At 50.3% G+C, this 461,373-nt stretch carries 380 protein-coding genes, 3 pseudogenes and 6 riboswitches (1 of these 389 running past the window's edge); of the genes and pseudogenes, 79 read left to right on the top strand and 304 right to left on the bottom strand.

The features are described 5' to 3' along the window. Positions 1-59: 59 nt before the first annotated feature. The 21 genes from AC0YNS_RS14420 to AC0YNS_RS14320 form a co-directional block, all read right to left on the bottom strand. Entirely contained in the window at positions 60-1,127 is a 1,068-nt protein-coding gene (locus AC0YNS_RS14420; RefSeq protein WP_475781676.1) for a Gfo/Idh/MocA family protein, read from the bottom strand. Between the two features lie 39 nt (positions 1,128-1,166). Next, a complete protein-coding gene (locus AC0YNS_RS14415; RefSeq protein WP_475781675.1) occupies positions 1,167-2,135 on the bottom strand; it encodes a carbohydrate ABC transporter permease in 969 nt (322 codons plus the stop codon). Next, on the bottom strand, positions 2,135-3,010 hold the full coding sequence (locus tag AC0YNS_RS14410) for a carbohydrate ABC transporter permease (RefSeq protein WP_256208681.1): 876 nt from the start codon (positions 3,008-3,010) through the stop codon (positions 2,135-2,137). The genes AC0YNS_RS14415 and AC0YNS_RS14410 overlap by 1 nt, the downstream gene beginning before the upstream one ends. Before the next feature lie 7 nt (positions 3,011-3,017). Then, complete coding sequence (locus tag AC0YNS_RS14405; RefSeq protein WP_475781674.1) at positions 3,018-5,324, bottom strand: DUF5696 domain-containing protein; 2,307 nt, start codon at positions 5,322-5,324, stop codon at positions 3,018-3,020. Beyond that, complete coding sequence (locus AC0YNS_RS14400; RefSeq protein WP_475781673.1) at positions 5,314-7,374, bottom strand: YIP1 family protein; 2,061 nt, start codon at positions 7,372-7,374, stop codon at positions 5,314-5,316. The genes AC0YNS_RS14405 and AC0YNS_RS14400 overlap by 11 nt, the downstream gene beginning before the upstream one ends. 11 nt (positions 7,375-7,385) lie before the next feature. Beyond that, complete coding sequence (locus AC0YNS_RS14395) at positions 7,386-8,267, bottom strand: carbohydrate ABC transporter permease (protein ID WP_090981407.1); 882 nt, start codon at positions 8,265-8,267, stop codon at positions 7,386-7,388. A gap of 40 nt (positions 8,268-8,307) precedes the next feature. Then, positions 8,308-9,213, bottom strand: a complete 906-nt coding sequence (locus tag AC0YNS_RS14390; protein WP_090981405.1) for a carbohydrate ABC transporter permease — start codon at positions 9,211-9,213, stop codon at positions 8,308-8,310. Next, positions 9,210-12,332, bottom strand: coding sequence for an extracellular solute-binding protein (locus AC0YNS_RS14385; protein WP_475781672.1), 3,123 nt, complete (start codon positions 12,330-12,332; stop codon positions 9,210-9,212). The genes AC0YNS_RS14390 and AC0YNS_RS14385 overlap by 4 nt, the downstream gene beginning before the upstream one ends. A gap of 67 nt (positions 12,333-12,399) precedes the next feature. Beyond that, positions 12,400-13,845, bottom strand: coding sequence for an ABC transporter substrate-binding protein (locus tag AC0YNS_RS14380; RefSeq protein WP_475781671.1), 1,446 nt, complete (start codon positions 13,843-13,845; stop codon positions 12,400-12,402). Positions 13,846-13,940: 95 nt separating this feature from the next. Next, positions 13,941-14,987 (bottom strand): LacI family DNA-binding transcriptional regulator, encoded by a 1,047-nt coding sequence (locus tag AC0YNS_RS14375; RefSeq protein WP_475781670.1) that lies wholly within the window; start codon positions 14,985-14,987, stop codon positions 13,941-13,943. Positions 14,988-15,336: 349 nt separating this feature from the next. Next, on the bottom strand, positions 15,337-17,478 hold the full coding sequence (gene bglX / locus AC0YNS_RS14370; protein WP_475781669.1) for a beta-glucosidase BglX: 2,142 nt from the start codon (positions 17,476-17,478) through the stop codon (positions 15,337-15,339). Positions 17,479-17,492: 14 nt separating this feature from the next. Then, complete coding sequence (locus AC0YNS_RS14365) at positions 17,493-18,302, bottom strand: sugar phosphate isomerase/epimerase family protein (RefSeq protein ID WP_475781668.1); 810 nt, start codon at positions 18,300-18,302, stop codon at positions 17,493-17,495. Between the two features lie 2 nt (positions 18,303-18,304). Then, complete coding sequence (locus AC0YNS_RS14360; protein WP_475781667.1) at positions 18,305-19,381, bottom strand: Gfo/Idh/MocA family protein; 1,077 nt, start codon at positions 19,379-19,381, stop codon at positions 18,305-18,307. Positions 19,382-19,400: 19 nt separating this feature from the next. Further along, positions 19,401-20,234: a phytanoyl-CoA dioxygenase family protein gene (locus AC0YNS_RS14355; protein WP_475781666.1), complete on the bottom strand. Its 834-nt coding sequence runs from the start codon at positions 20,232-20,234 to the stop codon at positions 19,401-19,403. A gap of 636 nt (positions 20,235-20,870) precedes the next feature. Continuing rightward, positions 20,871-21,635: an SDR family NAD(P)-dependent oxidoreductase gene (locus tag AC0YNS_RS14350; protein WP_475781665.1), complete on the bottom strand. Its 765-nt coding sequence runs from the start codon at positions 21,633-21,635 to the stop codon at positions 20,871-20,873. Next, positions 21,632-21,925 (bottom strand): hypothetical protein, encoded by a 294-nt coding sequence (locus tag AC0YNS_RS14345; protein ID WP_475781664.1) that lies wholly within the window; start codon positions 21,923-21,925, stop codon positions 21,632-21,634. The genes AC0YNS_RS14350 and AC0YNS_RS14345 overlap by 4 nt, the downstream gene beginning before the upstream one ends. A 153-nt stretch (positions 21,926-22,078) precedes the next feature. Then, entirely contained in the window at positions 22,079-24,019 is a 1,941-nt protein-coding gene (locus tag AC0YNS_RS14340; protein WP_475781663.1) for a DUF8034 domain-containing protein, read from the bottom strand. A 55-nt stretch (positions 24,020-24,074) separates the two neighbouring features. Further along, positions 24,075-24,851, bottom strand: a complete 777-nt coding sequence (locus AC0YNS_RS14335; RefSeq protein WP_475781662.1) for an SDR family NAD(P)-dependent oxidoreductase — start codon at positions 24,849-24,851, stop codon at positions 24,075-24,077. 29 nt (positions 24,852-24,880) lie between these two features. Continuing rightward, on the bottom strand, positions 24,881-25,594 hold the full coding sequence (locus tag AC0YNS_RS14330) for a GntR family transcriptional regulator (protein ID WP_475781661.1): 714 nt from the start codon (positions 25,592-25,594) through the stop codon (positions 24,881-24,883). 255 nt (positions 25,595-25,849) lie between these two features. Beyond that, a complete protein-coding gene (locus AC0YNS_RS14325) occupies positions 25,850-26,890 on the bottom strand; it encodes a Gfo/Idh/MocA family protein (protein WP_475781660.1) in 1,041 nt (346 codons plus the stop codon). A 29-nt stretch (positions 26,891-26,919) separates the two neighbouring features. Further along, on the bottom strand, positions 26,920-27,786 hold the full coding sequence (locus tag AC0YNS_RS14320; protein ID WP_475781659.1) for a phosphogluconate dehydrogenase C-terminal domain-containing protein: 867 nt from the start codon (positions 27,784-27,786) through the stop codon (positions 26,920-26,922). Between the two features lie 158 nt (positions 27,787-27,944). Between AC0YNS_RS14320 and AC0YNS_RS14315 the strand changes: the two genes are divergently transcribed. The 3 genes from AC0YNS_RS14315 to AC0YNS_RS14305 all read left to right on the top strand — a co-directional run bounded on the left by AC0YNS_RS14315 (position 27,945) and on the right by AC0YNS_RS14305 (position 30,051). Beyond that, the gene (locus AC0YNS_RS14315; RefSeq protein WP_475781658.1) at positions 27,945-28,802 is read left to right on the top strand and encodes a sugar phosphate isomerase/epimerase family protein; all 858 of its coding nucleotides are present in this window, start codon (positions 27,945-27,947) and stop codon (positions 28,800-28,802) included. Next, positions 28,768-29,403 carry a GntR family transcriptional regulator gene (locus AC0YNS_RS14310; protein ID WP_475781657.1) on the top strand — a complete coding sequence of 212 codons (636 nt, stop codon included), beginning with the start codon at positions 28,768-28,770 and terminating at the stop codon, positions 29,401-29,403. Before AC0YNS_RS14315 ends, AC0YNS_RS14310 begins: the two co-directional genes overlap by 35 nt. A 411-nt stretch (positions 29,404-29,814) precedes the next feature. Next, positions 29,815-30,051, top strand: coding sequence for a hypothetical protein (locus AC0YNS_RS14305; RefSeq protein ID WP_475781656.1), 237 nt, complete (start codon positions 29,815-29,817; stop codon positions 30,049-30,051). Positions 30,052-30,110: 59 nt separating this feature from the next. On the opposite strand, the gene AC0YNS_RS14300 is transcribed toward AC0YNS_RS14305, so the two are convergent. The 3 genes from AC0YNS_RS14300 to AC0YNS_RS14290 all read right to left on the bottom strand — a co-directional run bounded on the left by AC0YNS_RS14300 (position 30,111) and on the right by AC0YNS_RS14290 (position 34,071). Continuing rightward, the gene (locus AC0YNS_RS14300) at positions 30,111-31,097 is read right to left on the bottom strand and encodes a zinc-dependent alcohol dehydrogenase (RefSeq protein WP_475781655.1); all 987 of its coding nucleotides are present in this window, start codon (positions 31,095-31,097) and stop codon (positions 30,111-30,113) included. Further along, positions 31,094-31,927: a sugar phosphate isomerase/epimerase family protein gene (locus tag AC0YNS_RS14295; RefSeq protein ID WP_475781654.1), complete on the bottom strand. Its 834-nt coding sequence runs from the start codon at positions 31,925-31,927 to the stop codon at positions 31,094-31,096. Before AC0YNS_RS14295 ends, AC0YNS_RS14300 begins: the two co-directional genes overlap by 4 nt. Before the next feature lie 149 nt (positions 31,928-32,076). Further along, positions 32,077-34,071, bottom strand: coding sequence for a beta-galactosidase trimerization domain-containing protein (locus tag AC0YNS_RS14290; protein ID WP_475781653.1), 1,995 nt, complete (start codon positions 34,069-34,071; stop codon positions 32,077-32,079). A 124-nt stretch (positions 34,072-34,195) separates the two neighbouring features. Here AC0YNS_RS14290 and AC0YNS_RS14285 point away from each other — a divergent pair, with 124 nt between their 5' ends. From AC0YNS_RS14285 to AC0YNS_RS14275, 3 genes are all read left to right on the top strand, one after another. Next, complete coding sequence (locus AC0YNS_RS14285; protein ID WP_475781652.1) at positions 34,196-35,068, top strand: helix-turn-helix domain-containing protein; 873 nt, start codon at positions 34,196-34,198, stop codon at positions 35,066-35,068. 70 nt (positions 35,069-35,138) lie between these two features. Beyond that, positions 35,139-35,720 carry a DUF1349 domain-containing protein gene (locus AC0YNS_RS14280; protein WP_475781651.1) on the top strand — a complete coding sequence of 194 codons (582 nt, stop codon included), beginning with the start codon at positions 35,139-35,141 and terminating at the stop codon, positions 35,718-35,720. A gap of 115 nt (positions 35,721-35,835) precedes the next feature. After that, positions 35,836-36,963: a sensor histidine kinase gene (locus AC0YNS_RS14275; protein ID WP_475781650.1), complete on the top strand. Its 1,128-nt coding sequence runs from the start codon at positions 35,836-35,838 to the stop codon at positions 36,961-36,963. A gap of 81 nt (positions 36,964-37,044) precedes the next feature. On the opposite strand, the gene AC0YNS_RS14270 is transcribed toward AC0YNS_RS14275, so the two are convergent. Together AC0YNS_RS14270 and AC0YNS_RS14265 are read right to left on the bottom strand one after the other, a co-directional pair. Continuing rightward, positions 37,045-37,599, bottom strand: coding sequence for a GNAT family N-acetyltransferase (locus AC0YNS_RS14270; protein WP_475781649.1), 555 nt, complete (start codon positions 37,597-37,599; stop codon positions 37,045-37,047). A 142-nt stretch (positions 37,600-37,741) separates the two neighbouring features. Next, positions 37,742-40,159 carry an alpha-L-rhamnosidase-related protein gene (locus AC0YNS_RS14265; protein WP_475781648.1) on the bottom strand — a complete coding sequence of 806 codons (2,418 nt, stop codon included), beginning with the start codon at positions 40,157-40,159 and terminating at the stop codon, positions 37,742-37,744. A 311-nt stretch (positions 40,160-40,470) separates the two neighbouring features. On the opposite strand from AC0YNS_RS14265, the gene AC0YNS_RS14260 reads away from it, so the two are divergent. Next, on the top strand, positions 40,471-41,526 hold the full coding sequence (locus AC0YNS_RS14260) for a LacI family DNA-binding transcriptional regulator (protein WP_475781647.1): 1,056 nt from the start codon (positions 40,471-40,473) through the stop codon (positions 41,524-41,526). Positions 41,527-41,672: 146 nt separating this feature from the next. Here the strand turns inward: AC0YNS_RS14260 and AC0YNS_RS14255 are convergent, their stop codons facing one another. The 6 genes and pseudogenes from AC0YNS_RS14255 to AC0YNS_RS14230 form a co-directional block, all read right to left on the bottom strand. Continuing rightward, positions 41,673-42,290, bottom strand: a complete 618-nt coding sequence (locus tag AC0YNS_RS14255) for a hypothetical protein (protein ID WP_475781646.1) — start codon at positions 42,288-42,290, stop codon at positions 41,673-41,675. Positions 42,291-42,305: 15 nt separating this feature from the next. Beyond that, positions 42,306-43,169 (bottom strand): lipoate--protein ligase family protein, encoded by an 864-nt coding sequence (locus AC0YNS_RS14250; protein ID WP_475781645.1) that lies wholly within the window; start codon positions 43,167-43,169, stop codon positions 42,306-42,308. 5 nt (positions 43,170-43,174) lie between these two features. Then, complete coding sequence (gene lpdA, locus AC0YNS_RS14245) at positions 43,175-44,602, bottom strand: dihydrolipoyl dehydrogenase (protein WP_475781644.1); 1,428 nt, start codon at positions 44,600-44,602, stop codon at positions 43,175-43,177. Further along, positions 44,599-45,543, bottom strand: a complete 945-nt coding sequence (lipA, locus tag AC0YNS_RS14240; protein WP_475781885.1) for a lipoyl synthase — start codon at positions 45,541-45,543, stop codon at positions 44,599-44,601. Before lipA ends, lpdA begins: the two co-directional genes overlap by 4 nt. Next, positions 45,509-45,901: a glycine cleavage system protein GcvH gene (gene gcvH / locus AC0YNS_RS14235; protein WP_475781643.1), complete on the bottom strand. Its 393-nt coding sequence runs from the start codon at positions 45,899-45,901 to the stop codon at positions 45,509-45,511. Before gcvH ends, lipA begins: the two co-directional genes overlap by 35 nt. A gap of 52 nt (positions 45,902-45,953) precedes the next feature. Next, positions 45,954-46,091, bottom strand: a pseudogene (locus tag AC0YNS_RS14230) (serine hydroxymethyltransferase); the annotation flags it as partial. Between the two features lie 77 nt (positions 46,092-46,168). Next, positions 46,169-46,247, bottom strand: a riboswitch (glycine riboswitch). A 3-nt stretch (positions 46,248-46,250) separates the two neighbouring features. Next, a riboswitch (glycine riboswitch) is annotated at positions 46,251-46,366 on the bottom strand. Between the two features lie 148 nt (positions 46,367-46,514). Beyond that, positions 46,515-46,618: riboswitch (glycine riboswitch) on the top strand. Between the two features lie 3 nt (positions 46,619-46,621). Then, positions 46,622-46,719: riboswitch (glycine riboswitch) on the top strand. Between the two features lie 100 nt (positions 46,720-46,819). Here AC0YNS_RS14230 and gcvT point away from each other — a divergent pair. From gcvT to gcvPB, 3 genes are read left to right on the top strand one after another with little or no spacing between them, the layout of a single operon-like run. Then, entirely contained in the window at positions 46,820-47,929 is a 1,110-nt protein-coding gene (gene gcvT, locus AC0YNS_RS14225) for a glycine cleavage system aminomethyltransferase GcvT (RefSeq protein WP_475781642.1), read from the top strand. Positions 47,930-47,934: 5 nt separating this feature from the next. Then, positions 47,935-49,290 (top strand): aminomethyl-transferring glycine dehydrogenase subunit GcvPA, encoded by a 1,356-nt coding sequence (gcvPA, locus tag AC0YNS_RS14220; protein WP_475781641.1) that lies wholly within the window; start codon positions 47,935-47,937, stop codon positions 49,288-49,290. Positions 49,291-49,346: 56 nt separating this feature from the next. Then, a complete protein-coding gene (gcvPB, locus tag AC0YNS_RS14215) occupies positions 49,347-50,810 on the top strand; it encodes an aminomethyl-transferring glycine dehydrogenase subunit GcvPB (protein ID WP_475781884.1) in 1,464 nt (487 codons plus the stop codon). Between the two features lie 194 nt (positions 50,811-51,004). Here the strand turns inward: gcvPB and AC0YNS_RS14210 are convergent, their stop codons facing one another. The 22 genes from AC0YNS_RS14210 to AC0YNS_RS14105 all read right to left on the bottom strand — a co-directional run bounded on the left by AC0YNS_RS14210 (position 51,005) and on the right by AC0YNS_RS14105 (position 80,143). Beyond that, positions 51,005-52,399: a hypothetical protein gene (locus AC0YNS_RS14210; protein WP_475781640.1), complete on the bottom strand. Its 1,395-nt coding sequence runs from the start codon at positions 52,397-52,399 to the stop codon at positions 51,005-51,007. 75 nt (positions 52,400-52,474) lie between these two features. After that, entirely contained in the window at positions 52,475-53,803 is a 1,329-nt protein-coding gene (locus AC0YNS_RS14205; protein ID WP_475781639.1) for a sensor histidine kinase, read from the bottom strand. After that, a complete protein-coding gene (locus AC0YNS_RS14200) occupies positions 53,796-54,488 on the bottom strand; it encodes a response regulator transcription factor (protein WP_475781638.1) in 693 nt (230 codons plus the stop codon). Before AC0YNS_RS14200 ends, AC0YNS_RS14205 begins: the two co-directional genes overlap by 8 nt. Before the next feature lie 157 nt (positions 54,489-54,645). Next, on the bottom strand, positions 54,646-56,460 hold the full coding sequence (locus AC0YNS_RS14195; protein WP_475781637.1) for an FTR1 family iron permease: 1,815 nt from the start codon (positions 56,458-56,460) through the stop codon (positions 54,646-54,648). Between the two features lie 17 nt (positions 56,461-56,477). Then, positions 56,478-57,776, bottom strand: a complete 1,299-nt coding sequence (gene efeB, locus AC0YNS_RS14190) for an iron uptake transporter deferrochelatase/peroxidase subunit (RefSeq protein WP_475781636.1) — start codon at positions 57,774-57,776, stop codon at positions 56,478-56,480. A gap of 6 nt (positions 57,777-57,782) precedes the next feature. After that, entirely contained in the window at positions 57,783-58,640 is an 858-nt protein-coding gene (gene efeO, locus AC0YNS_RS14185; RefSeq protein WP_475781635.1) for an iron uptake system protein EfeO, read from the bottom strand. A 119-nt stretch (positions 58,641-58,759) separates the two neighbouring features. Then, positions 58,760-59,866 carry a Ger(x)C family spore germination protein gene (locus AC0YNS_RS14180; RefSeq protein WP_475781634.1) on the bottom strand — a complete coding sequence of 369 codons (1,107 nt, stop codon included), beginning with the start codon at positions 59,864-59,866 and terminating at the stop codon, positions 58,760-58,762. Then, entirely contained in the window at positions 59,863-60,942 is a 1,080-nt protein-coding gene (locus AC0YNS_RS14175) for a GerAB/ArcD/ProY family transporter (RefSeq protein ID WP_475781883.1), read from the bottom strand. The genes AC0YNS_RS14180 and AC0YNS_RS14175 overlap by 4 nt, the downstream gene beginning before the upstream one ends. Positions 60,943-60,944: 2 nt before the next feature. Further along, positions 60,945-62,444, bottom strand: coding sequence for a spore germination protein (locus AC0YNS_RS14170; protein WP_475781633.1), 1,500 nt, complete (start codon positions 62,442-62,444; stop codon positions 60,945-60,947). 144 nt (positions 62,445-62,588) lie between these two features. Continuing rightward, positions 62,589-63,173 carry a TMEM175 family protein gene (locus tag AC0YNS_RS14165; protein WP_475781632.1) on the bottom strand — a complete coding sequence of 195 codons (585 nt, stop codon included), beginning with the start codon at positions 63,171-63,173 and terminating at the stop codon, positions 62,589-62,591. A 154-nt stretch (positions 63,174-63,327) separates the two neighbouring features. Next, on the bottom strand, positions 63,328-63,879 hold the full coding sequence (locus AC0YNS_RS14160; protein WP_475781631.1) for an Hcp family type VI secretion system effector: 552 nt from the start codon (positions 63,877-63,879) through the stop codon (positions 63,328-63,330). An 86-nt stretch (positions 63,880-63,965) separates the two neighbouring features. Continuing rightward, on the bottom strand, positions 63,966-64,403 hold the full coding sequence (locus AC0YNS_RS14155; RefSeq protein ID WP_475781630.1) for a protein-tyrosine phosphatase family protein: 438 nt from the start codon (positions 64,401-64,403) through the stop codon (positions 63,966-63,968). Between the two features lie 623 nt (positions 64,404-65,026). Next, positions 65,027-66,937: an ADP-ribosylglycohydrolase family protein gene (locus tag AC0YNS_RS14150; RefSeq protein ID WP_475781629.1), complete on the bottom strand. Its 1,911-nt coding sequence runs from the start codon at positions 66,935-66,937 to the stop codon at positions 65,027-65,029. Next, a complete protein-coding gene (locus AC0YNS_RS14145) occupies positions 66,934-69,642 on the bottom strand; it encodes an alpha-mannosidase (RefSeq protein WP_475781628.1) in 2,709 nt (902 codons plus the stop codon). Before AC0YNS_RS14145 ends, AC0YNS_RS14150 begins: the two co-directional genes overlap by 4 nt. Positions 69,643-69,703: 61 nt before the next feature. After that, the gene (locus AC0YNS_RS14140) at positions 69,704-71,320 is read right to left on the bottom strand and encodes an ABC transporter substrate-binding protein (RefSeq protein ID WP_475781627.1); all 1,617 of its coding nucleotides are present in this window, start codon (positions 71,318-71,320) and stop codon (positions 69,704-69,706) included. Positions 71,321-71,389: 69 nt separating this feature from the next. After that, positions 71,390-72,277, bottom strand: coding sequence for a carbohydrate ABC transporter permease (locus AC0YNS_RS14135; protein WP_475781626.1), 888 nt, complete (start codon positions 72,275-72,277; stop codon positions 71,390-71,392). A gap of 37 nt (positions 72,278-72,314) precedes the next feature. Beyond that, on the bottom strand, positions 72,315-73,247 hold the full coding sequence (locus AC0YNS_RS14130; RefSeq protein ID WP_475781625.1) for an ABC transporter permease: 933 nt from the start codon (positions 73,245-73,247) through the stop codon (positions 72,315-72,317). A gap of 202 nt (positions 73,248-73,449) precedes the next feature. Next, positions 73,450-75,231 (bottom strand): cache domain-containing sensor histidine kinase, encoded by a 1,782-nt coding sequence (locus AC0YNS_RS14125; RefSeq protein ID WP_475781624.1) that lies wholly within the window; start codon positions 75,229-75,231, stop codon positions 73,450-73,452. Then, positions 75,221-76,792: a response regulator transcription factor gene (locus tag AC0YNS_RS14120; RefSeq protein ID WP_475781623.1), complete on the bottom strand. Its 1,572-nt coding sequence runs from the start codon at positions 76,790-76,792 to the stop codon at positions 75,221-75,223. The genes AC0YNS_RS14125 and AC0YNS_RS14120 overlap by 11 nt, the downstream gene beginning before the upstream one ends. A 231-nt stretch (positions 76,793-77,023) precedes the next feature. Beyond that, positions 77,024-78,226 carry a WG repeat-containing protein gene (locus tag AC0YNS_RS14115; RefSeq protein ID WP_475781622.1) on the bottom strand — a complete coding sequence of 401 codons (1,203 nt, stop codon included), beginning with the start codon at positions 78,224-78,226 and terminating at the stop codon, positions 77,024-77,026. 75 nt (positions 78,227-78,301) lie between these two features. Beyond that, on the bottom strand, positions 78,302-79,069 hold the full coding sequence (locus AC0YNS_RS14110) for a sugar phosphate isomerase/epimerase family protein (RefSeq protein ID WP_475781621.1): 768 nt from the start codon (positions 79,067-79,069) through the stop codon (positions 78,302-78,304). Positions 79,070-79,087: 18 nt separating this feature from the next. Next, on the bottom strand, positions 79,088-80,143 hold the full coding sequence (locus tag AC0YNS_RS14105; RefSeq protein WP_475781620.1) for a Gfo/Idh/MocA family protein: 1,056 nt from the start codon (positions 80,141-80,143) through the stop codon (positions 79,088-79,090). A gap of 338 nt (positions 80,144-80,481) precedes the next feature. On the opposite strand from AC0YNS_RS14105, the gene cysC reads away from it, so the two are divergent. Further along, positions 80,482-81,093 carry an adenylyl-sulfate kinase gene (gene cysC / locus AC0YNS_RS14100; protein ID WP_475781619.1) on the top strand — a complete coding sequence of 204 codons (612 nt, stop codon included), beginning with the start codon at positions 80,482-80,484 and terminating at the stop codon, positions 81,091-81,093. A 227-nt stretch (positions 81,094-81,320) separates the two neighbouring features. Here the strand turns inward: cysC and AC0YNS_RS14095 are convergent, their stop codons facing one another. From AC0YNS_RS14095 to AC0YNS_RS13905, 39 genes are all read right to left on the bottom strand, one after another. Then, positions 81,321-83,126 (bottom strand): ABC transporter ATP-binding protein, encoded by a 1,806-nt coding sequence (locus AC0YNS_RS14095; RefSeq protein WP_475781618.1) that lies wholly within the window; start codon positions 83,124-83,126, stop codon positions 81,321-81,323. A gap of 13 nt (positions 83,127-83,139) precedes the next feature. Further along, complete coding sequence (locus AC0YNS_RS14090; protein ID WP_475781617.1) at positions 83,140-84,081, bottom strand: aldolase; 942 nt, start codon at positions 84,079-84,081, stop codon at positions 83,140-83,142. Between the two features lie 115 nt (positions 84,082-84,196). Further along, positions 84,197-84,337 (bottom strand): paeninodin family lasso peptide, encoded by a 141-nt coding sequence (locus AC0YNS_RS14085; RefSeq protein WP_143111554.1) that lies wholly within the window; start codon positions 84,335-84,337, stop codon positions 84,197-84,199. A 29-nt stretch (positions 84,338-84,366) separates the two neighbouring features. After that, positions 84,367-86,307, bottom strand: a complete 1,941-nt coding sequence (locus AC0YNS_RS14080) for an asparagine synthase-related protein (RefSeq protein ID WP_475781616.1) — start codon at positions 86,305-86,307, stop codon at positions 84,367-84,369. Between the two features lie 68 nt (positions 86,308-86,375). Continuing rightward, positions 86,376-87,542 (bottom strand): nucleotidyltransferase domain-containing protein, encoded by a 1,167-nt coding sequence (locus tag AC0YNS_RS14075; protein WP_475781615.1) that lies wholly within the window; start codon positions 87,540-87,542, stop codon positions 86,376-86,378. Positions 87,543-87,566: 24 nt separating this feature from the next. Beyond that, positions 87,567-87,959 carry a lasso peptide biosynthesis B2 protein gene (locus tag AC0YNS_RS14070; RefSeq protein WP_475781882.1) on the bottom strand — a complete coding sequence of 131 codons (393 nt, stop codon included), beginning with the start codon at positions 87,957-87,959 and terminating at the stop codon, positions 87,567-87,569. Positions 87,960-87,996: 37 nt separating this feature from the next. Then, entirely contained in the window at positions 87,997-88,299 is a 303-nt protein-coding gene (locus AC0YNS_RS14065) for a lasso peptide biosynthesis PqqD family chaperone (protein WP_475781614.1), read from the bottom strand. Positions 88,300-88,301: 2 nt separating this feature from the next. Further along, positions 88,302-89,201, bottom strand: coding sequence for an aldolase (locus AC0YNS_RS14060; RefSeq protein WP_475781613.1), 900 nt, complete (start codon positions 89,199-89,201; stop codon positions 88,302-88,304). A gap of 124 nt (positions 89,202-89,325) precedes the next feature. After that, positions 89,326-89,457: a paeninodin family lasso peptide gene (locus AC0YNS_RS14055; RefSeq protein ID WP_143111553.1), complete on the bottom strand. Its 132-nt coding sequence runs from the start codon at positions 89,455-89,457 to the stop codon at positions 89,326-89,328. Between the two features lie 205 nt (positions 89,458-89,662). Next, positions 89,663-91,600: an asparagine synthase-related protein gene (locus tag AC0YNS_RS14050; RefSeq protein WP_475781612.1), complete on the bottom strand. Its 1,938-nt coding sequence runs from the start codon at positions 91,598-91,600 to the stop codon at positions 89,663-89,665. Beyond that, positions 91,597-92,841 (bottom strand): sulfotransferase family protein, encoded by a 1,245-nt coding sequence (locus tag AC0YNS_RS14045; protein ID WP_475781611.1) that lies wholly within the window; start codon positions 92,839-92,841, stop codon positions 91,597-91,599. Before AC0YNS_RS14045 ends, AC0YNS_RS14050 begins: the two co-directional genes overlap by 4 nt. Positions 92,842-92,885: 44 nt before the next feature. Beyond that, positions 92,886-95,828 (bottom strand): chitobiase/beta-hexosaminidase C-terminal domain-containing protein, encoded by a 2,943-nt coding sequence (locus tag AC0YNS_RS14040; RefSeq protein WP_475781610.1) that lies wholly within the window; start codon positions 95,826-95,828, stop codon positions 92,886-92,888. A 21-nt stretch (positions 95,829-95,849) separates the two neighbouring features. Beyond that, positions 95,850-97,190 carry a UDP-glucose dehydrogenase family protein gene (locus tag AC0YNS_RS14035; protein ID WP_475781609.1) on the bottom strand — a complete coding sequence of 447 codons (1,341 nt, stop codon included), beginning with the start codon at positions 97,188-97,190 and terminating at the stop codon, positions 95,850-95,852. 61 nt (positions 97,191-97,251) lie between these two features. After that, positions 97,252-98,622 carry a sugar phosphate nucleotidyltransferase gene (locus tag AC0YNS_RS14030; protein WP_475781608.1) on the bottom strand — a complete coding sequence of 457 codons (1,371 nt, stop codon included), beginning with the start codon at positions 98,620-98,622 and terminating at the stop codon, positions 97,252-97,254. Between the two features lie 93 nt (positions 98,623-98,715). Then, positions 98,716-99,684 (bottom strand): polysaccharide pyruvyl transferase family protein, encoded by a 969-nt coding sequence (locus AC0YNS_RS14025; RefSeq protein ID WP_475781607.1) that lies wholly within the window; start codon positions 99,682-99,684, stop codon positions 98,716-98,718. Between the two features lie 86 nt (positions 99,685-99,770). Further along, complete coding sequence (locus AC0YNS_RS14020) at positions 99,771-100,322, bottom strand: acyltransferase (RefSeq protein ID WP_475781606.1); 552 nt, start codon at positions 100,320-100,322, stop codon at positions 99,771-99,773. Between the two features lie 18 nt (positions 100,323-100,340). Beyond that, entirely contained in the window at positions 100,341-101,681 is a 1,341-nt protein-coding gene (locus tag AC0YNS_RS14015) for a lipopolysaccharide biosynthesis protein (RefSeq protein WP_475781605.1), read from the bottom strand. Positions 101,682-101,702: 21 nt separating this feature from the next. Continuing rightward, positions 101,703-102,602, bottom strand: a complete 900-nt coding sequence (locus tag AC0YNS_RS14010) for a glycosyltransferase (RefSeq protein ID WP_475781604.1) — start codon at positions 102,600-102,602, stop codon at positions 101,703-101,705. Then, positions 102,599-103,648 carry a glycosyltransferase gene (locus tag AC0YNS_RS14005; protein ID WP_475781603.1) on the bottom strand — a complete coding sequence of 350 codons (1,050 nt, stop codon included), beginning with the start codon at positions 103,646-103,648 and terminating at the stop codon, positions 102,599-102,601. Before AC0YNS_RS14005 ends, AC0YNS_RS14010 begins: the two co-directional genes overlap by 4 nt. A gap of 5 nt (positions 103,649-103,653) precedes the next feature. Next, positions 103,654-104,871, bottom strand: a complete 1,218-nt coding sequence (locus tag AC0YNS_RS14000; protein ID WP_475781602.1) for a glycosyltransferase family 4 protein — start codon at positions 104,869-104,871, stop codon at positions 103,654-103,656. After that, positions 104,868-106,181, bottom strand: a complete 1,314-nt coding sequence (locus tag AC0YNS_RS13995) for an O-antigen ligase family protein (RefSeq protein ID WP_475781601.1) — start codon at positions 106,179-106,181, stop codon at positions 104,868-104,870. The genes AC0YNS_RS14000 and AC0YNS_RS13995 overlap by 4 nt, the downstream gene beginning before the upstream one ends. Before the next feature lie 29 nt (positions 106,182-106,210). After that, positions 106,211-107,467 carry a glycosyltransferase family 4 protein gene (locus AC0YNS_RS13990; protein ID WP_475781600.1) on the bottom strand — a complete coding sequence of 419 codons (1,257 nt, stop codon included), beginning with the start codon at positions 107,465-107,467 and terminating at the stop codon, positions 106,211-106,213. A gap of 19 nt (positions 107,468-107,486) precedes the next feature. Beyond that, positions 107,487-108,137 (bottom strand): sugar transferase, encoded by a 651-nt coding sequence (locus AC0YNS_RS13985; protein WP_475781881.1) that lies wholly within the window; start codon positions 108,135-108,137, stop codon positions 107,487-107,489. Between the two features lie 13 nt (positions 108,138-108,150). Further along, complete coding sequence (gene galU / locus AC0YNS_RS13980; protein ID WP_475781599.1) at positions 108,151-109,050, bottom strand: UTP--glucose-1-phosphate uridylyltransferase GalU; 900 nt, start codon at positions 109,048-109,050, stop codon at positions 108,151-108,153. 284 nt (positions 109,051-109,334) lie between these two features. After that, positions 109,335-109,985, bottom strand: a complete 651-nt coding sequence (locus tag AC0YNS_RS13975) for a CpsD/CapB family tyrosine-protein kinase (protein ID WP_475781598.1) — start codon at positions 109,983-109,985, stop codon at positions 109,335-109,337. Beyond that, the gene (locus AC0YNS_RS13970) at positions 109,966-110,721 is read right to left on the bottom strand and encodes a YveK family protein (protein WP_475781597.1); all 756 of its coding nucleotides are present in this window, start codon (positions 110,719-110,721) and stop codon (positions 109,966-109,968) included. Before AC0YNS_RS13970 ends, AC0YNS_RS13975 begins: the two co-directional genes overlap by 20 nt. A gap of 302 nt (positions 110,722-111,023) precedes the next feature. Further along, the gene (locus AC0YNS_RS13965; protein ID WP_475781596.1) at positions 111,024-111,668 is read right to left on the bottom strand and encodes a response regulator; all 645 of its coding nucleotides are present in this window, start codon (positions 111,666-111,668) and stop codon (positions 111,024-111,026) included. 5 nt (positions 111,669-111,673) lie between these two features. Further along, the gene (locus AC0YNS_RS13960; RefSeq protein WP_475781595.1) at positions 111,674-112,378 is read right to left on the bottom strand and encodes a sensor histidine kinase; all 705 of its coding nucleotides are present in this window, start codon (positions 112,376-112,378) and stop codon (positions 111,674-111,676) included. 915 nt (positions 112,379-113,293) lie between these two features. Next, positions 113,294-114,388: a fatty acid desaturase family protein gene (locus AC0YNS_RS13955; protein WP_475781594.1), complete on the bottom strand. Its 1,095-nt coding sequence runs from the start codon at positions 114,386-114,388 to the stop codon at positions 113,294-113,296. 179 nt (positions 114,389-114,567) lie between these two features. Continuing rightward, positions 114,568-115,686 carry a Ger(x)C family spore germination protein gene (locus AC0YNS_RS13950; protein WP_475781593.1) on the bottom strand — a complete coding sequence of 373 codons (1,119 nt, stop codon included), beginning with the start codon at positions 115,684-115,686 and terminating at the stop codon, positions 114,568-114,570. A gap of 13 nt (positions 115,687-115,699) precedes the next feature. After that, positions 115,700-117,037 (bottom strand): spore germination protein, encoded by a 1,338-nt coding sequence (locus AC0YNS_RS13945; protein ID WP_475781592.1) that lies wholly within the window; start codon positions 117,035-117,037, stop codon positions 115,700-115,702. After that, the gene (locus AC0YNS_RS13940; protein WP_475781591.1) at positions 117,034-118,086 is read right to left on the bottom strand and encodes a GerAB/ArcD/ProY family transporter; all 1,053 of its coding nucleotides are present in this window, start codon (positions 118,084-118,086) and stop codon (positions 117,034-117,036) included. Before AC0YNS_RS13940 ends, AC0YNS_RS13945 begins: the two co-directional genes overlap by 4 nt. A gap of 130 nt (positions 118,087-118,216) precedes the next feature. After that, entirely contained in the window at positions 118,217-119,746 is a 1,530-nt protein-coding gene (ahpF, locus tag AC0YNS_RS13935) for an alkyl hydroperoxide reductase subunit F (protein WP_475781590.1), read from the bottom strand. Positions 119,747-119,961: 215 nt separating this feature from the next. Next, on the bottom strand, positions 119,962-121,491 hold the full coding sequence (gene ahpF / locus AC0YNS_RS13930; RefSeq protein ID WP_475781589.1) for an alkyl hydroperoxide reductase subunit F: 1,530 nt from the start codon (positions 121,489-121,491) through the stop codon (positions 119,962-119,964). Positions 121,492-121,619: 128 nt separating this feature from the next. Beyond that, on the bottom strand, positions 121,620-122,183 hold the full coding sequence (gene ahpC, locus AC0YNS_RS13925) for an alkyl hydroperoxide reductase subunit C (RefSeq protein WP_475781588.1): 564 nt from the start codon (positions 122,181-122,183) through the stop codon (positions 121,620-121,622). Positions 122,184-122,391: 208 nt separating this feature from the next. Next, entirely contained in the window at positions 122,392-123,435 is a 1,044-nt protein-coding gene (locus AC0YNS_RS13920; RefSeq protein ID WP_475781587.1) for an NAD(P)-dependent alcohol dehydrogenase, read from the bottom strand. Between the two features lie 103 nt (positions 123,436-123,538). Then, positions 123,539-124,471: an ABC transporter permease gene (locus tag AC0YNS_RS13915; protein WP_475781586.1), complete on the bottom strand. Its 933-nt coding sequence runs from the start codon at positions 124,469-124,471 to the stop codon at positions 123,539-123,541. After that, positions 124,468-125,355, bottom strand: coding sequence for an ABC transporter permease subunit (locus AC0YNS_RS13910; protein ID WP_475781585.1), 888 nt, complete (start codon positions 125,353-125,355; stop codon positions 124,468-124,470). The genes AC0YNS_RS13915 and AC0YNS_RS13910 overlap by 4 nt, the downstream gene beginning before the upstream one ends. A gap of 19 nt (positions 125,356-125,374) precedes the next feature. After that, positions 125,375-126,007 (bottom strand): succinate dehydrogenase cytochrome b558 subunit, encoded by a 633-nt coding sequence (locus AC0YNS_RS13905; RefSeq protein WP_475781584.1) that lies wholly within the window; start codon positions 126,005-126,007, stop codon positions 125,375-125,377. Positions 126,008-126,172: 165 nt separating this feature from the next. Between AC0YNS_RS13905 and AC0YNS_RS13900 the strand changes: the two genes are divergently transcribed. The 3 genes from AC0YNS_RS13900 to AC0YNS_RS13890 are packed head-to-tail and all read left to right on the top strand — an operon-like array spanning position 126,173 to position 129,840. After that, positions 126,173-127,645 (top strand): spore germination protein, encoded by a 1,473-nt coding sequence (locus AC0YNS_RS13900; protein WP_475781583.1) that lies wholly within the window; start codon positions 126,173-126,175, stop codon positions 127,643-127,645. Positions 127,646-127,672: 27 nt separating this feature from the next. Continuing rightward, positions 127,673-128,728: a Ger(x)C family spore germination protein gene (locus AC0YNS_RS13895; RefSeq protein WP_475781582.1), complete on the top strand. Its 1,056-nt coding sequence runs from the start codon at positions 127,673-127,675 to the stop codon at positions 128,726-128,728. Further along, the gene (locus AC0YNS_RS13890) at positions 128,728-129,840 is read left to right on the top strand and encodes a GerAB/ArcD/ProY family transporter (RefSeq protein WP_475781581.1); all 1,113 of its coding nucleotides are present in this window, start codon (positions 128,728-128,730) and stop codon (positions 129,838-129,840) included. Before AC0YNS_RS13895 ends, AC0YNS_RS13890 begins: the two co-directional genes overlap by 1 nt. A 53-nt stretch (positions 129,841-129,893) precedes the next feature. On the opposite strand, the gene AC0YNS_RS13885 is transcribed toward AC0YNS_RS13890, so the two are convergent. Genes AC0YNS_RS13885 through AC0YNS_RS13875 form a run of 3 tightly spaced genes read right to left on the bottom strand, consistent with a single transcriptional unit; the run spans position 129,894 to position 133,553 of the window. Then, the gene (locus AC0YNS_RS13885; RefSeq protein ID WP_475781580.1) at positions 129,894-131,582 is read right to left on the bottom strand and encodes a right-handed parallel beta-helix repeat-containing protein; all 1,689 of its coding nucleotides are present in this window, start codon (positions 131,580-131,582) and stop codon (positions 129,894-129,896) included. Between the two features lie 6 nt (positions 131,583-131,588). Continuing rightward, positions 131,589-132,944: a glycoside hydrolase family 30 protein gene (locus AC0YNS_RS13880; protein ID WP_475781579.1), complete on the bottom strand. Its 1,356-nt coding sequence runs from the start codon at positions 132,942-132,944 to the stop codon at positions 131,589-131,591. 42 nt (positions 132,945-132,986) lie between these two features. After that, positions 132,987-133,553: a TetR/AcrR family transcriptional regulator gene (locus AC0YNS_RS13875; RefSeq protein WP_475781578.1), complete on the bottom strand. Its 567-nt coding sequence runs from the start codon at positions 133,551-133,553 to the stop codon at positions 132,987-132,989. 221 nt (positions 133,554-133,774) lie between these two features. Here AC0YNS_RS13875 and AC0YNS_RS13870 point away from each other — a divergent pair, with 221 nt between their 5' ends. The 5 genes from AC0YNS_RS13870 (at position 133,775) to cyoD (ending at position 138,150) form a co-directional block, all read left to right on the top strand. After that, positions 133,775-134,023 carry a hypothetical protein gene (locus AC0YNS_RS13870; RefSeq protein ID WP_475781577.1) on the top strand — a complete coding sequence of 83 codons (249 nt, stop codon included), beginning with the start codon at positions 133,775-133,777 and terminating at the stop codon, positions 134,021-134,023. A 156-nt stretch (positions 134,024-134,179) separates the two neighbouring features. After that, entirely contained in the window at positions 134,180-135,223 is a 1,044-nt protein-coding gene (cyoA, locus tag AC0YNS_RS13865; protein WP_475781576.1) for a ubiquinol oxidase subunit II, read from the top strand. A 17-nt stretch (positions 135,224-135,240) separates the two neighbouring features. Then, the gene (locus tag AC0YNS_RS13860) at positions 135,241-137,208 is read left to right on the top strand and encodes a cbb3-type cytochrome c oxidase subunit I (protein ID WP_475781575.1); all 1,968 of its coding nucleotides are present in this window, start codon (positions 135,241-135,243) and stop codon (positions 137,206-137,208) included. Then, positions 137,208-137,810: a cytochrome o ubiquinol oxidase subunit III gene (cyoC, locus tag AC0YNS_RS13855; RefSeq protein WP_475781574.1), complete on the top strand. Its 603-nt coding sequence runs from the start codon at positions 137,208-137,210 to the stop codon at positions 137,808-137,810. Before AC0YNS_RS13860 ends, cyoC begins: the two co-directional genes overlap by 1 nt. A gap of 1 nt (position 137,811) precedes the next feature. Further along, positions 137,812-138,150 carry a cytochrome o ubiquinol oxidase subunit IV gene (gene cyoD, locus AC0YNS_RS13850; RefSeq protein WP_475781573.1) on the top strand — a complete coding sequence of 113 codons (339 nt, stop codon included), beginning with the start codon at positions 137,812-137,814 and terminating at the stop codon, positions 138,148-138,150. 75 nt (positions 138,151-138,225) lie between these two features. Here cyoD and AC0YNS_RS13845 read toward each other — a convergent pair whose 3' ends face one another. Beyond that, positions 138,226-138,834, bottom strand: a complete 609-nt coding sequence (locus AC0YNS_RS13845) for a TetR/AcrR family transcriptional regulator (protein WP_475781572.1) — start codon at positions 138,832-138,834, stop codon at positions 138,226-138,228. A gap of 173 nt (positions 138,835-139,007) precedes the next feature. Here AC0YNS_RS13845 and AC0YNS_RS13840 point away from each other — a divergent pair, with 173 nt between their 5' ends. Then, the gene (locus AC0YNS_RS13840; protein ID WP_475781571.1) at positions 139,008-139,868 is read left to right on the top strand and encodes an NADPH-dependent F420 reductase; all 861 of its coding nucleotides are present in this window, start codon (positions 139,008-139,010) and stop codon (positions 139,866-139,868) included. 453 nt (positions 139,869-140,321) lie between these two features. Here AC0YNS_RS13840 and AC0YNS_RS13835 read toward each other — a convergent pair whose 3' ends face one another. Both AC0YNS_RS13835 and AC0YNS_RS13830 read right to left on the bottom strand, forming a co-directional pair. Continuing rightward, entirely contained in the window at positions 140,322-140,945 is a 624-nt protein-coding gene (locus AC0YNS_RS13835) for an NAD(P)H-dependent oxidoreductase (protein ID WP_475781880.1), read from the bottom strand. An 88-nt stretch (positions 140,946-141,033) separates the two neighbouring features. Further along, positions 141,034-141,672 (bottom strand): FMN-dependent NADH-azoreductase, encoded by a 639-nt coding sequence (locus tag AC0YNS_RS13830; RefSeq protein WP_475781570.1) that lies wholly within the window; start codon positions 141,670-141,672, stop codon positions 141,034-141,036. A 360-nt stretch (positions 141,673-142,032) separates the two neighbouring features. Here AC0YNS_RS13830 and AC0YNS_RS13825 point away from each other — a divergent pair, with 360 nt between their 5' ends. Continuing rightward, positions 142,033-142,887 carry a manganese catalase family protein gene (locus AC0YNS_RS13825; RefSeq protein WP_475781569.1) on the top strand — a complete coding sequence of 285 codons (855 nt, stop codon included), beginning with the start codon at positions 142,033-142,035 and terminating at the stop codon, positions 142,885-142,887. A gap of 122 nt (positions 142,888-143,009) precedes the next feature. Here the strand turns inward: AC0YNS_RS13825 and AC0YNS_RS13820 are convergent, their stop codons facing one another. From AC0YNS_RS13820 to AC0YNS_RS13805, 4 genes are all read right to left on the bottom strand, one after another. Beyond that, positions 143,010-143,981: an oxidoreductase gene (locus AC0YNS_RS13820; RefSeq protein WP_475781568.1), complete on the bottom strand. Its 972-nt coding sequence runs from the start codon at positions 143,979-143,981 to the stop codon at positions 143,010-143,012. Between the two features lie 2 nt (positions 143,982-143,983). Beyond that, positions 143,984-144,364 (bottom strand): MerR family transcriptional regulator, encoded by a 381-nt coding sequence (locus AC0YNS_RS13815; protein ID WP_475781567.1) that lies wholly within the window; start codon positions 144,362-144,364, stop codon positions 143,984-143,986. Between the two features lie 337 nt (positions 144,365-144,701). Next, positions 144,702-144,893 carry a YezD family protein gene (locus AC0YNS_RS13810; protein ID WP_475781566.1) on the bottom strand — a complete coding sequence of 64 codons (192 nt, stop codon included), beginning with the start codon at positions 144,891-144,893 and terminating at the stop codon, positions 144,702-144,704. 31 nt (positions 144,894-144,924) lie between these two features. Continuing rightward, complete coding sequence (locus AC0YNS_RS13805) at positions 144,925-145,950, bottom strand: aldo/keto reductase (RefSeq protein WP_475781565.1); 1,026 nt, start codon at positions 145,948-145,950, stop codon at positions 144,925-144,927. Positions 145,951-146,437: 487 nt separating this feature from the next. Here AC0YNS_RS13805 and cysK point away from each other — a divergent pair, with 487 nt between their 5' ends. Beyond that, complete coding sequence (cysK, locus tag AC0YNS_RS13800; RefSeq protein WP_475781564.1) at positions 146,438-147,379, top strand: cysteine synthase A; 942 nt, start codon at positions 146,438-146,440, stop codon at positions 147,377-147,379. Between the two features lie 137 nt (positions 147,380-147,516). Here cysK and AC0YNS_RS13795 read toward each other — a convergent pair whose 3' ends face one another. The 11 genes from AC0YNS_RS13795 to AC0YNS_RS13745 all read right to left on the bottom strand — a co-directional run bounded on the left by AC0YNS_RS13795 (position 147,517) and on the right by AC0YNS_RS13745 (position 164,957). After that, the gene (locus tag AC0YNS_RS13795) at positions 147,517-149,337 is read right to left on the bottom strand and encodes an ABC transporter ATP-binding protein (RefSeq protein WP_475781563.1); all 1,821 of its coding nucleotides are present in this window, start codon (positions 149,335-149,337) and stop codon (positions 147,517-147,519) included. Continuing rightward, entirely contained in the window at positions 149,318-151,075 is a 1,758-nt protein-coding gene (locus AC0YNS_RS13790) for an ABC transporter ATP-binding protein (protein WP_475781562.1), read from the bottom strand. The genes AC0YNS_RS13795 and AC0YNS_RS13790 overlap by 20 nt, the downstream gene beginning before the upstream one ends. A gap of 79 nt (positions 151,076-151,154) precedes the next feature. After that, positions 151,155-152,567, bottom strand: a complete 1,413-nt coding sequence (locus AC0YNS_RS13785; RefSeq protein ID WP_475781561.1) for an ABC transporter substrate-binding protein — start codon at positions 152,565-152,567, stop codon at positions 151,155-151,157. Between the two features lie 150 nt (positions 152,568-152,717). After that, positions 152,718-153,683 carry a carbohydrate ABC transporter permease gene (locus AC0YNS_RS13780; protein ID WP_475781560.1) on the bottom strand — a complete coding sequence of 322 codons (966 nt, stop codon included), beginning with the start codon at positions 153,681-153,683 and terminating at the stop codon, positions 152,718-152,720. Positions 153,684-153,701: 18 nt separating this feature from the next. After that, the gene (locus AC0YNS_RS13775) at positions 153,702-154,577 is read right to left on the bottom strand and encodes a carbohydrate ABC transporter permease (protein WP_475781559.1); all 876 of its coding nucleotides are present in this window, start codon (positions 154,575-154,577) and stop codon (positions 153,702-153,704) included. Then, positions 154,574-156,853 carry a DUF5696 domain-containing protein gene (locus AC0YNS_RS13770; RefSeq protein ID WP_475781558.1) on the bottom strand — a complete coding sequence of 760 codons (2,280 nt, stop codon included), beginning with the start codon at positions 156,851-156,853 and terminating at the stop codon, positions 154,574-154,576. The genes AC0YNS_RS13775 and AC0YNS_RS13770 overlap by 4 nt, the downstream gene beginning before the upstream one ends. After that, positions 156,850-159,024 carry a YIP1 family protein gene (locus AC0YNS_RS13765; RefSeq protein ID WP_475781557.1) on the bottom strand — a complete coding sequence of 725 codons (2,175 nt, stop codon included), beginning with the start codon at positions 159,022-159,024 and terminating at the stop codon, positions 156,850-156,852. The genes AC0YNS_RS13770 and AC0YNS_RS13765 overlap by 4 nt, the downstream gene beginning before the upstream one ends. Before the next feature lie 17 nt (positions 159,025-159,041). After that, a complete protein-coding gene (locus AC0YNS_RS13760) occupies positions 159,042-159,890 on the bottom strand; it encodes a carbohydrate ABC transporter permease (RefSeq protein WP_475781556.1) in 849 nt (282 codons plus the stop codon). A 2-nt stretch (positions 159,891-159,892) separates the two neighbouring features. Beyond that, positions 159,893-160,735 carry a carbohydrate ABC transporter permease gene (locus AC0YNS_RS13755; RefSeq protein ID WP_475781879.1) on the bottom strand — a complete coding sequence of 281 codons (843 nt, stop codon included), beginning with the start codon at positions 160,733-160,735 and terminating at the stop codon, positions 159,893-159,895. Positions 160,736-160,850: 115 nt separating this feature from the next. Beyond that, positions 160,851-163,823: an extracellular solute-binding protein gene (locus tag AC0YNS_RS13750; RefSeq protein WP_475781555.1), complete on the bottom strand. Its 2,973-nt coding sequence runs from the start codon at positions 163,821-163,823 to the stop codon at positions 160,851-160,853. Positions 163,824-163,847: 24 nt separating this feature from the next. Continuing rightward, on the bottom strand, positions 163,848-164,957 hold the full coding sequence (locus tag AC0YNS_RS13745; protein ID WP_475781554.1) for an ABC transporter ATP-binding protein: 1,110 nt from the start codon (positions 164,955-164,957) through the stop codon (positions 163,848-163,850). Positions 164,958-165,348: 391 nt separating this feature from the next. Here AC0YNS_RS13745 and AC0YNS_RS13740 point away from each other — a divergent pair, with 391 nt between their 5' ends. After that, positions 165,349-166,701 (top strand): LLM class flavin-dependent oxidoreductase, encoded by a 1,353-nt coding sequence (locus tag AC0YNS_RS13740; RefSeq protein WP_475781553.1) that lies wholly within the window; start codon positions 165,349-165,351, stop codon positions 166,699-166,701. 37 nt (positions 166,702-166,738) lie between these two features. Next, a complete protein-coding gene (locus tag AC0YNS_RS13735) occupies positions 166,739-167,953 on the top strand; it encodes an LLM class flavin-dependent oxidoreductase (RefSeq protein ID WP_475781552.1) in 1,215 nt (404 codons plus the stop codon). A 59-nt stretch (positions 167,954-168,012) separates the two neighbouring features. Here the strand turns inward: AC0YNS_RS13735 and nfsA are convergent, their stop codons facing one another. Continuing rightward, positions 168,013-168,762, bottom strand: a complete 750-nt coding sequence (gene nfsA / locus AC0YNS_RS13730; RefSeq protein ID WP_475781551.1) for an oxygen-insensitive NADPH nitroreductase — start codon at positions 168,760-168,762, stop codon at positions 168,013-168,015. A gap of 185 nt (positions 168,763-168,947) precedes the next feature. On the opposite strand from nfsA, the gene AC0YNS_RS13725 reads away from it, so the two are divergent. Further along, a complete protein-coding gene (locus AC0YNS_RS13725; RefSeq protein WP_475781550.1) occupies positions 168,948-170,087 on the top strand; it encodes an NAD(P)-binding domain-containing protein in 1,140 nt (379 codons plus the stop codon). Positions 170,088-170,266: 179 nt separating this feature from the next. On the opposite strand, the gene AC0YNS_RS13720 is transcribed toward AC0YNS_RS13725, so the two are convergent. The 5 genes from AC0YNS_RS13720 to AC0YNS_RS13700 all read right to left on the bottom strand — a co-directional run bounded on the left by AC0YNS_RS13720 (position 170,267) and on the right by AC0YNS_RS13700 (position 174,381). Then, a complete protein-coding gene (locus AC0YNS_RS13720; RefSeq protein WP_475781549.1) occupies positions 170,267-171,259 on the bottom strand; it encodes an alpha/beta fold hydrolase in 993 nt (330 codons plus the stop codon). Next, a complete protein-coding gene (locus AC0YNS_RS13715; RefSeq protein ID WP_475781548.1) occupies positions 171,237-171,986 on the bottom strand; it encodes a Crp/Fnr family transcriptional regulator in 750 nt (249 codons plus the stop codon). The genes AC0YNS_RS13720 and AC0YNS_RS13715 overlap by 23 nt, the downstream gene beginning before the upstream one ends. A gap of 726 nt (positions 171,987-172,712) precedes the next feature. After that, positions 172,713-173,042 carry a putative quinol monooxygenase gene (locus tag AC0YNS_RS13710; protein ID WP_475781547.1) on the bottom strand — a complete coding sequence of 110 codons (330 nt, stop codon included), beginning with the start codon at positions 173,040-173,042 and terminating at the stop codon, positions 172,713-172,715. A gap of 81 nt (positions 173,043-173,123) precedes the next feature. Further along, positions 173,124-173,825, bottom strand: a complete 702-nt coding sequence (locus AC0YNS_RS13705; protein WP_475781546.1) for a Crp/Fnr family transcriptional regulator — start codon at positions 173,823-173,825, stop codon at positions 173,124-173,126. Positions 173,826-173,907: 82 nt separating this feature from the next. Next, positions 173,908-174,381, bottom strand: coding sequence for a GNAT family N-acetyltransferase (locus AC0YNS_RS13700; RefSeq protein WP_475781545.1), 474 nt, complete (start codon positions 174,379-174,381; stop codon positions 173,908-173,910). A gap of 522 nt (positions 174,382-174,903) precedes the next feature. On the opposite strand from AC0YNS_RS13700, the gene AC0YNS_RS13695 reads away from it, so the two are divergent. Then, positions 174,904-175,362 carry a cupin domain-containing protein gene (locus AC0YNS_RS13695; RefSeq protein ID WP_475781544.1) on the top strand — a complete coding sequence of 153 codons (459 nt, stop codon included), beginning with the start codon at positions 174,904-174,906 and terminating at the stop codon, positions 175,360-175,362. A 240-nt stretch (positions 175,363-175,602) separates the two neighbouring features. On the opposite strand, the gene AC0YNS_RS13690 is transcribed toward AC0YNS_RS13695, so the two are convergent. The 6 genes from AC0YNS_RS13690 to AC0YNS_RS13665 form a co-directional block, all read right to left on the bottom strand. Continuing rightward, positions 175,603-176,373, bottom strand: a complete 771-nt coding sequence (locus tag AC0YNS_RS13690) for a Crp/Fnr family transcriptional regulator (protein ID WP_475781543.1) — start codon at positions 176,371-176,373, stop codon at positions 175,603-175,605. A gap of 21 nt (positions 176,374-176,394) precedes the next feature. Then, a complete protein-coding gene (locus AC0YNS_RS13685; RefSeq protein ID WP_475781542.1) occupies positions 176,395-177,492 on the bottom strand; it encodes a GerAB/ArcD/ProY family transporter in 1,098 nt (365 codons plus the stop codon). Positions 177,493-177,727: 235 nt separating this feature from the next. Further along, positions 177,728-178,918 (bottom strand): Ger(x)C family spore germination protein, encoded by a 1,191-nt coding sequence (locus AC0YNS_RS13680; RefSeq protein WP_475781541.1) that lies wholly within the window; start codon positions 178,916-178,918, stop codon positions 177,728-177,730. Between the two features lies 1 nt (position 178,919). Then, a complete protein-coding gene (locus AC0YNS_RS13675) occupies positions 178,920-180,461 on the bottom strand; it encodes a spore germination protein (protein ID WP_475781540.1) in 1,542 nt (513 codons plus the stop codon). 299 nt (positions 180,462-180,760) lie between these two features. Next, positions 180,761-182,056, bottom strand: a complete 1,296-nt coding sequence (locus tag AC0YNS_RS13670; RefSeq protein ID WP_475781539.1) for a UDP-glucose dehydrogenase family protein — start codon at positions 182,054-182,056, stop codon at positions 180,761-180,763. Continuing rightward, positions 182,053-183,045, bottom strand: coding sequence for a sugar phosphate nucleotidyltransferase (locus tag AC0YNS_RS13665; RefSeq protein ID WP_475781538.1), 993 nt, complete (start codon positions 183,043-183,045; stop codon positions 182,053-182,055). Before AC0YNS_RS13665 ends, AC0YNS_RS13670 begins: the two co-directional genes overlap by 4 nt. 189 nt (positions 183,046-183,234) lie before the next feature. Between AC0YNS_RS13665 and AC0YNS_RS13660 the strand changes: the two genes are divergently transcribed. From AC0YNS_RS13660 to AC0YNS_RS13650, 3 genes are read left to right on the top strand one after another with little or no spacing between them, the layout of a single operon-like run. Next, positions 183,235-184,260 carry a glycosyltransferase family 4 protein gene (locus AC0YNS_RS13660; RefSeq protein ID WP_475781537.1) on the top strand — a complete coding sequence of 342 codons (1,026 nt, stop codon included), beginning with the start codon at positions 183,235-183,237 and terminating at the stop codon, positions 184,258-184,260. A 1-nt stretch (position 184,261) separates the two neighbouring features. Further along, complete coding sequence (locus AC0YNS_RS13655; RefSeq protein ID WP_475781536.1) at positions 184,262-184,951, top strand: glycosyltransferase family 2 protein; 690 nt, start codon at positions 184,262-184,264, stop codon at positions 184,949-184,951. A 23-nt stretch (positions 184,952-184,974) separates the two neighbouring features. Then, the gene (locus AC0YNS_RS13650; RefSeq protein WP_475781535.1) at positions 184,975-185,733 is read left to right on the top strand and encodes a glycosyltransferase family 2 protein; all 759 of its coding nucleotides are present in this window, start codon (positions 184,975-184,977) and stop codon (positions 185,731-185,733) included. Positions 185,734-185,794: 61 nt separating this feature from the next. Here AC0YNS_RS13650 and AC0YNS_RS13645 read toward each other — a convergent pair whose 3' ends face one another. Beyond that, entirely contained in the window at positions 185,795-186,886 is a 1,092-nt protein-coding gene (locus AC0YNS_RS13645; RefSeq protein WP_475781534.1) for a glycosyltransferase family 4 protein, read from the bottom strand. A 296-nt stretch (positions 186,887-187,182) separates the two neighbouring features. Here AC0YNS_RS13645 and AC0YNS_RS13640 point away from each other — a divergent pair, with 296 nt between their 5' ends. Then, entirely contained in the window at positions 187,183-187,656 is a 474-nt protein-coding gene (locus AC0YNS_RS13640; RefSeq protein WP_475781533.1) for a GlcG/HbpS family heme-binding protein, read from the top strand. 182 nt (positions 187,657-187,838) lie between these two features. Here AC0YNS_RS13640 and AC0YNS_RS13635 read toward each other — a convergent pair whose 3' ends face one another. Together AC0YNS_RS13635 and AC0YNS_RS13630 are read right to left on the bottom strand one after the other, a co-directional pair. Beyond that, positions 187,839-188,027, bottom strand: a complete 189-nt coding sequence (locus AC0YNS_RS13635; protein WP_475781532.1) for a hypothetical protein — start codon at positions 188,025-188,027, stop codon at positions 187,839-187,841. Positions 188,028-188,356: 329 nt separating this feature from the next. Further along, positions 188,357-189,460 carry an oxidoreductase gene (locus tag AC0YNS_RS13630; RefSeq protein ID WP_475781531.1) on the bottom strand — a complete coding sequence of 368 codons (1,104 nt, stop codon included), beginning with the start codon at positions 189,458-189,460 and terminating at the stop codon, positions 188,357-188,359. 900 nt (positions 189,461-190,360) lie between these two features. Here AC0YNS_RS13630 and AC0YNS_RS13625 point away from each other — a divergent pair. Beyond that, positions 190,361-191,515: an MFS transporter gene (locus tag AC0YNS_RS13625; RefSeq protein ID WP_475781530.1), complete on the top strand. Its 1,155-nt coding sequence runs from the start codon at positions 190,361-190,363 to the stop codon at positions 191,513-191,515. A gap of 188 nt (positions 191,516-191,703) precedes the next feature. Here the strand turns inward: AC0YNS_RS13625 and AC0YNS_RS13620 are convergent, their stop codons facing one another. Further along, complete coding sequence (locus AC0YNS_RS13620; protein WP_475781529.1) at positions 191,704-192,264, bottom strand: NADPH-dependent FMN reductase; 561 nt, start codon at positions 192,262-192,264, stop codon at positions 191,704-191,706. Between the two features lie 200 nt (positions 192,265-192,464). On the opposite strand from AC0YNS_RS13620, the gene AC0YNS_RS13615 reads away from it, so the two are divergent. From AC0YNS_RS13615 to AC0YNS_RS13595, 5 genes are all read left to right on the top strand, one after another. Beyond that, a complete protein-coding gene (locus tag AC0YNS_RS13615) occupies positions 192,465-192,593 on the top strand; it encodes a hypothetical protein (protein ID WP_475781528.1) in 129 nt (42 codons plus the stop codon). Positions 192,594-192,638: 45 nt separating this feature from the next. Further along, entirely contained in the window at positions 192,639-193,994 is a 1,356-nt protein-coding gene (locus tag AC0YNS_RS13610) for a cytochrome ubiquinol oxidase subunit I (RefSeq protein WP_475781527.1), read from the top strand. Then, positions 193,991-195,016 (top strand): cytochrome d ubiquinol oxidase subunit II, encoded by a 1,026-nt coding sequence (locus AC0YNS_RS13605; RefSeq protein ID WP_475781526.1) that lies wholly within the window; start codon positions 193,991-193,993, stop codon positions 195,014-195,016. The genes AC0YNS_RS13610 and AC0YNS_RS13605 overlap by 4 nt, the downstream gene beginning before the upstream one ends. A 25-nt stretch (positions 195,017-195,041) precedes the next feature. After that, complete coding sequence (gene cydS, locus AC0YNS_RS13600) at positions 195,042-195,143, top strand: cytochrome bd oxidase small subunit CydS family protein (protein ID WP_475781525.1); 102 nt, start codon at positions 195,042-195,044, stop codon at positions 195,141-195,143. A gap of 86 nt (positions 195,144-195,229) precedes the next feature. Then, the gene (locus tag AC0YNS_RS13595; protein ID WP_177186578.1) at positions 195,230-195,382 is read left to right on the top strand and encodes a DUF6254 family protein; all 153 of its coding nucleotides are present in this window, start codon (positions 195,230-195,232) and stop codon (positions 195,380-195,382) included. A gap of 95 nt (positions 195,383-195,477) precedes the next feature. On the opposite strand, the gene AC0YNS_RS13590 is transcribed toward AC0YNS_RS13595, so the two are convergent. The 3 genes from AC0YNS_RS13590 to AC0YNS_RS13580 form a co-directional block, all read right to left on the bottom strand. After that, positions 195,478-198,276 carry a bifunctional diguanylate cyclase/phosphodiesterase gene (locus tag AC0YNS_RS13590; protein WP_475781524.1) on the bottom strand — a complete coding sequence of 933 codons (2,799 nt, stop codon included), beginning with the start codon at positions 198,274-198,276 and terminating at the stop codon, positions 195,478-195,480. Next, the gene (locus tag AC0YNS_RS13585; protein WP_475781523.1) at positions 198,266-200,047 is read right to left on the bottom strand and encodes an ATP-binding protein; all 1,782 of its coding nucleotides are present in this window, start codon (positions 200,045-200,047) and stop codon (positions 198,266-198,268) included. Before AC0YNS_RS13585 ends, AC0YNS_RS13590 begins: the two co-directional genes overlap by 11 nt. An 86-nt stretch (positions 200,048-200,133) precedes the next feature. Further along, positions 200,134-200,227: riboswitch (cyclic di-GMP riboswitch) on the bottom strand. 193 nt (positions 200,228-200,420) lie between these two features. Then, a complete protein-coding gene (locus AC0YNS_RS13580) occupies positions 200,421-201,500 on the bottom strand; it encodes a Gfo/Idh/MocA family protein (RefSeq protein WP_475781522.1) in 1,080 nt (359 codons plus the stop codon). A gap of 166 nt (positions 201,501-201,666) precedes the next feature. Here AC0YNS_RS13580 and AC0YNS_RS13575 point away from each other — a divergent pair, with 166 nt between their 5' ends. Further along, the gene (locus AC0YNS_RS13575; RefSeq protein WP_475781521.1) at positions 201,667-202,536 is read left to right on the top strand and encodes an AraC family transcriptional regulator; all 870 of its coding nucleotides are present in this window, start codon (positions 201,667-201,669) and stop codon (positions 202,534-202,536) included. Positions 202,537-202,553: 17 nt separating this feature from the next. Here AC0YNS_RS13575 and AC0YNS_RS13570 read toward each other — a convergent pair whose 3' ends face one another. From AC0YNS_RS13570 to AC0YNS_RS13550, 5 genes are all read right to left on the bottom strand, one after another. Further along, positions 202,554-203,327: a sugar phosphate isomerase/epimerase family protein gene (locus tag AC0YNS_RS13570; protein WP_475781520.1), complete on the bottom strand. Its 774-nt coding sequence runs from the start codon at positions 203,325-203,327 to the stop codon at positions 202,554-202,556. 76 nt (positions 203,328-203,403) lie between these two features. After that, complete coding sequence (locus AC0YNS_RS13565; RefSeq protein WP_090979299.1) at positions 203,404-204,123, bottom strand: response regulator transcription factor; 720 nt, start codon at positions 204,121-204,123, stop codon at positions 203,404-203,406. Between the two features lie 119 nt (positions 204,124-204,242). Beyond that, the gene (gene pnpS / locus AC0YNS_RS13560) at positions 204,243-206,024 is read right to left on the bottom strand and encodes a two-component system histidine kinase PnpS (protein WP_475781519.1); all 1,782 of its coding nucleotides are present in this window, start codon (positions 206,022-206,024) and stop codon (positions 204,243-204,245) included. 54 nt (positions 206,025-206,078) lie between these two features. Further along, positions 206,079-206,996 (bottom strand): bile acid:sodium symporter family protein, encoded by a 918-nt coding sequence (locus tag AC0YNS_RS13555; protein WP_475781518.1) that lies wholly within the window; start codon positions 206,994-206,996, stop codon positions 206,079-206,081. 79 nt (positions 206,997-207,075) lie between these two features. After that, entirely contained in the window at positions 207,076-208,620 is a 1,545-nt protein-coding gene (locus AC0YNS_RS13550; RefSeq protein ID WP_475781517.1) for a fumarate hydratase, read from the bottom strand. Positions 208,621-208,769: 149 nt separating this feature from the next. On the opposite strand from AC0YNS_RS13550, the gene yfbR reads away from it, so the two are divergent. Then, the gene (gene yfbR, locus AC0YNS_RS13545) at positions 208,770-209,372 is read left to right on the top strand and encodes a 5'-deoxynucleotidase (RefSeq protein WP_475781516.1); all 603 of its coding nucleotides are present in this window, start codon (positions 208,770-208,772) and stop codon (positions 209,370-209,372) included. A 101-nt stretch (positions 209,373-209,473) separates the two neighbouring features. Then, positions 209,474-209,866: a cupin domain-containing protein gene (locus AC0YNS_RS13540; protein WP_475781515.1), complete on the top strand. Its 393-nt coding sequence runs from the start codon at positions 209,474-209,476 to the stop codon at positions 209,864-209,866. Positions 209,867-210,221: 355 nt separating this feature from the next. On the opposite strand, the gene AC0YNS_RS13535 is transcribed toward AC0YNS_RS13540, so the two are convergent. Both AC0YNS_RS13535 and AC0YNS_RS13530 read right to left on the bottom strand, forming a co-directional pair. Beyond that, positions 210,222-210,551: an HIT domain-containing protein gene (locus AC0YNS_RS13535; RefSeq protein ID WP_475781514.1), complete on the bottom strand. Its 330-nt coding sequence runs from the start codon at positions 210,549-210,551 to the stop codon at positions 210,222-210,224. Between the two features lie 347 nt (positions 210,552-210,898). After that, on the bottom strand, positions 210,899-212,707 hold the full coding sequence (locus AC0YNS_RS13530; protein WP_475781513.1) for an ABC transporter substrate-binding protein: 1,809 nt from the start codon (positions 212,705-212,707) through the stop codon (positions 210,899-210,901). Between the two features lie 116 nt (positions 212,708-212,823). Here AC0YNS_RS13530 and AC0YNS_RS13525 point away from each other — a divergent pair, with 116 nt between their 5' ends. Beyond that, a complete protein-coding gene (locus AC0YNS_RS13525; RefSeq protein ID WP_475781512.1) occupies positions 212,824-213,027 on the top strand; it encodes a hypothetical protein in 204 nt (67 codons plus the stop codon). Between the two features lie 14 nt (positions 213,028-213,041). Here the strand turns inward: AC0YNS_RS13525 and AC0YNS_RS13520 are convergent, their stop codons facing one another. From AC0YNS_RS13520 to AC0YNS_RS13510, 3 genes are all read right to left on the bottom strand, one after another. Then, entirely contained in the window at positions 213,042-213,581 is a 540-nt protein-coding gene (locus tag AC0YNS_RS13520) for a cysteine hydrolase family protein (RefSeq protein WP_475781511.1), read from the bottom strand. 32 nt (positions 213,582-213,613) lie between these two features. Next, positions 213,614-215,356, bottom strand: coding sequence for a Rieske (2Fe-2S) protein (locus AC0YNS_RS13515; protein WP_475781510.1), 1,743 nt, complete (start codon positions 215,354-215,356; stop codon positions 213,614-213,616). A gap of 62 nt (positions 215,357-215,418) precedes the next feature. Continuing rightward, positions 215,419-216,648: an MFS transporter gene (locus AC0YNS_RS13510; protein ID WP_475781509.1), complete on the bottom strand. Its 1,230-nt coding sequence runs from the start codon at positions 216,646-216,648 to the stop codon at positions 215,419-215,421. A 325-nt stretch (positions 216,649-216,973) separates the two neighbouring features. Between AC0YNS_RS13510 and AC0YNS_RS13505 the strand changes: the two genes are divergently transcribed. Then, positions 216,974-219,850, top strand: a complete 2,877-nt coding sequence (locus tag AC0YNS_RS13505) for a family 78 glycoside hydrolase catalytic domain (RefSeq protein WP_475781508.1) — start codon at positions 216,974-216,976, stop codon at positions 219,848-219,850. A gap of 119 nt (positions 219,851-219,969) precedes the next feature. On the opposite strand, the gene AC0YNS_RS13500 is transcribed toward AC0YNS_RS13505, so the two are convergent. Beyond that, entirely contained in the window at positions 219,970-220,398 is a 429-nt protein-coding gene (locus AC0YNS_RS13500) for an Lrp/AsnC family transcriptional regulator (RefSeq protein ID WP_475781507.1), read from the bottom strand. 156 nt (positions 220,399-220,554) lie between these two features. Here AC0YNS_RS13500 and AC0YNS_RS13495 point away from each other — a divergent pair, with 156 nt between their 5' ends. Beyond that, positions 220,555-221,607, top strand: a complete 1,053-nt coding sequence (locus tag AC0YNS_RS13495; protein ID WP_475781506.1) for an oxidoreductase — start codon at positions 220,555-220,557, stop codon at positions 221,605-221,607. A gap of 69 nt (positions 221,608-221,676) precedes the next feature. Here AC0YNS_RS13495 and AC0YNS_RS13490 read toward each other — a convergent pair whose 3' ends face one another. The 6 genes from AC0YNS_RS13490 to AC0YNS_RS13465 form a co-directional block, all read right to left on the bottom strand. Beyond that, positions 221,677-222,729 carry a DUF4037 domain-containing protein gene (locus tag AC0YNS_RS13490; protein ID WP_475781505.1) on the bottom strand — a complete coding sequence of 351 codons (1,053 nt, stop codon included), beginning with the start codon at positions 222,727-222,729 and terminating at the stop codon, positions 221,677-221,679. An 18-nt stretch (positions 222,730-222,747) separates the two neighbouring features. Next, complete coding sequence (locus tag AC0YNS_RS13485) at positions 222,748-223,098, bottom strand: VOC family protein (protein WP_475781504.1); 351 nt, start codon at positions 223,096-223,098, stop codon at positions 222,748-222,750. Between the two features lie 166 nt (positions 223,099-223,264). Then, the gene (locus tag AC0YNS_RS13480) at positions 223,265-225,205 is read right to left on the bottom strand and encodes a glycoside hydrolase 5 family protein (protein WP_475781503.1); all 1,941 of its coding nucleotides are present in this window, start codon (positions 225,203-225,205) and stop codon (positions 223,265-223,267) included. Between the two features lie 460 nt (positions 225,206-225,665). After that, a complete protein-coding gene (locus AC0YNS_RS13475) occupies positions 225,666-226,199 on the bottom strand; it encodes a GNAT family N-acetyltransferase (protein WP_475781502.1) in 534 nt (177 codons plus the stop codon). A gap of 34 nt (positions 226,200-226,233) precedes the next feature. After that, on the bottom strand, positions 226,234-226,449 hold the full coding sequence (locus AC0YNS_RS13470; RefSeq protein ID WP_475781501.1) for a hypothetical protein: 216 nt from the start codon (positions 226,447-226,449) through the stop codon (positions 226,234-226,236). After that, positions 226,446-227,840, bottom strand: coding sequence for a DUF4832 domain-containing protein (locus AC0YNS_RS13465; RefSeq protein WP_475781500.1), 1,395 nt, complete (start codon positions 227,838-227,840; stop codon positions 226,446-226,448). Before AC0YNS_RS13465 ends, AC0YNS_RS13470 begins: the two co-directional genes overlap by 4 nt. Positions 227,841-228,321: 481 nt before the next feature. On the opposite strand from AC0YNS_RS13465, the gene AC0YNS_RS13460 reads away from it, so the two are divergent. After that, a complete protein-coding gene (locus tag AC0YNS_RS13460) occupies positions 228,322-230,073 on the top strand; it encodes an ABC transporter ATP-binding protein (protein ID WP_475781499.1) in 1,752 nt (583 codons plus the stop codon). Positions 230,074-230,132: 59 nt separating this feature from the next. Continuing rightward, positions 230,133-232,154: an ABC transporter ATP-binding protein gene (locus AC0YNS_RS13455; RefSeq protein ID WP_475781498.1), complete on the top strand. Its 2,022-nt coding sequence runs from the start codon at positions 230,133-230,135 to the stop codon at positions 232,152-232,154. 70 nt (positions 232,155-232,224) lie between these two features. Here AC0YNS_RS13455 and AC0YNS_RS13450 read toward each other — a convergent pair whose 3' ends face one another. The 23 genes from AC0YNS_RS13450 to AC0YNS_RS13340 all read right to left on the bottom strand — a co-directional run bounded on the left by AC0YNS_RS13450 (position 232,225) and on the right by AC0YNS_RS13340 (position 258,006). Next, positions 232,225-233,112: a metallophosphoesterase family protein gene (locus AC0YNS_RS13450; protein WP_475781497.1), complete on the bottom strand. Its 888-nt coding sequence runs from the start codon at positions 233,110-233,112 to the stop codon at positions 232,225-232,227. A 19-nt stretch (positions 233,113-233,131) separates the two neighbouring features. Next, complete coding sequence (locus AC0YNS_RS13445) at positions 233,132-234,589, bottom strand: leucyl aminopeptidase family protein (RefSeq protein ID WP_475781496.1); 1,458 nt, start codon at positions 234,587-234,589, stop codon at positions 233,132-233,134. Positions 234,590-234,621: 32 nt separating this feature from the next. Further along, complete coding sequence (locus tag AC0YNS_RS13440) at positions 234,622-235,575, bottom strand: carbohydrate kinase family protein (protein WP_475781495.1); 954 nt, start codon at positions 235,573-235,575, stop codon at positions 234,622-234,624. A gap of 47 nt (positions 235,576-235,622) precedes the next feature. Next, positions 235,623-236,633, bottom strand: a complete 1,011-nt coding sequence (locus AC0YNS_RS13435; protein ID WP_475781494.1) for a LacI family DNA-binding transcriptional regulator — start codon at positions 236,631-236,633, stop codon at positions 235,623-235,625. A gap of 79 nt (positions 236,634-236,712) precedes the next feature. Continuing rightward, complete coding sequence (locus AC0YNS_RS13430) at positions 236,713-237,606, bottom strand: CehA/McbA family metallohydrolase domain-containing protein (protein WP_475781493.1); 894 nt, start codon at positions 237,604-237,606, stop codon at positions 236,713-236,715. A 31-nt stretch (positions 237,607-237,637) separates the two neighbouring features. Further along, complete coding sequence (locus AC0YNS_RS13425) at positions 237,638-238,546, bottom strand: carbohydrate ABC transporter permease (protein WP_475781492.1); 909 nt, start codon at positions 238,544-238,546, stop codon at positions 237,638-237,640. 120 nt (positions 238,547-238,666) lie between these two features. Further along, a complete protein-coding gene (locus tag AC0YNS_RS13420) occupies positions 238,667-240,412 on the bottom strand; it encodes an extracellular solute-binding protein (RefSeq protein ID WP_475781491.1) in 1,746 nt (581 codons plus the stop codon). Positions 240,413-240,498: 86 nt separating this feature from the next. Then, the gene (locus AC0YNS_RS13415; protein ID WP_475781490.1) at positions 240,499-241,452 is read right to left on the bottom strand and encodes an ABC transporter permease; all 954 of its coding nucleotides are present in this window, start codon (positions 241,450-241,452) and stop codon (positions 240,499-240,501) included. Positions 241,453-241,644: 192 nt separating this feature from the next. Beyond that, positions 241,645-242,355, bottom strand: coding sequence for a glycerophosphodiester phosphodiesterase (locus AC0YNS_RS13410; protein ID WP_475781489.1), 711 nt, complete (start codon positions 242,353-242,355; stop codon positions 241,645-241,647). Positions 242,356-242,403: 48 nt separating this feature from the next. Continuing rightward, positions 242,404-243,180, bottom strand: coding sequence for a sugar phosphate isomerase/epimerase family protein (locus AC0YNS_RS13405; RefSeq protein ID WP_475781488.1), 777 nt, complete (start codon positions 243,178-243,180; stop codon positions 242,404-242,406). Further along, complete coding sequence (locus AC0YNS_RS13400; RefSeq protein ID WP_475781487.1) at positions 243,177-244,106, bottom strand: aldo/keto reductase; 930 nt, start codon at positions 244,104-244,106, stop codon at positions 243,177-243,179. Before AC0YNS_RS13400 ends, AC0YNS_RS13405 begins: the two co-directional genes overlap by 4 nt. Positions 244,107-244,234: 128 nt before the next feature. Then, entirely contained in the window at positions 244,235-245,251 is a 1,017-nt protein-coding gene (locus AC0YNS_RS13395; protein WP_475781486.1) for a LacI family DNA-binding transcriptional regulator, read from the bottom strand. Positions 245,252-245,290: 39 nt separating this feature from the next. After that, complete coding sequence (gene iolB, locus AC0YNS_RS13390; RefSeq protein ID WP_475781485.1) at positions 245,291-246,112, bottom strand: 5-deoxy-glucuronate isomerase; 822 nt, start codon at positions 246,110-246,112, stop codon at positions 245,291-245,293. 18 nt (positions 246,113-246,130) lie between these two features. Beyond that, entirely contained in the window at positions 246,131-247,174 is a 1,044-nt protein-coding gene (iolG, locus tag AC0YNS_RS13385; protein ID WP_475781878.1) for an inositol 2-dehydrogenase, read from the bottom strand. 22 nt (positions 247,175-247,196) lie between these two features. Beyond that, the gene (locus AC0YNS_RS13380) at positions 247,197-248,642 is read right to left on the bottom strand and encodes a CoA-acylating methylmalonate-semialdehyde dehydrogenase (RefSeq protein WP_475781484.1); all 1,446 of its coding nucleotides are present in this window, start codon (positions 248,640-248,642) and stop codon (positions 247,197-247,199) included. A 42-nt stretch (positions 248,643-248,684) separates the two neighbouring features. Beyond that, on the bottom strand, positions 248,685-249,695 hold the full coding sequence (iolC, locus tag AC0YNS_RS13375) for a 5-dehydro-2-deoxygluconokinase (RefSeq protein WP_475781483.1): 1,011 nt from the start codon (positions 249,693-249,695) through the stop codon (positions 248,685-248,687). Between the two features lie 8 nt (positions 249,696-249,703). Continuing rightward, positions 249,704-250,612 (bottom strand): myo-inosose-2 dehydratase, encoded by a 909-nt coding sequence (gene iolE, locus AC0YNS_RS13370; RefSeq protein ID WP_475781482.1) that lies wholly within the window; start codon positions 250,610-250,612, stop codon positions 249,704-249,706. Positions 250,613-250,630: 18 nt separating this feature from the next. Further along, positions 250,631-252,496, bottom strand: coding sequence for a 3D-(3,5/4)-trihydroxycyclohexane-1,2-dione acylhydrolase (decyclizing) (gene iolD / locus AC0YNS_RS13365; protein ID WP_475781481.1), 1,866 nt, complete (start codon positions 252,494-252,496; stop codon positions 250,631-250,633). A 167-nt stretch (positions 252,497-252,663) separates the two neighbouring features. Further along, positions 252,664-254,232, bottom strand: a complete 1,569-nt coding sequence (locus AC0YNS_RS13360) for a hypothetical protein (RefSeq protein ID WP_475781480.1) — start codon at positions 254,230-254,232, stop codon at positions 252,664-252,666. A gap of 236 nt (positions 254,233-254,468) precedes the next feature. Beyond that, entirely contained in the window at positions 254,469-254,861 is a 393-nt protein-coding gene (locus AC0YNS_RS13355; protein ID WP_475781479.1) for a hypothetical protein, read from the bottom strand. Between the two features lie 38 nt (positions 254,862-254,899). Beyond that, on the bottom strand, positions 254,900-255,679 hold the full coding sequence (locus AC0YNS_RS13350) for a phosphotransferase family protein (RefSeq protein WP_475781478.1): 780 nt from the start codon (positions 255,677-255,679) through the stop codon (positions 254,900-254,902). 144 nt (positions 255,680-255,823) lie between these two features. Then, complete coding sequence (locus AC0YNS_RS13345) at positions 255,824-256,369, bottom strand: histidine phosphatase family protein (RefSeq protein WP_475781477.1); 546 nt, start codon at positions 256,367-256,369, stop codon at positions 255,824-255,826. A gap of 32 nt (positions 256,370-256,401) precedes the next feature. Beyond that, a complete protein-coding gene (locus AC0YNS_RS13340; RefSeq protein WP_475781476.1) occupies positions 256,402-258,006 on the bottom strand; it encodes a stalk domain-containing protein in 1,605 nt (534 codons plus the stop codon). Positions 258,007-258,223: 217 nt separating this feature from the next. Between AC0YNS_RS13340 and AC0YNS_RS13335 the strand changes: the two genes are divergently transcribed. From AC0YNS_RS13335 to AC0YNS_RS13325, 3 genes are all read left to right on the top strand, one after another. Then, positions 258,224-259,216 carry an ABC transporter substrate-binding protein gene (locus tag AC0YNS_RS13335; protein ID WP_475781877.1) on the top strand — a complete coding sequence of 331 codons (993 nt, stop codon included), beginning with the start codon at positions 258,224-258,226 and terminating at the stop codon, positions 259,214-259,216. 61 nt (positions 259,217-259,277) lie between these two features. Beyond that, positions 259,278-260,054 carry an ABC transporter ATP-binding protein gene (locus AC0YNS_RS13330; RefSeq protein WP_475781475.1) on the top strand — a complete coding sequence of 259 codons (777 nt, stop codon included), beginning with the start codon at positions 259,278-259,280 and terminating at the stop codon, positions 260,052-260,054. A gap of 8 nt (positions 260,055-260,062) precedes the next feature. Then, positions 260,063-260,956 (top strand): ABC transporter permease, encoded by an 894-nt coding sequence (locus tag AC0YNS_RS13325; RefSeq protein WP_475781474.1) that lies wholly within the window; start codon positions 260,063-260,065, stop codon positions 260,954-260,956. A gap of 28 nt (positions 260,957-260,984) precedes the next feature. On the opposite strand, the gene AC0YNS_RS13320 is transcribed toward AC0YNS_RS13325, so the two are convergent. From AC0YNS_RS13320 to AC0YNS_RS13255, 14 genes are all read right to left on the bottom strand, one after another. Then, positions 260,985-261,968, bottom strand: coding sequence for an RNA polymerase sigma-70 factor (locus tag AC0YNS_RS13320; RefSeq protein ID WP_475781473.1), 984 nt, complete (start codon positions 261,966-261,968; stop codon positions 260,985-260,987). A 20-nt stretch (positions 261,969-261,988) separates the two neighbouring features. Further along, positions 261,989-263,278 (bottom strand): phytoene desaturase family protein, encoded by a 1,290-nt coding sequence (locus AC0YNS_RS13315; protein WP_475781472.1) that lies wholly within the window; start codon positions 263,276-263,278, stop codon positions 261,989-261,991. Positions 263,279-263,864: 586 nt separating this feature from the next. Beyond that, positions 263,865-265,472 carry a glycoside hydrolase family 3 protein gene (locus tag AC0YNS_RS13310; protein ID WP_475781471.1) on the bottom strand — a complete coding sequence of 536 codons (1,608 nt, stop codon included), beginning with the start codon at positions 265,470-265,472 and terminating at the stop codon, positions 263,865-263,867. A gap of 21 nt (positions 265,473-265,493) precedes the next feature. Further along, positions 265,494-267,164, bottom strand: coding sequence for a response regulator transcription factor (locus tag AC0YNS_RS13305; RefSeq protein ID WP_475781470.1), 1,671 nt, complete (start codon positions 267,162-267,164; stop codon positions 265,494-265,496). Next, positions 267,161-268,975, bottom strand: a complete 1,815-nt coding sequence (locus AC0YNS_RS13300; protein ID WP_475781469.1) for a sensor histidine kinase — start codon at positions 268,973-268,975, stop codon at positions 267,161-267,163. Before AC0YNS_RS13300 ends, AC0YNS_RS13305 begins: the two co-directional genes overlap by 4 nt. A gap of 65 nt (positions 268,976-269,040) precedes the next feature. After that, positions 269,041-269,940 carry a carbohydrate ABC transporter permease gene (locus AC0YNS_RS13295; protein ID WP_475781468.1) on the bottom strand — a complete coding sequence of 300 codons (900 nt, stop codon included), beginning with the start codon at positions 269,938-269,940 and terminating at the stop codon, positions 269,041-269,043. Continuing rightward, positions 269,940-270,821 (bottom strand): carbohydrate ABC transporter permease, encoded by an 882-nt coding sequence (locus tag AC0YNS_RS13290; RefSeq protein ID WP_475781467.1) that lies wholly within the window; start codon positions 270,819-270,821, stop codon positions 269,940-269,942. Before AC0YNS_RS13290 ends, AC0YNS_RS13295 begins: the two co-directional genes overlap by 1 nt. An 88-nt stretch (positions 270,822-270,909) precedes the next feature. Further along, positions 270,910-272,265 carry an ABC transporter substrate-binding protein gene (locus AC0YNS_RS13285; RefSeq protein WP_475781466.1) on the bottom strand — a complete coding sequence of 452 codons (1,356 nt, stop codon included), beginning with the start codon at positions 272,263-272,265 and terminating at the stop codon, positions 270,910-270,912. Positions 272,266-272,519: 254 nt separating this feature from the next. Then, a complete protein-coding gene (locus tag AC0YNS_RS13280; protein ID WP_475781465.1) occupies positions 272,520-273,497 on the bottom strand; it encodes an aldo/keto reductase in 978 nt (325 codons plus the stop codon). Between the two features lie 668 nt (positions 273,498-274,165). Next, positions 274,166-274,579, bottom strand: a complete 414-nt coding sequence (locus tag AC0YNS_RS13275) for a hypothetical protein (RefSeq protein ID WP_475781464.1) — start codon at positions 274,577-274,579, stop codon at positions 274,166-274,168. 175 nt (positions 274,580-274,754) lie between these two features. Beyond that, the gene (locus AC0YNS_RS13270) at positions 274,755-277,688 is read right to left on the bottom strand and encodes a DEAD/DEAH box helicase (RefSeq protein ID WP_475781463.1); all 2,934 of its coding nucleotides are present in this window, start codon (positions 277,686-277,688) and stop codon (positions 274,755-274,757) included. Continuing rightward, on the bottom strand, positions 277,685-279,286 hold the full coding sequence (locus tag AC0YNS_RS13265) for an SWIM zinc finger family protein (RefSeq protein ID WP_475781462.1): 1,602 nt from the start codon (positions 279,284-279,286) through the stop codon (positions 277,685-277,687). Before AC0YNS_RS13265 ends, AC0YNS_RS13270 begins: the two co-directional genes overlap by 4 nt. A gap of 165 nt (positions 279,287-279,451) precedes the next feature. Further along, positions 279,452-281,200 carry a sensor histidine kinase gene (locus AC0YNS_RS13260; RefSeq protein WP_475781461.1) on the bottom strand — a complete coding sequence of 583 codons (1,749 nt, stop codon included), beginning with the start codon at positions 281,198-281,200 and terminating at the stop codon, positions 279,452-279,454. A 168-nt stretch (positions 281,201-281,368) separates the two neighbouring features. Continuing rightward, the gene (locus tag AC0YNS_RS13255) at positions 281,369-282,043 is read right to left on the bottom strand and encodes a tetratricopeptide repeat protein (protein ID WP_475781460.1); all 675 of its coding nucleotides are present in this window, start codon (positions 282,041-282,043) and stop codon (positions 281,369-281,371) included. 160 nt (positions 282,044-282,203) lie between these two features. Between AC0YNS_RS13255 and glsA the strand changes: the two genes are divergently transcribed. Continuing rightward, positions 282,204-283,139 (top strand): glutaminase A, encoded by a 936-nt coding sequence (gene glsA, locus AC0YNS_RS13250; protein WP_475781459.1) that lies wholly within the window; start codon positions 282,204-282,206, stop codon positions 283,137-283,139. Between the two features lie 70 nt (positions 283,140-283,209). Here glsA and AC0YNS_RS13245 read toward each other — a convergent pair whose 3' ends face one another. Beyond that, positions 283,210-284,682, bottom strand: coding sequence for a DHA2 family efflux MFS transporter permease subunit (locus tag AC0YNS_RS13245; RefSeq protein WP_475781458.1), 1,473 nt, complete (start codon positions 284,680-284,682; stop codon positions 283,210-283,212). Between the two features lie 228 nt (positions 284,683-284,910). Between AC0YNS_RS13245 and AC0YNS_RS13240 the strand changes: the two genes are divergently transcribed. Then, positions 284,911-285,516, top strand: a complete 606-nt coding sequence (locus tag AC0YNS_RS13240) for a TetR/AcrR family transcriptional regulator (protein ID WP_475781457.1) — start codon at positions 284,911-284,913, stop codon at positions 285,514-285,516. A gap of 98 nt (positions 285,517-285,614) precedes the next feature. Here the strand turns inward: AC0YNS_RS13240 and glpX are convergent, their stop codons facing one another. The 5 genes from glpX to AC0YNS_RS13215 all read right to left on the bottom strand — a co-directional run bounded on the left by glpX (position 285,615) and on the right by AC0YNS_RS13215 (position 290,423). Further along, positions 285,615-286,583, bottom strand: a complete 969-nt coding sequence (gene glpX / locus AC0YNS_RS13235) for a class II fructose-bisphosphatase (protein ID WP_475781456.1) — start codon at positions 286,581-286,583, stop codon at positions 285,615-285,617. Positions 286,584-286,601: 18 nt separating this feature from the next. Next, entirely contained in the window at positions 286,602-287,420 is an 819-nt protein-coding gene (locus AC0YNS_RS13230; protein ID WP_475781455.1) for a pyruvate, water dikinase regulatory protein, read from the bottom strand. A gap of 11 nt (positions 287,421-287,431) precedes the next feature. Continuing rightward, the gene (locus AC0YNS_RS13225; protein WP_475781454.1) at positions 287,432-288,100 is read right to left on the bottom strand and encodes a CBS domain-containing protein; all 669 of its coding nucleotides are present in this window, start codon (positions 288,098-288,100) and stop codon (positions 287,432-287,434) included. Between the two features lie 536 nt (positions 288,101-288,636). Beyond that, the gene (locus AC0YNS_RS13220; protein WP_090641524.1) at positions 288,637-288,858 is read right to left on the bottom strand and encodes a helix-turn-helix domain-containing protein; all 222 of its coding nucleotides are present in this window, start codon (positions 288,856-288,858) and stop codon (positions 288,637-288,639) included. A 650-nt stretch (positions 288,859-289,508) separates the two neighbouring features. Then, the gene (locus tag AC0YNS_RS13215) at positions 289,509-290,423 is read right to left on the bottom strand and encodes a phytanoyl-CoA dioxygenase family protein (protein ID WP_475781453.1); all 915 of its coding nucleotides are present in this window, start codon (positions 290,421-290,423) and stop codon (positions 289,509-289,511) included. Between the two features lie 172 nt (positions 290,424-290,595). On the opposite strand from AC0YNS_RS13215, the gene AC0YNS_RS13210 reads away from it, so the two are divergent. Next, complete coding sequence (locus tag AC0YNS_RS13210) at positions 290,596-291,453, top strand: helix-turn-helix transcriptional regulator (RefSeq protein ID WP_475781452.1); 858 nt, start codon at positions 290,596-290,598, stop codon at positions 291,451-291,453. Positions 291,454-291,541: 88 nt separating this feature from the next. Here the strand turns inward: AC0YNS_RS13210 and AC0YNS_RS13205 are convergent, their stop codons facing one another. The 3 genes and pseudogenes from AC0YNS_RS13205 to AC0YNS_RS13195 form a co-directional block, all read right to left on the bottom strand. Next, complete coding sequence (locus tag AC0YNS_RS13205; protein ID WP_475781451.1) at positions 291,542-292,330, bottom strand: YhcN/YlaJ family sporulation lipoprotein; 789 nt, start codon at positions 292,328-292,330, stop codon at positions 291,542-291,544. Positions 292,331-292,424: 94 nt separating this feature from the next. Continuing rightward, complete coding sequence (locus AC0YNS_RS13200) at positions 292,425-292,892, bottom strand: adenylate/guanylate cyclase domain-containing protein (RefSeq protein ID WP_475781450.1); 468 nt, start codon at positions 292,890-292,892, stop codon at positions 292,425-292,427. Beyond that, positions 292,847-293,599: pseudogene (locus AC0YNS_RS13195) on the bottom strand (DUF5939 domain-containing protein). Before AC0YNS_RS13195 ends, AC0YNS_RS13200 begins: the two are co-directional and overlap by 46 nt. Positions 293,600-294,023: 424 nt before the next feature. On the opposite strand from AC0YNS_RS13195, the gene AC0YNS_RS13190 reads away from it, so the two are divergent. The 3 genes from AC0YNS_RS13190 to AC0YNS_RS13180 are packed head-to-tail and all read left to right on the top strand — an operon-like array spanning position 294,024 to position 297,487. Then, positions 294,024-295,343: a spore germination protein gene (locus AC0YNS_RS13190; RefSeq protein ID WP_475781449.1), complete on the top strand. Its 1,320-nt coding sequence runs from the start codon at positions 294,024-294,026 to the stop codon at positions 295,341-295,343. Further along, on the top strand, positions 295,340-296,398 hold the full coding sequence (locus AC0YNS_RS13185; RefSeq protein ID WP_475781448.1) for a GerAB/ArcD/ProY family transporter: 1,059 nt from the start codon (positions 295,340-295,342) through the stop codon (positions 296,396-296,398). Before AC0YNS_RS13190 ends, AC0YNS_RS13185 begins: the two co-directional genes overlap by 4 nt. A gap of 9 nt (positions 296,399-296,407) precedes the next feature. Then, a complete protein-coding gene (locus AC0YNS_RS13180; protein WP_475781447.1) occupies positions 296,408-297,487 on the top strand; it encodes a Ger(x)C family spore germination protein in 1,080 nt (359 codons plus the stop codon). Between the two features lie 76 nt (positions 297,488-297,563). On the opposite strand, the gene AC0YNS_RS13175 is transcribed toward AC0YNS_RS13180, so the two are convergent. The 18 genes from AC0YNS_RS13175 to AC0YNS_RS13090 form a co-directional block, all read right to left on the bottom strand. Beyond that, positions 297,564-298,709: a glycoside hydrolase family 88 protein gene (locus tag AC0YNS_RS13175; RefSeq protein ID WP_475781446.1), complete on the bottom strand. Its 1,146-nt coding sequence runs from the start codon at positions 298,707-298,709 to the stop codon at positions 297,564-297,566. Between the two features lie 15 nt (positions 298,710-298,724). After that, positions 298,725-300,566 carry a hypothetical protein gene (locus tag AC0YNS_RS13170; protein ID WP_475781445.1) on the bottom strand — a complete coding sequence of 614 codons (1,842 nt, stop codon included), beginning with the start codon at positions 300,564-300,566 and terminating at the stop codon, positions 298,725-298,727. 24 nt (positions 300,567-300,590) lie between these two features. Then, a complete protein-coding gene (gene kduD, locus AC0YNS_RS13165) occupies positions 300,591-301,340 on the bottom strand; it encodes a 2-dehydro-3-deoxy-D-gluconate 5-dehydrogenase KduD (protein ID WP_475781444.1) in 750 nt (249 codons plus the stop codon). A gap of 2 nt (positions 301,341-301,342) precedes the next feature. After that, positions 301,343-302,110, bottom strand: coding sequence for a DeoR/GlpR family DNA-binding transcription regulator (locus AC0YNS_RS13160; RefSeq protein WP_475781443.1), 768 nt, complete (start codon positions 302,108-302,110; stop codon positions 301,343-301,345). Between the two features lie 33 nt (positions 302,111-302,143). After that, positions 302,144-302,977 (bottom strand): 5-dehydro-4-deoxy-D-glucuronate isomerase, encoded by an 834-nt coding sequence (gene kduI / locus AC0YNS_RS13155; RefSeq protein ID WP_475781442.1) that lies wholly within the window; start codon positions 302,975-302,977, stop codon positions 302,144-302,146. Positions 302,978-303,081: 104 nt separating this feature from the next. Then, entirely contained in the window at positions 303,082-303,375 is a 294-nt protein-coding gene (locus AC0YNS_RS13150; protein WP_475781441.1) for a hypothetical protein, read from the bottom strand. Between the two features lie 96 nt (positions 303,376-303,471). Beyond that, positions 303,472-304,299, bottom strand: coding sequence for a carbohydrate ABC transporter permease (locus AC0YNS_RS13145; protein WP_475781440.1), 828 nt, complete (start codon positions 304,297-304,299; stop codon positions 303,472-303,474). Between the two features lie 4 nt (positions 304,300-304,303). Beyond that, positions 304,304-305,164 (bottom strand): carbohydrate ABC transporter permease, encoded by an 861-nt coding sequence (locus AC0YNS_RS13140; RefSeq protein WP_475781439.1) that lies wholly within the window; start codon positions 305,162-305,164, stop codon positions 304,304-304,306. A gap of 71 nt (positions 305,165-305,235) precedes the next feature. Further along, the gene (locus AC0YNS_RS13135; protein ID WP_475781438.1) at positions 305,236-306,600 is read right to left on the bottom strand and encodes an ABC transporter substrate-binding protein; all 1,365 of its coding nucleotides are present in this window, start codon (positions 306,598-306,600) and stop codon (positions 305,236-305,238) included. Between the two features lie 98 nt (positions 306,601-306,698). After that, positions 306,699-308,279 carry a response regulator transcription factor gene (locus tag AC0YNS_RS13130; RefSeq protein ID WP_475781437.1) on the bottom strand — a complete coding sequence of 527 codons (1,581 nt, stop codon included), beginning with the start codon at positions 308,277-308,279 and terminating at the stop codon, positions 306,699-306,701. Continuing rightward, entirely contained in the window at positions 308,260-309,981 is a 1,722-nt protein-coding gene (locus AC0YNS_RS13125) for a sensor histidine kinase (protein ID WP_475781436.1), read from the bottom strand. Before AC0YNS_RS13125 ends, AC0YNS_RS13130 begins: the two co-directional genes overlap by 20 nt. 135 nt (positions 309,982-310,116) lie before the next feature. Then, positions 310,117-313,149 carry a discoidin domain-containing protein gene (locus AC0YNS_RS13120; RefSeq protein ID WP_475781435.1) on the bottom strand — a complete coding sequence of 1,011 codons (3,033 nt, stop codon included), beginning with the start codon at positions 313,147-313,149 and terminating at the stop codon, positions 310,117-310,119. A 544-nt stretch (positions 313,150-313,693) separates the two neighbouring features. Beyond that, positions 313,694-314,665, bottom strand: a complete 972-nt coding sequence (locus AC0YNS_RS13115; RefSeq protein WP_475781434.1) for a glycoside hydrolase family 43 protein — start codon at positions 314,663-314,665, stop codon at positions 313,694-313,696. Positions 314,666-314,782: 117 nt separating this feature from the next. Beyond that, positions 314,783-315,229: a divergent PAP2 family protein gene (locus AC0YNS_RS13110; RefSeq protein WP_475781433.1), complete on the bottom strand. Its 447-nt coding sequence runs from the start codon at positions 315,227-315,229 to the stop codon at positions 314,783-314,785. Between the two features lie 142 nt (positions 315,230-315,371). After that, complete coding sequence (locus AC0YNS_RS13105; RefSeq protein WP_475781432.1) at positions 315,372-317,027, bottom strand: S-layer homology domain-containing protein; 1,656 nt, start codon at positions 317,025-317,027, stop codon at positions 315,372-315,374. 26 nt (positions 317,028-317,053) lie between these two features. Next, the gene (locus tag AC0YNS_RS13100; protein WP_475781431.1) at positions 317,054-317,626 is read right to left on the bottom strand and encodes a hypothetical protein; all 573 of its coding nucleotides are present in this window, start codon (positions 317,624-317,626) and stop codon (positions 317,054-317,056) included. A gap of 35 nt (positions 317,627-317,661) precedes the next feature. Beyond that, positions 317,662-318,114 (bottom strand): anthrone oxygenase family protein, encoded by a 453-nt coding sequence (locus AC0YNS_RS13095; RefSeq protein ID WP_475781430.1) that lies wholly within the window; start codon positions 318,112-318,114, stop codon positions 317,662-317,664. A 115-nt stretch (positions 318,115-318,229) separates the two neighbouring features. Then, positions 318,230-321,574: a tetratricopeptide repeat protein gene (locus tag AC0YNS_RS13090; RefSeq protein WP_475781429.1), complete on the bottom strand. Its 3,345-nt coding sequence runs from the start codon at positions 321,572-321,574 to the stop codon at positions 318,230-318,232. A gap of 334 nt (positions 321,575-321,908) precedes the next feature. On the opposite strand from AC0YNS_RS13090, the gene AC0YNS_RS13085 reads away from it, so the two are divergent. Both AC0YNS_RS13085 and AC0YNS_RS13080 read left to right on the top strand, forming a co-directional pair. Continuing rightward, entirely contained in the window at positions 321,909-322,901 is a 993-nt protein-coding gene (locus tag AC0YNS_RS13085; protein ID WP_475781428.1) for a beta-ketoacyl-ACP synthase 3, read from the top strand. Positions 322,902-323,035: 134 nt separating this feature from the next. Further along, positions 323,036-323,962 (top strand): J domain-containing protein, encoded by a 927-nt coding sequence (locus AC0YNS_RS13080; RefSeq protein WP_475781427.1) that lies wholly within the window; start codon positions 323,036-323,038, stop codon positions 323,960-323,962. Between the two features lie 98 nt (positions 323,963-324,060). On the opposite strand, the gene AC0YNS_RS13075 is transcribed toward AC0YNS_RS13080, so the two are convergent. After that, a complete protein-coding gene (locus AC0YNS_RS13075) occupies positions 324,061-325,197 on the bottom strand; it encodes a sn-glycerol-1-phosphate dehydrogenase (RefSeq protein WP_475781426.1) in 1,137 nt (378 codons plus the stop codon). A 204-nt stretch (positions 325,198-325,401) separates the two neighbouring features. Here AC0YNS_RS13075 and AC0YNS_RS13070 point away from each other — a divergent pair, with 204 nt between their 5' ends. Both AC0YNS_RS13070 and AC0YNS_RS13065 read left to right on the top strand, forming a co-directional pair. Continuing rightward, positions 325,402-326,490 carry a glycosyltransferase family 4 protein gene (locus tag AC0YNS_RS13070; protein WP_475781425.1) on the top strand — a complete coding sequence of 363 codons (1,089 nt, stop codon included), beginning with the start codon at positions 325,402-325,404 and terminating at the stop codon, positions 326,488-326,490. Positions 326,491-326,594: 104 nt separating this feature from the next. Beyond that, a complete protein-coding gene (locus tag AC0YNS_RS13065) occupies positions 326,595-327,311 on the top strand; it encodes a glycosyltransferase family 2 protein (RefSeq protein ID WP_475781424.1) in 717 nt (238 codons plus the stop codon). Between the two features lie 75 nt (positions 327,312-327,386). Here AC0YNS_RS13065 and AC0YNS_RS13060 read toward each other — a convergent pair whose 3' ends face one another. Beyond that, the gene (locus AC0YNS_RS13060) at positions 327,387-328,118 is read right to left on the bottom strand and encodes a Stf0 family sulfotransferase (RefSeq protein WP_475781423.1); all 732 of its coding nucleotides are present in this window, start codon (positions 328,116-328,118) and stop codon (positions 327,387-327,389) included. Between the two features lie 454 nt (positions 328,119-328,572). Between AC0YNS_RS13060 and AC0YNS_RS13055 the strand changes: the two genes are divergently transcribed. Beyond that, positions 328,573-329,460 (top strand): helix-turn-helix domain-containing protein, encoded by an 888-nt coding sequence (locus tag AC0YNS_RS13055; RefSeq protein ID WP_475781422.1) that lies wholly within the window; start codon positions 328,573-328,575, stop codon positions 329,458-329,460. 178 nt (positions 329,461-329,638) lie between these two features. On the opposite strand, the gene AC0YNS_RS13050 is transcribed toward AC0YNS_RS13055, so the two are convergent. Beyond that, positions 329,639-329,932: a hypothetical protein gene (locus tag AC0YNS_RS13050; protein ID WP_475781421.1), complete on the bottom strand. Its 294-nt coding sequence runs from the start codon at positions 329,930-329,932 to the stop codon at positions 329,639-329,641. Between the two features lie 199 nt (positions 329,933-330,131). After that, a complete protein-coding gene (locus AC0YNS_RS13045) occupies positions 330,132-332,786 on the bottom strand; it encodes a GH116 family glycosyl-hydrolase (RefSeq protein ID WP_475781420.1) in 2,655 nt (884 codons plus the stop codon). Between the two features lie 163 nt (positions 332,787-332,949). Here AC0YNS_RS13045 and AC0YNS_RS13040 point away from each other — a divergent pair, with 163 nt between their 5' ends. Beyond that, positions 332,950-333,423, top strand: coding sequence for a hypothetical protein (locus AC0YNS_RS13040; protein WP_475781419.1), 474 nt, complete (start codon positions 332,950-332,952; stop codon positions 333,421-333,423). A gap of 77 nt (positions 333,424-333,500) precedes the next feature. On the opposite strand, the gene AC0YNS_RS13035 is transcribed toward AC0YNS_RS13040, so the two are convergent. From AC0YNS_RS13035 to AC0YNS_RS13025, 3 genes are all read right to left on the bottom strand, one after another. Next, positions 333,501-335,630, bottom strand: a complete 2,130-nt coding sequence (locus AC0YNS_RS13035) for a D-apionate lactonase family protein (RefSeq protein ID WP_475781418.1) — start codon at positions 335,628-335,630, stop codon at positions 333,501-333,503. Positions 335,631-335,722: 92 nt separating this feature from the next. Next, the gene (gene pcp / locus AC0YNS_RS13030; RefSeq protein ID WP_475781417.1) at positions 335,723-336,370 is read right to left on the bottom strand and encodes a pyroglutamyl-peptidase I; all 648 of its coding nucleotides are present in this window, start codon (positions 336,368-336,370) and stop codon (positions 335,723-335,725) included. A 21-nt stretch (positions 336,371-336,391) separates the two neighbouring features. Then, the gene (locus AC0YNS_RS13025) at positions 336,392-336,691 is read right to left on the bottom strand and encodes a bL32 family ribosomal protein (RefSeq protein ID WP_475781416.1); all 300 of its coding nucleotides are present in this window, start codon (positions 336,689-336,691) and stop codon (positions 336,392-336,394) included. Between the two features lie 206 nt (positions 336,692-336,897). Between AC0YNS_RS13025 and AC0YNS_RS13020 the strand changes: the two genes are divergently transcribed. Then, entirely contained in the window at positions 336,898-337,377 is a 480-nt protein-coding gene (locus AC0YNS_RS13020) for a hypothetical protein (protein WP_475781415.1), read from the top strand. Positions 337,378-337,452: 75 nt separating this feature from the next. Here the strand turns inward: AC0YNS_RS13020 and AC0YNS_RS13015 are convergent, their stop codons facing one another. The 3 genes from AC0YNS_RS13015 to AC0YNS_RS13005 form a co-directional block, all read right to left on the bottom strand. Beyond that, the gene (locus AC0YNS_RS13015) at positions 337,453-338,934 is read right to left on the bottom strand and encodes an aldehyde dehydrogenase family protein (RefSeq protein WP_475781414.1); all 1,482 of its coding nucleotides are present in this window, start codon (positions 338,932-338,934) and stop codon (positions 337,453-337,455) included. A 110-nt stretch (positions 338,935-339,044) separates the two neighbouring features. Next, positions 339,045-339,665, bottom strand: coding sequence for an NADPH-dependent FMN reductase (locus AC0YNS_RS13010; RefSeq protein WP_475781413.1), 621 nt, complete (start codon positions 339,663-339,665; stop codon positions 339,045-339,047). 53 nt (positions 339,666-339,718) lie between these two features. Then, complete coding sequence (locus tag AC0YNS_RS13005) at positions 339,719-340,357, bottom strand: hypothetical protein (RefSeq protein WP_475781412.1); 639 nt, start codon at positions 340,355-340,357, stop codon at positions 339,719-339,721. Positions 340,358-340,559: 202 nt separating this feature from the next. Here AC0YNS_RS13005 and AC0YNS_RS13000 point away from each other — a divergent pair, with 202 nt between their 5' ends. Continuing rightward, on the top strand, positions 340,560-340,961 hold the full coding sequence (locus tag AC0YNS_RS13000; protein WP_475781411.1) for a MarR family winged helix-turn-helix transcriptional regulator: 402 nt from the start codon (positions 340,560-340,562) through the stop codon (positions 340,959-340,961). A 78-nt stretch (positions 340,962-341,039) separates the two neighbouring features. Here AC0YNS_RS13000 and AC0YNS_RS12995 read toward each other — a convergent pair whose 3' ends face one another. Continuing rightward, positions 341,040-341,306, bottom strand: coding sequence for a hypothetical protein (locus tag AC0YNS_RS12995; RefSeq protein ID WP_475781410.1), 267 nt, complete (start codon positions 341,304-341,306; stop codon positions 341,040-341,042). Positions 341,307-341,531: 225 nt separating this feature from the next. Here AC0YNS_RS12995 and AC0YNS_RS12990 point away from each other — a divergent pair, with 225 nt between their 5' ends. Continuing rightward, positions 341,532-342,095, top strand: coding sequence for a sigma-70 family RNA polymerase sigma factor (locus tag AC0YNS_RS12990; protein WP_475781409.1), 564 nt, complete (start codon positions 341,532-341,534; stop codon positions 342,093-342,095). Beyond that, positions 342,085-342,585 (top strand): DUF3600 domain-containing protein, encoded by a 501-nt coding sequence (locus AC0YNS_RS12985; RefSeq protein ID WP_475781408.1) that lies wholly within the window; start codon positions 342,085-342,087, stop codon positions 342,583-342,585. The genes AC0YNS_RS12990 and AC0YNS_RS12985 overlap by 11 nt, the downstream gene beginning before the upstream one ends. A gap of 157 nt (positions 342,586-342,742) precedes the next feature. Here the strand turns inward: AC0YNS_RS12985 and AC0YNS_RS12980 are convergent, their stop codons facing one another. From AC0YNS_RS12980 to AC0YNS_RS12965, 4 genes are all read right to left on the bottom strand, one after another. Continuing rightward, positions 342,743-342,931 carry a hypothetical protein gene (locus AC0YNS_RS12980; RefSeq protein ID WP_475781407.1) on the bottom strand — a complete coding sequence of 63 codons (189 nt, stop codon included), beginning with the start codon at positions 342,929-342,931 and terminating at the stop codon, positions 342,743-342,745. A gap of 450 nt (positions 342,932-343,381) precedes the next feature. Continuing rightward, positions 343,382-344,728, bottom strand: coding sequence for a hypothetical protein (locus AC0YNS_RS12975; protein WP_475781406.1), 1,347 nt, complete (start codon positions 344,726-344,728; stop codon positions 343,382-343,384). A 398-nt stretch (positions 344,729-345,126) separates the two neighbouring features. Next, the gene (gene bshB2 / locus AC0YNS_RS12970; RefSeq protein WP_475781405.1) at positions 345,127-345,786 is read right to left on the bottom strand and encodes a bacillithiol biosynthesis deacetylase BshB2; all 660 of its coding nucleotides are present in this window, start codon (positions 345,784-345,786) and stop codon (positions 345,127-345,129) included. Between the two features lie 24 nt (positions 345,787-345,810). Further along, positions 345,811-346,155, bottom strand: coding sequence for a YojF family protein (locus AC0YNS_RS12965; protein WP_475781404.1), 345 nt, complete (start codon positions 346,153-346,155; stop codon positions 345,811-345,813). 388 nt (positions 346,156-346,543) lie between these two features. Between AC0YNS_RS12965 and AC0YNS_RS12960 the strand changes: the two genes are divergently transcribed. Genes AC0YNS_RS12960 through AC0YNS_RS12950 form a run of 3 tightly spaced genes read left to right on the top strand, consistent with a single transcriptional unit; the run spans position 346,544 to position 350,263 of the window. Next, entirely contained in the window at positions 346,544-347,992 is a 1,449-nt protein-coding gene (locus tag AC0YNS_RS12960; protein WP_475781403.1) for a spore germination protein, read from the top strand. Between the two features lie 11 nt (positions 347,993-348,003). Beyond that, positions 348,004-349,152, top strand: coding sequence for a Ger(x)C family spore germination protein (locus AC0YNS_RS12955; protein WP_475781402.1), 1,149 nt, complete (start codon positions 348,004-348,006; stop codon positions 349,150-349,152). Positions 349,153-349,159: 7 nt separating this feature from the next. After that, positions 349,160-350,263 carry a GerAB/ArcD/ProY family transporter gene (locus AC0YNS_RS12950; RefSeq protein ID WP_475781401.1) on the top strand — a complete coding sequence of 368 codons (1,104 nt, stop codon included), beginning with the start codon at positions 349,160-349,162 and terminating at the stop codon, positions 350,261-350,263. 101 nt (positions 350,264-350,364) lie between these two features. On the opposite strand, the gene AC0YNS_RS12945 is transcribed toward AC0YNS_RS12950, so the two are convergent. The 12 genes from AC0YNS_RS12945 to AC0YNS_RS12890 form a co-directional block, all read right to left on the bottom strand. Continuing rightward, positions 350,365-351,675 (bottom strand): epoxide hydrolase family protein, encoded by a 1,311-nt coding sequence (locus tag AC0YNS_RS12945; protein WP_475781400.1) that lies wholly within the window; start codon positions 351,673-351,675, stop codon positions 350,365-350,367. Positions 351,676-351,932: 257 nt separating this feature from the next. Further along, positions 351,933-352,412, bottom strand: a complete 480-nt coding sequence (locus tag AC0YNS_RS12940) for a DinB family protein (RefSeq protein ID WP_475781399.1) — start codon at positions 352,410-352,412, stop codon at positions 351,933-351,935. A gap of 29 nt (positions 352,413-352,441) precedes the next feature. Further along, positions 352,442-352,993 (bottom strand): pyridoxamine 5'-phosphate oxidase family protein, encoded by a 552-nt coding sequence (locus AC0YNS_RS12935; protein ID WP_475781398.1) that lies wholly within the window; start codon positions 352,991-352,993, stop codon positions 352,442-352,444. Positions 352,994-353,019: 26 nt separating this feature from the next. After that, complete coding sequence (locus AC0YNS_RS12930; RefSeq protein ID WP_475781397.1) at positions 353,020-353,337, bottom strand: thioredoxin family protein; 318 nt, start codon at positions 353,335-353,337, stop codon at positions 353,020-353,022. 25 nt (positions 353,338-353,362) lie between these two features. Beyond that, positions 353,363-354,292, bottom strand: coding sequence for a thioredoxin-disulfide reductase (gene trxB / locus AC0YNS_RS12925; protein ID WP_475781396.1), 930 nt, complete (start codon positions 354,290-354,292; stop codon positions 353,363-353,365). 533 nt (positions 354,293-354,825) lie between these two features. Then, positions 354,826-356,211, bottom strand: coding sequence for an FAD-dependent oxidoreductase (locus AC0YNS_RS12920; protein ID WP_475781395.1), 1,386 nt, complete (start codon positions 356,209-356,211; stop codon positions 354,826-354,828). A gap of 144 nt (positions 356,212-356,355) precedes the next feature. After that, positions 356,356-357,864 (bottom strand): ABC transporter substrate-binding protein, encoded by a 1,509-nt coding sequence (locus AC0YNS_RS12915; RefSeq protein ID WP_475781394.1) that lies wholly within the window; start codon positions 357,862-357,864, stop codon positions 356,356-356,358. 94 nt (positions 357,865-357,958) lie between these two features. Further along, the gene (locus AC0YNS_RS12910; protein WP_475781393.1) at positions 357,959-358,888 is read right to left on the bottom strand and encodes a carbohydrate ABC transporter permease; all 930 of its coding nucleotides are present in this window, start codon (positions 358,886-358,888) and stop codon (positions 357,959-357,961) included. A gap of 15 nt (positions 358,889-358,903) precedes the next feature. Further along, the gene (locus AC0YNS_RS12905) at positions 358,904-359,896 is read right to left on the bottom strand and encodes an ABC transporter permease (RefSeq protein ID WP_475781392.1); all 993 of its coding nucleotides are present in this window, start codon (positions 359,894-359,896) and stop codon (positions 358,904-358,906) included. 130 nt (positions 359,897-360,026) lie between these two features. Next, positions 360,027-361,646, bottom strand: coding sequence for a response regulator transcription factor (locus tag AC0YNS_RS12900; protein ID WP_475781391.1), 1,620 nt, complete (start codon positions 361,644-361,646; stop codon positions 360,027-360,029). A gap of 30 nt (positions 361,647-361,676) precedes the next feature. Continuing rightward, complete coding sequence (locus AC0YNS_RS12895) at positions 361,677-363,449, bottom strand: cache domain-containing sensor histidine kinase (protein ID WP_475781390.1); 1,773 nt, start codon at positions 363,447-363,449, stop codon at positions 361,677-361,679. 136 nt (positions 363,450-363,585) lie between these two features. Then, entirely contained in the window at positions 363,586-364,494 is a 909-nt protein-coding gene (locus AC0YNS_RS12890; RefSeq protein ID WP_475781389.1) for a YfiT family bacillithiol transferase, read from the bottom strand. Between the two features lie 168 nt (positions 364,495-364,662). On the opposite strand from AC0YNS_RS12890, the gene AC0YNS_RS12885 reads away from it, so the two are divergent. Then, positions 364,663-365,091, top strand: coding sequence for a hypothetical protein (locus AC0YNS_RS12885; protein WP_475781388.1), 429 nt, complete (start codon positions 364,663-364,665; stop codon positions 365,089-365,091). 211 nt (positions 365,092-365,302) lie between these two features. Here the strand turns inward: AC0YNS_RS12885 and AC0YNS_RS12880 are convergent, their stop codons facing one another. Next, on the bottom strand, positions 365,303-367,783 hold the full coding sequence (locus AC0YNS_RS12880; protein ID WP_475781387.1) for a carbohydrate-binding protein: 2,481 nt from the start codon (positions 367,781-367,783) through the stop codon (positions 365,303-365,305). Between the two features lie 651 nt (positions 367,784-368,434). Then, positions 368,435-368,866, bottom strand: a complete 432-nt coding sequence (locus tag AC0YNS_RS12875) for a CAP domain-containing protein (protein WP_475781386.1) — start codon at positions 368,864-368,866, stop codon at positions 368,435-368,437. A 211-nt stretch (positions 368,867-369,077) separates the two neighbouring features. Between AC0YNS_RS12875 and AC0YNS_RS12870 the strand changes: the two genes are divergently transcribed. Then, complete coding sequence (locus AC0YNS_RS12870) at positions 369,078-371,216, top strand: cell division protein FtsA (RefSeq protein WP_475781385.1); 2,139 nt, start codon at positions 369,078-369,080, stop codon at positions 371,214-371,216. 78 nt (positions 371,217-371,294) lie between these two features. On the opposite strand, the gene AC0YNS_RS12865 is transcribed toward AC0YNS_RS12870, so the two are convergent. The 11 genes from AC0YNS_RS12865 to AC0YNS_RS12815 all read right to left on the bottom strand — a co-directional run bounded on the left by AC0YNS_RS12865 (position 371,295) and on the right by AC0YNS_RS12815 (position 382,693). Continuing rightward, positions 371,295-371,432 (bottom strand): N-acetyltransferase, encoded by a 138-nt coding sequence (locus AC0YNS_RS12865; protein WP_475781384.1) that lies wholly within the window; start codon positions 371,430-371,432, stop codon positions 371,295-371,297. Between the two features lie 114 nt (positions 371,433-371,546). After that, positions 371,547-373,118: an ABC-F family ATP-binding cassette domain-containing protein gene (locus AC0YNS_RS12860; protein WP_475781383.1), complete on the bottom strand. Its 1,572-nt coding sequence runs from the start codon at positions 373,116-373,118 to the stop codon at positions 371,547-371,549. Between the two features lie 703 nt (positions 373,119-373,821). Further along, positions 373,822-374,619, bottom strand: coding sequence for a glycosyltransferase family 2 protein (locus tag AC0YNS_RS12855; RefSeq protein ID WP_475781382.1), 798 nt, complete (start codon positions 374,617-374,619; stop codon positions 373,822-373,824). Positions 374,620-374,645: 26 nt separating this feature from the next. Further along, complete coding sequence (locus AC0YNS_RS12850; protein ID WP_475781381.1) at positions 374,646-374,915, bottom strand: hypothetical protein; 270 nt, start codon at positions 374,913-374,915, stop codon at positions 374,646-374,648. After that, the gene (locus tag AC0YNS_RS12845) at positions 374,825-375,775 is read right to left on the bottom strand and encodes an NAD-dependent epimerase/dehydratase family protein (RefSeq protein ID WP_475781380.1); all 951 of its coding nucleotides are present in this window, start codon (positions 375,773-375,775) and stop codon (positions 374,825-374,827) included. The genes AC0YNS_RS12850 and AC0YNS_RS12845 overlap by 91 nt, the downstream gene beginning before the upstream one ends. Further along, the gene (locus AC0YNS_RS12840; protein WP_475781379.1) at positions 375,772-376,614 is read right to left on the bottom strand and encodes a dTDP-4-dehydrorhamnose reductase family protein; all 843 of its coding nucleotides are present in this window, start codon (positions 376,612-376,614) and stop codon (positions 375,772-375,774) included. Before AC0YNS_RS12840 ends, AC0YNS_RS12845 begins: the two co-directional genes overlap by 4 nt. Continuing rightward, entirely contained in the window at positions 376,611-377,594 is a 984-nt protein-coding gene (locus tag AC0YNS_RS12835) for a polysaccharide biosynthesis protein (protein WP_475781378.1), read from the bottom strand. Before AC0YNS_RS12835 ends, AC0YNS_RS12840 begins: the two co-directional genes overlap by 4 nt. Beyond that, positions 377,584-378,681, bottom strand: coding sequence for a non-hydrolyzing UDP-N-acetylglucosamine 2-epimerase (gene wecB / locus AC0YNS_RS12830; RefSeq protein ID WP_475781377.1), 1,098 nt, complete (start codon positions 378,679-378,681; stop codon positions 377,584-377,586). The genes AC0YNS_RS12835 and wecB overlap by 11 nt, the downstream gene beginning before the upstream one ends. Positions 378,682-378,721: 40 nt before the next feature. Next, positions 378,722-380,245, bottom strand: a complete 1,524-nt coding sequence (locus AC0YNS_RS12825) for a glycosyltransferase family 4 protein (protein ID WP_475781376.1) — start codon at positions 380,243-380,245, stop codon at positions 378,722-378,724. A gap of 163 nt (positions 380,246-380,408) precedes the next feature. Further along, a complete protein-coding gene (locus AC0YNS_RS12820; RefSeq protein ID WP_475781375.1) occupies positions 380,409-381,554 on the bottom strand; it encodes a CgeB family protein in 1,146 nt (381 codons plus the stop codon). A gap of 44 nt (positions 381,555-381,598) precedes the next feature. Beyond that, the gene (locus AC0YNS_RS12815; RefSeq protein ID WP_475781374.1) at positions 381,599-382,693 is read right to left on the bottom strand and encodes a CgeB family protein; all 1,095 of its coding nucleotides are present in this window, start codon (positions 382,691-382,693) and stop codon (positions 381,599-381,601) included. A 201-nt stretch (positions 382,694-382,894) separates the two neighbouring features. Here AC0YNS_RS12815 and AC0YNS_RS12810 point away from each other — a divergent pair, with 201 nt between their 5' ends. Next, the gene (locus AC0YNS_RS12810; RefSeq protein ID WP_475781876.1) at positions 382,895-383,101 is read left to right on the top strand and encodes a cold-shock protein; all 207 of its coding nucleotides are present in this window, start codon (positions 382,895-382,897) and stop codon (positions 383,099-383,101) included. A gap of 393 nt (positions 383,102-383,494) precedes the next feature. On the opposite strand, the gene AC0YNS_RS12805 is transcribed toward AC0YNS_RS12810, so the two are convergent. The 6 genes from AC0YNS_RS12805 to AC0YNS_RS12780 form a co-directional block, all read right to left on the bottom strand. Next, positions 383,495-385,483: a methyl-accepting chemotaxis protein gene (locus AC0YNS_RS12805; protein WP_475781373.1), complete on the bottom strand. Its 1,989-nt coding sequence runs from the start codon at positions 385,481-385,483 to the stop codon at positions 383,495-383,497. Between the two features lie 233 nt (positions 385,484-385,716). Beyond that, entirely contained in the window at positions 385,717-387,303 is a 1,587-nt protein-coding gene (locus AC0YNS_RS12800; protein WP_475781372.1) for a DUF3502 domain-containing protein, read from the bottom strand. 102 nt (positions 387,304-387,405) lie between these two features. Continuing rightward, positions 387,406-388,296 (bottom strand): carbohydrate ABC transporter permease, encoded by an 891-nt coding sequence (locus tag AC0YNS_RS12795; RefSeq protein ID WP_475781371.1) that lies wholly within the window; start codon positions 388,294-388,296, stop codon positions 387,406-387,408. 15 nt (positions 388,297-388,311) lie between these two features. Then, positions 388,312-389,247 carry an ABC transporter permease gene (locus tag AC0YNS_RS12790; protein ID WP_475781370.1) on the bottom strand — a complete coding sequence of 312 codons (936 nt, stop codon included), beginning with the start codon at positions 389,245-389,247 and terminating at the stop codon, positions 388,312-388,314. A gap of 218 nt (positions 389,248-389,465) precedes the next feature. Beyond that, complete coding sequence (locus tag AC0YNS_RS12785) at positions 389,466-391,814, bottom strand: AraC family transcriptional regulator (RefSeq protein ID WP_475781369.1); 2,349 nt, start codon at positions 391,812-391,814, stop codon at positions 389,466-389,468. A gap of 18 nt (positions 391,815-391,832) precedes the next feature. Next, positions 391,833-392,975 carry a GntR family transcriptional regulator gene (locus AC0YNS_RS12780; protein WP_475781368.1) on the bottom strand — a complete coding sequence of 381 codons (1,143 nt, stop codon included), beginning with the start codon at positions 392,973-392,975 and terminating at the stop codon, positions 391,833-391,835. Between the two features lie 262 nt (positions 392,976-393,237). Then, positions 393,238-393,339, top strand: a riboswitch (cyclic di-GMP riboswitch). A 119-nt stretch (positions 393,340-393,458) separates the two neighbouring features. Here AC0YNS_RS12780 and AC0YNS_RS12775 point away from each other — a divergent pair. Further along, complete coding sequence (locus tag AC0YNS_RS12775; RefSeq protein WP_475781367.1) at positions 393,459-395,672, top strand: putative bifunctional diguanylate cyclase/phosphodiesterase; 2,214 nt, start codon at positions 393,459-393,461, stop codon at positions 395,670-395,672. Positions 395,673-395,730: 58 nt separating this feature from the next. On the opposite strand, the gene AC0YNS_RS12770 is transcribed toward AC0YNS_RS12775, so the two are convergent. From AC0YNS_RS12770 to AC0YNS_RS12725, 10 genes are all read right to left on the bottom strand, one after another. Beyond that, positions 395,731-396,042 (bottom strand): hypothetical protein, encoded by a 312-nt coding sequence (locus AC0YNS_RS12770; RefSeq protein WP_475781366.1) that lies wholly within the window; start codon positions 396,040-396,042, stop codon positions 395,731-395,733. After that, entirely contained in the window at positions 396,039-396,359 is a 321-nt protein-coding gene (locus AC0YNS_RS12765; protein WP_475781365.1) for a hypothetical protein, read from the bottom strand. Before AC0YNS_RS12765 ends, AC0YNS_RS12770 begins: the two co-directional genes overlap by 4 nt. Continuing rightward, entirely contained in the window at positions 396,359-396,712 is a 354-nt protein-coding gene (locus AC0YNS_RS12760) for an alpha-helical endospore appendage domain-containing protein (protein WP_475781364.1), read from the bottom strand. Before AC0YNS_RS12760 ends, AC0YNS_RS12765 begins: the two co-directional genes overlap by 1 nt. A gap of 25 nt (positions 396,713-396,737) precedes the next feature. Next, positions 396,738-397,025 (bottom strand): nucleoside-diphosphate sugar epimerase, encoded by a 288-nt coding sequence (locus AC0YNS_RS12755; RefSeq protein WP_475781363.1) that lies wholly within the window; start codon positions 397,023-397,025, stop codon positions 396,738-396,740. Positions 397,026-397,124: 99 nt separating this feature from the next. Continuing rightward, the gene (locus AC0YNS_RS12750) at positions 397,125-398,486 is read right to left on the bottom strand and encodes a glycosyltransferase family 2 protein (protein ID WP_475781362.1); all 1,362 of its coding nucleotides are present in this window, start codon (positions 398,484-398,486) and stop codon (positions 397,125-397,127) included. Between the two features lie 21 nt (positions 398,487-398,507). Beyond that, positions 398,508-399,722: a GT-D fold domain-containing protein gene (locus AC0YNS_RS12745; RefSeq protein ID WP_475781361.1), complete on the bottom strand. Its 1,215-nt coding sequence runs from the start codon at positions 399,720-399,722 to the stop codon at positions 398,508-398,510. Further along, complete coding sequence (locus AC0YNS_RS12740; protein ID WP_475781360.1) at positions 399,719-400,444, bottom strand: sugar phosphate nucleotidyltransferase; 726 nt, start codon at positions 400,442-400,444, stop codon at positions 399,719-399,721. The genes AC0YNS_RS12745 and AC0YNS_RS12740 overlap by 4 nt, the downstream gene beginning before the upstream one ends. 31 nt (positions 400,445-400,475) lie before the next feature. After that, on the bottom strand, positions 400,476-401,228 hold the full coding sequence (locus tag AC0YNS_RS12735; protein WP_475781359.1) for a glycosyltransferase family 2 protein: 753 nt from the start codon (positions 401,226-401,228) through the stop codon (positions 400,476-400,478). Then, complete coding sequence (locus tag AC0YNS_RS12730) at positions 401,225-402,322, bottom strand: glycosyltransferase (protein WP_475781358.1); 1,098 nt, start codon at positions 402,320-402,322, stop codon at positions 401,225-401,227. The genes AC0YNS_RS12735 and AC0YNS_RS12730 overlap by 4 nt, the downstream gene beginning before the upstream one ends. Positions 402,323-402,326: 4 nt before the next feature. Beyond that, positions 402,327-403,589 carry a glycosyltransferase family 2 protein gene (locus AC0YNS_RS12725; protein ID WP_475781357.1) on the bottom strand — a complete coding sequence of 421 codons (1,263 nt, stop codon included), beginning with the start codon at positions 403,587-403,589 and terminating at the stop codon, positions 402,327-402,329. A 171-nt stretch (positions 403,590-403,760) separates the two neighbouring features. On the opposite strand from AC0YNS_RS12725, the gene AC0YNS_RS12720 reads away from it, so the two are divergent. Then, on the top strand, positions 403,761-404,228 hold the full coding sequence (locus AC0YNS_RS12720) for a DL-endopeptidase inhibitor IseA family protein (RefSeq protein ID WP_475781356.1): 468 nt from the start codon (positions 403,761-403,763) through the stop codon (positions 404,226-404,228). 603 nt (positions 404,229-404,831) lie between these two features. Here AC0YNS_RS12720 and AC0YNS_RS12715 read toward each other — a convergent pair. The 10 genes from AC0YNS_RS12715 to AC0YNS_RS12670 all read right to left on the bottom strand — a co-directional run bounded on the left by AC0YNS_RS12715 (position 404,832) and on the right by AC0YNS_RS12670 (position 425,180). Continuing rightward, positions 404,832-406,013: a trans-sulfuration enzyme family protein gene (locus tag AC0YNS_RS12715; protein ID WP_475781355.1), complete on the bottom strand. Its 1,182-nt coding sequence runs from the start codon at positions 406,011-406,013 to the stop codon at positions 404,832-404,834. Next, positions 406,010-406,837, bottom strand: coding sequence for a carbohydrate ABC transporter permease (locus AC0YNS_RS12710; protein WP_475781354.1), 828 nt, complete (start codon positions 406,835-406,837; stop codon positions 406,010-406,012). The genes AC0YNS_RS12715 and AC0YNS_RS12710 overlap by 4 nt, the downstream gene beginning before the upstream one ends. Next, complete coding sequence (locus tag AC0YNS_RS12705; protein WP_475781353.1) at positions 406,837-407,718, bottom strand: carbohydrate ABC transporter permease; 882 nt, start codon at positions 407,716-407,718, stop codon at positions 406,837-406,839. Before AC0YNS_RS12705 ends, AC0YNS_RS12710 begins: the two co-directional genes overlap by 1 nt. Before the next feature lie 63 nt (positions 407,719-407,781). Then, positions 407,782-409,125, bottom strand: coding sequence for an ABC transporter substrate-binding protein (locus AC0YNS_RS12700; protein WP_475781352.1), 1,344 nt, complete (start codon positions 409,123-409,125; stop codon positions 407,782-407,784). A gap of 110 nt (positions 409,126-409,235) precedes the next feature. After that, positions 409,236-409,916 carry a FadR/GntR family transcriptional regulator gene (locus AC0YNS_RS12695; RefSeq protein ID WP_475781351.1) on the bottom strand — a complete coding sequence of 227 codons (681 nt, stop codon included), beginning with the start codon at positions 409,914-409,916 and terminating at the stop codon, positions 409,236-409,238. A 145-nt stretch (positions 409,917-410,061) separates the two neighbouring features. After that, positions 410,062-415,845 (bottom strand): WIAG-tail domain, encoded by a 5,784-nt coding sequence (locus AC0YNS_RS12690; protein WP_475781350.1) that lies wholly within the window; start codon positions 415,843-415,845, stop codon positions 410,062-410,064. Positions 415,846-416,046: 201 nt separating this feature from the next. After that, entirely contained in the window at positions 416,047-422,163 is a 6,117-nt protein-coding gene (locus tag AC0YNS_RS12685) for a hypothetical protein (protein ID WP_475781349.1), read from the bottom strand. A gap of 9 nt (positions 422,164-422,172) precedes the next feature. Beyond that, positions 422,173-423,099 (bottom strand): copper amine oxidase N-terminal domain-containing protein, encoded by a 927-nt coding sequence (locus tag AC0YNS_RS12680; protein WP_475781348.1) that lies wholly within the window; start codon positions 423,097-423,099, stop codon positions 422,173-422,175. A 485-nt stretch (positions 423,100-423,584) separates the two neighbouring features. Beyond that, positions 423,585-424,781, bottom strand: a complete 1,197-nt coding sequence (locus AC0YNS_RS12675; RefSeq protein WP_475781347.1) for a glycosyltransferase family 4 protein — start codon at positions 424,779-424,781, stop codon at positions 423,585-423,587. 108 nt (positions 424,782-424,889) lie between these two features. After that, positions 424,890-425,180, bottom strand: coding sequence for a transposase (locus AC0YNS_RS12670; protein ID WP_475781346.1), 291 nt, complete (start codon positions 425,178-425,180; stop codon positions 424,890-424,892). Between the two features lie 154 nt (positions 425,181-425,334). Between AC0YNS_RS12670 and asd the strand changes: the two genes are divergently transcribed. Further along, entirely contained in the window at positions 425,335-426,123 is a 789-nt protein-coding gene (gene asd / locus AC0YNS_RS12665) for an archaetidylserine decarboxylase (protein ID WP_475781345.1), read from the top strand. A 504-nt stretch (positions 426,124-426,627) separates the two neighbouring features. On the opposite strand, the gene pdxR is transcribed toward asd, so the two are convergent. Further along, positions 426,628-428,127, bottom strand: coding sequence for a MocR-like pyridoxine biosynthesis transcription factor PdxR (pdxR, locus tag AC0YNS_RS12660; RefSeq protein ID WP_475781344.1), 1,500 nt, complete (start codon positions 428,125-428,127; stop codon positions 426,628-426,630). Positions 428,128-428,284: 157 nt separating this feature from the next. Here pdxR and AC0YNS_RS12655 point away from each other — a divergent pair. Then, positions 428,285-428,919, top strand: a pseudogene (locus tag AC0YNS_RS12655) (pyridoxamine 5'-phosphate oxidase family protein). An 83-nt stretch (positions 428,920-429,002) separates the two neighbouring features. Here the strand turns inward: AC0YNS_RS12655 and AC0YNS_RS12650 are convergent. Further along, positions 429,003-429,545 carry a hypothetical protein gene (locus AC0YNS_RS12650; protein ID WP_475781343.1) on the bottom strand — a complete coding sequence of 181 codons (543 nt, stop codon included), beginning with the start codon at positions 429,543-429,545 and terminating at the stop codon, positions 429,003-429,005. Between the two features lie 103 nt (positions 429,546-429,648). After that, positions 429,649-430,434 carry a helix-turn-helix domain-containing protein gene (locus AC0YNS_RS12645; protein ID WP_475781875.1) on the bottom strand — a complete coding sequence of 262 codons (786 nt, stop codon included), beginning with the start codon at positions 430,432-430,434 and terminating at the stop codon, positions 429,649-429,651. A gap of 225 nt (positions 430,435-430,659) precedes the next feature. Here AC0YNS_RS12645 and AC0YNS_RS12640 point away from each other — a divergent pair, with 225 nt between their 5' ends. After that, positions 430,660-431,964, top strand: a complete 1,305-nt coding sequence (locus AC0YNS_RS12640; protein WP_475781342.1) for an aminotransferase class I/II-fold pyridoxal phosphate-dependent enzyme — start codon at positions 430,660-430,662, stop codon at positions 431,962-431,964. Between the two features lie 100 nt (positions 431,965-432,064). Here AC0YNS_RS12640 and glgD read toward each other — a convergent pair whose 3' ends face one another. The 6 genes from glgD to AC0YNS_RS12610 form a co-directional block, all read right to left on the bottom strand. Then, complete coding sequence (glgD, locus tag AC0YNS_RS12635) at positions 432,065-433,135, bottom strand: glucose-1-phosphate adenylyltransferase subunit GlgD (protein WP_475781341.1); 1,071 nt, start codon at positions 433,133-433,135, stop codon at positions 432,065-432,067. Beyond that, positions 433,111-434,274 carry a glucose-1-phosphate adenylyltransferase gene (locus AC0YNS_RS12630; RefSeq protein ID WP_475781340.1) on the bottom strand — a complete coding sequence of 388 codons (1,164 nt, stop codon included), beginning with the start codon at positions 434,272-434,274 and terminating at the stop codon, positions 433,111-433,113. The genes glgD and AC0YNS_RS12630 overlap by 25 nt, the downstream gene beginning before the upstream one ends. A 611-nt stretch (positions 434,275-434,885) precedes the next feature. Beyond that, positions 434,886-436,130 (bottom strand): ABC transporter permease, encoded by a 1,245-nt coding sequence (locus AC0YNS_RS12625; RefSeq protein ID WP_475781339.1) that lies wholly within the window; start codon positions 436,128-436,130, stop codon positions 434,886-434,888. Continuing rightward, entirely contained in the window at positions 436,114-436,890 is a 777-nt protein-coding gene (locus AC0YNS_RS12620; protein WP_475781874.1) for an ABC transporter ATP-binding protein, read from the bottom strand. Before AC0YNS_RS12620 ends, AC0YNS_RS12625 begins: the two co-directional genes overlap by 17 nt. Before the next feature lie 116 nt (positions 436,891-437,006). Beyond that, a complete protein-coding gene (locus AC0YNS_RS12615; RefSeq protein WP_475781338.1) occupies positions 437,007-438,239 on the bottom strand; it encodes an S-layer homology domain-containing protein in 1,233 nt (410 codons plus the stop codon). A gap of 156 nt (positions 438,240-438,395) precedes the next feature. Further along, positions 438,396-439,232, bottom strand: coding sequence for a phytanoyl-CoA dioxygenase family protein (locus AC0YNS_RS12610; RefSeq protein WP_475781337.1), 837 nt, complete (start codon positions 439,230-439,232; stop codon positions 438,396-438,398). A gap of 128 nt (positions 439,233-439,360) precedes the next feature. On the opposite strand from AC0YNS_RS12610, the gene AC0YNS_RS12605 reads away from it, so the two are divergent. Further along, complete coding sequence (locus AC0YNS_RS12605) at positions 439,361-440,200, top strand: helix-turn-helix domain-containing protein (RefSeq protein WP_475781336.1); 840 nt, start codon at positions 439,361-439,363, stop codon at positions 440,198-440,200. A gap of 290 nt (positions 440,201-440,490) precedes the next feature. Then, positions 440,491-441,489 (top strand): Delta(5) desaturase DesA, encoded by a 999-nt coding sequence (gene desA, locus AC0YNS_RS12600; RefSeq protein ID WP_475781335.1) that lies wholly within the window; start codon positions 440,491-440,493, stop codon positions 441,487-441,489. An 82-nt stretch (positions 441,490-441,571) separates the two neighbouring features. On the opposite strand, the gene AC0YNS_RS12595 is transcribed toward desA, so the two are convergent. The 3 genes from AC0YNS_RS12595 to AC0YNS_RS12585 form a co-directional block, all read right to left on the bottom strand. Then, on the bottom strand, positions 441,572-442,984 hold the full coding sequence (locus tag AC0YNS_RS12595) for a DEAD/DEAH box helicase (RefSeq protein WP_475781334.1): 1,413 nt from the start codon (positions 442,982-442,984) through the stop codon (positions 441,572-441,574). Between the two features lie 24 nt (positions 442,985-443,008). Beyond that, the gene (locus AC0YNS_RS12590; RefSeq protein WP_475781333.1) at positions 443,009-443,782 is read right to left on the bottom strand and encodes an SDR family NAD(P)-dependent oxidoreductase; all 774 of its coding nucleotides are present in this window, start codon (positions 443,780-443,782) and stop codon (positions 443,009-443,011) included. Positions 443,783-443,891: 109 nt separating this feature from the next. Beyond that, positions 443,892-444,353, bottom strand: coding sequence for a chemotaxis protein CheX (locus AC0YNS_RS12585; protein WP_475781332.1), 462 nt, complete (start codon positions 444,351-444,353; stop codon positions 443,892-443,894). A 153-nt stretch (positions 444,354-444,506) separates the two neighbouring features. On the opposite strand from AC0YNS_RS12585, the gene AC0YNS_RS12580 reads away from it, so the two are divergent. Further along, entirely contained in the window at positions 444,507-445,511 is a 1,005-nt protein-coding gene (locus AC0YNS_RS12580) for a zinc dependent phospholipase C family protein (RefSeq protein WP_475781331.1), read from the top strand. 2 nt (positions 445,512-445,513) lie between these two features. Here the strand turns inward: AC0YNS_RS12580 and AC0YNS_RS12575 are convergent, their stop codons facing one another. Further along, positions 445,514-446,524: an HRDC domain-containing protein gene (locus AC0YNS_RS12575; protein WP_475781330.1), complete on the bottom strand. Its 1,011-nt coding sequence runs from the start codon at positions 446,522-446,524 to the stop codon at positions 445,514-445,516. Between the two features lie 251 nt (positions 446,525-446,775). Here AC0YNS_RS12575 and AC0YNS_RS12570 point away from each other — a divergent pair, with 251 nt between their 5' ends. Together AC0YNS_RS12570 and AC0YNS_RS12565 are read left to right on the top strand one after the other, a co-directional pair. Next, entirely contained in the window at positions 446,776-447,072 is a 297-nt protein-coding gene (locus AC0YNS_RS12570; protein ID WP_475781329.1) for a DUF3055 domain-containing protein, read from the top strand. 85 nt (positions 447,073-447,157) lie between these two features. Further along, on the top strand, positions 447,158-447,418 hold the full coding sequence (locus tag AC0YNS_RS12565; RefSeq protein WP_475781328.1) for a hypothetical protein: 261 nt from the start codon (positions 447,158-447,160) through the stop codon (positions 447,416-447,418). A 65-nt stretch (positions 447,419-447,483) separates the two neighbouring features. Here AC0YNS_RS12565 and AC0YNS_RS12560 read toward each other — a convergent pair whose 3' ends face one another. The 11 genes from AC0YNS_RS12560 to AC0YNS_RS12510 form a co-directional block, all read right to left on the bottom strand. Next, complete coding sequence (locus tag AC0YNS_RS12560) at positions 447,484-449,958, bottom strand: glycoside hydrolase family 38 N-terminal domain-containing protein (RefSeq protein ID WP_475781327.1); 2,475 nt, start codon at positions 449,956-449,958, stop codon at positions 447,484-447,486. 171 nt (positions 449,959-450,129) lie between these two features. Continuing rightward, positions 450,130-450,795 carry an NAD(P)H:quinone oxidoreductase gene (gene wrbA, locus AC0YNS_RS12555; protein ID WP_475781326.1) on the bottom strand — a complete coding sequence of 222 codons (666 nt, stop codon included), beginning with the start codon at positions 450,793-450,795 and terminating at the stop codon, positions 450,130-450,132. 56 nt (positions 450,796-450,851) lie between these two features. Continuing rightward, the gene (locus tag AC0YNS_RS12550; RefSeq protein WP_475781325.1) at positions 450,852-451,388 is read right to left on the bottom strand and encodes an NAD(P)H-dependent oxidoreductase; all 537 of its coding nucleotides are present in this window, start codon (positions 451,386-451,388) and stop codon (positions 450,852-450,854) included. A 276-nt stretch (positions 451,389-451,664) separates the two neighbouring features. After that, positions 451,665-453,506 carry a glycoside hydrolase family 127 protein gene (locus AC0YNS_RS12545; protein ID WP_475781324.1) on the bottom strand — a complete coding sequence of 614 codons (1,842 nt, stop codon included), beginning with the start codon at positions 453,504-453,506 and terminating at the stop codon, positions 451,665-451,667. Between the two features lie 67 nt (positions 453,507-453,573). Beyond that, positions 453,574-454,440 carry a carbohydrate ABC transporter permease gene (locus AC0YNS_RS12540; protein WP_475781323.1) on the bottom strand — a complete coding sequence of 289 codons (867 nt, stop codon included), beginning with the start codon at positions 454,438-454,440 and terminating at the stop codon, positions 453,574-453,576. Positions 454,441-454,461: 21 nt separating this feature from the next. Continuing rightward, complete coding sequence (locus tag AC0YNS_RS12535; RefSeq protein WP_475781322.1) at positions 454,462-455,412, bottom strand: carbohydrate ABC transporter permease; 951 nt, start codon at positions 455,410-455,412, stop codon at positions 454,462-454,464. Between the two features lie 82 nt (positions 455,413-455,494). Next, positions 455,495-456,853: an ABC transporter substrate-binding protein gene (locus AC0YNS_RS12530; RefSeq protein ID WP_475781321.1), complete on the bottom strand. Its 1,359-nt coding sequence runs from the start codon at positions 456,851-456,853 to the stop codon at positions 455,495-455,497. A 35-nt stretch (positions 456,854-456,888) separates the two neighbouring features. Further along, a complete protein-coding gene (locus tag AC0YNS_RS12525) occupies positions 456,889-458,880 on the bottom strand; it encodes a right-handed parallel beta-helix repeat-containing protein (RefSeq protein WP_475781320.1) in 1,992 nt (663 codons plus the stop codon). A 65-nt stretch (positions 458,881-458,945) separates the two neighbouring features. After that, a complete protein-coding gene (locus AC0YNS_RS12520) occupies positions 458,946-459,956 on the bottom strand; it encodes a LacI family DNA-binding transcriptional regulator (protein WP_475781319.1) in 1,011 nt (336 codons plus the stop codon). Positions 459,957-460,129: 173 nt separating this feature from the next. Further along, positions 460,130-461,215: a Gfo/Idh/MocA family protein gene (locus AC0YNS_RS12515; RefSeq protein WP_475781318.1), complete on the bottom strand. Its 1,086-nt coding sequence runs from the start codon at positions 461,213-461,215 to the stop codon at positions 460,130-460,132. A 26-nt stretch (positions 461,216-461,241) separates the two neighbouring features. Continuing rightward, positions 461,242-461,373, bottom strand: the 3' end of a protein-coding gene (locus AC0YNS_RS12510) for a glycoside hydrolase family 2 protein (RefSeq protein ID WP_475781317.1). 2,583 nt of this gene lie beyond the right edge of the window; only the last 132 of its 2,715 coding nucleotides appear in the window; its start codon lies off the right edge, out of view; it ends in the stop codon at positions 461,242-461,244.

Here is a 461,373-nt window from a genome sequence, read left to right as displayed (position 1 = left end):
TGTGCGGGACCGCCCTCATTCAATCGAGTGCGATCCCGGTACATCACTAACGCATCCCCTTACAGTTTAACTTCTGATCCTGTACGGGCGGATTCATAGATAGCAGATAAAATTTTGATCATATCCACGCCTTGATCGATGGTAAAGATCGGGTTCTCGCGACCCTGCACAACATCCACGAAATGGTGCAAGTTCTCGCCATGTCCGCCTGTGTCTTCGCCAAGATGTGGAACCGTATCGGTTACCGTGCCATTGGATTCGCCGAAGATACCAAGCTTGCCGTTACTGAATCGGAAGCCTGCCTTCGTGCCGCGAAGCTCGACGAAATTCTCTTCTTTTTCGATGTTGGAAGCCCAGCTGAACTCGATTTGGAGCGACGCGCCGTTATCGAAGCGGATAAATCCGATCGCAAGGTCTTCCACATCGAAGATACCCTCGCCTTCTGATTTCTCGCCGAACTTGCTGTGCTCAGATCCAGCAATATCGTCTGCGTCCGCGAATTTCGTATAGGTTGCGCCAGTTACCGAGATTGGCTTCGGATTGCCCATGAACCAGATCGCCAAGTCGATGAAGTGAACACCAAGATCGATCAACGGGCCGCCGCCGGACAGCTCTTTGGTCGTAAACCAGCCGCCTTTGCCTGGAATACCGCGGCGACGAGTCCAGCCGCAACGGCCGGCATAAGCTTCGCCGAGGTTGCCTTCCTCAATCCACTCCTTGATGAACTTCGATGCCGGACGGAAGCGGTTGTTGCGCATAACCATAAGCACTTTGCCGCTTTTCTCCGCTGCTTGCTGCATCTTAATCGCTTCATCCGGATTTACCGCATCCGGCTTCTCGCAGAAGACATGTTTGCCGGCTTCCAGCGCCGCAACTGCAATCTCGGAATGGAACAGATTCGGCGTACAAATATCGATAATGTCGATCTCTTCCATTTGGATGACATCGCGATAGTCACGGAATGCTTGCGGAATGCCGTGCTGTTCGGCCGCAGCTTGCGCTTTCGCCAGGTCGATATCTACGATGGCGACCACTTCAAGCTCTCCATGGTTCTTCAGCGGAGCGGAATGCGCCCATTGGAAGATCCCGCCTGCGCCGATTACTGCAACCTTTAACTTCTTAGTCAACTGAAACACCCTCCCTAAGTCGTCTGCGATACAATCGAATTACTCGCCTGTAATACCTGTTTTATCTACTACTTCTACGAATCGTCTCTGCGCGAACATGTAGAGGATTAGCAAAGGCAGTACGATTAACAGCGTTCCTGCCATACGAATCGATTCATTGATATTCTTCGTCTGGCCGCCGCCTACTGCTGCTCCGCCTCCATACAGCTTCGTGAACGAGTCATTGAACGTTTTCAATTGCAGCGGAAGCGTGGTCATGCTTTCACCCAGATAGAGAGAAGTCAGATACGTCTCATTCCAGTGCCATACCGTCGAGAACAGCATAACAACGACGATAGCAGGCATGGAGATCGGAAGAATAACCGTAAAGAACGTCCGAATGAAGCCGGCCCCATCCATCTGTGCCGCTTCTTCGAGCGATGCCGGAATCGTCCGGAAGAACTGCGTATAGATCAGAATGAACAATACGCCTTTAATCCCTTGGGCGAATAGGGTCGGAACAATAAACGGCAGCGATGACCCAAGCATATGATACTCATTGAACATCAAGTAAAGCGGAATCATAACGACCTGTGACGGGACGATGAAGGTAATCATCATGAGACCAAGTACGATCGATTTGCCCGGGAAACGGAATTTCGCAATTCCGTATCCTACGACTGCACAGGAAACGGTTTGACCGATAGCCGGAACCACGGAGTTCAAGACTGAATTCCAGAAAGTATCCATGTAATCAAGAACATGCCAGGCTTGCGTGAAGTTCTCCAGGTACAGCTTCTGTGGAAGCCAGAGCACCGTTGGGTCCAGCAGGTCTGATAAGCTCTTAAAGCTTTGCGAGACAAGATAGAGAATCGGATACAAATAAACGAACCCGATACTGATGAGCAGCGCGTAGACTAACAACTTGAATACGATTCCGTCGTTGCCCTGTCTTCCCATCAGAATCCGTTTGCCGCGATTGAACGTACGAAGCAGAAAAGCTTTCTGCAACTTCGATGTTCGTTCCATTAAGCTCTCCTCCTCTTCGGTCTCACGTTCACGTCATCGTTATTGCGGAACAGCAGCAGAATTAAGAGCAAGAAGACGAATATGACACCGAAGTAAATCCAGGCGATTGCGGTCGCATAACCGAAGCCCGTTGTCAGGTTGAACATATTTTCCTTGATTAATTCTATGACGTCACTGAACGAGTTCGTGAACAAATCAACCGTCGTATAAATCATATTCACCGCAATAAACGGCTTAATGGCAGGCAATGTTACTTTCCAGAAGCTAACCCAAGGCGATGCGCCATCGATGGAAGCCGCTTCATAGACTTGCTTATTGACCTTCTGCAAACCTGCTAAGAAAATCAAAATTTGTACGCCGGAGAACCATAGAATCAAGATGAGCTGTTGAATCAGACTGATGATCGGTGACGACCATGCCGGGCTCAAATTGTCTTTAATAATCTCGATAATGCCGTACTTCTCAACGAGCGGAATCGCCGTTGCCCCTTGACTGAACAGCTCATTGACAACCTCGCCGCTCGTAATGACGACCGGTAAGAAGAAGATCGCTCTGAACAGCCCTTTCATCTTAATCGGCTGGTTGATTAAGAGTGCGACGAGCATCGAGAAAACGATGATAATCGGGATCATACCTACCGCTGATTTCACGAAGAGCAGCAGCTTCTCTACGAATTCCGGGTCAGACAAGAACGCGTATTTGTAGTTGTCCCCGCCTGTATAATCGGTTACAATGCCTTCCGCGCTGATCGTAACTTTGTGTAAGCTCAAATATACCGAGTAATAGATTGGATAGGCCATAAACAGGATGAAGCCAATAATCCAAGGCGACACCAGTGCGTACCCGGTGAGCGCCTCTCTCATTTTTTTGGTCACTTTCAACTTACTCACCCCCGATGACAGCGAAGCTCTTCGCCTTGACGCTGACTTCGTTGTATGTGTAGTCGCTCGATGTGTAATTCACTACAATTTCCACACCGTTGGAATACTTGACTGCCGAGATGCCGTAGGCCGGCACGATGCGCGCTTCAATCGTTGCATCCTGAACCTTACGCAGCGCTTGGTTCACGGCTTTGTACGTCTCCTTAATCGGCTGCTCCAAATCGGAATATTGCGTTGTCAGCAAATCGACCGAAGGCGTGTCTCTCAGCTTCCAATACGGCTCATGCGTTAGCAGGTACGACGGATATTGACCGAAATCGATCATGCGCAGCGTATCCTCGCGTGGGCTGGAAGCCGAGTTGGACGGCCAGCCGAAGTAATCGATATAGCCGTGAAGCACGATTTGCAAGAACGGTACCGTATCCGTTTCGTACATGTACTGCGAAGAACCGGAACCCATGCCGAACATCGTATCCGTGTATTTCCACAGGTAGTCATTCGCCTGAACAATCGCCAGCTCGTTCAAGTTTTTCTTGAAGTTAGCGGCAAGCTCGCGGTACGCTTCAGCGGTCTGCTCACGCGTAAACGGATGCTTCTTGTTATAGTCGGATACGAGCGTGCTGCCCGTAATATCGAGCGCAAGACCATCTACGCCCAGATCCTTCATATCCTCGGCATCGTCCTTGGCAATTTCAACCGATTTGACCGGGCTGATGTCCCGCGCCATAATATCGTCGAAGAAACCACCGTCGCCCCAGCCGAAGAACGGAAACTCGTTAATTTCGTTGTTAATGGCTCTAACGGCGTCAGACTTGAAATTCATCAAATCGGAATTTCCGAAGGCAATGGTATAGTTATTGTATAGATAGACCGGAATGTCTTTGCCTGCCAAGTATTTCTTCAGGTCCTTCAGACCCGAAGCGCCGCCAAGCTTGGACTCGACCGGGAACTCGGCAGGACGCGCACCGTTCAAGCCTCCGTCATTCCAGCCCTCCAGCACCGTCTTCAAGTTCGTAATGCCGTTCTTCTCCAGGCTGTCGACAATCGTCTTCGCCTGACTAAACGTCGTCATCGGAACGACGTTAGCTCCGAATGCGCTCGCTTCCGTTTCTCCGCCTAACAGACGGATCTGCATGGGAACGTCTGCTTTGCTCTTCGCCGATTTCTCTTTGACGAGCTCGCCTTTCTCCTGCAAGTACGTTCTGTACGTCTTCGCCATCCCCACATAATCCGCTTCCTTGCCGCCGAGGAACTCGTATCGAACTTGACGGTCTGTCTTTAGCGGATCTTTCTGGAAGGTGTTATAACCGCCCATCGATTTGCTTGTTGGCTGGAAGTAACCGTACCGGATTTCGAACTTCGGAGCGACCCAGTAGAAGTCTGTGCTTAATCCGCTTGGATACGCGACAATCTTGGCATTGAATCGGCCATCCTCGACGATGCCGAGCACGCCGTTCTGCCCGGCGCCGTGCACGATCCCGAATACCGGCACAGATGTACGGCCGGTATTCATGTTGCCGTCCGACGTATAGTCGGTACCGTAGATCTTACCGACATACGGCTCGTCAAATCGGGAATGCGCTTTGTTAAAGCGGATAAGCGCCCCTGAACGGTCCGGAATAAACAGATAGCCCGGAATATCCGCCTTGTGAACCGCGCCTAGGAACGGATAAGCCTGAATGGAAGCCAGCTTGCTGACGCCTTTCTCCCACATCGAATCCGCTGGGATAGAGACAACAAGCGAATCGTTCTCAAGCTTAACCTCGAGTGCGATGCCTGCATTCAACGACCCGAAGGTCAACTTCACGCGCACCCCTTGCTCGATCGGCTCAATGCCGTCGACTTTACCGCCGAGCGACAAGAAATTTCCCGTGCTCAGCATCTCTTGATCGTTATAGTATTCGAGCAGAACCGGTGACTTGACTGCGGTCTGCCACTCATCATTTAACTCGGCATTTTGCAGATCGGCTTCGTTAGGCGTGGAAGCCCAAACATAACCGCTCTCCTTGTTCTTCACCATAATGGCAAGCGAAGCGTTCGCCATGTACAGCTCCAGCGAGCCGGACTCGCCGATTTTCTTATAGTCGGACGGAATCGTGCGATTCGCAATGGCGCTTGCTGCCTTCTCCGGCATCGTGTAATTGTTCGAACGATAAGGGAATGAGCCTTCCGTCTTATTAAGAACAATCTTGCTCTGACCCTCGGTAGATTGCTGCTCAACTGTAGCCCCATATGCGAACTGATACAACCCAACCGCTGCAAGCGCAGCAGACGCGACCAGGATAATCGGTTTCTTGTTAATCGACACGCAGATTCACCTCTTGGAATAACGAGTAAACAAATTCCCACACCTGATTCGACAAGCCGAACAGGATAAACGCAACGAATGCCATAATAAGCATGCCGATGATCGTGAGAACGATGTTTCTAACAGTCTCCTTAATTTCGTAGCCGTGGATCTCTTTCACCATGATGAAGAGCAGAAGCGCACACCACAGAATGACGATATTATAGGAGTAGTTATAAATGACACCCTCCATCAGGGTAAGGCCACGTGACATAATCGCCAGCGGAATTGCGAAAATAATGTAAGGGGACAATGCATAAATCGTCCCTTTATAGATGTTCTTGAAACTGCCTTCCCCATCGTTGATGACGCTGACAAGGTAGTTGGAAATCACCCAGGCGAACAGTGGAATGATCAGCTTGAGCAGCTCGGTTACGATGTTAATCTGCAGCGGCTCCATCGTTGCGAACAAGAAGTTCGTCGTATAGAGACCGAACAATCGAACACCGAACAGCACGAACAGCAAGACAGTTGCCGATGCTACCGAAGCCTTGTTGTTATGCTCCAGCTCGTAATAACCTTCAATCGGATGCCGCAGCATACGGAAAATATGAAGGAGCTGCGCGACAAACCATTGTCTGGTCACCTTCAGCCAAGCCATAACGACCGGCTTGCCGAACTGGTACTTCCGATAAGCGAACCGAATGGCCATCAAGGCGATAATGGCTCCCAGGATGCTTAACGCCACGTCAACCGCGTGTTTCATAATCCATTCGCGCCGGAGTTCCCAGTACGCATTTGAATATTCTTTCTTGTTTTTGGAGAATTCGAATTTCTCGAATGCTTCCTGGTATTTGCCTTCTTTGAAGTATGCGAGGCCGATACCGGTGTGCGCTAGCGAGAACAAGCTGTTCTGACGCAGCACTTCATTCCATGGATCACGACTTTGTACGTATTTGCCATCCAAATAGAGTCCCAGCGCTTCATGCACCAGCTTCGTGAACGCCGTTGGCTGGAACACCGTAATGTTGCCGCGCTCGCCGCTCAGGGCAAGCAATCTGCCATCCGACGTGACGGCAATTCCTGTCGGTGCTGCAAGCAAACCGAGACGTTGCTCTCCCGTGTCGCTATAGCTGAAGAGGAACATAAGGTTACCGTCACGGTTGTACTCCAGGATCATGCCTTCACCGGCATCGATCGCATAAATATTCCCCATCACGTCGGTCGTAATATCGGATACTTGATTAAGCGACCACGTTCCGCCGAGCAAATCCTTGCCCGCTACGTTCAGCTTCTTAATGGCGCCGCCGTTGATACCTGTCGTACTCGTATAGATAAGGCCTTCCGAGTCAACCGAAATATTCGTCGGCGAAATCGGCATTTCACGAGTCATTTTGCTTAGCTGAGCCTTCGTATAGAACATGCGCTGCAGCGTCTTCAGCAGGTTGAAGCCCGCCCGGTTACCGCCGAAGTAGCCTAGAAATTTGCCTTCCTTGTCCAATCGAACAAGACCTTGGATCAAGCCTTCGCCGATAATATAAATGCTGCCGCGTTTATCGACGATGACCTTCTGCGGCTTGAACGGCGTATCTTTGCCGTACAGCTTCGACTTCGGCTTGCCGATCGTTTGCTTCAGCTTGCCGTCTTGTCCGAAGACGACAACGCTTTGTTTTGCATAATCCGCAACGTAAATATCTTTGTTTTCCGTTACGAATACGCCCTTCGGCTGCTTTAATTCCCCTTCGCCGATTATTCGGATGAAGTTCCCCCATGAGTCCAATTCCACAATTCGGGCGTTGCCCGTATCGGCAACGTACATATGGTCTTCATTATCCACGAAGATATCTTGCGGGTTATTCAACTCCACTTTCCCGTTGCTTAGCGCTTCATTTTCGCCAAAGATGCTATACCCGTCGATTGCGCCTACTGGCATGTAGGCGTTCTGCATCATAATGCCATGACCTTTTTCATCGATCGTGAAGGTAGGATAAGGCACGTCCGCATAAGCAGTAGTCGAACCAACCAACAGCGCAGCCGCAACGAGAAGTGTGAGCCATCTGAATCTGAACATTGTTCTCCTCCTCACTTCAACCCGGAATGCGCCATCGTATCCATTACTTTGCTTTGCATGAATATGAAGATGGCCAAGTTCGGAATAAACATCAGAAGCGCTGCCGCCGCTGCCATCCCTTGACCGGCAATATTATTTTCCATCGCGGTGGTCGTCGTCAGCGTACTCATGTAGAAAGCAAACGTCTTGAGCGTTTCTTTGCTCATGAATAACGAAGATGTCTCCGCATTGTTCCAAGCCAATTGGAACGATAGAATCGCTACGGTCGCTAGCGCCGGCATAATCATCGGAATGACGAGCTTACGGAATACGTAGTAATCGTTCGCTCCGTCAAGCTGCGCTGCTTCGATGAGCGCATTCGGAATTTGATCGACGAATTGCTTGACCAGGAACACCCCTACCGGCAAGGAAAGCATCGGTAAGATATGACCTAGGAAGTTATCCGTCAGCCCCAGCTTCTCAATGACCAAATAACGCGGAATCGTTACCGCTGCCGGTACGAACATCAGAGCGATGATGTTTACTTCGAACACGACTTTTTTCATTTTGAATTCTTTCTTGGACAAAGCGAAGCCTGTCATGGAACAGATCACGATGGACAGGAATACGACTGAGCCGGTTACAAGAATACTGTTGAACAAATATTTCGTCTTCGGAACCGCTGAAACGTCGCCGACGCTGAACAATGTCGCAAAGTTACTCCACGTCGGATGCTGAACAAACAGCTTCGGCGGATATAGAAACAGTTCGTCTACAGGCTTAAGCGCCTGAGAGAAAATAAAGATAATCGGCAAGATCATGAACACGGACAAAGAAACAAGGAAGAGAAAGAACTTCCATTGACCGAAGCTGAAGCGATCCGGATTGATTTTATTAGCATGAAAAGAAGCCATTTACGCCATCACCTTCTCCCAATTCGTAATACACTGCGGACTAGTCGGAGTCGCCGAACAAGCGCCAGCACAGTTTAGAAAATCCGTAAACAATAATGAGCAAGACTACGGAAACCGCTGAAGCGTAACCCATATCATAGCGCAGGAAACCATAGTCCTCGATATGATTGATCATGAGCTGACCGGCATTTTGCGGTGTAGGATTAGCGCCTGAGAGCTGCACGCCAATCGCTCCGGCTTGGAATGTGCCGACGACAGCCATTACGGCGCCGAATAGCATTTGCGGCTTCATGCTCGGAATGGTAATGTACCACACCTCTTGAAGACGGTTGCGAATGCCATCGATATAGCCGGCTTCATACATCTCCCCGTTAATGTTGAGGATACCCGCGAGCATCGCCAGGAAGCCAACGCCCATACTGTTCCAGAGCGATACGGTCACCATGATCGGCATTAGATAATGCGGCGATTGTGTCCACTGAATCGGCTCGTTGATAATCGCAAGGCTCATTAAGAAATGATTCAAATAACCGGAAGCATTACCGCTGAAAATAACGAGCCACACGACAGCCATTGCAATTGCTGCAGTCAGTGAAGGCGAATAGATCGCGAGGGCAATGACTGTACGCGATTTCTTCGGAATTTGCGCCAGCAGCCAAGCGAGCCAGAAGGATAATAAATATCCTCCCGGACCGACCAGCAGTGCAAATTTAAGTGTGTTTGGCAAGACGTACATCATAAAGGCATTATCTTGTGTAATCAGGTTTACATAGTTGGTCAGTCCGATAAACTTAGGCGTTTGAATCGAGTTGAAATCCGTAAACGACAAGTAAATGGCAGAAACGACCGGAACTACGACAAGCAGAGAAAAAATGATAAAAAACGGACTAATAAACACAAAGGCGTTAAATTCGTTTTTTATTGCTTTTGCAGTCGCAGGCTTCACTTCTCATCACCTCGTTTGGCCATGTCTGACATATTCGGCATAATCGGCACATGAAGCGGTTTGACGACTTTACCGTCCTTGATATAACCGAAATCCGTAAGCTGCTTCTTAATTTCGCGATTGCCGTTAATGACGGCATCTTCCATCGCCCTTCGCGCATTGTAGCCGTCGAAGACGACTTTGTTCCAAGCGTCGCTGATTTCCCGCTCGACCATGTAATCACCGAAGAAGCGCGGAATATCCCATAACCATTTCCATTGCTCTTGAATGACCTCAATATCTTCCTTCGGCCAGGAAAGCTGGCTGAACGCTTCGACATTGGCCGAATTCCATTTGTAAGTCGGTCCATAGATCGCTTCCAGATTGTTACCGAAACGAACTTGAGCCTCTTCGGAAGTCCACCATTTCAGGAACTCCCATGTATCGTCTTTCTTCTTGCTGCTGTTGAACATGATTCCGGTTGCGCCTGTTCCCGGAGCGGTCCGGTTTACGACGCCGTCCTTGCCTTTAACACCAGGGTAAGGAGCAATCTTCCACCAACCGGCAAGCTCAGGAGCTGCTGCGGTCAACTGGATATAAGTAGTAACATCTGCAATCCCGATCGGCAGGCTTCCATCGCGGAACTGGTTGTAGAAGCTCGGTACCTGCAGCGGAACGCTGTATACCGTAAACATGTCCGTCATTTGTTTCAGTCCAGCCAATGCCTCATCCTGATCGATCGCAGTGTGAAGGCCATCGTCGGTGTACAGCTTGCCGCCGGTTTGATAAATAAACGGAACGGTGTTGTTATAAGGCTTAAATCCGCCTGTTTGCGACAGCGGCAGATAGAAATTCATCCCGAAACGCTGCAGCTCCGGCAAGATTTGCTTCACTTCTTCCATCGTATCGGGAACAGGAATATTCAGCGCATCGAGAATATCCTTCCGATAGAACAGCACCCAGAAGCTTTGTGTTTCCGGCAAAGCATATAGCTTCTGATCGAAAGTGACCGGAACGAGTGCACCAGGGGAGAATCGTTTCTGCACTTCGTCAAAGCCTTTGAATTGATTCATGTCCGCTAACGCTCCGCGCGCGGCAAGGCGGAAAGGAATGTAGTTGCTGACGCCAAGTGCTGCGTCAGGCGCATTACCAGCGGCGCTGGCAAGTACAAGCTTTCCTTCGTCCGGCATAATGGAGAGCGTTACTTTAATGCCGGTTTTCTTCGTGAATTCTTGATTGATTAGCTGCTGCATTTGGGTTACGTTCTGACGCGAACGGTTTACCCACACCTGTACGGCATCTTTATCGTCCGCGTTTACTTTGGAATAATCACGAGTAAACGATTTGAAGAACGCAGCGATGCTGTTCATAAATGATTTGAAGAAGCCTACCTTTTCACTCGGCAGCTTGCTGTCTGAATAGATATAGAACCGATCCAGCTGCAGTGGCTGTCTTGGCAGCTTCGTGTTAATGACACCAAGCGTCTGCAGCACGGAGCCGGAGCCTTCGGACAGACGGTTAAATTGATAAGGGATTTTCTCCGGTTCCTTCGACATCCGCTCAAGCGTTTCCGCCGCAACGAGCAAATTGCTCGCTTGGTCCGGATTAGCGCCGGCAAGCTTCTTAAGCGCGGCGTATTGTTTGCGCAGAATAGAAGCGAATTCTTCCAGCTTCTGCGGCAAATCAGGCATCTGTTTCGTAATATCCCAGTCCCGATTCACGTCCATCGTATTACCTGTTGCCATCTTAATCTCAAGTGCCAATGTGTTAATATCCCACATGACATTCTTAATCGTTTGGATGACTTGTCCATATGGGGCAGCGTCGGCGCGAAGTGAAATTTCATGCTCACCTGCTGTAAGCGCGAATTGATACGCTTTGCCGTCTTTGCCGGACAAGACCTCATTACGCCATTCATCCGTGTAAGGGAAGGCGTACTCATTCACTTCTTTGAATGGCACTTTACCATCTATCATTAAAGTGCGATATACGGGCATGCTTGTTTTGCCAGTCTGCAAATACTTGAATGCCAGTTGGTAAGAGCCCGCCTTATCCACTTTCACTTTCCAAGTAGCCCGCTGTCCACCCACTTGCCACGCCTGCTCGTTCTCTTCCGCGTTTCCACTGGTTGCAATCGTTTCTCCGCCGAGCGTGTTTAACGTGACTTTACCGTCTCTATGAGGAACAACAGTTGCATCTCCGCTTGCAATCGCGCGGATCGACGGTTCCGATTTGGAAATCGGATGCTCGGCTTCCACGACAAGGATTGAAGAGTCTGCTTTAGACAAGCTGTTTGCTTTCGCATATTGCTCGTACTGCGGCAGTACCTCCGGAGAGGAAATGACGATTCGGCCAATGAGGGCCTCTTCGCGCAAATTCATAAGTTTGATGCTGTTCGTGCCTTGTTTCAGATAGAACCGCAGCGGTTCCGCCGTGAAATAACTGGCATCCATTAATGGGGCCGTCTGCCATTGCTTAATTTGCTTCTGGCTTGCAGGCGTCTCATTCCCGAGCGCATCTCGGTCGAATGTCGCGTTTTCATCTGTCCACAGCTTTGGTAGCACAACTCTTCTGGATTCAAAAAACGGATATTTCCCGTTTACTTCAATAGCCCGCTCAATCGGAATGATTTTGTCCGATGTCGAGTAATAGTCGATATTAATTTGGTAGAGCCCATCTTGAGGCGCAGTTACATTCAAATCGATCGCATTCAAGTCGTCCGTCCATGTAAACACCGGCTCATCATAGCCGTTCGAATCGGAAGTAAGTGTTGCCTTGCCATTAGGCGTTACAAACTGATTAGGATGAATGATGATATCCGTTGCCGCATCTTTAATTCCTTTGGCCTGCCATGCTTTAAGCACGTCGCTGTAGGCATCCTCTACGACTTTCTTAACAGGGGAGTCATCTTCCTCGTCCTCTGCCGTGTCCTTTACATCGTCTTGCTTGCCGGCACCAGAAGAAATTTCGCTGCCACCGCCAAATAAACCATCCAAAATATCGTCATTGTCTTGTTTATCTTTGTCAGGCGCAGCCGCCTCATCAGCCTGCGCGATGGAACGTCCATGGAACGATACAGGTACTGTTGTCGCTAGAAGCGAAACAAATATGATTGCAGCTAATAATGGTTTGAACTTCATGCTTTCACCCCAGTAGAACAATTTTTCCTCCCCTAAATAGAGGAGGAAAAATTGTGATTACTTGCTTTTATTTAGTTGCTTCTTTGATTTTTGCTACCGCGTTGTTGTAGTACTCCATCGATTTCTCTTGCAGCTCAGCAGCTACGTCTTCCGGTCTTGCTTCACCTTTTTGGAACTTCTCGTTGTACTTGTCTTTCACTTTAGAAGTGAAGTCCGCGAAGCCCGGTTGGTATTTGAATGTTTCAAGCACGCCTGTTGGGATTGCTTTTACGATATCTTTAACACCAGGCGTTACGAAATCTTGTGCCAACCATGCTTCCCATACTGTAGGATCGTTGACAAGCGGCATCGAAGCTAGCGGAGACTCGTCTTTAATACGTGCCAACCAGCCGTCTTTGGAGTAAGTCATCCATTTCAGGAACTCAACTGCTTCTTTCTTGTGCTTCGAGCTCTTCGTTACGCCTGCATAGTCCGTAACCAGTCCGGCTTTTTGTTGTTGGCCGTCATAGCCCGGAACCGGAAGGATATCCCAGTTGAATTTCAAGTTTTGTTTGTACCATGTCAAGCTCCAAGTTGCATCGAACACCATACCGACTTTACCGATGTTAAAGCCGCTGATGTCTTTGCCGTACCATTTGTCTTTCTGTTCTTTCTTGTAGCTTTGAAGCGATGATTTGTCTTTCATACCGAAGTTGTTCGCCCAGTTCACAGCTTGCGCCCAAGCCGGGTTTGTGTAGTTATACTGAGTGCCGTCCCATGTGGAAGCACCAAGCGTATTGTCAATGTTAGGGATCAGGACGTCGCCCATGCCCGCAGCACCATCTATACCGAATTGCTGTTCGTTAAAATTCGTAAGCTTCTTGGAAATATCCTCGAGTTCAGCTACTGTCCAGTTAGCACTAGGAATTGGAATATTCGCTTTTGCAAATAAATCTTTGTTAATGTAAACGCCCCATGAGAAAAGTCCGTGTGGCAATGCAAATTGCTTGCCCTCGTATTTACCCGTGTCGGCCAAGTTGCCGTAAATTTTGTCAGGAGCAAAATCAGGATCTTGTTCCAGGTATGGAGTCAAATCTTCAAGCCAGCCGCTGCCTACAGCCAGAGGGACATTGAATAACCAAGTTACATCGGGAAGCTTGTTAGCTGCTGCTGCAGCTGCCAATTTCTCATCCCAAGGCCAATCCATCGATTTATCGATGACAACTTTAATGTTCGGGTGAGCAGCTTCGAATGCTTTGATACGTTTCATCTCAGCGCCGTTATCTGCTTTATCGCCCCAAGTTCCGTATGTGATCGTTACAACTTCATCTGTTGCAGCGGGCTCTTCAGCCGCTGGCTCTTCTGCTGGTTCCGTAGTATTAGCGTTTGTCGCTGTGTTATTGGTCTCTGTTGTGTTGCCCGTATTCGCATTAGTTGCCGTGTTGTTTGCGTTGTTGTTGCTGCTGCCGCAGCCAGCAAGCACAAAAGATAAAGCCAGTACCATCAGAAGCATCATATTAATTGACTTTTTCATTCCAATTCTCCCCCAGCTCGTGAATGTAGATTTGGTGATTCTTAGTCGACTTCCCCATAAACACAATCAAGCATGACTTGCTCCTTACTTCCCGGTTAACCCTGGTTTCGCCTCCCTTCATGGAATATATAGCTTTCCTCATTCTCATTGTGAGTGCCTTTGAATCCACAGGATTGACGAATAACCAGCTGCGTCGGAAGCATAATGGAGTTCTCTTCCTTCTGCACATTGAACACAAGCTGCGTTGCAATCGCTCCCATTTCGTATTTAGAATGGCCGATTGTCGTCAATGAAGGACGAACGAACGGTCCGAAACTAATGTTGTCAAAGCCTACGACTGCGACATCCTCAGGCACTCGAATACCGCCTTCGCGGAGCGCTCGCATAGCGCCGATCGCCATTTCATCATTCGCGGCGAAGATGGCATCAGGCAGCCTTTTGCATGCCATCATGACCTTCACGGTTTGATAGCCCCCGGCTTCCAAGTAACGACCTTGCAGGCTGATCTTCGGAGGTACATGCAAGTTATGTTCCATAAGCGCACGCTTGTAGCCGTCATAACGTTTGGAATTGTCATACGCGGCGAGCGGTCCGCTAAGAAATTCAATTCGCTTGCGTCCCAGTTTAATGAGATGCGTAACCGCATCGTAAGCGCCTTGTTCATTAGTGATCAGTACGCTGTGTACGTAATCGCTCTTAAGCTCTCGGTCGAGTACGACGATCGGGAATGACTCAGCCGCTACCTGGAGGATCAAGCTGTCCGGAATCGCTGTACCCATAATAATCGCGCCATCTACGAATTTTTCTCTCAGAAACCGATTCGCTGAGCTGTTCTCGCCGCCATAGGTACTGCAGACAATGAGATTGTAATCATGCGAGGCAACAACTTCCTGTACACCTTCGATGACTTGACTATAGAAAGGTCCGCCCAGATCATTCAGGAACAGTCCGATCGTTTCACTCTTGCGTTTCTTCAAATTTCGTGCCGCACCGCTTGGCCGATAGCTTAACTCTTCTGCAGCTCGAATTACTTTCTTTCGCGTTTCCTCACTGATCTTCGGTGAGTTATTCAGTGCGTAAGAAACAGTTGATACGGCAACTCCGGCCATTCTTGCAACATCTTTGATCGTAGCAGCCATCATCAATTCCACCTCTGGTTCAGCCTATTGAAACGTTTCGAAAGAATAAAGTAAAATTCCCCCATTATGAAACGCTTACATTACAGGTTAGCGCTCAGACTTGTAATCACAGTCACAGAGGGATATTTGTTTAAAGAACTACCCTTTTCACTCATAGAAACGTTTCACAAACACATAATAGCACAGAATTCTGGAAGTGAAAAGGCTTTCAACTGATAAAATGGAACTTTTTTTTGTTAGAAATTTGTTAGTTCCTGGTCTGTTTTTCCAATTATCTTTCTAACATTGTCGAAACGATTCGACTGTAATTGGAAAAACCCCCGACATTTCGGGGGTTTGCCAACAGGATGATTTAAATGACTTCGAATTGCCCTTCTAAACCGTCCGCACTGCTTGGACCGATCCAGAGCTTGAATTTCCCCGGCTCTACGACAAAATGATGCTCTTGATTGATAAATCCGAGCTCTTCCTTTGCCAGCTGGAATGAAACTGTCGTGCTTTCGCCGGCCGCCAATGTAATTCTACGGAAGCCTTTAAGTTCTTTTACAGGTCTTGTAATGCTCGCTGCCTCATCGCAAATATACAGCTGTACGATTTCGACACCTTCGCGCGTTCCTGTATTGTGCACTTTTGCAGAAACGTTCAGCGTTTGGCCAAGCGGAAGCTCGGCTTGCTCGATCTGCAGCTCCTCATAGCTGAAACTTGTATACGTCAGACCGTGTCCGAACGGGTACAACGGTGAAGTATCGGCATCCACATAACGTCTCATATGCGGTCTGCCTGTTTTCTTCGCGTTGTAATAGATCGGCACTTGGCCCGCATGTTTTGGGAATGTGACAGGCAGTTTGCCGCTAGGGCCGGCTGCGCCGAACAGGATGTCGGCAATTGCCGGACCTGCTTGCACGCCGAGCTGCCAAGCCTCAACGATAGCCGGAATATTCGCATCCGCCCACTCAAGCGTAAGCGGACGTCCGTTTGCAAGGACAAGGACAACCGGAACGCCGGTCGCATGAATCGCTTCAAGCAGCTTCTGCTGGCTTGCCGGAATGTCGAGCGATACGCGGCTGTTGTTCTCGCCGCTCATATCCGCATTCTCGCCTAATACGAGAATGGCAACATCACTGCTCTTAGCGGCCGATACGGCTTCCCCAAGCTCTTCAGCCGTTCCGTCCAGCACACCTGAACCTCGTGCATACACAACTTCGGTTTGATGCTGATGAGCAAGCGCCCGTATGCCTGCCAATACGGTAATCACATCTTCCGGCCTTCCTTGTCCGCGCCAGCAGCCGAGCTGTGCCTCACGATCCTCGGCAAACGGACCGATAACCGCCAGCTTACGAGAAGAAGATTTGAGCGGAAGCGTGTCGTTCTCATTCTTCAGCAGCACGATCGATTGACGCGCCATTTCGCGTGCTGTTTCCAGATGCGCGGAATGAAGCATAAAGGAGTTGGCCAATTTATTGTCTACATACGGATGAGTGAACAGACCAAGCTGATGCTTCACGCGCAGAATACGGCGAACCGCATCATCAATCTCGCTCTCGTTAACCTCACCCTTCTCAATCAATGCAGCCAGATGCTCATGATAAATCAGGGAATGCATGTCCAAGTGCATGCCTGCTTTAATCGCTTGCAATCCTGCTTGCTCGCGGTTTGCGGCATAACCATGCTGAACGAGCTCATCAACGGATTCCCAATCACTGACGACGAAACCCTTGAAGCCCCACTCATCCTGCAGTACATCCTTCAGCAACCAACGGTTGCCGGAAGCCGGTATGCCGTTGATTTCATTGAAGGCCGCCATAATCGTGCCTGCGCCGGCATCAAGTGCCGCCTGAAACGGCGGGAAATACGTTTCGCGCATACGCGTCTCCGACACATCGACCGTGTTGTAGTCACGGCCGCCTTCGGCAAGTCCATATGCGGCAAAATGTTTCGGACAAGCCATCACATGCGGCCGATCCGTCCAATCGTTTCTTTGAATCCCTCTAACGCGCGCTCCGGCAACGGAGGAAGCCAGGTATGTATCTTCCCCTGCTCCTTCCGCGATTCTTCCCCATCTAGCATCACGGGCGATATCCACCATCGGTGCAAGAATCCAGTTGATGCCGTCTGATGAAGCTTCGCGTGCAGCAATCGCCGCCGTTTCTTCCAGCAGCTCCGGATTCCAGCTGCATACCTCTGCAAGCGGTATTGGGAAAGTCGACCGGTAGCCGTGGATAACATCATCCGCAAACAGCAGCGGAATACCAAGTCGGGACTCTTCAATCGCAATACGCTGCAGCTCATTAACCGTATCCGCTCCTCGAACACCGAGAATGGAGCCTACCATGCCTTCTTCGATCAGCTCGCTGTCCGACTCTTCGTCAAATGTACCCAGCTGCGTCAATTGGCCGATTTTCTCCTGCAGCGTCATCTGAGCAAGCAGCGTCTCGATCGCGGCTTCCTTCTCCGCGTCCAGCTGGAAAGGGGTTTTCTTTACGTTGCTATCCATAGTAAGCCGCCTTTCTATGCGAGTTCCGCGATGCAAGACTTCATATATGCAATGGAATTGGCAGTCGCTTCCGCGAGCGTTCCCTTTGCACCAGTGCCTTCCTCATGCACGAGCTCGAATGTAAGCCAGCCTTCATATCCGATGTCGGATGCAGCTTGCAGCACTTGTTTAATATCGATATCGCCAACAGTCAGATCTTCGCTATAGATGCGTCCGATTTGATTGCGGAAGTGGAACGCATAAATGCGATCCGAATAAGTGCGAAGCAATTCCACAGGGTTCAAACCTGCAACATGCGCCCAGCCAGTATCCACGCAAAGCCCTACTTCTTGGCTCGCGTATTCGATAACCGCGCGAAGATCGCCGTCTGCATTGTGTTTGTCCGAAGCATGATTGTGCAAGCTTACTTTAAGACCGAGACCACTGACTGCAGCCGCGATGCGGGACAAATTGTCGCCGATTTGCTTAAATTCTTCTTCCGTCTTCGCCTGCGGAGCATCCCAGCCGCCTTTTGGATCGGCATTAATGACCAGGTCTGTTCCGCCTGCTTCGACGACACGCTTAGCAACAGGTATAACCGTTTCTTCGATGTTGAGCGTTTCGAACGGCTCATGCAGCTGCAAACCAACATACGCACCGGAAATCGCTAAACCGAATTGTTTCGCCAGTGTTACCAGCTCCGGAGTCGGATCCAGTTCAAGCGCATTCATGCCTGCTTCCGCACAGTTGCGGAAAATTTCTTCCATGGACGGATCTTTGCCATCCTTCCAATATTCGCACATGTAGCCGTAAAGCCCCGTGGAAAAGCCTTTATTTGTAATCATGCTTATTTCCTCCTTAGCACAACTGCCTGTTGACTTGCAGCAGCATCATAGATCGATTGTAAACATAAGAAATTGAAGACAGCCTGCTCATTTACGACCGCAGGAGACTGCTGCCCTTTTACTTTCTGATAGAAGAAGTGAATCGGATGGTCCATATAACCGATTTGACCTTCGTACGGAATCGTATTTTCGTTAGTTATAACTTCACCATTCTTGTCCGATTTAACCAGAACTTGGTCGGTCTCGAAGTACGGCGACCACTTAACTGCGCCTTTCGTGCCTTCGATTTCAACCGTGTAATACGGTTCGCCATGCGTACAGGAAGCACGCTCATACTGTACCCAGACCGACTTGCCGCTGGCTTGCTGGAATTTCAGCATAGCGCCGACATGTCCTTCGATGTCATACACAACATCCTTCGGATCAACGTCGGTTTCCGGTTTCGCCGTCCAAGCAGAAGCAACCTCAACGCTAACCGGCTGCAGCATGTCATTGAGCAGCGTGAAATCATATGGACCCCAGTCCATAACGATGCCGCCTGCAGCTTTCGATTTATCCAGGAACCAGCGGCTCTCAGGCTGATGCTCAATACCGGGACGACCGCGTTGACCGCGGAAAACGAATGAAATTTTGTAGACATCGCCGAGCTCGCCCGAATTCAAAATCCGTTTCACTTCATCCGTCTTCGGCACCTGCAAGAAACGAACGCTGCAGCAGCCGAGCATGCGGTTATTCGCTTTGGCGATTTCAAGCAATGCTTCTGCTTCTTCGCGATTCATCACAAGCGGTTTCTCGCAGAGCGTGTGACGACCGGACTCCAGCGCCATGCGCGACAATGGGAAATGCGTAAAAGGAGGCGTGCCGACGATCACGATATCATCTTCTCGCGGCTCCTCGTTCAGCATTTCTTTCGCATCGGTAAACGTCGTTACTTGCGGGAAACGCTCTGCGAAGCTCGCAAGCGCCGCTGGGTTCGGATCCGCTACTTTGATCTGAATGACTTCTTCGCCTTCGATTTTGTATATCGCCTCAGCGTGGGTCCGGTTAATGACACCGGCCCCAATTAGATAGAATCTCATGATCGAGTAAGTCCCCTTCCTATTCCCAAGGCATTGCTACTGGTTGACCGATGCGGAAGTTACGGTACACTTCTTTTTCCTTAGCAGTCATGGCATCGTAAGTTTCACGCGGAATCGGAGTGTGCGTGCTGGAATTGTACCAGTGACGGTTGAAGATCATAGCCAGGTTCGTACGACGATCGTCCGAACGGTTTGGCGTGCCGCGGTGCCACATACGGATATCGCGGATGACGATAGAGCCTGCAGGCATGAATACTTTCTCCGAAAGCATGCCTTCTGCTGCGCGAACGATGTGCAGGTTCGGGTTGATGCTGCCATCAAGCGTATCGTGGTTCGCATTATCCGGATTCAGGTGCGTACCGCCCGGCCAAATTTCAAGCGGACCATTCACTTCATTAACATCAACCAGCGGAATGTTCACAACTAGGCTGAACGCCGGAAGCGGAACCGTCAGTTCTGGGAACAGCGGCATGATGTCGCAGTGTACAGCTTGATAATCAGAACCCGGCATAGGTGTATCGGATGCAAAATAGGAACAGTGGAAACCTCTGCCGAGCACTTTCTCGATCACGCTCATCACGATAGGGTGAGCAATAACTTCGCTGTCATTGAACGGTGCCATGAATGGCAAGAACATTTGTGCACGGTTTGTGCCTGTGTTGTAACCGCGTTTGTCGATATACTCGTCGAAGATCGGATCGAAAGAGTCACGGATTGTTTTGATTTTCTCGTCGCTCAGTACTTTCTCAAACAAGATATAGCCGTTTACTTTCACCTGCTCAGCTGCTGTTTCCAACGTTTCCGGGCTAAGCTGCCCGCTTGCCAATTCTTGCTCAGTCAATTTGATTCTCATATCAATCGTCTCCTTTAGGTGTGTTGTATAAGATCAATGGCGGTTAGCCAACGATTCCAAAACCATATTATCCCTCGATTAGCATCGACATCGCGCTGGGCAGATATGCGGTGCTCGCAGGGAAGAGTGCCTCCATTCATGGAGCAGCAACAAAATCACGTCGTTATTGCGGAAACTATGACATGCAGCATAGATTAGCCAGAAGCGGACCTGCCATGTCGCTGTCAGCTCCCTATGAATAATATACATGTTTTTCTCGCTAAGTGAAACGTTTCGACAAACAGAAATTAAGACTGCCATAAATGACCGCAATTAGCAGGCGTTTACTTCTCAATTTTGATGGGGGAGCGTCTTGTTTGCCCTGAAAGCGTTATCTTACTTCACAACCCGAACATTGGCAACTACAGATAACAATCGAAATGCGGATGTACTCTCCTATGAGCGGTAACTCCTACCTCTCTTGGGATTCTATCGTCGAGTTCCGGCGAGTGTGTTGCTCTGGCTTAATTGCTGAGAGTCGTTCTTCTCTGCGTGGTTTCAACGCGGAGAGTTCGGTTTTCGCACTCTCAGCAAAACAAAGACCATCCCCAGCTAGGGATGGTCTCCGATTCAGTCACTATGAATTTATAAAGTCCATTAGATTGCTGGCATAACGTTGCCGCCGCAAACAGGAATGTAAGCCCCGGTAATGAATCCGGCCAGATCGGAAGCCAGATATGCGACTGTATTCGCGATATCTTGATCGGTGCCTCTGCGCTTCAACGCCACGCTTTTCTCATACGCTTCATTGTGCTCCGTCCCGTTTGCACGGTCACGGTCGGAAATGGTCCACCCCGGCGCGACTTGGTTGACCGTAATCTGATATTTGCCAATTTCCTTGGCCAAGATCCGATAAACGCCGTCCATCCCCCGTTTGCCGGCCACGTAGGCGGATTGGGTTTCGAAGTTTTGCATGGCGCATTCGGTGTTGATGCCAATGAACCGGCCTGCTTGTTTCTCGATCATGGCCGGTGCGAAAGCTTTCGCCAGATAGACGCTCTGCATCACGCAGGATTCAAACTGGCTGCGATAATCCTCCGGCGCCTGCTCCAGGACAGAGGTCCATGCATACTGAATGACAGCGTTAGCGACTACGATATCAACATGGCCCAGCTCCGCATTCACTTTATCTCTCATCGCAACAATCGAATCCAAATTTGTAATGTCGGCTTGTACAATAGCAGCACGTCTGCCTAAGGCGTTAATCTCCTTCTGCAGCTCTACGGCTTGTCCTTCATTACGGTTGTATTGAATCGCAACATCCGCTCCGCATGCTGCTAATGTTCGAGCCATAACTCTGCCCAATTCTCCGGTAGCCCCGGTAACGAGCGCGGTGCGCCCGGTGAGATCGATTCCGATCATGATTGTGCCTCCTCTTGATCTTCCGGCAATGTTGCAGCTGCTGCATCAATCAGGCTGTCAAACAGATCATCATCCTGCTCGATTGCGGCTTCAACTGCATGGATTTGCTCTTCAGGGCCGGGCTCTTTTGCGAAAAGCAAGCTATAATCCCAAGTCGTTCCACGCAGGCTGTTCAACTGGAGCGTAATTTCGTAGGGGTGTTTATGGCCTTCAACCTCGAATTGAACGCTTCCTCTGTAGCCGTTTTCCTTGTCATGTGTCATAGCTGCTTGAATAATTGTAATGTTCATCGTTCGTTAACCTCCAAAATGGTGGACATGCTTCCGCCATTATGCACCTGTCGATGCCTGCCTGCGGAATGACTTGCCTAAATTATACCATGCTTGCTGCAAAATGCGTAAAAACGGGCAGCCCCCAGCCGCCCGTTTGCATCAGTCGATTCGTTATTCGGTCCGTCCTGTCAGCAGCGGCTCCGCTGATTGACGCGACCAAGGTCCGTCATAAGTGGGCTCATTCACATAGCGAGACATCAATAATGAAAGGCGAATGGATGCGCCCGGAAGCAGCTCGATCTGCAGCCATTTGCTGTTTACCTGTACCGTTTGCTCAGTATCAGTTTCTCCAAGCACCGTGGCAGAAATAATGTCATGCTCCCCGAATGTGCCACCCTGGATGACTACAGTATGCGACTCAAACATCGATGTATTCACCACATGCAGTGTCGCAGAGTCGTCGCTCAGTTGTTCGACAAGTGCCGCCGTATCTTGCGGAAGCCCTACGCGCTTGCGATCCCCATCGAAATAACGGAATCTGCCGTGCTGGAAGCCGCCGTGTGAAATATGCATCGGTGCACCGAGAGTTAGCTGCACGAGACTTTCCATATAGACCGGGCACAGCTCCTGCCATATATGAATGCTGGAGAAGTCATCATCATTATACGATGCCGACCACTGCGCCGGATCGCCCATTGGGGAATCCATTCGGTCCAGCTGCTTCATGATCAGCTTGAAATTCGCATCCAGAATGCGGTCCGGATAATCCGGCAGCTCACCATTCATATAGCGGAACCAAGGCTCCGTGTTGCTTATAAAATGTTTCGTATCACGACCGGTCAGCGCGTCCTTGCCGGATACGTTCGGGATCACCACCTCATCCCAGTTGTAGCTCTTCGGAATGCGATTAATCCGTTCGCGATCTTCTTCAGCCATCGAGACCGTCCATAGATAGATCGGATACCGTACGCTCGCTTCCCGGAAATCGGACCACCCTGCATCAAAATGCTTGTAAGGCACTACGGTCCTGCCATCCTCCGCCTGCTTGCGAAGCGACCAGTTCAAATCAATCTGTCTGCGCGCGAGTCCAAGCTGCTCCATATCGCCTGTAAGCAGAACCGCGTTCATTGTCGCATTCGTGATCGGCTCAATGACGGTCATGAAACCGTGCGGCCAGCGGTAGCCGTAGTAGCCGCCCCACCATTTGCCATCGTTATACTCCCCGATTTCATCATTTAAGCCTACATTATCAGGGATCAACCCTCCGTTGCGTTCTGCCCGATCGCTCCAAGCCGCCAAGTAGTCCAGTACCCATTGTTTATACTTGTCATCGGCCGTATGCATGAACGCATTTGCCACAAGCCCGGTAGCATTTAAGTTCAGCGGCACATCACCGCGGTTCATGCGCTCATTCATCATCGCAAGCAGATGGCCGTAGATCGTGTCGTCACTCCACTTGCACTTGCGCGATGCGAAATCCACACCCGGTATATCTTCATATGGCGCTAAATAATTATCCAGAATGCCCCGATGCGTAGACCAATCCTCTGCGGAAGCGATGAAACGCGGTCCTTTGCTGCCATTGAGCGGAGAACGAATCAGCTTCTTCTCTTTGTCGTAGTTCGGCGCTTCCGAATCATCGCCGGTATACATGTTTGCGAATCGCACAGCACGCTGCCGGTCTTTCAATAGTGCGGGTCCCGACAGTCCCAGAAAATAAAAATATAAATACCCTTCTCCGTGATGCATCCAGTCATAATAAGCGTCAAATTCGCGATGAATCTGTCCATATTCCGTCCACTGGAAGGTGATGCCTTCCCATATTCGACGGGATGCCTCATGCAGGAAATCGTCGCCCCCTAATGCGTGAAGCAGCGCTAAGTTCATGAAACCTTCATATGGATCGTCAGAGCCGTCCATTCCCGGCCAATCATTTCGCCAAATAAGTGTACCGTCAGGCCTTGTATATTTCTCGATGAAGAGTTTCGCGGATTCATTCAGGAGGTCGAATAATTGCCTTTGCTTCACAGCCCATCCTGGTGCGGTGCTGCGACTTGCTGCCGTTAAACTTGTTTGCAGGGGAAGCGGAAGTTGAAGTGGACTCAAACTCACTTGAAACACATCCTTCTTATGAATTGTTGTGATTCATTTTATGGCTGTGGCTCGTTTAATCCTTGGTGTTCCCAAGCGTAAAGCCGCCTTCAATCGGGATGATGGCTCCGTTCACCCATGAAGACTCTTGGCTAACCAGAAAAGCGACAGCGCTTGCAATTTGCTCCGGCTTACCAACATGGGGATCCTCATAAATCCGCTCGGCCGCCTGCTTCGCTGCTGCAGGATCGCCCATCTTCTGCTGCAGCCAAATCTCCAAGAGTGGCGTGGCTACACCGGCCGGAAGCAAAGCATTAAACCTTACTCCTTCCTTGCGCAGCTCGAAGGCAAGTCCGCGCGTCATATGGTTTAAAGCTGCCTTCATCGTGTCATAGACGAGGTTGTCATGCGCATTGATCTGTCCGTTGATTGAGCTTACATTGACGACAGCCCCTTGCCTCTCGCGCAAATAAGGCAGCGCCTCCTGAATCAAAAAGAAACCTGCCTTCACATTGACCGCAAACAGCCGATCCCAATCTTGATGGGTCACTTCGGCAAGCGGCTTGCTGCAGACCAGCGCGGCATTATTAACGACGATATCAAGGCGTCCCCATTGTGTAATTGCAGCCTGTACGAGCTTGCCCGGCACCGATGGATCACTGAGGTCCGCTTGCACGAACAAGGCTTCTCCGCCATTTCGGATAATCTCCGATACGACCTTCGTACCTCGTTCCTGGTCTCTGCCGGTAATTAATATTTTGGCGCCATGCTCTGCCAGCTTATATGCCGTCGCTTCACCGATTCCGCTGGTCGAGCCTGTAATAATAGCTGCTTGGTTATGTAAGCTCATCATAACTACGCGTCACCCTGCTCCTTCTGCTGCTAGATTTCCCCACCACTGCGAATGATGACATTTAAGATATTTTGCCTGGAGTATGCCAGATGTTCCGTGACAGCCGCCTTCGCCGCTATAAAGTCTCTTGCCCGAAGCGATTCATAGATAGACAGATGCTGACGAAAAGCAAGCATCATCATCTCGTCCGTCACATGCGGCTCGCCAAGATTCAAGTAACGATAATGCATCAGCGATTTGTAAATCTCCACATTTTTACGATTGCCGCTCATCCGCACAAGCTCCAAATGAAACATGAGATCAAAGTTGGATTGCAATACAATGTTGATGCCGTTCCCCTCTGCAATGGATGCAGCAGCATGCTCAACCAGCGCATCTAACGCATCGAATTTGGAAGCAAGCAATCCTTCGTCCATGACGCTCAGCTGCTCAATCGTCCATAAGTCGATCATCAACCGGCTGTTCATGATGTCATTGACGTTATCCACCAATACGGGATTAACGAAAGTTCCTACTTTCGATACGGTGCGGACAAGTCCTTCCATCTCAAGCCGGTTCAGTGCATCTCGAATCGGGGTGCGACTGACGCCAAGCTGTTTAGCCAGCTCCGGAATGAGCAGCTTCTCGTTTGCGCCGAAATGTCGGGCTAGTATTCGCTCCTTAAGCACTTGATAGGTTTGATCCCAAATATTACTGACGTCCAGTTTCGCTAACGGCTGCGGTGGAAGCTGACTCGAAGACACGTTACTAACCTCCTGATTTCTATATATGAATTGTCATGTTGTATGTTGTATACAACATTATAGTAATGAAGCTGGATAATTCCGTCAATCCTTTTCTTGGAAAAGAGATTCTACTAACCAAGAAAACCCGGGAAGCAGAATGCCGCCGGGTTCTCTCAAGTTATGACCGTAAAATTTGCGTACTATTTTCTCTCCAACATTTCCCCGGAAATATTCGACGTTTTCTTCCCCTTCAAGCTGTCGAATCAGCCGTGACTAAGTGAATGTAATCATCTTATTCTCTTCAGCACTTTCATAGACAGAGAAAGCCAAACGGAGCGTAATTAAGTTATCTTCGCCGCTTGTTTGGAACGGTTCACCGTTAGTTAAACAGGCAATAAAATGCGACTGCAGCCGGAAGTGGCTCTCTTCGTGATCAAGCGTTGTCTCGGCTTTCACTACTCGTTCCGAAGATCCGTCCTTCGACACAATCGTGATTTTGCCGTCTGTATACATTTTCAAGCTGCCATTGCTGCCATCAATGACGAACTGCTCCAAATGGACCGCCCGAACTTGCTCGCCAAGCGGACGGTCCAGCTTCTGCCTAGTCGCCCAGCTCATATCCATGAATCCATAGAATCCGTCATGTCCAAGCATGACAATGCCGCTGTCTTCCCCGATAATATGGTCGCTGACCCGTGTTAGCTCCGCCGTCAATCGCTTTGGTGTCCCGAAGAGAAACCGCCATGTATCAAACCAATGCACACCCATCTCATAGAAGAGCAGCTTGGGCATCGTTCTGAAGAACGGTTGCGGCAGTTCAGCTTCAGGCTCCATCCGCGGAGTGTAATAATCGGTATGGATGTATCTTGCGACATGCAGCTTACCTAACTCACCGCTGTCGATAACTTCTTTAATCGTTTGAAAAGGCTCCAGCCACCGCCAATTCTCCGTAACCATGAGTCTCACGCCGTTTCGTTTCGCGAGCGCGACCATCTCTTCGGCTTCTTCAAGTGTCGGCGCGAATGGTTTCTGGCACATGATATGCTTGCCCGCCTGCGCAGCCTTCCGAACGAAATCCACGTGTGTTTCAGCGCCTGTTACGATATCAATAATGTCGATATCCGCATGAGCGAGCATATCGTCGATATTGTTATATAATTGATCGGAAGAAATGTTGTATTTGGACGCAGCTTGTTTTAGTTTCTCTGAAGATCGGTTGCAGAGCGCGATAATTTGAACACCCGGAATTCGGCTCCACGCCTGCAGATGCTTATCCGACCAGAAGCCGGTTCCGATTAGACCAACTTTCCACATGCTTCTATCTCCCTCTCTGTCATGATGAATTATTTAAGCGCAGGCTTCTCATCCAAATGCAGCATGAGACGCAGCACTTCATCTAGAGATTCCTTCGTAAACACTTGCTTCCAGTCCGGTTTGAAAATCTTATCGTAGCCGTAATTAATCGCGATCTTCGCCGCATCGGAGAATGGATTCACATTATTGAACGCAATGGCCAGCGGGATTTGGATATGGCCGAGCATAAACGATCTGGCTGCAGCTGCCGGAACGCCCATTCGAATCACTTCATCCATCGCTTCTTTCATAATACAAGCAGCAGCTGCCGCAACTACTTCTGCCGCTGCCGGCTCAAGCAGCGCCATATGTTCTACCGTTATGCGGTGACATTGCGTAACCGGCGCAAACATACGGATGCAAATCTGTTCCGCAATATCGAACCTCTCCTCGCTGCCTTGCTGAAGTGCAATGACAATATCCTGTTTCGCCGCAATGCCGCCGAACATGTCTTGGCGCGCTTCCGGTGAATCTTGCTCCTCGAACAATGCGGGGTGACACGGATGTGTAACGACAAATGTACAATCATCGCGCAGCGCTACTTGCTGTGCATAGGCTGCCGCCGGATCTAGCAAGATGACAGTCGCACCGGCCTTCAGCTGCGAAACGATCTTCTCGCTTAACGGCCCAATGACAGCATCAGGTACAGCAAGAATAACGAAGTCGGCTACTGCAAGCGCTTCGTCATTAGGCGTGATGGACAATCCTCGCTCCGAGATGCGGGCAATTCCATTCTCAGCTTGTTCGCACAGAAGCAGCTGATAATCCGTTTGCCTCAAATTATCCGTAATTCGGCAGCCCATTTTACCACCGGCACCAAGCACGGCAATTACGATTTCACTCAGTTGGTTGCTCATTCATCCTGCTCCTTATTAATAGAATAAGTATTATTGAAACTAGCATAACTGATCGACATCAGACATTCAATACATAATGTATACAATACATATATATTTATTGCCGTCCTCTAAAATACCTGTTATTCTAAGGTCACAAATGCTAGGGAGGAATCTGTGTGAGACTTGGACTTAGCTCTTTCACCTTCACTTGGTCGATCGGCATTCCCGGCTATGAGCGGCCGGCTGAACCGCTCACGCACGAAGGACTTATTAAACTTACGCGAAGCTGCGGACTCGATCTTGTGCAAATTGCGGACAATCTGCCTCTTCATCCGCTTTCGTCAGAAGAGTTGTTGCAGTTGAAGCAAATCGCTGATGAACAGAACGTCTCGATTGAAGTTGGCACACGGGGTACGGAACCCGCACTGCTGCTGACTTATCTGTCCATTGCTCGGACGCTGCAATCCCCGATTGTTCGAACGATCATTACGACGCCTGATCTTGCTGCCGCAGAGCAGCAGCTGCGTGAGGTACTCCCCGCCTTCGAGGAAGAGAATATTGCGCTTGCCATTGAAAATCATGGCTTGCATACAACGCAGCAACTGGTACAATTATTTGAGAGCTTGAATCATCCGCTCGCGGGCTGCTGCCTGGATACGGTGAATTCTTTTGGCGCGCTGGAGAGTCCGGATGTCGTCATTAAACGGTTAATTCCCTTTCTGGTAAACCTGCATATTAAAGACTTTGATATTAAACGGGTTGACCACCAGCTCGGCTTTACGATCCTCGGCGCGCCTGCCGGAGCAGGCCGGCTCGATTATGAGCTTCTGCGAGATTCAATTCGGGAGCATGACAAAACATCTGCAACGGCTATCCTTGAATTATGGACACCGTTCACGGAATCCGTGGAGCAGACGGCTGCACTCGAACGAAGCTGGACGGAGCAATCGATCGCGTATTTGAAATCCATTCATTTCATAGAAGAAAAGGATACTGACAATGGCAACCATAACATTGAAAGAGAAAGCGTATGAGCAGCTTCGCGCTTATATTCTAGAAGGAACCATTAATTCCAACGATCAGCTGACGGAGAAATATTTGGTGGAGCTGCTCCAAATGAGCCGCACGCCAATCCGTTCCGCTCTTGAGAAGCTGGCTGCGGAAGGTCTGCTAAACATTGCGCCTAATAAAGGGCTGAGTCTACCCGAATTGTCGCTGCAGCGAGTTGCGGATTTCTTCGATTTCCGGATTGCATTGGAAGGTCATATCGTGCAGAAGCTGGCCAATCGCAAGCTCCCGCAGGAGGAGATTGCTTGGTTCCGTGCAAATTTGCTCATTCAGGAGCAGACCGCCGCGCAGCATGATTACCTGGCATTCACCCACGCGGATTCCGAGTATCATCGCCGCCTTGCCCTCGTCTATGACAATACCGAAATGGTGCAGATGATGGATAATCTGCAGGATCGGCTGTTCCAGATGGCACTTAAAGTGCTTCGCAAGGACATGAACCGCATCGGGATGTCCTATCGCGATCATTTGGAAATCTTCGAGCTCATTCTCGAAGGCAACGCCGCAGAAGCAAGTCGGCGGATGGTCGAGCATCTGGCCTACGGGGCGCGGATATTAGTGCTATAGTACATTGGTGAGCTGCTGCGGAGCTGCTTCTGTCATCTCATTTAGATGATGGAGGCAGCTTTTTCTAATGGATGTTGTTTGAAGAGAGGTTCTGGGTACCTCTCTTTAAAAGTAAAGTAGCTCACCTTTGGCTCTACATGGACGGGAATCAGGAAATTGTGAGAAAGTAGCTCTCCTGGGGACCTACATTGGCGGTAATGAGGAGTATTGGGCGAAAAGTAACATGTCCGTTTGCGCAACAGTTGCTTAGAAGCTTAGACAACCTAAAGGCAGGCTGAACGTCATGTTCTTAGACGATCATTCTGCCTTATTTATGTTACATACTACAGACATGCGCCAATACGGGCAGGCTGCACGGTTCATATCATAGACCAGCGGTAGCAGTATGCGTCAGAAGGAGGCATCGCGGCCATGTTCTGCTGGATCGGCAAAGTCATCATCGTGAACAACAATGGCACCGTCCTGTTCGGCGATGCCAATATTTTACCCGAGTTTGGTGAGAATCCAGAGGCCGAGGAAGAAGTAGACGAAGATCTGGGCGGAGAAGATGTTGTCGTCGATGAAGAAGTTAACGCGAACCGACGAAAGTCGAAAAAAAGCAAGAAATCCTCTTCCGCCGCCGGCAAGAAAAAACCCAAGAAACGCTGATCGTTGGACAGCGAAGTTTCGGTTTACGGCTTCCGGTTGCGCTTTGCCGGTTGCTATCCCTAAACAAGCGACCAATCAAATACAAGGCCAAGCGAATGGTTCCGCTGCTCGGCTAAATCCTCGTACACAGCAGCAGCTTGCTTCGGTGAAACGACTTCGTACAAGCCGTCTACATTCACCTTTCCGGCTGCCAGCCATTGCAGCGCCCCTGCTAGATTCGTGAAAATTCCGGGCTCTGCCGCGCTTCCGGCGTGCAGCGGAATATCCCATTCCCAGCCGCTGCGCAGCACGACATAGTTATGGAAAACAAGATGCAGCAGCTCATGCGCGTACGCTTCGGTCTGCCGTCTCCATGGTACGCCTACCATGACTACCTCGCCATTCTTGCCAACCATGCGACTGCCGTCAAGCACAGCCTGCTCATGCCCGGAGCATTCCACGACGAGTGCGAATGTCCCTCTGAGAGCAGGATCATCCACAGGCGGCAAGCTCGATATATAAGCACCACCGGCAATCCTAGCGGCAGCTTCACGCTTCCACGCCACCGGATCGTAAGCCGTAACGGAATAGCCGCTAGCCGCGAATAGCTGCGCCGCCATATTGCCGACCAAACCCAATCCGCTTACCATCACCCGCTGAGGCGGTCTTGCTTGTGTCGTCGAAAGCGTCGACATGCTGACATTCATCATTCTCGCGAAGACAGCCGCTGCCGGGGACAAGCCCTCCGGAAGCAGCAGTGCTTCCTTCTCACTTACACGCTGCACAGATCGATGCGGCCCCATGCAGAATGCCAAATCTCCAGGCTTGAAGGCTTGGACATCACGACCAACCTCTTGTACCCGAAACACCGCGGCATAGCCCGGAATACTCGTGAAATCAGCCCGCCCCAGATACAACGCGAGCTCCGTCCCCGTACTAATTAAAGTGAACAAGGTCTCTCCTATAATTTCGTTCGCCTGCAACAGGGCAGCCCCGCGATCCATCGACTGAAGCTCGATTCTGCGAACGCCTGTCAGAACAATCCCAACATCCTTTCGGCTCGTCATTTCAGCTTCACTCCGATCGAACTTGCTGTTGCTCGAATATAGTCAGCCGCAAGTCGGTATTCGGCGTCACTGTCCAGATGCTCCAGCATAAGCGGTACATCACGGTCCAGCTTCACTAACTGGCGGAGATACTGAGCATAATCCAGCTTTCCCAGCCCCGGACGCGTTTCATCCAGATGAACCACCATCGACGAGCCAAGCACAATATCCTTAGCATGGCAGCTGCGAATATAGGGACCAAGCTTGGTGAAGCATTCTTCGATCAAAGCCCCGTTCCGATAAAACAGCTGCGGACTAGTGACAATGTTCACAGGATCCAAATGCACGGCAAACGCCGTCCGGTCAATCGCCTTAATGAGCTGCAAATAACTGTCGACAGTATCCGGGTACATCCACGGCATCATTTCCAGCGTATAATAAGTACGCTCAGGTTTCACATGATCGATGATTCCGCGAACGGTATCGACGATCAGCTCGAAGGTTTCGTCTGTCAAGTTCGCCGGATCATGACCATCCCACTGCTCGCCTAACGAACCGGCGATGTTCACGCAGCAGCGTGCCCCTGCCAGCTCTGCCGTCACGAGCTTCTTCTTGCAGTAGCGGATTGCCTGCTCCCGCACCTCCGGGTCTTGGCTCAGCGGGTTGCTCCACGCCCCCGCCTCCGCAATGACAATGTTCGCCGCTGCGGCAGCGCGAACGTACTCCTCGATTTGTGCCGCTTCATCCACATCCGGAAAATATGCAGCCGTATAACCGCGCTCTGCATGTGCAGCAATCCAGCGCTCCGGATCAAGCGTTTCCCTTGCCAGAATCGGACCTCCGAGCCTCATGAAGGATCATTCCTTTCTATCCTAAATTTCCTAATCATTGTATTCCGTGACCTCTGCCCTAAATCCTTCCATCCTGATTGCCATAAATAGCAAAAAACAGCAGAAACGGTCCTACATAACCCGCTCCTGCTGTATTAGCAACCGTCCGTCTATTTCACGATATCAATCACGACCATCTGATGGCATTCCAGACGCTCCACGGTATAGGTCAACTTCCCGCCTTCCTGCACGAATGGCAGCGCGGTTTGCTGTGGAGCCAAGTAAACACTCTTGACCGCTTCCTGCAATTGCAGGGAAACCGTCGTATCGCAAACAGGCAATATATCCTCTATGATTTCAATGCCATTGCCGCGTTTGACCGGTGTCGCATACAGCAAATGGTTAACATAGCGACCTTCCGCGGGCTGCTGCTGCAGCGTCACAATTCCTTGTGCAGGCAGAGAAGTTTCGATCGTCTTCCTTTCGCCCAGCAATCTATTCAGGGCATAGAGCACCGTTTCTCTCAGAATTAAGCTGCCCTTCGTCCCGTAATCCTCGAACACATTCCAAGCGATATAGATGCCATCCGGACCTTCTGCCATGCCGGGTCCACCATCGCTTCGCGAGCTTGGCGTGTGCTGATGGGAGCAGAATGTGAACACATCCCGGTTAAAATAAGGATCTTCCCGCCGACCAAGCGCAGCAGCGGCGGCGCCTGCACCATCTACAAGCTCAATACGCTGCCCTTTGCCATAGAAAATAAATGCGGCTTTGCCGAGTCCGCCTACTTCAAACGCCGGCCGAAAATAATCCGGCTGGAACGGGTTCTCGCCCAGCCACTTCACACCGAAATCGAGGCCAAATCCACTTCCGTCTTCCTTCAAGCCCGACCGCCCGGTAGCCAGAACCTTACCGCCGTTTGCCAGATAGGACCTAAGACTAGCGGCTAACTTACTGCTTAGCACTACCTCGTCAGGCAAAATAATAACTTTATAGGCGGAGAAGTCCGCTTCCATATCGATAACGTCAAACAGCATATTTCCTTCCAGCAGCATTCTCACAGCTCCGGCATCGGAATGCCCTGTGAAATCTACCTGCCCCGTAGTCTTGTGAACACCGACGGCTTCCAGCGAGAGCAGCGCTACATCGGCGACATTCACCGTATCCGTGCACCAAGCTTCCTTCTGCTCCACCTCGCGGTAGGCGTGACCAATCAGCTCATAAGTTGCCTCATCCATGATGCCGTCCGGGTGAAGCTGATCGCCGATCGAGCAGCGAGCACCGTTCGCAATGCTGAGAGCAGTTTCATAACGCAATGCGTTGGGATGCTTATAGCCGCCGAATTCCCCCCATGACGTATGGAATTTACCAGTCATGCCTAGATAAGGCATGCCAAGCGTTTGCGAATAGCGCGCCGACAGCGGGAAGTGATCGTACCCCCATCCGCCGGTAGGCAGCGATTCCAGCTCCAGATGGGTGTTCAACTGTGCCAAGTCACGCCGGCCGCGGCGAATATGACCGCCATTTTGGAAGATGGGCATGCCCGGTTTCAAGCCATGGATAAGTTCCTTCACGGCTCTCCCATAATGAGCGTAGGTTCGTTCGCCAAGCGCCAGCACATCCTCCGCATTGCGCGGATCTTTGCCCTCTCGGCGCAAATCCGCCACGCAATACTGGCAATAGCATTGACGAACGCCAACGATATCCAGGAAGATGCCGTCTGCATCGTAATGGCGAACAACCTCCTCGATTTGCTTCAGCAGCATTTCCAGGTAAGGCGTGTTCATGCAGAACTCATGATAACCGGGCTGCATGAAGTTCTTCACCCAGCTCGTTCTCTCCTCTTGATCTCGGAAGAGCCATTCCGGATGACGTCTGGCCAACTTCTCATCCAGCCCGGCGGAAATATAAACTGGCGTCTTGACGCCGACTTCATGTGCGGCCTCAATCATCGCCCCTAGCAAATCGAACTCCAGACCGGGATGGCGCTCATTGGCGTCGGTCGGGTGATAGGCCCAGCCATGATGACATTTGGAGAACACCGTAATGGAATCGACATGGCCTTTGCGGAGCATGCCTTGGAACTGCTCCTTGGAGAACTGACTGCCAATGCCCGGAATTGCTTCTGAGGTATGAAAATCAAGATGAACCTGTCTGAACCGCATACGCTTCGCCCCTATCCTCGTAGTCAATCTTTCTTCACTATTACATAGTCATTGCGCAGGAGGATAGAGATGGAATAGACTTGTTATAGCACAAAATCGACCTAATAGGAGAGGTGCCTCCAAGATGGAATGTTTGCAGCTTCCAATACCTCCGCTTCCGCAATTCGTAACCATTGGCCATTCCATCTGGCGTCCCGGAAACCAGCATTTCAAGCGGAATTTCCCCATGTATGACATGCTGCTGGTTATTCAAGGCGTCCTTTATATGACCGAGGATGAGCGGCCGTATACGCTTGGTGCAGGTGATCTGCTGCTGCTTGAGCCCGGTCACACTCATGTCGGCCATCGGCCTTGTGAGGAGGACACCGAAATTTATTGGATTCATTTCTACCATCCGCTCCCTGCTGCCTTGCTGACCAGCCAACAAATTTCATGGTCTTCCATTCTTGAACCGGGAACGGATGCCGATTTTCTCCCTCGCAGACAATCGTTATTTCTGCCAAAATGGGCGAATATTGACCCGAAGCCGCTGCTGCCCATACTTCGAGATATGCTGTCGATCCAGCACAAGCTGAATTTAGAAAATGCCGCGCGTCTGCATGGACTACTCGTCCGATTGCTGGAGCAGCTGCAGCAATTAACGATAGAATCGACGAAGCCGTCGCGTTCGCTTACACTAAGCCGCCAGTTGGAGGATTACTTAACCCGCTTCATTAAGGAACCGTTTCACTCGGCTTCCTTAGAGGAACAGTTTCATTTTAACACTGAGTATTTAGCCCGCTGTTTAAAGAAGCACACCGGCAAAACACCTGTCCAATACATCCGTTATTTGAAGATCGAAGAAGCCAAGCGGCTTCTCGCAGCGAGCGAGCTGCCTGTTCCCGTCGTAGCCGAAGCCATCGGCATCGAAGACTACAACTATTTCATTCGTATGTTTAGAGAGACGACCGGCCAGACACCGGGAGACTACCGCAAATCTCGGCAAGGATTAAGCTGAGGGCAGGACATTTCGAATACGGAGAGAATGTAGTTAAGAATTACTTACTTTTATGAAATGAGGGATGAAAGTGGAAGCGAATTTATTGCTGAATCAAGTGCCGGAACAAACCATGCAGTGGATGAATGAACCCCGATACTCGGCGCGTGGCGAGAATGGCGAACTCCTAATTGAAGCCCCGGCGAATGCTGACTTCTATCAAGACCCGGCTGGCAAACACATCGTCAGTTCCGCACCTTTCCTCCATCTGCCGGTTAGCGGTTCTTTCGTGCTTTCAACTCGATTGAGTGCTGTCATGACACACAAATATGATTCGGGCTGTCTCATGCTGATGGTGGACGACCGTAACTGGGCCAAGTTATGTTTCGAATATAACGGTGAATATCCTACTATCGTGTCTGTTGTCACCAAGGAAGGCAGCTCAGACGACTGCAATTCCGAGCGAGTTGATGTGGAGAAGCCGTATTTACGCCTCACACGTGACGGCAACTGCATCTCCTTCCACTATTCGGCGGACGGAGAGCAATGGCGGTTGATTCGGTATTTTGGCATGAACCTGCCTACGACCTGCCTCGCAGGAGTGGTTGCACAATCGCCGCAAGGGACAGGCTGCCTGGTACAGGTTGACGAGCTGTTGCTGATGGAGCAATAATCTACGAGCCAGACGCAATTAACTGGAAATTATATCTTATTGAAGAATATCTTGTATTCGTGCTTAAATAGAATAGACCTTCAAGCATTACCAAACTGAATGATGGAGCCGATACATGAGCGAAATTAAACGTTTTTTTGAAAACCATTCGAACATGATCATCGATGGTTGGATTGATCGATTATTTACCGCCTATCCCGGTCAATATGATCCGGTTCAGCTCCGCATTCAAGGCACGCTTTATTTGGCTCTTATTTCGGATTTTCATATTCCGATCGAGCAGCATCCGGTTTATGTGAATTACAAGGATTGGGTTGAGTTATTATTTCGGCGAAAAGTCCCGATAGCCCATATTAACCAGAGTACTTTATTTTTACGGGAAGCCTTCCTCGAAGCTTTCAATCATTCGGATATCGATCGTACTGAATTCGTTTCGATCATTACCACGATCTTTTCAAGAATTGATACCTTCCAATCTGTCCTCTCCACCTACTTCTGGGAGAATGCTTTTGGGAAAATCGAGCAGCAGGACAAAATGATCGAGGACATGCACACGGATAAGCTTAACCTCATTGGTAAGATGGCCTCCAGCATGGCACACGAGATTCGAAATCCGCTGACATCCATTAAGGGGTTCTTCGTGTTAATTCGCAAATCCCTTGCCCCAAGCGCACTTTCCAGCATCGAGAAATACTTAGATATCATCGATCATGAGTTTCGCAATATTGAAATGCAAATAACCGGCTTCCTCAGCTTCTCGAGAAAACCGATTGCCGAGGAAGACCGTATCCTCACTTCACTTAATGAGCTTGTCGATCAAACGCTGATCCTCGTCAATCCATTGCTGCTCAACGAAAACATCGAGCTCATTCTAGACATGCAGCAGCAGCTCCAAGTGGAGCTTCAGAAGATTGCGATCGTGCAAGTATTCTCTAATTTGCTCAACAATGCGATTGATGCCCTTCGCGAATCAGTAGGGGAGCTCCGTAGAATTACGATACATACCTTTGTCGACGGCTCTTACATCTACATCAGAATCAGTAACACCGGTCCCGAAATTCCGCATGAGATTCAGGCTTCCTTGTTCGATCCTTTCGTCACGAGCAAATCCGACGGCACCGGCCTTGGACTTGCCATCTGCAAACAGATCGTGGAGCGCAACGAAGGCACGATTGCTTTTGACACTACCAGCAGTGAAACGACGTTTACGCTGCGGTTTCCGGCACCTCCGGAGAATGAATAATTACAGGGAAGCTTCTTCCGATTCTTCGTAATCCGGCTTGACTTCCCTTTTCTTTTTTTGAACATCTATATTTGCTGATCCCTATCCTGTCTCGCTTGCCTTCCACTCCGATTTCAACAGACCATATACGAGGTGATCATGATAGTGTCCCTTATTGTATTCGGCCGCTCTAATGATTCCTTCTTGCACGAAGCCAAGGCGCAGAGGAACTGCTTTACTCCTTGCATTATCCTCTCTTACCCGAATCTCGATCCGATTTAATTCCTGCTCCTGAAAGATATGCCGGATAATCGTCTTACACGCCTCCGTCATGAATCCCTTGCCTTGATAATCCGCGCATAACCAATAGCCAATCGACGTCTTCCTATGCTTCCAATTGATATCTTGGATGCTAATATTACCAATGTAGCGATCTTGATAGAAGATCCCGCACGATGCGCCGTTGTTTCCTGCGAATCTCTTTAACTCATATTCAATGTACAGCTTCACTTCATCGACGTTTGTCGTCGTGAGCGCCCAAGGTAGAAACTCGCCAATATGCTCTCGGTTCTTCTGAATCGCGGCATAGATTTCATCCGCATGATTGATCTGCAAGATATGTAATTTCAAGTCCGCGTTTATCGAGAAACTGAACAAAGATTCACGCTCCTTCGAAATCGATTACCCTTCTGTTAACGAGGAGATCCACCTTATTTAGTATAACAGGAACTGGAAAATTAGGGATAATAAAAAGAAGATCAACATGTCCATTACAGACATCTCGATCTCCCAAACCCTATCAGCTATTAGCAACAGCATTCCCTGCATATTCGCACTCGATTTCCAATTCCCGTGCTTCAGCAAAGGTGCGCTTCTCACCACTTGGTAGTGTGAGAGTAACCGGAATACCGACTGGACCGTTCACTTGAATGCTGAAGCGGCTGCCTTCTTGCTGCCAGGCTACTTCAACAAGACCATGTGGTGTCGATGTGCTTCCCTTCGCCCAGCTGAGCGGCCCGACGACCGGCGATATCCCGATTTCGGCAAAACCGGGAGTCAGCGGCTTGATGCCGAGTATCTCCGCAGGGAACTCATAGAGGGGCAAAGCGCCCCAGGCATGGCAATCACTGCGTTCTGACACCGGGTCCTCCACCCAAGCAGTCAGATGGAGATCGACTTGTCTGCGCCATGAATCCCATAGCTTGAACGTTTGCTCATACATGCCCGTCATCGCCAGCGCACGGAACAGGTAGTAGGACATCGCCGTCGAGATTTGCGCCAGGTCCGCTCCATCTCCGTCTCCGTCCAGCATCCGCACCGTCAGCGACTTTGCTTCATCACCATTTACCGTTCCTGTGAGTACCGCCCACATCTGCGCATGCTGGCTGTAAGCCTCCACTTCCGGACCGTCACGGAATAGCTGCCGCGATTCCGACCAGCAATACAGGCGAACTGCTTCTCGCACGGAAGCTGCCCGTTCGCGGTATTCCGCGCCGACTTCGTTTCGTCCGGTCCACTCATTCATCTCTGCCGCTTTAACAAGCGCATCCGCATACATGAGATTGTACACCGTGAGCGGCCCGCGGCGTGCCGCATGGGGCGCGCCGGCATTGTCCTTCCATGCCATCGTCCAATCGACGAACGACCAATACGCAGTCGGCATTTGCCCGACTAATCCGCTATCCTCGCGGCGATTCTCGAACCAGCCGAGCACCGCATCCATCGTCGGACGATAGGCTTTCACAAGCGCAGCATCGCCATAATGGCTGTAATGATCGTACACCATCATGAGCCAGAACAAAGCAAAACCCGGAATGACCTGTCTGTCGACAGATGGATAACGGCTTTGCAGTATGCCGCTTGGCAGCAAGGAGCTGTGGAAGTCGCGAATCGTCTTCCGACCGAGCCTGTCATCACCGCTCACGGAATAGGTAAACAACGCTTGAAGTCGGCTGTCCAGCTCATACTGCATTTGCTCATAGAAAGGGGTGTCTTCATACGTTTCGTGCATACAGCCGCGAAGCGTATTTAAGCTGATTTCCCATAACGGAGCGAATGTAGGATCTGATCCGTCAAAAGCAGCCAATTCCTCCAGCGGATAGCCACTCTGCCGATAATCGATACCAGCCAGCATGACGGGTTCATCTGCGGCTTGAAGCGTCACGCGGATAAACCGAAATCCTCTGCGGTGGATAGGCTCGTACACTTCACTTACAGCGGTACTCGAATTACCTACGCCGGCAAGAGAATAGTAATCCTCGAAGCCATATAATGACTTCCCTTCTTTATCATCACGAATCCCTTTGTTGCGCATGCCGCCTTCGCCCGGCGGGAGCTCATAAGATTCGGCATAAAGCACGGAGGCTTGTGCACCTCTGCCTCCATAGAACTGAACGCGCGGGTATCCGCTTGTCATCTTCGAAGCATCCAGCTCGACGATCAGCTTCTCTCCCGGAGCCAGCACCACGCCGAGCAGCTGCTCCGGCGAGTCGCCTTCACTCCAAGTCCGATCCCCACTCGACGCCTGCATAACGCGAGTAAAAGAACGAAGGGTCTCTTGCATAAACGGAATAGAACGCTCGGTTAGCTGCCAGCGAGTCAACTGACCATACATCCCGTCCATAATCTCGCTGACCACCGCTGCATTCGTCCAATTGCTGTCATCGAAATCAGGAGTCGTGAAGCCGATCGGCAGCTCGCTTCCGTTCACTCGTTCCCCGCCGCCAATAAATAACGTAAATGTCTCCCGCTCGAACGTGAACGCACCGGCGCCAAGACGCAGTGCCTGCCAGCGAGTATCTGTGCTTACATCTTCCAATGTGTTCCCTGATCCATCTACGAGTTGGCCATCCAGCAGGAACGCTCCCATATCTGACCGCCAAACGGAAGCCGGTCCGGTTCGTCCGGCATAGTAAATGACTTGGGCTGCCCATACATTCTCCCCGTCAAGAAGCTTGTCCGTCACATCGATCACTTCATAGTAGTGCGTGTTCATGTCGCCTTTAAGCGGACCGCTTACGAGCGATTCTCCATTCAGCCAGATCCGATAGCGGCTGTCTGCAGAAACGCGTACAGTCAAGCGAACATCCGACTTATCCGAAACGTGAAAGCTCCGGCGAAAATAAGCCAACTGCGGCTCTCGCTCGCCTGCAGCCTGCTCGAGGCCGGGCCGATTCGGCCAGATCCATTTTGCCTGCCAATTAAGGTTCTCTTCCATGCTAGCTCTCCAACTCCTTCTTATAGCTCATGTTCGCCATTCATCTAAGTGAGTTGCCATCAGGCTGTCATCTTCCATTATAAAGAAGATCGATGTTTTCATCAGCAACAATCTCACTGCATCTCATTCGCGAATAATTTATTGATTTAAGCTAATAAATGGATAGATAGATGCGACTCTGGACCCTATATTTCCTGTTTGATCATTCACATGCTGTAGAAACGAATGTTATAATAACCATTACATATGACGAAATTGTTAACCTTCTTTCATTCATTTTTCTAAAATTCGTATTCGACCGGGAGGATAACATGTCAGCTACAATCAAGGATGTAGCGAAGATGGCGGGCGTTGCCGTTTCGACCGTCTCCTACGCACTGAATAACTCGCCTAAGATCAGTGAAGAGACACGCCGTAAAGTCGTTCGGGCCGCTGAGGCACTTAATTTCCGTCCAAGCGGGGCTGCTCGTAATTTGAAGAAACGCAAAAGCGAGACGATCGGACTATTCCTGAACGATCTTGGCGGTCCTTTCTACAGCCAAGTCATTGAAGGCGTCCAAGAAATTGTAGCCTCACATGATTACAATTTGATCGTCTGCAGTACCTATGGCGGCGAGAACAGCTCTGCACATCGTTTCTTAAGAGAAAAATTCGTTGATGGTGCCATCGTTATGGGTACAGCGATCAGCGACAGCCTCATTCTTCAAGTAGCGTCGGAATCTTTCCCCATTGTCGTTCTGGATAGAGAGTTACGTGGAGATTATGTACATAATGTCCTCATTACCAATGAGCAAGGCGGTTATGATGCAGTCACGCATCTGATCAAGCTGGGACGGCGCAATATTGAGTTTCTGAGCGGACCGACGGCTGCCTTCGATAATACGCAGCGATACGAGGGCTACAAACGCGCCTTGCTCGAACATGACCTGCCCGTCCCCAAGCGGATTGCGATGCACGGCCGATTCCTCGAAGCCGGCGGTTATCAAGCGGTCAAGCTCCTAATAGCAAGCAAACGGCTGCCGGATGCGATATTCGCAGCTAATGATGAGATGGCGATTGGCGCCATTCGAGCCTTGCACGAAGCAGGGCTTCGTGTACCTGAAGATATTGCGATAGTCGGATTCGACAACATTAATCTCGCCCCGCTAATCAGGCCTGCTTTGTCGACAATCGGCCATTCCAAATTTGAGGTTGGCGCCATTGCCACCCAGCTCGTCTTTAATGCTCGCAAGGAAGAGGACGTCATTATCCTGCCTACCCAGCTTATTGCCAGGCAGTCTTGCGGTTTCTCAGGCGGCGTAAGTGAACAGGATCATGACAATTTGGTCGCGTCCATCCTTCATGTCGGCGGACGAACGAATCATTAACACTAGGTCGCTTTATTCAGAAGAGATCTGTTGCATTTCCTTAACGCGCGATCCGACAAATACGAATGAAGCCCGCGGAAATCCGCGGGCTTCATTCTGTAAATACGCTTGTCAATCGAAATCTGCTCCCTCTTCGTCTGTTCTGCTTACTCCCAAGAACGATCCCAGCTAATTTTGGATATGAATATGAAACAGACAGCAAGCAGACAGAACGCGCAGCCGTTAACCAGCCGCATGAGTCCGATATGAAAGCTTCCCCATTGCACAATCGCGAATAGCGCCGAGATTGCGAAGCCGCTGGCAAGGCCTAGTAGCCGCGAACTGACCATTTTATGATTGAATCCGTCAGGGAGCCCTTGCAGCTGAACCTCAGCCTTCTCGGAAGACACGCCAAGATTCACCACCGCAAAGCCGAAGCCTGCGCAGGACACCGCAAAGGTGATGACGGATGAGTCGCTGCCGCCCCAAGATAGTAGACAAATCGACGCGAACATGCATAGCAACAATCCAATAGGGATGGAAGACCAAGCTGATCGAGCGAGCATATTATCCGGAATGTAGGCTCCAACACATAGCATGATGCCGGTAATGAGGTTCAAACCTATCGAAATCGGAGATAGGTTGAAGCCTTCCGATAGCGCATACCCCGCAGAAACAAATAGTACCGTGCAGAAGAAATGGGAGGCGAAAAGCGCGATTAGAAGCCGGCGATGCCGCGGTCCATGCAGATTAGTCATAGCTGAATGCCGTCGTATAGGCTTCATCCGATCATCCTCCGTTTATCTTCGAAGATTCCAACCGTCAGCGCCATATTTATCTACCGCAAGCCGGTTGGCCAATTCCGTTTCAAACTCCGTTAAGGCGCCGTAGATGAGTTCGGTTTCCAGACCTTGAGCAAATCCGATGCGAAAAGCTTCTTCCACATCCGAAATCATTAGCGGCAGCTCCCCTTTCCGGCGCAGACAGGTATTTATCGCGACTGCTTTGCGCTCGAATACTTTTTTCATCAGCCTTTTTTCCGTCTCGTCGTCGAAACGCAAAACATCATATAACAGGTCAGCATCCAGTTCAATAAGGACGGAGCCGTGCTGGAGGATGACTCCTTTGGTTCGCATTTGTGCGCTTCCCGCGATTTTTTTGCCTTCAACGACAAGCTCATACTTGGAAGGAGCATCGAAACAGGCAGCCGACATCACCTTTCCTCTCGAAGCACTGCACGTGGATGGATCCGCGATAACATCAGCCTCAAAGTCTTCCATACCCGACATGTTCGCGGCTAAACCTAACTCGCGAAAGCCAAACAGCAGTCCCATGCTGAGCACGCGATAGGCTTCAACTACGCTGCTCGGAATGCCGGGATAATTCTCGGAGACGATGAGGCTATAGGTGAGCTCTTGATCGTGAAGCACCGCGCGTCCGCCGGTTGCCCGCCGGACGAAGCCGAGGCCATGCTTGTGCAAAGCATCAAAGTCAACCTCTTCGGCAGCCTTCTGGAAACAGCCAATGGACAATGTCGCAGGACTCCAGCCGTAGAATCGAACGGTTGGCGGTACAAGTCCCCGTTCATGAGCAACGACGATCGCTTCATCGATTGCCATGTTCTCTGCCGGCGTCCGATTCCCCGTGTGTACGAACCTCCACATCGCAGTCACATCCCCAGAGCCAGGTTGTCGGCCTCGAGCATGGCTTCGCCGATAATTTCGGAGAGCGTCGGATGCGGATGAATCATTCGGCCGATATGCATCGAAGTTGCCTTCAACAGCTGCGCAAGCGATGCTTCGCCGATGAAGTCCGTCACATGCGGTCCGATCATGTGAACGCCAAGGACATCACCGGTATTCTCGTCCGCAACAACTTTAACAAAGCCGTCGGAGTCGCCTAAAACCAGCGCTTTGCCAATCGCCTTGAACGAAAACTTGCCTATTTTGACCGAATGCCCGTTTTCAACCGCAGCCTGCTCAGATAGTCCGACACTAGCAAGCTCGGGACGGCTGTATATGCATTTCGGAACGGAGACAGCCTCAGGCGAATGAGCGTCAAGACCGCAGATGCTCTCTGCCGCCACCAGTCCTTCATGACTAGCAACATGAGCGAGCTGCAAACCGCCGACGACATCGCCGATTGCATAGACATGGGGATCGTTCGTCCGCATCGATCGGTCAACGGCGATGACCCCCTGCTCGATCCGCGCCTCCGTTCGTTCGAGACCGAAGCCTTCAATATTCGCCGCTCGTCCAACAGAAACAAGCATACGATCTGCCATAAGCGTCTCGATCTTGCCTCCCCGCGAGACCTGCAAGATCACGCCTCCATCGTCCGCCAGAACGCTGTCCGGAAGCAGCATTGCGCCTGTCAACGTTTTGATCCTGCGTTTCGTGAACAGACGCGCCAGTTCGCGGGACAAGTCCTCATCCTCTGTTGGCACGATCCGATCTGCCGCTTCGACGATTGTTACTTGCGCGCCGAAATCGTTCAACATCGAAGCCCATTCAACGCCAATGACGCCGCCTCCGACGATTACAATCGAAGCCGGGACGGCTTCCATGGCAAGTGCTTCATCACTGCTCATAATCCGCTCGTTTACCGGCAACCCGGGGATACGACGGGGACGTGATCCCGTAGCCACAATGAGGTCACGATAGCCGATGCTTATTGGTGGTTCACCTTCCGCTTTGCCGCTGCCTTTTACTTCTATAACGCCATTGCGATCGCTCGTAATTGCAGTATTTGCAATCATACCCATGCCTTCATAGACATCGATCTTGTTCTTCTTCATCAGGAAACGCACACCGCTTTCGAGCCGCTCAACGATACTATCCTTGCGCGCTAGCACACCACTGTAATCAAGTTCTACCCCGTGCACGCGGATGCCGAAGCTTGAGCTGCGCTTCATGGTCTCATAGAGCTCCGCGCTGCGCAGCAGCGCTTTGCTGGGAATGCAGCCCTTATGCAGACAAGTGCCGCCCAGCTTCTCTTTCTCGACCAGCGCAATGCGTTTGCCCAACTGGGCAGCTCGGATGGCGGCTACATAACCGCCGGGGCCGCCACCCAAAATAACGATATCATAGTCGTTCATAGTAACACTCCCCCTGCGGCACTGGCTGTCTTCGCGCGCTCGACTTGTTCGCGGGCGTGATAGGAACTTCGGACGAGCGGCCCTGCCTCGACATGGGCGAAGCCAAGCGCAAGTCCCGCCTGCTTGAGTACTTCGAATTCCGTTGGATGATAATAGCGAACGACATCCATATGCTTGGAAGTCGGCTGCAAATACTGCCCAATCGTCAAAATATCGCATCCGGCTTCTCGCAAATCACGCATGGCTTCAATAAGTTCTTCCTGCTCCTCCCCTAGCCCGACCATCAATCCGGATTTCGTCGTCTGACTAGGACGGAGTTCTTTGGCCATGCGCAGCACGGACAATGAACGGTCATATTTGGCCTTTGCACGCACTTTGTCCGAAAGCCGTCTCACCGTCTCGAGATTGTGATTCAGCACGTCCGGCTTCGCCTCCAGCAAGGCAGCGAGCCGGTTGGCGTCACCGCCGAAATCCGGAATTAGCACTTCGATGCTCGTTAGCGGGTTTTCCAAGCGCACAGCCACAATGGTCGCAGCAAACATCGCTGCACCGTGATCATTCAGATCGTCACGGGCGACGGAAGTGATGACGACATGCGCAAGTCCCATCTCGTTGACGGATTGCGCCACATGCCGGGGCTCCTCCAGATCGAGCTCTGTCGGCTGGCCCGAGTTTACGGCGCAGAACCGACAGGCGCGCGTGCAGATTCTCCCCAAAATCATGAATGTTGCCGTCCGCTGACTCCAACACTCGAATATATTCGGGCATTTCGCCTCCTCGCACACCGTGTGCAGCTGGCGGCCGCGCATCATCGATTTGATCTCTTGGTATCCGTCTCCTGTATGAAGCGATATTTTCAGCCACTCCGGCTTGCGTTCCCTAGGCTTCGGCATCTTGCGCACCTCCTTATTTGGATGCAACGAACGCCGCGTATCGCTCAGCGCTCCAAAGCGCGGCCACCACTTCCGCCGCTTCGCCCTCCACCTCGACCTCGATAATCCAGCCTTCTCCGTACGGGTCCTCGTTCACTTTTTGCGGTTCGTCCAGCAATTCCTCGTTCACTTTCACGACAGTTCCGCTAACAGGGCTGAACAGATCGGATACTGTCTTTACCGACTCGATCGTCCCCATCGGCTCGTTCGCCTCAAGCGTTACCCCCACTTCCGGGAATTCCACGAACACAATGTCGCCTAACTGACATTGCGCAAAATCCGAAATCCCAATTCGAATGATGGCTCCTCGCGCCTCAGCCCATTCATGCTCCTCTGTATATCCCAATCCTGCTCTCACTTCACTCATGTTCAACATCCTTTCCGTTATATGGTAGGTAATTGCGGTTATTCGTCTCTTGCGATTCCTGCAGCGTCCAGGCGTTATTGAGGATCATTGCTGCATATGCTTTAAAAGAAGGATTTATCGCCTCGCCGAAGCATACGGCCTTAGCCGCAATGATATGCATAAGCGGTCCGCCTTGAATGCTTGGAAAAATAAATGTATAACCCCGCTCCCTCCTTTAATGCCGGTAAAGCAATAAAAAGAGACAGAGAACCGGCTATTCGCCAAGTTCTCTGTCCCGGGTACCTGAGAGTTTAAACGGTTCAAGAACCGCTCTTACCCCTTTGGTGGCTATTCGCTCTCTCCAGAGTTGCGTCGAATGGCGGTACGTTTACCTGAGAGATTAATCTTCAGCCGGCCGGCCGTCGACTTGCTCCTTCGGTGCCTCCAGAGCGATTCGCTCCTTCAGTCTCTCCCTGCCATCGTCAACCGCTTATTCGGTTGTTGATGCGTTTAGCTTAAATCAGAATTATTATTCATGTCAATATATCTAACAAAATATTAACATCATAAATACTTATGTTGACAAAACCTATCATTACTGTGTAAGAATAGAGGATAACAACTAAATATGCGGATGATGATAATGGGAGAGATCGCCAACAAGCAAGATTCCGGCGGCGCCGAAGGAGTAAACCTCACATAGGTGAATCTCTCAGGCAAAAGGACCTTTATCGGACGCGCCTCTGGAGAGCATCCCGTTCGCGGGATCACCCACGGGGAAACTTATGTCCCTTCTTTTCTTACGGACATAGGGTAACTCTCAGGTACAAAGGACAGAGCAAAAAGGAAACGCAGGCAGCTTCGGCTGAGAATGCGCTGTCCTTTTTGCTGCTGTCCTTCTTTGCGTTACGATCACGAATTCGAGGAGGAGAGTTAAGAATGGCCGATTTGAAAAGAACCCCGTTGTACCCGCTCTATGCCGCTCATCCGGAGGTCCGCTGCATTGATTTCGGCGGATGGGAGCTGCCCGTCCAGTTCTCCGGCATACAGAAAGAACACGACGCTGTTCGGCAGCGCGCCGGTCTATTCGATGTCTCCCATATGGGAGAATTCAAGGTGACAGGCCTATTCGCGGAGCGCTTCTTGCAGCTGTTGACGACGAATGACGTCACTAAGCTCGCCGACGGCCAAGCGCAATACACACTCATGTGTTATCCGGATGGAGGCGTCGTCGACGACTTGCTTGTCTATCGGATCACGGCCGATCAGTTCATGGTCGTCGTGAACGCTTCGAACATCGATAAAGATTACGAATGGATGCGAGATCATTTAATCGGGGATGTCCTGCTCGAGAATATCTCCGATAAGCTGGCCCTTCTCGCCTTGCAGGGACCATCAGCCGCTGCTATCATGGCTGCCGCCGGCGCCGATGCCGACATCCTCGAACTCCCTTCTTTCCGATTCGCAACAAGCACCTCACTCGCGGGAGTGAATGCGTTAATTTCGCGAACCGGCTACACGGGCGAGGATGGTTTCGAACTATATGTTCAGGCAGGCCGAGCCGGCGACGTCTGGAAAAGCCTGCTCACAGCCGGCGAACCGTTCGGCTTAATCCCTTCCGGACTCGGCGCTCGTGACACTTTACGCTTTGAGGCGCGTTTGCCGCTATACGGTCAAGAGCTCTCGAACACCATCACGCCTCTTGAGGCCGGAGTCAGCTTCTTCGTCAAGCTCGACAAAGAGGACTTTATCGGCCGAGAAGCGCTGGTCAAGCAGAAGGAAGAGGGACTGTCCCGCAAGCTTGTCGGCATCGAGCTGATTGACCGCGGCATCCCCCGCTCGCATTATCCTGTCTACGGAAACGGTACATTAATCGGAACCGTCACGACAGGCACACAATCGCCGACGCTGAAGCGTAACCTCGGCCTCGCTTTGATCGATGCGAACTTTGCCGCTCTCGGCACCGAACTGACAGTTGAAATTCGCGGTAAACAGTTAAAGGCGAAAGTCATAAAGACCCCATTTTATAAAAGACTTCCTAAGGAGTGAAATTCATGGCTAATTTACACCGCTACATTCCCGTAACCGATCAAGACCAATCCGATATGCTCGCAACGATCGGCGCAGCATCGATCGAAGAGCTGTTCCGAGACATTCCGGAATCCATTCGTTACCGCGGTACGATGCCGATGTCCTCCGCGCTCGACGAGTTCTCCCTGCTTGAGCATATGAAGGAGCTTGCCGGCCGCAACGCCGACACCGACCGTTACAAAAGCTTTCTTGGTGCGGGAATCTATGATCACCACTTGCCTGTCGTTATCAATCATATGATCTCTCGCTCTGAATTTTATACGGCTTATACGCCTTACCAGCCGGAGATCAGCCAAGGCGAGCTTCAAGCCATCTTCGAGTTCCAATCGTACATTTGCGAGTTGACTGGCATGGCTGTCGCAAACGCAAGTATGTATGACGGCGTTACCGCCTTAGCCGAAGCAGGCGCCTTGGCTGCAGGAGCAACGAAGCGAAACCGGATCGTCATCTCGCGCACCGTCCATCCGGAAGCCCGAGAGATGGTCCGCACAATGGCGCGCGGCCTAAACCTGGACATTGTCGAAGTAGGCTATGCGAACGGCGTTACAGATCTGAACGCCCTACAGGCAGCCGTAGACGACAAGACCGCAGCCGTGCTTGTGCAATCACCGAATTTCTTCGGCGCAGTCGAGGATCTGGCCGCCATCGAGCCAATCATTCACCATGTTAAAGGACTGCTTGTCGTTAGCAGCAATCCCATGTCGCTCGGTTTGCTGGAGACACCGGGTAAGCTCGGAAGCGACATTGTCGTCGGCGATGCGCAGCCGCTTGGCATCTCGCAATCGCTCGGAGGACCGACCTGCGGCTTCTTCGCCGTCACTGAGCCGCTGATGCGGCGAATGCCGGGTAGGATTGTCGGCCAGACCACGGATATCGACGGAAAGCGCGGCTTTGTTCTGACGCTGCAAGCTCGGGAGCAGCATATAAGGCGGGAGAAAGCGACGTCCAACATCTGCTCGAATCAAGCATTGCTTGCTCTATGTGCTTCGATCTACTTGTCGACGATGGGCAAAGAGGGCTTGCGCGAGGCCGCTAACTTGAATTTACAGAAAGCCCATTATACAGCCGATCAGTTTGCAAAACGCGGCTTCGAACTCCCCTTCTCCGCTCCGTTCTTTAATGAATTTGTCGTGAAGCTGCCGACCAACGTTTCCGTAAAGGAAGCGAATCTGAAGCTGCTTGCAGCCGGCTTCCTCGGTGGCTGCGATCTTGCGTTTGCCTATCCGGAGCTGCAAGGACATATGTTAATTGCTGTGACGGAGAAACGTACGCGCGCGGAAATCGATAACTTTGTCATGAGACTGGAGGAAATGGCATGACTACGCATTTAAATGATGGTGATTCTACCATTGCTCTACAGAACGATATGAGGAACATGTCTTTGAAACCGGCCAAATCGCTGATATTCGAGCTCAGCAAACCAGGGCGCGTCGCTTATTCCCTCCCGCCTTGCGACGTACCCGAATCGGATCCTTCTGCCTTCATTCCTGCCGCAATGCTAAGACAAACGCCTGCACAGCTTCCCGAGGTTTACGAGGTCGACGTAATCCGTCATTACACCGAGCTGTCCCGGCGCAATTTCGGCGTCGATAACGGCTTTTATCCGCTCGGCTCCTGTACGATGAAGTATAATCCGAAAATCAACGAAGACACCGCTCGTTTCGCGGGCTTCGCTAAGATTCATCCCTATCAGCCGGAAGAGAGCATCCAAGGCGCACTCGAGCTGATGTATGTGCTTCAGAACGACCTGGCTGCACTGACCGGCATGGATCAGGTTACACTTCAGCCGGCTGCAGGCGCACATGGCGAATGGACCGGGCTCATGATGATTCGCGCTTATCATGAGAGCCGCGGCGATGTGCGCACCAAAGTGATCGTTCCGGACTCCTCGCACGGAACGAATCCTGCCAGTGCCACCGTCGCAGGCTTCGAAACCATCACAATCAAATCGAATGAGCACGGCATGGTTGACCTAGGCGCGCTGCGCTCGGCTGTCGGCAAGGATACCGCCGCGCTCATGCTCACAAATCCGAGCACCCTCGGCCTGTTCGAGGAACAGATCGTTGAGATCGCAGAGATTATCCACGAGGCTGGCGGTCTGCTCTATTACGACGGAGCGAATTCGAATGCGATCATGGGCATCACCAGACCCGGCGACATGGGGTTTGACGTTGTCCACCTTAATTTGCACAAGACGATGAGCACGCCGCATGGCGGCGGCGGCCCGGGAGCCGGCCCTGTCGGCGTGAAGAGCACGCTCATCCCGTTTCTGCCCAAACCTCTTGCAGCCAGACGCGATGACGGCACCTATTACTTTGACTACGACCGTCCTGAATCAATCGGCCGGGTCAAAGCGTTCTACGGCAACTTCGGCATTCTTGTACGGGCCTATACGTATATTCGGACTTATGGACCGGAAGGACTCCGCCGTGTCTCGGAATGCGCGGTTCTAAATGCCAACTATATGATGCACCGGCTCGCTCCTCATTTCGAGCTTCCTTACCCCGGCGTCTGTAAGCATGAGTTCGTTATGTCGGGCCGCGGCCTGAAGGAGTACGGCGTCCGCACGTTAGACGTAGCCAAGCGGCTGCTCGACTTCGGTTACCATCCGCCAACCATCTATTTTCCGCTCAACGTCGAGGAATGTATCATGATCGAACCGACCGAAACAGAGAGTAAAGAGACACTCGACGGGTTTATTGATACGATGATCCAAATTGCCGAAGAAGCACGCACGAATCCAGCCATTGTACTAGGCGCACCTTATAATACCGTCGTACGCCGACTGGACGAGACGACTGCCGCCCGCAAACCGGTTCTCAACTGCGCGTGCAGCTAATCAGCAGCGCATAGGACAAAACCGATGGGTGTAAAGCTAAGCCAATAACGAAAAAAGCTTAATCCGATCTCTTCTAAAAGATTGGATTAAGCTTTCATTTCTATTTCAAGCTAGTTTTTGTCGTTCCTTCTCGACGCGCGCCGATCATAAAGACTGCAGCATCTGCAGCTCCTATGTTTTACTTGGGTGTCGATCTATTTTTTCTGATCTGGACTCAAGCTTAGCTTCTCATCGACAAACTTATCGACGAACGCACGAGCATCCTTCTTTTCCTGATCGGCTTCTGCTTGCGTTAGTTGTTTCTTATCCACAAGCTTCTTCAGCTGCTCTTGTACATCAATAAGCAGAGCATCGATAAGCTGCTGACGAGTAAATCCTTTGTCTTGAGCGATTTCGGTAAGTGATTTACCGGAATTCACAAGCTTCTCAAGTGCGGATTTATCCAGCCCAAGGAACACAATCGCTGCTTTTATATTGAGACCATACTTGTCATCCGACATTTGCTTATTCAGAGGCTCATTTACAATCCGATCCGCCTCGAAGCTGATCTTCTTCTTCCTATTGCTCTTGTCTTCATCCGTCAGTTTCCCGGAGTCGTCAGGAGTTGGCAGGCCGCTCATGAGCTGATTAGTCACTTCATCGATAATCGACTGAATCGCGATCCCTTTCTCTTTCGCAAGATCAGCGAGCGATTTGCCCGCATTGGCTGCCTTCACATAGGCTTCTTTATCTAGACCGAGCTTCGTTATTGCAATTTGGGCTACGTCGACGCCTACCCCGCCGTGATCCTCTTTATAAACTCGTTCACGCTTAGCCGCCTTCAGCTGTTCAGCCAATGGCTCGGATACAATCCGCTTCGCCTCAAGGCCAACCTTCTTCGTAATCTTGCTCTTCTCCTCAGCGGTCAACTGCTCAGAATCTTTGGGTTTCTGAATACCTGCCAGCAGCTGTTTAGTCAATTCGTCGATAATCGGCTGAATCGCGATCCCTTTCTCTTTCGCAAGATCGGTGAGTGATTTGCCATCTTTGACTGCTTTCTCGAAGGCAGCTTTGTTCAGACCGAGCTTCGTCATGGCCAATTCAGCGATGTCGGTTCCGATGCCGCCATGATCTTCGATATATACCGCATTGCGCTTGTCATCCTTCAACTGCTCAGACAGCGGCACGGTGACGACCCGATTCACTTCGGTAGTGACTTTCAGATTAATATTGTTCTTCTCCTCGTCCGTAAGGTTCTCTTCGGAGCTTCGGGACTTCTGTATCTCTGCCACCAGCTGTGCAGTCAATTCGTCGATAATCGGCTGAATCGCGATCCCTTTCTCTTTCGCAAGATCGGTGAGTGATTTGCCATCTTTAGCCGCAGCCTCGATAGCCGCCTGATCCAGCCCGAGCTTCTTCACCGCGATGTCGAGTACGTCAATTCTTGCATCCTTACGTTCCGATTTGACACCGCTTTTGTTGATCGAAATCACATGATACTTCTTGTCCGGGTTCTTCTGGCTTGCCCCATCCGCTGCCGCATAGGCCGATACCGGAATCGCTACAGCCAGTGCAATGGCCGCTCCGGCCAACTTCCATTTCTTGTTCATGTTGATGATAACCTCCTGTACCTTAATTCCGCCCATCGGCGGTTACAATACTGATTCTATCGATACATTCTGAAACTAATCTGAAACGTTTGGCATCGTCACGCGAAATGTAGTGCCAACCTCCGGTTCACTCCACACCTGCAATCTTCCTCTGTGCGACAGTACAATTTGCTTCGCGATGGCAAGCCCGAGTCCTGTTCCTTCCGATCGGCGAGAACGCGCTTGATCTAAACGATAAAACCGCTCGAATATGCCGGTTAAATGCTCCTTCGCAATGCCGATGCCGGTATCGGTTACCGTGATTGCGGCTTCATCCGGCCCGCTTTCGATAGCAACGGTTACTGTGCCCCCTGACCGATTGTACTGAATCGCATTCTCCGCCAGAATGAACATTAGCTGCCTGATTCGCACCTCATCGCCGCAAAATTTCCTCTCCACCGTCTCGGAGCTTTCCGCTATATGCAAGCGCACCTGCTTTCCCTGCGCAATCGGCTCCAGCTGTTCCAGGACTTGCAGAACCATGCTGCGCAAGGAGAAAGGCCGCTTCATTATTTCAATCCGTCCGTTCTCGCTGCGCGCAAGCGTCAGCAAATTATCGACAAGTCGGATCAATTGATGAATTTCCTTGCCGGATTTGACGAGTACATTCCGGTAAAACTCCGGCAGCGTCTCTCTCTGTTCATTAAGCACCTCCACAGAGGACCTTAATATGCTCAGCGGAGTACGCAGTTCATGGGATGCATCTGCCGTGAATTGCTCCTGGCGCCGGTAAGCATTGAATATCGGAACCATTGCCCGGCCTGCCAGCAAGTAGCCGGCGGCGGCTCCAGCGAGCAGCATAACGAGGGCAAAGCCTGCGAACGCCCATCTCAATTGAACAAGGAGGGCGACGTCGCTTGTCACCTCCTGAGCCACGATCACTCGATATTCATCTCCTGTTGAGGCGTTGATCGTCAGCCCCCCAATACGAAACGTTCTTCCATCAGAGCGCACATTGTGATACTTTTCATCTGGCTTGCTTAACAAACTCGGAAGCAGCGGCAGAATGGGAAAGTTACTTGCAATAAGACTGCCATTCTTACCTCCTGGAGATTGAAGCAGAATTTCCCCTTGGGCCGAAACAAGCCAAGTCATCTGATTGAGTTGCAGACCCGTCGGCGAGAAAGCCTCGTTAAGCTTCTTGTCATTCATATTTTGGTCAAACAGTACAGCCGCTTTCGGAGAATCCAGCAGTTGTTGAAGATCCTTGGCGTACTGATGACTAAGTGACCGCAGCTGGTTATTCTCCGTCGACGTAAGGATATATTGGACCATCCAATGCGCGAAGAAGACGGTAAGGAGAAGAATAATTCCGATCGTAATTGAGAATTGCCGCGTCAGCTTGGTCTGCGTTCTTTTAAACATGATGCTCCCCGCCGTTCTGCGAGAGTCGGTAGCCTGCGCCGTAAACGCTGTGAATGCATTTATGCTCGTACGGCCCGTCCACTTTCTTGCGAAGCAGCTTGACCGTGGAATCCACTGTATTCAGTGTTACCTCTGCTCCCACACCCCAGACTTGATCCAGCAGCTGCTCGCGCGACAGCACCTGCCCTTCATGCCGCATCAAGCAGATAAGCAGCTGAAATTCACGCCGGGTTAACGTAATCGCTGCTCCACCGCGCGTCACTTCGAATCGATTCAGATGGGCAACCAGTTCGCCAACTCGCAAGGAATCGGATTGAATAACACGTTCTTGTCGTCGGAACAACGCCAGAAGCCGCGCTTCTAATTCTTCGAACGCAAATGGCTTGATCATATAATCGTCTGCACCTGCGAGTAATCCTTCTACCCGATCCTGCACCGCGTCCCGCGCCGTAAGCAGCAGAATCGGCGTATGGTCATCCTTCTTCCGAGCTGCACGAATCAGATCCATCCCCGTTGCACCGGGAAGCATCCAATCCAGCACATAGACGTCATATCGGCCGGGAGCCATCGCTTGACGCGCTTCTGCACCATCCTTCATCCAATCCACAACATGATAACGCCGCAGCAGTTGATGCTCTGTCAGCTCCCCCAGCGTCTCATCGTCCTCCGCAAACAATATCCGCAACGTCTGTTCCTCCTATGTAAACGTAAACCTTTATCATTGTCGAAAATATAGCTCCCATCATTATACCTGCAAAAGATGAAAGAATTCTGAAAAAGCCATAACGAAAAAAGCTTAATCCGATATCCCCTTTCAGGAATTGGATTAAGCTTTTTCAAGTTTATTTCAAGCTGGTTTTAGTTGTTCCTTCTCGGCGAGCACCGATGATAAAGTCGGAACTATAACGAATAAGCAAATATAGAAGCAGCGCAGCTTGCGGAATGACCGTTTCAAGTGTCGGGTAGATGCCAAGGACATTCACCGAGATGCTTCTCGAAATGGAATGCGCCGGCACCCAGGTTGCGACTTGAAGCGAATGAATGCTCTCGCCGATGAACCGGAACACCAGTACATAGATGAACGCCGAAGCCGTGAAGAAGAACGGGCGAAGCGGCAGCTTCACGCTGTACTTAATCATCAGCACAGCAAGAATTAGAAGCAATACCAATGCCACAGCGATCCCCAGCAGCATTTGCACCGGTTCGATAGACGAGGCCATGCCGACGCAGAATATAGCCGTTTCCGCGCCTTCTCGGAAGATGGAAAGTCCCGAAACGACAAACAAGGACCATAAGCTGCCTCGTGCCAAGGCACCTCCGACCTGCTTATCGATAAAGGCATTCCAAGCGCGTATATTGGACTTCTTATGCAGCCAATTTCCGACCAGCAGCATGAAGAGAACGGCGGCGAGCCCGCTTAAGCCTTCAATCTTCTCACGCATCGTGCCTGACATCGCCTGCGAAACCGCATAGGTCAGTACTACTGCCATAATTGCGCTCAGCAGCAGCCCCGCGCCTGCACCGCCCCAGATCCATTTACGTTTATCCGCATGACCGGCTTTATTCAGATATGATATAAGGGCAGCCAAGACTAGAATAGCCTCGAACCCTTCTCTGAGCAAAATAGCTCCTGCATCGAAAGCGTTGTAACTCGCCTCCTCCAGCATCGGTGCCAATTGTTCCTTCATGCCTGCGATGATCTCGCCGGCTTTCTCTGTCTCGGGAGGCTCGGACACCAGGTAGCCTGCAGCTTCTGTCATCCGATTCTCGATATCGCGATAAACAGTGGCTGATCGCAGCTGGACTTCTCCTTCTACGCTCGGCCACATGCGAATGAAAGCTTGCATCTGTCCGTTCGATTCCGCAGCATGACCTGCCTTCGCATCCGCCTCCGCTTGATTCAGCACTTCAAAAGCATCTGTTAGCGTTAAACTCGTATCTGCTGCTGTCTTGGCAATCTTCCCTGACGAATAATCCTTGACCTGCTGCAGCAAAGCAGCGGTTTCCGCTTCGGCTTGCGCTGCGCGCGGAGGGTCCGAGCGAAGCGCAATCCGAATCATGCTCATGCTCGTCTCAAGTGAGCCATAAACGATGACGTTGTCGCCTCGAATCGGCTGCTCGATCTTCTTCCAGCCGCTGTCGATCTGTCTGTAATCCGCATTCGCTGCAGACCAGGACGCTTCCTTAATGTGCGTAGTCAACTGTTCCAATAGAGGGATCAACGTCGCTGCTGCATCAGGGCCGGTCATTTGCGTCTTGCCGCTGGATGCCTTCGCATAGGCATTGACGGCCTTTGCTGCTGCTGCCAATGCTTTTTTCGCTGCAGCAGGATCTTCTTTCGCTGCAGCCACAGCTATATTGGCATGAGCCAGTGCAGAATTCACATTCGCGGCCAGATCCGAATTCTCCGCCTGAACGCCTTCCCAAAGTTGACTCGCCTCTGTGAATGCGTCCTGTGCCTCCGTAAACTTCTCTTGACCGATATCTACAAGCGCTTCGCCGATCAAAGGAAGCACTCGTTCGACCGGCGATTGTTCAACAGCCGCGATAGCTGTACTTCCCAGTGGAAGCCACAGCATAAGCGCAATAAGCACAATAGGGAGCAAACTTGCTCCCCGTTTCATCTCATGCATGAGTATACTAAACTTCGACTTCATCTTTATTCCCCTTCCGCTCACAGCAGCGTCTCTCCAATATAGCCGCCTTTGCGGACACCGGGGAAACAAGCGAATATCGCGCTCCCGTGGTGAAGGATATATTCGTTCAGCTTGTCGGTTGCAAGCCGCTGCTGCATGGGAATGAACTGTTTGGCAATATCGCGTTGATAGCTGATGAACAGAAGGCCCGCATCCAATTGTCCGGTCACCTTATCGAGACCGCTAGAATACGAATAGGAGCGCCGAAGAATCCGAATCGAACTGTCTCCTCTTGCAAGGCGTACGTGGGCATCCATCGGAATGATCGGGTTCCCCTTCTCATCCTTCGCCGCAAGATCGAGCTTATCCGTTTCCTTCTGACTACCAATCGGTGCTCCGCTGTGCCGATGTCGGCCGAACGTGTCTTCTTGATCCTTCAGCGTCGAACGGTCCCATACTTCAACGCGTATCCGAATACGTCTTACCACCATGTAGCTTCCCCCTGCCATCCAAGGAGCGCCATCGCCTGCCCCAGCCCAGACGACCTCTTTCATCGTCTGCGCATCATGAATATCGGGATTGCCGGTACCATCCTTGAACCCCATGAGATTTCGCGGTGTCGCGCCAGACGGATCCGCTTGGCCGGTACGTTGAAAGCCCTCCTGCGTCCACCGAAGAACTGCCTTCCCTCGCGCTATGCGGGCGAGGTTGCGTATAGCATGGAAAGCAACCTGCAGATCATTCGCACAAACTTGCACGCCGATATCTCCGCCTGTCCATTCCTCACGGAGCGCATCCCCGTTAAAGAGCGGCAGCTCAGCGAAGCTCGCCGGACGTTTCCCCGCAAGACCGAATCGTTCATCAAAGAAGCTTGGCCCTACCCCAAACGTAATCGTCGTTCGAGAAGGATTCAGTCCGGCGGCTTCCCCCGTATCCGTAGGCGGTACATGCTCATTCTCATGAACGGGCTCTCCGACTAATTGTCCACGAGTCATTGCGCCGGAAGCTTCCGTCCACTTCTTGAACAGCTCGCGTACATCCGCAACATCCGTCGTCCGCAAATCAAATGCGGCAAAACAAATAAAATCCTGTGAAGGCGTTGCAATGCCCGCTTGATTCGTACCGTAGAACGAAACAATATCATCTTCGGACTGTGTAGTTTCGTTGCCGCGCAGACGACTGCTTGCTTCCAGCAATCCGCCGGTTCCGAGGCCGCCCAGCAGAAGTCCGGCTCCGCCGATACCGGCCATCTTGAGCAGATCGCGCCGGCTAACTGGTTTTTTCCAAATTCCGCTTTGTCCGTCTTCCGGACGGTTCTTCTTCTCCTGGTCCTTCATCTCTAATTACGCCCCCAAAATAGTACCCATCTGCGAAAGCGGCTCTGCAAGTGCATCAAGCGATTGGCTCAGCGATTTGGTATCCGCGTCCTTTAAGTCCGTAAACAAGACAAAACCGTCGCCTGACTTGTACTTATCGAGAAGGCCTTCCAATTCGGTAAAGCGTTCGCCGATTTGCTTCTCCAGATCCGCATCTTTCTGCGCAAGCGCAGGCTTCAACAGTTCATAAATTTTCTTCGCCCCTTGAACGTTCGCAACAAAATCATACAGATCCGTGCGGGAATAACGTTCCTCTTCCCCTGTTACCTTCGAGGAGGAAACCTCGTTAAGCAGCTCTACCGCGCCGGTCACGAGCATCGTGCTGTCTACTTCAACGGTTTCCATCAATGCGCGAAGCGCTTTGACATCACTGTGAAGTCGATCGGCATACTCCGTCATGCCGTCCGTAGAGTTATCGACCCACAGCGCTTTCTCGATGCGGTGGAATCCGCGCCAATCGGCTTCAGCCACATCGCCTTCGCGCGCATCGATATTCGGATCGAAGTCGCCAAGCGATTCTGCAATCGGCTCAATACGTTCATAAAACATCCGTGCAGGGGCATAAAGCTTCTTCGCCTCATCGATATTGCCCGCTTTGACGGCATTTACGAACTTCTCCGTATCCGCGATCAATAGATCACACTGCTCAATGCCGAAAGCCTGATATTGGTCTTGCGCCTCCGTTAGATCAACTGCTCCTTCACCATTCGCAGCAGCTGCATTGGTTGCTTTGGACGCGTTAGCATTGTTGTCATTCTTACCGCAACCGGATAATACGATTGCTGCCGCAGTTAATAGAACTGCACCTCTATACCAAACTTTCATGTTTGCATCCCCCTAGTAATGATAATCAATCTCATTATAAGCCTGTGAATGCCAATCGTAAATGCAAAAAAAAAAAAAAAGATGACCTCTCCATGACGCGAGATCATCCTTATCACCGATCATTTAATAATGCCCGTATTTGCAATATGGACCTGCACTTCCGTTTTTATCTTCATTTCCTTGTATGTTTTCTTCCAGTCGATGGTTTCCCACAGCTTGGCATGATGGGCTTTAAGCTTTCTTCCGATACCAAGCGCATCGCAATTCGCCTGCTGCAATTTGTTTGTTACGCCTATGGCTCGCTTGTTTAGGTATGCGGTAATTTCCTGCTTCACCTGTTCACGATCTACCTCCTGTCCCAGATGGCTCGGATAACTGCTAATGACACCATATAGGTCTACCTTCACAAAGCATTCGATTTCGGACGTGGATTGATTGACTGACAAGTGGATGGATCTCTTCATTTTGCGCGGTTGATAGGTAAGTAAACTCCGCTCTATCGGAATGTCTATATTTGCAAATTTATTAAGCTTTCCGATCATGAGCAATAACAATGTACTATCGTCATTACTCAAGGTTTGACCGGTAAATTTATCCTCATCGAATAGACCGACACTGTCAATGACCAAGGCTTTATTCTCTATTCTCTGAATGAAAGGCAGCACCATATCTTCGCCCGGGTCAAACATTTGACTCCAAATCGAATACATCGTTTGATTCGGAATGATCGTCGTGCGCTCAGCCCCATTAATCAATTGTTTAATGCCAAATGCGATGGGACTGTTATCAAGTTTCTTGAAAGATAATACTTCGGCAGCTTGCCCCTTGCTTATTAGAATATTCGAATTCAGATAGCCTTTCGGATTCCTATAAAAGTACTCCAAGGGAACCTTGATCCCTTGTTTGGCGAGTTCTTCCCCTATGATGACAACATGCGTCTTACTGGCTTCGACGGTGCCGGGAAGCATACTATCTATTATCATGCCGGTACTGGCAGTTGATGCCCCGCTTGCTCGCATCTCTTGGTCCTTTACATCAAATTGGCCGCCGCCTTTACTATCGAGCTGGACTGTTCTAACGGTCACCAGTATTTGGTTGTCCTTGTCCTTGTCCAAGCTAATTCCGTTTACCATTTTCTTCGTCGATAAATATTGGCTGTCCCAGCAGCCTGTCAGCACCGTTATGCCTAACAAGATCCAAACCGTAAGAAGCCACTTTCTTCTCATATTGAACCGACCTTTTCATTGGTTTTAACAAGGAAGGATGCGAACCAGAGCAATACCGGCACCGCCGCAATCATGATCAAATAGCCATATTCCAGCCATTGACTGAAGGGATGGATATTCTCGATTTTTGTTATATACCAGGCTGCAACGAAGACAATCCCCCCGCTGAACCATACAAGCTTTCGATAGGAGCCGCGTTTGGTCGTGAGGCTTTTGCCGGCAACACATAAATAAGAAACGATGGTAGCCGTCATCGGAATGATCCAAATGGCCAGGAAGATCAGATCTAAACGATCAAAAAGCTGAAAGTACAAGCCTTTAAATAAAAACAATACCGGATGACTCACCTGCTCTAACGCCTTTGGACTCAATCCCACCAAGCAGATAAGGACAAAGTAGGTATAAAACAAGGTCACAAAGCCATTGGCAGCCGAAATGACAGGCAACATGCCCTTCCGGTTTCCTTGAACTTGAGAGTAGAAAAACAGCGTCACCTCAAATCCGAGCATGGAGAAGAACGTTTTCTCACTTCCGCTGAGAATTGGCATCATGCCCGAGTGCCCTATAGGTAAAATGTTTGAAATATGCATGACACTCTTAAAGTTCAAAATGCTGATCAGAATCAACACGACAAACAGTATAGATGAAAAGACAAAAAACCGAGCGATGACGCGCAAATTATCTAGTGCCAAATAGACGCTTGTCCCAACGATAAGCAGAAGCAGCACCCATCCGGGCGTCAATGGAAGCATCCAAGTATTGATCAGCTCTACGTAAAGTGAACAGGCATACGCCGCGATGAGCACGAAGAAACCATAATAAACGACGTTGATCGCTTTCCCTATATATCGTCCAAGCATGCGAACCGTAATTTCACTTAAAGTGTCATCCGGATATTTTTTTAGCAGACGCCAATAAACGAGCAGCACCAGCTGAATGACAACTCCGGCAATAACAACCGAAATCCAGGAATCTCCATTGGCTGTGCCCTGAATATCAGAAGGCAAGGATAATAAGCCTATTCCAATCTGCGTTTTGACAATCATAAAAAACAATTGGGATTTGCTTATTGTCATTCTCACGGCCGCTTCCACCTCCCGAATATCGCTTGCTTAATGGGGCTGACTTCCGCTTTTTGCGTGCTTTTATTGACCATCCACAGCGGTAATCTAAGAAAAACGTCTTTAAAACTCTCTTTGCCTTGAAATGGACCAAACGGCGTGAAATACGGAATGCCCAGTGTTTCGATTTTGCAAAGGTGAATAAAAATCAGCATCAACATAATGGAGATACCGAAAAAACCGAATAAGGAAGCGGCCAGCATCATCGGAAACCCCAGAATGCGAAGGCTCGTTCCAAATTCGTTTATCGGGGTTACGAAAGAAGCGATCGCCGTTAATCCGATGACGACGATCATCGTATGCGATACCAATTGGGCTTCTACCACAGCCGTTCCGATGACTAAGCCCCCTACAATACCGATCGTTTGGGAAATCGGAGAGGGCAGCCTGATTGCAGCCTCCTTCAACAGCTCCAGAATGATTTGCATCACAAGCGCTTCCAGGATAGGCGGTAACGGTACGTAGGTTAAAGACACCTTGACCGAATACAGGATCCCGATCGGCAGCACCTCGGAGTGGTAGGTCACGGTAGCGATGTAGATGGCCGGCAAGCAAATCGCCAGAATGAAACTGATTAACCGAATGAACCGGTAAAAGGAGCCGATAATCCAGCGGCTGTTGTAATCATCCGGAGATTGATAAAAGGAAAAGAACGTAATCGGCAGGACCAGAACGCTCGGACTGCCGTCGACGATGATCGTAATTTTGCCTTCCATCAGGTAGGAAACCGCCCGATCCGGCCTTTCAGTCTGCAGCGTTTGCGGAAAAGGAGACATCGGATGCTCCTCAAGCATTTCATCGATGTTTCCGACGGAATACAAATACTCCAAATCAATCTCGGAGAGCCTTTTCTCACATTCCGCAACGATCTTGGGATCTGCAAAGCCATCCATATAGATCATGGCCACTTTCGTATTCGTGACGCTGCCTAACGTGTAATACTTGACTTTCAATTTGGGGTTTTTCATTCGGTTGCGAAGCAAAAACAAATTTGTGCTAAGGCTTTCAATAAATCCATCATGGGCGCCTTTAATGATTTGTTCGTCTCTAGGCTCTTGTATGGCTCGGTCTTGCGACTTTGCAACGGGTATTACGGTGGCTGTCGAGTCGCCTTCCGTTAAAATGACGCAATGACCTTCCAGCATATATTTTCCGATTTGAATCAGATCGGATGTCTTTTTAACTTCAACTGCAGTTACCTTCTGCTCGATATCACCGGAGCTGGATTCAACCAATGCATCAATGACAATCGTTTGTATGGAAGCCGACTTGACGAGTGACTCCAGATACATCAAAGCGCAGGTTTGATCTGAACATGGGAGCTTCTGCAGCTTCAGATCTTCCGTTTGTGCAAAATAGTTCTGAATCTGTGCAATCTTCTTATCAAGATCTCCGGATTCCATTTCAACGGATCGTGGTTTACCGGATTTGGGGATTGATTTCTTGAAGCGGAACATGCCATCACCACCTGCCAACAGTTAATTATTTCCTTATAGTTTGCAGTCAGGCTTATAATTATGATAATTCGGCAGAAACGCAAAAAAAGTCGGCCGATCCGTGTTCTGATCAGTCCGACTCTCTTTCCTCTTTCCTCTTTCCTTCTAATTTCCTTTTCTCTGCAATACACGTTCAATTCGCTTATCAGGGACAAACCAGAGCACCGCAACAAGCGCGAAGAAGAAACAGGATACCCATGCGTTAAGATAGGCTGTCACGATTGCAGATAGATAGATCAAAGGCGAAATCTTGCCTTTGAAATCTCTCCCTATCGCCGTTTTAATTGCAGAGTCTGATGGATGCTGTCCAAGAATCGCAAGCTGCAATAACCAGTACGACATCGAAGCAAGCAGCAGCACGATGCCATACAACGCTGTTGGCGTGGGGGCAAAGTAACTCTCTCCTATCCATGCCGTAGAGAAAGGCACAAGTGATAACCAGAACAGCAGCAGCATATTGAGCCACATCAGCTTGCCGGTTAGCGTGTGAACGGCATGAAGAAGATGATGATGATTATTCCAATAGATCCCGACATAGATGAAGCTTAACAGGTAACTGAGCAGCTTCGGCGCCAGCCCGATCAGCGAGTGCCACTCATGGCCTTCCGGTACTTTGAGCTCCAGCACCATAATTGTAATGATGATGGCGAACACGCCATCGCTGAACGCTTCCATTCGATTTGCTTTCAACGTACTCACTCTCTCCATGTATTGACGTTGCTTTGTTGTTTCGACATCTGCGGCGGAAACCCTTCTTCACTTCACCCCCCCACAACTGTTGCCACCTGCAGCTCCGAATGCACGACAAAAAAGGCAGCCGCCTCGGCTGCCTTCTCATGAACCTTTATGCGGCTTTATTATTCTTAACATCCCAGCCGCCTGTGATTGGCGTACGAACGCCTCTCGCATCCGTAGACCAGAAGGTCCACTTGATCTTCGTATAATTAAGCTTCACCGTTTCGTCGGTATCATCAAAGGTATAGTTGGTAATGGCTATGTCTTCAAGCTCAAGCATAAGGTAAGGGGTTTGCGCCCCCGTCCCTTCCTGGCGCGTAAATACAAGCTTGCCCTTCGGAATATGTACGCCTTTCATGGCAGTCATCATGATCGGAATCGAAGCTGCATCGGTCGATTTAGTAATGGTGAGTTCTGAGAGGCTTACTTTCGAGCTTCCACTTCCGGCACCGACTGTACCAGAGCCCAGACTGGATAAGGAAAATGAAGCGCCGGTAACGATACTCCATTTCTCGTAGCCTTTGATCGTAGAATCGCCAGTGATCCCATCCAGCTGCAGCACAATGCTGAGATTACCGGGTGCTGCCGCACTTGCCGGAACAATGCTGAACGTAGCTAACCATAAACAAGCAATCAAGACGGACGATAGCAGCTTCTTCAAGAATGATCACTCCTCCTTCAATATAGATACATTATGTATCAATAGAAGAGTTATGACAATAGGTACCAAGTCGGTGGGCAGTCACATTATTTCTTGTTGTATAACTTCTCGAGTGCTTCACGCTGCGGCGGTTTAATGTTGATTTTGGCGCGAATGTCGATTGCCTTCGCTTCTGCTTCCTCAATTCCGGCTGCTTGCGCAAGCTCGATCAGCGTTCCCACTGCCACTACACCTGTACGGCCACCGCCGCCTGCACAATGAAAAGCTACTTTCTTACCGCTCTTATACGCACCAACAACTTCATCAATTGCTTGCTTAAATAGGAGATGGTCATCCGCCGTATTGTCTCCCAGGGGGATCTGAACCCACTCCACTTCCGCCCCCTCATACGCACAACCCTTAGCTTCGGCACGCAAGTCAATGACGACATCAACCTTTTCGTTCTTGACCATTTCCTCTACATCCGCGGCTCCGCCCATGAAGATGCGATCTTCGATTAACGCTTGATAGTTATTCTGTGTCATGTATTAGGGCTCCTCGTGGATTCATTTTGCGTTTAGACGTTCCTGAAATATAGCTGCTCGCGCAGGATGCTTGTCAGTGATGCTCAGAGCGTGATGCTGCCCCTGTTCAAGCCGCCATATCGCGAACTTACCGCTTCCCTTCCTCCAGCTCACGAAAAACCCGCTCGACCCACTCCAGAAACATCACCTGTATAAAGACTAACAGCTATGATCTCATCGTTTAATATGTATTATATCTCATGGATTCGTGTTTTTATAATAGGGAGCGAGGGGATTCGGAGCGAGCGAGTGCATGATTGTTGCATAAAGTGCAAGAATTTGGCCGTCTCGAGGGTACTAGTGGAGCTAATGTTGCAGGAAATGCAGCATTTCTGAGCAAATGAGCGCCATATGAGCTTATTAGACCGAAAATGTTGCGCTTTGCGCAACATTTTCAAGAATAGACTCGATAAACCCCAGAAATGTTGCAGAAAACGCAACATTTCTTGTGGTCCTCCAACGGCACTGCTACATAGGCGTGAGAGTGCGTGAAGCAAGCTAAAAAAAGAAAGGCACAAGGGTTACCTCTTGTTGCCATCTTTTTTAGGTGGGGATTCGGAGCGAGCGAGTGCTTGATTGTTGCTCTACTTGAGCTCGATCCACGAACCTAGGTCCGTAATATGATGCGGGAACGACTGGCCCAGCTCGGTGAAGATTAGGCTGTAATCCGCATGACGCCCGCGCCGAATCGCTTGCAGCCTAATCGTATTTCTCCCCTGACGCAGCTTAACCTCAGAGTGATGCCGGTTCTCGGCTGTCCACCAATCGTGATGATCCGCCTCGCTGATTAATTGATCGTTAATCCACAACCGGTAGGCCTCCGTATGTCCGAATATGATATTAACCTCTCGGCCCTCCGGAAGCTCGATCTCCCGCTCCGCGTATACGACGCAAGGCCCCTGGAAGCCGATCAGATCAGATACCGAGAACAAGTCCTCTGTTACATTCACGAGTCGATAGTCCAACGAATCGACTAAGCTCCTATAATCTTTACTCGCATCGGCCTTCGTATTGAGATGGAATTGCCGAGTCAAATCGGCGACTTCGTCCCTTGTGCCTTGGAATGCGCCGTAATACCACTCGCCGAGCTCCGTGCGTGGAAGGTCGATATGATTTTCCCAAAACGGTCCGTACACCTTCCAAACCTGTGCTCCGTTCAGTCCGAAGACAAAGGTAGACTCGCCGAATGCGGCCTTCAGCAAATTTTTCTCCGATAGATAGGTGATCTGCTCCGGTACGCTTACCGTGAGCGATACGGACTTGGTCTCCCCCGGCTGTAGAACGATATGCTGTGAAGTCCAATCACTCAGCCAGCCGTCAGGCAAGTCGACTGTCAATTGGTCGACAGCGACATACTCCGTCTCGTTCGACAGACCAATGGCGATCGTCTTGCTTTCGCGCCATCCAACGACTGGAATCCCCTGATAATCCACGGAGATCACTATGGAAGGCTGCGGCTGGTTCGCTGGAATGGAGCCTAGTCCAACCGGTATATCGCTTACCTCTATCCGATCATTAAGCTCCCTCAGGATAGTCAAACCCGCCACGCAAGTATCCTCAGCCAAATCAGCCAGTTGGTTAGAGCGGCGAGTCACTTTCACGTCGAGCTTGTAGCTCGTATCGTAGAAGGCATGCTTCTCTATTAAATAACGCGCACCATATATAATGCCCAATAGAGCCCCCGCCGTTGCGCAGCTGCAGTCGGTATCGAAGCCGCAATTGAGCGCGATCATCGTCGTTTCAAGAAAATCCCCTTTGCCGTAAAACAAACATACAAGCGTAAATCCGATATTCTGATAGAGGTTCGTACAGTCCGGGTGACCGTAATCGCGAATGATTCGAGAACGAACCTGCTGCCAGGTCAGGTCCTGTGAGCACCATGCCATCGTGTCCTCTACTAGTCGGCGGATTTTTGTGCCCTCAGGCAAATAGACCATCCCGTCCCGCAGCAATTTCATGAGATCATCTTCGATGAAGGCCATCGCTTCAACTGCTGCCAAATACTGCTCCGCGTAGATGGAATCACCTTCATGGTCCAGCATGCCATCACGCCCGGCAAACTCGGCTGCGAGTTCGGGATTGCCCGGAGCGACACAAGCCCATATTTCGGAACGAATGGGACAGCCCATTCCGTTGATATAATAGCGATTATTGAAAGCACCCGATACAGGCGGATAAATGCCGCGATTATAGTTTTTCTTGAACCAGGCATATTCACCGGGCACGAAAGGATAACGCTCGTAGAAGGCTTCGGCCAAGTCCATCGAGGTGAAATAAACGCCTTTCTGCTCAAGAACATGCAGCCATAACACCTGAAGATCCAAGTCGTCATTCGGAAGCATTTCAGCGATTGCACGAGGGTCGTATTCGTAATCGAACAATTCCTTCCTGCCCTCGAACGGTGCGCCGATCGTACCGGCGATGCTCTTGCCCAGCCATGCCCCGTACACTTTATCCAGATAGTTCTCATAGGTTAATTGATAGTTGGCCATCATCGCTCTCCCTCTTGTCCATGAATTCGCTCTTGAAGCTTAATCGTGATAAGCTCTCCTGCTTTCATCGGAATGCCTTCTCCTGCTGCATCCTCCACCTGTTCCTTCAGACTCTCATCTAGTAAAGCCGTGCAGAAATCCACATCAAGGAACGAGCTTTGAACATGAACGTGCCCCGACTGTAAAGGATTCCACAAACGGGCAATCCACCCGCTTCGATTCTCGGCTTGCTTAAGACAACTCATAAACAAGTCTCTGCTCCCTGTCGATTGGAAGGAGAATAGTGAGCCACAAGATGGCCAATTCCCATCATGCTGCAGCGACGCTTCCACCATTAGAGGTGTGCGATAATCTGAAGCTTTCCCCAAACATTGTCCTTGCCGCCAATCCCCTTCATGGGGAATTAACGCATATTCGAACCGATGCGGACCTTGGCATTGACCGCCCGGAGCCGGATAATTGGCGCCGGCTGCTTGACCGATGCTGCCTGCCGACCGAACTAAGGTAAGCTGCACAGTTGTTCCTCTGTCACCGGCACTTACTGCTTCATAAGCCGGAAGTCCTTTTGTCGATAGGCAGAGTCCTTCTCGTCCATCTGATACATCAATAAACTCTTGAAACGGCTCATCTCTCCACTCTCCTCCGGCAGCTCTGACACTCCGGTCCACAACATGAAAATGATCGTATGCCGCAACCGACTGCGTGTGCAGACCCGTCTCGAAAGCAACTCTCAGCATATGATCCTTGCAGCTGTTATTCATATCAATTGCAATGTCGAGCCTCTCGATACCCGCATACAAAGTTGCGTACATCGTCATAGGAACTTCAGCATGTACAGAGGATCGTTTATCATTCAAGTTCGCTTCAGGCAGCGCCCAGCTCATCTCGGCTCTATAGACAATGCGATCCGGAGCATGTTCATGAAGCTGCCACTTCGCTCCGATCGTCCTGGAATCGCGCTCATCATAGTCTGCAAATTCATGATGATCATATAAATCGCCCGTTTCTTCCCGATCCACGAAGTAATTGAGATTACGATATTTGCGGCCTGTACGCTTATAAAGAAGGTCAAATGTCCCATCGTTGCGAAACCGAACTTGGATGGCTTCGTTCTCCATCCCGTCTTCACACAATCGAAGTGACTCCGCTGGCGCAGCTTCGTTCTGCATGCCGGCTGGCTTCACCCAATAAGTCCGATATCCGTTTGCGGGAACTTCCTCAGCTATAAAATCAATCTCCAATACCGTGAATACCTGATTATCCGCGCGCGTATCCCCGCTAGTCTTCGAAATTAACACAGCCAGCATATCGGCAGTCATATATTCGCTTTCCAAATCTTTATTCTTATCGACGATATGGCGGATTCTCGCCGGAATGGTTTGCCCCTTCTCATCAACCAGCCTATAGGCATCATGCTTGAATCGCTTCGGAACTCGCACATAACGCTTCACTGGGCCGGCATGCCTGCGGCCAAGCGGGTTCACCACCACAACTGCAATCGCATCATTATTCGGAGAGTTGGTATCAATAGCTCCTATCAGTTGGTGAAGTCCATCCTTGATCAGATAGGCACCGGTGTTCTCGATCTCCTCGAATCGGTTCCGCATATCCTTATGAACTTGGTCCAGGCTGCAGCCGCAGATGGAATCATGCGGGTGGTTTGCAAGCAGCAGCTTCCATAGGTTCTGAATGAGCCCTTTCGGATAGTTTGCGCCGCTCGCGCTCGAAGCCATCACCCACAATGGCTCTATTAATCGCTGCAATAGAATTTCGCTGGCATCGTTCTGCTGCTTCAAGCTCATATAAGAAGATAACGTGCCTACCAAATCCATCGGAAGGTCATCTGAGCCTCTCATCTCTCCCGCATATGTGGACAATCCGCCAGCCGCTGCTGCAACTGCAGCCAGATAATCTTCCGGCATAGCGTACTTGAGCTCATATTCCTCTTGATGCAGATTGATATAATCGACGATCCCCGGCAGGGATGGCCGAGGCTCCATGTGGTCAATTCCAACGGACATGTACAGATTCGATGTAGCCGCCTTATCGAGCTGCTTCTGCGCCTCCTCAAGGAAGCTGCCCAAAGTCATCTCCGCATCCGGAGCAAGCGAAGACGGATGACTAATATCGGACCAAATATCCGGATAGCTTAGAAAAACCCCGTGACTATACCCATGATTGGCCGCCAAAACCTTCGAACCCGCAGGACCCTCCCACCAGAATTCGTACTCGGCCAGTTCATCATCCCAGCGAGGACGTCCACGCCCGAACGTGGCATAGTGGATCCCAAAACCATTCAGAATCATCGGCAAGCTCGCAATACTCCCGAAGGAATCCGGCACATAGCCGAGCATCATCGGCCTGCCGCGCATTTGCCGAATCAAGTCCATGCCGATCAGCAAGTTCCGTATGGTAGACTCTCCGTTCTCCATAAACTGATCAGCCAGCACATACCAAGGACCGGTAACCAGCCTGCCGGACTCCATCAGCGCAGCCATCCGTTCTCTCTGCTCCGGCTTGATGGCTAAGTAATCTTCAAGCACAATGGCTTGCCCATCAAGCAGAAACCGATAAGTCCGATGTTCATCCATGATGTGCAGCAGCCGATCGATCAAATGAACCAAACGAACCTGGAATTGGCCTTTGGTCATCACCCATTCCCGGTCCCAATGCGTGGTTGGTGTAATAAACATCTTTTTCTTATCCATGTAAACCTCCATTTGTTCAAAAAAAAGGCTGCTACCCATTAAGCAACCTTCTTCCGTTATATTATTGCGCTTGCTTCGATGCAACGAATTCCGCTGCTTGCTTCTTCACTTCTTCCAACACCTTCTCCGCACCGGCTTTCTTGTATCTTTCGATCAGATCAGCTACTGCGGCGTCAACGTCTTTAACAAGACCCATTTGAATCGGTGCAGAGTATTGCTTATCGATGTTCACGATGTTCGCAAGCTCCGTCTTAATGTTTGTCGTGTCGATGTTAAATCCGTTAAGCAGGAATGGCTGTGCTTTCTCAAGCAGCGCTTTCTTCGTGTCGATATATTGCTGCGTATAGCTCTCAAGCGGCGGCCATTGGTCACGGTTGTTGGACCACCAGCCCGCGCCGTACATCGGATACGGATTCGGATCGGCCTGAGCGACAACAAGCTTGCCGTCGCCATTAAGCGTATAGTTCTTGCCTTCGATACCGAATGCGAGCAGCATGTTGTACGATTTGTCTTGGTGCAGCAGGTCAATCGCCATGAGCGCTCTTTCGTAGTTTTTCGTTTTCGGCGAGAATGCGAAACCATTACCGGTAGCAGGACGAGTCATGACGACGCCGCTGTCCGTCAGGTTGTTGACGGCGCCAAGCTCCCAGCCTTTAGCGATCATATCGGAGCTGTATTGCGCATAGTTCTCGAATGCATTCGCCCAGTAGCCGGATTTGCCTTCTTTGGCAAGGTCAGCCGCAGCTGTCTTCTGTGCGAAAGCGTTCTTAGGCAGCAACCCTTTGTCAGCCCAATCCTTCATCGTTTTGGCAGCATCGATAAACTTCGCTTTGAACGCATCGTCTAGCAAGCCCGTAATCGTGTAGTTCGTATCATCCGGGAAGAAACCGGTGATATATGGAGCTTCTTTAATCACGTAGTTCTTCATCAAGCCGCCGAAGATGCCTTGAATATCAGAGGCAGAACCGTCGACAGGAAGCATCCCTTTCTCATTGTCTTTCAGCGCTTGGAAGTAAGCGCCCAGGTCTTTGAAGGTTTTAATTTCAGGTACATTGTACTTTTTGCGAAGATCTTCTCGGATGAAGCCTGTACCCACGTCCAATTCCTTGAACGTTTGCGGAATCATGTAGATTTTGCCGTTAACGCGGGCATCCGTCCATTGGCCTTCGGACGTCGCTGATGCCGTCAATGGCATAAACTTGTTTACATCGTCTAGCGTAATTTCGTGATAACCGCCTTTGGAAGCGTTGGAGCCGTAGTTGACGTTACCGAAGATGACGTCCCAGTCCTGCGGGGAAGCCAGTACGAGCGGATACTTCGTATTAATGTCTGCAAATGGAATATAAGTCAATTCAATCGTCGCGTTAATGTCTGCTTCGAGCTTCTTGTTAATTTCAGCCATGACCGCATCGTTATCCTTCGGAGCTTCGCCGAGAAGAACGAATTTCAACGTCACTTTATCCAATTGCGGTTTCTCTGTGTTGTCGGCTGCTGTGTCATTGGTACCTGCGCTGTTGTCCGTGTTGCTTGCCGCTGCATTGTTCTTCGTCTCATTGGCAGGCTTGTTGTTTGCTGCATTGTTGTTGCCATTGTCATTCTTGGAACAAGCGGACAAGATTAACATCAGGCAGAGCGTAAGCGATAAACTCAGACTCAGTGCTTTGGATTTCTTGCTCATCTTTGTTTAACCTCCCAATTATTGAATGAACTATGTTAAACCGCTTGCAGCGGAATTAACCAAACTTGACTAGCCTTTGACTGATCCGATCGTGAGACCGGCAACGAAATACTTCTGTACGAACGGGTAAGCGAATACGATCGGCCCCGTAGCGACAACTGTCAGTGCGAGCTTCACCGTTTGCTGCGGGAGTTCAATCGCTGAAGCAGCGCCGTTATTCTGCAGCATCTGTTTCGCGAAGGTCGTCGAGCTCAGAATTCGGTAAAGCGTGTACTGCAGCGGGAACAAGTTGTCTTTGGTAATGAACAGCGTTGCCGTATACCAATCGTTCCAATACCCGAGGGCGATGAACAGCCCGATCGATGCGAGCGCCGGCTTTAGCAGCGGGAACACGACTCTAATGAAGATGGAGAAGTCATTCGCCCCGTCGATCTTGGCCGATTCGGAGATGGAATCCGGAATGCTGTTCGCGATATAAGTTCTCAGAATCAGGATGTAAATGACGTTAAACATCCCGTTCAAAAGCAGAATCATCATCGTATTTCGCAGCTGCAGATAATTGGACATCAGCAGGTAGTAAGGCACTAAGCCTCCGCTGAACAAGGTCGTAAAGAAGAGGTAAAAGGCCATCCCATTGCGGTATTTCACATCTTTTCTGGCGAGCACATATGCGGTCATCGATGAGAAGAAGATGGATATTCCGGTACCCGCTATTGTAAGAAATATCGTGACCAGATAACTGTGGAAGATCTTCTCGGGCTCCAGAAATATGAATTTATATGCGCCAAGGTCAAATGTCCGCGGAAGAAGCGAATAGCCATACTGCAGGATCGAGCTCTCGGATTGAAAGGATCCCACAAGAAGCATAATGAATGGCAATATCGTTGCGATGCCAATGAAGCCTACAATGATGAATGCGATGATATTAAAGGTGATGACGTCTTTTCCCATTTTCATAGACTTGAACCGCCTTCCCTGCTCGAACCGAGAGTGACTAATAGAGCGCATAATCGCTGTTCCATTTCTTAACGCCCCAGTTAACCGCGTAGATAATGAAGAAGCTCAGAACGGATTGGTAGACGCCGCCGGCGGAAGCCATTCCGAAATCATTCGCGAAGATGAGGGAGCGGAAGACGAATGTATCGATAATATCCGTCGTGTCGGCCAAGAGGCCGTTGTCGCCGATAAGTTGGTAGAACATATCGAATTCCCCGCGCATGATTCTGGATAGTCCGAGCAGAACCAGTGTAATGATAGTCGGCTTCAGCATCGGAATGGTAATGTACCAGATCCGTTGGTACAAATTCGCGCCGTCGATCTTAGCGGATTCGTAGCTCTCATGATCAATTCCCATAATCGCTGACAGGTACAGCACGCTGGAGAAGCCGATTCCCTTCCATACATAGAATAATGGCAGAAGGATGAGCCACATATTCGGATTCGAGTAGATGTCGATCGGCTCTGCGCCAAGCGACTTCAGCCATGAGTTGAGCGCGCCGTAATCATAATTAAAGATATTGTAGAAGAACGCCGAGACGGTAACCCAGGAGATGAAGTACGGTAGAAACATGAACGTCTGCGCCGTCTTCTTAAAGTATTTGCCGACCATTTCCGCAATTAGGATGGCGACAATAACCGATAGAATCGTGCTAACCGTCAGAAACACGAGATTGTACAGCACCGTGTTCTTCGTAACGAGCCACAGCTTGCCCGATTCGAAGAAGTATTTGAAGTTTTCGATTCCATTCCATTTGCTTCCGAAGATACCGCCATCGTAAGAGTACTCCTTGAATGCGATGACGATACCCGGCATCGGAAGATATGCCAGCACGAGAAAGTAGAGCCCGACGGGCAGAAACATTAGATAGAGAATACGGTTTTTCATAATCTCGTATAGGAATCCCTTTTTCTTCAGAGCCCTTTGCATTCATCCACCTCTTACCGAATGTCGTTTATTGGTTACGCTTTCATAATAAAGCGTTTTCATAATCCGTGCTACGAGAGAAAATTACGATCCCTTTGCAATCTTACGCAACATGGCAAAGTAATTTAGACAGCGAACGCCCGTTTACAACATAAAAGCCGCGCTCCCTGAAGCCGGTAAGGCTTTGGGCGGGGCGGCCTTACATTTACAACGGCAAATCGATTATGACTGTAACTCCCGATCCCTCGTTGCGCTTGTAGACAAGGCCATACTCTTCCCCATAGAGCAGTTTAATTCGCTTATTGATATTGTTAGCGCCATAACCATGGAAGGGATCCGTTCGATCTCGATTGAAAATACGCTCAAGGTTCTCCTGCGAAATGCCTACCCCGTCGTCTTTTACCATAATGACAAACTTGCCGTTACTTGTAGTTGCGCTGATCGTAATCGTTCCCGTTTCACTTTCCGACTCCAGAATGCCGTGAATGATTGAATTTTCGACCAGCGGCTGCAGCGTGATTTTGGGCATCGGATGTTCATAAAGCGCTTCCGAAATATCGATTGCCAGCGTTATGCCGTTCTTGAATCTCGCGTTCTGGATGTCAATGTAGGCGGAGATATGCTCCACTTCATTGCGCAAGGAGACGATATCCTCCCCTTTACTCAAGCTAAGCTTATAGAATTTGGACAGCGACTGGACCAAATCATAGATCCCTTGCTCCTGAATGCGCATCGCCTTCCAGTAAATCAAATCAAGCGTATTATAGAGAAAATGCGGATTAATTTGCGCTTGCAGCGCTTTGAGCTCCATCGACTTCACTTCTTGCCCGAGCGCATATTTCTCATCGAGCAATTGAGTAACCTTGGCGATCATAGACTTGAAGTTCCGCGATAATTCCCCGATCTCATCCTTGCCCTCATGCTGGATGTGAAGATCGAAATCCCCCTGCTTCACACTCTTCATCTGCGAGATCAAACCGCGGATTCTGCGCGTACCGGACGCAGCAGCAAGGAAAGCCAGCGGCAGCAGGAACATCGCGATTAGGAACGCAATGACCAGCATTTGCTTCATCGCTTTCTTCTGGGAGCCCAGAATCTCCTTATACGGGGTCAAGCTGACCAAATACCATTCCGAATCCTCCACCATCTGTGCGCCAACCAAATACTCTGCATTGTCAAAAACCCGCTTGCCCCAGACGCCTTCCTTGAACTGATCGTTCGTACTTCCTTTCAGAATATCCGACTTAAACGACAGCATGCCCGCATTCGCATGGGAGGAATGAACCAGAATCTCGCCGGCTTGGTTGATCAGAAATACGGAGGACTCCTTCGTAAACGCAACTCGATTCAGAATGGATTCGAATATGCTCTTCGGCATGTCGACACTGAGTACCCCAATGACATTCTGGAAGCTTTCGTTATCGAAGATGCTTCTTGCGATCGTAAACGTCGGCGTCTTCTCCTTCTGCAAATCATTCAGCAGGATCATGCTTGGGAAAACCTCAAAGGTGGTGCTGCTCTTATTCAAATTCGCATACCAGGCGGTGTCCGCGATCCGATCGGTGCTCATCACATCATCGGTTTCGTTCGTGCTCGCAACGGCCTGAGAGGTATACAAGCTTGTTTTGATAATGTCTTCACTTGGCTTAGTGATATAAAATTGCTTGCGGATTCCTTCAACATCGAAGCTCCATAAGCCATAGCTGTTGAAGTAATAGCTGGCATTCCGATGCAAAATATCTTGGATTTTCTCATTCGACGCTAGGATGGTTAAGAAGTTCTTGGCTACATAAAGCTTAAACTCCATAAAGGAACGGCTTTGTTCGAACACTTGCCGGGAGGAATACCTTGCTTGCGCCTCAAGATCCTTAGACGAGATGCGGTAATTCACGATAATGAACAAAGTGAACGGAATCGCAAGCAGCAATAAATATTGCAGAAAAAGCTTATAATGCATTTTCAAATCGCGATAGATGTTAACTCTCATAGAGCAGCTTCATTCTATACTCGGATGGTGTGGAGCCTGTGTATTTCTTGAACAGCGTTGAGAAATAGTTCGTATCCGTGAGCCCAATCTCGGTTGTAATATCGTACAGCTTCTTATTGCGGTCCTGCAGCAGCCCTTTGGCTTTCTCGATTCGAAGCTCCGTAATGAATTCATTAATCGTACGGCCGGTTGATTTCTTGAATAGAGCGCATAAGTACGTTTGGCTCAGAAAGGTGTGCTCGGCGATGGTTTGAATCGACAATTGATTACTGTCGTAGTGGCTTGCGATGTACTTCTTGATCTCCTCTACCTTCTCGATGCCGCCTGCCTTGCTCTCCGGCTTCTGCATCGTCATTTCGATATTAGAGCGCAGAAACTCGGCAAGCTCGTTAAGCGTAATGCGCGTATCGACTTCCCGCCACATATAGGTCGTTTCTTGCTCATCGCCTGAATCGGCCGCATCCCACTGCATCGTCACTTCAAACAGAATTCGCAAATGATTGAAATAAAGGTTTCTGATCTTATTCGTGTCGGGGTCTACGGCTGCGGCAATTGCCTCTGTCATCTGATTCACATAAGCGATAATAGCTTCAGGCGGGTCGCTTCTGAGCATTTTCTTAAAGCGGGTATAGGCGGACTTGTCCGGCTCATAACAGGCAGGCGCAGCGGAATTCGGATAATAGATCCGATTCGTCCCCGAGTAGAATTGACGCTTCGCTGCTTCGGACGCGTCCTTGTACAGCACGGAGAATTCATCGGTTCGGGCCGTTTGATTGCTGCAGCCTGCAGTCAGAGAATAGGCGCCTTGGGCAGCCTCTTGAAGCCGGTTCAGCAAATGCCGCGCGAAAGCCTCTGCATGCTTGGGCTGCGATTCGTCGTCATCATTCGCGATGATCGCCAAGCGTCTATCTCCCACGAATCCAGCGATATATCTCCGATTCATATCTGTTGGCGCATGATTCAGCAGGTGCAGAATACGCTGTTTCATCAGCGTTTTCTCATCTTCTGCAGCGGTAGAGGACCAATTAAACAGAAACGTATAGACGCGGTATAGTTCACCATTCGTTAACGGCAGGATGCTGGTGTCAACACGATCCATCCACACGGAGAGATCCGTTTTGTTACAGATCACATCCACCACCATTTCTTCGCGCCGGTACTGGATATCTACGGTTTTGCTTGCTGCATGTACAATCTTCTTCACCACCGCAGTGAACAGCGTCTTCAATTGCTCCATATCGACCGGTTTGTCCAGATAATCAACTGCATGCAATTGAATAGCCGACTTCAAGTATTCCTTGTCCGAGAAACCGCTTAGGAATATGATCTCGCAATCCGGGTAAAGGCCACGGATTCTCTGTGCCAGCTCAATGCCATTCATCTTCGGCATGCGAATATCGGTCAGCAAGATCGACGGCTTGAACTTCTCTGCAAGCGCAAGCGCCGCATTGCCGTTCTCCGCCGAGTGCGCCTCTGTAATTCCCCAATCGGACCAGGGCACCAACTCCATCAAACTATCACGTGTCGTTTCTTCATCATCGACTATCATTAAGTTAATCACCCTGCCCCCCCTTTCCGTAACCGCTTTCAGCAACTCTATTATACAACTTTATTTTTCATAGTTGCATAGCAAAACCGCATAAATGATCGGGTGGAAAATACAGTTAATAGGTGGATTTCATTGGAATTATTGCGCGTCGTTATAATGAGGATCGCTATTTCGGGGGCTATTTGCCAATACAAATAAAGCTGCCCCTGAAGTCTATGGGTAGACTTCAGAGGCAGCTTCGACTCATTGCTGCGGCGGCCATACAATCGTTCCGCTGCGGTTGATATAACCTCGTATATAGTCCCGCGAGTTCGGAACGTTAATATAAACCTCTGCCAACTCCCCGGCGAATGAAGCCGCCCATTCCAGCTGTTCCTTGATCACAAACTTGCCGGAAGTGTTGATAAAGCCGTATTTCTGCCCTATGCTTGCCGGAGCCAGACCGCCGGAGAAGGTGCCACCCGCTCTAATATTCTGGATGACCTTCTGTCCCTTCTTGTTGATGTAGAAGGTAACCCCGTTGCGTTCAACGAACGCCAGCCCTTCCGAGAACGGCTGCGCCATCGAGAACTGCGGCTTCAGTATATACGTTCCGGTTTTATCGATATAGCCGTATTTGCCATTCTCATACACGGCGGCAACGCCATCAGAGAATGACGTCGCATGGGTAAACCGCGGAGTAACCACGAGCTTTCCTGATGTGTTGATATAGCCGAACTTGCCGTTGGAAGCCAGCTTAACGGCCGACATTCCCTCTGCGAAGTCCGTGGTGTAGCTGAATTGATACGGAATGACTAGTTGACCCTTCGTGTCGATGAAGCCCGAAGCTTTACCGAGATTCACGCGAGCCAATCCCTCGGAGAATTGAAACGCATTCACATAGATTGGCTGAATGGCGGTTTGCCCCTGGCTGTCCTTAAATCCGTACCGAAACTCATACTTCCCATTAACCCCTTGAATCTTGGTTGTAAATTGCGTTCGACCGTCGTACATCAAGCTGCATGTATTTAACGGACAATCAAACAACTTGTCTCCTGCAAGGCTGTAATACGTCTGCTTCTTCTCTGCAAGATTCGTGATCACATACGGATTCCCCGGTTTATTGTCGTACCAGATGCCATCGTAGATCGGCGCTACTACCGGCTTACCTTTACTATTGATGAGACCAAATTTACCGTCTAATTCAACGCGGTACAGTCGTTCCTCGGCTGGCTTCTGTACAGCTGTGATTGCTTTACCTGCGACTGGCACCTCTGCCTGTCCATGTCCCACCCAGGCTAATCCAGTCATTGTTAGCATCATTGCAGTGATGGCTGCGACCCGTTTCAGCATCTGATTGCCCCCCATTTTCCAATAACATGTAGATATCTCAATATCTAGACGCATCAGATCGAGAAAAGTGTGCAGCTGATTGGAATTCCATTCACTGCCGCGTTTGTAACCCATCTAACGTCTCATACAACAACAGGCAGCCGAGATCCATATCTCAGCTGCCTGTTGTTCGTACTATGATAAGATCAATTAGAGCAAACCCTTTTCTTTCAAGTTCAAGTAGCTGACTGTCGCCGTCTCGATACCGGTGAGGTTACGGAGCTGATCTTGCTCGACCGTCATCCATTCCACACCGATTTCGGTAGCGGCTTCAATCGACGCTTGAATGTTGACGACGCCGGTACCGACAGCCGTCCACTTCCCAACCTCGTCTGTACCGTACACATCTTTCAAATGAATGGCCGGTACGCGACCCGCCATCTTACGAAGGATATGCGCCGGATCTGCTCCGCCGAGTGTAATCCAAGCCACATCCATACGGAAGAAGAGATGCTTCGGATCTGTGTGTTCAGCCAGAATATCCAGGGAGTATAGGCCGCCAAACGTTCTCTCGAATTCATGTGCATGGTTATGATAGCAGAACCGCAGTCCCTCTGCCGCAAACCGCGCGCCTGCCGCATCGTACAATTCAGCATCGCGAAGCAGCTGATCTCTATTATCAACGACGTCCCACCAGAACGTAACATCCTTCGTTTGCAAGGCATGTGCCTCACGAATCAGGCGATCGACTTCCTTCTCGTCCTTGAGCAGTTCCTTGCTAGGGACGCTATGCGTTGCTACTTGCAGGCACAGTTCGTGGAAACGTGCGACATTCGCATCGACATCTCCCTTAAGAAGCTCACCGCCGCCTTCGATTCCCTTATAGCCGATCTCAGCTACGCGCTTCATCGTGCCCCAGAAATCCTGCTGTGCTTCCTCATGCACGATTCCAATTAAACCAAGCTTCGGTCTTGTCATGGTTAGTTTCCCGCTCCTTTATTTGGCGAAATGGCCGTCATTAAGCATCGTGATAAAAGGGCTGTCCGTAACGCCGGTAAGCGGAAGCTCTACCCGCGCATTGCGGCGAACCGACTCATAGACTGCGAAAATAATTTCCGAAGCGCGAGTTGCCTTCTGATGCGAGGCTTCAGGTTCTTCACCTGTCTCCAGGCAGTCGATCGCATGACGGACATAACCGATCATCTGATCGGACATGGAGGACAGCTCCATCTCAGGCTTCCAAGAAGAATCGTCGTAGTTGATTCCCTTGACGATTTGCCCGTCCCACATCACTTCGATAAATCCTTCGGTGCCAATGACGCGAACACCGGCCCAGATCTTCGTCATATCCTGACTTGGTTCCCATGTATCGATAGAGCCGGAATAGAGGCTAGCCTGTACGCCGTTCGCGAATAGAATTTGTCCGGTCGCGCCGCATTCGGAGGGCACGTTGAACCAGTTATAGATCTCGGTAGTATCTACTGCGCCAAGCACGGTTTTCGCAGGCGTTTCGTCCATATAGCTAATCGCTTGGTCAAACGTATGGATACCGCAATCGAGCAGATTAGGCGGTGAGTAGAGGTCTAGGCGGAGCACCTGACCGATTCGGCCTTCTTTGATATAACGACGTACCGTTTGATTTCCCTTAGCGAAACGACGTTGCAGCGAGAAGGTCAGCTGGCAGCCGAACTCGTCTGCGATCTCCCCCATCTCTTGGCATTCACCCCATGTAGCCGACATCGGCTTCTCGCATAATACGGCTTTGGCGCCCGCTTCCGCACAATCGCGGAAAACCGGCAGATGCAGCGGTGTCCAGAGACAGATTAGAACAACATCCGGCTTCTCCTTCTCCAGCATTTCTTTATGATCGGTATAAATAGCAGCTTGGAACCCAAACTCAGTATTCAGCGTTTCGGCCGAAGCTGTTGAAATATCGGACAACGCAACAACCTTTAATCTGCTGTCGGCTTGTACGCCGATCGCGTGTTCATGCGCACGTTTGCCACAGCCAATAAAAGCGACTTTATAAACGGATGATGATGATGAGTTCACTTCGTAATCCCTCTCCCTCAAACTCGATTCTCACAGATGATCCTGCACGTCATTGAAACGTTTCAACATACCTCAAGAATACATCAACAGTTACAGCGCTTTCAACCCAATTTTTTCAAATCGGTGGTAAATTTTTTTGATATCCTTCCGATATCTTGGCAGCCATTATCGGCGCTTTCCCACCATTCCACCGCATTTCCGCCAATGTAGACTCCTAGACCAGCTACTTTCTCCCATTCCACCGCATTTCCGCCAATGTAGATATTCCTAAAGTGATTCGAGTACCTCCTCTGCGTTTAATGAATCAGGTGTACAAGTTCTGGAGGGAGAGAGAAACATTGGACCACAAGAGCGACAATATTACATGGCATCACTCTAACATTTCACGGGACGATCGGCAGAGGCGGAACCGTCACAGAAGCTGTACCTTATGGCTGACAGGCTTATCCGGCTCGGGCAAATCAACGCTGGCGTTCGCACTGGAGAAGGAATTGTATGCAAGAGGAATCGCATCTTACGTGCTCGATGGGGACAATATCCGTCATGGGCTTAATCGCGATCTCGGTTTCTCAGATGAGGATCGACAAGAAAATATCCGTAGAATCGGTGAACTATCGAAGTTGTTCGTGGATGCCGGCTTAGTCGTACTGGCGGCGTTCATCTCTCCGAATGAGAAAGACCGGAACATGGTGAGAGAGCTGCTTGGGCCGGGGGATTACAACGAAATTTTCGTGAAATGTTCGTTAGAAGAATGCGAGAAGAGAGATCCGAAAGGACTCTACCGGAAAGCTAGAAGCGGACAGATTCCCAACTTCACGGGCATTAGCGGACAGTATGACATCCCAAGCGCGCCTGAGCTCATTATCGATACGGAACAGTTAACAATTGAGCAATCTATTACAGCGATTATCCAATACCTCGATGAACGAGATTACCTCATAGGCAACTAATCCACTGCTGCAAGTGCCGTCGACGGCGGAAACACCATAATAAAATGGGAGCTAAACAGCTCCCCTCTAGGCTGCCCGAGAAAGACTCGGGCAGCCTCTTGTTGGTGTCTAAATCATGTAACGGTTGTCAGCGTGGCTATTTCATGAAAATACACCATTTTGAAACGCTAACTGTTGTGACAGACGTTATTTGCAGCTAATGGGCAGCACCCAGCCGGATCCCTCCGTTAAGGTCCAACTTTATCCGATTGAAAATGCAAGAGCTTGCTGAACGTCCCCTTCAAGTCCGCGGAGAGCTGCTGATAGCCGCCTCGCTGAATCACTTCCCCTTTCTCCAATACCACGACTTGATCCGCGCTCCGTATGGTCGACAGCCTGTGAGCAATGACAATAATGGTCATTCTCCCTCGTAAACGGTCAAGCGCACCTTGAATTTGAGCTTCATTCTCGCTGTCTAGGCTGCTTGTTGCTTCATCGAGAATCAGAATGCCCGGCTTACGCAATACCGCCCGAGCCAGAACGATCCGCTGTCGTTCCCCTCCCGAGAGTCTAACCCCACGGTCACCAAGTACGGTATCCAGTCCCTGCGGCAGGTTGCGCACAAATTCATCCGATGCAGAGAACTGCAGCGCCTCCCACATTTGGTCTTCCGTCGCTTCCGGAGCGGCAATCAACAGATTCTCTCTGATGCTTGCGTGGAACAAGAACGGATCCTGCGAAACATAACTGACGGATCTCCTCAGCGAGAAGCTGTCGTCTCCGGCCAAGTTGCATCCATCTACAAGGACCTCTCCCTCATCCGGCTGTATAAGTCCAATGATGATATCGATCAAGGTGCTTTTCCCGGCACCGGATTTTCCAACGATAGCTGTCATCCGATTAACCGGAATGGACAGATTGATATTGTGAAGGGCATAGGAGGATTGGCTTCCATGATAACGATAGGAGATTCCTCGGCACTCAATTCCTTGCTCCATGCTCACCGGATCTCCGCCCGCAGGATAGTCATGCACTTCCAATTCCTTTGCCAAGGCGCAATCCTTCTGAAGATCCGCAAGGCTCTTGAATGCGGGAAGCGTTTGAGCAATTTGTTCCCAATTAGACTGCAAGGTCGAAAACTTCGGCCAAAGACGGGAAAATATGATGATGATCAGCATAAGCTTCTCAGCCTGTACATGGAATACTTCCAGAGATACGTAAACAAAAAGCGTAATGATAATGACGGACGCCACTTTATAAATGTATTGAGAGGTAGCCTGCGTTTTCCCAAAGTGAACGAGGTTAGACTCCATTTTGCCGCAAAGCGCGCGAAACCAACTCAAATGCTGTGCTTCTGATCGATTGCTTTTAATATCTTTCATGCCGTTAAAATGATCGGTCATCCCGCCCATATAACTTTGGGCAAGCTCCGAGGTTTCATCCCCGATACTTTTGGAACGTTTAATGAACCGGCTTGCATACACGGCCAGCACGAATCCGCAGATCAAGACCATAACCGTCAGTTGTGCCGACAACCACAGCGCAAAGCCGATTTGTACCGCGGTAAACAGAATTGTGGTCATTAAACGCATTGCGAGAAATGCGCCTTGGCTGACACGCGACAGCTCATTGGTCATGATATTATAGAAATCCGATCTTCTTCTTTGCAGATAGAACGCCCACTTGGCCTGCAGCAAGCCCTGATAGATTTCCATTCGAAGGTACCTTATAAACCCATGTTGAATGTCCAGGTTCAAATGCGTTTGCTTTCGCTGCAGATGAGCCTGACCTGCAATTAATAGAATGAACCCCCCTAGAACAACAAGCAGTCTCATTCCGTCAGGTAAAGCCTCTAACGGTTTCACCAAAACAGCAACGAAAGGGATTCCATCCGTGTTCAAACCCAGGACCCCAATTAAACCAAGCACCGGAATCAACAGAAAGATTCCAATACCCTCCAGAAAGCTGATCACCATCATGCCGACTAGATTGATATAGAGCTTGGTACCGGCAAAGTGATGCATTTTTTTGATATATAGCAGCAGATGCTCCATTTTTCTTTTCCCCCTATCCGTGCGAAATCCATATTCCTTCTTCAACCGTATTCAGGATTCGGCTTACTAAATCGTTGGCAGTAAATCTCTCAGCCGGCCTGCATAATTGGTACATGTTAATACGATTAACGATCGAGACGGAGGCAGAGAAATGCCACTGATCCAAGCCAAGCTGAGGAATCAGAAAATGGCGGTAGGTATGAAATCGGATGGTAGGAAGTCTCTCAAGCCCTTGGAGATGGCGAAGTTCCGTGACATTCCTGTCCGTCTTCACGAGTTCGAAGATACCTTCCAGAGGGACCGGCTCCTTGCAAAACATTGACGCTGCGGGTATCGCATATTTGGTCTCGTACAGCGGAACATAACGATCGGATTGCATCCCAAGCATGTCGATGCTCTCCTGCCAAAGCTTCTGCTGCGGGTAAGAGGGAATGACGACGGGGACTCGGTCGCGGTTCAACGTTACGGCAATCACGTCGTCGGTAAGAAGCGGATAGCCGCGTTTGAGAAAGGCGGCAGCAAGGGTGGATTTGCCCGCGCCGGAATCGCCGACGAAAGCGTAAGCCTTTCCGTTAATGACAACGGCGCTTCCATGTAAGGGCATCATCTTACGCTGGAACAGCAGCGCACCCATGCAGGTTCCGAGCAAATATAGCCGAACAACGGAATCCTCCGCTCCGATTGTCTGCGAGACGGTGATCCGGTTCCCTCCACGGACTCTGTAAATGGCCGTGCCTTCTATGTTCAGCATTAGTTCATCGCCTTCAAGAGCATAATAATCGTCGCTGTCACTGCCGCTGCGTTCGTTCCAGGCTTGATCCAAGTCATCCTTGTCGATATAAACATCCGCTTCGCATGTTTGTTCCTCTTCCCGAAGCAGCTCCGGCAAGGCGATTTCACTTGCCATCTTCAGCCCAAATGCTCTATAAATCGTTCGTTTGGCAGCAGAGCTCATCTTCCACACCTCCATTTCGTAGCGTAGCTATAAATAATCAGGAAGAAAATTGAAGAGGCCCTTATACGCTTTTCTTCGTATAAGGGCCCATTGGTTTGCCACGTATCAGGTGCATTTAGGATTCAAAAGCGTGCCCTTTGTTGGAACCCTTGCCGTTCTTGTCCGGGAATACACCGTTAGGTCCACCCATCGTCATGTTTACGTCCAGTACTTCCAGCATTGGTTGTTGCCATTCTTTCCGTGTTTGCTTTTCCATATGTTTCACCCCCTTTCAATTGGAATCAATCACGTAAATTGCTTCAAGAACCGGTAAGCTATCAAGCCACGCATTAATAATCTCGCATCTGGATCGTATGCATGCTTCGGATTGGGCGCACGGCCGATTTTCTCAAGCGATGCCTTGATTTGATCTACGTTCAAATAATGCGAGGTCATCGGATCCCGGCAAAGCTTCCGAAGTTCTTCGTTAAATAAGCCCCATATCGGAATCATGCGATGGACCCAATCCGCTCCTTGAACGCCGTGAATACGTTGGTTTAACCGTACTTCATCAGGCAAATACGATTCGGTGGCCCTCCGGACGAGTGATCGGTCCATCCCGTTTTGTACATACTGCTCAATCGGCACGGACAGGCAGAAGCGTACCACTCTCGGATCGGATGTCGGGTCCCTTTCCCAAACGCCATAACGCAGGGAAAACTTGGTTACAGATGTGCCTTGATGGTTTGAGGTTGCCAAATTTCTGAATTGATAGTCTCTCGCTTCGAATTCATCGAAGGCAGCCCCGCCCAAGCCGACGTCATGGTGTTTAAGCTTTTCAAAGACATTTGTTCTTGCGGCCAAATCCGGATGGATGAGATTTGGAATTTCGTTCTTCGGTTCCTTGGCGTAATAAGATCTGGTCGCAAATGGAAAGGCTTGTTTAGCGATAATGGGCAGCAGCCGGGATCTTCCGATATTCATCTGTCTCCCGTAGTGCTTTAGCTCGCGGTAAAAATGGAACAAGCGCAGCTTCCTTAAAAGCTTGGCGTAGTAGTCCATGGCCGGTCCCCAAGAAACGGTGTAATTGCCACGTGCGCCCGTAAGCAGCACGCCGACCCCATCCTGACGCGCTTTTTCAAGAATCCCTTTGATCCAGAACGAATTCTCGAAAAACTTATAAGGAGCTTCCAGAAGCCCGACCAAGTCGTCGATTTCCCCGAACGAGTTCCTGTCCGAAAAATCCAAGCCGTTGTGCGATATATTTCCTACGTGACGTACCGTGGCTCCAATGTGCGTACTTTCGTCGGCCATCATGCTTCTCGAAGTCCAATCCACGAAATCGGGCGAAGGAACGAAACTGTAGGTATGCAATGATTTCCCTTCCTTACGCAAGGGGTCAGCTGCAAAGCTGATGACTGCGCCTGAATCCAATCCACCGCTTAAGCTTGCGCCGACCGAACGGAACGTCCGAAGCTTCGATGTTACGGCCTCCTGAAAAACATCGCGAAACGCTTCCTCGTATTCGCCGTTTGATTTCAGCCGAAGCTGATCCCGGGGCGCTTCCAGCGTCTCGTACTGCTCCAGCGTCATTTTACCATCCTGGGCCGTAAAGCTGTGTGCCGGAGGAATTTGCTCGATATTACGGTATACTGACCCGTTCACGTCGACGGAATCGAGAATAATGGGAATGGCCAAAAACTCTGCAAACCATGACTCATTAAGCTCCTTCCTGGCGCCGGTGATCTCGAATAACGGATTGACCGCCGTGCAAAAGGCGAACTGCCGCTCTTGACGTTGATAATAGAGCGTGCGGTTTCCCAATAAGTCGCGTGCTCCGAAAAGAAGACGCTTCTTCTCGTCCCAGATGACAAAAGCGAAATCGCCGATCAAATAGCGCGGGACTTCCTTTCCCCACTTCAAGTACGCCAACAGAATAAGCTCGCTGTCAGTCATCCCTTTCCGCCGGGAATAATCAATCTGCAGCCGGTTAAACAATTCATCCCGGTTGTCGATGATCGCATCGGCGGTAATGGCCAGTTTATTTAGCTCATCATAGAACGGCAGACGTTCATGAACCGATTCCGGTGTAATCCATTGGGCATGGCATCCCAGAAATACAGACCCGCCATACCAGGTTTGCACATCATCTGCCGGATATCTTTGCAAAGCTTGCATAAGCTTCATGCTATCCTCTATCGATACAGTCTCTTCGTTGTAACAAAGAATACCTGCAATTGCGCTCATGATTGCCTCCGAGGTGCTTGTCATTCTTCTACGTGCAGTCATGTCATACTTGAATAGGCCGGATTCCTTTAAGCTTCCTGCCTCATTTGCCGCCATAACCAGACGAACGGCCTTAAAGGAAAGTATAGAAAATGTAATTGTTTCGGAAGCGGCATCGCCTCCGTATCCCTGAAGCTGGGATATAATTGGCCAACTATATAAACCGACTTTTGCCGGGTCGTTTTCAATGCAAACAAGTAACGTTTATAGGTCTTGGCTAATTCTTGGGAGCTCGGCACAGGCGAGAAAGCGACGATATCCCGGATAAAATAGAGCGAACGTTGAGCCAACTCGCGATGGTTGCTAGTGATCATCGGTTTGGTTGAGCTTGGTATCGGCGTGCCAAGCAGTGCGGAAGCAAGAATTAGAGCCTGTCCTCCAAGCTGAAGGCATTCATAGCGTCGCATAAGCGAGTTGAGCGTTTCAAAGTTTACACCTTGGCGTACCAAGCGATCAATATCCGCCAGCCAGCGGAGCCTAAACCAGCCGTGACGGGCGCCGTGCGAGACCAGATACATGAAGAGATCTTCGCTTCCTAGCATATAAATCTCATTCCTCGTAAGAGTACTGCGTCTTCTCCGTTCCCAGAGCTCCTCGAATGAAGGTTCTTTGCCCATGTCGGAATTGAGACGCCAATGAAGCTCCACTTGAATCCTCGTTTGCGGATGCGTATAGGAGATATGGTGCATCTTCCACTTCCAATTGAATAACCGCGGAGCATGACTATCGCTCTTATAACCGAGCTTGGTCAATATCTCTTCTGCCTTCTCCACACCGTCCATTGGGACCAGAATGTCTAAATCCTTGGACGTTCGGAGCGAAACATCACCATATAGCAGATCGGCAAGCACCGGTCCTTTAAGAACTAATGAAGGAATCCCTCGCTCCTGAAAGGAGCTGCACACAAGGCCCATTTCGCCGCTTAAACGGAGCATCTGAAATGTATTCTTCCCGTAATCCTGATGAAGGGCTTGCAAGAAATCGGCAGGAATCCCGTTGTTGTTCTTCAGCTGCGAATACAGCTGCGGATAGACGCGATGATGTCGGATCAGCTTCAGAATTTGATTCCAATCGATGTCAGGCATCGATGGTTTGCCCCATTGCTGCGCTTGATCGGCATTCATCTGCATGAACGCCAGCATGATGTTTAATTCTTCAGGAAAAGCGCTTAGATCCAGAGTACGATTGTTCTCCATAACGGGACACCTTCATTCCTTTCCTTACGTTTTGTCAGATCCGAATGAAGCCACCATCGTGAACATCTTCATTTCCTCGGCTCCGGTCACATAGAATGGCCCGCTGCGCAGCCAGGCATGCGCGATCATGTTCCCCTGCTCATCCCTCGCCGTACCCAGATAGAGCGTGCTTTCAATCTGACGCCTTTTCAGCATTTTCTTGGCTGCGATCGCTCTGACCATGCACTGGCTTTCCCAGATGGTATGACGGCTCATCAGCTGGATCGCCTGAGCAATTTGGCGAATCGGCATTTCGGTTGACGGATCATGCGCGAGCGGCGTTTCGAACATACGTCTGCCCAAAGATGGCGCGAGCCGAGAGAACGGTAAGGTCTTCAATACACGTGCCCAGCCTAAGTAGATGAACGCTTCGAGCATGAACCGTTTCTTCTCCGCAGGCAGAGCGAGAAACTTCCTAACGATGCGCTTCAAGGTTCCGAACCTCGATCAGCGATTCCTGATGCATTTTCCGAAGGAAAGCGTCAACCTGTTCCTCACAGGCAGCCCGTGTAACGTTATATTCCAATAGGAGCTTGTCTACCAATTGGCTGGCCGTAATCGGTGAAGCGATGAGCTCCCAAATTCGGCCGCCAATCATGCCGAGATTGTAATATTTCCCGCTATCGATGCTGAACATCACCTTCTCCCCGTTCATGTCACTCACAATGCTGCCCGGCGATTGGATAATCTGTTGTTCCGCCAAGTTCACGTTCGTCATGTTTATACGCCTCCTTCTTCAATGGTACGAATGATCTCAGATGCAAGGTGATGCGCCGTAAATCCGGCTGTTGGCCGAATGAGCTGATAAACGTTAACCTGATCAGCCATGCTGGACGAAACCTTGAAATGCCACTGCTCTAGACCGAGTCGCGGAATCAGCATATTTCGGTACGTATGCATCAGCACGATACGCAGCCGATCCAAATTGGACAACCGTCTGATCGAAACGGCTGCCTCTGATTCCGACTTCACCAGTTCAAACACTCCTGCAAGTGGGACGGGCTCATTACAAAATCTTGAAAGCACCGGTACGGCATATTTCGTCGTTTCCCGATAAACCGATTGGTAGTTCCCGGATGCCAGACCCAGCTGATCGATACTTTCCTGCCACAGCTTCTGCTGCGGATAGGACGGCATAACGACAAGCCTTCCGCCTTCGTCTGTAAAGGAAACCGCGATGACATCGTCACTTATTAGCTCATACCCCATGCCTACCAAAGTAGCGGCAAGCGTAGATTTACCGGCTCCCGAATCGCCAAGAAACGCATAGGCTTTGCCGCCTAACATAATGGCGCTTCCATGCAAAGGCAGCACATTGCGTATCATGAGCAGCGCGCCCATGCAAGTACCGAGCAAATATACACGCACCTTCTCCGGATCTGCGCCGGCAAGCGGTGCTACAGTAATTCGATATCCATCTTCAATGCAATAAATCGCTGTCTCCGGAATGAGGAACAGGAATCGGCCGCCTTTGTACAAGAAATTGCTGCCGCCAAGCTCAAGGTCCTCCCACAGCTTGTCTGGGTTAGCCGCTTCAATGAAAACATCCGGGTACTCCCGCTCCTTCATTGGACCGGACAAAGGTAATTCAGGCAGCGGTATTTCACTCGATATCCGCATGCCGAAAGCCTTATATATCGTGTGTTCACTGGCAGATATCAGATCAACCACTCCTTTCAGGGCAATAATAAGAAATCCCTTATACAATCCGGTACGCGGATTGTATAAGGGCGTTGACCCGAACCTAGCTCGGGTTATAGATGTCCATATCGTCCGTTGTTACGAAGTCAATATTCGTCATACCTTTTCCATACATCGTTTCGCTTACGTCAAGCATTTCAACAGTCGGTACTTGCCATTCTTTTTTGTTCGTCATGGTTTTTCACCCCCTTTCAAAGGAGTTAACGAGTTTTATAGCTATCTAAAAGGTAGAGCTGCAGGGATCAGGGATGTGCCTTCGGCCGCTGTTGATTGTGTGTTCTCTAGGATTAGACTAGGAGGTAACAACACACTATCAAAGCCGGCACGTAAACTCTCCGGCACATTCCCTTTCTCCCCTTCGCAACTTTTAGTTGCTTCATCTAAAATCGTTTTAGGAACCGGTAGATGATCAGGCTGCGCATGAGCATTCTCATTTCCGGATCGAAAGCATGTTCCGGACGCGGGGATTCGCCAAGCCGAGACACCGCATTGCGGATTCGATCGACGTGAAGGTACCCGGTCGCGATAGGGTCTGAGCAGAGCTGTCTAAGTTCATCGGTCAACGGCTTCCAGGAAGGCATGATGCGGTGAACCCAATCCGCTCCCTGGATGCCGCGAATGCGCTGATTCAGCCTTACCTCATCGGGCAAATAGTTCTTCGTCGCCCTTCTAATCAGCGCACGATCCAAGCCATCCCGGACATACTGTTCAACCGGGACCGAGAAGCAGAAGCGAACGACTCTGGGATCGCAGGTTGGATCGCGTTCCCATGCACCGTAACGCAAGGACAATTTCGTTGCCGATGCGCCGTTCTTGTTGCCAACGGCTAGGCTTTGCATCTTCTCCTTGCGCAGCTCCAGCGGATCGATGATCGTAGAGCCATTCACACCAATACGATTCTCCTGTAGCTTGGCGAACACATCCGTTCGTCTGGCAAAATCGGGATGGATCAGCATCGTCGGAATATCGGACTTACCGCCTTGCTGCGGACCTTTATCCAGAATCGGAAACGCCTGCTTGCCGATCACGGATAGTAAACGTGATCTGCTAATCCCTTTATTAACGCTGTACAGCCGAAGCTCCCGCATGAATTGCAGCCATTTCAGCTTTCTTAGCAGCGTCGCGTAATAATAGAGAGCGGGTCCCCACGAAACGGTAAAGTTCCCTCTTGCTCCGGTGAGCAGAACACCTGCACCTTGTCCGCCGGCTCGCTCATGGATCCCTTTCAACCAATAGGAATTCTCGAAGAACTTGTAAGGCATCTCGAGTATATCCAGCCATTCGTCGATTTCGGAGAATGGGCTGATGCCTTCGAAATCCATAGCTTGGTGCGAAATATTGCCAACATGGCGAACCGTGGCTTCGATGAACCGGCTTTCGTCCGCTTCTGTGCTTCTCGGCGTCCAATCGGTGAAATCGCGGGTTGGAATGTAGCTGTACGCATACAACGACTTCCCTTCCTCACGCAGCGCAAGTGCTGCGAAGCTTGCGACAGAACCGGAGTCCAGACCGCCGCTTAACGTTGCCGCTACTTGACGATGCGTGCGCAGCCTTGACCTCACCGCTTCGTCGAATACCTCACGGAATGCTTCTTCATACTCATGACTGGATGTGAGCCGAAGCATCGAACTCGGTTCCAATGAGCCATACCCAGAGAGCGAAACACGTCCATCCGATACCGTAATCGTATGGGCCGGCGGCAGCTGCTGAATATTGCGGTAAGGCGTAGAAGTGACATCGGTAGACTCGAACATTTCCGGGATTGCCATAAACTCTGCGAGCCAAGGCTCATGAAGCTCTTTGACAACTTCCGGTAAAGCGAATAACGGAGCAATCGTCGTACCGAAGGCAAACCGGTCGCGACCGTGAACATAATAGAGAGAGCGGTGTCCAAGCAAATCTCTAGCACCGAACAGTTCCCGCTTCCCCATGTCCCAGATCACGAAAGCGAAGTCGCCGATTAGATATTCCGGAGCCTTCCGCCCCCATTTCCGATAGGCCAGCAGAATAAGCTCGCTGTCCGTTATCTTGCTGCGATGAGCCGGATAAACCTGCAGCAGCTCCAACAATTCCCGGCGGTTATCAATGATGGCATCGGCCGAAATAGCGAGCTTCCTCTCCGCGTCATAATAGGGCAACCGCTCCCCTACCGACTCCGGGGTAATCCACTTAGCTCGGCAGCCGAGGAATACCGCACCGTTCGTCCACGTTTGAACATCATCGGCATCGTATCGCTCCATGGCTTCCATCATTCCGCTGCTGTCCCTGTTGTTGATCGGATGCCCATTAAACTGATAAATACCGACAATGGCGCTCATTTGTTCAGCCTGCTGTTGTTGAAGTAGGTCGAAGCAAGCTGGGACAAGCGATTGCCGAAGGGAATCAGCATTTTCAACCGATTGGCTTTTCGCCTCATGGTGTCCAGCTGCAATTTCAATTGTCTGCGCTCTTTGGCACTGTTCTCCAACCGTTTCTCCAGCATGCGCACCGTCATCTGCAGCTGAAGCTCCTCCGGATGCAGCCATCTCTCGTCATTGTGTTGGTCCGGAATAACCAAGCTCCCTGATGCACTGGGTTCGGTTCGCATCTCATAACCCGCTTCCCATCTACAGCCCGTCGCATCCGTCAGATGCTTGGTGTACAAGGCCAGCAACTCCGAATCCGGTTCAAGCTCGAAGCGTACACCTGTCAGCTTCTCCGCTTCGCCCAGCTCCTCGCTGTACCCCAGATCATGGAAGATTTGAGCCCCAAGCACGCGGCCGTACATCTCGATCTCGTGCTTGTCCAGCACCTCTTTCCAGATGGCGATGGAATCCTGATTCGCCTCCGAATGATTCGCGACAAACGGATCCCCTACCCCCATGCTGAAGTACAAATCAGACTTGGCCGTATTTCTAAAGTTCCCATACTGCTCCAGCCCCTCTTCATAAGCAACGCCCAGGAAGCGGCAAACCTCAATCATCTCTTCTCTCGGGCTAGTTACCAGTTTCTCGTAGGACAGCCGGTGCGTGAAGGGATTAGTTTGAGCAAAATAGCGGAAATAACGGAACAATCCGATCGTCAGGTCAGCGATCTTCATATCGAAGTTCCCATTCCTCATGTCTTCCCTCATATTAAAGCTTGTTCCACGCTGACCGTTCACCTTCTTATGGGAAGAGAGAACCGCGAAAGGATTGCGGATGAGCCAAATCCGCCGAGACTGCGGAAACAGTGCATCCAGAAACTCCAGCAGATAATAATACCGAGGCGATTTGTCGATTACCATCTCCGCGCCGGCACTGCTTTGCATTAAGCCGTTGTATACCTGGAGAGCGAATGCTCGGCAAGCCTGCTCGAAGCTGTGTTCAGGCAGAACGCCGTTATAGAATTGATTCAGGATGCCCGTCCCGCCATAGGCGCGACGCTGAGGCGACTGCAGATCATATAAGCTCATCAAGAACCACATTTCCTGGGCAGCGAACATTTTACTGTGATTTTGGAGCATAACCGTGGCCAGAGAGCTTCCGCTCCTCGGCGTACAGAGTAGAAAAACAAGGTTGTTGCCGCTCGAATCGACCAAGGTGTACCTCCTTCAAGGCAAGAATTGCGAAGTCATCCGCAAGCTTATGCTTTATTGAAATCATAATAAAATTTCGCGCGCTCCCCGAGCATGACCTTATAGATGTCATAGTTCGTATCCATGATCGCCTTCAGATAGTCCTTATAGGGGCGATCCGCAACATTGATTAGGCCGGAGTTGTAATGCTCGCCTCCTTCGCCCTGCCAATATCTCCCAAGTCCGGCTTGATCCACGTAATTGAATACATGTGCACCGACTACATAAGGTAGCGTGACTGCGCCTTCCACGTAATTGCGATAGCGCATTCCCCGCTGGAATTGGTTCACTGCCGAATTTGGCAGGAGAGGCGCTAACCCCTGCTCGCTTGTTCCATAACCGAATTCGCTGAACAGAATCGGTTTGCCGCCTGAGAGGTCGTAAACTTTCTGCAACAAATCGGGTTCGAGCTTGTAGGTGTAATAGTTGATGCTGATGACATCCACGTATTTGCCTTCCGCTTTGGCGAGCGCGCTGCTGATTTTCTCGTTATGGAACGTTGTCGTAATCCATCGGTCTCCCAGAAGGAGATGGTTCGGATCGTATTTCCGATAGGCACGTGACACGGTTCCGAAGAACGTATCCAGATAATAGTCGAAGAAGGCTTCCATATCGCGCCATGATTGGGAGGTTGAAACAGGCAGTTCCGCCTCCTTCATCTCGTCGAAGGATTTGAATGTCGTCTTCCAATTGGCGTTGAAGGAGCTGATGGTTTGATACTTATCCTTCAGCCTCTGCACCAATTTCCCTTTCATGGCAGCCGAGCTCGCTTTGAGCTTTGGCACATTCGTATAAAATTTGTGAAAGTCGTATTCATTATCGATAAAATAACCGATTAAATTCTTATCATTTTTGTTTGGCGTGAGCGCATTCTTGAATGCTTTATCGATCTGCTCTGCGGCATTCGGAGCAAAGATATCGAATAACGAGAGTCCATTGATCTTAGCCCATGCCATCCCATTAAGCGGCAGCATACGCACGTAAGGAAGCTTGCCGTCCTCGCCGTATTTCTCGGTCGAATAATTGCCTACACCGTTAAAGCCCCATTTGGGAAGCCGAGATACCGCCTCCTGGTAGATCGCATGCTCGGTCGGAAACACGCCTTTCTTTCGGAAAACATTCGCCACATAGAATGAATAGTTATCCTTGCCGATATAAGCGTTTTTGTTGACCCCTTGATTCGGGAGAACGGATTCGAACTTCTTCTCCCTCCCGGCGATCCGAGTGTAGGTTTCATTGGCTGTAACACCATTCACGGCTAGGCTGAAATATAGGTTCCCATCAGGCGTCGTCATCACTTTGCGTTCACCCATCCGCTGGATCGCGAAGTAACCCTTGGCAGCCAAATTGTATTTCTTCGCACTGCCGGCCAGCCCGCCGTAGGAGTCACGACCTCCCGGAGCTTTCAGGCTGTCATAATAAGCAGCATCCGCCGCCGCATCCGATGCCAACTCCTTCTCGCTGGTTACCTTCCCCGTGAAATTCGCAGCCTCCATCTGACCGAACCGATCGACAAGGATTTCATTGCTCGCATTCACCGTGAATTTGCGGATCGGACTAGGCAGCAAGCCGTCTTTCACCGCATACGTTTCCAGCACGTTATACCCTTGGAGCTGGAGCGGCTTGGAATAATACACGAAATCCGGCCCTTTGTTTAACCGATAATAAATGCGTGCCCCTTTGGTAGTCGAAGTCAATTCGGTCTTGACCAATGTCGCGCTTCGGGAGGTGGCCAGCTTCACGGAAGCCGTATTCTGATTAATGACGACCTTCGAAACTTGAGGCGACCAGGCTTTCGAACCAAGCAGTACAATCTTCAAATACCTCGAATGCTCGGGGAGTCCGGAAGCTTCATACGCATATTGCTGCCAATTTCCGGTCGGATAGCCGACAGGGGTAATCGACACGGGAATTTGCGTGTATTGTTTGCCGTCCGACGAGACCAACAAGCGATGCTCCTCAATCGGATTTCCCGAGAAGAAGCTGCTGTAGATTGAAACCGAATTGATATCGTAAGGCGTATGGTACACCATGCTGCCAGGGGCACTTGTCGTACGCGCGAGCCGGCCTTTGTCGTTATCGAAGTAGCCGGGTTCGTTATTGGCCACATACAGATTGGTACGATTGGCGAGCAGTTTGAAATTATCAAGCGGATCAATCAACCCGCTAGGCGGCGTCAATTGAGGCGCAGGCACATACCGATAAGTCGATACACCGGTTGCCGCCGAGTGGCCCGTACTGGAATGACCGACAGCCGTTATTTGAAGCAATAAATTATTGATAACTGCAATTGGCGATCTATAGTGCATGCGGGTAAGCGAGGTTCTGGGGTCGCTGCCATCTGTCGTGTAATAGATGGTTTCACCTTCCTCGCCTTGGTTCAGCATGACCATGCGGCCGTAAGGCACTGTCCCCGAAGGCACGCTGGTATCCGCTGTGGATGGGCCGTTAAGTACGACCTTCCCGATGGCGGGCGATCTGACGATGCTGCTGCCTTGGTAGACGATTTTGAGAAACTTCGTACCTGCCGGAAACCGCCTCGACTCGTACACCATGTTAACCGACTCGCCGTCTTCTTCATGAATGTCCGGAATGACTTTGTTATACGTCACGCCATCCTTCGAGATGTAAAAGGACGGATGGTCATAGGACTTGCTCCCGTTCGGCTGATAATACGTATACACCGCGAAGGACCGGAGGTAACCTTCCGCCTTGTACACGATGTTCTCGCCGGAGTAGCCGCCGCGTTTCGCACGGGTCGAATCCGAGGTTTCGCCCGGAGTCTTCGTCAGAAAGAGCGTATCCGAATGCTTGTACACCTGCTCCCAATCTCGAAGATGATCAATCTCAATCTCAAAGTATGAAAGCGGAGCGGCATCCCCCGTAGCGGTTAACGGAATCAAGCAGCCGAGCAGTCCGTACAACAACAGCATTGAAGCATTTTTTCTCACAATAAAGGCCCTCATCATCCTTTAGTAATGTAATGCCAGCACTTCCTCCTTGACGCCTTGATTCAAGCTCGGGCGGCCGATGGAATAGTAGATAAACGCCATTCCTGCCAAATCTTCCTCTTTGAACACATTGCGTCCGTCAATCAGAATAGGCTTACGCAGCACGTTTTGCAGTTGATTCAGATCCACATGAATGAATTCATCCCATTCCGTCAGCAGACAGAGCGCATCTGCATCCGCTGCCGCCTCCAATGCGCCATCACACCAAACGACACCGTTCTCGCCATACATGCGGCGGAAGTTCGGAATCGCGATGGGATCATAAACCTTCACCGCAGCCCCGCTGTTTACCAGATGCTGGACAATCTCGAGTGCAGGTGATTCCCTCACGTCGTCGGTATTCGGTTTAAAGGAAAGTCCCCAGACAGCGATCGTCTTGCCCTGCAGGTTGCCGTCAAATATCATTTCGAGCTTCCTGATCATTTTGAACCGCTGATCCTGATTCACCTCAACTACCGCACGAAGCAATTTAAATTCGTAGTCGACATGACCGGCAATTTGGATAAGTGCCCGCGTATCCTTGGGAAAACAGGAGCCTCCATAGCCAATGCCAGCTTTCAGGAACGAATGACCGATCCGGTTGTCGTATCCCATGCCTTGGGCTACCTGAGTGACGTCTGCGCCAACCTTCTCGCAGATGTTCGCAATCTCGTTAATGAAAGATATCTTCGTAGCGAGAAAAGCATTGGAAGCATATTTCAGCATCTCGCTGCTGCGAATGTCCGTGATCACGATTTGATCCGTCAGCGGCGCATGCAGCTTAGCGATGGTGTCTGCCGCACTTTGACAGTCGGCGCCAATGACGATCCGATCCGGATGAAGCGTATCCTGGACGGCCGAACCTTCTCTCAGAAACTCCGGCAGCGAAATGCTGTCGAACCGTTCACTGGTCAGCTTACGGATCCGATCACGTACGCGTTCGTTCGTTCCGACAGGAACCGTACTTTTCACGGCGATGATCTTATAGCCGTTCATCGCTGCTGCAATTTCGTCAGCGGCCTGATCGATGTAAGACAAATCCGCCTCGCCGTTTGCCATGGAAGGCGTCCCGACCGCGATGATTACAATATCCGACAGCTGAACCGCGCGATGCAGATCGGACGTGTAGCTCAGCTTTCCGGCAGCCATATTCTTAAGCGAAAGCTCTTGCAAACTCGGTTCATATATAGGAATGGCTCCACTTCGCAAAATATCGAGCTTGGCTAGATCCTTGTCTACGCAGATGACTTGGTTGCCAAGCTCCGCGTAACAAACTCCCGATACAAGCCCTACATATCCAGCACCGATAACCGTGATGTTCATAGTCAACAACTCCTTCGAATTTTCGGAGAAAACGCAGCAGTTTTCGTAAGCATTCGCTTCGTTATTTCGTGCAGAGCTGCATAATTTCGTTCCAATCATGTTCAAGTCGTACGATGTCCTCTTCAATCAGCTGCGAGCCGGTTTGGATTTCGATGATTTCGATATCCGCTTGTGCACGCAAGCTATGTCTGTTCTCCTTCGGAATCATGAGCACGTCCCCGGTCTTAATCGAGAACCTCCGGTCGTTAAGTACCATCTCCCCATGTCCGGCAACCACCGTCCATACCTCGTCTCGTAAACTATGGTATTGGTAGCTCAGATTGCTTCCCTCGGAAATAAAGATCCGTTTCGTCAGCACTTCCCGGCCATCCGGATAGGTTACGTAATCCAGTACTCTGTAGCGGCCCCAGCGCCGCTCTTCATACATCGGGCGCTGCTCCGAATGCTTCATCACATCCTTGATTCGCGGACTTGAAGCTTTGTCTGCGACAAGAATGCCGTCCGGGCTTGCCGCAACAATGACATCGGACAAGCCGAGCAGCGTAATCGGCACTTCCAGCTCGTTAATGACATGCGTATTGATCGAATCTGACGTAATGATGCCTTTGCCGATCAGAGAGGTCTCAATCTCCTCCGTCAGCGTGTTCCAGGTGCCAAGATCCTTCCAGTACCCGTCATATTGGATGGCAGCAATTCGATTCGCTTTCTCCACCACTTTATAGTCAAAGCTGATCTTCGGCAGCTTGCTGTACTGCTTCAACATTTCATCGTACTGAATCGGCAGCCCGTTCACGATCAGGATGTTAATGATCAGATCCAATTTGAATGCGAATACGCCGCAATTCCATAGCGCATCCTGTTTGATCATTTCCTCGGCTTCTTCTTCGCTAGGTTTCTCGCGGAAGCTTTGCACATCCATGAACGAGCGAGCGGCGTCGCCGCTTTGCTTCGGAATGATATACCCGTATTTCTCTGATGGATAAGTCGGTTTCACTCCCATCAGCGCTAAGTCGGCTTCGGAGCTGGCAAGCGCATGCTCCAGCTCCTTCAGCTTCTGGAAGAAGCCGATTTCTACGAAGGGGTCAACGGGCATGACTACAATCGCTTCATCCAGACTCACACCTTCGACCGAGTAGAGATAGGTGGCTGCAAGCGCGATGGCTGGGAACGTGTCCCTTCGCTCTGGCTCGACGATCAGGTTAATTTCATTTCCCAGCTGGCTGTGAATCATCTCAACCTGAGGTTTGCTCGTCGTAACATAAGTGTGGTCTCTCAAATCGGCTTCACCGATTTGTCCCCAGACGCGTTGTATCATGGACTCCAAACGGTCATCGTCTTTTTTCAAGATTTTCAAAAACTGTTTCGACCGAGCGTCATTCGACAACGGCCACAGCCGTTTCCCCGATCCTCCCGAAAGCAATACGACTTTCATGATAGTCCCTCCTATGATAGGGAGTTTGACGTGAGTCAAACTCTCTCTGCTATTGGTAATAGGGAGTTTGACGGAGTCAAACTCTCTCTGCTATTAAACTCGATCCGCGGTACCGCTCTGTTGCGACAATAGTTTCGCCGACTTGATCCCATTCGTCCACGTGCGATAGTAGCTGGAATTCTTTCCGTAGGAATTATCCAGCAGAACATTCGGCTTATCCATGAGACAAGACAGAATATGTCCATGCAGCCTTGAGGTCTGCACGTTCTTGTATTTGCTGAACCGGTTAACGGCTTTGTTCACCAGATAGTCGGTGTATTTGCCCCAGATCATGCTTACTGGCAGCTTCCCGTTGCTGGCTGCCGACATTTTGAAAATCGCGCGAATCGATTTATGCTCAAATCCGCTGAACAGCGTCGCCCAATCCAGATAGTCGCCTTGGCCTGAAGCTTCAAGCCGCTCCTGCTCTGCCGTCTTCTCGATGTCAATGCGAAGGAAACAAAGCAGGTCCTTATCCGGGCTCGTATGGCTCCGAATCGGCCATAATTGATGCGCCATATCCGGTGACAGATAGACATGGCAGGTCGTGAATTTGACGGTAGCCATCTCCTGCGAGTAGGTGTCGCGAACGTAGAGATGCACATCCTTATGCTTGTTAAAGATCCTTGCCGTCTTATCAAACTCAGCTTCGTTCTTGTAGAAAATCGTCTGCGGCAGCATGACCACTCGATGGTCGGGATAGTCGGACACGATTTGCTCGCGCAGCTTCTGATGAGCCGGATACAGGTCACCGAAGTTCCCGCCGCCGTGCAGCACGATAATATGATCCTGCGGAATTTTCACGCCGCTCGGGAAATCAAGCACGCTGTACCTTGCCTGGACCCGAATATGATTATCTTTGAAGAACGCTTCGGTTCCTTTCATGATCAATAAATCTCCGCCATTGCCATGAACCGGATAGTCGATGTAATAGATCTTGGAATGTGGCGGAATCACCTGCAAAATCTGCCGAAGCTTGTCCTTGAGCGCATCCATCGGATGAGCAAACTGTACGCTTTCCATCAATCCGTCTCCTTTGTCTTCTCTCTCTATCTCTCTGCGAGCTTGTTCAAAAAGTGAATGGTTTGAACAAGCTCTATATCGCTCCGTCACTTGTTCCACTTGACGTTTCGCTTTATTGGCTTGGCCGGGACGCCTGCGACAAGCGTGTGGGCCGGCACGTCTCTCGACACGACTGCCCCCGCAGCCACAACGGCGCCTTGCCCGATCGTGACCCCTTTCAAAATAACCGCCTTATTGCCGATCCAGACATGATCGCCGATGATTGTCGGCTTGGTCGCTACACTACCCTCGATACAGTGGTAATCCGTATCCATAATGGTGACATCCCATGAGATGGCGCAGTGACTGCCGATTTTCACCTGCTTCTTGCATCTGATTTCGGATCTTCGATTAATGAAGGTATGGTCGCCGATCTCGATAACAGCCTCGTTGGAATCCAAGTAAAACCCGGTATGCTTGTGCAGGATGACGTAATTGCCAATGAAGAGTTTGGCTCGTTTGGCCTTCGACACCGTCATGCTTCCGCCAACCCGCAGCAGCTTCCCGCATTGATCGACATGTCTGCGAAACAGGACGCCGAGCAATACGCGATAACCGAATTTGAAGTAATCCTTGATGCTTCTGTTGCGTATGTTCATTGCGGTGTTGCCGCCTTCCTAGGTTTGCATTCTTCGCGTGATGTGCTCGAATAGAAAGCGTAGATCGTTTCTGTCATACAGGATGCCGAGGATGCGCACCTTGAACACGATTCTCATAGCTGCAATCGTAATCAGAATGCGGATGACCGCGCCGAGCAGCAAGGCAATCGCGATACCGTTCAAGCCATATAGCGGTGTAAGGATGAAGAACAGCCCTACTGTAATGGCCAGCGCGATCGCTTGTCGCATCGCTACCAAACCGGGACGCCCCATTGCATTGAAGGAAGAAGCGAGAATCCACGAGCCTCCACCGATGATGCATTCGAGGGACAGCAGGTAGAAGGCGGTTCCGGCTTCCAGAAATTGCTCTCCATACAGAAGACCCAGCAAATAATGACCGATGAGCATCCCCGGAATAACCGCGATGGTCATGAGCAGAAAGGACAACCGGAACGCTCTGCTGACGGCTGCTATGATCTTGTCCTGGCTAAGCCCAGTCACCTTCGGAAAGATGACATTCGAAATGGCTGTCTGCACGACGTTAAACACGCGGGATAAGGTATAAACAACCGTATAAAGTCCGAAATCTCTCGGCGTTAACAGCGATAGAATGATCAGCTTGTCGCACTGCGAATACAGCGTGCCAAGCAGCTCTACGCCGAACACGCGACCGCCGTAGCCAAACAGCGTCCCGAGCACGTTACGGTCCGAGAATCGTCGCAGCCAGTTGAACGACAATTCATGCCGCAGCCGGTGCAGCGCCCAGAAGATGACCATCAGGCTCGTCCCGAAGAAAACGAATGCCGCACTGTGCAGCGATAGCTTGCCGACCGCCCACAGTACCAGCAGACCGAGCAAATTGCTGAGCGGAACATATAACCGCAATCCGTTATACAGCACGAATTTATCCATGCTTTGCGTAAGCGCCGAGAGCAGATTAACTGCAAGCAGAATCGGCAGCGTCAAGACGGTGTACCACTGCGCCGTCCGAATGACATCATCCGGATAGTTTCCAAGCCAGACGGGCAAATAGATCCAGCTAACCGTACCGACGATCAGACTGACAGGCAGTTGAAACATGAATCCCGCTCGGATGTACTCGGCTGCTTTCCCTGCATGCATCTTCATGTTGTAGATCAGGGAAGTCGGAAGCCCGAACGAGACAAGCCCTGCCAGCAAGGTCGGCCAGAACAGAATGGCCGAGAACATCCCCTTCCCCTCGACGCCGAACATTCGTGCAGTCACGATGGAGGTCACCGTGCTTAGCACCATAATGAGCAGATTGGCGACGCTGGTATGCAGGATGGTTCGGAATACGCTGCGGCCTGCTCCCGCTCTTGTAACAGCCATTTGATTCATGATTCAAAACATCCTCAAAGGTTATATTCGCTTCGGTTGATAGCTTCGCAGCACGCCGCTGATCAGTCCGTTGTTATAAATAATCTTGCTGATATTGCGGAATATTCGCCGTTTATCGAACAGGAACAAGATCGTCAGCACGAGAAAGATCGGCAGCTTCACGAGCGACTTCATGAATATCCCCGTCTTCTGCTTCGAGGACACCGCGCTGCTGACGCCTTGCCAATAAATGCGTCGCAGCAGCCATTTGCGGCTGATCCGGCTTCGCGGAATCTTGTGCAGCACGGAGGCATGAGGCGTGTAGTAGACCGCATACCGAGTACGGATACGCGCAATCAGCTCAGCCTCCTCACTGGAGAGCAAATTGCTTCCTACTCTGCCGAGATCCTCGCGAAACGCATTCATCGATTCGAACACCGACATGCGGAAAGCAACATTGGCTCCGAACGGGATCGCCGGCTCCTTCATTTCCACAATGTCATTCGAATAATCCAAGATGCTGTACAGGGAATGGTTATCTCGGGACAGCCACCTTGGCGGAGTTCCTTCCCAAGCGGGATCGATTCTCCCGCCTACGCAGCCGATTCGCGGATTCCCGTCGAATAAATCGACGATGCCGGCGATCCAGTCCTTCGACGCCTTGGCATCGTCATCCAGGAAGAGGATGATCTCGCCTTTCGCCTCGCGAATCGCACGATTCCGAGCGACGGATAAACCAAGTCGTTCCTCGTACACGTAGCGAACCTGGATATCGACCATGTTCCGGAAGTCCAGTACCGTTTGTTTGGTATGATCGGTGGATCGATTGTCAATTACGATAACCTCGAAAGGTTGTTTGTAGCTTTGCTGCAGCAGGCTGAGCAGCGCTTCCTTCACATCTGCTGCCCGATTATGTGTACAAATCGCTATCGTTGCTTTCATGCTTTCACCTCATGCAGCTTTGTACCGCTATAAATAGGGATCATTTTGCCGGCTATTCGGCTCCAATCGAGCTCTCGCAGCTTGGCCTCTATTTGTTTCTCCGTTTGCTTCATATCCATGTCCATGGACCTGCGAAGCGCATGACTGAGGCCGCTTGGATCATCCGGGTCGTACAGGATGCCGCATTCGCCTGTTACATACTCACCGAGAGCACCCAGATTCGGCGCTATAACCGGCTTATGATGGGATAAAGCAAGAATCGCGCTCCCGGATGTCGTGATTTGGTTATACGGCAGAACGACTCGATCGGCCGCTTGCAAGTAGTCTGCGAGTTCATCATCACCTACAAAATGCGGATAAACACTGATGTCTCCATTGCTGTTATAGGCGTCGATGAAATCCAGGCTGTACCCTTTATCGACCCTTCCTGCGATTAGCAAACTGCATTGCGCATGCTGGAGTGACGCGAACGCCTCCACGAGTCGATCCACCCCTTTGTACGGATTGATCCGTCCCACGAACAAGAAGAGAAACCGATCCGGCGCGATACCGAATTTCTGGCGGATATCTGTTCCTGTACCCGGGTAGGCACCTACATAATGGCCGTGTGGCGTAACTACCAGTTTCTTGGGCGATATCCCAAACACGCCGGAAACCTCCTGCTTAACCGATTCGCTCAGGACAAAACCCCGATGGCACACGGTCAGGATGTACTTGCGCATGATATAGTCCCAGCGAGTTCTGCCTGAATGCGGCCAAATATTGTGAACCGTCCAAAATAAGCGAACGCCTCTTAATCTGTAATAGAGCAGCAGTAGAGCGAAGAACAGCGACTTTACGACGGTCATGGCCAATCCCGATGCATGCTGATAGGAATTACTCGGCCAATGCATGTGGACGATATCCCCGCCGCGCGGCTTCAGAACCGCTTGTTGGTCATAATGCTCGACATGCAGTCCTGCCTGCTCAATCGATTTGGTTAGCAGCTCGCTGTATTTATTATCCGGGCTCGCTTTGGGCCACATGTAAACGGTGGACTTGCTCATGGCGCTCATCTCCCGTTTACCCCGGCCAGAGCGTATTCATGCTGGCCATATTGAATTTGCTCATAGAGATTGAGGTGCTTGTCCAATAGGGATTGGGTCGTAAAGTTTCGGCAATGCTTCAGACATTGCTCCCCGATCCTTCTTCTCTCGTCGCTCCCGAAGGAATGGAACGCGATAATTTTGGCTTGGATGGCGTCCGAACTCCCCGGAGCAAAGAGGAATTCACTCGGATTCCAGACCGCGTCCGGAATCCCGCCGACTGCCGAGGCGTAGACCGGTGTCCCGACTTGGTACGACTCGATGATCACCCGTCCGAAAGGCTCCTCCCAGATGGAAGGCACAAACGTAACATCGACGCGTCCCATATGACTGCGGGCCTCTTCCGGTGCAACTTTACCGGTGAACACGAAGCGATCATCGGAGCTGCATAACTCCTGAAGCTGCTGCTTAAGGCCGCCATCACCGCAAATCATCACTTGCTCCACCATCTTACGGGGTAGGAATCGGACGGCGTCGATAAGCTCGCGCACGCCTTTCTCGGCTTCGATTCTGCCGAAGTAACCGATTCGCAGCGGCTCGCGGTGAAAGTCTTTCGGCCTGCCTTCGATTGCACCGTCCACAGCGTTCGGAATGACCAGCTTCGCCGCATTAGGAAACAATCCCGCATCCGTATGACGATTCAGAATGTGCGATGAGATTCCGACAACCGCTGATACCTGCTTGCTGTAGCCAAGCGAGGTCGAATGATAGACACGCGCTAACGCCTGATTCTTGATCGGCGAGCTGACCGGAGAGAGGAGCGAATAATCTCGAAGCGTATGCGCTACCGGCACCCCTTCCTCTGCGCAAGCCGACCATACCGCCGAGCCAAACCCGGATAAATTCTGGGTATGCACAAGATCCGGTTTGATCGATTTCAGCAGGCTGCGGAACGTCTTGATTTGCACCGGATTGTACAGATCAATCATTCTGCGTGCTGCTTTCATCAGCGTTCCGCGTCCCTGCGGCTCACCAATCCAGTACAGATTGTTGTAGGGCAGACGATGCACGGTGACGCCGTTAATTACTTCTCGCTGAACACCGCTACTTCGCTTCTGCCCGCCAACCGTTAAGACATGAACCTCTGCGGCGGAGACCAATGATTCCGCTAAGATTTGAGTCGATATTTCCGCGCCGCCAATGATGTACGGCGTGTACAGACTATTTACAATTAAAATTCTCATGCAATTCGTTTCATTCCCTTCATGCGCTGCATCACTCTTCCTACTGCCAAAGCAGTCGGCTGTTCATTAAAAAAACCGCCTCGGATGAACCCGATCAACAGCCAAAAGTTCACAAAGGAATAGGAATCGAAGTTCATGACGAGCGAAACGCACAATGCGAAAGCGAATTTAGCGTATGGGCTCGAACCTGCGCTCCTTAAAGCGGAGATCATAAAGCCGAAGAACAGCGCGGCACCGATCAACCCTTCCTCTGCGAACACTTTGGACAGCAGATTCCGTGACGTTGCCATCTCAGGAGTGTCGAAGACGAGATCATGAACCTCGTCGAAAACCAATCCATCATTGAAATGCTTCAGCAGCAGTTCCGCGAAATCCCTGTAATAGAAGCCTCCCCCAACACCGAAGAGCGGATGGTGCGCGAACTCCAAGAAACCGATAGCCGGAAAAACGACCCTGATAAAGAAGGAATTGTCGGTCTTAATCAGCGAGCTGAAGTCAAACTGGAATCGGTCTGTAAAGTAACCGCTGACGTGGAAAGCTTCTAACAAGAACGGAACCCCTAACCCAACGACAAGCACGCATGCCGCAAGCACAAGCAGCATTTTCCCGCGGTTCCTGTTCGTAATCAGCACATAGATGAGCAGCGCGGTAAGCAATACGCTATAGGCATATGCCGAGAAGGATAATACCAGCAGTACCGCCGTGCCGATCAGCAGCATCAAATGCTTGCGAAAGCCTTGTTTGAACAGGTAAAACATGAGAATGCCGCCGCTCAGCATATGAATGGCTCCCCACGAAGGCTCACCGGACAACATTTGAATCCGTCCGCGATATACCTTCTCCGAGAACAACCCGGTTAGAGGCAAGGAGAACCCGCTGTGAAGAACAAGCGCATCCACGAGCTGAATGAACCCAATAGCTACCGGCGGGATAAACCCGATTAACAGGCTCTTGGCGATCCTTCCCTTCAAGGCAGGATCTGTTTTCGTTTCTTCGGCGATATAGACAGACACCCGGTACATCGATAGGCCAAACAGCAATGTAATGACATGCTTGAAACTGCTGCCTGCATCCTCATAGCCGATGGAGGCCACCAATGAATGCCCGATGCTGTAGATAACGAATGCAAGAAAGAAGAGGTCTCCGGCCCTGAACCGGAAATTGCAAAACAACAGTAGAAACGATGCTGCGAACATCGGAAACATGGCAACCGGACGATAGACCGAGAAATGAAAGTAAGGCAAGCTATCATAAGTTAGAACTGCCAAGGAAAAGAGAAACAGCATGATAATAAGATTTCGAAGAACCATGTATGCACCTGCTCTTGACGCAAGCGGAGCTATGATAAGATCAGCTCCATAGGTTTGCGCGTGGCGGAGCTGCTGAAATGACCTGCGACATAGCGTACCGAATTGCGCGATACTTTATCGTTAATCTCTGGGTTGTTGAGTAGAAGCAGTACGTTCTGAACCATTTCGTCGTCCGAATCGCAGATAAACAAGTCCTCGCTGTGATTCGCGCTGATCCCTTCAACGCCGATCTGATTGGTCACGACCGGGACGCCCCAGGACATGGCTTCGACGATTTTCGTTTTGATGCCTGTCCCGAACAGCAGCGGAGCGATCATGAGCGCACACTTGCTTACGATCTGCTTCACGTCGTCGACTTCTCCGGTTACGATGACGCCCGGATAGGTTTCCTGCAGCTGCAGCACTTCGGCGGTTGGACTCTTCCCGACAATCGTGAAGGTAGCCTCCGGTGCCTTCCGCTTGATCTGGGGCCATATTCGTTCGCAGAAATAGACAACGGCAGAGCTGTTATGCGGGATATCCATCTTCCCGACGAACACCAGCTTGTTCCGGTCATATCGGCGCGGTCCGCTGCCCCGCTGCCCAATCGCTTCGAATTTCATCGGAATGCCGTAGCAGGATTCGTGGCGAGTAACCTTCTGGAAGCTTTCCGCTTCGGTTGGCGAGGTGAAGATGAGATGGTGAAAATGTGCCGCAACCCGCTTCTCGTACTTGGCGAGCAGCCGGCTCTCCAGATCAATCAGCCATTTCTGAATAAACTTCACATCCGCCATGCGCTTCAGCTTGCCTGGCAATTTGTCCGCAAACCCTCCAAGTGCAGAGGGAATGTAGTGAAACCATTCCAGCTGCCGCCGATAGCGCAGCGATAACAGATCATCGTAGCTCAGAACCTGTCTGCCTTGTTCCTCGGATACATATTCCGCAACTCGTACCATGTCGTACAGGATGAGCTCCGGTTTCTCCGATTGCACGATTTCTTTGATCTTCCGATGTGTCTTCCGGCTGTAATAGACGGATACCTGAAGCGGCCATCTTCTTAGCAGCAAGGAATATACCGCGACATTGTAAAGCTTCTCAAACAAACCAGGTAGCTCGAGCGTGACCAAGCGGTCAATTTCATCCGGCCGATGCTTGAGATACCGGTCATCATCCACGAAGGACAAATTTACAATCTCACTGTCCGGATGAATCTCCTTCATTTGCCGTATATATTGCAAAAGCATATTTTTCCGTCCATCCGTATTCGGGAAGGGAAACCGGTTCGTAATAAACATGATGGTTTTCATGTGCAGTCCCTACCCCCTATCAAAAAGCATCCTTGGCACCAAGCAGAAGCTTGAAGGTTCTGAAAATGATCTTCAAATCGCCCGTTACGCTTCTCTTCTGGATATACTCCAAGTCCAGCTTCACCATTTCTTCGAAGCTCAGCTCATTACGTCCGCTGACCTGCCATAATCCCGTACAGCCCGATGTGACCGTCAGCCTGAGCTTGTCGTACTCCGAATATTCTGCAACTTCCCTCGGCAACGGCGGCCTGGGGCCGACGAGCGACATATTCCCTTTAAGCACATTAACCAGCTGAGGAAGCTCATCGATGCTTGTTTTGCGAATGAATTTACCGACCCTCGTAATGCGCGGATCATCCTTCATCTTGAACATCGCGCCTTGAATCTCATTCTGATCCAGCAGTTCCTTCAGCTTCTCTTCCGCATTTGAAACCATGGAACGGAACTTGTACATCTTAAAGGGCTTCTCATCCTTGCCAATTCTCGTTTGATAGAAGAAGGCTGAACCTCTTGGATCCTCCAGCTTTATCAGGAGGATAATGAGTAAGAACAGCGGCAGCAGAATAATTAACCCGATCAGCGCACAGGTGATATCGATCATGCGTTTGACTAACGTATAGAAAATCAAATTATTGTAATTTAGCAGAGCCCGATGTTCCGACACCTTCATGACAGCTTCCTGATCAAATTGTCGATTCATGAGATACACTCGCTCTTTCCCGCTCGAGAATTTCCTCGAGCTCTTCTATTAATTGGTAGCGCAGCTCGCTGTTTCCGAGTGCGAAATCGATCGTTGTCATAATGAATCCGAGCTTCTCGCCAACATCGTAGCGAACTCCCTCGAAATCATAGGCGTATACGCCTGAATCCTCATTCAGCTTCTGAATCGCATCAGTCAACTGAATTTCCCCGCCTGCTCCCGTCTCATGTCGGCCCAGATAATCGAAAATATCAGGCGTTAGAATATAACGGCCCATAATCGCGAGGTTCGATGGTGCTTGTCCAAATGCCGGCTTCTCTACGAAACGATTAACCGTGCAAAGTCGTCCGTCTCTTAGAACCGGATCTACGATTCCATAACGATGGGTTTGGTGAGCGCCTACGGCTTGAACACCAATAACTGATTTTCCAGTCCGCTCATATTGCTCGATGAGCTGTCTGGTGCAAGGAACATCCGCTTTGACGATATCATCGCCAAGCAGTACGGCGAACGGCTCGTCGCCAATGAAATTACGCGCGCACCATACGGCATGACCGAGACCTTTTGCCTCTTTCTGCCGGATATAGTGAAGCTCTACGTTAGAAGACTGCTGTACCTTGCGAAGGATATCGTGTTTCCCTTTCTCCTGGAGCGTATGCTCAAGTTCAAAGGCGATATCGAAGTGATCCTCAATTGCACGTTTTCCTTTGCCCGTGACGACGATGATGTCTTCAATACCGGATGCGATCGCTTCCTCCACGATGTACTGGATTGTCGGCTTGTCGACAATGGGAAGCATTTCTTTGGGCATTGCTTTGGTTGCGGGTAGAAACCTAGTACCGAGTCCAGCCGCAGGGATAATTGCTTTTCTCACTTTTTTCATTGATCTCACCCTATCCAATTTATTTCTGTATCTATGTCGTGTTCTAAAAACACGAGCTATGTTTTCTCGCCAATGAGTAAAACATAGCTCGTATTTCTAGATAAGAAGTAACGAATCTAGAAATAGAGTAGGGCATTGAACCCTTCCTCACGTCATACCCCTGACGATAAACGTCTAAGGCCGCTTGACCCACAGCATAACCGAGTGCCTCCGGTGATAGAGGAGCAGGAGACATTTCCTTAAATCGGCCGAGATGTTAGATATTAGATGTTAGATATGAGTTGCTACCGGCCTGCCCGGTTGAGAACAGCTCCGATGACCGTTGCCTGACCATACTCCAGCGCAGCCATAGCTTTGGCCGCTATATCGTTCTTCACTTTTCCCGGTTTCACAACAAGGACGACACCATCCGTCTTGTTGGCTACGATCAGTGCATCCGTAACCGTCATCACCGGTGGCGTATCGATAATAACGATATCGAAGCGCTCCTTTGCCTGCTCTAGCAGTGCTGTCATCTCCGGCGATTCCAGCAGCTCGGACGGACCATTCGGTTCCGGTCCTGCACTAACCACATAGAGATTCTCTACCCTTGTTTGCTGAATTACGGCATCAAGCTCACTGCGATCGGCTAATGCCGTGCTTAACCCATAACGGTCATTGTTAAGCTCGAATATGTGATGCTGAACGGGCGTCCGCAGATCTGCGTCAATGAGCAGCACTCTCTTATTCGCTTGAGCGTAGGCTACCGCAACGTTGGCTGCTGTCGTGCTCTTGCCTTCGCCGGGCAGCGCCGATGTAATCATGACGGTTTTCAAAGCGGTGTCCCGGTTCGAGAAGGTGATTTTCGTCCTCAAGCTGCGATAAATTTCGGAGACGGCCGACTTCGGGTTACTCTCGGTAACGAGACTACGACTTCTATGCATCAAGCGAGACATTGTTCTTCCTCCCTGACAACTGCTTCATCTGAGCATTATGGCCGCCTGCGGCCTTATTGCTTCCTTTGAATCTCGGAATTTCCGCAAGCACGGGAATTCCGTATTGTTCCTGAACATCTTCCTCCGTCTTAACCGTGTTATCCAGCTGATCCAGAATAAAGGCGGCTACCACGCCGGCCATCAAGACCAGTATGAATGTGACCATGATGTTCATCGTAGGATTAGGCGAAACTTGCCCCCGGTGCTCCGATGGATCAGCCAAGTTCAGTACCGCGATATTGTCCAGATGCATAAGCGTCCGAATTTCTTGCCGGAAGACCTCCGACATGGCATTGGCAATATTGGCCGCTCGCTCAGAGGAAGTATCTCGAACGGTAATGGTCATCACCTGTGTATCGTTGATGGAGCTGACACTCACTTTCGCAGCAAGCTCACCTGCGGTTGCGCCGAGCTCCGGATGCTCCTTTACGACCTTTTCCATGACGCGCGGCGTCCTGATGATTTCCTTATAGGTCTTAATCAGCAAAATATTGGAGTTGATGGAAGCGACATCAACGGTTGACTTGTTCGGATCCGCATCTTTGCTCTGACCGACGATCAGCTTCGTCGAAGCTTCGTACTGCGGTTTCACGAAGTGGTTCGTGTAGTAGCCGACAAGCGTACAGCTGACAATGACCATTAAAGCGATCAGCCACAGCTTCTTTCTGACAATGTTCCAATATCGTTGTAATTCCAAGCTAGTTCCTCCGATACCGCGTTCATTAGTTAGCGATTGAACACTATTTTAGTCTGAATATTCTGATATATTTATGTGCTGCTATCTGACTTCCGGGGATCAGTCTTCCCATTCGCGGTTAGGCCATTTCGCTGTGCACCTTAATTGTATAGCGATTTTACACTTGAAGACTATTGAACGGCAGGATGATTTTGTTTCATCGCAAGTCGTACACCGGGCCGCCTCCAATGGACACGCTCGCATTATACTTTCGTACCATATGCCCCCTAAGACGAACAAAAAGAGCGGCGGTCGCCACTCTTTTAAGAAGTTCCGGATAGCTCATCCGACATTGCGTATGCAGCCACCCCCCGCGACTGCGCATAAAGAGCAGCTTGAGTGCGGTCATTTACTTGTAGTTTCTGGAAAATATTGCTGATATGTTTCTTGACCGTGGACTCGCTGATCATCAGCTTCTGCGCCAAAGCGCTGTTGGACAATCCCTCGCCAAGTGAAGACAGCACATTGCGTTCCTTCGGAGTCAGCTTCTCCAGCGGATCGTCCGGGTCCTTACGGATAAGAACGTCCATCAGTCCCTGGTCATAGTATTTTCTTCCCCGATCAATCATCTTGATTGCGAGCAGCAGCTCCTCGGGCATAGAGTCCTTAAGTACATATCCGTCAGCTCCGCACTCCTCTGCCCTGCGAATATCCGCTTCCGCCGCAGATGAAGTAAGCATCATGAAACGGCAGGTATGTTCTCGAAGCTGTTCGACCACGTCAAAGCCGCATTGGTCGCCAAGTCGAATATCGACGATAGCCAGATCAGGCTCAGTCGTCTCTATGAGCTGCACAGCCTCTTCGACCGTTTCAGCCTCTCCTATAATTTCGATTCCCTCTTCCTGCGCCAGTACGGCGATCAAGCCTTTGCGGACCACATGATGGTCATCCACAATCGCGATTCTCAAGTCGATCACCCGCTTTTCGTAGTTTGGCCAATTGCTTTATGAACGCCGGTTAATGGTAACGGCAGCAAGACCCGAATCACGGTCCCGCTCCCTTGCTTACTGCTAATCTCATATTTGCCGCCTAATGATGCGGCCAGTTTGCGCATGTTGAATATGCCGTAGCCTGAATCCGGTTTGCTTGGCTTCAGCAGCCAAGGATTAAAGCCGCGCCCGTTATCTTCGATGGAGAGTCTAACGATACGTTTCTCCACGGATAAATGAATCGTTACACTGCTGCTCCCACCATGACGGATCGCATTGCCTACCCCTTCCAGGATCATCCGATACAGCGCTTTTTGATGGTTTATGGAAAGACGATGATCGGATTCAGGTGCGTCAATGTGGATTTGGATACCGTTCAGCTTAGCCTGATTGGCCAGATGTGATTTGACGATACTGATCCAGGAAGCATCGGCGTTCGCATCGCTCTCCCGAGAGCTCAGGTTGTAAATCGATGCACGCAGTTCACGCGAAGCAGTCAGCGCCGCTTCTTGAATTTCCTGCATCTGCTCTTGAGTCTGGTCGTTATTCATTCCGTTACAGTCACTTTTCATGGACTGAATGGCGTAAATGATACCGAATAAATGCTGGGAAACACGATCATGCAGTTCCTCAGCGATTCGGTTACGCTCCTCGATTAAGAATCGTTCTGATTCGATCTGAATTGCCATCGTTATCATCACCTTTCTTATCACTCAATTAAACGCTACTTCCGGTTGTGGAGCACACATTCTATGATTAATATGAGAGAATCCTACCTTTTCGTCATAGATATCCAAATTCGGACAATTGGACTTCTTCTCTCAACATACATTGAGAAGATGGACATGGACATAATTCAGGAGTACTGATTTTGTTAACCTTTCGTTTACAGGGAAAGAGTGACCTTGGTCTCAATCGCTGAGCATGTGTTTGTCGAAATCGAAGGTTAAAGCTAACGAGAGAGGTTAGATATTGTAATTTTTTTGTAAGAGAGAAATCATGATAACAGAGCACTCCGCAAGGAACGAGAACGATTCTCAAACCTGACATTTCGATTTATTCATGATGCTTCCGCCACTTGGGCCTCATTACCCAAGAGGGGATTACAGAGAACCGTTTAGAAGTGGGACCTTTAGCAATTACAAATTCATCACTTTAACAAAATTTTAATGATTATTTACATATTTTAGCGCAAACAACTCCCCTTAGTAGTATTCACCATGGTGCTTTTGCACACTGCATACGTACAAATTCGATTAAATAATGAGAAGAAAGTGAGAATAATGAGAAGAATAATCTGCCTAGTGCATTTCTTCTTCGGCAAACCACTACTTACCCCCGTGTGGTCGATATGAATCTAGCAGCACACAAAAGGCTGCCGATTGGCAGCCTTTGAATGTCGAGAACCCCGCGTTTTTGCAACGCGCGAGGCTCCCATCGCGCTGTATGACGCGTTAGGTTTCTTTTTCTTTATTTGCGGATCGTTTGTAGGTAGCAGATCTAACATGAACAGAAGTGTAACGGTTGTCAGAATGGCTATTTCATGAAACTAAGCCTTTTTGAAGCGCTAACGGTTGTGACAGACGTTATGTGCAGCAAAAGGCTTAGTGATTAGACGCCAAATCTGCATCTGCTTTGCCTGCTTGCGCACCGTAGTAATAAGGATTAGCGGTAGCCGGAAGAGGTCGATCCACAACATAATCGGGATTCTTCTTCTGTTTAATCAGCGCGGCTATGACCTCTCTAAGCGCAGCCCATAGACTTGGACTCGGTGCCGGATAGTCAAACTTCAATTCCTCATGCAGGGCAGGCAGCGCATGATACGGAACCATCGGAAACATATGATGCTCGATATGATAGTTCATATTCCAATACAGGAAGCGAAAGAACGGATTGATATAAATCGTACGCGTGTTCAAGCGATGATCCAATACATCTTCCCTGAGACCCAGATGCTGGCCCAAGCCCACTAACAGCAGCAGAATCGGACCATAGAAAGTCGGAAGTCCAACAAACATGAGCGGCAGAATACTGCCGATCAGAATCGACCAAGCGATAAAGCCTGCAAGAATAAGTACCCAGATCCGCGAAATCCAAACGGCTTTCCTAATTTCAGACGCAGGAACATAATCGCTCTCTGCTGCAGTCAGCTTCCCGAAGCAATGCGTAATAATCGCTTTAAGATCTCTTGATCCGCCATAGATATGAACGATTTCCCCGAATATAATACGCCACACCGGCGGTCTGGACATCGCGATTTCCGGGTCGCGCCCTACGATATAGGTATCGGTATGGTGTCTCACATGACTCCAGCGCCATGGGGTCGGTGCTCTCAAATCCATGAAAGAAGCTATTTGATACAGGACATCGTTCATCCACGCTGTCTTAAATGCCGTGCCATGACCGCATTCATGCCACCGTGAATCGGCAGTTGAAGCATAGCTCACTCCGTATAAGGCAAACGCCGGTATCGCCCACCAGGTTCCCCAAGAATAATAGGCAAGAATCCCCGTACCGATGAGCCAAGCAAACATCAGAATCGTATCGCGAATAGCCGGTCCATCCTTACGCTTCATTAATTCCTTCAAACGCTGGCGCGGAATCGGGCTCTTATACCAATCCTCCGCTGATGCTAATCCTCTTTCTTGCGCGCGTTTATTCTCCGGTCCTGTCAGGCTATAATCTCTTCTCGCAGACATGGTGAAGACCTCCCCATACAGATTTGTGATAGCGCTTTCTTAAATCATAACGCCTAGCGAACAAACTGTCGTTAACGTAACAAGACATTCATTTGCACTATTAGGACAATCCTTCATAAATCTGCAAAATCCTGATCCCATGTAACTGAATGATCAGGATTTTCGTCGGCATTTTCTGATTAGATCGTACTTTTTCCTGCATGATCGATATAGACCTTTACGTTTACAGCCCTTAAGGAGGACTCGTCAATCTTGATTGTTTTCCAGTTCTTTACCCTGCCTTGAAACAGGTGATGCCTGAAATTGTACAGATCAATGCCTTTTCTTATATTGGTTTCGTAGGTTTCCCTTATCTCGCGTGCAATGTTGGCGGAAACTTCGCCCACAACGGCCGACTCGTCACCCTCATCGCTTAACCATTCGACGATATTACCGTGGGCGCTTATATCAATCGTAAAGAATACCTCATCACCACGCTTGGTGAATTTTATTTTTGATTTCGCCTTCTCCATGGATACGACGCCGTTTGCGACCAATACAGGGGTCCGAATCATATCAGGCTGAAACCAACGCAGGCCCATCATCTTCTTTTCCGGGATGTATCCCTGTGCTTTGGTTTCGTCCATTACGAAGATTCCTTCAATTTTGAGGTGAGGGTCCCGTTTATTTTGGTCATTTGACCATTTCTCTGTATCCAGCGCCAGCGCGGGAATCGTAGTTGTATAGCCGGGATCGAGCATACCCAGCATTAGTTCTTGAAAGGTCAGCATCGGATAGATCGAACGCTGGCTATGGCTGTCTCGCGGTGATTGCATGGTTGTGGTTAAGGGGCTTAGTGTAAAAAAGGATTGTGCCTTTAACACTTTATCCACCGGTTCCTTGGTAGCATACACCCAGGATGAGTATCGAAACTCTCGATACCTCTGATAGGAATCAAGTCCATTTGGTCCCATATGGCTTAGCATCCGATCTGAAATCAGAACAGATCGGATGTGGCTCCACTCGATCTTACGCTGCGCCGTACTATACAAGTCACCAGCGGCCTCGCTGGGTGTTCTGCCAACCCCTCTGCCTATCCAGATTTGCGGTTGGCCGCCTGTCGAGCCTTGTTCTGCATTGGTGGCAGAGGAAAGGCTTACAATCTGTACATACACAATCGTCTTCCCTTTGTAATAATCGTATCCGATCGCGGTGGCATAAAGGACTTCCTCGATGTTTTTGTAATCCCAGCATCCAGTCAGCAGTAAAGTTACGGAGAGGAGCGCTGCTCCTAATTTAGCTCCCATTTTGATGCTCAAGGATAGCTCTCCTTTACTTGGTTTTATCTTTAGGTTGGAGCGCTTTGAAGCGTTCCCTCTTCATATGAAACGGAAGATCGAGAATGGAGAGAATAAACGGTTTCATTTTCATCTGACTAATGGGTTCCAAGTAAGGAACGCCGAACGACTTTAATGTAGCCATATATGCGATAACGGAAAGCAAGGCTATAAAGAATCCGAACAAGCCTAATATACATGAGACTATGAGCACGTATATGCGGATGAGCGTGACCGTCCCGCTTAAGGATTGGTTCACGAGTGTAAACGTAGCGACAACTGCAGACGCAGTGACCATTAACATGGATGGCGACGCCAATCCTGAGCGAATGGCGGCATCTCCGATAATCAGTCCGCCTACAACCGCAACCGTTTGACCTACCGCCGTCGGCAGCCTGATTCCCGCTTCCCGGAACATTTCAAACAAGCCAAGAATAATGAAGGTTTCGATCGGCGCGGGATAAGGGATCCCCGTTCGAGCGGTAACGATCGTCGACAAGAGCGGGAATGGGAGTTGGTCGATATTATAGGAGAATAAACTAACCCAGAAGCCCGGCAAAAACATGGCAACCATTAGCCCAACGAATCTCAGCATGCGCTGAAAAATCGTATAGTAGAATGGGAAATGGATATCTTCCGGCGACTTGATGAGCTCCAGAAAGTTAATGGGTCCAATAATAGCCATCGGGGATCCGTCTATGAGAATAACGAAGCGACCCGTCATGAGTGCTTGGATCGCAAAATCCGGCCGTCCGATATAGTCGACAAGCGGAAATATGGAATTAGGCGAATCGCTCAAATACTCCTCCAATTGAGCTACCCCAAGGAGGACATCGATGTCGATTTTCGCAAGCCGTGCTCTGAGCTTCTTCACGATCTCCGCATTTATTATATCTTTGCAATACAGCAGCGCTACCGTCGTATTTCCACGCCTCCCTATCTTCACTTGCTCATAGTTCAGAGAGGTTGTTTTCATCCGTTTGCGAATAAGCGCCACGTTAGTCATGACTTCCTCTGTAAACCCGTCCCTTGGTCCTTTAATGGAGACTTCGCTTGTTGATTCCTCTATGCTTCGGCTTCGCGGCTCATGAAGATCATATTTAAGCTGATCCGGGAGCATCACCACTGCCCCGGCGAATATTTCCTCCGATAGGGTCTGCTCGATCGGTTTCCATTCGTTATTCTGGATCATTTGCTTCCAGTTCGGAATGACGATCGTTTTGAGCCTGTCCATATTGACTAAACTTTCGCAATATAATAAGGAGATCTCGCCTATCTGCTCCAGTTTGACATCATACGCGTCTTGAATTAAGGCTTCTGCTTCTTGGTTCATGATAACACCTTCTTCTTCGCACGAATGGCCCACGCGTACAAGATAATAGCCGTCACAAGCCAAGCTGAATAAGGAATATAGTACTCGCTTAATACGGCCAAATAACTCAATTCCCCCCATGGTATGGCTAAGGCAGCAATGAGGAGCACACCCATAAAGAGCACCGGTAGTTTAGATCGCGGTTTGATGATGTCACCAATCAGAAATAACATGACAGACGCATTAACTACGGTTAATGTCATCCAAATGAACACGGAAATGAAGTCCATCTTCTCGATATACTCTGTAATTTGGATTAATCGAGCTTCGCTATAGATGGGGTAGGATAATCTTGCTGCTTCCACAGGTCCAAATGTAGCCAGCAGCACTACCGCTATGACGCTAGCTATAACTCCCAGCGTTACACAATTCCATACAAACTTCCCCCTTTTGACAGCGCCGTCCGTATGATGGGACAAAAACAACAGAAAGGCAATATTCCCCTCTCCACGCCATGCATCCCACATCGATTCCAGCAATGGGGGGATTGGAGTTGTACCAACAGGCTTAAGAAAATTGAAGTGTACGTATTTCATAGCTAATAGATTTTGAAAAAGAACAGCGAAGAATACCGGAAAAAAAACGACGGTTGCCACGATACCGATGGGCTCAATTCCTTTAACGCCGAGATACATAGCAAGACCGACTAAAGCCAATATGACGATGATTTTGGGCGTAAATGGAAGCAGCACAATTTTCGTCCACGATATAATGTCGCGGCAATCAATGAACGCATTGGTCGCTAAGTAGAGTAAAGATAGCGCTTTGAATATCGCCGTAACAAAGCCACCGACTTGGCGTTTCGATTCAACCATTAAGGATGTATTCGCGTCATAAGCGGCGTATACGATAAACGAAAAGGCGATAAAAGGTACGAGCGAAAGTGCAACAGCTATCCAGGCGTCACGCCCGCCGGCACCTAATATGGGATTTACAGAAGCGGTTTGTAAAAAGGAAACGACAGCAAACGTAATTAATATATAGGTTTGTGCAGCATTGATCTTCGTCACTTTTTCCACCTCCATAAGGTAGAATGCGCCAATTGTGGGTCGATTATGAAAACAGCATGTGACGAAGGAAAATAAAAGCCGCCCGTATCCATCAGGATACAAGCGGCTGGAAGTACGCATAAAACATTTGTCAATGACGGATGAGATAATCAAAGGCACTAAGAGCTGCGGTTGCGCCAGAACCTAACGAAATCACGATTTGATTGTACGGACTGTCCGTGCAATCGCCGCCGGCAAATACGCCCGGCAAGCTCGTTGCTCCCCGCTTGTCCACGACAATCTCACCGGAGCTCATCCGCTCAAGGCTATCGCCTAGCCATTCCGTATTCGGAACAAGTCCGATCTGAACGAACACACCTTCGAGCTCGACATGCTTAACGGCTCCCGAATCGCGCTCGATGTAGGAAATGCCGCGCACTTTGTCCGTCCCGGTAATTTCTTTGGTTTCCACATTCTTAAGTACCGTTACGTTCGGAAGACTGTAGAGACGATCTTGAAGAACAGCGTCCGCCTTCAATTCCGATGAGGATGCCAGAACAGTGACATGGCTGGCGATGCCTGCGAGATCAATCGCAGCCTCGACGCCGGAGTTGCCTCCGCCGACTACGGCTACACGTTTACCGGCATACAACGGACCATCACAATGCGGGCAATAAGCCACGCCTTTATTCTTGAACTCCTCTTCGCCCGGTACGCCTATATTACGCCAGCGAGCACCTGTTGATAGAATAACGGTCTTGCTCTTCAGCACAGCACCGTTCTCGAGTTGAACCTCGAACAGTTTACCCTTCTCGAGCCGAACAGCGCGCTGCAGCTTCATAATGTCGACGTTGTACTCTTTCACATGCTCTTCCAGGCTAGCCGCCAGCTTCGGACCTTCGGTGTATTTCATGCCGATCAGATTCTCGATGGCAAGCGTATCGACAACTTGTCCGCCGAAGCGATCAGCCACGATGCCGGTGCGGATCCCTTTGCGCGCTGCATAGATCGCCGCGCTAGCTCCCGCAGGACCTCCGCCCACTACAAGCACATCGTATGGCTCCTTATTGAACAGCTCCGAGTCGTCGCGCGTCATGCCGATTTTGGTCAAAATCTCGTCGATCGTCATCCGGCCCCCGCCGAAAAATTCACCGTTTAAGAAGACGGACGGGACGGCCATAATGTTGTTGCTCTCCACTTCCGCTTGGAAGGCAGCACCGTCAATCATCGTATGCGATATGCCTGGATTCAGGACGCTCATCAGGTTCAGCGCCTGCACGACATCCGGGCAGTTATGACAGGTTAAGCTGATGTAGGTCTCGAAGCGGTATTCGCCTTGGATGCTCTTAATTCGATCGATCACGTCCTGCTCGACTTTAGGCGCTCGTCCGCTAACTTGCAGCAATGCAAGCACCAAGGATGTGAACTCGTGGCCGAGCGGAATGCCCGCGAACACGATACCCGTGTTCTCGCCTGGGCGGTTTACGCTGAAGCTTGGCGTTCTCGGCAGATCTGCCTTCTCGACCTTGATTCGGGAAGACATGCCGGCAATCGCGTCCACCAGACCAAGCATATCTTGCGATACTTGATCGTCGCCGGCGCAGACTTTGATCAGCACGTCGCCTTCCATCAAACCAAGGTATTGATTTAGTTGTGCCTTTATCTCCGGGTCTAATACCATTGTCCATTCACTCCTTAGATCTTGCCTACGAGATCGAGGCTCGGTTTAAGCGCTCCCGATGCGATCTTATTTATAATTATTATAAAATAATATTAACTATTAAACAGTTCAGTGTCAATACTATTCTGCTTCCAATTGAAAACAATTATCAATTATAACCGTTAAAAAGCCGCCCGTATCCTACAGGATACAAGGCGGCCTGAAGTGAAATAAATTTAATGGCGAATGAGATAGTCAAATGCACCTAAAGCTGCGGTTGCGCCTGATCCCATTGAAATAATAATTTGCTTATACGGACTGTTCGTGCAATCTCCTGCGGCGAATACGCCCGGCAGGCTGGTTGCTCCATGGTTGTTCACGACAATCTCGCCGAAACGCGTCCGTTCGATATGATCCGGGAGCCAGTCGGTATTCGGGACAAGTCCGATCTGTACGAATACACCTTCAAGCTCGACATGTTTCTCGGCACCTGAATCGCGTTCGGTATAGGAAATGCCGTTCACTTTGTCTGTACCTGTAATTTCTTTCGTCTGGACGTTCTTGTGCACCGTTACGTTCGGCAGACTGTATAGGCGATCTTGAAGAACAGCGTCTGCCTTTAATTCCGGAGCGAATTCCAGCACGGTGACATGGCTCGTGATACCTGCGAGATCAATCGCAGCTTCAATACCGGAGTTTCCTCCGCCGATGACAGCTACGCGTTTGCCTGCAAACAACGGGCCATCGCAATGCGGGCAGTAGGCCACGCCTTTGTTCTTGAACTCCGCTTCGCCGGGAACGCCGACATTGCGCCAGCGAGCGCCTGTGGAGAGAATAACGGTTCTGCTCTTAAGTACGGCACCGTTCTCGAGCTCAACTTCAATATAGTCGCTCTTATCCAAACGTACGGCGCGCTGCAGCTTCATGACGTCGACGTTGTACTCTTTCACATGCTCTTCCAGACTTGCTGCGAGCTTCGGACCCTCCGTGTACTTCGTGCTAATGAAATTCTCGATGCCGACCGTATCCATGACTTGACCGCCGAAGCGCTCAGCCAAGATGCCTGTGCGAATCCCTTTGCGCGCTGCATAGATTGCCGCGCTCGCACCTGCCGGACCGCCGCCGACAACAAGCACGTCATAAGGTTTCTTCTCAAACAGTTCGGAGTCGTCGCGCGACGTGCCGACTTTCGCCAGAATTTCGTCGATGGTCATGCGGCCGCCGCCGAAAAATTCCCCGTTCAAGTATACGGATGGAACCGCCATGACTTCCTTACTTTCGGCTTCATCTTTAAATACCGCGCCGTCGATCATCGTATGCGAAATACCTGAATTGAGGACGCTCATCAGATTCAACGCCTGCACGACGTCCGGGCAGTTATGGCAGCTTAAGCTGATGTACGACTCGAAGCGGTATTCGCCTTGGATGCTCTTGATCTGTTCAATCACTTCCTGCTCGACTTTCGGAGCTCTGCCGCTGACTTGCAGCAAGGCAAGCACCAAGGATGTGAATTCGTGACCGAGCGGAATGCCCGCGAACGCAATGCCTGTATTCTCGCCAGGACGGTTCACGCTGAAGCTTGGCGTTCTTGGCAGATCAGCCTTCTCTACTTTAATGCGGGAAGACATGCCGACAAGTTCATCCATCAGCTCAAGCATTTCCTTCGATACTTGATCGTCGCCTGCGCAAACTTGGATATGCACGTCGCCTTCCATTAGTCCAAGGTATTGGTTCAGTTGCGCTTTAATCTCCGGGTCTAAAACCATTTCACATGCCTCCCAAGTGATGTAATAGGATTGCCGTTCGATAATTGAGAATGATTTTCAGTTGTTGCAAGAAAAAACCGCCTGCACCCATCAGGATGCAAAGCGGCAGTTGTCGTTTCCTTCGTTCCTTAGATCTTGCCAACAAGATCAAGGCTCGGTTTAAGTGTTGCGCCGCCTTCTTGCCATTTCGCAGGGCAAACTTCGCCTGGATTGTTGCGCACGTATTGAGCAGCTTTGATTTTGTTCACAAGCGTGCTTGCATCACGGCCGATGCCGCCAGCGCTGATTTCAACCGATTGAACAACGCCGTCTGGATCGACGATGAATGTACCGCGGTCAGCCAGACCAGCTTCTTCGATCAACACGTCGAAGTTACGGGAAATCGCGTGCGTAGGGTCGCCGATCATGATGTATTCGATTTTGCCAATTGTTTCCGAGCTATCGTGCCAAGCTTTGTGCGTGAAGTGTGTATCTGTCGATACGGAGAAAACTTCTACGCCAAGCGATTTCAATGTCGCGTATTGATCTTGCAAGTCGCCAAGCTCAGTCGGGCAGACGAACGTGAAGTCAGCAGGATAGAAGCAAACTACACTCCATTGACCTTTCAAGCTAGCGTCGGATACTTCGATGAATTTACCGCCTTGGAATGCTTGCGCTTTGAAAGGTAGAATTTCTTTTCCGATTAAAGACATATGTTTGTTTCCTCCTATAGAGCATTTAATTGAAATGATTCTAAACTGATATTAATTCTCGGACGAGCATTTGTCAAGACTTTTTAGCATCCAATTGATAATTGTTTTCAACCGGACCTCCTCGACATCCGAAACCATTGCCACGTGCTAGTATTGTCTACATGAGGATCATTATACAGAAGACCCTCGAACTACGCAGTCTCCTCTACTATCCCATCGTGCTGATATCGATAACAAATCGATAACGAACATCAGATGCGAGTACGCGTTCCCAAGCTTCATCGATTTGGTTGGCTGAAATCACTTCAATCTCAGGAGTTATGTCGTGTTCCGCGCAGAAATCCAGCATCTCCTGCGTCTCGCGAATGCCTCCGATCATGGATCCGGCAAATGACCGGCGATGACCGATTAGCGAGAACACGTCTACGGACATCGGTTCCGGCGGCGCACCGACATTGACGAGCGTGCCGTCGAGCGCGAGCAGCGAAAGGTATGCGCTTATATCGATCTTAGCGCTCACCGTATTAATGATGAGATCGAAGGAACCGGCCAATTGCTGAAACGTCTCTGGATCGCCTGTGGCATAATAATGATCCGCGCCAAGCCGCAAACCGTCTTCTTTCTTCTTCTCGGTTTGAGATAACACCGTAACCTCCGCGCCCATGGCATGTGCGAGCTTCACCGCCATATGTCCGAGCCCGCCGAAGCCAACCACGGCTACCTTCTTGCCCGGATCTGCACCCCAATGACGAAGCGGCGAAAACGTCGTGATGCCGGCACACAGGAGCGGTGCTGCGGCATCAAGCTCCATGTTGTCCGGAATTCGAACGACGAAGTCTTCCGTAACCACGATATGGGTGGAATAACCGCCCTGCGTATATTGTCCGTAACGATCGATAGCTCCATAGGTGCCCGTATTACCGCTCAGGCAATACTGCTCCTCGCCTTTATGGCAGCTGTCGCACTCTCTGCAGGAGTCAACCATGCACCCTACTCCTACGCGGTCGCCAGCAGCATGCTTCACGACCTCCGAACCAACCTGAGCGACAATTCCGGCAATCTCGTGACCCGGAACGAGCGGATAGCTTACCGGCCCCCACTCGCCGCGGGCACAGTGGATGTCGGAATGGCAAATACCCGCGAATTTAATCTCGATGAGGACGTCAAGCGGACCAAGTTCCCTGCGCTCAATCGTGGTCGGCTTGAAAGGACCTTCCGGACTGAATACAGCGTGTGCATTTACGTTAATCATGGATAACCTCCTGCGCGTATGGATAAGTAGTTCTTCTACTATTCTTCACGATGGCGATCCACGGTGTCAAACAAAAGGCTGCCAAATGGCAGCCTTTAATCTGTTAAATATTCGAAAACTTAGCAAATCGCTGCTTGTACATCTTCTCGAGACCAAGCGAGATCAAATGGAAGCCGAATATAAACACCGTATAGACCAGAAGCGGAATGAACAGCAGCCAACGATTAATATCCAGATTACTGCGTGCTTGTCCGATCAATCCGCTCCATTCGTTCGTGCGGCTAATGTATTCGGGCAGTTCGGGCCACGGATTGTTGTACACTAACGTACCCCCGACGTAGATATGGAAGATTGCCAACTGTCCGAACAACCCCAGGATCAATACGATCTCTTGGACGAACAGGATGATGAAGCTTTCCATTAAGTGGGGCAGAAGATGCGTCCGGATGATGGTCCGGTGGCTTGCTCCGATCGACTTGGCGGAGAGGATAAACTGCTTCTCGCGAATGACCATCGTTTTCTCTTTCACCGTAGATGCGACTGTCGGGATGCCGACAACCGCCAAAACGATGGAAAGAATGAGTGTCAGCTTTAAAGGAGAAGATGCCGGATTCAAGGATATGCCGATCATGATCATCCAAACAATAATTAAGATCGGAATGCCGTTTAACATATTCCACATCGGAAGACGGTCAGCTCTGGAGGTCTTGCCTTTTCCCAGAAAACCAAGCAGCATCCCCAGCACACCACCAATGCATATGCGGGTTAGCGCTATCGATACCGTTGCGATAATCGTATATTTTGCCCCGTCCAGCAGCTTCGCCATCAAATCGATTCCGTATTTATCCGTTCCAAACGGATAGCCGGCTGACGGTGGACTAGGCGGCGCAATAATCGTGCCTTTGCCATTCTCGTCGACCTGATAATCGAATGCAAGATGTTCGTTTAGATCATGAGGAGCGATATAGTGGCCGAAGAAGGAAGCCAAGATAATTAGAACTGTAATCGTCAGACCAGCCAACAAGGTTTTGTTCATCGTGCAAACACCTTCTCCCAGCCGTAAAGCAAAGCCCTCAAGATGGCAAACAAAATAACATAAAGCAGCAGCATCGTGAAGATTCCGTTCACGACCAAATTGTACTGGTACCCTTCATAGGCATAAGCATTGGAGAATACCAGCAGCGTCACGCCGTTCAGGTTATACAAATATTCGAAGATGAACAAATTCCCGAACAGGATTCCCATAAACTTATGCAAATCCGCTTTCACAAAAGGCAGTACGTTAGGCAGCGCGTGAAAGAAAATAATATAGCGTTTGCCAAGCCCCCGTACTTTCGCGAAACTGATATAGTCTTCTGTCAGCGTCTGACTCATGTGAAGCGTGACGTTGCGAATCATATAGATCGCAGGAATGATGATCGCCGAGATTAGCGGCAGCGCGACCGCCGGATCATCCGTCGAGAAGCTTGCAACCTGGAAGAAGACAAGGCCGGTCTCGTCCGCTATGAATACAATCAGAAACTGCAACAGCAAGACGATGACGAAATCCGGCATCACACTCAACAGTTCCAACAGGCTCTTAAGCCATCGCGCGCGCGTAACTGCAAAATAGACGCCGAGCAAAATGCCGACCGTCATGCCGATGGAGGCACCGACAATCATATACGAGAATGTAAGCGTAAAGCTGCTTCCGATTTGTTCCAAGAACGAGTGCTCGGTCTTGCCGGCCAAGTACATGAAGCTTTGTCCGTTTGCAAGGCCTTCGATATAGCTGATCAAACGCGTCAGTCCCTCTGACCAGTGGAATTGCAGCGAACCGTCCATATAGCCTTGCTGCAGAACAACCGGAACCATGGCAAATACAAGGACGAACAACAGAATGCCCAGTATAATCGAGCTGTACTGCGTTAGTTTTGTCATGCTGCAACCGAAGTCCTTTCTACAAGAATTCATCGCCGGTAAACGCAACGAGCGAAAGAATGAACAGCAAGGAAATAAGCACAAACACACCTAAGCAAATCGTAGAAGAAATTTTCTGTGAACGTGGTGAAACCGTAACGCCCCAGCTAATCAGGAATGCCCAGAGACCATTGCTGAAATGGAACACGGCCGACAATACGCCAATGACGTATAGAATGAAATACGCCGGATTCACGGCAATGTGATGCATGGTCGAACCGAGTTCCTCATGCGTTATATGACCCAAGTAAATTTGAAGACGCGTATTGAAGAAATGCCAGAAAACGAAGATAAACGTAAGGACCCCCGTAATGCGCTGCAAAGTGAACGCCCAGTTACGCTCGTATTTGTATTGTCCGGAGTTCAGATTGGACTGAAAGGCCATGTACAGTCCATAAATAGCGTGAAACAAGATCGGCAGGTAGATCCCAACAATCTCGAGCAATGGCTTAAGCGGCAAACTGTTAATAAAATGCACGTAGGTAGCGAAGCCTTCCGGTCCGCGCTCAAACGCTTGAAAGTTGATTGATACATGCACAAGAATAAACCCTCCGAGAGGAATTACGCCAAGCAGTGAATGCAATTTACGCCAGTAATAGGAATTTCTTTTCATTATTTCGCCTCCCTATAAATGAAACGATTCAGGGTTCTCATCTGTGACAAAAGAGCAATCGGCAGCTACATGGCCTGATTGTTCTTTGTTCTAAATTGGGGATAACCTAAGCATCGAATCACCATAATAAGATGACTTATTTTTCTTAGACAGGCGGTGAATGGGATGTCCTCCAATCTACATAAGGCATTAAAGGAGATCACAAATTCGGCAGACTTTATGCAAACAACCCAGCTGATTCAAAATACTCCTATCCATTTTTCTTACTATGCAACGCTCATCAGCCATGAACAACTCCACCACGATGTCCTCTCTTTTTTGCAATTACCCGATGATCCGATAACAAATTTGCAAGAATTAAAAACCTCGATTCCCATCGAAGGAATCAAGGTCTCATCAAGCCTCGATGATATTATTAAAAGCTTGTCTCACGGTTCAATCTTTATTCAGTTGGATCTCGATATAAATGAAGGGCTTATCTTAGATACCGCAGACTTGAAACTGGGCCATCGTGGTCATAATGATACCGAAAATGAATACAGCGTTATCGGCCCGAAGGTCGGTTTTGTCGAATGCATAGATATCAACTTGTCTCTGCTTCGAAGAGGACTTTCATCCGAGAAGCTTCAATTTGAAGAACTCATCATTGGCTCACTTTCCAAAACAAGAGTCGTTATCGCTCATTTGGAGGGCATTACGAATCCTGAGTACGTTAACACGGCAAGGCAGAGACTCATGGATCTGGATTTTGACGTATTGTTTGAAACCTCTCTTCTGGAACAGTTGATTACGGACAACTCGAATTCACCTTTTCCGTTATTTTTGTCAACTGAACGGCTGGACAGAACCATGTATTCGTTGATAAATGGGGAATTAGTCATTTTATGTGACGGTTCTCCTATCATAATCGCGGCCCCGGTCAGCTTATTCAGCTTCTTCATTTCACCCGAGGATTACTATTTGCCTTGGATTATGGGCTCGTTTTTTCGTCTCATTCGTTATTTCGGGGTTGCGTTTTCCATTCTGGCGACTTCCTTCTATGTTGCGATTCTTACGTTTCATTACACGGTCATTCCAAGGGATCTAATAGGTCCGATTATCGAATCCAGAAAAAACGTTCCCTTCCCCCCTTTGCTGGAAGTTCTGTTCTTGGAGGTCACCATCGAGCTGCTGCGCGAGGCCGGATCCAGGCTTCCTACAAAAGTCAGCCAAACGTTAGGTATTGTAGGCGGAATCATACTTGGGCAGGCAGCGGTGCAAGCCGGCTTAACGAGTAATATTCTACTCATTATCGTTTCTCTCTCGGCATTGGCTTCCTTTACGACGCCTATCTTCAAAATCTCAAACACGATACGCTTTTTGCGTTTTCCATTGATCGTGCTGGCATCTTTGTGGGGCGGTTTAGGCATCATGATTGGGATCATGATATTATTGTGCCATTTATTACGTTTGAAATCATTGGGTTCGCCGTATATTGCGCCCCTCTTCCCTTTTCGCCCCAATAGTTTCAGCGACAGTATTATCCGTTCTTCCTTTACGCATCTTTCCCATCGATTTCCCACGACGCGTCCGGGTTCGCCCAAACGATTTTCGGTACCCAAAAATAAAGATCTTGGCGACGACTACAATCACGAATAAATGTTTTGCGGATAGGAGGATGAAAGTATGAAGGGGCTTATCCCAGCTCTTATCTGCTGCTGCTTATTATGCGGTTGCGCGCAAGAGCGGATCGTCGACCGCATTAATATTATCCAAAGCATTGGGATAGACAAGGAAGGGGAGACCATTAAAGTAAGTGCTTCTTTTCCTTCCTATATAAAAGGCGCTCGGGAACAAGCCTCCCCGATAACCGCGGAGTCTAACGTCACGTACGGGTTATTCACAGCCCTAACGGCAAAGTCTTCGCAGCCTATCGAAATCGGTCAAATGCGTACATTGGTCCTCAGCGAACCATTCGCACGAGAAGCCATTGATGAGTTTGCCGAGATCATTAATCGAGAATCAATCAAAAGCAGCAATGCTACGATTGTCATAACCAAACAAAATGCAAGCTCGATCATCTACGCTACTTCTAAAAAGCCGCCTTATTACTTGTCGGAGTTAATCGAAAATAACATGAAACATGGGAACACGCCGAAGGCCAATTATCATTCCTTCTTAAATCAATATTATGGAGAAGGGCAGGATCTTTATTTACCCGTTATCAATAGAGATAAGGGCTTATTATATATGGATGGTATCTGCGTCTTTAAAGGAGACGAGCTCAAGCTATGGTTAACAGCCGAAGAAGGATTATATGTAAAGCTGCTTACAGACAAAGCCTTGACAGGCGAATATGATTTCAAGCAAGGTCCAAAAGAGATGTACTCCTTGATCATCCTGCGCGGAAAGAGAAAAATTGCCGTTGCGCAGGACGGAAAAACGAAGATATCCCTTCGATTATCCATCGCGCTTAGAGAGATTCCGAAGGAAATTAACGTTCAGAAAGAAGCCGATATGCAGAAAGTAAAAGAACAAATCGAGACGAAACTATCTTCGGGAATCACAGCGCTGCTAACTCGTTTACAGAAGAACAAGGTCGATCCTGTCGGCTTCGGAGAATCCTATAGATGGCAGCATAGAACGTTTAACGAGCCTCATTTTTATGAAGAAATCTACCCGAATCAAGTTTTCGAAGTGAAAGCGAAGATTATTATTACATACTCAGGGGTTGGGCAATAGTGCAGAAGCTCGTAAAGGAAAACTACACGATTTCCGGATATTTTGTATTTTTCTTAATCAGCACTTCCCAAGCTGCCGCTAACATCTTTAATTTTCAATGTCTGATTGCCGTTCATGCCGGACAGGATGCTTGGATTTCGATTATGCTGATGGGTTTGAGCTTGCATCTGATCGTCTGGATGGTGTTTAAGATGCTCGGTAATCCGGCGAAAGACGTTATTGACTTGCATAGAAGGATCTTCGGCAGGATCATAGGCAATGCCTTTTCTCTGCTGTTAGTCGGATACTACTTCATTATGTCTCTTTATTTTCTGCGGGCTTACATCGAAATCATTCAAGTGTGGGTGTTTCCGAATATCCGAACATGGGCTCTGGCAGCGCTCTTCAGTTGCATCATTTACTATATCGTATCCGGCGGGTTCAGGGTTGTTGCCGGCTTTAACTTCTTTTACTTGGCACTGCTCCCGCTGCTCTTTTGGCTGTACTTCCCGATTCGACAAGGCAATTTCCATCATTTATTGCCCCTGCTCAATCACTCTTTTCTTGATTTGCTTCGAGGTTCCAGAGCTACGGGTTTCATTTTCTTCGGACTTGAAGCTTTGCTTATTTACTTTCCTTTCTTAAAATCACCTGAAAAAAACGTGAAATGGGCGCATTTTGCCGTGTTATTCTCAACGCTCAAATATATGGCAATCATGATGGTAACCATCATGTATTTTAGTCTGGGGCTGCTGGAACATTCGCTGTGGCCTACTTTAGCCATGACGAAAATTACGGAGCTGTCCTTCTTTGCAAGGTTTGAGTTTGTTCTGATTTTTATTTGGCTAATGATCATCATTTCAACGGTTTGCATCCCCATTTGGTGCTGTACGAGAATTATGAAGAGGGTTGCCTCGTTTAAACCCGGACTGTCATTACCGATTCTATTGGCGGCCCTTTTCATCGCCTCGCTTATGTTTAACGAACGAACGAAGATCATTGCATTTGGAACGTTTATAAACGATATAGGCTTTTATTTCAATTTCGCCTATATCCCGATCCTTTTCATTATCTCTTGCGTGGTAATAAAGTCGAATTCGGCTGGCGGCGGGCCGACACTAGGGGAAAAGTAAAAAACCATGGATCAACTCCATGGTTTAAAGTGGCCTCTTTCGTTACGATGCCATTAGTCGATATGTATCCGGTTACCTCTAAACACCACATTACTGCAGGCCAGCAGCCGAACAGCCTCTTCCGTTCGGTTTAGCACCTTACCGGATGCGGGTACGACAAGCTCATTATTCAGAACATGCAAGCCCGAAGTGCTCTTAGCATGCAAAATATCACCGGCGATCATTTCGAAACGGTTGTCTTCAATCCGGACTTGTTGATGTACCGGCTGTTCGACTCTAACCTCTCGATTCTCAGGAGCGACTAGTATGACAGGGTGATCCTCATTGCCGCACGCTAAGAACCGGTTCATCCTAATCGTTACATCTCGAACCATGCCGGACTCGAACCAGCTTTCGGCGTCATCGGCGATTAGAATGGCGCTCATGCCTGTCCGTTCAAATCGATTGTTCTCGATTACAACCTTTCGCCTTGTCGTGACCAATATGCCGCGCGTCGGAATACAAGCAAACCGATTGTTGCGGATGGTAACCTGCGGTGTCCATGTGACATTCTCCACTACATCGCGTTCCTCGATCGCATCCGGCACCTGCTTGTCGAAGGTGAGCAGCCAATCTCTGGCATGAATTCTACTAACTGCTTCTACAATAAGGCTGGAATAAGGTATTAACGTTCGCGCTTGAATAAACTCTACCTCATCACCTGCGAAGAAAGGCTCGAAGCCGTAGGTTTGCCCATGCATATATCGAACGACAACTTGGTTCCGGGACGGACGATCCACGATTCTCAGATGGGTGCCATGCACGTTAATGGCGTCATCATGCGCCCCTTCAAAATCACTGTTCTCGACGCGGATGAGTCCACAGCATCCCGAGACATGAATCAAATCAGCAAATCCTGCGCATGTCCGGCCGGATTCGGCGCGAGGCTTCATGCTCATCTCTTCGAATGAAACATTCTCGCTGAACTGACACACAATGCCAAGCCCATGCATGTAATGCATGCCGACCTTTGACCATGTTACGTTCCGGCTGCGTACCACGAAAGAACCCACTTGATCGCGGATGCCATCGCGCAGCTGAAATACGTTACCGACTTTCGTATCCGGCATGTCCTCGTCATAATGCAACCGTAAGCGTTTCGGCTCTAATTCTTCTAACTTCACCGCGTCCATGATGGGATGCTGCGGGATACGCCTGATCGTATTGTTGGCAGGATCATATTGGGCTGCCGGTCCTCCTTGGTATCGCCAGCCTTCTCCGATCCAGAACAGCTCTCCTTGATGATCAAGCTCATACCAAGAGTCGGGCTTGACGCGAACATCCAGATGACGACGGCCTACAGACTCGACTACCATCTCCGACATGGTCGCACGCTCGAAATCGATCGATAGATTTCGAATCTGAATGTTCTCGCAGCCATCGATGACCAGAGGCGTCATTTTCCCATGGAATACAAAGAGCGAACCGTTGCCATCGAGCGTAATGCCCTTCATTCCTTTCAACAACAGCCCGATGGTCTTGCTCACATCCGGATTCTCGGATTCGCTCGCTGTGTTGGTAATATAATAGGGTACCTTCGCTGCAAGCTCGGGATAGAAATCGTATCTGCCCTTCGCGATCGACAGGGTTACCGGACTATCGTACTCCTTCAACTTCTCTATTGCCTGTCGGAAGTACGGCACGGCATCTACTCCGAGATCAGGCTTTATTCCAACATTCATCGTGTGCACGATGTTCTCCATTAATTATCACCTCTTCTCCTTGCCCTTCACCACGAGCGTAGTCACGCTTTCACCCTTAAACGTCCACGTACGCGGAGTTGCACCTGTGAATACGCGCTCCAAATCAGAATCTGCCGATGTTTCGTAAATTTCGGTAATCGTTCCCTCTCCATCCGTACCGATATCAATGCCGGAGGTAACATTCTCTTTGCTGTTGTTGACGACCACAAGCGTTACGCTCTCTCCACCGTTGTCGGTAAACGCTGCGACCTTCAGCTCCGAATGATCGCAGTGCGCCTCGTTTCTTACATCGCCGGGTCGAATGAATTTACTGTAATTTCCGAATGCCCATAGCCGTTTCGTTTCCTTAATCCGCCCCTCTGCCTCATCGACATAAACCAGTCCGTCGCGGAAGTCGTATTTGGACACGGCGATCCAATACTGCCACGAAGTCACGCCGCCAATGGTGATATCCTCATGGACGAGATTCGCTAGATTCAGTGCGGTTTCCATGCCATAGTCCGCTCCGCCCTCCATTTCGGTCCACTCCGACATCCAAATGCTGAGATTCGGCTGCTCCCGGCGAATAAGCTCGGTGAACTCTTCTTTGTACACGGGATTAGAAACATGAGGTACATAAGAATGTACGGCGATATTGCCGATACGACTCATGAGTTCCTTATCCTCAGCCAACTTGTAATAGTACATCCTTGCGCTTGTCCATTCTCCCGCTTCGATCGCGGATATGCGGACAGGCAGCCCTTGTTCTTGCATTATACGGTCTAAAGCTCGATAGACGAGCAAACATTCCTCAGGCGTGTAATGACAGCCTTCTTGTCCGTTCTCTGCATTCCATAACCACATCGGCTCATTAATCGGGGAAATCCATTCCACAGGCAAACCTTCGACTTCAATCAGATGCTTGACGACATCAACGAGGTACTGAGCGAACTGCTCTTCCATGCCTTCACGAATATTCGACTTTCCTTCTTGATGTCCGGAGGTCATCCCGCTTATCGTCATTCTAGGCGTTGGACTGTTAGCAAACGCCACGATTTGCTTAGCACCCTTCTCTATAGCCATCTTCATTACCGCCAGAGCTTGCGCATCCCTGCTCCAGTCATATTGTCCTTCGGCCACTTCAACACTTTCCGCGCGCCGCCACACATCCTCAATTTCCTCGCCATCACCGGCTCCGATATTGTGACGATAGATCGTCATACCGATACCTTTGTTGGGATCATAAAACAATTCCAGTAATCGAGCTAATTCCGACTCCTGCCAGCTGCCCGTGTGCTGTGCCCACCATGCGCCCGAAGCACCGAAACCCTCCATGCGTTGTTTCTTGTCTGCCTGTTTGATTTCAATCCGATATTCTCCCATACGCTCACCTTATCTCTCATTAGTATGTGCTGTGCGTTCTCATCACGGTGCCTCATGCAGAATACCGGTTAACAGAATCTCGATCATTTCTTTCAACGCTGCGTCGTAGGTCAAATTCAAATCCAGCAAGAACCGATCCTTCAACATGCGATCCATTGTCCCCACGATCATTTCCTTCAGAATCAAGGGATGAATCGGCTTAATCCGCTTCTGCCGTATCCCTTCCTCAATTAAAGCAATTGTCTGATCCCAATCCGCCTGCAGATGGCCTTCGATCTCCGCGAACAGCTCCGGGTATGTCTTCTCGATTTCGTAGGCACGCCTATAATCGAGTACATCTGAGAATGCAGGCATAATAGGAATAACACGCTTCAGCTTCTCGATTACATCCAAGGAGGCATCCGATAATATCCGCTGCTCCTGCTCCTTAATACTTGCAAAAGCTTCTTGAATAAACAGGCGAATAACATCTTCCTTATTGCCTATTTGCTCATATAATGTTCGTTTGGAGATACCCAGCTTGGCAGAAAGGTCATCCATGGTAAACCGAATTCCTTTCTCGTCGAATGCCTCTATAGCTGCTTTCATGACCCGAGATTTTAATTCCATCCTGTTACACTTCCTTACTGCTTCACTTGTGAAAGCGTTTGTAAAACCAATAAAACTGTATTGGTTTTCTGAGTTTTATATACAAAATATCATACCTTTAAAGACTATACAAGACATCTTTCACCGACGCTTAAATCATATATAGAACTAAAAACCGAATAGGTGTCCATACTATAGAGGAAACGTATAAACTAGATCCTTTCTGAGGAAGTGAACGTACATTGACGACGAAATCTGTACCGAAAGAACAAACGGAACGTGAAGGAAATGCTTTGTTTCTAACCATGAAAATTACCGCATGGGTAGCGTTTATTATTGGTGTGGTGTTGTGTCTCAGCAACTATGAGGATTTCAGCGACAATAACAGCTCATTAATGACCGGGATCGGCTGTTTGGTCGGCAGCGTGTTCATCTATACGATTGGTACGGCGATAAGCCTTGTGCAGAAACGCAAGGCGGAATCCGAATAAGTATCTTCATATTGATTTACTTCTGGGCTGTTTCCTTATATGAGGAACAGCCCTTCTTCTGTAGATTGGCCTTGCAACAACCGCGGCTGTAATATTGATCGGCATTCCGGGGAAAATTAAGTTAATCCAAGGTGATGTTTAGGAGATGAGGAACTGTTGAATATGTCAAAGCTCATTCGGCTGTTGACCACAAGCGGCGTCTTGGCAAGCACCGCCTTGTTTGCATCGGGCTGCAAGTCCATGATTGTCTTCGATCCGAAAGGACCTATCGGCATGCATCAGCGCGATCTAATCTATTTCACGATGCTGCTTTGCCTCATCCTATTGGTTCCGGTGTTAATCATTACAGCCTGGATCGTATGGCGCTTCCGCGACAAGAAAGGTAACAACGCGCCCTATCAGCCTGTATGGTCACACAGCACCAAACTCGAGATTACCTGGTGGAGCATTCCCATCCTTGTCATTCTGATCTTAGCCATTGTGACTGTACGATACACATACATGCTGGATCCGGCTAAACCGATCACGTCCGACAAGAAGGCAATTACGATCCAGGCAACGTCGCTGGACTGGAAATGGCTGTTCCAGTATCCGGATCAAGGTATCGCCACCGTCAACCATCTGGTCATTCCCGAAGAGACTCCCATTAAGTTCGAGCTTACCTCAGACGGCCCGATGAACGGGTTCTGGGTGCCGCAGCTCGGGGGGATGATTTACACCATGTCTGGCATGGCGACGACGATGTATCTTCAAGCTGATGAGCCCGGTAATTATATGGGTACCGGATCTAATTTTACAGGCCGCGAATTCGCCAAAATGGGCTTTACGACCAAAGCCGTTCCGCAGGCGGATTTCGATCAATGGGTGGCAGACACCAAAGCCGGCGGGAACGCCCTGTCCGAAGAGGGCTATCAAGCTCTTGCCAAACCGGGGACTTCAGACAAGGTGACGTTCGCTTCCATCCCGCCCGGCTTGTTCGAGCGAATCGTCCATGTCTACTCCATGAGCCGCGGCGCACCTCCGGGTTATACGCAGAAGGCGCAAACACTCAGCGGAGAAAAGGCAATTGAACATTCGGAAGGCGGTCAGTTGCCGCCCGGAAATAATGCGCAAAAGGATACACCGGACGACTTAGAAAGCCTCGGCTCCGGACACTCCTATCATAAATTGGACAACATGCACATGTATCATGGCAAATGAGAGGAGAGGCTTCCGTGATGGACCAAATTAAAGATTTCGTCTCGTGGTTCTTTGTCACAGGCGACCCGTTGATTTATGGGGCGGATGTGGCGATATCGCTGACGACGGTAGCTATTATCTTCGTGCTTAGCTATTTTGGCAAATGGGGTTGGCTGTGGCGGGAATGGCTGACGACTGTCGATCATAAGCGCGTCGGGATTATGTACATCATTGCTGCGCTGCTGATGCTGTTCCGCGGCGGCGTCGATGCGCTGATGATGCGGACGCAGCTCGCTTTTCCCGAAATGAAATTTTTATCGCCGGAGCACTATAACGAGGTGTTCACCACTCATGGCGTCATTATGATTCTGTTCATGGCGATGCCGCTCATGTTCGGCTTATTCAACATTGCCGTACCGCTGCAGCTTGGCGCGCGTGACGTCGCATTCCCGTTCCTGAACTCGCTTAGCTTCTGGTTATTCTTCTTCGGCGCGATGCTGTTCAATATGTCATTCGTTATCGGCGGTTCCCCGAATGCCGGCTGGCTGTCGTATCCGCCGCTTTCGGAAATGACGGGCAGCCCCGGAGTAGGCGAAGACTTCTACATCTGGGGTATTCAAATATCCGGGATCGGATCTCTGATGACAGGAATTAATTTCATTGTCACCATTGTCAAAATGCGTGCGCCTGGGATGACATGGTCGAGGGTGCCGATCTTTACTTGGTCGGTACTCTCAAGCTGCATTGCGATTATTGTTGCGTTCCCTGTGCTAACGGTAACGTTAGCGCTGCTGTTCCTGGACCGCTTCTTGGGCGCACACTTCTTCACGATGGATGGCGGCGGTAACGCCATGATGTACGTCAACCTGATTTGGATGTGGGGCCATCCGGAGGTCTATATTGTCGTTCTGCCCGCCTTCGGTATTTTCTCAGAAGTGGTGGCGGCCTTCTCGAAGAAGCGTTTGTTTGGCTACGGGTCCATGGTGTTTGCGATGATGAGCATTAGTCTGATGGCCTATTTCACTTGGCTCCATCACTTCTTTACAATGGGCTCGGGTGCTAACGTCAACATTTTCTTCGCCATATCCACGATGATTATTGCGATTCCTACAGGTGTTAAAATATTTAATTGGCTGTTCACCATGTACCGGGGTCGGATCTCGTTCGCAACGCCAATGCTTTGGACGATCGGGTTCATTCCCTGTTTCGTCGTTGGCGGCATGACCGGCGTGATGCTCTCGGTAGCCCCTGCGGATTTCCAGTTTCACAACAGCTATTTCCTAATCGCTCACTTCCATCAAGTCCTCATCGGCGGAGTAGCTTTCGGTTACTTTGCGGGTTTGTATTACTGGTGGCCGAAGATGTTCGGCTTCAAGCTGAATGAACCTATCGGCAAGTGGGCGTTCTGGATATGGAACATCGGTTTCTATGTCTGTTTTATGCCTCAATATATAGTGGGACTAGACGGCATGACACGCCGTATCAATTCGTACGACTGGGATACGGGCTGGTGGGCACTCAATTTCACATCGACCATAGGCGGTTTCCTGATGGGCCTCGGCTTCCTATTCCAGGTATGGCAGATCGCACACAGCATCAAGTTTATGGAGAAGGATACGACCGGCGATCCGTGGGGAGCCCGTACGCTGGAATGGTCCATTCCCTCGCCCGCGCCGCTCTATAACTTTGCGACGACGCCTCTCGTAACGGACCGAGATGATTGGTGGGAAGAGAAAGAACGCATCGCCGCAGGGAAAATGCCTAAGAACAAACCGGCGCTCGAGCCTATTCATATGCCGAAAAACTCGCCGATCCCTTTTATCCAATCTATCTGCTGGTTTACAGTCGGCTTTGGTCTTGTTTTTCACTGGCTCTGGATTGCGATTCCCGGTTTCATCGGCATTGCGCTGACGATGCTCGCTCATTCGTTCAACTACGATACCGATTACTATATCCCGGTCGATGAAATCAAACGCACGGAAGCAAATGCAAGGGGGAGTATCTGATGGCGCACGCTCATGCGCATGAGGGCGGCCATGATGGCCATCACGATCTGGAGGAGCTCCGTAAATTCGGCTTCTGGATCTTCTTGATTACCGACTGTATCTTGTTCGCGACTCTGTTTGCCACCTATCTCGTGCTTCATGAGAGTACTGCAGGCGGGCCGGGGGCCAAAGAAATCTTCGAAATGCCCGGCGTCATCGTCGAAACGTTCATCCTTCTGACCAGCAGCTTCACGAGCGGTCTGGCTGTGCTCGCATTGAATGCGGGAAGCCGGAAAGGACTGATAGGCTGGCTTGTTGTGACGATCCTGCTCGGTGCCTGCTTTATTGGCATGGAAGTGTCTGAGTTTCTGAAGCTCATACACGAGGGCCATACGATTCATTCCAGCGCTTTTCTGTCAGGCTTCTTCACGCTTGTAGGTACGCACGGGCTGCACGTCTCGCTCGGCATCTGCTGGATCACCGCGTTGATCATCCAGCTGACCCGGCACGGCATTACACCGGTGACGCAGCGAAAAGTACATATCACCAGCTTGTATTGGCACTTTCTGGATGCCGTATGGATCTTCGTATTCACATTCGTTTATTTGATGGGAGTGATGTGAGATGGCACATAACCATGCTGCCGGGCACGGCGATCACGGACACCATGCCACGCACCACGGCTCGCTCAAGGAGTACGTTGTCGGCTTCGGGCTCTCCATCATCCTGACGATTATCCCGATCCTCGCTGTCATGAACGGCTGGTTCGGGAAAACGACAACGATCGTAGTCTTGCTGGCCACGGCGGTTCTGCAATTTGCGGTGCAGCTTCTATTCTTCATGCACTTGCGAGAAGAAGATGGCCCGCGTTATAACCTCATTACGCTCATTCTCGGCTTAATCATCGTCGTGGTCGTCGTCTACGGCTCCATTTGGATTATGGATCATAACAAAATGTATTAGACGCGGAAGAGCCGATGCCTCCCCCATTGTTGGGGCCGTCATCGGCTCTTCTGGCTTCAATCCATTATCGCGCCATTATTGGAGACCTACTATTAACGAATCCACGAATTTCTCGCTCGCTCGCCCAAGGTCATACGAGGAATCCGAAAGGCACCAAGTGACGAGAGCTCCCGTCAGGAAAGAGAACAAATAATTCACGATCTCTTCTACTGATAACTCCTTTCGGAATATGGACTGTGATATTCCCTCTTCAATTGCTTTATATAATAGTTCCTGCTTAATGCAGTCTGAGAAAAACGAAGGTTCTGTTGATTTTTGCGAAAGGAGAACTACAAACGTAAGTTTAGTAAGTTCTTCTCCGACGATTAATGGAAAGCCCAGTGCAACCATCATAAACGTTTTAAGCTTATCTACCGGAGAAGCATGTTCATTGTCCTGGATATACTTCCCGAAATTCTCTTCCATGTACTCGGACATATCATCTCGGAATAACTTTCTGACGATGTCCTCTTTGGACTTGTAGTGAATGTAAAATGCCCCTTTAGAAAGGCTGCATTTCTCGCAAATTTCATCAACCGTAACGTTGTTATATCCCTTGCTCAGAATGAGTTCCTTCGCTACGGTGAAAATCTTTTTCTTCGTGGCTTTCCCCTTCAGGTAGCGACTCGTTTCTTTTTCCTTCATCCCGTAACCCCTCCACAATTACAACTATAACGTATAGGTTTTTGGTTAGTCAAAGCTTGCTCGGGGGGGAATTGACAAAACAAAAGTGACTGCAGTATACTGACTACAGTCATATTGACTACGGTCACTTTTATATCGACCGAAACAAATCATAAGAAAGAAGGTCGTTCATAATGAAAATTTCTATTGTAGGTACAGGTAATATCGGAGGCAGCCTTGCCCGGATTTTCACAGGGAAAGGTCATACCGTTTCGATCGCCAATTCGAGTAACTCCAAAGCTTTGCACGACTTAGCTAACGAGACGGGAGCAACTCCGGCAACGGTTCAGGAAGTCGCGAAAGGTGCCGACGTTATTATTCTCTCCATTCCTACAAAGGGAATTCTCAATTTACCATCGGAATTCCTCGATAGTATCGCACCAGAAGCGATTGTCATTGATACCAGCAATTATTATCCTTTACACCGCGACGGAGCTATTGAAGGCATTGAGAATGGTTTGCCCGAAAGTCGTTGGGTCGAGCAACAAATCAAACACCCGGTTATCAAAACGTTCAGTGCAACAAATTGGTATAACTTCACAGAAGAAATTCAGTCGGGACTTCCCGGCCGCCTGGCTTTGCCCGTATCCGGCGACGACCCTGCAGCTAAGGCCATCGTATCCCAATTGGTGACCGAGGCTGGATTTGATCCGGTCGATGCAGGCGGACTGGATGAATCCTGGCGTCAACAGCCCGGATCCCCTGCCTATTGCACCGATCTTGGCGTAGAAGACTTGCGTAAAGCCTTGTCTCAAGCAACCCATGTCCGGAAACCGGAATCGTCGGGTGTCCGCTCGAGCGAAGAAGAACTGGTTACGGCGCGGGAGATGCAAACCACGTTCTTTCAAACCTTCGGCAAAGCCATTCAGGTTCTGATGGAATCGAACCAGTGGACGGAAGCTGCGGCAACGAAGCGTCTTGTGGCACAATTTATGACGGGCCAATCACCCGAGGCTGTCTTTGGATTCGTATTCGAGCACAAACGGCTATCCTAAAGTAATGACATAGGGTACGACTTCTGCAGAACAAAGTCGCAACCAGTAACAGGTACCCATGCACTGGCACTTTAACAAAGTGTCACGTGCATGGGTACTTTTATTAGCGTGCTCGCATCTTCACCTTACGGCCTGCAACTTCCACAGAGTTCGCACCTTCTCCTTCGACCCCCCAATTTCTAACGAACCGTACAGGTCTTATTTGATCAAAAAAAATCGATTTGAAAATCTAACGAACCCTACAGGTCTTATTCGCTCAATAACTCGTGCGTTTCTGCCTATTTCAGGGAAATAAGGCCTCTGTGATTCGTTAGAATATTTAAAGCGCGTATTTCGCCAAAATAAGACCTCCACGGTTCGTTAGCGTGGTGTTCCACTGCAAAAAAAGAGCTGACTCCGGTATCATACATAATACCGAAGCCAGCTTTTTAAGCTTAATCTATTCAATTCCAGTTAGAACGTCTTTGCTACTTCACGTGCTTTTCGGATCGACTTGTCTATAATCATCTTCGTTTGGTCGGAGGCTGAGGCCGTGCCCTCGACAAAGATTCCTTCCAAGGTCGCAACGCCTAGAAATTTCATAATCACGTTCAAGTGGCGATGCCCCATCTCGAATGCGGCAAAATCCGATCCAGGCGACAATACGCTTCCGCTTGCTTGGATATGAACGGCTTTTTTGCTGCTTAATAAGCCAACCGGACCTTTACCTTCCACATACTGAAATGTTTTCCCGGCTACGCAGATGGAATCGATATAAGCCTTCAACACTGGCGGAAATGAAAAATTCCATATCGGATTCACAAAAATATATTTATCTGCTTCCACAAATTGATCGACGAGCTCGTTCAAACGATCGATTTTGGATTGTTCTGCAGTGGATAACGGCTTGCCTTCCCCCGCTTTCTTCCAACCGTTCATGACATCGGCATCGATCTCCGGTATGTTCGATTGATAAAGATCAAGGTGAATAACATCATCGTTAGGATTTTCCTTCTGGTAAGTCTCTATAAAAGCAGCGCCGACCGACATACTATAGGAAGACTCTTGATTTTTGGGATGAGCCGTGATAAACAACACTTTCTCTTTACGGCCATTGCCGTTTCCGTTATTGGAGCTGAATATTTTTTTGAGAAGCTGGATCACGTTATAAGGACTCCTTCAATACTTAGAATGTTTTTGCAATTTTCCAAGCTTGTTGAATGGCATTTTCTTTAATTTGGCGTGCTTGGTCTGACGCTGCCGCCATACCTTCTACGAAGATAGCCTCAAAGCTCGGAACACCGATGAATTTCATAATCACGTCCAAATGACGATGGCCGATTTCAAAATCAGCATAATCGGAGCCTGGGGACAATACGCTTCCACTTGCTTGAATGTGGAGGGCTTTTTTGTTGTCCAGAAGTCCGACAGGACCTTTATCCGTATATTTAAATGTTTTTCCTGCAACGCAAATCGAGTCAATGTATGCTTTCAGGACCGGAGGGTAGGAGAAGTTCCACGTCGGGTTAACAATGACATATTTATCTGCTTCTACGAATTGATCCACCAGCTGGCCGAGTCGAGCGACTTTCGCTTGTTCCTCACTTGTTAATTGATCAAATGCCGTTCCGGACCCTAATTTCTCCCAGGCGCTAAATACATCAGCATCGATGCGCGGGATATCCATCTTGAACAGATCGAGATGCACGATTTCGTCGTTCGGATTTGCAGCTTTATAAGCCTCGAGAAATTGTTTACCAACCGCCATGCTATAAGAAGCTTCGGTTTCATTCGGATGAGCGGTGATATACAGAACAGTGGACATAATATTAATCCTTCTTTCGTTTTTTTATTCGGAATTATCCGTTTAGGTTAATTAACAAAGTGCACAAGGCTCTTTATTAAGTTTCTTACTTTTTGTATGTTACTATATATAATTGATAAACGTCAATGATATTTTATTCCATAACGCACACCGCATATCCTCGCAATTACGATATGATCTCATTCATTAGCAACGCAAAAAACGGATTAGCTGCACGCCATCCGTTTCACTTGTTCAACTGTAAGGTAGTCAGACAAGCATTTACCTTGTCATATGGAAATTCTCCTGCATAATAATTCCTTCACTAGGGATTCTAATGCTGTCTACGAAATCAAGACAACTCAAAGGAGTGAAATAGCTGTGTACTATTACAAAGAAGAGCTGATTAACATCATTCAACCCGATAAGCCGGATCCCGCAGCTGCGAAGGTACTTCAAGAGGCACTGGGAGGACAATTCGGTGAAATGCGAACCATGATGCAATATTCTTTCCAAAGCTCTAATTTCAGAGGCAAGGATAAACAATTTCGCGATCTTATTCGCGGTGTGTTCCTGGAAGAGATTGCTCATGTGGAACTTGTACAAAATACGATTAATCAACTCCTAAACGATTCAGGCTTAACCTCCCCGGGCAATTCGGGACTAGACGCTGCTCCAATTGACGAAGCAGTCAAACATGCGAACCCCCATCATTACATCATGGGAGCGAAAAGCTCCTTGCCCGTCGATGCGGGAGGCAATCCATGGAATGGTTCTTGGGTTTACAGTCATGGGAATTTGATCGCTGATTTATTGAATAATGTTGTCCTAGAGTCTACCGGCGTCCTGCAAAAATCAAGGATTTACGAAATGAGCTCGAACAAAACGTTTCGCGAAACGCTAGCATTTCTCATCGTTCGGGACAACGCACATCAGAATGCTTTTGCCAAAGCGCTTGAAACGCTAGGGGTCGACTGGGGAAAAACATTTCCCGTTCCGAATTATGATATTAACAAATACCCCGAGTGCAGAAAGTATGTCGACTTGGGTTATCACAACGTTCAATTTAATTTCAGGTTGGACGAGACAAGAATCGCTGAAATCTTCCAAGGCGTCAGCCCAAGCCGGAATAGCGGTGCTCTATCGGTCACTCCACCTCCACAAGGCTTCCCTGTTCCTCAGCTTCCGGATATGCCGAATGAACACAGTCCCGGTATAGCTGACATGTTGAGATAACTTCTATCCTTTATTTCGCCAAGATAATGGAAACCTTTAGCAATAAGTACAAATTGGGCACTACGTACTTCAAACAAACAAAGCTCATTCAATTACGAATGAGCTTCTACGGTTAAAACATCTCAATCTGTGAATTTTATGCGGGTCAATTTCTCACTGATTTGCCAAAGTCGCTCCGCATATTCAGGATCAATCGCCCAAGGAAATACGCCTGTTAGCTTTTGACTCAGTCCTTGTGGAGCTTCTGCCGTAATGACTTCGGCAATATCAACATCTAAGCAGTAAACGCCTCCTTTGCCCTCAAGTTGTGGACTGGTCGCGCACCACACGCTAGTGGCAGCACCTTGCTCAGTTGTCTTTAGTTCTCCAGTTGCCGCTGCCTTTTCCTCTTCCGACATAAAACGCACTAAATCGGTCATAATTCTTCCTGGATGTACTGAAAACGCTCGGATCCCGTGCGATTGACCACGCTTGTCCAGTGCAACGGCAAAAAGCGCGTTAGCAGATTTGGACTGGCCATAAGCCTTCCATTTATCGTATTCCTTCTGTTCAAAATTCGGATCCTCAAAATCAACACCACCAAAGCGGATACCTGTTGAAGAAACAGAAACTACCCGCGCGTCTATTGCCTTTTTCAAGGCGGGCCATAACAGTAACGTTAACTGAAAGTGACCCAAATGATTGGTTGCAAATTGAGACTCGTAACCGCGTGCGTCCCGTACTAGGGGAGGAGCCATGATACCCGCATTATTGATCAGGATGTCCAGCGGTCGTCCAGAGTCCAGAAACTTCTGCGCAAATGCCTCGATTGAAGCAGGATCGATCAAATCTAATTCTTCTAACTCTACTCTTTGGATACCTGCAACCGAAGTGAGAGCTTTCTCTGGTGTACGTGCAGGTACAATGACTGTTGCTCCAGCCTCGGCTAAGGCGCGGGTTGTTTCAAGTCCGACGCCTGAGTACCCGCCGGTTACGATGGCGATTTTTCCATTCAAATCACAGCCTTTAACTACTTCCCGTGCGGTTGTTTGCGAACCAAAGCCCGAATGGATTGGTTTTTGAGGTGTTACTTGATAGTTGTTATCTTCTTTCATGTTCATTCTCCTCCTAGTCTTGCTTTCTTCATTAGGTCCTTAAAATGATCCAACTTATAATTCACTAATTCCAACGTTGCCTTTATTTCCATCATTTTCGATTCAATTTCGTGTTTATGCTTATAAAGTAAGTCATAACAGTTCTCATAATTTTTAGCGGTTGCCAAGGACATGTAATGTTTAATTTCTCTTAGCGGCATGCCGGTTCGTTTGAGATGCGAAATAAAGACCAGACGTTCGAGATGGACCGTGCCATATTCCCTCTGCCCGTTTTCCTTACGCTTCGTCGGCGGCAGGAGGCCAATCTTTACATAATACCGTATCGTATCGTAACTGAGTCCTGATTTATCCGAAATCTCTGCGATTGAAAATGTAGGCTCCATCTATTGCCTCCTCTCTAACCCCGTTAAGCTGTCTCGTTTTCAACCGCATCCGTATCTTAAAATATGGAGTTTACTCCATGTCAACAAATTTACCTCTTTAACTGAGGACAAGCTTATTATTACTGGATAGTTTAACCGACTGAAGTCGAGCTATTCTGCTCTTTACTCAAATAAAAGATAAGCGGAACTTCCGCGAAAATTTATGTCATTTGATTAATGCAATCAAAAAAGCAGCCTCACAATGTCCAGTTTAAGTAAAAAAACCAAGAGATGATTCATCATCTCTTGGTCAGCTTGTATGCGGCCTACTTTATTTTCTTATAGAATCGAACGCTGTTTATAATGCCCGGTTAGTTGAAGCTTGCTTCTTACTGCCGGAGGAACTGTTCTCGAACCGTTGACGGTCAGTCCGTTCAATCTGGACAATCGATCCGTTATGCACAGTGATTTGAACCGAACCGTATTCCAATCCGTTTACCTGCTCCAGAATCCGGTTTAGCCAGATCTCGTCCGCTACCAGTTTAGTCATCGCAATCCCTCCTTATCAATCAATACTGCTGTTAAGCTTTGGCTGAAGCCGTTTCACGGAGCGCATGATAAACGTTGAAATCTCCCTGTGTAATTGCGTCAATTTCCGCAAGCTCATCGGCAGACAGCTTCTCCGCTACTTTTGCAATCGACTCGGTAATATTTTGCGGATTGGATGCGCCGAGAATAGCGGACGTGACATGCGGCTGGCTGACGACCCAAGTCAGCGCAAGCTGTGCCAGCGTCCAGCCTTTCCTAGCCGCAATCGGCTTCAAAGCTTCAACGATATGGAAGTTTCGTTCGTTTTCGAGCAGCGGCTTAATTCTCGCTTCACCCGCAGCCCCGCGCGATCCTGCCGGCGGCGCTTGATTGAACTCGTATTTGCCGGTCAACAACCCGCGGCCCAGCGGACTATATACGACTACCCCTACCTGTTCGGAGGCTGCGAACGGCAGCAATTCCTGCTCGATCCCCCGCGCAATAAGGCTGTACTCCGGCTGAATGCTCTCATAGCGGTGCAAGCCCAGCTGTGCCGATATGCCATGTGCTTTCGCCAACTGCCAAGCTGCATAGTTGGAGGCCCCGATGTAACGAACCTTACCTTGACGGACAAGGTCATCAAGCGCCCGCAGCGACTCCTCAAGCGGCGTTTCCTGGTCGAAGCGGTGTACTTGATAGAGATCGATATAATCGGTTTTCAGACGGCGGAGGCTGTTTTCAACCGCACGAATGATATGATACCTGCTTTGCCCTTGGTCGTTCGGCTCGCTGCCGACGCGGCCATGTACCTTGGTCGCCAGAATAATGCGGTTTCGGCGGGAGCCTAGCAAATTGCCGAGAATCGCTTCCGATTGACCACTCTCTTGCGGGTTGCTCAGATCGGTGCCCTTACCGTAGACATCGGCCGTATCGATAAAGTTGATTCCGGCATCCAGCGCCGTGTCCAGTACTTCCGCCGACTTCGACTCGTCGATCCAACGCCCGAAAGCCATCGTACCGAGCGCAACCTCCGATACTTTCAAACCCGTTCTTCCGAACTTCTTCAATGAAATGCTCATACCTGCACGCTCCTTAAAATTAGGTTTTGGAAAAACAATAATGGCAGCTGCATCGACCGTAACGTCCATTTAAGACAAAAAACCGGAGAGTCGCATAGTCTGACGTCTCTCCGGTTGGCCGGTCGATTAATTACAAGTAATCCTATGAATATACTGTGCTTAAAAATATAGCACCGACTTCCACGCATGTCAACTTGTGGAAGAACATTTTTTTCGCAGCGTTGACGCCCTTCAATGTTGGTGATACGATATAGCTGATTATTCCGCTAGGAATAATATAAATAGTTGACCAGCCCTCTGGAGACACAAGATTCGCTTTGTGTCTCCTTTTGTTTTTCTGAAACCAAGATCATACATTCATAAGGAGGATAACGATGGGCAAATCCAACAAACAAGTGCATCTGAACGTTTTTCTTCGGCAGGCAGGTCATCATGCCGCCGCCTGGCGCCTTTCCTTCCTAATCCGATATCAAAGGAGTGTCTGCATGTGACTAAGATCGCCACCAATCTTACCCAGTTGATCGGTAACACGCCCCTGTTGGAGCTAAGAAATTTCAATGCCAGCCGAAGCCTCGGCGCAGTTCTGATCGCCAAGCTGGAATATTTCAATCCCGCCGGAAGCGTCAAGGACCGAATCGGGTACGCGATGATCAAGGACGCGGAAGAACGCGGCGTCATCAATAAAGACTCGATCATCATTGAACCGACAAGCGGCAACACCGGCATTGCGCTTGCGTTTGCCGCGGCAGCGCTCGGATACAAATTGATCATTACGCTTCCCGAGACGTTCAGCATCGAGCGAAGAAAAATGCTGCTCGCCCTGGGGGCAGAGCTTGTATTAACGCCGGGCGCCGCGGGCATGGCCGGTGCGATCAAGAGAGCCGAGGAGCTCGCGGCAGCCATACCCAACTCGTTTATTCCGCAGCAGTTCCGCAATCCGGCCAATCCGGCCATTCACCGCAAAACGACGGCAGAAGAAATTTGGCGGGATACGGACGGGGCGGTCGATATATTCGTTGGCGGCGTGGGAACCGGCGGCACGATATCCGGCGTCGGCGACGTTCTTAAACAACGCAAACCGTCGGTCCAAATCATTGCGGTCGAACCGGCCGGCTCTCCCGTTCTCTCCGGCGGGGAGAAAGGCACCCATAAAATCCAAGGGATCGGGCCGGGTTTCGTACCGGACAACTTCCACAGGCACATCGCGGACGAAATTGTGACCGTCACGAATGAAGATGCGCTCGATACCGCGCGTTCGCTGGCCAGGAAGGAAGGGCTGGTCGTCGGCATCTCGTCCGGCGCTGCCGTCTTTGCGGCTGCTAAGATTGCGAATCGACCAGAGAATGCCGGCAAAACCATCGTCGTGCTGCTTCCCGATACCGGCGAACGTTACTTGTCCACCGAGCTGTTCCCGGTCGAAATCCTCTAGCGCTCCTGCTCTCCGATAAAAGCGATGACAGCTTCCGCGGAACCCCTTGTGGAAGCTGTTCCGTTAAGATCGGCCGTACGAACGCCTGCCTTGCCCGTTTCCATCCCCATGCATCACGCCTATCCGATAAACGCTCCTCATACCAATATACCTCGCGCGTTCAGATACAGCCTGGAATAATAGCCATTTTGTTCTAACAACCTCTCATGATCGCCTTCCTCCACGATTTGGCCCTGATCCAGAACGATGATCCGGTCGGATCGGCGGATCGTAGACAGCCGGTGCGCAATGACCAGCGTAGTCCTGCCCTCCGACACGACCCGAAGCGCGGATTGAAGCAACTGCTCCGTGTGCGAGTCCAGATTGGCGGTTGCCTCGTCAAGAATCAAGATGTTCGGCTGAAAGACAATGATGCGGGCAAACGAAATTAACTGCTTCTCCCCGGACGAGAGCCCGGTACCGTTCTCGGACAGCCGGGTTGCGTAGCCATCCTTCATCCGCAGAACCAGCTGGTCGACGCCGACTCGCTCGCACGCGCGGATCACTCTCTCCTCCGGGATCGATTCGTCGAACAACCGGATGTTGTCGAGCACGCTTCCCGAGTAGAGAAACGGCTCTTGCTGCACAAGCCCGACAATCCGCTGCAGCTTCTTCTGCTTCAGCTTGCGGATATCGAAGCCGTCGATCCGGATGCTGCCTTCCTTCACGTCGTAGAAACGGCACAATAAGCTGATCAAAGAACTTTTGCCAGCTCCGGTTGCCCCTACGATGCCCAGCATTTCGCCCGGTTGGATGTTCAAATCCACTTTATGCAGCACCTGCCTGCCTTCCTTGTAGCCGAATGTAACACCTTCGAATTCCACTTTGCCGGCTATTGTCGCCCTCTTGACCTGCGTGGCTTCCTCCGGATCGCGGACATCGGGCGCCGCATTGAACACGCTCCAAATCCGATTCACCGACACGATGGTGGATTGGACCGTATTCCACTGCTGCGTAATGGAATTGATCGGCTGGAAAAACTGGCGAATGTAGGTAATGAATGCGAAGAGCACGCCGAATTCGATCTGGCCGCCTAACACCGCGCGTCCCCCCAGCCACACGACGAACGCCACCGACAAGTTGCCGAGGATGTCGAAAATGCGGTTAAACACCACCATCGTTCGAATTTCGCGCAAATTGGTGCGGTAGAAGGCGTCGTTGCGTTCCGTAAACTGGCGCTGCTGCTCCTTCTCCTGGTGAAAGACTTGGATGAGATTCATACCGGACAAGTTCTCCGCGGCAAAAGCGATCATGCGCGACAAAGCGGTTCGAACGAGCTGGTACGTCGCTCGCATATAGGCGCGAAAGCTGTACGCAATAAGCGTGATCACGGGAATGATTAGCAAGCTAAACAGCGTCAACCGAACATCCAGCCTGAACATCAGCACGACGATAAAAATCAAGGTCAAGCCGTCCCGCAGCAGGCTGGCCAACACTTGGTTAAAGAACCGGTTCAACCCTTCCGTATCGCTCGACACGTGCGCAATGAGACTGCCGGTCGATACGCGGTCGAAATAGGAAACGGACAGCTTTACCAAGTGCTTGAACATCCCGCTGCGAATGCCGGCCACGATGCTCTGTCCGATCCGCTGAAGCAAATTGTTCTGAAGATAGGTAAACACGAAGCCGGCAACCGCCAGGAGGAAGTAGATGCCGCATAGAAGCAGCAGCGACCGGTAATCCGCATGGTCGGCGGTCAGCACGTCATCAATGGCAATCTTAATTAGATACGGCTGCAGCAAATCGGCCGAGATCGACAACAGAATAAAGAACAAGAGCACGACAAATGACCACCTGTGCGGCTTGGCGTACGTATACAGCGCTTTGACGGCCGAGCCGTAATCAAGCGCGGCATCGGTATCTTGCTGAATGCCCGTACGCTGATCCTGCTGCCAATTGTTAACGATGGCTTTCGACATCCGCATCCCCCTCCTCCTGAATGGCGTAAAGACGTGCATAGAGGCCATCCGCCGCGACGAGCTGCTCGTGCGTGCCCCGCTGGACGATACGTCCTTCGTCCATGACGATAATCAGGTCCGCATGCTTGAGCGCGCTGATCCGATGGGAAACGATGATTGTCGTCTTGCCCTTGCGCTCGGCGCGCAGCGAGTCGATGATCGCTTTCTCGGTCAGCGAATCGATCGCGCTTACGCTGTCGTCCAGGATCATGATCGGCGCCTGCTTGAACAAACCGCGAGCAAGGCTCGCCCGCTGCCGTTGTCCGCCGGATAACGATAATCCCCGTTCTCCGAGCCTCGTCTCGAACCCATCGGGAAGCTCATGAACCTCTTGATGGATATGAGCCTGCAATGCCGCCTTCTCGATCTCATCCAGCGCCGCACCGCGATTACTGAAGCCGATATTTTCGCGGATCGATGTGCTGAACAGGAAGCCGTCCTGCGGGACGTAGCCAATGCTGCTTCTGAGGCTTTCCAAGGTCACGCTGCGAATATCCAGACCATCCGCGAAAATCGTGCCGGCCGGCGGATCGTAGATACGGAGAAGCAGCTTCATTAACGTTGTTTTACCGCTTCCCGTCTTGCCTATGATGCCTACCGTTGCGCCTGGCAGTACCGTAAGATCGATCTCCGACAAGACCGGCGCGGATCCGTCCGGATACGCGAACGACAGCTTGCGGATGTCGATGGCTGCATGCTGCGGGTCTCCCAGCTTAAAGATCCCGGTATCGGGAACGTCCGGTTCGACGCCGAGAAGATCGTTCAAACGTTCAAGGGAAGCCCGTGCACGCTGCATCGCATTGATGACGTCGCCGACCCGCTGAAGCGGATTGATCAACATGCCGATGTACAGCACCAATGTAACGAAATCGCCGAGCGAGATCGTCCTGTTGGCTGTCAAGTACCCGGCGAGGGCGATCGAGGCGATCATCGACAAGGCGCCGAGAAACGGAATGACTGCCTGCAAGAGCGATGAAACGCGCACCAGTTGAAGCTGGTTGTCGCGGATTTGGGCGACCGTAGCGTCGAAGCGGTCCGTCATGATGGCTTCCGCCGCGAATTTCTTCGTGACCCGAATCCCGCTGAATTGCTCCGCTGCGGTTTCCGTCATTTTACCGAGCGATTCCTGTACTTGGACGGAGCGCTTGCGAATAATCGGGCCCAGCCATGCGACGAACCACGGGATAAAGAGCAGCGGGATTAAGCTGACCAGAATCGCATAAGCCGGAATCGAGCTGAGCATCATGGACACGATAACGGAAATGAGCAGAATCGAGGAGTTCGTAATATGATTGATCCCCATCGATATCGATTCCCTGACAGCAGTTACGTCGTTGATCATATAGTTCAGCAGCTTACCAACCCCGTACTTCGAGTAATTGTTCAAGCTGAGCCGCGTGAACTGAATGAACAGCTTCCCCCTGGTCAAGCGCTCGAACAACCGCCCCAGATACATGATTAGAAACTGTCCGCTGCCGCCAAGAACACCGTATCCGAGCGCAATCGACACAACAAGCAAGCTGTATGGCGCAATATCGGCCTGGGAAAGCGTGCCCTTGTGGAGCTCATCCGTGAAACTGCCGATCGTGCGCGGCAATCGCGCCAAAATCACGTTTGCCGTACCGATGGCGCAGACGGCGATGACATAGAGAACCCATTTGGACTTCATATAATCGCTTAATAGCTTCGGCTTTTTCAACTAGCATTCACTTCCCGTATCATTCTTTGGCATCATTACAAAAGCCGGGGCTTTATCGGCCCCGGACTCCCGTCTTCTCTTATGGCGTGCCGACCGTCGTCTTGAGCGTCTCGACATCCTTATTAATGGCTTCCTCGGTTTTGCGGATCGTGGAGTTGACATCCAGGCCGCCGATCGCCAAATCTTCGGCCGCCTCGGTCAGGCGCTTGCCGATATCCAGCTCGTACGGGTGAACATAGTGCTCTTGCAGCGGTTCGCCGATAAACACGTTCTGTACCGACTTGCCCTGCAGCACCGGAATATCGAGTCCGTACTCTTTGTTCAGGTCATCATTGATAATGGCCGGCACCCGGCCGTTGCGCGCGAGGATCCGCTGGCCTTCATCCGACAAAATCTCCTGGATGACTTGGAACGCTTCGTCCTTATGCTCGCTCTTGCTGTTTACAGATAACGAGTGAATTTGGGCTTCCCTCGTCTTGCCGAGCTGATCCGAGAAGTTCGGCGCAGGCGCGATGTCCCAGTTGAATTCGACTCCCTGCTGCCGCAGCTCTTCAAGCGGTCCTACCATGTTGGCCAGCCAGGTGACGCGGATCGCTACGTTCTGGTCCTTCATAAACTGGTCGCGCCCGTAATTCCACGTTTTATCGGCCCCAACATAGCCGGGGATCTCGAATATTTTCTTCTGCAATTCGAATACCCGGCGCCATTCCGGCGTATCAAGCGCCGCCTGGCCCGTTTCCTTGTTCAAATACGGCAAACCCAGGCTCTTCGCCAAGCCGGTCAGGTTATCGACGGACAGGCCGACATAACGCTTGCCGCCTTCCGTACGGGTCAGCTTCTTGCCCAGCTCCAGCACTTCATCCCACGTCAGCTGCTTTTCGGTCGGGTAGGGAACGCCGAATTTATCGAAGATGTCTTTGTTGTAGTACAAGACATGCTGGTTGGCGTTAAACGGAATCGCGTAGATCTGGTCTCCCTTGCCCGCCGTAATCTCCGTGATATAGTTCCACAGGATCGGCTTAATGCGCGAGGTATCGAAGCTGTGCCGCTTGATGAGCTCCCGAAGATCTTCATAGGCGCCTGTGCGAATGATTTGTTGATGGGAGGACGAAGACGAATAGATGATGTCCGGGGTATACGTAGACAGTACTTCCTCGTTGGTCGTTTCCGCCGCGGGCGTGATTCGTTCGATTGTCACGTTCGGGTATTTCTTCTTGATCGGTTCGGCGATCAGCGTATTGAATTCGACGTCGGGGAACGTGCCGCTGGTGTTGTAGAACGTGAGCTTCAGCGGCTCGTCGCCCAGCTTCTTATAATCCGCGGATTCGTTTTTCTGGTTTCCGTCCTCTGTGCTGTTCTCGGTCGAGGCTGCGTTACCGGCTGGTTCATTCGCTCCGGCAGAAGCACCATCGTTCTTGCCTCCACCGCTGCTGCATGCGGCCAACAGGGTAGCCGCCAGCAGTAAATTGACCATTGTAAGTTTCTTCTTCATCTCATGACACCGCCTATAGGTTTAGTAGTTGCAAGACTAGCCTTTCATCGCGCTGACACTGCCAACCTAACGGCTCTTCGATAACAGCGTTGTTGACGACACATGCCGATCACCTCCTTACAAACTAGCTCCATCTCCATCCGAAACCATCTATTCGACCAGACCCGTTCGTTCCACGCCTTCGATAAACCAGCGCTGCGCGAAGAAGTAGACGATGAGCAGCGGAAACACAATGAGGAACGAAGCCGCCATTTTGATCGACTCCTCGTACACCGACATCTCCCCTGCTCCCGCAGCCCTCGCCATCTCCGCGGCCATTCTCGCCAGCGTAATGGACAGCGGCACGTTCTCGGCCGTGAACATGAAGATCGACGGCAAGTAGAAATCATTCCAATTCCAGACAAAGGAGAATAAGACGACAACGACGATTGCGGATTTGGACAGCGGGAACATGACGCGGAAGAACAGCCTGAACGCGCCGGCCCCGTCCATCCTCGCTGCTTCGTCCAGCTCCTTGGGCAGCGTGGAATAGAAGGAACGGTAGATGATGACGAACAACGCTCCCTTCAAGCCATGCCCGAAAATAGCCGGGATGACCATGGGCAGCACGGTATCCAGCCAGCCGAAGCTCTTGAACATCATGATCGTCGGCAGAATGATGACTTGCGGCGGCATGATGAACGTGAACAGCAGCATCGCCATCCAGAAGCGCTTGAACGGAAAGTCCAACCGGGCAAAGGCATAACCGGCCACCGCGCAGGAGAAAACTTGCAGCACCGAAACCGCGCCGGCGAGCGATACGCTGATCGCCAAGCTTTTCGTATAATCGAGCAGCCGCATCGCTTCCCGAATATGGCCAAGGAAGATGCTCTTCGGCACCCAGATAACCGTCGGATCGAGAATGTTCCGGGCATCCTTCACCATGGTCGTGACCATGTACAGAATCGGCTTAATATAGATGAAGGCAACGTTGATCAAGATGACGTACATGACGGTTTTGAATAGAAGGCCTTTATCGATCTCGCCTCCGATCAGCCGGAACCGCACGAATGCCGCGATCCGGTCAATCACCGCAAAAGGCGCGCGCCTTGCTCGTTCGATTAGAATTTTGGCCACTCGCGAATCGCCTCCTTTTTATTGACTCGTGCTGCCCGAGAGCGCCTTATCCACCCTGCTGTAGAGCAGCAGCGTCAAACCGACGAACAGCAATATAATAGTGAAATAAATCCAAGCCAGCGCGCTGGAGCTGCCATAGTTGGCCGTATTCACCTTGCTGATGATCGGGTTGGACGGGAAAGTGAACAAATCGACGACCGTGTACATCAGATTCAGGAAAATGTAGGGAACGAGTCCCGGCAGCGTGATTTTCCAGAAGGTGTTCCATGGCCCGGAGCCGTCAATGCGGGAAGCCTCGTACATCGACGGCGGCAGCGTCTGGCGCCCCGCAAGGAAGATCAGAATCTGGACGCCCGAATACCAGAGCACCAGCACGAATGAGCTCATGACGGTCTGAATCGGATCCGCCCATGACGCGGGAACGTATTCTCTCAGGTATTCTTCGATATGCAGCGACTGCAGGACGCTCAGCGAGCCTTCCCCTTGATTGATAAATTCCTGGACGATTTGGCCGGACGAGAAAATGACGGGAAGAAAGAAAATAACGCGAAACAGCGTACGGCCAGGAAATTTCAAGTTGAGCAGAATCGCCACCAGCAGCGAGAAGACGAGAATGATCGGAATCATCATGATCGACTCGCGCAGGAACGGGATGAGATCCTCGTAAAGCAGGCTCCCGTTCGAAACCAGAATTTCTTTGTAATTGCGGAAGCCGAGAAAGGTATAGACGACCGAATCGACGGTAATCCGAACCTGATGGAAGCTCATGTACAAGGAATAACCGAGCGGAAACGCAACGAAAGCGAGAAAGCCGAATATCCAGGGGGCGATGAAAATCGAGCCTTCGATACTGCGGATCGTCGATGCGTGCAGCCTGGCCTTTCGAATTATCATTGGTCCGCCCCTCCCTTGATTACGGCAAAGTCCTGCGCAGGCACGCGAAGCTCGCCTTGCGCGTAAGCGCTCGCTCCGTAATTGACGATTACGCGCTGCCCGCCTTCGTAAGTCGTTTCCTTCACGTCCTCCGAGATGGAGCGATGACCGATGATTCGCTTATCCTGCACATCGCGCAGCGCCTCGTTCGCCCTCGCGTATTCCTCCGACAGACTGTCCAGCCAATCCCGGTAATTCAGGCTGTAATACCAGATCGAATAAGCATGCCGCAGTTTATCGGACGGAGCCGCGGCGAAGACATAAGTCGGATACGCCCCGTATTCGATGCCGCGCAGAAACTCGGTCCGCGATTCCTGTCTCACGTTCCCCCACTCGGACGTGTACGTGACAGCACCGTGGAGTACGATCTGCGTAAAAGGAACCACCTCATCGACAAACACGTCGAAGGAGTAACTATCCGCGAGGCGGGGGATGTGCTTCAGCCCCTCCCATACGTAGGCGTTGGCATTAACGGCCGTGACGGAACCGAGCGTTTCCTTCGCCTGCTTGAAAATATCGCGTTGAATGCCAATCTCATCGGCGCGGCTAGCCGCATAGCGGCCGTTGAAATCGGTGTTCAGCTGATACCCGATCCCGCCGCCGTCGAACACGATGCCATCCGCGCCAAGCTTCTTGTACTCGCTTAGGTCCGAGGCGATAACCTTGCTGTAAAACCGCGGACTCACGAGCCAGGTATCCTCTCTCGCGGACAGCGTGTTGCCCGAGAGATCGCGCTGTCCGTCCCTTCTATACCAGAAGCCGTCGTCCCCGTTATTGTTGATCGTATAATTGGCCGTTAAATAAACGGGGATGTCCAGCGTATGGGCATAATCGATAAAAGCTTTCATGCCTTTGTTCCCGCCGAGCTTCGACTCCACGGGAAAGTATCCGCCATGCGTGCTGTACCCATCCTGTTGCCAGCCGCCATAGTGCACGACTAAGTCATGAACGCCCCGGTCATAAATGCTTGCAACCAGCTCTTTCGCTTCCTTCGTCGTCGTAGCGGTCAAATAGGAATCGAAGAGCAGGCCCTGTTCGATGTCGCCGCCGACGATGTCCACGTAGAGCGGAATGTCCTTCTTCGGCTCCAGCGGATGAAGCGCGCCGCTTGTCGTCAAATAATTGCGATATTTGGCCGCCATTCCCACGTAATCGCTTTGATCCGGCGGCAGCAAGTAATAGCGGACGGTCCGGCGAGGCGCGTCGAATCGCTGCTCGCTGTACGTGAAGAAACCCGCGTCCGTGCTCTTGCTAACGCTTTGGAAGAAGCGCTTGCGGTACTGCCATTCGGCCGTCACCCAGTTCGACTGACCAATCGAGCCGGAAGGAGCCGCGAACACGTTTGCGTATTCGGCCCCTTCGGTTATGACGGCCGCGAATGCCTGGTCGCCGGACTTCAGGCCGAATACCGGGATCGACAGCCGCTGGCGGTTCGGCTGATCGAAATAGAAGGAACCGTCGTATCCGTAAACCGGTTGATTGAACGTGAGCTGCGGGAGGACGCGGTCGGTCTTGAACCGGATCAGCGCGCCGGAGCCGTCCGGCACGAAAATATAGCCGTCCTGCCCTTGGGAAAATTCTCCTCCGAACAAAGGGTAAAGCTTGGCGCTCAGGAGGCTAAACTTACCGCCTTCCACGATTTGCTCATCGCGGATGGTTATCTCGATGCTATCCTCCTTCAGCGTCACTTCGACCGGAATTTTAATCGTGCCTTTAGGCAGTACGAACGTGACGGCAAAGCCGCTCTCCGTCGTCTTGAAATCTTCAACGTAACCGCCTTCGTCAACTAAACCGACCGTTCTGGACGCCGATTTGTAGTTGGATAAATCCATGTATTCCACGATAACGGGCGAAAGCAAATTGTTCTTCCATGCTCCGCCGATCGTCTCGTTCGGCCACTGGGCAGGATCGGGATAAGAGTACCAAACCTTGCCGGTTTGTTTGCTCACGACCCGGAAATGCCCCGTTTCCTTGTCGGCCGACAGCGTCAGGCTGACGTTCTCGGCAATCTGCTGAAACCTGTCATCAGCCGGGAGCTCCGACTTAAACGGTGTGGTGCCTGCCTTGGGCTTGAAGGAGACTGTTGCTGCACTATTGACGCTCGCGGCGGCTGCTGCTGCTTTTCCTTCCGATGCGGCGTCTTCCCGCGTATGGAATTGAAGAGCAAGCCCGGCCAGGATGGCAACGATCACGATGCCCGTTATAAGGAAGGAAAGCCTCAGTCTGCTGCCGGTCATCGGATGATCACCTCCTGATAGATGGAATAAATAAAGTTAATCAATTCTCCGCTCAAACTGAAGAAGATAAAGATCAGCGTCGCGATGATGGCCAGCGCCAGCAAGGTAAACACGATGTTCAGGATGGCTTCCCCGACGCTGTAGTTGTGAATCCCTTGCACCATCCAGAAAAATTGCAAGAACGTCCACGCATACATCGCCAGCTCGAGAAACCCGAAGATCGACGCCTCGCTTAACGTGAATCCATGAGAGATTATTGTTAGGGGTATACCGATCGAAATAATCGGAAATAAAGCATAGGAACTCCCATAAAACACATCCCGCAGCCGTCCTTCCCCGCGCATCAGGGAGCTGACCAAATAATTCGCTACCACCCACCCGAGCCAAATCGCGGCAAACTGCACCAAGATCGGCCCCAGCTTAACGCCCAGATAAATATCCGGATTAAAGATGAAGCTCGTTTGCGAGCTGATGACGCCTGCAGATACGATCGAAAGCGCAAGCATAAGCAAGCTGCTCGCGAGCCCTGCGCCATACTGGTATCGGATCGCATGGTACCCTTCGATCGGATGCCTGACAAGTGTCCGCACATGCCGAAGCTGTGCATACAACCTGCTCTGCGGGCGAAGCATCCCAGAGCTCGCTGCGGCCCAACCATATTTTCGCGACAGCCTTACGGCAGCGAAACCGAGAATTCCCGCCGCTGCAACGACATTCATCAGAAACCCGAAATGCTCCTGGAACCAGAAGAGCCGGTTCTGCCAGAAGGAGTCCGAATAGCCTTTGTTCACGCCTGCTTTCAGGAACAGGTCTTCTGCAAGCTCGAATTGCTCCTTCTTATATGCCGCCTTCGCAAGCCCGATCAACGCGGGGGTATAGTAAGCATTCTGACGGTAAACCTCGGCCCACAGCGGCTCGCTTTCCTCGTAGCGCCCATCTTGGGTAAGCCTGTTTGCCTGATGGACGAGAGAACCGTACTCGGTCAGCCGCAGCCGCTGAATGAGGCTGTTGACGCTGTCCAGCACCAATAAATCCCCCGTCGAAGTCGTCGCAATTGATGCCGGCGTCTTGACGAGCCCAAGCTTCGTCGTTCCTTCGATTTCGTCGGTGCCCCAGAAGAAGAGCAGGTTTCCGTCAGCGTCATACTGGCTGACGGCGTTATAGAGCGAATCGATGACCGTAAAGTTCCCGTCCGCATCGACGCTGATATCCTGCAGCTGCGGCTCGGCTTTCCGGTGCGCCCACCAGGCAGTCTCGCCGAACGACTTGTTGGCTGAAGCCGGCGTAAATTCGCCGCCCCCTTCCAGCTGATCCAATCCGGCGATATTGAATTTCTTCACTTGCTCGTTGTCGATTTCCTTGGTTACCGTATAGATGAAACCGTTTGGATCGATCGCCGCGTTCACGATAGCTCCAGGCAGCTTGCTTAGCTCCCTCCCGTACATTTCCCGCGTGTAGAAAGCCCGTTTAAACGAATCGAACACCGAGAACTTCACTTTGTTGGAGCCGAAGAAGCTCTGGTAACGGCCTTCCGGGTCGAGCTGGAGCAAACCCTGGAACGCGCCTAGCGTCGTGATATAGAGAAAACCGCGTTTGTCGACGACCAGCTTCGTCGGCTCGTACTTGAACGACTCCGGCAAGTAAGGCGAATCCGGCCGTTTGTACTCGCGCAGCAGCTTTCCTGTCTCATCGAGCCTGACGACCCGCTGATTACCGGTATCCGCCACGTAAATATCGCCCTTCTGATCCACGAACAGACCGTTCGGGCTGCTGAGAGGACTTTCTTTGACCTCGATGAAACGGACCAATCGCCCCTGTTCATCCAGATGCACGATCCGGTTATTTCCCGTATCGGCGATATAGATATGATCCCTGCCGTCAACGAACAGATCCTGCGGCTGATTGAGTGTGCCGATCGGCGTTTCGCCGGCCGCCGCCGATTGGACGGACACTTTCCGAGAAGTCGCCTTGTCTCCGCCGATATCCGGTCCGAGCATCCCCTCCGGCTGATAGGCGTTCTGAATTTGCACAAGCTGCCCATACCCGTCCTTATAGAACGTTTGGTACGGGGAATATGCGCTTGTCACGGACGGGAACAGCGGCACCGCCAGAAATGCGACAAGCATGATCATCGTTGTCGTTGTTGCACGAAACCGCCATCGCCTGCTCAATGATGCGCCCTCCCTCCTCATTTGATTCCCGAATGCGCCATCGTATCGATGACCTTCCGCTGCAGGATGATGAAGAACAATAAGTTCGGCACCAGAATGATTAATGCCGCAACCGCCGCCGCTCCCTGCCGGGCGACATTGTTCGCCAGATTGTTCGTCAGCGTGGACAGGAAGAACGGGAACGTCTTCATATCGTCGTCCTGCATATAGAACGTCGAGGTCTCCAGGTTGCTCCATGAATTCTGAAACGACAGGATGGCGACCGTAGCGACGGCCGGCATGCAGACCGGGATGACAATTTTCAGGAACAAGCCGAACTCCGTCGACCCGTCGATGCGTGCGGCTTCCAGAAGCGCCGACGGAATCTGGTCCATAAACTGTTTGAGCAGAAAGACGGCAACCGGCAGCGCCACCATCGGCAGCACGTGCCCTAGATACGAATTCATCAGTCCCAGCTGGCTGACCACCAAGTAGCGCGGAATCTGGACGACCTCGGGCGCGAACATGAGCATGAGCACGATGGACGAGAACACCAGTCTTTTGCCCGGAAATTCATGCTTGGCAAGCGCGTAGGCGCATAAGGAGCTGACGACCGTCACCGCCACGATGGTCACAGCCGTGATCAGGAAGCTGTTGAACAAGTAACGGGAAAGCGGAATAATCGAATTCGACGTGACCCACATCAGCTCGATGAAGTTCTGTACCGTCGGCTCCTTGACGAAGAAGTTCGGCGGATAGACGAACAGCTCGTGATACGGCTTGAACGCATGGTTGAAGATATAAATGATTGGAATCAGCATGAACGCCGCGAAGGCGGCCATGGCCAGATGAAGAGCGATTCTCGATACGGAGAATGATTTCAGCATGATTACTCCTCCTTGCTTCCGAACAATCCCCAAGCGAGCTTATTCGATGCGTACATCAGCAGCAGGAGAAAGACCGAAATTGCCGCCGCATAGCCCATCTCGAAACGGATAAAGCCGAAATCGTGAATATGGTTGACGATCAGATGCCCGGCGTACTCCGGCGTCGGGTTTTTGCCCGACAGCTCCACGCCGATCGCTCCCGTCTTGAAGGTCGTGACGATCGCCATGACGGCGCCGAACAGCATCTGGGGTTTCATGGATGGAATCGTGATATACCAGATTTCCTGCAGCCTGCTTCGGATGCCGTCGATACGCCCCGCCTCGTACAGAATGGGGTCAATGTTTAATATGCCGGCCAGCATCGCCAGAAAACCGACGCCCATGCTCGACCATAACGACACGGCGATCATCGAATTCATCAGCAGCGCGGGGTCGGTCACCCAAAGCTTCGGCACGTCGATCAAGCCTTGCCCGAGCAGAAAGCTGTTTAGGTAACCGATTCGATCCCCGGACAGCAGCGGCAGCCATATGACCGTCATCGCGATGCCGATCGTGAGCGAGGGCGTGTAGACTGCCAAGGCGATCCACTTGCGGACGTTTTTGCCCAAGAGCGAGATGAGCCAAGCCACGATAAAGCCCGCGATATAACCGCCCGGTCCCACGATGATCGCGAATTTGAACGTATTGGGAAGCGCGTATTTCAAAAACAGCAGATCCTGCGAGATTAAATATTGAAAATTGCTCCATCCGATAAAACGAGGCGGCTCGACCGCGTTGTAATAGGTAAAGCTCAATCCAATCGCAATGACGACCGGTACGACGATGAAGGCGCCGAAGATCAGCATGAACGGGGCGATGAATAAATACGATATCCGGCTGGACCATAGCTTGCTCAGGATGACGTTTGTCTCCCTCTCACGGGTTGCCGTTACCCGGTACGCCGCCCGATAGGACAGTAATCTACTTAACATAGCGGTCGATCCCTTCCCATGGTTTGTTGACATTCGGCAGCTTGAACGGCTTAAGCCGCTTGCCATCGGCATCGATGAAGCCGAATTCTTCCTGCTTCCTGCGGAGCTCCCGGTTAATGTCGCGTACGGCTTGCTCGAGCGAAGCCCGATAGTTCATCTTGCCGATAACCGACCGGTTCCAGGCGTTGTTCGCTTCCCGCTCCAGGTAGTAGCCCCCGGGTACGTTCGGGATATCCTTGTACCATCGCCATTGCTCGAGGATCACTTCGGCGTCCTCCCGTTTCCAAGGCAGGCGGCTGAACGCCTGCACGTTCGACGTATTCCAGCGGAACGCGACGCCGTTAATGGCTTCAAGGTCGGCTCCATATTGCTGCTGAACGTCGGCGGACAACCACCACTGCAGAAACTTCCACGCCTGCTCCTTCTTCGTTGACCGTTTGAAGATGACGTCGGTGCGCTGCCCGCCTCCCGCCCAGCGGGAGATCGCGCCGTCCGCTTGTTTAACGCCGGGTATTTCGGCTATTTTCCAGCGGTCATTCAGCTCGGGCGCGGCCGCAGCCAGCTGCACGTACATGTTGTAATCCGATATGCCGATCGGCATCGTGCCGTCGCGGAAATGCTGATAGAAGCTCGGCACTTCCTTCTCGATCGCATACGTGTTGAACAGATCCGTCCATTGCTTGAACGCCTTGAACGCCTCCGGATTGTCCAGTGCGGTCTTTAAGCCGTCCGGTTCGTAGAAATCGATGCCGTTCTGGTAGAAATATTGCGAGAATTGCGTTGGATTGATATAAAAGTTCATGTAATTCTGCTGCAGCGTCGGCAGGATATCGTAGACATCCTCCCATGTCTGCGGAACCGGGATGCCGAGCTTGTTCAGAATATCCTCCCGGTAGAACAATACCTGGAACGATTGCGTTTCCGGCGTGCCGTAATGCCCGCCGTTGTAGTTAAGAGGAAGCCAGGAACCGGGACTGAACTGCTCGTAAAGCTTGTCGAACCCATTGAATTCGGACAAGTTTGCAAGACTTCCCCGAATGGCGAGATCTACCGGCAAATCCTGGGTTAATCCGAGCGCGAGATCGGGCTGAACATTGGCGGCATTAGACATAAGCAGCAGTTCAGGATTCGCGAGCAAATTAACCTTTACCTCGATGCCGGTCTCCGGCGTGAACGATTCGTCGGCAAGCTGCTGCAGCTGGTCTACGTAATCGCGCCCGCGCTGGACCCAGATATTCAGCTTCTTCTCTTCGAGCTTCGTAATGCTGTCCCTGCTGTCGAATGAATAGCTGAAATTTTGGATACCGCCCCATAGCCTGCTCCACAGAGACGCCTTCATGCCCGGAAAGTCAGCCCCGTTCGGGGCTACGTAGATTTCGTCGAGCTGGAGCGTCTGCTTCAGCAGCGTCTCGATGAAGAGGTTCAGCTTCTCCCGGATCGACGCGATTTCCTCGACGTTATACGGAATTTCCTCCGGCTTCTTAAGCAGCGAACGGATATCCTTGGCTGCCGTGGCCATTCCCTGGCTTATGGAATCTTTGTTTCCGTTGATCCGCACGCTCGTCTGAGACAGCAGCTCCAACCGCTCCGCGATGCGCTGCAGCTTATCCGGCATTTCCGGATAATCCCGTTCCATGATCCAGGTCCGATTGCGGTCCACGACCGCTCCCGTCAATGCCCGCAATTCCCAATCGACCGCATCGAGCTCTTGCGACACCGATTTGACTTCGGCAATCATCGGTTCGACGGGGGCATGAGTGACGGCCAGCGAAATCGTATGCTTCCCTTCATCAAGGAAAACTTCATAGGGGCTGCCTGTCGTGTTTTCGAGCACCTGTCCTTGCCAGCTGGGCGAATAGGGAAAGGCGAAGGCTTGGAACTCCCTGAAAGGAACATGGCCGTCGACGCGAATGGTCCGAAACGACGTTTTCTGGGAAATGACGTTCTGCAGCGTGCGGAATGCGAATTTGTACCGTCCGCTCGCCGGCACCTCGAAGTCCCACGTGATTTCCTGGTTCTGGTCGACCCACCTTGCCCCGCCGACCGTATTGTAGGTGATGCGGCCTTTGGCCCTCGGGAGGGTGCGCGGATTGCGGTCCGAGAATAATTTAATGGCTGTATCGTTCTTATAGTCAAAATCTTCGGCTTGGATCGTAATCGGTCCCGCGCCCTTAGCGTCGCCCGCCGGATAGCCGGCGGAAACTTCCGCATAACTGCCCGGCGTTTCGCTTGGCGCCAGCTCGATGCGCTCCAGCGCCACCGGCTCGTAGCCCGAGAACCGGATCGTATGGGTTCCCTTCGGAAAATACCATTGCAGCGGTCCGGCGAAAGCGCCTGCCGAATCGACCAGCGGCTTGGTGCTCCAATCGGAAATATCCTTCGATCTCGGACGAATTTGATCGCCGTCTCCGTTCTTCAAGATCGGCCGGACATCCTGCCAGGTGCGGTATAGCGCAACGGATGACGCTTCCGCGAACGGCCGCTTGCCGTCGATATTCACTTCCCACAGGATTGGAGCCGTTCTGCCGTCACCGGTAGCGGGCTTGTAGGAAAGGCGGATTTCGTACAGCCCCGCCTCAGGGACGACCGCCTTGAATTCTGCCCATTCTTTGTCCGGAGAATCCCAGCGCAGTACCCCGGCCTTGCCGCCGGATTCGCCGATCGAGAGTTTTCCTGCATTCGAAACCGCCTGCGGACTTCCCGCGGCAACCGTGACGACGGTCTTTGCGCTTTGGATTCCTTGGCTATTCCACGAACTCAAAGCCTGGGCATACGTCAATTCTCCCTCTCCGGGGTCGGCAGGCGGCGGCGTATGCAAAACATCGTCCACATTAGCTGCCGCCGCAACCGTATCCCGGCCGTTCGGACTGCTGTAATGCTGCAGTGCAGCCTGCACGGAGAATACCAGCAAGCCGGCCGCCAGCACGGCTCCACTCGCCTTCCTCCAAAAACGTGTTTTCAAAACGCTCTCTCCTTCCGGCATGGTTTAGAATGAAAACCGTTCGCCGGTTTCCTGGTGAAAGAACAGCATTTTCAACGTGTCCAGCCCTAATCGAACCGTCTCGTTTGATTCGAAATGTACGGCCGGACTGACGCGCGCAATGAGTAAATTGTCCTGGCCGATATCGAGATAGAGATAGCGGTCAGCGCCCATAAGCTCGGCGAATCGATAAGTGCCTGTGATGACGGCCTCCGAGAACAGCGCTTCGAGACTGATGTTCTCGGGCCTTATGCCGAGAATGACTTGTTTGTCGATTTGCTTGTGCTTCCGGAGCGCGGCCGCGATGTCGCCATGAATCGTTAGCTTGAACCGCGAGGTATGAAATTCGAGCAAGCCAAGCGCATTCTCTTCGATTTTGCCCCGAATGAAATTGATCTGAGGCGATCCGATGAAACCGGCGACGAACGTGTTGGCCGGATTCGAATAAATGTGCTCGGGCGTGTCGATCTGGTGAATGATGCCGTCGCGCATGACGACGACCCTGTCGGCCATCGTCATGGCCTCCACCTGGTCATGGGTTACGTAGATGAACGTACTGCCCAGCTCCTTATGGAGTTTAATGATTTCCATCCTCATCGATACCCTCAGCTTGGCATCCAGATTGGATAGAGGTTCATCCATGAGAAACAATTTGGGGTTGCGGACAATCGCTCGGCCAAGAGCGACGCGCTGACGCTGTCCCCCCGACAGCTGCCTCGGTTTGCGGTTCAGATACGGCTCGATCTCCAGAATTCGGGAAGCCTTCTTCACGGCGAGATCGATTTCGTGCTTAGGCAGCTTTCGCATCCGAAGGCCGAACGCGATATTCTCAAATACGCTTAAGTTTGGATACAGCGCGTAATTCTGGAACACCATCGAGATGTCGCGATCCTTCGGCGGCAGGTGGTTGACCACCTGACCGTCGATGATGATCTCGCCCTCCGAAATGTCTTCCAGGCCGGCAATCATGCGCAGCGTCGTTGACTTGCCGCAGCCGGACGGGCCGACGAATACGATAAATTCCTTATCCCGGATCGTCATGTGGAAGTCCTTTACGACCGGATGTTTATCTTTACCGTAGCGTTTGTAAAGATGATTGATCTGCAAGCCCGCCATTGATATCCCCCTATCCTCTTGCCCGTATCCAAATGAAAAAAGGAGATATCCGGTCGGTTTCATAAAGAAACCTGATCAGACATCTCCGAGTGTACGGTCGATTATTTGGTCCAAAATCGCTATAACCAATAAATCCGATGAATTTTGTATGCTTTGGTTCAACTTGGGTCTTACTATAACAACGGCTCCTAGATATTGTCAACCTCAACTGCCGAACTTTTTTTGAAAAATAGTCATTGACGATTGACAAATGATCCTATAGTATTTCGAGTAAAACGATGGGATTACCCAGCGTTAGAGACCGGTCAACCGGATCCATGGCTATTCAGCGTGGGTCCGGTTTTTTTTGTCCGTTTCTATGCGATGGGCCCTACTAACAGAGGTGAGAGGTATGGGAGCAAACAAGGAACAGTCAAAGAAACAAGCGCATTTTAACGTATTTATTCGTGGAGCCGGCCATCATGCCGGAGCTTGGAAGCATCCCTCCAGCGATCCTATTGCGGATCTGGGTTTGGATTATTATGCCGGTCTGGCGAAAATTGCCGAGCGCGGACTATTCGATTCCTTATTCACGGCGGACAACTACTCCGGCCTCGGCAGAAGACTGGAGCCGTTCACGCTGTTGTCGGCGCTTGCGGCTCTGACCAAGCATGTCGGATTTATCGCCACTGTCAGCACGACCTATAACGATCCTTATCATGTCGCTCGCAAATTCGCTTCGCTAGACCATATCAGCAAAGGCCGCGCCGCATGGAATATCGTGACAGGACACTCGCAGTCGGATGCGGATAATTTCGGCAAGCCCGGTCATCCCGAGCCGGAGACACGCTACGATATCGGTACAGAATTTGTCGAAGTGACGAAGCAGCTATGGGACAGCTGGGAAGAGGATGCGCTCGTCTATGACAGGGCGAGCGATGTGACGCTTCACCAAGATAAGGTGCATGATATTAATTTCAAAGGCAAATATTTCAACGTCAAAGGCCCTCTGAACATTCCCCGTCCGCCGCAGGGCTATCCTGTTCTTGTCCAGGCCGGCTCGTCCGAAAGCGGCAAGGAGCTGGCCGCCCGTACGGGGGAAGTGATATTCACCGCCCAACAGACGCTTGGAGCCGCGCAGGAGTTCTACACGGACGTCAAATCCCGGCTGGCCAAGTATGGGAGAACGCCGGATCAGCTGCTCATTATGCCGGGGCTCAGCCCAATCGTAGCCGATACGGAAGCCGAGGCCCGCGACCTTGAAGATGAGCTGTTCAACCTGGTCGACTCCGCCAAATCGCTGAAGCGGTTGTCTAATTATTTTACAGTCGACCTGTCCGAATATCCGCTTGACGCGCCGGTTCCGGTCGATAAATCGAAGCCATATGGCTTCTCGAACAACGGTATTACGAGCCGCCACGAAGTTGTCATTGACGCCGCGCGCCGCGACAATATGACCATTAGGCAGTTCCTGAGCCGCAGCTATGCCGGGCATGGCCATGTTTCGTTCACCGGCTCGGTCATTCAGGTCGCCGATTTTATCGAGAAATGGCTAGCCGAAGGCGGGGCCGACGGCTTCAACATCCTGCCTCCCCTCTTCCCTTCCGGCTTCGAAACGTTCGTTGACAAGGTAGTGCCGGAGCTGCAGAACCGCGGGTTGTTCCGCACTGCATACGAAGGCGCCACGCTTCGCGAGAATCTCGGCCTTGCCCGTCCGGATAACGCGCATAAGCAGATTTGGGCGCTGAGCAAAGCGGCGGAGTAACCTATTCATACTAAACTAAGAACGGAGGTTTCAGCAGATGGCAATCAATTATGCACCTGAAGTTGAATTCGGCTGGTATATGCCGACAAGGGGCGACGGCCCTTACATTGGCGTCAAATCGGAACGCGTCGTCGACACGCCTTACATGATTCGTGTCGCTCAGGCGGTAGAAAATGCCGGCTATACGTTCGCCCTCATCCCGACCGGCGGCACCTGCAGCGACGCCTGGATTATGGGCGCGACTCTCGCGGCCCATACGCGCGTCTTCAAACCGCTTGTTGCGATGCGCCCCGGATTAATCGCTCCGGCGCTTGCTGCGCGAATCGGAGCAACGCTCGATGAGGTGAGCGGCGGCCGTGCGCTCATCAACATTGTAACCGGCAGTTCGCCGGAGGACATGAAGGCAATGGGAGACCCTCTGGCATACGACAAGGAAGCGCGATACGAACGGACGCTGGAATATATCAAGATCGTTCGCGAGCTGTGGGTTCGATCGCATGGCGCGGAGGGACGCCAGTTCCTTGCCGGCGGCAACCTTGCGGCAGGTAATCCGGAAGGCGCCGCGTCAACGTTCGATTTCAATGGCAAACACTTCTCCATTGAGGGAGGCAAGAGCTATCCACCGCCTGTGCAGCGTCCGCATCCGCCTTTCTACTTCGGCGGAAGCTCGCCGGCAGCGAAGAAGACAGCTGCCGAAATCGCAGACGTCTATCTCATGTGGGCAGAGCCTCTCGACTGGATTAAAGAACAGATCGCGGAGGTAGAACACCATCGCGAGCAGCTGCTTGAGCGCGATGGCATCAACCGCACGATTCGGTACGGCCTTCGGGCGCAGGTCGTCATCCGTGATACCGAGGAGGAGGCATGGGCGGCGGCGAAGCTGATCATCAGTAAAGTCGACAACGCAACTCTCGACGCGAACGAAATTCAGTTTGGCGGCTCGCAATCGGAAGGCCAGCAGCGTCAGAACCAAGTCCGCGCACTCGCCAAAGCAAACGATTATGTCATTGGGCCGAACTTCTGGGCCGGCTTGTCCGCCATTCGCGGAGGCGGCGCTATGGCATTCGTCGGCACGCCTGAACAAGTCACCGACAGGCTGCTCGAATACGTGGAGATCGGCATCACATCCTTCATCTTCTCGGGCTATCCGAACCTTGAAGAAGCGACGATTTCCGGGACGAAGCTGCTTCCTGTATTCCATCGTAAACTCGCCGAGCGGCTTCAGGCGGATCTGAGCGAAACCGCAAGATGACGACAAACAGCGCCCATAGCGTATGGGCGCTGTCCTTGTCTTAGCAGCAAAGGCTTCGATTAATGGAAGCGGTAGCCTTGACCTTCAATAAAACCCTGCAAGTGGTGGCGCAGCCGGTCTTTGCGAAAGCGTGACGCCATTTCTTTGGACCAATACGTATCCTTGCTGCCGCCGGCACGGGAGGCATAATAAGACTTCGTTGTCTCGTCATAGTCTTTAATGCTGGTTGCGAACACTTCGTCATCGTAAATTTCTTCGTGGTAAATCGCAGCCACCGGAAGCCTAGGACGAATGTCAGGTTCCTGGTCAGGCACGCCAAGGCACATGCCGAATACGGGATAAACGAGATGAGGAAGCTTGAGCAGCTCCGCCGCCCGTTTCGGGTCGTTGCGAATGCCGCCGATGTAAACCATGCCAAGTCCGACCGATTCCGCCGCAATCGTCGCGTTTTGAGCAGCAAGCGTGGCATCGATCGTCGCCAGCACAAACGTTTCCACGTTCTGCGTCAGCTCTTTGTCTTCATCGTCTTCGTGCAGTCGGACCGCTGTTTGCAGCCGGTTCAAATCCGCGCACCATACAAGGAAAAGCGGCGCCTCCTCGATATGCTTCTGGCCGCCTGCAAGCTCGGCGAATTGCCGTTTCGTCTCCTTATTGCGCACCCCGACAACGCTGTACGCTTGAATATTGGATGACGTGGATGCCGCTTGCGCGGAAGCCAGTATCGAGGCCAACTGCTCCTCCGTCACCGGATCCGGCTTAAATTTACGAATCGAGCGATGTGCCTGCAAATGCTTAATAATGTCGTTCAACTTATTCCCTCCTCATGAGATAAAAAAAACCAGAGATGCACAAAGCGCATTCTCCGGTTTTCCGGTGGATATACAATTCCTACTATTCCTACTGGCAATAATGAATTTAGCATCAAACGTCTATGCTGTCAACATGCAGCTCAGCTCGCACAACGTATTTTATTAACATCAAGGAGGGGTTTTCCATGGTCGATCTCGCCATTATCGGAGCAGGCCCTTACGGCATATCACTGGCTGCGCATGCCAAGGCCGCCGGTCTCTCCTATGTACTGCTTGGACAGCCGATGCATTTCTGGAAGGAGCAGATACCGCAGACGATGTTCATCCGCACCAATCCGCTTCACATCAGCCTCTCGGACAGCGCTGACAGATGGACGATTGAGCGATTCTGCGAAGAAACCGGAACTTCTCTCGTTTCTCCGTTTCCGCGCCCCGCATTCGTCGATTACGCCTTCTGGTTCGCCCTTCAGGCCGGCATTTCATTTACGTCTGACCTAGCAGCTGAAATCACGCGTACTCCGCGTGCTTTTGACATCGTCACCCGAACGGGCTCCCGCCTGTCAGCCGCTCATATCGCCGTCGCCACCGGGCTGCAGCATTTCAGCTACGTCCCGAAAGTACTGCATTCGCTGCCTCCATCGCTGCTGACGCATACATTCGGCCAAACCTCGTTCGATCACTTTCGCGGCCGCTCGGTTGCCGTCGTCGGAGGCGGCCAGAGCGCCTGGGAAGCGGCGGCGCTGCTTCATTTGGCCGGCTGTGACGCGGAGCTGCTGTTTCGCGGAGAAGAAGTTCGCTTCTCCGGGGAAGACAATGCCGTTTCCGGACTTCGTCTGATCGAATCGGCCGAGCAGTTCTACCGCCAGCCTCCCGAAGAGAAGCAGGAGCGCTGGAATACGCCGAGACGCGGCAGCGTTGCCTTATTCCTGAAGCCTTACGTGGAAGGCAAAGTGAAAGCGACGGGCGGCGCGGAAATCGTCCGGGCGGATGTACGGGACGACGGCAAAGCGCTGCTCGCGCTCTCTAACGGCGAGACACGCGCAGTAGACCATGTGGTCAGCGCCACCGGTTACCGCATCGATTTGGATAACGTGCCCTTCTTGGCGCCCGAGCTTTCCAGAGACGTCCTCCGGGAACCCGCTCCCTTCCATGGCTTCCCTCTTTTAAGCGAGCACTTTGAGAGCAGCATACCCGGACTTTATTTTACCGGGCCGCTGGCCAGCCATACCCATGGCCCTGCCTTCGGCTTCATTGCCGGCCTTCGCCAGACATGCCGAACCATAATCCCGCATATCGTCGGCTTGAAAAACGACAGCCCCGACTGACTAGGATACGAAAAGCTCGAAATTGCGCGACTATGTAATGTACTAGTTAGTAGCAGTGTCTATACTTGGATTTTACAAAGTGCATCTTGCCGTATTCGTTAGTCGAGTGATTTCGTTAGTCGTAGTTATCCGCGCTATCCGTTTTTCCGTTACATTTGTTCATTTCATAAACTACATCACTAAAATTCGTAAACCCGGCAAAAAAATGATTTGATTAATCTAGAAACCGTGAAGCTCTCTTCTTCAAGGACAAAGTGCCCGCCACATAACAGCACGAGTTCGACACAGGTTAGTTCCCTTTCGAGCGCGTACGCCCCTGCCAATGTGAATATAAAATCGTTTTTGCCCCAAGCAATTAAGGTTGGAGGCTGGTAAGTACGCAAATACTGCTGCCATTTCGGATATTGTTCTACATTATTTCTGTAATCATAGCCTAGTGCCAACTGAATGGCGGCATTGCCCGGCCGATCCAGGAAGAATTGGTCCATTGCATAACCGTCCGAACTGATTAGAAAAGGATTGCACGCGCCAAAGGTATATTGCTTCTTGGTGAACTCAATATCGACAAGCGTGGCGAACGCTTTCTTATTCTCGGGACTCGGATCTGCCCAAAGGGCCTTGAACAAATCAAATGGCTGCCCAAGCCCTATAGCATGTGCAACTGCGTTCTGAATAACGAAACCTAATACGCGCTCCGGATGCCGGATCGCGAGCCTGAAACCGACAGGTCCGCCGTAATCATGACAATACAAAATATATCGAGGAATGCAAAGTCTATTAATTAATTGTTCAATAACCAAAGATAGATGTTCGAACGTATACGAGAACTCCTCCACTGAAGGCATACTACTGTTTCCGTATCCAGGATAGTCCGGTGCAATGACATAATAGCGATCGGCCAATAAAGGTATCAAATCCCGAAACATGTGGGAGGAGCTAGGAAATCCATGAAGAAGAATAATGGCCGGATTGCGCGGATTCCCTGCTTCGCGAAAAAAGACTTCTATCCCTTCGATGTTCATCTTCTTATACTGCACAGCCAAGGACATCTGTAGCTCTCCCTCCTTGCAAGGTTCAACCGTCTTACTAAAAATATGAACAGGTAGCTCAACTAAGACCTTGAAGATAGCTGCTGCAATCGTATGTCGTTTATTTTTTGATTCTAACTTCATTCAATTTCTCTTTGTGAATAAGGATTGAGTTCCGCCCTGTACTTATGATGCCTTCAGTGGAAAGCTCTTGTAAGACAACGGATACGGCTTCTCTAGTAGCACCAATCATATTAGCAAGCTCCTGATGAGTTAATGGCAGATCGTTTTTTTGATTTCCATCATTGTCGATGCCAAATTTGGATGATAATTTCGACAGGAAAAATAGAACTTTACCTCGGAGGTCCTTCGAGGTTATTGTCTCCAACATTTCGTCCCGCTCCTTCAATCGCGTGCTTAACTCCTTCAAAATTCGTACGATCAGTTCCGGGTATTTTACTAATAAGTTTTCGAAAGACTGTTTCGGAATTGAGCAAAAACATACGTCTTCAATGACTTCAATATAATTCCCATGAGTCCCAAGCGAGAATGAGTCACTCTCACCAAACATGCTTCCTGGACTCAGTATGCCGACCGTATATTGCTTTCCGGACGAGTTTGTTTTATAGAGGCGCAGCTTTCCTTCAATGACGAAGGACAAGCCAACCCTTTCGTTCCCTGGTGTTTGAATAACAGTCTTTTTATTCAGAAAATGAAAGTCCGTTATAGAAACTAATTGATCCAGCTCATTTAATATTTCGCTTGGGAGCGATGCGAAAAGCTTGGACGACGATAATCGCAAAGGTGACTGCATATGTAAATTACCCCACGTTCGTTTAAATTCATTTATAACATTAGCTTGATGTCTCATTTTTCTTGGGAATCTCCTCAGCAATAGGAAAGTGCCTTCATTATATATCCTCCTCTTGTTGAAGCTTATATATCCTCAACTGCTACCTGGCATGACCCAGATAAATAGCTACACAATTCAAAAGGTTGTTTGTAAATTTGTAAATGCAATTGTTCATAATAATATTGATAATCCTGAAGAAATTGTATTTTATGAAATCTGGAACTGCTCTAAAGGCTGGCAGAAGAAGAATCCAAAGCTTACCGTCAAGGTCCCTATACTAGAGCAGCAGAATATTTGTTGGGAAGAGAACTGAGTTTCTACACACCGACGGGCGAATGGGGAACTACGATTACAGCAGGTAAGCATTTTTCTTGATCTGATCCGAAAAACCCGGCAGCAGCCCTTAATAGGGCTACAGCCGGGTTTTTGCTTTCTAGGCTATCCGTTAGTCTGGTTTACTCCATCCATTTTTCCTGCTGTTCTTCTCGGTAAGAAGCGCTCGTTTCTGAATATACTTCGGACAATGCGATCCTGTTCTCTAGTGGCGATCCCGTTAATATTGATTTTATCCAGGATGGCTTTTTTTCTGCCGGGATGTGAAAATCAGGCAGGGAGCTGTGTACAGACTCCTCTGCCTGATTTGAAAACGATGGTTATCCGAAAAGGGGGCGGCTCAGCGGAACGGTAATCTTGGCGGACTCAGGACTTGACCGAGCGCTTCACCAAATATATCAGCGGCAGCCTTTACGCGTTCGTTATTCGACTTCCCCATTCGCCCTTCGGTTCCAGCCAACTGACGCTTCTATCAATGATTAAATCGCCCAGTGTTTCTTCGTAATTCTTGCGATATGGTTTTGTGAATTCTTCCGCAAGCCAGCTGTCTCTCGTGCCTTGCCATGTTTCATAAATAACCAAATCATCCGGCTGATCCAGGTCATCGGAGACAATGGCGCTGATGAATGCTTTCTCGGATGACATTTCTTCGATAAGGGAAGATAACTCCTTGCGGAATTCTTCTCTTTTCCCCGGTTTGGCTTTGAATCGAATATTCAGCTGGACTTGTTGATTGGACATGTTGATTCCTCCTCTGACGTATTGTTTTTGTTCGAATCCTATCCAGCCTGCAACCGAAGAAGCAATATTCCAATTGAAAGATCAAGACAGTTCTTCCATGGCTTTTTCGATATCAATCATGACCGTTCTTCGGCTGGTAGCGAGAATCCCCTCGTTGGAGAGCTCCTGTAATACAAGCGATACCGCTTCTCTTGTAGCGCCGACCATATTAGCCAATTCCTGATGAGTCAGCGGGATGTCTATTTTGCGATATCCGTTTTCTTCCACGCTGAATTTTTTTGAAAGCCGGTTCAGAAAGTAAAGCACTTTTCCTCGAAGATCTCTAAAGACAAGTTTTTCTACTAACTCATCCTGATCTCGCAATCTCGTACTCATTTCCGATAAGAATCGCAAAGTGAGTTCCGAATATTTGCTTAAAAGCGGCTCGAATTGTTCGGATGGTATCGAATAGATCATCGTTTCTTCCATCGTTTCCACGTAAGTTCCGCTTGTGCCTAGAGAAAACGATTTGACTTCGCCAAACATCCCGCCTTCGCTAAGAATGCAAACCGTATATTGTTTGCCTGCCGAATTGGTTTTATATAAACGAAGTTTGCCCGTGATGACGAAAAACAATCCATTCCTTTGGTTACCCGGCGTCTGGATAATGCAGTTCTTAGGCAGCGTATTTAAGTTCGTCCCCATAGTCAACTGATCGATTTCATGAATAATATCCGCTGGGAGCGACTCGAATATTTTGAATTGCGACAATAGTAACAACCTGGGATTTTCAAATCTATTCATTGTTCATCCCTCCTTGTTATATGCTCATCTTAGCTCAGCATGCGACTAATATCTGTAATCTAACTTACAAAAAGGTTCGATATCATAAATCCAACCGGTAAAGTAATGAGTCCCGATCCGGATAGTCATAAGAAACCGGCAAGTCATGTTTGGATATTTCCTTGAATCCGTTCTTTTCGTAGAAGCGATGCGATCGCGTCGCGATGGATGGCGTATCTAAGATAATCGTCTTTATCCCTTGCTGCTTCGCATACATGACTAATTCATTGAATAGTCCAAGCGAAAATGCTTTGCCCCGGTATTCGTTATAAATAAAAAACTTCTTCAAGATGTAAAGGTCTTCCGTGAGCTGCTGCAATCCAATCGATCCGATTACATTTCCGCCTTCATTTAGAGCGACCCAGAAGTTTCCTCCGTTAGCCAAGTAATGCGTTGGAATATCAAGTATGTCGGACTGCTCCTCAATACCGATACTTAGTTGAAATTCCGAATTTTGAACGAACAGAATCAGATCGACGATCTCATTTTTATATTTCGCATCATACGTTTTAAACACTCCCAGTTTCTCCACCGTTCTCCCGCCCGTTCGGGCTTGTTTAATGTCTTGACGATTCAACGCGAATCAATTGAAATAAATCGTTCAACGATCAGCCAAAGCTGCGAGCCAACGTTTTCCAAGCCTTTTCTGAAACCGATAATGATGGTTACATTCATCTTAAACTACCAAATCTTCGGCTTCTGTAATCCAGATTACAATGCAAATAAATCGGAATCGTATGCGGGAACTTATAATGTAGAATCTGCAGAAACAAACTTGTTCAACATGAATAACAACGAATACAGCTACAGATACTTACGTTGCTAAGTAACGACGTATCTTTTTTTGTGAAATAGATTACTGATAACTAGATAGCAAGACACTATGATAGGAATCAAGCAAGAAAGGAGCGGTGACGTTGCTGTGTTACACAAATAAAACTGCTATAACACGCTAGTATATCGGCTATCAATAAATAAGAGTTCATTCTTTGTTAGAGCTTATCATCATAAAAAAATAAATTTATGGAGGAATACAATTATGTCAACTTTTTTGGATGTTATGGGACCACGTATCAAACTGTTAACGGATTTAGCGAATAATCGGGATTACAGCCTTATGGAAGCAGAAGTTCCTCCAGGTGTGGTCGTTCCTGTTCACAGTCACGAGGATCGCGAAACCTTTGTTGTCCTCTCTGGAGAACTTGAAGCGTTCACGAATGACAGCTGGCAAACCGTTCGCGCCGGCCAAACGGTTGATATTCCGGGAGACGTAAAGCATGCTTGGAGAAATGCTACGAATGAAACCGTAACATTGGTAGTCGCCTCGACGGCGAACATGGGAGACTTCTTCGTTGAAATCGGCCGTCCATCTGATTCGGTTCCACCGGGTCCTCCTTCTCCGGAAGCATTGAACCATTTTGTTAAAGCAGCCATCGCCTATGGATATTGGCTCGGAACACCTGATGACAATGCATCGATCGGCATCAAATTAGGCTAAGCAAACGAGGTGCAGTTCACGCACGGATGCAACTGCTATTATAAAAAATAAACGGCTGATCAGGAGTATATCCTGTTCAGCCGCTTTTTCTATTTCAAACTATGTATGTGGGGCCACATGCGTCAAATGCAAGCGGTATAGCAATCTGTCTAAATCTGCGTTTGTATCATTGCAAACTTGCTATGCAAGTGAGCAGTCTCGAACAAGTATCTCCAGAAGCCGCAGAGTTATTTCAATCCTTCACGAATAAGTCAACTCCAGTATTTCAGCTACTTTTACGGGCGAAATGGATATCGATTTCCTCCCGGTTTGAATAACATTATCCCTCATTAGCGTCTTCAGAATCACAGAGACTGCCTCGCGCGTGGCCCCAACCATATTGGCAACTTCCTGATGCGTTAACGGCAAGTCAATCCTTACATACTCTCCATCCTCTACTCCAAATCGTTCAGAAAGCTTGAGTAATAAATGGAGAATGCGATCTCGGACATCGCCAAGTGCTATCTTCTCGAGCATGCCGTCCCGCTCCTTAAGAATCTTGCTCAATTCCGTTAGCATTTTCATGGCGAGTAACGGACGCTCTGCCAAGAAATGTTCAAAATCTTGTTTGGGCACCGAGCAAATTAAGGTTTCCTCAATCGTTTCGATATAAAGTCCTTTCGTCCCAAAAGAGAACGTGTCGATCTCTCCGAAAACATTGCCTTTGCCCAAAATGGCTAGAGTAAATTGCTTACCTTCCATATTCGTTCTATACAACCGAAGTTTACCTTCTTTAAGAAAAAACAGTCCGTCTTTAGCTGTTTCAGGCGTTTGTATTAAGCTTCCTTTAGGAATTGGACTAAAATGGGTCATCGGCGAAATATGATCAAGCTCCGCCAAGTCATCAGGGGTCAATACTTCAAAGATGCTCATCTTTGATAAATATAAGCGTTTATCTAACATCGGTGACTCCTTATGTGTTGAACGTAATTTAATCGGCTGCTCGATGAAAATATACATAGTTTGGTTCACTTTGATTCCCCTGGTGCGACACTATTTCAAGTTCCAGCTTTTTCGCTTTATCATAGAGACGAGAAGCATGCAAAGCGGAACGATAATCAGAAAAGGAACCGAATACAGCGGCCAAATATGTTTGACGAATTCGACGAGATCCAGTTGATTGGGATGAATAATAATGGATCCGATAAGAACCAGCAGCCCGAGGGGGATAATATAGAATCGGTAATCCCGACTGCCGATCGTCTGCGAGAAAGCTAAAGTCGTTGCAAATAAACAGACGCATAGTTTGGTAAATTCATTGAAAATCCACGCCGTAAACCCGAACGGCTCGATGCGTTCAATGAAGTCTCCGACCCCGACATACGTCAAAGCGGTATAACTGGGAAACAGCTGGTTGTTCATTATTTCCCCTAATACCATGATAACGGCGAAAACCTGAACGACAATGAACACCCCTACTACGGCCACCATGGAAAGGACGGTTTTCTGCACGGAGGCAGCCTGATTGACATATGGAATGAGCATGGAAAACAAAACGGTCTCTCCGAAAGTAACGGTGGCGATTTGTCCAGCACCCTTGAAGATGGACGTCCAGCCGCTTTCAAAGACCGGCAGTACTGCCTTTGGATCCATATCCGGTATCAATAATAGTTGTATCAGGAGGGAAGAAACCACGGTAAGCACCATTAATATAATCGCGCATCTGCATATGACCTCCACCCCTTTGAATACCGTCCAGCCAACCACGCAGATCATGATGCTTCCTACGATTAAGGAAGGCGTTTTCGGCAGCAGAACGGCTCCCGCCAAATCCGTGAAATTGCGCAACACATAGGCCCCGAGGAAAACGCCATACCAGGTATACAATAAACCGACCGATTTGCCGAGCCATGGCCCGAATAAGATGTGCGCGATTTCGACTAATGATTTTTGCGGATATTTCTGACATAAGAATGCGTAAATCCAATTGATTCCGAGCCCCGCTATCGTGCCAAGGATGGCTGATATCCATGAATCATGGCCTGCAACGTAACCGATCTGCAAATTAAGCGAGCTGCCCATCGTAAACACGAACATGAGTATCCAAAGTTCCAAATTCGAAATCCGATCATTCGGTCCATAAGTCTCCATTGAAACCTACCTTTCCAGCAGGTTCATTCAACAAGAAACAGCAACCATTTCCTGATGAGAACCGACGGACTGAGAATTGATACATGCCAAATTATTAGAAATCCCAACAATGCGGAGCCAAGTAATAGGATCGAAACGATCATCACGTCTATTTTGGAAGCCGAATGGCGCATATAGCGAAATTGAATCCCTGCCATGGATGCAAATCCCAACAAAAACAGCAGCGAGAGCATGATCATTTCTTCTCCGCTCCTTGATGCTCAAAGGAATTCCCAATGATTCCGGCTCGGTGAAGGCGGATTTCAGCCGTTACGTCGACGTCGGCTTCGGAAAAAATCGTATCCCATTGCGTACGAACCTTCTTCCACGTCTGATAATGAAATTGATGCAGATGCAATCCAAACCCGAAAATGTCGGCTTTCCATTCCGTCTGGGCTTTCTTCACGGTCTGCAACGTTTGCCGCGAAATTAATTCACCGAATTGTTTTTCGATGAGCGTCATATTCGACAATTGGCTCAGCTTTAAATTGACGTTCGATTCATTGATCGTGCCCGTGCCCCGAAGCTGGATGCGTACTCGCGCATGGTTGCCGTTCATGGTGACTTTGACTTTGCATTTAAGGTCATTCAATACAATGCCGATGTTTCCGCTAAGTTCGGGAAGCGTATCTCCGAAATGCTCTTCTTTGGATTCGTTTTTGATCCACCGCAGGCTTCGCGTTTCAATGTCGTTTAAGTAACCGATTAATTTATAGTCTTTAAACACGGCCGTCGAGGAAAGTCGGAACATTTTGAATTTGGATGCCGCGCTGCTACTCGGATCCACCAAAGGCGGCACCAGCTCGATAGCTCCCGTCACGGGCACGATTCCACCCCTGGCTTGCGTCATCAAGAAGTCGCGAAACGTCACGGATGTGCCGACCCCGGAACGTTCCAGCTCTCGAACTTCATCTGCCGGAATACGTTCGGTGGGATGATCGTTTTGAAGGAGCTGGGATGCTTCGATGCCTTTCGCCACGACAATATAAGTCCGCAACCGGCTTCTCGGATCCCTCGCATAGTTGTCCAAAATATCTTGGATGCCCTTCCTCGCAAGCGCTTCGCCAATAAACACGACTCTGCGCTGGCCTTTGAAGAAATGGCGGGAATTCTTTTGCTGGATTTGTCTCTCAGCATCGAAAATGTTCGTGCCGATGGCCGAAACGGCATAGTACGTTTTTCCGAAAGTGCCAGTCGATGCCTTGCCGCTCTCGCCGCCGCCAACTCCTGCGGGAATCGGTACTTGAATCGTCGTTTTCAATCTTCCGTCTTCCGATAAATCCAAGCCCGAAGCCATAAAAAAAGAGATGTCGTTCATTTCGACCCGATCCCAGCAGCCGCTTAGCAGCGGTACGAACAGAAGTAAGAGAAGCATGCGCGCAGGCAAATCAGCCTCTCCCCTTTCTACTTGATTTCTTGCCGACCGTCTGCGGATGGAGATACAGCGTCCACAAGGGAGCGCGGAACAGCGCATCTTTGAGGCCTTGCAAGGTAACGGGTGCCACCGGAAACAGATAGGGAACCCCAAATGATTTCAACCCGCTGAGATGGACTAGAATCACCAACAAGCCAATTGAAATGCCATAAAGACCGAACATGCCTGCAAGGATAATCAAGGGGAACCGTAACATCCGGAAAGCAATGGAGAAATTATACCGCGGGATGGTAAACGAAGCGATGCCCGTTAAGGACACGACAATTACCATCGGAGCGGACACGATGCCCGCCTGTACCGCAGCTTGACCGACGACCAAACCTCCAACGATACTGACCGCCTGTCCCACTTGCTTCGGCAAGCGGACGCCGGCTTCCCTTAAGCCCTCGAACGTCACTTCCATTATTATGGCTTCAACCAACGCTGGAAAAGGAACCCCTTCGCGAGCCGCGGCTATACTAAGCAGAAGATTCGTCGGAATCATTTGCTGATGGAAGGTCGTAAGCGCAACATAAAGAGAAGGCAGCAGTAATGCAATCATGGCAAAGATAAACCGGATCACTCGAATGGCATTGATATACAGCACGCGTTCATAATAATCCTCGCCGGCCTGCATAAACCCCCAGAACGTCATCGGAGCGCTGATCGCAAACGGGGAGCCATCGGTAAATATCGCGACTTGCCCTTGCAGTAAGGCCGCAGCGAGATAGTCGGGGCGTTCCGTCACGAGAAATTGAGGAAAAGGGGAGTACGTTTTCTCTTCGATTAATTGTTCGATGTATCCGGACTCCAGCACGACGTCAATTTCAATGTCTTGAATTCGCGATTTTATTTCTTGCAAGGTGGATTCGTTCGTAATCCCTTTCAAATAGGCGATGGCAACGTCGGTTCGCGTGATTTCTCCGACCGTGAGCATTTCGATTTTCAACCGGGAGGATCGAACTCTTCTGCGGATCAAGCTCGTATTCGTGCTAAGAACTTCGGTGAATGAGTCACGGGAACCGCGTACAGTACTTTCGGAAGCAGGCTCATCAACGGCTCTGGTGTTACCTCCCGGCAAGCCGACTGCAATTGCTTCTGCCTGGTTGTCCACGCATATCACTACTGAACCATGTAGTATCTCGCGTTCAATCTGAACCAATTCCGCCGTCTGTTTCACTTGGGAAATCATGATGAGGCGATTTTGAAGGAATGGAAGAAGTTCTGGAGCATCATGGGGTATTTCGGAAGGCATACTGGACATGAGTGGCTTTAACAGTGATTCATCCAATTGCGTGCTATCGATTAATCCATCAATAAATAGTAGGAAGGCGTATCGTTGCCCGCCAATATAAAATGGGCGAAAGACAACATCAGCGCAGCTTTCGAAGATTGCAAGAAGTTTGGTTTTGTTTTCTTCTAGAGAAGAGGAGAGGCGTTCGCTCTGATGTAAGGTTGATTTATCCAGGAAGACCTTCGATACCCTTGTTCTCCTCCCAAAACCCTTCCCAATCACACGATTCCCCCCAGTTTATGTAAACTTTACCGCAGGAATAACATACCCTTCTTACCTGATTTCTATGTATCCGTAGAATGCTGTTGACCACCATTGCACAACACAGATCATCCCTCTAAGAGAATCAATTAATATAGACTAACTATTTGCGATACAAAAAAAAGAAGCCTTCCTTAGGTGGACGGCTCGTATTAAACTGTTTGTTTGCCGCATGCGGCTTGACGGAACATTCGATAGGCTTCAGCACCTATTAAGCTGATTTTGCATTCTCTAATGGTCGTTATGTCGAATGACTTCGGCTAATAATCATTGCCAATGCCTTGATAATAATAACCGATTTCCCGCATCCGCCAAGCATCCAACATATTGCGACCATCGAAGAAATTGGCCTGCCAAAGTAGCGCTTTTAGGTGTTCCCAATTCAGCTGTCCAAACTCCGTCCATTCGGTGCACAGGATGATCGCTTCTGCATCTTGTAAGGCTTCTTCCACCGATCCACAGACCGTAACCGAATCATAACAATCATGGACTGGCAATTTGGCAACGGGATCAAACAATCTTACTTTTGCCTGTTCGAGCAGCAGCTCTTGAATCACCCGTAGTGCTGGCGCTTCACGGATATCATCCGTATTCGGCTTAAACGCAAGCCCCAGTACCGCAATGTTCTTGTTCGTAAAGCCTCCCAGCCGCGACCTCGCCTTGTCAATCAAATAAGCAAACTGAAGGCGGTTAACTTCCATCACTTGGTCCAGAATACGAAGATTCACTTCGTGCTTTTTTGATGTCATGACAAGCTCCGAGACGTCTTTCGGAAAACAGGAGCCTCCATACCCCAGACCGGCTTGAAGGAAGCTTGGTCCGATCCGAGGATCCAGCCCCATTCCATCGGCAACCTCTTTAACGTTGATTTCCAGCTCATCACAAAGTCTCGCAAGCTCGTTCATATACGATATTTTCGTGGCGAGAAAGGCATTGGACGCATACTTGATTAGCTCTGCGGTCCGAGGCTTCGTTACGATCCAAGGACAATTAAACCCTCTGTAAAGCTCTTGAAGCTGCTCCGTTGCACTCGCGCTGTCCGTGCCAATTACGATACGATCCGGCCGCAAGGCATCTTCCACGGCTTTGCCTTCTCGCAGAAATTCGGGATTTGAAGCAACATCGAAGGAGTAGGTTTCCCGTTGAGACGCTTCGATCCACATTTTTATTTGCTCTTGCGTGCCTACGGGGACGGTGCTTTTGGTGACAATTAGCTTGTAGTCGTTCATCCAGTACCCGATGTCCTCAGCTGCCTGTTGAATGTAGCGCAGGTCCGCGTTTCCGTCCAGCTGCGAAGGCGTTCCGACGCAAATAAAAATGACGTCGTGCTCAGCGATAGCCGTCTCTTTATTCGTAGTAAAGAGTAATCGGCCGCTGTTCACGTGCTTTGATATAAGATCTTCAAGGCCGGGCTCGTGAAAATGCAAACGTCCCTGCCTCAGCCGCTCAATTTTGAAAGCATCGACATCAAGTCCCGTGACTTGCCAGCCCGACTCTGCAAATACCATGGCGGTCGTAGCCCCTACGTAGCCCGTCCCAATTATTAAAATTTTCAAGGTTCATTCACTCCCTCGTCGTTGTTCACACCGGCGACGATTGAATGCTCGCCAAGAATAACATTTTTCAATACAAATGGAGGATTTTGCGCATGAACCCCATTCAAAATCACGCTGTTTTCGATATGACAGTTTTCCAGCTTGGAGCCAGCGCCCACGGACACGTACGGCCCGACCCGGCAATCCTTCAGCACGCAGTCCTTATCGATGGATACAGGCTCCACGATCGTGCACCGCTCCAACCTGACGGACTCGTGAATCCGATTTTTCGAAGCATCTGCGCTAAGCAATTTCTGATTAGCCTCCAGCCACCGGTCCATCGTACCGACATCTATGTTCAACTGATCGGTAACATGATACGCGACAACTAGACGCTTATCGATTAACCGTTGAATCGCATCCGTAATCTCGTACTCCCCCCGCTTGGAAGGTCGAATTTCGTCGATCGCCGTGAAAATATCTTTAGTAAAGGCATACGAACCAAGCACCGCTAAATTGGACTTAGGAATCGTCGGCTTCTCATCAAGACTAATGATTCGCCCATCCCGAATATCCGCGATGCCGTAATCCTTCGGAGCCGTAACATTCGCGAGCAGCAAAGATGCTTGTACCCCGCCAAGCTCGATGTCATCCTTCAGCGCATATAACGGAGCGGAAATCAGATTATCCCCCAGGAGCAGTAAAAAAGCTTCCTCCGAGATAAATGCTTGAGCTTGCTTGACTGCATGCGCAATTCCTTTGGCCTCGTACTGATAGATGTACGAGATTGAAATGCCAAGCGCTTCTCCCTCACCGAATTGCTCACGAATGGCAGCTTCCTGCGATGGATGAATTACTATGCCGACCTGATCTATGCCGAGCTCTATTAATTTCACAAGCGATAATTGCAATAGGGGAGTATTTGCGACAGGTATGAGCGTCTTCGGACGACTATGGGTAAACGGATATAATCGACTTCCTTTCCCCGCACAGAGAATCAATCCCTTCAAAAGCCTCTCTCCCTTCTAATCAACTTCTATTATTCTATGAAAACGGCTTTCACTTGGTATAGGCCGCACACTACGCAAGAAAAAAATGCCGCTGATCTTGATGAAAGCGCCGTGCCCTGCACAAGAGTCTATTCATATCCTACAAAGAAACGCCTATGGAAGACACTGACCTAAGGAGCTGTGGATATTTTGAGAATAGCTCAAATCTCAACCAATACGATTCCTGTCCCTCCGAAGGATTACGGGGGCACGCAGCGCGATGTTCATTATTTGACGGAAGAATTGGTCAGACGGGGGCATGAGGTGTTTCTGTTTGCCAAGAAAGGATCGACCTCGAATGCTACCCAAACGTTTGAATATGAATCGGACGATCCGAAAGAGCAACTCGATTTCATTATAAAAAACCTCCCATCCGATGTGGACATCATTCACGATCACTACGGCATCGTCGCGAAAGCGAATCCGCCCATTCCGACCATCTGTCAGTCCCATTCCAAGGGGATCAAGTCAAACGTGCAGATTCGCGTATACGTAAGCAGATTCATCCTGCGCAAATATGGGAAACGAAAAGGCTACGCGGTCCACAACGGAATCCGTATGGGGGATTACACCTTTAAATCCACCAAACAGAAATACCTGCTCTTCTTGGGAAGATTGATCAAAGAAAAGGGCGTCCATCTAGCCATCAAGGTGGCCAAGAAAACGGGCAGACGGCTCATCATCGCCGGTACGCTGAATGACAAAAAATATTACAACGCTAAAATCAAACCGTATCTGGGCAAACAAATCCGCTACGTTGGCCCCGTGGGAGGAGACCGCAAACACGAGCTTCTTGCCAATGCCAGCTGTGTCCTGTTCACGTCGACTTGGGATGAACCATTCGGTCTTGTCCTCATCGAAGCGCTAGCCAGCGGTACGCCTGTGCTCGGCTTTCGGAAGGGCGGAGTGGCCGAGGTGCTTCGGGGATTACCGCAGCTCTTGTGCAAAACCACATCTGGCATGGCGATGAAGGTCAGATACCGCAAAAGGCTGCCCACAGCCCGCAAATGCAGACGCTATGCGAGAACCCGCTATTCAGATATCATTATGACGGATTCATTCCTTAAGCTGTATCAGAAGATTATCAGCAAAAAATTGTACAAAATCAAAAAAAATACATTATGGAATCGGCGCAAAGCTAAGCTTCAACCTACATCGAATGGAGATGACAACTAAGATGATCACTGTGATCGCCTGTACGATGAGATCCTCCTGCATTGACAACGTATTCGAGAATTACGATCGTCAGCTTTGGAAGAATAAACAAATGATCATTGTCTTGAACAACGACAACATGGATATCGAGCTCTATCGACAGCGGGCAAGCCAATACCCTGAAAACGAAGTCCGCGTATTCCAGCTTTCCCAGAAATTCAAGCTCGGAAAATGCTTGAATTACGCCATCAATCTCGCTGAGAACGGCATCATCGCCAAGTTCGACGACGATGATTATTACGGCCCTAAGTTTCTTAGGGAAACCGCCCGAGCGATTAAACGCGGCAAGGCGTCCATCGTCGGCAAACATACCGCCTTCCTCTACTTCAAAGCGAAGCGGGCGCTGATGGTGTTCCGCCGTGGCGGCGAATGGAAGTATAGCCGCAGCGTCAAGGGCGGCACGCTGGTCTTCCGGAAATCAGTCTGGAAGCGTGTCCCGTTCCCCGAGTTTAAGAAGTCTGGCACCGATTCCGGTTGGGTCGGGCGCTGCGTTCGCAGAGGCTTCCGCGTATATTCCGTGTCCAAAAGGCATTATGTCTGCATCCGAAGAAAAAACAACAACAGCCATACGCAGAAGAAAACCACGTACCGCTATATGTCGCAATGCCGGCTTGTTCGCAAGACGAAGTATTATAGAAGATTTGTCAACTAGATGATCTATAAAAGGAGACAAAGATGATATCCGCGGATACAGATACAGGCGTAACTATCATTACCTCAACGATTCGAAAAGACCTCATGCACAATATGTTCGATAATTACGACCGTCAGGAATGGAGCGTCAAAGAGCTCATTGTAATCATTAATGACAACGACATCGCCATGGGTCCTTATAAAGAACTTGCAAAACAATATGAAAACGTCCGTGTTTATCGGGTAGACGAGTGCAGAAATCTTGGGGCATGCCTCAATTACGCGGTAACCCGTGCCCGATATAGCTATATTGCCAAATTCGATGACGATGACTACTATTCGCCCCAATATCTCGATGAATCTATGTTATTGTTTCTTAAGAAGAAAGCGGACGTCGTCGGCAAACGTTCCAGTTATTTCTTCTTCCCCCATCGTTCCTTACTGCTGCTTCGCAAAACGACAGTCAAGCCATATGGCCGGTGCAGACGAATAGCTGGCCCCACGATCATGTTTCACAAACGGGTATTCAAGAAGGTTGCCTTCTCGACTAAGGTGGTTGCCGGGTCCGATGCGCGATTCGTTCAAGCATGCCTGAAACAAGGATTCAAAGTGTTCACTGCCTCTTCCTACAACTTCGCCGCATACCGCCGCGCAAACCGAAGATCACATACTTGGCAGGTTTCGGATAAGCAGTTGCTCGCTTCCAAAGGCGCCGCGATCATTCGAACGAATGATTTCAAACCTTACGTCGATCGGGCGCTCGATCTTCTGCCCTTACCGGACGGAATAGAAATAAACTAGGTGCAACTCCATGCATGCGAATAAACACCTCCCTATATACTCCGTCCTTGTCGTCCCCTTTCTAATTCAGTTTACTTTTGTAAAGCTCCATTAAATTCGAGGCGGTCAGCTTCCAGTTGAACCGGTTCTGCGCATCCTTCCTGGCCTGCTTAGCGAGTCGGCCGCGCATTTCCGGATCGCGCGCGAGTTTAACGATTTGGGCGGCGAACGCCGATGGTTTGTGGTAGTCTTGCACGAGCAGCCCGTTCCGGTCATGTTGCACGATTTCCGGTATGCCGCCGTTATGGGAGGCGATTACCGGCAGGCCGCTGGCCATGGCTTCGACGTTGACGAGTCCGAATGCCTCGTGCCTCTGCGAAGGACAAACGAAGCAGTCGCCAGTCCGGTAGAACGCCGGCATTTGCTTGCGGGAGAGATTTCCCTTGAACTGGACGGGAACGTTCAGGCTGCGCGCGGTTCTCATCAAGAATGCCTTGTAGGAGGCTTTCCCTGATCCGCCAGCAACCGTTAATCGAAGCGAAGGAATGGATTTAAGCGCTATACCGAAAGCCTTCATCAACGTGGGGACCCCTTTCCGCGGAATGAGCCTACCCGCGAAGAGAAGGTGGAACGGCTTGGAGGAAGACGAGCCGATTGGATGGAATTTTTCCGTATCGACGCCAAGATGTACGAAGCTGATTTTTGCTTTATGCGCGGGAAAGCGACTAATCAAAGACTGCTGCAGCGATTTGCTATTGCCGACGATCAGATTCGCGTGATTGAATTCCGCATTCGCTTTCTGCGTCGTCGTCATGGGGCTGGATACGAATGTCATGGAATGCATGAAGATGGCAATTGGCGTTTTCGGAAACGATTGCCGAAACGCTTTTGCGAAGCTCGGCCTATTGTCGATCTGAATTAGATCGTAGCGATTCCCTTTCACTTTTCTAATCGCGTTTGATAAATACGCTTGCTTCGAACCACCGGATACTCTCAAGATCGTCATGTTGTCGACAATAGATTTACGTGCTAGATTCTTGCGATATAGACTGACGATCGTGACTTGGTGCTCGTTCGAAATTTGCTTCGTGATCTGATAGATGCAGTTCTCCACCGACCCTCCGACCGGCGGAGGTACTGGAATTTGTTCGGGTGCGATGATTAGCAGTTTCATAACATTCTCCTCTCGTCTCTTTGAAGTTGTATTACAAACTATTCGAAGATTCACATATGTTGATAGGCATTGGTCATTTATTGACGAATTTAATAAATCTAACAGCAGCTATCCGCTATATTATCCAATTCGTTCATAATGCTTTTCTATCAATATGTTTTGATTTAATTATGACTCTTTCGCAAATTATTGTAGCTTTTATCACAGAAATCCTCTCCATGATGGCACATGAATTCACTCTACTGGGAGAAAGACCATACAATGCAGGAACATCCAAATCCTGAGGAGTGAAAGAGATGTTCAAAATAAGCTTAGAAACGGCAAAATACTTGCTTGCAATTGCAGAACAAAAAGCCCGGCAAATGGGTTTGTCAAGCGATATCGCAATAGTAGATGAAGGCGCGAACCTAGTTGCATTTCATCGTATGGATAGTGCCAAAATTGCTGGAATCGAAATCTCACAGAATAAGGCTTGGACTAGCGTAGCCATGCAGATGCCGACAGCAAATCTGGCGCAATCGGCTCAGCCTGGCGCTCCTTCGTTTGGTATTAATACTACTAACCAAGGTAAACTTGTCATTTTGGGGGGAGGTATCCCCTTCTTAATAGATAATAAAGTCATTGGTGGTATCGGAGTAAGTGGAGGCACGAGTGCTCAGGATATCGAAGTAGCCAATGCCGCCGTTTTAGCCTTCACGCATATACTTGCAGGTGGAGAAGCATCAATTTCTAGTGCTCGTAACGGGTATTTTCCATTTTTAAAAAGGTAATCGAAGAGTACGATGGAACCACGATTACAGTCTCGAACAACAGCTGCGGGTCACAAGCTTTTCGAGGGGGATTATTCGCTGCCATATCCGTTTGTCGAATCTATGAGCCATCAGTGGCGCTTCTTGCATGTTAAAAAACGGCGCTGATGCACCATGGAGGTGCATCAGCGCCGCAAGAGCAGCTATTCAAATTTCAAAACGACGTTGCCTTTTTTCCCAGGCGCAGCAACAGCTTTCACGGCATGCTTGATTTCGGATAGATCGAATTCCTTATAGCTTGAGAACATGGGCTTCGAATTGCTCCCCACCTCGATGGCGGCTTTCAAGTCTTGCATCCGCTCATCTGCCGTCGTATCTTCTTGCCAAGTCATGATCGTAGCCCCGTGCCATATCTCATCCTCCTTGACTACAGGGATAGGAAAACAATGAATCTTCTTGCTGAAGATGAATCCATTGCATCGGAACCGTGTTGAAAGCTTTGATTACACGAGCGCCAGGAGCATATTGAGTCGTAACTGAAACCGTTACAGTTACAATATAGTTAATAAAAGGCAGCACACGACCTATAGGCATGGGTAACCCGGCGGTCATCACTTGGACAGTGATGACCGCCGGGTTACCTTTATCCTTTATTTAGTTTTCACGAAATCTATTTTGTACAAATCCTCATATTAGTCTCGTTATAGTTCTTCAATAAACTTTACTTCGCATGCACATACAATTCTTCATCTTTTAGATTAGGTGTAGGACCCAAAATATTTTCTAAAGATGTTTCCAACGGAAGACCTTTCTCTGCTTTGACCACCCAGTCATGATTAGCTAATGCGGCTTTTCCTAGTGAAATTAAATCCGAACCTGCCTCAAGCGCCCTTTCGGCATCCTCTGGCTGATCCAGTTGCCCATTAGCGATAACGGTCGTTTTTCCATATTTTTTCGCTAATTCAGCTAGCGTTGAACCGCTATCCCCGAATGCCGGTGCATGGGCATTATATTCAGTGATGTGGATATAATCGGGCTTTTCTGCGCCAATGGCTTCGAAAATGATTCGGGCGTCTTCTTCACCGTTTGCCCACTTGTGCACAAAGTAATTGGCTTTAGCCTGCGAAATTCGAACGCCGACAACAAAACGTTGACCGACTTTTTCCTTAACGGCTCTAATAATTTCGGTTACGAAACGTACACGGTTCTCAGTTGATCCGCCATATTCATCTTGACGCAGATTCGTGAAATCCGTCAAAAATTCGTCCAATAAATACCCGGCTGCCGCGTGAATCTCTACCCCGTCGAACCCTGCTTGCTCGGCTCTTAAAGCTGCTTCCGCAAATTCCGCTATGATGGCTTTGATTTCTTCACGTGTAAGTTCCTTCGGCGTTAAATAATCGCCTTCCCCTCCAAATGCTGGTGATTGCTCACCTAATGGCTTCACGGCCGAAGGAGCCACTGTCCCATTTTTATAAATATTACTCATAGCGAGAGCACCAGCATGGGCAATTTGCATGATAATTTTACTACCCTTAGAATGAACAGCTTCAGTTACTTGTTTCCATGCTCCGACATGCTCAACATTTGCGATTCCTGGTTGATGACTATATCCTTGACTGTATTCTTCATCTGGGTATGTTCCTTCGGTAATCACAAGACCAAATCCACCGGCAGCAAAGCTTTCATAATATCGCGCCATTCTATCTGTTGCATTACCATTCTTTTCGGCAGAAACGCGAGTCATCGGGGCAAGTACTACTCGATTTTTCAAGGTAAGATTTCCCAGATTATATGTGGAAAGAAGTTTTTTAGGTGTTGTCATGAAAAGTATCTCCTTTTATGTCAAAACGTTATTTTTACCAAAAAATCACTAAGTCTCTAAGGTCTACGGCGCGACAATGTTTTCTCCAGTGGAATATAAATAATCTGTTCCTTAGTTCAAGGATTTATACCGCAAGCCAGCTATCTCGCGTGCCTTGCCATGTTTCATAATGACCAAGTGATCCGGCTGATCCAGGTCATCTTTTTCCCCGGTTTGGCTTTGAATCGAATATTCAATTGGACTTGTTGACTCCTCCTCTAGGGTTGTTCGAATCATATCTTTAACCGCGATAATAATTTACTTTGCGGTTCACGTTGATACTTTTTCGGCTGCAGCTGCAGCTCCTTTGGAACCTCCAAAAGGATGAAATAATCATAACCCTGAATGAATGATTTCTCAGTAATGTAGATTACTTTAGAAGCCTGTAACCGAAGGAGAATTGTTCCTATAGAAAAACGACTCGAATATCTTGATTTGCGACAATAGTGATAAGAATGAAACCTCATTTGCAGCCATGGAAGGGCAGGGTGGGTTGACTACGACGAGCAATCCTATCAATCATCTGCACATTTATGATTTAAACAGCGCGGATGCACCTCGTGTAGATTGGGCTAAAACGATCCACGACTCCATTGTGCAACACAAGCATCCATCTAATAGAATCAAATAGTATTTCTGACTGTTGCGAATTGAAGAGACAACAATAAACAGGAGCCTTCCATATGTGGACGGCTCCTTTTCTATTGAATCGACATGCAAAATTACTGTTCGAATCTGGAAAATTTCATTGTAATCTATCTTACTGCTGCCTATGCGGAAATCGTATTAAACTATGGTTGTTGCAGGACGGGCTTGGATGTAAGTTCGATAATATTTATTTAGAAAAGGGGATAACCTATAATGTTCCGATTGTTAATGATCACCTTTGGCATATTTGGAATTATCAATACTGAGCTTGGCATCGTAGGAATTTTACCTCAAGTGTCTGAAGTTTACGGAATCAGCGCTTCTCAAGCTGGTTTGCTGGTCAGTCTATTTGCCTTGGTCATCGCGTTATTTGGTCCGTTTATGACGTTGTTGTTTTCGGGCATCAATCATAAGAAAATGATGGTTGCAGTACTATCCATTTTCGTTCTAAGCAGTGTAGTTGGTGCTTTTGCTCCTAACTATCCGATTTTAATCATTGCTAGAATTATTCCGGCCTTTCTGCATCCCGTTTATTTCTCTGTCGCCTTTATTGCCGCAGCCAATTCGGTAACTAAAGAGCAAAGTATGAAGGCCGTCGGTAAAGTATTCATGGGGGTTACCGCTGGACTCGTGTTTGGTATTCCGGTTACCACTTTTATTGCAGACGTATTTTCACTTCAATCCGCATTGTTGTTCTCGGGAGCCATTAACGCACTTGCAATGATCGGCATTGCGGCCTTTATTCCTTCTATGCCTGTCCATGGGAAAATGTCCTATTCAACACAACTTGGCATATTGAGAAGACCTCAAGTTTGGCTTAGTTTGATCGCCTCTTCTTTAATTATGTCCGGCGTATTTTCCGTATACAGCTACTTTGCTGAATATCTGGGTCAAATCACTCATATGTCAGGAAAACAAATCAGTTTGATGTTGATCGTATATGGTGTTGGCGGTATGTTTGGCAATATAGTAGCCGGATATTTGTTTAGTAAAAACATGATCAGAACCGCATTAATTTTCCCCTTTGTTTTCGGTTTTATTTACTTGATGGTTGACTTCTTTGGCCGATATTCGATTCCTATGGCCTTGCTTGTCTTGCTTTGGGGCATTATCACCACCATCAGCCTAAACTTTACTCAGTTATGGATTACATCCATCGCTACCGATGCACCTGAGTTTTCCAATGGTTTAGTTGTATCCTTCACTAATTTAGGCATCACGCTCGGCACTTTTGTAGGAGGTTTATTCATTTCTTATCTGGGTCTTGAACAGATTGCCTGGAGCGGTATCATCCTACTGGCCCTGGGAGTGATTATGATCGTATGGAGAGTCCGACGTTATGATATGAAGATGAGTTTGCCTCACTAAATAGGGTAGGGTCCCGCTGCTTCAATTGAATCAGCGGGACTTTTTTCATTTCAAATAGTGAATTTTATCTTTCACGGTACCTGAACCGTTTCTTAGCACATGCTGAAAAGCCTGGAACTCCTCATGTTCCCTTGGGAATTTATTGGTCGCAGCAAACTATCGTCTCCCGGCCGCAATGCTAGTTTTACTTATTTTCTTAGTGGTTGTAAGGCTCCCGACCAAGCAACCACCTGATCCAACATGCTGTCCACCGTCGCTACGTGATGCGGTGACGGTTTAAACACACTGTAATTCTCAAAATCATCACGAAGTGAAAGAGCAACTTGCGCACGAACATCTGCTATTTGCAGCTCTCCCATAATAAGCCGTAAATTTTCCACTGCTCGTGATCCCCCAAGACTGCCGTACCCGACGAAACCAGCAGCTTTATTGTTCCATTCTTGAAATAGAAAATCGATTGCATTTTTAAGAGCTCCCGATGTCGCATGGTTGTATTCAGGAGTTACAAATACGTAGCCATCAAAAGAGGCTATTTTTTCAGACCAGGCTTTTGTATGTTGTTTTGAATACGGTTGTCCCATAGCCGGTGGAATCGGCTCATCGTACATAGGTAAGTTGAACTCGGCGATATCCACCAGTTCATACTCAGCGTCATTTCTTTTTTTAGCAATATCGTAAGTCCAGCGAGCTACTGCCTCTCCGTTTCGACCGGGACGCGTGCTTCCAATAATAATTCCAATTTTAATCATTAAATAGCTCCTCCATTATCTAGTCATTTCTAAAATAAGTTTCGCGATGTTCATCCTAATTATTCTCAGAGCACACAAAGAAAACATCCCATTCAACAGAATTCAAACCCTCGTCACAATTCATGTGAAAATAATCACATAGATCGGCTATAATAATCGTGTAACCACCACATCACATCTACATGAGAGAAGGGATCCTATTGGCCGGTCATCAGCAAAACCCGAAAGACAGCAACCGAGTAGCCAAACAAGAGAAACGCCTTATCCTGCTTTGCATCATCGTTGCGGTCATTATGCTTCTCTCTCTATCTCGATATGTGTTTAAATAATTAATATCCATTCATTACTACATCAAGCAATTGGAGGGATTACATATGCTGCTTAGCAGTTACGATCCGGTCATGTACAGCCGAATGCTCACAGGACTCACGCTTGCTTTCCATATTATTTTCGCAACGATTGGTGTCGGGGTGCCGCTTATGATTGCGCTCGCCGAGTGGATCGGGATCAAACGCAATGATGAGCATTACTTGCTTATGGCTCGCAGATGGGCACGGGGCTTCGTCATTACGGTTGCGGTTGGCGTTGTCACCGGGACTGCGATTGGTCTGCAGCTCAGTCTGTTGTGGCCAAGCTTCATGAAGGTAGCCGGTCAGTCCATCGCGCTTCCGCTCTTTATGGAGACGTTCGCCTTCTTCTTCGAAGCCATCTTTCTCGGTATCTACCTCTACACTTGGGACCGATTCAAGAGCAGAATGACACACTTCTGGCTGCTCGTTCCCGTCGTTATCGGCTCGTCCGCTTCGGCCTTCTTCATTACAGTCGTCAATGCATTCATGAATGCGCCTGCCGGGATCACCGTGAAAGACGGCAAAATTACAGAAATATCACCCTTCGGTGCAATGCTGAGCCCGGCGATGCCGACCAAAGTCTCGCATGTGCTCGTTACAGCTTACCTGACCTGCGCGTTCGTGCTTGCTGCGATATCCGCTTGGTCCCTGCTTAAAGGCCGCAATCATGTGTACTATAAGAAAGCGCTCAAGTTAACGATGGTTTCCGCCTTCATCTTCTTAATTTCCAGTGCCATCATCGGCGACTTATCCGGCAAATATCTAGCTAAATATCAGCCGGAGAAGCTTGCAGCTATGGAGTGGCATTTCGAAACGACATCCGAAGCACCGCTCGTGCTTGGTGGGATTCTAACCGAAGACAATGAGGTCAAATATGGTCTCAAAATCCCGTTCGCGCTTAGTATTCTCGCCCATGGCGTGCCTAATGCGGAAGTTACCGGATTGAATGACATCCCGGAAGATGAGCATCCGCCGCTTTATATTCATTACCTGTTCGATCTGAAAATGGGCTTCGTTGCGATGATGGTCTTAATCGCATCGGCATTCATGCTCCTCCTGTGGCGCAAGCGCGAGCTCGCATTCAGCAACAAATGGATACTCCGCGGCATCATATTAGCGGCTCCGCTAGCGATGTTGACCATTGAACATGGTTGGATTTTCTCGGAGGTTGGCCGTCAACCTTGGATTCTTCGCGGCATCATGCGCACTTCGGAAGGCGCAACGGTATCCGATCATGTGGACACGATGCTGTGGGTATTCGCACTGCTATACATTGTACTTGCCATCTCATCGGTCACCGTCTTAACCCGCATGTTCCGCAGCAACTCGGCTGAGCAAGAAATCGAGGCTAAAGGCATTAAAGGGGGCGACGAACAATGAGCTACGAAGTACTTGGCATAACCGTCCTCTGGATCTTCCTGTTCGGTTACTTGATTGTCGCTTCGATTGATTTTGGCGCAGGCTTCTTCAGCTATTACAGCACCATTACGGGCAAACGCCACGTAATCAACAATATTATTGAACGTTATCTCTCGCCGGTATGGGAAGTGACGAACGTCTTTCTCGTCTTCTTCTTCGTTGGCATGGTGGGATTCTTCCCGGACACGGCTTACTATTACGGTACCGCCCTGCTCGTTCCGGGTAGTATCGCTGTAATCCTGCTGGCCATTCGAGGCTCGTATTACGCTTTCAACACGTACGGCACGAACAAAAACAACCGCTTCTACATGCTGCTCTACGGTGCAAGCGGTCTGCTTATTCCCGCTTCCTTGTCTACCGTGATGACGATTTCGGAAGGCGGCTACATTGAAGTAAGCGATTCCGGTCAAGTCAGCTTCCTGTTCAGCAAGCTGTTCCAAAGCACGTATTCGTGGACGGTAGTGCTGCTGGCGCTAGTGAGTGTACTCTATATCTCGGCTATGTTTCTCAGCTATTACGCTAATCGCGCGAATGATCGCGGTGCCTTTGAGGTGGTGCGCAAATACGCGCTCGCATGGAGTGCGCCTACGATTCTAAGCAGCCTGCTCGTATTCTTCGCTATTCGCGGTCATAACGCGGAGCATTACCAACGGATGACGGAACACGCGTGGATGTTCGTGGTATCCTTCGCCTGCTTCTTGATCGCGGTCTATCATGTATGGACGCGCAAACGACTTGGACTCTCCTTCATCTTCGTCATGCTCCAGTTCGGCTTCGCGTTCTTCGGTTATGGCGCTGCTCACTTGCCGTACATTCTATATCCTTATTTAACGATTCACGATAATTTCACCAGCGAGCCGATGGCTATTGCACTGATTTCCGTCTTCATCCTCGGACTGCTGCTGCTCGTTCCGTCGCTGTATCTGCTCATGCGGTTGTTCTTGTTCGATACCAAATATGTGCAAGGCAAGCGCGGCAAATAACCCTACCGGAGGAGGCTGAACCGAAATGGAGCAATTTCTGATCTTCGTCGCACCGTTTCTAGTTGTTATATTATCTGTAGGATTTCTGTTCTTGTGGGGTGCCCGGAAGCCGAAACCGAAACGTTAATTTGTCATAAGAATCGGCCTAATCGCACACGATAGATGAGTACAATCCAGCGATCACACTCATTGATGAAGGAGCATTCACCGACTATGACATCTTCGAAGAACCGCAGAGAGAACGCTTGGAAGAGCCGTAAGCAGAACCAGAAGCCGCATGGCGAGGTCAAATCGTTGGCCGAGATTTCTGATGAAGGCACCTCCGGCGTAGCCGGCTATGAGAACGCCCGCAATAACGGCGACTAGTCCGCAATTAAGAAGCCTCCATCACGGATCGTGATGGAGGCTTCTCTTTGCAGCAGTCGCTCGCGATGATTTTTCAGCGCCAAGCCGTACATCAATTATCTCGCAGCCGCCGCTTCTGCCCTTGCCAGATATGCCGCGCTCATAAACGTTTGCTCGAACTGCTCGATCGATAACGGTCTGCTATGCCAGTATCCTTGCATATCCGTACAACCCAGCTCGCAGAGGCGCTCGGATTGCTGCTCCGTTTCTACCCCTTCGGCCAATACCTGCAGCTTCAAGCTGCGCGCCATGGCAATGATCGCTTCCACAATCGCGGTATCCTCCCCTGCACCGGAAATATCCTGTACGAAGGACTTGTCAATCTTGAGCGTATCGATTGGAAACCGTTTCAGATAACATAAGGACGAATAGCCCGTTCCAAAGTCATCAATCGAAATCGAAACCCCTAGCTGCTTCAATGCATGGAGTTTGCTGACGATCGTCACATTATGCTGCATGGCCATACTTTCGGTAATTTCCACAACCAAATAGCTGGCATCAAGGCCGGTTTGCTCCAGCACACGAACAATCATATCCACGACTTGATCTTGATTAAACTGAATGACGGAGAAATTAACAGCCACCGGAATCCGAGGGAGGCCTGCATCATGCCAGTCTTTCATTTGCCTGCAGGCCATGTGCAGAATCCATTCGCCAAGCACGATAATGTGACCGGTGCTCTCGGCAACCGGAATGAACTCGCACGGCGAAACCGTTCCCAGCACCGGATGCTCTAAGCGGGCCAACGTTTCTACACCGATTAAATGACCTTGCTGCGCATTGAATATCGGTTGATAAACGAGATGGAAGGCCTGCTCTTCAATCGCGGCCGGCAGCGCCTTCTCGATGTTCATCCGCCTTGCCTGACAATGGTTCATCGACCATTCGAAGAACTGGAATTGATTCTTTCCTTTCTCCTTCGCCGCATACATCGCCGTATCCGCATTCTGCAGCAGCATTTCCAGCGTCTCGCCATCCTCCGGATAAATCGCAATGCCAATACTGGATGTAATGAAAATATCCTGACCATCCACCTGGATCGGCTCGGCCACTCGTCTTATTAAGGTTTCCGCCATGAGCTCCAGCTCCGAGCGGTTACAATCCTGAATGATCGCCACAAACTCATCCCCGCTTAAGCGCGCAACCTTGCGATTGTCACCAATCGTCTCACTGAGCACAGCTGCAAAATGCTGCAGCAGCCGGTCTCCCATCAAATGCCCCATCGTGTCGTTAATCAGCTTGAACCGATCCAGATCCAGAAACATAAGCGCCGCCTGCTGCCCTCTGGCGCTCACGCTTATCAGCAACTCGGGATAAGAGAGGTTGAACCAATTTCGGTTCGGCAGCCCGGTCAGCATATCGTAATAAGCCAGCTGCCTGATCGTATTCTCGTAACTTTTCTTAACCGTAATATCCCATGCGATCGTTTGAATCAAGGCTTGTCCGGCAAAATGAACCAGAATCGACTTCGCTTCAATATCGATCATCGTCCCATTCAGCTTATGCATCTTCAGCTCAATGGAATCTCCATTGGCCGATCCGTTCTGCACACGCTCCAGCCACTGCGCAGCCGATGCCAGGCTTTCAGGATGAACCAGCTCCAGGAAACCTCTCCCGATCAAGCCATCCTCCTCGGCACCGAATATACGCAGCGCCGCTTCGTTCACGAAGGAGATGGCGCCTTGATCATGAACGAGAATGGGCTCCGGCGAGAAATCGATCAGCTTCCGATAGCGCTCCTCACTCTCGCGCAGCGCTTCTTCTACAATTCGGCGCTCCGTTAAGTCTCGCAAATACATCGTGAAGACGGGGAATTTCTCTCTGCGGATACGGGTGACGATAATTTCTGCTGGAAATTCGCTTTGATACCCTCGCGGGAGCATCGTCTCTATCCGTTTGCCAAGCACCGTTATATCACCGCTGCACAGCATTCCGTTCTTCGACGTCATATCTCGAGGCAGCCCAGGCATCAGCACCTCTTCAATCGATTTGCCGATGACCTCGCTTCGCGAATAACCGAAGAGGTTCTCCGCTGCCGGATTAAATTCAAATATGGCTCCTTTATGATCAAACATGATTAGGCAGTCGATCACCGACTCCAGTATCGAGCCTTTAAGCGACAATTGCTCGGACAGCTTCTTATCGACATTCATCGAGCTGATCAAGCTGACAGCCATAATCACGATTGTGCCAAAGGCTACATAGATCGCCATTTCGATAAAATCCATTGCCTGCGCATCGGCCGTACGACTTAGCATATTGACCGGCATCGACATTCGAGCCGCTGACATGCCCGTATAATGCATACCTGTGACAGCGATACCCATGATGAAGCCGCTCAGCCAATAATGATTATTTCTGCGGAAGGAGAAAAGTAAGGCAACAATCGATGCCAGCACGGCAATAAGTATCGAAAGTGTGAAGATATAGGGGCTATAAGTAACCGTAATTCCCGTCAAGGCATACATGCCAATGTAATGCATGCCGGTGATTGCAAGCCCCATAATGGTACCACCCACAATCAGTCTCAGCGTACCGCGACCGGAATGGCTGGCAATACCGAAACCGATAAAAGCGCCGACAATAGAAACACCAATCGATACGAGAACGGTTACAAAATCATAGGTCACTCCGCTTGGCAAATGAAAAGCGAGCATCGCGATGAAATGCATCGACCAAATCCCAACACCCATAACGACTGCTCCGCCCAGCAGCCATCCTCTCTTCTTCCAGCCCTCAGACAACAGCACGCGTCTGGCTATATTCAATGCCGTATAGGAAGCGAACAGCGCAATAATAAACGACAGACATACCAAGAACCAGTTGTAGCTTCCTTCGATATGATTATGCACCATTTCGATACCCCCCAGGGAGTGTTACTTGAAACGTCGTGCCCTCTCCCATCTTGCTGGCAATAGAAATTGTCCCGCCATGACTGGAAATGATTTTGTTGCTGATCATAAGTCCAAGTCCAGTTCCCTGCTCCTTCGTCGTATAAAAGGGTCTTCCCACCTGCTCAAGCACTTCCCCCGGAATACCGCAGCCAGTGTCTGCAATCGAGGTTATCAACTGGTTGCCGACCCGTTCTACGGCAACCCGAATTTCGCCGCCGCCCTCCGTTGCTTCGATTGCGTTCTTGATGAGATTGATAAATACTTGTTTGATCTGGCTTTCATCGCAATAGACATGCAGCTCCGGCTCCGAGAAATGCAGCTTGATATCCACATTGTTTAGATTAGCCTGTGATTCCAGCAGCGTATAGACAGCGGCTAGCAGCTCACATAGATTAGTCGCTTGAAACCGGCTGATTTGCGGCTTCGCAAGCAGGAGCAGCTCGTTGATGATGCCTTCCATGCGAACAATCTCAGACGTAATAATGGTGACATACTCCATTTTGGTCATCCCGTTCTGAAACAGCTTCATAAATCCTTTAATCGCCGTAAGCGGGTTTCGAATCTCATGTGCGATACCTGCAGCCAGCTGGCCTGCCATCGACAGCTTCTCCGACTCCACAATGAACGACTCTTGCTCTTTGCGCTGCGTCAGATCCGTGAAGTTTATAACAACACCGGCTTGTTCACCTTCACCTTTACCTTGCATAGGCGTAATATGATATTCCACCGGGAACGTCGAACCATTCTTCCGGCGAAACAAGTCATCCGCCACATATTCAGCGTTGCCGGTGCGATGAACCTTCTCGATAGGGTCCCATTCCTCACCCGCAGGCTTAATAGCCCGAAGCCCAACCTTACGCCCGAGTACTTCGTTCGCCTCAAACCCGGTTAAGTTCACAGCGGCTTGATTCCAGAAGATAACCTTGCCACGCTCGTCCAAACGGTAGATCCCCTCAGCCACAGAATCTAAAATATGCGAATAGGCTTCATTCATCCGTTTAAGTCGTTCTTCACTTTGCTTTAAGCGGCTGTCAATCATCATAATGACGATCGAATACATGCAGATGACGGAAACGATCAAACTTATGCTAATGGCGAGAAAGAACTGATTTTGCGATAAAGCCACAGATTCACCTGCATGCAGCGTTGTAATGCCATGCATCATGGGCATATTGCTGTAATGCAGAAATTCAATAGCGACGGATAGCGATAGAGCGTGGATGAACTGCCGCAACCGGCTTTGCCGATGGAGTTGGAATCGCTGTCTTGTGAAGATGAAACCAAGCACGAGAGCCAGAACGACGATTGAAATAAAACCTGTGGATGACTGATAATGAAGCGTCGCATGGGCTTTGATGGCTCTCATCCCGATGTAGTGCATCCCTACGATGCCACACGTCTGTACCAGGCTGCCTAGAACGAGCAAGCTTGTCCGATTTCGCCCTGAAGCACGTTCGAACAAGAGAAGCGCTAACGCCGACAAGACGATTAAAACACCCATCGAGAGAAACACATAACCGAAATGATACATCACCTTAACCGGGAACGGATACGCCAGCAAGGCCACAAAGTGCATGGACCAAACCCCGATACTAAAAACAAAAGCAGCACTCATAAGCCAAAAGAAAGTCGTGTACCTGGCTGCATTCATGCGCCCGTAAAGATGAAAGAGGATTAAGGAAGAGCTGAATACGAGTACGAATGAAATGGCGACGAGTGCGATGGGTGCCATGCTAACCTTCCTCCGGATCATTGACTTAGCATGCAGGATGCAAAATGGCAATAAAAAAACCACCCGAATAGGATGGATTCCATCTACTCGGCAGCCTTGTCTACCTTAGCATCACAGAAAGTGATCCCTTAGGCCACGGCTTTGCGTCCCATAGTTTCCTATGGTTTGCCCTTATCTTAGGTATTTAGTTGTAAAATTTTTCTAGATTATTCGTTTTTAATTCTCATTATAGGTGTTTTCACAGAACTGTACAGAGCGAATAACGTAGAACTTTGACTGATTTTGTCGAACTCCCAAAAAATATGTAACATCATTAACGATGCAAAAAAAGCCGAAGATGACAAGGCCATCTCCGGCTTCATTGGTTGTTCTACTACTCGAAGTATACAGCCTTGCCCGTACGGGAAGACTCGTAGATCGCTTCAAGAATTTCGGAAACCACAAGCGCTTGCTCTGGTTTAACGAAAGTTTCTTTGTCGTTCTTAACTGCATCGATCCACATGCTAGCTTCAAGAACTTCTGCAGTTTCGCTCGCGCCTTCATAGAAAGCAACGCCGCCGCTGTTCAGTTCAACTTTGTTTACATATAGGCGGCTGTTGTGCTCGCCATTGAAACGAAGACCGTCTTTCATGTCAGCGCCTGCTTTAGTACCGCTGAGGGAAACTTTAGCCTCATCGACTTCAAGCGAGTTAAGCGCCCAGCTGGATTCAAGGATTACAGTTGCACCGTTCTCCATTGTGATCATAGCGAAAGCGGAATCTTCAACTGTGAATTGTTTTGGATCCCATGGGCCCCAAGCATTCGCAGAATTCTCGTTTTGGGACAGCTTGTGGTAAGCGCGGCCAAGAACGACTTTCGGCTTGTAGTTGTCCATCATCCACAATACAAGGTCAAGTGCGTGAGTACCGATATCGATAAGCGGTCCGCCGCCTTGTTTCTCTTCATCCAAGAATACGCCCCATGTCGGAACAGCACGACGACGGATTGCATGTGCTTTAGCGAAGTAAATTTCGCCAAGCTCGCCTGCATCGCAAGCTTCTTTCAGGTAACGGCTGTCTGCGCGGTAACGGTTGTTGTAACCGATGCTGAGTTTTTTGCCGGTACGTTGTGCTACTTCAAGCATTTTACGAGCGTCAGCAGCTGTTTTAGCCATTGGCTTCTCGCAAAGCACGTGTTTGCCAGCTTCCAATGCGTCGATGGAGATAACCGCATGGGAATCGTTAGGCGTACAAACGTGGATGACGTCGATCGATCCGTCTTGAAGCAATTCTTTATAGTCAGAATATACTTTTGCTTCTTCTGTACCGTATTTCGCTTTTGCTTGTTCAGCCTTCTCAACAATGATATCGCAGAAAGCTACGATTTCAGCGTCTTTGACTTGGGCCAAACTTGGGAGATGTTTACCGTTGGCGATACCGCCGCAGCCAATAATGCCTACACGTACTTTTGACATTTTAAATTTCTACCTCCATGAGCCTCGAAATGATATAATTTGTAGTATGTGTGTCAGCTAGATAGAGAGACATACAATGACTACAGTATATCCGAACTTGTCCACTAAAATATAGGCGCTATATAGGTATGGTTTTATGTGATTTTGTTATTGAAGGGATGGTACCGTGGAATTTTATAATGAGAAGGTCGTTTACGAGAACCCGCTGCTCTCCATCAAAGTGTTCCAATCCCTGCGGAATAACGATCTATTTATCAATTGGCATTATCATCGAGAAATCGAATTGCTGCTTGTGATCACCGGCGAACTTGACGTAAATATTGAAGATGAGTGCATAAAACTACAAACGGGCGACATCGCATTGATCGGTGCAAGGCAGCTTCATCGCGATCGCAGCATGAGCAGCCCGCTGAATTATATCGTCTTGCAGTTCGATTTGGAGCAATTTATTGACCAAAGCTCAATGCCTTATATGCGATTTTTCTCCGAAACGAAGAATCCGCTCAGCCGAGCCAACTACATTTTTCAAGAAGATGAATCCGCACGAGCAGAGGCGTCGGAATGTATCCGCGGCATTCTGCAAGAAGTCACGACCAAGCAAAGCGGGTATGAGCTTGCCGTCAGCATGTACATAAAGAAGCTGCTCCTTCTGCTCATCCGGGGAGATTCCAGGAAAGTGCTTGCTGATCATGATGACTTTGATCGTGCTCGTCTGCGAGGTGTGATTGACTATGTGGAAGAACATCTGACCGACCGCATCCAAGTAGAAGAAGTTTCGAAGCTCGCCAATATGAGCTACTATTATTTTGTGAAATTCTTCAAGAAGGCGATCGGGATGTCCTTCACAGAGTATGTGAATTATCGCAAGATCAAATGGGCCGAACGTATTCTGCTCACGAAGGACCTCAGCGTCTCCGAGGTAGGGGACCGGATCGGCATGCCGAACATGGCCCATTTCTACAAAATGTTCAAGAAATACAATGATTGCTCCCCAAAGCAATTTCAGAAGAAAATGCTGGAGTGGAACCGCGCTTAACCGTAATGTCCAGGAAATCAGCCCAGCCGATGGAATTGTTGTTTCATGAAAGTCAGACTAGCCGATAATTCCTCGTCTGGTTGCTGAAGGCTGCATTCCGCGGAAATTCCGCCCTTGTAGCCTGCTGCTGTCAGCTGTGCGGCAAAGTCCGCGTATGGATATCGCCCGGTTCCCGGTGATAGTCTGCCCGTATCTGCGATGTGAATATGCGCAAGCCAGTCCTTATTAGCAGTCAATGTGTCCAGCGCTTCGCTATCCTCATCCATGTGATAGAAATCAGCCAGCACCCGAATGGCAGGATGATTAATTTGTTTCGCCAAATAAACAGCTTCGGCCACAGAGCCGATCAGATTCGTCTCTTTCTTGTTCAGCGGTTCAATAGCCAGCGTTACGCCGCTTCCCGTAAACTCCTCCGAAATCCAGCTAAGTAAGTGAAGCATCTGGTCCTCCGCCCGATTACGCTCCCATCCATCCGGAATGTTGCGCGCTCCCCCACTTCCAAGCACGGAAATTTTCGCACCGATCTCATTCATCGCTTGCGCAGCACGATATACATAGCGCCGGATACGCTCTGGTTCTACATTGTGACCAACCACTTTAATATCCCCTGGGAAAAATAAGTTAAACGCATAAACAGGCAGTGGACTTTCCTTGTAAGCACGCAGCAATTCTTGATGCAAGGCTTCGTTCTCCAACTGCAGAGCGGACAGAGGACACTCGATGTAGTCAAACCCGTATTTGTGAAGCAGCTCCGCGTCCTCGATCCCTCTGCACCAACCATAAGCAACCATTCTCTAAGCACCTCCATTAGTTTCTAAAGTGATTTTACCATTATTTGCTTCGATAATAGACAAAAAAAAGTTCACCTTATTTAGGTGAACCTAGCTTCTTCGGCATAACCAGCTTATAGCCTACGCCGCGTATGGATTCAATTTCGACCGATTGCTGGCCCAGTTCCAATTTCTTGCGCAAGGAGCTGACATGGACGTCTACCGTTCGCTGTCCGCCGAAATAGTCGAAGCCCCATACGACATTCATAAGATCATCGCGGGTAACGACAACGCCGGGACGTTGAACAAGATAGAGCAGCACTTCGAATTCCTTCGGCCGCAGCGGTACGGTTTCGCCATTAAGGACGACCTCATAGCGTTCCGGATAAATCGATAAATCACCGGCCGTTATGACTTTGTCCGTGGACTCCGTCAGCTTGCCTTCATCTTGACCGGTTCTGCGGAGCACCGCAGATACACGCGCAAGAAGCTCGGCCACGCCGAATGGCTTAGTCATATAATCATCGGCGCCTCGCTTAAGGCCTTGCACAACTTCTTCTTCCGCATTGCGGGCTGTCAGTACGATAACCGGCGTACGGTTGCCACTCTGCCGCAAGCGGGATAAGATCTCGAAACCGTTCATGCCTGGCAGCATGATATCTAGAATGATAAGATCAAATGCGCGCTGCAAAGCAACCTGCAAGCCTTCTGCACCATGATCAATGACAGTCGTGTCATAACCTTCCTGTGAAAGGTTATACGAGAGTAATCTGGCTAACGTCGGCTCATCCTCAATGACCAACACTTTCTGTGACATGTTGACCCCCTGGCTTCCACGCATGCCGCTGCTAATACTCGGCATGGTAACTCGTTCTACGTTCATAACCATGATAGCATTGTTCAGAGGAAGGGGAAACCCCAATTACTGGCTCATTGCTATTGTAGGACCGGCAGCTCAATCGTAAACGTCGAGCCGCTGCCCACTCGGCTCTCTACAGATATCGTTCCTTTGTGCAGCTCAACAAGATGTTTCACGATCGACAACCCCAGCCCGGTGCCGCCTGAACTGCGGGATCTTGCCTTGTCCACTCGGTAGAAACGCTCGAATATTCGCGGCAAATCTTTCTTCGGTATACCGATACCTGTGTCGGATATGTGAATACGCACGGATTCGTAATTGTCCCCGCCAACCGGTTCAACGACGATGGAAACACTACCACCTTCAGGCGTGTAGTTAATTCCGTTCGAGAGCAGGTTCATGATGATTTGTCGCAGGCGATCTTCATCTGCCTCCACATAAACATCCCGATCTGCTTTATAAGATAATCGAATTTGCTTCTGCAACCCTTCTGCACGCATCAGTTCCACCGTCTTCTCCACGAATGACGCCAGCTCGATCGGCGAGAATTGCAGCGGTACTCGGCGGGACTCAATCTTGGACAATTCCAAGATGTCGCCGATAAGCCGGTTCAAGCGGTCGCTCTCGTCATAAATGATTTGCAAGAAGGAGCGTGCGGTCTCCGGATCATCCACGGCGCCGCCAAGTAGCGTCTCCGCGAAACCTTTTACCGCAGTAATCGGTGTCTTCAGCTCATGTGACACGTTCGCAACGAACTCGCTGCGCATCCGTTCCAGTCTGCGAATGGCCGTCACATCTTGTAGGACAAGCAGGACGCCGCCGAAGGAATCATCATCTTCGAAGATAGGCACCAGATTGAGATCAAGCAGCCTCTCCTCCGGATAATAGAAGGTGACCTCTTCGCGCAGATGCTCCTTGCGCTCGATCGCCTCTTGAATAATTTGCGACAGCTCATACTGCTGTTTGGCCACTGTGAAATGATGGCCAACCAACTCGCGTGTTGAGAACCCTAGTACTTCCTCTGCCCGCCGATTGAGCAGCACAATATGCCCGCTCGCATCGATCATGACAACGCCGCTGATCATATTGTCCAAGACGCTGGCCAATTGGCTTTCGTTCTGATGAATTCGCGTCATCTGCACTTGCAGCGAATCTGCCATCGCATTGATGGCAAGCCCCAGCTCGCCAATCTCGTCGTTACGCTTCACATGAACGCGCGCCCGATAATCGAGGCTCTTAATTCGCTTCGCGACGCGAGTAATCTGTTCAAGCGGACGCGTTAATCCGAGTGCGACACGGTAGCTGATAAGTGCAGCTGCTATAAATAGAATGAGCAGCCCCAATACAAGAGTTATCCAAATGCGCTGTACGCTCTCGTCCACCTTCTGCAAGCTGAGTGCCATTCGGATAATGTCCGAATTCGGATCATCGGGGTGAACAAGCATCGCCACGTAAAGCAAATTCTCATTAATGGTGTCGCTGTACCGTGTCGTACGCCCTACACCGTCTTTCTTGGCCTCCATCACTTCTTCTCGCTTCAGATGGTTGTCCATCGTTGTCGGATCATGATCGGAATCGCCAAGAACTACGCCATCGCCGCGAATGAAGGTAATCCGCGTATCCGTAATCTTCTTAAGCCGCTTGGCGTGGCTCGTGTAGTAACTGTAGACCGACGCCGGTTCCCCGCTTTGCCAGTCCATTTGATCGAGAATAATCTTCATTTCGCGCACCATATTTTCTTGCAGCGCATCCAGATGATTTTCCTTATACGTCTTGCCCATAAATAAACCGGCTGCCAGAACGGCAAGTCCGATCATACCGATCAGAATCATCGTTAGCCGCACGCGAAAGCTATTCATCTTCTCCTACCTCCATGCCGGGTTGCTCCATGTACCATCCATCGTACCTTGTTCTCAGCCGCCTGCGCCAGCACTGCGTTTGTTAAGTTTTTGTAAAATGTAATGATGCAGCGTGGCAAGCGGCTGTTGAATCAGAATCGACAGCACAACCGGAACAGCGGCCAGCGGGCTAAAATAGCCCATTGCAAGCACTACGCCAAGCGAAATGTTCCGCATACCGGTCGCATAGGAAACCGTGACTTGTACCTCACGACTCCGGTAATGCGTTGTACCGAAATAGCCAATTGCATAACATAAGCCCACCATGACCAAGGCCGCAGGCACTACCTTCAACAGATCACCGCGAAGCGCTTCTGTGGAAGGAGCAATGGCTGCCGCATTCAGCATGACGACTGCTGTGAAACACAGCTTGGACAAGGGCGGAGCGTAGGGCTGAACGGCTTGTTGAATGCGTCCTTTGGACCACTCATGCAAAGCAACACCAATTATCGTTGGCGCCACGATAAGGAGCATTAAGTCGCCCATCATCGCCATTGTGTTGGTCTCTACGTCGGTACGAAACAGCAGATGAATGCCGGTTGGCACTACAATCGGACTAAGCGCCGAATCGATGACGACCATAGCCAGCATAAGCGGGACACTTCCGGCCGACATTCCAACCCACAGCACGGTTGAAATACCAAGGGGGATTATCGTGAATAGGACAAGTCCCACAACGTAAGGAGAATCCGGCCCGAATAGCATATACCCTAGTGCGTATGCTACAAGCGGAGAAAGCACATGTGCCAGCAGGAAGGTCCAAATCATCACGCCAGGTCGATTCAATACAGCTTGCAGCTGCTGCAGGCCGCATCCGATCGCCATCGTCAGCGTGACGAAGGCGAAGCAATAAGGCACTGCATTCACGTATTTGTGCAAATACGGAGAAAAAAAGAATCCCAGGATAAGTGATCCAGGGATAATAAGAAACATCCATTGTTCATACCTTCGATTGAAGGCGAGTCCGAAGCTGCGCGTACCGCATCCCTCATTCTATTGTCTACTTTGGTAATTATTTAAATACAGGCTCTTTAAATTGGGCAAGCTTAGCAAAAGAATCTTTGTCTACATCCGCGTGCAAGCTGTTGCCATGGGAATCCATCGTTACTACTGCAGCGAAGCCTTCTGTCTTCAGATGCCACATCGCCTCTGGAATACCGAATTCCATAAAGTCGACGCCGTTCACATTCTTGAAGCATTCTGCGTAGTACTGTGCCGCACCGCCGATTGCATTCAGATAAACCGCACCATGCTCCTGCAGCGCAGCGAGCGTCTTCGGTCCCATTCCGCCTTTGCCGATAACCGCGCGGATACCGAATTTCTTAATGATATCGCCTTGGTAAGGCTCCTCGCGAATGCTTGTCGTCGGTCCAGCTGCTTTCACATGCCAGCCGCTATCATCCTTCATCATTACAGGTCCGCAGTGATAAATAACGGAGCCATTCAAGTCAATCGGCGCGTCATGATCCATCAGGTGATGGTGAATCGCGTCACGGCCCGTGTGCATTTCTCCATTAATGATGACGATGTCGCCAACTTGCAAGCTGCGTACATCTTCTTCGGAAAGCGGCGTGTTCAGCACCACTTCGCGGCGTGCCGCGTTCTCCGTTACCGCCTCAGCCGCTTCATCAGCCGCCTGCGATTTCATCGGCGTATCGGAACCGTTCGGATAAATCCAGGATTTGATCTCACCGCTGTCTGCAGAGAGCAATACGCCTTGACGGCGGTAAGCCCAGCAGTTGTACGCAACGGAGACGAAATAGCTCGCCGGCAGACGGTTCATGACGCCGACTTTACAGCCGAGCAAGGTCACTTGGCCGCCGAAGCCCATTGTCCCGATACCAAGCTTGTTGGCATTCTCCATTACATATTCTTCAAGTTGAGCAAGCTCGGGAATCGTATTCGTATCATCGGTATGACGGAATAATTGCTGTTTCGCTAATTCATAGCCTGTCGTCCGGTCGCCGCCGATGCCAACGCCGATGAAACCCGCGCTGCAGCCTTGACCTTGTGCTTGATAGATCGAGTGCATGATACATTTGCGGATACCGTCGAGATCGCGGCCGGCTTTGCCTAGACCCGGAATCTCCATCGGAAGGCTGTATTGGATGTTCTTGTTCTCACAGCCGCCGCCTTTGAGGATCAGACGCACATCGATATCGTCCTTCTCCCATTGCTCGAAGTGGATTACCGGCGTACCCGGTCCGAGGTTGTCACCGGTGTTGGAGCCGGTGAGCGAATCCACGGAGTTCGTGCGCAGCTTGCCGTCTTTCGTCGCGCGCGCGATGGCACTGCGAATCTGCTGCTTCATAATAATTTGGTTGGCGCCAACCGGCGTATGAACAACAAAGGTCGGCATGCCTGTATCCTGACAGATCGGGGAGACATTGCACTCCGCCATCTCAATGTTCGTTGCAATCGTGGAGAGCGACAGTCCGGCGCGCGTTGCGCGGTCCTCCGCTTCTTGTGCGGCTTGAATCACTTTCCGGACGTCTCCCGGAAGATTCGTAGAAGTTTCAACAATAAGGTTATAAACACTCTGTTCAAAATGCTGCATAAGGCCTAAATGGCTCCTCTCTCTATTCCTTAATCGTCTTTCCTTATATAATCAATCTATATCATACCATATCCTAAACGAGCGGGCATACCGCTTTCGCAGCCTCATATGTTCTCCTATTTCTAGAGTAGAAGGAGCTTCCTGCCATTATGGATAGTCCGTTTATCGCTTATATGTACCGGCTTCGCTATATTGAGAGATGGAGCCTCATGCGCAATACCACCCGTGAAAATGTTGCCGAGCATTCCTATCATGTCGCGCTTCTCTCGCATATGCTTTGCGAGATTGGCAATCAGCTGTTCGGCCGTTCGCTGAATGCCGACCGAGCGGTTACGATGGCGCTGTTCCATGACGCCACCGAAGTGTTCACCGGCGATATTCCAACGCCGGTTAAGCATCACAACCCGAAGATGCTCGCGAATTTCCGCGAGATCGAGGCGCTTGCCGCCGAGCGGCTGCTCGGCATGGTGCCGGAGCCGCTGCAGGCTGCCTATGAGCCTCTTGTCATCGGAGCGGCTCATAGCGACGAGGAGAAGGAGCTGCTTAAGATGGTGAAAGCAGCGGATCTGCTCGATGCCTACATGAAGTGCCTCTCCGAGCTGTCCTCCGGCAATCGCGAATTCGCTGTCGCCAAAGGGCAAACGGAGCAGAAGCTCGCGGATCTGAACATGCAAGAGGTCAACTGGTTTCTGACTTATATGGCACCAAGCTTCAACAAAACGCTGGATGAGCTGTCTGAGCATGAGGCTTAGGAGCTCATCTTGAGGATGAACCTATTAGCTAGGAAGAGCTTCGCATTTACTCTATATCGGGCGGAAGAGAGTGATGGGCAGTGGGAGATAACCGGACTTGCATGCGGATTCGCACGAAGGGAAATTATCAAGGGAAGCAAGGCTTCGACTATCAAGAAGCGATTTCTGCCGAGAGTGTCGGCTCGACCGGACTCTGCATGCATCTGCTGACCATCCCGCCGGGCGGCCGTGCCAAAGCGCATCTGCATGAGAACCACGAGTCATCGGTTTATGTGCTTTCCGGGCGTGCCGGGATGTGGTACGGTGAAGGGCTTGAGCAGCATATGGAAGTCGAGGCCGGGGACTTTATGTACATACCGGCTGGCGTGCCGCATCTGCCCTATAACCGTTCGGATACGGAGGTCTGCACGGCGGTCATCGCCCGCACCGATCCGAACGAACAGGAGAGCGTAACGCTGCTGCCGGAACTGGATGACCTTCGCGGCTCCCGCTGAACTAATAAATAGGCTGCCTATTGTAGGCAGCCGCTGGCTGCCCGAGACTTTCTCGGACGGCCACTTTTTTTGTCTAACCATCATGAATAATAGTGTAACGGTTGTCAGCGTTGCTATTTCAAGCAAATAAGCCTGTTTGAAAATTTAACGGTTGTGAGAGAGGCTATTTGCAGCATATTGGTCGATTCCTAGTGGAAAACGTTCAAATAAGCTCGCCGGCAACCGTTAGAAAATTAAAACGGTCATTTGGTGTCAAATAACCACTGTCACAACCGTTAGCGTTGGCATGCGACAACGCATGCACTCATCGCGGAGGTACAGCATATTAAGTAGATTGCGAGCCGGAAATTAAATCTCAGCGCAATGGCTCACCTTGGATGACATGCCAATGGAGATGCTTCGAATCCTGGTATTTGCCTAGGTTTGTGATGACTCGGCATGCCCCGTGTTCTGTCGTCACTCTTGCCGCCACCTGTTTCACGACCTCTAGTAATTCTAAGAGCAGGTCATTATCGCTCGGCTCTAACGTGAGTAATGATGAAATATGCTTCTTCGGTATCGCAACAATGTGCACCGGATAGAACGGACGCGTGTGATAATAAGCTAGCACATTATCCGTCTCTATTACTTTCTGAACGTGCGTCCGCCCGCTTAAAACCTCTTCGCAATAGAAATCCTCCGACATCGGGTTTCTCTCCTTTGATAGAGTGGTGCTTTCTTGTTACTGGCGCCATTTCTCCAATGTAGACTACCTGGTTCGCTACTTTCTCCCATTCACCCTATTTCCGGCCAATGACTCCCTGGTTCGCTACTTTCTCCCATTTACCCTATCTCCGGCCAATGTAGACTACCTGGTTCGCTACTTTCTCCCATTTACCCTATTTCCGGCCAATGTAGACTCCCTGGTATGCTACTTTCTCCCATTTACCCTATCTCCGGCCAATGTAGACTGCCTGGTGTGCTACTTTCTCCCATTCACCCTATTTCCGGCCAATGTAGACTGCACTGCTTGATTCTCCAGCCAGCTTGTCGCTAACCCGGCGCACTCTGTACCCACACATCCTTAAAGTCGATCCACCCGAGCGACGACATCGTGATCCCCTTTATCCCCGGATGGTAGGAGGTGTTCGTCTTCTTGTGCAGCAGGAACACCACATGGCCCTCCTCGCGAAGCCGATCCTCGATTTCGCCCATAATAAGTCGGCGTTCTTCGGTGGCCTTCGACGCTAATGCCAGATCGATTTTGTCCCTCGCCCATGCCCGGAAATCCGAATGCAGATGCTCCTTAAGGAAGCTGCCATGCTGCTCATAGGACTCAATCTCGCATACCTCATCCTGCGCAAACAAGATGCCATACAGAATGGTATCTGCCTCGTTGATTACATCCCTTCTCTTAAATTCATTGTTGTCATGCTGCTCAATATGTACGATAACACCGTGCTCCCCACAGCGATCCGCAATCCACTTGGCATCCCGCATATTGAAGCTTGTTGTATAGAGTGTAATGGGAGTCCCGTCATAGCCGGACTCACGTAGAAGGGCTCGCGCCATTGCTGAATCGTGACGGATGCTTCGGAGCGGCGTATTATCGTCGGGACGGAAACCGCGAGCCGCATACATGCGGTCCTCTCCCAGCTCCCGAATCATCTTATGACGGTCAATCAGCAGATCGATCGCCTTGCGAAATAAGGCCGATTGCTGAGGCCCTTCTTTCCCCATGTTCCAAGTCAGCATCGTGCACCCTTTGCACAATGTCTCCACCGTAACCCAATCCTCTTCCGGCTTCTGATCCTGCAGATCATGATCCCAGATGAGCTTCTCCCAGCATTTACGCGAGGAATCTCCATGCTCCGGCGGCATGAACGCAATGACGACACCGTCCAGATGCGCTCTGCCGTTGTAATAATTCTTGTTCACCGCAAGCACGAACCGATCCTCGTTCCACTCCCCGGCCATGAAAGGCCCCGTACCGGACGGCTTACGCCAGAACTGTTCCTCATCGCTCTCAACCAATTCACGAGGCAGAATTGAGGCTGCAGGCGAGCTCATGAATCGGTGAAAAATGCGGTTGGGCTTCTCCAATTCGATCCGAATCGTTCGCAGCCCGACGGTCTCGATCTTAACCACTGATCTAAGCAGCCAGCTGTGCGCTTTGCCTAAGCGCAGCCGCTCCAAGGAGAAGATGACATCATCCGCCGTCATTTCATGACCATGATGGAAGTAAACGCCCTTGCGTAGATGAAATTGCCATACAGTCGCTTCCTTATTAGATTCCCACGCATGCGCAAGCGCCGGAACAACCCGTCCGGCCACCACATCGTAATAAAGAAGCTGATTAAACAGCTGCTTGATCATATGCGCATCGAATGCGTACAGGACATCGCCCGGATCGAGCGTCACAATCGGGGTATGCACGGGAAGCCGCAGCGTATCCACACTGCGTTTGCCATCCAACACTTCCGTGCGATAGCCAAAATGCAGCTCCAGCCATTCCGAGAAACGATCCTTCACCGGCGAGCCTTTCCCATGAGTATGGATCAGCTCAAATGCAGGCTTATACTCGCCTCGCTGCGCCATCCGCTGCGCGAGCTCAAGCAGCATCGTATCGCGCTCCAGCAGAAAAACCAGCTGCGAGCGATTGCCTCTGCCCCGACCGGGCAGCCAGCGAATCCAGCTTTCCTCTTCCATTTTACGCAGCACGAGCTTCACGTTACGGGTTGTGCAATACAACACCTGCGCAAGCTCATCAAGCGAAACTTCAACAGGTGTTCCTGTCGTCGCAATCCCATCGGCGAATCGGCTATATAGATCCAAATAGCGTTCAGCAGCAGCCATTTGCATGCCGGCATCCCTCCTGTACCCGAGTGAAAAGGGGAAGTGTTTTATGAAGATTCTACTCTTTTTATCCCCTTTTAGCGAGCGCATAATTGAACTATAAACGAGAGGAGGAAAACTACATGTTACAACACACAAACACGTACACGATAGAGAAGCTTGGACAATATCAACAGGCGGAATTGGAACAGAAACTTCGCAGAGGATTACTGTTTAATTCGGCGGAGGAAGCTGAGGTGAAGCCTCAAGCGGAGCAAGAGAATATGGAGCGCGGATGGTTGCGCAGATGGTGGAATAAAAGGCGGTTCGGCACTTCGGTGAAGTGACGACCGCCCTTTTTTTATTTGAACTCGATGTCTGCTGACGGACTGATTTGGGCAAAAGAGGAAAAACGCGCGTTATGCTCTGCTATGATTTCCTCCGCGGTAAGACCTCCCGATTCCCATGTACTATGGGCATCCCCAGCCACGATGATCTCATAACCAAGCTCCGCAGCTCTGGTCGTCGTCGCATTCACGCACATGTCGGTCTGAAGACCAGCGATCACAAGCTTGCCAACGCCTCGCTCCGCCAATACTTGCTGAAGCTCCGTTTCATGGAATGAATCCGGCTTATACTTCTGAATTCGCGGCTCATCGCCAACCGGAGCAATCGCAGCGTGAATTTCCCAGTTCGGAGAACCCGTTTCCAGCTCTTCGCCTTCCCCTTCATTATGCTGAACATAGATCACCGGAACGTCCGCAGCCCGCGCTTTCGCCAACAATCCGTTGATCCGTTCCAGCAGAACCTCACCGTTATATACGGGGTATGAATCCGCGAACATCGCCGATTGTACGTCAATTACGAGTAATGCCGTTTTCGAATTCGAATTTGCACCCATCCTTCAATTATCCCCTCTCAATAAGCTCAAATTTACTCTTCAAACAATCGTTCGCCTTTATGCAGTCGCCATGCAATTTGTGCCGTATGCGGCAGCTCGCGCGCTGTCGGCGCATGTGCAGCCAAGTACCTCGTGCAAGCCAGCAGCATCGTCTCTTGTGCCTTCACCGCAAATCCGTCTGATCGTAAACACCAACGCTCATACTCGGCAAAAGCAGCCTCTACCATCTGGAACGTATGGAACTCCGCATCCTCACGCAGCAGCGCATGACCAAGCGTATTCAGCAGCGCATCCATCTCGCCACCGCTCTTCACGTAGTCGAACACCCATTTCGCCGCTTGTTCTACCTGCTGTCGCTGATCGAGCAGTTGCAGCAGCTCCGAAGAATTCGTCGTAGCAGTCACATCGCTCGGAGCCGCTTTGGGCCGTTTCGCCGATGGCACGTTCAAGAATCGATCCAAGTACACACTCATCGCACCATGGAAAATAGCTCGCACCAGCAGCGGTTCCTCAGAGCGCAGCAAGCGCTCATGCAGAGCATGCGCATAAGTGAACGTATGGAGCACCGCAACCCAATCGCGGTGATCATTCTGCGTATGGAATCGAACTACACGCTCGGCAGAGGCAAGTGCGACCAATTGCGTAAGCTGCACCGGTGCTGCGCCTGCCAAGAGCAGGTCTCTTAGCAGTGCAATCGTTTCAAGCGGCTCTTCGCTTAGCAGCTGCTGCAGAACGGCCTCTTCGTCAATGGCAATCACTTCTGCGCCTACAGCTCGCACCCCCGCCAACTCTTTCACAGCCTCGTGAATCGGCTCAACAAGATTAATCGGCGCCTGCCAGTGATGCTGCTCTTCGCTACGAGATGGATTTCCCATCATATGCAGCAGCGAGGTGAGCACCTGCTTCGACTGATCAGCGCCCACAAGCTCAAGCGCCTCGAACGCTTTATTATGAAAATCTAACACATGCCCGCCGTCCAGATAGAAATGATCCGTTGCGGCAATCAGCATCATATCGGCCAATTGCTCCGGACTCATTCCTTTCTCAATCGCTGTAATGACCAGTTTCTCGGCGCCCTGCGTATCTCGAACCTCGATGCAGTTGCGGTACCAGCCCGCAAGCCGCTCGAAGGAAACGTCTGCACTTGGCAATGCGCCAAGCAAATAATGAATGCCGCGGCCCGAGCTGCCCCTTGCCACATGCACCAAGCCCTGATAGAGCGCCAGAATGCGCCCTGTCTTGTCCAGCTTCGGAATTACGCGGACCATCGCGGTCAGAATCGTCAATCCGGAATTCCAGCCGCTTCCGCTGCGAGTTCCGAAGGCGATGCCTACACCGGCAATCTCGGCATCCGGCACATTCGCTTCCACCAGACCGACAACCGCTTTGGCGATGACGATACTAATATTTTGCTCTAAGCCTTCCATGAGACGATCTTTATACTTCTGAATATGATTCGCAATCTTCGGCTGCGGGTTCACCCACACGGTCTCTTCTTCAACTCTGACTTCGTAGGAAGGCACATCATCCGCCCAAGGATCGAGCGTCCCGCCGCTGCATACGTCGAAACGTGCGTGATGCCAATGACAAGTTAAGATGCCATCGCACAAGCTTCCCATATGAAGCGGAAATCCGAGATGCGGGCAACGGTTATCGACGGCGAAGATGCCTTCCTCATGCACGAACACGGCAATACCGCCTTTAATGACAGCGGAACCTTTCTCCTTCAATTCCTGAACGGGTCCGGCTTTGATCCACTCTGAGGTTCGATTCATATTCAGCCTCCTTCAAATTGATGGTGCTTCCTACTCTCCTACTTCTTCTATAGCTGCGGAGTCTAGTCCTTCATTAACCAGAACATTATGTATTGCATCGCAGCCGTCCCTGCAACGACAACCGGAAGCCATATGGATTCCAGGTCTTTCGAGACAAAGAGCAGCAGCGTAATCGATATAATCCGGCCCGCATTCAGAAACACTTCCCGCATGACAACCGATTCCACCTTGAGTTGTCCTTTAAGCGGCAGTTTGCCAATCAGCCTGTAATAATAGGAGGTTAACGTGTTCACGGCGAGCGGATTACAAATCGAGAAGGCGACCATATAGAAGACGACCGTCCAAGCAGACACATCATAGAGAAGGAAAGCCGCGCCGAGCAAAATCCCACTCGTGGAATACAGCACATGCTTGCGCACCTGTTCCTTCTTCGCTTTGCGTGAAATCACATACCCGGTTGCGACCGTTAGTGCGGAGAAGAATACGCCTAAGTAGCCCACGAAGTCTTCCCTTCCGACGGTTTGATAGAGCAGAATGTTCGGCAGAAACAGCATGATGCCTTGGAATAATCCCAGAACAAAAAACGCCAGCAGGCCCTTCACCCATTGCGCGTTCTTCCGCATGACAATGCCCATCAGGTTCAAATGATAGACACGGTGATGTGACGCCATCATCGGAATTCGGAAGCTGATAATCGAAGCGACCAGGAACATGATGAAGGCAAGCATAAACGTGATGATATAGCCGCGCAATCCTTCGTTAAATTGAATGATAAAGCCGGCAAGCGCCGGTCCAAGCAGACCTGCCAAGTTAAACACAACCATATTAATCGCCAGAAATCGAACGCGGTTGTTCTCCGTTGACACATCATACATAAGAACAAGGTATCCGGTCCAGTACAGGCCGGCAGCCATTCCGTGAAAAATAGCAAAGAGCACGTACCATGCCGCAACGTTCTCTTGTGCAATGACAACGAGCAGATAGAAGATGGCAATCAACAGAATGCCAATCCGATAGGTAACCATCCGATCCTTGCGTTTCGTGATCCAACCACCCAGCGCGAACGCAATCGGTGTGAATAGGAACACGATCATATTATAGAAACCATTAACGGCCAAATCATGGGTGAGCCGCCACAAATACAAGTTCAGAAACAGCCCCGACATCGAAGCGCCGAATTGAAAGCAGCCATGGATGATCAGCGCAACAAGCGCTTCTCTGCCAAGCTCTCGCTCCTTTGGAACCGGGCTTCCTTTCATGGCATTCCATCTCATTCCTAAACTTGCCTTCATCTGTACGGGGCCACCTCCGACTAAGCTGCATCCAATTGCTGTCATTGTAACATAGCAGCCAAGTCAGGTAAGCGCTTTAACCGACCGCCCTGGGCCAAATAACCTCTTCTGCTAGATTCTTGCTTGAATTCCGCCGTATAATCGGTCTTTTTGCCCAGATAGAGGGGAATCTGGCTGTCATGCTGTGCTTGACGGCTGCTGCTGCCAATAATTGATTCCGGACATGTCCGAATCGCCCTATATAAATGTCCGAACAGTACCCTCTCAGTCGCCAAGTAATCGTTTACAATGAGGGGGATGATGACGATAGAGGAGGCAATCAATTATGTGGCAAGCATCATGGATTTGGGGCAGCGGCGAGGAAAGTCCGCGCAATGAATGGCGCTGTTTCCGTAAAACCTTTCAGTTCGAGCAAACGGGCACCAGTGAAACGAAACTGAAGCTGACAGCGGATTCCCGCTACGTTCTCTATGTGAATGGCACGCAGGTAGGCCGCGGACCGGTCCGCTCTTGGCCGTTTGAGCTTGCATATGATGAATATGAAATCGGCCATCTGCTGCACGGTGGCGCTTTGAATACTATCGCGGTATTGGTGCTGCATTCCGGCATCTCTACCTTTCAATATTTGAGAGGCAGAGGCGGCTTGCTGCTGCAAGCCGAGGACGCAGATGGAACTTCCATCGTTTGTACCGACGAATCTTGGTCGACTGCTGTTCACGCCGCATATGATGCGACCTCATCTCGCATTTCCTGCCAGCTTCCATTCACCGATCGTTATGATGCACGGAACTGGGATGATGCATGGATGGATGCGCAGGTTGACGATGCTGCATGGGAGCAGGCAACGGTCATCGGCAGCGTTGGCATGGCACCATGGACAAGCCTTGTGCCGAGGGCGATTCCTTATCTAACTGAAGAGCCCATCTATCCGGCGCGCGTGGAAGAGCTGTCGTTCGTCAAGCCGGTTGCTTGGAGCGCCGTATTCGACGTTCGGACGATGCTCGTTCCGGAAAGTGTGAATCACGCGAATCCGATTTCTTTTATCGGACTTATGGCTACTGTGCTCACGCTTTCTGAAGCGGCTGCTTGTACAATTGGCACTGTGGACGGAGGCAGAGTTCCCTTCCGCGTTCGCATTGGCGGCAAGTGGTATCGGGATGATGACTTCTCCGGCGAGCGGCCAAACATGTTCCTTGAGCTTCATATGCCGGCTGGCGAGCATTTCCTTCTGTTCGATCTGAGCGGCGGCTCGCACGGACATGGTTACCACCTTGGCCTTCATTGCGATGGACCGTTTGAGCTTCGTTCCCCAATTGCTGAGCATGGTCAAGTGAGCGCAGTGCCTTTTGCTCAGATCGGCGCTTTCGATTCCGCAGAGCATATCGACCATCAGCCCGGCGTTTCGATGAAGCGGGAGCAGCCGCTCTATGAAGCTGTGAAGCAAATCGACTCCGCCTCTCAATTGAGTGAATTTGCCGAGTGGATCCGTCCGATTCCGTCGCAGCTGGTTCATTTCACCGATGTCTACACCCAAACCGCATGGCGTGTCGTGGACCTGCCGCAGCCTGTCCCGGTTCAGCTGCAGCAAGCCGTTCTGGCTGGGTCGGATGCGGGCATTGTTCCGCTGCATGCGGAGCTCGATACCGAGATTTTGATTGATTTTGGTCGTGAATTGACCGGATATGTGGCCTTTACGATCGATGCCGCCGAAGGAACGATCGTGGACGGCTACGGTTTCGAATATATCCGCGATGGCTGGCGTCAATACACGTATGAGCTCGACAATACGTTCCGTTATACATGCCGTGAAGGCAGACAATCCTATGTCTCCGTCGTTCGCCGCGGTCTGCGGTATCTTGCCATTACGGTACGAGGCGCAACACGGCCCGCGAAGCTGGTCGAAGTGAAGATGATTCAAAGCAACTTCCCGGTCGCCAATGTCGGTACGTTCCATTCCAGCAATGCGAAGCTGAATGAAATCTGGCGGATTAGCCGCGATACGACACGGCTTTGCATGGAGGATACGTTCGTGGATTGCCCGGCTTACGAGCAAACCTATTGGGTTGGCGATGCCCGTAATGCTTCACTCGTCAACTATTATGCATTTGGTTCTGCTGAGATTGTGGAACGCTGTTTGCGGCTTGTACCAGGCTCCTCCTTCCAATCACCGCTCTATGGCGATCAAGTGCCGAGCGGCTGGAGCAGCGTCATTCCGAACTGGACGCTATTCTGGGTGTCAGCTTGCCTCGAGCATTACCAGTATACAGGCAATGAAACCTTCGCGCGCGATATGTGGCCTCATGTTCGTTTCACGCTGGAGCATTACTTGCAGAAGATCGACGAACGCGGTTTGTTGAACATTAGCGGTTGGAATCTGCTCGATTGGGCAGCCTTTGAGCAGCCGGGCGAAGGTATCGTAGCACCGCAAAACATGTTCCTCGTCAAGGCGCTTCGCGATGCTGCTCAGCTGGCTGAAACCGCGGGTGATGAGTTAACAGGCGCAGGGTTCCGCAAACGCGCTTCGCTAATCCGCGATGCCATCAATGAGGAGCTGTGGGATGACACTCGTCAAGCATACCTGGATTGCATTCATCCGGACGGTAGTCCATCGAGTACGACCAGTATGCAAACGCAGGTGGTTGCTTGCTTGTGCGACATCACAACAGAAGAACGCTTGGAAGTGCTGAAGCGTTACATCGTGGAGCCGCCTGCTTCTTTTGTTCAAATTGGCAGCCCATTCATGTCCTTCTTCTACCATGAAGCACTGGCTAAGCTGGGACTACAAGATACGATGGCAAACGACATACTTGAGCAGTATGGAGTCATGGTAGACCAAGGTGCCACTTCCGTATGGGAAGTGTACCCGACCAGCAATATTACGATTAGCTCCAAAATGCTCACGCGCAGCCATTGTCACGCTTGGTCCGCAGGTCCGGTCTATTTCCTCGGCACCGAAGTGCTTGGTGTACGCGGGCTGACACCGGGTTGGACGAAGGTTGAAGTTGCTCCGAAGCCGGTTGGTCTGACTTGGGCACGCGGCTCCGTCCCGGTTCCGGGCAGCGGCAGCATCAATGTTTCCTGGAAAGTCGATGAACAGACAAAAGTGTTGCAGCTTCGCGTTGTGGCTCCGTCCCATATCGAGCTTCAGCTCGTGAAGCCGGATGGCTATGAGCTTGAAGTGGAACAAGTCGTACTTGGATAGAATAGGTAGAGCCTGGCGAATAATCGCCAGGCTCTTCTTATTCATTGCTGCCGCTCCCGCCCATTTTCTTTGCAAATGGACATACCAATTTCAGGATAAGTCATGTGCGCTTAAAGGGATTAAGGGATCAACGGTTCATGTGAGAGCGGTGAAGATAAAACAATAAGTGTCGTTGAATCGCCGAACGCTCCCAGTTTGTTGAGTGCGACTTCCAACGTTTGAAGCGATTCGGTGACCAGTTTCACGAGAAAGTTATACTGGTGTCCGCTGATGCGATGCAGCTCGACTACATCGCTCATTTCCCCGCAGTATTCTACAAACCGGTCACATCCTTTGGTATAGAAAAGCACAAACGCGGATATTGGTTTATTGATTTTCTCTGGGATGACCACGGCACGGTAGTGGTCGATGATGCCCTTCTCTTCCATGCGACGCACCCGCTCTGTGACGGCTGGCTGCGACAAGGAGACGGCTCTGCCCAAATCGGTCATCGAAATGCGCCCTTGCTCCTGCAGAATAAGCAATATTTGTTTGTCTAATTCGTCCATCGAAGCGACTCCTTTAATTTTAAGGTGAAGATTATAGAATAAAAGGATTTTATAAGAGAAACCCGTTAAAGGTCTTGAAACAACTATGGGATCAATCCGGATTATTATATAAAATTCAAACATAGAAAACAATTCAGCTAAGGGAGCTCAACATACATGGAGAATCAAACATTATTGCAGAATGTGGACATCGGTCCTTGGAAGCTTCGGTCGCGGATCACAATGGCGCCGATGACACGCGGTTTCGCTAACGATGCCACGGGGACCGTTGGAGATGAGGTCGTCGCTTATTATCGGCGCCGAGCCCAAGACGGGGTCGGCTTAATAATAACGGAAGGCATTACGCCTTCGCCGCGAGGAAAAGGTACTTTCGGCGTGCCCGGATTATATACGAAGGAGCAAGCGGACTCTTGGCGTAAAGTAACGGAAGCCGTACACGAGGAAGGCGGTACGATTATAGCGCAGCTCTGGCATGTCGGCAGACTGACACATCCCGATCTGATCGGTGGTCAAGCACCTCAAGCGCCGTCAGCCCTGCAGGCGGAAGGACTCGTGCATAAGCTCCGGAAACCTTTCGCAATGCCAGAGGCCATGACGATCGACGAAATCCGTGCGCTTGTCCGCCAGTACCAGCAGGCTGCGAAGCACGCGATGGAAGCAGGATTCGATGGCGTTGAAATCCATGGCGCTCATGGCTATATCATCGACCAGTTCGCTTCGCCGGTTACGAATAACCGAAGCGACAGTTACGGCAAGGATAGAGAGGATCGCCTTCGGTTGATGAAGGAAGTGCTCTCGACCGTAGGTGAGGTAGTTGGCATGGATCGCCTAATCATTCGTTTCTCCGAGCTGAAGGACGACCAACCCGGTTATCGGTGGCAAGAACCCGAAGCGGAGTTAGATGCCTATCTCCATATTTTTCGTGAGGTAGGTTTGGGAATCATCCATCCGTCGACAAATTCATTCTTAACCGCTGTGGCGGGCGGTCTATCGCTGCACGAGCTCGTTCGTAAGCGTTGGAATGGCGCCGTGATCGGTGTAGGCGGTCTGACTCCGAGCTCTGCCTCAGACGCGGTAAATGCTGGTATCATCGACCTTGCCGCGTTTGGCAAACCTCTGCTGGCAAATCCGGATTTCGTGCAGCGCCTTCGTACCGGCCAACCGCAAATTCCTTACGAACCTTCCCTTCATTTGAAAAATTTGCGTTAAAGATAATAAAACACTAGATTGCTAAAAGTGGCAGTCATGGACCCATTCTCGTCCATGACTGCCACTTTATCATTCATCCCCGAAACGATAAAACTGCTTCAGAATCGACCTAGCGCTGTTCCCCGATCCGTCCTTCCACGTGTTCAGCATGCGGAAATCGGTATTATCAGTAATTTGATCTATATTCCCGATTAATCGGTTACGGATCAACCATTGCAGCTTCTCATCTTGAATCCGATTCGCTAAGAGTCCGCCGATTTCACCGCCGTTCATGACTAGAAAGGGACGAGTAAAGAAGCTCGTCGCCTCATCCGACACCGGTTCGGTAATGCCAAGCTCGTTATGCATATGGGCCAGATGTTTATATATGCTGTTCAGCCCTTGCTCCCGCTCTTTCCACACTGTCGCCGTTTGAACCTTCCATAAGAGCGGCGTCAGCTGTTCCGCGCACTTCAGCTTCCCGAACGCCGTACCGAACCATTTCGGATACGGTGCATACCAGCGTTCCATGAGGAAACCTAGGTTCATGACATCTCGAATAAGCCGAGATGCAATAACGGCTGAACCAAGTTCATCTCCGGCATAACCGGCGCGAAGCATCAGATGCTCCTCTTGACCGATGCGCTGCCACGCGGAAGCCAGTAGATAGAACCACACATCATTCGGGTAGAACTGCAATTGTTCGCGCAGCTCAACCAAGCGACCATCATCATCATGGAACACTTCGCCCTTCGTCATCTCAAGCAATGTTTGCGAAGAGAACGTCAACCAATCCACCGATTCCAGCGGCTTGTTAAAGTCGTGAGCAAGACAATTCCAAGTGTATCGCTGCAGCGTCGTAATGACAGTATTCTCCGCTTCAACCGGGAATCCGTAGAACGTTTCCGGCAATTTCTCTATGATAGAGGCGCGAAGCCTTTCAGCCAAATCCTCGTCCGCATCGTGAAGAAAAATCAGCGTTCGCGGACCCCAATCATGGTCCTGCGACATCTCGGTATCGAAACCGAGAACTTCACTGCCAGGCCCGATGAGAGCTGCCGAATAAGCTATCGATGTGAATACAGCGAACTGCGGTTGGACGATTTCTTCATAGAAACGTCGGCATAATTCAATCCCTTGCATCTGTAACCCACCATTTCACTACTTTTTCTGGATAAGTCCGATTCCCAGACCGACAGGGTCAACCAAATAGGCGAGATAGAAATCGTCGAATTCCATTTTATCACGAACGATGACCGCTCCGTTATCCCTTGCTTTCGCAATAGCTTCGTCAATCGCATCTACTTCAATCTGAATGCGCGTACCGTGCGGATGATCAGCCGGACCTCTGCCGATGCCGCCATCAATTCCAGGCTTCTCAGAGGCACCGGTCGTAACGTTCCAATAATCCCACTGAGGTTCAGCCACCTTCCACCCAAACACATTCGCATAGAATGCTGCTGCTTTCTCCGGCTCTTGGCTGCTTAGCTCGAATCCAATGACTCTACCCATCTAAGTTCCCTCGCTTCACTTGGAATTTATATCCACTTTCTTATAATAGCAAACATATGTTCGCTTGTGAAGGGTGAATTTATTAATCAAAGAGACCCTTTTCTCAGAAGGGCCTCAGCTTCAATCATGAACCATAATCAGCAAGCTATTCGCAGAATCGTGTCTGTTAGGATAAGCATGGTCTCAGCAGAATCACCGCTCCATCATTGGCAGCGAGCTTTACCATCATGTGATTGCCGACGTTCTCTGCTTGACCGCGCCAGCAATCTTCGAGCTGCCACCCCTCCGCTAGTTGCACACCTATTGACTTCACCTCAGGCGTGTGGTTAATGAGGATCGCGATGCGTTTGCCATCCGCCGCGGAATGCTCCGTCAATCCGACTAGCGGGTCCTCCTTTTGCAGAACCCGGCCCCCCACTACTTCTCGTGAAATCGCACGGTAAACTTTCCAATAAGGATTCTCATCCGGCTTGCTGCATGTTGCTTCCCCTTGCGTCATGGCCAGCTCAATAGGAAGAGACATGAAGTAAACCGTTCCTTTGCCGTATGCTGCTCGCGTTAGTACCGGATTGCCGTCCTCTTCCGTCGCCAAAACTTCCGCCCGATCACTGCGGAAGGTCCAGCGAAACGAGGCAGGAACCGAAAGCTGATCTTCATTCGAACCCAGATTTACTTGTGCCGCCTGTTGCCGCCGCTGCCGGTTCAATACAGAAAGTCCGGTCAATTCTGAAAACTGCAGCATATAGCCGTCATCGACTGACACATACAGGGTCGCCCCCTCCTGAACACGCTGCAGCAGCTGTTCCCATCTGCGCTTCGGCATTCCCCGAACGCCTGTTACGGAAGGAAGCAAATATAGTTCTGCATCAGGCAAAGGCTGATCTTCGAATCGGAATGTCAAATCAAACCCCGCTTGCTTAGACAGCGCGAAACTTCCAAAAGCCACTGCCCAATGGTCTTGATCCGAATTCAGGATGCATACGGCTTCAATTCGCCTTAGAGGCAGCTCTTGTATCGGATATGCCGCGATATCCTGCTTTAATTTAGCCATTTCCGTCAGGACAGGTTTAACACGGCCATCCTCAGTCAACAGTCCCAATTCGCCTTCGCAGGCCACTTCATCGTAAGGTGCATGCTTCAATCTCGTCTGATCGTTTGCGCACCACCATTGCAAGCCATGCAAACCATGAGCCCATTGAGTTAGCATGCTCGTACGAGCGAACGCGACTGCAACTTCATCCGAGCAAACCATTGGTCCCATAGTGCCCATCTCTTCCGCAAAACAAGGTTTCCCCCCGATACCCGCATAAAATAAGCTTTCGGCCGTTGCATGCAGAGTCGCTCGCATCGTATCCATCGGTTCATAGTCCATGTAAGGCGTCCAGTACGGATACGGATGAGTTGTCAAAATATCTGTCAGCTCCCCTTGATCCTGCATCGTCCAGTTCCCATTCGGAAATAGACAATGCATGCCGGAGATGAGCGGACGGCTGCTATCGGCGCGTTTGATTGCACCTGACAATGAAGCTGTCCACACAAAAGCCTGCTCCCGGTTCTCCACTTGCCCCATGCTATTGCACTCATTACCAAGGTCCCAAGCAATAATGGCAGCATCCGTCTTCATACGCGAGACAAAATAGGATACGAATTTGACCTGCCAACGAATGGAATCCGCATCGGTTAAGATGGACTTGCCACGAAGTGCCGGCGGAACGAACAGCCTCCCGCTCATCCAACCCGTAATTAATCCTACAATTAGCTTAATGCCGTATTTCTCCGAGAGTGATGCGAATGCTTCAAATCGCTGCATCATCACTTCTGATACGCCTGCTAGGCCTGCTTCTGTATCGGGGAAATGTTCTTCACCGAACCGATAAGACGAATGATTCCCAAACTCACGATATGTGCTCTCAATAGGTTGAAAATCCGGCCAGAGCGGAAATACCCGCAGCACTTCTATGCCTTCGCTTGAAAGCTTCTTCAAATCCGATTCCACGACATCCGGTCTCCAGTCCGACCACATAGCCGTCCCAGCATGTGAAGCCCAATAATTACATCCGATAAAGAAAGGACTCTCTAACTGATTTAGTAAACGATTCGCGCTCATTATGTAGCTCCATTTCGGGTTTTCCACTACCATAACGATTTCTATGGCATAAATTAATGGACGCAACAACGAAAAATGGACCATTCGAGCCCGCATAAACAAAAATCCTGGGAACCACTGCAGAAGCAGTCGTCCCTTCTGTAGAGCGATACATCGTTTACAAAACTTTAACGGTTGTCAGCGTGGCTATATGATGAGAATAAGCCTTTTTCAAAGGCTAACGGTTGTGTCCGGCGTTATTTGCAGCAAATGGGCCAATTCCTGGTGGAATACGTTCAAATAAGCTCGCTGGCAACCGTTAGCATTTAAAAGGGAGCTATTTATGCCAAATAAGCACTGTGACAACCGTTAGAGCGGGAACACGATAAAGCATACGCTCATCACTGAAAAGTAGGATCCAAGACACAAAAACCACTTCGATGCGAAGTGGTTTTGAGTAGCGTTCTGAATTTACGCAGTTCTATTCCGTTTGTTTCACGCTAACCTCTTTAGATTCTTTAATGAGCTTATAGTATATAAGCCGATCTCGCAGTTCCTCTTCTCTCACGAACTGACAAGCTTCGAGCAATCGCTGGCATCTTACATTCGCTTCTTCAACCGTGGCCTCAATATAAGCAAGCTTCATCACATCGAATCCCAATTGGAGCATCGGTCGGAGCACTTCCTTCATGTACCCTTGCCCCCAGTAAGCTCGAGATAAATCAAAGCCAATCTCCGCTCGGGATCGAGCCCCTTCATCGTTCGCCCAGCAATGGTATCCACAGGTGCCGATCATCGTTCCGGTCTCTTTGCTAAACAATCCGTATCTACAACCGCTGTCCTCGATATGAAACCGGATAATCTCCTCAGCTTCTCGGATAGACTGACACGGCTCGATATCCATAAATGCAGTTACTTCAGGGTCTGAGAAATGCTTAAGCACTTCCTCGGCATCATCCAGCGTCAACTCTCTCAAAACCAATCTATCTGTCGTTATAGGCGGAAAAAGAATCAAAATTCACAACACCTTAATGGGTCTAGTTTGCCTATCATTTATATCTCCTTATGACACACTCATCCCAGATTTGCGCCTCAATATATCGCTCCGGGCCAAACGCACCATCTGCATTCCATTGCTGCGGAAATCCATATTGGTCACCTTCACGTACAAACTGCCTTTGAAGCTCCTCCGCTTGCGCCATCGGCAGACTCGACAAGTTGCGAAAAGGACCCAGCCTCTTATCGTAATAATGAAATAAACTCACTGCCACGGAGACACCACGATCTCGCCGAGAGGCGAAGGAGGCGAATCAAGCTCGGTCTGGACGTGGACGGTGCCAGCTGCGTACCAGCCGTCCGGCTGTCTTCCTTCTGATGCCAGGCGGATAGCCGGCTCGCCGATATGTCTGTCGACAAGCGCGACTTCCAGTCGGTAATGACCAAGCGGCATATCCTGCGGAATGTTGAGCGACCGCTCATAGGTGATGTCGCCGGGCAGCCACTCCCGAATGTCGGCATCTGTCAGATACACCTTGCTCCAGCGCTCGTTAACCAGTCGCACCGCCAAATTAAACCTTCGATAGATCGGCGCAACGCCAAGGTTCTCCCACCAAGAAGTGAAATCGAGCTTGCCGCCGGGCTTCACAACCTCAGGGTAAGTCCACTTGCGCAGTGCGAAGCGATACCCCATCGATCGCAGCCAGCGATTCACCTGACTCTCCCATTCTCGTGGAATTGGGGATGATTTGGGATTGAAGGAGGACATATGCCATTTCAGCGATTGATCGATCACGTAGTCGATGTCGACACCGCGGTGGAACCATGAATACATGACCCCGCACGATTCAAAAGAGACATGGCCTTTCATCCAAGCATGCTGCATCCCGCATTGGATGATCTGCTGCGGATAACAGTCCAGCATATGAGCCGCGCCTTCCGTCATATCGCCAAGACAATCCATCCGATAGCCCACATTCGCCTTCTTCAGACCATATTGATTCGTATAGGGATCTGTTAACAGCATGACTAAAGGTGTATCTATGAACGTGTCGGTGTAGGAGTCTACCAGAGCCGCACGCGTATGCTCGCTCAAGAGGTGAGAAGATTCGCCTTCGCCCCATGCACTGACAATGGACATATCCACCGTCTCTAAATCCGGATGCCCGTTATACCTCTCGCCCATAAGCCGTATGAACCCGCCAAAATGCTTCACATACAGCGGATTCTCAGGGTCAACCTGCCATTTGGCATCCGGCAGCTCCCTGCTGCTACTGCCTATTAAGGCGCGAAACCATGCCGGTACATCCTCCGATTCTCCTACTCCATAAGGCGCGATTCGCAGCTGAAGCGTCTGTCTGCGCTCGCGCGCCACAGACAGCGCAGTGTCGATCATATCCCAGCGATAAACACCTTCTTCGGGCTCGAGATACTTCCAGTACACGCGATAATAAGCGAGAGATGTCATCGGATAATCCACATTTTCCAAGCTTCCGCCATAGCTCTGATATTCGATCGGATGTCCTTCTGTCCAATGCCTGGTTCCAGGATTAAGCTGATCTCCGTTAAAACGCTGAAACGTCATAAATCCGGTTCCCGGATTGCCGAGCACGTCATGAATCACCTTCGGATACATTGCAATGCGGCTTCCCATAGCCATGCGAACACCACCTTTAGATTACTAGACTCATTGTTACTAGAATAACATAATATGTAAATTCGATGTGGTCCCGGTTCTTAACGAGAAATTAATAAGCGTACGCATTCAAAATACCCCGTTGACAGCTCCGAGGGGGCGATGATAAAGTACTCACATATACTTTGAAGAACGGAAAGGAGGGTTACGGATATGTTTAACCGACATATGGATGGATCATTTCTGCCTGCAGGCGGAACATACAATCGAAATGTACGTAACCCTCGCGCAACAAGGCGTTAAGAGGCGGAGAATGGCAGATTCTCGCTTCATATCGTTAGAAGGTGCATGGTTGCGGTGACGTAATCGTGCGCCTTTTTTATTGCACTCGGGTCAGGTGGCGACAGTTCTCAAGCTGTCAATCCCCATACGAGTTCAGGCGTATCGCTTACGGGCGGTATGCCTTTTTTGGTTCCTCAGAAGTTTAGAAAGGTTGTTGATCGACGTGTTTGCAGTACTTAAGAAGCTAAGCTGGTTTTTCAAAATGCATTGGAAACGCTACACGGTTGCAGGCGTTCTGCTGACAATCGTTGGCATTATGGAGGTTACGCCTCCGAAATTAATCGGATATGCCGTCGACAGCATCGGGCAAGGCACGATGACGACCGGGAAGCTAACCGAACTTCTGCTGTTCTGGGCCGGTCTTACGGTCGCGATTTATCTCATTACTTGTGTGTGGTGGTCCCTGCTCTTCGGGTCTGCCTTCATGCTTGAACGTACGCTCCGTTCCAAGCTGATGCGGCATCTGCTCAAGATGACGCCTACATTCTACGAGCGTAACCGTACCGGGGACCTCATGGCCCGGGCTACGAACGACCTCGGCGCCGTATCGACTACGGCAGGCTTTGGTATTCTGACGCTGATCGATTCCACCGTGTTCATGATGACGATTCTCTTCGTGATGGCCGTGATGATCAGCTGGAAGCTGACACTTGCGGCGATGCTTCCGCTGCCGCTTCTGGCACTGGTCATGCAGCATTTTGGCAAAAAAATTCATGAGCGGTTTACGGTGCAGCAGGATGCCTTCGGTAACTTGAATGATCAGGTGCTGGAGTCCGTATCCGGCGTGCGGGTCATTCGCGCCTTCGTCCAAGAAGAAGCAGACCGGAAACGGTTTAGCGACATGACAGATGAAGTGTTCAGCAAGAACATTGCCGTTGCCAAGATCGACGCATTGTTCGAGCCGGCACTCAAAATTCTGGTCGGGATCAGTTACTTAATCGGTCTCTGCTACGGCGGCGTGCTCGTGTTCCGCGGCGAAATTTCGCTTGGGGAAATGGTATCGTTCAATATGTTCCTCGGTATGCTCATCTGGCCGATGTTTGCCATTGGGGAACTGATTAATATTATGCAGCGCGGTAATGCCTCGCTCGATCGTATCAATGAGACGCTTGGCATTAAGCCAAACGTGAAGGATGCGCAGTCGCCGGTAGCCATGGCTGTGCCGGAGTCAATCGAATACGAGCAATTGACCTTCCGTTACCCTTCTTCAACCATTGATAATCTGGTCGATATTTCCTTCAAGCTGCGCAGAGGCGAAACGCTTGGAATCGTCGGTAGAACAGGAAGCGGCAAGACGACGCTGCTCAAGCAGCTGCTGCGCGAATATCCGATGGGCCAAGGGAGCTTGAAAGCAGGTGACGTCTCCATCACGGAGATCGAGCTTGATCAAATCCGCAGCTGGATCGGGTATGTGCCGCAGCAACCGATCTTGTTCAGCAAGACCATTCGCCAGAACATCGCCTATGGCACCACTGGAGTGACCATGGACGACGAGCTGCTAAACAAAGCGCTGGAGCTGGCTGCGTTCCGCAAGGACGTCACGTTCCTCCCGGATGGCCTCGAAACGCTGGTCGGCGAGAAAGGCGTTGCGCTATCAGGCGGACAGAAGCAGCGGGTCAGCATTGCGAGAGCCGTCATTGCCAATCCGGAAATTCTGATGCTGGATGATGCTCTCTCCGCTGTTGATGCTAAGACAGAGACTGAGATTCTTGAAGGCATACGAAGAGAACGCGCCGGCAAAACAACGCTCATTACGACGCACCGCCTGTCGGCCGTACAGCATGCGGATTGGATTCTCGTGCTGGATGAGGGCCGTATTACGGAAGAAGGCACACATGAACAGCTGATTCAGAACAATGGCTGGTACAAAGAGCAGTACGATCGGCAGCAGCTCGCTTCCCTGGTGGAAGAATAATCGACTGCCGGCTCAAATGTGCGCATACTAGGATAAATGAAATGAAGGTGACAATTACAATGGGTAACAACGGAAAACGATTGTTTCAATATGCCTGGCATTATAAAAGGCCCATCCTGCTAGCGCTTCTGCTGCTGGCTTTGGCTATCTCGGTCGAGCTTGTAGGACCATTCCTTGCCAAACGTATGATCGATACGAACATTATGGGGATACAGAAACCGTGGTACGAAAGCAAGCATGACGGGCCATACTCCGTCCCTTATAAGGACAGCTGGTACAAGCGAGCTGACCACTGGGAGGACGGCGAAGTGAAAGGCCGGGAAGTGCATGTCATGCAGTCCGGACTTACGTATTATTTTGTAGATGCGCCCGGTGTTCCAAGCACTGGATCGCTCTCGTTTAAGGACGGTCAGCTGACTGTCACGGCGAAGGATGACAGCGCGCAGCAATTCCCTGCAGTGCTGTTGAACCGCAATGAAACCTACGGCTTCTACAAACCGGAAATTAGCAGTATGATCAAGCTTGCTTCCGGGTATGTCGTTCTGCTGCTTGTCGGAGCGCTTCTGGCATACGGTCAGAAGTATTTGCTTCAAGTATCCGCTAACCGGATTGTACGCAAAATGCGTAACGATGTGTTCCGGCATATTCAGGAGCTGCCGGTTCAATATTTCGATAATCTCCCGGCAGGTAAGGTCGTTTCACGCGTAACCAATGATACCGAAGCGATTCGCGAGCTGTACGTCTCGGTACTGGCGAACTTCTTCTCCGGTATTATCTATATGACCGCGATTATGGGTGCATTGTTCGTGCTCGATACGAAGCTCGCATTAATCGCACTGCCTTTACTGCCGATCCTCTATGTGTGGATCGTCGTGTATCGCAAATATGCATCCAGCTACAATCATGTCATTCGCTCGCGTCTGAGCGATATTAACGGCATGATCAACGAATCCATTCAAGGGATGCCGATCATTCAAGTATTCCGCCGAGAGAAACAAACGATGACGGAGTTCCATGAGATGAACGACGAGTATTTTAAATACCAGAACAAGATGCTTTATTTGAACTCGTTTACGAGCCACAACTTGCTTACGATCTTCCGTAATATCATTTTCATTGCGGTGGTATGGATGTTTGCGGGGGGCTGGCTCGGAGCAGCCGTTTCGGTCGGCGTCCTCTATGCGTTCATCGATTATATGAACCGAATGATGTCGCCGATCGTCGGTATGGTCAATCAGCTGTCCAACCTAGAGGTTGCGCGTGTATCCGCCGAGCGGGTATTCGCCCTGCTGGATGAGCCCGGCATTCCCGTGTCGGAGCAGCGTTTGGACCGTTATAAGGGTCATGTTGCATTTAATGATGTTTCGTTCGGGTACAAAGAAGGCGAAGACGTGCTCAAGAACATCGATTTCACGGCCAAACAAGGAGAAACCGTCGCGCTTGTCGGTCATACGGGCTCGGGTAAGAGCTCCATTCTGAATCTGCTTTTCCGCTTCTACGATATCGATCGCGGCTCGATTACGGTGGATGGTAACGATGTACGCGAGATGGCAAAGCAGCAGCTGCGTCAGCATATGGGCATCGTACTGCAAGAACCGTTCCTCTTCACAGGTACGATCGCTTCGAACGTCAGTCTGGACGATCCGTCGATTACGCGTGAGAAAGTGGAACAGTCGCTTCGCGATGTTGGCGCGTATGACATGTTCATGCAGCTGCCGGGCGGACTCGATGAGCCGGTGATTGAGAAAGGCAGCACGCTCTCAGCGGGCCAGCGCCAGCTGATCTCCTTCGCGCGAGCGCTGGCGTTCGATCCGGCGATTCTGATTCTCGATGAAGCAACGGCGAGCATCGACACCGAGACGGAAGCGATTATCCAGCAAGCGCTCGACGTGCTCAAGCGAGGTCGCACAACCTTCGTCATCGCCCACCGCCTGTCGACGATTCGTGCTGCAGACCAGATCCTCGTGCTCGATCGCGGACGCATCGTGGAACGCGGCAATCACGAAGAGCTGATGGAGCATGGCGGCAAGTACTATGCCATGTACCAGCTGCAGCAAGGTGCAGCCGTCAGCGTAGCCTAACAAGGTAACAAATAAGGGAGAACCCGCACGGCATATGCCGCCTCGGGTTCTCCCTTATTATGTTGCGCTGCTATTGATTGTTCAACCGGATAGAGGTTTCGAACTCTCGCGAACCTTCTATTAATGTAATCACGCGCGCACCGCGTTCAAGCTTGCCATAGGTGTTATATCCGGTAACGCGTCCGTAACATAATTGTATGCCATGGAAGTGACCGACATAATCGTTATCGTGATCATGCCCGGCGAAGGTTCCGACGATATCGCCCATCTCCAGCATGGCCGTGAATAAGCCGCTATTCAATTTCGGACAGCAGACTTCCTCGCCCTTGATTCCTTCTATCGTGCCAAGCTGACAAACTTGGTCATATTCCGGAATCGGAATATGGAAGAATGCAAGCGCAGGCAGCGTAGAGTTGCCGTTCTTCTCTCTCAGCGCCAGCGATTCATGCCGATACCACTCCACTTGATTAGGCTGAATCCATGCGTACCCGCCAACGCTCTCCGGTGCGTAGTCACCAGAGTCAAAGAAATATAAGGCGGCCGCATCCTCATTGCTCGCAGAAGCTCTGACAGTCAGCACATAATTGCCAATGCCGTGAATGTCCTCAGGTCCATCGACGGACAGGTTATTGTCATGCTCCTGTAGAATCTGGTTCAACCGCTGACGTGTAATCCCTTTCTCCGAATCATGATTGCCGTAAACGACGGCAAACGGAATTCCGGAGTTCACGATACCGGCAATGGCGCGGCGGAATGCTCCTTCTTGATCTGCGATGTCGTAGCTCGCAATCACATCACCTGTAAGCACGATCAAATCCGGCTTCTGATCCGCGATCAACTGATCGATAAGCGCAAGGGTCTGGATATCCTTCTTGGCCCCATCTTGGATATGCATATCGGTAAATTGCAGAATCGAAAATGTACCGTTTGCTCGAAAGCGAAGCTTATTGGGATCCATGGGAGATCTCCTCTCTTGTCTATTTAGTCATTACGTATGCTGCCAATAAACGAGTCCCCCAGCCTGTCGCACCAACAGCAAGCTGGCCTTTGGCTGAAGAGCAATCCTTCGGTCCGTTCATATCAATATGGGCCCATGCGAGCGTGGGATGCACGAATTTGCGCAAAAATAACGCAGCCATAATAGCCCCTCCGCCATTTCCGCTGCTAATATTGGACGTATCCGCATAATCACTGGATAAATAGCCTTCATACTCGTCAATAATCGGCAGCTGCCAGATCTTCTCGTCATAGGGCTCGCCTGCTGCCTTCAACGCTTGAACAAGCTCGTTCTGTCCAAAAGCTCCTGCGACCGCCGTACCAAGCGCTCCAACGACCGAATACGTCAGCGTCGCCATGTCGATGACCTGCTCTGCGCCGAGCTGATGGGCATAAACCAAGGCATCCGCCAGAATAAGTCTGCCTTCCGAATCCGTATTGCCGACTTGGACGGTGACCCCATTCGCATACCGGATGACTTCGCCGGGCAGCATCGAGCGATCGGATGGACTGTTCTCAGCCGATGGTACAAGCACGATAAGATTAGACGGGTACTCCGCGCGCACGACCAGATCGAGCGCCCCCAGCACACCGGCGGCCCCTGCCATATCCATACGCATATCGCTGATATCATTGTCTCGCTTCAAGCTAATGCCGCCGGTATCGAACGTAATGCCTTTGCCGATTAAAGCCACCAGGGGTTTCGTTTCGTCGGTGCAATACCGCAGCTCGATAAATACAGGCGGATGAATGCTTCCTTTGCCAACTGCCGCTAATCCGGCAAACCCGCGGCGTGTAATCTCCTCGCCTTCATACACCGAAACCGTCGCATTGGTACCGGCAAACCGCTCCACTGTTCGCTCGGCCAGATCGCGGGGACGAAGATAGTTTGGAGGCTCGTTCGTCAGATCCCGCGCCCACATGGTACTCTCCGCTCGAAGCTGACCCAGACGAATCGCTTCTGTAAGCTCCGCCGAAGGATCTCCTATCAGATGTATGGGAATATCTGCATGATGCTCGGCTCGCGCCGCCGATTTATACTTATCGAACGCATAAGTGCCCAGCAGCGAGCCTTCTACCCAAGCTTCCATATAAGCAGACAAACCGACCGCGAAGACTCCATTACCCTCGAGCGCTTCAAAGGAAACTGCCGCGCAATCCCGCTTCTCTTTATGTAAAGCACGTCCCGCATTCCCTGCCGCATCGCGAAGAACAGCCAGGTTAAACTTGTCCATGTCGCCCAGACCAACTACCATGAGGTCAGCCAGACCGCTCTGAGCGCCATAAAACCATGTTATTGCATGTCTGGCACCCAAATACGGCAATAAGGAAGCCTTTCGCAGCTCTTCCCGGTTTTGAGACAAATCCGCCAAGCTTTCCGTAAATACAGGAACAATCACAGTCTGAATCCCAGTTCCATGGTTGATTTCGAAATGCATAGCTGCTCGTGACCTCCTCTCGCTTCGGTGCTTTACGCGCTCTCCCAAATATCCGTCGTACAGTTGGCCTTCTCGAATAGAAATTGTTCCATCTCCGTTTGATCCGGCGTTCCCGTACTTCCACCTGATTGTGTCACAGACAAGGCTCCGCATGCGTTGCCGTACAATAAACACTGCTCCGGCTTCAGTCCGCTCAGAAAACCGTAGATGTAGCCGGCGTTAAAGGAATCTCCGGCACCTGTCGTATCGACGACGGGCACATGGAAACCGGAACGAAACCGAGCATGTCCGTTTACAGTCGAAACCGCGCCGGCCGAACCAAGCTTGACTACGAAATGGTTGCTATGAGCAGACAATTTCGCAATAATATCCTTAATGCTGGAACATCCGGTATAATGCTCCGCCTCGACTTCATTCATGAAGAACACATTGACTTCGCTCATCAGTTCATAGATGCCAGCGAACCACTCGCCGGTATCGTCCCAACCTACATCAATGGAGGTCGTCACGCCTAACCCCTTAATCCTTTGAACGACTTTCATATATTCCGCGTGATTCTCTCTTCCTCGATAACCGGTCAGATGCACATGTCTTGCCAAAGCAACGCTTTCAATATCGAGAAGTCCCATGCTCAGCTCCGCGTTTGATCCCATATAAGTAATGAAGGAACGATCCTTCTCCGGATTGATCGCGATGGAAATGCCCGTGCTGCTGCTGCTGCTGCGGATATAGCTAGTATCGATTCCATGCTCGGTCAAATGATCGCGTACAAATTGTCCGAAACCATCCTCGCCGAGTATGCCGTTAAAGGCAATCTTTAAGCCAAGCTTCGCCAATGCCATGCTGAACAATGCGGCTCCGCCGCCCACATGAATCGTCATGTTTTGAACAAGCACCTCTTGTCCGGGCTTCGGCAGCTCGTTGCAGCCGGCAACGACCAAATCGATGTTCGCGTCCCCAATTACAATTGCGTCGTATTTCTTCAAGGTTGCTTCATCTCCGCCCTACTCCTGATATGCTTGCCTCTGCTCATCTATTTCTTCCTGGGTATACAACTCTCGCGCGCCACCAGGCGATGGTCGAGCACGAGGTCCCCGCTTGGCTCTTCGCCGGTCTCCACCTGGTGGAGCAGGAGGCGCATCGTTTCTTTGCCCATTTCATGAATCGGTTGTTCCATAGAAGTCAACGTTGGTCTCGTAAGCTCGGTTAATTGGCTGCCATCGAAGCCGATGACCGAAATATCCTCAGGTACGCGAAGATTGTGGTCGCGGATGCAATTCATCGCTCCGACAGCCATATCATCGCTGACCGCAAATACCGCCGTAGGCCGCTGGCTCACGCGCAGCAGCTCTTTCATCTGCGCATAGCCGCTTTTCACCTTGTAGTCCCCGAAGCGGATATGCTCGTGAATGATCCGAATCCCTTTGCTCGTGAGTGCATTCCGATACCCGCTGTACCGGTTTTGGCCTGACGTAATGTCTCGCATGTCGCCGCCGATAAACCCGATTTCTTCATGCCCTAGTTCGATCAAATAGGACGTCGCATCATAGGCTGCCTTATAATCGTCGACGATAACGGATACGAATTGTTGATCCATCGGTTTAACGCTGGAGAAAATAACCGGAATCTTCATCTTATGGATGAGATTGCGAATCTCCTCGTTGATCTTCTCATGCATAATAATGATGCCTTCAACCCGCATCTCTTGAAAGACGTTCAAATATTTATATTCCTTATCAATATCCTCGCTGATGTTGCACACCAGCAAATTGTAGTCGTTTGCGCTTGCGGCTTCTTCGATGCTGCTAAGAATAGTCGCATAGAAGCTGGAGGTAATGTCAGGTACGATTACACCGATCAGGTTCGTTTTGTTACGCACCAAACTACGGGCAATATGGCTGGGGGCATATCCCAATTCTTCGATAGCTTGATTCACTTTGTACTTGAGATCGTCCTTGACATACTTCTCGCCGTTCAACACACGGGAAACGGTCGTTACCGAAACGCCCGCCAGGCGCGCCACGTCTTTAATTTTTGGCTGCACATTACTCACCCTCTTTATAAAGATTCAATAAAGAAGCAGTTCGCCGTTCACGAAACAAACTCCTTTACGTTAATGAGCATTATTTACTAGTTTCGACAAATAAAGGCTGGGAAAATGCGCCGTAGCCGCCTTCCAAATAGGCCGCAATGCGTACATATCCTTCATCGCCTTTGCATTCATAAGTGGCCTGGCTGATTCTACCCGTCGTTTCCTGCAGCACGCGGCCGTCTTTACCGAAGAACGTCACATACTTATACATTTTATCCAGCAGCTCGTTCGAACGGAGATCGATCACAATCGTATGGCCTTCCGTGCGAATAGCATCGAATCCATAGCCCGTAGATACGTAGAAATTGCCGTCCTTGATCGCTTGCGTAATCGCTTCATTCGTATTCGCTTCCGCCTGCACCATATTCCAAGCTCGTTTCTCTTGGCCGTAAACATGCGAATCATCATTGCCGAAGCCCCATACCTTCCGTCCGCTCGACAATAAGGCATCCCATTTATCAAAGGCGATATCGTACTCCGGATTGCCGTCGCCGTTATACACTTCAATCCCAATATAACGTTCCAATTTCATCATATCTTCCAAGGTCCAATAATTGGAGAAGAAGCGATTCGGATGGACCAATACGGCAAACCCGCCGTTGTCGACCGCCATATCGGTCAACCGTTGATAGTTTTCAATCGTAAACTCGTTGCTGTATTGATCAAGCATCGTAAGCGGCGGATTAACGAGCAGCATATGCGTCTGGCGGCTGCTCACTTCAATGGCATCAAACACAGTGGGAATGCTGCGCTCGCCTTCGTGCTTCGTAATTTTATCATGATCGGAAATACCCAGAAAATCGTAGCCGCCATACATCTTATAGACCGTTTCCAGCGGGAACCAGCCATCGCTGTTCGTCGTATGATTGTGAAAGCTGCCTCTCCACCATTTGCCCGTTTTCGTGTAGCTATTCAAGATCTTCATCTACGATTTCTCCCTCTTTCCGCTCTTCTTTCTATTCTTTCATCGAACCGATCATAATGCCTTTGGCAAAATAACGCTGCACGAAAGGATAGATGATGATAATCGGAGCCACTACTACGATAATCGTCGCCATCTTTAGCGAATTGCCCGTAATTTGGATTTTGTCGAGCAGCTCGTATTTGGTCGTACCCGCGGCTTGATTCAACGTATCTCGCATTGCTTCGGCGCTTGTCAGCATTTCCTGAAGCAGTGTCGATAAGGGACGCAGGCTGGCTTTACGTACGAAGAATGCACCGGTAAACCAATCATTCCAGTGCCCTACGGCGTTGAACAACCCAATAACGGCAATAACAGGACGGCTGAGCGGCATAATAATGCGCATAAAGATGGCAAAATCATTGTAGCCGTCAATGCGTGCCGATTCTTCTAAGCTTGGGTGAATTTGCTGGAAGAAGGTTCGAATAATGATCAAATTCCATGCACTGTATAAGCTTGGAATGACATAAACCCAGATGTTGTTCGTTAAATGAATCGACTTGAGCAGCATGTAGTAGGGAATGATGCCTCCGCCAAACAACATCGTGAAGAAAATGAGCATCATGAAAAATTTCCCGCCGGGCAATGTTTTGCTCTTTAACGCATAGGCAGCCATCGCTGTCATAAACACGCTGGAGACAGTGCCGACCACCGTACGGAACATCGAAATACCGAAAGCCGATGCGATATTGGAGGCTTCAAATACCTTCAAGAAGTTCTCGAACGACCAGATGCGAGGCCAGAAGAAGATGCCGCCTCTTTCCGCATCTTTGCCCGGATTAAACGCTAACGCGAATATATTCAGGAAAGGAAGAATAATAGACAAGCACAAGAGGACAATTAGGACATAATTGATGACGCGGAATACTTTCTCACCTAGGCTGATCTTATAAAATTCGTTCACTGACTTCCCTCCTTCTACACCTCGAAGAAACCACTCCGAAACGATAATAGAAAAGCGGCTTCATCCGGACTGCGAATAAAACCGCCTAACCATCAGGTACTCATTTGCTGCCTGCAGATGCTATAGCTTTACCTTTGTTTTTGGATCTGCATTCTTCTCCGCAAGAAGCTTCAAGTAGTCGTCCAAGCCGGAAGCTTCCATCTGCTTCAGGGCATTGTCAATGATCTTCTTCGCTTCATCATGACTTTTGCTGTAATACGCTTGGATCAAGCTGTCATTGTAGTTATCAAGAGCGGTTTTCAACTCTGTGCCGTTGCTAAACTCGCCAATGAACGAATTCGGCTGGTAAGCATCGGATACAACGCCGTTCTTCACCTTCTCATCGAAGTTCCAGTACGTTGCGATTTTCTCTACTGCCGGGAACAAGCCTGATGCTGCGTTATCGCCATAATTGGCTTCGCCGAAATCCACTAGATTATCATTGTCCGTGCTGCCGAGGATGTCGCCCCAGTTGTTGCCTACGCCGCCAAAACCAAGCTTCTTCGCTTCGTTAGGATCTTTCGCCTTCAAATCCACGACTTCTTGTTTCACAAGCGGGTTGCCTTTGTCGTCAAGCGTGTAGTCACGGCCTTCAATTCCGTATTTCCACAGCAGCTTGCCTTCGCGGCTTGCAAGGAAATCAGCGAATTTAACAATGTCTTCCGGTTTCTCAGTCGTAGTCGGAATCGCCCATGCGGAGTAACCCGACTTATAGGAAATCTGCATTTGATAAGGACCGTCTACTTGGTTAATTGGACCTAGCGGAACATAATGCATATCTTGGTTATATTCTTGGTAGCTGTGCGTATCGGCGATAATCGCCCATGAACCGTTTAATGCCCCTTCCGTTGCACGGCTCTCGTCAATCGTGAAGAACTCCGGATGGATTAGTTTTTCTTTGATTAGCTTCTGGACATAATCTACTTTCTTCAGTGCAAATTCAGTTTGAGCTTCGTGCAGAATTTTACCGTCTTTCGTCTGCTTAATCCGCTGGTCGTCTGCGCCCCACTCCAGATCGTTGAACAGGGCTCCGACTTCTTTACCGCCCCAGTAGGATGGACCGATCGGCGTAACCGGACCGCCGTTCTTATCTTTAAAGTCGCCTGCTTTGATCTTCTTAGCCAAATCATAGAGCTGATCTGTCGATGTAATCGTGCGTGGATCAATACCCAGTGCGTCTACGATATCTTTACGGATGTAAGGACCTCCGACGCCTTTCCAAGACACTTGACCGCCTTCGCGTTGGATGTTCATATGCGTGAAGTAGGTAGAGCCGTTGAATTCCGGACGGAACATGACGCCGAACTGCGTATCCATTGGCAGGTAATCAGCCTGCAAATACTTGCTGTATACCTTCGAATCCTTGAAGAAAGGAGTCAGGTCGGTGAACATGCCTTCGCGAGCTGCTTTGAGCACGACCGGCATTTCCGGACGACCGCTGTTGTTGAGGTAGAAAGCAACGAAATCCGGCAGGTCGTTCGCCGCAAGCCCCGCAATCAAACCATCAATGGAATGCTCCGCCTTCATAATTTCGATTTCGAAATCAATGCCCGTTTTCTCTTTAATTTGCGCTTTGATTTCAGGGTTCATATCCTCGGTATAATCGTCGGTTCCCATGAATACGAGACCTTTAATCGTACGGTCTGCAATCCATGTTGCCGGCTTTCCTTCAGGTGCATTTGTAGCAGTGGCATTGCTGTCTGAAGCGGTATTGCTGTTTGCAGCAGGTTCATTGCTCGTGTTGTTGCCGCTGTTGTTGGAACAACCTGCGAGAAGCATGGAAACCATAACAGGAATCGCTAGAAACTTCGTCCATTTTCTGCTCATGCGTTTTACCCCTTTAATTCAATTTTTTGTATGAATACGTCGGTTGACGTTTCCACCATTAGAACGTTCTTCATTACATGGTAGCGTTACCATAGTGAAGTGTCTGACACTTTGCGAGACAGCCGATTAGCCAAAACTACTAAGATTAGTCCGATAACGCCTTGCAGCATACCAACTGCGGTTGCATAACCATATTGACCGCCTTGTAAGCCGACACGAATGATATAAGTATCTAAGATATCGGAAAGCTGCATGTTTCCCGGCGTTCGCAGCAGGTAAAGCTGATCGAATCCGGCGGATAAAATGTTCCCAAGCGATAAAATAAACAGGATGACGACCGTCGGCATGATAGACGGCAGTGTAATGTTCCAGATCTCCCGAAGCTTACCGGCACCATCGATCTTGGCCGCTTCATACATATCGGGGTTTACACCTGATATCGCTGCCATATAAATGATCGAATCCCAGCCAATCGACTTCCACAGATGGCTGCCGAACATGATTTGATAGAAGTATTTAGGGTCCATCATGTAGAAGATACTGCCATCACCGCCAACATTGGCAATGAATTGATTGAGCAAGCCCGTGTCCGGAGCGAGAATCCGCTGAATCAAGCCGACAACCACGACCCAGGACAGGAAATGCGGCAGATAGAGCACGCTCTGAGACACGTTCTTGAACCATTTGTTGCGAACTTCATTAAACATGAGGGCTAGTATGATTGGGAAAGGCAAGTACAGGAACAGCTTCATACTGCTGATAATCAGTGTGTTTTGGATTAAACTCTTGCTTTGGTAAGAGTTGAAGAAGGTTACGAAATAGTCAAAACCGATCCATGGGCTTCCGAGAATGCCTTTGTTGAACTTATATTCCTTAAAGGCTAACAACAAGCCGCCCATCGGAATATATGAAAATACGATGAAGAACACGAGACAAGGCAGTAGCATGAAATACAAGTACCGATGCAGCATAATGTTTTTCCACAGAGAAGCTCTGGGTTTTCTCAGCTTCACTTGCGAAGTCGTCGAGACATTTGCCATGAGTCGGGAATCACCTTCTTTTCGGAGAAATGGCTAATTCTTGTTGTGCTCTGTTGCTTCTGTCGGTTCGGGTTTATTTTCTGGTATCGATACCAGAAACGGCTAAAAAATTTACTTTCCAATAAAACGGAAAGTAAGCGTTGCCATTGGTTTCATTATAGCAACTAATTTCGAATATGGCTATACGTTTTTCTACTCTTCATGAATACTTAACAGTCGGCTTGGCTGTCTCGTGGTGATGGCATCTACCCCTAATCCAATCAGCCGTCTCATCTCTTGCGGATCGTTCACCGTGTACACCCAAACGAGCAGTCCTGCGGCATGCGCACGATCGACTACTTCTTGGCGACATGTCGAGCTCTCCATGTTCAAACCGGCATAGCCGCCTATTTGCGCTTTCCGGCAAACGGCATCCGCAAACTCGACATAGCGCTCGCCCTTCCCTTCGGTCCAAACATCAGGTGTGTTGTACATCACTCTAATATCCGGGTACCTCGCGGTCATCGAATCGGAAGCCCCCGTAATAAAGACGCGTTTCTGCGCAGCGAACTGATAAATCAGCTTAGCTGTCGCTTCAATAGCGTCGGTTGATTTCAAATCCAAATTGAGCAGCATAGCGCGGGACTCCGATAGCCGGAGGATCTGTTCTAGTGTCGCTACCTCATGCTCGATATACGCAGGCGAGAGTGACTCTCTCACTTCTGGAGCGTTCAGTTCCTCATAGGTATATTTCTGCAGAGCCGGCGAATGATCATGCAGCAGCACTGCCGTACCTCCAAGCGTGACAAGCACGTCTACTTCTGCGATTTGGGCACCGCTCTCCATCGCCTCGAAGAACGAAGCTAACGTGTTATCCGGATGAATGCCGCAGCCCGTATGGGCTGCGGTTAATGGTTTACGCATCTTGAATCGGCTCCTTCTCATGGATGGTCTCTCTAAGATAGAATACGATTAATTATTCACAGCCCGTTTGATTTCAATCTCCATCCGAAGCAAGTTCTCCAAGCTTAATGCCAGACTGTCCATCGGGCTGCCCGGGCAGTAATCCTGCTCAACAGCGTACCATTCTACGCCGCTGGCTTCTCCCCACCGAATGATCGGCACAAAGTCTATAATTCCGCTGCCAACCTCGGCAAAATACCTTCGTTCATCAGCAGTCATATCTTTCAAGTGGAGAATTGGCATGCGGCCGGCGTATTGTTGAATGTACGTGAGCGGATCCACATTCGCTTTCTTGACCCAATACGTATCGATCTCCGCGTAGACCGGACTCTCGGGATCCAGCTCTAACACATAATCCAGCGCGTATTGCCCATTCATGGACGTATGAAATTCAAAGTCATGGTTATGGTAGCCGGCCCTAAAGCCCAGCCCGCTTACTTGGCTTGCAACTTGGCGCAGCGCTTCCCGTACACTTCGATAACCATCCGGGTTCATAAGTTCGTCCGGAAGCGAGTGACAGATGAAATCTCTCGTCTTGAATAGTCGCGCTTCTTCCAACACGGCCGGCAAATCATGCTTCATGCGCTCTAAACCGACATGCATCCCGGCAGTCTGCAGACCGAGCTCATCCATTACCGATGCGATCTCGCGTGGATCATTGCCATGCAAACCGTCGATTTGTACGGCATGCCATCCCATCTTCTTCAGCTCGCGAAGTGTGCCGGGGAAATCCTTCTTCAATTCATTCCGGAGCGTGTACAATTGCGCTGCCAGTTTCTCTCTCATACCGCAAGCTCCTCTCGTTTCAGATCCAGCCATTCCTGCTCTGCTTCTGTAAGATTAATTTCCATCGCTTTCACGGAATCCATCAACTCCGCATCCGTGCGGGGACCAATGATCGCTCCGGTTGGAAACGGACGATTGAGCACAAATGATAGGGCGATATGCAGAGCCGTGACACCTTTGCTTTCTGCCAGCTTCTTCGCTCTCTCATAACGCTTCCAGTTGTCCTCGTTATAATAGACGCGAACCATGTCCGAATTGGATCGATCCTCCGGCGAGAATAGCCCTGTAAAGAAACCACCCGCTTGCGCAGACCATGCAAGCAGCGGCAATTGATGACGCTCATGCCACTGGCTGGCCTGTTCATCCGCTGACACGCAGCCCTCCCATCTCGGCTCATTCGCTGCCGCCAGAGCGAGATTCGTGCTGCTGAACATGAAACCGGACAGATTATGCACCTGAGCATAGTCATTAGCTTCCTGTATGCGATGATGCGTCCAGTTAGAAGCGCCGATGGCCCGTACCCGGCCTTCGCTCAGATGTAAGTTCAACTCTTCCATAATCGGCCCGACCGGCGTTCCCGGCTCGTCTCGATGAAGAGCATACAAATCGATATAATTCGTTTCCAAGCGATCAAGGCTTTCGAACAAATCCTTGCGTATCGCTTCCGCATTCACGCGAGGCCCGGGGCTGCCGTCATTGTGGTGAGCACCTTTGGTCATGATGACCATCTGATTCCGGTTTCCCTTCTCCGTCATCCATTGCCCGATGATTGTCTCGGCACGCCGATATTGATGAGCGGTATCAATCGTTGTTCCGCCTGCGGCAACGTAGGTGTCCAACATGTCCGTTCCATTCAACTTGCTTAAGTCGCCGGTTCCCATAATGAGCCGGGACAGACGAACGCCATTGATTTCCATGAACTTCATTGATTAAACCCTCCTAGTGCAGCTTTGTCGAACTTTCTGGTACCGATACCATAAAACGAAGTCGTATGCCCCATGAATGGGGCTGCGACTGAACTTCTTACTGTAACCCAACCGGACAGCTTCGTCGTCTAGATAGAGAGTGGTTTCCCGCTCGATTGCCGGATAACAAGCTCGGGCTTCAGCACCATACGCTTCGATTCTCCAGGTTTCCCTGCATGATTCTTACTCAGAACCAAGTCTACAACAAGCTGACCCATCTGCTCCGTTGGCTGCGAAACCGTCGTCAGCGGGGGATCGGTAACCGTCGCCAATATCGTATTGTCAAAGCCGACAATCGACAGCTCCTCCGGAACGCGAACGCCCATCTCCTTCGCTGCTTGCAGCGCGCCGATGGCAAGCAGGTCGTTGCAGCAGAACACGGCTGTTGGGCGATCCGCATAACGAAGCAGCTCTGAAGCGCTGCGCCTGCCATCGCTAACCAAGTCATGCCCGCTCATTTTAACCATGTACTCCGGGATCTGTAAGCCCGCTTCAGCGACTTCGTCTTGGAAGCCTCGAATCCGTTCTTGCGAGCTAATTACTTTCGGATGCTCAGCAAGCACAGCCATCCGGGTATGCCCTAACTCCAGCAGATGACGAGCCGCCATTCGACCGCCTTCATAATCGTCAACGACGACGGTTGCAAGATCATGGCCAGGCATTTCCCTCGCGATCAGCGCGAATGGGATGGACTTCTTGAGAAGCTTATCCAGCAGCTCCCCGCTATCGATCCCCGTGCCGATAATGATACCGTCAACGCTCTTCTGTTGAAGCAAATTCAAATACCGTTCGACCCGCTCGTCCTTGTTATCCGTGCTGCAGATGACCAAGCTGTAGCCATGCACATCTCCTTGGTCTTCCACGGCCCGGGCGATTTCGGCGAAGAAGGGGTTGGAGATATCCGGAATGAGCAGCCCAAGCGTATACGTTTTCTTGCCGGTCAATGCGGAGGCGATGAGGCTCGGCTTATAATTCAGCTGTTCCATGACGCTGATAATAGAGGCGCGGCGCTCTTCGCTGATTTTCCCTTTCCCGTTAATGACTTGGGAGACGGCCGCAATGGAAACCCCGGCTTCTCGTGCTACGTCGTAAATCGTTGCTTTCACTCTTGTAACTCCTCCTGCTTCTATGCCGCTTACAATTTGCTAGCGATTCGGGTTCGGATTGACCATGATCCACTCATGATCCGGATCGTTGTGGAACTTCCACGTACGTACCGGACCGGCCATTACATTCAGATAATAACAATCATATCCCGGCGGAGCGGAGACCGGATGATAGCCTTTGGGCACCATGACTGCTTGCCCATCCTTGACAACCAGCGTCTCATCTAAGGAGCGATCGTCTGTGTAAACACGCTGGATCGCAAACCCTTTCTCCTGCTGAATCCGGAAATAATAGGTTTCCTCGAGCAGCGATTCTGCCGGAAGCGCATCCTGATCATGCTTATGCGGCGGATAGCTGGACCAATGTCCGTTAGGCGTGAACACCTCCACGACAAGCAGGCTGTCAGCCGACTGCTGCTCAGGCAAAATGTTATGAATTTGTCGCTCTAAGCTGCCATATCCGCGTGTTTCCACACCGACTTGCTCCGGTTTAATCAGCCGCGCTTCATGATGGCCATGGCCGGGAGCGGAACAAATGGCCATTTCCAAATCCGTTACAGCGCGAATCTCGTAGTTATCGTCATTCGGTACATAAACCGAATAAGGCGTTGTTCGTTCGAATATGTTCATTCTGCTTCCAATCGCAAGCCATTCTTGCGACCTCGTTGTCACATCCGCTTTACCGCTGAGAAGGACAAGGCACACTTCTCGATCTCCGGTATCGCGGCGAAAGGCTTGACCTGCTTCCAGCTTGATGACTTGAAATCCAACATACTTCCAACCTGCCGACTCCGGCGTAATGTTCATTATACTACCATCGTGATCCGGATGATCAGCCGGCGCAATGATTAAATTCGACATCGTTGCCTATCTCCCCTCCTAGATAAGAATCGCATGCTGCTCCGCGAGCTGCATCGCTTCCGCGATCTTCACGGGACGCGCAAGCATCAACGATAACTTAGCAGCCAGCGCTGTCAGCTCTGCCTGCAGACCGTCGGAACCGCTGACCGGAACCGGCTGATCCTCTCGGATGCAATCGATAAAGATCCGCGTCTCTGCTCTGTAGGCCTCTTGATACCGCTCCAGGAAGAAGTGCAGCGGCTTATCGCGGTACACGCCTTCAGCCGTACTGATTTCCGCCGAATTCGGATAATCATTCGTCACGGCTGCCGCGCCTTTGGAGCCAAAAACCTCCACCCGTTGATCGTATCCATATACGGCTTGACGGCTGTTATCAATGACTCCCATCGCCCCGTTAGCAAACTTCAGCGTTACGATCGCCGTATCGACATCGCCATATTGCGCGAATACAGGGTCGATCAACACGCCGCCGTGTGCGTATACCTCTTCAATTTCACTGCCGGTCACGTAACGTGCCATATCGAAATCATGGATCATCATATCCATGAACATACCGCCGGATACACGAATGTAATCTTGATGCGGCGGATTCGGATCACGCGAGGTGATTTTGACAATGTGCGGGGTTCCAATCGTACCGCTCTGCACATGCTCGCTGATCCTCTGGAAGTTATGGTCGAATCGACGGTTGAACCCGATCTGCAGCTTAACGCCAGCCTGCTTCGCGGTCTCTACAGCTTCCTGAGTTTGTCTGATGTCCATACTGACAGGTTTCTCGCAGAAGATATGTTTGCCCGCCAGTGCAGCTTGTTTAATGAGCGGGACATGCGTGTCAGTAGAAGAACAGATGAACACGGCATCAATATCCGGATGGGCAATAATGGCCCCGCTGTCCTTCGTCACTAGCGGAATGTCTCGCAGCGCCGCCCATTCCTCAAGCTCGGCACCTGCGAATAAATCGCTCACTGCGATGACTTCCACTTGAGGCATCCGCAGCAGATTATCGGCATGTATTTTGCCGATTCGACCTGCTCCGATGATGCCGATCTTGATTTTCCCCAACGCCATATCGATATGCCTCCTCTTACCAGCGGGTAGTGATCATTTTCTTGCGCGTGTAGAACTCTACACCGTCGCTGCCGTTAGCATGCAAGTCGCCGTAGAACGACTTCTTCCAACCGGAGAACGGGAAGAACGCCATTGGAGCCGGAACACCAAGATTCACGCCCAGCATGCCGGCATCGATGGTTTCACGGAACTGACGAACGTTAGCGCCGCTCTTCGTAAACAAACATGCGCCGTTGGCAAAATCCGACCGATTGGCCACTTCGATGGCTTCTTCCAACGTTTCCACACGCACAATGGAGAGAACCGGCGCGAAAATCTCGTCTTCCCAAATTTTCATGCCGCATTGCACTTCATCGAACAAGGTCGGTCCAACGAAGTAACCTTCGCCCGCTGAAGCCGCATCCTTGCGTCCGTCCCTAATCAAGAGCGCGCCTTCCGACTCGCCAAGCTCAATGTACTTCAATGTACGTTCTTTGTGGGGTCCGCGAATGACGGGGCCGAGGAAAATCCCCTCTTCCATGCCATTGCCGATCGTAATGCGATCTGCTGCTTCGACCAGCTTGTTCACGAGTGTATCGGCAACTTCGCCTACAGCTACTACGACGGAGCAAGCCATGCAGCGCTCGCCTGCGGAGCCGAATGCCGCATTGACAATTTCTTTAACGGTCAATTCCAGATCGGCGTCCGGCATCACGATGGAATGGTTCTTCGCTCCGGCAAGCGCTTGAACCCGCTTCCCGTTCGCGGACGCTGTTTTGTATACATACTCAGCTACCGGCTGGGAGCCGACGAACGACACGGCCGTTACATCCGGATGCTCCAGGATGCCATTCACGACATCATGGGCGCCATGAACGATATTAAGGACGCCATCCGGCAATCCCGCTTCCGTGAACAGCTCCGCGAGACGGTTCGCCAGAAGAGGCGTACGCTCCGATGGTTTCATGACAAACGTATTGCCGCAAGCTATAGCGAGCGGGAACATCCAGCATGGCACCATCATCGGAAAGTTAAAAGGCGTAATCCCGGCAACGACTCCAACCGGATAACGATACATGCCGGATTCGAGGTTGGACGCAATGTCAGGCAGCTGTTTACCCATCATCAGCGTAGGCGCTCCTGCAGCGAATTCAACGCATTCGATCCCGCGCTGCACCTCGCCGTAAGCTTCACTGTAGCTTTTGCCGTTCTCGAGCGTGACTAGGCGGGCGAGCGCTTCCCAGTTGTCGACCAAGAGCTGCTGATATTTGAATAAAATGCGAGCCCGGCGCGGTACAGGCGTCCGGCTCCATCCCGAGAAAGCTTCCTTAGCCGTTCTCACCGCAAGGTCAACGTCTTCTTTGGTCGAGAGCGGAACCAGCGCCAACACTTCTTCCGTTGCCGGGTTATAGACGTTCTCGTGCGCGGCAGAGGCGGATGGTACCCAGCTGCCTCCGATCCAGTTGTTCAACACTTGTGTCATACTCGAATTCCCCTTTCGTAATCAACAGTCTGTCAGCGGCGACTATGAGGCCGTTATTTTGCCGTTATTGCAATCCTCGATATAGCGGAGCACTTGACTCTCGGTTGGCATGGCGTCGGAGCAGCTATGGCTCGAAATGACGATACAGGCAGCCGCGCTGCCGAATTCCATGCACTGCTCAAGCGACCAGCCCTGCATGATCCCATGCAGGAAACCGGCGGCATAGGAGTCGCCTGCGCCGAAGGTTTTGATAACCTTCGCCGGGAAGCTCTTCGCTCTATGACTCTTGTTGTCGGCCGTATAGGCGATCGAGCCCTCTTTGCCATGCTTGATAATGACGATCTTCGCGTTGTAGTCGAACCATTTGGAGGCGGTTACGCTGTCGCTGTGCTCCGGATTTTGCTCGAACACCTCCATCATGTCGAACTCCTCGCGCGTCCCCAAGATGATATCGCAATACGCTGCGGCCATATTATAGTAAACGGCTGTTTCCTGTTTGGAAGTCCACGTATAAGGGCGGTAATCCAGATCGAAGGCGATAACGGTTCCGTGTTTCTTCGCAAACTGCAGCGCTTGGAACACCGCCTCCCGCGAAGGACTCTGAGCAAGCGCCGTGCCTGAGATCAAGAGCATCTTCGACTGCGCGATTATAGCCTCACTGACCTCGCCGGCCTCTAGCAGCAGATCGGCCACGTTGTCGCGATACATGAGAATGCTGCAATCGGTAGGACTCTTAATCTCGGTAAAAGCCAGACCGGTCACCGCACCGGACCGATCGGTCACGACATTCTCCGTCTCAATCCCGGTTCTCTGCAAATAATCGAGGATGAAGCGCCCCATCTGATCATTTGCGATCTTCCCGATAAACGCCGTTTGGCGTCCAAGTCTTGCCATGCCGATTGTAATGTTCGCAGGAGAACCGCCGACATATTTGGTAAATGTCATCGTCTCTTCCATCGGGCGATTGATCTCGTTCGCATTCAAATCGATGCAGAGACGTCCAATCGCCGTGAAGTCATAAGCTCTGTCTGCCTTGAAGGACACATAGGTCATGGCGTGGATTACCTTCTTTCTTCCGAGATCAGAGAATCGATGTACTGAAGCGCATTCCTCGCATATTCATAGGCGGGATGCAGCGCGGGATCTTGTTCACCCTCCAGCAAAGCCCATCCCTTATAATTACGTTTGACCAGTTCAGATAGAATCGGCCCAAAATCAATGCAGCCATCGCCCGGAACGGTGAACACGCCTTTGCGGATGCAAGTGATAAAGTCCGCCTGTTCGGCTCTTGCCTCCTCCAATATCTGAGGCCGGATATCCTTCAAGTGAACATAAGCAATTCGTTCGTAATGCTTCTGCAGAACAGTCAGCGGGTCTGCTCCTCCGTAATAGGCATGCCCCGTGTCGAAGAGCAGGTAGACGAGCTCCGGATCGGTCAGCTCCATGAGGCGATCGATCTCTTCCGGCCGCTCCACAACCGTTCCCCCGTGATGATGATAGGTCAATTTCAGCCCATACTCCTTGGCAATTGCGCCGGCAGCATTCAAGCCTTCAGCCAGCGACGCCCACTGTTCATCGCTTAAACGCTGCACTTCCTTCTCATTCGGAGAACGCCGCGGATCGAAGTGCAGCGATCCTCCCGCTTCGCATGTGCTAATCACCGTGCTTCCCATTTCCTTAAGAAACTGTGCATGTGACCGATAGGCGTTCAGTTCATCTTCACGATACGCCGGATCGGAGAAGAGCACCGACTTCCACTGCGACGTCAAGCTGATCCCGCGTCGTGACAGCTCATTCTTCAGCACTTGCGGATCGCTCGGAAACTTCCGTCCCATCTCCGTACCCGTTAAACCAAGCGCAACGATGTCATCGACGATCCGATCGAACGAAGTATCGTCACCGTGTTCCTTTACATCCTCTCCAACCCAATTAATGGGATGAATCCCTAATCGGAATGGCAACTGTTTCATAGGCTGGCAGCCCCTCTTTTATAGGATTTGAATGGATCTGATTTTGGCGTTCATTTCTTTACCGGCTTTGATCACGTTATCGCTCTCTGACACCTCGGGAACAGCAACGTTCCACCAGGACTCATATCCGCCTGTATTCGTGCCCGGCACAACAGGAATCTCGATGAGTGTAGTGACCGTTTCTTGCTTCGCCAGCTGCAGCGCTTCCTTCAATTCTTGCTCGTTGTTTGCCTTGTAGGCTTTAGCACCAAGACTGCGCGCATGTGCCGCGAAGTCGATTGGCATATACGTTCCGGTCAGCTTACCTGTCTCCGCCGAGCGGAAACGGAACTCATTCCCGAAGCCGTCGCTGCCCTGGCTCCTCTGCAAATTATGGATACACTGGAACCCGTGGTTGTCGAACAGCAATACGGTGATTTTGCGACCTTCCTGCAAGCTGGTCACCAGCTCGGAGTGAAGCATGAGATACCCGCCATCTCCCACGATCGCATAGACTTCGCGGCGCGGTTCAGCCAGTGCGACGCCGAATGCGCCGGCGATCTCATACCCCATGCAGGAGAAGCCATATTCCATATGATAGGTTTTGGGTTCGGTTGGCCGCCACACCCGGTGAAGATCACCAGGCAGACTTCCCGCCGCGCATACGATAACCGAGTTAGATGCAATTGTCTCCTGGATGATGCCCAGTGCCCGGGTCTGAGCCAAACCAAGCTCATGCTCTATGGCAAAAAGTCGATCGACCTCATCATCCCACTCCCGCTTAATGGCATGGATCTCCTGCAGATCATGTTCACTCGAATAGTGAACATCTTGGAGTGCAGCTTGCAGCGCGATTAGGCCTTCTTGGGCATCCGCCGTAATCGCTACCCCGTTCAGCTTCGAGGAATCGAATCCGCTGACATTCACATTAATGAATTGCACATCCGGATGACCGAAGGCGGACTTGGAAGCCGTCGTGAAATCGGAATACCGCGTGCCCACGCCGATGATGAGATCGGCTTCTTGCGCGATCTTGTTTGCGGTCAGAGCACCGGTAACTCCGATCGCGCCTACGTTTAGCGGATGGTTCCAAGGCAATGAGCTCTTGCCTGCTTGTGTCTCGGCAACCGGGATATGGAAAGCCTCGGCGAATGCAGCAAGCTCACTCGATGCAGAAGAATACAACACACCGCCGCCCGCGATAAGGAGCGGCTTCTTCTTGCCAGCCATGAGCTTCACCGCGCGCTTAATCGCGTCCGGCACCGGCGGACGACGATCCAAATAATGCACCTTGCGGTCAAAGAAATGGATCGGATAGTCATAAGCTTCCGCCTGTACATCCTGCGGCAGAGCCAGCGTCACTGCGCCGGTCTCTGCGGGATCGGTCAATACGCGCATCGCTTGCACCGCAGCCGTCATCAATTGCTCCGGTCTCACGATACGGTCCCAATACTTGCTGACTGATTTGAAAGGTTCGTTAGCGGAAATGGTGTAATCGCTTACAACTTCTAACTGCTGCAGCACCGGATCCGGCTGTCTGCTGGCAAAATTATCACCCGGCAGCAGCAGCACCGGGATGCGGTTTACGGTTGCCGTCGCAGCCGCCGTAATCATATTCAAAGCACCTGGTCCGATAGAGGACGTGCAGGCATAAATCTGCTTGCGATTGCTTTGCTTCGCGAATGCAGCTGCGGCATGAACCATGCCCTGCTCGTTCTTGCCTTGTATGTAAACCAGTTCACCTGCGCTATGCTCCAAGGCTTCCCCGATCCCGGTTACGTTGCCATGACCGAAGATACCCATAACGCCCTTAACGAACTTCGTTTCCTCGCCGTCTACCGAGATATATTGCTGATCCAGAAATCGCAGCAGCGCTTGCGACATCGTAAGCCGAACTGTACTCATTATGCTTGACTCCTCCTTAGATTGAGTAGGTTAAGCGCTATACCTTGTGGCATAAAAATAACGCTCTTCTTACTATTCCACAGTAGATTAAGCGCTTAACTTATTTTACGAAAAAAGAATGCAAATCTCAATAGCTGTTTTTGGCGAATCCTGTCATTAGGACCGTATTACAACCCTTCAACCACTTGCACAGTGAGGCTTCGCTTCATGAAGTCAAAGATAAATTCAATAACCGTGTTATCCTGCTCGATGTTCATTGTCGCTTTCGTCGATGAGCCGCTCCGCGGATATTCATCAATTGAATACGTTTGCGATAACGTTCCGTATGGTGCAACGGCATAGGTGTAAGAACCCGTGAACGGCATAACAAAGGTGCGCCGGTAGATGCCATTACCGATGTAGTACATCCGCGTTGTTTCGCTATTGGAGTCATTATTGAACGCGCCAACATGATGCTGGAAGCTTCCGTATAGGATGACGCGAGCCGGAAGTTTGATTCCTGTCTCGGGATCATAGCTGTCATCCGCCCCATAGGAGGTGTTCGGCAGCGGATTGCCTGCACGCTGCCTTAGATCCTGTTCGGATTGCCACAGCGATCTGATCTTCTCTTCCTGTCCGAATCCGAGCGGACAGCCTTCGCCTGCTTGATTCGCCTGATAGCAATTCGACAGTTCTTCTCCAGCGCTGCCGGTCGGCATCGGAACATGATAACTGCCGAGCGTTCTTCGAATCGGCATCTGCATATATGCGTTCGTATTGTTTACGGCCGTCCATTTGAAGGCGTATTCAAGAAAACGGTTACGACTCTCTTCATCCTGCGATGCGAACCAGCCAATCTGATCGTAGCCCCACCATTCCATCCATGCTCTGCGTTCATCTGGAATGTTGTCCTGATCATCGAAGAATTTACCGCCCCAATTATCGAGCTCCATCAGCATCGGTAACGAATCGCAGCTCCATCCGCTAGGCGTCACGCCGCCTTCACTGAAGCCTTCTTGCACAAGTGCAAGCTTGTTGCTTGGTACGTCTTGAATCGGCATCCGGGAGTATGGCATGGAATGAAAATCAAACAGAAGCTTGCCATCCATGTTCACGCCATGCGTATGTGCATCAAGCAGCACAATGCCTCGTCTCGCATGCTCGCTCGCATAATCCCTTATCATTTGGAATAAGGCAATCGTCTTCTTGAGCCCGAAGTCTTCAGCCGTGTACAGGTGAATCTGCCCCATATGAATGGCTTCATAGCCGGCATCGATATAGTTAACCGCCCGGTAATAGAACCAGAACTGTGTCTCAAGCTTGTTCATATTGGGAATGCCGCCGCCGTCGTCCCAGACGAAGCCTTGCGGGTTCTCGTCAAACAGCATATCGGTGATACGGAAATTGCGATCCTCGGCCGGCAATTGAAAGGCTTTGAACACCCATTCCGGAATCTTGATCTTCTCGACATCCGGGAAAACAGCTTCGAAAATGCAGGTTTGCAGCATAATGTCCGGGTCCACTTCATGTGCACGCTCAGCAAGCGTCTTAGACTTCCGGAAATGCTCGCCGTCATCCGCTTCCAGCAGCCACACGCCCGAAGCACGTCCCAGAAACTTTGCCCCGATGTTCTTGATCATCCTTAAGTCATCATTTAACGTATCACTGTTGACCAAATCTGCGGCCGTAACCGCCCTGGACAGAAAGCCCTCCAGAACATCCCGGCTGATACATCCGTTATACATCGAATGGTTCATGTCTACCTCCGTGATCATTGTTATTCATCGTATAAAGTTGTTCATGATCGCCTTCATTCCTGATCTCTGAAACAGCATCAAGACTATTTCTGGTATCGATACCAGAAATACATATTACTAATTTACCATCATTTCTGAATAATGGAATAACTTTTTGGAAATTTACACTTTTTTATTGTTTGCGCCCAACAATAGAGCGATACCAGCGGCCTTTTTTTTCTAGTATCACTCTCAATCTATTCGATTTCGTCTAACGGTGCAGTTTGATCAAACATCGCCCTGTTCTCTTCCGGCACATGAATGATATCTTGCACCTGGTACATGTCCGAATCAGGGTCTTTCACGATATCCAGCAGCAGAATCTCATCTTCCATCCTTAGAAAGCTATAAGTTCGAAGCTCGGCTCCGGTTGCGGAGATGCCCTTCAATTGACTCATATCTTCCTCTGAAAGGGTTCCCTTCATTGCGTCCGACAAGTAGGCATTCAACTGCTGCAAATCCTGATGATCGATTGCCTGCTTCACGAGTATAGCTACATTTTCCGGGGAATCAGGCTGGACGAACTTGGGAGATGAACATCCCATAATAAACATTAATCCTGCTAGCACAGTAAGCTTCTTTGCCGTCATTCTGTTTCTCCTAACCAATCATATAAACGATCATAAATTTATTCCACCCATGTATCTTGCAGCAGTTCAATAATTTCTTCTTGTTCCTTGCCAACCATTTCGTGGATGCGAACGGCTAATGTAGGAAGCTTCCACGCCTCCAGCTCAGCTGTCTCGACGCCACTTAAAGCTATGTATACATCGCAATATACCTCGTGAAATAGCCTCCGCCCATCACGCAGCCAGCTAGGCGCTTCCGGTGGTAAAGAGTTCGATGCCAGCATCATCAAGGTTCGGCTCACATCCGCGGCCTTGTCGCCAATTAGGACATTCATCCAGTCAATGATGACAGGTCCATCCGCTGCCATGAGTATGTTACCCGGGTGAAAATCATAGTGGCATAATGCCTGCCCGTCCGGTAATTGCCGAAGCATGGCTATAATGTGATCCCTCTGGCGATCCGAAATTCCGGTGGCTGCCATCGTATGTTTTAGCAGCTCTTGCTTCAGATTCGGGGTAAAATCAACCTTCAGTTCATGAAGCTGATAGTGGAGCTCCGCCATCAATTTCGCATAGTGGGTAACGCTCTCTCTGTTTGGTTCAATCCTGCTCATCATGGAAGGAGCGTTGATTCGCTCATAGACGATGCCGGAGCGGCCTTCATACTCAATAAGTCCGCCGAACCTCGGCGTCCGTACAGCTAACCGGGATATAATTGCTGCATTCTTCGCTTCCTTCGGTGCTTCATGGGCATGATGAAAGAGTTTAATAACCTCATGCTCGCCCCACTCATAGACATCCGCTGTATTGCCTCTCCCAACCAGTTCGCCAGCTTTCATTATGCGGCACCTCACTAAGACATCGTAATTGGTATTGTATCCCATATCATGGAGCAGTGGCGATAAAATTCTTCCAAAGAAAAAGCCGCATTTGCATAAGAGTCTCTCTCTTAGCGCAATGCGGCACAAATTGATGATATACAGCTAAACTTCGCTCACTTTCACTTCGTATGCTCTAAGCTCACAATTGCCGGTGTGAAAGTTATAGTACTCTTCATTCGATTGTTCATGGAAATAAGCATGAATGACCCTGCAAATTCCGCCATGAGAGACCAGCAATACATGCAGACCTTTATACCTCTCTATGATTTCATCGATTAAATTATAGACTCGTTGCGCCACCTGCAATACGGATTCTCCACCTGAGAGCTTGCTCGGAAAATGTTTCTTTGCCTCAAGGAAACCAGCGTCATCACGCATAACGCCCTCGTATTTGCCATAATTTTGCTCCCTGAGTCTATCTTCTACGGTATAAGCTGCTCCTAGCGCATCAGAAAGGATCTCAGCGGTTTGTTTTGCTCTCATGAGCGGAGATGAAAGGATAAGATCGATCTTCACATCTCCCATGCTCGCGGCCAACGTTCTTGCTTGCTCAATGCCTCGACTCGTCAAGGCAATATCTGAGATTCCACAGATGCGGCGCGCTACATTCCATTCGGTTTGACCGTGCCTCACAGCGAATATGTTCATAGGCATCCTCGTTTCCGGTTGAATAGTACTAATTAGCCCTGCGGATACACGTACTTGGTAGCCGACACAGTCATATTGGCTGCGACGGAGCCTTCTGCAGGAACGGTTATTGTTCCTTTGGCCGAATAGGTGTCACCGCTAAATTCAAAATATTGGCCGAAGCTGTACGTTCCCGGCGGCAGGAAGAGCTCGAATTTCCCATTATTCAGAACGACATCGCAAATGTAGCTGTTACTGTCATTATAGATGTTCACCATGCCGGAACGATTGACGGAGGCATTCTCGAAACTAGCAGTTCCGGTCACATTGGGCTTCTGCAGTTGGAGCGTCGCATTCTCAAACTGGCCATTCTGCACACGAATCGGCTTGTTCAGCACACTGGTCGTGCGATAAGTCCTAACACTTACAATGTTATAGTTACCATCAGGTAACTCCGCATAAGCTGTGAGTCCTTCCCAGTTCACCCAGCGATCCAGGTCGTATCTGCCTTCTGCGGACTGAATAAAGATTGTACCGCTCTCAACCGGCACTCCCTGTGCATCCACGATGCGCAGCTCCGGTATAACCGGCTGTTTATCCTGAACGGCTAACCATTTGGTCGTGCCGCGAGAAACAGCCATTCTGTAGGGGGTATCATGAAACCGATTTTCTTTGTAGGGATCAGCGCCAGCCTTGAGCAGCAGCTGCGCAATTGGGTAGCTGGACCACTGAACAGCTGTATACAAGGAACTATCGAGTCCCGGATCAGCGCCATGTGCGAGCAGCGTCTGAACGATCTCTGCCTTCGGATATTGATTCACGTATACACTCCCATTGCTGGCACGACCAATTACGCCTGAAGCGGATTCCAAATAGGAATACCCATCGCGGTTTGTTTTATTCGCGTCATAGCCTTGCGACAATAGCAGGTCTAGCAGATCGGCATTTTGGTTCAATATCGCCTCCGAAACCAAGTCCCGTGATGACAGCTTGACATCTGCACCATGCTCCAGCAGCGCTCGCGTCCCCGCCGTACTGCTTTTCAACACCGTATACTCAATCGGAACATTATCCCCAAACATGTTGACCAGCTTCAAATTCGGATCAACGCCTCGATCCAGCATCCGCTCGATCGTCAACGCATCTCCGCTCATGGCAGCTTCAAACAGCGTGCGCTGAAAGACTTTCAAATCGGCCTCACTATACCCGATAATAACCTTCTTCTGCTTGGTATCGTAGCTCACGTTCTTCCCGCTCACGATCGAAACCAGCCTTGCCGAGACGTAAATACGTCCATTCAAATTAACCGGCGCCTGGCTTAAACGAATGTTCTGATTGGATGTTTGGAGCATCGTCGTGTTCAAACGGATACTCCATTTCGTCGATCCACGCGTCATATCGATTCTTCCCAGCTGTACCACCGCTTTGACATCAAGCGCATCCAATATCGACTTCATCGGCAGCATTAAGCTGCCTTTATACATAAGCGGAGCTGCTGATAATTGAAGCGGCTTACCGTCAATGACCACCATAATAGTCGGTGCTGACGGAGCTGATGCTGCGCTGACCGGTGCTTGTATTACCGCTGCTAGAAGGAATATCGTTGCCCACAGCAGGGCAAGCACCGATAACCTTCCGGTTTGAATCTGTCTTCTCATTTTCCATTCATCCCCTCAAACATGTTTGTCACCCTATTTCCCATAATTCGACAGTAACCCTCCAATCCCTTCCATAAACCATCCAATCAATCCCATTTATACGCACCGTTTCTAGGCTCCTGCATACCATGTGAACATACTTATTTTTTTCTGCACGACGGGCTGCTTCCGGCATGAATTGCAGAAAGTCTATGGAGGGGTTTACTTGAAAAAAAGTATGATGAGACTTTCCTTCATCGTCATCAGCTTAGCGCTTCTGCTGGCGGGCTGCGGCGGGAAAAAGTCGGAACCGACCAAGGTTCGAATCGGTGAAGTCACGCGTTCTATTTTCTATGCACCGCAATATGTCGCCATTACGAATGGATTCTTCAAAGATGAAGGTCTGGACGTAGAGCTGACCACAACGCCGGGCGGAGATAAAACGATGACGGCACTGCTCAGCAACAACATTGACGTGGCACTGGTAGGATCCGAAACATCCATTTATGTCTCGCTTCAAGGCTCCGAAGATCCGGTCATTAATTTCGCCCAATTAACGCAAACCGACGGGACCTTCCTGATCTCCCGCTCCAAGGTCGACAATTTCGATTGGAACATGCTGAAAGGGTCCAAATTCCTGGGGCAGCGCAAAGGCGGCATGCCGCAAATGGCCGGTGAATTTACGCTCAAGAAACACGGCATCGATCCTCAGAATGATTTGGAACTCATTCAAAATGTGGAATTTGCCAACATCGTTCCTGCCTTCACATCAGGTACAGGCGACTACGTTCAGCTCTTCGAGCCATCGGCTACGATGATCGAGCAGCAAGGCAAAGGATATGTCGTTGCGTCATTCGGTACGGAGAGCGGCCATCTGCCTTATACCGTGTTCATGACCAAACAAAGCTATATCGATGACAATCCGGGTACGGTACAGAAGTTCACGAATGCCGTCCATAAAGGACAAAAGTGGGTGCAGGAGCATAGTGTAAATGAAATCGCTGATGCTGTTGCGCCATTCTTCCCGGACACAGACATTGAGCTGATCCGCGGCGTTGTGAAACGGTACAAAGATCAAGGCTCCTATGCAACAGATCCAATCATCGACGAAACCGAGTGGGCGAATTTGCAGGATGTGATGAAATCGGCCGGCGAGCTGGATGCTCCTGCGGAATTCGGCAAGCTGGTGAACAATACGTTTGCAGAGAAAGCGATTAAGAATGTGAAGTAAGGACTTGACAGATAGGCCGCCTGCGTGCGGCCTCTTCAAGCGTATGGAAGGAGTGACCGCTGTGATTCCTGTCGTGGAAGTAAAGGATGTTACACATGTGTACGTCAATGAGAAGGGGGCAACGCTGGCTCTGGATCAGATTGCATTAACGGTCAGGAGCGGTGAATTCGTCTCCCTCGTCGGCCCGAGCGGCTGCGGCAAAACAACGCTGCTCTCCATCATCGCGGGCTTAATTCTGCCAACCGAAGGAGCGGTCTCCATACTCGGGCAGCCCGTTACCGGTCCGACGTCGAAGATCGGTTATATGCTGCAGCAGGACTTTCTGTTTCCATGGCGGACGATTCGCGAGAATGTGACGATTGGTTTGGAAATCATGGGCAAGCTGACACGCGAGAAGAAGGAGTTCGCCCTTCATCTGTTGGAGGAGCTGGGGCTTGGGCAGTCAGCGGGCAAATATCCCGGTGAACTGTCTGGCGGTATGCGGCAGCGGGCAGCGCTTGCGCGTACACTGGCTACCGAACCGGATATTTTATTTCTGGATGAACCGTTCTCGTCGCTGGATTTTCAAACGAAGCTGCAGCTCGAGAACCTGATCTCCCACACTCTTAAAGCGCGCCGCAAAACCTCGCTGCTGGTTACCCACGATATAGCCGAGGCCATCGCGATGAGCGACAGAGTGATTGTGCTAGCGCCTAATCCGGGACGGATAAAGAGCGAAATCGCCATCCCTGCGTATCTGGCGGAGATGACGCCTATTGCCGCGCGTGAGCAAGACGGGTTTCAGGAATGGTTTCGCATTGTGCGGAAGGCGTTCGAATCGACAGAGAGAAGGAGATGAACACACCTATGGGGAACGACAAGTTGGGGAAAGAACCTTCTGAGACGGAACAGTCTGGAACAGTACAATCTGGAACAGAACAACAGAAAGAACCGCGGAGCAATGTCGATCCGCAGCTCATCTATAAGGCCTTCAAACAAGCAAGAAATAAAGAAAAGCTTATTGTTCACATAACGCAAGTATTGCTGCTTGCCCTCTTCCTCGGCTCCTGGGAGTATGCGGGGAGAACGCGTTTGATTGACGTCTTCCTGTTCAGTTATCCCAGCAAGATCTTCAAGCTGCTGTACACAAAAGCAATGGACGGCTCGCTGCTGCCTCATATCGGGGTTACGGTAGCGGAAACCGCGGCAGGTTTTGCACTAGGCACGTTATGCGGCTTGTTGATTGCAACGATCATTTGGTGGAGCCCTTTTCTGGCACGCGTACTCGATCCGTATCTTGTCGTGCTGAACTCCTTACCCAAGGTAGCGCTCGGTCCTCTGTTCATCGTGGCGCTCGGCTCCGGCATCCTCTCCATCATCGCAACGATACTCTCGATTACCGTCATCATCACCACGCTCGTCATCTATAACGCCTTCCAGGAGGTTGACGCCAACTACGTGAAAGTAGTGAACGTATTCGGCGCGACCAAAACGCAATCGTACAGCAAAGTTATCCTGCCCGCTTCCTTCCCCGCTATCATATCGACGCTTAAAGTGAATGTCGGCTTAGCTTGGGTTGGGGTTATTGTAGGCGAATTCCTGGTAGCCAAGGAAGGGCTGGGCTATTTAATTATTTATGGTTTTCAAGTGTTTAACTTTACACTTGTCCTCGCGAGCTTATTCATCATTGCGGCTTTCGCAACGTTCATGTACCAAATTGTAGCAGCGATTGAGTCTAGGATTAGGAAGAGAAGGCGATAAGGGAACAGGGCAAAACCGCGCGAAAGGGCTACCGTTCCGACGCAGCCGCGATATGTCTGAGCTTATCGGGATTGACGACGATATAGAACGATGAGATTTGACCATCAGTAATCTCAAAGGAATGCACGTTATTCGGCTGTCCATTGCCATCGTATCCGACAATGCCGATTTCTCCGTTCACCTCGGACAAGGTGTAGGTATAATCTTGAGGCAGCTTAGCAAGCAGTCCGAAGAAGAATGCCGCGATGCGCTCGGAGCCCTGAATCGGACGGGTCGCTGCTTTCACCTTCCCGCCGCCATCCGAGTAGAGAACCGCATCTGCACGAACAACGCTGAGCAATTGTCCCATATTTCCGGACATAAGGGCTTGCACGAACTGCTCCACGATTGTTGATGTTTTCTCGACGGCAGGTGGCTTTAATTGTTGTTGCTGCTCGATTGGAGTCGTTTGCAGCGATGACTTCAACGCATCATCCGGCTCCGGTATTTGACTTATTGCCAGTTTGGCTCGGCGGAAAATTTGGCGGCAATTCGTGCTGCTCTTGCCCACGATCTCCGCAATCTCGTCATACTCGTACTGCAGCACTTCGCGCAATAGAAATACGGCACGCTCCACCCAAGACAGCTGCTGCAGCAGGAGCAAATATGCAGTAGATATCGACTCCTTCTGCAGATAACGGTCATCCGGCTCTGCGAACGATCGTGCCGCATCCGGGACAAGCGGCTCCGGCAGCCATGTTCCAACGTAGACTTCCCGCTGCTTGCGAGAGGAACGCAGCAGATCGATGCAGCGGTTCGTGACGATTTTGCACAAATACGCCTTCATACTGGTGATGTGCTCCGGCCTCTTCACATTTACATAAATAAAAGCCTCCTGTACCACATCTTCCGCATCCATCACGCTGCCCAGCATCCGATAAGCTAATGAAAACAAGAGCGGCCGATAGGAAATATATTCCTCTACAGACGACGATGCTCCCTTATTTGGTTCCGATTCCGTGTTCCTGTTCATATGGGCACACCTCCGTGTCGTTACCTTGCCGCAGCCAAGCTTGGTGAATGCGCGATTGCTTCCGCCGCCCTGACTGCGCTCGCGGCTGATGCGTCAGCAAGCAATTCGCCATGACCGGCCCAGTCTCCTGCGACATATAAGCCTTGAATTTCGGGAACGGACGGCCCAATGTTCTTCAACTTCTGACCGGTACGCGGATAACCGTGCGTTACCGTTATATTCGGCAGAAACTGCTTCGCGAGAACTTCGTCCTGCCAGCCCGGCTGCAGCCAGTTCATCGTTTGCAGCAGCTGCTGCTCATCCGCCTTCGGGTCGTTCTCGCCGGGACCGTTATATTTGATCAAATGGACCACAACCGCACCGTTATCGCTCATCGTGGCATGGGCCGAATGATTGGAGAAGAAGATAGGCTGATCGAGTCCGAGCGCAAATTCATGCTCTTTGACCGGCAGCTTCTTCAGTCCAATATCAAGACAGGCCGCCATAGAAGGGATCGCTTCTATTTTCCATTGCTTTAATACCGTCGCTTCGGCTCCGGGCACAAGTTTATACGTTTCCGAAGGGGAAGCCGTACTAATCGCATTTGCTATGGTTATCGATGTGCCATCTCCAAGTTCGAGCGCTGTAACCTTGCCTTCCTTGTGCGTGATTTCTTTTACCGATTTGGCGGCTACGATGTGCACGCCTATCTGCTGAGCCTTGACTCGCAGCTGATCCACGATCGTCTGCCAGCCTTTATGCAAATAGATGACTCCTTTGAGCGAACGTTGAATTTGCCCCAGAGCTGGTGCTGCGAGCTGATGATCCGGATCAAAAGCATACGTCGCCGTCCTGCACAGCGCATAGAAAACATGCCGTACCATCGGATCTTGCACCTCGCGCTCCGCCCATTCCCGAATGCTCGATGCAGGAATGTTGGAGGCATTAAGGCGCGTTAACTTGACCATCAGACGCATCAGCTGCATCTTGCTGGACCAAGTGAGCAGCTTCGTCTTCAGCATGCCGATCGGGTCCGCCCCCATAGGGACGAGCTGATTGTTCCAGATGGCGTTCATTTTGGTGGACGGCTTTGCGCCTTCCACTCGAATGCCAAGTTCTTGTAGGATACTATTCGCACGACCCGCTTTATACAGCGCATGCCCGCCTAAGTTGAGAAATACACCATTGTTGTGGTTCGTCATCGCACGTCCGCCGAGTCGATTCGACTTCTCCAGCAGCAAGACAGAGCGGCCGCTCTGCGCCACCTTTATCGCTGCAATCAAACCCGCCAACCCGCCGCCGACCACGGCTGTATCATAGTTAGTATTCATTATTGTCACCCTCCCCGATTGCTTTCATAAGTTAAGGCGGGGGAGGAGGGGGTTTTGTGACAGGATGGGTGAAAAAATAGATTTTCTGCTCATGTAGACCACTGGGTGGGCTTCTTTTGCGTTTTCCGTTGGTTTTACGCTCATGTAGACCTAGGTAGGCTTCTTTTGTGTTTTCCGATGATTTTACGCTAATGTAGACTTCTGGGTTGGCTTCTTTTGTGTTTTCCGATGATTTTACGCCAATGTAGACTTCTGGGTTGGCTTCTTTTGCGTTTTCCGTTGATTTTACGCTAATGTAGACTTCTGGGTTGGCTTCTTTTGTGTTTTCCGATGATGTGTTGCCTCTAGTGCTACTCTTTCTAATACTCTTTCTCTGATTTGACTACTATTCCAGAAATGTGTAGCTCCCAGAACCACTCTTTCTCTCATTTGACTACTTTTCCAGCGATATGTAGCTCTCCGAACCACTCTTCCTCTCATTTAGCTACATTGCTAGCGATGTGTTGCCTCCTCACCAGCAACACACAAACAAAAAAAGAGTTGCACAAGCCCCATGGCCCGTGCAACTCTATAACATCTCAAATCCCTACTCGCCCCAGCGCCAGCCGAACGGGTACTGCGCGGACAGGGTCAGCGGCAGTCGGCCTGTTGGCGTGAACTCGCCGAGCAGTGCACCCGCGGCGGATTCCAGCGCGAGTGGACGGCATTCGTATACGGCGAGGAACGCCGATACGTCCGGGTACACGAGCAGATCGAGCGGGTTGCGGACGGATACAGCAACCGTGCGATCGCCCGCTTCCGCGAGCAGCCGCGCAGCGAGCTCGCGCTCGTTCGCGTGCTTCGCCGCGTCGTAGCTCACGAACACGATCTGTTCGAACGCCGCAAGATCCTGCAGCGCATCGGCAGCTCCGACGCGCCGTTCCGTCACATGCGGCATCCGCGCCGCGAGTCGGCCCCCAAGTGTACCGTCGTCGGTCAGCAGCTCGTCCGCTTCCGACACGGTCACGATTTCGGGCCAGAGCACGAGCGTCTTCGCCTCGCGCCGCAGCGGAAGCAAGCCGCGCTCGTTCTTCACGAGCGTCGCCGATGCCTCGCTCCAGTGGCGGACGGCAGCTCGCTGGTCCGGCGTATCCAGCGTCGGCTCGACCTCCGCCCATGGCGCGAGCGCCTCGCCTACCGCGCGCTTCTCCTTCAAGCGCATGATGCGCGCCAATGAAGCATCAATGCGCGCTTCGCTCAGCTCGCCGCTCTCTACCGCGGCAACGACCGCTTCAATCGCAGCCCGCTGCTTCGCTGCCGTGTGGCAGATCAGCACCATATCCGCGCCTGCCTGCAGCGCCATAACAGCTCCGCGCTCCGGACCATAGAACTTGTCGATGGCGTTCATCTCCAAGCAGTCCGTTACGATGACGCCTTCATAGCCAAGCTCCTCACGCAGCAAGCCCGTCAATACAGGCTGCGACAAGGTCGAAGGTACGCCTGACGGGTCCAGCGCAGGCAAACACACATGGGCCGTCATGATCATATCCGTCTCGCCGGCTGCCATCTTAAACGGAACCAGCTCAATCGCATCAAGCCGTTCCCGATCATGCGTAAGTACAGGCAGATCCCGGTGCGAATCAACGCTTGTATCGCCATGTCCCGGAAAATGCTTCACGGTCGCCGAGACACGCGAGCGCTGATAACCGCGAACTGCCGCCAAACCAAGCTCACCGACAACCTCCGGCCGGTCGCTGTAGGAGCGAACGTTAATAACCGGATTGTCCGGGTTATTGTTCACGTCAATACACGGCGCATAGTTCAAATTAATGCCGAGTGCGCGAAGCTGTTCGCCGCACATGACCGCCGATTCGAATACGCCTCCGGCAGAACCAGCTGCGCCAAGTGCCATATTGCCCGGCATCAGCGTGACACCTTTCACAAGTCGCGACACCATGCCGCCTTCCTGATCCACCGCAATAAACATCGGCGATCTCCCCGATCGCTCAGCCGATGCCATTAAACCTGCCGATAGGGCATGCACCTGTTTCGCATCCACGATGTTACGCGTGAAATAGATAATGCCGCCAACGCCGTAATCCCCAATCAGCGCTTCAATCTCAGCTGACGGTTCATGACCGTGGAACCCAAACACAAACAGCTGCCCGATTTTCTCCCGCAAACTAAACGTTCCCCATTCAACTTGCTCTCCCATGACTCGAACGCACCTCTCCCGTTAATGCTCATCCTCTGAATCTTCGGAGACCGCTAACAGCGATCCGCCCCCTTGAACTGCCACTCGGTAGTCCGTCGGTTTCTGCCCCGCATACTTCATAAACACTTTTGTAAAATACCGCCGCTCCGCATACCCGACTTCCTTGGCAATCAGCGCGACGCTCTTCGGCGTATCGAGCAGCAGCGATTTCGCTTTCTCCATTCGCTGACGCGTAATATATTCGATGAAGGTTTCGCCATACGTTTGCTTAAACAACAAGCTGAAATGCGAGGTCGACAATCCGACGTATGTAGCGGCTTCTTCCACGCTGAGATCACGGAACAGATGACGGTCCATGAACTGCTTCGCATCGGTCATCTGCCGCTCGGAATGCTTCCGTTTGTCCGTCGAACGCGCCACGCCTTCACTGGAAGCTTGCCGGATCGCTGCGAACAAATCCTTCACGCCAAAATGCAAGTCCATCTTGCGCCACATGGCTTCTTCCTGCTCGCGCTGCAGCAAATCCGCTTCCTTCAGCTCCCGCATCAGATGCAGCGCCAGAAAATGCAGCATCGGCTTCAGCCGACCTTCCGCACTGCCGCCAGCCTTATGCAGCTGCTCCGCCAGTCGCTTCTGCTCACCTTCCACGCCATCCGCATCGCCGCGCTTCATCGCACCGATCAACCGCTCCGCAATATCCCACAGCGTGCGCCCCGCATCAAAGCCTCCTGCAAGCTCGCTGTCGTAGACCGCGATTGGCACCGATTCGGTAGACAGCTGCATGCCGCGCTGCACGGTTTTATAAGCGGAGGACAGCTTATTCATCGCTGTCATTTTATCATAAATACCCGCATGGAGCTGCAGTTTAGCATTCTTGCGAACGGAGGCCAGCAGCATTTCTGCCCATTGCTTCACCTGCTGGTCACGCGCCTCAGGCGAACCATCTCCGCTTGCCGCAGCCTTCTCGCCGCGAATCAAGACGCACCACTCGCCATCTCTCATTTGGATGACGGCATGATGTAACCCATCCAGCTGCAGCGTCTCGCGCAGCACGTTACACACGGCGAAGTTCCAGATCTTCCGCTCTTTGTCCGGCCATTCACGCCAATCTCGAGCATCGGCTGAACCGGCATCGATATCAAGCACGAGCAGCGTATATTGGGGCTCCCCGAGCAGCTGCTCCTGTCCCGCCATCAGCCAATTGTCTGGGGTAATATCCGTATAGTCCATCAGCACATCATACAGAATCTTCTCGTTCACCAAATCAATCATGCGATCAAGCTTGCGCTGCTCTTCCTTAATCTGCTGCCGTTTATTGCGCTGCTCGGACATGACACGGGCGATAACGCCTGTCAGCTCATCATACGGAATCGGTTTAAGGATATAATCCTTCACCCCATACTGAATCGCAGACCTCGTATACGAGAAATCCTGGTAGCCCGAGAGCATAATAACATCGCAAGCCATTCCCCGCTCCCGAATCTGACGGACGAGCTCAAGTCCATCCATGACCGGCATCCGGATGTCGCAGAGGATTAAATCCGCCGGTTTCTCCCGCAAAAGCTCCAATGCCTCAACACCGTTCTTCGCGGTACCTGTAACTTCAAGTCCAAGCATACTCCAAGGGATCACCTTCTCTAGGTTGCGAGTAATATGTTGTTCGTCATCGACAAGCAGCACTTTTCCGTTCATACCCGTTCACCTCTGTTCCGTGGGATCTTAATTCGGATAGTCGTACCGTAACCCTCCTGGCTGCACAGGAGCAAACCATAAGGCGATCCATAATGAATGCGCAGCCGATCTGCGACACTCCGTAGTCCAAGTCCGCGCCGCTCTCCTTGTTCAGCCACGTTTAAATCGAGATCCCGCTCCTGCTCGCTGCTCAGTCCGTTAATGCGTTTCAAAGCCTCCTCGTTCATGCCGATTCCATTATCGGTAACGGTCAAGATGACCAAGCCTTCTTCCAGATGAACCGAAACGGAAATCATGCCAACATGCTCAAGACCTTCAAATCCATGTTGAATACTGTTCTCGACAAGCGGTTGAAGGGTCAGCTTCAGAATCGTATAATCGAGCGTCTCATCCGAGATTAACAACTCATAGCTGAATACATCCTCGAAGCGGTATTTCTGAATCTCCAGGTAGCTGCGTACATGCTCAATCTCTTGCTGCACCGTAATAATCTCCGAGTGATGCATGCTCGTTCGCAGGAGTATGCTCAATCTGCGCACCATCTGCATGATTTTGCCGCCTTCGTTCTGGGCTGCCAGCGCATTGATCGACTCCAGCGTATTAAACAGAAAATGCGGCTTAATCTGCGCCTGCATGAGCATCATCTCCGCGCGCTGCTTCCGTTCCTGCTCCGTGCGCACCTCGCTCAGCAGACGGCCTATTGTTTCCACCATGCTGTTAAAGCTGCGCGCCAGGAGCACGGTTTCGTCCTTGCCTTTCGTTGGAACGCGGGTATCCATCATCCCCTGCTCCACGAGGCGCATTTTGCGAACGACCCGTATGATCGATTTGGCGACCCGACTAACGAAGAAAATATTAAATAGAATCGCAAAAATCAAACAAAGCAGCGTAATTCCGCCGATCCACTGCACGAAACGAATGTTCTCGCTCGTTAACGACTCCCATGATTTCACGGAAATAAGGATCCACCCGCTGCGGTCGAGGTTATACGCCGAAACAAGAGAATCCTCATGATTGAACATGGTGCGAGAGCTTACATAACGCTGGGTATGCTGCAATTGAAGCTGCGTTTCATTTTGAGCGTATTTTCCCTCTAATTGGTGCTTACTATCCAGCATGACCAGACCGCCGTTGTTGATGATGAGATAACGCGTCTGCGTTTCTTGCTCCCCTGATAGCGTAAAATCCTGCAGCATGCTGTCCACGTCGTCGGTTTTCACCTGGGTCACCATAATACCGGATTCGTTGAACGATTCCATATCCCGTACAATGCGCAGCTGCGTGAATAAAGCCGCACCGGTACCGGTTAAACCGGGCTGCTCGTAGGGACCGATCCACATCGGCCGACCGCTGTACTGCTTGATCTGCGGATAGATCGAGTGATTCTTCAGCATATCGTACGTAATATTCTTAAACGTAGTCGGATCATTACGATAAGAACGGAACATCGTCCCGTCCTCCCCGTAAAGCATCACCATGCTGAGCGCCGGATTTTGCCACAACAGCTTCCCGAGCGACTTCTCGTATTGGCTGATTGCGATTAGCCTGCTTGCATCATTAACCGAGTTGCGGGAGCTGCGCAGCGCATCTTGAACGGTTGCGTTCGTGACGCTGGTATCGCTAAGCTGATCGAGCTCTCGGAAGAAATAGCGGATATTGCCGCCCACCGCTTTGAGCGTAATTTCGGTTTGCTCGCTATACTTCTTCTCCAGCAGCTGCTCCGAATTCAGAAAGGATACGATGCCTAGAAAAATAAGCGGAGCAACGATCAAACCTATAAATGCCAGAAGCAGCTTCGGACGCAAATTCATGGGACGGCTCCTTTATGGTTACAGTTCTTGTCACCGGCAAGCGCGTCCGCGCCAAGCTACGAGATCTAGCCCTTCACGCTGCCCGCTGTCATACCGTCGATAATTTGACGCTGCAGGAACATGTACACGAGCAGCACCGGAATAATGCTGATAATGACTGCCGCAGAGAGCGATGCGAAATTCGTCCGGTAGCCGTCATTGAAAGTAGCCATGCCGGTCGGCAGCGTACGCAGCGATTCTGTCGTGACGAGCAGCTGTGAGAGTATATATTCGTTCCAGTTGCCGATGAACGCAAGGATGAAGACGGTAACGAGCGCCGGCATCGACACCGGTATAATCACTCTGACGAACAATCCCGCAGCACTAAGCCCGTCCATAATGCCCGCCTCTTCAAGCTCGGTTGGAACGGATTGCATGAAGGCATGCAGAATGAAGATTGTAATTGGCAAAGCATAAGTGCAGTATACCAAAATGAGCGCCTGATGCGTATCGTAGAGATGAAGATCATTCACCAATCGGTACAGGGGAATGAACAGCGCGCCCGGAGGCACGAGCAATCCCATCAGAATAAGGCCATAAATTCGCTTGCTCAGCACTTTGTATTTCATCCGGGACAACGCGAAAGCCGTTGCTGCCGAAAGCAGAATCGTGAGTAAACATGCGGCTACCGTTACATATAGACTGTTAAAAGCATACTCGCCGATATGCGCGCTCTGCCAAGCAGCCTTGTAGTTGTCGAAGTTAAACTTGGATGGCAATGCCCAGGTATTGACGGTAATCTCCCGATTCGTCTTGAATGAAGATAGGAGCAGCCACAGCAGTGGGAAAAGAATCACGATAACGTACACCCAAAGCGACAAATGAAGCGGCCACTGGCTGTTGCGTACTTTGTTCGAACGGTGCAGTTTAGGATTGGCCGTATCTTTCGATGGTGTAAGGTTGCCTTTAGTAAGGACACGTTCCATTAGTACTGCACCTCCTCGGATTTGGATACACGCTGCAAGATAGCCGTCATCGCCAGAATCAGAATGAACATCGCTACACCGATGGAACTGCCATAACCAAGCTCCAAGGAGCGGAAGCCGACTTTCAGCGCATAAGTGGACATCACCTCAGTAGACTGGAAGGGGCCGCCATTGGTCATAATTTGCACAATATCAAGCACTTTTAACGTACCGGACACCGTTAGGAGCAGCATGACGAACAGAATCGGACGTACGAGCGGCAGCGTGATTTTCCACGTCTCGCTCCATGCGTTGACACCGTCGATCTTCGCCGCTTCGCCGATTTCCTTCGGAATATTCAGAATCGCAGCCAGACAGAGAACAATGAAGAAACCGATGTTCTGCCAAGCGTTTGCAATCAGGATGGAGAGCATCGCCAGGTGAGGATCGGAGAGCCATTCTTTCGCCCAGCTTTCGCCGCCAATCGCGCGCAAAACTTGGTTGATCATACCTGATTCATAGTTGTACAATACGCCGAACAGAATAGCGACGGTTGCCGTGGAGATGACAACGGGTACGAAAACAGCTGATTTATAGAAACCGCGCATGCGTCTTGCTTTACTGACCATAATGGCAATCAGAAACACGATCGGAATATTGACGATAAGGGAAAAAGCCATGAAATAGAAGTTGTTGCCGAGCGATTTCAAGAATACTTCGTCGTGAATCAATCTTGTAAAGTTATCGATACCGATAAATACTTTCTCGGAAATGCCATCCCATTGATAGAAGCCATAAATGAAAGACACAACGACCGGATATAAAAAGAACAGACCGTAGAGCAGAAGTGTAGGGACAACAAAAGCCAGATACGTCCATGGGTTTCTCAGCGCTTGATACATCGGGATCCTCCTAGCAGGTTAGGCGTATAAAAAGAGGGTGCCTGTTACGGCAGGACACCCTCCATTCATCAACAAGTTGTGATTGCTCTTATTTTTGCGCTGCGTTCGCTTTCTCTTGGGACGCTTGGATTTTCGCTGCTACCTCATCCGGCTTCTTCACTTTGCCGATCAGCTCTTGCAGACCCACACCTACATCTGCGCCAACGCTTGGTTGAACGATCGCGTCAAAAGCTTTCCAAGAAGTCGATGCGCCGCCCATTACGTTCAGAACATCGGAGATCAGTGGATCTACGCCGGACAGATCGGACAGCTTCATGGAAGGAAGAACTTTGTCTTCAAGCAGCGTACGCTTCTGGATTTCTTCGTTGAAGAAGTTACCGATGAATTTCTTCACTGCTTCTTTTTGATCGTCATTCAGGTTCGACGAGAAGCCGAAACCGTTGGAGTAGCTCGCATTAATTGAAGTTTGGTCGCCTTTACCGCCGTCGATGGACGGGAAGGAGAAGTAACCGATGTTGCCTTTGAGCTCGCCTGCTTCGTCGCCCGTGAAGCGGTTTGCATCCCAGCTTCCTGTGAAGACCATAGCTGCGTCGCCTTTCAGGAATTGCGCGCCTTGCTCTGCGTACGGCAAGCCAAGTGCGCCTTTAGTGAAGTAATCGTTGTTCACCAGAGTCGCGTAGTCGCTGAAGCCGGCTACGAAATCCGGATCGGTCCATTTTGCTGCGCCGGTCACCAATTTGCTGAAAGCATCGATGCCCACGTGACGTTCCATGACTGTGTTCCATAGCATACCGTTAACCCAACCGTCTTTGGCCGCAAGCGCGAATGGCGTTTTGCCTTTTGCTTTAATGGCGTCCGATACTGTGATCAGGTCTGCGAACGTTTTCGGAACTTCCAGGCCGTAATCCGTGAACATCTTCTTGTTATAGAACACGCCTTCGCTGTAACCGCCGAATGGAAGGCCGTACACTTTACCGTCGATTGTAAACTCGTCCAAGCTTGCGAACTTGTCTTTGATGCCAAGCTCTTCAATGATCGGCGTCAGGTCGAGCATGCGGCCTGCTTTTACGTAGAGGTTCAAGTCCGCGCCGCCGAAAACTTCGAAGATGTCAGGCGGGTTGCCTGCTGCCATTTCCGCTTTCAGCTTCTGATCGCGGTTAACGACTTCATCGATGCCTTCAAGGTTGAATTTGAGGCCAGCGTTGTCTTGTTCTGTTTTCGCAACAACATCTTGCAGGATTTTCAGACGCACTTTGCTTGTTTCTTTAATTTGTGTATGACGCAGAGAAAGCGTAACGTCTTTCGCCACCGGCGTTTCGTTGGTTGAAGTATTGGTTGTTCCATTATTAGCTGCTGTGTTGTTGTCGTCTTTGGAACCGCATGCGGAAAGTACAAGGGATGCCGACATTAGCGTTACGGCTGCGACTGTAAATCCTTTTTTCATTTCAAGACCTCCAAATGTGTAATCGTATATTTGTTTACTGCTCTTCCTTACACTTTGAATTATAGAGGGAGCAGCGAGAACGCAGGAGGTCGAAAATACAACGAGATGGGGATACTTTTGGGCTTGAAAATGAGGAAGGGGTAATAATAAACGACCCACAGGAGGTAATAATCCTGTGGGCAGCGTTTTTAATCAGAGAATAGTATCCTAGCTGTTAGGTTCCATGACATTGGAGACGGTTATCGGGTTATCGACTACCAAGCATACGCGCGTGGTGCTTCTCCGCCTGGTCCTGGAAAGATCTCGTCGATGCGTTTAAGTGTCGACTCGTCCAATTCAAGCTCTACTGCACGCAGGGAGCTTTCGAATTGCTCGGCCGTACGTACGCCGATGATTGGTGCTGTTACAGCTGGGTTCGAAAGCAGCCAAGCCAGCGAAACAACATCCTCGCGTTCGCCAAGTTCGTCGCAAAGCGCGCCGTAAGCTTCAAGCTGTGCCGCGTGCTGCTCGATGCGCTTGAGGTCACCGCTGCGTTTGCCAGCGCCGCCGCGGCGAACGTTACCAGCCAGCAGGCCGCCGTCAAGCGGGCTCCATGGAATGACGCCGATGCCGAGTCCTTGAGCAGCTGGCAGTACTTCCAGCTCCGGCAAGCGGCAAAGCAGGTTATATTTATGTTGCTCCGACACAAGTCCGAGTATTCCGCGAGCTTTCGCTTCGCCTTGTGCAACGGCAAGGTCCCAGCCGGCAAAGTTGCTCGCGCCGACGTAGCCGATTTGCCCTTGTGTTTGTGCCGCTTGGAATGCAGGCCATAGCTCGTCCCAGCTCACGTTGCGATCAACGTGATGCATTTGGTACAGCTCGATATGGTCAGTCTGTAAGCGCTTAAGCGAAGCTTCCAAGTGACGGCGGAGCTTATAAGCAGACAAGCCGCCATCGCGGTTTGGTCCATCGTTCTTGTTACTCATATCACCGTAGAATTTCGTTGCCAGCACGGTACGCTCACGGCGTCCGCCGCCTTGCGCGAACCAGCGACCGATGATTTCCTCCGTACGGCCTGCATTCTCGCCCCAACCGTAAATATTCGCCGTATCAAAGAAGTTAATGCCCGCATCCAGCGCCGCATCCATAATCCGAAACGCTTCCTGCTCGTCCGTATCGACTCCGAAATTCATCGTTCCCAAGCACAAGCGGCTAACCTTCAAACCAGAACGTCCCAAATAGGTATACTTCATCTTGATTTCACAGCTCCTCTTCCAAGTATGAATGAGATAAGGAAATAAGTCCCTTTCCTATTATAAAGAATTTGGCGGGGAAAGAGAAATGAAGTTGCTGTTTAGAACTCCCCATTTCCCACATTCCCGCCAATGTAGACGTCTAGACAAGCTTCTTTCTCCCCATTTCCCACATTCCAGCCAATGTAGACGCCTAGACAAGCTACTTTCTCTCATCCTCGCACATTCCGACTATGTAGCTCCCTTGGTGAACTAGTTGGCTATCGAGTAACTGTGGCGGTTGTTTGCTGCTCCGAGCTTCGATTAATGTTGATTCCCAGGTGAGCTAACCTTGCGATTTGAAGTGGATTTCTGTCGCATCTGTGGCTCACAAACCGATACACATCCGCGTGAATCCGACGATTGTGGTGGATGTGTTGCCCCCAGAGCTACACCTTAGTGTGAACCGGTGCCACAGTGAAATTCAGAGAGGTAGCTAGTACCTCTCTTGGTGTATAAATCGAAAAAAGGAGCTCAAGAGTGGAACATGGTACCCTTCTTGAGCCCAATAAGCGGAATTATGCAAATGTAAGGTAGCCAATACCCTTCTTTTGAATTGGAATGATGAATAAAAAAGACGGCGATAACCATCATCGCCGTCTTCCCAATATCTATAGCAAGTGGTGAGACTACTCGCCACCACGCATCCCCTGTACTGCGGCGCGAACGGCGCCGTAAAATTCACGCCAATGGGGCGCAGCCTCAGCTGGGCCGATCACGCTCCCAGGAGTGTCATGCTCCGCCGTCGGCGCAAGCTTCCCGCTTAAATGAAGGCGGCTCTCTCGCTGCGACACATCAACCGCTGGCGAACCAGCCTTCATTTCCGCGCCAGCTTCTGCTCCAATCGCGTGGAACGCATCTTTAGCTGCGTTCACTTCAGCTGTACTCACGTGCAATGAATCATTAGCCGTCTTCACCTCTGCTGCACGCACCGCACCATCAGCTGCCCTCACCTCGGATACATCTCTCACCTCTTCGGTGTCTACCTCAGCCGTTAGCACAACTTCATCCTCACGCACTTGTTTACCCGCCCATTCTTCCATCGGTTGCCTTGCACCTCACTCACTGTTGCTTAGCTCCATCAGTTCCTTGCACCGCACCACTTTCGCTTAGCTCCACGGTTGCCTTGCACCACACTCACTATGGCTTCCATCGCTCGCCTCTACTTCACTCGCGATCGCTTAGCTCCATCGATTGCCTTTACCGCACCACAATCGCTTAACCCTTGAGCCGATGCTTGCGGAGCGAGAACAGCTCGCGCAGCTCGTCAGTCGACATCTCGGTAATCCAGTTCTCCGATTGGCTTACAACTTGATCGTTAAGCATCTGCTTGCGCGTGATCATGTCGTCGATTCGCTCTTCCAGAGTGCCCAGCGTCACGTATTTGTGCACCTGCACATTGCGCTTCTGACCGATTCGGAACGCGCGGTCTGTCGCTTGATTCTCGACTGCCGGATTCCACCATCTGTCGAAATGAATCACATGATTCGCCGCCGTCAAATTGAGTCCGGTGCCGCCGGCTTTCAACGACAGGACGAAGGCGCAGCCCGGCTCAGCTTCATTCTGGAACCGCTCGATCATGTTGTCCCGCTCCGCCTTCGGCACTGCGCCGTACAGATAAGGCGTCGGAATGCCCAGCCGCTCTTCAATAAGCCGCTTGAGCGTAGAGCCCATCTCCACATACTGCGTGAAAATCAAACAGCGCTCGCCTTCCGCCGCAATCTCTTCCACCATCTCAAGCACGCGAAGCACTTTGTTGGAGCGCTCGATATCCCATGCTGAAGGGAATAACGTCCGGTCTTCCTTCAATAATAAGCTCGGATGATCGCATACCTGCTTCAAGCGAGTAAGAGCGGAGAGAATGATCCCCCGACGCTGCAGCGCACCGACCGCCTCCAGCTGATTCATCAGTTCAGACACAATATTCTCGTACAGCGCACCTTGCTCCACGGTCAGCGACAAATACGTACGCATCTCGTTTTTCTCCGGCAGCGCAAGCGCGATGGCAGGATCCTTCTTAAGCCGGCGCAGCATGAATGGTTTCACCCACCGCTGCAGCTCTGCAATCAACGCCTCATCGCGCTCCTTCTCAATCGGAAGCACGACCGCTTTACGGAATTCAGTCAACGTCCCCAGATAGCCCGGATTCGTAAAATCATACAGCGACCACAGCTCCGTCAACCGATTCTCCATCGGCGTACCTGTCAAAGCAACCCGGTGATGCGCGGAGAAACCTCGAATCGCAGAAGATTGCTTCGTGTAATAGTTCTTGATATTCTGGGCTTCATCCAAACAAAGAACATCCCATGAAACGGCACCGAGTTCTTCCTCATCGATTGGAGCTAGCGTATACGAGGTGATAACAAGGTCAGCCTCGGCTGCTTCAGCCGCGAAGTCCTCTCCGCGCATACGTTTCGGTCCATAATGCACCATCACGCGCAGCTCCGGAGCGAATCGTTCCAGCTCCTTCTCCCAGTTGCCGATAACCGACGTCGGACAGATAAGCAGCGATGGTCCGAAGCTCCCTTGCTCCATCACATGCTGCAAATAAGCAGTAAACTGAATCGTTTTGCCAAGACCCATATCATCGGCTAAGCAGCCGCCAAGCCCGAACTTTCGCAGAAACGCGAGCCACGATACCCCTTGCAGCTGATAATGACGAAGCTCGCCTTGGAAAGCATCCGGCGTTTCAACAAGCGGCAAATCTGAAGATTCATTCAATTGCCCGATCCAAGTAGCCAAGTGCTCATTCAGCTCGATTTCGGCTGTCAATGCTTCCTGCATCTCATCTTCCGGCTCAAGCTCTGCCCCGCCGCGCAGATGCATCTCCATCACATCGCGCATCGTTAAGCCGCGCTTGCCGCCGTTCTTCTTCAGCCACTTGCGCAGCCGTTCCATGTCGCCCGGGTCCAAATGCACCCATTCGCCGCCAACTTGCATCAGCCTGCGATTCTCGGATGCCAGCTTCATAAATTCAGCTTCCGACATATCGACATTGCCAACGGCAAGCTTCCAGTCAAAATCCACGATTTGCTGAAGGCCGAACATCGACTGCTCGGCTGAGCCGACAGACGATTTCACTTTGGCTTTCAGCTTCATCCGGCGGTTTCGCGCCGCTTCCCACCAAGATGGCAGCAGCACGGAGCAGCCTGCGGCAAGCAGCTTCACGCTCTCTTGCTCCAGAAATGCATAGGCCTGCGCATCATTCAGCTCAATACGAATATGGCCGGCATCCGCATCGCCGCCAAGCATGCCATCCTCAGATCGCGTCCATTCCGGGAGCGCCGCAGCCCATTTCATCTCTTCCTTACGCATACGCTCGGCAAAATGCTCCCGCCACGCTTCCGGAGCATCCGCCGGCAGCATAAACCGCTCTTCCCCACGCGACTCGGCCGCTTCATTAAGCGCAAGCGTCATCCAGCGTCCGCCATCTTCGCGGTCACGAACTGCCGGGCGCAGCCGCCAGCCATGCCCATCGCTTGGCTCCAGCAGCTGCAAAGCGGTACGGAACGCCGCATTATCCTGCTTCATGCCAATGGAGACGAGCCAATCGTCCTCATCGGCCGCTTTCATCATTAGCGCTCCTTCACCGGCCTGTGATGCAGCGTTTCGCCAAGCCACGCCTACCGAATCATCGGAAGCGATCAGCTCTTCCACGATACCGGTTAGCCAGCCTTGCAGCGCTCCGATATCTCCCTGCTCCTCAAGCTGTTCCGCAAGCTGCTTCCACTCCGTGCGCTTGTTCTCCTCATCGCGCGGCACATCGAGGCGCCAAGCTCTCGCCTCAGCCCGCCAGCGCGTCCAATCCGGCGAGAACCAGCCGTGGAGCAGCACCTCGCGCATCATCTCAGCAAGCTTGGCCAGGATCTGCAGCCTATCCGTCCATTCCACCTGCAGCAGCCTTACCGGCTTCGGGGAAGATAAATAATCCATCGCTATCGCCGGTGACAACGGCAGCTCCGTACGTTTGAGCCGCTCGTCCGTACGTTCCTCGATCTCTGCACCAAACCATGAGGCCTCGTGCCAAGCGAAGAGAAGGCGGCGCAGACGAAGCGTTATTCCGGCGACATGCCCGGCTGCCAGCACCAAGCCTTCGCCATCTTTCCAAAATCCGTCAACGACAACCGTTTCAGTACCTGTGTACCCTCTCATGTGATGATTTTACCCCTCCAAAGCTCTTCCTGCAGCGCGCGCAGGCGCCCATGCTTTTGTACGATACCATCCACATAACGGCTCCATTTATCGCTGTGCTCTTCCGCTTTGTACAGCTTCTCGAGCTTCTTCATCAGCTTGACGGCTTGCCGATAACCTTGCCGATTACGCGAGCGAATCGCGCCGTCAATCGCTTGATGGTACAGCGGGTACAGCACGCGGGGAGCAGCCTTGCTGATCTCCCGCACCAATTGGATATCCATCTCGTCAGGCTCGATGCCGAACAGAAGCTGCAAATCTGCCCACTTATCATAATGCTTGCGATCCAGCCAATGCTCCGTCAAAGCCGAGTACGAATACGGCAGGAACGAAACCAAATAATGCTGCCAGCTCGGATTATCGGGCTGCTGGAGATCGGCTAAACGGCACATCGACAAGAACGGTCCAAATGCCTTGGATTTCCGCTCAATCGATAAACCTCCGTACAAATACCGAATCCAATTGTCCAGCTTCGCCCAATTCCGCTCCTCCAGCCGCTGCAGGGCACAGTCGCAAGCAAGCAGGGCCGTCCGATTAAATGGAGTTCTCGCCAGCAGCTCCATCGCATAATCGTCGTTATTCTCCGCATAAGCGAGATAAGCCAGTGCCATCGGAACGAAGAAGCTCGCATGTCCCGTGCCTTTCTCCTCTGCCAGCTTATTCTCCAGCCATTGCTTCTCCTTGCCGGTCCAGCCGGGATCGTGTACAAGCTGCCCCCAGATCGAGAAATACAGCGCTTCCCATCTGTGAAGCTGCTGCTCCCGATCCATCTCCCGTACATGGAACAGCTCGAGCAATTGCTCGACACCGACCCGTTCAAGTTCTGTCATCGTATCCGGTGTAAGCTCTCCTGCGAGCTCGTGATACTGATTGATCCAAGGCTCCGTCATCCGCGCGAAAGCCATCTCATAATAGTAGCGACTGTAACTGTCCGTAATTGAATAGGCTCTTTCCGACTGCTCTACGACAAAAATAATACCGTGCATCCAGTGCAGCCGTCTTAGTCCTTCATCCCAATTCTTCGAGACCGCCTTTATCGCCGACAAAACCGGCTGCAGCGGATGCAGGGAATGTCTGCATTGCCGCCATATTTCGCCGTGCTTCGCTTCCATATCTTGCTGCCATAGATGCGGGTCACCTTCGAGACCGGTCTTAGCCGCAGCAACAACTGCCGCTGCCGAGGTCGTACCGCGATCTCCCCGATCTTCCGTAAACATCGGATCTTGACCGTATAACAAGCGGTTATGCACCTCATCCGCACTTCTTCCCGCATATTCGTAATAAGCATAGAAAACGGCAGCCATATGCTTGCAATACCCTTTAACCGGACACGTACATGTGCTGAAACCAAACTCATCGCAATCGAGCGTAACGGCAAAAATCGCAGCATCCTTGACGGTTCCATATACAGAGGTTCCTTCCATCACTTGAACGGAAAGCACCTTCTCCCGGCGGTAATAATCAAAGCCAAGCTGCATCACCTCAAGGGGGATGCTGCTTGCGACAGCTGTTTCCAAAGCTTGCAGCCGCTGTTCATCCAGTTGAAAAAACGTGCTCACGATGCGTCCCCCGTTCCTCAATAACCATTCCAATCATTATATCACATTCACAAACGGTTTCGCTTTGAACTGGGACAGACAGGAAGAGATAATAATAAAAGCCTCTTGTCCGGACCGGTAAGTCCGAGCAATAGGCTTCGTAGAATTGGTTATAAGCATTCCAGCTTAATAAGGCACTTTCACGATAAAAGTAACCGTATTCGGTTCATTAATGGCTAGTTTAATACCACCTTTGTACTTCTCCACGATGGACTTCACAATGTGCAAGCCAAGTCCGGAATGACTGCCCTTCTTCGACGTGTAACCCGCCTGAAATATCGGTTTATTCGCAAGCTCCGCTGCGCGCAAGCAAGTATTACTTACGGCAAATTCATAATACCCGGTCTTCTGGCAGGCCTCGATGTTCACCGAACGTTGACCTTCTGCATAATTAAGCACTTCATCAAACGCATTATCGATCAGGTTGCCAAGCAGCCTTGTCATATCCAGCGACTTCATCCCGAGCTCAAGCTTATTAATGTCATTGAAATCCGCCTTGAATTCCACTTTGAGCACCTCAGCCTGCAAGCCTTTCGCACGAATAAGCGCAGCAATGGCCGGATTGCCGATGTCGATAATATCGTTCAATTCTCGAATCTCGCCGGTTAACTCTGCCGTGTAAGACTTTAATTCCTCTGTCTTGCCAAGCTCAGCCAACGCATGAATGGTTTGTACATGGTTAGCAAAATCATGACGCTGGGAGCGAATCGACTGAAACAGTCCGTTAATTTCATCCAAGTATGTTTCTTGCGCTTTCCGAATCAATTTGTCCTGCGACTTGCGATAAGCGGTGACGAACAGGTAAACCAAGATCAAGCTAATCACCGTTACGATGCCGATAATAATCGCAATATTAACAAATTGTTTGTCTAGTGTCTGTTGAATGATCGCGTAATCCGATACGACCGAGATTACATAGCGATTAAGCGGTTCGCCATTCTCATCGAGCATGCTGGCTACCTTATTCGTAATATCGACCGGTATAAACAGCTTAATAACATGTTTACCGTTGATGACATCATTCTGATACACCTTAATGTTCTTCTCATTCGCCAGTTTCACGTTAGCCAGATCATCAGGGTCTTCATACTTATAGGTTCCATTAATGATCGGATTTTGCGTCATATGCGTTAGAACATCGCCATTATCCGTAATGGTTGTTTTCTCGCCGTTTCCAAAGGTGGCCGGATTAATGATCGTAATTTCGCTTAGCGACTTATTCTCCTTCAGCGTTTGGGAGATCAGCTTGTCGACGCCGGTTGCCTCATCGTAATCATGCTGCCTGCTGTCGTAGCTAATGTAGGGATCAATCATATAATTGGTCGTGCCGTCATAATAGTATCCCCATTTTTGAATGGAGCTGGTGTCTGTCGTTGCAAACTCAAAAGGGCCTGTCCAGAAATTCGTCAATTGCTGGCCCCAGTCAATCGAAACCTTGTGCTCATCGAACAATTGGTTGAACGCCTGGTACCAAGGTTTCCATGTATTGGTCTTGTATCCGAGCTGTTTCGGACTGGACGATTTATATAAGATGATATTGTCTGTGGTTCGTTTAAGCAGCGTAATGCCAACCATATCAAGCTTCTTGGAGAGCTCCGCCAGTTGCGAGTTGGATACTTTCTCGACATCCGGGCTTAAGGCAAACTGAGTTGCAATCGAGACTGCACGAAGCTCACGGCCGATTTGCTCTTGATATTTCTCTGCGCCGCCACGGGACAGCTCGATGGAGATTTCAATCTGTTTTGCAACCGATTCCATTTCATGCTCAAGGCTGTCTTCCAGTGAATCTTTGGTTGTAAAATAATAGATTGTATTATTGACGCCAAGTAATAGTGCGATCAACAAGATGGCAAGAAGCCACGCATTACGCCGCATTTCGACAGACTCTCCGATCAAATTCGATATTTCTCTCAATTATGTCCGATTTCATAGAGAGTGACAATGAAAGAATTGAACAGTAATGGGTGTAACGCACTAATTTTGGGGTTTTTTGACGAAAAAAGCGGCTCAGCACCTAATGACACATGCCGAAACCGCTTTTCTCTAGGATGAAAGTCTCTTAAAAAAGGCCAGAAGTGCCCATTTGCGCTCTTGTCGTTTCTTGTATCGCGGCAAAGCGCGGTACAGTGTCCCGCATTCCATCAGTGTTTGCTTCGCATCCTCCGCTCTTCCAAGCTGTGAATAGAGAAGCGCGAGCTTGTAGTACGCTTCAATGGAAGAAGAATGAATAGCGCGGAAGGATTGCAAATGCCCGATCGCCTTTTCTGGATTCGTCCTGGCGTAGATCGCAGCTAACCGCAGATAGGGGGTTCCGTATTTGACTCTCGGATTGATCGAAAGCGCGTTGCCGATTGCCGCTTCTGCAGCATCCGTTTCCCCGAGTTGACTGAGACAAGCGCCAAGATCATCCCAGAATTCCGCGGAATGCTCCAGCGCATCCTGCAGCGGCATGAGCCATTCCTTCGCTTCTTTATATCGTTTGCGTTCAATCAGCAGTCGAGCGAGCTCGTGTTTGGCCGGAATATCGTTTGGATTCATGAGGATTTGCTGGCGCAGTCGTCTGATTGTACCGAATCTGCGCAGCGGCTTCACGAAACTCGGCGTGAGTCCGATAAATCTGCGGTCCAGCACATAGAGCAGGGCCAGAAGGACAAGAACAGCAAGAAACGGACTGCCCGTCAGCCACCATAATAAGCCGAAAAGTAGGATTTTAACCATATTGCCTCCTGCTACAAATGATAAGGTTTATTGCTGTCATCATTGTACACGATTGGCCTGGCTCTCAGATAGTGGAAATTCTTTTTCCTCTTGCCGAGCAACTCCGGTGGGCCGTACACTATGAAGTAGAATAGGACAGCGAAGAGATGAGGCGACAATAATGATGGAACAATTGCGGGAAACCTTACCGATATGGTTAAATGCAAGCCGGCTGCATGCAAGCGAAGGGCAAGTAGCCTCCTATATTCCGGAGCTCGCCAAAGCGCCTGCGGATGCGCTCGGTGTTACGATTATGGGCGCCGGTGGGGAGACGATTAGCGCCGGAGAGACTGATTTCCCTTTTACCATGCAGAGTATTTCGAAGGTGTTCACCCTGCTTCTGGCTCTTATGGATAACGGAGAGGACGGCGTGTTTGCCAAAGTTGGCATGGAGCCGACCGGTGACGACTTCAATTCGATGCTCAAGCTGGAGCTTGTTGAGCCGGGCAAGCCGTTTAATCCACTGATCAACGCTGGGGCAATCGCAATCAGTTCATTGATTCACGGCGATACGCCTGCAGCGAAGACGCAGCGCATTCTAGCCTTCTTTGCTGAAGCGGCAGGCGGTTCTGCACTGTCCGTCAACGAAGATGTCTTCCGTTCTGAATCTGCAACGGCTCATCGAAATCGTTCGCTCGCTTATTTCCTCAAAGATAACGAAGTGCTAGGTGAAGAAATTGACGTCGAAGATGTGCTGCATGTCTATTTCCGGCATTGCTCCATTGAAGTCAGCTGCAATCAGCTTGCAAGAATGGCGCTGCTGCTGGCATTCGACGGCTTCGACCCGCTGGTCGGTCGGCAGCTCGTACCGAAACGTTATGTCCAAATCGCCAAAACGTTCATGATCATGTGCGGCATGTACAACGCATCCGGCGAATTCGCGATTAAAGTCGGCATTCCGGCGAAGAGCGGCGTATCGGGAGGCATCCTCGCCCTTGTTCCCGGCCGGTTCGGCATCGGTGTCATAGGGCCGGCACTCGGCACGAAAGGAAACAGCACGGCAGGTGTCCATTTGCTGGAGACGATGTCGACTGCGCTGGATTGGCGGATCTTCTGATATAGCAATGTGAAAAGAGGCTGAACCGGTGGTAATCCACCTGTTCAGCCTCTTTCTTATGGTGATGTAATTACCCTACATGCATCATCATTTCCGGTTGTTTGTTGCCATCTTCACCGGCAATCGGTGCCGGTTTGCGGAGCAATAAACCAAGTACTGCGCCGAAGATCGCGATGAACGTCAAGATCAGGAACGTATCCCCGAAGGAGAGCGAATAAGCTTCAAGCTCACTCTTGGCTGTCGGTCCGTAGAACACCATGCGTTTAGCAAGAATGGTTGCCAAACCTGCTACTGCAAATGAAGTCATGATTTGCTGCGCAGCATTCGTAAGGGACGTGACGCGGCTGACGAGATCACGCGGTGCGGATTGCATCAGATGCGTATTCAATGGCATCATCGACATCCCCATACCTGCTCCGAGCAAGGCCAGCGGACCCATAATCATCATTTTGCCGGATTCTGCATCAACATGAGAGAAGATATATGCTGCTACGGTAACGAGCAGCATCCCTGCGAATACTAGCGGTCTTGCGCCAATCTTATCGTAAAGCATCCCGCCGATTGGCATAAACAAACCTGCGGCAATTGCTTGCGGAAGCATGATAAGTCCAGTATCAAATGCGCTGTAATGCTGTGCTTGCTGCAGGAACAACGGAACTAGGAACATCGTGCCGAACAATGCGATTTGGGAAATCCATTGCACCACGATCCCTTTCGTGAAGTCCATCGAACGGAAGACACGAAGCTCAAGCAGTGGATCTTTACGTCTGAGTTCAACGATAACGAACAAAATAAGGGCTACTGCTCCAACTATGATACCGATAATCGTCTTCGATGCCGTCCAGCTTACTGCGCCTTCACTAACCCCGTAGGAAAGTCCGGCGAAAGCGATCGGAGCCAAGAGGAAACCAAGCTTATCGAGTGCGGCCACAGCTTGACGCTCGATGCGCGGCAGTGAGCGAATACCAAGGAATACGCCGAATGCACCGATTGGAATGTTGATCAGGAACAGCCATTTCCAGCTGACATAGTCAACTAGGTAACCTGCAAGTACAGGTCCAAGCGCCGGAGCAAGAAGGATCGGAATCCCCATCATCCCCATTACTGCGCCGACCTTCTCCGGTGGGCTAAGACGATAGATGAACGCCATCGCAACCGGAAGCACCATACCACCGCCGATACCTTGCACGATACGGAAAATAATCAAGGTTTCAACGGATGTTGCCAATGCGCAGAGCAGCGATCCTACCGTAAACAGAAATACGGATGTTAGAAATACTTGCTTTGCACCGTAACGGTCAGACAACCATCCGGCAAGCGGGATGACCGCTGCTTGTGCCAATGCATACCCTGTAACGGTCCAGGATACAACTTGATACGTGGTGTTAAACTCTTTGAGCAAACCCGGAAGCGCCACGTTAACGGCTGTTCCGTCCAGCACGACCATGAAAATCCCGATAATAATGGCTGCAAGCGGGCCTAATATTTTCCGAATGGAAAACGGCTCTTCGCTCCTTGCAGCAGATGTTGCTTGTGCAGACATCGTACTCTCCAGCTCCCTTTACCCGCCCTATGCTCCGCCAGATCCCCGTACTTGCATTGACCCTTCCTACGCAGAGGAGTACAATGAAGGCATCGGAACCTAGTTCGGAACATCTCGGTTTTTTATAAATGGACAATTGTCCGCTTTAGATACAGCTTACCTAACGCTTCGCGCATTGTCAATGAAAGACAATGTGAACTTTTTTCAATTTCAGGAGGTTCATGGCATATGCAGCAACGGAGCGAACGAAAGGACGCCGCCAGACACCGCGAGCTAATACTCGATACAGCCTCCCAGCTGTTTCATGAACATGGTGTGGATAGCGTCAGCATGCATCAGATCGCCAAGTGCGCTGGCGTCGGCCAAGGCACACTGTACAGACGATATTCTTCCAAAGCCGAGCTCTGCATGGAACTTCTCACGGATAGCTTCGAGCGATTTGCATCCAATATCTCCGCTTATCTTGCGCTTGAAGCGCAATTGCCGGTACGCGAGCGAATGGAAACGTTCCTGTCGCGCTGGATTGATTTTATCGCAACCGAAATGCAGTGGTTTAATGCGATTCAGCCGGATACTTGGTGTTCGGATGATCGGGAAAATATGCTCAGCTCACCGCCTTTTCAATTTGTGACAGGCGTTCTGAAGAATTTGCTGGATGAAGCTGTCGCTTCCGGCTTGGCACCGAATGTGGATACCGAATTCGCAGCCTTCCATATTACGATTTCCATGAGTCCGATTGCGTTTCTCTACTTCACCGACGATCGTGGACAGACAACGGAACAGATGAAGGCGAAGTACATTTCTTATTACAGTAGCCTATTTCTCGGACGATAATGCAGATGCAAAAAGGACGCTGACTAGCAATTCCCTTGTAGGTAAAGGGCTTGCTCATCAGCGTCCTTTATTTGGTTAAAGTTTGATTGTTGATTAAGTTATAGCTGTCCTAGGATCGGCTTGTTCGGCAAATAATGCTGGGATTTGATGTAGCGAATGGTACGTGTCTTCACGCGCATGACGATGGAATGCGTTTCAGCGCGTTGATCCGGCAGCATGGAGACACCGCCGAGAAACTCACCGGGCGTGACGCCTGTAGCCGCGAAGATAACATCGTCATTGCCGATCATATCTTCCATCCGCAGCAGCTTGCGTGGATCCGAGAGCCCCATCGCTCTGCAGCGCTGTTCCTGCTCCTCATTGAGGGGCATCAGCCGGCCTTGAATCTCGCCGCCGAGGCATTTGAGCGCGGCAGCAGCAAGCACGCCTTCCGGTGCGCCTCCCGAGCCAACATAGAGGTCGATGCCGGCTTCCGGAAAAGCCGGGGCGATCGCCCCCGCAACGTCGCCGTCAGACAGAAACTTGATGCGTACACCGACTTCTCGAAGCGAATGGATCAGCTCAGCATGGCGCTCACGGTCAAGGATCATTACGGTCAGATCCGAGACTTGCTTGTGAAGAGCAAGCGCCGCTTTCTCTACAGTTGTGCGGATTGGATCCTCCAGCCTCAGCTTCCCGGCAAGCGCCGGACCGACAGCGAGCTTCTCCATATACATATCCGGTGCATGCAGCAACCGACCTTTCGGTGCCACTGCAATGACGGCCATTGCGTTGTTGAGCCCTCGCGCTACAAGCTCCGTCCCTTCCAGCGGATCGACCGCCACATCCACCTCCGGACCTTGAAGGCTGCCGACTACTTCACCAATATATAGCATTGGCGCCTCATCCATCTCGCCTTCCCCAATCACAACCGTTCCTCGTATCGAGACCGAGTCCAGCATGCCCCGCATGGCATTCGTCGCTGCTTCATCGGCGCGGTGCTTGTCTCCTCTGCCCATCCAAGGAGCAGCAGCAAGGGCTACCAGCTCCGTTACCCGTACAATCTCAAGTGCCAATTCCCTTTCCATCGTACACCGATCCCCTCCTCAGTTTGCTTGCTGCAGCCAACCAATAATGATACCCGCCGTTTCTTCAATCGCTTTCTCCGTGACATCGATGACAGGACAGTTTAACGATTTCATAATGGCATTTGCGTAGGTCAGCTCAGCGTCTATGCGCTCTGAGGATGCGTATTTCGCTGAGAATGGGAGCCCCATCGCTTTAAGCCGTTCCGTGCGTATTCCCGAGAGCTTCTCCGGCTGCATCGTTAACCCTACGATGAGGCGTTTGCCTTGATAGAGCTCCTGCGGTACTTTCACTTCAGGTACGAGCGGCAAGTTCGCGACTCGAATGCCTTTATGGGCGAGATAGATGCTAAGCGGTGTTTTCGAGGTGCGGGATACGCCGATGATGACAACTTCTGCGAGCAGCAGTCCTTTCGTATCCTTGCCGTCGTCATATTTCACAGCGAACTCAATCGCTTCAATGCGGCGGTAATAATCATCATCGAGCGTATGGAGCAGACCGGGTTGTCGTTTCGGTGAATCATTAAACGTATCAATGAAAGCTTGCATCATCGGTCCCAATACATCAATGGCGCGCACGCCTTTAAGCAGCGCTTCCTCTCTCATCGTTTCGCGGAGCTCCGGCTGCACCAGCGTATAGGCGATGAATCCGCCTGCCCGGGCTGCTTCTCCGGCAATGAGGACAATTTCGTCCTCCGACCTGATGTGGCCGCACCGAATCAATTTCACATCTTCAAAAGCGAACTGCCGCATCGCCGCCTTCACGACCGCTTCCGCCGTTTCCCCAACCGCATCCGAGCAAATATAGATCGGCTGCACACGTTTTCCCGAGCTCCCCACGTCCTGCCTCCTTATCCCTGCCTATCCGATTCCAGCTCCATCATCCAGCGGAGGATATTCGTTTTGCTGATCCACCCTACGACCTCGTGTCGATTCGCGGGTTGTTCTTCGCTTGCAACGCTTGCAATAACCGGTAGACCGTCAAGCTCCTGCACGAGCATCTTCTTCACCGCGTCCATCAGCGGTTGATCGGCTTGCACGGCAGCGATAGCCGGCAGACGCGACATGGCCATACTTACCGGAATCGCGGCGGCATTGCTGCTGCCAAGAGTGATTTTGAGCAAATCCTTCGGTGTCACGACGCCTACAAAATGCCGGTTCTCATCCACAACGGTGAGCACCTCGGCATTGCCCATGAATAATGTAATGACAGCGTCATGCACGGATGCGGTCTCCGCCACACTGATCGGCAGCCCCTGCACATCCTTCACGCACGCGTCTTCCCACCGCTTAAGCACCTGCTCTCTTCCCTGAGCTGCCGTACCCGGAAAATAGCCCACTCTCGGCTTCGCCTCCAAGAGTCGCAGCATCACGAGCAGCGATAAATCCGCGCGCAGCGTCGGCTTCCCCGTCCCCAGCATCTCCGCCAGCTGATCCCCCGTAATCGGCGCATGCAGCTTAACGAGCTTCAATATTTCGACTTGCCTTGCCGTTAACGTGATGCCAACCACCTCATTCATGCGTCCTTATTTGATAATTAATGTATCATATTGGTTTATTAGTACACAATATATATTTGGCTATTTTTGCTTGTTTTGATGATACACGCCTACCTCTATGTAATCGCGAATAGACGCCATCACTTAACGAGTATCCCCTGGTGCGGTTCATGAGCTCATTTCGCCGAATTCGCTTCCATGTAGATGCCCTAGTTCGCTTCATGAGCTCATTTCGCCGAATTCGCTCCCATGTAGATGCCCTGGTTCGCTTCATGAGCTCATTTCGCCGAATTCGCTCCCATGTAGATGCCCTGGTTCGCTTCATGAGCTCATTTCGCCGAATTCGCTCCCATGTAGATTCCCTGGTTCGCTTCATGAGCTCATTTCGTCGAATTCGCTTCCATGTAGATGCCCTGGTTCGCTTCATGAAGCCACTTCTCCTTGGAGATGTGGTTGCGAACCATCCACTCCCAACGTCAAAAAACCTTCTCGCAAACGTTTCCGAATAAATTCGGAAGCATTGCCAGAAGGCTGAGCAAGGTATGCGGTGATTTTCGTCAAATCTTTAATTCCCCAAGCTTTATAAGCTCGACAACCGCTTGTGAACGACCTTTAACGTTCAACTTCTGCATGACGTTGGAGATGTGGTTTCGAACAGTTTTCTCGCTGATGAACAGTTGCTGTGCGATATCCCTTGTGGTTTTATCCTGCACAAGCAGCTCGAAAACCTCGCGTTCACGATGAGTTAATAAGAACTTGCTCTTCTGGTCGCTACCCATTGATGTTTGTCACCCCTCCTTGCTCGGGTTTTTATGGTTTAACAAGGTTAAGGGATACAGTCAAATTATATTATGATCAGGCGCCTGTAGTGGTGCGGTATCTTGAAAAAATGGGCGGGTATTTGTCGCTCCATGACGGATGCCTGTGCTGTCCCTGGTATAGATACTCGAATTAAACCCGTTTTGATAAAATCATAGTAAGAACCGGAATTTACAGGAAGGATTTTCAATGAAATGGCAGCAAGTCAGAGAATTGTTTCCCGACCAATTTGTATTGCTTTCTGTATTGGATTATCGTGAATTACCGATGTTATAATTGGAGATCTGGGGTTAGTTGGGACGCTGAGAGTTTTCCGACTCTCAGCTTCTTTTATTAGCAGTTTTGGCGGTGAGAGTTGGATTTCCCTACTCTCAGTTACCGCGTAGGGGATAACTGGGTTAGTTCGAGGGCTGAGAGTCGGGTTTTCCGACTCTCAGCTTCTTTTATTAGCGGTTTTGGCGGTGAGAGACGGGTTTTCCGACTCTCAGATACTTCCGCGATGGAGGCAATCTCAGTTACCGCCGGCGGCGAGGTTGGGGTGGATATTTACCAACCATAACAAAAGGCCCGGCCGCAACAACGCGACCGGGCCGCAGGCCCACATAAGCGCCTATCGGCGCCAGTACACTTCGTGCGCGTAACGAAACTGCGCCGGCTGCTTCGGCGCGCGAATCGCGAATGCGCCGCCCGGCTGATACGCGAATGGCGCTTCGCTTTGCGCGTACGACGCGACTTTGCGGCGCTCGATGCAGTCCAGCAGCACATGCTGCTTGAGCGACAGGTACTCCAGCGTGTGAGGGCCGAATTCGGATTCGATTTCGCCGGGGCGGAATTCGTAGTAAACCGTGCGGCGCAGCGGGTTGCCGTCACCTGCAGGCGAGCCGTGCAGCACCTCGATATTGTGGAAGATTACATCTCCCGGCTGCATCGGAACCGGAATCGCATCCTCCGTCGTGAAGCCGGGCTGCTTGCAGCGCTGATCGGCTTCTTCTTTACTCCACTTATTACTCCCCGGAATAACCCATAAACAGGTTTGCAGATCCGCTTCATCCAAATAGAAATCCACATTGAATATCGGGCGCGTATCCTCACAGCCGTCCGGTACAGCCGCGTCGCGATGCCACGGCACGATAATGCCTTCATTCGGCGCCTTCAGCACCATGGAATCCCAGGTGGCGATGAAGTTCCGGCCCTGCAGCTTCTCCACGGAGCGCAATATACACGGATGACCGAGCAGCACCTTCATCGGATCGCTTTTATCAATGACATATTCGACGCGTTTTAAGATCGATTGGCCTGATTTCACACCAACCCCATACATATAATCAGGGTCGTCATCTGCACCTGCAGCACCTTTCTCGTAAAGCGCTTGCATTTCGTTCTGCACCAATTTCAATTCTTCGCCCACGATCACATTCCGAATGACAAGAAAACCATTATCCAAGAAAAACTGCGCCTGTTCTTCCGTAATACTCTCCTGCGCCCTTGCATCGACGAAAGGAATTTCCACATTGTTCGTGCCCATTTATGTTCCACTCCCTCATAGGTAATGAGTGCTTCTCAGCTAAGTATAAGGGATATGGACGGAAGGTGTATGTAGTTGAAAGTAACAAAGAGGTTGCAGAAATCACACGAAATTGCGATAGTAAACTTGAACAATCTGCATCTACCCTAATACCGCCGAGGTGACACGACCAATGAATACGCCGCCCAAAATCCCATACTACCATCACGCGTTGCCCGAGCATGTTGCAGGTTTGTATTTTCATCCCCCATACATCACACTCGCCCATTTGTTTCACGCGCCGCAGCACTGGGATATCGCAAGACGCATGTTAAACAATTATCAATTTCAATACGTCGTTGAAGGTGCCGCCGAATATCGGATTGAGGATCAAACCTACATGACACGCCGAGGCGATCTGATCTATCACTCCCCATCACAGGCTCACGAAGTTCACACGATTCCAGGGGAAAAATATATTTGTATCTCCATCCTGTTCGACTTCGGAGAGACGAACTATCCGGTTGAGCGGATGCTTGGCGAGGAACGTTTCTTGGGCAATTTCGCAGGGCATGACATCGAGAAGAAGCTTACGCAGCTGATCACTCATTATCATCAGCCTGGACTTACCCACCATACACAGTGTCAGGGACTTCTGATGCAAATTTTGGCCGATCTGTCGGGCATCAAGCAGGAACAAGAAACGAAGACGGAGGGGCAGCAGAAGATAAAGACGAAAATGGTGCTCATCCGAAATTACATCGCCAATCGGTTCAGCGAAAACATTCAGCATAGTGAGCTGGAAGCCATGTCAGGGCTCAGCCGCAATTATATTATTATCAAATTCCGCCATGCTTTCGGCATGACACCATTCGAGTATTTAACGCGAGTACGGATCGAACGAGCCAAGGAGCTAGCCATTCAAACGAATATGTCGATCGGGGAAATTGCCAATGCCGTGGGTTATGCGGATGTGCACACGTTCGGCCGAATGTTCAAGAACAAGATGGGCACAAGCTTCAGTCAGTTCTGTTCCTCCATGGTGACTTAATGCTAAGAAGAGAACAGCAGCCAATTCACGTCAGAGCACGTGAATTGGCTGCCGCTTAAATGCTCATAGTAAGTAATGACTCCTTGAATTAAGATCCGGATCTATGCGGGAAAACACGGTCCACCATTGCATTAAATTCAGCAATGAAGCCCTGAATCGGATGGCCAAGCTTCACATCACTCATGTAAGCGTCCATGCGGTCGAAGAAATCGGGATTCGCTGAGACGTATACATTCTTCACTGTAGGCGCCATCTGTTTGACTTCATTGGCAATTCGGTCTTTCAAGCCGCCGGTCACGTCTGCATCCCGCGTCATCCGACTCGGTGCACTAGGAACCGTAGGTGCCGGATTTGTATTATACACCCGCAGCATGTTCGGACCGGTAGCAATTGCACTGATTTTCGTATCCATCGTTCCTGTATTCAAATTTGGACGCTGATAGGCTCGCTGTGTACGGCTGAGCGGAGTCGGTGCAGAAGGAACATTCATTGCACGCGTGCCCATGCCTTTCATCTCCGACGTATCTTTCAGCGAAACGCCGACATAGGCGTTATCGTCTGTCAGCATCACATGAGCTTTATTCACTTCAGGCAAGCGTTCGAGCCGATCCGAGATCTCCTGGCTCATTTCCAGCCTGTAGTTTTTGTGAAGACCGATGATATTATTGCTGTTTAATCGGTGTCCGTCCACACGATTCATTTCGTTCATTTGATCGTTCGCAAATCTGGAATTGATGATTCGGTTGCCATTCATGTCATAAGCGATACTGTTATTTCGGATGTTGCGGTTGCCAAGGTCCCCTTGGTTATCCATACAGCCTGTCAGTATCGTCGTCAACATCGCGCCGGCTGCGAGCACTGCCCATTTTCGCTGCATTCCATCTCATCCTCCGTTTTGTTTCGTATGAACCGAATTAGTGCGGCCCGTTTATAGGGTTAGCCGAACGGGGATGAGCTATGCTGGCAAGTTTTTAGGTGGGCACCTTCTCCGCTTCCGCTTCCGTTTCCGGTTCTGCAGCTTCATGCTGTGCGAACAGAACGCGCACCAGATGAACCGGTTCAAGCATCCCTTTAAGGTCCACAATAAACGGATCCGTCACCGTAAACGTTGCGTTCCTTTCTTGTTCACCGAGCTGTGCAAGCAGTCCCGCCTCAAGCACGATTTCTCGAGGACCGCCGATGGCTTGAATCCGCGCCGCCATATTGACTGTCCGTCCAAAATAATCATTTCGACCGTTCATTCCAACCGTCACTGCCGGTCCATGATGAAGTCCGATTCGAAGGTCGAGCCCTTTCAACGAATGCCAGCCCTGCTGAATGTTCAGCGCCGCTCTAAAGCCTGCTTCCGGACTATCGAACACGGCCATTACCGCATCGCCGATCGTTTTGACAACTACGCCTCCATGCTGCTGTACCTGCTCCGATAGAAATTCGAACATATGCCTGACATAGCCGTAGGCGCTCGCATCGCAGGCGCTCCTACGCAATAAACGGACCGTACCGCACGCCTGACCTCAGGATGAACCGAGAAGCACATTTCCACGTAGCGATCAAACATCACCTCATACTGAATACCGCAGTAATCGCAATGATAACGTTCCGTAATGGCAGCCAGCTTGTCCGAAGATGATTCTTACACTCGGCAATTCGGGCAGATCAATCGCCATTCCAAATTAAATAAACCTAGTCTAGTCCCATGCAGCATCAGCTTCAGCACTTCGCTTCGCGGCAATTGCCATTTCTTCGCAATGACGTATGGGCGAATATCCGCCACGTCTTGATCATCACTGTGCCTGATAAGCTCAGCCAGGCGTTCAACCGGAGCGCCGCTAAAGCCAAGCCCATTAAGCTGCTCCAGCACTTGATTAAGCTTGCTGTCATTAACTTTGTGAACGCGACTAGCGTTCACTTGAGCGTCCGCGTTTGCTCCAACGAAGACGGCTTTGTTCCCTGCAGCCACAGCTGCAGCAATAGATGATTCTATGTAACGAAATGTTTTGTGCATAGATTGCTGAGCAATAAGTTTAACGGGAAGATGCATCGCAACCGACGCAGGAATGATATTCGAATAAAGCGTAACAATCGTGTGCTCTTCCCCAGCTACTTCAACAGCTTTCAGCTGTATTCCCGAACGGAATTTGCTCATTGGTCCTTTGGCATAGTGACGAAACACCTCGTACCACTGCTCATGTGCCCATTCAAAAGGATACTCCTCCCACTCCATCGGGATGAGCTGAAGCGCCTTCGATTTCAACGTGCGGCTGACAGACTTCGGCTTATGCTTCTGCTTGTTCACCGGGTCTAGTCCGATCGCTCGATTAAGCCGATTCGTATCGGATAAAATTTGCCACACTCTAGATTTGGGCTGCGGAAATTGCTTCTCCATCGTTAAACGAATCGAAGCCGTACTCATTTCAGACGCTTGACTCAATAGGACTCAGCCCCTTTTGGCGGTATGCTCAACTCTCTCTTTATCATAAAGGAAAAGTGTGACAGTCAGTAGCATAAACAAGCCTGCCAGATTCATAATTTCGACGTCTTTTACCAATACTACCCACAGGTGGTGAGTAATGGTGAAACATGTCATCGAAACACTAGGGAAGAGTCCCGATTTTCAACATCAGCATATTCTGCTCGGCGGCAAACATGCTGAGCTATTCGCCCTATCGAGCCTCGTCGATGTCGCGGCAACCGTGTGGCGACTTAAAGAAATCGCTTCTGCAGAGTCCTATACGTGGGAACAGCTGAAGTGGACGCTTGGCGCTGATGAAGCGGCTAAGGCAGAAGAGCATGTTCAAGGCCTGTTGGAAGGACGCGCCCTTCTCTTTAGCTCAAACGGTTCGGAAGCTATTTGGATACAGCCCTTGTCTCAGAATTTGAACCGCTCCATTAATACGCCTACCAATCAAAATATCCTCATCTCCTCCCAAACCGGCTTTATTGAAGATATTATGACGAATGTTGGCTTAATTCGAAATGAGCTTCGTTCCGCACATTTGAAGCAGTCACTTGTGCTCGTAGGCTCTACACATAAGCAGCGCATGATCATATTATCGCTCGATCATTCAGTAGATGCGGCGCTGCTCGCGGAATGCGAAGCAGCGATTCGTGCCCATGCCAACGAGGATTTCACGTCTACAAGGCAAGTAGCCAAGTGGCTTCGGCAGCAGCCGTTATGGAGCCCGCTCCCTTGCTATAACCGAACAGAGTCACCTCATGAAGCCTGCCATTATCTGAAACAAGGTCGGATTGCATTGCTGATCGAAGGATACCCTGAAGCAATCATCATTCCCGTCCATCTTGCCGATTTGTTCATTCTGGACACGGATCTTGACCTGCCTGCTGTTCTTTCTGTCATGGTCATTTTCTTCCGGGTACTAGGCGCGCTTATCGCCATAATTGCACCTGCCGCTTACGTAGCTTTAGTTTCGATCAATCCGGATGTCATGAAGCTGGAATTGATTTATTCCATCGCCCAAAGCCGCGTAGGGGTGCCGTATCCTTCGCTTACGGAATCGCTAATCCTGCTCTTCATTATTGAAATGCTGCTAGAAGCGATCGTCCGATTGCCCAAGAGCATCGGTCCGGCCATGACGATGGTTGGGGGGATCATCCTTGGACAAGCGGTTGTCGAGGCCCAGCTGGTCAGCAATTTACTGATTATCGTACTTGCCGCTTCTACGATCGCTAATTTCACGATCATAGGCTATCAATTCGCGCTAACGGTTCGACTGTGGCGGTATATCATGCTTTTTTTTGCGGCATTGTTCGGTCCTTTAGGCATCGTGTGCGGCTTATATTTGCTTCTGTCGCTGCTAAGCAATACCACCGTGCTCCGTAAACCGTTTGTGCCAACCACAGCTCCGAGAGGGGGAAAAACGAATAAATGAAGCATGGCATCTCAATCTCTGTTTTATTTATCGTGCTTCAATATGGTCTGCTCATGTTTATTTTTCCCCAAAGTGTTATCCAGTCGCAGCCATCCGGACATTGGATGACAGTCGTAATTGGATGGCTTCTCCAAGGCATCTTGCTTCGCTTGCTGGTTGGTGGATTGAAGGAGGAGAAAGCGGATCTGCTCCTTTGTTTCTTGCAGGCAAGAACAGCAGCCCGAATCTTCTGGCTCTGGGTAATAACCATCAGCAACGTTTTTGTCATCACCATCATCATTAGAGGCCATTCCCAATTACTCAAAATGTTGTTTCTACCGAATACGCCGATTTGGGTGTTAATGGCGCTCCTGCTGATTTCGTCGTTATGTATTTCGTATGCCGGACGAAATTCGTTATTGCGTCTCTCCATACTCGTCGGGTTATTTGGACTTCCTCTCGTCATGATCAGCCTTGCGAGCGTGTATGGAAATCTATCCTTAGATATGATTAGTCCGCTCAAGCCCACCTTGTCGTTCGTGGGAGAAGCGAAAATATTGCCCCTGTTCTTTATCTTCTCGCATACGATCGGCCTGATCGGATTTTTTGGTCCGCTCTCGCAAGTCTCCAAACGTTGGCTATGGGGAGCTTGGTGTATTTCGTTGTTCTTTTATCTGATTATCGTTTATATCCCGCTTGGCATGTTTGGACATGAAGGCGCAGCGCCGCTGCGATACCCGCTCATTATTGTTCTGGATTCCATTCGGGTCAATTGGTTTTTCTTTGATCGACTTTCCATGTTCTATGTGATGGCAGTCTTGTTGAGCACACTGATGAACGTTACGGGGCTGCTCTGGCTGACTCGATCACTTGGCAGTCGTTCGTCGATCTTCACCAAATGGATGACGAATCCAATCACGATTTCGGCGCTTGCCCTCTGTATAGCCTTGCTTATTGTTAACATGGGAGATCTGGAGAAATTATCAGAGTGGGGAGCCCCTGCTCGATTTGGACTCGTGCTTGCTATTGCGCTGGCAGGGACTTATTACCGACGACAAGCGCGGCTTAGGAGATGACCCGACTTAATGAACTTCCGGAATTGTAGACCGGCATGTTTTCTCGTTTGTCTTTCTTTTCCTCTGCTCCTGAGCGGATGTTGGGACAGCCATGACATTAATCTTCGAACGATGCCCGTCATCGTTGGCATTGCTAAAGGACAAACCCAAGCGTATGAAGTCACCCTCCAAATTCCGATTCCTGCAGAGAAAGCATTCTCGATCAAGACGGTCTCCCAAGAATCCAGTTCGATTGGTTCAGCCTTCGATAATATGAAAATCAACATTGAGAATTATATTGACTTGTTAGATATCGAGATGGTCGTTTTTCATGAATCCGTTGCAGTAGAAGGGCTGGAGGAAGAATTCAATAATGCCATCCGAACAAGGGGAATTCCGCCACGAGCATTAGTAGCCATTACGGATGCGAATATGAAGGAGCTGTTTACCAACACGAATAAAGCCATTCAATCCGATGTGACGACTTTTCTGAAATTCTCCAATAAAGCGGCCGGTTGGACACCTAAAACCGCCAAAACCAAAATGTGGGAAGCCTATGAATCCACGAAATCCTATACCGAAGACGTGATCATCCCCATCATTCGTCCAGGTAAGGAAACGGTACTTAACTTTCCCGGATCTGCTGTAATGCGAGAAGGAAAGATGGTGACACGCCTTGGGAAGGAAGAGACCATGTTCGCTAACGTGGTTACAAACCGGTATCACGGCGCTGCCATCGAGGTTCTAAAAAGTGCAAATCTAATGATATTGTCCGCCAAAACGAAATGGAAAGCTGAATTATCAGAAGAGGGGCCGACCTTAGACGGCACTCTCTTGGTAAAAGCAGCCCTTTCCGAAAGCCGAAAGGATTCTTCCGAAGACGAATTGACAGGAGAAATGGAAAAGTATATGACCGAGCAGCTAAATCGTTTAACTGCCAAGCTGCAGCGATTCAAGAGCGACCCTCTTGGACTTGGCAATCACTTTAGAAACAAGCTCCAGCTCGAAGAGCTGAAGCGTTGGCGTACCGACTATTATCCGAAGCTGAAAGTGAATTACAAGGTTAAAGTCGTAATCAATAATTTCGGGAATTTAGAGCAAGAGGAGTGAGGGCGGCTGGGGCTGCGGAACGCGGCGACAAAATGATGCGTGATATGCAGCATTTCCTATAGATGCGGGACTGTTATTACTCCCAAGGAATCGTGATGTCCCCTTTGAGCCTCGCCAGGCCTTCAACAAAGTAATAGTCGCCGTAAATCAGCGGTACGTCGACATTCTTACGCTCCGGATAATGACTCGTACCGTGCAAAATAAGTCCTTCTTCCAGATCATCGTCAAAGGCTCCGTAATTCCGATAGAGCGACTCCAATATACGCTCACCCGCTTGCCTGTAGCTGCGCGATTCCGCATCTGGTACAAGTTCGGAGATTAACAGCAAGCCGCATGCTGCACATGCGCCAGCGGAAGAATCGCGCAGCGCTTGCGTCTCAAGCGGCGCGCGGAAATCCCAGGCCGGGACAGCATCTTCGGGCAGCTGTGAGAGGAAGAAATGCGCCACTCGTTTGGCGGCTTCTATGTAATCTTGACGGCCCGTATGCTTAGCAGCCAGCGCAAGCCCATAGATCGCCCATGCTGTCCCGCGTGACCATGCAGATTCCGGGGCATAACCTTGGCCGCCGATATATTCGGCTACCTCACCGGTCTGAGGATCGAAGCGAACGATATGCCGAACTGACCCGTCCGGGCGAATGAAATGTGCGAGCACTGTGCTCATATGCGCTTCCGCGATATGGGCATAACGGGGATCACCGCTTTCCCGCGAAGCGAAGTAAAGCAGCGGCAGATTCATCGCGCAATCAATGATGGCGAGACCAGCATTGTTATCTCCTTCCCGCCAAGGATTCCACGCGCGGATATAATTGCCCTTCAGATTAAAGCGGCCTGCCAAATGGCTCGCCGCTTTGAAGGCTCGCCTGCGCGAAGTTTCACTGCCGCTCAGCTTGTAATTGATGATGCTGGTTAGCGTCCACATGAAACCTGTATCATGATCAAGATGGTCAAAGCCATCAAGTACAGCGTCAAGCTTGAGCTCGCATTGCTCGGCAAGCTCTTGAAATTCCGGATTGCCGTCACGCAGCAGCCACAGCAGCCCCGGCCAGAATCCCGCCGTCCACCAATGAGGCTGCTCTAATACATAACGGCCACCTTGGCTTGCATGTGGGAAATTGGCTCCGATTCGGACACTGGTACGTTTCACCTTCAGGATCGTCTGCTCCCACGCCTCATTCACCCATGATGTTGCTATTGTTTCCGAATTTGCAGTTTCCGCCATGCCATACCCACCTGCCTATTCTAGAAATTTGAATTGAAAAGCAAGCTGAATTGCAGCATCGCCCTCAACCCTGTCTTCTCTTCGATCCAAGTAAATGCGAGAGTAGCTCTCTTCCTGACCAAAGTGGTTCGAGTAAGTTCGCTCCTCGATCCGGACCCCGTAACAGCCAGGTTCGTATTCAAGCCTAGCGGCATGGCGTTCGCCTTGCAGCCTAATTCGTCCATCAGCCATCACTTCCGGCTTGGCGCGGGTGATGAACGTCTCCGTAATGGGTGCGGGATTCCCGCTAAAATAAAACGTATCCCGCAGCTCTAGAATGGGCCGTTCGGTACTCTTATGCCAGCTGAATCGCCGCCGATAAGAGATCAAACCGCTGCTTGGATAACACGAGGCCAGCTCCAATTCGAAGTGATCTTCTTCTTCACCGGTATGCGCTTTAAGAACGACTGCTGCACTTTGTGCGCCAACTGCTTGAAGATGTCCGCCTATGATCGGCAGCGAATGACCTTGCGCCCCGTTGCAATCATAGCCGTAACGCCCTGCGCCGAAGTAGTCGGCTGTATATTCACCGCTGCCAAGATCGGCCGCGAATGCCGGGTCTTCATCCGCGAGCAGTATAAAATGGCCAACATCAATATGGTTATGCGGCTCGTGGTTTGTGCCGCCTTTGGCTGCAAACCCGAAGCTGCCCGCGGCTGTCGTACAACGTGAAACAAGCCACTTCGCATCCGGCAGAAACCAGCTTCCGGACAGCCAGCTCTCCGCTCTTGGAACTTGCGGTTGATGCCAGATGAAATTGCGCAGCGCATGGGCGAAACGCCAGCAATGATCATCACTAAAGCTTGCCCGAATGGTGAGCGGAGGATATTCTACTTCATCATAATAAGAGGCCAAATAATCCGAGAGTCCGAGATGAACATTCACAACAGGAACCGCGTCCGAGAAATTAGCAGGCCGATTGCCGACTAAGTAGCAGCGCTGCTGAAACTGCGCAATCGCTCGCACCTTGTTGTCCGCGAGCAGGTTCGCTTTGCCGCCGGTTCCCCGGTTCAACAGATCAGCGAAAGCAACGAAATAACCGAATCCGTAATTCCAATATCCCGGACCTTCGAGGCAGGCACCATCCTCGCCAAAGCCGGACAGATAATGCCCCATAGTGACAATAGCTCTCTCCAGGATAGCAGCAGCTCGATCGGAATCCGGCTCCATGAGAAGTGCAGCGGACGCGACGGACCCAGCACAAACCGCAGCCCAGTTATGATCCGCCGTTTCCCAGTGGTACGGCCCATAATTCAAATAAGGTACGAACAGACGTCGATCCACTTCAAGACGTATCGCATCCTGAAGCGGAATAGAAAGATGCCCCTCACAAGATATCGCTAGAATCTCTGAGAGCGCGAACCCGGTCTCAGCAGCGAACAGATCGATGTGGCGATCAATCGCCTGACCTTTCATATGGGCAGGCAAGCACCAAGTCGTCTCCTCTAGGATTGCCGCAATGATTTCCTCCAGCGCGACGATGTAGCGTTTCTCGTTCGGATACAAGAAGTGAAGCATCGCGAAGGTTGCCAGCCGCCTTCTCCGCTGGAAGTAGACGCCTTCGTACAACAACCGATTCCCGGTTCTCTCATAGAGCGCATATAGCTCAGGCGTAAGCTCCGGTATTGGCGCTTGTACCAGAAGCTGCTCTTCCTTCTCTACTTCCCGCACCATGTCGGCAAAATGAGGCGATCCTGCAATCTCCTGCCACTTGGCAGCGCTTATTGCATCCGCTCCGTACATACACAGTTCGGCAGAACGTCCTTCCTCGAGCCAGCTCATCAGATTATCCTTCGTCCAACCGATCGCCTCTGCCACGCGCTCGCCTCCTGCTGAATTAAACTAGCGTGCCAACCATCCGCCATCCACGCAGAGGACATGGCCGTTCATATAATCGGATGCTGCCGAAGCAAGGAACACAGCAGGTCCCTGCAAATCCTTCGGCAATCCCCACCGGCCTGCCGGAATCCGCTCCAGAATTGCTTGTCTCCGCTTCTCATCGGCCATGAGCGGAGCTGTATTGCGCGTATCGATATATCCGGGCGCGATCGCGTTCACTTGAATGCCTTTGCCGCCCCATTCATTGGCGAGCGCCTTCGTGATTCCGGTTACGGCATGTTTGCTTGCCGTATAACCCGGTACATTAATGCCGCCTTGGAAGCTGAGCATCGAGGCGATATTGATGATTTTGCCGCTGCCTCTGGCAATCATATGATTGCCTGCCAATTGGCTGAGGAAGAAGACGGCATTCATGTTCAGGTCGATGACATCGAACCAATCGGAACGGGAATGCTCCACTGCCGGAGAACGTCGAATCGTTCCCGCATTGTTGACCAGTATATCGATGCCGCCGAAACAGGCTGCCGCTTCATGAAACAACGGCTCTAAATGATCGAGCTGACTCAAATCCGCGGAAATTTGCGAAGCAAGTCCGCCGGTACTGCGAATCATGTGAACCGTCTCATCGCTGTTCGAAGCGGAAACCGCCACGATGGAAGCACCCGCTTCAGCCAGTCCGACCGCGATTGCTTGGCCGATCCCGCCTGAAGTGCCGGTGACCAGTGCTGTTTTGCCAGTTAAGTTAAAGCTCATCCTTATGTTCCCTTCTCTCCTATAAGAAGTGTCGCTCCTTCTTGCCGAAACTGCTCTGCTGTCTCCGGCGAAATGCCGGAATCCGTTATGATCGCGCTAACCTCGCTTAGCTTCGCGAATGTGAAGAGCGCGCCTTGACCGAATTTGTAATGATCCGCCACGACGTAGGAGGTCTTGGCTGTCTCCAGCCATGCCTGCTTAATGTCTGCCGATTCGCCGGAGTAGATCGTAAATCCGGACTGCGGATGGATGGCTGTTGCAGACAGGAACGCTTTGGCAATGTTCAGCCTGCGAATATAGGCCGCCGCCTCAGCGCCGATCAGCATATTGCGAATTTGATAGCCGCCCGGTACGACCAAACGAATCGACGTTCGCCTGGCAAGCTCCGCAATAATAGATAGATCATTCGTGACGACCGTGAGCGGCTCATCCGGCAGCAGCTTGGCAATCGCAAGCGTTGTGCGCCCGCCATCGAGAGCGATAACCTCGTTGGCTGCAATCAGCGAAACCGCCAGCTCTGCAATCTCTTGATGCTCGGCTGCGTATGGCGCTTCTTCTTGCTTCATCGACAGGATGCCCAGCTGATTCTCCTGCGCCAGGACCGCTCCACCGTGAATGCGCTGCAGCAGCCCCTTCTGTTCCAGCTTCGCTAAGTCCTCGCGAATGGTCTTGCCCGTCACCTGCAGCTGCTCGCTGAGCTCAGTGACCATCACTTCTCGGGAGATGAGCAGTATTTCCATAATTTTCTCATATCTACGCAAAGGGTTCATCGGAAACCATCACTTTCATGCTGAATTGTCTGTTTAGCGTAAGTCTTTCATTGCGACGGCGTCCATGTCCTCGAAGGTCTGGTTCTCTCCCGCCATCCCCCAAACGAACGTATAACTGTTCGTCCCCACTCCGCTGTGAATCGACCAGCTCGGGGAGATGACCGCTTGCTCATTGCGCACGACCAAGTGGCGGGTTTCAGCCGCTTCGCCCATGAGATGAAACACCGCGCCGTTATCCGGCATATCGAAGTAGAAATATACTTCCGACCTGCGGTTATGCGTATGGCACGGCATTGTATTCCACATGCTTCCAGGCTTCAGCAATGTCATGCCCATCACGAGCTGACAGCTCTGAATGCCGCCTGTGTGAATGTAGCGGTAAATGGTTCGCTCATTGGAATTCTCCAAGCTGCCCAGATGATTGGGGGATGCTTCGCTAATCGCTGCTTTCACAGTCGGATACGTCTGATGTGCCGGAGCGGAATTCAAATAATATTTGGCAGGCTGCGAGCCATCTTCACTTGCGAAGCTGACTTCTTTCGCGCCGCGGCCAATGTACAGGCAGTCCTTGCTATCCATGGCATAGACTTCTCCGTCCACCGTAACCGTACCCTTGCCGCCGACATTAATAATCCCAATCTCCCGGCGCTCCAGAAAGGTTGCCGCACCTATGGTAGCCGGATCGACTGCGAGGCTCACGGAACCATTGACCGGAACTGCACCACCGATAATAAAACGATCCACATGCGAGTAGCTAAGCTTGAGTTCGTCAGCGGCGAATAACTGCTCAATCAGAAACTCTTCGCGAAGACGAGTAGTGTCAAATGCCTTTACTTCATTAGGATGCGAGGCATAGCGGATTTCCATGTGAGAATATCTCCTTTTTATGTTCATATGAGTTCATTTGGTAATATATATGTTCATTTTAATAAAGGGATGTCTATTATGCAACAACAAAAAAACGCATCTATTTAAGCATGCGTTTCAGTAGAAATGCGAAGCGGCATCCTAATTCCCTGCGAAATACTTGCGAATAAAGTATGTCGGCGTACAGCTCCAGGCATGACAGTAGCTGTGCCATAGATACAAGCTGCGAACAGGACATTCCACTGCGCCAAGAACCCGAGCATCGCTACCGGAAGCGGGGCATCCATCGCTTTCGTTATAAACACCATATTAAAGAAATAATCGTTCCAAATCCATACACCTTGCGTAATAACTACCGATACCGTTACCGGCAGAATGAGCGGCTTGACGCCGATCAAACAAAAATCCCTAACCCGCCAGATCATACGATCTACGGGCTAGGGAATCAAATTCTCCTAGACCTACACTTTTAGAAAAAGTCCTGATTTTTCGGCCTACGATTTTACCGTAATTTGCATCCCTTTAATAAAGTTCTTCTGAAGAGCAAAGAACAGAATCAGGGTAGGAATAGACGTCACTAGGATACCTGCCATCAGCGTTGTAATTCCCGTTGAGATGTAGGTACCTTGCATGGCGGCAAGCCCCGACATGATCGGACGAATATCATCGCTTCGTGTTAGGATCAATCCGAAGATCAGATCATTCCATATAAACGTGAATTGGAATAAGAACAGGACGGAGATCGGCGGCACCAAGAAGGGGAAGATGATCCGAAACAGAATTGCGATTGTCGAATAGCCGTCCAATTGCGCGGCTTCCACATATTCTCGCGAGATGGTCGTCATAAAGTTACGCAGCAAGAACACGCAGAACGGAATACAGATGGCGGTATAGAACAAACACATGCCGAGGAACGTATCATAGATGCCGACCTTCTGAAAACCCGAAAACAAGGGAACAAGGTACATTTGGAAAGGAAAGATCGTGCCGCTATAGATCAGCAGGAACCAGTAGAAGGAGCCTTTCAAGCGAAGAACAACCAGGCCGTAAGCCGCAAAGGCAGAGATCAGAATGCTGGCCGTTGCCCCCACTACACCATAGGTAAAGCTGTTTTTCACATATTTGGTGAGCTTCCCTGCATTCATCGCTTCCTCTATGTTCTGGAAGAGGTGAAAGCCCTTCGGCCACGCCCACATGCTTCCATTCATGAAGTCGCCTATCGATTTCGTCGAATTCATCAGAACCAATACGACCGGTGCAATCCAAATAATAGCTAATGTGATGACAATGATATACTTGATCCCATTTACAAGACGTTTCATGCCCTCACTCCTCGACTATCGTTTTCTTCAAATAAAACCAAGATGCAACAATGGATAATACCGTTAAGAGAATAGAAATCGCCGCACCTTGTCCGAAGTGGAACAGCATGAAGGATTCGCGATACATCGTAACGGCCAACGTTTCCGAAGAACGGTAAGGTCCGCCTTGCGTCATGACCCAGATAATATCGAACGTCTTAAAGCTATTAACCAGCGCCAGCCCCATCACAACGATCGTAACCGGGTTTAAGAGAGGCAGCGTTATTTTCCAGAACATTTGGAAGCGGTTCGCACCGTCAATCGCGGCAGCCTCGAACGGATCCTTCGGCAATGATCCTAAACCAACGAGGAACAACAGCATATTCGTGCCGGCTCCCTGCCATATGGAAGCAACAAGCATCGCGAACGTATTATAGTAAGGCGTACGCAGCCAATCTTTAGCCCAAGATTCAAGCCCGATGTGCGTGAGAAGATAATTGATTCCGCTTGAGGAGAACAGAAAGATCCAAATGACGCCGACTACGGTAAGCGACATCGCGTAAGGCATATAAAACAGATTTTTGAAAAACCGCTGTCCCTTCATTTGCTGCAGCAAAATGCTGAGCAGAAGCCCCAGTCCAACCGGAAGCACCAAGGACAATGCTACCCACATGAATGTATTCTTGAGCGATGTAATGTACGTCACATCACTAAATACTTCAATGTAATTACTCAAGCCGACCCAGTGAGATCTCGTTAAACCATCCCAATCCGTGAAGCTGATATAGAAGGTGTAGATAACGGAGGAAACAAAAAAAACAGTGATCATCAAGGCGGCAGGTAATACATAAAGCAATGCTTCTCCGTGTTTCTTGAAGTAGTTCATCTTGTCACACTCCCATGTGTCCCGATAATAAGCAGGGTTAAGAGGCAGTTATCTCCCCTTAACCCTATTAGCTATTTTTTCTGTTCTGCCCAGTATTTCTCTGCCTTCTTCTCAATGTTGTTCAGGACATCCATGTATTGGTCCGGATTGAGCATGAAGCGAATAAATTCACTTGAACCGTACTCGGAAAGCTCGGAAGGCGTTGCTTCCCAGTAACGAGTAATGGCTGTGTAGCTGCCTGAAGAAATGTTGTCTACCAGCGCCTTAATCGTTGGGCTGCTTGCTTCTACATCCTTACGAGTAGGCACGCCGCCGAATACCTTGAGCAGCTTCTCGTTTGTATCTTTGTTCGTTAACGAAATGGCAGCTTTAATGGCGTCGTCGCGGTTTTTAGCATTTTGCGATACTAGGAAAGGCGTGATCTCAGAGATGACGGTATTGCCGGCTTCCGGCTTAATGGCAGGCATGATGAACGAGCCATATCCTTCTTCAGGCTTCATTCCTACGCCGTTCAGGAAGCTCTCGTACCAAGTGCCCACCAAGTACATGCCGATTTCGCCTTTCACGAATGCCTGTGGAATTTCGGCATCCATCGTCATCGGTTTCGAGAAGTAGCCTTTGTCGTACATCGATTTCCACAGCTCCATCACTTCTACCATTTCAGGATCTGTATATTTCGCTTGACCGATAACGAGTTTGTTGTAGAAATCAGGATAGGAGTGAATGAGCAGATCCTCGAACCAGATAAAGCCGTTCCAAGTATCTTTGATCGAAGTGCCGAATGGCGTAATGTTCTTCGCTTTCAGCGTATCGCTGATTTTCATCAATTCGTCCCATGTCTTCGGTGGTGTTAAGCCATTATCTGCGAATACCTTCTTGTTATAGAAGATCGTCCAATAATGAGCAGAAGCCGGAATTCCGTAAACCTTGCCATCGACTGTCAATGGACCTGCGAGCGAAGGCAGAATGCCATTGCCGTCCGCGCTAAGCTCTTTCCACTGCTCCGTCATATCAGCCAGGTTTCCGCTGTCCGCAAGCTCCTTTAATTTATAACCGTTCCACCATTTGAAGAGATCAGGCGCTTCTTGTGTAGTGAATCCAATACGCACCGCGGTTTGATAAGCTGTTGTGTCCGTGTAAGGAACACCTTCGAAGGTTACGTTGTCTGACGCTTGAACAATAGGGTTGATTTCCTTCAGGTAATCCGTAAGTGGCGCAAAGTCATAGTAGAATTGCGCGTTTATTGGCTTTGCTTCTTCAGTCGCAGCTGCATTATTCGTCGTATTCGTCGAATTGTTAGTAGTCGCAGCTGTATTGGTTTCTGTCGCTGCCGTATTGTTCGACCCGGAATTATTGTTGCTTGAGCAACCCGCTACGACAAGGGATAAGCTTGACAGCGCTACCAAACTGCTGAGCAACACGTTTTTCTTCTTCATTCTTTGGTTCCCCCCATTTGTTTTGACTGGACCATATGAATTGTCTACTGCTTCATTGTATAGGGGTATCGGTTTGGTTCCCATCTAGGAAATATAGATTATCTTAGAGTATTTATAGTTCTATATTCTTGAGGGGATGCACCGCAGTATTTCTTGAATAGTGTGGAGAAATAAGCCGCGTCGTTATAGCCTACCATTTCCGCGATCTGATAGGTTTTCAAATCGGTGTGGACTAACTGCTTCTTGGCTTCGCCCATTCGCACTTCAGTTAAGTATTCTATAATGCTTTTGCCTGTTTTCTTCTTGAACATCACACTTAAATAAGCCGAGTTCATGTAGATATATTCCGAGATTGAAGTTAAGGTAATATTCTCGCTGAAATGCTCCCGGATGTACTTCATCACTTGCTCCGATGTTCGATTCTCGATTTTCCCCTTCTTGCTGTCCGAGCTGATCTCCTTAAGCACCTTGATTAGAGGATTCATCCTCGCATAGAAGGAATCTGCCGACTCCATGATGCCAAATTCCGCACCCAGATCGTACTCCTGATCCCCCAGCTCCTTCACGAAATGTCGCAGCAAGGAATGGAATACAATGATGACTTCTTTCTCCATGGCTGCAATGGCTTCGAGCGTCAATTCTGCCTGTTTCAACCCTTCGTACCATTGTTTCAGCCGCTCGATGACCGTATCCGCTTGTTCCAGATCGAACAGCTCCGCTAATTGATCCATATAAGGCTTAATGGAACGGCTTGTAATTCGGCTTGCTTGCGAGTAGAAAACAATGACATGACTATCGGAGATCAGACGGACCTTCAGAACCCGCGTCGCTTCTTGGTAACCGATTGACAGCTGTCGCAGCTCGTGCGTATCGGATATGCCAATCGAAACCGAGATTTTCAACAGTTCTCTGCTTTTCATCACAATCTGGCTGCATAATGCATGTATCTGCTCTTCGTCCATAACGCCTTCATACAGCACGACCAGCACCTCCTGATCGTCATAATAGCATGGCGCATAACCTGTTAGTTCCTCTACGATATTGTGAAGGGCGTACTTCATTAACGTCCAATCGCTTTTGCCATACTTACCCTTCGTTTCCGACTTCTCTTCAATTTGAATGGCAAATAGCGAGTAGCTGGATGCCTTCAAATGAATACCAATAGTCTCAGCCTTGGTTAGGATGGTCTCTACCTGGTGCACCTTGTCGTGCTGTATGAAATTTCTCAGAAATTCATGCTGGATGAGATACTGATTCTGATTTAGAATCCCCTTCAGCTTCACTTCTTCGAGCATTTTCTTCTGCATAGCGGTAAACTCGACCTCGATCTTCCCGAGCAGCTCAAGGAGATCATGATACATGATAGGCTTTAAGATATAATCCTTACAGTTCAGTTTCAGCGCTCGCTTCGCATATTCAAAATCATCGTATCCACTCAGCACGATGGAACGTATGGCGGGGTTCGTTTGCATGACTTCCTCTAGGAGCTGAAGCCCGTCCTTCTTAGGCATGCGGATGTCCGTAATGATAAGATCCACGCCAATGTGAGAGAGCTGCTCCAATGCTTCCTCTCCATTACTGGCCACCGCAACGACCGAGCCGTTTAAGCCCATTCGCCCGATCATCTTAACAAGCCCCTCGCGGAGCAGATCTTCATCTTCAACGATCATGATTCTCATTGCGCAGCCTCCTAGGGATTTCAATATAGAACGACGTTCCTATGCCTTCTTCGCTTTCCAACGTAAATTCGAAATCCCCTTCGTACGAAAGCGCGATGCGATTATATACATTTTGCAGTCCGATGCCGCCCGACTGATCCTCGTATTCCCTCAGCTTCATCATCGTGGCGTCGACCGTTTGTTGATCCATCCCCACGCCGGAGTCCTTGACCGAAATAAACAGCCTGCTGTCGCCGGTATCTGTCCACTTCTCTCCTACATGGATGTGGACCAAACCTTCTTTCCCTTTCGGAACAATGCCATGAATTATGGCATTCTCCACGATAGGCTGAATCAATAGACGAATGACCAGCCAATTATTAACGCTTTCGTCGATTTGCAAGTCGAACTGAATGAGCGGGAAGCGGAATTGCATAATCCGAATATAGGTCCGGATATAGTCGCATTCTTGCTTAACCTCGACCCATTCCTCCTGGCTGCCGATCGAGTAGCGCAGCAGTTTGCCGAGCAGGGAGGACATGTCCGAAATTTTATAATTCTCGTCCAGCTCCGCCTGCATCGTAATCGCGCTTAAGGTGTTGTATAGAAAATGAGGATTAATTTGCGATTGCAGCGCTTCGATTTCCGATTTCTTGCGTCTTCGTTCCGTGTCTGTGACGGTTTCGATGAGATTATGAATTCTGCGAACCATAAGGTTGAAGCTGTTGGATATCATGCCGATTTCATCCTTGCGCTTGAAGCTGATCGTGTCGATGATGAAGTTTGTCTTCGAAGCCTGCTGCATAATCTTACTCAAGTTCCAGAGCGGCCTTGTTAAGCGATAGCTGAGCAGATAGACGATGACCATGGTCAATAAGATAAAGACAATATTAGCGAGTAAAATCCATTTGCGGAGCTGATCTACCTTCTGGAATAAGAGATGCTCCGGAACCATGCCGACTAGCTTCCAGCCGGTTAACTCCGAATCGTAGCTGACATGGAATTGCTGCTCTTGGTTGTGCCAATCCATCCGATCGCCGGTCCTTTTCCCATTGAGATCAAAGATAACGCGATCGGTTTGATCCAGAATCAGTAAGTCGCCCTCCTGCAAGAAATTCTCATTGTCCTCCTGCGTAAGGAAATTCAATTGAAAGGCGAGCTGAATCGTAGCCGTAACGTGGAAGGTATTCGGGTTGATAATTGTTCGCGTTACCGAGAACACCGTTTCCCCATCCAAGGACTTGACCGGCGGCCAAACGAGACTGCCCCCATTGTATTCACGGGTGCGATCGATCCAATCTTTATTCGCTTCCACATAATCCTTGCCCAGATGAAAGCGGTTACCATTAATGTCGACAAAATTAACGGCATAGATGTTGTCATCCATCTCACGGAGCATCGACAGCCAGCCATTAATCTGTACGCGCTCATCATAGGGATAACCGTACAGGCCATGCTTGTTAAACCGATGTCTTTCGAAAATGCTCATTAGCGTACTATCATACTCCGGGTTCTTGGTGATTCCGGTGACGAGCTGAATATAACTATCCATCGTTCGCCCTGAGTTATTCGTAATGCCTGTGAGCCATGTAATGGCATCCTTCTGCATCTGTGTCTTTATGGTAGAGAAGGTAAGGAAATTGATGAGGACCGAAGGCAGCAGCACGGTCAGGAGGATAACGAGCATTAACCGATGCTGGAAGGAAAGTGGTTTCCGAATCATGATCGTCTCCTTAATTAGACAAAATTCGCGTTAATTCAAGTATGCTTAAAATTTAAAGAAAGTAAATATCTGTTTTGGACATGAACGCAAAAAACCGCTCCATTTCCGGCTTGGAAATGAAGCGGCAGTCCTGAATTAATTTACACCAAGAACGGTAAATCCGTAAGCGGGCAGTGTTACCGTATAGCTGGTTGACGTAATAGCAGCAGCTGCTCCGCCGTTTAAGAGATCAACCGGAGTCTGTGAGGTGCTGATATCCGTGTTCGCCAGATTCACGGTAATGGTCTGCGAGGAGTTCTGATAGTTTAAGATGACAAGCGCTTTGCTGGTGCCGGTCTTGTTCGTGCGTTTGAATGCGTAATACTTGTTATTATCGTTCGTGTTCAGTTTAACTCTGGAGCCATTCGGCGATAACGCCTTGTAGCTGTTCTGCGCTTTGATCAGCTTGCTTAACATGGTCTGATCCGCGGCCGGCCAGGTCGGAATAATCGTCGTTGTCGGGTCTATCGTATGCTGCCCATTATGCAGGTAGAAGAACGTGCCCATCGTCGTCAAAGTAGCAATCTCGAGCAGCCTTTTGGTCGAAGAAACACCGGCAATCTCCCAGCTTGGCGGAGTCTGCGTAATCCCGTTCACCGCATTGATCGCATCTCGGTTGTTCTTCAAGATCCCGTCTATGGCGTTCGGATTCTGGTTATTGATGGCCGGAATAATCGTACTGTAACCGGAGCCGCCCCAATTCGTAATGTCATAATCCTGCAGCAGGTTATAATGCCAATCGGTAATCATTTCTTGTCCGCCTGCACCTTCGGCATTGCTGGAAATATCATAGTTTCGCAAAACATCCGTGATGCTCGCATTGTTAATCGAGACATTATTGCCGTCATAGACAACGGGAGCATCCAAGACAATGCCGTCAAAGCCCTTATCCATCCAGAATCGGAGATACTTCTTCGCCTCATCCCGCCATTCCTGATTGGCAAAGTTATACGAAGGAATGTTGGAATCCCACTGCGGTGTTGCCGGGTCATCGCCCCAATAAGCCCAGTAATAGGCGTTCGCTCTTGCGCTCCATGTCCAGCGCTCATATGGACTTGGCGTCGGGCTGAAGTGGAACCAATAACGCTCCTTGCTATACACATTATTGCGGTAATCGTCAGCTGCTTTCAGGAACATCGCGGCCGTGTCACGAGCATAACCCGGATTCAGCATGACCACGATACGAATCCCTTTGGCGTGAGCCTGACTAATCAGATTTTCCATTTCGGCCATCGTGCCCAGACTCGAGTCTACCCCGTAATTATCCGTTGCTCCAAGCCCTGCCCATACATCCGGTGCACCCGGATAGGGAGCAACAAGCTCGATTGCCCCATATCCCTTCGACTTCAACGCATCCAGTTGACTGGTCAGGTAATTGAAGGTCTGGTTATAATACTTGGCATAATAGCGCATGACGCCGGAGGTGCTTTCCCACCATTTCGTCGTGACCGGTGAGCCGTAGCCGAATACCTTCAATTCCCCGCTGCACGCCCAGTGCGCAGCCTGCGAGTAATTTACAGTCAATCTGATATAGCGGTAGGTCCCGGTTACATTCGTAACGGAGCTTGTTCCGTTAATCCCCGTCCCCGTCTTATCCACGAGCATCGTCCAATTGGTCTTGTCTGTCGACCCTTCTATCTTAAACTTCCAAATATCTGCGTCGAAGAAATTCTGTTCCAGCCTAGTGATGAGGCTGTTAACGCCTAAATCCACAATAATCCATTGTGGCATTGTTGCGTCAGAGGCAATCCAGTAGCTATTCGGATTCCCGTCGACAGCAATCCATGGCTCGTAGCCCGGCGCCAAGGAGGAAGATGTTACGGATGTGCCCACTGCCAGATTACGTTCAAGCGGCGTGCCAAACACCTTCAGTTCCCCGCTGCAAGCCCAGTGGGCGTTCTGCGAGAACGTTACCGTCAACCGGACGTATCGATAGTTGCCGCTTACGTCTTGTCCCAGGAACGTTCCGTTGATCCCCGCTCCCGTCTTATCCGCAAGCATCGTCCAGTTTACGTTATCCGTGGAGGCTTCAATCTTGAATTTCCAAATATCCGCATCAAAGAAATTCTGCTCCACCCGCTTGAGTGAGCTGATACCGCCCAGATCAACAGTCAGCGACTGAGGCATCGCAGCATCCGTCGCGAGCCAGTAGGTGTTAGGATCACCGTCCACTGCTTTGAAGGTATCCCATCCCGGCTCCGTTGTGGAGGCCGAAGTTGATTTCCCCAAGGCGAGGTTGGCAAAACCGTATACATTGAACTCCGTGCTGCCTGCCCAGAAGCCTGAAGCGGAGGAGTTGATAGTCAATCTAACATAGCGGTAGGTGCCGCTTACTGCCTGCTTGAAGGATTGTCCGGCCGCCGGCGTCGTTCGATCGAGCAGCATCGTCCAGCTTGTATTATCTAGAGAGCCTTCTATCTTAAATCCGAATGTGTCGTAGTCCTTGAAGTTCTGCTCGACAGCCGTCACGATACTAGGACTGCCTAAGTCTACCTTTAACCACTGCGGCGCACTTCCGCTGTTTGCCGCCCAGTAGGTTGACGTATTTCCGTCGCCCGCTTTGCTTGGCTCGTATTTCGCTAAGTTCGTGGAGGCGGTGTATGCTTTTCCTTGTGAAATGACGTAGCCTTCATCAGAACCCATAATCGTTAGCTCTTGGCTGGACGCTGTGTAACCGGAGATTGAGCTTAGGACCGTAAGCTTCACGTACCTGAAGGTTCCGTTCACGCTGTCGCTGAAGGTCCGGCCGGAAGCACTGGTAGACTTGTCCACCAATGTTGCCCAATTGGCATTATCTATTGAGCCTTCAATCTTGTACTTCCACACATCGTCATTCGCGAAGGTTTGATCGATCTTGCTTAAGGTATACAATCCTCCAAGATCAATCTGTAACCACTGAGGCATCGAGGTACTGCTTGCATTCCAATATGTAGTAAGGTTTCCGTCCACCGCTTTGCCTGCGGCATAGGTGGAGCTTTGCGCTGAAGAGGCTGTTGCCGTTCCCGTTAACGCCAAGTTGCCATTCGCTGCATGGGCGATATTCACTTCTACCGGTGCAAACAACGCAAACAGTGTCATCATCATCGCCATCACGGTCATCATAGACATCCATCTGGTATTGCGATTCATCAACGATTCCCCTCTCATTATGAAAACGCTTTCTTACTACGCCATTATACTTCAACAACCAGAAGCGCCAATAGAGAAAATATATTGGATTCTTCTTGAATAATTATGGGGATTGTGCTCGGAAATCTAACTTCTCCTACTAGTCTGCTCTGTAAGCGGAATAGTCTCTTACTGCATACATAACCGACCAAATGAGGTTCCATTAGCGGATTAGTCTCTTACTGTGATAAAAGCTAAGTTAGTTTTCGGGCTGAGAGTCACTTTTTGCGACTTTCAGCCTCATATAGGTGGAGTTTTGTTACTGAGAATATGTTTTTCCGACTCTCAGTGCTCTCCAGTTTTTATTGCACGATATTATTCACTGTTTTCGATACTAAGTAGACCTCTGGGTGAGCTTCTTGAGTGGTTCCCAGAGCTACTCTTCGCTCGAACCCACTGTATTGGGTGAATGGGAAGTTCCCAGCGGATAGTTTTTCTGTTCATCATCTGCCTCTATTCACATAAAAAAGGAACGCAGCCTCTAAGCTGAGTTCCTTTTCCAATGCTATTCCTTATTGGGATCGATCGTTTGGATCGAACCATCCTCGTTGTAATGCAGCTCGGTAAATTTCACGCTGCGCTTATGATCGACTCCTCCGGATAACGAGGCGTCATGGTAGAACAGATACCATTTGTCTTGAAACTCTACGATGGAGTGATGCGTCGTCCAGCCGAGAACCGGTGTCAGAATCGTGCCTTTGAACACAAACGGTCCTTCCGGATTGTCGCTCACCGCGTACACGAGCTTGTGCGTTGTTCCAGTGGAGTAGGAGAGATAATACACGCCTTTATATTTGTGCATCCATGGTCCTTCAAAATACCGGCGATCCTCGTCCCCTGCCGGAATCGGATTCCCATCCTCGTCTACGATCGATATTTCCTTCGGCGATTGTTTGAACGTGAGCATATCGTCGCTCAGCTCGGCCACTTGTGGGCCAAGTGCCGGCGCGTGTGCGTCAGGTCCAGCGGCTTCGGGCAAGTAGGTGCCGGTCTGCCATTTCTCCAATTGCCCTCCCCATAGTCCACCGAAATACATAAATGCTCTGCCATCATCATTCACATATACTGCAGGATCGATGCTGAAGCTTCCGGGAATATAGTTCTCCTCAGCCTTGAACGGTCCGCTGGGAGAAGTACCCGTAGCGACACCAATGCGGAAGATGCCATCGTGGTCTCTGGCCGGGAAGAATAAGTAGTACTTATTATTTCGATAAGCAGCATCCGGTGCCCACATTTGCTTCGACGCCCAAGGCACGTCTTTCACATGAAGCGCTTCTCCGTTGTCCTCACAAGGTGACTCCATATTGTCCATCGACAGTACGTGATAATCTTCCATCGCATACTGGTCGCCGTTATCATTCGTCGGTCCGTCGTGGTCGATGTCATGCGAAGGATAGATATAAAGCTTCCCTTCAAAAACATGGGCAGAGGGATCCGCCGTGTATATATGCGTGACAATTGGCTCATTCGGTTTCATTATTAAACGCTCCTTCTCTATCGCGTAATCGCTTTCATCCTATTATAGAAATGTTTTCACCTCTCATCATCAGGTAAAGTATTGATCTTACTTATAAAACTTTAGTATTTGCCGGCTTTACGAATAAGCATACTGAAGCAAAATACTGATCCCAATGCCAAAAACCGCACCAACAAACACTTCGCTGGGGCGGTGGCCGAGCATCTCTTTTAACACCGGATCGACCTTCTCATGCCTGTGCATGGATAGTTTCTTGGCGATTCGATTCAAGATGGAGGCGTGCTCCCCCGCATGTCTGCGAATGCCGGCCGCATCATACATCGTAATGAATGCAACCATACAGGCGATCGCAAACATACTTGAAGTGAATCCCTCTTTGATGCCGACTGCAGTCGATAACGCTGTTACTGCTGCGGAATGCGAACTAGGCATGCCGCCCGTGCCAAAAGCAAGCTTGAGGTCCATTGTTCGATGTGTAACCAAATAAATAGGAACCTTAATCGCTTGCGCAATGATTATCGCAGCCAAACCAGCGACTAATGGGTAATTATGAATGACGTTCATGGATGCCGACTCCTTACTTCGATATGACCCGAGTAAAAGTATAGCATTTCCATAATATGTTCTTCACATGCATGCAACGCAACGGATTAAACGTTGCTTGAAAGAGCAAATCTTCATAATTATTGTGAATATCCTATCTTTTCTACTTCTTAACATTTAACATCCGAACGATTGCCGAAGCGGCTTCCCCGCGAGTGGACAGTACTTGCGGCGCGAATTTATTGCCTGTAATGCCACTCACGATAATGATGCCGTTCTTCTCGGCCGTGGATATGGAGGCTTTTGCCCACTTCGGGATCATCGCGTCATCAGCGTAGCCGGTTGTCTGTGCTAGATCAGTAGGTAGACCGGAGGCGCGAACGACCATCGAGATCATTTCGGCATGGGTAATATTCGCGTTCGGTCGGAATGTACCGTCCGCATATCCGCTGATGATTCCGAGTTTCACTGCCAGTTCCACCGATGGAACCGCCCAAGCTTTAATATCACCCTCATCCTTGAAGGAAAGTCGCGTACCTTCTCCCATTGGCTTTAGCCCATTCATGAGCATACTCGTGAACTCCGCACGTGTCACATTCGCATCCGGCCGGAAAGTACCGTCCGGATAACCGCTCACCGCTCCTAGCTTCACTGCGATCATGATATCCGAACTCGCCCAGTGCTTATCAATATCCGTAAATTGAATCGTAGGCGTAACCGTAGTCGGTTTCTGATTATCCGCTACAGTTGCGATACAAACAGCAGTAAATCCCCCACTATCAGCCTTCACTGTAATTTTGGCCGAACCGGGTGATATGCCCGTCACTTTACCAGCATTATCGACAGTAGCGACTTCCATATTATCGCTGCTCCACGTCATCTTCCTATTGGCAGCATTCGAAGGTAGGATAGCCGCGATCAGCGCTTCGCTCTCCCCCTGCTTCAGATGGATTGCTTTTTTATTTAACGAGATGCTGCTGACGGCCACTTTATCCATGTCCAAGATATACGTGCTCCATTTATCGTAAAACTCAAGCTCGATTCTCACTTTATTCGGGTCCGGTTCAGTGATTCCAGGAAAATTGGTTATAGCGTCGATTGTATCCAGAGGCCTTTTTTGCGCAATCGTTTTTGCCAGCACGCTAACAACTCCCGGTCTGTTGCTGTCCAGTATATGGAATTGATCAATGACCGGCAGCACCGAGTAAGCGTAGATTGTACTTGTATACTTACTTGTATCTTTGTCGACAAATCGGAGAGGTCCCCTATGATCCATCGTATCTTTTACGTAAAATAGTTTTGAACCGTCAGGCCCATCCCTTGTAATCTGGTAATACGATTCCATATTCGTATTGTCGGTCCAAGCCAGTGAGATGGTACCATCCGTATTCGCCATTGAGGTTAAATCCGTGATCGAACCAGGCTGCAAAATTGTATAAGGGCCGATCTTCAGCTCAGAATAGCTGTCTGAGCCGATGATTGGTGAGAAGGATGCACCGACGCGGAGAATGGCCGAAGTCAACTGTGGATCGATTGGAATAATAATTTCATATCCATCATAATCACTGTTTTTTAGGAAATGCCATGTAAAACCGTTATCGGTGGAATAGTCTGTCTGAACGTCCATGTCCGTCGAAATCGCTCTATCGGAAGTGAAGGAAACATGATACGGTTGGCCTGCGATCAAATAGGAGCCCGAGTTATTGATGGTGAGCTGATAAATATGCGCTGTTGCAAACGTATGCGGAATCGGCCCTATCGCGCACACAAACATCATATAGACTAAGGCCAGTGCCAGTGACTTTTTTACTGAACCCATTGTTTCTCCTCCTTCAACCGCCGATTTCACATAGCCGTAATATCAATGCTGATCTGCGCTTGCTTGCAGTTCGCTTCGTCGTTCGGATCCTTCATGATGGTGATTATGAACTGTCCGGACAATTGCGTTTGGGCTTTCAGAGCTTCGCTCGTATAGGTGTATTTATGGATCTTCGTAGTGGTATCTTCTTCCTCTTTCATGAATCTGGCATCCTTGGGCAGGAATTGCTTGATGAACGCGAGCGCGTCTTCTACGCTCACCTTTTCTTTGCGATCCACGTATGCATTGTATATCGTATAAGCGATTCCAAAATTTTCAAGAACCCGAAGCTTGCCATCCAAATAACCGATGGTCGATTCGTTCTCCTTTTTGACGCCGGTCCCGAACTTGGAATCGAAATAGCTCAATTTCGCGCCAAGTACCGCATCGTCTAAACGATCAGCTTCGCTTGAATGGGATGATTCATTTTTTGCGGTGGTTTCTGGCGCTTGGCTCACCACAGCTTCCGATACAGATTGGTTATCATTGACTCCACAGCCGATAATCAGTGTTCCTAACGTCAATAGTATTAGTCCTAGAATAACTGTTTGCCGTATCACAATAGCACCTCTTTTTATAGGGATTATTTAATAAATCAATATATTAGCAGTCCAATAATAAGTAGGCTTAGCCCGATCAGTCCAGCAATCAACCGTACAATATGCCACTTCCACCAGTCATCTCGCAATCTCATCCAATCTGAGGGGGGATTTTCTATCAACCACGACATTATCTTTGCATTAATGGGTTGATTCAGGAAACGTGTAATGATGCCCGCAATGATTAAACAAATGGCCGCAACAATCAGCAGCAGCATCCTGTTGCGATCATCTCGGGAAAGAACAGCTGAAATGACGGTGAGTATGATACCCACTGCTGCCAATAACGGCAATTTAACATTTAAAGATCGGATTAACTTCTGTTGATGTTCCAGATAAACGGAATATGACATCTGATTAGGATTGACACCAAACCAAATCCCGAACATCGTCCCGACCACAAGTGCCACCAGCAATAAATTAACGGAATAGATAACTGTTTTTATCATTTTTCCTCCAGCATAATAAATAGTCTCTCGGCATTTGCCAAGGCAGATGGGATAGGGAATATCCTAAAAACATCATAAAAAAAGAAGCGCTTCAAAAGCGCTTCTTGGTTCGCGATTATGCCTTCACCTTCAAATAACCATCTATTTCCTTGAGAATGGTTTCGGTGATGCTTTTGTGTTGAGTGACTTCGGCAGCAAACTGCGGCATTGGACGCACCACGGCGGCGACATCGCATAAACCGTTCATTTCGCTGCAACGAACACGATATTCTTCTTTACCTGACTTCCGGTATAGCTCTTCGTTCAAAGAGAGCGCATGGATCCGATATGCTGAGGATTCGGAATTCAGCTTCCACATCGCATAATAAATGGCTGCCTGCTCCTGCTGATCGGAATACTGCATCAGCATCTTATGAAGCTGCTCCAAGGCCTCAATCGGGCTTATACGGCTTAACCCCGCATTCAAATGCAAGAGCTGCAAAAGAAGCTTGAGTTGCATATCTCGTCGATTAAGCCTCTTAGCGATCTTCAGCGCTTCTTCCGCTATTTCCACTGCATGATCGTATTGATTCTGGTGTAGACTCTTCACACTCATGAGATAGAGCGCGTTACATTCAAAAAGAGGAGCGCGAAGCTGTCGGCTCAGTCGAAGCGAGCGATCAACGAACGGATTGGCTTCCTCATCTCGAAACTGCAATAATAAGTTATTGGCTTCCCATCCGAGCAAGTTGGCGGTAAAACGCCAATCCTTGATGGCAATGGCTTCTTCAAGGCAATAGGCGATACACCCAGCCGCTATCGTATAGGATCCCAGACATCCATAATATTTGCCGAGCATCCCCAATGCGATAGTCAGACCCATCCGGTCACCGATCAATTGGCTGATCTCAATCTTATCCACGATGCAGTCGAAAGCCTGGTCCATTTGGTCGGTGTCGAGATAGACAAGCGCCAATCCGCCCAAGGCTTTCGCGACAGCGTTCTTATCACGAAGCTCCGTCGCGAGCTTGAACTGCTTCTTGTATGCATGAATCGCTTGGTCGAATTCACATTGATGATAGAACAGACCCCCAATAACGCCGTAGAACCGGCAATCCTCCTTCGCGCGATCTCCGGAAGGAGGCAATTCCATTCTTACTGTCAAATAGTGAAGTGCCTTGTCGTTATTTCCCATGTAGTAATGCAACATACCAAGCGTTCCATAGGCAGAGCCAAGACCGGAATGGTCGTCGATCAGCTCAAAATGGCGTCGAGCCCGTTCCAAGTGAAAGCTTGCTTCCTCATATCTTCCCTGCAATCGCAGGCAATTGCCAAGCGCAACGTCGCAGATCGATCGTTCCTGCAGCTCAGTTGAATTCCCATCTTGTGCTAGCCATTGTCTGTAAATCTGCTCCGCTTCGTTCCAATCTCCCGTTATGATAAGAGCATCGCCGAGTTTCATTAGGGTCGGCAGCATCTGTTCGGGAGGCAACAAGGAGATGAGCTTCCGGTAACACTTTATCCGGGTTGCATTGGCATAAATTTTCTCTGCAACAGATGCGGCCATTTCGTAATAGAGAATAGCCTCTTTTTTCATAACCGCAAGTTCGCAATGAAAGGCAATTTCCGCAGCAACGGCTTCAAGCCGCTCTTGATGAAAAGCAATCAATGCGATTGCGATTTTCCGGTGGTATCGGCGGCGCAAGCTCTCGTTTTTCAGCGTATACGCAGCTTCCCTTAGGATATCATGAGTAAAGTCGTATTTCTCGTCCTCTGTCTCTTGCATGACTTTCCATAGCAACAAGTGCTCCATTTGTTCAAGCATCTCTTCCTCTCCCAAGCCTGCCAGCATCGCCATAAGCGCTAATGATACAGGTCTGCCGACAGCGGCAAAGATGGATACAAGATGTCGATTATCCGGCGAAAGCTTCATTAATCGATTTAAAATGATGGATTTCACATAAGGCGAAAATCGAAATTCAATGTTGTCGCTACCCATTTGCCATTCTTTCAACGTTTCCACTATATACAGTGGATTGCCGCCGATTTCCGCGTATAAATTGGACGAATGGCTGTCTGCCAACTCATCGCCGACATTAGCGGCCATCAGCCGTTTCGTTTCTTCCTCACCGAATGGTGCCAGCTCGATTTCCGTCAGCTTCCGTTCCATTCGAAGCCTCGAGACAAATTGTACGATGGCATCGCCCGGAGACTCCTCCGTTCTCATTGTCGCGACAACTAACAGCTTTGACTTGGTTTCATTACGGAGTAGATAAGAGAGGAATTGCAGCGTCTCTCCATCGCACCATTGAATATCGTCAAGGAGGAGGAGCAGCGGTTGCTGAACCAGCAGCATCCGCTCTATCGCTTCATACCATTGGTTCAATTGCCAGTTGTCCTGAATGAGATCCGGCTTCGGCAAGTCCGGGTATCGTTCCCACAGTTCTGGCAGCAAACGGGTCAATTCCGACAGCCAGATCGGACTGAGCTGCGGCAAGGGAACACTCCTGAGCCATGCTGTGATCGGTGTGTAGGACAATGATCTAACTGACGGGTAGCATCCGGCAAAGGCCGTTTGGTACCCTTGTCTCTCTACCCATGCTTTAAATTCCAAAGCCAATCTGGTTTTGCCGATTCCCGCCTCACCCTTCAACAGCAGGAGGGAATTTCTTCCGATCGTTGCCTGCTTCCAGTCGCTAACCATGTTTCCCCATTCGCTGATTCTGCCGACCAGCGGAGTCTTGCTTTGTTCAGCAGTCGGTGGTTCGCTGCCCATTTGCGTGAGTCTTTCTACAAGCTGTAAAGTTTCCTCCGCAGGACCAATCCCTAGCTCGTCTTGCAGTATGCTGCGCAATTGCTGATAAATTAGCACTGCGCCTGCCATGTCATTATTCAAGGCATGGAGCCTCATCAGCTTACGGTAAGTTTCCTCCCTTAATGAATTCAGTACAAGCTGCTTATTCGCATATAATAGGGCCGACGAGTACTCCCGCTGATTTTCCAGAATAGAAATAAGCTTGTCGAGTACAGATGAATACGTTTGCGCCAATTGATCCCGCTTGGCACCAAGCCATTCCTCTTGAAAACCGGGCAGAAGCTCTCCTCTGTACAATTCTTCCGCTTTGCGAAGCTCGTAAAGGGTTCTTCCTTCTGCCCCCTGTTCAAACTCGCGCACATCCAAATAAACGGGTAATTCAAGATTCCACTGCATGTATGCTGGAGTAATTTTGAGATATCGATCGGTTTGTGGAAGACATTCCCGCAGGTCGTGAAGGAGTTTCCGCAAATTGGATAAGGCTTGTTTCTCTGTGGAGTCCGGCCAGAAATCAAAGGCAATTTGTTTCCTCGTTTGCGGCATGTCAAAAGCTAGTACCAAGTATGCCAGCAGCCGCGCCTTTGCACCGGAAGTAGACGTCGTAAAATCTTCTTCGTCAAAGGTAATTTTATAACCGCCTAATAGTTGAATGCTGCAGCCAGCCAAACCGTCCCCTCCCCCTTCGCAAATCTCCCCTAACCATTTATTCTATTTTTGCATCCAAATCCCTCGTGTGCTGACCTGTTAATTAAATCATCAAGGTTGCTGGATAATTTATCAGTACTGGAACACAATATTTGTAGTGTTTATGCCGTAATTTGATTAAAAATAGATCGATGTGCGTGAATAAATCAATTATCATAGTTACGAAAATTCTCTCATTAATTAAGCAAATATTCTCAACAGTTTTGACACCAGACATAGACATGTGTAATAAAAAGGTGTACGCTACTATTATTAATATCAGATCATAGTACCTAGTACTAAGGAGATGAAGAACATGCTGCAACATCCTTTACGATCACTGGCATCTATAACTGCTTTTGGCGCTTATGTCCCTGAACGTGTGTTAACGAATCAAGATTTAGAGCAGATGGTAGAAACGACGGACGAGTGGATTTTCCAGCGGACCGGCATCAAAGAAAGACGGATTGCCGCAGACGATCAGTTCTGCAGCGACCTTTGCTTCGGCGCGGTTCGAGACTTACAGCTCCGCTACGGAGTCGTGCTGGAGGATGTCGATTATATCCTAGTCGCAACAACTACGCCGGATACCTATTTCCCAAGTATGGCTGCACGGGTACAGGCGGAGTTTGGTATTACTTCGTGCGGAGCGGCCGATGTGCAAGCGGCTTGCGCTGGTTTTGTCTCGGGACTGCAGCTCGCCAATGGGTTATTGCTCTCAGGTGCTTATCACAAAATTCTCGTTATCGGCGCGGAGACGCTCTCCAAAGCGACGGATTACACCGACCGCTCCACATGTATTCTGTTTGGTGACGGTGCCGGAGCGATGCTCATAGAACGCAGTGAGGACGGGGCTTTCCTCGCTTCCTACAACAATACGAAAGGCAATGACGGCCATCAGCTATACCGCTCATCGCTTTCTTCCGCCATTGATGGCGTGCCGATTCAGACAAACGGCATGATCGTTCAGAACGGGCGCGAGGTGTATCGCTGGGCGGTAACGACTGTGCCTAAAGGCATTCAAACCTTGATGGACCAGAACAACCTGACGCTTGCGGACATCAACTGGTTCGTTCCGCACAGCGCCAATATGCGGATCGTGGAATCGGTTTGCGAGCGGACCGGTATTCCCCTTGAGCACACACTGACTAGCATGCGGGAATATGGCAATACGTCTGCAGCTTCCATCCCGCTCGCTCTCGATCTTGCCATCAAGGATAATCGGATCAAAACCGGCGATATGGTCTTACTTTACGGCTTCGGCGGCGGCTTGACGGAGTCCGCTCTGCTGCTTCGCTGGACGCTATAAGAGAAGACTGACAGCCCTTTGCCAGAAAGTACATGGCGGGGCTGTTTTGTTTTATTTTGCCCGAATGGTGGCAAAGGAAGTATACTAGTAGACATACAAGTATAAGTTTAAGAGAAAGTGTAGGTAGCCCGCTTATGAATGATCTGAAACAGGCTTATGAGCTGCTTGGCCTGCCGGAAGGCGCAGCGAAGGAAGATGTGGAGAAGCGTTATTTTATTCTGATCCGCCGTGACCGTATGACGAAGCAACGTGAAGTAACCGATCATACCGAAGAGCAAGGCGTCAGTCTGGAAGAGATTAACCGGGCGTACAAGCTGATCCTGGAGATGGAAGATCAGAAGACGACGGAGCAGTTTAATCAAGCGAATTACGGCAAATATAAGGCGATGGGGCCTTTCGTTCAGAAGACCGAGCACTTCTTTAACTACTATAAGTTTCATGTTCTTGGTGTAATCGCTGTCATTCTGATTATTATTTTCGGAACGCGTGCGTATATCGATCATCGCCACGAGATGGCAGAACTTGCGAAGCTTCCGCCTGTTGATGTGAGCGTTTCCTTCTTCGGCGAATACTTCAGCGAGGACGGCACTTATCCGATGTCCGACCTTAAGCCGCTCGAGAACCGATTCCTCTCGCAGTTCCCGGATTGGAAGCGCGTCACCGTGTTCTTCACGTATGTCCCTTCCCAAATGAACAGTCAGCAGGACTCTGCAATGATTCAGAAAAGCATGATCGATCTCATGATGAACAAGGCTGATGTCTACATCATGGATAAAGATAACTTCATTAAGCTCGCTCAGGATGGCTCGTTGCTTCCGCTTGATGGCGAGAATCTAAGCAAGCTGGGGCCGGGCTACACACCTGAGCAGGCTATGAAAACGGTGACGGAGGACGTTCCGGACCCGCATGTATACGGCGTCGATATTTCCGACAGCCCGCTGATGAAAGGCGTTCCGGTCTTCGGCAAAGAGTACATTGCCGGCATCCGGATCAACGGCGAGAAACAAGACAACGCGTTTAAGTTTATCGCGAATTATTTGCAGCCTGCTGCTGCGAAGTAAGGATAAGGGCAAGGGCCGTACCTGGAGTCAACTTTGTTGACTCGGGTACGGCCCTTTTGTTTGTTGGCGCGCTGATTGTTGCGCCGACATTCTTGCTCTCAAGAACTCGCCCGCAGCACCAGATGCTTCAAGCCCGTGTAGCGATTCCGCAGCTTATGCGCTTCTTGCATCGCTTCGGCGATGAGCGCGTCGGACAGGCCGATCTCGGCCGGATCGGACGGTCCGCCGGCTGCGCGGAGCCAGTCCCGCAGCTGGTCGGCATGCGGAAGCGCGCCATAGATGGCGGGGTACTCCGCGACAAGCTGCTCGCGGTACAGCTCGGCGAGCAGCACCGAAGCGACGCCGACCTTGGCCCCGTGCAGCAGCTGCCTGCGGCCCTCGCGGATGTACGCCATCTCGAAATGATGCGACAAATGATGCTCGCCCCCAGACGCCGGGCGGGAATGTCCCACAAGCAGCATGGACCAGCCGGACAGCAGCAGCGCCTCCATCAGCACGCCAACCCCGCTAAGCGAACCTGTTGCGATCTCGTTCACGTTCTCGATGCACGTCATGAGCGCCTGCTCGGTGAGCTCATAAGCCAGCGGGCAGAACGGCTCGCCTGCCAGCTCATGCGAGAATCGCCAATCGGCAAGCGACGTAAACTTGCCGAGCATATCGGCGAAGCCCGCTGCCGTAAGTCGCTGCGGCGCAGCGGCAAGGACATGCAAATCCGCGAAAACGGCACATGGCGCGACGGCCGGAACCGTTATTTTCACGCCATCAACAATGATCGGCGCGCCAACGGAGGTGAATCCGTCCACCGATGCCGCTGTCGGAACGGACAAGAAATCACGTCCTGTCTGATAACACACGAACCGCACGATATCATGGATCGTGCCCGACCCTACGGCCAGAATCGCCTTAACATGCGACGGCGTTTCCAGCATCAATTGCACGATCGTCCGCTCATCCGCAATGACATCCCCTTGGGCATTTGGCTTCAGCATGCAAATCCGGCAAGCCGCCCCCGCTTCCTCAAGATGCGCAGCAAGCGTTTGTCCCGCTGCCTCCCACGTATTCGCATCGACGACAAGTACGACCTCGCCGTATCCTCTATCTTGTACAAAAGGAGCAACCTGACGCAACGCATCCGCATCCAGCACGCCGGCCATCCTGATAGGGGCAAACACAACCCCTTCCGACTTCACTCTGGCTGCAGCGTTTACTTCGTCTAATGCCAATTGGATATTCATTCCCACCGTTCCTCTCGCATTTATACATGCACTGAACCTTCGTCCTTTTCAGTATACATCGTTGCGCATTAAAATCGCTCTTTAAGATGGGTTCCTATCCGTGATTGATACTTATCTCCTACTGATCAACAACTACCCACACGCGCGTCTACTCTTCCACATATTGTAATCATATGTGTTTGCTAGATAGGGAGGCTGCAACTGATGAAGCTGCTATTCACGTATTTTATTCCAAGCGGCGGGATCGAAACGCTGAATCGGCTGCGCTATCATGCGCTTCGAGCGGTTGGCATAGAGGCGCACGCGCTCTATTTGTGGGATGGCGCAGGTAGGCAGAATATGATTGGCATCCCTCATTACGTCACCAATAGTAATGAGGAGATTCAAGCCATTCTAGCTGCGCAGCAATATGATGCTATCATTGTAACCTGCGACCATCTTATGCTGGAACGGCTGTACGGACTTGGTTACCGGGGTGCCATGATTTACGAGGCTCAAGGACTCGGCACGAAGGAGCAAGCATTGGCTACTTTCGTATTTGCCTCAGGTTATATTCGCACGTATGCCAGAGCTGCCATTAGCCCGCCGACCTCACATCTCATGGGGCTTTTTCAAACCTACCTGGGTACCCTCCCGCGATTCTATGTGCAAAATATGATCGATACGGGCAGCTTTATCCACCATCATGTGCCGCTATTGAATCCTACCGGTGCGCCAATCCTAGGCTGGATCGGTCGTCTGGAGCGCAACAAAAACTGGCCGCTTTACTTGTCGATTTGCAGTGAACTGGTCAAGGAGCGCCCGAATATGCAGCTATGGATTTTTGAAGATGCCACGATATCAGAACCCGGCGAGCGAGAGAAATTCTACGCCAAGCTGTATGAGCTCAATCTGCAGAACAATATTACGATACGCTCCAATATGCCACATAGCCATATGCCCCATTACTTATCCGCAATCGGAGATTCCGGCGGCATGCTGCTTTCAACCTCAACCACCGAGGGCTTCGGTTATGCTGTCGCAGAAGCGATGAGCTGCCTTTGTCCGGTGCTCTCCACCGATTCCGATGGCGTTCGCTGCTTCATTACGCATAATCAGACCGGGAAATTTTTCGTGAGTCATACGGTAGAAGAGGCTGTTCGAGAAGCAAAGGATCTAACGGACAACAGACCGCTAAGAGAGCTCATCGTTCGTGGCGCTAAGGAGCACATCCAAACCGCATTCTCCCCAAACCGATATGCGGCTGATTTGATCAACATCTTCATCGCACTCCGGTTAATGCAGCATGCTTAATCTGCAAAAATGGTTTTCTACCTAAGAACAACTGCTGTGTCTGCATTCGCCCTGTCCCCATATAGTAAGGATAGATATGAAACCGTCGAGGTGAGAGAAAGACTATGCTGCCAAAAGTGTCGATCGTCATTCCTTTCTATAACGATCCTTATGTTGATCAAGCTATCGTCAGTGCGCTCTATCAAACCTATCCGAATATCGAAATCATCGTCGTTGATGACGGCTCGACCCGGCATCAGAACATGATCGCCCCTTATCGCAGCCGCATTCATTATCTTGGCAAAAGAAACGGTGGAACAGGCAGCGCACTGAACTACGGCATTACGATGGCCACCGGCAAATACGTCGCGTGGCTCAGTTCTGACGATCGATTCACGCCGGATAAAGTGGAACGGCAAGTGGCCTATATGGAACAAACACAGGCGCGTATCTGCCATACGGATTACCATGTCATCAATGAACATGGGGCAATTACGGAATATACGGCAGCAGCCAAATATGCGTCAGCCAAAGCGTTCATTAACGGTATACGGCACGGATGTCCGGTCAACGGATGCACGATTATGATGACCAAAGAGCTGTTTCACGGTTTAGGGGGCTTCAACGAGGGGTTGCCCTATACCCATGACTACGATATGTGGATCCGCGTGCTGCTTTCTCGTGTTGATTTTCATTATCTGAATGAGCCGCTGACATTGTACCGCCGCCATTCCCAGATGGGGACGGTCCGAAACTTCAACACGGTCATGCATGAGGCTAACGGCGTCAATGCCAAATATGCGCATCTGCTCGATCAACTGCTCGCAACACTGCCTGGCTAGCTGATTCGACAAGAAGAGAATGCCTGCTGAGATTACTTTCGGCGTTGGGCATTCTCTTCTTGTTGTCAGGCCTAATTACCACGCCCGATTCGTCCAGCCATTCTGTCTTTCCTCACGGAAGCGCTGTACCCACTGCTCGGCAATGTCATCTGCAATCGGATCAAAATGTGGTGGTGCTACAACAACACCCTCCGTCTCCATGCCCAAATAGGTCAGAATATCCAGCACCGTCTGCTCGTAGTTCCGGATAAAATCCTCATAGACGATGGTCATCGGCGTAATTCCGCCCTCAATGAAGAACTCTTCCATCGCTGCCTCGCGCAATACCGATTCCGCCACCAAATGATTAATCGCATCAAAGTTATACTCATTGGAAATATCGACTTCACTAGGCTTCTGTCCATGCCCGCGGTGCCATTCATCTGAAACAATCGCACGCCACCAGGATATGGCAAGACGTACTTTGTTCCGCCTCGTCATGAAGATGTATTTGCAGTTTGGAAAAGCAGCTTCCCACACAGCCGGCCGAGGTACATCGTCTGCCAGATTATAAGCCGCTCTAAAACACGTGATCCACTTGTCGAACTGAGGGAAGCATATTGAATCCTTGATACCGAAGACCCCGTTCGGAGTAGTCCCTTCCTCCAATTTCTGCTCGATCTCTTGTAAGCTGATTGTTTCGGGATCATTAACGTGCATCCATTCTCTCGGAACCCCCGCTACACCTGTCGATGTCAGCGCTTCTGCGAGCAAAGTACTTCCGGTTCGTTGCGAGAAAAAGATCGTATACGATTGAGTTGGTTTCATAAGGTTATTCCTGCTTTCATCATGGATTATTTGTAGGTATGGAGTAAAATGCACGCAAAAAAGCCGCAGATGAACGAATGTCCATCTACGGCTTCAGGCAGCACGAGTACGCAGCACGGGCTGCGCGTCCGATTAGGCCAAGCGTTAAGGATGAATGTTCATGACAGGGTTCATGGTAGCCGGTAACACAAACAGACCGCTGCTGAGCAGCTGTTCGATCGCGTGTTGTAGCTATCATGCCTATTCAGATATCGATTAACCGATAACTGCTGTCAAGAACTGGGTCATCTTTGCACGCTCCATCCTCTTACAAATTTATCCTAGTGTAATCGCTTCCTTATTCGATCGTCAAGTAAAATTTTACTTAACAAGAATTATCATCCAACATAAGCTTCCCTCAGCCAGACCTGCTATGATAGATTAGACGAACTATTTTATACTAGGCAGGTTACTTATGAATGCTACTCAGCTTGATCTTGTTCCCTACATTCGTTCCGCGGCGAATGCGATTCGTAAGCCCTTCCTCCTCGGCGAGCGCACCTTGCTCGATTACGTGATTCTTTATGTGCAAGAGGGAACGATGCGCGTGACACTTACTCGGGAGAGTAGAGTATTTACCATAACGAGCGGGCAATTCTGCATGCTGCAGCCCGGTGATCTTCATATTCTGGAGGGGACGACGGATACCATCTCCCCGTATGTCCATATGGATCTATTCTATAACCCGCATCGCGAGCGCAGCTTCGTGACGTTGCCCGGGCAACTACAAGTCGCTGGGCAAGAGGAGCTGATCCAGCCTCGGATTTCTGAATTGGAGGGCTTTCAACAGATACCGATCCTATTCACGCCCCGAAATAAATCGGCATTCGTCGAAACGCTGCTTGCGCTCATTCAAGCCTGGGATGACGGAGCTTGCGGACTGCTTAATCGGATGAAGGCGCATGGCGCCGCACTGCAATTGATTTTCCAGCTGCTTGAGCCGTATGTCGAGGAGGAGCGGACTCCGAATAAGAGCCACTCGCTGCTCGGCTGGGTAACATCCTATTTTGCTTTGCACATCTCAGAGCCGCTGCGGGTAGCCGACATGGCAAAAAGGGCGAACCTGTCCGTGCCGCGCTTCAACGTCGTATTCCGCGAGACATTCGGCGTTTCGCCCTATCACTATTTTCTTATGATGCGGCTCAAGCACGCAAAAGAGCTGCTTCGCACGAGTATGCTGACTATGCACGAAATCGCCGATTATTGCGGCTTTACGGACAATCATCATTTTGCCAACACGTTCAAGCGAACGACGGGAGTTACTCCCGGCCAATACCGGGCCGGGATGAACGAAAGCGAGTAGGGTGGATGGCTAGTGTGGATGTATAGGGCGTAGTGGGCTAGAGCTTATGCGGCTTGTGGACGACTTGGGTGTGAACGGCTTAGGCGTAGTCGGCTGGTTGAACGGACGGCTTAGGTGTGGCATTTAGAGTGGAGCGCATAGAGATGCGCCTCTAGAAACAGGGAAAGAGAGGTACGATCTACCTCTCTTTCCCTGTTTCTACTGATTTCCCGCTCATGTAGACCCCTGGGTACCCTTCATTAGCGGATTCCACCGGATTTCCGCTGATGTAGACCTCTGGGTACCCTTCATTAGCGGATTTCACCAGAATTCCGCTCATGTAGACCCCTGGGGACTCTTCATTAGCGGATTTCACTGGATTTCCGCTCATGTAGACCCCTGGGTACTCTTCATTAGCGGATTCCACTGGAATTCCGCTCATGTAGACCCCTGGGTACCCTTCATTAGCGGATTTCACCGGAATTCCGCTCATGTAGACTCCTGGGTACTCTTCATTAGCGGATTTCACCGGATTTCCGCTCATGTAGATCCCTGAGAGCTACTCTTTCGCCGAATCCCCCGGTTTCCCACCAATATGTGGCTCCCAGAACCACTCTTTCGCAGAATCCCCCGGTTTCCCACCAATGTGTGGCTCCCAGAACCACTCTTCTGCTGAACCCATCACTATTCCGCTAATGGGTTACTCCCAGAGCCACTCCATTCACCAAGCTCAATACCACTCGAATCGAGCTATTCGGCGAGAGCACGGCGCTGCCGTTAACTAGGCTTAGCTGCTCTCCGCTCTGCTCGAATTGCAGCTCTTCGTCGCCTAGGCGAACGGTTTTCACGCGGCTTGTGAGCGCTTCGCCCAATTGAAGGCGTTGCAGCGCAAATTCCCCGTAGAGCACTTCGATTTCAAGCGCATCTTCACCGCATTTTACCGTTCCCCATGCGCCGTCCAGAGCCCAGAAAGCCTGATAACTCGCCGCACCGACTCCTGCTGCAGCCGCAACCTTCGGCTCAAAACCGAGCAGCCCCTGCCCTTTGTGATAGTGGAATCCACTGTAAGCATGCAGCAGCGAGTAGCTGGCCATCGAGCGGGCATAATTGCTGCCGCATTCGATTTCATTCCAAGGATTGCGGCGGTTCCCATCGTAGCGGCGGCGAATGGCTTCGACTATGGATAAGCCTTCCTCGTACAGGCCCTCTTGAATCATGTGCACCGCAGCTTGATATTCGAAGCCGGTCATCGTCTCCGAATTATAGGTCAGCGGAACGGCTGGTTTCGTCCTACCTTCCGGCCAGGTGCAAATGAGCAATCCGCCCTCGTCGCCTAGCGAATACAACCGCCATGGGTTGGCTTCCTTCCTCATCTCGCTCTTGAAATTATAGCGATAGAGCGATTGCAGCGCCGTTCGCGTCTGCTCCCCGTCAAAGATCTCGCCTAACCCGCACAAGTTGGCATGCCACTGCGCGACGACCTGATCGATGCTGCAGCCTTCGCCGATTTGGTATTTGATCTCGCCCGCTTCCGCATTCCAGTACGCATTCACTACTGCATTGTCGAACGACGACTTCCCATCTGAATAGCGGGTAAGCTGCGACAAATCTTGTAATTGAACCTGCTGCGTATAATATTCTCCGTTAAACAGCTCGCGGTCGGTATAGGCTTTTCCACGTTCGAACAGCCCGCGGTAGAGCTCCGCCGTTTCCGGCTCGCCCAGATAATCCGCGATCTCCGCCCCCGCCTTCAAAGCGGCCAGGTAGAATCCGTTCAGCCATGAATTCGGCCCAAACAGCTCCATATCGAGCGTATGATGCTGCCGTCCTTCGAGCACGCCATCTTGATTGGCATCCCATTGGTCCTCATTGGTCTCGGCCCACGCGTAGGAAATCATCGATTTTGCCGCTTCCCAGTGCCCTCTTAGCCACTCGTCATCTCCACTAATCCGCCAATCCCGGTACAGTTTAATGATCCCGCCGAATTGCCCGTCAGCACAGGCGTGATATTTGGAGCGCTCGCGCCCAACAGGAAGCATCAGTCGGAACTGCATCTGCCCGTCTTCGCGGCGATTATGTTTAAAGTCCAGATCGCGCATGCTCCGCTCCAGCTGCGGGAACAAATACGGCAGCGCATAAGCGTAGTTCCAAACATGCGTACAGGAGCCTTCGCAGCAGCCGACATCCTCGATGCAGCCTTCGAAGCCGTAGAAAGACCCATCCTCGAGCCGCAGACAGGTTGGCGATTTCAGCACGGATAAATTCGCCACTACCGCATCCAGTACAGCCTCCGGAAGCGTTGATCCATACAGTGCATCACGGAATAGCCGCGTTTCTCGCTCCAGTCGATCCCACTCTGCAAATGCATATGCACTGCTGGCGAGCGAGTCTTCGAATCGAACCGCATAGTGATTTTTCCAGATGGTCTGTTTGCCGTCTTTCTCGGGATTCCAATGGTTGTACATGAACGGACTGCTCCAAGCGAGCATGAACCTTACACTGCGCGACTCACCTGCTGGTACGTTTATTGACGCTGCCAGTGAAGCCATATCTTGATTGCGGAATTTGGCATCCGGCTCATATTCGCGATTGTTGAAGGGTCCAAACGTAGTGAAATCCCGCCAAAACATCTCTAGCGAGTCACACCATCCGCCGCGATACCAGTACTGTTGGTAGCTGCCCTCTGTTTGATCCGTCGCCATCGTCAGCTCGCCATATTCCGGATTGTCCTTCTGCTCCGATTGTGTTGCCATATGTATTCGCTTCAAGCCGTTATCGTTCACAAAGCGGTGCTGACTTGGCGAGGTCTTCATCATATTCGCCGAAGATAAATTGACAGTGTAGGTTAATGCCTGCTCAGTCGTATTCGATACGGTAATCGTAAAGAAAGCTGCCGGCAGACTGGAATCATCTTCATTCGAAGGAATGAACGGATTAAACGCGCTCATTCGCACTTGCCCTGGGAATGCCGGATCTTGAAACTCGATATCAGCCATCGGGAACGTACCCGTGAAGACAGTCTTCTCAAAATGAGGCATTCCCCCCAGCGTCCCAGCATGCGGGCCAAATCCATATCCGGAATGCAGCGCGCCTCCTCGCACCGGCTCACCCATATATGGAGGTTGGAGTTCCCCTTGTAAAATCCGAGCGTCAAGCACGCGCTCGCCATCCTCCGCTTTGATTGCAAAATGACTAAGCACATTCATGCTGCGCTTGTTTGGACGATTCAAAATCTCCCAATCCATTAATCTGCCATTACCCGCCAGACCGATGCAGCCTGTGCCAATGCCGCCTATCGGAAACGATATCGCATTTAGCCGCTCATCCTCATATACAAATTGCTTCACTGTAATCGCTCCCTTCTACTTCACATTGTAGTACGAAGCCAGAGAGGAAGCATTGTAAAAGGGCTTTCTTTTGTTGTAAATTCCGATTGAATTTTGACTTACACCCTATAGCACACTTACAACCAAGTAACTGGTATAATGGCTATAACTGGAAATCAAAGGAGTGAGGAATGTCGCACGTTGGATAATGAGCACACTTATTATTTTGTGCAGCGTTGTTGTTCTTAGTGGATGCACGAAACCGTCTGATATTTATGGAGGTATCAGCAAAACTGACTTTCCTGAATTGACCGATTCCAATCTCGAATATGTCTATGAGTATAGAGGGCATGCCGATAATTGGAGTGCTGTTCTGTTCGTTTACGAGCTCAAAGGCGCAGATCAATTCAAAATGAAAGAGGTGCTTGTGTACAACGGTGAAGATCCGAGACCTACCGGCCAACTTTCGACCGAATACACATTTGGTGACGCCGTTGGCGGCTCCGGCATATTAATTCCCGAGGCACCGGAGAACGGAATTTATGCGATGCTTCCATCGCTCGGAACGAAGGAGCTAATACCAAACACAACTGCCAAGCTGCTGGTCAAATGGGGAGCTCAGTCTGAGTATTTCGAGTTAAAGTCTGTGTCGGAGTAGCGTTCGCAGCAGTTATTTATCCCTATAACAAAAACAAGGATGCGGGCTTAGGCTCGCATCCTTGTTCACGTCCAACCTTAACGCACCACTACAACCGCGAACGGAAGCAGCTCCAGCTCAAAAGAGCCGTCATCCTGCACCACCGGCGCCGGATACGCTGCCGGCGCAACCGGCTGGACCGATCGCTCATCCAACGCGAACAGCTCCGCCGGCTTAATCGCCGTCGACTGCACACGAACGCGAATGGTTTCGTTCGTATAATTCGCTGCGAGCAGCGTCACAGCGCCATCAATGCTTCTGACTGCGAGCGCGTCGCAGCATAACCGATCAGATACTTGGCAATCCAGCACTTCTGCACCTTGCAGCTTGGCCGCAGCTGCCAATACATGATAGAGCGGATACTTCTCTTCCCCGCCATCATGCATAACCCCAAGCGGACCGGCTGTCTCTAGATAGCAGACCCGCTCGGCTCCGGCTTCCGATAAGCTTCGCAAGCTGCCAAGCGTCCACGCCGCGCCGAACAACGACCATTGGCGCGCATCGGTATGATTAGCCCGGTCCTCGGACTTGCGCCTTCCTTCTTCGCTAGTCGTGTTCGGATTCAGACGCGGCTTAAACGTGATTGGACCGATGCTTAGCGGCATTCCGGGCACAATACTTCGCGCACTGCGAACCGTATCGGCCTGAGCGGAAACCGTCTCGGCGAGTGAAGCAATATCGAAGGCATGCACCTGCGGATTAATCGTGTACATCGCCGCTTCCATCGGAGCAAGCGGCAGCTCCGCGCGGTTCAGCTCCGTGAAGTAAGCACGAGTGCCTCCGCCAACGCGAAAGGACAGCTTCGCCGAATCGCGCAGCTTCATAAGCTCGGAGGACAGCTCATGACTGCTCACGAATCCGGCCTCTGGGAATACAAACACCGTATCCACCGTAGCTTCCACTTCGGCAATAGCTTGAACAAGTGTCTCCAGCAACTGCTGGCCTGGGCTTTGGGTTTGCCCTTGCCCTTGCCCTTGCCCTTGCCCTTGCCCTTGTCCTTGTCCTTGTCCTTGTCCTTGCCCTTGTCCTTGCCCTCCCACTTCGCCTTCCCTTTTCCCCGGTACAACCACTTCAAGCTCTATACCTGCACCAAGCGCGCTTGCGGCAGCCGCCGTATTCGCAAGCTCCTGCTCCCAGCCCGCATCTGCCAATCGAATAACAGCTCGTAGGAAAGTAAGATCAAGCGGGCGAAGTGCCTCAATCTCAGTCATCGCTGCCGTACGGCCCGGCGTCATGCCTAAACCGATACCCGGAACCTGCCCGACCACATGGTCACGCAACTCAATTCTAATCTCTTGTGTACCCGAGAATTCAGCCGAACCCCTTACCAAGTCTCCGCCAACCTCATCCGAACTCAAGTCCGAATCAAGCGAATCCACAGCCTCGTCCACTTCCACTCTCTCACCAATCAACTTAAGCGTAACCGATTGCTTAACTCGCTCCCCACGTACCACTTCCACCGGGTAAGGGATGCTAAGCGGTGTGCAATATGTTTTGTAAGAGGCATCTGTCCAATTTCGCTGATCCTCCATCTCGAACAAATCACCGCTAAATCGCAGCTCCGCAGTCAGCTTCGGCGTTATTTCATGGCGAATAGCTGCCATGCCGAGGAATGGCTGATGCGGCGAAATCCGCTCCGGGAACACCCCCGAAATAGTCCGGTTCCCCGTTCCGATCTCCGACTTGTTCCCCATCCCGTCCCCCGACTCGCTCCCCGTCCCTTCCGCCGTCTCTACCTCCACCTTACAACCTGCCAGATTGGAAGGATGCAGAATGCAGAAGCCAATTCGGTTGCGAAGAAACGTCGAACGCGCCTCACCGTCGAATGTGAAGCTAATCGTTCCATCCTTCGAGCCGGTGATGGCTCCCTCCCACTCCAAGTCGATTTCGCCCTGCCGATGCTCTGCTACGAAACTGACTTCAAACTCATCCCTGCGATTCGTCACCACACGAAACTCCCGAAAAACCGGCTTGATCGTGCCCCAGTTCTGATCCCGGACAGCGGCGTAGATGCCACGCACAACTTCTTGCCCGCCATGGCGAATATAACGAAGTCCGCCCTCTTCCAGCGCAGCTGTCAGTGGCCCCGCCTTTAGTAGCAGCCGCTCCGGCAGCGGCTCGGCACTTCCGTACCGCAACACGGATATCTCCTTTGCCTGACTTACCATAACTCACGCTCTCCCCTTAGTTAGGCTTGCTTCTTCAAACACAGCACCCAGTCACTTTCATGCTCATCACTTTGAACTCCAAGATCATTCCGTCAGTGCAGCTGACCCTCTGAAGCAATAATATCGTGATCATGCTGAACACTTGTAACCACGGCGATTTCGATGGCTTTCACCATATCTTCCAGACTCATGCTAGGCAGCTGAGGCTTCTGATTCGTTTGGATCGGTAAGTAGGGGATATGAATGAAGCCGCCTCTTATCGCCGGAAACTCCGTCGCAATCATATGCTGAAGACCATAGAAGAGATGATTGCATACAAATGTACCCGCAGTATGGGATACCGAGGCCGGTATGCCTGCTTTGCGCAGCTGCGCGGTAATGGCCTTTATCGGCAGTGAGGACCAATAGGCAACCGGACCTGCTACCGCGATAGGCTCATCGATCGGCTGATTACCCTCATTATCCGGGATACGGGCATCATTCAAGTTGATCGCCACTCGCTCTATCGCAATATCGCTTCGGCCTCCCGCTTGCCCGACGCAGATCACTACATCCGGCTTTACCTCCAGAATGGCCTGCCTTAGTGTTTGTATGGACTTCGTGAACACCGTCGGGATCGGTCTGACCTCCACTTCGAACCCTTCAAATGGCTGATGGCTCAAATGGCTGACTACCTCCCATGCGGGATTGATCGTTTCTCCACCAAATGGATCAAAGCCGGTTAACAAGACTCTGTTCATGAAGCTCCGCCTCCTCGCTTGCTAATCCTTCAGTCTCAAACCGCAGCTCGGACATTCCGGATCATGCTGGATAACTTTCTCGCCACAAGCAGGGCATTCCTCGTAGAGGTCTTCAGGTGCGCCGGGTTGATTTGATCGGAGCCGCTGGGCTGCATTGTGTTTACTCGGTTTGCCTTCCTTCTTCGCATCATACAAATAATCCCTTATGTCCTGAATGTTCTTAGCCATGTTCGAAGAATCCAGTGCGGACTGAATGACTGCATGCAATATAAAGAAGAAAACGGAAACCATAATCAACCACAGAACAATCGCTCCAACCATTGTGAATCCCCTTTTCGCTTCTCATCGCTTTGATAGTAAATAGTAGCTACCTCCCTATCTTCTCTATCTCTCACACGAATACCTCCCTGCCTTTCCAATTGAGTCTTTCTTCCTCTAACGGGATTCGAGAGATGATAAATGCGCGATAGACTAGTCCATTTGCTTAAACAAATCATAGAATACTAGTAGTGATTGGAGGTGATTATATGCCCATTCAATTTCTGGATTCTCGTATTTCCATTCATAGCAACGAATTCGGCGGATCAGACCCATTATCCGATTTGCCTCTGTTAATCGGGGACATCGGTCTGCAAGTTCTGGGTGCGATTCCACTCAACACATCCAACGTCCGCGTTGCTTTGACAGGGACGGCAGTCATCGATTTCGCACCGGCGGTAGAGCCTGAAGAAGGGATTCTGGACCCAACTGTCGTGACGCTCACTGTGGAACGCGGCGGCGACGGCACTGCAGGTACAGGTGTGATGATTCTTAATGAACAGTTCGAAATTTATCGTTGGAGCACCTTGTTCCCGATCACAGTGTCTGCCGGCGACTTTCCGCCTGCAGCTGATGTCTTAGGCCAACAAATTCGTTACACGCTGTTTATTGCCGTAGACGGTTATTTCAGTCTCGTTCTAGCCGGCCCTGCCGTATTTAACGGCATCGCTTCGGCTGGTTCGACTTAGTGTCCTTCCATTAGAAAAGGGCCAATGAACGGAAGCGATGCTTCGCGTTCATTGGCCCATTTTTTCAGCTTATCGTTATTGCATATTTATCCAGACGCTCTTGACTTCGGTGTAGTTGCGAAGCGCGTAGTCGCCCATTTCGCGTCCGATGCCAGACTGCTTATAGCCGCCAAAAGGAGAAGCAGCGTCAAACATATTGTAGCAGTTCACCCACACAGTACCTGCGCGAAGCCGGTTGGCTACATAGTGAGCATTTTTAAGATTCTCTGTCCACAGACCGGCGGCAAGTCCGTATTCACTGTTATTGGCGCGATCGATCACATCATCGATGGATTCAAACGGAATCGCACACACAACCGGACCGAAGATTTCTTCGCGGGCGATGGTCATCGATTCGTCAACGTCGGCAAAAATCGTCGGTTTGACGTAATAGCCGGCATCGAATCGGTCCTCCCCACCGCAAACGAGCTCCGCACCTTCCACGCGTCCTTGGCGAATATAGCCGAGCACTTTTTGCTGCTGCTCCAGTGATACAAGCGGGCCCATTTCCGTGTCGGCGTGAATGCCGGGTCCCTGTTTAATTTGGGCTGCAAAGGACGCCATGTCAGCAACCACGTTATCATATGCTTTTTTCTGAACGTACACGCGGCTTCCGGCGCAGCACACCTGCCCTTGGTTAAACATTACGCCCCCGAGTGCACCGGGAATCGCGCGGGAGAGATCCGCATCCGGCAGAATAATGTTCGGTGATTTGCCCCCAAGCTCGAGGGTTACGCGTTTAACATGGTCCGCCGCTTGACGCGCAATGAGTTTGCCGACTTCCGTGGACCCGGTGAAGGCAATTTTATTGACATCGGGGTGATTGACAAGCGCTTGGCCTGCCGTTTCACCAAAGCCCTGGACAATGTTAACGACGCCATCCGGAAAGCCCGCTTCTTGAATGAGCTTTGCCAAATAAATCGCGGACAACGGCGTTTGTTCTGCCGGCTTTAATACGACGGTACAGCCTGTGGCAAGGGCGGGACCCAGTTTCCATGCCGCCATTAATAGCGGGAAGTTCCACGGGATAATTTGTCCGACAACGCCGACAGGCTCGTGTCTGGTGTAGTTGAAATATTCGCCGGCTACGGGAATCGTTTGCCCTGTAATTTTAGTTGCCCATCCCCCGTAGTAGCGGAAATGATCTATTGCAAGCGGAAGATCGGCTGCTCGCGTTTCGCGGATCGGTTTCCCGTTATCGAGCGACTCGAGCTGTGCAATCTCTTCACAGTTTGCTTCAATTAGATCAGCGAGTTTAAATAAAAGACGACCACGCTCAGAGGCGCTCATTGTACGCCAAGGACCGCTTTCAAAGGCTTGTCTTGCGGCAGCAACGGCGCGGTTAATATCCTCTTCTTTGCCCTCGTGCACCTGAGCAAGCGGCTTTCCGGTTGCCGGGTTATAGCTTACGAATGTTTTGCCTTCAGCTGAAGGTACAAATTGACCATTGATAAATAGCTGCTGCGGCTGCTTGAGTAGATTTTCAATCGATTGATTTACTTTAACTTCCTGTGCCATTCGTTTACATCCCTCCACTTGGATTGTAGTTATGTTCACTCAATCACAAATATATGGGGGAATGTCCCATTTCATAACTGCACAAAGTGACAGTCCGTCATAATACTTAATCAAGAAAGCACAGCTAACGTCGCCTTCCAACTACGGCGCATTCGTGCCATGACACGTTCATGACCCTCGATTTGGTCAACCAGTTCCGATAAAGCTCGCTGAACCTGTGACGTATATCGCCGAAATTCACGATCCGGCAACAGCTCCGCTCCTTCACGAATAATCGCATCCGACAACCGAAGTCCAGGAGACGTAGGCACGATGCGCATCCTCAGACGAACCGCTACCCTCCGCAGCTGCTTCCCGCACCGGCCGCCGCCATGACCGCCGTAGGTTACAATCATGACCGGCTTGTCTCGCCACTCGTGGTAAAGGTGATCAATCGCGTTCTTGAGGACCGCCGGATACCCCCAATTATACTGAGGCGTGACGACAATCAAGCCGCTTGCACTCTTGATCTTCTCGCTCCAAGCCTGCGTGTGGGGCTGGCTGTAGGTTACCAATGCGGGTATTCCCGGTTCATCGTCCATCGGCAACGACCATTCCCCCAAATCAATGATCTCGTACTCGTACCTTGGATTCGCTCGGCCGATGGACTCGATCCAAGCCGTGATTTTCGGGCAATTTCTCCCCGCTCGTGTGCTCCCCATGATCAAGAGAATGGTCTTCTTCTGTTCCATTATTACACCTTCATTTCTTGTTATCGTTCCATGTCATTCCGAACTGCAGAGAATTAGGACGAATTCCCCCTTGGTTCCAGCATGTTAACCAGAAACACTCCCGCAAGAGTTGCAACTGAAGCGAAAATGACATCCTTACCCGCATGAATCCAAAGTACGGGGATCCAGCCAGTAGCCAGGTAACGATGAATCATTCTCATCCATTTATTCCGTACTACCCTTATCCAATAGCCATATCCCACAATTGTAAGCAATATAATCAAGCTGGATGCACCGGAGTAAATATGTTGATCATGAAATTCTTTGATTAGAAAGTAAGTGCCATGTACAAGTACGAGAACTAATGCTGCCCAGCCCGAACATTGGTGTAGTTTACGCACCCACTTTGCAATTCGTCGGACGAGCGTAGACCGAGATTTCAATCCCCGTTTAAACCCTAACAAGGACATACATACCGCTCCCAGAAAAACCGCATATGTGCCCATATCATTCGCGATTATTCCAATTCTAACGTTAAGCTCGACACTGCCTTGCGCAACCTGCTCCGTTGCCAAACGTTTCAGATCACTGTCTCCGTTCCCGTGCAACGAAATGTAGTAGCACCAATAACCCAGGAAGAGCACGACAAAGCCAATAGCGATTATGGCAAGAATCCAAACTCGTTTATTATTGCTCATGCGATATGGCGTCATAACCTCCAGCAAGAGAATATTAGTACGCGGTACAAACTACGTGTTACAAACAATATAGTTTGTGTGACGTACTATGTCAATGACTTTTATGATAAAATGAAAATTGACTAAGGCTTACAGGCTTCACAAGACTATCTAAGCTTAAATGGAGTGAATCATGGTGAACCACAAAAACGCTGCTCCCCAGGAAAACCTCTCGATCATGGATAGTTTGGTCCAATTATCCTTTCTTGTTCAAGGCATCCTTAACGGAGTCGGAGCCGAATACGATGTTTCCATCATACAAATTCGATTGTTCGGCATTTTACGAGATCGAGAACTAAACATGTTACAGTTAGCGCAGTACCTCGGCCTCGACAAATCCAGCATTACCGGACTGATCAATCGCGCGGAGCGCCGAGGGCTTGTTGAACGCAGTAATTCCCCACACGATCGTCGTGTCATTCATGTAAAGGTGACCGCCGAAGGACGGCAAATCATTCAGACCGTAAGCAGTAAGATCCAACGTCAAATACAAGCAATAACGGATAACCTTAATGAAAATGAGCGCTCACAGTTCATTGCTCTTGCTTCTAAAATGCTGCTTCCTTCAGGCCGGTCGTAGTTCATTGCTCTTGCTTCTGTTCATAAATGAAGACAAAACGGCGGCCGATTGATCGGCCGCCGTTTTGTTTGTAATTTTTTATATGATATTGTACGAAAGAAATTCATTAACAAAGCCTTCCAGCCAATCTTCTGAATAATCAAGAACTCCGGAATCAATGGGGATAAATATCGTATCAAGACCCATCACCCATAAGCGGCGAACAATCATAAATAATTCAATCGCTTCTTCATCTTGGACGGTGAAGCTTCTGATTGATCGATAACCAGACATAAATGCATGTTTATCCATTTGGAATGCATTGTTATTTCCGTGCATATCGCCATGACACAGCCCCCAATCCAAACCTAAAAATTCGCTGCCGCTGACAAACGACTGTAAAGTTCCCCATTATCAAAAGTTCACAATTTAAATCCGATAACTAAAAAGGCCTATAGTAAACACAGACTTCATTCTTTTTACGTCAGACAGCCAATCGGCTGCTCGCCATCAAAAAAGTTTAATCTCTTACTGAACCTTTTTGCAAATAGGAGCGAATTAAGAGTTGTAACACGTTCAGGAGGGGCCCCTATGAATGATAAAGAATTAATTCCATTGCTTGAAAATGCAACGTTAGGCGACGAGTCGGCTTTTCAGCTTGTCTATCAGGCGACTCACCAAGATGTCTATCGGACGGTTGCTTTTCTCGTCTACAACAAACAAGACATTGAGGACATCGTAAATGAGGTTTATCTGCGAATGTGGAGGTCTTTTCACACTTACGACTCGAGTCGGCCATTCCGATTTTGGTTGCACGGGATCACTGTACATCAGGTCCAGGATTGGAAGAGAAAGGCTTGGCGACGAATTCGGCTCATTGAACGTAAGCGCCAGACGACTGACGAAACTTTCGACTGGACGGACAAAACTGTCCTACAGTCCGAAATGCAGCATGAGCTGTTGAACCTTGTCCGCCAGTTGTCATACAAACTAAGAGTGGTCATCATCTTGCGTTATTTGCACGACTATACGTTGGAAGAAATCGCAGATCTGCTGCATATCCCCGTTGGCACAGTGAAATCCAGGCAGCACCTGGCACTGAAAGAACTACGAAATCGATTCAAAATGACGGGAGGAGATGCGTATGTCTATTGACAAGCAGTTACGTGAAGAGCTTCGTCAGATCGCAGATTCAATGCAGTGTCCTCCCGATTTGTATGGACGTGTCCGACGATCCTATCAACACTATGCAAACGAAAAGAGAGGAAAATCCATGAAAAAACGTATTCTCATCGGAATTGCGGCAATCGTAATCCTGATTCCATCCGCCGCATATGCTGGTTCCTATCTGGCTAATGATATTTTTGGTTCTCCTAAGACCATTGAGGAGCATGGCGGTACGCAGGAAGACTACAAAGAGATTGAGGGAATGCTTCAGGAAGCAAAAGGCAAGCTCACGGAAGACGAGTTCAAGGAGTATACAACACTGACCAAGCGGCTTGTGCAATTAAAGCTGAAAATCACCGATAAAAATGGAGTCATACACGAGGAGAAACTGACTAAAGAAGAACAGCAGCAATTTAAGCAGCTCGCCTCCAAGCTTGCCCCGTTCTTCGAGAAAATCAATGAGTCCGCCAAACCGTAAGAAATAAGAAAGAAACCCGGCATATTCTAGCCGGGTTTCTTTCTTCCAGTTAAATAAAACAACCTTTTGAACTATTACTACAAACTTGTCATTGCCTTAATCGAAGCCGAAGCCGCTTGCCTCGAACTTGCCGCGAAAAGATAGCGTGTTGAATATCCTATTTCTTCTGGTTTTTCCGGATCCGGGAAAAGACTACGAGTCCGGCGATCAACATAGCTATGTAACCCATGTTTTGAGCTGCTTCGGATCCCATACCCAGCACCATGCAAAGATTGGTAACCAAACTCTTCGTCAGGAGCGCAATCGCAATGAGCATGATCGGACGAAGAATATTGAACTTATTCATATAGGCCATCCTTTCGTTATCCAGCTAATAAATTCTCATACGACCCTGCTGATTTCCCAATTATTCATTACTCTTACGGAATATAGGGTCTATGGTTTCGTTTCATAGACTTCATTCTTTGTATCCATTCATGATTCTCTCATGAATCACCTTGCATTACTACCGCAACCGCTTCCGCAACAGTCCGATATCGCACCCGCCATAATTCTAACGAACCGTACAGGCCTTATTTGATCAGAAAGTAGCGATTTGAAATTCTAACGAACGCTACAGGTCCTATTCGCTCGAAAACTCGTGCACTTCTGCCAAATTCGAGGAAATAAGACCGCAGTGGTCCGTTAGAATAATTGAAGGGCCGATTTCTCCAAAATAAGACCTCCACGATTCGTTAGCGTAAGAGAGGTGCTGGCGAGAGCTGCTTTTCAGATTGTGTGACGGTCCTTTTTCGTGCTACGGTAGTTCAATCCGAATTAGTTCTACTTCCTTATTATTGCTGCAGATCAGTACACAAGGAAAAACGTACGGAACATAAGAGCCAGTGCCCCCGAGATCGATACGCGTATACTGTTCGTCCCCATGCTGGACGATGTGACTACCCATAATTGTAAGTGATAATTCATTAATTGCTTTTAAAGGTAGTAATAATGCTTTCACTCTTTTACGTTCTCTTTCAATTAAGCACCCTTCATTGAGATAGACCACAAACTTGGTTTCATCATCTTGAAAGTCTACCGGGTCTATTACAAAAATTTCGACAATTCTACCCTCTCTCTTGTATACAAAGTTACCATCTCTCTTCATGAAGAGTTTACTCATTCCCTTAAATATCCGAAAAGTTTTTCCATGAAAAGTGCCATAAGCGAAAAGCCCAACAGCCATACCGATTACGAGCACATTATTAGTGGGTTCATCCTTCAAATACATCATGTATGCTGAAGAAATCTCATAAAGATTTCTTATGCTGAATGGAATGGATGCCGTCAGAAATAGATTTGTAATCATAGCAATGAAAATTTGCAAGGCACACAATAGCCCAACAACTAACCTGATCGGCCAAACGATGACTTCCTCATGGACATTCTTCTGATAGAAATAGAGAACAAACATAAGCCCGAAAATTGGAATTAATATGAAATTCGATTTAAGCAAATAGATCGAGATCCCATAAACAAATCCCCAAAGGAGAACGAACAGCGTTAATTTAAGAATCGAGATCAGCCGGTTGGGTTCTCCCTGTTTCTCTATTCCTGACTGATTCTCTTGAGATGAATCAAGATCACTCGGCTGCAATTTCAATTGTGCCCTAATCGTGGAATACAACGTTTCAATATTGAGAGAAGGGAATTGGGAAATCGGAATTCTGATTGCGAACATCCCGCCGTACATATTGTTGATTTCAGACAAGAAGGATTGCTTTCTTTTCTTCATTTTTTCTTTTAGGATCAGTCCGATAATCGTATTACGCTGTATGGAAAAGACCTGTACGTCATAGATCTCTATCCAATGCGCTCTCTTAGTCCCAAACGCGGTCCTAAATTCGATTTCATTCTGGGTTATCTTTAGTGTTTGTAGTCTTAGTACCCCTGTAAACAACCATGCATATAGGAAAAAAGCTATTGCGAATATCCAGAGTAACTTAAAAGCGATATTGAAATAAACACTATCAATAGGGAGAAACAAGAATGCTCCGAACAATCCGATCATGAATAGGAGAAGTACGTGCATGGACCACTTCAGTTTGGCACGTTGTTCAATCGGTAAAGTATAATTTCCGTTTTCAAGTTGTAATTCCATCACTGTGGCCAGCCACCTCAATGCAGTCACTCTCTTTTAGAATACTCACAACGTCCACTCCTTGGATTTGTATTGATGCTGGATTGCTACACGCAATGAAGCCGCCTATCATGCCGGCAGCTTCATCTTAGGTTCCCCGTTATTGTCTATCAATTCTGTAACGGTTGTGAGCGTGGCTATTTCATGAAATGAACACCTTTTATAATGCTAACGGTTGTGAGAATCGTTATTCGATGCATAATGGTTGATTTCTATCGAAAAATCTCCAAATAAGCCCGCTAGCAACCGTTAGAAAATAAATTCAGACTTTTTAGTCCAAATAACCACTCCCACAACCGTTAGAGTTTGGCAGGCGACTCTTAACGCATCCACAAGCATCTATAAACACTCCAACAATTAATTTATGCGAATCGATACGTCCAGAATCGCTCCGTTCCGAAGCGCCCTTGGATTTCCGCATCCGATAATTTCTTGTTGCCTAACAATTCGGCTGCTTGAAACTGGGACTTATGGGCTTGAATAGACGCCATCTTCTGTTTCAAGTAACCTTTGACGTCATTGATGATATCGGGCTTCCCGATTTCTTGTTCGTGATTGTTGGCGAATGCCATGCAATGCACGGTCGGCCTGCGGTCGGCATGCATTTTGGCGATGGTTCGGATTACCGCCGCCCCGCATGCGTTGTGATCGGGATGAACGCTCAGCGTCGGGTGAAACGTAAAGACCAACGTAGGATTCAGCTCTTCAATGAGCGCTTCGATACTCCCGTCTAACTTTGTTTTATCCTCGAATTCGAGCATTTTATCGTGAAATCCAAGCATCCGAAGATCCTTAATCCCAATGGCACGGCAAGAAGCTTCCAGCTCCTGCTTGCGTATGGCGGGTAAAGTGACCCTGCTCGCGAAAGGCGGGATTCCCATGTTGCGGCCCATCTCTCCTAAAGTCAAACAAGCGTAAGTGACATTTGCCGTTCCTTGATCGAGATGCATCGCAAGCGTCCCTGACAAGCTGAACGCTTCATCGTCCGGATGCGGAAGCACCACCAGTATGTTTTCTTTCATATCTGTTCCAAATCTCCCTTTACCTTAGAATGGTTCCCGGCTCAATTGCAATGCTACGACGAGTTTCCCCGCGGTGTCATGACCCGCAAGGATGAGCCTTTCGGAATCCGTCTCTTCATAGTGAGTAAGCCCCTCGGAATAAACCCAGCCTTGCTCCGTCTTCAAGCCGACGCGATATGGGCCGTCCCCGGAAATCGTGCCGTGGGAATAACGAATAACGGCGTTCGAAATAAAGGTCGCTGCCGGATGCTTCGTACGATCCAGATGCGCGGCGTAAGCTCCCGTTGTCATCTCGAGATGGATATATAAATCCCGATCAATAAGGATATCTATAAATTGCTGGACTTTCGTTTTGTCGATGAGCTGCATGTTCTTCCTCCAAACACCTATTGTATTTCCTAATCGCCAACAACTTTTACTTCATCATGCTTGCCGCGAGTCAGAGCGTTTAATCGCTTTATTTATTATATTATCAAAAACGATACAGATATATAAATTCAATAATTTGATGATATTCTTGACGTAATTCTTGACGCTCCTTTAATTCCGTTTGTGATATTATGAGTGGAATATTTTTCTAATTTTTGTACACAATAACTCCAGATGGTGGGTTCAACTGTGCCTAAACCCGCCTCATTCTATCCTCGATCATAAAATCGGCTCTTATAGATGGGTTTGTCATCAAACTCATGCTTGCCTCCATTCCAATCGAAGAGGAAGGTTGTACACTATATAACTAATAATGGAGGGTTCAACTGTGCCTAAGCTTTCCGTTACTCTGCCGATGCAGGAGCAAATCCGAAATCGTATGAAGGAAGCTCCTGACTTCGTCATTCGGCCGTTCCCTCTCCGTGGATCTTTGGCTTTCACCTGCCTCTATCTATCCTCGATTGTGGAATCGGCTCTAGTGGATGAGTTTGTCGTCAAACCCATGCTTGCCGCCGTTTCTCTTGAAGAGGAAAAGGAATTTGATATGGATGACCTAGACTGGTTTCATCGTCACATCCCCTTCGTCCAAAACAAGGAATGGACAGATGCCGATGAGGGCATCCGCCTGCTGCTGGAGGGCCAGTGCCTGCTGATTCCAACACATATTAATCTTTTCCTATGTTTTGACGTCAAACGTAGTGACTATCGCAGTGTAACCGAGCCTCAGTCGGAAGCCACAGTACGAGGACCACGGGAAGGTTTCGTCGAAGACATCGGTCGGAACGTGGCTCTCATCCGTAAACGACTCAAAAGTGAACAGTTAGTTTTTGAAGAGATGACCATCGGAACAAAAACGATGACCAAAGTATATTTGACCTATTTGCCCGACGTAGCCCCCACTGGCGTCGTAGAAGAATTTCGTCGTCGGCTGCAGGCCATCCAAGCTGACAGCATTCTGGAAAGCTCATATTTGGAAGATTGGATCCAAGACAAGACATGGTCACCGTTCCCTCAACTCATCGGGACAGAACGACCGGACGCGGTTACGGGCAAATTGTTGGACGGGCAAGTAGCGCTTCTCACCGACGGCACTCCGATTGCCTTGATCGGTCCAGTGACTTTTTTTCAACTCTTCTCTTCACCGGAAGATTATTACCAGAGGCCGGATATCGCCACACTTTCTCGATGGTTGCGCATGTTAGCTTTCATGCTCTCGATCTTCATCCCTCCTTTATACATTGCAGTAGTCACCTTCCACCAAGAGCTGCTACCGACTTCGCTCTTGATCAACCTGGCCGCACAACGGGAAGCTGTGCCTTTCCCGGCGTTCCTCGAAGCCATGATCATGATGGTCACGTTCGAGATTTTACGTGAAGCCGGTTTGCGAATGCCTCGGATTGCCGGTCAATCAATTTCCATCGTAGGCGCGCTCGTACTCGGCATGACGACGGTCGAAGCGGGACTTGTCTCCGCAGCCATGGTTATCGTCGTTTCGATCACGGCCATCTCCAATTTCGTGTCACCTATTTACGGCTTTGGCGTTGCGCAGCGGATCCTCCAGTTCGGGTTCATGTTCCTGGCCGGCTTTATGGGGTTATATGGTATTCTGTGCGGGACGTTGTTTGTCTTAATCCATCTAGTCTCTTTGCGATCCTTCGGAGTGAAGTACATGTCTCCCATCGCGCCTTTGATTCTGTCAGACTTCAAAGACACGATCCTGCGCGTTCCTCGGTTCTGGATGAAACGATCGCCTCAGATGTTCTCTAGAAAAAAATAGGGGGCTGAACATTGCGAAAATTATGGCTCTTGATCTTACTTGTCGCTTTACTTCTCTGTTCAGGCTGCTGGGACAAGAAGGAAATCAACGAACTGGCAATCGTCACCACATTCGGCATCGACCGGGAACCATCGACTGGCATGTACACCGCTTATTACCAAGTAATTAACCCGCCGGCTCTCTCCTCCAGGCAAGGCGGCGGATCCAAGGCATCGGTTTACACCTATCGTTTCAAGGAATATAGCTTGGGCAGGTTCATGCAGAAAACGTCCACGATGATGCCGCGTTTGCTGTTCACTTCACATTTACAGTGCTATATATTATCCGAAGAGGTAGCCCGTCAAGGAATCATTGATATCCTTAACTACTTGGAAACGACACCCGAATGGCGCATGAATGTTTATCTGTTTGTAACGGATTCCCCTCTAAAGGACGTTATGAACAGCTTTACGACACTCGAAAAGGTGCCCGGACGCCATGCCACCTCGCTTGTTCGCATTTTATCGCGGGGGTCCTTTACGGGAGGCGTAGAGCCGATCCGCGTCAAAGACATCGTGACAGGAATGGAATTTCAACTGCCGACACTCATACCAATGATTCACTACCGCGGCAAACCGGCGGATACTACGGAGAGAATGGAGCAGATTGATGTCAGCGAACAAGCACCTTCTTTTTTTGCGGACAGCGCGGTGTTCTTCAAAGGACGCATGGTGGGACACTTGGACAGTGATAATAAATACTATTATCACATCCTTAACACCAGATATCGGAAATTCACAGAAACGGTTAAAGTAGGTGGAAGTTACGTCGACGTCGAGACGAATAACGTGCAAGTGAAGCGGAAATGGCATCGATCCGCCAACCGTCTCAACATCCTCATTCATGCTGATCTCCGCATATTGAACAACACACAGAATACCAAGTTAACGTTGCAAAACATTCAATTGATCGAAGAGGCGTTTAATCGCGTCGTAGCAGACAAATCGGAGAAGATGGTTGCTTTGGGAAAACGAAATAACTGGGATCTGTTGGGCTTGCAGGATGAAGGGGCTACTGCGGCTACATGGAAGCAGACGTCGGTGAATTTCTCGGTCACTTCTGACGTTACGACGACCGGCAACAAGAGTGATCCCTATACCAAGGAAGGCAAGGAAGGATGAAAAGCATATGAAACCCATCCGGCTCAGCGCGTGGCAGTTTCATTTGATGACGCAAGTCTATGTCATCGGAACTGCATTTATTCTGCTGCCCGGCCCAATCATCTCAAGCGCAAAACAATATGGTTGGGTTGTCGTCATTTGGGCGACCTTGTATGGGCTGGTGCTTGCTTTCGGCTACTTGTACCTTGCAAAGCTGTATCCGGGAAAGACGCTTGTCGAGATCGCTTTGCAGGCATTTGGCAAGTGGGCCGGCGGCTTCATCTCTTTATTGTATATCATCTTTTTCATCCAAATTGCATCGTGGGTTACCCGCGAACTTGGTGATTTCATGCATATTAACCTCATGCCACGCTCACCTATTTCTTTTTTCCATATCATGATCTTGCTCGTCAGTGCGTACGCCGTGTCGAAGGGGATTGAATCAATCGCCATGGTGAACGAACTTCTGGTGCCTTACCTCTATTTGGCGTTTTGGGTTCCGATAGTCATCATGCTGCGGGAGTGGAATTGGCGTTATTTTCACGTCTCCTACCCTTTCCAGCTTAGCGATGTCATTATTCAAACCCGATACGTGTTGGCGTTCCCCTTTATGGAGACAGTGGCGTTCTTGATGTTCATTCCGTTCGTGCAGGGGAAAGTGAAAATCTCGTTTATTACGGGAATCGCTTTCTCTGGCTTAATGTTGACGGGGTGCGTTTTTATTTCGATTGGGGTTCTTGGTGTGTATCGCGGCCAGAAATTGGTTTACCCCATCTTTTCGATATTCCGCGAAATGAGATTTACCGGCTTCATTGAGCATTTGGAAGCGATTCTGGCCGTAAATATCGTGCTGGTTGTATGTATGAAGCTGTGCATACTATTTTATTGCGCCGTTTCTGGCGTTTGTCAGTTGTTCAAAATTGAGAAGCGAAACGTTGTGATTTATCCAATGGTGTGGATCATTTCCGCCTATTCGTTGCTGTTTATGAATATAATCGAACTTCTCGATTGGGTAAAAAAATATTTGTTCGAATACTATTCCTTATTCGCCGTAGTTTTTCCAACACTCTTCATCGTCACGGCCAAATGGAGAAATAACGGTCGGCTGATGAAGAAGGACGGCTCGGCATGACAATTCTGATCGCCGTCTTCGCCCTAACCATCGGAACCGGTTATGCGATGCGATAGCCAACGGATATGATTACGGAAATCAGTGGGAATGCGATCAGCAAGTTAGCGCAGCGACCTGAGTCCATTGCGTAGTTCATCCACATAGAGCATTGGCTGCTCCCACGCCGCGAAGTGTCCGCCTTTATCGAGCTTATTGTAATAGATGAGATTCGGATACGCCTTTTGGGTCCAGCTCTTCGGCGCTTCGTAGACCTCATCGGGAAACACGCTCACAGCAACGGGAAGTTTTACACCATAGGTGCCAAAGAACGGATATTTATTCTCCCAGTAGAGGCGAGCGGAAGAAATCGGCGTATTCGTCAACCAATAGAGCGTAATATTGTCTAGGACATCGTCCCGGGAAAGGCCCTCAGGTTGTCCATTGAAAGCCTTAGTAATCATCTCCAAACTTTTCGCGTCATGGTCCAGCATAAAGGCTGCCATACCGATTGGCGAATCCGCGAGTCCCGTAAGCGTCTGCGGACGAGTACCCATCATCAAGGCGTATCCAACATGCTTGTAAAAGAAGTCCAGCTGTTCGCATGCACGTTTTTCTTCGCCTGTTAGATCAGGCGGGCAACCCTTGCCAGCTTGAATCGCCTTCTCGATATCGGAGGGAACGACGAAAGGCAAGTTGGTGTGAATGCCGATCAGTCCACTAGGTTGTTGGACAGCCATTACTTCTGCTATAATGGCGCCCCAGTCTCCGCCTGACGCCACATACTTCTTGTAACCAAGACGATTCATCAGATCTCCATAAGCACGAGCAATGCGGTCTGGACCCCAACCGGTCGTGGTCGGTTTGCCTGAAAACCCAAAGCCAGGCATCGAAGGAATGACGACATCAAATGCGTCTGATGCCTTCCCGCCATAGGCCGTGGGATTGATCAGTGGGTCGATTAGCTTCAGCTTCTCTACAATTGAGCCTGGCCATCCGTGCATAATGATGATTGGCATCGCGTTTTCATGCTTCGATCGGACGTGAATGAACTGAATGTCCTCCCCATCGATATTGGTGACGAACATCGGCAGAGCGTTCAGCTTGTCCTCAAATTTGCGCCAATCGTAATCGTTTGCCCAATAATGGGCCAAGTTCTTCATCGTTGATAGCTGCGTTCCTTGCGATTGATCCGACACCGTTTCTTTGTCCGGCCATCTTGTCGCAAGTATACGCCTATGCAAATCGGTAAGATCCGCCTCCGGTATATGCACCTGAAACGGTCGAATGGCTTTCGAATCCTCCTCGGATTCATGTGGACCTCCATATGAAATCGCGCTAACCGTTTTGGCCATCGCGCCGAACGTCGTCAATGCCAGGGATAAGGCCAAAAGAACGACCAAACGGAACCAGAGCTTGGTGCTGATTATATGCAATTGTAGTAACGCTCCTTTCAAAAAGCTATTGGTTGGTCCTTATCAATAATTTTCTAACAAAGCAGAATAATTATCCCTCTATTAAAAAATAAAAAAACTGATGCGGTGATTTAGAAGGGGTGTCGTGCGGGAATAACCTTGCAGATAGTCAAAGAAAAAAGGTGCAAACCCTTCTTGTTTGGAAGTGATTGCACCTTTTTATTTTCCAACAATTTATATAAACCCTCTCATCAAAGAGGCTAATCATCTTTTTTCTATTATTGGGACAATAATCTTTTATAGGTGGAAAGGACTCCTGCGTGCAATCCTTCATGGTACAGGTTATATCGGAGCGATTGCTCTGGCGTTACCAGAGCGAGTTCCGTGGACGTGTTAATTGCAGCTACACTTTCGTTCAATCGCTCCATTGGATACTGCTTGCGGATTCTCACCAGTTGTTCCGTTAGCAGGGTTTTCAGTTCTGGCAATGTCGGATTAGGAAGCGAATCAGGGTACATGTCCAACGGTGATTTTCCGGAAACGAACCGATCAGTAAACCCTTCAGGCAGATGCATCGTGATATTCAGCTGCGATAGTGCCAAGAACTCCGTAACGAAATAGATGTGACCAAGGTGCCAACGGATATTATTGCGGAAACCAGTGGGGATACGATCCGCGAGTTCCTCAGTTACGCCTTCCAAAGCCTTCAGCGTTGCAGCTCTAATATTGTCCAAATCTTCGAAGATAGTTGATGTCAATTGTATCACTCCTTGTTTTGTATTTTGATTTATTTCACTCGGTCGTTCTGAACGGTTCTACCTTCATAGAACATGCGATCCGGGATTTCTTCCTTCTCTTTGGCCGCCAAGGAGACCGCGCTTAATTTAAAGATGGCGGTTTTGCTGCCTAGCGGGGAAACGTATCGATCCAAATGAGTCCGCCCCAGCGGACGATCATAATAGCCTGGCACATATTTGTCCAGCATAATCTGCATAGCGGCAGTCGCTTCGTCTAAATCGGTTACGTATTCCAAGGAACCTTCAATGATCACGCTCATAAAGGCAGTATCCGTTTTAGCAGGTATCGGACTCGTAATCGTTCCGTAATTTTCGCTGATGGTGAAACAGGCTCGAGGGTTTTGCTCGATATAAGCGATTTTTCTTCCTTCTTCCGCCCCATGAAAGTAAATGGCATTGTCCAGCCAAGCGAAATTGAGTGGAATAACATATGGGACATCTTCTGAAGATAGGCCGAGAAATCCAATTTGGGCTTGATTAAGAAAGTGCTGGATTTTGTCGGCATTCGTTGCGTTGCGTTTCACATTGCGAAGTGGAAACATCGTATTCATCGCCTTTCAGTTACAAATCAATTGATTGTATCCAAGTACTCTCTGATTTGTGCAGGGGTCTTGGCAAATTTGCTGTGTAGATGCGCTAATTTCTCACCATTCTTAAATACCAGCAAGCTTGGAATGCCTCTGACGTCATACTTTTCAGCAAGGCCTTCGAATTGTTCGGAATCTACCGCATAGAATTGCTTATCCGAATGTTCGTTAATAATATCACCGATAAATAATTCTGAATTTTTACAATCATGACACCAGGTTGCATCAAACTTCATGATCGTGTAGCCTTCACCGCTGATTTTCTCTTGAAACTGCTGTTGGGTTTGAATACGTTCCATGTTTATACGTTCCCCTCTCAGTGAATTAATGGATTTCGTTATATTCAAAAAATTTCTCAACATCGATTGCTGCCATTGCACCGGTGCCTGCAGCCGTAATCGCCTGACGATATTTGTTGTCCTGGACATCTCCGCATGCAAACACGCCCGGGATGCTAGTTTCGGAAGTTCCTGGTTTTACAACTAGATAACCGACTTGATCAAGTTCCAATTGTCCGTTTAGGAATTTAGTATTCGGCGTATGACCGATGGTAACGAAGATGCCATCCGTCTCAATAATTTCTTCCTCACCAGTCGTATTATTACTTACTTTCAAGCCATTTACTCCATTGCTGCCCGAGACTACTTCAAGCGGCGTTTTGTTCAGGCTCCACGTAATTTTACCGTTATTGCGAGCACGGCCCTGCATAATTTTCGAAGCTCTAAGCTCCTCGCGGCGATTGACAATTCGTACCTCGGAAGCAAATTTCGTAAGGAAATGCGCTTCCTCCATAGCAGAGTCACCACCTCCTACAACGATAATCTTTTTCCCACGGAAGAAGAAACCATCGCAAGTGGCACAGGTGCTAACACCACGCCCAACATTTTCTTTCTCGCCGGGAATACCCAGATATTTAGACGAAGCGCCGGTCGAAAGCACCAAGGTTTGCGTTACAAGTTCTTCTCCGCCTTCAAGTGAGAGCTTAAATGGACGATTGGATAAGTCGACACTGTTGACCCAGCCTGTACGAAATTTAGCACCAAAGCGCTCTGCTTGCTTGCGCATGTTAGCCATTAGTTCTGGTCCCATAATTCCATCCGGAAACCCCGGAAAGTTTTCAACTTCTGTTGTGGTGGTCAACTGCCCTCCTGGTTCGGGACCTTCAATGACAAGAGGCTCCAGATTGGCACGCGCTAAATAAATAGCGGCGGTTAATCCTGCAGGACCTGTTCCTATTACGATTGTCTTATACATTATGTGAATTCCTCCTTCGAATAATGTGTAACTAAATGAACAGCGAAGTTATGGCTTCACACAGTATTTGTCTTGTATAGTGTAGAACGAATGAATTCGCCTCTTGAAACGTAACCACTTAAATTTGTTATGATGGTTACTCGACATACTATATCATGAACCTTTACGGTTGACAAGTAACTGGTTAAATGCGGTTTTAATTGTTACTAGAAAATGCCCAACATCTATAGGAAAGGAGTTGAGGCACTATGTTATGGGACGAATTTATGGCGGAAACTAATCTTCAGGCGATTTCACCTTGGCGGCTTTAGTTCCTGGTCATAATGAGAGCGCGGGCATATGGCCGAGCACTCGCTAAAAAAGGCAGGAAACGAGCCGCTATTATAATTACTCATGCATGTTGAGTATCGCTTACTATTTGCTATCTAGAAAAGAAATGTAGGTAGACTTAGGCGAAGACTATTTTGAAAGGCATAAACAAGCAGCTGTTGTCAGGAATTCCGTTCGAAGACTTGTATCATAACTGGTTGCAATCAACCACCTTTTCGCAATATTCTATAAAGCATCGATGGAGAAAACAACGTCCTTACCGGGCGCAACAAGTTCATGACATGGATAAACGCATGATAAACATCGGTATTTTGCGAGGAACGGTGAAAGATACGGCCGGTATACCATTGAAGCAAGGAGAGTCCGAATGGCTTCTTTCCCACCACGTGGGGATAACGAAAATCCTCTACTATCGTTATTTTCCAGACGGGGTCTATGACCCTGGCTATTCTTCTATAGAATCGCTTGGTCAATTGGGCTGAAATGCTTGTCGTCGATGTTTCTTTCCTTCTCGCTCTATCTTTCCATTCTCGCGCGAGACACTCTTCTAACGCCAACGCTTCCATAGCAGCTACCGACATGCCTTGTCCGAAGACGGGGTCAAATCGGCAGAACGCATCACCGATAAACAAGAATCCTTGCGGGAGATTATTGACCTTCTCATAATGATGACGCACGATATAGGGGACCTTATGTACTTTGACTTCAGAGAGTGGTGTTGCTCCTTGAAGCTCATTGTAAATCTTCGCGTGCGGCAGCTTCTTCGTAAAGGCAATGAAGCTCTCGGCCTCGTTAAGATTGGCATGTGCCAGCTCACTATCGTAGCCAAATAATGTGAAAATATGACGATTGCCCTCTATACGGCAAACCGCTCCTCCGTTTCTTTCAATGGGCGCAGAAGGATACACCAATAGAGTGGACCAATCCCGATCGGCAGCATCTAATTGATAGATTTGACTAACATAACAGAGGTCTATTCTAACCTTCTCTTCGGGATCATGGAATTGATGGGTTTGAAACCATGGATGAAATCTTGAGCCATACCCGCTCGCATCGATGACCAAATCCGCATAGAGAGACGTCGACAGAGACGAATCTGCTTCTGTTACCTGTACGCCAAAGATCGTATTCTTCTTCTCATCGTATAAAGGTGCCAACGCCAGCTTGTTATATCGGATGCGCAAATTCGTGTTTTTCTCCACTTGAAGTCGAATATGATTTTCCAGGAAGGGGCGACTTTGAAGATGGACCACGATATCCCCTTCAAATCTCTTCTTCCATACCCCGTGATGAAACCAGTTCAGATCTTTGGATCCATTGATACCGGTCGAACCATCTTCCATCATGGCCTGAACGATACCGGGAAACAGCCGCTCCAGTGCTTGTTCCCCTCCCTTGAGTAAAGCATGAAGATGATAGCCTTGAGGGACTTCCTTTCTGGGTTGTTTATCGTGAGGCTCTGCACCTCTCTCCAGTAGGGTAACTTCTTCAAAGTAACGACATAACACTTGGGCTGAACACAGTCCGGCTATACCGGAACCTATAACGATTGCATGTGCTCCTAGTTGACGAGTCATCTTTACCTTCACCGTCCCCTCCATGAGAATTTAACGATGGTATTCAACAAATTTCCTTCATTTCCTTCTGCAGCACGGTCACCCTCCCGCTCCCCACCTAAACAGAAAACCCGCCAGGCCGGCGGCCTGACGGGTACATTCAACTACACACTTCTACTACTTTGCAGCAAGGAAAGCGTTCAATTGCTTTTGTTTCTCTTTGAGCACTTTATCCAGTCCGTTCGCTTTCTCTTTCTTCTGGAATTCTGCCGCTTTCGAAGGATCGATTGCGCCTGTTTCCAGACCGGCGATGTATTTGCTGCGTACGGTTACGAGTGCGGCTACTTGCGATTTCACCGGCTGCGCGTTAAACGTGAAGCCAAGTGCAGGCGACAGCTTCGCGCCTTTGTTGAACTTCTTGAACTGAGCCCATTTGTCCGGTGCTTCCGTATTCCATACATAGTTCAAGAATTGGTTACCGAACATCCAAGTCGCGCCTGGATTGTAGTTCGCGGCATCCGGACCTGGTTTAATGATTTCGGTCGATACTTTCTCGTAATGCTTACCTTGAATACCGAAGTTCAGCAAGTTATTCAAGTATTTATCGGAGTGCAGCAGGTTAATGAACATCATCGCACGTGCCGGATTTTTGGAAGTCGTGGAAATTCCCAGCATGGAACCTGCGGTTTCGCCCGTTGATACGGTGCGCTCCGTCATGTTAATCTGCTGCAGCTTGCCTGCCAAATTCGCGGCAATCGCCATCTCGGCGTCTTTACCCGGCTTCAAGGATGACACGATCATGAACACATTGCCCTTCTTCAAGGCATCCTGTCCAGACAATTGCGTCGTTGCTGCGTCTTTGTTGATGTAGCCTTTCTTGAATAAATCGCGTGTCAATTTCAATTGGTCCATATACTTCTTATCGTCGAACCGTGTAATGACTTTCGTGCTTGTGCCGTCTTTGCGGATCAGTCCTTCGATCGTCGTATCGCCAAGGAAATCCTGCTGGATGAAATAGTGAGAGTTGAAGGTTTCGCCGTCACGCAGGAACAGTGGCGTCATGCTTGGCATTTTCGCTTTAACCTTCGCCAGGATCGGAACAAGATCACTTACCGATTTCACTGCATTCAGTTGAGCGGTCAAGCCGAGCTTGCTGGCAATATCTTTGCGGTAGACTACGCCGCCTTGCGCTGCCAATTCTTTGTTAGTCGGCACACCGTAGTTATGCCCGTTTACTTTAGCTCCTGCAAGGAACGCCGGGTCAAGCGATTTCGTAATGTCTTTGCCGTATTTGCTTAACAAATTACCTGCCGGACCTTTCGCATCGTCGAGCGCCAGGAACACTTTCTTCGCCACATCGTTAGCATGGCCGTTCCATTGTGCCGTGAAGATGACGTCCATCGGCTCGCGGCTTGCTTTGAGCAGGTTCATCTTGCTGTCCCATTGGCCCCAATCGATCGGAATGAGGTCAATCGTCGCGTTGATTTTGTCTGTCAGATATCTGCTCATTTTCGCTTCGATCTGGGCTTCATCTTTGGCAGGTGAGCCCGGATAGTACAAAGTAAGCTTGTAAGGATCCAGCGTGCTGCTACCAGCGGCGCTGGCAACCGGTAACGCGGATAGAACAAGGCTTCCGCCCAAAATCAGAGAGATGCTTTTTCCCAGCTTGCTTTTTCCTTTGAACATGCGGTAGTGCCTCCCTTATAAGTTTAAGTGCTCTGTATACTCAACCGGATGAACCGGAACGAGCCAATTTCAGTAGACTGCCTTCTCCCATTCTCTATCCTTTAATCGCACCGACAGTCAATCCCTTGATGAAGTACCGCTGGAAGAACGGATAAGCAAACACGATCGGACCAATTCCGACAACCGCCATAGCCATGGTCACGGTCTCCGTAGGCAGCTGGTAGTCCGGATTCTGAGCCAGAATAGCCGAGTATGCTGACGAGTTAGCACTTAGGAATGTAATATCAAGCAGCGCCTGATACATGCGGTACTGGATGGTGTACAAACTGTCCTGATTGATGAACAGTAAGCTAAAGTACCAATCGTTCCAATAGCTCAGCGTACAGAATAAGCCTATCGTCGCCAATACGGGCAAGGAGAGCGGCAGTACGATTTGAGCAAAAATCCGCCACTCGCCTGAGCCGTCAATCTTGGCCGATTCCAAGAGTGCCGGCGGTACCGAGTTCGTGAAGAAGGTACGCAATATGAGTACGAAGAAAGGCTGAACGAACATCGGAATCATGAGCGACCATATGTTATCCCTCAGGTGAAACCCTTGTGTATACAGCAAATAGAAGGGAACCAGCCCGCTATTAAATAGGAGCGTAAAGAACATAATGAAGGAGAACACCTTACGATGCTTGAAATCCGTCCTTGAAATCGGATATGCAAACAGCGACATCATCGTGAGCGCAATTAAAGTGCCGACCACCGTAACGAAGAACGAGTTGCCATACGATCTTATGATGCTCTGCCAATCGCTGAGCAGAAAATCATAGGCTGATGCACTAAACTTCTCGGGCCAGAACTTATAGCCATTAACGAGAACCAAATTCTCATCGGAGAAGGAGACGGCAATGACGAGGAGCAGCGGCAACACGCATAACAGCGTGTAAATCCAGAAGAATCCATTTATAAAGAAATTAGATAGATTTGATATTTCATGAAGGCCCTTTTTCCGTTTGGTCATAACCGTCGTTGCCATTCGCATGTATCCCCCCTAGAACAAGGCATCGTCTCTGCTGATCCGACGAATGACCAAATTTGATAGCAGCACCAGCACGAATCCAACGACCGCTTGGTACAAGCCGGCGGCAGATGACATCCCGATATCCCCGCTTACGATAAATCCTTGGTACACGTAAGTATCAATGACGAGTGTCGTGTCGTAGAGAATGCCTGAATTACGAGTAACTTGAAAGAATAACCCGAAGTCCGAGTAGAAAATACGGCCAATCTGGAGGAAGGTAAGGATGATAATGACAGGTCTAATCAATGGGAGCGTAATGCTGAAGATCTGGCGCCATCTGGAAGCACCGTCGATCGTTGCCGCTTCATAATACTCGTTGTCGATCCCGATAATGGCCGCGAGGAAGATGACCGCATAATAGCCGATCCCTTTCCAGGTATTAATGATGGGCAGAATGAATGGCCACCACTTTGACTCCGTATACCAATCCACAGGCTCGATCCCAAGCGCAGGGAGTACGAATTTGTTGAAGATACCGATATCCGGATTTAAGAAAGCGTATACAAGATAGGAAATGACAACCATCGAGAGAAAGTAAGGCAGGAACATCGTCGTCTGGTGGAGCTTTGCCAATCGGCGGTTTCGCATGGCGTTGAAGAGAAGTGCGAGTGTAACGCCGATTACTAGGTTCAGAACGATAAAGACCGCATTATAAGCAAGCGTGTTTCGGGTGATGGTCCAAGCGTCAGTCGTGCTGAACAGATAATTGAAGTTTTCCAAACCCACCCATTTGCTCTCCAGAAAACTCTTGATGAAGCTTGTTGACGTATACTCAATTTGTTTGAACGCGATTAAAGAGCCGATCATTGGCAGGTAATTGTTCATCAACAACACGAGCAGCGCGGGAGCCATCATAATATAGAAAGCTCCGTATCTCTTCCAATAGCCAATGTTCTGCTTCGTTCGTGTTCTAGGCGCCTTCGCCTTCGCTACGACTTCCGCGGCTTCCGTTGAAGGAGTCATCCCCATAACCATCCTTTCGTTCTCTTGTACTCTCATTGTATAGGGCGGGAACCTACTCCATCTATCTACTGAGATGACGCACATAGCACTCTGGTGACATTGGAGAACAGAAAAAAAGTGCTAGTTCCATTTAGCGTATATTCTGATGCTTCTTGCGGTACTCTTGGGGGGATAGTCCGGTCATCTTCTTGAATAGCTTGGCAAAATACGAGAAATGGACATAACCGATCTCTTCGGCAATGTTGCTCACTTTATCATTCGTATCGATTAGGCAACGCTTCGCGCGTTCGATGCGCAGCTCCGTCATGTAGTCCGACAAGGAAAACCCTGTCTCCTTACGAAATAATCGCGATAAATAGGCCGGGTTTCGATAGACGTGCGCAGCAATGTCGTCCCGCGTCAATTCCGTATGTAGTTGCTCTTGAATAAATGTCTTCACCTTCGCAATGACGGCGGACGCATCACGCGGACGCTCTGCCAATGCTTGTCCCATCTTGGTTACCATTCTCCCCGCACAAACCATCAGCTGCAGGGAATTGCGAGCAGCTTGAATGTCTTTCATTTCAGCAGCAGTAAACACGTCGTAGATCGAGAAGCCTTTGCGATATGCTGCGCCATACATCATGTTCAGGAAACCATAATGAAACAGCTCCATCGCTTCACGGCTTGCTTGCTCAGCCTGCCAGCGTTTCAACGTCTCTTCCAATTGGATGATGAGCTGTTCATGTCCGCCATTATCGAGCAGCGCCCCCCAATCGGTAAAAGAAGGAATCGGAATGCCCGAATCCGTCCCGACTGCTTCATATCCCACTTGTGCTCCCGCATCCTGTACAGATTGTGGTGCCGATACATTGGCTCGCTCCAATTGCTGCAATCGTTCGAGTGCACCGGCTAGTCCGCCGATAGCTGCCGGCTCTCCCACATAACAGGAGACTCTGCAGTGAAAATAGTTTTGGCATGCCTGCACGTACTCGGCACATCTCCGAAGCAACCCATCACGATCGACCAGCTCGCTGTCCTTAAGATAGAGCAGCGCCATATTGAGCTCATTTCGGTCCTGCAGCACCGTACCCGGCCAATTCCCGAGGATGATCTCCGCGGCTGATTTGCGCAGCGCATACTCCATGATGTTCTCATCACGCGCATCCAATTCAATATCCCATTGCTCGATACTAAGCAGAACAGGAAGAACCTTACTGCTCGCAGAGATTGGTATTTGATAGGATTCCAACTGGCGATGGAGTCGTTCCGGGGACAGCCTCACTCGGCCTGCCAAGAGCTCTTGCCAGAACCGTTCTACCAATATCGGAAGCTGGCTTGTCCATTGTCTGCGGTTCGCATCCACCAATTCTTCGACTTGGAGCCGTTCTCTTCGCATTCCGATCTCGGTGATCGCACGTTTCACAAGCGACTTCAGATCGTCATGATCAACCGGCTTCAAGATGTAGTCAAAGCAGCCATTATGCATAGCCTCCTGCGCATAATCGAATCTCGCATGTCCCGTGAGGAATATCGTCAGTGTCTGCGGCTTGTTATCCCGAATCCAGCGGAGCAGCTCCAGTCCGTTCATACCGGGCATTTCGATATCGGATATGACCAAGTCCACGGAATGCTCCTCTAACACCTTGATGGATTGAGACACATCCTCGGCTTCCCATATGGACTGGATGGGTAAGTCACTCCAGTCGATGCCTTGTGCAATTCCCTTCAGTGCATAAATCTCATCATCTACAACAAGCATGTTCACCATTATTTTCGCTCTCCTTCGTATGCCAGACCGTTATTCATTGCCTTCGAACGTAGTAGGCCTCTCTATAGGAAGGCGCATCTGCACGATCGCCCCTCCCGGCTTCCCGTTCATGAACGTGATTCCGCCTTCATTGCCGTATAACATACGGAATCGGTGAAGGATATTCCAGATTCCCAGATGAAGCTCGCCCGAGCCTTCGATTTCAACACCATCGCGCAGCCCTTCCAGAACGGATTCCGGGAACCCCGGGCCATTGTCAATGATCGTCAGCTTTATGAACCTCCCGGCGTCCTCTTCATCGTGTTCGGAGTAAATGCCGATGCGGAAAGGCATGCCATCCTGAACTTTCTTATTAAACCCATGAATGACCGAGTTCTCGACAAAAGGCTGCAGCAATAATGGCGAGATCGGCACCGGTGCATGCTCGGGCATCGTCTGGATTTCATATTCAAGCTTCGTCACATAACGGATTTTCTGGATTTCCAGATAATGCTCGATATGCCGAATTTCATCTTCCAGGGAAACTACGGCGCGATGTCCAAGCATGACGAACCGGAAGTAATCCGCCAAGTGCAGGCTCATTTTCTGAACGAGCTTGTAATCCTTCAAGGCGGCCAAATTATAAATAATATTCAAGCTGTTCATATAGAAATGAGGATTGATCTGAATCTGCAGATGCTTGTATTCCGCTTTCTGCACCCGAATCTGCTCCTCGTACACGTCGATCTTCAGCTTCTCGATCTGCTCAGCCATCTGGTTGAACGTCCCTGACATAAAAGCAAATTCACTGTTGTCGGTGTTAACCGGCATCCTAACGTTGAACTGCCCTTGACCCAGCTTCCGCATGCCTCGAACGAGTCCAACAAGCGGCTTGAACATGACCCGCTGCAGGAACAGCAGGTATAAGGATAGGACGATGGCGACGGTGAGAGGAATCCAGATGTAGAGCATCTTTTGGAAATAGGGGAGGTTCTTCAAAATATACGTTTCCGGAATGACGATCATATAGTGGATATCCGAAATGGCCGAAGGCTGTGTGATGACGAGAAAATGATTCTGGTTCCACGTCGTCCTGTCTTGCTTCGTCATTTCTACAATATCCTTCTGTACGATGGATTCCTGCACAACCGGCAAAGGGGAGTTGGTTAGCGGATTGCCCGCCGGATCCACGACGAACGCAGCCCCGTCGGGGCCAACATCAAATTTATTTAATTCCTCGTTTAACCGATCGACTTGTACAAGCGCGCCGATATAGACGCCTGAGCCCAGATCAACGGTTTTGATGAGATAATTGGTATCATTCGGAATGGAGAAACGCTCCCAGCGCTGCGTCTCTTCCGGCAGATCCTTAGAGGCGAGATTCGTGGTATAGTCCAGCAGCGCGGATTGCACCTCCGCGAAGTGAAAGCTGTACTGCGTAGCGAAGAACATGTCGTCGTCCTTGCGAGAGTAAACGAAGAAGGTATCTACTTTATTGTAATAACCGGTATCCAGCAGGAAACGTCTCGTCAGCTCCATCTTCACCATCGTATAGTCCGAGTCTTCTTCGGCCAATGACAGCTCCTGCAGCGATTGAATGTTGGGGTCGCCCTGCATCCGGTACAAATAACGCATCGTTTCCTGCAATATTGCGTCATTGTTCTGCACTTGCTGTTCCATCAGATTGTTGTAATGGAGCGAGATTTGTTCACGCACGACTTTGGTCGCATAGACGTTATTGTAGACAAGAAAGAGCACCATAGGTGCAGTCATCAGCAGAAAGCCGAAGACGATCTTAAAACGAACGGACTGCCAAAACGGCATATAACTCCACCCTCGCTGATAGCATTAAAATCCACTCTCAGCATACCTTACGCGAATGAAAGCGGCAACAAAATATCCCGGTCGCTCGTTCCGCCCCCTTCTATCTACCTTAGGAAACAGTGGCACGTTGCTAGGTCTATCCTCCTGCACCGTTTCGTTCTTGCAGTAATCGAATAAGGGGCTCACGATCTTCTTCGAATGATAATTCCAGCTCTCTCAGCTCTTCAACCGTCTTCCATGCAATCTCATAGATTAGGCCATCCGGATCTTGGATACACGGCTCGCCGCCTACAATTTCACCACGGAAGTAAGCGATTCTCTCATGCTTCATGAAGAGCTGCTCTGCCAACTGAATGCGATAGCCTGTTTCCTCGAAAACCTCGCGGATGCAGCAATCTTCATAGGATTCGTTCGACTCCCGTCCTCCTGACGGAACAGACCATCGTTTCTCCTCATGCGGTTTCCCCTGCAGCACCATGAGGAGGCCGCCGGACGCATTGAAGCAGAGCGCGGCTGACCCGCTCCAACTCATGCGATACCATAACGATTCCATCTGCGCCGTATGATGGCGGTTATGCCACACAAACCGTTGCAGCGCTGTATCCAGTGTGATACTCCCGAGCGCCAGCGTATGTAACTTCCTGCTGAATTGTTCTGGTTTCAACCCGTGTAGTAGAATCACAAATCGCCGATGCAGAACCTCTAGTAAATCCAGCGCATCCTCAATTGGAACCGCTCGATAATCATGAAGCTCCGCCCACAAATCCTCCCGATACGTCGCTCCGAGCGGTTCTTCCTCCGTCAAAGCTCGTTTGAACCTCAAATACGCATTCATATCATTGTCGGCCAGATGATGCACGATTTGCCTGGCAGACCAGCCGCCTTCGCGGTATGGGATGTCCAGCTGTTCTGAGCCGAGGCTGCGAATCAGCTTCCTCAACGACACGGTAATGCCGGGAATCTCCTTGATAAGCGCTGCTCTTTCTTCGAGCGTAGTTATCGGTGCCGCTTGAAACTGTCCTATAGGGAAACGAATGTCGTTCATTGGTTTGGTTTCCGCCTTTCCTGAGCTTCCATAATCTATCGCCGCCATAAGCATCTCAACTATATTCGAGAGACGACAAATGAATCCTTTTTACGCTCCTGCTGACACGTGTACGTTCCCTTTTCTAGCGATGCTGCATAATTTAGTAGAAAAAGAGTAGGTGATACTGTGGGACAACTTATCGATGCACGAACATCGAGCAATATTCCCGTCGTTCTCACGGAGTTTGAGACTTTCCCGCTAGATACCCCTGTCATCGTTGGACAGGTAGGACTGAACATTCCACATCCTACCCCGGGAATTATCCGGGTTCAATTGACCGGGATGGCAGGTGTCGCGCTTCCGACGGATTTTCCGCAAGGCTTCACACTAGAGCTTTACTTGGTAAGAGGGCTTACGATCGACGATTCGCTTATTTATAAATCCCTGCATTCGTTCGATTCCGGAATACACACGGTTGGTTTCTCTGCATCCGATTATAATATCCCTGCGCCTGCGTCAGGGCTTCAACCCTACACGTTATTCGCAATCGCTCACTCAGAAGGAATCGGTCGCGTCGGTCCGGAGAACTTGAACGCTTCCGCTTATTTCGGTTAATGAACAACATTAGGTTGAATTCGGCTGTGCAGGGAGCTGAAATGTTGCCTTTTCTGCAACAATCTACTACACGCTCGCGGTCGTATAGAAGAACAATGCCCCTCTCCACTCTCGCATGGCCTCGACCATCTTCCTGGCAAAACAAAAGCTGCCCCAAAAGCCATAACATGCACTTTTGGGACAGCCATACTACATACAGAATACTCGCTCTCTAAAACCCCGTATTCCCGTTCAATACCGGCACGACCAAAGGATTCGCATTCGTGTAGTTCGCAAGCGCGTTGCCTGAGGCAACGTTGAAGTTGAACTGCGTCCGACCGCCGCTGTCTCCGTAAGTCGTGTTGTCGATATGAATGCCTTCCGTCTCGCCGTTCGTAATATTGTTGAGCTCGATTCGCACATTGAGCATCGGATTGACGTAAAGCCAGAACTGGATCCCTGCATGGTTGTGTCCCGTATGACCCGCTTTGTTAATCGTGTTCCGTTGGAACTTGAGGCCGCTGATCGTATACGAAGGTTTCGTCGGTTCAACCGGCTCCGTCGTGACGATCATGCCCGCGTTAAAGGTACTGTCGATGTAGTTATCGCGGAAGATCAAGTTATTGCCGCCAACATCGGACATGCCGCGCCCCCAGTAGCTCGCGATAATCGTGTTGAACTGCCCCACGTTATTCTGCGCGACGCCCGGGAAGTTCATCAGGTTCACCTGCGCAACCCCATCATCGCCAAGTCCACGCATGAAGTTATTCTGTGCCACGTTGCCGGCATTCCCGTCATCTCCCCAATGAATGCCGTCAAAATACGTATTGTACAGCCGCACATTCTGAATGGTAGAGTTCGACCAATCCGTCCAGCCCTCTAAGCAGCCCATATGCTCTGCCCATAGATTCTGCAGCACATTGTTAGAGCCCGTACCGGGATTGGTAAGCACGATGATGCCATAATGCGCATCCCGCTGCGTATCCACGCTGCTAATGCGAAGATCCGAGATCGTCGTGTTGTTGTTCAGCGTGAACCCTACCTCGCCGCCCCAGATTCCATTGGTAACGGTACTGTGCAAATGGGAATACCAGATGCCTGCGCCTTTCAAGCTTACACCTGAAGGGACAGCGATTTTATCGCTTTGGTTGTAGGTTCCCGGCGGGAACCAGACGTTCTTGCCGGACGAAGCCGCGGCGTTAACCGCGCTTTGAATCGCTGCCGTATCATCTGCGACCCCATTGCCGACCGCATTGTATGGCGCCGACTTGACCGAAATATAGTTTGCCGGCATGGCAATCGGAGCCGCCGCTGTCTCCAGATCAATCAGATCGACCCCGTACCAAGCGAGGCTGTTGGCGGAATCCTTTTGCAGCTTCACTGTATCCCCGGCATTAATATCAATCGCAAAATCCTTATCGTCAAAGCTGCGTACATACGTGTTTCCCGGTGCCGTATCATAATTGAACGTGGAGGTGAGCGACAAGTCTTGACGCTTCACGCCGTTGACATAGAGGGCCAATGTCCCGCTCGTATTTTGAGGAATGCTGTACCGCAGAATCAGCCGGTTCGCATCGCGAACATTCGTCCACTGCACGGACTCGCCTGTCGCATCGAGGTGCACGTAGCTTTTGCCGGAAGCAGCTTCCTTCTTCATCGTCGTGTCATTATTCGTAGTCGCTCCGCCGCCAAGTGTCCCATTCTCCGCTTCATAGGTTGTGAATGGCATCGTTGCACCGCGGGAATTGTTGTTCGTCAGCCGCAGCCAGTTGATATTCGCGATACCGGAACCCGATATCCCTTTCACATATAGATTATGTGTACCTGTAGCAGAGCCCGTAATCGGCCACGTTTGGGTCTCGAACGTATTCCAGCTATCCGTATTGGCCACGGTAAACGTGCTGATTACCGGCCCCGTCAGGCTGTCGAGCCGAACCTCGAACTTGCTGCCTGTAGCCGTTGCGGCCACGCGAGCCTCAAGCGTCTTGTAGCCGCCGCTTAAATTCACGTTGTTATACACCATATAATCATTCGTGTCGAAGCTGCCTACCTGCTGTCCGCCGCCAGTATCCGGTGTCGTCGCCGATGTAACGCCGGACATCGAGTTGTAGCTCTCCGCTTCGATCTTGATTGCCGTCGTCATCGTTACGACGGGCGACCAATTCGTTTCATCAAAGTTCATATTCCCGTTAGCATTGATGACAAAATACAGCGCATCCCCGGCCTCGACATGAATATTCGATACACCGCTTGGCGTTACATCGGCTGACGGCGTCACAGTAGCGCTCCAGAGCTGCGTCGTATTTTTGAGAATTTTCGCCACGACCCCGTTGCTGCTGGCATTCACCTTGAGCACATTGCCCGTAATATCGACATTGCCTGCCTGCGGCGCTACCCATTTCTTCACCGCGTCATAGGTTGCCTCCGGATGGAAGAAAGAGTCCCTCACGTACGGATACCCAGAGGATTCCTTCCACTTGGCAGGGGTAGTCGCATCATAAACGCTGAGATACGAATACGTGCTCCCCGCCTTCTTCATATTGAACCAATTGCCGACGCCTTGCGTTGTTCCGAAAGACGTTAGTGCGCTGTACGTTACCGTTTCGGGAATCGGCGCCGCTTCGGATTTCCCCTCATTCACAAGCAAACCGCTGGCAATGAGCGTAAATGCCATGGCACCGTAAATGCCTTGCTTCAACTTTCTTCTGATCATCGCTGCATATCTCCTTTTCACATGTTTTATATAGCCAACGTTTCGTTGCAAAGCCGATCACATTTCTCCGCACCACCTCCATCTCAAACGGATTTGGTATGACGAATCTGGATGTCGATGTCTTCGAAACTGAAGCGCTTTCATGAAACTGCGAGAGGAAGCAGAGCCTATTAGCCCCAGCATCTTAAAGGTAACATAGTGAAATAAGTAATTTTCTAACATGTTATTAGCAAAATATTAACTTTCTATTGAACACAAAAAGAGACCGCCGTAGGCGGTCTTCAGGCTGTCGAGAACCCTCTGCGATGAGCGCATGCTTTGTCGCTTCCAGCTCTAACGGTTGTCACAGTGGTTATTGGGCATAAATTCGCCTATTTTATTTTCTAACGGTTGCCAGCGAGCTTATTTGAACGTTTTCCACTAGGAATAGCCCCATATGCTGTAAATAACGTCTGTCACAACCGTTAGCCTTTCAAAAAGCCTTATTTTTATGAAATAGCCACGCTGACAACCGTTAAACTTTATTCCCACCGAAACCGAGACTTCTCGGGCAGATTAAAGGCTTGAACATTATTGTTCAAGCCTCAGGCTGTCGAGACTTTCTCTACAATCTGGAGACCGCCGTAGGCGGTCATACTTCTTGATGTTAAATCATCCTCTATATGGACCCCAAAACTCTTGCGTCCACCAGGTCCCATTCCCTGTTACATAGCCGACACCAAAATGAGTAAATCTACGATCCAATATATTCTTTCTATGGCCTTCGCTGGCCATCCAACCTGCGACTACTCCTTGAGGTGTAGATGGTACTCTAGCTCCGCCGTAAATATTCTCTGCATAAACGCCAACTAGATTAACTCCGTAATATTTCAATAAACCAGACAAAGAACCATATCTAGGAGAGTTATGGCTTGCAAAATTATTGTTTTTCATATCTTGCGACTTAGCCCTTGCAACGGTAAACATAATTGAACTCAAGGTCATTGCAGGTATTCCTTTTCGAGTCCGTTCCAGATTCGTTAATCGGGCGACTTCTAATTCAAACGAGTTCGCTTTGATCGTTACCTTCTTTGTATCCGTCACCTATTATCCTCCTTTCAAATGAAGATAATGTATATATATGGAAAACAATTGAAATGGTTTGGACAAGTAGCTAAACCGCTGAATTTCGACATTCTATGCTATACTAGAAAGCAATTATCCTTTTATTGGGTCAACCTAGCGGATTGGTTTCCGTTCGAAGCCGGAGCTTTGAATGGAGCATTCCGCCCTATACACCACGAAGGCAACCAACATGAAGGTAGGGAACTCGTGCATGGTACGGAGCGAAGCGGCAGGAAGCTATATGCAGCGTGTTTTTGCAGTCGATATTGGAACCAGAAGCGTCATTGGCTTAACCGGCTATTACGAGGATGGAAGTCTGATCATCGAGCACGGCGAAGTAGAGTATCATAAGGACCGCGTGATGATAGACGGACAAATTCATGACATTGAAGGCGTTACGGAATCGATCAAGGTGATTAAGGAAAAGCTGGAAGCCAAATGCGGACAACGACTGACCGATGTTGCGATTGCAGCTGCAGGCCGCTCTCTGATCACAGGTCGTGCTGAGCTTGAGCAAGAAATCGATCATAACAAACCGATCGAGAAACATGTCGTGGACTCTCTCGAATCCGAATGCTTAAACCTCATCTATAATCAGCTGCTAGAGCAATCCCAGGATATCAAAGATTATTTCTGCATCGGCCATACGGTCGTCCATTACTATATTAACGATGCGATGATGCTCAGCTTGATCGGCCACAGAGGCAGAACGATTAAAGTTGATCTCATCGCCACCTTCTTGCCTCGTACCGTCGTGGAAAGCCTCTATGCGTCAGTCAGTAACATCGGATTAAACGTCAGCTATCTGACCCTTGAGCCAATCGCAGCGATTGAAGCTGCCGTTCCCGCCAACATGCGCCTTCTGAGTATCGCACTCGTTGACATCGGGGCCGGAACCTCGGACATTGCCATTACCATGGATGGCACGGTTGTCGCTTATGCGATGACCTCGACCGCAGGTGATGAAGTGACCGAAGCCATTGCCAAAGCCTATTTACTCGATTTCGACAGTGCGGAAGCCTTGAAATGCAAGCTGAACCAAGGTGCAGAGCAGCAGACGTTCACCGATATTATCGGCCTCCAGCATACAGTCGCATCCGAAGAAATATTGGACGCGATCCAGGAAGTCACCGAGCTGATTGCCAGGAACATAGCCGACAATATCTTGGAGAAAAACAGTAAAGCGCCAAGCGCCGTATTCTTAACCGGCGGAGGAAGCAAGCTGCCCCGATTGAGCCAGGCCATAGCCTCCTATCTGCAATTACCGGTCGGCAGAGTCGCTACTCGAGATCTTGCAACGATTCCTAAGATGACCATTCGACACTTTGAGATGAGCGGTCCCGAGGTGATGACGCCGATTGGCATCTTGATCAAAGCTGCCGCTCATTTGGGCAAGGATTTTGTAGAGGTTACCGTTAACGGAGATCAAGTGAAGTTAATTAATACGAAGGCACTGCAGGTGATTGATACCCTCATGCTGATCGGGTTTAATCCGCAGCAATTAATCGCACGAGCGGGCCAATCGATGGAAATTACGATAAACGGACGCACACGGACGATATTCGGCGAACCCGGACAGCCTGGCGAAATCTACGTCAATAACCAATTAGCCAGCATCAGTACACCTATAAGGCTTCACGATGACATTACGATCACGCCTGCAATACCGGGTAAACCAAAAGAACTGACAGTTGCTCATTTGTTTGATCTGAACGCAGGCTTCTATTGGAACGAGCACTGGGTGCAGACCACTCAGTCCGTAACCATTAATGGTACAGCGGCGGCTGATGATCGTCTCATTACCGCTAACGACACCGTTACGGTCCGGCAGCTTACGACACTAGCTGATGTGTATCAGCATTTTAATATTCCGCCGACTGTAAGGGTTCTTGTCAACGGCCAAGCCATGGAGATGCAGTATCGGATTCAACCTCGCGACTCCATTTCAGTTGCACGCGAAGTCGCGGACGAGGTCGAGGTCGCTGTAGAGGTCAAGGTCAAGGAAGAGGTCGCTACCGCGGCTGCGAAAGAACAAGAAGCGGTGCTTCTCGAAGAGCAGCTTCAACCTCAGTCTCCTGTGAAACCGTTCATCCACATCACCTATAATGGCGCCCCGCTCTCGCTGCCTTATCGGACAGGACTCGCTTTTATCCATCTATTCGATTACATCGATTTCGACCGCACGCAGGTTAAAGGTTCATTACGAATGACGCTCAATGGCGAGCCTGCCGTTTATAACGAGAAGATTCAAGATGGCGATGCCGTCATTATTGAATGGACAGCGAAACGAGAATTTGAAGCTGACGATCGATTAATTGGATCGCAATAATATGCAAAGAAGAGAAGACCGGGCGCTCCGCAATTGAGGAGTACCTGGTCTTCTTGATGCCGGACAATGAGCGGTAAGCTAGCTTAGGTCCTTCTTCAAATAATAATGCTCGAAGCCGCCGGCATTCGGGATGATCCCATAAGTTTCGTAGCCCTGCTTCTTGTAGAAGTCGAGCGCTTGGGAAGAGGATCTCCAGCCAATTCCAGCATATTTCACCGACTAAACCTCCATAGATGTGACCGTCAGCATCTGGATAATTCCATTGCGATACGATCCCCCTTAATAAGAAGGCCGGAAGCACTTTATCGAGTGTCCGGCCTTCATGCCTACCTATAGATTCTGTACGCTTATTCCCGCTTCCGGTTCGAAGGTCAGCATTTTCGTTCCGATCTTATCGATAAAGAACCGATCATGGCTGACGGTTATGACTGCCCCCGGGAAATGGATCAATGCCTGTTCCATGACCTGAATGCTCGTCAGGTCCAGATGGTTGGTCGGCTCATCCAAGATGATGACTGCCGCTCCGGAGAGCAGACATTTGGCCAGTGCAACACGGGCTTTCTGTCCCCCGGATAGATTGCCTATGAACTTGCTTAGATCCATCTCCGAGAACTGCAGCATCGAGAGGAATTTGTTCACCTTCTTGCGCGGAGCATCGAGTCCGAGGCCGTATGTGTTCACCGCATGGCTAACCGTGTCCTTGGGATTAAGTTCCTCCCACATACGGTTGAAATACGCATAACTGACGCCCTTCTCCCAGGTCACCTCACCGGATTCAGGCTTCTCCTGTCCGGTTAACACCTTAATCATCGTCGACTTCCCGCTTCCGTTAGGGCCAACGATGACCAGCCGATCTTCTTTCTGAATATCGAAGCTGACCTGCTCAAAAATCTGCCGTCCCTCATAGGATTGGCTAATATTTTTCACTTCGCACAGCTTGTCCGGAAAACGAAGCTTCTCGTAAATATCCGTAATCAGCACGTTAACCGGATGAGGTTCGATTCGTTTCTTGTTATCAGCCAGTTGACGAGAGAGACGATCCTTGGACGATTTGCGGCTTGCACGGCTGTCGATCGCTTCGGATTCCATAAGGAGCAGCTCTTCCTCCCACTCGAACTGACGGTCGAGCTCCTTCTTGCGCATCTTCTTCTTACGAATATAATCCGTGTAATTGCCTTCGTATTCCTGAAAATGATAGTTCTCAATCTCAATAATACGTGTCACTACTTTATCGATAAATTGCCGGTCATGAGAGATGAGAATCATGGCGCCTTTGAAGCGGTACAACCACTGCTCCAGCCACGCAATGCCTTCCATGTCTAAGTAGTTGGTAGGCTCGTCGAGCAGGACGACGTCAGGCTGCTCAATGAGCATCTTAGCCAGTGCCGCACGGTTACGCCAGCCTCCGGACAGTTCGTCCACCGGCTGATGGCGCGACCTATCGTTAAATCCAAGCTTCGTCAGCACCGTGTTAATTTCAACGGATACATTCCAGCCATCCAGATGCTCCATTTGTTCGAACAGCTCCGCCTGTCTTGCAAGCAGCCGCTCCATTTCGCCGTCATCGGTGACAAAACCCAGCTTCTCCCCGACCTCCTGAAGCTCACGCTCGATCAGCGCGACCTGCTCGAAGCAATTTTCCAGCTCCTGCTGAACCGACAAGCTGCCGTGCATTTCGGAGAATTGCGAGAAGTAACCGATTCTAACCTGCGGATCGACTTCCACATTGCCGGTTGTAGGCTCTTCTTGCCCCATTATGAGCTTGAATACCGTCGACTTCCCGGCTCCATTGCGCCCAATCAGGCCGATTCGTTCTCCCTGCGTTACTTTAAAATAAATATTGCGAAAAATCATCGACTCTTCATATTTCTTCGTTACATCTTCCAATCGGATTACGCTCATGACAATACCCCTTCTGATTCCGTCCGTCTTAGGTGATTATAACACTATATTTAACTTGATACCCTCACAACGGTTGAGCCTGCGTCACCTATCAGCTGCTATGAGCCATAGGGTCACACCGACATGAACAATACAGAGGCACTGGAATATCGCTTTGCTCTTTCGAACCGAATCTATTAGACTGCAGTTCGATCTCTCTCCAACAAAAAATAGCGAAGAAGTCACCATGACTTCTTCGCTGTTTCCAGACAAATATTCTAACGAACTGTTAAGGGCTTATTTGAAGGAAAATACCCCGAAATAAATGGTTTGTGCCAAGCTTACGAGGAGATTGTTGCGGGTTATGCAACATTCTCCTCCAATCAGCTTATAGCCCCTTTGTCGCTAGTGAATGCTGCAGTTTTTGCAACATTCGCTAGCTTTCAGCCCGAAAGACAGGAGAATGTTGCAGTTTATGCAACATTCTCCTCCTGAATCAGCTTATAGCGCCTTTGCCGCTAGTGAATGCTGCAGTTTTTGCAACATTCGCTAGCTTTCAGCCCGAAAGACGGCAAATTGTTGCAGTTTTTGCAACATTCGGCAGCAGCGGCGGAGTTACTTCGAGTGCAGCTCATGCCAGCTTCATCAGAATCGCAGTTTGTGGCTCTGCCAGCCGATGTCCACTAGCTGAACCATTTTAGCCGCTAGATATAGCCGAACCATTCTATCCGCGAGCCGACTTTCGCTTCTGATTCGTTCTAGTCCGATCGATCGCGGACGGTGTCTTGGCCTTTCGCGGAGGGCCGAAGCCTAGCTGCGTAATATACGCGCGCCAGCGTTTCTCGTATTGGGCGAATGTTGTCTTCACCTCTACCGCAATCGCGTCACGATGGCGGACTGTCCCCATTTCCTCATGGCGGCGGTAGGCGCTGAGCGGCTCGGGGATAAGCAGAAACGGAATGCCCGTCAGCAGCACGCGGTACCAGTAATCCAGATCATGCGTATACTTCAGCCCTTCATGAAAGGGGCCGGTAATTCGATAGAGCGCCTTACTCATCATGACCGTGCAGCCATTGATCGGGTTGCTCGTTTGAAGCGCGCGATAGAACGCGCCGTTCTCGTAGCCCGGTGGGATGAGGTCGAGCTCGGTCATTTTGCCGCGGCCGTCGATGATGTCGAAGCCGGTATGGCTGATGAGCGCTTCCTGCTCCTCCATCGCCTCGACTTGGCGTCTGATTTTGTCCGGATAGAATCGGTCGTCTGAGCTGAGCCATGCTACATATTTGCCGCTGGCAAGGCGGAACCCCGCGTTCAGCGCGCTTGCCGTGCCGCCGTTCACTTTACCGGCATAATGAATTCGTCCCTCATACGGACGCAGCTTCTCTGCATGCTTCGTTGAGCCGTCATCCACGACAATAATCTCGATATTGTCATAGGTCTGCGCGAGTGCACTCTCGATGGCTTCCGTCACATAGGGGTCGTTATAAAAGGGGATGACGATACTCACCTTCGGGTTTCCCATCCTGCCTGCCTCCTGCTGCTTCTTCTCTATTGTTGTCCTTCACCATCAACTCCGGATGCTTCTGAAGCTCCCGATACTTCAGATACTCGGATACACTTCAGATACTTCAGATACTCCATATGCTTCAGATACTCCAGATGCTTCAGATACTCCAGATGCTCCAGCTGCTCCTGCTCCAGCGCTTGTTCCAGCGCTAGCTCCAGCTTCAGCGCTGCCGTGCCGCTTCCAGCGTTTCGCGCAGCGACTGCTCCATCGGTATAAGCGGCGTCCAGCCAAGGGCGATGACGCCTTCGCAATTCACCGGCGCCGGCGAGACGGCTTGCGACTCGCCAACCTCCCACTGCAGCGGATGCTGCGCCAGCGCATCGAACGCATCCGCGATTTCGCCGAGCGTGCGCATCACGCCGGAGGCGACCGGGTAGATGCGGCCGCTCTCTCCGGCGCGCAGCAGCAGCTCATAGGCGCGAATCGCATCGCGCACATCCAGCAGATCGCGCTGCTCGCCGCGCGAGGACAGCCGGAACGGCGCCGGCGCAGCAGCACCGCTTGCCGCTGCCTGCTCCGTCTTGGCCGCGTAGCGCGCAAGCAGCGCGCACAAGCCGCCGGATCGGCCGGGGCCGATCAGATTCGACGGCTCGGCGATTACAACCTCCATGCCGTAGAGCGACGTCCAGCTCTGGGCAACCAGCACCTGCATCGTCTTGCTCAAGCTGTACGGATGCTGCGGCTGCGGCCGCTCAACACCACCATGTTCAGCCGCGACGAGCGGGAAGCGCAGCATCGAGCCGGCTACGACGACACGACACGCAGTCCCTGCCCGCCGTACACCTTCAAGCACGTGTACGGTACCCATCACATTACTTTGCAGCACAGCTGCAGGGTCATTCCATGAGGCGCCAACCGCATTGGCACCTGCCAAATGCAGCACATAGTCCGGCTTGGCACTCTCGATAAGCGCCAGCACCTCGGATTGCGCGGCCAGATCACAAGCCAGCACCGCATGAACGGCGTTCAGCCATGCCCACTCTTCTGCATCAGGCTGCGGCAGACGGCGAACGACCGCCGTCACATCCCAGCCTGCCTCGCTAAAGTAGCGGCAGGCATGCTCGCCGCAGAAGCCGCCGGCCCCTGTTACCAGCAGGCGCGGGCGGCTCAACCTTCATTCATCCAGTTCGCAAGCTCCTCCAGCATCGGTACATAGCTAGGTGAACGGTAGCCCCAATCGCTCCGCGAGGATACAAGCGTCCGATCAAGATACAACCGATCATCCGGTACGATCTTGATCCCGTTTACGTGGAAGGTGGATTGAAACAAGTGCAGCAGCGTGAGCTTGCTTACCGTCTCGGCAGCTGTCAAATGGACCAATCCCCCAATCTCCGGATTTGCAATGGCATAATCCACTGCCTTGGCCAGCTCAAGCGTCGTAACCCCGTTCCACCACACTCTCGCATAGCCGTTGACGGTTCCTTGTTGCGCGAGATACCACTTCAGCAATCCGATCCCCTGCGGCCTGATCTCAGGCCCAATAATGGACGTGCGAATCGTGAGATGGCGGGAGCTCGGCGCTTCGCCGAGCGCCTTGGATCTCGCATATACGGAGGTGCCATCCGGCACATGCTGCTCTGTGTACCCGCCTTTCATCCCGCTGAACACACAATCGGAGCTGATATGAATGACGCGTGCCGGCGTGCCCAGATGATCGGCCAGATGTCGCAGCCAATGAGGCAGAAACCCATTCACCTGATAAGCGGCAAGCGAATGCTGCTCCGCATCCTGATTCAGAACGCCCACCGCATTGACGATGACATCCGGCTTAACTGCACCTACAAGAGCAGCTACAGCCTCACTGTCTGCAGCATCCAACTGAAGCCCCTTAGCTCCCCCCTCTGCCGTTCGAGTCGTGTACACAACATCCATTTCCGGATGCAGCTGTTCAAAATACCGGATCAGAACATGACCTGCCATGCCGCTTCCTCCGATAATGAGCAGCTTCATGACAGAAACCCGCCCCGGACCAGCATCGAACGAATTTCTTCCTTCGTCAGCAAGGACTGACTGGAGCTGTAGCTCTCGAAATCGACGCTGGGATAGCTGCTGTAATGCTGCCGAAGCCCCGGAATATCAAGAGTTGGCAGAATGACCAAATACTCTTCATCGTACACAACCGTAGTCGTGCTTTCATGGTCTGTCAGCAGAATCTCATGTATTTTCTCCCCTGGCCGAATCCCTGTTGTCACCATCGTCGCGGGAATACCTAAGTCATCGATCAACACGGCTGCCAAGTCCACAATCCGGCAGGTTGGCATCGTCATCACGAAGATTTCTCCGCCAATGCTTTCCTCCGATGCTTTGAACAACAACGTGATGGCATCCTGCAGCGTCAGGAAGAAGCGCGTCATGTTCTTGTCTGTAATCCGCACTTGCCCCTTTTCTCGGATTTGATTCATAAACAGGTGCACGACGCTCCCGTTCGTGCCAAGTACATTACCGCCGCGCACGCAGACAAATGTCGTATCGGAATGCAGCAGGTTCGCGTATACGATCAGCTTCTCGCCAATCGCTTTTGTCATGCCATAGAAATTCGACGGGTTCGCCGCCTTGTCGGTGGAGATATAGACTACTCGTTTGACCCCGTTTGCGATGGCGGCCTCGATGACATTTTGCGTTCCGATGACGTTCGTTTTGAGCGCCTCATACGGCTGGTCCTCACAAACGGGCACATGCTTCAGCGCTGCCAAATGAAACACGTAATCGACCCGCTCGCACGCACGCATCAATGCTTCTTTATCCCGAATATCTCCGATGCAGAAGGACAGACGCGAATCCTCAAACGTGCGGCTCATCGCCACCTGGCTGGACTCGTTACGGGAAAACACAATAATTTGTTTGGGCTGCTGAGGCAGCAGCTGGCGGATCAATTCGTAGCCCCAGGACCCTGTTCCCCCGGTGACCAGTATGCGCTGATTAGTAAACATTCCATTTCCCTCCAAGCACAAATTTAACCACTTTATCCGACACATCTTTGGCCAAATACCCGTCCGGACACTCCCAAGCTGCAGGCAGCGAAGTCATGATGACCGCAGCCTCTTCGATTCGCTCCGCCTTCAATCCGCATACAACATTACTGCCGCAGTCAATGGTTTCCGGACGCTCCGTCGTTTGCCGAATCGTGACGGTTGGAACACCGAACAGGCAGCATTCTTCTTGAACGGTACCGCTGTCTGTAATGGCACAGAAGGCATTCTGCTCCAGCCGGACAAAATCAAAGAACCCCAGCGGCTCATAGAACACGACCCGCTCATCCATCTCCACGCTCACTGACCCGCTGTCGATCCGCGATCTCGTCCGTGGATGAACACTGCAGATGACACGCTTGTCAAAACGCGCCGCTACGCGATTAAGCCCCTCCAATATACCGGTCAGTCGCTCCGGCACATCGACATTCTCCGCGCGGTGCGCTGTCACGAGCACGTAGCTGCCAGCCTGCAGACCGAAGCGTTCCAGCACATCGCTGGCATCAATCTGCGGCTTGTAATGCTCAATCACTTCATGGATCGGATTACCTGTCAGCACAATGCGATTGCTGGGAAAGCCTTCACGCAGCAAGTTGTTCTTGCTGTATGACGTGTATGGCATGTTGATACTAGCGATGGCGTCGATAATCCGGCGATTCTTCTCCTCGGGCACCGATAGGTCGTAGCAGCGATTGCCGGCTTCCATGTGGACAACCGGAATCCCCATCCGTTCGGCGATGATGGCGCACAGTGCGCTGTTCGTATCGCCAAGCAGCAGCACTACATCCGGCTCATGGGCGATCAGAATGCGTTCCACTTCTGCAAACATGACGGACAATTGCCCGCCGAGCGTCTGCCGTGTCTCCGTGAACATATAGTCCGGCTGCCTCAGCCCCATCTCCCGGAAGAACACATCGCTAAGCGACGGCGAAAAGTTCTGTCTTGTATGCACGAGCACATGCTTCTCGGCCAGCGCATCCAGCTTCTGAATGATAAGACTCAGTCGTATAATTTCCGGGCGCGTGCCCAAAATCGTTACAACGCGCATGAAACGTCCCTCCTTCGTCGTTCAATTGACGGGCGAGCTGCTATCGCTTCTTCTTAGCGCCCCTTGCCCGGTTCCTCTGGCGCCCCGGCTGCCTTCGGCGCTTCAAGCTGCTTTGCTTCCGAACGCCTTGGCGGCGCCGTTTCTTCCCTACTCGGCCTGTCAGTCGTTTGCGGCCCTTTCTTCTACTTCTGTACGCCGTGCCAATCGGCTCGCCTTTCGGCCATGCGGCAATGTAAACATCCGGAACCTCGCGAATCTCTTCCATTCGATGACCTGCTCTGTGGAAGGAGCGCGTCGATCGAAAAGGCCGGAGAACGCCATTGTCAAACTTGTAGATTGTAGCTGTGCTGCTGCCTTTGAGTACCGTTGGCGGTGTATATCCACGAAGAACCAGCGTAGCAATGAACCTGAGCAGCCGTTCACGATAGGCATTAACCCCATACACTTCATGCGCCGCTTGGACATTGCGCGCGCCAATTGCTTGCATCGCCGCCTCATCAGCCAGCAGCGATGACACGCGGTGCTTCAGTCCTTCCGTGTCCCCCATTGGAACAACGTAGGCTTCGTTTCCTGTAGCTCGGCCTATTTCAGAGAGTCCGCCGGAGCCGTACACGACGACCGGCTTCCCGAACACCATACCCTCAAGCGCCGTCATACCGAACCCTTCCACCGTTAAACTGGGTACAACGAGTACATCCATGGCCGGATAGACCGTCTCCACCTGCTCTTCAAACCGAATCCAGCGAAATCGCTCCATTAGTCCGCGATCTCTGGCGATGCCTATGCATTTGTCAAAATAGCCTTGATCCACTGGGTTGCCCACGATGAGATACATCGCTAGGGGATGCTGCTCGGCCGTGTTTACGGCCATTTGCATGAAATGCTCAAGTCCCTTTGCCTCGAAGATTGACGATGAAATGTACCCGACCACTCGTTGTTCATCGGCAATCGCCAGCTGCCTGCGCCGATTGATGCGGTGCTGCTGCCAGCTATGCGGATTCAGCTCGCTCTGATGCCAAGATGGCGGAATCAGCGTCGATTTGGGAATCATACCCGGCGTGCGAAGCGGTGCCAGTGTCGTCTCTGAGATGCCGACGATGTAGTCCGAATATTGCTCGATAACGGAAGCTGCGAGCGCGGTGTGAGGCGTTTCTCGAATGGCTTCCATGACCGTCCAGACGACCGGAATACCAAGCAGCTTACCGGCGATAGCAGGCAGTGGATGAACGCATGTATTGGCAATGATGATACTCGGACGTTCATAATGAATGAGCTGAATCAACTGCAGCCATAGGGGGTCACGTTGGTGAGTGCCTATCTCATCCGTCATATGAGAGAGTCCTAGATATAGAGGCACGACGAGTGGAATTTGATGCACAATGACCGTAATTCCCAGCTTGCGAGCATTTGCGGCAATAATGCCCTCATTGGGAACGACAAGCGTGCAGGCGAAGGAAGGCAACAGCTCCCTGACCATAAACAGCAGCAGTTTCTCAGCGCCTGTCACATATTGCGGGCTGCAAATATGCGAGAATACTAGCATTTTTGGTTTGCTAAGCTTCAATTGGTTGACTCCCCTCCGCCTTTTCATCGCAGCTTTCAAAACCCTAGTTGTACAATATATTGTGACGGCTACTTAAACGGCACGACATTTGAACCTTTCCAAACGCACAAAATACTCGCAACTCTATCTCCGCTGCTCACTATGAATGATAGCTGTCCCCCTCTTAACCGGGAAACAATATCGCAAGCATCCGCTCAATCCGTTTGCCGTACGTATGCTCTCGCATCGTCCGGTACATGCCGCGCATGGCGATTGCTTTGCGCTCTTCCTCGTGCGCCAGGTAATATTGAATTTTATCGATCATCTCTTGCGGCGAAGAGTAGGTGACAATGTCCACATCCGGCGTGTAAAAGGACACGAGATCACTGCGAATATCCGTCAGCTGCAGCGCTGCGCAAGCCGAAATCTCAAACGTCCGCGGGTTCGGCGAGATCGCGCCGATGCCAGCACTGTTGTTGTTGAAGGTTTCATCATCGTGGGCACGGTGCATGTTAATGACGATTTTGGCTCCGTTGTACATATTTGCGGTTTCGTCCGGACCCATCCAGCGGCCCAGCTCAATCTTGCTCTTCATCAGTTGAAAATCTTTCAGCCGCTCCCACCAGATGCCGGATATATGCGTATCCTTCGATGCGAGAAATTTCGTCACTTCGTTAAAAAACTCGACGCGCCGCCAGTAAGCCGAGCCGATGAAGCAAATGTCATGACGCTGCGATCTCAGAGGATTGCGCGGCCTGAAGGATGCCGGATCTGCTCCGAGCGGCAAATAATAAACATTCGGACAGCCTAGGCGGCGGTAATAGTCCACGCAAACCAGCTCCAGCGTAAACACTTCGTCATAATGAGGCGCAATGCCTGAGGTGATGTCCGTGTAGTAAGGATCATCCGTGAGCCATATAGCGGTACGAATGCCGGCTGCCCGCATGGCATCGGCTTGCGCGACATTGAATTGCAAACCATCGAGGACGATTACAATGTCCGGTCTGATCCGCATCGCGATATCCGCTACAGGCTGCAAGGTGTCCGTAATGGTCAGTTGCGTTACCTGTGCACGAAGTGCGTTCGCAATGGCCTCATCGAGCGGTGAATACGGAAATCCCTTCCCTGTCGCGACAAACAGCACATGCGCCTGTCTCACCGGGAAAATCTGAGTTTGTGCCGTACTTTGCAAAACCGACTCGCATTGACCGAACCAATGGCCGTGCTGCCAGCCAAGTCGGAAGCCGTCTACTCTGCCTCGCGCTTCCCCCCGAAGTCCCCGAGCCACTTTACCTTTGCGAATTCGGCGTCTTCGTGTTTTGGTCGCCATCCCATCCACTCCTCCCTGCCTGAACTTTCTTTTGCTGCGACGTATTACCACTTCAACACCTCAGCAACCTGCTGCAAACGCTGAACGAAGGTATGGTCCTTCAATGTTCGATGCAGCCCCCGTAAGGCAACTTGCCTGCGCTGCTCTTCATGATTTAAGTAGTAATCCAGCTTCATAATGAGCTCATCCGGTGAATGAAAGGTGTCGAGTTCCACGCCAGGCACATAGTAGTTATGCAAATCTTCACGCACATCTGTCAGCTGCAGCGTGCCGCATGCCGCTATCTCGTAAGTGCGCGGGTTAATGGATTGGCCGGGTAGGTTCAGCTCGTTTTTATTGTCCTTGCCCCGCTCCGTAGTCCGGTGCATATTAATGACAATCTTGGCGCCGTTGTAATAACGGATCGACTCATCGACCGGCAGCCAGCCCATTCGGATGAATTTCTGCAGCTGTTTATAGTTGCGCAGTCGATCCCACAAGCCGCCTGCTATAAACACTTTGCGGTTCTTCAAGTAGGGAGCGATGGCATCAAAGAGCTCCACGCGATTCCAGAATGCTTGCCCGATAAAACAAATATCGCTGCGATGCCCCGCCTCCACTTTCATAGGCTTAAACCAATTGGGGTCTACAGCTAGCGGCATGTAAACAACATCAGCGCATCCAAGTCCTCTGTATAAGTCCACCGTGCTCAGCTCATGAGTAAGGACAACATCGTAATGAGGCGCGATTTGCACCGTATCTGCAGTCACATAGGGATCATCGGCGAACCAAATGGCCGTACGAATGCCCATTGCCCGCACCGCATCAACCTGTTCCAAATGATTGTCCGGGAACACATGCAGTCCGTTGAGCACCAGCATCCAATCCGGCCTGATGAACGAAGCTTGCTCCGCCATGAACTTGGCATCTGCTACATGCACCTCGCGTACGGTATGGCGTAGCGCTTCAACGATGCCTTGGTCGATTGCTTCGAAGCCCTGCGGTATATACAGCACACAGACATTCCGTTTCGGGAATGCTGCGGCCGGATGCAGTCGCTTGTAGATAAAGTCGCAAGCGCCATCCCGCTGGCCGTTGCTGTATCCTGCGGCGAATCCTTTTCTTGCTGCTTTGGCGTTTAATTTCCGCTTCGCCTGCACGCGCTCCACCCCTGATTTTCGAGTATTCTGTCTCCATATATATGCGAATGACAGGCAAGGCTCTTGGTCACTTGTCCGCTTGGCTCGCAAAATTGGCGTTTGACCCCTAAGGCAGATTGTCTAGAAAAAAGTAGTATATTTCTGGCAATACAGTCACATATTAAAAGAGGTTACGGCATGAACATGAAGGAGGGCTTGATTATTCATTTCTCAAAGAAAGTGATTGAACCGATTCCGGAAGAACAAACATCCATTTGGACATGCAGTAACGAGGGTTGCAGCTGCTGGATGCGAAATGACTTCTCCTTCGGCGAATTCCCCAACTGCCCCATCTGCCACTCCAGCATGACCAGCGATATCAAAAGCCTGCCCGTACTTACCAACGGCACGAAGCGCAGCTTCCAGTAAAGCTGCCGGACCTATGCTATGGGTCGGCAACAGATAATCAGCATGAAGAGGCTGACTCTTAATCATCAATGATGATTGAAGGTCAGCCTCTTCATGTTGCTGTTTCGGCGGATGCCGGGTGATGCAGCTGCGCCGAACCCCTGGTCATCACGCTTCATTGGGGAGCTGTTAGCGGATATGCTGCTTACCGGCACGGACTAATGGCGTGGGTTCCGCGGCTGAGCGATCGCTTCGCACTCTCAGCATCCGACGCAGGAGGGACAAGGTTAGTTGGTTCGCGGAGAGTTCAATTCTTGAACTCTCGGCCTCATTTCGGCCTGGTTTTATGTGGATCGCTTTCCAAAACAAAAGTGCCAAGAACGTCCCGCGGGGGACTTTCTTGGCACCTTATGACTAAACCGTAAACCGAGCCGCTGACTGGGACAGCTGCTGCGACAGTCCGGAGAGGCTTTGCGAGCTCATGGCCGTCTGCTCGGAGCTGGCTGAAGCTTCCTCGCTGACTGCCGCGATGTTCTCGATGGCCTCCAGTACTTCCCTTGTTTGCCGCGACTGTTCCTCGCTGGCAGCGGCGATATCGGTAACCTGCGCCGTAACCTCGCCTACTTTCTGAGTAATGTGCACCAGTGACTCCCCGGTTTGTTTAGCGAACAGAACGGAATCGAGCGCTGCTTGCGAACTCTCCGAGGTGAAGGTTTGCATCTCCCCGATAATGCCGGTAATCTGCTTCGCCGCCGCGCTGCTGCGCTCGGCCAGCTTACGTACTTCCTCCGCTACAACGGAGAAGCCTTTGCCGTTCTCCCCTGCTCTAGCCGCTTCGATGGCCGCATTCAAGGCGAGCAAGTTGGTTTGCTGCGCAATCTCATCGATGACGCCGATGATTTCACCGATCTTCGACGATGCTTCCTGCAAGGTGCTCATTTTGTCGCTGAGTACATCCATACTTTGGATCGAGCGCTGCACGATTCGATCGCTCTCCTCCGCTACATTTCGCGTATCGCCGCACAGGTTAGCCGCACCTTCCGCACTGATGGCAACGGTATCGATTGCGACCGATAGCTCTTGCATCAGCTCATTAATCGATTGTGCCGATCTTGCCTGTTCATTGCTGCCTCTGGCGATCTCATCCGTACTTTTCGTGATATCGACGGAAGCTACGGAAACGGAATTCGCCGACTCCTTCATATGCGCTATGACGCTGCGCAGACTCGCTACCATATCGTTAAAAGAACGGGAGAACTGGCCAACCTCGTCCCTAGACGTAAATGGACTGTTCACGGTCAGATCGCCATTTGCCACCTTAGCAGAAATATCCGCCAACTGACGCAGCGAGCTGCGTGTGGAAATACAGAAGCCGATGGTCAGATAAGTCGCAAGCAGCAAGAGCAGCGAGATAAAGAGCGTGCTCTGCAACCGTTCAGAGGTAAATCCGTCTACCCGCTTATGGAGCAAGTCATCGAGAACTGACGAAGATGTCTCGTACAGAGAGAAAGCTGCCGATATCACTTCATCGCTTAGATCGTCTTTACTGCCTGCACCTGCCGGTACTCGATCCGCTTCCATAAAACGTTCATTCATCAGCTCTAGAAATGTATTGATAGAAGCTGCCGACTCCGTTGCAACGCGGCCCATATCCTCTCTCAAGCCGGGGTTGTAGGCGTAAACCGTCTGCAAATTTTTCTCAATTTCCGCCAGATTGCTCTGAATCTGCGTCAAATTGCGATCCAATCGGCGCTTGGTCGACTGTGTCATCTCTCCATCATAAATCGCTCGGTTCGCTATGACAGCGGATGAGCTGAGCAAATCGGTCATATACGGAAGCTTCACTAAGCTAATATCCATGATATAGTAGGAATCCAAATCCGGGTCCAAGACCAAATTCGAATGATCCCCTACGAGTGTAATTAAATTCAAATGATCCTGTACCAACACATCATATTGGGTATACTTGTCATCCACGACGCCAGCTTTAGGCAAGGTGCTCTTGAAATCCTGCCAGTCTGCCAGCAGCTTCTTCCAACCCGCTTCCGTACCAAGCTTCGACCCATATTTGTCTTCAAGCGTTTGCTGCTGCTTCATCGCCATCGTCATCAAGTTCTGACTCTCCGCAATCGCAGCCTCACTGCCGATTTCACCTAATTGCAGCGAAGTCGTCTGCTCACGCAAGTCCAGTGCAATCCGAAGCATGTTCTTCAGTCCTGCATTGTACTGGTTTCCGATTAATTCCTTCTTACCGAATTCAATGCCGACTTTCTTCTCCGAAATGTAGAAGTACATCAATAATGCGACTGGGATGATGAGAACTACGCCTATAATGATAAATTTCTGTACGTAGTTCAAGCGATTCATCAGTTTAATAGCAGGATTAAAGATAGCTGTAATCATGGTGTTTCCTCCTTATTAATCGTAGTCATCCCTAGCAAGCACTTCAATAGTACGATACATTTTCGACAAAATTCAGCAATAACCTCCTCGATTCGACGCTATTTTGCGTAAATTTTCCATAAAGATATATTTGCGCTGTCGACGTCCTATTGCCGGCAGACCGCACTTCCTTTCGGAGAAAATAAAGAGGCCGGCGATCCCTCCTAATCAGGAAAGAACCCTCGGCCCATCAATTATTTCGATGCTTTCCAGGCATCGATCTGAGATTGCATCTCCGCCAAAATCTTATCGAGTCCTGCCTTCTTCAGTTTCTCGTTCATCTTCGTAAGCGTCGTATCCGGATCAGCGATACCCGTTACCAGTCCGGCGTAGAACTCATCCACAACAGAAGCGGTTTGCGCAAGCTCACTCTTCACGTTGCTCGGATCGAAGGAGAAACCAAGCAGCTTGGAAGGAATCGCAGCTGCATTCTTGTCTGGACCGGCAGGGAACCACTTCGGCTGTGTCGGGCTTGTGCGGTAGGAGTTGAACATATTGCCATACTCCCAGCCGGAATCCATCCAGTAGCCGGTGTTGTCGATCTTCTGAATCAGGTCGTCTCCAGCCTTCGTGTAATGTTTGCCTTCGATACCGAAGCTCATCAGATTGAATAGCTGCGGATCGGAGTAGAGCAGGTTGTAGAACATCATCGCTCTGGCCGGATCCTTGGACGTACGGGAGATCGCCGTCATCGTTGCAATGATGGAGCCTGTGCTCATGTAAGGCTTGGAGAACTCGACAGCCGCCACGTTCGCCGCATCTCCGCCGCCGAATTTGGCCGCTTGGTTAGCCGCTGTATCCGGGTTGATCACGGTAAATGTGGAGGTCACGTATTTGCCTGCCATTTCATCGGAGTTCGTATCTTTCAAAGTGGATGCATCCTTGCGGATGATGCCTTTCTGGAACCATTCATGCATGAGCTTCAAGAAGTTCGTGAATTCAGGTGTTTCGTACAGATTAACAACCTTCGTGCTGTCATCGTTGATATAGACGACACCCGGGTTTTTCTGCGAGAAATATTCGATGCCGAGCGCGCTGCCGTAGTTGCCCATAACATCGGTGTCGCCTTTCAAGCTGAACGGGAATTTATCCGGCTCGCCTGCTTTGACCTTCTCGAAGAAAGGCGTCAAATCTTGGAGCGTCTTGAATTGATCGGCTGTGAAGCCATACTTATCGAGAAACGTCTTGTTAATCAGGACGCCCGGCGTTCTTGCCAGTACTTGCGTATTAATGATGGCATAGAGCTTGCCTTTTACTTTAGCCGCATCCCACGCTGCTTCCGGCACCTGCTTGAGAATGTCCGGTCCGTACTGCGGGAGCAGATCCGTAATGTCGAGGAATGCGCCTTTATTCACATTTTGCAAATAGTCGTTTGTCCAGTTGGAGGTGAAGATCAGATCCGCTTTCTCGCCGGAAGCGGCGATCGCCTGCATCTTCTGATCGTACGTGCCCCAATCGACAAGCTGAATGTTCAGCGTCGCATTGATTTTCTCCTGCGTGATCTTGCTCATCTCATCCTGCACAAGCTTCGCATCCGGGAAAACGCTTTGAGGCAAATACCATGTAATTTCGTAGGGGTCGAGCTTGGATGCATCCGTTGCAGTCGTGTTCGCTGCCGAATTGTTCGCCGCTGCAGTGTTTTCTGCCTTTGTATTGCCGGTATTCGCGGACGTATTGGCATTATTCTCTGTGTTACTGTTGCCGCAGCCGCCAAGCAGCATGCTAACGGAAAGAACCGCTGTCAGTGTTGCCGTAACAAACTTGAACCCTCTTCTTCTCATTGAAATAACCCTCCTGTGATTACTATTTATTATCATCCGAGAACGGACCGATAATCCAGTACAACTTTTCAAGCTGGGCCGAGCCACAATCATTCACCGGCTTTAGCCCTTGACTGCACCGACCGTTAATCCCTTGACCAAATATTTCTGGAAGAACGGGAAGGCGAACAGCATCGGCCCCGCAGCCAGAATCGCAATTGCCATGCGGGAAGATTCCGTCGGAATCGCGCTCAGATCAACGCTTATGCCGGCTTGCACATTCTTCGTCAGAAACTCGATGTTGGTCATGATGCGGTTCAAGAAGAACTGCAGCGGGATCAACTTCTCGTTCTGAATGTAGAGCATAGCCAGCCACCAATCATTCCAGAATGCCAACGCATAGAACAACCCAATCGTCGCCAGGGCCGGCTTCGATAACGGAAGTATGATTCGCACGAAAATGCCGGGCTCCGTTGCGCCATCGATTTTCGCGGATTCAATAATTTCAAACGGCAGCCCTTGCATAAATCCCTTCATCAGCATCGCGAACCAAGCACTGACGCCATAGGGAAGGATCAAAGCCCAGATCGTATCCTGCAGATGCAGCACATTCGTCATGATCATGTACGAAGGCACTAGTCCCGCATTAAAGAGAAGCGTGAAGAAGACGAAGAATGTGGTTGCTTTGCTGTACCTGTAATCCTTGCGCGTCATGACATAAGCAATCGAAGACGTAAGAAGCAGAGCGATTGCGGTTCCAAGTACCGTGACGACAATCGTAATGAAATACGATTGCAGCAGCAGCTTCGGATTCTGAAGCAAATAAGAGTAGGCGGTAAACGTAAACCGCTTCGGAATGAGCTGGTAACCGTACCTGGCAATGTCGGCGTCATAGGAGAGCGAGACCGATACCACGTACAGCAATGGAAAAATAATCAGAATCGACAGCAGGGTCAGAACCAGTACGATCCCTACATTGTTGCCGCCTAGTCTGCCCGCTTTAGCTGCGTGCATTTGCGCTCACCTCCATTAGAACAACGCGTTGTCCTTGCTGTATTTTCGAACGAGCAGATTCGTTGTCAGCACTAAGATGAGTCCGACAACAGCCTGATACAAGCTTGCTGCTGAGGCCATTCCGAGATCCCCGACGACGCGCAGCGATCGGTACACATACGTGTCCATGACGTCTGTTGTTGAGTAGAGCATCCCTGCGTCCCTCGGTATGAAGTAGAACAAGCCGAAGTCGGAGTAGAAAATACGGCCGATATTCAACATGGTCAGCATCGTAATGAGCGGTGTAATTAGTGGAATCGAGATGTTGCGAATCTGCTGTAAACGAGAAGCTCCGTCAATCGAAGCGGCTTCATAATAACTCGAATCAATCGCGAGCAAGCCGGTGAAGAAAATAATCGCGGTGTAACCGACGTTCTTCCACAGGTAAGTCAGCGTAAGAATGAGCGGCCAATAGGACGGATTGCCATACCAATCAATGGCCGTGCCGTGGAATTGTTCGACGATTTTATTGATGACGCCGTAAGTTGGATTAAGCAGAATGTAGGTGACAAACCCGACGACGACCCACGAGAGAAAGTAAGGGAAGAACAGGATCGTTTGAAAAATTTTCACGAGCTTTCTGCCCATTTCTGCCATCAGCAGTCCAACAATAACGGAGCAGATCGTCCCGACGACGATGAATACCCCATTCAACAGTAGCGTGTTTCGCGTTATCCGCATCGCATCCTGGGAGTTAAAGAAGAACTTAAAATTGTTTAAGCCCGACCAGGCGCTGCCCCAAATGCCATCGGCATAATTGATGTCTTTAAATGCGATCACGATGCCAAAGAGCGGCAGGTAATAGAAAATAAAGACGACGATGATCGCAGGCAGGCTGATCATGAATAAGCTTCTGCCTTTCGTGAAATGCTTCCATTCCTTCTTGAATACCGAAGTGATTCCTCTGCTCATGTGCTCCTCCTTTGTGCCGTTTTGCGATTTCGTTGTTTACGATTCTGAGCATACGGCCCACGGGGGCATCGGCGAAACTGCTCATTTTTGCAGCGTCAAAAAAGCACTGTACGATTTTCAAATTTGCCGAAAATCCACTGTACAAAAACAAAAAAAGGCCGCCGATACTGGGATCGGCGGCCTTTCTAAATCTGTGACGCGAATGTTCCGACTCACGACTACCCTTTCCCCCGCCCGGCAATATACTCACGCGGCGTCATGCCGAACTTCGCCTTGAACAATTTATAGAAATAGCTTTCATTCTCAATGCCCACTCGGCGCATGATTTCTTGAATGCTCAGCTTCGAGTTCTCCATCCACTCCACCGCTTTCGTCAGCCGGACTTGATTGATGTACTCCGGTATCGACATGCCGAAATGCTCCTTCGATATCTTGCTCAGCTTATAGGCGGAGAGTCGCATCATGCCCGAAATATCGGTCGCCGAGAGGGAAGAGTCGAAATAATTCGAATCGATGAAAGCCTTGATCGTATCTGCAGCTACCTGATTGCCTTCCTCGGCAGCTGATTTGCGCTCACTCGTCATCGTCTGAACCGCTTCAAGCAGCTGCTCCTCGAACTGCTCTGCCGTCTCCTCCTCATACAGCTCCCGATTCAGCAGCTTCGCATGAATATGAATCGGCTCCTTGAGGGAACGGTTCATTTCGTACACAGCTTTCTTCAAATGATGCACAACCTGCATGCTGACAAGCATAATATCGCTGTACTCCAGCTTGCGGATATAACGGAACAGCTCGCGGAATTTCTCTTCCGTTCGCACGGGATCGCCCTTCTTGACAACCTCGATGAACTTGCCTGTAAGCTCCATCACCTGCTCCATATCAATACTGCTCGTCTGCTCATCGATCTCAGCTTGCGTGATAATCGCCATATGGCCTCGCACATAACGATAGGAGCTGTTCGTGAAGGTGTGACTGTACGACGCCGCAATCGCTTGATAGTGTTCAATCGGCTCGCTGATGGCGACAGAGAAGGAAATTTTGTAATGCTCTTTAATGTAATGCTGCGCTTCCGACAGCAGCTCCTTAACCATCTCTGGCTGCGGCGCAGAATCAATATTGAGAAGGATCGTGAACGAATCATCCTTCATATCTACGGTTTGCTGAGCGAATGACCTGCTAATCACCTCTGTCGTTATGTTGGCGATTGCGAAGCGCAGAAGCTCTCGCTCAACCAAGCTCTTCGTCATGAACAGCTTATAGTTGTCGATACGCAGCACGCAAAGCAGAAACGGCTTCTCCTGCGACAACGCAGGATGGAGCGAATGCAGCGCCTCCCCGAATGCCGTGCCGCTCATACTGAAGCTGTCGACAAGCAAACGTTTGAGAAAATACAATTTCATAATGCCGGTATTATTGTTTTTCTCCAGATGATACTCGTACAGCTGCTCTCTTGATTTCTGATACACCTCGGTCAAATAGGAGAATTCATCCTTAGCTCCCGGAGCCACAGATCCGCCGCGTGAGGTCTGTTCCATCAGCCTTCTGACCGGCTTGTAGATCCCTCTTGAAACCGACAAGGTCAGCAGCAGCGCACCGGCAAAGATCGCCAATGTAATGAGCAGAATCGTATCCAGCAGCTGCTTCAAGTTCGCATACGCCTCTTTGTAAGGCTTCGCATCAAGCAGTGTCCAGCCGGTCTTCTCCAGACGAATATACGAGATGATATATTTCTCGCCGCCAATGCTTTGATTAAAGAAACCTGACGGCTGCGCAGCCAAGCCTTCTGAGCTGCCCGCCTGGTCCACATAAGCTTGCCTAATCGTATTCGCGAATGTTGAGGTTTGTACCGGATTACCCGGATCGGTCTCAATCAGCCCATTGCCGCTGTCCAAGATGTAGAGCTCACTTCGCGCGCCGGCCTCAATCCGGTTAATCGCACGGATGTTATCGACGAGCCAGTCCAGCTTTATGTTCAGAATGATGGCGCCATCCATACGGTTATCGCGATCCGTCGTCTCATACATCACATAGCTTAATACCGTATTCGCAGCAGCTCCGGCTGCGCCTTGATCAGCGGCTTCCGCACTGCGTCGCACGATTGCACGGAGCACCGGAATGTTCGTATAGCTTTGCAATACTTTATCGAGCTCTGCGTCCTTATGATACAAATCGCCATATGTCGAGTAATATAGTTTCTTATGATTGTTATAGATGTAGATGGACTGAATGAATGGATTGTTCGCCACAATCGTCGCGTTTAGTTTATTAATGACATTCAAATGCTCGTACGTTTCCTCATCGTTCAAATACATAAGCGCCTTCACGTCGTTGCTGCCATAGGTGGAGAGGGTAATATTGCGAATCATCGTATCGAGATAATCGATGTTGTATTTCATCTGCGAGAGTACCTTCTGGCTGTTCTCGTATTCGCTCTTGAACACCTTCTTCTCTACATTCACATACACAAGCGTGGAGAACGAAACGACGATTAGCAAAATAATGCTGGTGATCCACAAGAATATGCGCAGCAAATATTTCTTCTCTTGAAACAGACGAATGAAGCTCATAAGCAAGTACCACCCTTGTTATTCAATCTTTGCTTCCCAAACCGAACTGCCGTAATGAATGTCCGCTTTGCATATATGCCCGGCAACCGCAATCGGCTGCTTGCCTTCTGCCGCGTGCAATAACTGAAGGGCAGCACTTCGTCCCATATCATAGAAAGGCTGGTTCGCACCTGTAATATCCAGTCGGAGTTTCCCGTTCAACCCCTGCGCATCATAAGTAACAAAGGACATCTCGTCCGGGACGCGCTTGCCAAGCCGCTCAAGTGCAGCGAGCGCAGCCTCGGCAATCTGATCATTCGCTGCAAATACAGCCGTGTACCGCGTCATCTCCAGTGCATTCGCAAGCCGAGCAACAAAGTCTTCGAACTCGCTCTCGAAATTCTCGAACCGGGTCGGGATGCATAAGTCGTATTCAGCTTCAAAAGAAACGCCTGCTTCAATAAACGCTTGTCTCATGCCAAGCAGCCGTTCATAGAACGTGCTGAGGTCCGAATTGCGTACGAATGCAATCCGCCGATGTCCCTTGGCAAGCAGCAATTTCGTAAGCGAATACGCGCCTGAAGCGTTATCGCTCGTCACAAAAGGAATATCGGTGTCCCATACGCGCCTATCCAGAAAAATGACCGGAATGCCGCAACCCGCTAACTCCTCGTAGATCTGCCGACTGCGAGGCTCGTCCTGGCCGCCGTGAATCGGACTCAGAATAATCCCCTCCACTCGCCTTGCAATCGCGCTCGCAACGAATGACTCCAGCTTATCTAGGCTGCGATTATCGCTGCTGCTCATGAGCTGATAGCCCTTCGGCTGAAGCACATCCTCGATCCCGCGCAGAGCGGCTCCCCATAGCGGATTATCGATACCGATAACCGATGCAGCAATGAGTCCGCTCCCGTTCCCATTCCCGCTCCTTATTCGACTGGTCGGCTGAGACAAGAGCCCTCCATCTGCCAAATATGTACCTCGGCGATTATCTCGTGTCAGAAGCCCTTCCCCACACAATTCCTTAATCGCCTTCTCTATTGTATTAACGCTGGATTGATAGGACTCCGCCAAATTCCGGCTGGAAGGCAGGCGTGAAGTGTCCCTCCACTCTCCAGCATGTATGCGCTTTCGAATATCTTCCTTAATCCGGTGATACGGGAATATAGTCAGCCTATTCACCTTCATCTCTGCTAGATTAGCTTGACTATATGATATGTGTATCATCTGTGTCAATCCAGAGTCTGAAATTGATGAACCACATGTATATAGGCCTACTTTTATGAACCTTTAGTCCTTCACTTACGCAACTAAGACATCAATATCACCTATAAATACCAACTCTATCCTTTTAAATAGGTTCCAGAGACTCATTCGCTAGTTTGAGATATTATGGAAAATAGAAATAGCGCTAAATTCCTACATTATTCGTCAAAACTGAATCATTTTTCGCAGGCAAACCCTACGAAAGCAGGGGACGCAAAGTCAATAGGTCTAAGTCTATTCTCCTATAAATGCAATGAGATACGACAGCCAGACTGCCGAAGTTAATCTGCTGACCTTGGTTCTCCAAGCGGGAAGATGCGTATCGGTCTGTTACCGCCATCTTGCTTCGAGCCCGAGGATTTTTGTATACCTATTTGACGTAGAAAGGATGTGTACGGCTTGGCAACCCCTTACGAGCAGTTTAGTTCTAAGCTTCTGACATACACATTAATATTCCTTATTCTGTCTTCTATTCCCATATATGTAACCGTTCTTGCACTTGAGCTAATTACCTTTCAAGTCTTTATTCGATTCGTCGCTTCCGTTATCCCGCTTGGCGTTGTGCTCTACTTCATTTACCGACAAACCTATCAAACGCTCAAAGGAAAAGTCATTATTTCAGCCTATTCGTTCCTGCTCTGCTTCATCGTCATGTGGTTTATCCCAACATCAAACTCCGGCACCGTGGTTTTCCTCTTTGCGCTTCTCTCCCTCATCTATCTGGACCGCTTTGTGACACTAATGGCAAGTGGATATGGCATCCTTGTACTCATCACCCATCAATTATTCAACCCCTATATGCTCGCAACGGATCTGCTCTACCGAATTGTTCAATTCACCTTGTTCACCATGAGCTGTATCACCTGTGTCAGCGTTTGCATCATTGGACGCCGAATCATCGCACATGCGCAGCGAAGCGAGAAGAAAGCGCTGGATAACGAGAATCGGTACCGGCAAATTTTCGAGCTGTCTCCCGAAGCTAATATTGTACAGATCGACTATAAAATCGTTCACATGAATCGATCAGGGCTAACGATGTTAGGCGCACAGCATCTGGATGAGTTAGTCGGCGTCAATGTGTTTGACATCGCATTGCCGGAGTATCACGAGATGATGCGAACCAAATCAACCGACCTCATAGAGGGCCACACTGCCGTTAATCACGCGGAGCTCTGCATTTACAAGCTAAACGGTGAAGTGATCGACGTTGAAACCAATTCCATCTCGATTCTATTTCACAATCAGCCCGCGATCCTATCAAACTTCCGAAATATAACGGAAACGAAGAAGGCTCGTGAAACCATCAACTATATGGCCTATCACGATCAACTGACTGATCTTCCCAACCGCTATCAATTAATAACGAAGCTCGATGCAGAGCTCCGGTATGCGGTACACAAACCATGCAGCTTCGCTCTCCTGTTCCTTGATATGGACAGGTTCAAATCCATCAACGACACATTCGGTCATCCACTGGGGGACCGTCTGCTCAAGAGCTTCGCGAAACGGCTTCAGGCATCGCTGCAGCCAGCTGCATTTGCGGCCAGACTTGCCGGCGACGAGTTTGTCATCCTGCTGCCGAATATCGATGCTGAAACGGTGGGGACGCTTGTTGGCCCTCTGCTGGAGCGGCTCTCTGAACCTTTTATTCTCAGAGGTCAAGAAATCATCGTTACGACAAGCATCGGAATCGCTATGTATCCCAAAGACGGGAAGGATGCCGATACGCTTCTGATTCTCGCAGATGCGGCTATGTATGCGGCTAAGAGGCGGGGAAGAAACAACTACGCCTTCTATAGTAATGAGATGAACGAAGTTAATTTACGGAAAATGATGCTGGAGCAGGACTTGCGCAAAGCACTGCAGCAGGGAGAGCTGCATTTGCTCTATCAGGGCAAGAAGGATTTGCAAGCTGGCAGTTTGAACGGCTTCGAGGCTCTCCTTCGTTGGACGCATCCCAAGTTCGGCGCCGTTCCTCCGGCTGAATTTATTCCGCTTGCGGAAGAAACAGGGCTTATTGTTCCGATAGGAGAGTGGGTCATACGGCAGGTATGTAATCAAATCAATGCTTGGAAGCAAGCGGGCTTGTCTCCTTTGCCGGTGTCCGTGAACTTATCGGTTCGCCAATTCAAACAGGACAACCTGATTGATATGCTGAAGGCGATCCTGCTCTCCACTGCGGTTGAACCACGGCTCATTGAACTTGAAATTACAGAGAGCGTTGCTTCATCGAATTTCGAAGCCCCGCTTATTGAGAAGCTGCATGAAATGAAGGCGCTCGGCGTTGCTATTTCGATTGATGACTTCGGAACCGGATACTCATCGCTTAGCTATCTGCGCCTTTTTCCCGTGGACACCCTTAAGATGGACAAATGCTTCATTCGCAATATTGGTCACAATCAAGATGATCTGGCAATCGTCACGGCGATCATCGGTATGGCTCATAGTCTCAAGCTTCAAGTCCTCGCTGAAGGGGTTGAGAACGAGACTCAGCTTGCACTCTTAAAGGAACAGCGCTGCGACGGTGCTCAAGGCTATCTCATCGGCTACCCTATTGCGGCTGAGGAAGTGGAGCTGCTGATTACTCCGGTCCATGAGCTAAGCAATTCGTAGGGGAGTACAAGCCCGTTCCTATGATGGCCCGAACTCCCTCCAAGCTGCTTGATCATCATTAGGTTTGCTGTTCATAGGCGAGCTGATGGCCATCCTCGAATCCTTTGGCAAAGCCGAGGTTATAGCCTTGATTATAAGCATTATCGAAGGCTCGATTATAACCCGGACTGCTTAAACCCCGCTTCCTTCCACGCTTCTGCTTACGCACGGAAGATTTGCCGGTGCCTGACTTCGTGCGTTTGCGCTTCGTAATCGAGGTAGCCTTCTTCTGGCTGCCTGCTGCTGCCTTGCTTGAAGACTTGTTCGGTGTGACCCGTGGTGTGATTGGTGACTTGCTGACGATCTTCCCGCTTATTCCCGCTGCAATCACTTTCCGGTTCCTCCTTTACCTTCCCGTATTGGATGCGAACCAACCTGCACGGCAGCATTCAGCCATGGCTTGGCAGAGCGGCTGTCTCTGCTTCGACTTTGGCTTTGACTGCTCTCCATGGCGCTTACCATTGCGGTAAGCGTCAGCTGCATCGCCTCAAGCCGCTTCATGTTGCGCTGTATGGCTTCTGCCAGACCGGATGCCCGCTCGGCTTCAGCTGCGACGCTGTTCAGAATTCGAGCGACGGCCTGCTGGCTGCGGGAGAGCGACGCTAGCAGTTCGATTCGTACCTCCCGCTCCTTCAAGCTCCAATTCATTAGTGCCTATCACCCATATCAAACGGTCCGTTCAGCATATTTTCGATGCCGTTCATCGGTCCCGCCCCCATCCCCATATCATCCACCTGGCGCAGTGCCGCCTTCAGTACATTGGTCATCCCATGATTGAGCTTCGCAAGCCCGTCAATCACTTCGACAAGCTGATCATGTACCATCATCGAGGACTTCCATTGGTCTTGCTGCTCCGTAAATGCGTCCGGCGTAATATGATTGCACAGCCAAGCGCGTACCTTCTCCGCTTCGACGGCCTTTGCCTCCAGAATCATCGCCACATTCCACTGCAGCTTAGCGGAGGCGTCCAGCATTCGGATATATGCGGTTTCTCGACTCATAACGGGCACGCTTCCTTTCCTCCGCCTATTCTTCGTCCTCGACGTCCATCTCTTTCATAACAACCGAAATCGTAAGGGCAAGCGACTCCTGCAGCTCTGCAATGCTGTTTAAATAGGCCACTACACTCTTCGTCATCACCTGAGAATTATCCATCAGCTCGCTGACCCCGCCGAAGCTTGGGTGCGTATCCGGCAATGCGTGCACAATTTGTGCCATCCGGACTGCGACATGACGCTTCGCCTCCAAGACGCGCGCCAGCTGCTCATGGGAATGTGACATATGCTCAATCATTTCCGTTACGATATGCTGCAAGGCGCAGTCCCTCCTCTACCTATCGCAATATCAGGAATCGGTCTCTTTGTTAACATATGCGCCGCCCTCTCCGCTTGGCACAGCCAAGACTCCTGTGCGCTATAACTGATCGGCAACCTGAACGGGAGCAATGATTGGCAATCCTTCAGGCAGCATGCCGAGCTGCTCCTCCGTCACCAATCCTGCAGGCTTCCACTGCAGGCACCATGCCTCCGCTGCTTTCGCGCTTGCCACTCTTCTCCGAACGCCGTTCGCGACCACATAGAAACTGCCGTCCGCACCAGCAGCCGTAACGCCTTGCATCGTCAGCGCCCCTTCAATGCTTCTTCCGTGCCAGCCAGCTTCAACAGCTTCGACTGCAATGCTCTCCCCGATTGGCCAGCGTCGCAAATCCACTTGCGAGAGCCGTACGATAGGCAGGGTAACTTGGCCTACAATCGGGCGACGCATACCGCCTTCCACCCAGTAGAGCGCCCCGGACACTCCGCGAACGATGACATGCTCTGGAAAGAAGGCGGTTTCTCCTTGTGCGCGGTCACCGGCTGCGTTCATGGCTTGAACCTGATAGACGAGATCGTGGGGATTCCCCCATTTCTCTACGTACACCTGCAAATTATGATCGTTGACTTCTACAAACTTCGTTCCAAGCTCCTTCATGCTTACACTGCCGAAATGATGAATGAAGGAATCGCGCGCGATGACAAGCGTATACCCTTGCAGACGTACGCGGATGTTGTAATCGTCGTCCTCATAGTTTCCAATCCGGTAGCCTTCGTCGAGGTAACCGGTTCGATCCCAAAGTTCGCGGCGAAACAGCAGGCAGAAGCCCGTTAATCGGTCCGTTCGCTGCCATCTGGCCGGGTTAGGAATATTATACAGTCTTGCGAATGGCGCAATGCCTCTTACCGTCTTGTACGGCACTTCAATGCGCTGATCGCCGCTGATATAGTTCGTCACCGGACCGACCATGCCGATTGCGGGATCGCTGTTCAAACAGGCCAGCATATTGCCCAGCCAACGCTCTGTCACAATCGTATCGTTATTGAGAAGCATCAAGTAAGATCCCTTCGCCATCATCATGCCGATATTAATCGCGCCGGCGAAGCCTCGATTCGTCTCAAGCACCCGAAACCGAACCCTGTTGCCGAGTCCGCGCAAGTAGGCGGCCGTACCGTCCGTAGACGCGTTGTCGACGATGATGATCTCATAGGCGCTCGGCGTATGCAGCTCGATGCTGGCAATGCATTTCTTCAAGAAGTCCACTTTGTTATAGCTTGGAATAATGATGCTTGTGCCTTCAAAATAAGTACCGAAGCCAAAGTACCCCGTGCGGACACCTTCCTGATAGCCGGCTGCCATTCCGATTGGAAATTGGCTGGATTTCTTCGTTTTGCGGGCTGCAGAGGTACTCGTAGCCGTCGATTTCTTCCGCTTGCGATGCGCATGCGCTTGCCTTCTCATCCGCTCTGCCCTCTCCTATCCTTAATGCGTAAGCGCGATCTGTCCCTTCACAATGGCATCTGCCATATGGCCAAAATCAAGCGCTGTCTTGCTCCGCTCGTGTGCGATCCGGGTGCAAATCATAACAGCCGCAATTCCCGCGGACACGAGCGCCAAATCAAATTCAACACCTCGACTCTCCAAGATGACGCGTTCCACGTCACGCACTCCCCGTACCGGACTGATGAGCCCTGACACCATGAATCCCCGTTCCGTGAGCATATGCGCCAGCGCCGGAGCTGCATTGCCGATGACAAGCAGCTGCTTGCCGGCGAGCAGGCTGCCGAGCAGACCGGTTTGGGAAAGCCCGTAATTGACCGTCGAGTTCGTCATCCGAAGCGTCCCAGGGTCAAGTTGATGCGCGCGAAACACCGGATGCAGCAGCGGGTGAAAATGCTTTCTGCGCGCCAGCGGCACACCGACGATATGCGCATGACGTATAGCGTGCAAGAGCTGGTCGCGCGCCAGCAGATCAGGCGGATTCACGCCGGCATAGGGGAGAAACGTGCCCTCTCGCTGGATCGTAGCGGTGTCGTAGACGACTTCCTGCGCCAGTGTCAGCAGCTCTCCGTCTCCAAGTCTGACGACCGCGCACGGTCTGCGCTCATGAATGGCCTGTTCCATCTCGGCATACACCTCATGAACATCCATTAACGGCAGACATCTCGGCCGCAAATACTCGGCTCCGATGGCAATGACGTCTTGGAGCCGAACCTCTGGGAGCAGCAAATTCATCGGCAGCGCTTGCTCCAGCAGCAGCTCTCCTCCTTCGTACTTGCCAAGCTCGTAACCCGCCGTAAAAGCATTGTCGTGAAACTGCCCATGTTCCATACCGGGTGGAAGCACGGCGCTGTCGCGCTGTCCCCGGCGGCGCCCCCGCTTCTTGACCAAGGACGGCTTCCGCCCTCTTGTCCTTTTCTTGGCGCCATTCGCGCTTGATTTCCTTGACTGCCCGGCTTTTGCAGCTCCGCTTCTGCCTCCGGTTGCCGCTGGAACCGCCTGCTTCTTCACGATCTTCTGCGGCGCATTGCCTCCCGAAGTCTTAGCCGCTGCGGGAGCGGGAGCCTGCTTCGGCTGCGGCTGCGACTGGGACTGGGACTGCGGCTTCAGTGCCGACACACTACGTTTGGTCGCGACCTGCCCTTGCCCGCTGCTGCTTGTGAGCATCACGTTTCTGTGGACTACCGCCACCTTCATGGTCCATCATCCCCGCTAAACTTTATCGAAGCCTCAAGAAGGGATTGAAAGGTACCGGCATCTGTCCACCAACCGGTGATATGCCGATGGGCGAGCTTCCCCATGCTCGCATATACGTTGTTCACGTCGGTAATCTCCAGTTCCCCGCGCAGCGATGGCGTCTGTGCCGCAATGAAATGAAAGACTTCGCGATCGAACAGATAGATCCCCGTTACGCAGCTGTCGGTTAATGGCATCTTCGGCTTCTCATCGATATGAATAATCCGCCCTTCCTCGTCGAATACCGGTACCCCATAGCGCTCCGGGTCAGGCACTTGCTTGAGCAGCACCATCGCTCCGTCAGCCTGCTGCATGAACGCTTCCAGATGAGGGGCCAGCGATTCCTCGAACAAATTATCACCCAGCAGCACGATAAACTTGGCATCCTCGCCAACGAAAGACCTCGCCAGCTCAAGCGCCTGGGCGATTCCGCCGGCTTCTTCCTGGATGCGGTAAGTAAGTGACACCCCGTACTCTACGCCGCTTCCGAGAAAAGAAGTAAACATCCCTGCAGAGACTCGGCTTGTAATGAGCAAAATGTCCGTAATTCCAGCCTCTTGCAGACTGTTAATGCTGTAGCATATCATCGGGAGCCTCCCGACCGGCAGCAAATGTTTGTTCAAGAGCTTCGTCAGCGGCATTAGGCGCGTTCCCGTACCACCGGCCAAGATAACAGCTTTCAAATAAATAACCTCCTTTGCTTTGCCGATTCGCTCAATACATGAACTTAGCAGGATCTACCTTCCACTTGGCTATAAAATGCTGCCGATTGCGCTCGACGAGCTGCTGCAATTCCTGCGGGTTACTGCGTTTGAAGCTGGCGCTGCCGCGATGATGAACGAACACATCCCTGCACATGAGCAGACTGTACCCGTGCATGCGAGCCCGGAAGCAATAGTCATCGTCCTCGTAATGACCTGGCGTGAACCTCTCGTCAAGCTCACCGATCCGTTCATAGAGCGAACGCTTGAACAGCATGCAGAAGCCGACCAGCCGCATGATCGGCTCACTTCGCTTTGCTTCCTTCACGAGCGCCGTTGCCGCTTGGCCGTGAAACTCTTCCATGGAGCTGAACGGATACTCCACCTGCTGTCTGCCGCTGATGTAATTCGTTACGGGTCCAACCATGCCGATATCTGCGCGTGCCGTCAGTGCACTGATTAATGCAGGCAGCCAGCCGGCTGAAACGGTCACATCATTGTTCAGCAGCATCAGATATTCGCCGCGCGCCATACGCAATCCACGGTTGCAGGCAAATGGAAATCCGGTGTTTCTGGCCAGTGACAGACAGGGAATTCCTTCTCGGATACACCATTTGCAAGTGCCGTCATCAGATCCGTTGTCGACGACAATCACTTCATAGGGGGTCTCATTCGAGTCGGTATACCGGCGTATGGCTTCGATGGCATCCTGCAGAAGCGATAGGCCGTTGTAGCTCGGTATAATAATGCTCGTCATGCCTTTCATGTTGCTGTTCCTCCCGCAGCGGCACGCCGCCGAACCTGATCTGGAAATGCCAGTCTTGGACCTTTCGATCTCATGGCTGTCTGCAGCGCTTCAACATGGTCGCCGACCGACAGCTCCTTGGAAACTACTCCTACCGGTCCTCTTATAGCGACCGTTTTGTTCTTGCGCACTTTGTTCAGCGAGCAGCTTCGGAATATCAGCTTGTGCTGGATGGCCGCCATATGAGCTATCGGCGGGACCGCAAGCGTTGATACGCCTACGGTTTCCATTCCATGGCGCGACCAGGCATGCGGCAGCAGCTCAACCGAGTTTGCCAGCAGCTCGGCACGACCGAGCGACCAGTTCATGAATGCTCGAACGCGTGCAGCTTCATCCCAAGTCTTGAAAATCCCAAGTGATGGCGTCTGATCCGCCACCACAATATCCGCGCCGGTCTCTGCAAGCGAGAGCATAAGCGCCAGCTGCTCTGCTGCCATTATGGATTGTCCGTCGGCGAACAGGACAATATCGGACCTTGTCATGCGAGCTCCGATCGCCCGCCCGACATCTGCGCCGAGCGACTCTCCGATTCGCATGATCGTAATCTCCGGCACCGCGCGAAGCTCCGCAAACTCGCCTTCGCTGCCACCTTCCAGCACGACGATCACTTCCTGAAGCGGCAGTCGCAGCAGCTGATTGATCGCGGACGAATTCATGCCCGGGACGGAGAGGACGACAGCCGCGACTGACTTCCCCATTGCGACCGGCTGCCACATCCCCCGCGGCAAATCCAGGGCTGCGGCGAAGCCGTCGGCATAGGCTCTGCCTTCCGAGAGCAGCTTGACTCGCAGCGCATCGGTGTGGTTTCGGCCTGCGCAGCGCGTCGTCCAACGCTCATTCATTCGCAGCTTCGCTTCCGTGGTACCAGCCTGCGTGGTATGTCCGTTCTTGCGAAGAAGCGCACCATCGGTATAGCCGGCATTATAGGCCGTTCTCAGCTTGCCGGTATAGCTGCCGGCAGCGCGTTCTTGGCCGGTTCGCCCCGCGCGCGAGCGACGCGTGCGGGTTTTCGTAGTCGCTCTTTTGCCTGAGCGGCCTGACTTTCTGGATTGCATACGTTCACCTCGCCAAATAACGTTTTCGCGCCATATCCGTATATCCGCCGCGATCATCCGTCTGCTTCGTCAGCCAATCAATGGCTTCCAAGTGATCGCCTACTATGAGCAGCTCAAGCGGATTCGTCCGTTCTCTCTGCTTGCGGGGCAGGTTGAGCTTCCCCACATTAATGCGTTTTACTGCGGATACTGTTAGTCCATGCTGCACGGCTTTGGCATGCGCGAGCGGCGGTATCGCCAGTGCGTCGGCACCGATTCTCGTTAATGCGGTGCGGCTGATGGCATGGGGGACTGCTGTCATCGAAGTGCCTTTCAGATCGGGACGCCTCAGGATTGTATTCAGCGCATGTTTCGCGAGGACGACGCTGTGGACGGATGATTTGTTCGTAGGGCCGGAGTAATCGTTAAGTGCCACATCTACTCCGCCATGCAGTACCGATTGAACGAAGGGTCTCAACCCCGATGCCGGTATGATCATATCGCCGTCGAGAAAGAGCAGCACCTGCCCGCTGGCGGCGGCAGCCCCGACACTTCGTCCGACATCATGACCAAGCGGCTCCGCGAACGGAATAACCTTAGCCCCCTTGCGCTTGGCGATGGCCGCCGAGCCGTCAGTCGATCCGTTGATGACGACGATCACTTCCACGCTGGAATGTACCTTCTTCGCTTCTTGAATCACTTTCCCAATGGTACGACGCTCATTCATGACCGGGATGATGACCGACACGACCGGATTGGTCGGAGTTGCAGATATCGTCAATATCGGCTCGGGTTGTGGCTGAGGTTGCGAAAGTGGATGCAGTTGCGATTGAGGCTGCGAGTGCAGTTGCGGCTGTACCTCTGGCATTGGCTGTGGCTCAGCTATTCGGAATGCTTGCTGCCTGATGGCTTCAACTACCGGAGTCTGCTTCTGTTTCGGCTTCTTCGGGGCGGCTTTGGAGAAGGACTTTCCGGAATTGGTCGTCGCCGCCTGTTGGACGATCGGCGGCTGCTTTGCTGCTCGTTTTCTCATTTCGGCTTTCTGCACAATTGCCTTCTTACTTGCTCGCGGGACGGATTTCGCTGCGATGGCTGATTTTGTTGATCGGGAAGATACCTGTTGCTTTGGAGGTGATAGTGCTGCAATTGGAGGTGCAGCGGAGGTCTCGCTCCACGCTGCACGAATGGCGCGGCTCCCGGCTGCCATCGATAACCCGGCATAGACTCTATCATTTAGGAGCGGCTGCTTCCGAATCTGCTGGACGACTCTTCCGCTGCTAGGCTTCATGAACTCGTTCACCTCCATATCCGTCTTTTTACCAGTTAGTTTATGGACGATAGAGTGCAAGAGGAACGGCTGATGTACGTTAAGGCAGGAGCCGCGCTGATTTTACGCGTTTTTCACGTCACTGAATCTACCTAATTACATATGCTGTTGACATAGAGGAGGTGATGCCAAATGGTAGAAAGCTTACAGCTTCGACAAGCACTTCGTGTCTTCCTAAACAAGGCCGAAGCGGCTTGGTTTGATGTGTACGGCGCGAGCTTTAATAGAAAAGAGATTAAAGTCGGCCGCACGGAATACGTCCAGCTACCTTTGCGCTATAGTACCAGGGCTAAAATTTACGCTTATTTTCGCAAGTATTGGGGTATAACCTATAGCCGCATGCAGCTGCGCAGCTTGAAGTCCATCGTGCATAACGGGAGGGTTTATGTCATTTTGGGCGATCCCGGACCGATTCCGAATATCGTCGAATCCGTGCGCATTCTGAGCATTACGAGTACACGAATTCGGGTCCGTGCCATGTTGTCCGGTGATCCCGACGGCAATGTACCGATTTATTACACCATTGCCCGTACCTGTTGCGGGTACAAGATCATCAGCCGTTCCGGCAAACGTTATGATTACCGGTTCACAATTGGTTAGCAGCAATATGACGCACATCACATCAAGCCAGCATCGCAAAAAGGGACTGTCCTACCGGTCATCATTTTGATGACTGGACAGTCCCTTTTTGTTCGTTGCGAAGATTAAGGAACGGCGGCATTGCAATGTCCGGGACAGCCTTTCTGCGTTTTGTTCTAACGAACCGTAGAGGTCTTATTCGCACGAAAACTGGCACTTTTCGAATCTAACGATCCGTGGAGGAGGTCGTTACTATTAGCCGTATGCCCAAGAACCCCCCCGCCTTCCAATTCTAACGAACATCGGAGGCGAGTAGAGATTACGGTTAGAAATTAGTACATTGCGTGGTACGGGGGCACGGTACGAGGTGCGGCGTTCGGGGAGCAGGGTACGGGCTACGGGGTACGGAGTTCGAGGTTCGAATTACAGGGTACGGCGTTCGGCGTTCGACGTGCGGGGTGCGGCGTGCGGGTTACAGGGTACGGGTTACAGGTCGAGGTGCAAGGCGCCACCGCGGATGTGGTTTGTGGTTACCGGTAGCGGCACTACAAGGAAGGACAGCCTCCGAATAAAACAAAGAGCTGAGAGTCGAAAACCGACCCTTAGCCCTTTTGCGAACCTACCTTACAACGACTCCCAAGCGAGATCAATATCCGCCATCAGATCCTTCGGATCTTCCATCCCCACGTACAGGCGAACCACCGTAGCGGACTGTCCGTCACTTCCCGGAGGAAGTGCGTTCACCGTCACGAGGCTCTCGAAGCCGCCCCAGCTGACTGCGATTTTGAAAAATTGCAGCTTCGTTGCCCAAGCTCTCATCTTCGCAAGCGGCTCGTCCGTCATGAAGGAGAATAAACTGCTGTAGCCCTTCATCTGGCTTCTGCCCAGCTCATATTGCGGATGCGAAGTCAGGCCGGGATGATTGACGCGGCTTACATATGCTTTGCGGCTCATAAACTCCGCCAGCAGCAATCCGCTCTCTTCGTGTCTTTGCATGCGCAGCGGAAGTGTGCGCATTCCTTTGGAAACGAGCGCTGCCGTCTGCGGCGTCATGAGTCCGCCAAGCAGCATATATTCTGCATATCCGACTTGATCAATCAGCTCATTTGAGCCAAGAATGACGCCGCCGACGCAGTCACTATGACCGCTAATGTATTTCGTAATGGAATGTACAACCAGATCCACGCCGAGATCAAGCGGACTCTGGAAACAAGGCGTAGCCCACGTATTATCAATGATTGTCCGTGCCCCAATAAGCTTGGCATAAGCCGCGCATTCACGCAGGTTTTGCAGCTCGAACAATCCTGAGGTTGGACTCTCCAGATAGAGCAGCTTCGTATTCGGACGAACCGCTGCTCGGAAGTTGTCAATGTTGGTCCCATCCACAAACGTCGTTTCCACGCCGAATTTCACCATGTAACTGCCTAGAAACTCTCTCGTCGGGCCGTAAGCTTGATCCACGCAAATGACGTGATCCCCTTGCTGCACCGATGACAAGATGGCCGACGAAATGGCAGCCATACCGGATGCGAAGCACTTAGCCTTGTCCGCGCCTTCGAGCTCCGCTAGCTTGTGCTCCAGATACGTTACCGTAGGATTGTTGCCACGTGAATAGATATGGTTGTCGAGCAGTGCTTGAAAAGCAGTGTCGAACTCTTCATACGTCTGAAAAGCAAACAAGCTGTTCTGATAAATCGGCATATGGATCGCGCCATGATGCCTCGAATCGAGTTTATCGTAAGAGACTTGAGTAAATTGTTTTTCTCTGGCTGTAGCTGCATCATGTCCCGTTTCCGTTTTACTCATCCTTTTTCTGCTCCTTGTGTCAAACCCTCAACGATGAAACGCTGTGCAAAGGCGAAAATCAAAATCGTTGGAATGATCGACAATACCACTCCTGCTGACATTGAGCCCCAATCCACATCGAATTTTAGAATAAATGAATTCATAGCGACCGGGATCGTCTTGAGTGAATCGTTATCTATAAACAAAGCGGCCAGGAACAACTCGTTCCAGTTCTGTACAAAGGCGAAAATAAATGTAGATGCAATACCTGGCAGCATGACGGGAATAATAATCCGAATCAGTGCCGACCAACGCGAGCAGCCATCAATCATTGCCGCTTCTTCAAGACTGCCGGGAATACGTTGGAAGAAGCCGCGCAGCATAATGGTCGAGAACGGGATAAGCCCTACCGTATACATCAAGACCAGCGCAATTCGGTGGTTGAGCAGGTTCATTTGGCTCATCATCAGATACAGCGGTGCAAGCGCGATAAATCCGGGCAGCATCTGTGTAATGAAGAACGCTAACATGATTTGGCGATGTCCTCTGAAAGAAAAACGGGCAAGTACATACGCACTCAATACCGCAATAACCAATACGACTAATGCAGCCGAAATCGCAATCAGAAAGCTGTTAGCGATGTAGACGTGAAACTTGGATATTTTGAAAATATTAATGAAATTATCAAGCGTAAATGTAGTCGGCCAATATTTGATCGGATAAGAGAAAATATCCTTCTGCGGCTTAAGAGACGTGATGACGATCCAATAAAGCGGGAAAATCATCGCGATTAAGTAAAGGGATAAATAACCAATTCGGAACAGGCTCAGAAGGCGTTGCTTCATTAGAAATCACCTACTTTCTCAGCCTTTGTGACTGCCAGGAAGAAAATTGTGTAAAGCAGCAAAATAATTATCATAATAATACCGATCGCTGACGCGGCACCGTAGTCGCCGCCATACAGGATTTTGTCCAGCATAAGCGAGGACAGAATATGTGTTGTTCCGGCAGGACCACCGTTGGTCAAGCCGTAAATGATCGTCGGATCATTGAATATCCAAATCGCGCGCAACAGCGTTGTCGCGATAATAGTCGGCATAATGTAAGGCAAGGTTACGTTCAGGAACTTCCGCATTCCGGTCGCGCCATCCATGTCCGCAGCTTCGTAGAGTTCGCCGGGAACGGATTGCAGGGCAGCCAGCAGCATGATTGCGAAGAAGGCAACGCCGTACCATACGTTGGCGACAATAACGGAAACCATCGCCCATTTGGGATCGGATAGAAAACCGATACGTTCGTGTATAAGGCCTAACTTAAGGAGCAAATCGTTGATAACCCCGATTTGGGAGTTGAACATCCATTTCCAAATCAACCCGATTAGAAAGCCGGATAATGCCCATGAGTAGAAAGCGAAGCCTTGATAAATTCCTCTGCCTCTGAATTGCTTCTTCATCGCCAAAGCCAGCAGGAGTCCAAGTGTAAATTGCAGGATCAAGGAACAGAACACCCAGTAGGCGCTGTTCTTCATGGCCATTAGAATTTTAGGATCATGGAAAGCCGCTTTAAAGTTCGCCAAACCGACAAAATGTACATTACGTAAATCGAACAGCTTGTAATCTTGGAAAGCCATTAAAATCCCTTTTAGAAACGGATAATACGTAAACACTAACACGAGACACAAAGCGGGAAGCAGCCCCGATAGTATAAAGATGCGTTGATTTTTCATAAGACACCGCCTTGCTCTTTGAATTTAGTGAGGGCGGCTTGTCGCCGCCCTCCTGATGAATCCTTATTTATTCAATTTAGCCTTTTCGTCTACCCAGTACTTGTCCCACTTCTTCAGCGTATCATCCAGATTCGCTTGACCAAGCAGAAGCGCTTGCGTGGTTTCCATTGCAACTTGTCCCCATTGTGCATTACCTGCGTACTGGAATGCTGGTTTGAAGTTTACGAAAGTATCCGGTTGGTTGGACATGTCGAGCAATGTTTTGTAAGGGCCTGTTTTGAAGAACTCATCTTCGGAAGCGCTGGAGTGAACCGGAATAAGTCCAAAGTCTTTCGAGAATTGCGTGTTCTCAGCCGGGCTCGACAAGAATTCGATCAGCTTCCAAGCTGCTTCTTTGTGCTCCGAGTTAGCTGCGATACCCCAGCCTGCTCCACCTGCTGCGAGTAATGCTTTGCCTGTTGGGCCGGTTTGCAGAGGTGCTGTTGCCCATGTTCCTGCTTCCATTTTCTCATTAAGCGATTGAATAACGTCAGGATCTTGAAGCAGCATACCTGTTACGCCGGAAGTGAAGGCTTGTACTTGCTCTTGGAAGCCCCAGTTCACGGAATCCGGTGGCGATACATCTTTATAAAGTTTAAGGTAAAGCTCCATTGCCGCTTTCGCTTCAGGCGTCGAGTAAACCGTTGCGCCGTCTGTTGTGAACATGGAGTCTTCCAAATTCACCTTTGCACCGTTAAAAGAAAGAATCATTGCATCCGTTGTACCTGTCGAACCTGAACCTCCGCGGAAGGAGAATCCGAAACGGTTCTTCGCGGGATCTGTCAGCTTCTTGCCTGTTTCGTAGAGCTCATCCCATGACTTTGGCGGCGTTAGGCCCAATTCTTTGAACCAATCGGCACGATAGAACAGTTGTCTCTCATAAAGACCGTTTGGAATGAAGTATAATTTATCGCCTACGGAACCAACGGATTTAGAAATCGCTGTCAATGTTCCGAAATCAGCCCATTTATCTGCGTATGTGTTTAGTGGCTCAACAAAGCCGTTATTCACCATTTCAGCAACGTTCAGGTCACGAACCTCAAGGATGTCGATATCTTCTTTGGCACCCAGCATCGTTCTGATCTTGTTGTCTGCTTGGTCGAATGGAGGGGAAATGAATTCGACTTCAATGTTCGGATTCGCAGCTTCAAACTTGTCAATCGAAGCTTGAATCAGCTTCGTTCTGTTCGGACTTGTTAAACTTTCGATCATGCGTAGCTTTACTTTCTCGTCACTTGCACCTGCATTTGCATTTGTGTTTGAGTTACTAGCCGTGCCGTCATTCGAATTGTTACCGCATCCTGCCAAAAGACCAACTGATACAACACCACAAAGCAGTGTAGTAAGAAGCTTGTTGCGACTTGTCATTGATGTCATCCCCCTATTTAATATCATGTATCACACAGTCATACAGTCATCCTGTCTGATAGGTTGATTATAGTGAAAGCGCTTAATCATTGTCAAGGAAAAAATTGCGCTTACTTGGCGCTTTTTATTTTCGCCTCGATGCAATCCATCAACTTGCCAAACTCTTCCAATGCAGTCCTCGTATCATGCGCTGCAATGCCTTTAAACATCGTAATATGAAACGGATACGTCTCATCAAAGAGCTGTTTGTCTCCTAGCGGATCGTTAAAAAACTTCTCATATAAGCCTGAAATCGAATCTAGCACGGTCTCTAGCACCGGGTTATTCGCAGCTTTAATAATGTGACGATGAAAAGCTAAATCAACCTGCGAAGTGTCTTTATTGCCTTCTTTCAAGATACGGTACTCTTCCAGACACTCTTCTACTTCGGCAATTTGCTTGCTGGTAATCCGTTTGGATGCCAGGACGACAGACTGTCCTTCCAACGCCCTGCGCACTTCAAGAATGGACAACAGGAAATTCTTCTCCCGTTCAATCTTCACTTTCCCGGTAAAGCGGAACGTGTTGACGTCTTTAACAAAGATACCCTTGCCATTGTGAACCTGAATAATATCCATGGCTTCCAAATAGCGAAGCGCTTCGCGCAGCGAGGAGCGGCCGACACCGAACATTTGCGTCATTTCTTCTACAGAGGGTAGCTTGTCGCCTTCGGAAAGATCCTTCTCTTCTATGAAGTTCTGAATCTCCTGCGATACTTGTTCATGTACTAGTATTTTTTGAATTTTCTTCATTGTCCGCTGTTCGCCCTTTCACCTTGCTACCTATCTGATAGGTACATCGTACGCGAGAAATGAGAACGCTGTCAACTGGAATATACTTTAATAACCAAATAGCCGGAGCTCCCTGAGGGGGCTCCGGCTATGATTTCTGCCTATTTTACTGGCCGATTCCGATCCAGTTCACCAGACCGATTGGCTCTGGGCTGATTCGGGTCCGCACGATTGTCAGTTGAACCGCTTCGGCTGTTTTGCTCTTGATTACAGCATAGCAGGAAGGCTGATCCGTCGTCGCAACGAACACATAAACGTTGTTGCTGAATGGCTGGTCGAAACCAATCGTAATGTCAATCTGCTCGCCTTGGCCTTGGAAGCTGTACGGCGCAAGCCCGAACTGCTGGATGACGGCTGTTTCCCGTTTGACCGTCGTAACCGGTGTGAAATCGAGCTTATCGCTGCTAATGCTGCCGTCTTGCAGCGAGCTGCCTTCCACAGCGAATTCCGGAGCCGGAGCTGCTTGAACCGGGAATGCATCTTCAGCAAAGTGAGCTGCCGTAATGCTGCCGAGGGCGATTTTGACACCTGTTACAGCGCCGTCTGCCAGTTGCTCTGAATTCACTGCTCCGATTGCAATGTGGCCTTCCTCGATGCAGCCGTTTGATATGGTTTGCTGAGCCGGCGCTAGTACGCCGGGCGCAAGCTTCTCGAGCGTAATTGCTCCGTCAGCGATCGCTTCTGTGCCAACCGCACCGACTGCCAGCTTCTCCGAGGTCACCGATCCGTTGCATAAAGCAACACTTTCGATGGAGCCAGGGATGAGATGCGAGGTCGTAATGGAGCGTGCTGCGATCTTGCTAAGCGTCACTGAGCCGGCTTGCAGCTGGTTCTCACCAACTGCTCCGTTCGCCAGCTTCGTGCCGCTGACAGCGCCATCGCTGATCGCTTCGCTACCCACGGAACCTGCTGCATAATGAGCAGAACCAATGGCTTTGTTTGCAATGATGTTCGATGTCACTGCTCCATGCTGCAAGTGACTTTCGCTTATTACGCCGAGTGCCAGCTTCGTGCTCGTAACCGAGCTGTCGCCTAGCGCTTCCGTGCCGACCGACAAGGGCGCCAGCTTCGCACTTGTTACCGCGCTGTCGCTGAGCGCTTCCGTGCCGACTGCGCTGCTCGCCAGTTTCGCACTTGTTACGGCTGCATCGACGATGGCTTCTGTTCCAACTGCTCCACTTGCCAGCTTCGCATTTGTTACTGCGCTATCGCCGAGTGCTTCCGTGCCAACTGCGCTGCTCGCCAGTTTCACACTTGTTACGGCGTGGTCGCTAAGTGCTTCCGAGCCAACTGCTCCGCTAGAGAGCTTCTCGCTTGTAACTGCTCCGTCACACAACGCCTTCGTACTGACCGCTCCGCCTGCCAGCTTCTCACCTGTGACTGCGCTGTCGCTGAGTGCTGCCGTGCCAACCGATCCGAGCGCCAACTTCGCACTTGTTACCGCGCTATCGAGGAGCGCTTCTGTACCGACCGATCCGCTCGACAGCTTCGCGCTGGTCACCGAACCGTCGCTCAGCGCTTCCGTGCCGACTGCTCCACTCACCAGCTTCGCGCTTGTTACCGCGCTGTCGCCGAGCGCTTCTGTACCGACTGCTCCGCTAGCCAGTTTCGCGCTTGTTACCGCGTTATCACCGAGTGCTTCCGTGCCGACGGAGCCTCCGGACAACTTCGCGCTTGTTACCGCGTTATCGCCAAGCGCTTCCGTGCCGACCGAGCCGCCGGAGAGCTTCGCTCTTGTCACCGAGCCGTCGCTGAGCGCTTCCGTGCCGATTGCTCCGCTAGCCAGCTTCGTACGTGTCACTGCGCTGTCAATGAGCGCATCTGTGCCGACCGAATCGCTTGCCAGTTTCGCACTTGTTACCGCGTTGTCGCCAAGTGCTTCCGTACCGACAGAGCCGCTCGACAGCTTCGCGCTTGTTACTGCGCTGTTGCCCAGCGCTTCGGCGCTGACGGCTCCTTTGGCCAGCTTCGCACCTGTGACTGCGTTGTCGGCGAGCACATCCGTGCCGACCGCTCCGGCTGCCAGCTTCGTGCTTGTTACCGCATTGTCGCCAAGCGCTTCCGCGTCCACTGCTCCGCTTGCCAGCTTCTCGCTTGTTACCGAGCTATCGATCAGCGCTTCCGTGCTAACCGATCCACTCGCAAGCTTTGCGCTTGTTACCGCTCCATCGCTGATTGCTTGCGTACTTACCGCACTTATTCCGAGTTTCTCGCTTGTCACCGCGCTATCGCTGAGTGCTTCCGTACTCACGGCTCCCAGTGCCAATTTCGCGGTTGTTACCGCTCCGTCTCTCAGCACTTTCGTGCCTACTGCACCGTTTGCCAGCTTCACGCCCGTCACCGAGCTGTCGATGAGTGCTTCTGTGCTCACCGCTCCGCTCGCCAGCTTCGCGCTTGTCACCACTCCATCGCCGATTGTATCCGTGCCGACTGCTCCGCTCGACAGCTTCGCGCTGGTTACGACTCCGTCTCCGAGCGCTTTCGAGCCGACAGCTCCGCGCGCCAGCTTCTCGCTCGTAATGGCGCTGTTGCCAAGCGCATCTGTGTTCACTGCTCCAGGCGCAAGCTTCACGCTTGTTACAGCTCCGTCGCTCAGCGCTTTCGAACCAACCGCTCCATTCGCCAGCTTCTCGCTCGTAACCGCGCTGTCGCTCAGCGCTTCCGTTCCGACCGCTCCGCTTGCCAGATGCGAGCTTTCGACCGCTCCTTTGCTTAGCGCATCCGAACCGACTGCGCCGTTTGCCAGCTTCGAGCTGATCACCGCTCCTTCGCCCAACGCTTCGCTTCCGACAGCGCCTGCAGTCAGATGCGCACTTGCGATCGATTTCGGTGCAATTTTGCTAAGCGTTACCGCGCCTGGCTGCAAATGTCCTTCGCCAACCGCCGATGTGCCGAGCGCTTCGGATCCAACGGCTCCGCTTGCGATCTTCGTGCTGCTGACAGCCCCGTCACTCAGCGTATCGTTGCTGATGGTACCGCGTTTGATTTTGATGCCATGGATGATGCCATCCGGCGCCTTATCAAACGTGTAAAACTCCGATGCCAAATGCGCTTGGGAGATCGAACCTTTGCGGATGTGGTACCCTTGAATGGCTTCAGCCTTCAAGTGTTTGCCTGCGATGGTCTCTAGTTGGATGTGATCGCCGTGCACAGAGAGCGATGACAGCTTCGAGCTTGTTACCGCTTCGTCGCACAGTTGATCCGTGCCAACGGACTCCTCGGATAAATGAAGCTGCAGGACGCTGTCGATCTTCAGATGCGTGCTGCCAACCGAAGACTCTGCGAGATGATTGGAATCAATGGCAGAAGCAGCTACATGCTGGCCATGAATCGCGGAAGGCTCGATTGCACGGGAGCTTACCGCTTCATTTTGCAAATGATAACCTGCTACACTGCCTTCACTCAGCTTCGCTGCGGTAACCGAATCATTGCTCAGATGAACGTCGCGAACGCTATCCGGTGCAAGATGCGCGCCGTAGACGGATTGCTCCGCCAAGTGCTTGCTGCCTACCGATTCGCTGCTCAGATGACCGCCGGTTACCGATCCCAGTGCAAGCTTATCGCCCGTAACCGCACCTTGAGCCAGCGCATCGCTGCCGACGATGCCTGCCGACAGATGCCGTTCGGTGATAATGCCTTTGGCAAGATGCTCTGCATCGATTGCACCTTTGGCCAGATGCTTACGCGTAACGGAACCAAAAGCCAACTGATCGCTTGTAACGGAACCGTTCACCAGCTTAGCCGTCGTTACGCTGCTGTCAGCCAGTTTACTTGATGTCACCGCGCAGTCCGTCAGCTTATCGGTAGAAACACTCTCCGGTGACAGCTTGAGGGAATTCACGATGTGATCCGCCAAATGGTGAGAGTGAATCGAGCCCGCTGCCAAATGCCGCTCCGATACGGAACCGGTTGCCAGCTTAATGGATTTCACCGCGCCATCTTGAAGTGCGTTTGTTTCAATCGCACCTTCGCTGATGTGATACGCTTCGATAAGCCCCGGCTGCAAATGCTGCGAGGTTACCGCTTCCGGCGAGATGGCTTCTTCCGTTACCGTTCCCGGCGAAAGATGGAAGGCGCGAACCGCTTCCGGACCGATTTTATCAAATGTGACGGACTCATCCGCCAGATGCTTCGTCTGAATAGAAAGCTCTGCCAGCTTAGCGCTGCTTACGCTGCCATCGACGAGCTTCTGCTCGCTGACCGACTCATCCTGCAGCTGTACTTGACCGACAGCAGCTGCGCTGATGTGCACCTGCTTCACCGACTGGGCCGCAAGCTTCTTATCCGTAACGGAACCGTTGATCAGATGTCCGGTAGCTACGCTGTTATCAATCAATTGCTTCGAGCCGACCGAGTTCTCCGCCAGATGGCGTTCTTCGATCGTGTCGGATAACATTTTGTCGCCGCTGATGCTGAGTCTGCTTAGATGTTTACCGTGAACCGCATCATCAGTCAGCTTGCTTGCCGTAATGCTATGATCCGCGATCTTGGATGCCGTAACCGCATGATCGACGAGTTTAATCGTGGAGATCGACAGGTCTGCAATTTTCGGTGACGAGATCGAGTAATCCTGCACATGCTCCGTACCGATTTCGGCGGCAGCGATATGCTGCGACTTCACGGCGCCGTCTTGCAGCTCCTTCGAGCCGACAGCTCCTTGCGCAATGGATTCGGACGTTACGGAACCGGCTTTCAGTTCTCTGGTGCCGACTGCTCCTTCAACCAAATGGGCAGCTGTAATTTCGCCCAGCGCCAGATGTTTGCCCAGCAGAACGCCTGATGCTACATGCTCCGCAAGCAGCAGTCCGGGCAGAAGATGGGAGGAATCGATTGCTCCAATGCTGATCTTCTCACCAGTTATCGAGCCATCGCGAATCTTCGAGCGAGTGATGGAGCCTTCCGCAAGCTTTGAGGTTGAGATGGCTTCGTTGGCAATATTCTCGGTACGGATCGCCGCACTTTTGATTTTGCTGGAAGTAATGGTTTGATCTTCGAGCAGCTCTGATGTAACAATAAGCGGCTTCAAATGTTTCGCTTCAATGGACCCTTCCGCAAGCTTATCGGCGCTGATTGTCCGGTCAGCCAGCTTCTCCGACGTAATGCTGTTGTCACGCAGCTTATCGCCTGTAATGGAGCGGTCGCGAATTTTCGTGCCTGAGATGGCATTCTTCGTCAAATGGTCGCCCGTAATGGACTCCGACGAGATTTTGGACGAGGTGATGGCACCGTTAGCGATTTTGATGCTTTCCACCGCGAAATCGGCAATCGTGTTCGTAATGACCGCACTCTGCTTGATCCGGTCGGAGTCAACCGTACCATATGCCAATTTAGCCGATGTTATGGCATTGTCGGCAATATCGTCCGTGTGTATGAAAGGCAGCGGTGAATCCGGCATACGCTTCTCGGCTACTAGCGCCTCTTTGCGCAGTAGCTCCTGTTTCAACAGTTCCTCCATCTGCTCAATATGGAGTCGTTCTGCTTCTTCGTTCTCGCGGGCCAGCCGCTCTACTTCTTCTGTCAATGCCTGTAATTCTGCTTCCGTCTGTGTATGTGGAATCAGCACGGCCGGCTCTTCCGAGACAACCACGACCGGCTCCTGCTGCGGCGCTTGTTGTTCCACAACTTCCGCAACTTCCTGCGCAGTAGTCACTTCAACCTCTTGCCGAGGCTGATCTTCCGGCTCCACTTGCTGCGTAACCTCTTCCGGAGTTTCTGTTTCCAGCACAGGTGCTGCTGCATTCACTTGAACCATTTTCTCTTCCGATTTCGCCGATATCGGCTTTTTCTTCTTCAATTCCTCGAGCCATTTCAACTCCGACGCGTTCGGATTATCCACATAAAATAACGGCTTCCGCCCTTTGGGGCCTTTTCCTTTGCTGCTCTTCGCCATAGCCCTCTCCTTCTTCCACCTCAAATGTCATAGGTATCATATGCATTCACCCATGGGCTGGTCACATGATCGAAGGTCTAATTATTTGTAAAAGGCGGCGAATGCCTTGATAACGTTCGGATAAATATGTTATTGCATAGGCGAGAAATGGGAAAAGAAGCTACTCCCACGAAGGAGCAGCTTCGTCCAAAATCAATTTAATTATTGCACGCGATGAACGCCGATCGTTTGCTGCACATCGCCTGCAATCGTAATCGTCACATTCGTAGTCTTGACTGTACCATTATTGTAAATGGCTTTAAACGTGAACGTCAGCGGCCCGTCGCCGAACTCCTCGAAGCTCTCCTCCCACATCGCCCCTGCCCAAGATGTCTTTGCTGCATTCGTCGGGCTAAGAGTAACTGTCATTCCGTTCATCGTGACCTTCACTTGATCGGCAATCGTTACGGTTCCGGTAGCCGTCGTAGTAGCGGACAACATGAATTTCTCCCCTGCCCAATATACCGCGTAAGCGCGGGGGCTATTCTCGTTGCCGCTGGTTTCGCGATTGCTCGCCTTACGACGCTCATCCCACAGTTCCGTATGTTTCACCTGTCCGCTTATCGATAGCGGCAGCACGGTGATGGTTTTGTGGACGATGACCGGAGGAGCCTTTCCGTCGGAGACCGAGAGCTGAATCAAATAGGTTCCTGCCGAAGAGCTTGGAATGCTCGGACCCACAGTAGGATAAGGAAAATCCCCCGAGAAATTGTACAACTGGCTTCTTCCGGCAGGGTCCGTAATGGAATATCGAAGGTCGACATGATCATGATCCGGATCCGTGATTGCATGAGACAAGGAAATCGTGTCGCCTTCATAAGCAAGTTTGGGCAGCCAGTCCAGATCCGCGGCAGGCGGCTGGTTCGTTTCAATAAATAAATATTTAGGCGCGCTATAGTCGCTCCAGTCATATCCATCGTACGCACGGACGACTACATATAGGTTGACCTTTTCCGGAAGATCCGTGCTTGGAACCCAATTTAAGACCGAACCGTTCTGAATACCGGAATCCAACTCTAAGATGCCGCCGTAACGATAGATTTTAAGCTGATACTTGGTTTGCGGATCGTCGTCCGGGTCTCCGTAATTCCACTTGAAGGCAGGACGCAGCAGCGTCATCTTCGTTGGATTGTTTTGATCCGTACTGCTCGGAATATAAATATCCGGAATTGGCTTTCGATTGATAATATGAACGTTTTTACTTATCTGAGCTTCCTGTCCCAGAGAATCTGTGAGGACCTGTCGGATACTGAACGTACCCATGGTATTGAATGCTTTGGTCCATGTCGTCCTAACCGTGCTCTGGAAGCTTTCAACTCCCGTGCTTTGACTCAAGATAAAATACTGATGGGCAAGATTTACAGGTCCACCATCTTCTTTATCGCTTGCTGTGGAGTCAATTGTGATGGGAACACCGCGATAGGTGGTTACAGGTGTAGTTGTAAAGCCAGGTATCGGCGGGTCATTGGCACCAGCGATCTTGGATACGGTGATTGTTACCGTATAATAGCTGCTCCACGCTTGATACTCGTCCCTTACAGCCATACCAACTTCATATTTACCCAGCTCCTGTGGTGCCACCAATTTCTGATTAACCATCGTTCCACTTGGCGTTATGTAGTAAAAGCTCTTCTCCATGATGCCTTTGGTCACTTTATAGTCAATGCCTGTTGCCTCTGTCGAGTAGTTAGTTGCGCTTAAATATCGATCTGGATCGTGGCTGGAATCTGTCCACTTGATTGTGCCATCCGCATTTACGGATAGCGCAAAGTTTGAAATTGGTCTGCGATGAACAATGACTTGCGTGCTGTACGTGTTTGATTCCTTACGATAATCATTGAATGTCAGATTCGGAAATAAATACGCACCATTCGGATCATCCAGCGTTGTATAGGCCACATCATATGCACCGACTTTATCGAACGGAGATTGAGGTGTAGTAAACGTTGTTCCTGACAAACTAGAAGGGCCGGATTTACCGTCACCTGCATCTAAGAACTTCTCAGCAACTTTGTTATATGTCCACTTCGTCTTATTAGCTACCAGAGGATCATTCTCCGTATCGAAATTGGTCAAGGAGTAGTGGACATTATCTCCAACCAAAGCCGTATTGAGCATTAAAGACTTGTTAATGGAGATTTCCGTTAGCTCCATGTCCTTAAATTCGGTTAATTCCGTGTTCCCGTACGGACCATACTTGCCCTCAGTAAAAGTGCTGTCTTCTACATCAATTAATGGAGTGCCGTTCACATAAATCTTAATGTTATCGGCAAGAGCTTTAATCGTAAATGAACTGTACGTCCCTGGTCGCATGATGAAATCCGCTTGCGCTAGAAGAGTTCTCGTTCCATCCTCGATTTTCACCAATCGCACAGTATCATTAGATGCTTCTACCCGGTACATATTATCTTTGTCTACCATGCGGAATGAAAAGCCAGATGAAATATCGGTGTCTAGAAACTTGAAGTTGTATTTCATCTTAAATCCGATTGATAGATCATCCTCCAGTGGCAGCGTATCGCTATAGAATTGCCCGTATGAATCATAATGTCTATCTTGTATTGTCGAAGAGGCAAGAAGGTAATGACTTCGATACCCTGATTCAACGTCTAGTTGTCCATCCTTTAAAGTCGTCAACGAATAGATATACGCTCCCATTGTAGCAAGAATCGTTAACTGACCGGATTCTAGATCTAGTTGTAGAACCTGTGTATCATAGGTGCCATAAGCATATCCATTCGGTGTGAATTTTAAATCGTTTATCCTTCCCGTTGCTGTCCACGCAAGTGACAGATCGCTAAATTTATAGGCGCGAATCTCAGTAGCAGCTTGTACGATAATGTAGTCTTTGTATGATCCAATAATGTAGTCAGTTGCAGTTAAAGCCTTCGAAAGAAGCAGGCTGCCATCGCTTGCCTTTCTGGCGATTAAGTTATGCGTCCCGCTATAGCGGACGATATAGCCAATTTTGCTGCCATCCGAACTACCGGCTAGCTTTCCTCCGAAACTATAACCACTACTACGACTATAGCCGCCGAATTGATAATCATACATGGTACCATCCTTGATGGTATAGACAGGCTTGCCTGACTTGCCGTCGAGTTTAGTCAATGCTAATTCATAGAAAGTTACACTTGATGAAGAACCTTGAGATGGCGTTCTAGACCACTTATCGAAAGATTCGTAGTAAACATTTCCATTTGCATCGTATCCTAGCGGGGATATTGAGACCCCTTCATGCGCTTTTCCCGTAGGAACATAGAACACCCCGGCTGGTAAATCTTCGGTATAGGCTGTTGTCGAATTTATTAAATGAGGTGCCGGGAATAGAAAATTGTCAGATGCATCTGGATTAGTTCCGGACTGAACTTGCGGGAAAGTTCTAGTCGTATATATATTTTTGGAGTCAAGGCTAAATTTAATGGGTTTATTAATCAGCATCGAGTGAGTTCCAACAATAAAACTGTCACTTCCAGCCGAACCCCAGAAAGTATTAGGATTCGCAATCTTCGCTTCAGGAGCCTGGCCTAGAGCTAATTGCGTAAACGTATAAAGGTAATCGTAGTCTGCGTCTATAATATAGACCAGCTCTAAGCTTCGGTCGATTTCTTCTACACTTATTTGCGAATAGGTGCGAAGCAGAGTCGAACCTTTATAGACCTCAATATCCTTAGCTCGTTTACTGCTGTTTGGAACGATGACCATCTTGTAATCATCAAATAAGACTGTACTGTCACTTTGATCCGTCAATAGGCTAACCGTTACTCCTGTTTTCGAAGGCCCTCTCCACAGGTTAACTCCGTATGAAACCACACTAGACAGAGAGTTTTCTTCACTATCCCAGATCCATCGCTTCACTGGACTCGTATTCTTCCACGTTGAAGATATCAGATCGCTTGGCCTTAATTTGTATGTCATCCCATATAGAGGAGGAGAGGAATTATCGCCTTTCATCTCAAACGAAACGAATGGGGCATCATTGATGACGTCAATGATGATGGATTCACATACGCTTTTTCCCCAGTCTTCCGTTCCGCAGGCTTCGATTTGACGCTTCCCAACGGATAGATACTTAAGATCAATCTTCCCTGTTCCAAAGTTTATGCTGACAGGAGTTTCTTCAACGAAGTTTCCATCGTTGTCTTTATCGTAACGCTCTTTAATTTGTTTGGACACGATCGTGTCACCGTCGATACTGAAAATATCGATCGTATAATTGCCAGTGACGTTCCGAAGCAGCTTCAACGGACCTGTGATTGTCACGTCTGGAGGCAAGTCAGGCTTTACTGTCAACGTGTGCTGAGCAGGCGCAAGGGATTTTAACCCAATCGCATCGTACACGTTAAGTGTAATCATTTCAGTACCCGGCGTAACATAGAGAGACTTTTTGTTCGTCCATTCATCTCTTGTGTGATCGATTGAACGGCCAGCAATGGGACTGTAACTATGAGAGGAACCGAATGCACTAGGCAGCGGCCGTCCCTCGACAACCTCGAAAGGTCCGTCGATAATTGGAACTGGGTTAGGCGGCACAACTTGAATTGTTGTACAAGCTGTAGTCGTGAGTCCATGCTCATCTCTCATCTGAGCACATACACGGTGTGATCCAAGCTTGTCCATAGTCAATGTATGCTGGCCGTCATTATATTCAACGCTCTTCGATGGAATCGACTGCACGAATGCATTTCCGGCCCCGAAATCGAAGCCCAAGAAAGTCATAAGGTCACCATCTGGATCATGTGGCGTTGGGATTGCTGGATCCTCAATATAGATAAGATCGAGCACCGTCCCCTCAAGGACTTGGGTCAGTGGTTTTGTCGGTGCGTACGGGTAGACATAGCCAATCTGGAAGCTTGGCGGATCATTGGGCCCGGTATCCTTTGGTTTCTCATAAAAGAAGGTTACATACGCTTCCGGCAGCGCAGCGGTTAAATTCACACTGGCGCTCGATCCAACTGTTACGGTGTTGGAATATGCTACATAAGAGAGATTCTTACCTTCAAGTATTCCGTATGTTGCAGAATTGGCTGAAATCACTTGAGAATGCGGTAAAGTCGGTACAGGAATCAGTTCGTCGCTCTGCTGCAAGTAGGGCTCAGAGGAACTGTTACGAACCATGTGCCGAACGTGGATCTTGCCGGCACTTACTACATCGTAGATGTAATAAAGATAGAGCGTTTTGAATGAGGAGCTATTATAGATTGGAATGCTGTATTCCCCTGCTGTCGGGCTGCTAAGACTAGTCGGCGGCGCGCCTGTTGTGGTTTTGACATAACCCTTATAGACATACCCAGCAGCCGAAGGATGCGCTGGAGTAAAAGAATTACCATTCGTTAAATCAATGGTTTTGTCAGGAAACACCGAACTGAGACTCTGGCCGGTAGTCGTGACATGGCGCACATGAGCTTTGCCATCTGAAACCGTTTCTTGATCATAGTAAAGATTGAGATAGTATCGATCATATTTCCCATCATATACAAAGGAAGGTGGGCTTCCAGTAATGATCGATCCCCCGCTTGGGGGGCTAAACGTACTTTTCTTATACCCGTTATACGTATAGCCAGCAGCCGTTCCAGGCGTGATTGATTGGCTTTGGCCTTGTGTCATGTTTTGCGTCTGATTGGTAAAGGCCGCATCGATATTCGTGCCAGACGTTGTGTAGTGATGAATTTCAAGTACGCCGTCGAGCTGGATTTCAAATAGAATCGGAAGATAGTAACGGTAGATTTTTGTTGATAGCGTACAAGTTGGACAATAAGAATCATGAAATAAAAAATTCATGTCGTAATTGTCAGCAGAGTTTAATGCCGCTGGAGCAGATGCCGTAAAAGAAATGCTCGAAGTGCCTTTTCCCGTTTCATTGCTTTTAATGGGAGTTCCAATATTAGAACTTACGAAACTAGAGAATTCTAGGTAGTCCTCTGATCCTGCCCGAGATCGCTGATATAAATCCATATCCGTTGCAGATTTAAAGTTGTACATTTTTACATCGCGTACCTTTCTTCCTGTAAAGGAGAAGGTATATGGATGCGTGAACGTAACTGTTTTTCCAGGTGCATCGAGATCTGCTGAATCCCATGTGCCGTCATTTTTACTCCATGTTTCATAATACATGAATCCAACAGCATAATACCGAGCTTCACCTGCAGCATTGTAATCAAGGACAGGCATAACGCTCGCATTATCTCCAAGGGCGGCATCAGCTTTCTCTGGAACTAGGTTAATAAACATGCTGAACATCAATGTAACTATAAAGGTGATACTCGTTAATCGCTTCATAGTATCTCCTTAGTTGAATGGATTTTTGACAACGATAGGAGCGGAATTCAATCCAACGGAGCTTTTAATTCCAATATATTTCGCATCTTTAAGTGTGAACTTAGCCCAATTTGTGTCTCCTAGTGAATCAAGATCCGTTCCGAGAGCAATAAAGTAATAGTGAATACGAAACGCTCCAATAGACTCGCGGAAATTGAAAAGTTCTGGTCGGTTGCGGAATTTATTAACATCCGAGAGATAAAAGATCCCTGTCCCCATCGAGCCGCTTTGAGTGGTTGTTGATTTGATATAAGTAACACCGCGAGTATCCTTCGACAAATCCCACCGATAATAGATAGACTCATTCAAAATAAACGGAAAATCACTGTAATCTAAAACATAGGCTTGCGTAGCTTTTTGTCCTGACTGAAAGACATCTAGATAAACTTCCCTGCCTTTGTAATAGGGTAAAAAAGGCTTAATACCCACTAGATCCGCTACATCCTCGACGTTCGGAATATCCTCATTCCCCACCCATACAAACTGCGCCACTGCATCCCAGCGAACAGGAACACCCAGCCCCTCACTGATCACGCGAATCGGGACAAGCGTACGCCCGTTCTCAACGATGGCCGGCTGCGCTAATGTTACGCTCTCCCCATTAATAACAGCTACATTCGATCCGATCGATAGCTTTACCGTTTTGCTTCCTTTTACAATCAGAATCGTGCTGCCTTGTTGGGTAACAGTCGCTTGCAGCTTCTCCGCTACGTACCGAACAGGAATCAATACGGTACCATCAACCATCTTAGGCTTCACGTCGAATGCAATTTTACGGGCATTATATAGAACCTCGATAGGCATGTCTGCCTTCAACATTTTCGGAACTGCTGCATTTACGACTCCAAACGGTAATGCCATAGATAGTGCAAGAGTAGATACTAGTAGTTTTTTCATTTTTTCGTTCCATCTCCTTTTATATATTAATCTCCCCGAACCCGAACTCCCTGTCCATCATCCCGCGGTATCCGCGCACTTTCTTTACTAGCCTGCACGATCCCCATCACGCCCATCGAGATCACTATCAACATAATTAGCACTACAAGCGAATAAAACATCTTCATTCCAAACACTCCTCTAAGTTGAATTTGACTAAGCTGCCTTCATAGGAACTAACATATTCTACCACTTTTCACCATAATTCGACGAGATAAATCTATCATTTTATACCATTTTATCCAGCCTATAATGCAAAAAAAGCACCTGCCCGCAAGCTGAATAATCAGCCGCAAGCAGGTGCCTCCTGCATGTCGTCTCTATCAATTCCTTAAGCAACGTTATCCGTTGTTGCCTACCATTCTCTATCTTTTGCTACTTCCTATCTTACTTTGGCTTTCGACATTTTTCAACCTTAATTTTACATTTTATTTCATCTATCGGATCTAATCCCAGCGCCCCTCCGCATCAACATCGGTTTCCATCTGCGCGTCTCGAAACAGCTCCAACCATCGCTCTGCCGAGTGCTGCCAAGTAAAATGCTGCTCCACCCGCTCCCGACTCTTTCGACCCATCTGCATACGCAGCTGATCATCGCGCAAGAGCTCCAGCAAGCGTTCACGCATTTCATGAACCACATCATCCGGATTGACCAAATAACCGGTAACGCCATCCTCAATAATTTCTTTCATTCCGCCCGCCCGCGTCGCGACGACAGGCAAACCGCAGGACATCGCCTCCACGTTCACAAGGCCGAATGCCTCCCGCTTTCCAGATGGAACAACAGCGACATCCGCTGCGAGGAACCAGCTCGGCACTTCGGAATAAGGTACATAAGGCACAAACTGCACATGCCCCTTCAGCTTCCGACCAAGCTGCCGCAGCTGTTTCACATACGGAGTTGTACGTTTGGAACCATAGAACGCACCACCTACAATAACCAGAAGTGCTGAAGGATGCTCCTGCACAAGCTTTGGCATAAGCTTCAGCAAGTGGTGGACCCCTTTGATTGCAAGAAGTCTGCCCATAAACAAAATGACACTTCTGCCCGACCATCCGCGTTCATTTCGAAGTTGAGCCCTACGATAAGCCCCCATTATGGAGTACTGAGATTGAAAACGCTCCGTATCGACTCCGAGATAGACGACACGCAGTTTCTCGGCGCACTCCGGCACTCGAGCGGCAACGTCCTCTCTCAAATACTCGCTGTTCACGATAATGCGATCGGCAGCTCGGAAACTCTGAGTTAGGAGTGCACTGCTAATGGCCTGTTTACGGATAAAAGTCGAGGAATGCAGGTTCAGCCATATTTTGCTCTGCGGCCGCAGTCTTCTAAGCTTCAACGCATAAAGAGGTCGATTCTCGATCTGCAGCAAATCCGGTTGGTGAGTCAGGATGGATTTTCCTACCCGCTTCAAATACAGCCGTTTATTATGAGCCGGGTAGCGAACTACGGATGCTCCGCCAAGCATCGTCCTATTCTCCAGCGTCCGGCTTGATCTCCCATAGATGTAAGCTTCCACTCGAGGAACAAGCAGCGGCACAAGCTTCTCAACTACCCGCTCCACGGAGCTGCTGCTCTGAGAAGGCAGTACATACGTACCCGGTGTCACAAATGCGATTTTGGCTCTAGCTCTGGCCATGAACGAAGCCCGCCTCTCTTTCAACAGCTTGCTTCTCCTATCATACGTACAAGGTTCGCTTGCTGACTCCGACAGAGGCCCCATTCCACCGATTCCGCTGCATCCAACTTATTGGCGTCTGCTCCATACCTGCTGAAGCAGCATACACAATCCATAGGGTCCCAAATAAGCACCGCTCACCAGAAAAACCGGACTTAGCAGCACCTCATGCACCTGCGTCATAAATACGGTATCGTCAAGCAGTGTTCTCGCCACGCTGTTCGCTGCAATGCTGAAGAAGCCCAGATAGGCTAAGACTGCCAGCCCATCAATGATTTTACGAAGAGCTTCGTACTTGACCCGAAGCACTGCTAGAATTAAGCCTCCAATAATCGCTCCAATGAGCACTAACCCTGTCATACGATCACCTCATATGACAGTATTTGCATACCTACTCGCCCCTTAAACATGCTTCCGGTGAACTCTATTGATAAATGAGTCGCGATATGTCAAACTAGTCGGAGACCACCACGACGAACCCCCGTTTAATCCAGAGAGGACGTGAACTACCGGCATGACCAAATGGCTGCTCCGATCCATGACTGAGCTTAGCTCGCGCAAATGGATTTCGCGCATAACCGGTCGATTCGCCCAGTCGCCCGCTAGCCGGCGCTTTATTCCAAGATTCGCCCGTATGTACGGGATCGCTATAGAGGAAGCCGAGAAACAGCTGCATGAGTATTCTACGTTAAATGAGTTTTTCACAAGGCGCTTGAAGCCCGGCGCACGTGTAATTGATGCTGACCCAGCTGCGCTTGTCAGCCCGGTTGATGCACTTATTACAGGCTGCGGTCCGATAGAGCAAGGCACGATTCTTAACGTCAAGGGCCAAGATTACACCATCGAAGAGCTGCTCAACCGCTCTCCCCGTATGGAGAATTACAAGAATGGCTACTACATGGTGCTGTATCTCAGCCCAACCGATTATCACCGCATACATACGCCTATAGCTGGTACGATTGTAGAACGCGAGCATGTACTCGGCAAAGTCTATCCCGTCAACGATTTCGGCCTCCGGCATATGCGTCGCGTGCTGAGCCGCAACGAAAGGCTCATCACCTACATGCGTCATGCCAATGCAGAGTCTGCTATCGTCAAGGTTGGCGCGATGAACGTCAGCAGTATCAAATATGTATTGCCCTTGCAGGAACGAATGGACAAAGGTGCCGATCTGGCCTACTTCGAGTTTGGCTCAACCGTCGTACTCTTGACTGAGGATGACAGCTTCTCTCCGCGTCCGGATATGAAGACAGGACTTAAAGTGCGCATGGGCGAGAAGCTCGGCACGCTTGCCAACACATAGAATATGGAAAAAGCTGTCCAAAAGTGTGACTCACTTTTGTGGCAGCTTTTTTGATTCCGCGGATTCTAGCTCTAACGAACCACACAGGTCTTATTTGATTCAAAAAAGCTGATTTGAATTTCTAACGGATCCCACAGGTCTTATTTGGTGTCAACACGCCTATTTTCGTCTTCATTCCCCGCAATAGCGTCTCCACGGTTCGTTAGATTTTGGAAGAAGCTATTTTCGAGCAAATAAGGCCCCCACGGTTCGTTAGCGTGTGAGACGGGTGCTCGGGGTACGACAAGTGCGTGACGGGTGCAAGTTGCGATGGAGGTGCATCGGGTGTACGCGGGGGCGATGGAGATGCGAAGTGCTCGGGGTACGCGAGGTGCTCCGGGTACGACGTGGTGCGCGAAGTGCGCGAAGTGCACGGATTGCGCGAGGTGCTCGAGGTGCTCGAGGTGCTCGAGGTGCACAGCGTGCGCACTTCGCACAGCGGTGCGCCGTTCAGCGCCTCCCCGCTCATTCCGCCCCCTCCCCCAACAACGACACCGCGATCGCTTCAATCCGCTCTGCTCCAGCAGCAATCTGCTCCTCCGTCAAATGCGAGAAGCCGAACAGCGCCGTATGGAAAGGCATTTCGCCCTCCCATAACGAGTCACCTACAGACCAATGAACGCCAGCTGCTGCACACGCATCCTGAAGACGGACATAGCTCTCCCGATCGCCCCGCCACTCGGCATACACGTGAAGTCCCGCATCCGCAGGAACGAACCTGAACCACCTTGTCAGACGACTCTCGAATTGTTCACGAAAGACAAGCAGCCGCCGACCGATAACCCGCTTCATCCGCCGCAAGTGACGAGAATAACAGCCGCTCGTTATAAAATGCGCAAGTGCTCGCTGCTCAACAAGAGCCGATGGATGCGGCTCCAGCAGCGCTTTTGCCAGGCGAAACGGCTCTGCCAAAGACGCAGGCAGCACTACATAACCAAGGCGCAAATCGACGAACATCGTCTTTGAGAAGGTGCCCATATAGACGACGCGATCATCATGATCGAGCGCCTTAAGCGGCTCTACCGGCCTGCCTCCCCAGCGCAGCTCGCTATCGTAGTCATCCTCGATAATGACAGCTCCTTGCCTCCCTGCCCATTTAAGCAATTCCGCTCTTCGTTTCGCCGACAGCACCGCGCCGGTAGGATATTGTCGTGTCGGCGTCACGACGAGCAGCTTGGATGGCCAGTCCTGCGGCACGATGCCTTCATCGTCAACGGCAGCTGCCAGAATCGAGCCGCCAGCAGCGGCAACCGCTCTGCGAATGCCGGTGAAGCATGGATTTTCCACCACCACCGGGAGCTCCGGACGCACGAGCAGCATAGACAACAGCGCGATCGCATGCATCGAGCCGTTCGTAATATAAATTTGCGAAGCATTCGCGCGAATTCCTCGCTCACGGCGCAAGCCCTTAGCAATCGCTTCTCTCAGAGGAAGGTAACCTTCCACCTCACTGCTGATAGCGGGAAACGCAGCCATCATCTCGCGAACCTCGGCATGCAGCGCCGCTTTCCACTCCTCCACCGGAAATTGCGACGAATCCACCTGCCCCAGCCGAAAACTGATCTCCTCCGCGCCACCAGCTCCCTGAAACGGATGATTCTCAACGGTCACAAACAGCTTCCTGGAAGAAGTAAGCTGCTCGGCCCAAGCCGACAATGTAACACGAGCACCGGCAATTGTCCCCGACTCCCTATCTTTTACAACACCAGAAGAAGCCGCGACAAACGTTCCGCTTCCGCCCTCAGCCCAGGCATACCCTTCCGCAATCAGCATGTCATAGGCTTGATTCACAGAGCCGCGCGACACGCCATACAATTCGGCTAGCTTCCTGCTGGAAGGCAAGCGAGCTCCTCCCGCCAGCGTGCCACTCACGATCCCTTCACGAAGTGCATGAAACAATGCCTCTGTCTTGCGTCCGAGTTCCTCGTAATACCGCTCAAAGGGAATGCGAAAATCCATATCCATAATGCACATTTGCCCCCATCTTTAGTGCCGCTGATAATTGGTCTATTGAAATTAGACTAAATTGGATCTTTTTAATTGTCAATAATCGCAGTATGCTCTTACCTATTAAGTCCGGCGCGCGGGCATTATTGGGATTAGCAATGGAGGGGGAGCAACGATGCGCAGAAAAGAATTTGCGATGAACGAAGCAGAGAACCACGAGGAATTGGAGAGTTTTCTCCAGGAGATGAGCTTTGGGTTTCTGGGAACCGTTTCAGCAAACGGCGAGCCTAACATGACTCCGCTAAACTTCGTCTATGTAAACGGGAGCATCTATTTTCACGGAAGCAGAGCCGGCGAGAAAATGCACAATTAAAGGCTGACCAACGCGTTAGCTTCATGGCCGCCAAAGAATATGCGATCATTCCCTCGTATTTCACCGATCCGCTGATGGCTTGTCCGGCAACGGCTTTCTTCAAATCCGTCCGCGTGGATGGCTGCGCTGTCGTGGTCGATGATCCGAATGAGAAAGCAGAAGCTCTCGAAGCTCTCATGCGCAAGCTGCAGCCGGAAGGCGGCTACAAAACGATTGATGCCAGCGACCCCGACTACATCCCGCGTCTGAAAGGCGTTGCCGTCGTACGGATCGATGCCGACCGGATGACAGGGAAGTTCAAATTCGGACAGAACCTCAAGGAAGCTGAGAAAACAACGATTACAGACCGGCTGGCTGAGCGCGATCTTCCGATGGACGCGGAGACAATCGCCATGATGCACCGCTACTGCCCGCATGCGAAGGCCATCGGGGACTGAACGGGAAAGCGACGACAGCCTCTACAGCGCACAGCACAGCAGAACAAGGCAGCCACCCGGCTGCCTTGTTCTCATACCTACCCTTATTTCTTCTGTGCTGTTGAGCATTGAATCGTGGCACGTTGTATCGATTTCCGAAGAACGTTTCGGAAGACCGCAGCGGCCACATTATTATAGTTGCTATAGAAGTCCGAGAGATCGTCATTATAGAACTGAACGACAAAGACTTTAAACACGGGAAATACAGATATAAGGCCGAACGTATTCCTAACTGCGACGAATTTGAACAGCCTATTCGTGCAAAATGCTCTGCGGAAGAGAATGGCGATGGCACGTGGAGTCAGGTTGCTCGTAATCGGCGTCACCGGCTTGCCTTGGCTGTCTCGCACCCTCACAAAGATCCGATAACTCCCTAAATTTCGGTTCAGCACGAGAAGCGTCGCAAGTGCTTTCGCTTTAAGCGTCCCTTTCACGCGCAGTGTAACCAGATAATTGCCGCTTGCCAATCTACGCAGGGGATCTACTTGTACAAGCGGGTCATTCCCTACAGAATACTTGATTTCGTTAAAGTACGTGAATTCAGGCGCCGATAATGAAATATTGACTTTCTTAGCTATTTCGGCCATATTTTCGCCTCTCTCCGCTCCCTCAGACTATGTCGCATACTATATTATTGATCTCGAATTGCATCAGGAACTGCCTGTACCTATAACGAGCAAAAAAAAGAGCCTATCGGATTTCCGATGGGCTCTTCCCTGTATACTGCTTGAACTGCCTGCTGAAGAAGAATATATCGCGATACCCGAGCGCATCGGCGACTTCCGTCACATTCATGCCGGCATGCATGAGCAAATGCTGCGCCCGATCGATTCGTGTGCGAATCATGTAGTTCTGCACCGATGAACCGATCAGTTCCTTGAACTTGATCGAAAAATATCTCGGCGACAGCTGCGCACGCTGGGCCAAATCTTCCACTCGATGCGCGATCCCGGGGTTTTGCCGAATATAGTTGGCCACCTCATGGATGGCTTCAGTCAATTGATTGCTGACCTTCCGTTCTACAGGACCTTCCAGATCCTCACGCAGCAAGTAAATCATGAGCTGCTTCAGGATCAATTGCGCCTCTTCCTCTGCGGCGAAGGTCTTCACTAGAAACAAACGTACGTAACGGGACAACAGATGCTCGAAATCTACCGTCTCTGCGAGGATCCGATACGATTGCGGCACGACGCTGACAGTCTCGGATACGTCAAAATGAATATACGTCAGAACAAGCGGCTTCTGCGGATTATGAGTCGCACTCGTATAATCCCCAGGCTTAAATAGAAAGCAGCTCCCTTTACTAACCGAGAAAGGCACGCCGTTTAATTGAACTTCTCCGCTGCCGCTCCATACATAGAATAAGTCGTAATTCGCCAGCGGTTTTTCGCGCTTTTGCCACTTCCATCCCGGCTCGCAGACGATTTTGGCTAACGCGGGTTTTAATTGAAAAGATGTCGGCGCACAGTGCAGCATCTCAGCTTCCTCCGTTTGCAAAAACAATATCGTTGTCATCATACAATACTGCGATTCCTTTGCCAATATGGACACCATGCAAGAAGGACGACTCTCACGAAATAATTGTTGCAAAAAAGTGTTTGTAACATGGCCTTCCACTCCCAAACAGTGATATAATATCTCCTAAACGGTTTCCAATGGGGACCAAATGAGAATGAAACGCCGGAAGGATGAATGAAGTCGATGAACCCACTTGCCCAGCAATTGAACGCGACGATTGAGCGAGAGAATGGTCATGTATTCGCCATGTTGTCAACACTCGGTAAAGCTATTTATTTCCCGAAGGAAGGCATTTTGAGCCAATCTGCCGAAGCAAAAGCGAAGGCGAAGAAGTACAATGCAACAATTGGTATTGCCATTGAGAACGGCCAGCCTATGCATTTGAAGGTCATTCAAGACACGCTCTCCGCTTATAATCCGAAGGATCTCTATGAATATGCACCACCGGCAGGCAAGCCGGAGCTGCGCTCCGCATGGCGCAGCAAAATGCTGAAGGAGAACCCTTCGCTTGCCAATAAGAACTACGGCAACCCTGTCGTGACGAACGCACTGACGCATGGCCTCAGCATTGTAGCGGATCTGTTCGCAGATGCAGGGGACGCGGTTATTATTCCGAACAAGAACTGGGAAAATTACGAACTGACCTTCGGCATTCGCCGCGGCGCCGAGATCGTCCAATATCCGCTGTACAACAACGAGAACCGCTTCAACAGCGACGGACTCCGCGAAGCATTGCTTGCTCAGAAGAGCAAAGGCAAAGCGATCGTCGTGCTCAACTTCCCGAACAACCCAACGGGTTACACACCGGGCGCGCAAGAAGGCGCTGAAATCGTTGCTGCAATCCGCGATGCGGCAGAAGCCGGCATCAACGTTGTAGTCGTTACCGACGATGCATACTTCGGTCTGTTCTTCGAAGGTTCGATGCATGAATCACTGTTTGGCCAATTGTCCGATCTACACCCTCGCGTGCTGCCGATCAAAGTCGACGGCGCGACGAAGGAAGAATACGTATGGGGCTTCCGCGTAGGGTTCATTACGTATGCAGGTGCTTCCGATGCCGTGCTTGCTGCGCTTGAGCAGAAGACACTCGGCATTATCCGTGCGACAATTTCGAGCGGCCCGCATCCGTCCCAAACCTTCGTGCTTCACGCGCTGCAATCGAAGGACTTCGAACCCCAGAAGGAAGAGAAGTACGCGATTATGAAAGGTCGCGCCAATCGAGTGAAAGAACTACTCGACAGCGGCCGCTACGGCGATGTTTGGTCCTACTATCCGTTCAACTCCGGCTACTTCATGTGCCTCAAGCTGAACAATGTGGAAGCTGAAACCGTCCGTAAACGTCTGCTCGACACCTACGAAATCGGTACAATCGCACTTGGCGAAACCGACCTTCGCGTAGCCTTCTCTTGCATTGAAGAAGAGAACCTCGAAGAGCTGTTCGATACCATCTACAAAGCCGTTCAAGATGTCGCGGTTGCCAGCAAATAACTAGCAGCTCCTGCTTTCAATAAGCAAGAAGGGCAATGAGAGAAAGTCATGTTAACGACCTTTCCTCACTGCCCTTTTTTGCATGTCGCCGCCAGCCGCTTTAAGCATACCTCTTCGATGACGCCAATCGGACCTCTTTATCCAGGATTTCATGATCCACGAATCCTTCATCGTCGATAACACTGTTGCACATCACAATACTGTCGCGGACGACCGCACCTTTACGTACATGAACCCCTTCGAACAAGATGCTGTTTATTACAGTGCCCTCAATGATACAGCCATTGGCGATGATCGAATTGCTTGCCCTTGAGCCCTCGACATAACGTGCAGGCGGCTCGTCATTAAGCTTCGTTATGATACTCCCCTGTTGAGCAAACAGACCTCTTCGAATGCCGGGACGCAGCAGCTGCATGCTGTTCTCATAATAGCTGGCCAGCGTATTGACCACACCTAGGCAGCCTTCATGTATATAGCTCTGAATATGCAGCTGGTCGACCCCGCCCATGATGGCATGCTCCACGAGATGATCCTGCCCTTGCGCCAAGGAAGTATCGACCAAATCAAGCAGCAGCTCTTTACGCATGATGTACATTTCCATAGAAATCAGATCATGGTCCGCTTCATCGGACATCGGTGCAATGGAGGTGATACGGCCGCCTGCATCGGTCTTGACCTTCCTTGCTTTTCCGCCCAAGAGGTTGTTCGACTGCTTGCAAATGACCGTAATATCCGCCCCGCTTGCCTGATGTGCAGCCAATACAGGCTTAAAATCAACGTTACAGATCATATAACCGCGTGTAATTAAAACATATTCGCAGGAATGATGCTTAAAGTAGTCCTGATTCTCATAGAAATGATACAGATCACCACGGTTCGTTTCATGCGCATGTTCCATAATATTAGGCGGAATAATGGATAACCCGCTTTCAGGGTGCTCAAGATCCCAGTGTTTACCCGAATCAAGATGATCCATCAGGCCGCGATATTTCGTATGCGCGAAAATGCCAACCTTCGTAATGCCGGAATTCGCCATACTCGATAGTACAAAATCAATCAGCCGATATTGGCCGCCGAAAGGAACAGACGCTAAGCAACGATTCGCCGTAAGAGACCCCATTTCATCCGGTGCATGGATGAGATTGATTATGCCGAGAATATTTGCTTGCACAGCTGCTCTACCTCCGTCATGGATTGATTCACAACCGTAACCTCACTGAATTCAGGACCGCCTATCGAAGCACCATCGGGAATAACGGTTCCCTCTGCGATAATTGCTTTATAAATGCTGACTCCCTTGCCTATCTGCACGCCGGGCATAATAACCGAATCCTGAATTCGGCTGTCTCGCCCCACCTGAACGTCACAGAAGAGTACGGAACCGACCACTGTTCCTTCCACAGTGCAGCCTTCCGTAACGAGCGAATTCGAAATCTTTGCCCCAGCTGCCGCAAAATGTGCCGGACGATTCGGCTGAACCGAATAGATTGGCCAATTATAATCGTTCAAATCAAGTGATGGTGTCTTCGCTAACAGATCCATGTTCGCTTCCCATAAGCTCTCAAGTGTGCCGACATCCTTCCAATACCCGTCAAACGTATAGGAATCCAGCTTCATCCCATCATCGAGCATGGCCGGGATAATGTCTTTACCGAAATCATTACCCGAAAGTTCATTAGCTTCATCACGAATCAAGTATTTCTTAAGGGCTGACCACTTGAATATATAAACGCCCATCGAGGCAAGGTTGCTCGTAGGGACTTTCGGCTTCTCTACGAAGGAAGTAATGGCCCCTGAATCGTCGACATGCATAATGCCAAACCGGCTTGCTTCTTTCAGGTCTACTTGGAGACATGCGATGGTAACGTCAGCGCCGCGCGCCTCATGCTGCTCCAGCATCCGGTTGTAATCCATTTTATAGATGTGATCGCCGGAGATAACAAGTACATATTCAGGCTCATACTGTTCGATAAATCCGATATTTTGATAGATGGCATTTGCCGTGCCTTTATACCATTTGCCGCCTTTTTGTTTCATATAAGGAGGAAGAATAGACATGCCGCCATCGCGTCTATCAAGCCCCCATGGGCTGCCGTTGCCCAAATAACCATTCAATACAAGAGGCTGATATTGCGTCAGCACACCCACCGTGTCAATGCCGGAATGTACACAGTTGCTTAACGTGAAGTCAATGATTCTATACTTCCCTCCGAAATGAACTGCAGGCTTCGCCAACTCCTGTGTAAGTACGCCTAATCGCTTTCCTTCGCCTCCAGCAAGAAGCATAGCAACCATTCTTTTTTTGCTCATCAACAACATCTTCTCCTTCTCTAATCAAGCTTACGTTCCAAACAATATAGCTTTATTTACATATACAATTTTCCATATATTTGAAAACAGAAAATTGCATTACAATCCGGATTTAAATTATTAAACTAGGTCTAATTGGTTATCTGCTAGGTTTGAGAACAGCTCTCAATTCGTTATTCAGTATACCTTCCAGCCATAAACTTTGAATCCTACTTCCAGCATATTCGTGCCCTACGATTCGACAGTGCCGCTTCTCAGTGATGTCGAACAGCACAAGTCGCCATTCTTGCAATGGATAAAATAATCTATGTACGATTGTATTATTTATTCTTTTCCGTCCATTTTTTCACAGAACGTCCATATAAATTGTTGTTTCTTTTTCCCCCTGCATAAAACTGTCATTTTCCATAAAACCCCTGCAGGCACGTTCGTTGTCGAAAAGAATTTGCATAATCGCACCTCTATTTCGTTTGAATTTCCGGATGAAGCGCTGCCACAAATACTAGTCTCCTTTAAACGACGCTATATTGACGAATTGTCGTAATTTTTCATAGAAAAAGAAGCAACCTTAGTCCTATTGATAACGGACCAAGATTGCTTCCCAAATTATTCTAATCCTCATCTGGATCAAACACGAGTTTGCGCTTCACTCTTCCCGGCCGTAACGCCAAGACGTAGAGCAGCGACAACGCAAGCGAGGTTAACGCCTGTACCACGAGCCCTTGTGAAGGCAGCAGTACGATCTGCGGAAGCCAGATGATAATGGCGCACAAGAGCGCAGCCATACGATCGACGCGCACTACTGCATCATAACGAGTCTGCTCCGGCAGCGGGTAGACATGCCGCCAGACCGAATGCCGGTGCGCCTGCGTAAGCGCGCTCAACTGAACCCCGCTCAACCAGACGAACAGAATGCAGACGCCGGCCGATCCCCAGCCTGACCACAGGCCGGAATAGGCAGACAAGATGCCTGTGAATACACCAAGTCCTGTTAAGCGCAGCAATATGCCGCCAAGCTCGGTACGGATCAGTGTAAATGTATAGAGATAAACAAAGGCATGTTCCCTGCGGTACCGAATCCGCCTTGCAATCCAGGACGCATAAGGCCGTGACTTGACCGCTGCCGATTCTGTCGGCACATCCGTGAAAGCCCCGAAGAAAACATCATACCTCCGCCGAGTGCGTTTCTCTTCCTCAATGAGCAGCAGCCATGGAATCGGATAACGCGGCATGCGCAAGTACAGAAGTCCGAAGAGACAACCGACAACTGCGAGATAAATCGCCGTCTTCCATATCTCGGTATGCAGCAGCGCCGCGACGCCTACCGCTGTGGCGGACCAGCGCAGCAGCCGAATGCTGCGCCTGCTTCCTGCATGAACAAGCTGGCGCTCGCGCCAAGCTGCCCCCATGTGCAGCAGCTTCAACAACAGCGCGGCAACTACGATTATGATGCTGCTTGTCTGACCATGCGCCGCAATGTAAAGCGGAATATAGATGCCGCACATCAACAGAACAGCAGCCATGATGCCCATGCCATTATAACGAAAGGAACGTCTTAGATAAGACGGCAGCTGCGCTTCACGCGGTACCAGAAACACCACATCTGCCTCACGCAGCCATGTCCGCAAGGGACTCCAGCATACGAACGGCGTCAGCACGACTACGCCAACAATCGTTATCGGGAAGGTAGCCGGCATATTACGCAGCAGCATTCCGTACCCGGCTAACCCGGCCAGCAGCAGCATGATCGTTACACCCGGCAGTCCACTCTGAACAATATAGCGAAAATAAGGCAATGCTCCGCGCCAGAACGTGCTTGAGCGCGTACGCCATAACGAATCAACCGATCGCTCCATTTGCCCCTCCACCTGCCACGAGACGGTAAAAGGCTTCTTCCAGCGAACCGGCTCTGCTCTCACGCGGCATCCCGGCTGCCTCGCACACATCCTGCAGCGTGCCTTGTGCAACAACAGCGCCTTGATGCAGCACGATAAACCGGCTGCAATACGATTCTACCGTCGATAAGATATGGGAGCTCATAAACACAGAGGAGCCCTCCTTCGTTACCTCGACCAGTTTATCGAGCAGCGAACGAATGCCGAGCGGATCGAGGCCAAGGAACGGCTCGTCAATGACATATAGCGCAGGCCTTGCGAGCAGCGCATTCATGATCATGACCTTCTGCCGCATTCCTTTGGATAAGTGAGCCGCGAAAGCACTTCGCTTCGGCGTCATATAGAACTCATCCAGCAAGTTCTCCGTTCGCTGCTTATACAAGGTTTCTTCCACATTGTAGGCCATGCCCGTCAATGCCAAATGCTCCTCAACCGTCAGCTCATCGAAGAGCAGCGGCGACTCCGGCACATAAGCAAGCGAGCTGCGATACGCTTCGGAATTCTCTGCCAGCGTATGACCGCTAATGCGAATCTCCCCGCTGTGCGGCTGCATCAGACCGAGAATATGCTTGATGGCCGTGCTTTTGCCTGCACCGTTCAGCCCGATGAGTCCAACCATTTCACCCGCACCCACTTCGAATGACAAGTCGTGGAGCACCGGCCTGCGGGGGCTGTATCCGCCTGTTAACCCTTTTACCTCTAAGACTGGCTTCATCGCAATCACCTCTACATTCTCACCCTGATACTACCAAATTTCCGGCAAAATGAAAAATCGCAAGCAAAAAGGCCCCATGCCTGCAGCGATGCAGGTCATGGAGCCCTCTAAGAGCTCGAATATTATAGTACTTTGATGGAATAAACGAGGTTATTAAGGACAGTTAGTTCAACCGCATGACCGGCTACCAGCAATGCTGCGTTGCCAACGATCGCTACGTCAGGAGCCGTGTTAAACACATACGCTTGCGTAGTGCCGTTCTCTGTGCGCGTGATCGAAATCGTTGCGATTTTACCTTGCGCATTCAAGGAATAGGAGTTGAACAAGCCAACTTGAGTTGTAACGGCAGGCTGCTCAGAAGCCAGCTTCGTCACTTCGATGAACACGACTTTGTTTTGGTACGTACGAACAAGAACTTCGTCGCCGGCTTTCAGTGCCGATACCGCAACCTTCACGTTATTACGGAAAATGAAGACGTTCGGGTCAAGCGCAAGCGCCACTTCGGTGTTGTTTGGTTTCACGACTACGATTGCGTTGCTTGCAGGATCCGCCTTCAGCTTACCTGTGATCGCTTGAGCGTCTTGATCCGGAAGCTGCTCATCCGTACGGTCAAGCAGAGCCGCAAGCTCAGCGCGAGTGACTTGTTGGTTCGGACGGAACGAGTTGTCCTCATAGCCTGTGATTAGGCCTTTCTCGATCGCTACTGCAACGTAACCAACAGATCCCGCAGGGATTTTATCCGCGTCGCGGAACTTCAGGTCCGAGTTCACTTTCGCTTTCGCTTCTGCTTCCAAGCCCAATGCTTTCACAAGCAAAGTTGCCGCGAACAAACGAGTTGCAGGCTTGTCCGGTTGAATCGCATCGTCAGTTTCGCTGAACAAGTCTTTCTCAAGCGCTACAGCCACGTAGCCGACTGCCCATGGGTATTTTTTGGCAAGAACATCAGCGTCTTTGAAATGCAGCTTTGTGCTCATTTCAGCCTGCGATTCCGCTTGCTCTTTCAGACCCATCAAACGAACAGCCGCTACGATGGATTCGATGCGCGTAATCTTCTGCTGAGGCTTGAACGTGCCGTCATCATAGCCGTTGAACACGCCTTTGGAAGCCAGACGAATGATGTACTCAAGCGCCCATTTCAGCTCTTTCTCATCCTTGAACTGAAGGTTGATGCCGTGTTTATCATTATCTTTCTTATCATCGTTCTTGTTATTGTTCTTTCCGTTGTTGCTTTGATGATTGCCTTTATCGTCATGTCCTTTGTCGTTACCGTGAGCAAAAGCGCTGCCTGCGCCACCTGCCAGGGTTAGTAACGCCACTGATGTAATTGCCGCCTTTTTCAAAATGGCTGTTTTCATGGTGCTGCCACTCTCCTCGCGAATGCGGTCCGTGCCGCTGTTTTTACTTTCGCTCATATCGTTCGGAGAGTAGCCGAGCATTTAAGGGGGTCATGGTCAAAATAAAGTTCGTCCGTTCGTCAAAAACCGAGGTTTGACGCGGAAAATCAGCTCTTATTATTCCTCAGATGACGAGTATGCAAGCGGGAAATATTGGTTGTCATACAGGTCGCCTTCCTTAGGACGAGGGCCCAGCAGACGAATATTATCGACATTCTGAGTTCTCTTATAAGCCGTTCCTTGCGGAATATAATGCGCAACGATGCTAAGGCGCGGGTCGTTGGAATAATTTTGTCTGGATCCGTGGATCGTATACGAATGGTGGAAGCTCACTTGGCCTGCTTTGAGAATAAGCGGCTCTTCGCGCCATGGCTTCTCATCGACTTCCATTTGTTTCTTCACTGCTTCAAGCTCCGTGTTGAAGAAGCCGTCGGAGTTCAGAAGTCCCCATTTGTGCGAGCCTGGAATCACTTGCATGCAGCCATTGGACAGATCCGTATCCTGCAGCGCAATCCAAGCCGTAACTAAGTTTGTTGTGTTCGTGCATTGCCAGTACACATAATCCTGATGCCAGCCAACGTTGCCAACGGATGTTTGCTCGCCTTTGCCGGTACCCGGCTTGTAGATCGCTTGGTCATACCAAACGCGAACTTCGTTCGTGTTCATCAAGTTTGCCGCCAATTTGCCGAGTTTGCGAGCGGTTACCGTTTTGTACACCTCGTCGTTGATCCACCAAGCATTGTCGATCTTGCGCAGACGGGTCGGATTGTCGCTCGGGAACCATTCCGTAAGCGGGTAAGCGTCACCGTCGAAATCTTGATTCCAAATGCGATCATGCGCTTTGCGCAGCGCTTCTACTTCTTCTGCATCGAAGACAACCGGACTAATCCAGTAGCCGTTTTCCCCGTAAAATTGTTGATCTAGCTTCGCTTGTTCCGCCGTGATAGGTTTCATTGTTTTCGCTATCCCCTTTGACATTCAATTTGTATATCCATACATAGAATATACAGTCATCATCACGATATGTATTGTATGTCTACTTCTCCATTTGTATAATTGTAAGATGAATTGGAGGGGTTAGCATGCATGGCGACAACCAGCCTCGCATCGGCGTAGAGGCTCTGATCAAGTTGGTCGATCAGAACTGGAACCATATTCGTATCCATTCCTGCGGGTTCTGGGAGAACTTAGGCTGGGATGGTCCGGGCAGATGGTTCGAGCTCAATTACTTGACCGGCGGGAGCCAGCTTGTCATCCAAGACGGTCAAGCCGTTCAGTTGAATCAAAGTGACCTGCTTGCTGTGCAAGATACGCTTCGGAACAGCTCCTGCGCAGGCGGACAGTTTCGGCTTTATTATATCGGCTTCTACTCGGACAAAACGGAGATCAATACGGCGTTCCGCGAATTGTTCGCCAGACTGAAGCTGGATACTCGGCCCATGGCGCTTCAAGGGCTGCAGCAGGATTATCAGGCGATCATGGCTGATTTGAACTTAGGACGGCAGGATTCGGTCCTTGTGAAGCAGCATTTCCTGCATTTACTCGTGCGCATCTATCATGGTGCGGCGCAAACCTCGCAAAGTGCCCATCATAAACTCATTCATGCGGTCATGAATGACTTGCATGAACGAGTAAATAATGCAGGCGAGCGGCTGCTGCTTAGCGAAATTGCAGCGCGTTATTCGCTGAACGAACGCTATCTCAATCAGCTGTTCAAGCAAGAAACCGGCGTCACGATCGGTATCTATATGAATGCAATCCGCCTCGAGCAGGCCAAACGGCTGCTCGAAACGACATCGATGCCGATCACGGCCATCGCGCACGCCGCCGGATTCTACGACGGCGCGCATTTCAGCCGCACGTTCAAGGGCAAGGAAGGCGTTTCACCGCAAGAATATCGGGCGATGCAGCGGAATGGCTAAACCATCACGGACCCGTCGCCTCTTAGTGGACGCGATATGCAGTCTCAGGCTACCTCTCTTGATTACTTTTCCCCGCTTCCTCAACTACCTCACACAGTTACCTCTCTCCTCTCTACCGCCAACCTCTGCACACTCCCACCAGCTTTCTTCCAGCCCGGCCTGAAATGACAGTCCCCGCCCCGAGTCGTGGTGAATAATGGACCTGCGGCGGATTTCCCGTGAAACGATACGTAATAAGATTAGTCCCAGGAACGGTATGCCACCGTGCATCGCAACTTAGGAGGCCATTCATGAACCAGGTCAAAATCTCACAATTGAAACAATCGATCACCCCATACGAGAAACCTCATACGAAATCGAGCCTCATTCAGCTTGCCAATACACTGGGTCCACTTCTTCTCCTCTGGTATGCAGCCTACGCGAGTCTTTCTCTATCCTATTGGATCTCGCTTCCGCTAACCTTCGTCGCTGCCGGATTTTTAGTCCGGACGTTCATTATTTTTCACGACTGCTGCCATCAATCTTTCTTTAGAAACCGTAAAGCCAATGATATCCTTGGCACCGTCTTAGGCGTGATGACCCTCTTTCCCTACCATCAATGGAAGCAAAGCCACTCCATTCATCATGCCACGAGCGGGAACTTGGATAAGCGCGGGACCGGCGATATGTGGATACTCACAGTAAACGAATATAACGCTGCTCCTTTACGTAAGAAGCTTGCTTACCGCGTTTACAGACATCCATTCGTAACGTTCGTTATCGGGCCGATCTTCGTGTTCCTCTTTACATACCGATTCAACCGCAAAGGCGCAAAACGCAAAGAGCGCCTGAATACGTATTTGACTAATGCATCCGTAATTGCTTTATATGCGTTATTGACCTGGGCGGTTGGTTGGCAAGCCTTCATCTTAGTTCAGGGTCCGATATTCTTCGTCTCCGGCTTGCTGGGCGTGTGGCTGTTCTATGTTCAGCATCAATTCGAGAATTCATATTTCGAGCAAGACGAGGAATGGAACTTCGTCCAAGCTGCCGTCGAAGGAAGCTCCTATTACAAGCTTCCGAAGCTGTTGCAATGGATGACGGGCAATATCGGGTTCCATCACGTCCACCATCTAAGTCCGAAAGTGCCGAACTATCATCTGGAGAAAGCCCATCAAGCCTCTCCACCCTTGCAAAAGGCGACCACAATTACGATTGGCACGAGTTTAAAGTCGCTTCGATTCCACTTGTGGGACGAAAACAGCAAATCGTTCGTTAGCTTCCGCGATCTTCAGCGTTTGTCCGGCTAATCCCGTGCCGCTCGCCCAAGAACACAGAAAAGACCGCCTCACAAGCAGCATAATGCTGCATCTGAGGCGGCCTTGCTTCGACCTATTGCTGCTCGCCGTCGCGCTTCGCTTTCAGCCACTTCGGCGCGCCTTTGTTCTTGCGCTCGCGCTCTTGATCGCGCTTCGACTTCGTCGGCTTCACCGACTGCTTCGCTGCCGGCTTCGCAGCAGCCTGCGGCCGGCCGGCCGGGGCCGCACCGCCGATTCGCTCGCCGCGCGCCGCTCCGCCGAAGCCAGCTCCGCGCTCCCCGGCTCCACCACTGCTTCGCCCTGCTCCAGCGCTCGCTCCGCCAAAGCCCGCTCCGCGACTGCCCTGCTCCTCACCTGGATTCCACAGCTTCCCGTGAGACATCGTCTTCTCCTGCAGCTCAATACCAAGCTGCTTTCGGAATTTATCCATAATGAACAGCTGATTGCGCGTCACAATGGAAATGACCGTGCCTGGCTTGCCCATCCGGCCCGTACGGCCTGAGCGATGGACATAATGATCCGCATCCAATGCCGGATCAAGATGTACAACCAGCGGCAAATCCACAATATCGAGTCCGCGAGCCGCAACATCCGTTGCGACCAGCAATTGAAGACGACCTTCACGGAAACGAGTCAGCGTCGAAGCACGCTTCTGTTTGTCCGCATCGCCATACAGCGTCTCCACACTAAACCCTTCATAGCTCAGCTTTGCTTCATAATTGGCAATCTCATCCGTCTCGTTAATGAACAGCAGCGCAGCAGTCGGCTTCAGCATCCGAATGAGCTTCCTCGCGGTATCGGCCTTATCCCGACGTTCACATACGACAAAATAATGCTTCACCTGTTTGCCTGCGTTCTGATCCGCCGTCACGTCCACGCGCTGAGGATCCTGCATCCAGCGTGCTTCCACATCGACCATTGCCTGCGGCCTTGTTGCCGAGAAGAACGCAATCTGCCGGTCGCGAACCATGCCCCGCAGCAGCGTTTCCACCTCGACAGTCGAGCCCAAATTAAACACTTGATCCGCTTCATCGATAATGACGAGCCGGATATGATGCAGCTTTAGCTTGCCGGACTTCACAATTTCATGAATACGTCCCGGCGTACCAATAACAACATGGGGATGCTGGCGCAGCTTCTCGACCTGACGCTGCATCGATGCGCCTCCAATGAGCTGCTGCGTCTTCACGCCAATCGCTTCACCGTAGATTTCGGCAACTCTGAAAATTTGCATCGCCAGCTCCTGCGTCGGCGCAAGCACCATGACCTGCACATCCTGTTTGGTCACATCCACACGCTGAAGCGCGGGCAGCATATACGCAAGCGTTTTACCGGTCCCGGTCTGTGATTTGGCAGATACATCATGCCCTGCTAACAGAACCGGTATGGTTGCCGATTGTACCGGCGTCGGTTTCTCGATTTGATTCGAAATCAGTGTTTCTACCAGCTGCGGATACAGCTGCAATGTTTCCCATGTCACGTTCATCAAACTCCTCATCTGCTTGCTATCCTATTTCCGATTCAACCAGCGCCCTGCGAGCCTGTCTGCCAAACGCGGAAATAATCCATAAATCCGAATACCGATGGATGCCGATCGCGGCAAGTCCACTTCCGGCTTTCTCCGTTTCATCACTTGCACAATCACTTCCGCCACACGCGCCGGCTTCAGCATGAAGCCTTGTACTTTGCTCGCATAATGGCCTTGCGGGTCTGCTATATGTAGAAAAGGGGTATCGATCGGCCCCGGATTAATCGCCGATACATAAATATTCATCGAAGCAAATTCCGATCGCATCGCATTAGTCAGCCCAAGAACGGCATGTTTGGTTGCCGCATAACCGGATGACTTCGATGTGCTAAGTTTCCCAGCCATAGAGGCGACATTAATAATATGGCCCCCGCCTTGCTTTTGCATAATAGGCAGCACTGCCTTGGTACATCGAATAATGCCCATATAGTTCGTATCCATCATCTCATGGAATCGCTCGATCGGAGCATCCGCAAACAGCTCAAATACCCCATAACCCGCATTGTTCAGCAGAATATCGATCCGGCCAAAGTCCTTCGCGATTTGCTGCACCACGCGCTCAACCTCATCATTGTTGGTTACGTCCATCCTATAGCAGCCATTCCGGCCTCCGATCGCATCAGTGGCCTCGCGAAGCTTATCCAGCCGTCGTCCGGTAAGGATCGGAATCGCCCCGGCTGCCGCCAGCAATTTGGCCGTTTCCGCGCCAATCCCGCTCGCCGCGCCGGTAATAAGTACAATCTTCCCATGCAACATCGTGATCACCTGACTTTCAGTTTACTGCAACAGGTACAAATAGGCAAAATAGGACCGCTACTTATGGCCCTAAACACGAAAAAAAGCTCCACTGGGAGCTCGAATCGTGTTACGATGCAATTAGTACCTGGATGTCCAGCTCTCCGATTCCATCCATAATCAGCGGAATGGTTAACGCTTTCGAAGCTTTAAATTCAGTCGCCTGTGATGAAAGTACCAGCTTCGGAGGGGTAATATCGACGCGAACTCCTTGATTGAAGAGCATCGTGCTGGCATTACCGCTAATCATGTTGCCAAGCTCCGATATTGCGCTTTTGCCCATCTCATCCATTTCCGAAATCACATATCCGCCCATCATAGCCGACACCATTTTCAAAGCTACTTCTTCACTTAATCCAAATACAATATCACCGTTCATTTGACCGTTTATACCAATTTGTATCCAAATATAATCATGAGTGAATTTAACTTCTTTCACACCGAGCTGACCAGTGGAAGGCCGAATTTGGATGACTTGTTCGATGACTATTTTAGCGGACTCTAAGAAGGGATTAATATATTCAGCCTTCATCGTGAGGTAGCGCCCCTTTTCGACTTGATTCGATGGCATTCGTCTTTACCAATGATTATACAAGAATTGTTAGGTCAAGTATACTACTCAATTCGAGCTAAAGTTTAAAGATTTGTAGAAATGCGTCGAACAAGAGTCTCAGGGAGGATAACCGTGCCGAATGTATGGACTCATTTTCTATTCGGGCAGCAATGCCTGCAAGTGCTTGGTGAACAGCATCTAATTGCTGCGCCGCACCGAAAAAATATGTTTAATATGGGCTGTCAGGGCCCGGATTTTCTATTCTATCATCACTTCCTGCCTTGGCAGAGAGGGAAAACGATGAGTCAGCTCGGGAGCGAGATGCATCAATTCCACTGCGGCCCCGTTCTTCTGGACTTATTGGATGCTCTGGATAGTACATCTGATGCAGATGCTGCGGCGAGAGACGATGCGCTTGTCTATACGCTGGGTTTTGTGCTGCATCATTTATTGGATCGTGTCATGCATCCTTATGTCTTTAGCCGTTCCGGCTCTCGCAAATGGGATCATCAACGCTTTGAAGTCATCATGGATACACTTATTGTTCGCAAGCTGCTTGGGGCGGAAACGTGGAAGACTGAGGTATGGCGCGAAATTAACAATAAAGGGGAGCTGCCCGCTTCCGTCGTGGATGCGTTCGAGCAGATTGCTGCAGTTCATTATCCGAAGCTTGCACCTCTAATACGCCGTGAATACTGGACCGGCGCCATGCGTGACATGATTGCGGCGCAGCGGTTATTCTATGATCCTACCGGGATCAGACGTTTGCTTACGTTTGGTCAAATCGAACCTTTCGTCTATAAACGCGATCCTTTGCAACTAGATATATTAAACGAGTCCCACGCGCCTTGGCTGGACCCGGTCGATGGGCATACGCTGCATACGGAAAGCGTATGGGATTTGTGGGATGTTGCTTTGGCAGAAGCGACAACGGTCATAAGGGCTATTCTGGCATGGCTTCGAGAGCAAGACCCGCTGGCGCCGATTCTTGGCAGCAGTGAAATTCCTTCCCCCTCCAAACATCAGCTCCGAGAAGCGGTCGTTCAATTGATAGCCAACCGCTCCTACGAAACAGGACTTTCTTGTGACTGTGGGGCATCCATTCAATTCGAAGATCCGATCTGGTCGACGATCTGATCTTAAGATACTTGATTGATCTTCATCCGGCGATAACGAAGGCGAATCAATCTTAAGCGATCATAGATCAGATCAAGTGATTTCCCCTTGCCTTGCACCGCTTCTTCACCATACACACGCTGCAGCACCGGCTTCAGATAGCGGTCACCAACAGCAATCATCGCATCCCAGACAAGCTGCTGCTCCGACTCCGGCATCGATTCCAGCTCTCGCTCGATAAGCGGCTCTATATCGTACCCTTCTGTCTCCAGCTTCTCAATGCGTTCCATGAGATCTCTGCGAGGCAGATCGGTCTGAGCGAGCAGCCCCTCTAAGGAGTTGCCCTCCGCTATTCCGCGAAGCAGCTTCTGCTTCTCCTGCTGGCGATCCATCTGCGATTTATACTTATTTTCCTTCTGCTTATACACCCACTTAATGTAGACCTTAGGATCAATTGCCGTAGATACCCAGTCCAGCGGAAAGCTTCTTTCGCGCTCAAAGGTCCGCGTAATGGCAAGCACTTCTTCCGCATATGCAGCCTGCTTCGTCTCGCCCCATCCGGGTATTTGCAGAAGCTCTTCAGGCTGATGCGGTACAAAACTGCTGATCATCCAGAGCATCCGATTGGATGCGATGAGATAAGCCGATTTCTTTCCCTCCACCGCTTTCAAGCGGCGCCATTCGCGAAGTGCTTCGAACAGAACGGGATCGGTGTTCATTTCCCCATAACATTGAATCATCGAATACAAACTGCCCAGCCCATCCTGACCGCGGCGTTCCTCCAGCATCCCATCAATCAAAGGCGTATAGCCTTCACCCATCTGAACGGCGATGCCATGGCGGAATGCCGTCATCATTTCTTCCCACGAGCTGCCTTCAAACCAAACGGCTTGCTGCTCATCTTGCCCGTTTGCATACGACTCCGTCCAAATAACCGACCATACACCGTTCTGCTCGCAAATGGACAACTGTGCTTGTTCGGCACGGCTGCCTTGTCCTGCTTTCTCAAATGTGTTCAAAAATACGACCTGCATGCAGGTCCACCTCCACCCGAAAATGTGTTTGATCAAACGCCGAAACACCGGAAAACACAAAAAAGCACCTCTAACGCCATAGATATGGCGAAAGAGGTGCTTCCTCACGATGCAACGATTTGATTGCCCAAATCATAGCATAGCCGACTAAGCATGACAAGAGTCAATTTTCCAATTCATGGCTGTGAGCCTGATTGCCCCGCCGCAGAAAGGAATGCTATGATAGATGCAGAATAAAGGAGGAACTCGAAATGCTGCTGCCTGATTATGATTTTATGTCCGATACAACGGAGCAAACAACAACCCGCTTCGTTACTTTTATAACGCCGAACCTGAAGCGGTTCGATCTGGCTATTATGACTACCAACCGGTTCTACGGCAAGAAGCTGATCACAGAATTGCAAAGCGGAAAGACTGCGATCGTCGGTCAAGACGATTTGGACGAAGAGGGCTACCTGGAATTCACGTTTAAATTGACGGAAGAAGAGGCCGCCGATCTTAAACAATTTTTAGAATTTGTGGTGGGAACGGTGCATTTTACCGACTGACCTCGGGTACACTGTAACGGTCATGAAGAAAGGGCTACCGCCTTTTCTTTTATTTAAACCAATAGCCGCCGCAGGAGGAATCTGCATGTTTATGAAAGAAAACCGTCAGCCCTATACAGATTTGAAGTCGGTCGAATCTCAGCGAAACGATCTCAATGCACAAGAGTTTCCCGATGGACCGTATGGTTCGAAGATTGTGTCCGAATCGCTTAGCAAAGGCAAACCGTGGCGAGTCGATCAACGGCCGCCGAATCGGTTTGATTACGAGAACCGCGAGCTGCATGCAGGCATATACCGTGACTACCCCGGTGAGGACGTTTATCCCGATGCAATGGATGAGCCTTAATCACTCTCACAATGAAAACCCGCCAGAGAAGGAAGCACTCTCCTCCTCTGGCGGGTTTTCGCACTTCAATCCTCTTCCATCAGTGAACCCTCGGAAATCGTTCCTTCACGAACAGAAACACGGAAGGTCTTCACCTCAAATGGTGCAAGCACAACGTTGCAAGTGATGCCGAGCATCGGAATCTCCACTTCCGTCTCCCGTGGACTTCCGGTTGGCTCGAACAGGCGAAGCACATAATCATCACTGCGTTCCATTTGCTTGAAGGCTCCCAGTTGAACGACATCATCCTTCAATATAACGAGCGGTTTTATTTTCTCTCCGCGGCCGGATGGGAAGAAAGACAACGCGTAAGGGGCTTCATTACGCTGAACCGCCTCACGATCAATGGCGTTAAGACGCTCATTCGCGGCACCGCCGTTCAGCCAGTACGTAAACTCCCGTTCCCCTTGATCAATGCGCGGTGAGAAACGATCCTGCACAATAAGCGGGCGATCCATAATCGGGTGAGTCGTGTAGCCTGGGCTGCGCAGCAGCGTTGGACGAATTGCACCATCTCTGAAGTCTGAACCATAGGTCCCATTATTAATTAAGGTCAAGGCAGCCTTCTGCTGTGCCGAATGAGCAGCGGTCCACTTCTGCGCCACAGCTTCTTGTCCTGTCGTATCCAGCGTCTGCACACCATACACCGTTTGACCGATATACGCAGCATCCGAGAACATCGTTGGAATGGACAGCTTCAGCATCTTGTCCTTTTCATTCCAGAACACCCGTACATGCACTTCGAGCTCGCTGCCCTGTTTAGGGAGTTTGTACGTAAGAACCAGTTTGGAATTCTGATAAGCAAGAACAGCTTCAACTACAGTTCGCACAGCTCCGTCTTCGACAACCCGAACGGATGGCAGCAATGCATGACGCAATCCGGAGAAATCAGAGCCTGCTCCCTTATCCATCAGCTGAAACGAACCGATATCCGGCTCAAACCGGTTCGTGTCCATCCGCCATGGATCCTCATTATCAGCGACAACGACCGGCTGGAATGCACGTTCCTTCACATACGAAACACCATCTACCAGATAAGCATCAAGCAAGCCTGTACTTGTATTGATAACAGCTTCCATTCGACCGTTCGAGAAACGAATCGCATGCTTGTCGACTTCAAGCTGCGGCTGCGGTTTGGCAGGGAGCATCTCAATTCGGCAATCGAAGCGATTCATCGAAGAAGGCGCGAGCTCCGCATAGAACACGGCACGTTTCCGCCAATCCAGATTAATATTGCTGTGCTCCTTCTCAGGCTGAGAAGGAACTCTCTTGCCGTCTTGATAAACAACGGGCATCGAGAATTCGTCCTTCCAGTTCTGGTCCGCCAGCATAAACTCGCAAGCAAACACACCGGCTACCGGGAATGGATGCGGGTTATAGATGAGAATCGGATATTCGCCTTCCTCTGCCTTCGGTTGTCCGGCTGCTAATGCGAAGAAGGCTCTCGCCTTCAGTCTCGAGACGATTTCAAGTCCATGTCCGAGCAGACGCAGGGATGCATCCTCGGCAGGCTGTACCGATGAGCCCGGTAATATATCATGGAACTGAGCAGTGAGCAGATCATAGGTTGCCTGCTGCAATTCCTCTCTTGGATAGGTAAGTTTGCCGGCAATTGCAGCGGCAGAGAGCATTCTCTCCGTTACATAGAGCTCATTCTCGAGCAAACGATGCTTCTGCTTAATTCGAATGATGGACGTATAACAGCCGACAAACCTTGGATTCAAATCATTCGCATGACTCGGCAATTCTGCCGCCTGCACAGCCAGCTCTGCAAAATATTGCTCCGGAGATGAATGTACGATTTGAACATCGCTCCGCGTTTCCATCAGCTTGCCGATTTCGTCTAAATCGACGCGGGAAGGGCCGCCTCCATGATTGCCAACCCCCCATAACATCAGGCCAAGCGGCTTGCCTTCATGGCTGCTGAGCCAGTTCTCGATGGACTTACGCGCTTGACCCATAAGGGTATTATAGAAATAAGTCTGATGAGCCATCACCTCGGAGCCGTCAAATCCGATCCATCGAAATTCCCGCTCCGGGCCAACCGTATGATCATCGGGACGCATAAACAGATAAGAATCGTAACCGGCTTTGCGCATGAGCTGCACTAAACCGCGGGAATGTCCGAAAGAATCGAAGTTGATTGCCGTAGTCGGCCTTGCGCCGAATTTCTCTGAGAAATAAACTCTGCCATGCAGCATCTGCCTGACGATCGATTCCCCTGAAGGCATATTGCAGTCCGGCTGAAGATACCATCCGCCCATGATATTCCACTTGCCTAGGCGCACCAGCTCTTGAATTTCCTCGAACAATTCAAACTCATATTCCTCTATCCATTTGTAGAGAATCACTTCATTATGATTGAAAACATACCCATCGTATTCCCTGCAAAATTCAGCGGCGGCGCGAAACGTAGAAACTGCAGCGGCAGCGCCCTCTTCCCACTCCCACTGCCATACGGGATCCAAATGCGCATTGCTTAGCAAGTGAAGCTTGGCCATCCGTTCATCCTCCCAGATCGATCGTACCGATGTTTGTTAGAAACAAATAATGTTCCTTTCAAACTTACGATACCTTACAATGGCAAACTTGTATATAACAAAAAAACAATCCTACGGCTACTAACAGCCACGTAGGATTGCTTGTTCTTCATTCCATTTCATTGCGAATGCTTATTGTGCTGCAAATCCGCTCTTTAACGCTCTGGCTATCGTCACATTACGTTTGGCTTGATGTTCGGCAGCAGCGCGAACGTCTTCCTTCATTGCTCCATCTTGATCTACGGATACACTCGTGCCATAAGGATTTCCTCCCGCAACAAATACGGATGGATCTGTAAATCCGGGAGCGACCACGATCGCACCCCAGTGGTACATGGACGTGTACAACTGAAGAATGGTTTGTTCTTGTCCACCATGCGGATTCTGAGCAGAAGTCATGGCGCTCACGACTTTATTCACTGTTTTACCTTGGAACCATAGTCCGCCGGTTGTATCGAGGAACTGTTTCATTTGGGCCGGAAGATTACCGAAGCGAGTCGGCATACTAAAGATAATAACATCCGCCCATTCCACGTCCTCAAGTGTCACAGTCGGGACATCTTTGGTTGCTTCAAGATGACTTTTCCAGGCTGGGTTCGTATCAATGACGGACTGAGGCGCTGTTTCCGGTACTTTTACAATTCTCACATCTGCCCCGGCTTGACGCCCACCTTCAGCCGCCCATTGCGCTAACTGATAGTTAGTTCCATTCGAACTATAATAAATAATGGCTACATTCACTTTTGTTGATGTCATTGGTGTGGTCCCCTTATTAAATAATTTCTGCAAAAAACTCATTGTAGTATCCCTCCAAATTACGTTACTCTATTCAAGCCTTGCTATCCGACTTACAATTATTGCTGAGCAGGCTTCACTGTTCTAAGATAATGCACATAATCGATGCTACTCTGAACTAATCGTTCATTCGTAACGTCTGAAGTATCATTCAGCGAGAAGTGAGGCAGATAAGTAGCACTGATAAACTCAGTCAGCGCCTCTATCGGACGCAGTATTTCTTGCAGTGTAAAGCGATTGAACCCGGTTGGTTGAAATGACTCTGCAGTGCCATAAGTCGAAATAGCTACGCCAATTTCTTTACCTGCCGTTTTGGTGGCATTTGGTCCATAAGCCCAGTTATAAAGCAATACCTTATCGAACCATTTCTTCAATAACGGCGGTGAGCTGTACCAGTACAGGGGATATTGAAAAATAATCCGATCATGCGCTTCAACCAACTTCTGCTCCTTCGGAACATCGATAATCTCGTCAGGATACTCCTTGTATAACTCATGAATCGTAATATCACCTTCGTCTTGAACGGCCTTCAACCAAGCTTTATTCCAGTTGGAGGCTTCAATGTTCGGATGTGTAACGATGATCAAAGTTTTCATTATTGGGTTCATCTCCTTGTTGTATCTTGGTACTTCTACCTATTGAAAGATAGTTAAATGATTGAAGTTTAATCATTTCCTTAATTGAAGAATTCCCGCGCGATCTGCTGCATCTTCACAGCAATATTTTCGCTCGGCTGATTGTTCATGTTGCTATTCTATCTTTTAGTAGATAGCCTGTCAATATCCAAATCCTCTCACTTAGCAAACACGATTCAACAAAAAAGCAATCCGCTCGGCTAACTTCGCCCAGCAGGATTGCTTCACTTCCATACATTATGAACGATAAAGCTGTGTTTCGTCTGTCTTCTCCGGCAGCCATACTTTCATTTGGCCGGCATCCCGATTATCCCACGCATAATAAGGAATCGCCTTGAACTTTTGATCACCGCTCGGTTCTTCGGCATATACGGCTAAGACACCTTGCAGCAACTCCGGCTCATATACGGTACGGAACCGGGTAGCGACCGTTACGCGTAGTGCCTCATAGCTCGCATTATCGATCTCTTCTATACAATAGACGAGCGGTCCGCGTTGCAGTGCGACTTTCCCCTCATTGGCCAAGACTAGCGGATGCGAGTAAACCCGCTCGATCTGCATCGTCAACTCAAGCGTAATTTCGTCACCGGGCTTCCATTCGCGTTGCAAACGAACATAGCCTTTCACGATTTGAGCATCAGCGATTTCCAGATCCCCGACCGACAAACGGTAGGATTTGCACCATGCCGGGATACGCAGTTGAATGCCGTACGCTCCTGCTTCTCCATCTTCCACGCGCAGCTTGATTCGACCATTCCATGGATACTCCGTCACTTGACGCAGCGTAATTGAGCCAGCTTGCAAGTGAAGTTGGCCGGTTCCCTCCACGAATTGATTGACGATAATGTCATTGCCTCGGGTCGCATAGACATACCCGCCGATGGACGGAATGAACCGTGCGATCTGCGTCGGACAGCAAGAGCAGTCGTACCAAGGTACTCGGTGATGCGTCCCGTCAGATTCCAGCGGATTGACATAGAAGAACTTGTCGCCGGACAAGGATACGCCGGCAATCGAACCGTTATACATCGCCCGCTCGACGATGTCTGCGTATTTCGAATCGCCATGCAGCAAATTCATGCGATGGTTCCACATCACCATCCCGATCGATGCGCAAGTTTCGCAATAGGCGCTGTCGTTAGGCAAATCATAATCTGCGGTAAACCCTTCATTATGGCGAGAAGGGCCAATACCGCCTGTTACATACATATTCCGGTCGACGACGTTAGACCAAATACGATTCAGTGCCTCTATGTAACCTTGATCTCCGTTTAGCATGGCAGCGTCCGTCATCCCTGCATACATGTACATCGCACGTACGGCATGACCGGTTACAATCGATATGTCCCGTACAGGCACGTCATCCTGCGAATAAGCGGCGCCCCAATCCGAACGATCCCAGCTGTAGCCGACACCATGGCCGTGACCGCGTTCTTCCAACAGCCAATAAGCCAGCTTCCAGTAGCGCTCTTCTCCTGTTTCGACGTACAGCTTCACAAGGGCCAACTCGATTTCTTGGTGACCCGGAACCCAGTGGCGCTTTCCCGGTCCAAACAAAGAATCGATATGATCAGCTACCCGGATCGCAACATCGAGGAACAATCTTTTGCCAGTGGCCTGTTTATAAGCAATAGCTGCTTCGATCATGTGGCCGGCACAGTACTCCTCATGCTTATTCATGTCCGTCCATTTCTTCTCCGGTTCGGCAAGTGTAAAATAGGTTTGCAAATAACCGTCTTCTTGCTGCGCCGCGGCGATCAGCTCGATAATCCGATCAGCTTGCGCTTCCATCTCCTCATCGTGCTCAATCAAGAGGGAATAAGCGATCCCTTCCAACACTTTATAAACATCGGAATCATTATAGAAAATCCCTACAAAGCCGCCTTCCTCAAGGCCTCCGGCTTTGGCGAAATTCGATATTCTGCCTGTAGCCTCGCACTGGGCCAGACATGCTGTAATCGTCGATTTCTGTGTCGCCTTAATCCGATTGCTCCAGAAACGATCCTCGATGGAAACGTTCGTGAACGGAATTGCTGTCAACGTTTGGTACGGTAACGCTAACTCTTTCAGTACTGTCATACCGGCTACGACTCCTTCGATTCAGGTAGTGGATTTGGTTAGCGAGGGATTCATGCCGGCTGTTCGATTAGCCCTTCATCCCCGTCAGTGAGATCCCTTGTACAAAGTAGCGCTGCGTAAACAAGAAAACGAGCAGCACCGGAAAAATAACGAGCAGCGACGCGCCCATCTGAAGCGGCCAATTCGTCGTATATTGGTTTCGGAATACAGACAACCCTACCTCAAGCGTACGCATCTCAACCGTATTCGTGACGAGCATTGGCCATAAGAAATCGGTCCAAACTCCCATGAACGTAAACACCGACAACGTGGCAATCGCCGGCTGCGACAAGGGGAGAATGATGTTCCAGTAAATCCGAAACTCGCTGCAGCCATCGATTCGCGCCGCATCCTCGGTTTCCTTGGGCAGGCTGTGGAAGAACTGCTTGAGCAGGAAGATCCCATATGCGCTGCTGAGGAAAGGAATAATCTGAGCGGCATAGGTATCCAGCCAGTGGAATTTATAAATCATGACATAAGTCGGGATCGTCGTGACCTGCGAAGGTATCATCATGGTCGCGAGGAACAGAACAAAGATTGCGTTGCTTCCTTTAAACGGAAGCCTTGCGAAGGCGTAAGCAGCCAACGAACAGAATATCACCTGTCCGATAACAACGCTCATCGTTACGAAGACTGTATTGTAGAGAAACCGCAAGAAAGGTGCCGCTTTGAAAATGCTCATATAGTTCTCGAACAACCAACTGCTCGGAATGAATTTCGGCGGAAACTCAAACACGGAATATTCCGGTTTCAGCGACGTGGAAATCATCCATAGAAACGGAACCAGCATCGTTAAACTGACGATTCCCAGTACGACGTACGTGAAGATGTCTGCGAACAGCTGCCCTGGTTTTGCTATTTTGCTGCTATTACCCCTGCTTGTCATCGTGGCCATCGGTTTATCCTCCCTCCCGGCTTAATGCTCATAATTAAATTTCTTCATGAATTTCACTTGAATGATCGTAATGATGAAAATAATCGAGAACAGCAGCCATGATTGTGCGGATGCATACCCCATATTGAACACTCGGAAAGCTTGCTCATAAATGTGATACACCACCACATCCGTCGAGCCGACCGGCCCGCCTTCTGTCAGCATGTAGATAACCGTAAACGCCTGGAACGAACCGATAATGGTCGTCACTGTGAGGAAGAAGACCGTCGGCATGAGCAGTGGAAGCGTGATTGACCAGAAAATGCGCCATTTATTCGCTCCGTCGATACGTGCTGCTTCATATAAGTGCTCGGGGATGCCCTGCAGTCCGGCCAGGAAGATGATCATTTGGTAGCCGATCCCTTTCCAGACGGTTACAATAATGACGGCGATCATGGCCCATTTAGGATCCATCAGCCACTTGGGACCTTCGATGCCTATCTTGCCTAGCAAATAATTTAACAGCCCGAACTCCGGCTGTAATATCCATTGCCATACCATCGCGATTGCTACCGTCGAGGACACAACCGGCAGGAAGAAGAACGAACGAAACCAATACACGCCCTTCATTTTGCGATTCAGCACAAGCGCCACGAGCAGGGAGACCGCAATTCCCGTTGGGACACTCCCGAATACAAAATAAAACGTGTTAACCATCGCATGCCAGAAGTCGGTATCATGGTACATCTTGATATAGTTTTTCAGCCCGACGAACGGCTTCGCCGGCTTCAGAATGCTCCACTTATGAAAGCTGAGATAGAGAGAGAATAGAATCGGAATTAAAGTAAATACGGCGAGATGAATAAAAGCAGGCAAGATGAACAAATAACCGATCGGTTTATCGTCGCCTACTGCCTGTCCCCTCAATTTCTTCCAAAAGCTAGGCTTAGCCAGCTTCTCAGACGGCACGTACGATTGGGAGGCCGATTCCACTGCTGTTTCCTCCTTCTTAGCCGCATAACAGAAATCGGGGGAGCGGAATTTCTCCAATCCCCCGACCTGCGCAGCTTATAAGTTATTCGTCTTTAATGATGGCATCGATCTTCGGTACAGCGGCATCCATGGCTTCTTTCACAGAGATGCCGTTTACGACAACCTGCTCCAGCGCTTTATCGATTTGTGTTTCGATTTCGGCCCATTTCGGATGGATCGAGCCCCATGGCTGACGTGCATATTGCACTTCGTCTACGAACACTTGCTCAATCGGCTTGTCCTTCGCATACTCTTCTTGCACCGATTTCACTGCGGACAATTCCAGCCCCGATTCAACGCGGCCCTTCTGGCCTTCAACCGACTCGGACATGAATTTCGCGAGCTTGTAAGCTGCTTCCTGATGCTTCGTTGAAGAAGCTACGCCCCAGCCCGCTTCATACATAACGGAAACACGCTCTTTATTGCGAGGCAGACCTACGACGCCCAGCTTACTGATATCAAATTTGCCGGATTCTACCGTATCGTTGATACCAAGAAGCGTCCAGTGACCGGAAACTTGCATCGCGACTTTACCGGATTGGAACCACAGATCGCCAAACGCTTTCTTCACCGATGGTGTCGGGGAAACCTGCTGCTTCACAAGATCCGTATACATCTGCCAAGCTTCAACCGTAGCCGGGCTGTTCAGATAACCATCAGCGGTTGTGCCGTCCTTATCGAGCACGTCCGAACCATTTTGCCATACGAATGGAACGGATTTGTAGAAGTAAGGGTCAGCGGACATGCCGTAAATATCGGTTTTGCCATCGCCGTCCTCATCCTTAGTCAGCTTCTTAGCCGTATCCAGGAAGTCCTGCCAGGTCCAGTTATCCTTCGGATAAGCTACACCCGCTTTATCAAACACCTCTTTGTTGTAATACACGACCATTGGGGTGAAACCACGTGGGAACTCATACAGCTTGTCGCCGCGAACGCCGATATTATAAACGTTCTCGAACCACACATCTTTATTGAATTCAGTATCATTTTGCGTAAATGGAGCCAGGTCAAGCAATGCATTATTGTCGATAAATTGCGGCAGTAATACAGAGTCAATCAGGAATACGTCCGGCGCATTGCCGGCTGCGATGGAAGACAGCAGCTTCTGCGTTGCGTCATCGCCTGGAATCGGTTCATATTTGACAGTAATATTCGGATTTTTCTTCATAAACGCATCGATCGCTGCTTGTTCGGCTTTCGCTTCTTCTACAGCCGCGCCGGATGAAACACGCAGCTCGAATTTCTCTTGCGAATCTGCATTCGTTGCATTTGCATTCGTTGTTGCTGCATTCGAATCTGTGCTGGACGTATTTGCGTTCTCAGCATTGTTGCTTCCACAGCCGGCAAGCAGCGTCGTGGCCCCTACTACCGATGCCAACATATAACCTTTCCACTTCTCCATCTACTTTCACTCCCCTTGTATAATGAAATTCTGTTTTATACAAACGCAATCTCGTCGAACAGAATCGTAAAGTTCCCTCCGCAAGAAGCGATCTGTAGCTCAAGTTGGCTAAGCTCATTCAGGTCGGGAAGACCTGCACGGCTTTGCACCCAACCGGTTTGTTCACCGGTAAGCGGGATACGGATGTTGGACCAGCCGCTTCTGGCCTCAGAAGCAATCTGCGTCCATTCAAAGAGCGGGCGAGCAGACACCCATTGCACATATCGGCTGTCATCCTGCTTCAGTCTTACGGTAAATGCGGATGACGGAAATCCGCCCCACGTTTCATGCGAGAACTTGATCCAGAAGCTGAGTTCGCTGTCGTTCTGCGACAAAACTTGGGCAGCCGTCTCGGTCGGAATCGGAAGCTGCAGTCTCACAAGCGACGATGTTGCTTGCAGCTGCAAGGCTTGTCCCTCGCCCGAGAGCGTCTGATCGTCGCTCCTAGTGATAACGGCCGAATGATTCGGAACGACACCGGTCAGAATCGCTTGATTCACCTCTATGCGATGCTTGATTTGTTCTGACGCATGCAGCACATTCAGATCGATCCAGTCCAGATCCGCCGTACCGCTAGTACCAATGACGGTCAAGCCTACACGATAGAAACCGGCCTGCTCATAGAAATGCTCAACCTTCGCTGTTTCCTTAATCGTTCCGTCTCCCATATCCCAGCGATAGGTCAACTGGCTGCCACCTGATGCATCCCGACTTGCGGAGGCATCGAATTGGACGGCATATTGCGCGCGCGGCCGCTCCGTTAACAGAGCTGCCTTGGCAATAGGAGGCTCTCCGTCTGCTTCACCTACGATCACATCTGACACATTGATGTCTTGATAGATGTCTCCGCTGCCGTTACCGGTGATACGGTTCCCGGCAATGTACAGCTGCTTCGCATGCTTCATATAAATGCCGTAGGTGTCGTTGTCGGTTATTTCATTTTGTTCGATAATCCAGTGACTGGTTTCGTAGCCTTCCTTATAACCTATTGCGAGGCCAACGCTCTTATTGTTGTGAATCCGATTGCGTCTCATAGTGAAATGACTGCTGGATCCGTTCACGACTGCAATCCCTGCATTACCGAATTTCTCAGGTGCATTTGCGATTCTTAAACCGTTATAAGCCGCTTCATTCTCGATTAGCACCGCATGGCAGGAGCCGCCAAGCCAGAATCCATAGCTCGAATGGTTGCCCTTATTGCGAACGAAGACGTTGTCCGGATCCCAGACTTCCCAAGCGTTATTGTGAGCATAAGACGCATCATTGCCTTCAAAATAGTTGCCGGTGCTGACAAATCCGTTCAGGGAACGGATGAATACGCCGTCTCCGCCATATGTAAAGTCATTGTTCAGAATCCTGTTATCGTTAGAGCCGCTTTCGATCAGCACGGAGGTCGAGTCTCGTGCATGTACCTCACCGGGGGCGATTCGAATTCCGTAGCTCATCACATTACCGTCAATTTCGTTATGAGATGAACCCCATAGCTTCAGGCAGACGTTCGTGCAATGGGAGAAGATGTTGCCTGTAATCCGATTGCGGTCGGCATATTTTAGATCCAGGCCGTTCCACACTCGGTTGCCTCTGTTTCCGGCGATTACGCTGTCCGAGACACGTTCCAGCATCAACGCGCCTACAGACTCCCCATCACCCCAGCCATAGTCAGGGTCCGTGTAATTATCCGAGAGGTCATTGTTTTCGATTACCCAGCCGGAACCGTTCGTTATTTTCATACCGGTCTTGAATCCATGCAGCTCCAAGCCTTTGACCGTTACTCCGTCATAACCGTTGGAATAAAGCCCTGTACAGTCGTAGGAATGAATGTTGCCGATTTTGCCGCGTCCGCGAATGATGGCTCCGTTGCCGTCAACCGTGACGCCGTTTGCAGCGATAATCAAGCCTTTACTGTTTGGAAAGCTATATTCACCCGGCTCGAAAACAACGTCTTCGGTAATAATCATGCCGGCATATGGCTGAATTACTTTCGTCATCTTGTGATTTACGCCCCCGTTTCTGGAGTGAAATAATCGCTATCGTACCGATCGAATGCCTGCTGCTATCCCTTCAGAGGCGCCGTCGTTTCACGCTCAATTACGTTCCCTCTTACTAGCTGCTTCGCCGTTTTCCCATCCGGCATATGGCCGGTCGTGATCATTTCGCAAAGCACTTTGCCTGCGATAAACCCGACTTCGAACATCGGCAGCGAAATGGTTGTCAATCTTGGCCGTGCATATCTCGCAATCGTCCGATCATCGTAGCCCATGACCGAAACATCTTCCGGAACACGAAGACCACATTCTCTCGCGGCATCGATTATGCCGATAGCCATCATGTCGTTCGCTGCAAATACGGCTGTTGGCGGATCTTCGGAGCGGAAGAGCTCAAGTGCCAGTTGGTAGCCGCTGTCCTCGAACCAATCGCCGTGCTTCACGTATTCGGAGCGGAACGGGATTTGATTCTGATTGAGCGCTTCCTTATAGCCATTCAATCGGCGGATACTGGAATACCAATCCTCAGGTCCGTTTATGTAGGCAATCTTACGATGATTCAGGTTAATCAAGTAGTCAGTCGCATCAAGCCCTCCGGCAAAATCGTCCGTACACACGATGCTGACAGGCTCCTCGGCACTGCTATATCGGTTGATGAGCACGAAAGGCAGCTTAGTGGTAGGCACTTCGGCAAGTGCATCAAGCGTGGAATCCGCCAGAATAACGCCATCCATCTGCATATCCGCGAAGTAATCGATGGCGGACTGCTCATTCTCCGAATCATGATGCACATTCCAGACCAGCATGCTGAACCCGCTCTCACGCAGCGCATGTTCGACGCCCTTGGCAATCATGCCGCTCAATTCATCGGATACATCGTCCGTGATCAATCCGATCATCGAGGAGGACTTCTGTCTGAAATTGCGTGCCAGTAAATTCGGGCGGTAGCCCATCTCTTCTGCAATCCGCTGAATGCGTTCACGAGAATTGCGGCTAATCTTGTCGTTGTCGGCAAGTGCCCGAGAGACCGTAGCCGCGGACATGCCTGCCGCTTTGGCAATATCGTATATGCTTACCACTGGCTTCACCCCTCTCATGGTTCATTTATTCCAATAGTTTGCAATCGATTGCAAAACTTCACAAGTTCACCTGCAAACGTTTACACTTCCTGTCTAGAAGTTATTGTAATCGATTGCATTAATTCCTGCAACGGTTATTTTGCAATCGATTGCAAAAAGATTATAGAGTGGGATTAACTTCGTCCCTCTACGCGAACAGGACTCCCCGTACGGATCGATTGGCGAATGGCTTCCAGCGTTGCGATCGTTTGGAATCCGTCCTCCGCATCCGGCATTGCTCGCGTCCCCTGGTGCAAGTTCCTAGCAAAATGCTCGGTATAATTAACAAACTCGCCGGCATGATGATTCACGCCTTCAAACTGAAAATAGTGATAAATATCCTCGAAGTAGTGCTCCGTCCGTTCCTTCTCGCCTTCGTACTTGATTTGCGCTTCCAGCTGAGGGTATTTGCCGATGAAGGTTCCCTTCGTTCCGTACAAGGCGACTTCAATCCAAGGGCGAGTCTGGTGCAGATGCTCTAAGCCATAGAGACCTAGCACGCGTCCGATTTTGCCGCTCCTGAATTTCAAATTGATGACGAATGTATCGTGACCCTCAAACCCGTTCGCAATCGCAATATCCGATTGGCTGCTGTACGCCGAAACCTCTTCAACATCGCCCATGTACCAGCGAATAAGGTCTACCGGATGTGAGCAGCAGGCGAACAGAAGATCAAAGCCGCCTTCTCGTGCCCATGCCCGTTCATTGTAAAACCAGCGCATATCGTGTACATACTGCGTTTCCGCGAAGCTGAGCGTACCAAGCTTGCCCGCCTCATAAGCCTCGCGCTGATGCTGCATAGGACCGAAGAAACGCGAGCTTTGCCCAACCATAAGCTGACGCTCGGGATTAGCCCGCACATAAGCAAGCACTTCTCTTGCTTCTTCCAACGAATTGACGAGCGGCTTCGTGCAAAGCACATGTTTGCCCGCTTCAAACGATTGGCGAATATGGGTAAAATGCATTTGATCCGGCGTATAGATCGCGACAAAATCAATATCCTCGCGAGCCAGCATAGCCTCAAGGGAGCTGTAAAAGTGAGGAACTGCATATTGCCGTGCGATTGTTTCTGCCAGCTGTTCGTTCGCGTCACATACCGCGACTACCTTCAGCTCCGGATGACCGGCCAATCCCTTTACGAGTCCTTTGCCTTCGCCCAGACCAACAATCCCTATGCCGTACTGGCGGCCGATTGCTGTAAAACGTCCATGTCCTTCCATCCTTCATGCCCTCCTACTTGGGGATCTTATTTCAACGGAAGCAAGTAATCCAATATACAATCGAGCAGATAAAGTGCCGCCGGATTACGTTCAAGCCCATCAGGCTGGCTGCCGAGACCACCTTCCAACCGCAGTGTGGTCGCAATTCGAATGCCTTC

This window comes from Paenibacillus sp. J22FR21, assembly GCF_056269135.1.
The sequence above is the reverse complement of the archived record's forward strand: the minus strand, read 5'-3'. Positions and strand labels throughout refer to the sequence as shown.

Bases quoted from the DNA above. Each gene is read 5' to 3' on its own strand.
- AC0YNS_RS13025 (WP_475781416.1), bottom strand. From the start codon at position 336,691: ATGGTTGGAGCGATTGTTCTGTGGTTGATTATGGTTTCCGTTTTCTTC.
- iolB (WP_475781485.1), bottom strand. From the start codon at position 246,112: ATGTCGAATTTAATCATTGCGCCGGCTGATCATCCGGATCACGATGGT.
- AC0YNS_RS13140 (WP_475781439.1), bottom strand. From the start codon at position 305,164: ATGAACTACTTCAAGAAACACGGAGAAGCATTGCTTTATGTATTACCT.
- pdxR (WP_475781344.1), bottom strand. From the start codon at position 428,127: ATGGATATGGATTTTCGCATTCCCTTTGAGCGGTATTACGAGGAACTC.
- AC0YNS_RS13080 (WP_475781427.1), top strand. From the start codon at position 323,036: ATGAATGATCTGAAACAGGCTTATGAGCTGCTTGGCCTGCCGGAAGGC.
- cyoD (WP_475781573.1), top strand. From the start codon at position 137,812: ATGGCACATAACCATGCTGCCGGGCACGGCGATCACGGACACCATGCC.
- ahpC (WP_475781588.1), bottom strand. From the start codon at position 122,183: ATGTCTTTAATCGGAAAAGAAATTCTACCTTTCAAAGCGCAAGCATTC.
- AC0YNS_RS14025 (WP_475781607.1), bottom strand. From the start codon at position 99,684: ATGGAAAGCGTACAGTTTGCTCATCCGATGGATGCGCTCAAGGACAAG.
- AC0YNS_RS14110 (WP_475781621.1), bottom strand. From the start codon at position 79,069: ATGACAAGACCGAAGCTTGGTTTAATTGGAATCGTGCATGAGGAAGCA.
- AC0YNS_RS14360 (WP_475781667.1), bottom strand. From the start codon at position 19,381: ATGAGATTCTATCTAATTGGGGCCGGTGTCATTAACCGGACCCACGCT.
- AC0YNS_RS12900 (WP_475781391.1), bottom strand. From the start codon at position 361,646: ATGGTGAACATGCTTGTTGTAGATGATGAGATTTATGCACTGAAGGGA.
- AC0YNS_RS13465 (WP_475781500.1), bottom strand. From the start codon at position 227,840: ATGGCTATGGGAAGCCGCATTGCAATGTATCCGAAGGTGATTCATGAC.
- AC0YNS_RS12855 (WP_475781382.1), bottom strand. From the start codon at position 374,619: ATGGGAAACCCGAAGGTGAGTATCGTCATCCCCTTTTATAACGACCCC.
- AC0YNS_RS14265 (WP_475781648.1), bottom strand. From the start codon at position 40,159: ATGGAAGAGAACCTTAATTGGCAGGCAAAATGGATCTGGCCGAATCGG.
- AC0YNS_RS14290 (WP_475781653.1), bottom strand. From the start codon at position 34,071: ATGCGGTTCAGACAGGTTCATCTTGATTTTCATACCTCAGAAGCAATT.
- AC0YNS_RS12795 (WP_475781371.1), bottom strand. From the start codon at position 388,296: ATGCACGCAGCTAAAGCGGGCAGACTAGGCGGCAACAATGTAGGGATC.
- AC0YNS_RS12705 (WP_475781353.1), bottom strand. From the start codon at position 407,718: ATGAAAAATCAACGCATCTTTATACTATCGGGGCTGCTTCCCGCTTTG.
- AC0YNS_RS14010 (WP_475781604.1), bottom strand. From the start codon at position 102,602: ATGAAAGCAACGATAGCGATTTGTACACATAATCGGGCAGCAGATGTG.
- AC0YNS_RS13420 (WP_475781491.1), bottom strand. From the start codon at position 240,412: ATGAGCAGAAAATGGACGAAGTTTCTAGCGATTCCTGTTATGGTTTCC.
- AC0YNS_RS13405 (WP_475781488.1), bottom strand. From the start codon at position 243,180: ATGAGAGAGAAACTGGCAGCGCAATTGTACACGCTCCGGAATGAATTG.
- AC0YNS_RS13430 (WP_475781493.1), bottom strand. From the start codon at position 237,606: ATGAAGATCTTGAATAGCTACACGAAAACGGGCAAATGGTGGAGAGGC.
- AC0YNS_RS13020 (WP_475781415.1), top strand. From the start codon at position 336,898: ATGCCCATTCAATTTCTGGATTCTCGTATTTCCATTCATAGCAACGAA.
- AC0YNS_RS13275 (WP_475781464.1), bottom strand. From the start codon at position 274,579: ATGGAAGAATGGGCGGGTAAACAAGTGCGTGAGGATGAAGTTGTGCTA.
- AC0YNS_RS13995 (WP_475781601.1), bottom strand. From the start codon at position 106,181: ATGGTTCTTCGAAATCTTATTATCATGCTGTTTCTCTTTTCCTTGGCA.
- cydS (WP_475781525.1), top strand. From the start codon at position 195,042: ATGGAGCAATTTCTGATCTTCGTCGCACCGTTTCTAGTTGTTATATTA.
- AC0YNS_RS13185 (WP_475781448.1), top strand. From the start codon at position 295,340: ATGAAGCATGGCATCTCAATCTCTGTTTTATTTATCGTGCTTCAATAT.
- trxB (WP_475781396.1), bottom strand. From the start codon at position 354,292: ATGTATAAGACAATCGTAATAGGAACAGGTCCTGCAGGATTAACCGCC.
- AC0YNS_RS12890 (WP_475781389.1), bottom strand. From the start codon at position 364,494: ATGAACGACATTCGTTTCCCTATAGGACAGTTTCAAGCGGCACCGATA.
- AC0YNS_RS13755 (WP_475781879.1), bottom strand. From the start codon at position 160,735: ATGCTGATCTTCGGCGCCTTCATCGTCGTACCGGTCGTCATTGCGATT.
- galU (WP_475781599.1), bottom strand. From the start codon at position 109,050: ATGAAAAAAGTGAGAAAAGCAATTATCCCTGCGGCTGGACTCGGTACT.
- AC0YNS_RS14145 (WP_475781628.1), bottom strand. From the start codon at position 69,642: ATGGATAAGAAAAAGATGTTTATTACACCAACCACGCATTGGGACCGG.
- AC0YNS_RS12710 (WP_475781354.1), bottom strand. From the start codon at position 406,837: ATGAAGCAACGCCTTCTGAGCCTGTTCCGAATTGGTTATTTATCCCTT.
- AC0YNS_RS14175 (WP_475781883.1), bottom strand. From the start codon at position 60,942: ATGACAATAAGCAAATCCCAATTGTTTTTTATGATTGTCAAAACGCAG.
- AC0YNS_RS13985 (WP_475781881.1), bottom strand. From the start codon at position 108,137: ATGAAGGTGTCGGAACATCGGGCTCTGCTAAATTACAATAATTTGATT.
- AC0YNS_RS13010 (WP_475781413.1), bottom strand. From the start codon at position 339,665: ATGGAACAGAAGAAGACCATTCTCTTGATCATGGGGAGCACACGAGCG.
- AC0YNS_RS12745 (WP_475781361.1), bottom strand. From the start codon at position 399,722: ATGAAGGTGGCGGTAGTCCACAGAAACGTGATGCTCACAAGCAGCAGC.
- AC0YNS_RS12730 (WP_475781358.1), bottom strand. From the start codon at position 402,322: ATGCAATCCAGAAAGTCAGGCCGCTCAGGCAAAAGAGCGACTACGAAA.
- AC0YNS_RS13135 (WP_475781438.1), bottom strand. From the start codon at position 306,600: ATGAAGAAGAAAAACGTGTTGCTCAGCAGTTTGGTAGCGCTGTCAAGC.
- AC0YNS_RS14365 (WP_475781668.1), bottom strand. From the start codon at position 18,302: ATGATTACAAATAAAGGCTTTTCCACGGGGCTTTACGGCTACATGTGC.
- AC0YNS_RS12765 (WP_475781365.1), bottom strand. From the start codon at position 396,359: ATGAATTGGAGCTTGAAGGAGCGGGAGGTACGAATCGAACTGCTAGCG.
- AC0YNS_RS12690 (WP_475781350.1), bottom strand. From the start codon at position 415,845: ATGGCGAAGAGCAGCAAAGGAAAAGGCCCCAAAGGGCGGAAGCCGTTA.
- AC0YNS_RS12640 (WP_475781342.1), top strand. From the start codon at position 430,660: ATGAACCCACTTGCCCAGCAATTGAACGCGACGATTGAGCGAGAGAAT.
- AC0YNS_RS12630 (WP_475781340.1), bottom strand. From the start codon at position 434,274: ATGAGCAAAAAAAGAATGGTTGCTATGCTTCTTGCTGGAGGCGAAGGA.
- AC0YNS_RS13520 (WP_475781511.1), bottom strand. From the start codon at position 213,581: ATGGGTGCAAATTCGAATTCGAAAACGGCATTACTCGTAATTGACGTA.
- AC0YNS_RS13715 (WP_475781548.1), bottom strand. From the start codon at position 171,986: ATGAGACATCAAGCTAATGTTATAAATGAATTTAAACGAACGTGGGGT.
- AC0YNS_RS13205 (WP_475781451.1), bottom strand. From the start codon at position 292,330: ATGCAGCGAAAATGGGCAGTGCTCGCAGCCGGCGCGATGTTGACGACG.
- AC0YNS_RS12530 (WP_475781321.1), bottom strand. From the start codon at position 456,853: ATGGAGAAGTGGAAAGGTTATATGTTGGCATCGGTAGTAGGGGCCACG.
- AC0YNS_RS12625 (WP_475781339.1), bottom strand. From the start codon at position 436,130: ATGGAGCGATCGGTTGATTCGTTATGGCGTACGCGCTCAAGCACGTTC.
- AC0YNS_RS13580 (WP_475781522.1), bottom strand. From the start codon at position 201,500: ATGTCAAAAGTACGTGTAGGCATTATTGGCTGCGGCGGTATCGCCAAC.
- AC0YNS_RS12820 (WP_475781375.1), bottom strand. From the start codon at position 381,554: ATGGCGACCAAAACACGAAGACGCCGAATTCGCAAAGGTAAAGTGGCT.
- AC0YNS_RS14260 (WP_475781647.1), top strand. From the start codon at position 40,471: ATGTCAGCTACAATCAAGGATGTAGCGAAGATGGCGGGCGTTGCCGTT.
- AC0YNS_RS12605 (WP_475781336.1), top strand. From the start codon at position 439,361: ATGCATGGCGACAACCAGCCTCGCATCGGCGTAGAGGCTCTGATCAAG.
- AC0YNS_RS13060 (WP_475781423.1), bottom strand. From the start codon at position 328,118: ATGAAACCAACTCAATCGTATACGATCTTTTTCTCGCAACGAACCGGA.
- lpdA (WP_475781644.1), bottom strand. From the start codon at position 44,602: ATGAACGACTATGATATCGTTATTTTGGGTGGCGGCCCCGGCGGTTAT.
- AC0YNS_RS13280 (WP_475781465.1), bottom strand. From the start codon at position 273,497: ATGAAGTATACCTATTTGGGACGTTCTGGTTTGAAGGTTAGCCGCTTG.
- AC0YNS_RS12735 (WP_475781359.1), bottom strand. From the start codon at position 401,228: ATGAAAGGCATGACGAGCATTATTATACCGAGCTACAACGGCCTATCG.
- AC0YNS_RS13210 (WP_475781452.1), top strand. From the start codon at position 290,596: ATGAATACGCCGCCCAAAATCCCATACTACCATCACGCGTTGCCCGAG.
- AC0YNS_RS12695 (WP_475781351.1), bottom strand. From the start codon at position 409,916: ATGAAGAAAATTCAAAAAATACTAGTACATGAACAAGTATCGCAGGAG.
- AC0YNS_RS14295 (WP_475781654.1), bottom strand. From the start codon at position 31,927: ATGAGGCTCGGAGGTCCGATTCTGGCAAGGGAAACGCTTGATCCGGAG.
- AC0YNS_RS13160 (WP_475781443.1), bottom strand. From the start codon at position 302,110: ATGAACCCTTTGCGTAGATATGAGAAAATTATGGAAATACTGCTCATC.
- AC0YNS_RS12725 (WP_475781357.1), bottom strand. From the start codon at position 403,589: ATGAAGCCTAGCAGCGGAAGAGTCGTCCAGCAGATTCGGAAGCAGCCG.
- AC0YNS_RS13305 (WP_475781470.1), bottom strand. From the start codon at position 267,164: ATGAACGGAAAAGTGCTGCTTGTCGATGACGAACAACATATTACTCGC.
- AC0YNS_RS14355 (WP_475781666.1), bottom strand. From the start codon at position 20,234: ATGAGAATCAAATTGACTGAGCAAGAATTGGCAAGCGGGCAGCTTAGC.
- AC0YNS_RS12965 (WP_475781404.1), bottom strand. From the start codon at position 346,155: ATGCAGCTCATCGACAAAACGAAAGTCCAGCAATTTATAGATATCCTT.
- AC0YNS_RS14035 (WP_475781609.1), bottom strand. From the start codon at position 97,190: ATGAACATCACGGTTATCGGTGCTGGATATGTAGGGCTTGTATCGGGA.
- AC0YNS_RS13085 (WP_475781428.1), top strand. From the start codon at position 321,909: ATGCTGCAACATCCTTTACGATCACTGGCATCTATAACTGCTTTTGGC.
- AC0YNS_RS12805 (WP_475781373.1), bottom strand. From the start codon at position 385,483: ATGATTACAGCTATCTTTAATCCTGCTATTAAACTGATGAATCGCTTG.
- AC0YNS_RS14085 (WP_143111554.1), bottom strand. From the start codon at position 84,337: ATGGAAAAGCAAACACGGAAAGAATGGCAACAACCAATGCTGGAAGTA.
- AC0YNS_RS14030 (WP_475781608.1), bottom strand. From the start codon at position 98,622: ATGAAAGTCGTATTGCTTTCGGGAGGATCGGGGAAACGGCTGTGGCCG.
- AC0YNS_RS13720 (WP_475781549.1), bottom strand. From the start codon at position 171,259: ATGAAGTTAGAATCAAAAAATAAACGACATACGATTGCAGCAGCTATC.
- AC0YNS_RS13530 (WP_475781513.1), bottom strand. From the start codon at position 212,707: ATGCAAATGGCTGCTGCTGAACGCTATTTGGATCTATATAGCCGATTC.
- AC0YNS_RS14090 (WP_475781617.1), bottom strand. From the start codon at position 84,081: ATGAGCTCTGCTGCCAAACGAACGATTTATAGAGCATTTGGGCTGAAG.
- AC0YNS_RS13005 (WP_475781412.1), bottom strand. From the start codon at position 340,357: ATGACGCCATATCGCATGAGCAATAATAAACGAGTTTGGATTCTTGCC.
- asd (WP_475781345.1), top strand. From the start codon at position 425,335: ATGACCAAATGGCTGCTCCGATCCATGACTGAGCTTAGCTCGCGCAAA.
- bglX (WP_475781669.1), bottom strand. From the start codon at position 17,478: ATGGATAGCAACGTAAAGAAAACCCCTTTCCAGCTGGACGCGGAGAAG.
- AC0YNS_RS13450 (WP_475781497.1), bottom strand. From the start codon at position 233,112: ATGGATCCCAATAAGCTTCGCTTTCGAGCAAACGGTACATTTTCGATT.
- AC0YNS_RS13525 (WP_475781512.1), top strand. From the start codon at position 212,824: ATGTTACAACACACAAACACGTACACGATAGAGAAGCTTGGACAATAT.
- AC0YNS_RS13620 (WP_475781529.1), bottom strand. From the start codon at position 192,264: ATGATTAAAATTGGAATTATTATTGGAAGCACGCGTCCCGGTCGAAAC.
- wecB (WP_475781377.1), bottom strand. From the start codon at position 378,681: ATGCGCGTTGTAACGATTTTGGGCACGCGCCCGGAAATTATACGACTG.
- AC0YNS_RS14050 (WP_475781612.1), bottom strand. From the start codon at position 91,600: ATGAGCGCCATTGTCGGTATTTATCAGTTTAATGGGCATCCGATCAAC.
- AC0YNS_RS14170 (WP_475781633.1), bottom strand. From the start codon at position 62,444: ATGTTCCGCTTCAAGAAATCAATCCCCAAATCCGGTAAACCACGATCC.
- AC0YNS_RS13605 (WP_475781526.1), top strand. From the start codon at position 193,991: ATGAGCTACGAAGTACTTGGCATAACCGTCCTCTGGATCTTCCTGTTC.
- AC0YNS_RS12785 (WP_475781369.1), bottom strand. From the start codon at position 391,814: ATGAGCTTCATTCGTCTGTTTCAAGAGAAGAAATATTTGCTGCGCATA.
- AC0YNS_RS14375 (WP_475781670.1), bottom strand. From the start codon at position 14,987: ATGATGGCTGCTACGATCAAAGATGTTGCAAGAATGGCCGGAGTTGCC.
- AC0YNS_RS14255 (WP_475781646.1), bottom strand. From the start codon at position 42,290: ATGAAGCCTATACGACGGCATTCAGCTATGACTAATCTGCATGGACCG.
- AC0YNS_RS12585 (WP_475781332.1), bottom strand. From the start codon at position 444,353: ATGAAGGCTGAATATATTAATCCCTTCTTAGAGTCCGCTAAAATAGTC.
- AC0YNS_RS13125 (WP_475781436.1), bottom strand. From the start codon at position 309,981: ATGATTCGGAAACCACTTTCCTTCCAGCATCGGTTAATGCTCGTTATC.
- AC0YNS_RS14395 (WP_090981407.1), bottom strand. From the start codon at position 8,267: ATGGCTTCTTTTCATGCTAATAAAATCAATCCGGATCGCTTCAGCTTC.
- AC0YNS_RS13000 (WP_475781411.1), top strand. From the start codon at position 340,560: ATGGATAGTTTGGTCCAATTATCCTTTCTTGTTCAAGGCATCCTTAAC.
- AC0YNS_RS12570 (WP_475781329.1), top strand. From the start codon at position 446,776: ATGCTGCTGCCTGATTATGATTTTATGTCCGATACAACGGAGCAAACA.
- AC0YNS_RS13175 (WP_475781446.1), bottom strand. From the start codon at position 298,709: ATGGCGGAAACTGCAAATTCGGAAACAATAGCAACATCATGGGTGAAT.
- AC0YNS_RS14135 (WP_475781626.1), bottom strand. From the start codon at position 72,277: ATGAAAATGGGAAAAGACGTCATCACCTTTAATATCATCGCATTCATC.
- yfbR (WP_475781516.1), top strand. From the start codon at position 208,770: ATGGATAGTCCGTTTATCGCTTATATGTACCGGCTTCGCTATATTGAG.
- AC0YNS_RS13215 (WP_475781453.1), bottom strand. From the start codon at position 290,423: ATGGGCACGAACAATGTGGAAATTCCTTTCGTCGATGCAAGGGCGCAG.
- AC0YNS_RS13645 (WP_475781534.1), bottom strand. From the start codon at position 186,886: ATGAAACTGCTAATCATCGCACCCGAACAAATTCCAGTACCTCCGCCG.
- AC0YNS_RS14250 (WP_475781645.1), bottom strand. From the start codon at position 43,169: ATGTGGAGGTTCGTACACACGGGGAATCGGACGCCGGCAGAGAACATG.
- AC0YNS_RS12525 (WP_475781320.1), bottom strand. From the start codon at position 458,880: ATGACGAAAGTAATTCAGCCATATGCCGGCATGATTATTACCGAAGAC.
- pcp (WP_475781417.1), bottom strand. From the start codon at position 336,370: ATGAACAGAGTCTTGTTAACCGGCTTTGATCCATTTGGTGGAGAAACG.
- AC0YNS_RS14060 (WP_475781613.1), bottom strand. From the start codon at position 89,201: ATGCGGATATCGAGTGAAATACCGCTGCCTGAATTACCTTTGTCCGGT.
- AC0YNS_RS13540 (WP_475781515.1), top strand. From the start codon at position 209,474: ATGCGGATTCGCACGAAGGGAAATTATCAAGGGAAGCAAGGCTTCGAC.
- AC0YNS_RS13760 (WP_475781556.1), bottom strand. From the start codon at position 159,890: ATGCTGAAATCATTCTCCGTATCGAGAATCGCTCTTCATCTGGCCATG.
- AC0YNS_RS13955 (WP_475781594.1), bottom strand. From the start codon at position 114,388: ATGTCTGCGAGAAGAGATTATAGCCTGACAGGACCGGAGAATAAACGC.
- AC0YNS_RS12575 (WP_475781330.1), bottom strand. From the start codon at position 446,524: ATGCAGGTCGTATTTTTGAACACATTTGAGAAAGCAGGACAAGGCAGC.
- AC0YNS_RS13795 (WP_475781563.1), bottom strand. From the start codon at position 149,337: ATGTCGAAAGCCATCGTTAACAATTGGCAGCAGGATCAGCGTACGGGC.
- AC0YNS_RS14080 (WP_475781616.1), bottom strand. From the start codon at position 86,307: ATGAGCGCAATTGCAGGTATTCTTTGTTACAACGAAGAGACTGTATCG.
- AC0YNS_RS12905 (WP_475781392.1), bottom strand. From the start codon at position 359,896: ATGACTCCTTCAACGGAAGCCGCGGAAGTCGTAGCGAAGGCGAAGGCG.
- AC0YNS_RS12835 (WP_475781378.1), bottom strand. From the start codon at position 377,594: ATGTTTACTAATCAGCGCATACTGGTCACCGGGGGAACAGGGTCCTGG.
- AC0YNS_RS12560 (WP_475781327.1), bottom strand. From the start codon at position 449,958: ATGGCCAAGCTTCACTTGCTAAGCAATGCGCATTTGGATCCCGTATGG.
- AC0YNS_RS13695 (WP_475781544.1), top strand. From the start codon at position 174,904: ATGTCAACTTTTTTGGATGTTATGGGACCACGTATCAAACTGTTAACG.
- AC0YNS_RS13635 (WP_475781532.1), bottom strand. From the start codon at position 188,027: ATGACTTGGCAAGAAGATACGACGGCAGATGAGCGGATGCAAGACTTG.
- AC0YNS_RS13325 (WP_475781474.1), top strand. From the start codon at position 260,063: ATGGGGAACGACAAGTTGGGGAAAGAACCTTCTGAGACGGAACAGTCT.
- AC0YNS_RS13885 (WP_475781580.1), bottom strand. From the start codon at position 131,582: ATGGAGAACATCGTGCACACGATGAATGTTGGAATAAAGCCTGATCTC.
- AC0YNS_RS14130 (WP_475781625.1), bottom strand. From the start codon at position 73,247: ATGCAAAGGGCTCTGAAGAAAAAGGGATTCCTATACGAGATTATGAAA.
- AC0YNS_RS13990 (WP_475781600.1), bottom strand. From the start codon at position 107,467: ATGAAAACCATCATGTTTATTACGAACCGGTTTCCCTTCCCGAATACG.
- AC0YNS_RS13400 (WP_475781487.1), bottom strand. From the start codon at position 244,106: ATGAAGTTCATGGAAATCAATGGCGTTCGTCTGTCCCGGCTCATTATG.
- AC0YNS_RS13355 (WP_475781479.1), bottom strand. From the start codon at position 254,861: ATGACGGCAAAGAAGCTTACTGTGCTAGCAGGATTAATGTTTATTATG.
- AC0YNS_RS13845 (WP_475781572.1), bottom strand. From the start codon at position 138,834: ATGAAGGAAAAAGAAACGAGTCGCTACCTGAAGGGGAAAGCCACGAAG.
- AC0YNS_RS13495 (WP_475781506.1), top strand. From the start codon at position 220,555: ATGGAGAATCAAACATTATTGCAGAATGTGGACATCGGTCCTTGGAAG.
- AC0YNS_RS14065 (WP_475781614.1), bottom strand. From the start codon at position 88,299: ATGACGAACGTGAACTTGGCGGAACAACAGATTATCCAATCGCCGGGC.
- AC0YNS_RS13705 (WP_475781546.1), bottom strand. From the start codon at position 173,825: ATGAATAGATTTGAAAATCCCAGGTTGTTACTATTGTCGCAATTCAAA.
- AC0YNS_RS13410 (WP_475781489.1), bottom strand. From the start codon at position 242,355: ATGCGTAAACCATTAACCGCAGCCCATACGGGCTGCGGCATTCATCCG.
- AC0YNS_RS13335 (WP_475781877.1), top strand. From the start codon at position 258,224: ATGATGAGACTTTCCTTCATCGTCATCAGCTTAGCGCTTCTGCTGGCG.
- AC0YNS_RS13915 (WP_475781586.1), bottom strand. From the start codon at position 124,471: ATGAACAAAACCTTGTTGGCTGGTCTGACGATTACAGTTCTAATTATC.
- AC0YNS_RS13295 (WP_475781468.1), bottom strand. From the start codon at position 269,940: ATGGAACGTGTCCTTACTAAAGGCAACCTTACACCATCGAAAGATACG.
- AC0YNS_RS13015 (WP_475781414.1), bottom strand. From the start codon at position 338,934: ATGGCACAGGAAGTTAAAGTAAATCAATCGATTGAAAATCTACTCAAG.
- AC0YNS_RS14205 (WP_475781639.1), bottom strand. From the start codon at position 53,803: ATGTTTAAAAGAACGCAGACCAAGCTGACGCGGCAATTCTCAATTACG.
- AC0YNS_RS14345 (WP_475781664.1), bottom strand. From the start codon at position 21,925: ATGAACATTACAATTATTCAAGCAGCTATGACACATGACAAGGAAAAC.
- AC0YNS_RS12910 (WP_475781393.1), bottom strand. From the start codon at position 358,888: ATGGCAACGACGGTTATGACCAAACGGAAAAAGGGCCTTCATGAAATA.
- AC0YNS_RS13055 (WP_475781422.1), top strand. From the start codon at position 328,573: ATGAATGCTACTCAGCTTGATCTTGTTCCCTACATTCGTTCCGCGGCG.
- AC0YNS_RS14055 (WP_143111553.1), bottom strand. From the start codon at position 89,457: ATGACGAACAAAAAAGAATGGCAAGTACCGACTGTTGAAATGCTTGAC.
- gcvT (WP_475781642.1), top strand. From the start codon at position 46,820: ATGGCCGATTTGAAAAGAACCCCGTTGTACCCGCTCTATGCCGCTCAT.
- AC0YNS_RS13610 (WP_475781527.1), top strand. From the start codon at position 192,639: ATGCTGCTTAGCAGTTACGATCCGGTCATGTACAGCCGAATGCTCACA.
- AC0YNS_RS13650 (WP_475781535.1), top strand. From the start codon at position 184,975: ATGATATCCGCGGATACAGATACAGGCGTAACTATCATTACCTCAACG.
- AC0YNS_RS13240 (WP_475781457.1), top strand. From the start codon at position 284,911: ATGCAGCAACGGAGCGAACGAAAGGACGCCGCCAGACACCGCGAGCTA.
- AC0YNS_RS13555 (WP_475781518.1), bottom strand. From the start codon at position 206,996: ATGTTTCTTATTATCCCTGGATCACTTATCCTGGGATTCTTTTTTTCT.
- AC0YNS_RS13510 (WP_475781509.1), bottom strand. From the start codon at position 216,648: ATGAAGGCAAGTTTAGGAATGAGATGGAATGCCATGAAAGGAAGCCCG.
- AC0YNS_RS13075 (WP_475781426.1), bottom strand. From the start codon at position 325,197: ATGAATATCCAATTGGCATTAGACGAAGTAAACGCTGCAGCCAGAGTG.
- AC0YNS_RS12980 (WP_475781407.1), bottom strand. From the start codon at position 342,931: ATGAATAAGTTCAATATTCTTCGTCCGATCATGCTCATTGCGATTGCG.
- AC0YNS_RS12715 (WP_475781355.1), bottom strand. From the start codon at position 406,013: ATGAGTAAAACGGAAACGGGACATGATGCAGCTACAGCCAGAGAAAAA.
- AC0YNS_RS12680 (WP_475781348.1), bottom strand. From the start codon at position 423,099: ATGAAAAAACTACTAGTATCTACTCTTGCACTATCTATGGCATTACCG.
- efeO (WP_475781635.1), bottom strand. From the start codon at position 58,640: ATGAAAGTTTGGTATAGAGGTGCAGTTCTATTAACTGCGGCAGCAATC.
- AC0YNS_RS12880 (WP_475781387.1), bottom strand. From the start codon at position 367,783: ATGATCAGAAGAAAGTTGAAGCAAGGCATTTACGGTGCCATGGCATTT.
- wrbA (WP_475781326.1), bottom strand. From the start codon at position 450,795: ATGAGTTTTTTGCAGAAATTATTTAATAAGGGGACCACACCAATGACA.
- glsA (WP_475781459.1), top strand. From the start codon at position 282,204: ATGATGGAACAATTGCGGGAAACCTTACCGATATGGTTAAATGCAAGC.
- AC0YNS_RS13320 (WP_475781473.1), bottom strand. From the start codon at position 261,968: ATGAACAGGAACACGGAATCGGAACCAAATAAGGGAGCATCGTCGTCT.
- gcvPB (WP_475781884.1), top strand. From the start codon at position 49,347: ATGTCTTTGAAACCGGCCAAATCGCTGATATTCGAGCTCAGCAAACCA.
- AC0YNS_RS12895 (WP_475781390.1), bottom strand. From the start codon at position 363,449: ATGCCGTTTTGGCAGTCCGTTCGTTTTAAGATCGTCTTCGGCTTTCTG.
- AC0YNS_RS12615 (WP_475781338.1), bottom strand. From the start codon at position 438,239: ATGAAAACAGCCATTTTGAAAAAGGCGGCAATTACATCAGTGGCGTTA.
- AC0YNS_RS12540 (WP_475781323.1), bottom strand. From the start codon at position 454,440: ATGGCCACGATGACAAGCAGGGGTAATAGCAGCAAAATAGCAAAACCA.
- AC0YNS_RS13480 (WP_475781503.1), bottom strand. From the start codon at position 225,205: ATGAGCGCGAATCGTTTACTAAATCAGTTAGAGAGTCCTTTCTTTATC.
- AC0YNS_RS12645 (WP_475781875.1), bottom strand. From the start codon at position 430,434: ATGCTGCACTGTGCGCCGACATCTTTTCAATTAAAACCCGCGTTAGCC.
- AC0YNS_RS12650 (WP_475781343.1), bottom strand. From the start codon at position 429,545: ATGGCCGAAATAGCTAAGAAAGTCAATATTTCATTATCGGCGCCTGAA.
- AC0YNS_RS12990 (WP_475781409.1), top strand. From the start codon at position 341,532: ATGAATGATAAAGAATTAATTCCATTGCTTGAAAATGCAACGTTAGGC.
- AC0YNS_RS13535 (WP_475781514.1), bottom strand. From the start codon at position 210,551: ATGTCGGAGGATTTCTATTGCGAAGAGGTTTTAAGCGGGCGGACGCAC.
- AC0YNS_RS13340 (WP_475781476.1), bottom strand. From the start codon at position 258,006: ATGAGAAGACAGATTCAAACCGGAAGGTTATCGGTGCTTGCCCTGCTG.
- AC0YNS_RS13115 (WP_475781434.1), bottom strand. From the start codon at position 314,665: ATGAAACCGAATGAGCCAATTGTCACGCATATATACACGGCGGATCCC.
- AC0YNS_RS13840 (WP_475781571.1), top strand. From the start codon at position 139,008: ATGAAAATTTCTATTGTAGGTACAGGTAATATCGGAGGCAGCCTTGCC.
- AC0YNS_RS13920 (WP_475781587.1), bottom strand. From the start codon at position 123,435: ATGATTAACGTAAATGCACACGCTGTATTCAGTCCGGAAGGTCCTTTC.
- glpX (WP_475781456.1), bottom strand. From the start codon at position 286,583: ATGGAAAGGGAATTGGCACTTGAGATTGTACGGGTAACGGAGCTGGTA.
- AC0YNS_RS13975 (WP_475781598.1), bottom strand. From the start codon at position 109,985: ATGTCTCGCTTGATGCATAGAAGTCGTAGTCTCGTTACCGAGAGTAAC.
- AC0YNS_RS13960 (WP_475781595.1), bottom strand. From the start codon at position 112,378: ATGGCAATTCAGATCGAATCAGAACGATTCTTAATCGAGGAGCGTAAC.
- AC0YNS_RS13455 (WP_475781498.1), top strand. From the start codon at position 230,133: ATGGGTAACAACGGAAAACGATTGTTTCAATATGCCTGGCATTATAAA.
- AC0YNS_RS14005 (WP_475781603.1), bottom strand. From the start codon at position 103,648: ATGAGCAAGTCCACCGTTTACATGTGGCCCAAAGCGAGCCCGGATAAT.
- AC0YNS_RS12515 (WP_475781318.1), bottom strand. From the start codon at position 461,215: ATGGAAGGACATGGACGTTTTACAGCAATCGGCCGCCAGTACGGCATA.
- AC0YNS_RS14000 (WP_475781602.1), bottom strand. From the start codon at position 104,871: ATGAGAATTTTAATTGTAAATAGTCTGTACACGCCGTACATCATTGGC.
- bshB2 (WP_475781405.1), bottom strand. From the start codon at position 345,786: ATGAAAGAAAACATACTGGTGGTGCTTCCGCATCCGGACGATGAAGCG.
- AC0YNS_RS13380 (WP_475781484.1), bottom strand. From the start codon at position 248,642: ATGACACAAGTGTTGAACAACTGGATCGGAGGCAGCTGGGTACCATCC.
- AC0YNS_RS14385 (WP_475781672.1), bottom strand. From the start codon at position 12,332: ATGAAGTTCAAACCATTATTAGCTGCAATCATATTTGTTTCGCTTCTA.
- AC0YNS_RS14020 (WP_475781606.1), bottom strand. From the start codon at position 100,322: ATGAACATACGCAACAGAAGCATCAAGGATTACTTCAAATTCGGTTAT.
- AC0YNS_RS12840 (WP_475781379.1), bottom strand. From the start codon at position 376,614: ATGAAGCTGCTCATTATCGGAGGAAGCGGCATGGCAGGTCATGTTCTG.
- AC0YNS_RS12985 (WP_475781408.1), top strand. From the start codon at position 342,085: ATGTCTATTGACAAGCAGTTACGTGAAGAGCTTCGTCAGATCGCAGAT.
- AC0YNS_RS13740 (WP_475781553.1), top strand. From the start codon at position 165,349: ATGGGAGCAAACAAGGAACAGTCAAAGAAACAAGCGCATTTTAACGTA.
- AC0YNS_RS13810 (WP_475781566.1), bottom strand. From the start codon at position 144,893: ATGACTAAACTGGTAGCGGACGAGATCTGGCTAAACCGGATTCTGGAG.
- AC0YNS_RS13880 (WP_475781579.1), bottom strand. From the start codon at position 132,944: ATGGGAGAATATCGGATTGAAATCAAACAGGCAGACAAGAAACAACGC.
- AC0YNS_RS13345 (WP_475781477.1), bottom strand. From the start codon at position 256,369: ATGAACATATTCGCTGTGAGGCACGGTCAAACCGAATGGAATGTAGCG.
- AC0YNS_RS12675 (WP_475781347.1), bottom strand. From the start codon at position 424,781: ATGGCCAGAGCTAGAGCCAAAATCGCATTTGTGACACCGGGTACGTAT.
- AC0YNS_RS14070 (WP_475781882.1), bottom strand. From the start codon at position 87,959: ATGCTCGAAGCGTTCATCTACTTAGGCTGGGCACGTGTATTGAAGACC.
- AC0YNS_RS12720 (WP_475781356.1), top strand. From the start codon at position 403,761: ATGGTAGAAAGCTTACAGCTTCGACAAGCACTTCGTGTCTTCCTAAAC.
- AC0YNS_RS13595 (WP_177186578.1), top strand. From the start codon at position 195,230: ATGACATCTTCGAAGAACCGCAGAGAGAACGCTTGGAAGAGCCGTAAG.
- kduD (WP_475781444.1), bottom strand. From the start codon at position 301,340: ATGAGCTTTAACTTAACTGGCAAAACAGCACTGGTCACCGGCACTTCA.
- AC0YNS_RS13245 (WP_475781458.1), bottom strand. From the start codon at position 284,682: ATGTCTGCACAAGCAACATCTGCTGCAAGGAGCGAAGAGCCGTTTTCC.
- AC0YNS_RS12545 (WP_475781324.1), bottom strand. From the start codon at position 453,506: ATGACAGTACTGAAAGAGTTAGCGTTACCGTACCAAACGTTGACAGCA.
- AC0YNS_RS13035 (WP_475781418.1), bottom strand. From the start codon at position 335,630: ATGGTAAGTCAGGCAAAGGAGATATCCGTGTTGCGGTACGGAAGTGCC.
- AC0YNS_RS13360 (WP_475781480.1), bottom strand. From the start codon at position 254,232: ATGAACCATTCGATGTATAACGGATGTATCAGCCGGGATGTTCTGGAG.
- AC0YNS_RS12915 (WP_475781394.1), bottom strand. From the start codon at position 357,864: ATGTTCAAAGGAAAAAGCAAGCTGGGAAAAAGCATCTCTCTGATTTTG.
- AC0YNS_RS14140 (WP_475781627.1), bottom strand. From the start codon at position 71,320: ATGAGCAAGAAATCCAAAGCACTGAGTCTGAGTTTATCGCTTACGCTC.
- AC0YNS_RS14150 (WP_475781629.1), bottom strand. From the start codon at position 66,937: ATGATGGCCAACTATCAATTAACCTATGAGAACTATCTGGATAAAGTG.
- AC0YNS_RS12800 (WP_475781372.1), bottom strand. From the start codon at position 387,303: ATGAGAAGAAGAGGGTTCAAGTTTGTTACGGCAACACTGACAGCGGTT.
- AC0YNS_RS13565 (WP_090979299.1), bottom strand. From the start codon at position 204,123: ATGTCACAGAAAGTGTTGGTCATTGAGGATGAGCCGACGTTAGCCAGA.
- AC0YNS_RS13180 (WP_475781447.1), top strand. From the start codon at position 296,408: ATGAACTTCCGGAATTGTAGACCGGCATGTTTTCTCGTTTGTCTTTCT.
- AC0YNS_RS13490 (WP_475781505.1), bottom strand. From the start codon at position 222,729: ATGCAAGGGATTGAATTATGCCGACGTTTCTATGAAGAAATCGTCCAA.
- AC0YNS_RS13225 (WP_475781454.1), bottom strand. From the start codon at position 288,100: ATGAATGAGGTGGTTGGCATCACGTTAACGGCAAGGCAAGTCGAAATA.
- AC0YNS_RS13190 (WP_475781449.1), top strand. From the start codon at position 294,024: ATGGTGAAACATGTCATCGAAACACTAGGGAAGAGTCCCGATTTTCAA.
- AC0YNS_RS14300 (WP_475781655.1), bottom strand. From the start codon at position 31,097: ATGACGAGCCGAAAGGATGTTGGGATTGTTCTGACAGGCGTTCGCAGA.
- AC0YNS_RS13145 (WP_475781440.1), bottom strand. From the start codon at position 304,299: ATGAAACGTCTTGTAAATGGGATCAAGTATATCATTGTCATCACATTA.
- AC0YNS_RS13775 (WP_475781559.1), bottom strand. From the start codon at position 154,577: ATGATAATTCGAAAGGCCAGGCTGCACGCATCGACGATCCGCAGTATC.
- AC0YNS_RS13415 (WP_475781490.1), bottom strand. From the start codon at position 241,452: ATGGCAAATGTCTCGACGACTTCGCAAGTGAAGCTGAGAAAACCCAGA.
- AC0YNS_RS12860 (WP_475781383.1), bottom strand. From the start codon at position 373,118: ATGAGCGTAATCCGATTGGAAGATGTAACGAAGAAATATGAAGAGTCG.
- AC0YNS_RS14210 (WP_475781640.1), bottom strand. From the start codon at position 52,399: ATGAACAAGAAATGGAAGTTGGCCGGAGCGGCCATTGCACTGGCTGTA.
- AC0YNS_RS14125 (WP_475781624.1), bottom strand. From the start codon at position 75,231: ATGAGAGTTAACATCTATCGCGATTTGAAAATGCATTATAAGCTTTTT.
- AC0YNS_RS13095 (WP_475781430.1), bottom strand. From the start codon at position 318,114: ATGATAAAAACAGTTATCTATTCCGTTAATTTATTGCTGGTGGCACTT.
- AC0YNS_RS13110 (WP_475781433.1), bottom strand. From the start codon at position 315,229: ATGAACGTCATTCATAATTACCCATTAGTCGCTGGTTTGGCTGCGATA.
- iolE (WP_475781482.1), bottom strand. From the start codon at position 250,612: ATGAAACAGTTGCCATTCCGATTAGGGATTCATCCCATTAATTGGGTT.
- AC0YNS_RS13895 (WP_475781582.1), top strand. From the start codon at position 127,673: ATGAAGGGGCTTATCCCAGCTCTTATCTGCTGCTGCTTATTATGCGGT.
- efeB (WP_475781636.1), bottom strand. From the start codon at position 57,776: ATGAAGGACCAGGAGAAGAAGAACCGTCCGGAAGACGGACAAAGCGGA.
- AC0YNS_RS12670 (WP_475781346.1), bottom strand. From the start codon at position 425,180: ATGACAGGGTTAGTGCTCATTGGAGCGATTATTGGAGGCTTAATTCTA.
- AC0YNS_RS14400 (WP_475781673.1), bottom strand. From the start codon at position 7,374: ATGTTCAGATTCAGATGGCTCACACTTCTCGTTGCGGCTGCGCTGTTG.
- AC0YNS_RS13065 (WP_475781424.1), top strand. From the start codon at position 326,595: ATGCTGCCAAAAGTGTCGATCGTCATTCCTTTCTATAACGATCCTTAT.
- AC0YNS_RS13785 (WP_475781561.1), bottom strand. From the start codon at position 152,567: ATGAAGAAGAAACTTACAATGGTCAATTTACTGCTGGCGGCTACCCTG.
- AC0YNS_RS13200 (WP_475781450.1), bottom strand. From the start codon at position 292,892: ATGTTCGAATTTCTATCGGAGCAGGTACAGCAGCATGGAGGCGTAGTT.
- AC0YNS_RS13310 (WP_475781471.1), bottom strand. From the start codon at position 265,472: ATGGGAGAGCAAGTTGAATGGGGAACGTTTAGTTTGCGGGAGAAAATC.
- AC0YNS_RS14195 (WP_475781637.1), bottom strand. From the start codon at position 56,460: ATGAAGTCGAAGTTTAGTATACTCATGCATGAGATGAAACGGGGAGCA.
- gcvH (WP_475781643.1), bottom strand. From the start codon at position 45,901: ATGAGTGAAGTGAGAGCAGGATTGGGATATACAGAGGAGCATGAATGG.
- ahpF (WP_475781589.1), bottom strand. From the start codon at position 121,491: ATGGTTTTAGACCCGGAGATTAAAGCGCAACTGAACCAATACCTTGGA.
- AC0YNS_RS13655 (WP_475781536.1), top strand. From the start codon at position 184,262: ATGATCACTGTGATCGCCTGTACGATGAGATCCTCCTGCATTGACAAC.
- AC0YNS_RS13725 (WP_475781550.1), top strand. From the start codon at position 168,948: ATGGTCGATCTCGCCATTATCGGAGCAGGCCCTTACGGCATATCACTG.
- AC0YNS_RS13515 (WP_475781510.1), bottom strand. From the start codon at position 215,356: ATGAATCGAACCTCAGAGTGGATCAAAGCCGGACCCGTTCAGGAATTG.
- AC0YNS_RS13860 (WP_475781575.1), top strand. From the start codon at position 135,241: ATGGACCAAATTAAAGATTTCGTCTCGTGGTTCTTTGTCACAGGCGAC.
- ahpF (WP_475781590.1), bottom strand. From the start codon at position 119,746: ATGGTATTAGACCCGGAGATAAAGGCACAACTAAATCAATACCTTGGT.
- AC0YNS_RS12610 (WP_475781337.1), bottom strand. From the start codon at position 439,232: ATGAAACCTATCACGGCGGAACAAGCGAAGCTAGATCAACAATTTTAC.
- AC0YNS_RS12790 (WP_475781370.1), bottom strand. From the start codon at position 389,247: ATGAGCAGAGGAATCACTTCGGTATTCAAGAAGGAATGGAAGCATTTC.
- AC0YNS_RS13590 (WP_475781524.1), bottom strand. From the start codon at position 198,276: ATGGTGCATAATCATATCGAAGGAAGCTACAACTGGTTCTTGGTATGT.
- AC0YNS_RS13105 (WP_475781432.1), bottom strand. From the start codon at position 317,027: ATGGGTTCAGTAAAAAAGTCACTGGCACTGGCCTTAGTCTATATGATG.
- AC0YNS_RS13640 (WP_475781533.1), top strand. From the start codon at position 187,183: ATGTTCAAAATAAGCTTAGAAACGGCAAAATACTTGCTTGCAATTGCA.
- AC0YNS_RS13270 (WP_475781463.1), bottom strand. From the start codon at position 277,688: ATGAGAGGGTACACAGGTACTGAAACGGTTGTCGTTGACGGATTTTGG.
- AC0YNS_RS12750 (WP_475781362.1), bottom strand. From the start codon at position 398,486: ATGAGAAGGCAAGCGCATGCGCATCGCAAGCGGAAGAAATCGACGGCT.
- AC0YNS_RS13260 (WP_475781461.1), bottom strand. From the start codon at position 281,200: ATGCGGCGTAATGCGTGGCTTCTTGCCATCTTGTTGATCGCACTATTA.
- AC0YNS_RS14075 (WP_475781615.1), bottom strand. From the start codon at position 87,542: ATGGAGAACAATCGTACTCTGGATCTAAGCGCTTTTCCTGAAGAATTA.
- AC0YNS_RS13485 (WP_475781504.1), bottom strand. From the start codon at position 223,098: ATGGGTAGAGTCATTGGATTCGAGCTAAGCAGCCAAGAGCCGGAGAAA.
- AC0YNS_RS12950 (WP_475781401.1), top strand. From the start codon at position 349,160: ATGAAACCCATCCGGCTCAGCGCGTGGCAGTTTCATTTGATGACGCAA.
- AC0YNS_RS14285 (WP_475781652.1), top strand. From the start codon at position 34,196: ATGGAATGTTTGCAGCTTCCAATACCTCCGCTTCCGCAATTCGTAACC.
- AC0YNS_RS12590 (WP_475781333.1), bottom strand. From the start codon at position 443,782: ATGTTGCATGGGAAGATTGTACTTATTACCGGCGCGGCGAGCGGGATT.
- gcvPA (WP_475781641.1), top strand. From the start codon at position 47,935: ATGGCTAATTTACACCGCTACATTCCCGTAACCGATCAAGACCAATCC.
- AC0YNS_RS14115 (WP_475781622.1), bottom strand. From the start codon at position 78,226: ATGGGTTACAAACGCGGCAGTGAATGGAATTCCAATCAGCTGCACACT.
- AC0YNS_RS13900 (WP_475781583.1), top strand. From the start codon at position 126,173: ATGTCCTCCAATCTACATAAGGCATTAAAGGAGATCACAAATTCGGCA.
- AC0YNS_RS14305 (WP_475781656.1), top strand. From the start codon at position 29,815: ATGTTCTGCTGGATCGGCAAAGTCATCATCGTGAACAACAATGGCACC.
- AC0YNS_RS13815 (WP_475781567.1), bottom strand. From the start codon at position 144,364: ATGGAGCCTACATTTTCAATCGCAGAGATTTCGGATAAATCAGGACTC.
- AC0YNS_RS13070 (WP_475781425.1), top strand. From the start codon at position 325,402: ATGAAGCTGCTATTCACGTATTTTATTCCAAGCGGCGGGATCGAAACG.
- AC0YNS_RS13550 (WP_475781517.1), bottom strand. From the start codon at position 208,620: ATGCAGCATTTTGAACAGAGTGTTTATAACCTTATTGTTGAAACTTCT.
- AC0YNS_RS12760 (WP_475781364.1), bottom strand. From the start codon at position 396,712: ATGAGTCGAGAAACCGCATATATCCGAATGCTGGACGCCTCCGCTAAG.
- AC0YNS_RS13710 (WP_475781547.1), bottom strand. From the start codon at position 173,042: ATGTCCAATCAACAAGTCCAGCTGAATATTCGATTCAAAGCCAAACCG.
- desA (WP_475781335.1), top strand. From the start codon at position 440,491: ATGAACCAGGTCAAAATCTCACAATTGAAACAATCGATCACCCCATAC.
- AC0YNS_RS13820 (WP_475781568.1), bottom strand. From the start codon at position 143,981: ATGAAAGAAGATAACAACTATCAAGTAACACCTCAAAAACCAATCCAT.
- AC0YNS_RS13735 (WP_475781552.1), top strand. From the start codon at position 166,739: ATGGCAATCAATTATGCACCTGAAGTTGAATTCGGCTGGTATATGCCG.
- AC0YNS_RS13910 (WP_475781585.1), bottom strand. From the start codon at position 125,355: ATGACAAAACTAACGCAGTACAGCTCGATTATACTGGGCATTCTGTTG.
- AC0YNS_RS13300 (WP_475781469.1), bottom strand. From the start codon at position 268,975: ATGAATTTGCGTCCGAAGCTGCTTCTGGCATTTATAGGTTTGATCGTT.
- iolC (WP_475781483.1), bottom strand. From the start codon at position 249,695: ATGACCTATGTGTCCTTCAAGGCAGACAGAGCTTATGACTTCACGGCG.
- AC0YNS_RS13220 (WP_090641524.1), bottom strand. From the start codon at position 288,858: ATGGGTAGCGACCAGAAGAGCAAGTTCTTATTAACTCATCGTGAACGC.
- AC0YNS_RS14095 (WP_475781618.1), bottom strand. From the start codon at position 83,126: ATGGAGCATCTGCTGCTATATATCAAAAAAATGCATCACTTTGCCGGT.
- AC0YNS_RS12930 (WP_475781397.1), bottom strand. From the start codon at position 353,337: ATGGAACGTATTCAAACCCAACAGCAGTTTCAAGAGAAAATCAGCGGT.
- AC0YNS_RS13770 (WP_475781558.1), bottom strand. From the start codon at position 156,853: ATGACCGGCAGCAGACTGAGGCTTTCCTTCCTTATAACGGGCATCGTG.
- AC0YNS_RS14380 (WP_475781671.1), bottom strand. From the start codon at position 13,845: ATGAAAAAGTCAATTAATATGATGCTTCTGATGGTACTGGCTTTATCT.
- AC0YNS_RS14015 (WP_475781605.1), bottom strand. From the start codon at position 101,681: ATGAATCAAATGGCTGTTACAAGAGCGGGAGCAGGCCGCAGCGTATTC.
- AC0YNS_RS13625 (WP_475781530.1), top strand. From the start codon at position 190,361: ATGTTCCGATTGTTAATGATCACCTTTGGCATATTTGGAATTATCAAT.
- AC0YNS_RS12700 (WP_475781352.1), bottom strand. From the start codon at position 409,125: ATGACAAGTCGCAACAAGCTTCTTACTACACTGCTTTGTGGTGTTGTA.
- iolD (WP_475781481.1), bottom strand. From the start codon at position 252,496: ATGAGTACAGTTCGGCTTACGATGTCGCAAGCGCTGCTGCGATTTCTG.
- AC0YNS_RS13945 (WP_475781592.1), bottom strand. From the start codon at position 117,037: ATGAACCAAGAAGCAGAAGCCTTAATTCAAGACGCGTATGATGTCAAA.
- AC0YNS_RS14180 (WP_475781634.1), bottom strand. From the start codon at position 59,866: ATGAGAAGAAAGTGGCTTCTTACGGTTTGGATCTTGTTAGGCATAACG.
- AC0YNS_RS13130 (WP_475781437.1), bottom strand. From the start codon at position 308,279: ATGAGAATCATGATCGTTGAAGATGAAGATCTGCTCCGCGAGGGGCTT.
- AC0YNS_RS13290 (WP_475781467.1), bottom strand. From the start codon at position 270,821: ATGTATCAAGCGCTGAGAAACCCATGGACGTATCTGGCTTTTGTTGTC.
- AC0YNS_RS14320 (WP_475781659.1), bottom strand. From the start codon at position 27,786: ATGAGCAACCAACTGAGTGAAATCGTAATTGCCGTGCTTGGTGCCGGT.
- AC0YNS_RS13445 (WP_475781496.1), bottom strand. From the start codon at position 234,589: ATGCATTTCGAAATCAACCATGGAACTGGGATTCAGACTGTGATTGTT.
- AC0YNS_RS12550 (WP_475781325.1), bottom strand. From the start codon at position 451,388: ATGAAAACTTTGATCATCGTTACACATCCGAACATTGAAGCCTCCAAC.
- AC0YNS_RS14155 (WP_475781630.1), bottom strand. From the start codon at position 64,403: ATGACACAGAATAACTATCAAGCGTTAATCGAAGATCGCATCTTCATG.
- AC0YNS_RS14335 (WP_475781662.1), bottom strand. From the start codon at position 24,851: ATGATGAGCTTACATAACCAAGCAGCTATTATTACAGGCTCGACCAGC.
- AC0YNS_RS13255 (WP_475781460.1), bottom strand. From the start codon at position 282,043: ATGGTTAAAATCCTACTTTTCGGCTTATTATGGTGGCTGACGGGCAGT.
- AC0YNS_RS12565 (WP_475781328.1), top strand. From the start codon at position 447,158: ATGTTTATGAAAGAAAACCGTCAGCCCTATACAGATTTGAAGTCGGTC.
- AC0YNS_RS12685 (WP_475781349.1), bottom strand. From the start codon at position 422,163: ATGAAGCGATTAACGAGTATCACCTTTATAGTTACATTGATGTTCAGC.
- AC0YNS_RS13570 (WP_475781520.1), bottom strand. From the start codon at position 203,327: ATGGTTGCTTATGGTTGGTGCAGAGGGATCGAGGACGCGGAGCTGCTT.
- AC0YNS_RS13505 (WP_475781508.1), top strand. From the start codon at position 216,974: ATGTGGCAAGCATCATGGATTTGGGGCAGCGGCGAGGAAAGTCCGCGC.
- AC0YNS_RS12595 (WP_475781334.1), bottom strand. From the start codon at position 442,984: ATGAACGTGACATGGGAAACATTGCAGCTGTATCCGCAGCTGGTAGAA.
- AC0YNS_RS12870 (WP_475781385.1), top strand. From the start codon at position 369,078: ATGAAGGTAGGGAACTCGTGCATGGTACGGAGCGAAGCGGCAGGAAGC.
- AC0YNS_RS13685 (WP_475781542.1), bottom strand. From the start codon at position 177,492: ATGGAGACTTATGGACCGAATGATCGGATTTCGAATTTGGAACTTTGG.
- AC0YNS_RS13285 (WP_475781466.1), bottom strand. From the start codon at position 272,265: ATGAAAAAAGGATTTACAGTCGCAGCCGTAACGCTAATGTCGGCATCC.
- AC0YNS_RS13875 (WP_475781578.1), bottom strand. From the start codon at position 133,553: ATGGAATTAAAATCTCGGGTCATGAAAGCAGCTATAGAGGCATTCGAC.
- pnpS (WP_475781519.1), bottom strand. From the start codon at position 206,024: ATGAATAGCTTTCGCGTGCGGCTAACGATGATTCTGATCGGTATGATC.
- AC0YNS_RS14415 (WP_475781675.1), bottom strand. From the start codon at position 2,135: ATGGAACGAACATCGAAGTTGCAGAAAGCTTTTCTGCTTCGTACGTTC.
- AC0YNS_RS13745 (WP_475781554.1), bottom strand. From the start codon at position 164,957: ATGGCGGGCTTGCAGATCAATCATCTTTACAAACGCTACGGTAAAGAT.
- cyoC (WP_475781574.1), top strand. From the start codon at position 137,208: ATGGCGCACGCTCATGCGCATGAGGGCGGCCATGATGGCCATCACGAT.
- AC0YNS_RS13830 (WP_475781570.1), bottom strand. From the start codon at position 141,672: ATGTCCACTGTTCTGTATATCACCGCTCATCCGAATGAAACCGAAGCT.
- kduI (WP_475781442.1), bottom strand. From the start codon at position 302,977: ATGGAAATCCGCTATGCCTCGCATCCTAATGAAGTAAAGGCATTTGAC.
- AC0YNS_RS13905 (WP_475781584.1), bottom strand. From the start codon at position 126,007: ATGAAAAGAAATTCCTATTACTGGCGTAAATTGCATTCACTGCTTGGC.
- AC0YNS_RS12935 (WP_475781398.1), bottom strand. From the start codon at position 352,993: ATGTTTCCACTTCGCAATGTGAAACGCAACGCAACGAATGCCGACAAA.
- AC0YNS_RS13350 (WP_475781478.1), bottom strand. From the start codon at position 255,679: ATGAAAGCTGGCGAACTGGTTGGGAGAGGCAATACAGCGGATGTCTAT.
- AC0YNS_RS13585 (WP_475781523.1), bottom strand. From the start codon at position 200,047: ATGGCACCCATCGCACTCGTCGCCATTTCATTCGTACTCGTATTCAGC.
- AC0YNS_RS13500 (WP_475781507.1), bottom strand. From the start codon at position 220,398: ATGGACGAATTAGACAAACAAATATTGCTTATTCTGCAGGAGCAAGGG.
- AC0YNS_RS14275 (WP_475781650.1), top strand. From the start codon at position 35,836: ATGAGCGAAATTAAACGTTTTTTTGAAAACCATTCGAACATGATCATC.
- AC0YNS_RS14310 (WP_475781657.1), top strand. From the start codon at position 28,768: ATGGCAACCATAACATTGAAAGAGAAAGCGTATGAGCAGCTTCGCGCT.
- AC0YNS_RS14350 (WP_475781665.1), bottom strand. From the start codon at position 21,635: ATGATCGGAATCGATCTCACCGGGCGCACCGCGCTCGTTACCGGGGCT.
- AC0YNS_RS13050 (WP_475781421.1), bottom strand. From the start codon at position 329,932: ATGAGCGGAATTCCGGTGAAATCCGCTAATGAAGGGTACCCAGGGGTC.
- AC0YNS_RS14325 (WP_475781660.1), bottom strand. From the start codon at position 26,890: ATGTGGAAAGTTGGTCTAATCGGAACCGGCTTCTGGTCGGATAAGCAT.
- AC0YNS_RS13805 (WP_475781565.1), bottom strand. From the start codon at position 145,950: ATGAGCATTTCATTGAAGAAGTTCGGAAGAACGGGTTTGAAAGTATCG.
- AC0YNS_RS13120 (WP_475781435.1), bottom strand. From the start codon at position 313,149: ATGAATCGCAATACCAGATGGATGTCTATGATGACCGTGATGGCGATG.
- AC0YNS_RS13315 (WP_475781472.1), bottom strand. From the start codon at position 263,278: ATGAATACTAACTATGATACAGCCGTGGTCGGCGGCGGGTTGGCGGGT.
- AC0YNS_RS13630 (WP_475781531.1), bottom strand. From the start codon at position 189,460: ATGACAACACCTAAAAAACTTCTTTCCACATATAATCTGGGAAATCTT.